This window comes from Mycetocola sp. Y442 (genome assembly GCF_056898615.1).
The window spans coordinates 114859-576231 of sequence record NZ_JBXHBV010000003.1 but is presented as its reverse complement, the minus strand read 5'-3'; the positions used below and the strand labels follow the sequence as shown (position 1 = coordinate 576231).

The 461373-nt window shown below is 65.3% G+C and carries 428 protein-coding genes, 2 tRNA genes and 1 pseudogene (2 of these 431 cut by a window edge); 245 read left to right on the top strand and 186 right to left on the bottom strand.

The annotated features are described in order from the left end of the window. From AC1X6S_RS14260 to AC1X6S_RS14215, 10 genes are all read right to left on the bottom strand, one after another. Window positions 1-949, bottom strand: partial view of an ABC transporter ATP-binding protein gene (locus AC1X6S_RS14260; protein ID WP_483406413.1) — the 5' portion only. The gene continues 722 nt to the left of window position 1, outside the view; the window shows 949 of its 1671 coding nt (coding positions 1-949); its start codon is at window positions 947-949; the stop codon falls past the left edge of the window. Window positions 950-951: 2 nt separating this feature from the next. After that, window positions 952-1497 carry a GbsR/MarR family transcriptional regulator gene (locus AC1X6S_RS14255; protein WP_483406412.1) on the bottom strand — a complete coding sequence of 182 codons (546 nt, stop codon included), beginning with the start codon at window positions 1495-1497 and terminating at the stop codon, window positions 952-954. Window positions 1498-1523: 26 nt separating this feature from the next. Continuing rightward, window positions 1524-2414 (bottom strand): ABC transporter permease, encoded by an 891-nt coding sequence (locus AC1X6S_RS14250; protein WP_483406411.1) that lies wholly within the window; start codon window positions 2412-2414, stop codon window positions 1524-1526. Further along, window positions 2404-3339 carry an ABC transporter permease gene (locus AC1X6S_RS14245; protein ID WP_483406410.1) on the bottom strand — a complete coding sequence of 312 codons (936 nt, stop codon included), beginning with the start codon at window positions 3337-3339 and terminating at the stop codon, window positions 2404-2406. Before AC1X6S_RS14245 ends, AC1X6S_RS14250 begins: the two co-directional genes overlap by 11 nt. Continuing rightward, complete coding sequence (locus AC1X6S_RS14240) at window positions 3336-4742, bottom strand: M14 family zinc carboxypeptidase (protein WP_483406409.1); 1407 nt, start codon at window positions 4740-4742, stop codon at window positions 3336-3338. The genes AC1X6S_RS14245 and AC1X6S_RS14240 overlap by 4 nt, the downstream gene beginning before the upstream one ends. A gap of 46 nt (window positions 4743-4788) precedes the next feature. Then, window positions 4789-6384 carry a peptide ABC transporter substrate-binding protein gene (locus AC1X6S_RS14235; RefSeq protein WP_483406408.1) on the bottom strand — a complete coding sequence of 532 codons (1596 nt, stop codon included), beginning with the start codon at window positions 6382-6384 and terminating at the stop codon, window positions 4789-4791. Between the two features lie 221 nt (window positions 6385-6605). Continuing rightward, window positions 6606-8087 carry an amidohydrolase gene (locus tag AC1X6S_RS14230; protein WP_483406407.1) on the bottom strand — a complete coding sequence of 494 codons (1482 nt, stop codon included), beginning with the start codon at window positions 8085-8087 and terminating at the stop codon, window positions 6606-6608. After that, the gene (locus AC1X6S_RS14225; RefSeq protein WP_483406406.1) at window positions 8084-8854 is read right to left on the bottom strand and encodes an FMN-binding negative transcriptional regulator; all 771 of its coding nucleotides are present in this window, start codon (window positions 8852-8854) and stop codon (window positions 8084-8086) included. The genes AC1X6S_RS14230 and AC1X6S_RS14225 overlap by 4 nt, the downstream gene beginning before the upstream one ends. Before the next feature lie 663 nt (window positions 8855-9517). Continuing rightward, window positions 9518-10405 carry a PIG-L deacetylase family protein gene (locus tag AC1X6S_RS14220; RefSeq protein ID WP_483406405.1) on the bottom strand — a complete coding sequence of 296 codons (888 nt, stop codon included), beginning with the start codon at window positions 10403-10405 and terminating at the stop codon, window positions 9518-9520. Then, the gene (locus AC1X6S_RS14215; RefSeq protein WP_483406404.1) at window positions 10402-11595 is read right to left on the bottom strand and encodes a glycosyltransferase; all 1194 of its coding nucleotides are present in this window, start codon (window positions 11593-11595) and stop codon (window positions 10402-10404) included. Before AC1X6S_RS14215 ends, AC1X6S_RS14220 begins: the two co-directional genes overlap by 4 nt. A 749-nt stretch (window positions 11596-12344) precedes the next feature. Between AC1X6S_RS14215 and AC1X6S_RS14210 the strand changes: the two genes are divergently transcribed. From AC1X6S_RS14210 to AC1X6S_RS14155, 12 genes are all read left to right on the top strand, one after another. Further along, window positions 12345-12638, top strand: coding sequence for a DUF1905 domain-containing protein (locus AC1X6S_RS14210; RefSeq protein ID WP_483406403.1), 294 nt, complete (start codon window positions 12345-12347; stop codon window positions 12636-12638). 186 nt (window positions 12639-12824) lie between these two features. Then, window positions 12825-13040 (top strand): DUF2283 domain-containing protein, encoded by a 216-nt coding sequence (locus AC1X6S_RS14205; protein ID WP_483406402.1) that lies wholly within the window; start codon window positions 12825-12827, stop codon window positions 13038-13040. 118 nt (window positions 13041-13158) lie between these two features. Next, window positions 13159-14136, top strand: a complete 978-nt coding sequence (locus AC1X6S_RS14200) for an NAD(P)/FAD-dependent oxidoreductase (RefSeq protein ID WP_483406401.1) — start codon at window positions 13159-13161, stop codon at window positions 14134-14136. Window positions 14137-14552: 416 nt separating this feature from the next. Beyond that, on the top strand, window positions 14553-15875 hold the full coding sequence (locus AC1X6S_RS14195; RefSeq protein ID WP_483406400.1) for an ABC transporter substrate-binding protein: 1323 nt from the start codon (window positions 14553-14555) through the stop codon (window positions 15873-15875). 78 nt (window positions 15876-15953) lie between these two features. Beyond that, on the top strand, window positions 15954-16886 hold the full coding sequence (locus AC1X6S_RS14190) for a carbohydrate ABC transporter permease (RefSeq protein WP_483406399.1): 933 nt from the start codon (window positions 15954-15956) through the stop codon (window positions 16884-16886). Then, a complete protein-coding gene (locus tag AC1X6S_RS14185; protein WP_108963458.1) occupies window positions 16883-17716 on the top strand; it encodes a carbohydrate ABC transporter permease in 834 nt (277 codons plus the stop codon). The genes AC1X6S_RS14190 and AC1X6S_RS14185 overlap by 4 nt, the downstream gene beginning before the upstream one ends. 28 nt (window positions 17717-17744) lie before the next feature. Further along, window positions 17745-18755: an aldo/keto reductase family protein gene (locus AC1X6S_RS14180; protein WP_483406398.1), complete on the top strand. Its 1011-nt coding sequence runs from the start codon at window positions 17745-17747 to the stop codon at window positions 18753-18755. A gap of 10 nt (window positions 18756-18765) precedes the next feature. Next, window positions 18766-19590, top strand: coding sequence for an aldo/keto reductase (locus tag AC1X6S_RS14175; protein ID WP_483406397.1), 825 nt, complete (start codon window positions 18766-18768; stop codon window positions 19588-19590). Window positions 19591-19649: 59 nt separating this feature from the next. Beyond that, window positions 19650-20231 (top strand): TetR family transcriptional regulator, encoded by a 582-nt coding sequence (locus AC1X6S_RS14170; RefSeq protein ID WP_483406396.1) that lies wholly within the window; start codon window positions 19650-19652, stop codon window positions 20229-20231. 161 nt (window positions 20232-20392) lie between these two features. Next, a complete protein-coding gene (locus AC1X6S_RS14165; protein ID WP_483406395.1) occupies window positions 20393-21550 on the top strand; it encodes a serine hydrolase domain-containing protein in 1158 nt (385 codons plus the stop codon). Window positions 21551-21602: 52 nt separating this feature from the next. Continuing rightward, window positions 21603-23879: an alpha-L-rhamnosidase gene (locus AC1X6S_RS14160; RefSeq protein WP_483406394.1), complete on the top strand. Its 2277-nt coding sequence runs from the start codon at window positions 21603-21605 to the stop codon at window positions 23877-23879. Window positions 23880-23899: 20 nt separating this feature from the next. Beyond that, window positions 23900-26131 (top strand): glycoside hydrolase family 3 C-terminal domain-containing protein, encoded by a 2232-nt coding sequence (locus tag AC1X6S_RS14155; protein ID WP_483406393.1) that lies wholly within the window; start codon window positions 23900-23902, stop codon window positions 26129-26131. A 43-nt stretch (window positions 26132-26174) separates the two neighbouring features. Here the strand turns inward: AC1X6S_RS14155 and AC1X6S_RS14150 are convergent, their stop codons facing one another. Beyond that, the gene (locus AC1X6S_RS14150) at window positions 26175-26699 is read right to left on the bottom strand and encodes a VOC family protein (RefSeq protein ID WP_483406392.1); all 525 of its coding nucleotides are present in this window, start codon (window positions 26697-26699) and stop codon (window positions 26175-26177) included. Window positions 26700-26769: 70 nt separating this feature from the next. Here AC1X6S_RS14150 and AC1X6S_RS14145 point away from each other — a divergent pair, with 70 nt between their 5' ends. After that, window positions 26770-27564, top strand: a complete 795-nt coding sequence (locus tag AC1X6S_RS14145; RefSeq protein WP_483406391.1) for a helix-turn-helix transcriptional regulator — start codon at window positions 26770-26772, stop codon at window positions 27562-27564. Between the two features lie 181 nt (window positions 27565-27745). Here the strand turns inward: AC1X6S_RS14145 and AC1X6S_RS14140 are convergent, their stop codons facing one another. Together AC1X6S_RS14140 and AC1X6S_RS14135 are read right to left on the bottom strand one after the other, a co-directional pair. Continuing rightward, window positions 27746-28531 carry an SDR family oxidoreductase gene (locus tag AC1X6S_RS14140; RefSeq protein ID WP_483406390.1) on the bottom strand — a complete coding sequence of 262 codons (786 nt, stop codon included), beginning with the start codon at window positions 28529-28531 and terminating at the stop codon, window positions 27746-27748. Continuing rightward, window positions 28528-29049, bottom strand: a complete 522-nt coding sequence (locus AC1X6S_RS14135; RefSeq protein ID WP_483406389.1) for a MarR family winged helix-turn-helix transcriptional regulator — start codon at window positions 29047-29049, stop codon at window positions 28528-28530. Before AC1X6S_RS14135 ends, AC1X6S_RS14140 begins: the two co-directional genes overlap by 4 nt. 126 nt (window positions 29050-29175) lie before the next feature. On the opposite strand from AC1X6S_RS14135, the gene AC1X6S_RS14130 reads away from it, so the two are divergent. Beyond that, on the top strand, window positions 29176-29469 hold the full coding sequence (locus tag AC1X6S_RS14130) for a hypothetical protein (protein WP_483406388.1): 294 nt from the start codon (window positions 29176-29178) through the stop codon (window positions 29467-29469). Between the two features lie 789 nt (window positions 29470-30258). Here AC1X6S_RS14130 and AC1X6S_RS14125 read toward each other — a convergent pair. Further along, entirely contained in the window at window positions 30259-31290 is a 1032-nt protein-coding gene (locus AC1X6S_RS14125; protein WP_483406387.1) for an LLM class flavin-dependent oxidoreductase, read from the bottom strand. Window positions 31291-31441: 151 nt separating this feature from the next. On the opposite strand from AC1X6S_RS14125, the gene AC1X6S_RS14120 reads away from it, so the two are divergent. After that, window positions 31442-31702 carry a hypothetical protein gene (locus tag AC1X6S_RS14120; RefSeq protein WP_483406386.1) on the top strand — a complete coding sequence of 87 codons (261 nt, stop codon included), beginning with the start codon at window positions 31442-31444 and terminating at the stop codon, window positions 31700-31702. Between the two features lie 155 nt (window positions 31703-31857). On the opposite strand, the gene AC1X6S_RS14115 is transcribed toward AC1X6S_RS14120, so the two are convergent. Further along, window positions 31858-32415, bottom strand: a complete 558-nt coding sequence (locus tag AC1X6S_RS14115; RefSeq protein ID WP_483406385.1) for a hypothetical protein — start codon at window positions 32413-32415, stop codon at window positions 31858-31860. A gap of 81 nt (window positions 32416-32496) precedes the next feature. Between AC1X6S_RS14115 and AC1X6S_RS14110 the strand changes: the two genes are divergently transcribed. Then, a complete protein-coding gene (locus AC1X6S_RS14110) occupies window positions 32497-33501 on the top strand; it encodes a glycosyltransferase family 2 protein (protein ID WP_483406384.1) in 1005 nt (334 codons plus the stop codon). A gap of 81 nt (window positions 33502-33582) precedes the next feature. Here the strand turns inward: AC1X6S_RS14110 and AC1X6S_RS14105 are convergent, their stop codons facing one another. Genes AC1X6S_RS14105 through AC1X6S_RS14090 form a run of 4 tightly spaced genes read right to left on the bottom strand, consistent with a single transcriptional unit; the run spans window position 33583 to window position 37817 of the window. Next, on the bottom strand, window positions 33583-34794 hold the full coding sequence (locus AC1X6S_RS14105; RefSeq protein WP_483406383.1) for a mandelate racemase/muconate lactonizing enzyme family protein: 1212 nt from the start codon (window positions 34792-34794) through the stop codon (window positions 33583-33585). Between the two features lie 8 nt (window positions 34795-34802). Further along, window positions 34803-35633, bottom strand: a complete 831-nt coding sequence (locus AC1X6S_RS14100; RefSeq protein ID WP_483406382.1) for a carbohydrate ABC transporter permease — start codon at window positions 35631-35633, stop codon at window positions 34803-34805. Next, window positions 35633-36565 carry a carbohydrate ABC transporter permease gene (locus AC1X6S_RS14095; RefSeq protein WP_483406381.1) on the bottom strand — a complete coding sequence of 311 codons (933 nt, stop codon included), beginning with the start codon at window positions 36563-36565 and terminating at the stop codon, window positions 35633-35635. The genes AC1X6S_RS14100 and AC1X6S_RS14095 overlap by 1 nt, the downstream gene beginning before the upstream one ends. After that, on the bottom strand, window positions 36555-37817 hold the full coding sequence (locus AC1X6S_RS14090) for an ABC transporter substrate-binding protein (protein WP_483406380.1): 1263 nt from the start codon (window positions 37815-37817) through the stop codon (window positions 36555-36557). Before AC1X6S_RS14090 ends, AC1X6S_RS14095 begins: the two co-directional genes overlap by 11 nt. Window positions 37818-37943: 126 nt before the next feature. Here AC1X6S_RS14090 and AC1X6S_RS14085 point away from each other — a divergent pair, with 126 nt between their 5' ends. Then, window positions 37944-38663, top strand: coding sequence for a FadR/GntR family transcriptional regulator (locus AC1X6S_RS14085; RefSeq protein ID WP_483406379.1), 720 nt, complete (start codon window positions 37944-37946; stop codon window positions 38661-38663). Window positions 38664-38687: 24 nt separating this feature from the next. Here AC1X6S_RS14085 and AC1X6S_RS14080 read toward each other — a convergent pair whose 3' ends face one another. Together AC1X6S_RS14080 and AC1X6S_RS14075 are read right to left on the bottom strand one after the other, a co-directional pair. Then, the gene (locus AC1X6S_RS14080) at window positions 38688-40193 is read right to left on the bottom strand and encodes an aldehyde dehydrogenase (NADP(+)) (RefSeq protein ID WP_483406378.1); all 1506 of its coding nucleotides are present in this window, start codon (window positions 40191-40193) and stop codon (window positions 38688-38690) included. After that, window positions 40190-41257, bottom strand: a complete 1068-nt coding sequence (locus AC1X6S_RS14075) for a fumarylacetoacetate hydrolase family protein (RefSeq protein WP_483406377.1) — start codon at window positions 41255-41257, stop codon at window positions 40190-40192. The genes AC1X6S_RS14080 and AC1X6S_RS14075 overlap by 4 nt, the downstream gene beginning before the upstream one ends. 262 nt (window positions 41258-41519) lie before the next feature. On the opposite strand from AC1X6S_RS14075, the gene AC1X6S_RS14070 reads away from it, so the two are divergent. Beyond that, on the top strand, window positions 41520-41888 hold the full coding sequence (locus AC1X6S_RS14070; RefSeq protein WP_483406376.1) for an NIPSNAP family protein: 369 nt from the start codon (window positions 41520-41522) through the stop codon (window positions 41886-41888). A gap of 48 nt (window positions 41889-41936) precedes the next feature. Here the strand turns inward: AC1X6S_RS14070 and AC1X6S_RS14065 are convergent, their stop codons facing one another. Next, window positions 41937-44648, bottom strand: coding sequence for a cation-translocating P-type ATPase (locus AC1X6S_RS14065; protein WP_483406375.1), 2712 nt, complete (start codon window positions 44646-44648; stop codon window positions 41937-41939). A gap of 303 nt (window positions 44649-44951) precedes the next feature. On the opposite strand from AC1X6S_RS14065, the gene AC1X6S_RS14060 reads away from it, so the two are divergent. Next, window positions 44952-45929 (top strand): NAD(P)H-quinone oxidoreductase, encoded by a 978-nt coding sequence (locus AC1X6S_RS14060; protein ID WP_483406715.1) that lies wholly within the window; start codon window positions 44952-44954, stop codon window positions 45927-45929. 339 nt (window positions 45930-46268) lie between these two features. Here the strand turns inward: AC1X6S_RS14060 and AC1X6S_RS14055 are convergent, their stop codons facing one another. Both AC1X6S_RS14055 and AC1X6S_RS14050 read right to left on the bottom strand, forming a co-directional pair. Continuing rightward, complete coding sequence (locus AC1X6S_RS14055; protein WP_483406374.1) at window positions 46269-46838, bottom strand: TetR/AcrR family transcriptional regulator; 570 nt, start codon at window positions 46836-46838, stop codon at window positions 46269-46271. After that, a complete protein-coding gene (locus tag AC1X6S_RS14050; RefSeq protein ID WP_483406373.1) occupies window positions 46831-47649 on the bottom strand; it encodes an alpha/beta fold hydrolase in 819 nt (272 codons plus the stop codon). The genes AC1X6S_RS14055 and AC1X6S_RS14050 overlap by 8 nt, the downstream gene beginning before the upstream one ends. A gap of 122 nt (window positions 47650-47771) precedes the next feature. On the opposite strand from AC1X6S_RS14050, the gene AC1X6S_RS14045 reads away from it, so the two are divergent. The 3 genes from AC1X6S_RS14045 to AC1X6S_RS14035 all read left to right on the top strand — a co-directional run bounded on the left by AC1X6S_RS14045 (window position 47772) and on the right by AC1X6S_RS14035 (window position 50568). Then, window positions 47772-48470, top strand: a complete 699-nt coding sequence (locus AC1X6S_RS14045; protein WP_483406372.1) for an SDR family NAD(P)-dependent oxidoreductase — start codon at window positions 47772-47774, stop codon at window positions 48468-48470. 114 nt (window positions 48471-48584) lie between these two features. Further along, a complete protein-coding gene (locus AC1X6S_RS14040) occupies window positions 48585-49118 on the top strand; it encodes an alpha/beta fold hydrolase (protein ID WP_483406371.1) in 534 nt (177 codons plus the stop codon). Between the two features lie 553 nt (window positions 49119-49671). Continuing rightward, the gene (locus tag AC1X6S_RS14035; RefSeq protein ID WP_483406370.1) at window positions 49672-50568 is read left to right on the top strand and encodes a DMT family transporter; all 897 of its coding nucleotides are present in this window, start codon (window positions 49672-49674) and stop codon (window positions 50566-50568) included. A 167-nt stretch (window positions 50569-50735) separates the two neighbouring features. Here the strand turns inward: AC1X6S_RS14035 and AC1X6S_RS14030 are convergent, their stop codons facing one another. From AC1X6S_RS14030 to AC1X6S_RS13995, 8 genes are all read right to left on the bottom strand, one after another. Next, the gene (locus tag AC1X6S_RS14030; protein ID WP_483406369.1) at window positions 50736-51638 is read right to left on the bottom strand and encodes a DUF4190 domain-containing protein; all 903 of its coding nucleotides are present in this window, start codon (window positions 51636-51638) and stop codon (window positions 50736-50738) included. A 114-nt stretch (window positions 51639-51752) separates the two neighbouring features. Next, entirely contained in the window at window positions 51753-52496 is a 744-nt protein-coding gene (locus AC1X6S_RS14025) for an SDR family NAD(P)-dependent oxidoreductase (RefSeq protein WP_483406368.1), read from the bottom strand. 9 nt (window positions 52497-52505) lie between these two features. Next, window positions 52506-53357: a fumarylacetoacetate hydrolase family protein gene (locus tag AC1X6S_RS14020; RefSeq protein ID WP_483406367.1), complete on the bottom strand. Its 852-nt coding sequence runs from the start codon at window positions 53355-53357 to the stop codon at window positions 52506-52508. A gap of 49 nt (window positions 53358-53406) precedes the next feature. Then, entirely contained in the window at window positions 53407-54435 is a 1029-nt protein-coding gene (locus AC1X6S_RS14015) for a bile acid:sodium symporter family protein (RefSeq protein ID WP_483406366.1), read from the bottom strand. A 170-nt stretch (window positions 54436-54605) separates the two neighbouring features. Then, on the bottom strand, window positions 54606-55277 hold the full coding sequence (locus AC1X6S_RS14010; RefSeq protein ID WP_483406365.1) for a FadR/GntR family transcriptional regulator: 672 nt from the start codon (window positions 55275-55277) through the stop codon (window positions 54606-54608). 78 nt (window positions 55278-55355) lie between these two features. Further along, window positions 55356-56006, bottom strand: a complete 651-nt coding sequence (locus AC1X6S_RS14005) for a DUF4190 domain-containing protein (RefSeq protein ID WP_483406364.1) — start codon at window positions 56004-56006, stop codon at window positions 55356-55358. Window positions 56007-56050: 44 nt separating this feature from the next. After that, complete coding sequence (locus tag AC1X6S_RS14000; RefSeq protein ID WP_483406363.1) at window positions 56051-56572, bottom strand: hypothetical protein; 522 nt, start codon at window positions 56570-56572, stop codon at window positions 56051-56053. Window positions 56573-56640: 68 nt separating this feature from the next. Next, window positions 56641-57216 carry an LURP-one-related family protein gene (locus AC1X6S_RS13995; RefSeq protein WP_108392588.1) on the bottom strand — a complete coding sequence of 192 codons (576 nt, stop codon included), beginning with the start codon at window positions 57214-57216 and terminating at the stop codon, window positions 56641-56643. 203 nt (window positions 57217-57419) lie between these two features. Here AC1X6S_RS13995 and AC1X6S_RS13990 point away from each other — a divergent pair, with 203 nt between their 5' ends. After that, complete coding sequence (locus AC1X6S_RS13990) at window positions 57420-57848, top strand: organic hydroperoxide resistance protein (RefSeq protein WP_483406362.1); 429 nt, start codon at window positions 57420-57422, stop codon at window positions 57846-57848. 33 nt (window positions 57849-57881) lie between these two features. Beyond that, on the top strand, window positions 57882-59114 hold the full coding sequence (locus tag AC1X6S_RS13985; protein WP_483406361.1) for an MFS transporter: 1233 nt from the start codon (window positions 57882-57884) through the stop codon (window positions 59112-59114). A 45-nt stretch (window positions 59115-59159) separates the two neighbouring features. On the opposite strand, the gene AC1X6S_RS13980 is transcribed toward AC1X6S_RS13985, so the two are convergent. From AC1X6S_RS13980 to AC1X6S_RS13970, 3 genes are all read right to left on the bottom strand, one after another. Next, the gene (locus tag AC1X6S_RS13980) at window positions 59160-59525 is read right to left on the bottom strand and encodes a hypothetical protein (protein ID WP_483406360.1); all 366 of its coding nucleotides are present in this window, start codon (window positions 59523-59525) and stop codon (window positions 59160-59162) included. Window positions 59526-59531: 6 nt separating this feature from the next. Continuing rightward, a complete protein-coding gene (locus AC1X6S_RS13975; RefSeq protein WP_483406359.1) occupies window positions 59532-60320 on the bottom strand; it encodes a GNAT family N-acetyltransferase in 789 nt (262 codons plus the stop codon). 93 nt (window positions 60321-60413) lie between these two features. Beyond that, window positions 60414-61319: a DUF4190 domain-containing protein gene (locus tag AC1X6S_RS13970; RefSeq protein ID WP_483406358.1), complete on the bottom strand. Its 906-nt coding sequence runs from the start codon at window positions 61317-61319 to the stop codon at window positions 60414-60416. A gap of 129 nt (window positions 61320-61448) precedes the next feature. On the opposite strand from AC1X6S_RS13970, the gene AC1X6S_RS13965 reads away from it, so the two are divergent. Then, the gene (locus AC1X6S_RS13965) at window positions 61449-61727 is read left to right on the top strand and encodes a hypothetical protein (RefSeq protein WP_483406357.1); all 279 of its coding nucleotides are present in this window, start codon (window positions 61449-61451) and stop codon (window positions 61725-61727) included. A gap of 24 nt (window positions 61728-61751) precedes the next feature. Here the strand turns inward: AC1X6S_RS13965 and bla are convergent, their stop codons facing one another. The 3 genes from bla to AC1X6S_RS13950 form a co-directional block, all read right to left on the bottom strand. Further along, window positions 61752-62666 carry a class A beta-lactamase gene (gene bla, locus AC1X6S_RS13960; protein WP_483406356.1) on the bottom strand — a complete coding sequence of 305 codons (915 nt, stop codon included), beginning with the start codon at window positions 62664-62666 and terminating at the stop codon, window positions 61752-61754. 123 nt (window positions 62667-62789) lie between these two features. Continuing rightward, window positions 62790-62864, bottom strand: a tRNA-Met gene (locus AC1X6S_RS13955). Between the two features lie 74 nt (window positions 62865-62938). Beyond that, window positions 62939-63808, bottom strand: coding sequence for a helix-turn-helix domain-containing protein (locus AC1X6S_RS13950; protein ID WP_483406355.1), 870 nt, complete (start codon window positions 63806-63808; stop codon window positions 62939-62941). Between the two features lie 91 nt (window positions 63809-63899). On the opposite strand from AC1X6S_RS13950, the gene melA reads away from it, so the two are divergent. From melA to AC1X6S_RS13925, 5 genes are all read left to right on the top strand, one after another. Further along, window positions 63900-65282, top strand: a complete 1383-nt coding sequence (melA, locus tag AC1X6S_RS13945; RefSeq protein ID WP_483406354.1) for an alpha-galactosidase — start codon at window positions 63900-63902, stop codon at window positions 65280-65282. Between the two features lie 78 nt (window positions 65283-65360). Next, entirely contained in the window at window positions 65361-66308 is a 948-nt protein-coding gene (locus AC1X6S_RS13940; RefSeq protein WP_483406353.1) for a carbohydrate ABC transporter permease, read from the top strand. Between the two features lie 11 nt (window positions 66309-66319). After that, complete coding sequence (locus AC1X6S_RS13935; RefSeq protein ID WP_483406352.1) at window positions 66320-67276, top strand: carbohydrate ABC transporter permease; 957 nt, start codon at window positions 66320-66322, stop codon at window positions 67274-67276. 11 nt (window positions 67277-67287) lie between these two features. Next, on the top strand, window positions 67288-68670 hold the full coding sequence (locus tag AC1X6S_RS13930) for an ABC transporter substrate-binding protein (RefSeq protein WP_483406351.1): 1383 nt from the start codon (window positions 67288-67290) through the stop codon (window positions 68668-68670). Between the two features lie 91 nt (window positions 68671-68761). After that, a complete protein-coding gene (locus AC1X6S_RS13925; protein WP_483406350.1) occupies window positions 68762-70009 on the top strand; it encodes a Gfo/Idh/MocA family protein in 1248 nt (415 codons plus the stop codon). Window positions 70010-70119: 110 nt separating this feature from the next. Here AC1X6S_RS13925 and AC1X6S_RS13920 read toward each other — a convergent pair whose 3' ends face one another. After that, entirely contained in the window at window positions 70120-71094 is a 975-nt protein-coding gene (locus tag AC1X6S_RS13920) for an NYN domain-containing protein (protein ID WP_483406349.1), read from the bottom strand. Between the two features lie 22 nt (window positions 71095-71116). Beyond that, a complete protein-coding gene (locus AC1X6S_RS13915) occupies window positions 71117-71485 on the bottom strand; it encodes a DUF4190 domain-containing protein (RefSeq protein WP_483406348.1) in 369 nt (122 codons plus the stop codon). Window positions 71486-71711: 226 nt separating this feature from the next. On the opposite strand from AC1X6S_RS13915, the gene AC1X6S_RS13910 reads away from it, so the two are divergent. Beyond that, complete coding sequence (locus tag AC1X6S_RS13910) at window positions 71712-74558, top strand: UvrD-helicase domain-containing protein (RefSeq protein WP_483406347.1); 2847 nt, start codon at window positions 71712-71714, stop codon at window positions 74556-74558. A gap of 150 nt (window positions 74559-74708) precedes the next feature. Here the strand turns inward: AC1X6S_RS13910 and AC1X6S_RS13905 are convergent, their stop codons facing one another. The 4 genes from AC1X6S_RS13905 to AC1X6S_RS13890 form a co-directional block, all read right to left on the bottom strand. Beyond that, window positions 74709-77816: a type I restriction endonuclease subunit R gene (locus tag AC1X6S_RS13905; RefSeq protein ID WP_483406346.1), complete on the bottom strand. Its 3108-nt coding sequence runs from the start codon at window positions 77814-77816 to the stop codon at window positions 74709-74711. After that, the gene (locus tag AC1X6S_RS13900) at window positions 77816-79156 is read right to left on the bottom strand and encodes a restriction endonuclease subunit S (protein WP_483406345.1); all 1341 of its coding nucleotides are present in this window, start codon (window positions 79154-79156) and stop codon (window positions 77816-77818) included. Before AC1X6S_RS13900 ends, AC1X6S_RS13905 begins: the two co-directional genes overlap by 1 nt. After that, complete coding sequence (locus tag AC1X6S_RS13895) at window positions 79153-81084, bottom strand: type I restriction-modification system subunit M (RefSeq protein ID WP_483406344.1); 1932 nt, start codon at window positions 81082-81084, stop codon at window positions 79153-79155. Before AC1X6S_RS13895 ends, AC1X6S_RS13900 begins: the two co-directional genes overlap by 4 nt. Window positions 81085-81223: 139 nt before the next feature. Continuing rightward, the gene (locus tag AC1X6S_RS13890) at window positions 81224-82093 is read right to left on the bottom strand and encodes a hypothetical protein (protein ID WP_483406343.1); all 870 of its coding nucleotides are present in this window, start codon (window positions 82091-82093) and stop codon (window positions 81224-81226) included. 234 nt (window positions 82094-82327) lie between these two features. Here AC1X6S_RS13890 and zorA point away from each other — a divergent pair, with 234 nt between their 5' ends. The 8 genes from zorA to AC1X6S_RS13850 all read left to right on the top strand — a co-directional run bounded on the left by zorA (window position 82328) and on the right by AC1X6S_RS13850 (window position 95868). Then, complete coding sequence (zorA, locus tag AC1X6S_RS13885) at window positions 82328-84028, top strand: anti-phage ZorAB system protein ZorA (protein WP_483406342.1); 1701 nt, start codon at window positions 82328-82330, stop codon at window positions 84026-84028. Further along, a complete protein-coding gene (locus AC1X6S_RS13880) occupies window positions 84025-84816 on the top strand; it encodes an OmpA/MotB family protein (protein ID WP_483406341.1) in 792 nt (263 codons plus the stop codon). Before zorA ends, AC1X6S_RS13880 begins: the two co-directional genes overlap by 4 nt. Further along, window positions 84816-86333, top strand: a complete 1518-nt coding sequence (locus tag AC1X6S_RS13875) for an EH signature domain-containing protein (RefSeq protein ID WP_483406340.1) — start codon at window positions 84816-84818, stop codon at window positions 86331-86333. Before AC1X6S_RS13880 ends, AC1X6S_RS13875 begins: the two co-directional genes overlap by 1 nt. Next, window positions 86334-89354, top strand: coding sequence for a DEAD/DEAH box helicase (locus AC1X6S_RS13870; protein ID WP_483406339.1), 3021 nt, complete (start codon window positions 86334-86336; stop codon window positions 89352-89354). An 80-nt stretch (window positions 89355-89434) separates the two neighbouring features. Continuing rightward, window positions 89435-90640 (top strand): DUF6361 family protein, encoded by a 1206-nt coding sequence (locus AC1X6S_RS13865; protein WP_483406338.1) that lies wholly within the window; start codon window positions 89435-89437, stop codon window positions 90638-90640. Beyond that, window positions 90633-92390 carry a phospholipase D family protein gene (locus tag AC1X6S_RS13860; protein WP_483406337.1) on the top strand — a complete coding sequence of 586 codons (1758 nt, stop codon included), beginning with the start codon at window positions 90633-90635 and terminating at the stop codon, window positions 92388-92390. Before AC1X6S_RS13865 ends, AC1X6S_RS13860 begins: the two co-directional genes overlap by 8 nt. Then, window positions 92387-95572, top strand: a complete 3186-nt coding sequence (locus AC1X6S_RS13855) for a C-terminal helicase domain-containing protein (RefSeq protein WP_483406336.1) — start codon at window positions 92387-92389, stop codon at window positions 95570-95572. Before AC1X6S_RS13860 ends, AC1X6S_RS13855 begins: the two co-directional genes overlap by 4 nt. 149 nt (window positions 95573-95721) lie before the next feature. Continuing rightward, window positions 95722-95868: a hypothetical protein gene (locus AC1X6S_RS13850; RefSeq protein WP_483406335.1), complete on the top strand. Its 147-nt coding sequence runs from the start codon at window positions 95722-95724 to the stop codon at window positions 95866-95868. Between the two features lie 259 nt (window positions 95869-96127). On the opposite strand, the gene AC1X6S_RS13845 is transcribed toward AC1X6S_RS13850, so the two are convergent. Further along, window positions 96128-96754 carry a ribonuclease D gene (locus tag AC1X6S_RS13845; RefSeq protein WP_483406334.1) on the bottom strand — a complete coding sequence of 209 codons (627 nt, stop codon included), beginning with the start codon at window positions 96752-96754 and terminating at the stop codon, window positions 96128-96130. Window positions 96755-96764: 10 nt separating this feature from the next. Further along, window positions 96765-97541, bottom strand: coding sequence for a hypothetical protein (locus tag AC1X6S_RS13840; protein ID WP_483406333.1), 777 nt, complete (start codon window positions 97539-97541; stop codon window positions 96765-96767). A gap of 327 nt (window positions 97542-97868) precedes the next feature. On the opposite strand from AC1X6S_RS13840, the pseudogene AC1X6S_RS13835 reads away from it, so the two are divergent. Then, window positions 97869-98366: pseudogene (locus tag AC1X6S_RS13835) on the top strand (aldose epimerase family protein); the annotation flags it as partial. A gap of 55 nt (window positions 98367-98421) precedes the next feature. Here AC1X6S_RS13835 and AC1X6S_RS13830 read toward each other — a convergent pair. Continuing rightward, window positions 98422-99066: an IclR family transcriptional regulator gene (locus AC1X6S_RS13830; RefSeq protein WP_483406332.1), complete on the bottom strand. Its 645-nt coding sequence runs from the start codon at window positions 99064-99066 to the stop codon at window positions 98422-98424. Window positions 99067-99124: 58 nt separating this feature from the next. Continuing rightward, window positions 99125-100624 (bottom strand): APC family permease, encoded by a 1500-nt coding sequence (locus AC1X6S_RS13825; protein WP_483406331.1) that lies wholly within the window; start codon window positions 100622-100624, stop codon window positions 99125-99127. 225 nt (window positions 100625-100849) lie between these two features. Between AC1X6S_RS13825 and AC1X6S_RS13820 the strand changes: the two genes are divergently transcribed. The 11 genes from AC1X6S_RS13820 (at window position 100850) to arfA (ending at window position 114897) form a co-directional block, all read left to right on the top strand. Then, window positions 100850-102334, top strand: coding sequence for an APC family permease (locus tag AC1X6S_RS13820; protein WP_483406330.1), 1485 nt, complete (start codon window positions 100850-100852; stop codon window positions 102332-102334). A 56-nt stretch (window positions 102335-102390) separates the two neighbouring features. Further along, entirely contained in the window at window positions 102391-104556 is a 2166-nt protein-coding gene (locus AC1X6S_RS13815; protein WP_483406329.1) for a primary-amine oxidase, read from the top strand. A gap of 9 nt (window positions 104557-104565) precedes the next feature. Further along, on the top strand, window positions 104566-105144 hold the full coding sequence (locus AC1X6S_RS13810; protein ID WP_483406328.1) for a hypothetical protein: 579 nt from the start codon (window positions 104566-104568) through the stop codon (window positions 105142-105144). An 83-nt stretch (window positions 105145-105227) separates the two neighbouring features. Beyond that, window positions 105228-105374, top strand: coding sequence for a hypothetical protein (locus AC1X6S_RS13805; RefSeq protein WP_483406327.1), 147 nt, complete (start codon window positions 105228-105230; stop codon window positions 105372-105374). A gap of 535 nt (window positions 105375-105909) precedes the next feature. Continuing rightward, window positions 105910-106818, top strand: coding sequence for an alpha/beta hydrolase (locus tag AC1X6S_RS13800; protein ID WP_483406326.1), 909 nt, complete (start codon window positions 105910-105912; stop codon window positions 106816-106818). 312 nt (window positions 106819-107130) lie between these two features. Beyond that, window positions 107131-108054, top strand: a complete 924-nt coding sequence (locus tag AC1X6S_RS13795) for an aldose 1-epimerase family protein (protein ID WP_483406325.1) — start codon at window positions 107131-107133, stop codon at window positions 108052-108054. A 78-nt stretch (window positions 108055-108132) separates the two neighbouring features. Continuing rightward, window positions 108133-109545: an APC family permease gene (locus tag AC1X6S_RS13790; protein ID WP_483406324.1), complete on the top strand. Its 1413-nt coding sequence runs from the start codon at window positions 108133-108135 to the stop codon at window positions 109543-109545. Window positions 109546-109961: 416 nt separating this feature from the next. Next, window positions 109962-111329: an ABC transporter substrate-binding protein gene (locus tag AC1X6S_RS13785; protein ID WP_483406323.1), complete on the top strand. Its 1368-nt coding sequence runs from the start codon at window positions 109962-109964 to the stop codon at window positions 111327-111329. Window positions 111330-111404: 75 nt separating this feature from the next. Next, window positions 111405-112343, top strand: coding sequence for a carbohydrate ABC transporter permease (locus AC1X6S_RS13780; protein WP_483406322.1), 939 nt, complete (start codon window positions 111405-111407; stop codon window positions 112341-112343). Beyond that, window positions 112343-113272: a carbohydrate ABC transporter permease gene (locus AC1X6S_RS13775; RefSeq protein ID WP_483406321.1), complete on the top strand. Its 930-nt coding sequence runs from the start codon at window positions 112343-112345 to the stop codon at window positions 113270-113272. The genes AC1X6S_RS13780 and AC1X6S_RS13775 overlap by 1 nt, the downstream gene beginning before the upstream one ends. Before the next feature lie 83 nt (window positions 113273-113355). Further along, complete coding sequence (gene arfA, locus AC1X6S_RS13770) at window positions 113356-114897, top strand: arabinosylfuranosidase ArfA (RefSeq protein ID WP_483406320.1); 1542 nt, start codon at window positions 113356-113358, stop codon at window positions 114895-114897. A 1-nt stretch (window position 114898) separates the two neighbouring features. On the opposite strand, the gene AC1X6S_RS13765 is transcribed toward arfA, so the two are convergent. Beyond that, window positions 114899-115939, bottom strand: a complete 1041-nt coding sequence (locus AC1X6S_RS13765; RefSeq protein ID WP_483406319.1) for a LacI family DNA-binding transcriptional regulator — start codon at window positions 115937-115939, stop codon at window positions 114899-114901. 300 nt (window positions 115940-116239) lie between these two features. Between AC1X6S_RS13765 and AC1X6S_RS13760 the strand changes: the two genes are divergently transcribed. Continuing rightward, complete coding sequence (locus AC1X6S_RS13760) at window positions 116240-116548, top strand: Dabb family protein (protein ID WP_483406318.1); 309 nt, start codon at window positions 116240-116242, stop codon at window positions 116546-116548. Between the two features lie 135 nt (window positions 116549-116683). Further along, window positions 116684-117742 (top strand): NAD(P)-dependent alcohol dehydrogenase, encoded by a 1059-nt coding sequence (locus AC1X6S_RS13755; RefSeq protein WP_483406317.1) that lies wholly within the window; start codon window positions 116684-116686, stop codon window positions 117740-117742. Between the two features lie 159 nt (window positions 117743-117901). Here AC1X6S_RS13755 and AC1X6S_RS13750 read toward each other — a convergent pair whose 3' ends face one another. From AC1X6S_RS13750 to AC1X6S_RS13735, 4 genes are all read right to left on the bottom strand, one after another. Continuing rightward, window positions 117902-118492, bottom strand: a complete 591-nt coding sequence (locus tag AC1X6S_RS13750; RefSeq protein ID WP_483406316.1) for a hypothetical protein — start codon at window positions 118490-118492, stop codon at window positions 117902-117904. A gap of 299 nt (window positions 118493-118791) precedes the next feature. Then, window positions 118792-120120, bottom strand: a complete 1329-nt coding sequence (locus AC1X6S_RS13745) for an MFS transporter (RefSeq protein WP_483406315.1) — start codon at window positions 120118-120120, stop codon at window positions 118792-118794. A gap of 57 nt (window positions 120121-120177) precedes the next feature. After that, window positions 120178-120648 (bottom strand): RpiB/LacA/LacB family sugar-phosphate isomerase, encoded by a 471-nt coding sequence (locus AC1X6S_RS13740; RefSeq protein WP_483406314.1) that lies wholly within the window; start codon window positions 120646-120648, stop codon window positions 120178-120180. Continuing rightward, window positions 120645-121637 carry a ribokinase gene (locus tag AC1X6S_RS13735; RefSeq protein ID WP_483406313.1) on the bottom strand — a complete coding sequence of 331 codons (993 nt, stop codon included), beginning with the start codon at window positions 121635-121637 and terminating at the stop codon, window positions 120645-120647. Before AC1X6S_RS13735 ends, AC1X6S_RS13740 begins: the two co-directional genes overlap by 4 nt. A 176-nt stretch (window positions 121638-121813) precedes the next feature. On the opposite strand from AC1X6S_RS13735, the gene AC1X6S_RS13730 reads away from it, so the two are divergent. After that, window positions 121814-122800: a LacI family DNA-binding transcriptional regulator gene (locus AC1X6S_RS13730; RefSeq protein WP_483406312.1), complete on the top strand. Its 987-nt coding sequence runs from the start codon at window positions 121814-121816 to the stop codon at window positions 122798-122800. Between the two features lie 58 nt (window positions 122801-122858). Here the strand turns inward: AC1X6S_RS13730 and AC1X6S_RS13725 are convergent, their stop codons facing one another. The 6 genes from AC1X6S_RS13725 to AC1X6S_RS13700 all read right to left on the bottom strand — a co-directional run bounded on the left by AC1X6S_RS13725 (window position 122859) and on the right by AC1X6S_RS13700 (window position 129754). After that, on the bottom strand, window positions 122859-123611 hold the full coding sequence (locus tag AC1X6S_RS13725; protein WP_483406311.1) for an SDR family NAD(P)-dependent oxidoreductase: 753 nt from the start codon (window positions 123609-123611) through the stop codon (window positions 122859-122861). Beyond that, complete coding sequence (locus AC1X6S_RS13720; protein ID WP_483406310.1) at window positions 123608-125449, bottom strand: D-apionate lactonase family protein; 1842 nt, start codon at window positions 125447-125449, stop codon at window positions 123608-123610. The genes AC1X6S_RS13725 and AC1X6S_RS13720 overlap by 4 nt, the downstream gene beginning before the upstream one ends. 25 nt (window positions 125450-125474) lie before the next feature. Continuing rightward, entirely contained in the window at window positions 125475-126368 is an 894-nt protein-coding gene (locus tag AC1X6S_RS13715) for a carbohydrate ABC transporter permease (RefSeq protein WP_483406309.1), read from the bottom strand. After that, window positions 126365-127291 carry a carbohydrate ABC transporter permease gene (locus AC1X6S_RS13710; RefSeq protein ID WP_483406308.1) on the bottom strand — a complete coding sequence of 309 codons (927 nt, stop codon included), beginning with the start codon at window positions 127289-127291 and terminating at the stop codon, window positions 126365-126367. The genes AC1X6S_RS13715 and AC1X6S_RS13710 overlap by 4 nt, the downstream gene beginning before the upstream one ends. Before the next feature lie 99 nt (window positions 127292-127390). Next, window positions 127391-128656, bottom strand: coding sequence for an ABC transporter substrate-binding protein (locus AC1X6S_RS13705; RefSeq protein WP_483406307.1), 1266 nt, complete (start codon window positions 128654-128656; stop codon window positions 127391-127393). A gap of 51 nt (window positions 128657-128707) precedes the next feature. Next, the gene (locus tag AC1X6S_RS13700) at window positions 128708-129754 is read right to left on the bottom strand and encodes a nucleoside hydrolase (protein ID WP_483406306.1); all 1047 of its coding nucleotides are present in this window, start codon (window positions 129752-129754) and stop codon (window positions 128708-128710) included. 156 nt (window positions 129755-129910) lie between these two features. Between AC1X6S_RS13700 and AC1X6S_RS13695 the strand changes: the two genes are divergently transcribed. Then, window positions 129911-130945 (top strand): LacI family DNA-binding transcriptional regulator, encoded by a 1035-nt coding sequence (locus AC1X6S_RS13695; RefSeq protein WP_483406305.1) that lies wholly within the window; start codon window positions 129911-129913, stop codon window positions 130943-130945. 110 nt (window positions 130946-131055) lie between these two features. Here AC1X6S_RS13695 and AC1X6S_RS13690 read toward each other — a convergent pair whose 3' ends face one another. The 6 genes from AC1X6S_RS13690 to AC1X6S_RS13665 form a co-directional block, all read right to left on the bottom strand. Continuing rightward, on the bottom strand, window positions 131056-131919 hold the full coding sequence (locus tag AC1X6S_RS13690) for a phosphogluconate dehydrogenase C-terminal domain-containing protein (protein WP_483406304.1): 864 nt from the start codon (window positions 131917-131919) through the stop codon (window positions 131056-131058). Continuing rightward, window positions 131916-132710: a sugar phosphate isomerase/epimerase family protein gene (locus AC1X6S_RS13685; RefSeq protein ID WP_483406303.1), complete on the bottom strand. Its 795-nt coding sequence runs from the start codon at window positions 132708-132710 to the stop codon at window positions 131916-131918. Before AC1X6S_RS13685 ends, AC1X6S_RS13690 begins: the two co-directional genes overlap by 4 nt. Next, on the bottom strand, window positions 132707-133477 hold the full coding sequence (locus tag AC1X6S_RS13680) for a triose-phosphate isomerase family protein (RefSeq protein ID WP_483406302.1): 771 nt from the start codon (window positions 133475-133477) through the stop codon (window positions 132707-132709). The genes AC1X6S_RS13685 and AC1X6S_RS13680 overlap by 4 nt, the downstream gene beginning before the upstream one ends. After that, the gene (locus AC1X6S_RS13675; RefSeq protein WP_483406714.1) at window positions 133477-133947 is read right to left on the bottom strand and encodes a ribose-5-phosphate isomerase; all 471 of its coding nucleotides are present in this window, start codon (window positions 133945-133947) and stop codon (window positions 133477-133479) included. Before AC1X6S_RS13675 ends, AC1X6S_RS13680 begins: the two co-directional genes overlap by 1 nt. A 10-nt stretch (window positions 133948-133957) precedes the next feature. After that, the gene (locus AC1X6S_RS13670; protein ID WP_483406301.1) at window positions 133958-135685 is read right to left on the bottom strand and encodes a dihydroxyacetone kinase family protein; all 1728 of its coding nucleotides are present in this window, start codon (window positions 135683-135685) and stop codon (window positions 133958-133960) included. 76 nt (window positions 135686-135761) lie between these two features. After that, window positions 135762-137129 carry an MFS transporter gene (locus AC1X6S_RS13665; RefSeq protein WP_483406300.1) on the bottom strand — a complete coding sequence of 456 codons (1368 nt, stop codon included), beginning with the start codon at window positions 137127-137129 and terminating at the stop codon, window positions 135762-135764. 155 nt (window positions 137130-137284) lie between these two features. On the opposite strand from AC1X6S_RS13665, the gene AC1X6S_RS13660 reads away from it, so the two are divergent. The 3 genes from AC1X6S_RS13660 to AC1X6S_RS13650 all read left to right on the top strand — a co-directional run bounded on the left by AC1X6S_RS13660 (window position 137285) and on the right by AC1X6S_RS13650 (window position 139243). After that, complete coding sequence (locus tag AC1X6S_RS13660) at window positions 137285-138022, top strand: FadR/GntR family transcriptional regulator (protein ID WP_483406299.1); 738 nt, start codon at window positions 137285-137287, stop codon at window positions 138020-138022. Further along, a complete protein-coding gene (locus AC1X6S_RS13655; RefSeq protein ID WP_483406298.1) occupies window positions 138019-138861 on the top strand; it encodes an SMP-30/gluconolactonase/LRE family protein in 843 nt (280 codons plus the stop codon). The genes AC1X6S_RS13660 and AC1X6S_RS13655 overlap by 4 nt, the downstream gene beginning before the upstream one ends. A 103-nt stretch (window positions 138862-138964) precedes the next feature. Then, window positions 138965-139243 (top strand): hypothetical protein, encoded by a 279-nt coding sequence (locus AC1X6S_RS13650; RefSeq protein WP_483406297.1) that lies wholly within the window; start codon window positions 138965-138967, stop codon window positions 139241-139243. 20 nt (window positions 139244-139263) lie between these two features. Here AC1X6S_RS13650 and AC1X6S_RS13645 read toward each other — a convergent pair whose 3' ends face one another. Continuing rightward, complete coding sequence (locus tag AC1X6S_RS13645; protein ID WP_483406296.1) at window positions 139264-139764, bottom strand: GNAT family N-acetyltransferase; 501 nt, start codon at window positions 139762-139764, stop codon at window positions 139264-139266. Window positions 139765-139852: 88 nt separating this feature from the next. On the opposite strand from AC1X6S_RS13645, the gene AC1X6S_RS13640 reads away from it, so the two are divergent. The 4 genes from AC1X6S_RS13640 to AC1X6S_RS13625 all read left to right on the top strand — a co-directional run bounded on the left by AC1X6S_RS13640 (window position 139853) and on the right by AC1X6S_RS13625 (window position 142133). Then, entirely contained in the window at window positions 139853-140407 is a 555-nt protein-coding gene (locus AC1X6S_RS13640; RefSeq protein WP_483406713.1) for a GNAT family N-acetyltransferase, read from the top strand. 125 nt (window positions 140408-140532) lie between these two features. After that, a complete protein-coding gene (locus tag AC1X6S_RS13635) occupies window positions 140533-140964 on the top strand; it encodes an ASCH domain-containing protein (protein WP_483406295.1) in 432 nt (143 codons plus the stop codon). A gap of 83 nt (window positions 140965-141047) precedes the next feature. Beyond that, a complete protein-coding gene (locus AC1X6S_RS13630; protein WP_483406294.1) occupies window positions 141048-141551 on the top strand; it encodes a tetratricopeptide repeat protein in 504 nt (167 codons plus the stop codon). A gap of 306 nt (window positions 141552-141857) precedes the next feature. Further along, a complete protein-coding gene (locus AC1X6S_RS13625; RefSeq protein ID WP_483406293.1) occupies window positions 141858-142133 on the top strand; it encodes a hypothetical protein in 276 nt (91 codons plus the stop codon). Between the two features lie 46 nt (window positions 142134-142179). Here AC1X6S_RS13625 and AC1X6S_RS13620 read toward each other — a convergent pair whose 3' ends face one another. Both AC1X6S_RS13620 and AC1X6S_RS13615 read right to left on the bottom strand, forming a co-directional pair. Then, entirely contained in the window at window positions 142180-142500 is a 321-nt protein-coding gene (locus AC1X6S_RS13620; protein ID WP_483406292.1) for a DUF7882 family protein, read from the bottom strand. A 3-nt stretch (window positions 142501-142503) separates the two neighbouring features. After that, complete coding sequence (locus AC1X6S_RS13615; protein WP_483406291.1) at window positions 142504-142863, bottom strand: hypothetical protein; 360 nt, start codon at window positions 142861-142863, stop codon at window positions 142504-142506. A 200-nt stretch (window positions 142864-143063) separates the two neighbouring features. Between AC1X6S_RS13615 and AC1X6S_RS13610 the strand changes: the two genes are divergently transcribed. Further along, complete coding sequence (locus tag AC1X6S_RS13610; protein WP_483406290.1) at window positions 143064-143978, top strand: hypothetical protein; 915 nt, start codon at window positions 143064-143066, stop codon at window positions 143976-143978. Between the two features lie 104 nt (window positions 143979-144082). On the opposite strand, the gene AC1X6S_RS13605 is transcribed toward AC1X6S_RS13610, so the two are convergent. Continuing rightward, entirely contained in the window at window positions 144083-144820 is a 738-nt protein-coding gene (locus AC1X6S_RS13605; RefSeq protein WP_483406289.1) for a DUF4386 family protein, read from the bottom strand. 183 nt (window positions 144821-145003) lie between these two features. On the opposite strand from AC1X6S_RS13605, the gene AC1X6S_RS13600 reads away from it, so the two are divergent. Beyond that, window positions 145004-146962, top strand: coding sequence for a sensor histidine kinase (locus tag AC1X6S_RS13600; protein ID WP_483406288.1), 1959 nt, complete (start codon window positions 145004-145006; stop codon window positions 146960-146962). Beyond that, window positions 146950-147594, top strand: coding sequence for a response regulator (locus AC1X6S_RS13595; RefSeq protein ID WP_483406287.1), 645 nt, complete (start codon window positions 146950-146952; stop codon window positions 147592-147594). Before AC1X6S_RS13600 ends, AC1X6S_RS13595 begins: the two co-directional genes overlap by 13 nt. An 18-nt stretch (window positions 147595-147612) precedes the next feature. Here AC1X6S_RS13595 and AC1X6S_RS13590 read toward each other — a convergent pair whose 3' ends face one another. The 4 genes from AC1X6S_RS13590 to AC1X6S_RS13575 all read right to left on the bottom strand — a co-directional run bounded on the left by AC1X6S_RS13590 (window position 147613) and on the right by AC1X6S_RS13575 (window position 150671). Then, on the bottom strand, window positions 147613-148047 hold the full coding sequence (locus AC1X6S_RS13590) for a hypothetical protein (protein WP_483406286.1): 435 nt from the start codon (window positions 148045-148047) through the stop codon (window positions 147613-147615). Window positions 148048-148191: 144 nt separating this feature from the next. Continuing rightward, the gene (locus AC1X6S_RS13585) at window positions 148192-148482 is read right to left on the bottom strand and encodes a 2TM domain-containing protein (RefSeq protein WP_483406285.1); all 291 of its coding nucleotides are present in this window, start codon (window positions 148480-148482) and stop codon (window positions 148192-148194) included. Window positions 148483-148812: 330 nt separating this feature from the next. Further along, entirely contained in the window at window positions 148813-149442 is a 630-nt protein-coding gene (locus AC1X6S_RS13580; RefSeq protein WP_483406284.1) for a response regulator transcription factor, read from the bottom strand. After that, window positions 149439-150671: a sensor histidine kinase gene (locus tag AC1X6S_RS13575; protein ID WP_483406283.1), complete on the bottom strand. Its 1233-nt coding sequence runs from the start codon at window positions 150669-150671 to the stop codon at window positions 149439-149441. Before AC1X6S_RS13575 ends, AC1X6S_RS13580 begins: the two co-directional genes overlap by 4 nt. A gap of 225 nt (window positions 150672-150896) precedes the next feature. Here AC1X6S_RS13575 and AC1X6S_RS13570 point away from each other — a divergent pair, with 225 nt between their 5' ends. Beyond that, window positions 150897-151370, top strand: a complete 474-nt coding sequence (locus tag AC1X6S_RS13570; protein WP_483406282.1) for a hypothetical protein — start codon at window positions 150897-150899, stop codon at window positions 151368-151370. A gap of 220 nt (window positions 151371-151590) precedes the next feature. Beyond that, entirely contained in the window at window positions 151591-153285 is a 1695-nt protein-coding gene (locus tag AC1X6S_RS13565) for a BCCT family transporter (RefSeq protein ID WP_483406281.1), read from the top strand. Window positions 153286-153449: 164 nt separating this feature from the next. Here AC1X6S_RS13565 and AC1X6S_RS13560 read toward each other — a convergent pair whose 3' ends face one another. Together AC1X6S_RS13560 and AC1X6S_RS13555 are read right to left on the bottom strand one after the other, a co-directional pair. Continuing rightward, complete coding sequence (locus tag AC1X6S_RS13560; RefSeq protein ID WP_483406280.1) at window positions 153450-153770, bottom strand: hypothetical protein; 321 nt, start codon at window positions 153768-153770, stop codon at window positions 153450-153452. Window positions 153771-153806: 36 nt separating this feature from the next. Next, window positions 153807-154469 (bottom strand): DJ-1/PfpI family protein, encoded by a 663-nt coding sequence (locus tag AC1X6S_RS13555; protein ID WP_483406279.1) that lies wholly within the window; start codon window positions 154467-154469, stop codon window positions 153807-153809. A 188-nt stretch (window positions 154470-154657) separates the two neighbouring features. On the opposite strand from AC1X6S_RS13555, the gene AC1X6S_RS13550 reads away from it, so the two are divergent. Further along, window positions 154658-155614 carry a GlxA family transcriptional regulator gene (locus AC1X6S_RS13550; protein WP_483406278.1) on the top strand — a complete coding sequence of 319 codons (957 nt, stop codon included), beginning with the start codon at window positions 154658-154660 and terminating at the stop codon, window positions 155612-155614. A 149-nt stretch (window positions 155615-155763) separates the two neighbouring features. Here the strand turns inward: AC1X6S_RS13550 and AC1X6S_RS13545 are convergent, their stop codons facing one another. Further along, window positions 155764-156621, bottom strand: a complete 858-nt coding sequence (locus tag AC1X6S_RS13545; protein ID WP_483406277.1) for a LysR substrate-binding domain-containing protein — start codon at window positions 156619-156621, stop codon at window positions 155764-155766. 126 nt (window positions 156622-156747) lie between these two features. On the opposite strand from AC1X6S_RS13545, the gene AC1X6S_RS13540 reads away from it, so the two are divergent. After that, window positions 156748-158085 (top strand): MFS transporter, encoded by a 1338-nt coding sequence (locus AC1X6S_RS13540; RefSeq protein ID WP_483406276.1) that lies wholly within the window; start codon window positions 156748-156750, stop codon window positions 158083-158085. Between the two features lie 443 nt (window positions 158086-158528). On the opposite strand, the gene AC1X6S_RS13535 is transcribed toward AC1X6S_RS13540, so the two are convergent. Next, a complete protein-coding gene (locus tag AC1X6S_RS13535) occupies window positions 158529-160058 on the bottom strand; it encodes a PucR family transcriptional regulator (protein WP_483406275.1) in 1530 nt (509 codons plus the stop codon). 321 nt (window positions 160059-160379) lie between these two features. Here AC1X6S_RS13535 and AC1X6S_RS13530 point away from each other — a divergent pair, with 321 nt between their 5' ends. The 5 genes from AC1X6S_RS13530 (at window position 160380) to AC1X6S_RS13510 (ending at window position 165837) form a co-directional block, all read left to right on the top strand. Next, complete coding sequence (locus tag AC1X6S_RS13530) at window positions 160380-161456, top strand: BMP family protein (protein WP_483406274.1); 1077 nt, start codon at window positions 160380-160382, stop codon at window positions 161454-161456. A 7-nt stretch (window positions 161457-161463) separates the two neighbouring features. Beyond that, a complete protein-coding gene (locus tag AC1X6S_RS13525; protein WP_483406273.1) occupies window positions 161464-163155 on the top strand; it encodes an ABC transporter ATP-binding protein in 1692 nt (563 codons plus the stop codon). After that, complete coding sequence (locus AC1X6S_RS13520; RefSeq protein WP_483406272.1) at window positions 163152-164234, top strand: ABC transporter permease; 1083 nt, start codon at window positions 163152-163154, stop codon at window positions 164232-164234. The genes AC1X6S_RS13525 and AC1X6S_RS13520 overlap by 4 nt, the downstream gene beginning before the upstream one ends. After that, window positions 164231-165130 carry an ABC transporter permease gene (locus AC1X6S_RS13515; protein ID WP_483406271.1) on the top strand — a complete coding sequence of 300 codons (900 nt, stop codon included), beginning with the start codon at window positions 164231-164233 and terminating at the stop codon, window positions 165128-165130. The genes AC1X6S_RS13520 and AC1X6S_RS13515 overlap by 4 nt, the downstream gene beginning before the upstream one ends. Window positions 165131-165381: 251 nt before the next feature. Continuing rightward, a complete protein-coding gene (locus AC1X6S_RS13510) occupies window positions 165382-165837 on the top strand; it encodes a nucleoside deaminase (protein WP_483406270.1) in 456 nt (151 codons plus the stop codon). Window positions 165838-166563: 726 nt separating this feature from the next. Here AC1X6S_RS13510 and AC1X6S_RS13505 read toward each other — a convergent pair. Beyond that, window positions 166564-167373, bottom strand: a complete 810-nt coding sequence (locus AC1X6S_RS13505; RefSeq protein ID WP_483406269.1) for a class II glutamine amidotransferase — start codon at window positions 167371-167373, stop codon at window positions 166564-166566. A 79-nt stretch (window positions 167374-167452) separates the two neighbouring features. Here AC1X6S_RS13505 and AC1X6S_RS13500 point away from each other — a divergent pair, with 79 nt between their 5' ends. Beyond that, window positions 167453-168565, top strand: coding sequence for a carboxylate-amine ligase (locus AC1X6S_RS13500; RefSeq protein ID WP_483406268.1), 1113 nt, complete (start codon window positions 167453-167455; stop codon window positions 168563-168565). 26 nt (window positions 168566-168591) lie between these two features. Here AC1X6S_RS13500 and AC1X6S_RS13495 read toward each other — a convergent pair whose 3' ends face one another. After that, entirely contained in the window at window positions 168592-169074 is a 483-nt protein-coding gene (locus AC1X6S_RS13495) for a Fur family transcriptional regulator (RefSeq protein ID WP_483406267.1), read from the bottom strand. A gap of 109 nt (window positions 169075-169183) precedes the next feature. Between AC1X6S_RS13495 and AC1X6S_RS13490 the strand changes: the two genes are divergently transcribed. Both AC1X6S_RS13490 and AC1X6S_RS13485 read left to right on the top strand, forming a co-directional pair. After that, window positions 169184-170842 (top strand): catalase, encoded by a 1659-nt coding sequence (locus AC1X6S_RS13490; RefSeq protein WP_483406266.1) that lies wholly within the window; start codon window positions 169184-169186, stop codon window positions 170840-170842. A 169-nt stretch (window positions 170843-171011) separates the two neighbouring features. Continuing rightward, window positions 171012-171389, top strand: a complete 378-nt coding sequence (locus AC1X6S_RS13485) for a DUF7715 family protein (protein ID WP_483406265.1) — start codon at window positions 171012-171014, stop codon at window positions 171387-171389. A gap of 56 nt (window positions 171390-171445) precedes the next feature. Here the strand turns inward: AC1X6S_RS13485 and AC1X6S_RS13480 are convergent, their stop codons facing one another. From AC1X6S_RS13480 to AC1X6S_RS13470, 3 genes are read right to left on the bottom strand one after another with little or no spacing between them, the layout of a single operon-like run. Continuing rightward, complete coding sequence (locus AC1X6S_RS13480) at window positions 171446-171805, bottom strand: iron chaperone (RefSeq protein WP_483406264.1); 360 nt, start codon at window positions 171803-171805, stop codon at window positions 171446-171448. Beyond that, window positions 171798-172271, bottom strand: a complete 474-nt coding sequence (locus AC1X6S_RS13475) for an SRPBCC family protein (RefSeq protein ID WP_483406263.1) — start codon at window positions 172269-172271, stop codon at window positions 171798-171800. Before AC1X6S_RS13475 ends, AC1X6S_RS13480 begins: the two co-directional genes overlap by 8 nt. After that, entirely contained in the window at window positions 172268-172603 is a 336-nt protein-coding gene (locus AC1X6S_RS13470; protein ID WP_483406262.1) for an ArsR/SmtB family transcription factor, read from the bottom strand. Before AC1X6S_RS13470 ends, AC1X6S_RS13475 begins: the two co-directional genes overlap by 4 nt. A 161-nt stretch (window positions 172604-172764) precedes the next feature. Between AC1X6S_RS13470 and AC1X6S_RS13465 the strand changes: the two genes are divergently transcribed. From AC1X6S_RS13465 to AC1X6S_RS13400, 14 genes are all read left to right on the top strand, one after another. Beyond that, window positions 172765-173451 (top strand): SRPBCC family protein, encoded by a 687-nt coding sequence (locus tag AC1X6S_RS13465; RefSeq protein ID WP_483406261.1) that lies wholly within the window; start codon window positions 172765-172767, stop codon window positions 173449-173451. Between the two features lie 110 nt (window positions 173452-173561). Continuing rightward, a complete protein-coding gene (locus AC1X6S_RS13460; protein ID WP_483406260.1) occupies window positions 173562-174680 on the top strand; it encodes a YihY/virulence factor BrkB family protein in 1119 nt (372 codons plus the stop codon). A gap of 39 nt (window positions 174681-174719) precedes the next feature. Further along, window positions 174720-175502: an alpha/beta fold hydrolase gene (locus AC1X6S_RS13455; RefSeq protein WP_483406259.1), complete on the top strand. Its 783-nt coding sequence runs from the start codon at window positions 174720-174722 to the stop codon at window positions 175500-175502. Window positions 175503-175583: 81 nt separating this feature from the next. Beyond that, window positions 175584-176432 carry a DUF1206 domain-containing protein gene (locus tag AC1X6S_RS13450; protein WP_483406258.1) on the top strand — a complete coding sequence of 283 codons (849 nt, stop codon included), beginning with the start codon at window positions 175584-175586 and terminating at the stop codon, window positions 176430-176432. A 114-nt stretch (window positions 176433-176546) separates the two neighbouring features. Continuing rightward, window positions 176547-176903, top strand: a complete 357-nt coding sequence (locus AC1X6S_RS13445) for a UBP-type zinc finger domain-containing protein (RefSeq protein ID WP_483406257.1) — start codon at window positions 176547-176549, stop codon at window positions 176901-176903. Continuing rightward, a complete protein-coding gene (locus tag AC1X6S_RS13440) occupies window positions 176900-177583 on the top strand; it encodes an NAD(P)H-hydrate epimerase (protein WP_483406256.1) in 684 nt (227 codons plus the stop codon). The genes AC1X6S_RS13445 and AC1X6S_RS13440 overlap by 4 nt, the downstream gene beginning before the upstream one ends. 947 nt (window positions 177584-178530) lie before the next feature. Continuing rightward, window positions 178531-179298 carry an SGNH/GDSL hydrolase family protein gene (locus AC1X6S_RS13435; RefSeq protein ID WP_483406255.1) on the top strand — a complete coding sequence of 256 codons (768 nt, stop codon included), beginning with the start codon at window positions 178531-178533 and terminating at the stop codon, window positions 179296-179298. Window positions 179299-179399: 101 nt separating this feature from the next. Then, a complete protein-coding gene (locus tag AC1X6S_RS13430) occupies window positions 179400-180266 on the top strand; it encodes a hypothetical protein (RefSeq protein WP_483406254.1) in 867 nt (288 codons plus the stop codon). Next, complete coding sequence (locus tag AC1X6S_RS13425) at window positions 180263-181891, top strand: AAA family ATPase (RefSeq protein WP_483406253.1); 1629 nt, start codon at window positions 180263-180265, stop codon at window positions 181889-181891. Before AC1X6S_RS13430 ends, AC1X6S_RS13425 begins: the two co-directional genes overlap by 4 nt. A 48-nt stretch (window positions 181892-181939) precedes the next feature. Beyond that, on the top strand, window positions 181940-182152 hold the full coding sequence (locus tag AC1X6S_RS13420) for a DUF2997 domain-containing protein (protein WP_483406252.1): 213 nt from the start codon (window positions 181940-181942) through the stop codon (window positions 182150-182152). Next, window positions 182149-182883: a 4Fe-4S single cluster domain-containing protein gene (locus AC1X6S_RS13415; RefSeq protein WP_483406251.1), complete on the top strand. Its 735-nt coding sequence runs from the start codon at window positions 182149-182151 to the stop codon at window positions 182881-182883. Before AC1X6S_RS13420 ends, AC1X6S_RS13415 begins: the two co-directional genes overlap by 4 nt. Then, window positions 182880-183377, top strand: a complete 498-nt coding sequence (locus AC1X6S_RS13410) for a hypothetical protein (RefSeq protein WP_483406250.1) — start codon at window positions 182880-182882, stop codon at window positions 183375-183377. Before AC1X6S_RS13415 ends, AC1X6S_RS13410 begins: the two co-directional genes overlap by 4 nt. 6 nt (window positions 183378-183383) lie before the next feature. Further along, window positions 183384-184286 carry a ComEA family DNA-binding protein gene (locus AC1X6S_RS13405; protein ID WP_483406249.1) on the top strand — a complete coding sequence of 301 codons (903 nt, stop codon included), beginning with the start codon at window positions 183384-183386 and terminating at the stop codon, window positions 184284-184286. Window positions 184287-184391: 105 nt separating this feature from the next. Then, window positions 184392-186950: an ATP-dependent Clp protease ATP-binding subunit gene (locus AC1X6S_RS13400; protein ID WP_483406248.1), complete on the top strand. Its 2559-nt coding sequence runs from the start codon at window positions 184392-184394 to the stop codon at window positions 186948-186950. A 113-nt stretch (window positions 186951-187063) separates the two neighbouring features. Here the strand turns inward: AC1X6S_RS13400 and AC1X6S_RS13395 are convergent, their stop codons facing one another. The 6 genes from AC1X6S_RS13395 to AC1X6S_RS13370 form a co-directional block, all read right to left on the bottom strand. Then, on the bottom strand, window positions 187064-187483 hold the full coding sequence (locus tag AC1X6S_RS13395; protein ID WP_483406247.1) for a pilus assembly protein CpaE: 420 nt from the start codon (window positions 187481-187483) through the stop codon (window positions 187064-187066). Window positions 187484-187659: 176 nt separating this feature from the next. After that, window positions 187660-188652: a Gfo/Idh/MocA family protein gene (locus AC1X6S_RS13390; RefSeq protein WP_483406246.1), complete on the bottom strand. Its 993-nt coding sequence runs from the start codon at window positions 188650-188652 to the stop codon at window positions 187660-187662. Between the two features lie 180 nt (window positions 188653-188832). Beyond that, entirely contained in the window at window positions 188833-189591 is a 759-nt protein-coding gene (locus AC1X6S_RS13385; RefSeq protein WP_483406245.1) for an iron ABC transporter ATP-binding protein, read from the bottom strand. Further along, on the bottom strand, window positions 189588-190589 hold the full coding sequence (locus AC1X6S_RS13380; protein WP_483406244.1) for an iron chelate uptake ABC transporter family permease subunit: 1002 nt from the start codon (window positions 190587-190589) through the stop codon (window positions 189588-189590). The genes AC1X6S_RS13385 and AC1X6S_RS13380 overlap by 4 nt, the downstream gene beginning before the upstream one ends. Beyond that, complete coding sequence (locus AC1X6S_RS13375; protein ID WP_483406243.1) at window positions 190579-191568, bottom strand: ABC transporter permease; 990 nt, start codon at window positions 191566-191568, stop codon at window positions 190579-190581. The genes AC1X6S_RS13380 and AC1X6S_RS13375 overlap by 11 nt, the downstream gene beginning before the upstream one ends. An 80-nt stretch (window positions 191569-191648) precedes the next feature. After that, on the bottom strand, window positions 191649-192602 hold the full coding sequence (locus AC1X6S_RS13370; RefSeq protein WP_483406242.1) for a siderophore ABC transporter substrate-binding protein: 954 nt from the start codon (window positions 192600-192602) through the stop codon (window positions 191649-191651). A gap of 128 nt (window positions 192603-192730) precedes the next feature. On the opposite strand from AC1X6S_RS13370, the gene AC1X6S_RS13365 reads away from it, so the two are divergent. Next, window positions 192731-193522: a siderophore-interacting protein gene (locus AC1X6S_RS13365; RefSeq protein ID WP_483406241.1), complete on the top strand. Its 792-nt coding sequence runs from the start codon at window positions 192731-192733 to the stop codon at window positions 193520-193522. Window positions 193523-193690: 168 nt separating this feature from the next. Here the strand turns inward: AC1X6S_RS13365 and AC1X6S_RS13360 are convergent, their stop codons facing one another. From AC1X6S_RS13360 to AC1X6S_RS13345, 4 genes are all read right to left on the bottom strand, one after another. Next, the gene (locus AC1X6S_RS13360; protein ID WP_483406240.1) at window positions 193691-194401 is read right to left on the bottom strand and encodes a TetR/AcrR family transcriptional regulator; all 711 of its coding nucleotides are present in this window, start codon (window positions 194399-194401) and stop codon (window positions 193691-193693) included. A gap of 137 nt (window positions 194402-194538) precedes the next feature. Then, on the bottom strand, window positions 194539-198045 hold the full coding sequence (locus tag AC1X6S_RS13355; RefSeq protein ID WP_483406239.1) for a DEAD/DEAH box helicase: 3507 nt from the start codon (window positions 198043-198045) through the stop codon (window positions 194539-194541). A gap of 196 nt (window positions 198046-198241) precedes the next feature. Then, entirely contained in the window at window positions 198242-198403 is a 162-nt protein-coding gene (locus AC1X6S_RS13350; protein WP_483406238.1) for a hypothetical protein, read from the bottom strand. A gap of 61 nt (window positions 198404-198464) precedes the next feature. Beyond that, on the bottom strand, window positions 198465-199085 hold the full coding sequence (locus AC1X6S_RS13345) for a class I SAM-dependent methyltransferase (protein WP_483406237.1): 621 nt from the start codon (window positions 199083-199085) through the stop codon (window positions 198465-198467). Window positions 199086-199345: 260 nt separating this feature from the next. Between AC1X6S_RS13345 and AC1X6S_RS13340 the strand changes: the two genes are divergently transcribed. Both AC1X6S_RS13340 and AC1X6S_RS13335 read left to right on the top strand, forming a co-directional pair. Then, entirely contained in the window at window positions 199346-200293 is a 948-nt protein-coding gene (locus AC1X6S_RS13340) for a Ppx/GppA phosphatase family protein (RefSeq protein WP_483406236.1), read from the top strand. Between the two features lie 24 nt (window positions 200294-200317). Further along, a complete protein-coding gene (locus tag AC1X6S_RS13335; protein WP_483406235.1) occupies window positions 200318-203899 on the top strand; it encodes a TM0106 family RecB-like putative nuclease in 3582 nt (1193 codons plus the stop codon). Window positions 203900-204032: 133 nt separating this feature from the next. On the opposite strand, the gene AC1X6S_RS13330 is transcribed toward AC1X6S_RS13335, so the two are convergent. Next, window positions 204033-204317: a GNAT family N-acetyltransferase gene (locus AC1X6S_RS13330; RefSeq protein WP_483406234.1), complete on the bottom strand. Its 285-nt coding sequence runs from the start codon at window positions 204315-204317 to the stop codon at window positions 204033-204035. Between the two features lie 84 nt (window positions 204318-204401). On the opposite strand from AC1X6S_RS13330, the gene AC1X6S_RS13325 reads away from it, so the two are divergent. Beyond that, window positions 204402-204968: a dihydrofolate reductase family protein gene (locus AC1X6S_RS13325; protein ID WP_483406233.1), complete on the top strand. Its 567-nt coding sequence runs from the start codon at window positions 204402-204404 to the stop codon at window positions 204966-204968. 102 nt (window positions 204969-205070) lie between these two features. Here AC1X6S_RS13325 and AC1X6S_RS13320 read toward each other — a convergent pair whose 3' ends face one another. From AC1X6S_RS13320 to AC1X6S_RS13310, 3 genes are all read right to left on the bottom strand, one after another. Further along, entirely contained in the window at window positions 205071-206582 is a 1512-nt protein-coding gene (locus AC1X6S_RS13320; RefSeq protein WP_483406232.1) for a DHA2 family efflux MFS transporter permease subunit, read from the bottom strand. Between the two features lie 448 nt (window positions 206583-207030). Beyond that, window positions 207031-207930: an NAD(P)H-hydrate dehydratase gene (locus AC1X6S_RS13315; RefSeq protein WP_483406231.1), complete on the bottom strand. Its 900-nt coding sequence runs from the start codon at window positions 207928-207930 to the stop codon at window positions 207031-207033. Then, on the bottom strand, window positions 207914-208648 hold the full coding sequence (locus AC1X6S_RS13310) for a histidine phosphatase family protein (RefSeq protein WP_483406230.1): 735 nt from the start codon (window positions 208646-208648) through the stop codon (window positions 207914-207916). Before AC1X6S_RS13310 ends, AC1X6S_RS13315 begins: the two co-directional genes overlap by 17 nt. A gap of 148 nt (window positions 208649-208796) precedes the next feature. On the opposite strand from AC1X6S_RS13310, the gene AC1X6S_RS13305 reads away from it, so the two are divergent. The 4 genes from AC1X6S_RS13305 (at window position 208797) to AC1X6S_RS13290 (ending at window position 214184) form a co-directional block, all read left to right on the top strand. Next, window positions 208797-210044, top strand: coding sequence for an exonuclease SbcCD subunit D (locus AC1X6S_RS13305; RefSeq protein WP_483406229.1), 1248 nt, complete (start codon window positions 208797-208799; stop codon window positions 210042-210044). Continuing rightward, on the top strand, window positions 210041-213052 hold the full coding sequence (locus AC1X6S_RS13300; protein WP_483406228.1) for an AAA family ATPase: 3012 nt from the start codon (window positions 210041-210043) through the stop codon (window positions 213050-213052). Before AC1X6S_RS13305 ends, AC1X6S_RS13300 begins: the two co-directional genes overlap by 4 nt. 105 nt (window positions 213053-213157) lie before the next feature. After that, window positions 213158-213337 carry a PspC domain-containing protein gene (locus tag AC1X6S_RS13295; RefSeq protein ID WP_483406227.1) on the top strand — a complete coding sequence of 60 codons (180 nt, stop codon included), beginning with the start codon at window positions 213158-213160 and terminating at the stop codon, window positions 213335-213337. Between the two features lie 4 nt (window positions 213338-213341). Continuing rightward, complete coding sequence (locus AC1X6S_RS13290) at window positions 213342-214184, top strand: SMP-30/gluconolactonase/LRE family protein (protein WP_483406226.1); 843 nt, start codon at window positions 213342-213344, stop codon at window positions 214182-214184. 71 nt (window positions 214185-214255) lie between these two features. Here the strand turns inward: AC1X6S_RS13290 and AC1X6S_RS13285 are convergent, their stop codons facing one another. Together AC1X6S_RS13285 and AC1X6S_RS13280 are read right to left on the bottom strand one after the other, a co-directional pair. Further along, a complete protein-coding gene (locus tag AC1X6S_RS13285) occupies window positions 214256-215032 on the bottom strand; it encodes a hypothetical protein (protein ID WP_483406225.1) in 777 nt (258 codons plus the stop codon). 57 nt (window positions 215033-215089) lie between these two features. Continuing rightward, window positions 215090-215302 (bottom strand): hypothetical protein, encoded by a 213-nt coding sequence (locus AC1X6S_RS13280; protein ID WP_483406224.1) that lies wholly within the window; start codon window positions 215300-215302, stop codon window positions 215090-215092. Window positions 215303-215425: 123 nt separating this feature from the next. Here AC1X6S_RS13280 and AC1X6S_RS13275 point away from each other — a divergent pair, with 123 nt between their 5' ends. Then, window positions 215426-215935 (top strand): hypothetical protein, encoded by a 510-nt coding sequence (locus AC1X6S_RS13275; RefSeq protein ID WP_483406223.1) that lies wholly within the window; start codon window positions 215426-215428, stop codon window positions 215933-215935. Window positions 215936-215988: 53 nt separating this feature from the next. Here the strand turns inward: AC1X6S_RS13275 and AC1X6S_RS13270 are convergent, their stop codons facing one another. Beyond that, window positions 215989-216474 (bottom strand): 2'-5' RNA ligase family protein, encoded by a 486-nt coding sequence (locus tag AC1X6S_RS13270; protein WP_483406222.1) that lies wholly within the window; start codon window positions 216472-216474, stop codon window positions 215989-215991. Between the two features lie 31 nt (window positions 216475-216505). Beyond that, window positions 216506-216772: an acylphosphatase gene (locus AC1X6S_RS13265; protein WP_483406221.1), complete on the bottom strand. Its 267-nt coding sequence runs from the start codon at window positions 216770-216772 to the stop codon at window positions 216506-216508. A 357-nt stretch (window positions 216773-217129) separates the two neighbouring features. Between AC1X6S_RS13265 and AC1X6S_RS13260 the strand changes: the two genes are divergently transcribed. The 7 genes from AC1X6S_RS13260 (at window position 217130) to AC1X6S_RS13230 (ending at window position 225678) form a co-directional block, all read left to right on the top strand. After that, window positions 217130-217216 carry a potassium-transporting ATPase subunit F gene (locus AC1X6S_RS13260; protein WP_033373121.1) on the top strand — a complete coding sequence of 29 codons (87 nt, stop codon included), beginning with the start codon at window positions 217130-217132 and terminating at the stop codon, window positions 217214-217216. 1 nt (window position 217217) lies between these two features. Then, window positions 217218-218891 carry a potassium-transporting ATPase subunit KdpA gene (kdpA, locus tag AC1X6S_RS13255; protein WP_483406220.1) on the top strand — a complete coding sequence of 558 codons (1674 nt, stop codon included), beginning with the start codon at window positions 217218-217220 and terminating at the stop codon, window positions 218889-218891. Window positions 218892-218894: 3 nt separating this feature from the next. Continuing rightward, entirely contained in the window at window positions 218895-221054 is a 2160-nt protein-coding gene (gene kdpB, locus AC1X6S_RS13250; RefSeq protein ID WP_483406219.1) for a potassium-transporting ATPase subunit KdpB, read from the top strand. Between the two features lie 28 nt (window positions 221055-221082). Next, window positions 221083-221691, top strand: coding sequence for a potassium-transporting ATPase subunit KdpC (gene kdpC / locus AC1X6S_RS13245; RefSeq protein ID WP_483406218.1), 609 nt, complete (start codon window positions 221083-221085; stop codon window positions 221689-221691). Window positions 221692-221693: 2 nt separating this feature from the next. Next, a complete protein-coding gene (locus AC1X6S_RS13240) occupies window positions 221694-224228 on the top strand; it encodes a sensor histidine kinase (RefSeq protein ID WP_483406217.1) in 2535 nt (844 codons plus the stop codon). A gap of 5 nt (window positions 224229-224233) precedes the next feature. After that, entirely contained in the window at window positions 224234-224977 is a 744-nt protein-coding gene (locus AC1X6S_RS13235; protein WP_483406216.1) for a response regulator, read from the top strand. 209 nt (window positions 224978-225186) lie between these two features. Next, a complete protein-coding gene (locus tag AC1X6S_RS13230; RefSeq protein WP_483406215.1) occupies window positions 225187-225678 on the top strand; it encodes a hypothetical protein in 492 nt (163 codons plus the stop codon). Window positions 225679-225754: 76 nt separating this feature from the next. Here the strand turns inward: AC1X6S_RS13230 and AC1X6S_RS13225 are convergent, their stop codons facing one another. Beyond that, a complete protein-coding gene (locus tag AC1X6S_RS13225; RefSeq protein ID WP_483406214.1) occupies window positions 225755-226033 on the bottom strand; it encodes a hypothetical protein in 279 nt (92 codons plus the stop codon). A 121-nt stretch (window positions 226034-226154) separates the two neighbouring features. Next, window positions 226155-227663 (bottom strand): SulP family inorganic anion transporter, encoded by a 1509-nt coding sequence (locus tag AC1X6S_RS13220; RefSeq protein WP_483406213.1) that lies wholly within the window; start codon window positions 227661-227663, stop codon window positions 226155-226157. A gap of 44 nt (window positions 227664-227707) precedes the next feature. On the opposite strand from AC1X6S_RS13220, the gene AC1X6S_RS13215 reads away from it, so the two are divergent. The 9 genes from AC1X6S_RS13215 to AC1X6S_RS13175 all read left to right on the top strand — a co-directional run bounded on the left by AC1X6S_RS13215 (window position 227708) and on the right by AC1X6S_RS13175 (window position 237392). Then, a complete protein-coding gene (locus AC1X6S_RS13215) occupies window positions 227708-227998 on the top strand; it encodes a hypothetical protein (RefSeq protein WP_483406212.1) in 291 nt (96 codons plus the stop codon). A gap of 96 nt (window positions 227999-228094) precedes the next feature. Further along, window positions 228095-230626 (top strand): LuxR C-terminal-related transcriptional regulator, encoded by a 2532-nt coding sequence (locus AC1X6S_RS13210; RefSeq protein WP_483406211.1) that lies wholly within the window; start codon window positions 228095-228097, stop codon window positions 230624-230626. Window positions 230627-230826: 200 nt separating this feature from the next. Further along, the gene (locus AC1X6S_RS13205) at window positions 230827-232275 is read left to right on the top strand and encodes a CCA tRNA nucleotidyltransferase (protein WP_483406210.1); all 1449 of its coding nucleotides are present in this window, start codon (window positions 230827-230829) and stop codon (window positions 232273-232275) included. Then, entirely contained in the window at window positions 232245-233336 is a 1092-nt protein-coding gene (locus AC1X6S_RS13200; RefSeq protein WP_483406209.1) for a hypothetical protein, read from the top strand. The genes AC1X6S_RS13205 and AC1X6S_RS13200 overlap by 31 nt, the downstream gene beginning before the upstream one ends. A gap of 150 nt (window positions 233337-233486) precedes the next feature. After that, a complete protein-coding gene (locus AC1X6S_RS13195) occupies window positions 233487-233816 on the top strand; it encodes a hypothetical protein (protein ID WP_483406208.1) in 330 nt (109 codons plus the stop codon). 51 nt (window positions 233817-233867) lie between these two features. Then, window positions 233868-234203: a hypothetical protein gene (locus AC1X6S_RS13190; protein WP_483406207.1), complete on the top strand. Its 336-nt coding sequence runs from the start codon at window positions 233868-233870 to the stop codon at window positions 234201-234203. A gap of 60 nt (window positions 234204-234263) precedes the next feature. Next, the gene (locus tag AC1X6S_RS13185) at window positions 234264-235235 is read left to right on the top strand and encodes a carbohydrate ABC transporter permease (protein WP_483406206.1); all 972 of its coding nucleotides are present in this window, start codon (window positions 234264-234266) and stop codon (window positions 235233-235235) included. Next, window positions 235222-236055: a carbohydrate ABC transporter permease gene (locus AC1X6S_RS13180; protein WP_483406205.1), complete on the top strand. Its 834-nt coding sequence runs from the start codon at window positions 235222-235224 to the stop codon at window positions 236053-236055. Before AC1X6S_RS13185 ends, AC1X6S_RS13180 begins: the two co-directional genes overlap by 14 nt. A 17-nt stretch (window positions 236056-236072) precedes the next feature. Further along, a complete protein-coding gene (locus AC1X6S_RS13175) occupies window positions 236073-237392 on the top strand; it encodes an ABC transporter substrate-binding protein (RefSeq protein ID WP_483406204.1) in 1320 nt (439 codons plus the stop codon). Between the two features lie 105 nt (window positions 237393-237497). On the opposite strand, the gene AC1X6S_RS13170 is transcribed toward AC1X6S_RS13175, so the two are convergent. Beyond that, the gene (locus AC1X6S_RS13170) at window positions 237498-238487 is read right to left on the bottom strand and encodes a hypothetical protein (protein WP_483406203.1); all 990 of its coding nucleotides are present in this window, start codon (window positions 238485-238487) and stop codon (window positions 237498-237500) included. Between the two features lie 376 nt (window positions 238488-238863). Between AC1X6S_RS13170 and rpsF the strand changes: the two genes are divergently transcribed. The 7 genes from rpsF (at window position 238864) to AC1X6S_RS13135 (ending at window position 243518) form a co-directional block, all read left to right on the top strand. Then, the gene (gene rpsF / locus AC1X6S_RS13165) at window positions 238864-239274 is read left to right on the top strand and encodes a 30S ribosomal protein S6 (RefSeq protein WP_121659358.1); all 411 of its coding nucleotides are present in this window, start codon (window positions 238864-238866) and stop codon (window positions 239272-239274) included. Between the two features lie 5 nt (window positions 239275-239279). After that, a complete protein-coding gene (locus AC1X6S_RS13160) occupies window positions 239280-239819 on the top strand; it encodes a single-stranded DNA-binding protein (RefSeq protein WP_483406202.1) in 540 nt (179 codons plus the stop codon). Window positions 239820-239876: 57 nt separating this feature from the next. Next, entirely contained in the window at window positions 239877-240140 is a 264-nt protein-coding gene (gene rpsR / locus AC1X6S_RS13155) for a 30S ribosomal protein S18 (RefSeq protein ID WP_108392326.1), read from the top strand. 11 nt (window positions 240141-240151) lie between these two features. Next, window positions 240152-240604 carry a 50S ribosomal protein L9 gene (gene rplI, locus AC1X6S_RS13150; RefSeq protein ID WP_483406201.1) on the top strand — a complete coding sequence of 151 codons (453 nt, stop codon included), beginning with the start codon at window positions 240152-240154 and terminating at the stop codon, window positions 240602-240604. A gap of 531 nt (window positions 240605-241135) precedes the next feature. Then, on the top strand, window positions 241136-242515 hold the full coding sequence (gene dnaB, locus AC1X6S_RS13145) for a replicative DNA helicase (protein WP_483406200.1): 1380 nt from the start codon (window positions 241136-241138) through the stop codon (window positions 242513-242515). 83 nt (window positions 242516-242598) lie between these two features. Beyond that, window positions 242599-243273 carry a DUF308 domain-containing protein gene (locus AC1X6S_RS13140; protein WP_483406199.1) on the top strand — a complete coding sequence of 225 codons (675 nt, stop codon included), beginning with the start codon at window positions 242599-242601 and terminating at the stop codon, window positions 243271-243273. Beyond that, window positions 243270-243518, top strand: a complete 249-nt coding sequence (locus AC1X6S_RS13135) for a hypothetical protein (RefSeq protein WP_483406198.1) — start codon at window positions 243270-243272, stop codon at window positions 243516-243518. Before AC1X6S_RS13140 ends, AC1X6S_RS13135 begins: the two co-directional genes overlap by 4 nt. A 126-nt stretch (window positions 243519-243644) precedes the next feature. On the opposite strand, the gene AC1X6S_RS13130 is transcribed toward AC1X6S_RS13135, so the two are convergent. The 3 genes from AC1X6S_RS13130 to AC1X6S_RS13120 form a co-directional block, all read right to left on the bottom strand. Next, complete coding sequence (locus tag AC1X6S_RS13130) at window positions 243645-243827, bottom strand: DUF1918 domain-containing protein (protein WP_483406197.1); 183 nt, start codon at window positions 243825-243827, stop codon at window positions 243645-243647. A gap of 160 nt (window positions 243828-243987) precedes the next feature. After that, window positions 243988-245370 (bottom strand): adenylosuccinate lyase, encoded by a 1383-nt coding sequence (gene purB, locus AC1X6S_RS13125; protein WP_483406196.1) that lies wholly within the window; start codon window positions 245368-245370, stop codon window positions 243988-243990. After that, window positions 245367-245894, bottom strand: a complete 528-nt coding sequence (locus AC1X6S_RS13120) for a low molecular weight protein-tyrosine-phosphatase (protein ID WP_483406195.1) — start codon at window positions 245892-245894, stop codon at window positions 245367-245369. Before AC1X6S_RS13120 ends, purB begins: the two co-directional genes overlap by 4 nt. Before the next feature lie 204 nt (window positions 245895-246098). On the opposite strand from AC1X6S_RS13120, the gene AC1X6S_RS13115 reads away from it, so the two are divergent. Both AC1X6S_RS13115 and AC1X6S_RS13110 read left to right on the top strand, forming a co-directional pair. After that, window positions 246099-246527, top strand: a complete 429-nt coding sequence (locus AC1X6S_RS13115; protein ID WP_483406194.1) for a hypothetical protein — start codon at window positions 246099-246101, stop codon at window positions 246525-246527. Next, window positions 246527-247945: an alpha/beta hydrolase gene (locus tag AC1X6S_RS13110; protein ID WP_483406193.1), complete on the top strand. Its 1419-nt coding sequence runs from the start codon at window positions 246527-246529 to the stop codon at window positions 247943-247945. The genes AC1X6S_RS13115 and AC1X6S_RS13110 overlap by 1 nt, the downstream gene beginning before the upstream one ends. A gap of 13 nt (window positions 247946-247958) precedes the next feature. On the opposite strand, the gene AC1X6S_RS13105 is transcribed toward AC1X6S_RS13110, so the two are convergent. Continuing rightward, entirely contained in the window at window positions 247959-248360 is a 402-nt protein-coding gene (locus AC1X6S_RS13105; protein ID WP_483406192.1) for a phage holin family protein, read from the bottom strand. A 211-nt stretch (window positions 248361-248571) separates the two neighbouring features. On the opposite strand from AC1X6S_RS13105, the gene AC1X6S_RS13100 reads away from it, so the two are divergent. From AC1X6S_RS13100 to AC1X6S_RS13085, 4 genes are read left to right on the top strand one after another with little or no spacing between them, the layout of a single operon-like run. Continuing rightward, window positions 248572-249654, top strand: a complete 1083-nt coding sequence (locus tag AC1X6S_RS13100; RefSeq protein ID WP_483406712.1) for a histidinol-phosphate transaminase — start codon at window positions 248572-248574, stop codon at window positions 249652-249654. 4 nt (window positions 249655-249658) lie between these two features. Continuing rightward, window positions 249659-250798 carry a thiamine pyrophosphate-dependent dehydrogenase E1 component subunit alpha gene (locus AC1X6S_RS13095; protein ID WP_483406191.1) on the top strand — a complete coding sequence of 380 codons (1140 nt, stop codon included), beginning with the start codon at window positions 249659-249661 and terminating at the stop codon, window positions 250796-250798. Beyond that, entirely contained in the window at window positions 250795-251793 is a 999-nt protein-coding gene (locus AC1X6S_RS13090; protein ID WP_483406190.1) for an alpha-ketoacid dehydrogenase subunit beta, read from the top strand. The genes AC1X6S_RS13095 and AC1X6S_RS13090 overlap by 4 nt, the downstream gene beginning before the upstream one ends. A gap of 25 nt (window positions 251794-251818) precedes the next feature. Continuing rightward, complete coding sequence (locus AC1X6S_RS13085) at window positions 251819-253135, top strand: dihydrolipoamide acetyltransferase family protein (protein ID WP_483406189.1); 1317 nt, start codon at window positions 251819-251821, stop codon at window positions 253133-253135. Window positions 253136-253205: 70 nt separating this feature from the next. Here AC1X6S_RS13085 and AC1X6S_RS13080 read toward each other — a convergent pair whose 3' ends face one another. Continuing rightward, window positions 253206-253853 carry a hypothetical protein gene (locus AC1X6S_RS13080; protein WP_483406188.1) on the bottom strand — a complete coding sequence of 216 codons (648 nt, stop codon included), beginning with the start codon at window positions 253851-253853 and terminating at the stop codon, window positions 253206-253208. 427 nt (window positions 253854-254280) lie between these two features. Here AC1X6S_RS13080 and AC1X6S_RS13075 point away from each other — a divergent pair, with 427 nt between their 5' ends. From AC1X6S_RS13075 to AC1X6S_RS13040, 8 genes are all read left to right on the top strand, one after another. Continuing rightward, window positions 254281-255663: a quaternary amine ABC transporter ATP-binding protein gene (locus AC1X6S_RS13075; protein WP_483406187.1), complete on the top strand. Its 1383-nt coding sequence runs from the start codon at window positions 254281-254283 to the stop codon at window positions 255661-255663. Continuing rightward, the gene (locus tag AC1X6S_RS13070) at window positions 255660-256625 is read left to right on the top strand and encodes an ABC transporter permease (protein ID WP_483406711.1); all 966 of its coding nucleotides are present in this window, start codon (window positions 255660-255662) and stop codon (window positions 256623-256625) included. Before AC1X6S_RS13075 ends, AC1X6S_RS13070 begins: the two co-directional genes overlap by 4 nt. 72 nt (window positions 256626-256697) lie before the next feature. Then, the gene (locus AC1X6S_RS13065; protein ID WP_483406186.1) at window positions 256698-257591 is read left to right on the top strand and encodes a glycine betaine ABC transporter substrate-binding protein; all 894 of its coding nucleotides are present in this window, start codon (window positions 256698-256700) and stop codon (window positions 257589-257591) included. A gap of 116 nt (window positions 257592-257707) precedes the next feature. Continuing rightward, complete coding sequence (locus AC1X6S_RS13060; RefSeq protein ID WP_483406185.1) at window positions 257708-258601, top strand: glycine betaine ABC transporter substrate-binding protein; 894 nt, start codon at window positions 257708-257710, stop codon at window positions 258599-258601. Window positions 258602-258739: 138 nt separating this feature from the next. Beyond that, window positions 258740-259705 carry a metal ABC transporter solute-binding protein, Zn/Mn family gene (locus AC1X6S_RS13055; RefSeq protein ID WP_483406184.1) on the top strand — a complete coding sequence of 322 codons (966 nt, stop codon included), beginning with the start codon at window positions 258740-258742 and terminating at the stop codon, window positions 259703-259705. After that, the gene (locus tag AC1X6S_RS13050) at window positions 259702-260550 is read left to right on the top strand and encodes a metal ABC transporter ATP-binding protein (RefSeq protein WP_483406183.1); all 849 of its coding nucleotides are present in this window, start codon (window positions 259702-259704) and stop codon (window positions 260548-260550) included. The genes AC1X6S_RS13055 and AC1X6S_RS13050 overlap by 4 nt, the downstream gene beginning before the upstream one ends. Continuing rightward, window positions 260550-261407: a metal ABC transporter permease gene (locus tag AC1X6S_RS13045; protein WP_483406710.1), complete on the top strand. Its 858-nt coding sequence runs from the start codon at window positions 260550-260552 to the stop codon at window positions 261405-261407. Before AC1X6S_RS13050 ends, AC1X6S_RS13045 begins: the two co-directional genes overlap by 1 nt. Before the next feature lie 44 nt (window positions 261408-261451). After that, window positions 261452-261856, top strand: a complete 405-nt coding sequence (locus AC1X6S_RS13040) for a Fur family transcriptional regulator (RefSeq protein WP_483406182.1) — start codon at window positions 261452-261454, stop codon at window positions 261854-261856. A gap of 67 nt (window positions 261857-261923) precedes the next feature. On the opposite strand, the gene AC1X6S_RS13035 is transcribed toward AC1X6S_RS13040, so the two are convergent. Further along, window positions 261924-262460: a hypothetical protein gene (locus AC1X6S_RS13035; protein ID WP_483406181.1), complete on the bottom strand. Its 537-nt coding sequence runs from the start codon at window positions 262458-262460 to the stop codon at window positions 261924-261926. Between the two features lie 327 nt (window positions 262461-262787). Here AC1X6S_RS13035 and rpmB point away from each other — a divergent pair, with 327 nt between their 5' ends. The 7 genes from rpmB to AC1X6S_RS13000 all read left to right on the top strand — a co-directional run bounded on the left by rpmB (window position 262788) and on the right by AC1X6S_RS13000 (window position 269711). Next, a complete protein-coding gene (rpmB, locus tag AC1X6S_RS13030) occupies window positions 262788-263024 on the top strand; it encodes a 50S ribosomal protein L28 (protein WP_108392276.1) in 237 nt (78 codons plus the stop codon). Beyond that, window positions 263024-263191 (top strand): 50S ribosomal protein L33, encoded by a 168-nt coding sequence (gene rpmG, locus AC1X6S_RS13025; RefSeq protein ID WP_108392274.1) that lies wholly within the window; start codon window positions 263024-263026, stop codon window positions 263189-263191. Before rpmB ends, rpmG begins: the two co-directional genes overlap by 1 nt. 3 nt (window positions 263192-263194) lie before the next feature. Next, window positions 263195-263500: a 30S ribosomal protein S14 gene (rpsN, locus tag AC1X6S_RS13020; protein WP_108392272.1), complete on the top strand. Its 306-nt coding sequence runs from the start codon at window positions 263195-263197 to the stop codon at window positions 263498-263500. A 225-nt stretch (window positions 263501-263725) separates the two neighbouring features. Then, window positions 263726-264448: an HAD family hydrolase gene (locus AC1X6S_RS13015; RefSeq protein WP_483406180.1), complete on the top strand. Its 723-nt coding sequence runs from the start codon at window positions 263726-263728 to the stop codon at window positions 264446-264448. Beyond that, the gene (locus AC1X6S_RS13010) at window positions 264445-266910 is read left to right on the top strand and encodes a glycoside hydrolase family 65 protein (protein WP_483406179.1); all 2466 of its coding nucleotides are present in this window, start codon (window positions 264445-264447) and stop codon (window positions 266908-266910) included. The genes AC1X6S_RS13015 and AC1X6S_RS13010 overlap by 4 nt, the downstream gene beginning before the upstream one ends. 297 nt (window positions 266911-267207) lie before the next feature. Continuing rightward, window positions 267208-267495: an HU family DNA-binding protein gene (locus tag AC1X6S_RS13005; protein WP_108392266.1), complete on the top strand. Its 288-nt coding sequence runs from the start codon at window positions 267208-267210 to the stop codon at window positions 267493-267495. Between the two features lie 140 nt (window positions 267496-267635). Beyond that, window positions 267636-269711 (top strand): bifunctional copper resistance protein CopD/cytochrome c oxidase assembly protein, encoded by a 2076-nt coding sequence (locus AC1X6S_RS13000; protein ID WP_483406178.1) that lies wholly within the window; start codon window positions 267636-267638, stop codon window positions 269709-269711. A 162-nt stretch (window positions 269712-269873) separates the two neighbouring features. Here the strand turns inward: AC1X6S_RS13000 and AC1X6S_RS12995 are convergent, their stop codons facing one another. After that, window positions 269874-270911, bottom strand: coding sequence for a hypothetical protein (locus tag AC1X6S_RS12995; RefSeq protein ID WP_483406177.1), 1038 nt, complete (start codon window positions 270909-270911; stop codon window positions 269874-269876). A 221-nt stretch (window positions 270912-271132) separates the two neighbouring features. Here AC1X6S_RS12995 and AC1X6S_RS12990 point away from each other — a divergent pair, with 221 nt between their 5' ends. Further along, window positions 271133-272428, top strand: coding sequence for an ATP-dependent DNA helicase (locus tag AC1X6S_RS12990; protein WP_483406176.1), 1296 nt, complete (start codon window positions 271133-271135; stop codon window positions 272426-272428). 3 nt (window positions 272429-272431) lie between these two features. Here the strand turns inward: AC1X6S_RS12990 and AC1X6S_RS12985 are convergent, their stop codons facing one another. The 3 genes from AC1X6S_RS12985 to AC1X6S_RS12975 all read right to left on the bottom strand — a co-directional run bounded on the left by AC1X6S_RS12985 (window position 272432) and on the right by AC1X6S_RS12975 (window position 275326). Next, complete coding sequence (locus AC1X6S_RS12985; RefSeq protein WP_483406175.1) at window positions 272432-274129, bottom strand: long-chain-fatty-acid--CoA ligase; 1698 nt, start codon at window positions 274127-274129, stop codon at window positions 272432-272434. Between the two features lie 47 nt (window positions 274130-274176). Beyond that, the gene (locus tag AC1X6S_RS12980; protein ID WP_483406174.1) at window positions 274177-274827 is read right to left on the bottom strand and encodes a biliverdin-producing heme oxygenase; all 651 of its coding nucleotides are present in this window, start codon (window positions 274825-274827) and stop codon (window positions 274177-274179) included. Between the two features lie 196 nt (window positions 274828-275023). Beyond that, a complete protein-coding gene (locus AC1X6S_RS12975; protein WP_483406173.1) occupies window positions 275024-275326 on the bottom strand; it encodes a DUF2470 domain-containing protein in 303 nt (100 codons plus the stop codon). Window positions 275327-275432: 106 nt separating this feature from the next. Here AC1X6S_RS12975 and AC1X6S_RS12970 point away from each other — a divergent pair, with 106 nt between their 5' ends. From AC1X6S_RS12970 to AC1X6S_RS12955, 4 genes are all read left to right on the top strand, one after another. Further along, window positions 275433-276410 carry a TIGR03885 family FMN-dependent LLM class oxidoreductase gene (locus AC1X6S_RS12970; protein WP_483406172.1) on the top strand — a complete coding sequence of 326 codons (978 nt, stop codon included), beginning with the start codon at window positions 275433-275435 and terminating at the stop codon, window positions 276408-276410. A gap of 5 nt (window positions 276411-276415) precedes the next feature. Then, window positions 276416-278089 carry an alpha-amylase family protein gene (locus tag AC1X6S_RS12965; RefSeq protein WP_483406171.1) on the top strand — a complete coding sequence of 558 codons (1674 nt, stop codon included), beginning with the start codon at window positions 276416-276418 and terminating at the stop codon, window positions 278087-278089. Between the two features lie 171 nt (window positions 278090-278260). Next, on the top strand, window positions 278261-279475 hold the full coding sequence (locus AC1X6S_RS12960) for a serine hydrolase domain-containing protein (protein ID WP_483406170.1): 1215 nt from the start codon (window positions 278261-278263) through the stop codon (window positions 279473-279475). Window positions 279476-279561: 86 nt separating this feature from the next. Continuing rightward, window positions 279562-280092, top strand: a complete 531-nt coding sequence (locus AC1X6S_RS12955) for a DinB family protein (protein ID WP_483406169.1) — start codon at window positions 279562-279564, stop codon at window positions 280090-280092. A gap of 10 nt (window positions 280093-280102) precedes the next feature. Here the strand turns inward: AC1X6S_RS12955 and AC1X6S_RS12950 are convergent, their stop codons facing one another. Both AC1X6S_RS12950 and AC1X6S_RS12945 read right to left on the bottom strand, forming a co-directional pair. Next, window positions 280103-280567, bottom strand: a complete 465-nt coding sequence (locus AC1X6S_RS12950) for a universal stress protein (RefSeq protein WP_483406168.1) — start codon at window positions 280565-280567, stop codon at window positions 280103-280105. Between the two features lie 56 nt (window positions 280568-280623). Continuing rightward, on the bottom strand, window positions 280624-281469 hold the full coding sequence (locus AC1X6S_RS12945) for an SDR family oxidoreductase (protein ID WP_483406167.1): 846 nt from the start codon (window positions 281467-281469) through the stop codon (window positions 280624-280626). A 261-nt stretch (window positions 281470-281730) separates the two neighbouring features. Here AC1X6S_RS12945 and AC1X6S_RS12940 point away from each other — a divergent pair, with 261 nt between their 5' ends. The 4 genes from AC1X6S_RS12940 (at window position 281731) to AC1X6S_RS12925 (ending at window position 286150) form a co-directional block, all read left to right on the top strand. Next, a complete protein-coding gene (locus AC1X6S_RS12940) occupies window positions 281731-282615 on the top strand; it encodes an endonuclease/exonuclease/phosphatase family protein (RefSeq protein ID WP_483406166.1) in 885 nt (294 codons plus the stop codon). After that, window positions 282578-283186: a DUF2238 domain-containing protein gene (locus AC1X6S_RS12935; protein ID WP_483406165.1), complete on the top strand. Its 609-nt coding sequence runs from the start codon at window positions 282578-282580 to the stop codon at window positions 283184-283186. Before AC1X6S_RS12940 ends, AC1X6S_RS12935 begins: the two co-directional genes overlap by 38 nt. An 84-nt stretch (window positions 283187-283270) precedes the next feature. Next, window positions 283271-283876: a hypothetical protein gene (locus AC1X6S_RS12930; protein ID WP_483406164.1), complete on the top strand. Its 606-nt coding sequence runs from the start codon at window positions 283271-283273 to the stop codon at window positions 283874-283876. Between the two features lie 741 nt (window positions 283877-284617). After that, entirely contained in the window at window positions 284618-286150 is a 1533-nt protein-coding gene (locus AC1X6S_RS12925) for an HNH endonuclease signature motif containing protein (protein WP_483406163.1), read from the top strand. A gap of 115 nt (window positions 286151-286265) precedes the next feature. Here the strand turns inward: AC1X6S_RS12925 and hxlA are convergent, their stop codons facing one another. Together hxlA and hxlB are read right to left on the bottom strand one after the other, a co-directional pair. Next, on the bottom strand, window positions 286266-286889 hold the full coding sequence (gene hxlA / locus AC1X6S_RS12920; protein WP_483406162.1) for a 3-hexulose-6-phosphate synthase: 624 nt from the start codon (window positions 286887-286889) through the stop codon (window positions 286266-286268). Between the two features lie 53 nt (window positions 286890-286942). Beyond that, window positions 286943-287539: a 6-phospho-3-hexuloisomerase gene (gene hxlB / locus AC1X6S_RS12915; protein ID WP_483406161.1), complete on the bottom strand. Its 597-nt coding sequence runs from the start codon at window positions 287537-287539 to the stop codon at window positions 286943-286945. 100 nt (window positions 287540-287639) lie between these two features. Here hxlB and AC1X6S_RS12910 point away from each other — a divergent pair, with 100 nt between their 5' ends. Then, window positions 287640-288488: a LuxR C-terminal-related transcriptional regulator gene (locus AC1X6S_RS12910; RefSeq protein ID WP_483406160.1), complete on the top strand. Its 849-nt coding sequence runs from the start codon at window positions 287640-287642 to the stop codon at window positions 288486-288488. 78 nt (window positions 288489-288566) lie between these two features. Here the strand turns inward: AC1X6S_RS12910 and AC1X6S_RS12905 are convergent, their stop codons facing one another. Next, on the bottom strand, window positions 288567-288800 hold the full coding sequence (locus AC1X6S_RS12905) for a PLDc N-terminal domain-containing protein (RefSeq protein ID WP_483406159.1): 234 nt from the start codon (window positions 288798-288800) through the stop codon (window positions 288567-288569). A gap of 701 nt (window positions 288801-289501) precedes the next feature. Here AC1X6S_RS12905 and nhaA point away from each other — a divergent pair. The 4 genes from nhaA to AC1X6S_RS12885 all read left to right on the top strand — a co-directional run bounded on the left by nhaA (window position 289502) and on the right by AC1X6S_RS12885 (window position 293256). Next, a complete protein-coding gene (gene nhaA / locus AC1X6S_RS12900; RefSeq protein ID WP_483406158.1) occupies window positions 289502-290836 on the top strand; it encodes a Na+/H+ antiporter NhaA in 1335 nt (444 codons plus the stop codon). A gap of 60 nt (window positions 290837-290896) precedes the next feature. Continuing rightward, on the top strand, window positions 290897-292288 hold the full coding sequence (locus AC1X6S_RS12895) for a pyridoxal phosphate-dependent decarboxylase family protein (RefSeq protein WP_483406157.1): 1392 nt from the start codon (window positions 290897-290899) through the stop codon (window positions 292286-292288). Between the two features lie 83 nt (window positions 292289-292371). Beyond that, window positions 292372-292710 (top strand): DUF7882 family protein, encoded by a 339-nt coding sequence (locus AC1X6S_RS12890; RefSeq protein WP_483406156.1) that lies wholly within the window; start codon window positions 292372-292374, stop codon window positions 292708-292710. Window positions 292711-292773: 63 nt separating this feature from the next. Next, entirely contained in the window at window positions 292774-293256 is a 483-nt protein-coding gene (locus AC1X6S_RS12885) for a DUF4259 domain-containing protein (protein WP_483406155.1), read from the top strand. A gap of 9 nt (window positions 293257-293265) precedes the next feature. Here the strand turns inward: AC1X6S_RS12885 and AC1X6S_RS12880 are convergent, their stop codons facing one another. Continuing rightward, window positions 293266-294144: a helix-turn-helix domain-containing protein gene (locus AC1X6S_RS12880; RefSeq protein WP_483406154.1), complete on the bottom strand. Its 879-nt coding sequence runs from the start codon at window positions 294142-294144 to the stop codon at window positions 293266-293268. Between the two features lie 139 nt (window positions 294145-294283). Between AC1X6S_RS12880 and AC1X6S_RS12875 the strand changes: the two genes are divergently transcribed. Together AC1X6S_RS12875 and AC1X6S_RS12870 are read left to right on the top strand one after the other, a co-directional pair. After that, window positions 294284-294970 (top strand): SDR family NAD(P)-dependent oxidoreductase, encoded by a 687-nt coding sequence (locus AC1X6S_RS12875; protein ID WP_483406153.1) that lies wholly within the window; start codon window positions 294284-294286, stop codon window positions 294968-294970. A 64-nt stretch (window positions 294971-295034) separates the two neighbouring features. Next, window positions 295035-296219 (top strand): MFS transporter, encoded by a 1185-nt coding sequence (locus AC1X6S_RS12870; RefSeq protein WP_483406152.1) that lies wholly within the window; start codon window positions 295035-295037, stop codon window positions 296217-296219. A 58-nt stretch (window positions 296220-296277) separates the two neighbouring features. Here AC1X6S_RS12870 and AC1X6S_RS12865 read toward each other — a convergent pair whose 3' ends face one another. Further along, a complete protein-coding gene (locus AC1X6S_RS12865) occupies window positions 296278-298206 on the bottom strand; it encodes a dipeptidyl-peptidase 5 (protein WP_483406151.1) in 1929 nt (642 codons plus the stop codon). Between the two features lie 59 nt (window positions 298207-298265). Here AC1X6S_RS12865 and AC1X6S_RS12860 point away from each other — a divergent pair, with 59 nt between their 5' ends. After that, window positions 298266-298838 carry a chloramphenicol phosphotransferase CPT family protein gene (locus AC1X6S_RS12860; RefSeq protein ID WP_483406150.1) on the top strand — a complete coding sequence of 191 codons (573 nt, stop codon included), beginning with the start codon at window positions 298266-298268 and terminating at the stop codon, window positions 298836-298838. An 84-nt stretch (window positions 298839-298922) separates the two neighbouring features. On the opposite strand, the gene AC1X6S_RS12855 is transcribed toward AC1X6S_RS12860, so the two are convergent. Beyond that, window positions 298923-299405 carry a MarR family winged helix-turn-helix transcriptional regulator gene (locus tag AC1X6S_RS12855; protein WP_483406149.1) on the bottom strand — a complete coding sequence of 161 codons (483 nt, stop codon included), beginning with the start codon at window positions 299403-299405 and terminating at the stop codon, window positions 298923-298925. Window positions 299406-299490: 85 nt separating this feature from the next. Here AC1X6S_RS12855 and AC1X6S_RS12850 point away from each other — a divergent pair, with 85 nt between their 5' ends. Continuing rightward, window positions 299491-300381 (top strand): alpha/beta fold hydrolase, encoded by an 891-nt coding sequence (locus AC1X6S_RS12850; protein ID WP_483406148.1) that lies wholly within the window; start codon window positions 299491-299493, stop codon window positions 300379-300381. A 15-nt stretch (window positions 300382-300396) separates the two neighbouring features. Here the strand turns inward: AC1X6S_RS12850 and AC1X6S_RS12845 are convergent, their stop codons facing one another. Both AC1X6S_RS12845 and AC1X6S_RS12840 read right to left on the bottom strand, forming a co-directional pair. Beyond that, window positions 300397-302286 (bottom strand): FUSC family protein, encoded by a 1890-nt coding sequence (locus tag AC1X6S_RS12845; protein ID WP_483406147.1) that lies wholly within the window; start codon window positions 302284-302286, stop codon window positions 300397-300399. A 115-nt stretch (window positions 302287-302401) separates the two neighbouring features. After that, window positions 302402-302472 (bottom strand) — tRNA-Gly (locus tag AC1X6S_RS12840). Window positions 302473-302530: 58 nt separating this feature from the next. On the opposite strand from AC1X6S_RS12840, the gene dcd reads away from it, so the two are divergent. Then, complete coding sequence (gene dcd / locus AC1X6S_RS12835; RefSeq protein ID WP_483406146.1) at window positions 302531-303136, top strand: dCTP deaminase; 606 nt, start codon at window positions 302531-302533, stop codon at window positions 303134-303136. An 18-nt stretch (window positions 303137-303154) separates the two neighbouring features. Continuing rightward, on the top strand, window positions 303155-303673 hold the full coding sequence (locus AC1X6S_RS12830; RefSeq protein WP_483406145.1) for a hypothetical protein: 519 nt from the start codon (window positions 303155-303157) through the stop codon (window positions 303671-303673). 90 nt (window positions 303674-303763) lie between these two features. On the opposite strand, the gene AC1X6S_RS12825 is transcribed toward AC1X6S_RS12830, so the two are convergent. Next, window positions 303764-304561: an isocitrate lyase/PEP mutase family protein gene (locus tag AC1X6S_RS12825; protein WP_483406144.1), complete on the bottom strand. Its 798-nt coding sequence runs from the start codon at window positions 304559-304561 to the stop codon at window positions 303764-303766. A gap of 202 nt (window positions 304562-304763) precedes the next feature. Between AC1X6S_RS12825 and AC1X6S_RS12820 the strand changes: the two genes are divergently transcribed. Continuing rightward, entirely contained in the window at window positions 304764-306521 is a 1758-nt protein-coding gene (locus AC1X6S_RS12820) for a MinD/ParA family ATP-binding protein (RefSeq protein WP_483406143.1), read from the top strand. Here the strand turns inward: AC1X6S_RS12820 and AC1X6S_RS12815 are convergent. Continuing rightward, the gene (locus AC1X6S_RS12815; protein ID WP_483406142.1) at window positions 306518-307051 is read right to left on the bottom strand and encodes a GNAT family N-acetyltransferase; all 534 of its coding nucleotides are present in this window, start codon (window positions 307049-307051) and stop codon (window positions 306518-306520) included. The two genes, AC1X6S_RS12820 and AC1X6S_RS12815, sit on opposite strands and share 4 nt — an antisense overlap. Before the next feature lie 128 nt (window positions 307052-307179). On the opposite strand from AC1X6S_RS12815, the gene AC1X6S_RS12810 reads away from it, so the two are divergent. Further along, window positions 307180-308013, top strand: a complete 834-nt coding sequence (locus tag AC1X6S_RS12810; RefSeq protein ID WP_483406141.1) for an oxidoreductase — start codon at window positions 307180-307182, stop codon at window positions 308011-308013. Window positions 308014-308026: 13 nt separating this feature from the next. On the opposite strand, the gene AC1X6S_RS12805 is transcribed toward AC1X6S_RS12810, so the two are convergent. The 4 genes from AC1X6S_RS12805 to AC1X6S_RS12790 form a co-directional block, all read right to left on the bottom strand. Continuing rightward, on the bottom strand, window positions 308027-308896 hold the full coding sequence (locus AC1X6S_RS12805; protein ID WP_483406140.1) for a sugar phosphate isomerase/epimerase family protein: 870 nt from the start codon (window positions 308894-308896) through the stop codon (window positions 308027-308029). Between the two features lie 165 nt (window positions 308897-309061). After that, complete coding sequence (locus tag AC1X6S_RS12800) at window positions 309062-310009, bottom strand: ribokinase (protein ID WP_483406139.1); 948 nt, start codon at window positions 310007-310009, stop codon at window positions 309062-309064. A gap of 45 nt (window positions 310010-310054) precedes the next feature. Then, window positions 310055-311392, bottom strand: coding sequence for an MFS transporter (locus AC1X6S_RS12795; protein WP_483406138.1), 1338 nt, complete (start codon window positions 311390-311392; stop codon window positions 310055-310057). Window positions 311393-311397: 5 nt separating this feature from the next. Continuing rightward, window positions 311398-312459, bottom strand: coding sequence for a LacI family DNA-binding transcriptional regulator (locus tag AC1X6S_RS12790; RefSeq protein WP_483406137.1), 1062 nt, complete (start codon window positions 312457-312459; stop codon window positions 311398-311400). Between the two features lie 123 nt (window positions 312460-312582). Between AC1X6S_RS12790 and AC1X6S_RS12785 the strand changes: the two genes are divergently transcribed. From AC1X6S_RS12785 to AC1X6S_RS12770, 4 genes are all read left to right on the top strand, one after another. Then, window positions 312583-313755, top strand: a complete 1173-nt coding sequence (locus AC1X6S_RS12785) for a carbohydrate ABC transporter permease (protein ID WP_483406136.1) — start codon at window positions 312583-312585, stop codon at window positions 313753-313755. A gap of 5 nt (window positions 313756-313760) precedes the next feature. Further along, window positions 313761-314645, top strand: a complete 885-nt coding sequence (locus AC1X6S_RS12780) for a carbohydrate ABC transporter permease (RefSeq protein ID WP_483406135.1) — start codon at window positions 313761-313763, stop codon at window positions 314643-314645. Window positions 314646-314754: 109 nt separating this feature from the next. Continuing rightward, a complete protein-coding gene (locus tag AC1X6S_RS12775; protein ID WP_483406134.1) occupies window positions 314755-316125 on the top strand; it encodes an extracellular solute-binding protein in 1371 nt (456 codons plus the stop codon). A 90-nt stretch (window positions 316126-316215) separates the two neighbouring features. Next, a complete protein-coding gene (locus AC1X6S_RS12770) occupies window positions 316216-318861 on the top strand; it encodes a glycoside hydrolase family 2 protein (RefSeq protein ID WP_483406133.1) in 2646 nt (881 codons plus the stop codon). A 101-nt stretch (window positions 318862-318962) separates the two neighbouring features. Here AC1X6S_RS12770 and AC1X6S_RS12765 read toward each other — a convergent pair whose 3' ends face one another. Next, window positions 318963-319655, bottom strand: coding sequence for a LuxR C-terminal-related transcriptional regulator (locus AC1X6S_RS12765; RefSeq protein ID WP_483406132.1), 693 nt, complete (start codon window positions 319653-319655; stop codon window positions 318963-318965). Beyond that, window positions 319642-320859, bottom strand: a complete 1218-nt coding sequence (locus AC1X6S_RS12760; RefSeq protein WP_483406131.1) for an ATP-binding protein — start codon at window positions 320857-320859, stop codon at window positions 319642-319644. Before AC1X6S_RS12760 ends, AC1X6S_RS12765 begins: the two co-directional genes overlap by 14 nt. Window positions 320860-320973: 114 nt before the next feature. Here AC1X6S_RS12760 and AC1X6S_RS12755 point away from each other — a divergent pair, with 114 nt between their 5' ends. The 9 genes from AC1X6S_RS12755 (at window position 320974) to AC1X6S_RS12715 (ending at window position 329824) form a co-directional block, all read left to right on the top strand. Continuing rightward, window positions 320974-321639 carry a PspC domain-containing protein gene (locus tag AC1X6S_RS12755; protein ID WP_483406130.1) on the top strand — a complete coding sequence of 222 codons (666 nt, stop codon included), beginning with the start codon at window positions 320974-320976 and terminating at the stop codon, window positions 321637-321639. Window positions 321640-321738: 99 nt separating this feature from the next. Next, window positions 321739-322509 carry a hypothetical protein gene (locus AC1X6S_RS12750; RefSeq protein ID WP_483406129.1) on the top strand — a complete coding sequence of 257 codons (771 nt, stop codon included), beginning with the start codon at window positions 321739-321741 and terminating at the stop codon, window positions 322507-322509. After that, window positions 322506-322874 (top strand): hypothetical protein, encoded by a 369-nt coding sequence (locus AC1X6S_RS12745; RefSeq protein ID WP_483406128.1) that lies wholly within the window; start codon window positions 322506-322508, stop codon window positions 322872-322874. The genes AC1X6S_RS12750 and AC1X6S_RS12745 overlap by 4 nt, the downstream gene beginning before the upstream one ends. A 323-nt stretch (window positions 322875-323197) precedes the next feature. After that, the gene (dnaK, locus tag AC1X6S_RS12740; RefSeq protein ID WP_483406127.1) at window positions 323198-325063 is read left to right on the top strand and encodes a molecular chaperone DnaK; all 1866 of its coding nucleotides are present in this window, start codon (window positions 323198-323200) and stop codon (window positions 325061-325063) included. 2 nt (window positions 325064-325065) lie between these two features. Next, a complete protein-coding gene (locus tag AC1X6S_RS12735; RefSeq protein ID WP_483406126.1) occupies window positions 325066-325719 on the top strand; it encodes a nucleotide exchange factor GrpE in 654 nt (217 codons plus the stop codon). A gap of 5 nt (window positions 325720-325724) precedes the next feature. Then, on the top strand, window positions 325725-326714 hold the full coding sequence (locus AC1X6S_RS12730; RefSeq protein WP_483406125.1) for a DnaJ C-terminal domain-containing protein: 990 nt from the start codon (window positions 325725-325727) through the stop codon (window positions 326712-326714). A gap of 3 nt (window positions 326715-326717) precedes the next feature. Continuing rightward, a complete protein-coding gene (locus AC1X6S_RS12725) occupies window positions 326718-327131 on the top strand; it encodes a heat shock protein transcriptional repressor HspR (protein ID WP_483406124.1) in 414 nt (137 codons plus the stop codon). A 39-nt stretch (window positions 327132-327170) separates the two neighbouring features. After that, window positions 327171-328616 carry a DUF2062 domain-containing protein gene (locus AC1X6S_RS12720; protein ID WP_483406123.1) on the top strand — a complete coding sequence of 482 codons (1446 nt, stop codon included), beginning with the start codon at window positions 327171-327173 and terminating at the stop codon, window positions 328614-328616. An 86-nt stretch (window positions 328617-328702) separates the two neighbouring features. Beyond that, window positions 328703-329824 (top strand): class I SAM-dependent methyltransferase, encoded by a 1122-nt coding sequence (locus AC1X6S_RS12715; RefSeq protein ID WP_483406122.1) that lies wholly within the window; start codon window positions 328703-328705, stop codon window positions 329822-329824. Window positions 329825-329845: 21 nt separating this feature from the next. Here the strand turns inward: AC1X6S_RS12715 and lhgO are convergent, their stop codons facing one another. Then, on the bottom strand, window positions 329846-331045 hold the full coding sequence (gene lhgO, locus AC1X6S_RS12710) for an L-2-hydroxyglutarate oxidase (RefSeq protein ID WP_483406121.1): 1200 nt from the start codon (window positions 331043-331045) through the stop codon (window positions 329846-329848). 111 nt (window positions 331046-331156) lie between these two features. Here lhgO and AC1X6S_RS12705 point away from each other — a divergent pair, with 111 nt between their 5' ends. Further along, window positions 331157-332059, top strand: coding sequence for a DUF817 domain-containing protein (locus AC1X6S_RS12705; RefSeq protein WP_483406120.1), 903 nt, complete (start codon window positions 331157-331159; stop codon window positions 332057-332059). A 5-nt stretch (window positions 332060-332064) separates the two neighbouring features. Here the strand turns inward: AC1X6S_RS12705 and fgd are convergent, their stop codons facing one another. Beyond that, a complete protein-coding gene (gene fgd / locus AC1X6S_RS12700; RefSeq protein WP_483406119.1) occupies window positions 332065-333069 on the bottom strand; it encodes a glucose-6-phosphate dehydrogenase (coenzyme-F420) in 1005 nt (334 codons plus the stop codon). 165 nt (window positions 333070-333234) lie between these two features. On the opposite strand from fgd, the gene clpS reads away from it, so the two are divergent. The 3 genes from clpS to AC1X6S_RS12685 all read left to right on the top strand — a co-directional run bounded on the left by clpS (window position 333235) and on the right by AC1X6S_RS12685 (window position 335338). Beyond that, window positions 333235-333519 (top strand): ATP-dependent Clp protease adapter ClpS, encoded by a 285-nt coding sequence (clpS, locus tag AC1X6S_RS12695; protein WP_483406118.1) that lies wholly within the window; start codon window positions 333235-333237, stop codon window positions 333517-333519. Continuing rightward, a complete protein-coding gene (locus tag AC1X6S_RS12690; RefSeq protein WP_483406117.1) occupies window positions 333516-334043 on the top strand; it encodes a DUF2017 family protein in 528 nt (175 codons plus the stop codon). Before clpS ends, AC1X6S_RS12690 begins: the two co-directional genes overlap by 4 nt. A gap of 98 nt (window positions 334044-334141) precedes the next feature. Then, a complete protein-coding gene (locus tag AC1X6S_RS12685; RefSeq protein WP_483406116.1) occupies window positions 334142-335338 on the top strand; it encodes a glycosyltransferase in 1197 nt (398 codons plus the stop codon). 95 nt (window positions 335339-335433) lie between these two features. Here the strand turns inward: AC1X6S_RS12685 and AC1X6S_RS12680 are convergent, their stop codons facing one another. Continuing rightward, window positions 335434-336084, bottom strand: a complete 651-nt coding sequence (locus tag AC1X6S_RS12680; protein ID WP_483406115.1) for a hypothetical protein — start codon at window positions 336082-336084, stop codon at window positions 335434-335436. 174 nt (window positions 336085-336258) lie between these two features. On the opposite strand from AC1X6S_RS12680, the gene AC1X6S_RS12675 reads away from it, so the two are divergent. Together AC1X6S_RS12675 and AC1X6S_RS12670 are read left to right on the top strand one after the other, a co-directional pair. Beyond that, window positions 336259-337644 carry an LLM class flavin-dependent oxidoreductase gene (locus tag AC1X6S_RS12675; RefSeq protein ID WP_483406114.1) on the top strand — a complete coding sequence of 462 codons (1386 nt, stop codon included), beginning with the start codon at window positions 336259-336261 and terminating at the stop codon, window positions 337642-337644. Between the two features lie 305 nt (window positions 337645-337949). Continuing rightward, complete coding sequence (locus AC1X6S_RS12670) at window positions 337950-338321, top strand: hypothetical protein (RefSeq protein WP_483406113.1); 372 nt, start codon at window positions 337950-337952, stop codon at window positions 338319-338321. Between the two features lie 114 nt (window positions 338322-338435). Here AC1X6S_RS12670 and solA read toward each other — a convergent pair whose 3' ends face one another. Further along, window positions 338436-339599 carry an N-methyl-L-tryptophan oxidase gene (gene solA / locus AC1X6S_RS12665; RefSeq protein WP_483406112.1) on the bottom strand — a complete coding sequence of 388 codons (1164 nt, stop codon included), beginning with the start codon at window positions 339597-339599 and terminating at the stop codon, window positions 338436-338438. A 141-nt stretch (window positions 339600-339740) separates the two neighbouring features. Between solA and AC1X6S_RS12660 the strand changes: the two genes are divergently transcribed. Continuing rightward, window positions 339741-341891 carry an ATP-dependent Clp protease ATP-binding subunit gene (locus AC1X6S_RS12660; protein ID WP_483406111.1) on the top strand — a complete coding sequence of 717 codons (2151 nt, stop codon included), beginning with the start codon at window positions 339741-339743 and terminating at the stop codon, window positions 341889-341891. Between the two features lie 28 nt (window positions 341892-341919). Here AC1X6S_RS12660 and AC1X6S_RS12655 read toward each other — a convergent pair whose 3' ends face one another. The 3 genes from AC1X6S_RS12655 to AC1X6S_RS12645 all read right to left on the bottom strand — a co-directional run bounded on the left by AC1X6S_RS12655 (window position 341920) and on the right by AC1X6S_RS12645 (window position 344829). Continuing rightward, window positions 341920-342831 carry an arginase family protein gene (locus AC1X6S_RS12655; RefSeq protein ID WP_483406110.1) on the bottom strand — a complete coding sequence of 304 codons (912 nt, stop codon included), beginning with the start codon at window positions 342829-342831 and terminating at the stop codon, window positions 341920-341922. Between the two features lie 62 nt (window positions 342832-342893). Continuing rightward, window positions 342894-344231: an MFS transporter gene (locus tag AC1X6S_RS12650; RefSeq protein WP_483406109.1), complete on the bottom strand. Its 1338-nt coding sequence runs from the start codon at window positions 344229-344231 to the stop codon at window positions 342894-342896. Between the two features lie 10 nt (window positions 344232-344241). Beyond that, entirely contained in the window at window positions 344242-344829 is a 588-nt protein-coding gene (locus AC1X6S_RS12645) for a winged helix-turn-helix domain-containing protein (protein ID WP_483406108.1), read from the bottom strand. A 258-nt stretch (window positions 344830-345087) separates the two neighbouring features. Between AC1X6S_RS12645 and AC1X6S_RS12640 the strand changes: the two genes are divergently transcribed. Further along, a complete protein-coding gene (locus AC1X6S_RS12640; RefSeq protein WP_483406709.1) occupies window positions 345088-346575 on the top strand; it encodes an amino acid permease in 1488 nt (495 codons plus the stop codon). Between the two features lie 51 nt (window positions 346576-346626). On the opposite strand, the gene AC1X6S_RS12635 is transcribed toward AC1X6S_RS12640, so the two are convergent. Next, a complete protein-coding gene (locus tag AC1X6S_RS12635) occupies window positions 346627-347217 on the bottom strand; it encodes a nitroreductase family protein (RefSeq protein WP_483406107.1) in 591 nt (196 codons plus the stop codon). Window positions 347218-347427: 210 nt separating this feature from the next. Between AC1X6S_RS12635 and AC1X6S_RS12630 the strand changes: the two genes are divergently transcribed. Genes AC1X6S_RS12630 through AC1X6S_RS12620 form a run of 3 tightly spaced genes read left to right on the top strand, consistent with a single transcriptional unit; the run spans window position 347428 to window position 349396 of the window. Continuing rightward, window positions 347428-347787 carry a GntR family transcriptional regulator gene (locus AC1X6S_RS12630; protein WP_483406708.1) on the top strand — a complete coding sequence of 120 codons (360 nt, stop codon included), beginning with the start codon at window positions 347428-347430 and terminating at the stop codon, window positions 347785-347787. After that, a complete protein-coding gene (locus AC1X6S_RS12625; RefSeq protein WP_483406106.1) occupies window positions 347784-348689 on the top strand; it encodes an ABC transporter ATP-binding protein in 906 nt (301 codons plus the stop codon). Before AC1X6S_RS12630 ends, AC1X6S_RS12625 begins: the two co-directional genes overlap by 4 nt. Beyond that, window positions 348686-349396, top strand: a complete 711-nt coding sequence (locus tag AC1X6S_RS12620; protein ID WP_483406105.1) for a hypothetical protein — start codon at window positions 348686-348688, stop codon at window positions 349394-349396. Before AC1X6S_RS12625 ends, AC1X6S_RS12620 begins: the two co-directional genes overlap by 4 nt. Window positions 349397-349499: 103 nt before the next feature. On the opposite strand, the gene AC1X6S_RS12615 is transcribed toward AC1X6S_RS12620, so the two are convergent. From AC1X6S_RS12615 to acs, 3 genes are all read right to left on the bottom strand, one after another. Continuing rightward, entirely contained in the window at window positions 349500-350522 is a 1023-nt protein-coding gene (locus AC1X6S_RS12615) for an LLM class F420-dependent oxidoreductase (protein WP_483406104.1), read from the bottom strand. An 86-nt stretch (window positions 350523-350608) separates the two neighbouring features. Next, on the bottom strand, window positions 350609-352078 hold the full coding sequence (locus AC1X6S_RS12610) for a fibronectin type III domain-containing protein (RefSeq protein ID WP_483406103.1): 1470 nt from the start codon (window positions 352076-352078) through the stop codon (window positions 350609-350611). A 142-nt stretch (window positions 352079-352220) separates the two neighbouring features. After that, complete coding sequence (acs, locus tag AC1X6S_RS12605) at window positions 352221-354275, bottom strand: acetate--CoA ligase (protein WP_483406102.1); 2055 nt, start codon at window positions 354273-354275, stop codon at window positions 352221-352223. A gap of 90 nt (window positions 354276-354365) precedes the next feature. Between acs and AC1X6S_RS12600 the strand changes: the two genes are divergently transcribed. Both AC1X6S_RS12600 and AC1X6S_RS12595 read left to right on the top strand, forming a co-directional pair. Then, window positions 354366-354746 (top strand): cupin domain-containing protein, encoded by a 381-nt coding sequence (locus tag AC1X6S_RS12600; protein WP_483406101.1) that lies wholly within the window; start codon window positions 354366-354368, stop codon window positions 354744-354746. A 124-nt stretch (window positions 354747-354870) separates the two neighbouring features. Further along, on the top strand, window positions 354871-355854 hold the full coding sequence (locus AC1X6S_RS12595; RefSeq protein ID WP_483406100.1) for an NAD-dependent epimerase/dehydratase family protein: 984 nt from the start codon (window positions 354871-354873) through the stop codon (window positions 355852-355854). A 59-nt stretch (window positions 355855-355913) separates the two neighbouring features. Here AC1X6S_RS12595 and AC1X6S_RS12590 read toward each other — a convergent pair whose 3' ends face one another. From AC1X6S_RS12590 to AC1X6S_RS12570, 5 genes are all read right to left on the bottom strand, one after another. Beyond that, the gene (locus AC1X6S_RS12590) at window positions 355914-357371 is read right to left on the bottom strand and encodes an amino acid permease (RefSeq protein ID WP_483406099.1); all 1458 of its coding nucleotides are present in this window, start codon (window positions 357369-357371) and stop codon (window positions 355914-355916) included. 137 nt (window positions 357372-357508) lie between these two features. Beyond that, window positions 357509-358597 carry a threonine aldolase family protein gene (locus AC1X6S_RS12585; protein ID WP_483406098.1) on the bottom strand — a complete coding sequence of 363 codons (1089 nt, stop codon included), beginning with the start codon at window positions 358595-358597 and terminating at the stop codon, window positions 357509-357511. Between the two features lie 152 nt (window positions 358598-358749). Then, entirely contained in the window at window positions 358750-358986 is a 237-nt protein-coding gene (locus AC1X6S_RS12580; RefSeq protein ID WP_483406097.1) for a hypothetical protein, read from the bottom strand. A 144-nt stretch (window positions 358987-359130) separates the two neighbouring features. Further along, on the bottom strand, window positions 359131-360264 hold the full coding sequence (locus AC1X6S_RS12575) for an ABC transporter permease (RefSeq protein ID WP_483406096.1): 1134 nt from the start codon (window positions 360262-360264) through the stop codon (window positions 359131-359133). Continuing rightward, the gene (locus AC1X6S_RS12570) at window positions 360261-361145 is read right to left on the bottom strand and encodes an ABC transporter ATP-binding protein (protein WP_483406095.1); all 885 of its coding nucleotides are present in this window, start codon (window positions 361143-361145) and stop codon (window positions 360261-360263) included. The genes AC1X6S_RS12575 and AC1X6S_RS12570 overlap by 4 nt, the downstream gene beginning before the upstream one ends. Window positions 361146-361265: 120 nt before the next feature. On the opposite strand from AC1X6S_RS12570, the gene AC1X6S_RS12565 reads away from it, so the two are divergent. Further along, window positions 361266-362474, top strand: a complete 1209-nt coding sequence (locus AC1X6S_RS12565; RefSeq protein ID WP_483406094.1) for an MFS transporter — start codon at window positions 361266-361268, stop codon at window positions 362472-362474. A 374-nt stretch (window positions 362475-362848) separates the two neighbouring features. On the opposite strand, the gene AC1X6S_RS12560 is transcribed toward AC1X6S_RS12565, so the two are convergent. The 8 genes from AC1X6S_RS12560 to AC1X6S_RS12525 all read right to left on the bottom strand — a co-directional run bounded on the left by AC1X6S_RS12560 (window position 362849) and on the right by AC1X6S_RS12525 (window position 371770). Further along, entirely contained in the window at window positions 362849-363529 is a 681-nt protein-coding gene (locus AC1X6S_RS12560) for a response regulator (RefSeq protein ID WP_483406093.1), read from the bottom strand. Then, window positions 363526-364968 carry a sensor histidine kinase gene (locus AC1X6S_RS12555; RefSeq protein ID WP_483406707.1) on the bottom strand — a complete coding sequence of 481 codons (1443 nt, stop codon included), beginning with the start codon at window positions 364966-364968 and terminating at the stop codon, window positions 363526-363528. The genes AC1X6S_RS12560 and AC1X6S_RS12555 overlap by 4 nt, the downstream gene beginning before the upstream one ends. 107 nt (window positions 364969-365075) lie before the next feature. Then, window positions 365076-365846, bottom strand: coding sequence for an SDR family NAD(P)-dependent oxidoreductase (locus AC1X6S_RS12550; protein WP_483406092.1), 771 nt, complete (start codon window positions 365844-365846; stop codon window positions 365076-365078). Further along, window positions 365839-367251: a DUF6421 family protein gene (locus tag AC1X6S_RS12545; protein ID WP_483406091.1), complete on the bottom strand. Its 1413-nt coding sequence runs from the start codon at window positions 367249-367251 to the stop codon at window positions 365839-365841. Before AC1X6S_RS12545 ends, AC1X6S_RS12550 begins: the two co-directional genes overlap by 8 nt. A gap of 176 nt (window positions 367252-367427) precedes the next feature. After that, window positions 367428-368543 carry a Glu/Leu/Phe/Val dehydrogenase family protein gene (locus AC1X6S_RS12540; protein ID WP_483406090.1) on the bottom strand — a complete coding sequence of 372 codons (1116 nt, stop codon included), beginning with the start codon at window positions 368541-368543 and terminating at the stop codon, window positions 367428-367430. Between the two features lie 176 nt (window positions 368544-368719). Then, complete coding sequence (locus AC1X6S_RS12535) at window positions 368720-369643, bottom strand: ABC transporter permease (protein ID WP_483406089.1); 924 nt, start codon at window positions 369641-369643, stop codon at window positions 368720-368722. Between the two features lie 71 nt (window positions 369644-369714). Further along, the gene (locus AC1X6S_RS12530; protein WP_483406088.1) at window positions 369715-370761 is read right to left on the bottom strand and encodes an aliphatic sulfonate ABC transporter substrate-binding protein; all 1047 of its coding nucleotides are present in this window, start codon (window positions 370759-370761) and stop codon (window positions 369715-369717) included. 73 nt (window positions 370762-370834) lie between these two features. Next, window positions 370835-371770 carry an ABC transporter ATP-binding protein gene (locus AC1X6S_RS12525; RefSeq protein ID WP_483406087.1) on the bottom strand — a complete coding sequence of 312 codons (936 nt, stop codon included), beginning with the start codon at window positions 371768-371770 and terminating at the stop codon, window positions 370835-370837. 152 nt (window positions 371771-371922) lie between these two features. Between AC1X6S_RS12525 and AC1X6S_RS12520 the strand changes: the two genes are divergently transcribed. Further along, complete coding sequence (locus tag AC1X6S_RS12520) at window positions 371923-372918, top strand: magnesium and cobalt transport protein CorA (protein ID WP_483406086.1); 996 nt, start codon at window positions 371923-371925, stop codon at window positions 372916-372918. Next, entirely contained in the window at window positions 372909-374300 is a 1392-nt protein-coding gene (locus AC1X6S_RS12515) for a cryptochrome/photolyase family protein (protein WP_483406085.1), read from the top strand. The genes AC1X6S_RS12520 and AC1X6S_RS12515 overlap by 10 nt, the downstream gene beginning before the upstream one ends. Before the next feature lie 4 nt (window positions 374301-374304). On the opposite strand, the gene AC1X6S_RS12510 is transcribed toward AC1X6S_RS12515, so the two are convergent. Together AC1X6S_RS12510 and AC1X6S_RS12505 are read right to left on the bottom strand one after the other, a co-directional pair. Beyond that, window positions 374305-374679 carry a nuclear transport factor 2 family protein gene (locus AC1X6S_RS12510; RefSeq protein ID WP_483406084.1) on the bottom strand — a complete coding sequence of 125 codons (375 nt, stop codon included), beginning with the start codon at window positions 374677-374679 and terminating at the stop codon, window positions 374305-374307. A gap of 51 nt (window positions 374680-374730) precedes the next feature. Further along, window positions 374731-375549, bottom strand: coding sequence for an alpha/beta fold hydrolase (locus AC1X6S_RS12505; protein ID WP_483406083.1), 819 nt, complete (start codon window positions 375547-375549; stop codon window positions 374731-374733). Window positions 375550-375636: 87 nt separating this feature from the next. Between AC1X6S_RS12505 and AC1X6S_RS12500 the strand changes: the two genes are divergently transcribed. The 8 genes from AC1X6S_RS12500 (at window position 375637) to AC1X6S_RS12465 (ending at window position 384968) form a co-directional block, all read left to right on the top strand. Continuing rightward, on the top strand, window positions 375637-376557 hold the full coding sequence (locus tag AC1X6S_RS12500) for an AEC family transporter (protein ID WP_483406082.1): 921 nt from the start codon (window positions 375637-375639) through the stop codon (window positions 376555-376557). A 114-nt stretch (window positions 376558-376671) separates the two neighbouring features. Next, entirely contained in the window at window positions 376672-377454 is a 783-nt protein-coding gene (locus AC1X6S_RS12495) for an SDR family oxidoreductase (protein WP_483406081.1), read from the top strand. 189 nt (window positions 377455-377643) lie between these two features. Beyond that, window positions 377644-378693, top strand: a complete 1050-nt coding sequence (locus AC1X6S_RS12490) for a LacI family DNA-binding transcriptional regulator (RefSeq protein ID WP_483406080.1) — start codon at window positions 377644-377646, stop codon at window positions 378691-378693. An 11-nt stretch (window positions 378694-378704) separates the two neighbouring features. After that, window positions 378705-379997 carry an extracellular solute-binding protein gene (locus tag AC1X6S_RS12485; protein ID WP_483406079.1) on the top strand — a complete coding sequence of 431 codons (1293 nt, stop codon included), beginning with the start codon at window positions 378705-378707 and terminating at the stop codon, window positions 379995-379997. Between the two features lie 3 nt (window positions 379998-380000). Beyond that, the gene (locus tag AC1X6S_RS12480) at window positions 380001-380969 is read left to right on the top strand and encodes a carbohydrate ABC transporter permease (RefSeq protein WP_483406078.1); all 969 of its coding nucleotides are present in this window, start codon (window positions 380001-380003) and stop codon (window positions 380967-380969) included. Then, on the top strand, window positions 380969-381832 hold the full coding sequence (locus AC1X6S_RS12475) for a carbohydrate ABC transporter permease (RefSeq protein WP_483406077.1): 864 nt from the start codon (window positions 380969-380971) through the stop codon (window positions 381830-381832). The genes AC1X6S_RS12480 and AC1X6S_RS12475 overlap by 1 nt, the downstream gene beginning before the upstream one ends. Before the next feature lie 2 nt (window positions 381833-381834). Then, complete coding sequence (locus AC1X6S_RS12470; RefSeq protein WP_483406076.1) at window positions 381835-382902, top strand: glycoside hydrolase family 130 protein; 1068 nt, start codon at window positions 381835-381837, stop codon at window positions 382900-382902. Window positions 382903-382952: 50 nt separating this feature from the next. Then, complete coding sequence (locus AC1X6S_RS12465; protein WP_483406075.1) at window positions 382953-384968, top strand: hypothetical protein; 2016 nt, start codon at window positions 382953-382955, stop codon at window positions 384966-384968. A 95-nt stretch (window positions 384969-385063) separates the two neighbouring features. Here the strand turns inward: AC1X6S_RS12465 and AC1X6S_RS12460 are convergent, their stop codons facing one another. From AC1X6S_RS12460 to AC1X6S_RS12440, 5 genes are all read right to left on the bottom strand, one after another. Next, entirely contained in the window at window positions 385064-385333 is a 270-nt protein-coding gene (locus AC1X6S_RS12460) for an HPr family phosphocarrier protein (protein ID WP_483406074.1), read from the bottom strand. Window positions 385334-385414: 81 nt separating this feature from the next. Next, a complete protein-coding gene (locus AC1X6S_RS12455) occupies window positions 385415-387499 on the bottom strand; it encodes a PTS fructose transporter subunit IIABC (RefSeq protein WP_483406073.1) in 2085 nt (694 codons plus the stop codon). A gap of 53 nt (window positions 387500-387552) precedes the next feature. Next, entirely contained in the window at window positions 387553-388551 is a 999-nt protein-coding gene (locus AC1X6S_RS12450; protein WP_483406072.1) for a 1-phosphofructokinase family hexose kinase, read from the bottom strand. Beyond that, a complete protein-coding gene (locus AC1X6S_RS12445; RefSeq protein WP_483406071.1) occupies window positions 388548-389333 on the bottom strand; it encodes a DeoR/GlpR family DNA-binding transcription regulator in 786 nt (261 codons plus the stop codon). The genes AC1X6S_RS12450 and AC1X6S_RS12445 overlap by 4 nt, the downstream gene beginning before the upstream one ends. A 175-nt stretch (window positions 389334-389508) precedes the next feature. Further along, entirely contained in the window at window positions 389509-390348 is an 840-nt protein-coding gene (locus AC1X6S_RS12440; protein ID WP_483406070.1) for an exodeoxyribonuclease III, read from the bottom strand. Between the two features lie 113 nt (window positions 390349-390461). On the opposite strand from AC1X6S_RS12440, the gene AC1X6S_RS12435 reads away from it, so the two are divergent. Then, the gene (locus AC1X6S_RS12435) at window positions 390462-391463 is read left to right on the top strand and encodes a TIGR03557 family F420-dependent LLM class oxidoreductase (protein WP_483406069.1); all 1002 of its coding nucleotides are present in this window, start codon (window positions 390462-390464) and stop codon (window positions 391461-391463) included. Between the two features lie 10 nt (window positions 391464-391473). After that, on the top strand, window positions 391474-392268 hold the full coding sequence (locus AC1X6S_RS12430) for a coenzyme F420-0:L-glutamate ligase (RefSeq protein WP_483406706.1): 795 nt from the start codon (window positions 391474-391476) through the stop codon (window positions 392266-392268). 561 nt (window positions 392269-392829) lie between these two features. Here the strand turns inward: AC1X6S_RS12430 and AC1X6S_RS12425 are convergent. The 8 genes from AC1X6S_RS12425 to AC1X6S_RS12390 form a co-directional block, all read right to left on the bottom strand. Next, window positions 392830-393657, bottom strand: a complete 828-nt coding sequence (locus AC1X6S_RS12425) for an ABC transporter ATP-binding protein (RefSeq protein WP_483406068.1) — start codon at window positions 393655-393657, stop codon at window positions 392830-392832. Beyond that, window positions 393654-394736, bottom strand: coding sequence for a putative F420-0 ABC transporter permease subunit (locus AC1X6S_RS12420; protein WP_483406067.1), 1083 nt, complete (start codon window positions 394734-394736; stop codon window positions 393654-393656). Before AC1X6S_RS12420 ends, AC1X6S_RS12425 begins: the two co-directional genes overlap by 4 nt. Then, window positions 394733-395740 carry a putative F420-0 ABC transporter substrate-binding protein gene (locus tag AC1X6S_RS12415; protein ID WP_483406066.1) on the bottom strand — a complete coding sequence of 336 codons (1008 nt, stop codon included), beginning with the start codon at window positions 395738-395740 and terminating at the stop codon, window positions 394733-394735. Before AC1X6S_RS12415 ends, AC1X6S_RS12420 begins: the two co-directional genes overlap by 4 nt. Before the next feature lie 148 nt (window positions 395741-395888). After that, entirely contained in the window at window positions 395889-396827 is a 939-nt protein-coding gene (locus AC1X6S_RS12410) for an ABC transporter permease (protein WP_483406065.1), read from the bottom strand. Further along, on the bottom strand, window positions 396814-397788 hold the full coding sequence (locus tag AC1X6S_RS12405) for an ABC transporter ATP-binding protein (protein WP_483406064.1): 975 nt from the start codon (window positions 397786-397788) through the stop codon (window positions 396814-396816). The genes AC1X6S_RS12410 and AC1X6S_RS12405 overlap by 14 nt, the downstream gene beginning before the upstream one ends. Next, on the bottom strand, window positions 397785-398903 hold the full coding sequence (locus tag AC1X6S_RS12400) for a LolA family protein (RefSeq protein ID WP_483406063.1): 1119 nt from the start codon (window positions 398901-398903) through the stop codon (window positions 397785-397787). Before AC1X6S_RS12400 ends, AC1X6S_RS12405 begins: the two co-directional genes overlap by 4 nt. Window positions 398904-398997: 94 nt before the next feature. Beyond that, window positions 398998-399318 carry a hypothetical protein gene (locus AC1X6S_RS12395; RefSeq protein WP_483406062.1) on the bottom strand — a complete coding sequence of 107 codons (321 nt, stop codon included), beginning with the start codon at window positions 399316-399318 and terminating at the stop codon, window positions 398998-399000. A gap of 36 nt (window positions 399319-399354) precedes the next feature. Continuing rightward, window positions 399355-400689: an aminotransferase-like domain-containing protein gene (locus AC1X6S_RS12390; protein ID WP_483406061.1), complete on the bottom strand. Its 1335-nt coding sequence runs from the start codon at window positions 400687-400689 to the stop codon at window positions 399355-399357. Between the two features lie 194 nt (window positions 400690-400883). Between AC1X6S_RS12390 and AC1X6S_RS12385 the strand changes: the two genes are divergently transcribed. The 9 genes from AC1X6S_RS12385 (at window position 400884) to AC1X6S_RS12345 (ending at window position 410901) form a co-directional block, all read left to right on the top strand. Beyond that, window positions 400884-401732, top strand: a complete 849-nt coding sequence (locus AC1X6S_RS12385) for a nitrilase-related carbon-nitrogen hydrolase (RefSeq protein WP_483406060.1) — start codon at window positions 400884-400886, stop codon at window positions 401730-401732. 19 nt (window positions 401733-401751) lie between these two features. After that, a complete protein-coding gene (gene hydA / locus AC1X6S_RS12380) occupies window positions 401752-403188 on the top strand; it encodes a dihydropyrimidinase (protein WP_108963498.1) in 1437 nt (478 codons plus the stop codon). Between the two features lie 8 nt (window positions 403189-403196). Next, window positions 403197-404213: a TIGR03842 family LLM class F420-dependent oxidoreductase gene (locus AC1X6S_RS12375; protein ID WP_483406059.1), complete on the top strand. Its 1017-nt coding sequence runs from the start codon at window positions 403197-403199 to the stop codon at window positions 404211-404213. After that, window positions 404210-405130 (top strand): ABC transporter permease, encoded by a 921-nt coding sequence (locus AC1X6S_RS12370; protein WP_483406058.1) that lies wholly within the window; start codon window positions 404210-404212, stop codon window positions 405128-405130. Before AC1X6S_RS12375 ends, AC1X6S_RS12370 begins: the two co-directional genes overlap by 4 nt. Then, on the top strand, window positions 405127-405975 hold the full coding sequence (locus AC1X6S_RS12365; protein ID WP_483406057.1) for an ABC transporter ATP-binding protein: 849 nt from the start codon (window positions 405127-405129) through the stop codon (window positions 405973-405975). Before AC1X6S_RS12370 ends, AC1X6S_RS12365 begins: the two co-directional genes overlap by 4 nt. Continuing rightward, on the top strand, window positions 405975-406775 hold the full coding sequence (locus tag AC1X6S_RS12360) for an ABC transporter permease (protein ID WP_483406056.1): 801 nt from the start codon (window positions 405975-405977) through the stop codon (window positions 406773-406775). Before AC1X6S_RS12365 ends, AC1X6S_RS12360 begins: the two co-directional genes overlap by 1 nt. Before the next feature lie 71 nt (window positions 406776-406846). Continuing rightward, window positions 406847-408001, top strand: a complete 1155-nt coding sequence (locus tag AC1X6S_RS12355) for an ABC transporter substrate-binding protein (RefSeq protein WP_483406055.1) — start codon at window positions 406847-406849, stop codon at window positions 407999-408001. Window positions 408002-408082: 81 nt separating this feature from the next. Continuing rightward, window positions 408083-409411 (top strand): aminotransferase class III-fold pyridoxal phosphate-dependent enzyme, encoded by a 1329-nt coding sequence (locus AC1X6S_RS12350; protein ID WP_483406054.1) that lies wholly within the window; start codon window positions 408083-408085, stop codon window positions 409409-409411. Beyond that, complete coding sequence (locus tag AC1X6S_RS12345; RefSeq protein WP_483406053.1) at window positions 409408-410901, top strand: CoA-acylating methylmalonate-semialdehyde dehydrogenase; 1494 nt, start codon at window positions 409408-409410, stop codon at window positions 410899-410901. The genes AC1X6S_RS12350 and AC1X6S_RS12345 overlap by 4 nt, the downstream gene beginning before the upstream one ends. 48 nt (window positions 410902-410949) lie before the next feature. Here AC1X6S_RS12345 and AC1X6S_RS12340 read toward each other — a convergent pair whose 3' ends face one another. Beyond that, complete coding sequence (locus AC1X6S_RS12340) at window positions 410950-411903, bottom strand: LysR family transcriptional regulator (protein WP_483406052.1); 954 nt, start codon at window positions 411901-411903, stop codon at window positions 410950-410952. Between the two features lie 352 nt (window positions 411904-412255). On the opposite strand from AC1X6S_RS12340, the gene AC1X6S_RS12335 reads away from it, so the two are divergent. From AC1X6S_RS12335 to AC1X6S_RS12325, 3 genes are all read left to right on the top strand, one after another. Then, window positions 412256-413200, top strand: coding sequence for a zinc-binding dehydrogenase (locus AC1X6S_RS12335; RefSeq protein WP_483406051.1), 945 nt, complete (start codon window positions 412256-412258; stop codon window positions 413198-413200). A 124-nt stretch (window positions 413201-413324) separates the two neighbouring features. After that, window positions 413325-413873, top strand: a complete 549-nt coding sequence (gene pyrE / locus AC1X6S_RS12330; protein ID WP_483406050.1) for an orotate phosphoribosyltransferase — start codon at window positions 413325-413327, stop codon at window positions 413871-413873. Beyond that, window positions 413873-416017: a hypothetical protein gene (locus AC1X6S_RS12325; RefSeq protein WP_483406049.1), complete on the top strand. Its 2145-nt coding sequence runs from the start codon at window positions 413873-413875 to the stop codon at window positions 416015-416017. Before pyrE ends, AC1X6S_RS12325 begins: the two co-directional genes overlap by 1 nt. Window positions 416018-416047: 30 nt before the next feature. Here the strand turns inward: AC1X6S_RS12325 and AC1X6S_RS12320 are convergent, their stop codons facing one another. The 4 genes from AC1X6S_RS12320 to AC1X6S_RS12305 are packed head-to-tail and all read right to left on the bottom strand — an operon-like array spanning window position 416048 to window position 421653. Then, the gene (locus AC1X6S_RS12320) at window positions 416048-416848 is read right to left on the bottom strand and encodes an HAD-IIA family hydrolase (RefSeq protein ID WP_108392036.1); all 801 of its coding nucleotides are present in this window, start codon (window positions 416846-416848) and stop codon (window positions 416048-416050) included. 57 nt (window positions 416849-416905) lie between these two features. Then, window positions 416906-417544, bottom strand: coding sequence for a metal-dependent transcriptional regulator (locus AC1X6S_RS12315; RefSeq protein ID WP_483406048.1), 639 nt, complete (start codon window positions 417542-417544; stop codon window positions 416906-416908). Window positions 417545-417555: 11 nt separating this feature from the next. Beyond that, a complete protein-coding gene (locus AC1X6S_RS12310; RefSeq protein ID WP_483406047.1) occupies window positions 417556-418827 on the bottom strand; it encodes an Nramp family divalent metal transporter in 1272 nt (423 codons plus the stop codon). Window positions 418828-418842: 15 nt separating this feature from the next. Next, on the bottom strand, window positions 418843-421653 hold the full coding sequence (locus tag AC1X6S_RS12305) for a cation-translocating P-type ATPase (protein WP_483406046.1): 2811 nt from the start codon (window positions 421651-421653) through the stop codon (window positions 418843-418845). Window positions 421654-421696: 43 nt separating this feature from the next. Here AC1X6S_RS12305 and AC1X6S_RS12300 point away from each other — a divergent pair, with 43 nt between their 5' ends. From AC1X6S_RS12300 to AC1X6S_RS12255, 10 genes are all read left to right on the top strand, one after another. Further along, a complete protein-coding gene (locus tag AC1X6S_RS12300; protein WP_483406045.1) occupies window positions 421697-422356 on the top strand; it encodes a TrmH family RNA methyltransferase in 660 nt (219 codons plus the stop codon). Window positions 422357-422396: 40 nt separating this feature from the next. After that, on the top strand, window positions 422397-422765 hold the full coding sequence (locus AC1X6S_RS12295) for a DUF4440 domain-containing protein (RefSeq protein WP_483406044.1): 369 nt from the start codon (window positions 422397-422399) through the stop codon (window positions 422763-422765). A 131-nt stretch (window positions 422766-422896) separates the two neighbouring features. Next, window positions 422897-423736: an ABC transporter ATP-binding protein gene (locus AC1X6S_RS12290; protein WP_483406043.1), complete on the top strand. Its 840-nt coding sequence runs from the start codon at window positions 422897-422899 to the stop codon at window positions 423734-423736. Further along, a complete protein-coding gene (locus AC1X6S_RS12285) occupies window positions 423733-424419 on the top strand; it encodes an ABC transporter permease (protein ID WP_483406042.1) in 687 nt (228 codons plus the stop codon). The genes AC1X6S_RS12290 and AC1X6S_RS12285 overlap by 4 nt, the downstream gene beginning before the upstream one ends. Then, a complete protein-coding gene (locus AC1X6S_RS12280; protein ID WP_483406041.1) occupies window positions 424416-425153 on the top strand; it encodes an ABC transporter permease in 738 nt (245 codons plus the stop codon). Before AC1X6S_RS12285 ends, AC1X6S_RS12280 begins: the two co-directional genes overlap by 4 nt. A gap of 48 nt (window positions 425154-425201) precedes the next feature. Then, complete coding sequence (locus tag AC1X6S_RS12275) at window positions 425202-426137, top strand: ABC transporter substrate-binding protein (protein ID WP_483406040.1); 936 nt, start codon at window positions 425202-425204, stop codon at window positions 426135-426137. Window positions 426138-426369: 232 nt separating this feature from the next. After that, the gene (locus AC1X6S_RS12270; RefSeq protein ID WP_483406039.1) at window positions 426370-427701 is read left to right on the top strand and encodes a peptidoglycan DD-metalloendopeptidase family protein; all 1332 of its coding nucleotides are present in this window, start codon (window positions 426370-426372) and stop codon (window positions 427699-427701) included. A gap of 39 nt (window positions 427702-427740) precedes the next feature. After that, a complete protein-coding gene (locus AC1X6S_RS12265) occupies window positions 427741-428220 on the top strand; it encodes a DUF3151 domain-containing protein (RefSeq protein ID WP_483406038.1) in 480 nt (159 codons plus the stop codon). An 89-nt stretch (window positions 428221-428309) separates the two neighbouring features. After that, on the top strand, window positions 428310-429596 hold the full coding sequence (locus AC1X6S_RS12260; RefSeq protein ID WP_483406037.1) for an adenylosuccinate synthase: 1287 nt from the start codon (window positions 428310-428312) through the stop codon (window positions 429594-429596). Window positions 429597-429600: 4 nt separating this feature from the next. Further along, window positions 429601-430992 carry a signal peptidase I gene (locus AC1X6S_RS12255; protein ID WP_483406036.1) on the top strand — a complete coding sequence of 464 codons (1392 nt, stop codon included), beginning with the start codon at window positions 429601-429603 and terminating at the stop codon, window positions 430990-430992. Window positions 430993-431112: 120 nt separating this feature from the next. On the opposite strand, the gene AC1X6S_RS12250 is transcribed toward AC1X6S_RS12255, so the two are convergent. Both AC1X6S_RS12250 and AC1X6S_RS12245 read right to left on the bottom strand, forming a co-directional pair. Then, entirely contained in the window at window positions 431113-431667 is a 555-nt protein-coding gene (locus AC1X6S_RS12250) for an AMIN-like domain-containing (lipo)protein (protein ID WP_483406705.1), read from the bottom strand. Between the two features lie 240 nt (window positions 431668-431907). After that, window positions 431908-434037 carry an HNH endonuclease signature motif containing protein gene (locus tag AC1X6S_RS12245; protein WP_483406035.1) on the bottom strand — a complete coding sequence of 710 codons (2130 nt, stop codon included), beginning with the start codon at window positions 434035-434037 and terminating at the stop codon, window positions 431908-431910. Between the two features lie 409 nt (window positions 434038-434446). Here AC1X6S_RS12245 and AC1X6S_RS12240 point away from each other — a divergent pair, with 409 nt between their 5' ends. From AC1X6S_RS12240 to AC1X6S_RS12215, 6 genes are all read left to right on the top strand, one after another. Then, on the top strand, window positions 434447-435040 hold the full coding sequence (locus tag AC1X6S_RS12240) for an alternate-type signal peptide domain-containing protein (RefSeq protein ID WP_483406034.1): 594 nt from the start codon (window positions 434447-434449) through the stop codon (window positions 435038-435040). A gap of 160 nt (window positions 435041-435200) precedes the next feature. After that, window positions 435201-435845 carry an alternate-type signal peptide domain-containing protein gene (locus AC1X6S_RS12235; RefSeq protein WP_483406033.1) on the top strand — a complete coding sequence of 215 codons (645 nt, stop codon included), beginning with the start codon at window positions 435201-435203 and terminating at the stop codon, window positions 435843-435845. 5 nt (window positions 435846-435850) lie between these two features. Then, the gene (locus AC1X6S_RS12230) at window positions 435851-436492 is read left to right on the top strand and encodes a hypothetical protein (protein ID WP_483406032.1); all 642 of its coding nucleotides are present in this window, start codon (window positions 435851-435853) and stop codon (window positions 436490-436492) included. Window positions 436493-436509: 17 nt separating this feature from the next. Continuing rightward, window positions 436510-437688 carry a hypothetical protein gene (locus AC1X6S_RS12225; protein ID WP_483406031.1) on the top strand — a complete coding sequence of 393 codons (1179 nt, stop codon included), beginning with the start codon at window positions 436510-436512 and terminating at the stop codon, window positions 437686-437688. Further along, window positions 437685-438389, top strand: coding sequence for an LPXTG cell wall anchor domain-containing protein (locus AC1X6S_RS12220; protein ID WP_483406030.1), 705 nt, complete (start codon window positions 437685-437687; stop codon window positions 438387-438389). Before AC1X6S_RS12225 ends, AC1X6S_RS12220 begins: the two co-directional genes overlap by 4 nt. 90 nt (window positions 438390-438479) lie before the next feature. Then, on the top strand, window positions 438480-439418 hold the full coding sequence (locus AC1X6S_RS12215; RefSeq protein WP_483406029.1) for a response regulator transcription factor: 939 nt from the start codon (window positions 438480-438482) through the stop codon (window positions 439416-439418). A 75-nt stretch (window positions 439419-439493) separates the two neighbouring features. On the opposite strand, the gene AC1X6S_RS12210 is transcribed toward AC1X6S_RS12215, so the two are convergent. The 4 genes from AC1X6S_RS12210 to AC1X6S_RS12195 all read right to left on the bottom strand — a co-directional run bounded on the left by AC1X6S_RS12210 (window position 439494) and on the right by AC1X6S_RS12195 (window position 442618). Continuing rightward, window positions 439494-439907 (bottom strand): Hpt domain-containing protein, encoded by a 414-nt coding sequence (locus AC1X6S_RS12210; RefSeq protein ID WP_483406028.1) that lies wholly within the window; start codon window positions 439905-439907, stop codon window positions 439494-439496. A 198-nt stretch (window positions 439908-440105) separates the two neighbouring features. Beyond that, window positions 440106-440951 (bottom strand): ABC transporter permease, encoded by an 846-nt coding sequence (locus AC1X6S_RS12205; RefSeq protein WP_483406027.1) that lies wholly within the window; start codon window positions 440949-440951, stop codon window positions 440106-440108. Then, a complete protein-coding gene (locus AC1X6S_RS12200; protein ID WP_483406026.1) occupies window positions 440948-441961 on the bottom strand; it encodes an ATP-binding cassette domain-containing protein in 1014 nt (337 codons plus the stop codon). The genes AC1X6S_RS12205 and AC1X6S_RS12200 overlap by 4 nt, the downstream gene beginning before the upstream one ends. Window positions 441962-442009: 48 nt before the next feature. After that, the gene (locus tag AC1X6S_RS12195) at window positions 442010-442618 is read right to left on the bottom strand and encodes a maleylpyruvate isomerase N-terminal domain-containing protein (protein ID WP_483406025.1); all 609 of its coding nucleotides are present in this window, start codon (window positions 442616-442618) and stop codon (window positions 442010-442012) included. Window positions 442619-442656: 38 nt separating this feature from the next. Between AC1X6S_RS12195 and AC1X6S_RS12190 the strand changes: the two genes are divergently transcribed. The 8 genes from AC1X6S_RS12190 (at window position 442657) to AC1X6S_RS12155 (ending at window position 449632) form a co-directional block, all read left to right on the top strand. Beyond that, window positions 442657-443784, top strand: a complete 1128-nt coding sequence (locus AC1X6S_RS12190) for a lactonase family protein (protein WP_483406024.1) — start codon at window positions 442657-442659, stop codon at window positions 443782-443784. Between the two features lie 19 nt (window positions 443785-443803). Next, the gene (locus AC1X6S_RS12185; protein WP_483406023.1) at window positions 443804-444433 is read left to right on the top strand and encodes a GNAT family N-acetyltransferase; all 630 of its coding nucleotides are present in this window, start codon (window positions 443804-443806) and stop codon (window positions 444431-444433) included. A gap of 154 nt (window positions 444434-444587) precedes the next feature. Further along, window positions 444588-445544 carry a DMT family transporter gene (locus AC1X6S_RS12180; protein ID WP_483406022.1) on the top strand — a complete coding sequence of 319 codons (957 nt, stop codon included), beginning with the start codon at window positions 444588-444590 and terminating at the stop codon, window positions 445542-445544. Window positions 445545-445624: 80 nt separating this feature from the next. Then, window positions 445625-446458 (top strand): ABC transporter ATP-binding protein, encoded by an 834-nt coding sequence (locus AC1X6S_RS12175; protein WP_483406021.1) that lies wholly within the window; start codon window positions 445625-445627, stop codon window positions 446456-446458. After that, complete coding sequence (locus tag AC1X6S_RS12170; RefSeq protein WP_483406020.1) at window positions 446455-447855, top strand: FtsX-like permease family protein; 1401 nt, start codon at window positions 446455-446457, stop codon at window positions 447853-447855. The genes AC1X6S_RS12175 and AC1X6S_RS12170 overlap by 4 nt, the downstream gene beginning before the upstream one ends. Before the next feature lie 164 nt (window positions 447856-448019). Then, entirely contained in the window at window positions 448020-448319 is a 300-nt protein-coding gene (locus AC1X6S_RS12165; protein ID WP_483406019.1) for a chorismate mutase, read from the top strand. Next, a complete protein-coding gene (locus AC1X6S_RS12160) occupies window positions 448316-449233 on the top strand; it encodes an SDR family NAD(P)-dependent oxidoreductase (RefSeq protein WP_483406018.1) in 918 nt (305 codons plus the stop codon). Before AC1X6S_RS12165 ends, AC1X6S_RS12160 begins: the two co-directional genes overlap by 4 nt. Window positions 449234-449281: 48 nt before the next feature. Next, window positions 449282-449632, top strand: coding sequence for a nuclear transport factor 2 family protein (locus tag AC1X6S_RS12155; RefSeq protein WP_483406017.1), 351 nt, complete (start codon window positions 449282-449284; stop codon window positions 449630-449632). Between the two features lie 186 nt (window positions 449633-449818). On the opposite strand, the gene AC1X6S_RS12150 is transcribed toward AC1X6S_RS12155, so the two are convergent. After that, entirely contained in the window at window positions 449819-451774 is a 1956-nt protein-coding gene (locus AC1X6S_RS12150; RefSeq protein WP_483406016.1) for a YhgE/Pip domain-containing protein, read from the bottom strand. After that, entirely contained in the window at window positions 451771-454611 is a 2841-nt protein-coding gene (locus AC1X6S_RS12145; RefSeq protein WP_483406015.1) for an MMPL family transporter, read from the bottom strand. The genes AC1X6S_RS12150 and AC1X6S_RS12145 overlap by 4 nt, the downstream gene beginning before the upstream one ends. A gap of 119 nt (window positions 454612-454730) precedes the next feature. Between AC1X6S_RS12145 and AC1X6S_RS12140 the strand changes: the two genes are divergently transcribed. Next, window positions 454731-455396 carry a TetR/AcrR family transcriptional regulator gene (locus AC1X6S_RS12140; protein WP_483406014.1) on the top strand — a complete coding sequence of 222 codons (666 nt, stop codon included), beginning with the start codon at window positions 454731-454733 and terminating at the stop codon, window positions 455394-455396. 243 nt (window positions 455397-455639) lie between these two features. On the opposite strand, the gene purL is transcribed toward AC1X6S_RS12140, so the two are convergent. Then, window positions 455640-457946 (bottom strand): phosphoribosylformylglycinamidine synthase subunit PurL, encoded by a 2307-nt coding sequence (gene purL, locus AC1X6S_RS12135; protein ID WP_483406013.1) that lies wholly within the window; start codon window positions 457944-457946, stop codon window positions 455640-455642. An 83-nt stretch (window positions 457947-458029) separates the two neighbouring features. Further along, window positions 458030-458500: a DUF3817 domain-containing protein gene (locus AC1X6S_RS12130; RefSeq protein WP_483406012.1), complete on the bottom strand. Its 471-nt coding sequence runs from the start codon at window positions 458498-458500 to the stop codon at window positions 458030-458032. 243 nt (window positions 458501-458743) lie between these two features. On the opposite strand from AC1X6S_RS12130, the gene AC1X6S_RS12125 reads away from it, so the two are divergent. The 3 genes from AC1X6S_RS12125 to AC1X6S_RS12115 all read left to right on the top strand — a co-directional run bounded on the left by AC1X6S_RS12125 (window position 458744) and on the right by AC1X6S_RS12115 (window position 461041). Beyond that, window positions 458744-459649, top strand: a complete 906-nt coding sequence (locus tag AC1X6S_RS12125) for an ATP-binding cassette domain-containing protein (protein WP_483406011.1) — start codon at window positions 458744-458746, stop codon at window positions 459647-459649. A 2-nt stretch (window positions 459650-459651) separates the two neighbouring features. After that, entirely contained in the window at window positions 459652-460461 is an 810-nt protein-coding gene (locus tag AC1X6S_RS12120) for an ABC transporter permease (protein WP_483406704.1), read from the top strand. A gap of 91 nt (window positions 460462-460552) precedes the next feature. Beyond that, window positions 460553-461041, top strand: coding sequence for a GyrI-like domain-containing protein (locus tag AC1X6S_RS12115; RefSeq protein WP_483406010.1), 489 nt, complete (start codon window positions 460553-460555; stop codon window positions 461039-461041). A 90-nt stretch (window positions 461042-461131) separates the two neighbouring features. Here the strand turns inward: AC1X6S_RS12115 and purQ are convergent, their stop codons facing one another. Continuing rightward, window positions 461132-461373: the 3' end of a phosphoribosylformylglycinamidine synthase subunit PurQ gene (purQ, locus tag AC1X6S_RS12110; RefSeq protein ID WP_483406009.1), read on the bottom strand. 454 nt of this gene lie beyond the right edge of the window; only the last 242 of its 696 coding nucleotides appear in the window; its start codon lies beyond the right edge, outside the window; the stop codon is at window positions 461132-461134.

The following is a 461373-nucleotide window of genomic DNA, read 5'->3' as shown; positions in this document are numbered from 1 at the left end:
AGAGCGTGATGTCATCGACGGCACGGGAGTACCCGGAGAGCCGACTCCCATACTGAACAACCAGGTTCCGGATGTCGAGAACGGCGCTCGAGGCCTCATCCGTTATCGCGGTGTCACCGCGCTCGCCGAACCGGGGCACCGCCGCAAGAAGGTCTCTTGTGTACGCCGCCTTCGGCGACTGAAACAACCCGCGTGCGGTATTCGACTCGACCACAGAACCGCTCTTCATCACCACGACGCGGTCGGCGAGGTCGGCCACGACGCCCATGTCGTGGGTGATGATCAGGATGCTGCTGTCGAGTCGTTCGCGCATGCGCCGGAGAACGTCGAGAATTTCGGCCTGCACCGTGACGTCGAGCGCTGTCGTCGGCTCGTCGGCGATGAGCAGCTGGGCGTCTCGGGCGAGGGCCATCGCGATGACGATGCGCTGGCACTGTCCGCCGGAGAACTGGTGCGGGTAGTACTTGAGGCGCGACTCGGGGTCGGGGATCTCGACGAGGGTGAGCAGCTCGATCACCCGGGCACGCGCGTCGGCCGCTGACAGCTTCCTGTCGTGGGCGCGTACGGCTTCGCTGAGCTGGAACCCGACGGTGAAGACCGGGTTGAGCGCGGCGAGGGGGTCCTGGAAGATCATCGCGATCTGGGCGCCGCGCACGCTGCGCAACGCGGTGTTGCTGAGTCCGAGGAGTTCACGGCCGTCAAACCGGATCGACCCGGTGACTGTTGCGTTGCCGGGAAGCAGCCCGAGCACGCTCATCGCGGTGACGCTCTTCCCAGAGCCGGACTCTCCGACGATGGCGACGACCTCGCCACGGCCGACGTCGAAGCTCGCTGAGTCCACTCCGACACCCGTCTCGCCATCGACGTCGAACGTCACTGTGAGGTCGCGCACCGCGAGCAGCGGTGTGCGCGTGGGTGTCTCGGTGGATGCTCCGGCGTCAGCTGCCACTGTTACTCCTTTGCCGAGGCGCGGGCGTCACGCTCGTGTTTGTGTGCCTGCCAGTCGGCGAGCATTTTGTGGTGGTAGCCGTGGATCCAGTGGAGGTAGTCGCGGCCGTTGGTGAGTCGGATGCGTGCGGCTGATTCATCGGGGCCGAGCAGCTCGAGAGCCTCTTCGATCACCTCGATCTCGCGGTCGAAGTGGTTCTTCTCGGTGGCGAGGAAGCTGCCCCACGGGTCTTCCTCGGCCCGGAAGTAGTGGCTGCGATCGCCGGGCACCGAGTGGCGCCTGATGAAGTTGGTGTCGAGCAGCCGCCGGGTCGCCATCGACACGGCACCGGCACTGGCGTGCAGTGCGGCGGCGAGCTCCGCCGACGAGATGAACGGACGGTCCATGATCATCAGGTAGCCCAGAACGCGGCCGTCCATGCGGTTGGTGCCTGCCCCCTCCCAGATGATGCTGAGGTCTTCGGCGAACTGCCGACGCGCCATCTCACGTTCGTCAGCGTCAGCGCCTGACGCCGTTGCGGCATCCGTTGCATCCGTGGTGTCGCTCACAGGGTGTCCTTTCGTCGACGCCGGTGTCACTGCTGCCGCTTGGGATCGAACGCGGAACGCAGGGTGTCACCGAGAACGATAACGCTGAGCACGGTGACCGCGAGGAAAACGGACGGGAAGATGAGAATGTGCGTCGCCGTCTGGAAGGCGCGGGAGCCCGCCGCGATCTGCAGGCCCCACGAGATCACCGGCGGTTCGAGGCCGATGCCGAGGTAGGTCAGCGAGCTCTCGGCGACGATGACGGCCCCGATCGCGATGGTGGCGAGGATGAGCACCGGCGACAGCGCGTTCGGCAGGATGTAGCGCAGGATGATGCGGGCCTGGCTGAGTCCCATGGTGCGTGCGGCGAGCACATACTCACTCGATCGAATCGATTTCACGCTCGAGCGCACGAGCCTCGCCATGGTCGGCCAGCCGAAGACCGCGAGCACCATGCTCACGGTGAGGACGGTTCGTTCGCCGACCCCGGCGAGCACGATGATCGCGGCGAGCAGGAACGGGAAGCCGAGGAAGACCTCGGTGAGGCGCGAGATCAGCCAGTCGGCCCAGCCGCCGTAGAGGCCGGCGATCGTGCCGAGGGTGATGGCGATGAGTACAGACACCACCGTGGAGAGCACGCCGACCGAGATCGAGGTCTGGGTGCCGTAGATCACGTTGGCCCAGATGTCACAGCCCTGAAGGTCAAGGCCGAACGGATGCCCGGCGCTGGGCGCCTGCGCGCTGTTACTGAGATCACACGCCCGGGGATCCCCGTTGCCGAAGAGGCCGGCGAAGAGAGCGGGAACCAGCGACATCGCGAGGAGCAGGAGAAGGACGGCAGCCGGGATGAAGAATCCGGGCTGCCTGAGCACCCGCCTGCCCGCCGATCGGGCCGACGCCGGGGCTGCTGCCGGGCGGGAAAGGAGATTATCGGCCATAGCGAACCCTCGGATCCAGGACGGCGTGGAGCGCGTCGACGAGAAGCGACGTGACGAGGAAAATCAGGATGAGCGCGGTTGAGATGCCGACGATCGTCGGGCCCTCGTGGATGCGGATCGCCGAGAACAGCAGGTTTCCGACGCCGGGGAGGTTGAAGATGCCCTCGATGATGACCGTGCCGCCGAGCAGGTAGCCGAGGTCAGTGGCGAGGTAGGTCGACGCGGGGATGAGGGAGTTGCGCATGACGTGCACGCCGACGATGCGGCCCTCACCGAGGCCCTTGGCGCGGGCGGTGCGCACGTAGTCTGCGCCGAGGTTCTCGAGCATTGAACCGCGCATGAGCCGCGAGACGGCGGAGAGCCCGAAGATCGCGATGACGGCGGCCGGCAGGATGTACGAGACCGGCCAGCCCGCGGAAACACCGGCGACGGGCAGGAGGTCGAGCCGGACACCGAAGATGAGCTGGGCCAGGGCGCCGAGGACGAAGACCGGGATGCAGCTCGCGATGACGGTTCCGGCGAGCAGCCCCTTGTCGATCCAGGTGCCTTTTTTGAGAGCGGCAACGACGCCGATCCCGAGTCCGATGAAAACCTCGAGCGCCCAGGCGGTGAGTGCGAGGGTGATGGTGACCGGCCAGCGTGCCGCCATCTGGTCGCCGACCGGGCGGCCACGGAAGTCGATGCCGAAGTCGCCGCGAAGCAGGCCGCTGATGTATCTCGTGTACTGCTCCCACAGCGGCGCGTCCAGGTTGTACTTGTCGCGCAGCGTCTGGATGATGCCGTCGGAGAGCGCTTTGTCGCCGGCGAGTGCACGGATGGGGTCTCCCGGCAGGGCGAACACCGAGTAATAGATGATGAACGTCACCCCGAAGAAGACGATGGCGAGACCACCGATCCTCTGCAGCGCCGAGAGCCCGAATCTCATGTCAGGGTGCCTGCGAAGTGGGCCGCCCCGGCGAGAATAGCTCCGTACTGGACACCGACGAGCGAGGAGATCGGGATGACTTCCGCGTTGTCTGCATCTGCGGCCTCACGCTGCCATCCGGTATAGAGCGACAGCATCCGTTCGGTGATTCGTCGGAGTTCCGCCGGTGCGGTACCGGCGTTCACCTCCGCTTCGAACGCGCGCAGCAGCATCCCACCGAAACGCAGCCGGAACATGTGGACGAGGTCCTCGCAGCCGAACCGCTCGGCCACCGTCGCCGGTCGCTGGGCCTCCGGCTGTCGCGATCTCGCGATGTTGGACTCGCCGGTGGCCTTCATCATCGGCACGAAGGCGCGCGAGCCGCGGAGGAAGGGCGTGTCGATCGTGAGCAGGGGCTCGGCCTCGGCGAGCAGCTCGATGAGCTCTGTGCCGAAATCGAGGAACTGTTCTCCGGTGCGGGCGAGGAGCGCCGAGTAGGTCTCGTCGGTAGGCTCGGTGTTGTCGGCATCCGGGTGTTTCCAGTACGGAAGCTCGGCGATCAGCGACAGGGTGCCGTACCTGAGGGCGTAGTCACTCGACGCGTTGCCGCCGGAGCCGGGCGGGAAGGGGTCGCCGCCGAGGGATTCGACCCAGTCGTAAACCTCCTCGAGGCTGCCGGTGATGAAGACCGCCGGGGCCAGTTCTTTGAGGTGGCCGCCCTCGGGCTCACCCTTGTCGAGGGGAAGGCCGAGGCTCTCGGGCACCGCGGCGAGCAGTTCGTAGAGCTCGGGAACGTCGCGCGTGAGGTAGTAGTAGACGCCGCCCATTTCCGCGTTGTGCAGGGCGACATAGAGGTCGGGTTTGGTGAGGTCGATTGCCCGGGCAAGAGCCTGGGTCTCGGGCAGCATGGCGTCGAAGTACGCCTTCTTGTAGCTGAACGGGAAGGTCCACTCGACCTGCTCGTTCGGGGCTGGACGGTAGAACGCCCGTGCGTAACTGCCGCGGTCGCCGGGGTTGGTGAACCAGCCCTCGTTGAGACGGGCGCCGTCGGGGTCGATGCACGGGACGATGTTCCAGCGCGCGCCGAGTCCGATGCGGAGGTCGTCGTCGGTGGCGAGCTGCTCGAGCAGGTGCAGGGCGGTCCAGGCCCCGACCGGTTCGTTCGGATGCACACCGCCAACGACGAGGTGCGACAGGGGTCCATCGCCGATCGAGTACATCTCGAGGGCGTCGCCGAGCCGGCTGGTGCCGATTCGTTGCACAGAGATCAGCTGCGGGTGTTCGCCGCGGAGCTTCTCGAACCGAGCGGTGAGCTCGTCCATGGGAGGAAAGGTGGTGTACTCGGGGACCGAGCCAGCCCGCCGGAGGATGTTCTCCGGCGAGCCGACCTGGTTCTCGCGACCGAGGGTCGCAGATGTTTCCACTGGTTTGGTGTTCCCTTGATTTCGGTGCAGGTGGTGGGTCGTGAATCTATTCCGCGAGTTCGACGCGGCTCATCAGAACGCTGCCTGCGACGGAGTGCAGGTCGGCAATCTTCTCGCTCGTCGCGTACATGTAGCGGTTTCCGAAGGTCGGAATGACCGGGAAGTCCTCAAGGATACGGGCCTGTGCTTCCTCGTAACCTGCATACGATTCCTCGAGCGTCTCAGCGGAGTCCGCTGCGGCGAGCAGTGCGTCGACCTCGGGGTTGGAGTAACCGCCTGTGGCGAAGTTGCCGTCGCCGGCCGCTGTGTAGACCGCGTGCAGGGTGTCCTGCTGGCTGGGGTAGAGAGCACCCCAGCGTCCGCGGGCCATTCCCTTGATGTCGCCGGACTCGACGCGGGCGGTGAACTCAGCGAAGTCGGTTGACGGTGCTGCGACGACGTCCTCAATGCCGAGGTTCTGGCGGATCTGGTTGGCGTAGGCCTCGAAGAGGTCTTCCTGTCCCCAGCCGCCGACGAAGGCGATCTCCATGGTTCCCTCGAAACCGCCAGCCTCAGCGAGGAGTGCCTTCGCGGCATCCGGGTCGAACTCGCAGAACTCGCCACAGATCCCCTCGGGGTCTCCCGGCATGGTCGGTGAGGTCAGTGACGTTGACGGGATCTGGGTGCCACCGTAGATGGCCTCGTTGACCGCGTCGCGGTCGATGGCCATCGAGATGGCCTGGCGCACGCGGACGTCATCGAAGCGAGGGTCGGTGCCGGGGAAGGCGAGGAAATCGACGCCAGGTGCATCGAGGGCGTGGAACCTGTCACCGAAGTCGTTCTCGGCGACCGCGACCTTGTTTGCCGGGACGGCGGCGATGTCGACCTCACCCGCGAGGGCGTCGGTGTATGCCACCGCCGTGTCGAGGTACGGCCGGAAGGTGACGCCGTCGAGGGTGGGCTCGGGGCCTTCGTACTCCTCGAATGCCTCGACGACGATGTCCTTGTTGGATTCCCACGCGCCGGTGAGCTGGAACGGACCATTGCCAATCGGGTTGCGGTCGTACGCCTCGAGGTCCTCGAAGGCCTCCTCCGGCATCGGGTAGAGACCGGTCTGGCCGGCGGTGAGCTGGGCGGGGAACTGACGGTCAGCCGTCTTGAGCTCGATGGTGAAGGTCGTCTCGTCGACGACCTTCAGCCCGCTGAGCTCGGTGGCGGTGGGCTCGCTGCCGTCGCCGGGGCTCAGCTCGGTGTAGCCGACGATGTTACGGAGCTGGCCGGCGTTGACCCAGGCGTTCGGCTCGTACGCCGCGTAGTTCCAGGCGTCGACGTACGACTGGGCCGTGACAGGCTCACCGTTGTGGAAGGTCCAGCCGTCGCGAAGGGTTACCGTCCAGGTGACGGCGTCGTCCGATTCGACAGATTCAGCCTGGAGCGGCTCTAGCGTGCCGTCGTCCTCGATCGACATGAGCGGGCTGAAGACCGTCACCAGAACCTCGTAAGACGAGTAGTGGTTTCCGGGGGTCAGGTGGTCGGGCTCGGCGATGGCGACGACGATGGTGTCGCTATCGTCGGTTCCGGCATCCGTCGCCGCGGTCGAACAACCGGTCAGAGCGAGGACGAGCGCCGCAGCACCAACCCCGGCTTTCTTCGAAAAACTCATGTCTACTCCTCAGGCCGAGGGGCCGGCCGGCAGTGGTCGGGAACGTGCGTGGAAGTGCCCGACATGGCTGGGTGTGTCACGGTGGGCGGGCTGGTGCAGAGTGCGGTGACCCGAGTGTATGGTGACTTCGCGCGTCGGCACAATGAAGTTTCAGAATCTATTGAAAGTTTTATGAGACTGAAACATTGGCGTAATCGACGGGGCGGGGCGAACGTGTGCGGCTACAGGACGTTGTGGGTCCAGCGTCCACCGAGGAGAGTGCCGGCGACCGTCTGATTGCGCAGCTGCTCGGGCGGCGACGTGAACGGATCGGCCTCGACGATCGCGAGGTCCGCGATCGCACCGGTTTCGACATCCGTTCGCGCGCTCGCCGCCAGGGCCTGCTCAGCCGTCAGCGCCTGCTCGACGTGCCACGGATCACGACCGTCACGCGCGCGGCCGACGGCTGCGGCGATCGTGATCCACGGGTCGAGGGGAGCGACAGGGGCGTCCGAGCCCATCACGAGCCGCACGCCGGCGTCAGCGAACGAGCGCAGCATGAAGGCATTGGCGGTGCGGTCAGGCCAGAACCGGTCGGCGATGTCGCGGTCGTCCATGGCGTGTTCGGGCTGCACGCTGGCGTCGACGCCGAGGGCGGCGAACCGCGCGACGTCCGCGTCGGTGACGAGCTGGGCGTGCTCGATCCTGCCGTGGGTGACGCCGAGCGCCTCGAACGCGTCGAGCACGTGGGAGTTGGCCCGGTCACCGATCGCGTGCACGGTTGCCTGCAGTCGGGCTTCTGCCGAGCGGGCTAGCAGTTCGGCGAGCTCGGTGGGCGGGACCACGTTGATACCGTGAGCGTCCGGCTGCCCGGCCATGCCGGGATACTCGTCGAAGCAGAACGCCGTGCGGGTGCCGAGCGACCCGTCCGTGATGATCTTGTGCCTGCCGACGGTGAGCAGCTCGTTGATCCGCTGCCCGGTGTATAGCCCCTCCGCGATCGCGCGGTCGATGTGCTGGGTGTAGATGCCGAACTCGACGCGGAGTGAGTTGGCGCCTGCGGCCATGCGGCGCTCCCAGCTTTCGAGGTTCCAGGCCATCTCGAGATCGACGATTCCGACGATGCCGCGGGAGGCGGCATCCGTTGCTGCATCGTTCACCATCGGATCGAGGATCGAGTCCGGAACCGCGTTGACGAGGTTCTCGATCTCGAACGCGGGCGTCTCCCGGAGCAGACCCGTCGGGTGCCCGGCGTGGCCGAAGATCTCGAGGGCGACGGTGTTGAGCCAGACCGAGTGCAGATCGAAGCTGATGAGCACGATCGGAACGCCGTTCCCAGCGGCGTCGAGGTCGGCGAGGTTGGGGGCGTCGGGCCAGACGCCGTCGCGGAATCCATTCGCGACGAAGGTGAGCGGGCGGCCCGTGGCGTCGACGGGCTGGGGCCCAGCAGCGACGAGGGCGTCGTGGGTCATCCGGGCGGCCTCACGTGCGCTTGCGGCGGTCGACACGTCGAGTCGCCGCGTCTTGAGCGCCCACTGGTTGAAGTGCACGTGCTCGTCCCACAGCCCCGGGATCAGCCAGCGGCCGTCGAGAGCCACCTCTTCAGCGCTCGAGCGGATGCCGTCGGCAATCTTCGCGATACGGCCGTCGGTGATCAGAACGTCGGTGACGCGCTCGCCGATGCGGGCCTCGCGGAGGACGAGGCTGTCGGGTTCTGCGCTCACGACTCGGGGATTCGGGGGGTGTCGTTGCTGGTGTGGGTGGCGGCGGGGCGGCTGGAGTCGGGCGCGGTGTCCGCGGCGTCGGCCGTGTCGGTCGTCTCGGTTTGGGCGTTGCTGGCCTGCCGGCCGTCGCCGCTGTTGTCGTTGCCGAGGGCCGCGCCGTCGTGGACCCGGTGCATCTCCGCAGCGAGGTCGGGATGGGCGTAGTTTGCGCCGTGCTCGAGTTCGGTCATGACGTTGTCGACGACATCCGCTGGCTTGTCCTGGCTGAGCTTCGAGCGTGCTTCGAACCGTGTCACCAGCATCCGGAACCCGACGGTACCCGAGACGATGCGCCGCCCGTATTCCTCGTTGTCTTCGAGCAGCTTGGGCTCGGGCAGTTTGTGCTCGAAGTGGCTCACCAGCTCGCTGAGAACGCGCCAGTTCTCCTCGTCGCTGAGGATCTCGGGTACGCCGTAGAGGTGCGCGGTGACGTGGTTCCAGGTGGGTACGGCGGGCTGGTCGCCGTACCAGCTCGGCGATACGTAGCCGTGCGGGCCCTGGATGATGACCATCACCTCGTGCTGGCCGAGTTCGAGTGCGCGGTCGTCGGGGCGACCGACGTGGCTGACGATGCTGATGCCCTCGCGATCCTCCTCGAGAATCACCGGGTAGTGCGAGGCGACCAGGCCCTTCGCGGTGTTCGAGACGATGGTCGCCCACGCGTTTCCGCGGATGAGCCGCTTTACTTCTTCGGGATCGGTGACGACGTATGAGGGCGTGTGGCGCATGGGGAAATCATCGCAGATGATGCGCGGGGCTTCCCGCACGTGTCGGGCCCGCCGGCTGGGGCGCTCGGCGCCGGTCCGGTTCGCCCCCGCCCATTTGCCGAAAACGGTCGGCTGCGAGGGGGGGTGGGGCCGTGCGGCCAACCCTTTATGGAAAATGGGCTGAGTGGGAGCGGACCCGCGGCCCGCCTTGGGGCGCGGGCGCGGGGCCCGTGGCGGTCAGGTTCGTTTCGGGAGGTAAATCGTGGGGTGTGTGGGCAATACGTCGTCGGGTGCCGCGTATCTCCTCCCGAAACGCGGGGACCCGGCTTTCTTCCCGCGAACGCCCCGGCGGTCAGGTGTGCTTCGGGAGGTAAATCGTCGGGTCTGGCGGCGATACGTCGCTGCGCCCCACGATTTTCCGCCCGAAACGTCAGGCATGTGCGCAGCGCTGCTCCGGCTCCCGTCCGTTTCCGAGAATGGCGGGCTGAACGGGAGTGCGGCGCTGCGGGAGCCGCTCACGATGGACCGATGCGGCACGGCCGCTACCCGTATATACGGGTCGGTTATTGGTGTGTTTCGGGAGGTAAATCGTAGGGTCTGTGGGCAATGCGTCGCCGCGGCCCGCGATTCTCCGCCCGAAAGCTCGGGCACCGCGGGCGGCAGCGGCGCCGGGCGTCCTCGGCTCTAGTTCGAAGCGGGCGGGGCGACGATCCGGAGGCCCACACTCGGGTGGATCGGCTCCCTCTGCCCGCCCGAGTGCACGACCTCATCGCCGAACACGGTGAGCTGGCTCGCATGGTGACGCAGGGCATCCGTCATCGTGTTGCGACAGTGTTCGAGCTCGAACCACTCCACACCCGGCGCTGGCTGCTCGCGAATCTCCGCGAACGGAATGTTGAGGGCGACGGATGCCTGCAGCGCGGCATCGCGGATGCGCACGTGGTCGGGGTGCCCGTAGCCGCCGTGAGCGTCATAGCTGATCACCAGGTCGGGTTGCACCGTCGCGATCAGGGCGGCGACATCGGTGGTGACGTCGGCGAGGCCGGCGAGGGCGAGTGCATCGGTGGGCGCGTCGTCGGCAGGACCGGCGACTCCCTCGCTGATCCAGGCCATGCCCGAGTCGCTGTAGGTGTGTTGCGGCAGCCCGGCACCCCGCGCGGGTGGCGTGCCGAGCCAGTAGTGGTCGGTGATGCCGAGCACCGCGATCGCGCCGGCGAGTTCGCGTTCGCGTTCGACCGTGAGTTCGGGGGTGCCGGCGAGCGGCGACAGTGGCCCGGCCACGACTTCACCCTGTTCGCCGCGGGTGGCGGTCAGCAGAGTGACCCGAATGCCGCGCGCGACGAGTTCGGCGATGAGGGCGCCGGTGGCGAGGGTCTCGTCGTCGGGGTGGGCGTGCGCGAGTAACACTGAGGTGACGCCGGTGAGGATGCTCGCGGTTGCGTCGGCGGGCTCCGGCTCGGTCGTGCTTATTGCCCTTCGGTCGCTGACGTCGGTTCTATATGCCGGTGCCGTTATGCCCTCGCCCGGGTTGATGCCGGGGGCGGAATCTTCCGTGTCAAATGCTCCGGTCACGCCCTCGCTCCGCTCGACGCTGCGATCAATCGGGCGTACACGTCGGCGGTCTCGACCGCACTGCGCCGCCAGGTGAAGGTGAGGGCTCGTTCGCGTCCGGCGTTGCCGAGCTGGTGCCCCAACGCGTCGTCCGCGAGGAGGTGGCCGACGGCATCCGTCCACGCTGCAGGATCGCGGGAGTTCACGAGCAACCCGGTGACACCGTGCTCGACCGCCTCGACGAGACCGCCCGATCGCATCGCGACGACCGGGATGCCGCTCGCCGCGGCCTCGAGCGCCACCAGGCCAAAAGTCTCGGAGTGTGACGGCACGAGCAGCATCCGCGCCCCGCGGAGCAGCGCTGCCAGCTTCGGGCGTGACTGCGGGCCGACGAAGCGCACCGAGATGCCCATCTCATCACCCAGCGTCCGGAGTTCGGCGGCGTATGCCTCGTGTCCGGTGGTCGGTCCGCCCGCGACGACCAGGTCGGGTCGCCCGGTCGCTGGCAGGGCGGCGAGGGTTTTCATCGCGAGGTCGAGCCCCTTGAGGGGTTCGATCCGTGCGGCGACGACGACGTAGCCGGGGCGCTCACTCGACGGCTTCACGAGCGGCGAGAACAGTTCACTGTCGACGCCGGGTGCCACGACCACCACGCGCGACTCGGGCGCGCCCAGCCGGTTCACGACGGTGTCGCGCTCGGCGGCGCTGATGGCGATGACGGCATCCGATTCACGGGCAAGGCGTTTCTCGCCCCGCATGCGACCGGGCGATTCCGGGCGCTCGCCCTCCGAGAGCGGAGTCGCCGGGTCGGCGGCGATGCTGTGGAAACTCTGCACGTGCGGGATGCCGCGGCGGCGCGCGACGTCGAGGGCGGCCATGCCCGAGAACCAGTGGTGCGAGTGGATGATGTCGACCTCGCCGAACCCGTCGAGCGCCTTCGCAAACTCGTCGATGTAGCCCTCGTGGTCGCCCTTTACCCGCCGCCCAGGCGGGCCCGCGGCGACGTGGTGCAGCATCACGTTGGGTGCGATGGGGTGAGCGGATGCCATATCCGGCGAGGTGCGCCGCGTCACGATGTCGACGGTGTGGCCGAGCGCGCCGAGCTCGAGGGCCGTTGCCCGGACGGCGACGTTCATGCCGCCGACGTCGCCGGTGCCCGGATCGTCGTCGGGGGACGTGTGGAGGCTGACCAGGAGGATACGGAGTGGCACTTACCGAGTCTAGATCGCGGGGGCCGGGTGTGCCGGTGGGGCGGGCGCGGCGCTCGGCGGGGCAGGGCGGCTCAGCTCGGCGCTCGAGCGCTGCAGATGCATGCTCGCGCTGCAGATGTATGTGCAGCGCGGGCATGGAAGTGCCGCGGTGGGTGGGCGGCGGAGGTGAGCGATCGTCGCGGGCGGAGGGGCGAAGGGAGTGGGTGGCTGGTGAGGTGAGGCGAGCGAAGTGAGTGGTGGCAGCGGTAGGGGTCGGGGTTGGGTACCGGCAGAGGCTCGGGCGGTCGGCTCCGCGCTCGGGCGGGAACAGGAGCAGGTAAGCGCAGGGCGGGCCCGGCTTGGCTCTGCGTTCGAGCGCTACAGATCCATGCTCGCGCTACAGAAGTATGTGCAGCGCGGGCATGGAAGTGCAGCGGTGGGTGGGCGGCGAAGGTGCGTGAGTCGGTCGGGAGCAGGGCGGGTAGGGCTCCGCGCTCTAGCGGGAGCAGAGCAGGGGCACGGGCTCGGGGGCGGACAGGGGCTCGGTCGGGGCTCGGCGCTCGAGGGCTGCAGATGCATGCTCGCGCTGCAGAAGTATGTGCAGCGCGGGCATGGATGTGCCGCGGTGGACGACCTGCAGGCGCGAAGGGCGGGGTGCTCGGGCGGGGAGGTGGACGCGGCGTGGGCGTGGGCGTGGCGGCGGCGGCGGTGGGCGCACGGCGAGCGGCACGCAACGCCGGGCGCGGACCCGACCCGGGTTAGCATCGAGCATGCACTTCACCTTCACCGCCCCGCTCTGGGAATGGAGCGCGAGGGCCTCGTGGTACTTCGTCTCGGTTCCCGAAGAGGAGAGCGCCGACATCCGCGAAATCCCGCGGATGCCGTCAGGTTTCGGTGCGGTCAAAGTCCGGGCCACGGTAGGCAACTCGACCTGGGACACCTCGGTGTTTCCCGGCGCTGCGGAGGGTGTCTACGTCTTGCCGATGAAGAAGTCAGTGCGCGTTGCCGAGGGGATCGACGAGGGCGACCCCGTCACTGTGCACCTGGAGCTGCTCGAGTTGTAGCCGCCCCGTCAGAGGTTTGGTGAGGGGCGTGAGGTGCGCGCGTGCGTGCATCCGTTCGCTCTGGATCTGGCAAAGTTCGCCCGGCAGCCCGGCAGCCCGGCAGCCCGGCAGCCCGGCAGCCCGGCAGCCCGGCAGCCCGGCAGCCCGGCCAACGGGCCGCCGCCGCGGACGGTCTATCCTCGATCCATGCTGACCTATGACCCCGAGGTGGATGCCGCCTACCTGACGCTTGGCAGCCCGATCCGGCCGGGCGAGGTCGCCCGCACCGTCGAGATCGAAACGCCCAGCCAGGCCGGCACGATCAATGCCGACTTCGACGCGAACGGCAGGCTCCTCGGGTTCGAATTCCTGAACGCATCGACGCTACTCCGCCCCGAGGTGATTGCCGAGGCTGAGCTCTAGCCGGCGCAAAAGTCGCGGGGAGCGCGGCAGTAAGAGCTTGAGTGTCGTCCGGTGGAACTTCCGTCGCTAATTTGACACCGCTCTTGATCCGAGCGTGCTCCTCACTCAGCATTGCTTCATGACTATTTCCTCACCTTTGCGTTTCGACGTTGTCATCATCGGTGGCGGTGCCGCCGGGCTCAGTGCCGCCGTCGCCCTCGGGCGCGCTCGCCGTTCCGTCGTCGTGCTCGATGGTGGTGAACCACGCAACGCACCGGCATCCGGTGTGCATAACTACCTGAGCCAGGACGGGATCCGACCGAGTGAGATGCTCAGGCTCGGCCGGGCTGAGGCGGAGAGGTATGGCGCCCGGCTCCGGGACGGTGTTGCGGTGTCGGCCTCGAAGGGTGAGAACGGGTTTACGGTGACGACGGCCGCCGGCGATGCCTTCACCGGGCGTCGCCTCCTCATCGCTACCGGACTGGTCGACGAACTGCCCGATGTGCCCGGCCTGCGGGAGCGCTGGGGGAAGAGCGTGCTGCACTGCCCGTATTGCCACGGCTGGGAAGTGCGCGACCGTGCAATCGGAGTGCTCGCGACGAGCCCCAAAGCAGTGCACCAGGCGCTGATGTTCCGCCAGTGGAGCGAGAACATCACCCTGTTCCTGCACACCGCGCCGCGGCTGAGCGAGGAGGAGACCGAGCAGCTGCTGGCCCGCGGGATCACTCTCGTCGATGGGCGGGTGGAGTCGCTCGACGGCCCGGGCGACCAGCTCACCGCGGTGAGGCTCGAGGATGGTTCCGCCCACCAGGTCGACGCCCTCGTGGTTGCGCCGGTGTTCACGGCGCGCACCGACCTCCCAGCGCAGCTGGGCGTACGGCTCGCCCCGCACCCCATGGGTATGGGAATGCAGATCGAAACGGATGCCATGGGCGCCACATCGGTCCCCGGCGTATGGGCGGCGGGAAACGTCGCCGACCTGGCCGGGCAGGTGGTGACCAGCGCTGACGAGGGCTTGCGTGCGGTCGTGCCGCTCAACGTCGACCTCGTTGCGGAAGACACACGCGACGCGGTGCTCGCGTACCGGGCCGCCCGGGTGGACGCCCCGGTGCAGTAACGCGCGGGACGGGTGGCTGCGCCCGAGCGCCGCCGGCCCGCGCCCCTTTACCAAAAATGGCTCTCTGCGACCAATAACAGGTCGAACAGGGAGCCATTTTTGGCGAATGGACCGCGGTCGAAGGGGGCAGGGGCGGATGGCCGCGGGTGGTTGGGCGGGCTGAGCGGGGCGGGGACTGATAGGCCGCGTTGAAGAGGTGACTCTCTCGCGGGTCCTCCGTCCTCCGCTCTGAGCGCGGTCTTCGAGGGGGTGCGCACCGCCTGTGTACCCGTGCGGCCACCGAAATGCAACGTTTCATTGACGTCCGGGCAGCGAGGCCATACGATAATGAAACCCCGTCATCGAATAGTTTTCGATAGCACCTGAGGCGGATCACACGGCACCGTCGCTGGCGACGGCTTTACGAGGAGGTAAGGATGTCCCAAGTATCGAGATCCCGCAAGTCGGTGAGAGCGGTTGGCCTCATGGCGGCCGCAGCCATCGCGCTGACCGGCTGTTCCGGCGGCGGCGGAGGCGGCGAAGATGGAACTGTCGAGCTGACCTGGCTGCAGGGCAGCGGCGTGCAGACGAACATCGACATCGCCCAGTCACTGGTCGACGCCTTCGAGGCGGAGAACCCGGATATCAAGATCAAGGTTGATTCGAGCGGCGGATCCGGCTCGGAATACGACAACCTGCTCAAGACCCGTCTCGCGACCGGCGAGGTGGGCGACATGTTCTGGTACAACAGCGGGTCACAGCTGCAGGGCTTGAACCCCGACCAGACGCTGCTGAACGTGGCGGACGAGCCATGGGTCGGGGACCTCGACGAAACATTCCGCTCGGTCGTCTCCGGGTCGGACGGCGCGGTCTTCGGTGCTCCTGCGGGTTCCGCAGGCACGGGTGGAATCCTGTACAACATCCCTGTATACGAGGAGCTCGGCCTGGAAGTGCCGACCACCTGGGATGAGTTCGTGTCCAACTCCGACGCGATCAAGGCGGCAGGCAAGACGGCCGTCCAAATGACCTTCGCCGACACCTGGACGGCGCAGATCCTCACGCTTTCGGACTTCTACAACGTATACAAGTCCGATCCGGAATGGGCTGACAAGTACACGGCGAATGAGGCCAAGTTTGCTACGGACGAGGTGGCTATCGGGGGCTTCACGAAGCTGCAGGAGCTGGCTGACGGCGGTTACTTCAATGCGGACTTCGCCTCGGCGACCCTCGACGAGGGGCTCGTGGCAGTGGCTTCGGGCGAAGCCGGTCACTACCCCATGTTCACCGCGCTGTACTCATCACTGAAGACGCTCGCACCAGACAACCTCGACGACATCGGCTACTTCTCGGTTCCCGGTGACGATGCGGCCGACAACGGCGGCACCGTGTGGTACCCCGCAGCCGTGTACGCGCCGAAGGACACCGAGCACCCCGAGGAAGTCAAGAAGTTCATGGCGTTCGTCGCGAGCCCGGCGGGCTGCGACGCCGTGATCGAGGCGTCCGGTGTCACCGGCCCCATGCTGGTCGACGGATGCGAGTTGCCCGAAGACGCACCCCGGATGGTGACGGACATGTACCCGTACTTCGACGAGGAGCGCGTGGCTCCGGCCCTGGAGTTCCTGTCGCCCATCAAGGGCCCGGCGCTCGAGCAACTTCTTGTGGAGGTCGGCTCCGGTATCCGTAGCGCAGAGGATGCCGCGGCGCTGTATGACCAGGACGTTGAGAAGCAGGCGCAGCAGCTCGGACTCGACGGCTGGTGACCTTCTTCCGATGACCGAACGCTCGGTGGGGGCGGCGAAAGCCGTCCCCACCGGCACCCATGACTGGATGGAGATCCCATGAGCACGCTGGCACCCTCCGCGCCGCCGCTCCGTGAGGCAGGAAAGCCTCCGAAGCGCCGGACCGCGGGTCGCCTTTCCCACAGTACTTATCCGTACTGGTTCCTGCTGCCCGCGGGCGTCATCTACGCGGTACTGTTCCTCGCCCCGACGTTCGCATCGTTTTTCTTTGCGTTCACGCGATGGAACCTTTACGAAATCGAATTCATCGGCTGGGACAATTTCTCCCTCTTCTTCCGCGACCCTCAGCTGACCAAGGGGTTCCAGAACACTCTGATCTATGGCGTCCTGACGTCAGGCCTCAAGGTGATCCTGGGGCTGGCGCTGGCGGTCCTGCTGACGTCGCCCATCGTGGCCAGGGGGTATCTCCGAGCAGTTATCTTCTTCCCGGTGCTTGTCTCCACGATCGGCGTTGGCATCACGTTCCGCGCCCTGATGGACCCGGAGGAGGGCCTCATCAATCGAGCGCTCGCCGCGGTTGGCATTCAGGGCCCCGGCTGGTTGACGGACCCGAACCTCGCGCTGTATTCGATCATCGGCGTCGACATCTGGAAGGGTGTCGGACTCGCCGCCCTCATCTTCATGGCGGGCATCGTCTCCATTCCGCGCGAGTACTACGAGGCCGCCACCATGGATGGGGCAGGTGGGTGGAAGAACTTCTGGAGCATCACCGTGCCATTGGTGGCACCTGCCACCACCACCGTGATCATTCTGTCCCTCATCGGCGGGCTTCGATCCTTCGACCTCATCTGGTCGATGACCCGAGGGGGCCCCGGGTTCTCGAGCGACGTCATCGCGTCGGTGATCCTCAAGCAATACCAGGCCGGCTTCTACGGGTTGTCGACCGCCGGGAACGTCATCCTGTTCCTCGTGGTGACCGCGATCGTGTTGCCGCTGTTCCTTTGGTTTAACCGGAAGCAGACCGACCTATGAGAACTCAGAACCGCAGACGCCACCTCGTCGGGATCATCGCGATCATCGTCTCGGCGGTTGTCTTCCTGATCCCGTTCGCGTTCATCCTGATCACCTCCTTCAAAACACAGCAGCAGGCCTCCTTGCTGGACTTCTCGTTGCCGATCGATTTCGTATTCTTCGAGAACGTGGCGGCGGTTTTCGCGACGAATGACTTCATGCTGGTGACGGCGTTCATCAACAGCAGCATCCTGACGGTCGCGTCGGTGGCGATCATGGTCATCCTGTCGGCGATGGTGGGGTGGATCCTCGCTCGGCGTCAGTCGCGCTGGAACGGGGTGTTCAGCTTCCTGATCCTCGCTGGGCTCATCGTCCCGCCCGCCGTTGTCCCCACGATCTGGGTGCTGCAGAGTATCGGGCTGTTCAAGACTCTGCCCGGTCTCGTGCTGATCGAGGTCGCGTACGGCATGGCGTTCTGTGTCCTGCTGTTTCGCTCGTTTGTCTCGACGATCCCGAAGGAACTGGACGAGGCCGCAATTATCGACGGCGCCGGGCCGATCCGGCTCTTTTTCAAAGTCGCCTTCCCCCTGCTCAAGAGCGTCATCGTGACGGCGATCGTCGTCCAGGCCGTCGCGGTCTTCAACGACTTCGCGAACCCGCTGTACTTCCTTCCTGGCGCGGAGAACGCGACGGTTCAGCTAACCCTGTTCAACTTCCAGAGCCAGTACGCAACCTCCTGGAACCTCCTCTTTACGGACATTCTGCTCATCACGATTCCGCCACTTCTCATGTACATCTTCTTCAACCGGCAGATCGTCGAAGGCATGACTGCGGGGGCGATCAAGGGATGATCGCGCTCCACCCGAAAGGACCTCACAAATGAAATTCCGCCACCTCGGGGCATCCGGACTGAAAATCTCGGAGATCACCTACGGCAACTGGCTCACCCACGGCTCTCAGGTGGAGAACGACGCGGCGATCGCGTGCGTACATGCGGCGCTGGATGCTGGAATCACGACTTTCGACACGGCTGACGTCTACGCCAATACCCGTGCTGAGAGCGTCCTGGCCGAAGCGTTGCAAGGCCAGCGGCGCGAGTCGCTCGAGATCTTCACCAAGGTCTACTTCCCGACGGGCCCGATGGGTCCTAACGACGTCGGGCTGTCACGCAAGCACATCATGGAGTCGATCAACGGCTCGCTCAGCCGACTCGGCACGGACTACGTCGATTTGTACCAGGCGCACCGCTGGGATCCGGCGACGCCGCTCGAGGAAACGATGGTGGCCTTCGCCGATATCGTGCGCTCCGGCAAGGCCCTCTACATCGGGGTCAGTGAGTGGACTGCCGACCAAATCCGGGCTGGTGCCGCTATGGCAAAGGAACTGCGGATTCCCTTTGTGTCCAACCAGCCGCAGTATTCAGCGCTCTGGCGGATCATTGAGCCGGAGGTGATCCCGGCATCCGTTGAAGTCGGCGTTTCGCAGATCGTATGGTCGCCGGTCGCGCAGGGCGTGCTGACGGGCAAGTACACCCCAGGGGCTGCCGCTCCGACGGGCAGCCGTGCGACCGATGACAAGGGTGGTTCCGAGATGATCGGCCGCTTCATGCGCGACGATGTCCTCGAACGGGTGCAACGCCTGCGTCCGATCGCGGACGAGCTCTCGCTCAGCATGGCGCAACTGGCCGTCGCCTGGGTGCTGCAAAACCCGAACGTCTCCGCAGCGATCATCGGTGCCTCCCGCCCCGAGCAGGTGAGGGAGAACGTGGCGGCGTCCGGTGTCGTGCTCGACGACGAGGTGCTGCGTCGCATTGATGAGGCTCTCGGCGATGTCATCGAGCGGGACCCGGCCAAGACGGCTCTCGAGTCCCCCGACGACCGTCCGGCGTGAGCCGCGGCACATGACCCTGCGGGGCGAACTGCCGCAGTCCTCTCTGGCGCTGGGGACAGCGGGGTTCGCTTTTGGCGGGAGTTCGCTCGAGGACGCGGTCGACACCATCAGGGGAGCTGTGCAGGGCGGCGTGCGGCTCGTCGATACCGCGCGCGCCTATGCCCGGCCCGGCGAGGAATCGACGGCGGAGGTCATCGTCGGTCGGGCGCTGGCGCAGATCGAGGGAGCCGATGTTCTCGTCGCTACGAAGGGCGGGCATTGGCGTGATGGAGAGACGTTCCCTGTCGACGGCCGCGCCTCGACGCTGCGAGCGCACTGCGAGGCGAGCCTGCGCGCGCTCGGCGTGCCGCAGATCGATCTCTACTTTCTCCACCACGTCGATCCCGTCGTGCCCATCGAGGAGAGTGTGGAGGCTCTCGACGATCTGCGACGTGACGGTCTCGTGCGACACGTCGGGATCTCGAACGTGACCCGTGACGAGCTCGATCGCGCGTCGCGTGTCACGGAGATCTCCGCAGTGCAAAACCGGCTGTCACTGAACTGGCCCAGGGATTTGCCGCTAGCGGAGGAGTGTGTCCGGCGCGGAATCCTGTTCCTGGCTTACTCGCCGCTGGGCGGGGCGGGCGCCGAACCGCCCTCGACGGCTGTGGAGATCGCGCGCGAGCGAGGCGTCTCTCACGCACAGGTGCAGCTGGCGTGGCTCCGGGCGGTGTCACCGGAGATCGTGCCGATCCTGGGGGCCACTCGTCCGGCCACCGTCGCAGACGGTCTGCGAGCACGGGAGCTGAGGCTGTCGCCGGGCGAGCTCGCACGCCTCAGTGCCGCCCACGCATAACGCAAAACCATTCGACGAACTATTTTCGGACGGCGGCCCGTGTGGCATAGCATGACGACATGTCAACGCGCGGACCATATGCCAAGGGGCTCATCAAACGTGACGAGATCCTCGACGCGGCTCTCGAGCTTTTCGCGCAGAGGGGGTACGACAGGACGAGCGTCCGAGAGGTCGCGCGACAGGCGGGTTTGAGCCAGGCCGGCCTGCTGCACCACTTCAGCACCAAGGAAGAACTCTTCCTCGAGGTGCTCCGTCGTCGGGATGATCGCTCGACCGATGAGGCTGAGCCTGTGCACACGCACTCCGTTGATCGTCTGATCGGCGCCGTCGACCGCAATGCTGGTGAGCCTGGTCTCGTGCGCCTCTTCGTTGCGATGTCGGCAGAGACCGCAGCGGATGCCAGCGAGGCGCGCGCCTTCTTCGCGGAGCGCTACGAGTGGTTGCTGGATCAGATCGCTGCGGACGTGCGCGCACATCAGGCTACTGGTGACATCGACCCGGATGTCAACGCTGAGGATGCCGCGTCGCTTCTCGTCGCGGCGGCCGATGGTCTGCAAATCCAGTGGCTGCTGAATCCGGATGGTGTGGACATGCCGGGGCGTATCCGGAGCCTGTGGAACGCCCTCAAGAACTCGCGATGAACTAAGGCACTTGCAAAACCAGTCAATGACCGCCATTCTAGTTTCATTGCACCCGGCAGCACCGCTGCTGCCCGAGCCAATGGAGGACGAGTGCCCGTTGTGATGTCAAGCCGCCGGTTACAGACGTGCGATCCGTCCGCGACAGAGTCGCTGGAGATCCCATGACCAGAGCCGCTCCCGACGTCACAGATGTGTTCGCTCCGGTACGCCGACTCTTCGCGGACTACCTCGAGGCGGAGCCGGCATACAGCGCTCAACTCGCCGTGTTCCACCATGGCGAAGCCGTCGTCGACCTCGCTGGCGGCCCCGCGCTCGACACCGAATCCCTGACGGGCGTGTATTCGGTGAGCAAGGGTGCCGCCGCGCTGGTCATCGCGTCACTTTTGGACCGGGGTGCGCTCGATCTCGACCGTCGCGTCGCCACCTACTGGCCGGAGTTCGCCGCCCTCGGCAAAGATGACGTCACTGTCGGCGACCTCCTGTCCCACCGCGCCGGCTTGGCCGCGCTCTCGCCCGGGACCTTTGCGTTTGAGGAGTTCCTCGAACGCTCCGAGCTCGGTGCTGCACGACTCGCCTCCCAGGCTCCGCTCTGGGCGCCGGGATCGGCCTTCGGCTACCACGCGCTGACGATCGGCATCCTCATGGAGGAGCTGGTCCGGCGCACGACGGGTCGCACGCTGCAGGAGGAGTACGAAGAGACCATCCGCGGGCCTCGCGACGCGGACTTCTATCTCGGGATGCCGGAAGACCTCGATGGCCGTTACGTGCCGCTCGCACCCCCGGTTCTCACCGCTGAGCAAGAGCGTGAGGTCGCGGGGCGTTCCCCGCAGGATGCGCTGGCCGAGACTGTCTTCTCCAACGTCGATGCGCCGGACGACCTGACCGACCGCGGCATCAGTTCGAACAATCCTCGCGTGCGCCGGGCGGGACCGGCAGCGATCGGTGGCGTCGGCTCTGCGCGCGGCCTGGCGCGGCTGTATGCGGATGCGCTTCCCGGTGCTGCCCGCCCCATCGCCTCGCCCGAGGTCTTTCGCGCCATGGCGATCCAGCGGTCCTGGGGCCATGATCGTGTCCTGGACGTGACGAACAGCTTCGGGGCGGTCTTCCTGCTCCCGCAGCCGCGTATGCCGTACGCCAGCCTCGGCGCCTTTGGGCACGATGGTGCCGCCGGCGCGCTGGCATTCGCAGACCCCGCGACCGAAATCTCGTTCGGGTACATCCCGTGGCCGCGTCAGCACCCTGGCGGAGCGGATCACCGTTCGGTCGCGCTTGCGCGGCTGGCGCGCACGTGCGCGATCGAGGCAGAACGCGCGGCGTGATCGCCGCAGCCAGCAACATCCGACAGGCGAAGTGAAAGCAGAAGGACGAATCATGACGACAGCACTCAGCCCTCTCCGCGATGCGGCGTTCCTCACGGCGACCGCCCCGGAGGGGATCGCCCCCCGCTTCCGCTTTGAGGCTGCTCTCGACAAACCCCGCGACGAGGTGACCACTGCCGCGCTCGTCGCAACCGCACACGGGGTGTACGAGGCAAAAATCGATGGCGTAGCGGTCACCGAGTCGGTCCTGAACCCCGGATGGACGTCATACGAGTGGCGTCTCGCGTACCAGGAATTCGACGTGACGGATGTCGTCTCGCGGGCTGTCGGCCCTCTCAGTATCGAACTCCTGCTCGGCAATGGCTGGTATCGCGGCCGTCTGGGCTTCGCGGGTGCGAACGCGAACTACGGTGATGAGATCAGTGTCGCGGCGGCCCTCGAGATCACGTATCGCGACGGGTCGAGCCAGCGAATCGTGACATCGAACGCATGGACGGCCGAGGAGTCGGACATCACGCGCAACTCCTTGTACAACGGACAGACCATCGATGCGAATCTTCGCGGCGGCGGAGCGCCCCTTGAGGTGCGCGCCGTCGACATCGACCGTGCGACCCTGCTCCCGCAGACGTCGCAGCCGATCGTGCGCAACGAAGTTCTGTCCCCTGTGGAGATTTCCACCTCGCCCTCTGGGCGCACCATCGTTGACTTCGGCCAGAACCTGGTGGGCTGGGTGCGATTCTCCGTCCGCGGCGGGCGGGGCGACACTATCCGCATTCGCCATGCCGAGGTCCTCGAGGACGGCGAACTCGGCATGCGCCCGCTGCGCGGTGCGGAGGCCACCGACGAGTTCGTTCTCTCGGGCGAGCTCGACAGCTTCGAGCCGACGTTCACCTTCCACGGCTTCCGGTACATCGACGTTGACGGGTGGCCCGGTGAGCTCGGGCCGAACAGCCTCGAGGCGGTTGTCGTGCACTCCGAGATGGAACGCACCGGGTATTTCACCTGCTCCGAGCCGCTCGTCAACCAGCTCGTGCACAACTCGGTCTGGGGCCAGAAAGGAAACTTCCTGAGCGTCCCGACCGATTGTCCGCAACGCGACGAGCGCCTGGGCTGGACGGGCGACCTGGCAGCGTACGCGGCATCCGCGAATTTCCAGTTCGATACCTCGGACTTCCTGGACGGCTGGCTCAGGGACCTGCTTGAGGAGACCCGTCACACCGAAGATCAGGTCGTTCCGCTGATCGTCCCGGAGGTGCTGAAGTACGCGCACTTCCCGGACGGGTTCTCCCTGCCGTGGCACCGCGCCACCGCGGTCTGGGGCGACGCGGCTGTCTGGGTGCCACAGGCGCTCTGGTGGTCGTATGGGGATGCGACCCGGCTGGCGGATTACTATCCGGCTATCGTCATGCACCTTGATTCGATCGAGCCTGATGTTTCGGACACCGGACTCTGGGACGGCGGCAACCAGCTGGGGGACTGGCTGGACCCTGACGCGCCGCCGGAGGATCCGGCGGCCGCGAAGGCGGATGCTTCCGTGGTCGCGACCGCGTGCCTCTACCGCTCCGCCTCCTTCGCGGCGGAAGCGGCGGATGTGCTGGGAAAGCGGGAGGATGCGGAACGCTGGCGGGCGGTGGCATCTCGTACGCGGAAGGCCTTCGTCGAGCACTACGTCGACAGCCGCGGAGTCGTGCGTTCGGATTGCGCGACGGTTTACGCCCTTGCGATCACGTTCGGCGTGCTCGAGGGGGAACTCCGTGAACTCGCGGGCAACCGGCTCGCCGACCTTGTCCGTGAGTCGGGCTATCGGGTGACGACCGGCTTCGCCGGCACTCCGTACGTGACGTGGGCGCTGTCGGAGACGGGTCACCTGCAGGACGCTTACCGCCTGCTGCTCGAGCGGGAGAGCCCGTCGTGGATGTACCCGGTGACGATGGGCGCTACCACCATCTGGGAGCGTTGGAATTCGATGCTGCCTGACGGCACGATCAACAGCGGTGAGATGACGAGCTTCAACCACTACGCGCTTGGAGCTGTTGTCGACTGGGTGTACCAGGTGGTTGGTGGCATCCGTCCCGCGTCCCCTGGCTACGCGTCCGTGCGCATTCAGCCGCAGCCCGGACCGGGAATTGACTGGGCCGAAACGACGTACCGCACCTCGAATGGTCCGGTGTCCTGTGCATGGCGGGTCACCGACGGTGAGTTGCGGGTGGAGATCGCGCTGCCCGACGACGTGCCGGCCGAGGTCATCCTGCCCGACGGGAGTCGGTTCGCCGTCACAGGTGGAGCGCATGAGTTCGTTGGAGCCGCAGAAGCGAGCATGACCGCGTGACCCCCGGAAAGGACCCCGCAATGACCAGTGATCGCACGACCCCCGAGGTTCTGGCCGGCCTGTCGGTGGAAGAGAAGGCCGCGCTCACCAGCGGGCTCGACTTCTGGCGCACGGAAGGTGTCGGCGATGTGCCATCCGTCCTCGTGACCGATGGCCCCCACGGCGTGCGCAAGCAGCGCGCCGGTTCGGATCATCTGGGACTCGTCGACAGCATCCCGGCCACGTGCTTCCCGCCCGCCGTCGGGCTCGGTGCTTCCTTCGACACGGAACTCGCCGAACGCGTCGGGGCTGCTCTCGGGGTGGAGTCGTCGATCCAGAACGTAGCCGTCCTCCTCGGCCCAGGGGTGAACATCAAGCGCTCACCGCTGTGCGGTCGTAACTTCGAGTATTTCTCTGAAGACCCGATCGTGGCCGGCGAGATCGGTGCGGCCTGGGTGAGGGGCGTGCAGTCGAAGGGCGTCGGCACATCGCTCAAACACTTCGCCGCGAACAACCAGGAAACCGATCGGCTGCGCAGTTCCAGCGATGTCGACATCCGGCCGCTTCGCGAGATCTACCTGCGGGCTTTCCAGCGCGTGGTCGAAGACGCCCAGCCGTGGACGGTGATGTGCTCGTACAACCGCATCAACGGCAGGTACGCCTCCGAGGACCCGTGGCTGCTGACGACGGTTCTCCGTGAGGAGTGGGGTTTCGAGGGTCTGGTGATGTCGGACTGGGGTGCGGTCAATGACAGGGTGTCCGCGCTCATCGCCGGGCTCGACCTCGAAATGCCCTCGAGCGGCGGGCGCACCGACGCCGAGATCGTTGCCGCTGTGGCTGACGGGCACCTCGATGAGAGTGTTCTCGATGCGTCTGCTGCGCGTGTGGCGTCGCTCGCCCACCGTGCGACCGAGGCCGAGCGCACGGCTGGTCCGCTCGATGTCGATGCCCACCACGCGCTCGCGCGAGAGGCCGCCGGTCGCTCGATCGTGTTGCTCACCAACGATGGGATACTGCCTCTCGAGCGGACCACCCGGTTGGCGATCATCGGTGACTTCGCTGCGAACCCGCGCTTCCAGGGTGCTGGCTCGTCGCTGATCAACCCGACGCGGCTCGACACCGCCCTCGACGAGATCCGGTCCCTGTCGACCGGCGATGTCGTTTATGCCAAGGGCTTCAGCCTCGACGCTGACGCCTCTGTCGACGTTCAGGCGAACCTTCGCGCAGAGGCCGTTGGTGCAGCATCCGCCGCCGACGTGGCTGTGCTCTTCCTCGGTCTGCCCGCGCGGCTGGAGTCGGAGGGCTTCGACCGCACCGGTATCGACCTCCCCGCCGAGCAGCTCGCTCTGTTCGACGCGATCGTCGCCGCCAATCCCCGCACCGTCGTCGTGCTCTCCCATGGCGGCGTCGTGGAGTTGCCGTTCGCCGACCGTGCTGCCGCGATTCTCGATGGATCGCTTCTGGGGCAAGCGGGCGGTGGCGGGACCGCCGACGTGCTCTTCGGAGTGGTCAACCCCTCGGCCAAGCTCACGGAAACCATTCCCCTCCGTCTTCAGGACAACCCCACCTTCGGCAATTTCCCGGGCGAGTTCGGGCACGTCCGCTACGGAGAGGGCGTGCTTGTCGGCTACCGCTGGTACGACGCCCGTGAGCTGCCGGTGGCGTTCCCCTTCGGCCACGGCTTGTCGTACACGACCTTCTCGTACGGGGATGCTGTCGCCACAGTGACGCCGGACGGCGACCTCGACATCCGCGTCGCCGTCACAAACTCCGGTGGGCGCGCGGGCCGTGAAGTCGTGCAGGTCTACACCGGCCTTGCTCCATCGGTCGTCGAGCGGGCACCTCGTGAGCTGAAGGCGTTCGCGGGAGTGGTGCTCGAACCCGGTGAGACTCAGGAAGTCGCGTTGCGCGCGCGCCGTGCCGACCTGGCGTACTGGGACAGCCGTGTCGAGAAGTGGATCGTGGAACCGGGCGTTTACCGAATCGACGTGGCCTCCTCCAGCCGCGACATCCGCGTCTCTGTCGACGTATCGGTCGACGGTGACGAGCTTGGGCTGCCGATCACGCGCGACAGTACGATCGGCGAGGTCCTTGCCCACCCGGCTGCTGCGGCTGCCCTCAAGCGGGTGGTGCAGCGTTCGAGCGGAGGCCTCGCGGAATCCGCTGACGAAGATACTCAGATGATGATGGCCTCGTTCCCCGTTGGTCGGGCCGGCATGTTGGGCATCACGACCGCCGAGCTCGAGGAGTTCCTCTCCGAAGCAAACGCCTGACGCGGGTCGGGGCGGGGCGGGAAAACCGGCAGTTGCACGCGACCTACGCACCCGACTGCGCGGCCGCCCACTCCGCGACCCGGCGCGCACTCTCCTCCTCGGACAGGTCCTCGACCCGGGACATGACCGACCACCGCACGCCGAACGGGTCGCGGATCGACGCGAACCGGTCGCCCGAGACGAAATCGGTCGTCGCCTCGCGGACCCTCGCGCCCGCCTGAACCGCCCGCTCGACCGTCGCGTCGACATCCGCGCAATAGAGCCCGATCGAGTAGCAGTCTGCGTCGCCGGACGGCGGGGCGATGAGCCCGAAATCGTCGCTGGGCTCGCCGAGCTGCAGGTGGCCGTTACGGAAATCGAGATCGGCGTGAGCAACGACTCCGCCCATTTCCGTGATGTCGACCACGCGGGCGCCAAACACGGTTCGATAGAACTCGATGGCGTCAGCCGCGCTCTTCACCGCGATGAAGGGCGTGAGGCTCGTCATGCCGTGCGGGATGCCGTTGGTTGTGTGGTCGCCCGAAACTCCGGGCCGGGATGCATCGATTTTCGTGGGTGATTCGTTCATGATGAGACCGTATGTCGCCGTCATCCGGGCTGGCTTGAAGATTCGCGACAGCCTCGAACGGGAGGGAAACGTGGCCGAACTGTCCGACGGACGGGGAATTCTCTACCCCGCGCGGCTTCCAACGTTCGACCGCCACCCCGCCCCTGAGGACCTCGCCGATCGCATCCGCTGGTTCTGGATCCCGCAGTGGCAGCTCGCCCCCGGCCGCACCTCGCGGCAGAATATCCTGCCGTTCCCCGCGTCCAACCTCGTGGTCGAGCCGACCGGAGTTGCGCTCTCCGGGCCGACCACGGGCGCCTCGCACCGCGACCTGCGGGGGAGCGGCTGGGCGGTCGGCGCGCTCCTTCGCCCCGCCGGGCTGGCGTCGCTGTGCACCGAGGCCGCGAGCATCCGCAATTCTGAAGTTCCTTTCCATGCTCCCGATCTGCATCGGACCGTCGCTGCGGCGATGACGGATGCCGGTGCACCGGCCGATCTTGACGGCGCGCGTCGTGCCTTCAGCGCGTGGGCACGTGCGCACCTGGCGCCGCCGGATGAGACCGGTTTGCTCGCCAACGCGATGGAGGAGCTCATCGCGACGGACCCGACGATCGTGCGGGTGGACCAGGTCGCGAGCCGGCTCAGCCTGTCGACGCGGCAGGTGCAGCGGCTGGCGCAGCGGTATGTCGGGCTGCCGCCGCTCGCGATCATCCGCCGCTATCGGCTGCAGGAGGCGGCGCGGATGCTGCGCGACGACCCCTCGCTGACGATCGCGCGGGTGGCGGCCGACCTTGGTTACGCCGACCATGCGCACCTGAGTACCGACTTCAAGAGCGTGCTCGGCTTCACGCCGACGAGCTATCGGTCGGGCTCGGCCGGCTCGTAGGGCCGGGCGGGCACGGGTGCTGCCGCCCGTCTACCGAAAATGGCTCCCTGCGACCGGATTCGGGTCGAACAGGGAGCCATTTTTGGCGAATGGATCGCGGTCGGGGCGGGCGCGATCCACGAGTGAGCTCGGTCGGTGCCGGGGCTAGGGCCAGCCAACACCGACCGGGTCTGGGGAAGCGTTAGCTCCAGATGTTGTCGCCGCGGAGCGTGGCATCCGCTCCACCATCGATGTAGATGGTCTGGCCGGTGACGTGCGTGTTCTGTTCGCTCGTCAGCCAGGCGAGCAGCTCGGCGATGACGATCGCGTCGGAGTGACCGTTGAGCGGCATCGGTACGGAGCCGTCGGCCAGCGCGCGGCCTTCTTCGGTGGCGAGGAGGTCGCGGGTCATGTTGGTCACAACGGTTCCGGGGGCAACCGCATTCACGGGGATGCCCGCACCGGCGTAGCGCGGCGCGATGCTCTCGCGGCGAACCCAGCGCGACAGCGCACGCTTGCTCGACGGGTAGTTGAGGTAGCCGACGCGCGGCCCCTCAGCCTCGAGTGCGCCGCCGATTTCCAGCGCGCGAGCCTCGTCGCCGGCGAGGAGTGCGTCGACGAGTTCGGGCGAGTTCTGCTGCAGCGATGCCATCGAGCTCACGACGGCGATGCGCGGTGCGTCACTCTTCGCGAGCGTCTCGGCGAGGCCGTCGAGGAGGGCGGTGACGCCGAAGAAGTTGACCGCGACGGTGAGTGCCTTCGGTGCGGAGATGCCGGCGGCCGCGATGATGCCGTCGATCTTGCCGTCGGATGCCTCAAGCACGCCGGCGATTGCAGAGTCGCGTCCGAGCGTGGTCGAGAGGTCGGCCTCGACATCGGCGTTGCGGAGGTCGACGCCGATCACGCGGTGCCCCTGCTCGCGGAGGAGGTTGGCTGTGGCTTCGCCGATGCCTGAGGCGGAACCGGTGACGACGTAGGTGCGGGTCATTCTGAGACCGTTCTTTCTTCTGGGCCTTGTGGGCCTGGTGGGGTGGTGTTGATGCGAGCCGCAAACGCCCGGGTGGACGCGTCGAGTCGCTGGGTCAGTTGGGTGAGCAGGTGGCGCTCTTTTTCGGTCCAGCCGTCGAGGAGTTCCTCGAGCATGCCGTCGCCGGCGCGCACGAAGGCCGCTGCCACGTCTTCGCCCGCTGGGGTGAGCTGGACCAGCGAGGCGCGGGCATCGGCGTCATCCTTGCGACGTTCGACGAGTCCGGATGCCTCGAGGCGGCCAAGCACCTTGCTCACGTTTGAAGCACCGGTTGCGAGGTGATCAGCGAGAGCTGAGGGGCGCATCGGGCCCCGTCGGCCGAGGATACTGATGGCGGTGATCGACGTCGAATCGAGGTCGATCCCCTCGCGAGCGGTGACCGCGACGAGGAAGCTCGGCGCTGTCCACTGGGCGATGATCCCGGTGAGTGAGGCGAGAAAATCCGATGAGTACGGATGTGGGTCGTTCTGCTCTGCCATCGCCGCTCCCCTATTTACTGTCTTTGAGACAGTATATCTCTGCAGAGTGAATGTCGGCTGGAAATTCCGCCCAAAATCCCCCGAGGGGCGGATGCCGTCGCTTGCGTCGGCACGTAACGTTGCGGCATGGCTACGGAGAGTTCCAACCCAGCGGGCGACGATGAGCACGGGCAGGGTTACTACCTGTCGCTCGGAATCTCTTTCGGGCTCCTGTTCGGGGTGGCCCTCAGCGTCGCGCAGGACAACTGGGCTTTCCTGGGGATGGGCCTCGCTTTCGGTGTCGCCATCGGGGTCGCGCTCGACGCGGCGGGCAAGGACAAGAAGCCGAAGCCGCAGGATCCAGGCGATGCAACGCCCGACGATGGGATGCCGGGCGGTACGCCACCTGTCGGCGGGCCCAAGCCAGACTCCGGCAGCTGAGCTGCGGCGGCCCGCCCGCCCTCGTCGAGCGCTGCAGTTCCGTGCCCGCGCTGCAGAAGTTTCTGTCGCGCGAGCATGGATGTGTAGCGGTCGATGTAACGGCGGGTGGATGAGGGCGGGCGGATGCCGGCATCCGCTGGTTCATCGTGGACGTGGGTCCGGCCCGCAGGCAATCCGTGCGGGCCCCGACCTGACGCTTGTGGGGAACACTGAGTTTCTGCAGACTCCCGGTATGTGGGCGTTGCTGATCGAGGTGGGTGTGACCGTTTTCAGTTGGGTCGCGGACCCGAGGCTGTTCTCGCGCCGCCGCAACCGCCGTGAGCCCTAGGTACCCCCACTCAACCGTCGAATGCCGCCCGGCGCGCGACCCCACCCCGCCGCTGCTCACCATCGAGCGCTGCAGTTCGATGCCCGCGCGGCAGAAGTATCTGTAGCTCGAGCATGGAACTGCAGCGGTCGGTGATGCGGCGGACGGATGAGGGCGGGCGGATGAGGGCGGGCGGATGCAGGCATCCGCTGATTCATCGTGGACGTGGCGCTCAGGGCCCGCAGGCATGCGTGCGGGCCCTGACCTGACCCTTGCGGGGAAAGACCCGGGACGCGTCGCCGGAATCCCCGCTGCTCACCACCGAGCGCTGCAGTTCCATGCCCGCGCTGCAGAAGTATCTGTAGCGCGAGCATGGATGTGCAGCGGCGGATGAGGTGGGACGCGGCGGGCGGGCGCAGGCATCCGTCGGGTCATCGTGAACGAAGCGCGGCGCCCACGAGCATGGCCGCCCGAAGCGCTCCCTACGCGAGCAACTCGCGCACCCGCGGGATCACCTGCGTGCCGTAGAGCTCGATGCTCCGCATGAGCTGGTCGTGCGGCATCGGTCCGTTCGCGTACTTGAGGTCGAACCGGTTGAGCCCCAGGGTACGAGCCGTCGCCGCAATCCGCTGCGCGACGGTCTCCGGCGATCCGGCGTAGAGCGAACCGTGCTCTATCTCCTGCACGTACTCGGCCTCGGTCACGGGGGGCCACCCGCGCTCGGCACCGATGCGGTTGCGGTTCACGCGGAAGTGCGGCCAGAGCTGCTCGCGCGCGAGCTCATCCGTCTCGGCGATGTGGCCGGGGGAGTGCGCGCCGAGCGGCATCCGTGGCAGGCCGAGCTGGTCGGACGCCCGCCCGTACAGCTCGACATACGGCAGGAACCGGCCCGGGTCGCCGCCGATGATGGCGAGCATCATCGGGATGCCGGTGCGCACGGACCGCACGACGGACTCCGGTGATCCGCCAACCCCGATCCACGCGGCGAGGCGACCTGACTCGGTCTTCGGGTGCACGTCGGCGTCGACGAGCGGCGCGCGGTAGCTCCCGGACCAGGTGACGGGCTTCTCCTTGAGCAGCTGCACGAACAGGTCGAGTTTCTCGTTGAAGAGGGTTTCGTAGTCGGCCAGGTCGAAGCCGAACAGTGGGAAGGATTCGGTAAATGAGCCGCGACCGAGGATGACCTCCGCGCGGCCGTTGCTGGCGGCATCCAGCGTGGAGAAACGCTCGAACACGCGGATCGGGTCGTCGCTCGAGAGCACGGTGACGGCGGTGCCGAGGCGGATGCGATCGGTCTGGCCGGCGATTGCGGCAAGGACCATATCGGGTGCGGAGATCGAAAAGTCGTCGCGGTGGTGCTCGCCGATGCCGATGAAGTCGATGCCGACGGAGTCCGCGAGAACGGCCTGGGCAATCACGTTGCGGATTACCTGCGCGTCGCTTTCGCGCTCGCCGGTGCTGTCGACGGTCACGTCCCCGAATGTGTCGAGGCCGAGTTCGAGGTGTTGTGCCATGGAGATATCCGTCCGAGGTTCGGTGAGAGACGATGCGTACGCATCGATGAGAGCCAACTGTGCCCCGGTGAATCGTATTCCTGCGAGGCGGCGGCGGCCAGCGGTCGCGCGGATCGCTGCTGTCTGAGGCGCGATAGGCGAGGATGAACTCATGAGTTCGGAGATGCCCATCGCGATCCGTGCCACGAGAACGTGGAAGACCCGTCGCTGGTTGAAGACTCGATACCGCAGTATTCAGTACGACGCACGATTTGCTGGCGGTCGCGAGGAGCACGACGTGGATCTGGATGCCATTCTTCAGGGTGCGCGTTACCCCGCGGACTATCGGTCCACGTTGGAAGGTGCCCGTAGTGCCTGTCCGGAGGAGGGTGCCGGGCTCTGGGTCGACTACCCCTACGGTCGGCCGCTCTAGATAGGTCGTATCTGCTGCCCTGGGGCGCTGCTCAGCCAGAAATGGCTTCGTCGCGTTGCTGCTCGGCCAGATTCGGCTCCACTTTCGCGAGAAATACGACCGTATTCGTCCGAGCAAAGTGGGCGCCGGCATCCGGTGCAGATGGGGTCTCGGGGTCATGGCGATGGAGGCTGCCCCCAGGGGGGACGGCCCACTCCAAGCACTCCCGGATACTGTTCGTCACTCGCGCGCAGCTCGGCGTCGCGCCGCGCCCGTCTGCGGGCGCGGGCTGCCTCACGGCGATCGCGATTGAGCTCCCACTTCGCGCGGCGGAGCGCGCCGTTGAGATCCCACTGCACACAGGTTGTGTCGTACTCGGCGAGCTCGATTCTCACCAGTCGCGCGATGAGCCGCTCGACGCAGCGCAACTGCACCCGCTGAACGAGGGGATCCGGGTCGAGGTGCGGCGGCTCGATGAACCGCTGCAACGCAAACAGCAGAGTGTCGGCCCGCATGATCCGGCACACCGCACCTTTGGGCGCGAATTCGCGCTCGGCGTCGAGAATGGCCCGGCCGTACGGGCCGAGAAAGGTCTCCGGTTCAGACTCGAGATACCGGCGAAGGAGCTTGTCGACGCGAACGATCCGTTTGCGCTGCACTCCTGTGCTGTTGTCGTACTCCGTGCCGAAGTACGCCAGCAGAACGTCATCCATGGTGGGAAGCGGCTTCTCCATGCGCACAGTGTCACGCGCGCCACCGACATCCGTACTGACAAGGGGTTGACCCCCGGCGGAGCCCCCGCCGAGAGTGGGCGGATGAGTTCGAGCGCCGCCACAACCTCGACTGCCGCCCCGCAGCCGACCCGCCTCGCCGCCGAATACGTACTGCCGCTCCGCTGGCCCGACTCCCGCGCCGCCGACGCCAGCGAACTCGCCGAATACCTCCGCACCCTGAGCGGACACCTCGACATCACTGTCGTCGATGGGTCGCCCGCCGCCGTCTTCGCCGCGCACCACGCGCTGTGGGGAGGCACTGTTCGCCACGTCGCGCCCGACGGCCCGCCAACGGGCAATGGGAAGGTTGCCGGCGTGCTCACCGGCATCCGCCTGGCGCGCCACCGCACCGTGATCATCGCCGACGACGACGTCCGATACGAGCGCAGCAGCCTCGAACGGATGGTCGCCGAGCTGGAGAGCGCAGACATCGTTCGCCCGCAGAACTACTTCACGGCACTGCCATGGCACGCGCGCTGGGACACGGCCCGTACCCTGATCAACCGCGCCGTGGCATCCGATTACCCGGGCACGCTCGGCGTGAACCGCGACCTCCTCCTCGAGCTCGGTGGGTACGACGGCGATGTGCTGTTCGAGAACCTCGAACTCATCCGCACGACCACGGCGGGCGGCGGGCGGGAGCGCCGCGTCGGCGATCTCTTCGTCGGCCGCATCCCGCCGACCGCCGCTCACTTCGCCGGACAGCGGCTGCGCCAGGCGTACGACAGCTTCGCGCAGCCGGTCAGGCTTGTGCTCGAACTGGGCCTTCTCCCGCTGCTGGTGTGGAGCATCCGTCGCCCGTTGCGCCTCGCCGCCACCTCCGCGGCTGCGATTGCACTCGCGGAATTCGGCCGACGCCGACACGGCGGCACGCGCGTCTTTCCGCCGACGAGCGCGTTGTGGGCACCGGCCTGGCTGGTCGAACGGGCGGTCTGCGCCTGGCTCGCTGTCGGTGCACGGATGCTCGGAGGCGCGAAATACGGAAGCTCACGTCTGAAGAAAGCGGCGAACTCACCAGCGGTGCTGAGGCAGAAGCTCGGCGTGTGACGCCGTGACACTGCGGCACTCGGCCCGCAGCCACCGCGGGGCGAGGGAGACAGCGACCGCTGTCCCCTCGCGCCCTCGGTATTACGGCGAAACCGCGACCGGGGTTCCCACCGGGCTGGCCGTTGGCTGGTTGAAGTACGACCGAGCGTCTGGGGGTCGGATGTCCGCCACAGCGTCCTGGAAGATACGCATCGGGTGTGGTGTGTAGGGGTGCTCGGCGATGGCGTCCAGATTCAGCTCGATTCCGAGTCCAATGCCCTCGGGGATGAGCACATCGCCTTCGGGCGTCAACTGGAGTCGCTCATTGGAGATCTCGGTTCGCCACGGAACATCGATGGCCATGATCTCGAGGTAGCGGAAGTTAGGAAGTGCTGCGCCGAGCTGGAGCGTTGCCGCCGTGCTGAGTGGGCCGCTGGGGTTGTGCGGCGCAAACGGGACATAGTGGTGAGCCGCGAGTGTCGAAATGAACGACAGTTCGAGGAAACCGCCCGCGTGCGTGATGTCGGGCTGAACGAAGTCAACGGCGCCGCGCTCCAGCGCGGAGACAAAGCCCTGACGCCCGTACCACCGTTCCCCCGCGGCGATGGCGACCGGCGAATGGCGACGAATCTCGATCATTGCGTCGACGCCCTCAGGGGGGCATGGCTCCTCGAAGAACACAGGGTTGAAGCGCTCGAGTCGGCGCGCGACCCGGATCGCGGTAGGCACGTCGAACCGGCCGTGGCCCTCGATGAACAGTTCGACGTCGCTCCCAACTGCGTCCCGAACGGCATCGACCGCCTCCAGCATGCGGTCGATGTCGCGATCGGTCAGGTGGCGGTCGGCCGCTTCGAACGGGTCCCACTTCAGCCCCCGGAAACCCGATGCCACGGTTGCAACCGCCGCTTCGGCGAAATGCTCCGGCTTGGAAGCGCCGGAGAACCATCCGTTGGCGTACGCGCGGACCCGGTCGCGAACCGCTCCGCCGAGCATGCGGTGAACCGGCACGCCGAGCGCACGGGATGAAATGTCCCACAACGCCATTTCGAACGCGCTGAACGCTGTGCCAGTGACGGGCCCGCCGCGCCAGTAGCCGTTGCGGGCGGTTTCGTAGATGAGCTGAGAGATCCGTGTCGGGTCTTTGCCGATCACGGCTTGCTCGAGGACACGCACGGCACCGTGCACCGCGAACTCCTGCCCCTCAAGTGTCGCTTCGGCGACGCCCGTGAGCCCTTCGTCGGTCTCGACGATCAGGAAGATGAGGTTCGTGCGATAGAAGTCGACAGTGACCGTTTTCAGCTTGGTGATTTTCATGTGGTTCCTTAACCCTTGACGGCGCCGGCCGTCATTCCGGAGACAACGTATTTCTGAGCGAAGAGATAAAAAGCCACAGCGGGCAGCGTAAACATGAACGCGACCGCCATGATTGTTTGGATGGCGGTGCCTTGTTCGCCCACAAAGCCCGCGAGTCCAACGGATGCCGGCTGCAGCGCCTTGTTGAAGATGAACGTCACCGCGAAGACGTACTCGTTCCACGCGTGGAAGAAGGCGATGACGGCCGCCGCTGCGATCGCCGGTGCGATGATCGGCACGTTGATCCTCAACAGCACGGTGAGCGGTCGGCTGCCGTCGACCCTGGCCGCCTCTTCGAGCTCGCGCGGGATTCCATCGATTGCCCCCTTCAAAACAAGGGCGACGATGGGCAGGACAAACGCCGTGTTGGCGAGGATCAAACCACTCAGCGAGTCGAGCAGCTCGAACCGCCGATAGAGCGAAAACAGGGGCACAACCATCAGGGCTTCGGGAAGCATCTGGGTCATGAGCAGCAAAAGGCCAACGGCAACCTTGCCCTTGAATGAGAACCGCGAGAGCGCGTACGCGAGTGGAATTCCGAGAACAATCGAGAATGCCGTGGTGCCGATAGCGACGATCGTGCTGTTAGCGAGCCAGGTCAGGGTCGGCCCATCCTTCAGAGCATCGACGAAGACACCGAACTGGCTGAAGTCCGGTACCAGGCGGGGTTCAGCAGCGAAAAGATCCGCATCGCTTGTGAGCGCTGTCGTGAACATCCAGTAGATGGGGAAGACAGCGATTCCAAGCACAAACAGCACGGCGATCATCCGGCCGGCGACGCCCAATTTCATGCGAGCCATTAGTTACTTCTTTCTGCCGCTTGGGCCACAAAGCGGCTGCCAACCACGACGATGAGGGCGATCACGATGCCCACCATCCCGATAGCGGCGGCTGCTCCGAGCTGCTTGGAATCGAAAGCCTGTGAATAGAGGTCGATAACGAGCGTCCGCGTGGTGCCGAGCGGACCGCCTCGGGTCATCAGCCAGATCAGCTCGAATCGCCTGAGCGACCAGATCGTCATGAGCAACGCGATCAGTCCGACGGTCGGCTTGATCACTGGCCAGGTGACGACACGGAATGACCACCACTTATTGGCCCCGTCCATCTGGGCTGCTTCCGTGAGTTCCGCGGGAACCGACTGAAGCGCCGAAAGCAGGACAACAGCGACGAACGGGAACAACTGCCAGATGGTTGTCGCCAGAATGGCGGTCAGGGCGAGGTCGGGGTTATCGAGGATGCCGCTTTCGCCGACGTCGATGCCCAGCGCCCGGAGAGCGCGAGTGATGATGCCGTACTGCGCGTTGAGCATCCATGTTGCGATCAGTGCCGTCGCGATACCCGGTGCTGCCCACGGCACAGTGACCAGTGCGCGGGCAATTCCACGTCCAGGGAACCGTCCGTTGAGGAGTAGCGCCACACCGAGCCCGAAGCCAACGGATCCGATGACGCAGGCGAGTACGTAGACAAACGTTGTTGTGAGTGTCTGCTGGAAATCGGCACTGCTGAATACTTTGACGTAGTTGTCGAGCCCCACCCAGTCGCTTCGCGTGGGGTTGAGCAGGTTCGTCCGCGTGAAGCTGAGGTAGATCTCCTGGAGAAGGGGGACGGCCTGGAAAATGACGATGTACAGGGCGGCTGGCAGCAGGAACAGGTATGGCGTCCACTTGCTACCGAGCGGACTACGCCGCCGCCGGCTGGTGCCGACGGCGGCGTTCGCGGTTTTAGCCGACAAGCTGCTCTGCCTCATCCTGCGCCTTGTCCATGGCCTCTTCCATCGTCTGCTGTCCCTGAAGTGCGGCGATGACCTGCGTCACGACGATCTTCCGGATGTCAGCCGTCTGCGGGCCGAAGCCGACGACGATCTGGGGAGCACTGGAGTTCGTGAGCTCGTCGAAGACGGTCAGGAACGGGGTTTCCGCGAGCTGCTCCTCACTGCGTTCGGTCTTCGTGGCAACGCTCGACGCACCGAGCGCTTCCTGCAAGCCGACCTGGTTCTCTTCCTCGAGGACCCAGTTGATGAAGTCCATCGCCGCGTCCTTGTGTTCGCTGTTCGCGTTGATCACGATGGGAGCCATGATTGCGCCCTGAGCTCGTTCCGGGAACGGGATCGGAGCAACGCTGAAGTTCAGGTCGGGGTTGGTGCCGCGCGTGGCGACGAGGTAGCCACCGTTGTTCAACTCCATGCCGACTTTGTTCTGAGCAAACATCTTGCGGAAGGTCGCAGCGTCAGCACCCTTCGGGATGACGTTGGCGTCGTAGAGCGACTTGTAGGCCTCGAGTCCCTCGACGTTCTTCGGGTTGTTCAGCGTCAGTTCCTCGCCGTCGGACCACTCGCCGCCGAATCCGTAGACGTAGTTGAAGATGTCCTGCCAGACGCCGTTTTCTTCGGCCTGTGTCTGGCGGAACGCCAGTCCGTACACGTCGCCCTGAGTTGTGGCCTTAGCCGTTTCCATGAACTCGTCGAACGTGGTCGGCGGCTCGGGGATGAGGTCGGTGTTGTAGTACATGACGTAGTTGGAGGAGTCGAAGATCACTCCGTACCGCTCGTCGTTAACGCTCATGTACTTGTCTGGTCCGGGCTGGAGGCCCAGTTCTTCAGCGTCGATCTTGTCGCCGAGCGGCTCCAGAAGACCGGCGTCCGCCGCTGACGTGAACTCCGGCATGTCGAAGCGAACGAGGTCGGGTCCTTCACCGCCACCCATCTGAGTCAGGACGGTCTGCCCGAACGTGGGGAAGGGGACCGCCGCCGGTTCGATGGTTACGACATCCTGGCTCTCGTTGTACTCATCGATCAGGGCCTGGAGGCGGGGGCCAAGCCCCGGGTCGCCGAAGGTGGAAGCGGCGAAGGTGATGGTTGCCGGTTCGATGCTTCCATCGGTGGAGTCTGATTCGCCCGATGAGGAGCAGGCTGAGAGTGCCAGTCCGGATGCGAGAACCAGAGCGATCGCGGCACGGCGCGGACGCCGGGAGGTTGGGGGTGCCATCTTTACTCCTTTGTAAGTGGGGGTAGAGCCTAAGGGTGCTGTAGAACGTAAATATATAATAATAAAAAATGCAAAGTAGGCAATATTTCGGCGAAAAATTAAAAGCGCTGCGCTAGTGTCGGTTCTATGGCGGTGTATCCAGGCCGCGGCCTCCACGGTGAAGTAGTTGCTGCCCTTGGCCTGCGGATCATCAGAGGCGACTACCCGCCCGGTTTGACTATCGACATCGACAGCCTCGAGCCCGAGTTCGGCGTCAGTAAGACCGTCATTCGCGAGGCGCTGCGTGTCCTCGGTGCGAAGGGGCTCGTTGACTCCCGCCCGAAGCGCGGCACTTTCGTTCGGAGCCGTGACGCATGGAGTCTCCTGGACAGCGACGTGATGCGATGGCGGCGCGAAGCTCAGCGGGACGACGATCGTCTCCTCGCTGATCTCTCGGAGTTGCGCGACGCGATCGAGCCAGCGGCTGCGCGGCTCGCAGCTGCGCGACGTACAGACGAGGATCTCGCCAAACTCGAGTCCGCATTCGAAGCATTCGCCGCCGCCGGGCAGGACATCGGGCGCCTCGTTGCTGCGGACCTCGAGTTTCACCTTCTCCTGCTCGCCGCCACCCACAACGAGCTTTACGCCCGCCTCGATGTCGTGATTGCTCACGCACTCGAAGCCAGGAACCGGATCCAACATCACCCGGAAGCTGGGTGGATGGACCCGGTCCCTGATCACCGTGCGGTGCTCGACGCGGTCAAGGCCGGGGACCCGGACGCGGCCGAAAGTGCGATGCGCTTCGCCCTTCGGGACTCGGACGAAGACCTTCGATCAGGTGAGCCGCCTTTCACGCCGGAAGACTGAGGCAGCTTCGCAGCCCGCCACCGCTCAGGCGGCGGGCACCAATACGCCGTCGATCCGACGCGGGATCAACGTGTACTGGTCGGTCAGCTCCTCAGGGAGCAGGGATTCGGGCAGGTTCTGGAACGCCACAGGCCGGAGGAACCGGCGAATCGCTGTCGCACCGACGGAAGTGTGCAGTGAATTCGTCGACGGCCACGGTCCGCCGTGGTGTTGGGCCCACGACACCCGGACTCCGGTCGGGAACTCGTTGATGATGATTCTGCCCGCATGCTCGGTCAGTGAGGGGAGGAGGCCTGCGGCAATTGGTTCGTCTCCTTCGTCGGTGTGGAGGCTGAAGGTGAGCGCGGCTGGCAGGGTCCGGATCGCGCCGCGCAGCTCCGAGGGGCTACCGTAGCGGGCTACCAGCAGTACGGGCCCAAAGCACTCTTCGACGAGCCGACCGCCCAGGTCTGAGTGATCCACCGTGAGCAGCGTAGGACTCGCCGTGAATCCCTGCGCGTCGTGCGCTGGCGCCTGAGCGGCGAGTGTCGCGCCCGCCGACGCCAGCTCATCGACACCGGCGTTGAAGGAATCCCGCATGCCCTCGGTGAGCATCGTTGCGGCAGGTGCCTGCTCGACGAGTTCACGGAGCCTGGCTTCAATGCGGTCTCCCGCGGCCCCGGCAGGCACATATGCGACCCCGGGTTTCGTGCACAGCTGGCCCCCGGAACCGGTGAAGGATGCGAATAACCCGTCGGCGATGGCATCCCCTCTGGCCTCCGCGGCCCCGGGAAGGATCATGAGCGGGTTGATGCTTCCCAGCTCGCCGTAGAAAGGGATGGGGTTGTCGCGTTCGTCGACAAGGGCCTGGATCGCCCTCGCGGCGTTGATGGAGCCGGTGAGGGTGACGGCGGAGATGTTCTCGTGTTGAACGAGGTCTTTCCCCGCCTCCATGCCGAAGACGATCTGAACCGGCAATGCACCGGTGATGAACTCACTGGTTCCCTCGCGCAGCAGTTGGATCGAGCGGAGCGAGGTCAGCGGGTGTGCCGGGTGTGCTTTCGCAACGACCGGGCAGCCGGCGGCCAGAGCGGATGCCGTGTCTCCACCCAAAATGGAGAACGCGAAGGGGAAGTTGCTTGCCCCAAACACGGCCACGGGCCCCACCGGAACCAGCATGCGGCGAATGTCCGGGCCTGTCCCGTCCTGGGTCGCATGATCGATCGCCGCTTCGAGGTACTGCCCATCCAGGATGACGCTGGCGAAGAGTCGGAACTGGTTGGACGAGCGAGTTATTTCGGTGCGCAACCGGGCCTCGGGGAGACCAGTCTCCTCGCCGGCCGTCGCCGCGAGTTCGTCCGCTGCAGCGTCGATCAGGTCCGCAATGCGGTTGAGCATCCGCGTCCGGCCCTCCCGCGACAGGTCGCGGAGCGGAGCGGAGGATTCCTTTGCGGTTCGAACGGCCAGATCCACCTCTTCCGGAGTTGAGTCGGTGATGTCCGTTTCGATTGTCCGGCCGGTTCGGGGGTCGGTGGTTGTCACGGTGCTCATAGCAGTCCTCTCTGTGCGAGATTAGTCATCAGCGCACGTGCGCCAAAGGTCCATGGTTCGCAGCGCTCGGATTCACGCACGCGGTTAGTCAGAGCGCCGAGCCCTGGCGAGGAAATCCGGACGATGTCGTCGGGTTTGTGAGTGAAGCCGCCTCCCGGGGTGTCCCGGTCGTCGATCGGGGCGAACATCGTGCCGAGCATGAGAAGCGCTCCGTCCGGGTAGGAGTGGTGGTCGCCGATCAGCTGGTCAACGATGAGGCGCGGGTCGCGGGAAATTCTGGACATGTCGGATACGGCCCGCAGCTGAAACCCGTCGACGCCATCGACCGCGAGTTCAATCTTCAGTTCGCGCACGTGGTCGAGGTTAAAGGTGTCGTCAAACAACCGGATGAACGGGCCGACCGCGGCGGAAGCGTTGTTGTCCTTTGCGCGCCCGAGCAAAAGCGCAGATCGGCCCTCAACGTCTCGCAGGTTGACGTCGTTGGCAAGCGTCGCGCCAACAATCCGGCCGGTCGATTGCACGAGCAACGCAACCTCTGGTTCGGGGTTGTTCCAGAGGGAGGAGGCGAGGACGCCGACATCCGATGCTGTTCCGACGCTGGACAGGACCTGCGCTTTTGTAAACACCTCGGCATCCGGCCCGATCCCGACTTCGAGATACTGGCTCCAGGTGCCCTGCTGGACCATGATCTCTTTGATCCGCGCCGCTTCCTCGGATCCCGGGACGATGCCGGCAATGTCGGCCCCGACGACCTCGACGAGTTCGTCACGGATGGCCGCTGCTGCTGCCGCGTCGCCTCCTGCGCGTTCTTCAATCACCCGCTCGATGAGAGAGGCCGCGAACGTGACTCCGGCGGCTTTCACCGCCTGGAGGTCGATGGGGGAGAGCAGCCACGGCCGGTCGCTTGCGCGGCGTTCCAGCGGAGTGTTCGCGAGTATCTCTTCGAGGGTTCCGATGCGTTCAGCCGGCGCTTGCCTGCCCGCTCCAGCGGGATCGTCCGCCTCACAAAGGTCGCTCACCGTGGCGAACGAGGTGCTGATGTCCCAGAGTGCTCCGTCCCGCACCAGAACAGGAGAGGGCCCGCCAACGCGAGGATCCCAGACTCGGCCAACAAGCGTCGCTTGTCCGGCATCATCAGGCAGCGCATGTTCGGCGGACCCCGCCCAGGGTTCCGGGAGGCCATCATCGGCAGCGATATGACGGTGGGGTATCACGAGTTTCGTCCTTCCAGTCGGAGGGGGCATTCGCGGAAGACACGTGGCGGCAGCCGCCCTTGGCCGCGTTCTTTATAATAATCATAATTTATGAGATAAAAAAAGGAGCCCCATGCTGGTTGAAGAGCGAACGTACGTCCTGCACTCCGAGGTCCGCCTTGCCGAGTACCTGTCGACGTACGAGCGGATGGGGCTGCCGCGTCAGAAGGAAGTCCTCGGCGGATTCCTCGGGTATTTCGTCACAGAGATAGGAGTGCAAAACCAGGTCACCCACTTCTGGGCCTACGAAGACCTCGAACAGCGTCGGGAACGTCGTGCGGTTCTCGCGGTCGATCCCGACTGGATCGAGTGCATGGCGGCCATCCGCCCGATGATCCGCACGATGGAGAACAAAATCATGTATCCAACGAGCTTTTCGCCCATTCGCACGCTTCCGGTCGAGAGCTCAGACGAGCGGACCGCCTTCACCTGGCCAGCCTGAGCCGCAACCCTGCCCGCGAAGCCGCGATCTCTCAACCCACGGCATCCGTCACGCGCTCCGCCGCCGTTCCACGGCCCCGACGATCGCCTTCTCGACCTCGACGATGAGGAAAATGGCGAGCCCGAACCCGAGCGCGATACCCCACTCCCTGAAGCCGAGCGGGACGGTGTCGAACCAGGCCTGCATGAACGGCGCGTACGTGAAGATCAGTTGAATCGTGAAGAGAATCACGACCGAGTACCAGACCACGGGGTTTCCGACCAGCACGCGCGGCGTCACGCTGGTGCTCCGGAGGAAGCGACAGTTGAACAGATAGGTGGCCTGGCCCAGAACGAGCATGGTGACCGCGCTCGTCTGTGCAACGGCGAAGCTGCTCCCGGTGTTGAGCACGAAGAAGAAGATGCCGATCGTTGCGGCGGTAATCAGTATCGACACGAGGATGATGCGGGGCAGCAGGATTCGGTCGATGACCGGCGCATTCCTGTCTCGCGGCGGCCGATTCATTACGCCCGGTTCCTCTCGCTCGTAGGAGAGGGCAATCGACAGCGTGACGCCGGTCACGAGGTTGACCCACAGCACCTGCGTCGGCTGCAGCGGTGGCACGAACCCGCCGAGCACGGCCGTCAGCACGACGAGCGCCTGTGCAAACGTGGTCGGCAGGAGGAACATCAGTGATTTCTGGATGTTGTCGAAGATCCGCCGCCCCTCAGCGACAGCTCGTTCAATGGTGGCGAAGTGGTCATCGGCGAGCACAATGTCGGCTGCCTCCTTGGTCACCTCAGTGCCGTTGATTCCCATGGCGATGCCGATGTCGGCCCGCCGGAGCGCCGGTGCATCGTTGACGCCGTCGCCGGTCATCGCGACGACCTGCCCACGCGACTGAAGCGCCCGCACGATCCGGATCTTGTGCTCGGGGCTCGTGCGCGCGAACACGGTGACCTCCGGCGCGATGGCCGACAGCTCGCCGTCCGACATCCGCTGCAGCTCCGCACCGGTCACCACCTTGGTGTCGTCGTCATCGGCGAGGCCCAGCTCTGAACTGATCGCGGCGGCCGTGGCGGCATGATCGCCGGTGATCATCGCGACCCGGATGCCGGCGCTATGGCACAGCCGGACCGCCTCGATGGCCTCGGGGCGGGGCGGATCAGCGATACCGACGAGTCCCAGGAAGGTGAGGTCGCGCACCGTGTCGGTGTCGACATCCGTGAGTCTGTCCCTCCGGGTCCAGGCCGCCGCGAGGACGCGGAGCCCGGTCGCACCGAGTTCGTGGACGGCGGCGTGCCAGCGCGCGCTATCGAGCGGTTGCGTCGACCCGTCGGGGGCGAGTTGGGTGGTGCACCGCTCAAGGAGGCGGTCGGGCGCGCCCTTCGCCATCAAACGGATGACATCCGCCGGATCACGGTCGAGCACCGCCATGAACTTCGTCACCGAATCGAACGGCAGCTCAGCGAGGCGCGTGTGCCCGGCGGGATCGAAGCCCAGCTTCCGGGCGAGCACGACCAGGCTGCCCTCGGTCGGCGCTCCGACGATCGACCAGTCGTCGCCATCCTGCGCCAGCGCGGCGTCGTTGCACCGGGCCACGGTCGCAACCAGCGCGGCGAGGCTGAAGTCCGACAGCGCTGCGACCGACCCGTCCGATGCGCGATGAACCTCACCCGCCGGCCGGTAACCCTCACCCGTCACGGCGAAACGCTCAGCCGGTGTGACGATCTCGCGAACCGTCATCTCATTGAGCGTCAGAGTGCCAGTCTTGTCCGAGCAGATCGTGGTGACGGAGCCGAGCGTCTCGACCGCGGTGAGCTTGCGGGTGATCGCCTGCTCTTTCGCCATCTGCTGCACCCCGAGCGCGAGGGTGATGGTCACAATCGCTGGGAGCCCCTCGGGCACAGCGGCGACGGCGAAGGTGATGGCAGACGTCAGCAGGTCACGCGCCGAGTCGTCGTGCAGGAGCCGCCCCGCCACCGTCATCACGGCCGCGGCCACGAGGATCAGCAGTGCCATCCGCTTGCTCAGGGCATCCAGTTGCAGCGTCAGGGGTGTCGCGAGCGGTTGCGCCTCGGAGATCAGGCTTTGAATGTGACCGATCTCGGTGTTCGGACCGGTCGCCGTGACCACCCCGACCCCCGCGCCGCCCGTGACAGCCGTGCCGGAGAACGCCATGCCCTCTCGATCGCCGACGCCGGCGTCGTGGGGAGAGGCATCCGTCGACTTCGCCGCGGCGACGGATTCGCCCGTCAGCGCGGATTCGTCGACCTCGAGCTGGTTCGCAGAGATCAGGCGGAGGTCGGCGGGGATCTTGTCGCCCGCACGAATCCGCACAATGTCACCGGGCACCAGAGTGTCGGCGCTGACCTCGATCCAACTCCCGTCGCGGCGGACGTGTGCCGAGAGCGAGAGCAGGTTCCGGATGCCGGCGAGCGCGCGTTCCGCCTGCCCCTCCTGGATGAATCCGATCAGGGCTGTGACAACGGCGACCGTGGCGATGACCCAGAAGTCGAGCCAGTCCCGGTACACCGCCTTGATGACGGCCGCGCCGAGGAGGATGTAGATGAGGATGTTGCGGAAGTGCCCGAGCAGCCGAAGAAGTGCTGGTCGCGGTTTGCCCTCGGCCAGACGGTTGGGTCCGTACTGGTTCAGCCGCGCGGCGGCCTCTGTGGTCGACAGTCCGTTCGGTGTGGATCCGAGCTGCGCCAGGACGGCGTCTGGCTCCTGGGCATGCGCCGCTGGTGCCGGAGCACTTGTCGGTGTGTCGAGGGTCATGCTCGGCTTTCGCGTCGGTGGGTTCGGTCGGGGTGCGGGTATCGGGATAAACGGTCTCGACGGTGACGGCTGTGCTCGGCAGGGGCGGCGGGTCGCGGGGGCTCAACTGCGGCTCCGCTCTCACTGTGCTCGGCCTCCGCCACCGCGCGACAGAGGCGGTTGGCCCGTTCGGTGCGCTTTGAGGGTGGTTCGTCCCTGGGTTCTGCCGGCCGCCGGCACGCGTGACACGATGGAGAGGGCGCTCGCCGGTTGGCGAGGGCCCAACGTGCGCACACACGAACGGGAGCAGCCATGCCGGAACTGATGAGGGCCGTCGAGTACCAGGGCGCTGGCGGACCCGACGTGATCCGCGTCGTCGACCGTCCACGCCCGGTCGCCGGGCCGGGTGAGGTGCTGATCCGCGTTGCAGCCGCCGGGCTCAATCGTGCCGACGTGCAGCAACGACGCGGCGTTTATCCGCCGCCGCCAGGGGCATCCGACATCCCGGGCCTTGAGGTCAGCGGAACGATCGCCGCTCTCGGTGACGGCGTTGACGCGTTCGAGGTCGGCGCCGAGGTTTGTGCCCTGCTCGCCGGGGGCGGTTACGCGGAGTATGTGGCGGTGCCCGCCGGGCAGGTGCTGCCGGTTCCCGCAGCGACACCGCTCGTCGATGCCGCCGCACTGCCCGAGGTGGCGTGCACCGTCTGGTCGAACCTCTTCATGACCGCGCACGTCACTGCGGGCGACTGGGTGCTGATCCACGGCGGCGCCGGTGGCATCGGGACGATGGCGACCCAGCTCGTCGCCGCGTTCGGCGCCCACCCGGTGGTCACCGCCGGCAGCGCCGAAAAGCTCGCCTATTGCCGGACCTTCGGCGCCGAAGCGGGCATCAACTACCGCGATGAGGACTTCGTCGAGCGGATGCTGGACATCTCCGGCGGGCACGGAGCCGACGTCATCCTCGACGTCGTTGGCGCGAAATACCTCGACCGAAACGTGCATGCGCTTGCGCTCGGCGGACGCCTGGTCGTGATCGGGCTGCAGGGTGGCGCGAAGGCCGAACTCGACCTCGGCCTGCTGATGTCCCGGCGCGCGAGCGTCGCCGGCACGACCCTCCGTTCCCGGCCGATCGCGGAGAAGGCGCGGGTCGTCGCCGAGGTCGCCGCGCACGTCTGGCCGCTCGTCGAGGCGGGCACCGTGCGCACCGCCGTCGAGGCGCGCTACCCGCTCGACCGGGTCGCGGAGGCCCACGAACACTTCGACTCGGGCCAGCACACTGGCAAGATCCTGCTCACGATGTGACGAGCGGATGCCGTCGGTTGGGTTGCGCGCGGAGCCGGGCGGTGCAGCACCGTCGCTTCGGGAGGTAAATCGCGGGGTGCGTCGACGTATGGGCGGCGGACCCGCGGTTTTCCCGCCCGAAGTTGCGGTGTCGGGCGGCTCCAGTGCCGGGGGCGGCAGGCACGTCCAGTGGGCGAGTGGGTGGGTTGCCGCGGTCGTGGGGTGTCGCCCGTGCGCAGCACCGTCGCTTCGGGAGGTAAATCGCGGGATGCGTCGACGTATGGGCGGCGGGCCTGCGATTTTCCCGCCCGAAGTTGTGGTGCCGGGCGGCGCCCACCGGTTCCAGCACCGCGCGGGCAGTTACGAGTCCGACCAGGCTCCCAGCGCCGTCGCGACGCTCTCAATGAGCCGGGCAAAACTCCGCTCCCTGTCCACAGGAAGCTGGAACCCGCCTCGGGTCTCCAGGTCGACGAAACCGTGGAGCGCCGACCGAAGGAACCGGGTGGCATCCACAGCGTCATCGCCCCGGAGGTCGTAGCCGGCGAGAACGTCGTAGATCACCTGAACGAGAACCGATGACACGCGCGAGTCTTCCGGATCTTCGGATGCCGCCGCTCGCACGGTCAGCGGGTACTGGCCGGGATGCTCAACCGCCCATTTCCGGTAGGCGAGGGAGAGCGCACGGATGGCGTCGTCCCGGGAGCGTCCAATGGCCGCCTGCCCGAGAGCGCGAGCGAGATCCGTCTTCGCGCGCAAGGTGATGCCCCGGTAGAGACCGGGCATGCCGTCGACGTGTTTGTAGAGGGAGGGAGCCCGCACGCCGAGGCCCTCGGCCAGGACGGCGAGATTCAAGCCATCGGCTGCAGGGTCATCGAGGATCTGGGCGGCGCGCTCGATGACCGTGGCCTCGTCGAGTCCAGCCCTAGGCACGCGTGGTCACCGTCCGGAGGAAGTCCAGGATGCTGGCCGAAACCAAGTCGGGCTGTTGCGAGTGCGGGTAGTGACCGGCTTCGGGAACCATGACGGATGTTCCCTTCAGCGTGTGCGCGATCCACTCCGCTTCGACCCGTGGATCCTTAAAGTCCGGGTCCTTCTCGCCCATGATGACCAGGGTCGGCGTCGAGACCGACTCGAGGCTCTCGCCGGCGCGCACGTGGTCGGTGCGGGTGGTGAGGCTGAAGGCGCGCGCGTAGCCGGGCCGCTTGATACTTGCGATTGCGGTGCGCTGGTACTCGGCGAAGTCCGACGGCTTGGTGCCGGCGTAGAGGGTTGGCATGTATGCCTTCCATGCCGCTGCTGCCCACGGGCGGGCCATCAGGACCCGGAAGAGGAGAGTCTGCATCGGGTTGGCGGCCGGTTGCCGCACGAACGGGCCAATCAGCACGAGGCCGTTGACGAGCTCAGGATGCTCCGCCGCCACGATGACCGCGGCACCCGCCGCCATCGAGCTGCCGACAACAATCGCCGGACCGAGTTCGCGAAGAAGGGCGGCGATGTCGCCGGCCGTGTCGACGTCACCGTAACTCGAGAAGGACGCATCGCTGTCGCCGTGACCACGCAGGTCTGTGGTGACAACCGTGTAGCCCGCTTCGGCGAGTGCTGGAGCAAGGAACCGGTAGGTGGATCGAAGCTCGCCCATGCCGGGCACGAGTACGATCCGCGGCCCGTTGCCTCGAACGTCGTAGGCAATCCTCCCCTGAGTGCCGCGCTGGAGGAAGCGCGTTGTGAGTTGATGTGTCATGTGGCTAATCTACTTAGCTTTTAAGCTAAGCGCAATAGGCACCGCGTCTTAATCACTGAAGCCGGCGAGCTGGGGTGTACGCGGGCCTTCCGCACGCACCGCCGACGGCGAAGAATCGAGCCATGAACACATCGAACAAATCAACCGATGGCGGTGTCCTGATTGTCGGGGCCGGACCGGGTATCGGCCTGGCCGTGGCCCGCCGATTCTCCCGTGGCGGCCGGTCGGTCGGGCTCATTGCCAGGTCAGCGGAGCGTCTGACGCAACTCTCGGATGCTCTCGAGGCAGAGGGCATCCGGACAGCGTGGCAGGCCGCCGACGCGACGGATGCCGACGGCCTTGCCCGCGGCATCCGTTTGCTTACCCAGCAGCTCGGACCGATTGAGACTCTCTGTTTCAGCCCGCTGCCCTCGCTCGCGCTCATCCGCCCGATTCTCGAGACAGCGCCACGGGAGTTCATCGAGTCGTTCAGTCTGAACGTGGCTGGCGCTGCGGCGGCGGTCGCCGAAGTCACGCCGGGCATGATCGAGCGGGGGCACGGGACTCTGCTGTTTACAACGGGCAGCGCGGCGCTCAACCCCACCCCGGAGCGGGCCGCGAGTGTCGTCACGACGGCAGCAGAGACTGCCTATGTCGAACTACTGCATCGAGCCCTCACCCCGCGCGGCATCCGCGTCGCTCAACTCGCCATCGTTGGAGCCGTCGGCCCCGGCGCGGCCCACGAACCGGACGCTGTTGCCGAGGCGCTCTGGGCGGCATCCGTGTCAGCGGACGGACCGCTCACCGTGCTCCGCCAGCCTGCCGAATCCGACATCGCGTGATGACCGCGCGTCGTTAGCGGGCCGCGCCATCAGGTGGAGCGGAGCATCGCTGAGAGATCAGCGAGGATCGGACACGCGACGTTCGCTCTCGCCGGGCACGACCGGGGATCGCTCGTGGCGATCCGCGCAGGTCTTGACCACCCCGGTGTCGTGACCCACCTCATGAGCCTCGACGTGCTGCCGACCCTCGATATGTGGGACATCCTGCACGGCGCCGACGCAAAGGTGGCCTGGCACCTCTACCTCATGGCGCAACCGGTGGGTGTGGCCGAACCGATGATCTCGGCGGTTGCCGACACCTTCTTCGCGTCGTTCATCGACGACTGGGTCTCCACACCCGAGGCAATTCCGACCGAGTACCGCGCCGAATACCTTCGCGCCTCCCGCGAGGCCGTGCCGTCGATCGTCGCCGACTACCGGGCATCCGCCGGCATCGACGTGCTGCGAGATCAAGCGGACCGGGCATCCGGGAACACCCTCGCCATGCCGGTGACCGCCATCCAGCAGGACTGGGGCACTGCCCTGGGCTATGACGCCGCCGGGCTTTGGCAGGCATGGGCGCCGGATCTCGAGCACCGCACCCTGTCGGCTGGCCACTTCATGCCGGAAGAGGCGCCGGCCGAAATCATCGCGGCGTTGCGCGAGTAGCTCGTGCGCTGACCGCGACTGTTGGCGCCTGCCGGGTGCGCCGCCGTTTCGGGAGGTAGATCGCGGGGTGCGTCGATGTATGGGCGGCGGACCCGCGGTTTTTCCGCCCGAAATGACGGTGCCGGGCGGTACAGACCGGTTCCGGCGCGTCGGTATCAGCCCGTCCATCAGTACCGCGGTAGGCGCGTCGTGTGCGTGAACGGGTGGGCCACTCCGGCCATCGGGAGTCGTCCGTGCGCCGCGCCGTCGTTTCGGGAGGCAAATCGCCGGGTTTGTCGATGTATGGGCGGCGGACCGCGGTTTTTCCGCCCGAAGTGACGGTGCCGGGAGTCGCCCGCGTGCATGCAGCGTCGTTTCGGGAGGTGAATCGCGGGGTTTGTCGATGTATGGGCGGCGGACCCGCGGTTTTTCCGCCCGAAGCGACGGTCCCCGTCGTGTCGTTCCCGTTGCACGTGTCGCGTCGCCCGGCCCGTCTCGGCCAACCTCCGGCGGGTCTCTGCCAGATCCATCAGTGACGGCTGCGCGGCCCGCACCCCGCACCTACGCTGGGGGCGTGACCCCGCCCTCCACAGTCATCCGTCCGACGCGATTGAGCCCACTCGTGCTCGTCGCCATTTCGGTGACGCTTGTTGCATGGGCGAGCGCGTTCATCGTCATCCGCGGCGTCGGACCGGACTTCACCCCGGGCGGGATGTCGCTGCTGCGACTGGTGGTCGGCACAGTTCTGCTCGGCTTCCTGCTGATCGGACGCCGATGGGTGGCACCCACCCGCCGGGAGTGGCTGCTCATCCTCGGCTTCGGCGTTGCCTGGTTCGGCGCGTACAACATCGCGCTCAACACGGCCGAGGAGACGCTCGACGCTGGCACGACCGCGATGATCGTCAATCTCGCGCCGATCCTCGTCGCCCTGGGCGCCGGGCTTTTTCTCCGCGAAGGGTTGCAGAAGTGGCTCGCCATCGGCGCGGGCGTTGCCTTCACCGGCGTGATCCTGATCGGGGTCGGCGCAGGCAACGCCAACGGCGGAATCGACGGCATCGCGGTGCTCTGGGCGCTTCTCGCCGCCGTCACCTATGCGGCGGGTGTGCTGTTCCAGAAGCCAGCGCTCAAGCGACTGCCCGCCGGCCAGGTGACCTGGCTGGGCTGCGCCATCGGCACCATCGCATGTCTGCCGTTCAGCGGCCAGCTTCTCGCCGACCTGCAGCAGGCGCCGACCAGTTCGATCCTCGGTGTTGTCTACCTCGGCGCCGTGCCCACCGCCATCGCGTTCAGCACCTGGGCGTACGCGCTGTCGCGGGTGCCGGCGGGCCAGCTCACGATCTCGACGTACATCGTGCCGCCGCTCGCGATTCTGATGGGGATCGTCTTCCTCGGCGAACTCCCGGTGCCGCTCGCGATCGTCGGCGGCATCCTGTGTCTCGTCGGAGTGGCGCTGACCCGCCGCGGCCGGTGATCGCCGCCGAGGCCGGCTCGCTCGCCACGGTGACCGGCCCTCGAGTCGCCCACGCCCACGCGCCGTCGCCGTCCCCGCTATTTTCGGGCGGTAAATCGTGACGTCTGTCGCGCTATTGCGCATGAAGCCACGGTTCTTCCTCCGGAAGCGCACTGCGTCAGCCGCAGCTAGTCGACCTCGAAGTAGTACGGCCCGTCGGTGCCCTCCGCGCCGGAATAACTGAGTGCGATCAGCCCCTCGCCGGGGTCGTCGCTGGGAATCGGAATCACGATATTGCCGACGACGGTCTCATTGAGGTCGACGTCGGTGAAGCCCGAAAAGTCGGGATCGGGTGCGGCGCTGAGTTCATCCGTGGCGCTGTAGACCTCGTTGCCATTGCCTGTAACGTACTCGACGGTGATCTCCGTGCCGGGGTCGGCACCAGCCTGGGCGCGCGGTGCCGCAGCGACGGAAACCATGGCCCAGTTCATGCCCTCTGGCGGTGCCGGGTTACCTTCGACCGCGAGCACGAGATCGGTGGCGTCGAGGTCGTATGCCGTGACGGTCGCCAGATACACGGTCTCGCCGTCGGTGTCCACGAATTCGACGGGGGAGCCGAGGGTGAGCGATTCCAGGGTGGCACGCGGTTCGGGTGTTGCGGTGATCCCGGGGCGGGCGCGCGGGGTTTCGTCGACGGCCTCGCCGATGGCGAAAATGAAGCCGAAGGTGTACGCGACGATCATCACCGCAGCGAGGACCAGCGACACGAAAGAGAGCACCGTTCCCCAGATCGCCTGCCCGCGTGGCCGGTCGGCGAGCACCAGGCCAATGATGCCCAGCACGATCCCGGTCACACCGAGCAGGAACGACAGGAAGTTCGCGAACGGGATGAACGCCACTCCGATCGACACGATGCCGATGATCAGAGACGCGAGCCCCGGGCCGTTTCCCGGTTTCGGTGGACCCTGACCCACCGGGGCATACCCATAGTGGGGCTGCTCCTGCGGGTAGAACTGCGACGCGTTGTACGGCGGTTGCTGCGTGTTTCCTTCGCCCGCGGAACCGTACGGACTCGGCGGTGGATTTGTCATACTGCGAGTGTGACCCTCGCAGCGCGGCGCGGTGAGGGTACTAAGACCTACACCGCTTCGGACGCCGCTCGAGGAGGAGCCCGAGAACTGCCCCGCCCCCAGTTTGCGGAAGCTCTAGCGTGGGAGTCGTAGCCCCTGCATCCCACCGTCCACGGCGAGGGAGACCCCGGTCGTCGAACCTGCGAGAGGGCTCGCAAGGTAAGCGATTGCGGCTGCGATTTCTTCCGGAGCGACGAGGCGACCGTGGGGCTGGCGCGCCTCGAGCGCAGAGCGCGCTGCGTCAGGATCGGCAGCCGATGCGAGGAGCCGTCCGATCCACGGGGTGTCCGCAGTGCCCGGGTTCACGCAGTTGACACGGATGCCCTCGGCCAGGTGGTCCGCAGCCATACTCAGGGTGAGAGAGAGCACAGCGCCCTTGGTTGCACCGTAGAGTGCGCGGGCGGGCAGTCCCGCAGTGGCCGCAATGGAACAGGTGTTCACGATGGCGGCATGGTTGGAGCGCCGCAGGTGTGGCAGTGCGGCGCGGGAAACTCGCACCAACCCAACGACGTTGACATCAAACACTCGGTGCCATTCGTCATCGTCATTCGACTCGATCGTGCCTTGCGCCCCGATGCCGGCGTTGTTGATGACGATATCGATGCCGCCGAGTCGCTCGGCGGCTTCGGCGACGGCCGATCGTACGGACTCGTCATCGGACACGTCGCACCTGAGCGCGACGACGCCGGGGCCCGCCGCCTCGGGCGTCAAATCCAGCACGGCCACTCGTGCGCCACGCTCGACAAGCAATGTCGCAGTGGCGGCGCCGATTCCGGAAGCCCCACCTGTAACGATGGCTGTCAGTCCGTCAAATTCCATGGTTTGTCCTTACTGATGTGCCGGTGTGAACTGCTGGCGTTGGCGGCCGAGGCCGTCGATCTCGATTTCGACGACGTCTCCGGCGGAGAGGTAGGGGAAGCGTCCCGAGAGCGCGACCCCTTCCGGCGTCCCGGTGCAGATGAGGTCACCGGGTTCGAGCACGAGGTACTGGCTGAGGTTAAAGATGATCTCGTTGACGCTGAAGATCAGGTCGGCTGTCGACGAATCCTGCCGTGGCTCGCCGTTCACCCAGCTGCGCAGCCTGGCATCGCTCGGGTCGAACTCGTCGGGCGTGACGACGACGGGTCCGGTCGGGCAGAACCCGGCGCAGCTCTTACCTTTCGACCACTGACCGCCCGATACCTCCAGCTGGAACGACCGTTCCGAGAGGTCGTTGACGGTGACGAAGCCCGCGATCGAGTCACGCGCCTGTTCCGGTGAGTCCAGGTATGAGGTGCGCTTGCCGATAACGACGCCGAGTTCGACCTCCCAGTCCGTCTTGGTCGACCCGCGCGGAATCGCGACCGCGTCGTTCGGGCCGACGACGGTGTTGGGTGCCTTGTGAAAGAGAATCGGAACAGTCGGCGGCTCTGAACCCGACTCTGCCGCGTGCGCGGCGTAGTTCATCCCAATGCAGAACACGGAGGACGGCCGAGCGATGGCTGCGCCAACCCGGATGCCGGACGACGGCAGTTCTGGAAGCGCGGAGGCGGCAAGTGCCTGCGCTGCCTGAGCCGGTCCGTCAGACCTCCAGAAGGCGGCGTCGATGTCGGTCGTGATGGAGGCGAGGGAGTAGTACGTCCCGTCCTCGACGACGCAGGGGACCTCTGCCCCCAAGGGGCCAATTCGCGCGAATTTCATGTCATATCCTTCTCAGAACCGGGGGTGCAATGTCAACAGGCTGTGCCGCTCACCGGCCTGTCGGCGCAGCGACAGGTGTCGTCTCGGCGCTGGCCGTCGCGGCTTCGGCGAGACGGCGCTTCTCTGCGCGGGTGTCTGCCAGATTGAAGAGGGCAGCGAGGATGGCGCCAGCAACGTTGTGCCAGATCGTCGCGACAGCAGCCGGCAGGGCGGCGAGCGGGGAGAAGTTCGCGTTGGCGAGGGCGGCAGCCAGTCCGGCGTTCTGCATTCCGACCTCGATGGCGACGGCGCGACGTTCGCGGGCGCCGAGGCGACCGGCCTTCGCAGCGAGGTAGCCGAGCCCGAAGCCAGCTGCGTTGTGGAGCACGACGGCAAGGATGACGATGAGCGCAGAGCCCATGACAACCTCGGCGCTTCCGGCCATGATGCCCGCGATCACCAGTGAGAGGACCGCCACCGAGATCCACGGAACGGCCGGCGCAATTTGGGCGACCAGCTTCTTGGCCAGGAGCCGCACAATGAGACCAAGCGCAACGGGGATGATGACCATCTGGAGGATCTGCAGCGCCATGGACCAGAAGTCGATGGGCAGGTAGCTGCCGGCCAGCCAGAGCACGAGCAATGGAGTCAGTACCGGCGCCACCAAGGTCGAGATGGTGGTCATCGAGATGGACAACGCGACGTTTCCCTTGGCGAGATAGGCAACGATGTTGGACGATGCTCCACCGGGTGCGGACCCGAGAAGCACCATTCCGACGATGAGCAGCGGGTCAAGCTGAAGCAGCACCGCGATACCGAAGCCGGTGAGCGGCATGATCAGGAATTGGGCGACGCATCCGATCAACACCGCATGGGGCATTTTGGCAACGATCCTGAGGTCGGGAATCGTGAGGGTGAGACCCATGGTGAACATGACGATGCCGAGCAGCGTTGGAACCAGGGGGTTCAAAGGGAGCGCCACATCCGGTGCCAGAGTGCCGAAGATGCCGGCAATGACGATGATTACCGGAAACGCCATGACCGCGATCTTGGCCGATCGACGCTCGCGAGAAGCGAGAAGGTCGGATGTATTGCTCAAAATTTTCCTCCTTGAAAACAATTCGACAGCCAGCTGATCGGCCCGAGAGTACGCTAGCACGCCGCAAGTCCGCCATGCGACGGGATTCATCGCTGCGGTGCCGGCAGCGTAATGATCGGATCAATTTTCCAAAGCCGTCGACATGAAACGCTCCGGCCTTCATGGAGCGTCTAGAGGGCGCCTTTAAGCCAAGCTTCGATCCCGCCGACATGCAGGGTCAGGGCTGCGCGCGCCAGGTCCGGGTCTCGGCTGCGGAGGGCGGCGAGGATGGCGCCATGCTCGGAGAGCGTGCGGGCTGTTGACGCGTCCTCGGTGATGCCTCGCCAGACGCGGGCGCGGATGGTCGAACTCGAGAGGCTTTCGAGCAGGCCCGACAGATAGGCGTTTCCACTGGCAGCAGTGATCTGCCGGTGGAATTCGATGTCGTGGCTGACGAGATCGTCGAGACTCGTCGACTCATCGACGGAGGACAGAAGCTGCGAGAGATCATCGAGCTGCGCGTCACTTATGCGCACCGCGGCCAGGCCGGCGGCGTGAGCCTCGAGGACGCGCCGCACTTCGAATATCTCGATCACCGAGGCATCCTGATGGAGGTCAACGACGAATGCCATCGCCTCGAGCAGGAGGTGCGGCTCGAGGCTGGTGACGTATGTCCCGTCGCCGCGACGCACATCGAGTACCCGAATCACTTCCAGTGACTTCACTGCCTCACGGAGCGAATTCCGAGACAGCCCCAGTCGCTCGCTCAGTTCCTTTTCCGGTGGAAGGCGCTGGCCGGGTTTGAGTTCACCTGACACGATCATTGCTTTGATCGTCGAGATCGCCTCATCCGTGACTGCCATGCGGCCAGCCTAACGGCTTGGTAAATAACCTCACTCGAGGCATCCGTTCGTATCTGAAGGTCACACGGACGGCGCGACTTAGAAGGAGGAGCCGGAGAACGTGAGAACGGAACCGAACGTGTACACGAAGGCCATGATCATGCCGAGGACGATCGACGTGCCCGAGAGCACAAGGCCCCACAGCGCCTGCCGTCGCGGGCGCCCCGGCAACACCAGCCCGATGATTCCGAAGACGACGCCGATGATGCCGGGCAGGGACGCGCCGAAGTTCGACCCGGGCAGGATCGCGATGAGCATCGCGGCGATGCCGATGATGAACGAGGTGAGGCCGGGTCCGTTGCTGTTGAACGGCGCGGGCTGGGCGGGGCCGTACGGATTCGGCTGCTGCTGGGGATAGCTGTAGTGCGCCTGGTTGTACGGCTGCGGCTGGGGGTACTGGTTGAACTGCGGATGCTGTGGCTGGACTGCCTGAGGGTACGGCGGCTGGTGCGGGGACGGGCGATATACGGGTGACGGCGGTGCCTGGGTGTACGGGGGCTGCGGCTGGGAGTACGGGGGCAGCTGTGCGGACTGGCTTGGAGCCGCTGGCGAGTAAGGCTGGTAACCGGCCGGCTCCGCGGGCACGGCCTCGGGCGCGTGCGGCTCGACCGGCGCAGAATCTGCGGCGCGATAGGGGCTGGGCGGACCGGAAGCGGCGGGTCCGTCAGGGCTCGGCGTTGGGTTCGTCATGCGCCGAGTATGCCCTATGTGGCACCGTCGGGGCGAGGAGAAATCTACCCACCCGTGCTGAGCGACACCGCGTTGACGGGGAGAAGTGCGCCCGGTGCCGCGGACGATTCGATCGTGTACGGCGCGCTCCGCGTGGTCTCGTCGATCACGCCGAACATCGCGGCAATGAAGCCGAACGTGTAGAGGAAGAACGTCACAAACGCGATACCCATCGAGACCACGGAGAGCACGGCTCCCCAAATAGCCTGGCCGCGCGGCCGGTCAACGAGCACCAGCCCAACGATGCCGACGACGAGCCCCGCGGGTCCGAGCAGGAAGGAAAAGACGTTGACGAGCGGAATGAACGCCGCGACGACCGAGGCGATGCCGATGATCAGCGCCGCGAGTCCTGGCCCGTTGCCGCTCTTCGGTGCCGCCGGGCCGACCGCGGTGTAACCGTACGGCAACTGCTCGTGCGGGTAGTGCTGCACCGCGTCGTACGGCGGCTGCGGCGCCGGGTACTGCGGTTGCGTGCTGGGCGGACCGGAGTCCGCTGGATCGGAAGAACTCGGCGGGAGGCTCGTCATGCGTCGAGTCTGCCGCATCATCCGGATTCTGTGGAGAAAACGGATGCTGCGGCAGAGCGGCAAGAAAGCTAGCGCTGCATCAGAGCGTCAAGACCAACGGCCATCGCCGCGGCCAGACGGAAGTCGACCCGCTGGTCGGGAACGGTGACCGTGTACTTGTCGCGCATGCTGAACTGGCGCTCACTCGTCATGACCGGTGCGCCGGTGGCGCGGTCGATGAAGTCGAAGTGCAGTGCCAGCGGAAGGTTGATGAACCGGCGGAGGATCGCGAGGGTCTGGTTGCGTTCCTGGCCGTATGCCTCAATGCCCGCTCCGCGCAGGTGGAACGACGTCCGCAAGAGGCTCTGGGCGAAATCCTTCTGGAACGATCCGATGATCGTGCCGTCAGCGGCGGTGACGTCGTACGACGCGGCAACGTCGATCGCCTGGCGTGCCTTGAACCCGAACAGCGGCATCGTCTTCGCCTCATCGGCGTAGAACGTGACCTGCTCCTTCATCGCCATCCGCTTCTGCTGCGCGATCGCGAAGATCCGGCCCTCAGACCCGTCGGGGTTGGCCTCCACGATCTCGTAGCGGTTCACCATCATGGTGAGGCGCTGCTTGACGAAAAAACGGGGCGCGTACTGGAACGTGGAGGTGGTCATCGTTGTCCTTCGGGGCAGTAGGGCAGTGGGCCGCTCGGAGATCGGGTCGCCGAGCAGGTGCAGACGCTGAAGATCCTATCGATGCCCGCCGCTGTGTGACCGCAGCGGCGCGGGGCATCCCGACCGGCGGCCTCAGCGCATCAGTCGTCGGGTGGATACGGAATACTGGGCAGAGCTTTCCACGATCGAAGGAGAACATCTCTATGTCGGACCCCATCTACACCGCCGTCGCTACCTCGACCGGAGACGGCCGCGCCGGAGGGCACACGGTCTCGAGTGACGGGCTCCTCGACGTGACCCTGGCCATCCCGACCGAAATGGGTGGACCCGGCGGGGCAACGAATCCGGAGCAGCTCTTCGCTGCCGGCTGGGCGTCGTGCTTCCACTCCGCGCTGAAGTCCGCGGCCGCGAGCCGGAAGATCACGTTCACCGACTCGGCCGTTATCGCCGAAGTGGGACTACAGCCCATGGACGGCGGCGGATTCAGCCTCTCGGCCGCGCTTCACATCGAGCTCGGCGGTGTCGATCAGGCCACAGCAGACTCCCCCGTCGAAGCAGCGCACTCCATCTGCCCCTACTCCAACGCGACCCGCGGCAACATCCCCGTCACCCTCGACGCCACTGTTGCCTGACCGGGCCTGCCCGGCGCGGCTGCGACCGTGCCGATGACATCCGCGACCTCAGCTCGCCTCGATCCCGGCGTCGCTGCGAGCCGTGCCCGCTGGGCCGTCTCGGCGCTCTTCCTCACCAACGGCGCGCTCTTCGCCAACATCCTGCCGCGGTATCCCGAAATTAAGGCGGCCCTCGGGCTCGACAATGCCGCCTACGGGATCGCCGTCGCGGCGTACCCGGCCGGGGCGATCGCTGCCGGTCTCGCGGCGGGCGTGCTCATCCGCCGGCTCGGCTCCGCCCGGGTCGCCGTGGCGGGCACAGTTCTCACCGGCATCAGCCTGCTTTTTGCCGGGCTGTCGCCGGCTGTCGTTCTGTTTGGCCTGGCGCTGTTCGTCGGTGGGGCATCGGATGCCATCACCGACGTCGCGCAAAACGCTCACGGACTCCGCGTCCAGCGTCGGTACGGCCGCTCGATCATCAATGCGTTCCACGCGATCTGGTCGATTGGTGCGGTGCTCGGTGGGTGCATGGCCGCGGTCGCCATCGCGCTCGACATTCCGGTGGGCATTCACCTCACCGTCTCGACGGCACTCTTCGCGGCCGTCGCACTCACCGCACGCCGATTCTGCCTCCCCGGTCGTGACGACGAACTCGAGGAGCTGGACGAGGCAGGGTCCGCCGACAGGTCGGATGCGCCGGTCGCCGCGCGTCAACGCGTCTCTGGCCGCACCGTTGTCATGCTCGCCATGCTGACCCTGGTCGCGATGGCCGGGGCTGTCGCCGAAGATGCGGGCAACACCTGGGCGACGCTGTACCTCGCCGATTCGCTCGGTGCGGCCGCGGCGGTTGCTCCGCTCGGCTTCATCGCACTCGTCGGTTCGCAGTTCATCGGACGGATCATCGGCGACGGGATGGTGGACAGGTTCGGTCAGCGGGTAGTCGCCCGCGCCGGCGGACTGATCGCCGCGGTCGGCATGGGACTTGCTCTCGCGTTCCCGAGCGTACCCGGCACCATCCTTGGCTTCGCCGCCGCCGGATTCGGCACCGCAACGCTGATCCCGGCCGCGATGCACGCCGCCGACGAGCTCCCCGGCATCCGCGCGGGCATGGCTCTCACGATCGTGTCGTGGCTGCTGCGCGTCGGCTTCCTGCTGTCGCCGCCGTTCGTCGGCTTCATCGCCGAGAACGAGAGTCTTCGGGCCGGGCTGCTCGTTGCACCGGCTGCCGGCATCGTCGCGATTCTGTTCGCCGGTGCGCTGGAGAAGCGCCGCGCGAGGGATCGCTGACGGGGCCGGCGCGGAAGGTCCCAGCGCTGAACTCCGCGGTGTAAGTCAGCCGACGACGCCGAGGGTCTGTGCCCACTCCACGGCGGAGGCGATGAATACGACGAGCGAGCCAACGACGAGGAATGCCCAGCCCAGCGCCTGGCGGTCGAATGACTGCAAGGTCCACTGCTCGGCCGGAGAGAGCGGGTCACCCGATTCGCGGATCAACTGCTTCAGGAGCGTTCGGCGCTTACGGATTCGCCAGCGCGGAACCGCGTAATACGTGCGGCTGCGGCCATCCGGGGCGACCCGGCTGAGGTCCGACTGGGAGTTCTCAAGCGAGCGGATGCCGTTCTGAAGCGCGTTGACCATCTGGATCATCGTGCCGATGAGCAGCAGCACCGACCCGAGTGCCAGGGCGAAGAGAACCATTCTCGGTCACACCCTGAACGAGCACAGGTGGCTGATACCCGTGAAGCCCATGCGTTCGTAGACCGGTTGCCCGAGGGTGCTCGCCTGAAGGGTAGCGACGCGGAGGCCCCGCTCTTGAGCGGATCGCAGTGCCCATCCGGTGAGGGCCGTGGCGATTCCGCGGCCGCGGAAGGCGGCATCCGTTGCCACGAGGTAGATACCGGCGACGCCGTCGCTGACCAGAAGTTCGGCGGTGCCAACGATGCGTCCGTCGATGATGCCGACGAAGCGTTCAAGCGAACCGTCGGACGGTCTCAGCGACTCCGCCCGAATCGCACCCTCGCGAGCTGTGGCGGTGACACCCATCGAGGCGGCGTACCCGTCGACCCACGGGCCCAGGTCGGCGTTCGGGCTGAACGGTTCGATCGTGAGGTCGGCGGGGATGTCGCCGAGGGCGAAGCTGTAGAGAGCCAGGGCCATTACCGGAGTAGTTCCGACCTGTCGGATGCCACGCTCCTGCAGGTGATTCTCGATCGCCGGGTCGGTGTCATCGCCGATCTCCCAGAGCCAGGGCACGCCGGCGAAGTGTTCCGCGGCCGCGGCGAGTGTGGACTCGGGGTCGCTCTCCTGCACCCGAAGCACGGCGTTGAGTCGCGGGTGCGCAATGCCGCTGCGGGTCCAGGTGACGGAGTCGTCGCGCGTGCTTTCGGCACCCCAGCCGAGCCAGTACGAGCGGTAGTTGGCGAGCTGCGGGGCGAGGTTGCCGATGTCCTGTTCGGCCACCGGAGTGGTCGATGGCGCTTGAGGATTATTCATCCGGTTGATCATAGGCAGCGGGTGGCGGCATCCGCCATCGTTTTATTCGGGGGGCTGTAACCGGCGCACCGTGCAGGCGAACGCCCGGGCGGGCTACTCGACCGCGAAGTAGAACGGGTCGGTGACGGCGTCGTCGTAGGTGTACGACAGCGTCCAGTATCCGCCCAGAGAATTGTCGTCCGGGACGGCGATCACGACGTTCCCGGTTCCGCTCTCGCCCTCGGCGAGGTCAGTGAGCAGCTCGATCCTCGGCTCGGGGGCGAGCGCATACAGGTCAAGCGGGCTGAATTCGTAACCGTTCGACGTGACGTACCCGACAGCGATATCCATCGCGGGGGAGACGTGCACGCTCGACAGCGCTGTCACATCGACGGTCACCATCGCCCACTTCATCCCCGCGGGCGGTTCGGTGTTGCTCGCGACAGCGAGCACCTGGTCGTTCGCATCGAGAACGGATGCCGACAGCGTCGCCTCGTAGGCCGGCTGACCCGCGAGGTCGATGAGTGTGATCGGGGTGCCGAGCGCGAGTGACTCGGCCGGCGGCGGTGTTGCCACCTCGCTCGAGCTCGAATCGTTGTTGTACGACTTGTCCAGTTCGCTGCCGACATACGAGATGAACCCGAACGTGTACACAACGATCATGAGAACCGCGAGGGCGATCGACACCGCCGAGAGCGCCGTCCCCCACACGGCCTGGCGCCGTTCGGGTTGGGCGCGCCGGAGTCCGACGATTCCGCAGATGATGCCGGTGATGCCGAGCAGGAAGGACAGGAAGTTGACGATCGGGATGAACGCGGTCACCACTGACGCGATTCCGATCACCAGGGCGGCGAGTCCTGGTTTGCCCCGATTCGGTGCTGGCGTTCCGGGTGCTGTGAAGGCGGCGGGGTACCCGTACGGGCTTTGCTGCTGCCCGGCATCCGGTGCGGGGGCGTAGATCGGTGGGTTCTGCGGCGCGGAATCCGCGGGACGATAGGGACTCGGCGGGAGGTTCGTCATACCGAGAGTCTGCCCCACCGCGGTTGTGATCGGCGAGGGGAGAGGTGCCCAGTGCCGTACCTGGGTCGTTGAGGCGAGCGTTGCTCCCCTAGGATTTCTGACGAAAGCGACCGACCAAGGGTGGAGCGAATGGCTGAACAAACTGGCGCTCTGCTGGGGGCGCTCGCGGAGGAGCTCACCCTCCCGTCGCCACAGCGCGATACCGGTGCGGCCGATGGGTCGCTTCGATCCGTGATCCGTCTGCTGCAGGAGGCCGAGAGACTTCAGGCGGATGGGCACGCCGATGCCGCGCTGCGTGCGCTCGATGGTGCTGCGCGTCACGTGTCCGACTCGTGGTCGTTCCGGTCGGTCCTGGGGATCGAAGTGCTTCGGGTGGCGCAAGGCAGGCGTGCGGCGAGCTCCCGCTGAGCGTCACCTTCTGACGAACGAACTTCAGCGCTGCAGCGCCTCGATCGCAATGACCGTCGCCTCGGCGATCAGCGCGTCGTCGTAGTCGGCGTCGGCTTCTGAGCGGCTCGACAGAACGGTGAGCACGATCGGATCGCCCTCCGTGGGCCAGATCACCGCGACGTCGTTTCGGGTTCCGTAGCCCGCCGAGCCGGTCTTGTCGCCGACCGTCCATTCCGTCGGCACGCCCGCCCGGATCAGCTTCTCTCCGGTGGTGTTGCCCACGAGCCATTCGGTCAGGATCTCTCGATCGGATGCTTCGAGGGCGTCGCCGAGGACGAGCGCCTCGAGCGTCGTCGCAAATGCTTCAGGGGTGGTCGTATCGCGCGGGTCACCGGGGATCGCTTCGTTGAGCTCCGGCTCGGTGCGGTCCACCTGGGTGACGTCGTGGCCCATCGCTGCGAGTGCGGTCGCGAGCCCGGCCGGACCGCCGATCTGCTCGAAGATGAGGTTCGCTGCCGTGTTGTCGCTGTATCGAACGGCGGCGTCGCCCAGTTCGCGGAGCGTCATCCCGGTGTCGACGTGCTGCTCGGTGATCGGCGCGTAGTCGAGCAGGTCGGACTCGTCGTAGGTCACGAGGGTGTCGAGCTCGTCATCGCTGGTCTGGTCGAGCAGTACAGCCGACGCGAACACCTTGATGGTGGAGGCGTAGGCGAACCGCTCGTCGCTTCGGTACTCCAGCGCCAGGCCGGTTCCGGTGTCGAGCGCGTAGACGCCGAGGCGGGCGTCGAATTTCTGCTCGAGTTCGACGAACTCTGTGTCCGCCGACGGTGCGGTTGGGGCCGGGGTTGCCGTGGCCGATGGTGTTTCTGCGGGGGCAGGTTCGGCCGCACATCCAACGAGGGCACCTATGGCGAGGGCGGTAAGCGCAGCGGTGACGAGGCGGATCGTGTGGGGCATCAAGATTCTCTCGGGGTGGATCATCGAACGTGGTTGCCCAAGTCATCGTAGTGGGGCTGCGACGGGGTCCATCGATGCGCTGACCGCACGCGCTTATGGCGCGCTGGGCGCGAGTTCTCTCAGACGCGACGGCAAGATTCGAACTTGCGAATTGACGGGCTATGAGACCGTTCCCTTTGACCACTTGGGTACGCCGCGGTAGACAGCCACGGTACGGAGATGATCGGCAGCCCGCAATCGATGTGTCGCCGTCTTACGCCGGATGTCGTCCCTCAGCAGTTGCGGGCGCGGTATTCACCCGGCGAAACCTCGCACAATTTCACGAAGTGAGCGTAGAAGCTGCTCTGCGATCCGAAGCCCGCCGCGTGCGCGATCTCGCTCGCGCTCAGCGTTGTGGTGACCAGCAGGCGTTGCGCCTCCGAGACCCGGCAGCGGGTCAGATATTCGCCGAGCGTTGTTCCGACCGATCGCCGAAACAACGACATCGCGTAATGGGTGTTGAGATGCGCGGCTTCTGCCACGTCAGCTGTGCTGATCGGCTCTCGAAAGTGCGCCATGATGAACTGCGTCATCGCGATCACCCGCTGCATCGATTCTGAGGCACCCGGTCTCGCGAGGGCCATCGTCGCATCCTGTTCAGTGGATCGCCGGTGATAGCCGAGCAGGCGTCGCACCAGTGCGTGTGCCTCGATGAGCGCGGTTGCCGCGCCCTCCTCCTCGTCCAGCTCCCGCAGCCAGCACATGAACATCGACTCGACGTCGTGACCGGCTGCCGCAATGGGGACGATCACCGGCCTGCCCTGGAGCACATTATGGAGATCGCGGGCCGCGAGCCCCCAGTGGAGCACGGTGCTCAACGGAATGTGCAGCCAGCAGCTGTCGACCGGATCGTCCTCGGGAGTCTGGATTGTTTGGTGCGGAACGGCACCCCAGAACAGCGCCACATGCCCGGCTGGAATGCTGATGCGCTCACCTCCGAAGAGGTAGTCGAGCTGCCCGCTGAGTACGAAGTTGAGTTCCAGATCGTCGTGCTGATGGGACCGGTTCATCGGCAGCACTTCGCCGCGGCGACTCCAGATCGCTGGGTTGACGACATCGACGGCGGAGGAACGAACGGACGGGGCATGCACAACAATGGACATGCCTACAGGCTAGGACACGACCTGAGGATTCTGGACAAAGTCGACCCCACGGCGGAGGCGCCGGACCACTCGGACCTCCTAGCGTTGGGGCATGCACTCGCCAACGCGACCTCCCAAGATCGCCATCATCGGCGCGGGAGGCTTTGTCTTCCCGTTTCGCCTCATTGGCGACCTCATCAGCTTCCCCGCGCTGCAGTCGAGCACGCTTTGCCTGATGGATCTCGATGCCGAGCGGGTCGCCCGTACGGCAACGGCGGCGCGCGAGTTGGTCGCCCACCACGGCCTCGGCACCATGATCATCGAGACGACCGATCGTCGCGAGGCGCTCCGCGACGCCGACTTCGTCATCATCACCTTCCAGGTCGGCGGAATCGACTCCTACCGCCACGACGTTGAAATTCCGCGCAAGTACGGTGTCGACCAGACGGTCGGCGACACGATCGGGCCCGGCGGGGTGTTTCGGTTCCTCCGCTCGGTTCCGGCATACGAGGTCATCGCTGCCGACGCGCTCGAACTCTGTCCAGACGCGCAGTTCATCAACTACGCGAACCCGATGGCCATGGCCACCGCGTTCCTCAACGCCAAGGGGCTCCGGACGGTCGGCCTCTGCCACAGTGTGCAGGGCACAACACGGATGCTGGCGCGAACGCTCGGTGTTCCGTACGACGAGGTCAATTACGTGTGCGCCGGCATCAACCACCAGGCGTGGATCCTCCGATTCGAGCACGGCTGCGATGACCTCTACCCGCGATTGCGCGAGACGATGACCGCACTCCACCAGCGCGGGCGCGGTGCGGCGGATCTCACCGACGACGACGGTGACCACAGCGAAGCGGCCGTGGCCGCGAGTAACTACGAGGGCGGAAACGAGCAGGTCCGCACAGCCATCATGAACACGTTCGGTTACTTCCAGACCGAATCGAGCCACCACGCATCCGAGTACCTGCCGTACTTCCGGAAGGATCCTGCGACGGTGCTCGAGTACATTCCTGAGCGGTGGGATTACTACGAGATCTGTGTCGCCCACGATCTGTCCGGTGATATCGAGCAGCAGCTCGAGAAGCTCAAGAGCAACCTCGAACCGTCGGTCGAATACGGCGCGAGCATCATCAACTCGATCGTCACCGGCGTGCCGAGCGTGATCTACGGCAACGTTCCCAACGACGGCCTCATCTCCAATCTCCCGGCTGATGCCTGCGTCGAGGTGCCCTGCCTCGTCGACAAAAACGGCGTGCAACCGGTCACGATCGGCGCGCTCCCGCCCCAGCTGGCGGCGCTCAACCGCACCAACATCAACGTGCAGACGCTCGCGGTTCTGGCCGCGCTCACCGGCAACAGGGAATACGTCTTTCACGCGGTCGCTGTCGACCCGCTCACCAGTGCAATCCTCACGCTTGACGACATCCGTTCAATGACCGAAGAGCTCTTCGACGCCCACGACGCCTTGCTGCCCCCGGCACTCACGGCCCGTTAAGGGGGTGGGGCGCGTCGCAGCGCCTCACGTTCTGACCGCACTGCGCACCATCGAATAACAACTGACAAGGGAGTCACGGTGACAACAGCTGCAACCAGTACGAGAAACACACCGGTGGGGGTACCACCGGGCGCGGTCCCGGGGAGACGGACAAAACGGCGGAAGGATGACACGCGGCTAGCGCTCCTGTTTATCCTGCCCGCGGTGATCGGTCTGGTCGCCTTCTACTTCTGGCCGTTGGTGCGCGGAATTTGGCTGAGCTTCACCTCCTGGGACCTGTTGTCGGCGGCGGAGTTCATCGGCGTCGCCAACTACGTGCGGATGTTTGCCGATCCGGTTTTCTGGAATGCGATTCAGGTGACGCTCGCCTACGTGGTTCTCAATATCGGTATCCAGACGATCGTCGCGCTCGTCCTCGCCTTGCTGATGCAGCGGCTGACGCAGTCGATCGTGCTCCGATCGTTGATCCTCACCCCTTTCCTCGTGTCGAACGTCGTTGCGGCACTGGTGTTCTTCTGGATCCTCGACTTCCAGCTCGGCATCGGCAACCAGATCCTCGAGTGGATCGGGCTCGACCGCATCGGCTTCTTCACCTCAGAATCCTGGGCCATCTTCACGGTTGCACTCGTGAATGTCTGGCGCCACATGGGCTACACCGCGCTGCTGATCTTCGCGGGACTCCAGGCGATCCCCAACAACTTCTATGAGGCGGCCCGCGTCGATGGGGCGTCAGAAGTACGGATGTTCCGCTCGATCACGATGCCGTTGCTGCGGCCGATCCTCGGGCTGGTGCTCATCATCTCGGTAATCGGATCATTCCAGGTGTTCGACACCATCTCGGTGACCACCGGTGGAGGCCCGGTCAACGCCACCCGGGTGCTTCAGGTCTATATCTACGAGAACGCGTTCGCGCAGTTCGACTTTGGATACGCATCCGCTCTCAGTGTCGCGATGCTCGCGATCCTGATGATCGTCACCTTCGTCCAGTACCGCGTCACGCGGGCCGGCCAGACCGACCTCAACTAGGGAGAAAGACAATGACGCAACTCCCCTCAGCCCTGGCGGTGGCCGCCGTGCCGGAATCCGCAGAGCCCACACCGCCGCAGGCACGCAAGCGACGCCGCATGAGCATCGGACGGGTCTTCGCCTGGGTCGTGATGGTGATCCTCCTGCTCATCACGATCTTCCCGTTCTACTGGATGCTCCGAACCGCGCTCTCGACGAACGGCGCGCTCGCGGCAAACGCATCATCGCTGTTGCCCGCCGAGTTCAGCTGGAACGGGTTCCGGCGCGTGTTCGGTCTGCAACCCATCGACGAAGCGATCGCCGACGGCGGTTCTGGCGCGCAGATGGACTTCTGGCGCTACCTCCTCAACTCGGTCATTGTCGCGACGGTGGTCACTGTCTGCCAGGTGTTCTTCTCGGCCATGGCCGCTTACGCCTTCTCCCGGCTCAAGTGGAGGGGCCGCAACCTCGTCTTCAGCGTCTTTCTGCTGTCACTGATGGTTCCGGTGATCTTCACGCTGCTGCCCAACTTCCTTCTCATCAAGCAGCTCGGGCTCATCGATACGCTCTTCGGCATCATGCTGCCATCGCTGTTGCTCGCACCGTTCGCGATCTTCTTCCTGAGGCAGTTCTTCCTCAACGTGCCCCTCGAGGTGGAAGAAGCGGCACTGGTCGACGGTGCAAGCAAAATCCGGGTGTTCTTCGGTGTTGTCTTGCCAATGTCGGTTGCCCCGATCGCAACGATTTCGATCCTCACCTACATCAACGCGTGGAACGACTATTTCTGGCCGCTGATGGTTTCGTACAGTGACGAATCGAGGGTGCTGACCGTCGCGCTTGGAGCCTTTAGGGCGCAGAGCCCGTCGGGCGGACCCGACTGGGCAGGACTGATGGCGGCGACGCTCGTCGCGGCTCTCCCGATGATCATCCTCTTCGCGTGCTTCGCCAAGAAGATCGTCAACTCCATCGGCTTCAGCGGAATTAAGTGAGGGTGCGAATCATGACCAGGCTCAAGACGAAATCCCGCCGTACCAGCGGACGACGCGCGTTGTGGCGCACCATTGCCGCCTCGACGCTCTCTGTCGGGCTTCTCGGCACCGCCGGTTGCGCCGCTCCGGGCGTGTCGACCGGTGTCGCCATCGACTATTGGTTGTGGGACGCACTCCAGCTGCCGGCCTACCAGAAGTGCGCGGCCGCGTTCGAAGAGGAGAATCCGGATATCCAGGTGCGGATCACCCAGTACGGCTGGGGTGACTACTGGCAGAAACTGACGGCAGGTCTCGTGGCCGGGGCAGGTCCGGACGTCTTCACCGATCACCTCAGCAAATACCCCGAGTTTGTGACCCGTGGCGTGCTGCTGCCGCTCGACGATCTCGAGGCGACGAGCGACTTCGATGGTGCCGAATTCCAGGAAGGCCTCGCCGATCTCTGGGTCGGCCAGGACGGAAAACAGTACGGCGTTCCGAAAGACTTCGACACTGTTGCACTCTTCTACGACAACGCCATGCTCGCCGACGCGGGATTGTCGGCTGCCGACCTCGAGGACCTGCAGTGGAACCCGGAGGATGGCGGAAGCTTCGAAGACATCATCGCTCGATTGACCGTCGATGAGAACGGTGTTCGCGGAGATGAAGAGGGTTTCGATCCCAAGAACGTCGAGGTGTACGGCCTCGCGTCGGGAGGAGCCGGTGACGTCAGCGGGCAGACCCAGTGGGCGTGGCTCGCCGCAGCGACCGGTTGGGAGTACACCAACGCGGAGGTCTGGGGCGACGAATACCACTACGACGACCCGCGTTTCCAGGCATCACTGGCGTGGCTCTTCGGCCTGGTCGACAAGGGGTTCATGCCCTCGTTCCAGACCGTCGGGAGTGCACCGGACCCGGTGGAGCAGTTGGGATCAGGTAAGGCAGCGCTCTCGCCGAACGGGTCGTGGAACATCAGCGCTTACGGGCGTCTCGAGGGCATCGACCTGGGTATTGCCAAACTCCCGGCAGGCCCGATCGGCCACCCCGTTTCGATGTACAACGGCCTCGGCGACTCCATCAGCGCACAGACGGACCACCCGGAAGAAGCTGCGAAGTTCGTGGACTTCCTGGGCTCTGACACGTGTCAGGTCATCGTCGGCAACGAGGGTGTCGTCTTCCCGGCGCGTCCGGCTGGAACCGAAGCCGCGGTCGACGCGTTCGCGGAGCGGGGTTTCGACGTCTCCGCGTTTACTGAGCTCGTCGACGACAACTACACAGTCCTGTTCCCGGTCACCACGAATGGTGCCGAGATCCTGTCGATCATGCTCCCCGTGATGGAGGGCATCTACATCGGCAGTTCGGACGTCTCCGAACTCACACAGGTCAACGAGAGGATCAACAAGATCCTCGCGGAGTGACCCGCCCATCGCCGGTTCGTTACGGCATCCGCCCTGTGACTTCTCAACATCCACGACATCGCAGCATCCGCACCACGAAAGGTACTAAATAATGACATTCACCCTCGGAATGGTTGGCGCCGGTCAGTTCGCCGGCCAGTTCGCGACCCTGTTCAAGCTGCACCCGCGGGTTGACCGCGTGGTCATCACCGATGTGCTCCCGGAACGGTCGGCCGACCTCAACGAGCGACTCGGCCTCGATGGCACCCGGGAGAGCTTCGAGGCGATGCTCGCTGACCCGACGGTTGACGCGGTGGCCATCTTCACCCAGCGCTGGACACACGGGCCGCTCGTACTGCAGGCGCTCGCCGCGGGCAAGCACGTGTACTCGGCGGTGCCGATGGCGACAACCGAGACCGACATCGAAGCGATCATCGACGCGGTGCAAAGCACCGGACTCACCTACATGATGGGGGAGACGAGCTACTACAACCCGGCCACGATCTACGCCCGCAACCAGGTTGCGGCGGGAAAGTTCGGGCGTGTGTTCTATGCCGAGGGCGACTACGTCCACGACATGGACCTCGGGTTCTATGAGGCGTACCAGTACAGCGGCGGAGCGGAATGGAAGCGGACCGCGTCGTACCCGCCGATGCTCTACCCGACGCACTCCATCGGGGGAGTGCTCGGCGCGATCCCCACCTACGCCACCAGTGTGAGCTGCATCGGTGTTCGTGATGACCGCGGCGACGGAGTGTTCGACACCGAGGTGAGCATGTTCGGCAATGACTTCTCCAATGCCACCGCGCTGTTTGAGCTCGCCGGTGGCGGGTCGATGCGCATCAATGAGATGCGCCGGGTGGGGTATCCCTCACACCTGAGGGAGAGCAGGTTCCGGTACTTCGGCACGGAGGGCAGCTTCGAGCAGCTCGCGACGGTGTCGGTGTGGCAGGACAAGGAAGGGGTCACGGATGTCTCGGCTCTTCTGGCGACTGAGGCGACAGCGGATGCCGACGACCCGGCACTGGCGAACGTCGCGCCCGCGTTGAAGGATGCGTTTGTCTCCGGCCACTCCTCCGTGCACGACATCGGACGGTTGCCCCGTGAATTCCACGGTGCACACAACGGCCACGAGGGGAGCCACCACTTCCTCGTCGATGACTTCGTCACTGCGGCGACGGAGGGCACCCGCCCGCCGGTCAACGCCTGGGTTGCGGCACGCTTCACTCTGCCAGGAATCGTTGCGCACCAGTCAGCGCTGAAGGGCGGGGAGCGGCTGCCGGTGCGTGACTTCGGGGATGCTCCCGCTCTTGGTGCGAATGGTGAGGCCGAGCGGGAGAGCGTCGCCGCTCGGGACTGAGGTTGCGACTCGCTGCATGACGATGTGCCGGCGTCTTACGCTGGCACATCGTCGGGGAACAGTCGGGCGGATGCCATGCAGCGCGTTCGTGAGCGCCTCGCGTCGTGCCGCTAGTCGGCATCCGTTATGGAGGTGGCAAATTCCGGCCGGAGCCTCAATCGCACCGGCGTTGCGCTGCTCTTGTCGATCTCGATGATGTTCAACCGCGACCGGAGAAAATCGGAGAACTGGTTGTGGCCCAGCTGCTTCTCCTGAAACGAGGGGTCGATTCGCTTCATCTGCGTTTTCACCGCGGACGCGTGTTGCCACTCGAGATCGTTCTTCTCGAGCAGTTCCATCGCCCGCCGGAGTGCAGCCGTCGCCGCCTTCTGAACATTTCGCGCGCCGACGGGTGCGTCGGCCGGCACCGAGGTGGTCCCCGTGGCCGATGCGCTGGCAGGAGGCGCGGAGATCTTGCGCCCTGCGGCGGGCGGCACCGTGGTGGTTGGCGCGAGTTCCGCCGGCGCGAGCGGTTGAACTCCCGGGAGTGTGTCGTAGTCGGCGAACTCGTCGCACGCGGCCGCGAGTGACTGGCTGGTCGATCCGGACACTCCGATTCCGATGACGTAGCGGTCGAGGCGTTTGCAGCGCTGCGCCAGCGGAATGTAGTCGGAATCACCGGCGACGATCACCACGTGGGTGAGGCCCTTGAGGCGGAACACGTCCTCCATCACATCAACGGCGAGGCGGATATCGGCGCCGTTCTTGAGCGCCTGGGTAGTCGGAAACAGCTGGGTCAGGTCGACCGCGCGGCCGATGAGCTGGTTCTTGTAGCCGGCGTTGGCAGGCGCGGACCAGTCAGAGTAGGCGCGGCTGACGACGATGGCTCCGAACGACGAGGCGTAGTCGAGGATCGCTGAAACGTCCACGGTGGCTTCACGAATGCGGGCTGCGATTGCCGGGTCGGCCTTGCCGTAGGTGGGAGGAAACGACCGCACCTTGTCTTTGGTGAACTGGCTGTCGCCGTGCAGCTGGTTGTAGCGGGAGATGACGATATTGTCGAAATCGATATAGACGGCGACGCGGTCGCGGGAGGGCTTGGTCATGGTCGTGTGCCTCGGGGCGCGGCTAGGAGCCGACCACGGTCGTTGTGCTCGACGGCACCACGGCGATGATCCACATCACCGTGGTGCCGACCGCCAGGACGATAACGAGATAGCCAAGGACGAGTCCGGTGATCGACCCGCCGCGTCCGACACCATTGCGGGTTGCAGTGCGGAGGCCAATATGGCCGAAGACGATCGCGAGGAGCGCGGGCAGGAACGCAACGAACATCATGCCCAGGCCGATAATCGGGATCGGAATCCAGATCCCGAAGACGATCGCCACGATGCCGAGAACGAGCGCCGTGACCGCCATCCCGTTTCCCGGCTGCCTGATCACGGACTGGTAGATGACCTGCTGCTGGGCATGGGGGAAATGGTTCGGGTTACTCACGCCACTCAGAGTGGCAGCGCGGCATGCCCGAGCGGCAGCACCAGTTTGGGGCGGCACGCAGACGCTGAGTCCCTTCAGGACGACGGATGCTTCGACGCGGTGAGTTGAGACACATACGCCGACCTGCTCGGTGGTACGCCTTCCCTCATCTGGTCGCTCGGCCGCGCCCAGCACGGCGGTTGGCGCGCACTCGGGGGCTACAGCGAAGCCGCAGGAGCGTCCAAACTTGGGGTGGCTCCTTGATCGAATGCTCACGTGCGCCAAACATCTCGCGGGTCGTGCACGCGAACGCAGGCGCGAGGGGGATCAAGTGAGTCAACTATGGGAGCCGTCGCGCTGGGCGAGATGGTTCGCCCCTGCCACCACCGACTGGAAGCTGGCGATCGACGGCGATGTCCTCGTCATCGCCGTTGGCCCCGATGGCGGCCAGTGCGATCTTGGCGACGACTTCGAAATCAGGACGGCAGGCGGGTGGCCGTGGTCGGCGGTAGCCCTTACGCTCGGCGGCACTGACTATCGACTGGGTGGCCTCTCGCGCGGCCGTGCGCGACGGATGGTCGCTGCGGTCAATGACGCCCGTGTTGAGCTGGTCGCGGCCCGCCACCTCATCGCATTGCAGCGGCGGTTCGATCTGGCGATGGAGAACGTCACTATTTGGGCGACGGGGTTCGACCGCGCGGCAGCAGAACAGATCCCCGGTCACGGTTGGTTGACCCACGAATTCGCTGCACACTGGCGTGCTGCCAGAGACGCGACAGGTTTCGGCCAGCTACTCGAAGAGTCGATGCTCGATTCGTACGTGGAGTCGCATCGAGCGGCTGGACATCCCAGTTTCGCGATCTGGAATCACGATTTCACGGGCGTGGTCGCCACACAAAATGATGTCCACCGTGAGTGGGTTCTGGCCGAATATCGCGGATTCTTCGACACAGTCGAGAAGTCCCCGCTGACCGATGAGCAAGCGCGAGCAGTTGTCTGCTTTGACAATCGGATGCTGGTCGTCGCGTCAGCAGGCTCCGGAAAGACATCCACGATGGTGGCAAAGGCGGGATACGCCCTGCGCCGGGGTCTGGTGCCGGCAGACCGAATTCTGATGCTTGCTTTCAACAACGCGGCTGCCAAAGAACTCAAGCAGCGCACCGTAGACAGGCTGCGCCCGATGGGGCTGGACGCTGAGGCCGTCACCGTCCGCACATTCCACGCGTTCGGTCTTGATGTGATCGGCAACGCCACCGGCCGTAAACCCTCGCTTGCCCCGTGGCTCGACGGCGGTGACGTGGCACGTCTGGGAGAGATCGTCCGCGACCTTCGAGCAGGCGACCCCGACTTTCGAGCCCGATGGGACTTCTTCCGCGCTGTCCTGGCCCGCGACTACGCAGACACCTCACCCCAGGACGACGCCGATGGACCCGCGCCCGGTTCCTCCGTCTTCCGCACTGCGCGAGGCGAGAACGTCAAGAGCGCCGGCGAACGACTGATCGCTGACTGGTTGTATTTCAACGGCGTTCCATACGAGTACGAACGGCCCTACGAAGTGGATACCGCAGATCCGCAGCACGGGCAGTACCGGCCCGACTTCTACTACCCGACAATCGGCGTCTATCACGAGCACTGGGCGCTGGACTCAAACGGGCAGGCCCCCGAGGAGTTTGAAGGATATCTCGACGGCGTCTATTGGAAGCGTGATCTGCATCGGCGCCACGGGACTGCCCTGCTCGAAACGACGATGGCTGAGCTGTGGAGCGGAAGTGCGCTCGACGCACTGGCCAAGGACCTGACGGGTCGCGGCATCCGTTTGAGTTTCGATCCGGAGCGCCCCGTCACTGGGGAAAAGGTGATCGAGAACGAGCGCCTGCTGGAGACGTTCAGAACCTTCCTCACCCATGCGAAAAGCAATCAGCTCAGCGATGACGACCTGCGACAAAAGCTCGAGGAGGTATCTGACGGGCAGGTGCGTTATCGCGATTCGTCCTTTCTGGACCTGTTCGCGGCGATCCGCGCGGAATGGGAGAGACGGCTCACTGCTGAAGGATGCATTGACTTCGAAGACATGCTCACGCTCGCGGCAACCCACCTGGAGAACGGCGATTGGGAGAGCCCCTACGAGCTCGTCATGGTCGACGAGTTTCAGGACGCCAGCCGCCCCAGGGCTCGAATATCGCGGGCTCTGGTCCAGCAACCCGGTCGACATCTCTTTGCCGTGGGTGACGACTGGCAGAGCATCAACCGGTTCGCAGGCGCCGACGTCTCAGTCATGACGCGGTTCGAGGAGTGGTTCGGGCCGGCGGAGATCTTGCGGTTGGAGCGTACTTTCCGGTTCCCACAATCGATCGCGGATGCGTCAAGCCAGTTTGTTCTGAAGAATCCGACCCAGCTGCCCAAGTCGGTAACCTCGTCGACGCAGGAGTATCCGCCGACCATCGATGTTATGACGGTTCCCCGAGAGGATGCGGTGGCCGCGGCCATCCGTTATCGGTTGAAGGAACTGTATGCCCGCGTTCAAGCGGGCGTCGTACCGGTCGCGGATGGACGCAGGCTCTCGGTGTTTGTTCTGGGCCGTTACAACCACCACGCCAAGTTGTTGACGCACGCGCGCGAAGTCGCTGATCTCATCGACGTGCGTTTCATGACGGTTCATGCTTCAAAGGGGGCCGAAGCCGACTACATCATCATCCCCGGCATGACCAAGGGCAAATGGAGTTTCCCCAGTACCATCCCCGATGACCCGGTGTTGCGATTGGCGATGCCCGACGCCGAGGAGTTTCCTCGGGCGGAGGAACGCCGGCTGTTCTACGTCGCGCTCACTCGGGCGCGCCGTGGCGTACTTCTCGTCACGATAGACAAGAAGGAGTCGCCGTTTCTCCTGGAGCTGGTGCGCGACAGCGGTGTCGCGCGCAGAAACGTCATCGGTGAGGAGCTTGAGTCCGTGGTGTGTCCGCGATGCGGCCGTGCATTCATGGTCAGGCGCGCGAGCAAACGCGGAGCGTTCTGGGGCTGCGGGCGCTTTCCGCGGTGCAAAGGGACGCTCGAGCTGATCGCTGCTGGTTTGGAGCCAGCCACCCGATCACAATGAGCGCTTCAAGGACGGATGCTGCATCACAGTGAGGTCGGACGTAACTCCGGAACACTTCCGCAACCCGATTCGGCCCTCTCGAGTGCCGCGAAGTGTCCGCCGGTCATGGCGCGACGAAGTCTGGGATGAGGTCCCGTCACGAATCGCTGACTACGCCGCCCCGGCGCGACCGTGCTTCCCGTAGAACTCACGAGCAAGGATGTCGAGAATCGCCTTCTGGATGCTTTTACTGCCGAGCACTTGTTCGCTCATCGACCGGAAGTTCCCGTCCGACTCGATCACGATCTCTTGGAAGGCACTGCTGAGGTCGGGGCTGCCCATGAACTGCTCGAAGGTGTTGGCCTTGGCCTGCTCCCGCAGCCGGTCGTTCTCGTCAAATTTGCCGCCCACATAGCCGGTGAATCCGATCATGTCGTTGTCGGTGAGACCATCGCCCTCGAAGAGGGTGTTCATCTTCTCGATGATTTCGCGCAGCCGGACGTACTCGGGGTCTTGTGCTGTGCCGGACCCGGCGCCGGTGAAGGCGGCAAGCGGGTCGCCAGCGCCGTCGAGCTGGAGGTTTTCGACTTCTTCCGGGCGCAGGCTGTAGTGCGTCAGCGCGACGCCGGCGAGGTCGACATCACGGTCGGGGTTGGGGTCGCTGATCAGCGGGGCGAGCAGGCGGTAGAAGATGGAGCGCTTCTCTAGGCCGGTGTCGTGGAAGTTGACGATTTGGGCGAGGAAGTCGTAGGCGCGAATGAAGGCGTTGACGTCGCCACGGAAAAGGTCGAGTTCTTCGACTTTCGCGGCGTCGCCGGCGTGCAGGGCGTCGCTGTACTGCACCGAGTAGCGCTGCTGCGCGGGGGTGAGCCACTTCGAGAGGATGTTGTTACCGTCCTCACGCACGAAGGCCGCGGCCGCGCCATCTACCTCTGACTCTTCGTAGATGAGCGCCTGGTCGAGCTTGTTGCGCAGCGCATGGATCAGGTTCGCGTCGGAATTCTCGGCGAGGGTCGCTGAACGGTAATAGGTCTTGAACGCTTTGAGGATCTCTTCCGGTTCGTTGACGAAATCGAGCACGAAGGTCTGGTCCTTGCCGGTGGCCGTGCGGTTCAGCCTCGACAGGGTCTGCACGGCAGTCACGCCGGAAAGTTTCTTATCGACGTACATTGCCACGAGCAGGGGCTGGTCGAAGCCGGTCTGGAATTTGTTGGCCACGAGCATGACCTGGTATTCCTCGGTGGCGAAAGCCTGCGGCAGACTGCGGCCCTTCAGTCCGGGGTTCATGGTGACTTCGGTGACGGAATCGTCGCCGAGCTCCGGGTCGGTGACTTCACCGGAGAATGCGACGAGCGCGGCGACGCCGGTGTAGCCGTGGTCTGTGACGTACTTGTCGAACGCTCGCTTGTATCGGACTGCTTCGATGCGGCTGCCGGTGACGACCATGGCTTTGGCCTGGCCGTTCAGGCGCCAGGCGACGTTGTCGCGGAAGTGCTCGACGATGACCGCGACCTTCTGCGAGATGTTGTATGGGTGCAATCGCACCCACCGCATGAGCTCTTTCGATGCCTCTGTCTTGTCGACGAGCGGGTCGACGGCGGCAACCGGTGCGGTGCTGTCGTAGTCGCGGCCGTTGTGGGCGAGCTTGAATGCGAGCTTGTATGGGGTGTAGTTCTTCAGCACGTCGAGGATGAACCGCTCCTCGATCGCCTGCTGCATCGTGTACACGTGGAACGGCTGTGGCAGGCCGTCCGTGCCGGGGCGGCCGAACAGTTCGAGGGTCTTACCTTTGGGCGTGGCGGTGTAGGCGAAGAAACTGATGTTCTTCGTGTCCGCTTTCTCTGCCATCTCAGCAGCGAGTAGCGCCTCAATGTCGATCTCGCCGCCGTCGTTCAGCGACGCCAGCTCCTCGGGCGAGAGCACGTGCTTGAGCTTCGCCGAGGTGTTGCCGGTCTGCGAGGAATGCGCCTCATCCGCGATGATCGCGAAGCTCCGACCGACCAACGCGCCGGAAGTGCGGATTGCCTTCAGCGCGTGCGGGAACGTTTGGATCGTCACGATGATGATCTGCGCACGATCCGTCAGCGCGTTGGTGAGCGCGGTCGACTTCGAGTCCGCGCCGCCGCGGGTGATCGGCACGACCACTCCGGACTTGTGATCGATCTGGTAGATCGCATCCTGCAACTGATCATCCAGCACGGTGCGGTCGGTGACCACGATCACCGAGTCGAACACCTTTTGTCCGGCATCCGTGTGCAGCGAGCTCAGCTGGTGCGCGGTCCACGCGATCGAGTTCGTCTTCCCCGACCCGGCGCTGTGCTGGATCAGGTAACGGTGACCCGGACCCTCGGTGCGGGCGGTCTCGACAAGCTGGGTGACTGACTCCCACTGGTGGAACCGCGGGAACAGCAGCGACTGCGAGACGCTGACCTCGCCGGTGACCGGGTCGGTCTTCTTGGTAGTTGAGGAGTGCAGGAACTTGCCGATGATCTCCAACCACGCGTCCCGCTGCAACACCCGCTCCCACAGGTACGACGTCGGCGATCCCTTCGGGTCCGCGGGGTTACCCTTGCCGCCGTCGTTGCCCATATTGAACGGCAGGAAGTGAGTTTTGTCGCCGTCGAGCCGGGTCGTCATCCACACCTCGGAGTTCGACACCGCGAAATGCACCAGCGCGCGGGTGCCGAAGCCGAGCAACGGCTCGGCCTTCTTGGTGACGAGGTCCTTCGGGGTGCGGTCCTTCTTGTACTGGATGATCGCATCCTGCACCGACTGCGTGAAGTCGGTCTTGACCTCCATCGTTGCCACCGGCAACCCGTTCACAAAGAACACCAGGTCGATCGACTTCTGGTTCGACGTCGAATAATGCACCTGTCGCATCACCCGCAGCCGCACCTTGGTGTACCGTGCCAGCGTTGCCGGGTTCAGGTTCTGTGCCGGCTTGAACTGACACATGTCGAACTGCGTCGCCACATCCTTAAACCCATGCCGCAGTACGTTGAGCGTGCCGCCGCCCTGTGCGAACGGACGGCCGAGCGTTTGGGCGAGCACAGTGAGGACTTGCGCGCGCGACTTAGCCTGCACCGCAGGAAGGGCGGATGCCTTCACCTTCTGGGCAAGCGCGTCAGGTTGGGTCGCTTCCAGCCACGCGAAAACGTCGTCAGGGAACAGGGCGAGTCCGCGGTCGTAGCCGGTGTCGTCTTTCGAGTACTCCCACCCATTCGCTTGCAGGTGCGCGGCGAGTTCGTCTTCGAACCAGTACTCGTTGCGTTTGCCCATCAGGACAGCTCCCTCACATCGATCTTCCCCGTCACAGCCGCACTAATCAGTGCCTGGCGGCGCTCCTTCAACACTGCGATCATCTCGCGTGACTTCGCCGAAAGAGCATCGATCTGGGTGGTCTCGCGGTCGAGGTACTCGACGATCGAACGCTGATCAGCGAGCGGCGGCCTTCCATATCGAATTGCGGCGAGCTTTTCTGCAGAAAAGCTCGGAAGCGAAGCATGGCTGCTGAGACTCGCAATGTAGCCAGAGGAACGAAGCGTCTTGAGCACATAGTCAAGGTACGCATTCGATTCAGCTGATTGAGGGCGCACTCGCATCACGTGATTCTGAAAGGCCCATCCGGAGAGGTCTTCCAGCACAAGTGCGGAGCGCCCATACCCACCCTGACCACCTTCAACCACGACGAGATCTCCGATGCGCAGGGCTAGTTGGGCGAGTTCTGCCGACGTCATCGGCATCGTCTTGACTTCGGTGACGTCCACCCCATACGGCTGGACATTCCCAGCGCGAAGATAGGGAGCCTCGCGCACGCCTACTCCGCTTGTCTTGCCTGCATTCACCATCTTTCCCAGTGTGATTGAAAAGTGGTGACCGACGCGAGGGGCTGTCCAACTTGACGGGATCTCTCCAAGCCACTCAACGCCCGACTCCTTCATCACGCTCGGGTCGAGGCCCTTGGTGACGGCGTGGCTGATGACGGCCTGCCGCCGCTCCGCCAGCGTCTCGATCAGGCGCTCCTGCTTCCCTATCAGCAGGTCGATCTTCGCCGTGTGCTTGTCCAGGAAATTTACAATCGCTAACTGCTCGTCCATATCCGGGAATGCAAAGGAGAAGTTCTCGAAAACGTTCTGGTAGAGATGCTGGATAGTGGATCCTGACGAGGTCAAGTCCACGAAGTGCATGAATACCGAAGAGTTGAGTACCCAATAGAGGAATTCAGAGTGGTACTCCTTGCTGGGACGCACCAGGAATATTCCACTGTTCAGGCAGGCAGGTTTGCGTAAACCGGCGACGATGCTCGTCTTGCCGATGGTGCCGTCCTTGGTGATCAGCAGATCGTGCTCACGAAGCTGGATGTACGGGTCATCCTCATAGCGATCTGCGCTGACCTGATAGCAGGAGGTCCAGTCGATGTACTTCCCACGGAAGTCTGTTCCCGTGACCAGGTAAGCGTCCGAGTCAAGCTCAAACTCTTCTGACTTGAGGCCCTTCCAGCCAACTCGGCCTTTTATGTATGTGTTTCTTTTGAGGGGGGAGGTCTTCCAATGGTGTGGAATCTCTCCTAACCACTGGACTCCGGAGTCTCTGAATGCCGGCCGACGTTCCGCGATCACGCCTCGACCTCGTTGAGCAGTTCAGTGATCTCGCGCACGAGCTGGTTGAGGTCGGCATCGATCTCTTCAAGCGGGCGTGGCGGCACGTACTTGTAGAAGTGGCGGGTGAAGGGGATCTCGTAGCCGACCCTCGTCTTTGATTCGTCGATCCAGGCATCCGGTACATGCGGGAGCACTTCGCGGCCGAAGTAGGCGTGGATGTCCTCGTTGAGCGGGACGTTCTCGGTGTCGCGGGCTTCCGTATCCGGCAGGGAGTTGCCCTTAGCGTCCGTGACCTCTGGGGCCGTCTCGTCGCGCTCGGAGAGTCCCGCGATGAGAGATTTCAGCTGCGCGGGGGTGAGTGTGACGCCCGCGTCGGTCAGTAGGTGCTTCAGCGTCTTCGTGAAAGCGGCCTGGTCTGTCGTTGGCGAGGTCTCACGAAGCTCGACTGCCGCAAGGTGTTCAATAGCGGCCGCGAGGGTCTTCGCTGTGATTGCGGCATCCCAGCGTTCCTGTGTCAGCGCCCAGTTCAGACGCAGCGGGCGCTCGACCGTGATCGTGCGGTAGCCGAACTCTTCGTTCTTAAAGGTCTTCGAGACGTCAGATTCCGGCGCGTCGCCGTAGAGCTTGACTATCACGTCGATGTCTCCGGGGCTGAGTTCCTTACGCTTCGAGCCCAGTGACTTACGCATTTTGCGGGAGAACCCGGTACCGTCGATGAGTTGCACGGTGCCGCGGCGCTCGGGGCGTTTGTCGTTGTCGATGATCCAGATGTAGGTGGCGATGCCGGTGTTGTAGAACATGTCCGTCGGCAGCGCGACGATCGCCTCAAGGAGGTCGTTCTCCAGCAGGTACCGTCGGATCTCCGACTCCCCCGAGCCCGCACCGCCGGTGAACAGTGGGGATCCATTGAGCACGATTCCGGCGCGGCCGCCGCCCTTGGCCTTCGGGCGGAGCTTCTTGACCAGGTGCAGCAGGAACAGCAGTGACCCGTCGGAGACGCGGGGTAGGCCTGGACCAAAGCGGCCGTTGAAGCCCTGCTCCTCGTGCTCCTTGAGGACGTCTTTCTTTTGCTTGTTCCAGTCCACCCCGAATGGTGGGTTGGAGAGCCCGTAGTCGAAGACTTCGCCGATGAGGCCGTCGTCGACCAGGGTGTCGCCGTGGACGATGTGGTTGATGTCCTGCCCCTTGATCACGAGGTCCGCCTTGCAAATGGCGTAGGACTCGCCGTTGATTTCCTGCCCGTACATCACGAGGCGGGCATCCGGATTGTGGCCAAGCAGGTATTCGTCGGCGACCGACAGCATCCCGCCGGTACCGGCCGTGGGGTCGTAGATGGAACGGACGACGCCCTTCTTGCTGAGCGCCTCGTCGTCGGCGATGAACAGCAGGCTGACCATGAGCTTGATCACCTCACGCGGGGTGAAGTGCTCACCGGCGGTCTCGTTCGAGGTCTCCGCGAACTTGCGGATGAGCTCCTCAAACATCAGGCCCATCTCGATGTTCGTCACACGGTTCGGGTGCAGGTTCACAGCGGTGAACTTCTGGGTGACGAGGTAGAGGAGGTTCTCGGCGTCAAGGCGTTCGATCTGTTTGTCGAACTCGAACCGTTCGAAGATGTCGCGCACGTTCTCGGAGAACCCGTGCAGGTAGTCGATGAGGTTCGCCTTAATGGAGGCGGGGTCGCCCATCAGCTTTTGCAGCGTGAACGCCGACGTGTTGTAGAAACCGGTACCGGATGCCTTTGCGAGGAACACGCTCGCTGAGGGTGAGTCACCGCGTAACTTCGCTTCGTCGCGAACGGCCTGCTTTGTTGGCTCGAGCACGGCGTCGAGGCGGCGGAGGATAGTAAACGGTAGAACGATCGCCCCATACTGGTGCGGCTTGAAGGGACCGCGGAGGAGATCCGCGATCGACCAGATGAAGTTGGCGTTGTTCTGTTGTGACATGGTTCTTGTCCGGCACTTTCGATTTACAGCGGTTGGTCCCTATGACTCTATGGGGAGCATGTGACGTTTCAGGCTTCGGCGCGACCTCGCCCAGCGGCTTCAGCGGCGAGTTTCGAACCCGGTGGGATTCATCTGAGCGCTAACGCTGTGCCACTGCTTCAGGGGAGTCAGCGGTGCCGCTCGGGTCCAACAGGTTCGCCTCCACTCGAGGCATGTCTTCGGCGTCTGTTGCATAGAGGATCTCTTCCTCTTCAGCTCTGAGGCCTGGTTTGGTTAGCTCCAAGCTGGCGAGGTGCTTCTGGAGTCTCTTTGACATCGGCAGAAAAGTCCCGAGTGTGAGACCGCCAGAGAGCACTGCACCTAGAACGGGCACTACCTTGGCGAGGCTGCCAGCGAAGATCTGTTTTGTCATCCGAATCCCGAGGTAAGCCGCGACCTTTTTGACCACCGGGTAGATGGCTCCCTGGGTTAACGCTTGCTGTGGAAGCTTCTTCAGAACCTGCCCGGCGATCATCGTCGACACCCTTGAAACCCCGGCTTGTGCCAGCTGCGCACCGAACATCACTCCTACGAAGAGAGTGAGGATACCTTCAGTTGCATCATCGAGGTCGTCGGCGTCGTGGGCGAACAGGTCTGGCCAGCTATACACGTAGGCCAGTTTTTGCGCGATGCGGAGCACATGGCCGAAGTACTGAGCAACGTCCGCGGGCACGGTGCCGATCATCGCAAACCCGCCGGGAATGCCGGCGGCGGCGGAGAGGCTAGTGACTTTCGCCGTTTCATACGTAATGGAGTCGTTCGCCGCTACGGATATGACACCGAAAGGGATCCCAGCTGCTGCTGGGCTCTCGGCGATAGCCTTTTCTATCTGTTCTTCGGAACAGTGCCTCTTCAACGCGGCTCGGAGATAGGCCTCCCTGTCGATCCGTACGCCCGGCAACTTTGCGGCGGCGTTCAGTACTTGTATGAAATTTGATCCGGGGCTGGCTATCTCTGAGTTCTCGACCATGAGGGTCATCGTATAGAAGTTCAGGGCGGCAACTAGCGGGGGTCAAGTCCCCCAACTCAGGGGTGATCAGGGGGGTTTAGGCTCCTGCGCACCGTCACTGTCGCTAGACATCGTTATCGTGAAATCAGCGGATGGCTCGCGAAAAACCAAAACATTTCGTCGTGAGCGGAAGAGGCCCGAACTTGCCTGAGCCGGGTCGCGAATCCGGCGGGCGTTAGAGAGGTTGGCAGCATCATGAGCGATCGGTCGCTTTCGGACGTCGTCGGATTGCTCTGGCCCGATTGGGGACAGCTGTTCCGTGGTGAACTAGGCGGAATAAACGCGCTGATCATCGGGCTGATCATCGTGATAACGATCTGTTTCGTCGTGTACCTCGCGCGGAAGACCCAAGAGATCAGGCAACGCGTCGACGATGTTACTGAGCTTGTGAGCGGCCTTCATACCGATGAGCTGGTTGCAACTCGAGAAGATATTCGATCGCGAGCGCTCGAATCGACGAGTCTTCAAGTCCGCCATCTCTGGCGCGAATTCGACGAGACACTCGTTGAATCTCCGGATGGGCGAACGCTCTGGAACACTCTCGATGCCGAGCATTTCTTCAACACACACTCACTCGCTCGCGAAATCGTCCACAATCGTGTTCTCTCCGTAGTTCCCTCGGTGCTCACCGCCATCGGTGTTCTCGGTACCTTCATCGGTCTGACAACTGGTCTTAACGGTCTTGACTTGCAGACCGAGTCAAGTGTCGACGAGCTGAAAGCGGGCATCGACACACTTATAACGGGTGCTGCAATCGCCTTCATGACCTCGGTCTGGGGCGTCCTCGCAAGCCTTGTCACGAACGTTGTTGAGAAATTTGTCGAACGTTCCCTCACGGCCAAGATTTCGGATGTCCAGGAGCTCATCGATCACTTGTATCGGCGGCATGCTCCAGAGCAGTCCCTGGTCAAGATTATGGGGAGCACGAGCGAGTCGGCGACCTCCTTGCAGGAGCTCCACGAGCGGATCGGTAATCAGCTTCAGGAGGCCGTCGAAGGCCTTTCGAGTGATCTGCAAGTCGCGCTTATCGAAGCAATCGACTCGGCCATGAAGCCCGCCATGTCTTCGCTTGTGGAGAGCACGTCGGAGCAATCGACCGAGGTGTTCGAGAAGCTCGTTGGGCAGTTCTCGGCAGGTTTCCAAAAGATTGGTACACAGCAGGCAGACATGCTCAACGAGGCGTCGGCGAACATGACAACGGCGGTTGAGTCGGTTTCGTCTGGATTCACAAGCATGATGACCTCCATGCACGAAGAGGCTGCTGCGCAACGAGAGGCCGTCGGCGCCAGCACCGCCTTGTTCCAGGACCAGATGGCGCAGTTGCTCACCTTGAGCGCGCAACAACGCGAGTACCTAGAGACGGTTGTTGGAAAGCTGTTGGCCGAGATTGAGGCAGCGGGCGTGAAGATCGCTGATTCCGGCGAGAACCTTGCAGATGCCTCTCGCGAGTTGCGGGTGGTTAGTGAGACCCTCGGCAGCGCATCGACAACCCTTGGCGGACAGTTCGAGTCGGCTGCCTCCAAGCTCGATACGATCACGGAGCAGCAGCAAAACGCTTCTCAGCTGTTCTGGGATTACTCGCAGAAACTCACGGAGCTCGAGAGAGCCCTCGGTCAGACTGCTACCCAGATGAACCAAGCGGCCGCAGCATCGAACGAAGGATTCACCAAGCTGGAGAAATCCCAGCAAGTGTTCCTTGACGGCCTTCACGAAAGGGTGGAGAAGCTGGCATCAAGCATGCGTGCGTGGCTCGACGAGTACTCGAGTGAAGTCACCGTCCAGATTGGTGAGCGAATGGATGTTTGGAACAAACACAGTCAGGACTACGCGAGTCACATGCTCCGGACCGCGAACGCCCTCTCCGAAGCCGTGGACGAATTAGAAGCGCGTCGATGAAGTTTTCGCGGCGCAGGGCTGGCGCTCGGGGTGAAGAGGAGAATCCCTACTGGATCTCCTTCTCGGATCTCATGTCGGCCTTGCTACTTGTGTTCATCCTTGCGGTGGTGATCCTTGTGCTTCAGGTAATGGAAACACAGTCGGAACTGTCCGCGCAGAAGGCACGGTACGACACCCAGCAGGAGCTGCTTCTGGACCAGGTTGGCAGTCTTCGGGTGGCCGAGGATGTCCGGACGGAAGTCCTTCAGGAAATCGAAGCCGAGCTGGTTTCTCGGGGCATCCAGGTGACGGTGAACGAGGACAACACCGTGTTAAGCATTCCGAGTTCCTTGCTTGGCTTTGATTCTGCGTCTTACGAGATCAAGCCTCAGTACGCTGATGTCGCACTGACTATCGGTTCAGTTGTCAGCGACGTGATCACTGAGGGCGATCGACAGAAGTTCCTCGACACCGTATTCGTCGAGGGGCACACGGACTCGCAGGTGTACGAAGGGCTAGAAGGAACGGGCAACTGGGGACTGTCGACTTTTCGGGCAATCTCGCTCTGGAACCTTTGGGGATCGAGCCTTCCTGAGGACGTCCGCCCGAACAACCTCAAGACCGCCGACGGCCGGCCGCTCTTCTCTGTTTCCGGGTATGCGGATACTCGTCCGGCCAACGCCAGCCAGATAACTGACGCGGACCGTTCCGTCAACCGGCGTATTGACATCCGATTCACCATCATCCGCCCCTCCAATGACGACTTGCTCGACATTGAGGAACGGTTTGTTACCGAATCGACCGGCTGATGTTTGGACGGGTACCCAAACTCGCTCCATGGCAGTGGGATGACACACTCGGCCAGCGCTGGGTGATGATCAGTTCGAGCGCCGCGAAATTGACTCAGCGTGCCGGCACTGGTGCCGAGTTCGAAAAGTTGATGGAGGAAGTTCGCAGTGACCTGAAAGCCTCGAGAATCGACTCGGTTTTTGAGCGTCTGGTCGACCGTCGATACGCTCGAGCCGTTGTTGCGGTGTGGAACGAGGACGAAACTCTCGCGCAAGAAACGGTGCGCGCACCGCTGCTCCAGCGCCTGATCGATGCCCAGAGTCCGCGGCTGTCGCGACTGACAACACTCAGCCTCATCAGTCTCTTCTTGAGGTACTTCGATGGCCTGGAGGAGTGGGAGGTCGGTCTCTTCAGCGCGATGGCTCGGGTGATTAGAACAGCGGTCGTTCAACAGCCGACCCGCGCGGGGATTCTTGACATTGTTGAGGCGATTCGTCAAAGCCCACGCAATTTTCTTTACGTCGAGAGTCCGCGAGATCTCGCACGCGAAAGAGTGGAGTCAGGAGAATCGCTGAGGGATTACTTCTCTCGATTCGGTGTTTTCGGTTACGACAACTGGCGCTACGGCAGACTCGTCAGAAACCAGCTCTATCTTGTGCAGATTGAACGTGCCGATCCGAGCCAAGAGCATGAGTTCCTGACGGACTTGACCTCGCAATGGGTAGTGGCTGCGCCTGACGGTGGCGGCCTCCTCTTCGGCCATGCCCTGCTTCAAGCGCTCGCGAATAAGCCTCTCGAACCTCCGACGGATCAATGGCTCGGCACGATTCTTAACATCGCAGGCGACCCCCGGTTGAAGCACACCGAGACCTATCGCAAGTGGTGGTCGCGGATCCCGGACGGAGCCATTGCGCGCGTCATCAGTTGGATGAGCGCAGAGGATCTACGGCTCTTCCTGCACGCAGTGGAACAATTCGGTGAAGAGAACAACGTGGACAGCCTGATCCGGCTTTTTCCGTCGCGCAAAGCGTTCCTCTGGGGGCTCTATGAAGCAGGACTTGTGCAGGAAACCCGTTTGATTGTCGGGGCTAATGCCAAGCAGTCGATGAAACGGCTCCTCCGGAAGTCGATCCGGACGGACTTCGCCGACTTGGAAGCCATGCCGGACCAAGCGATCGTTTATATTGACTGCGGCGATTTTCATATCCTGGAAGGATCGCACCACTTCAGAATGTGGACCTATCTTGGAAGGCCGAGTCCGCTCATATCCGACCGCTCGGTGAGACGCTACACGCGGCAAGATCTCATCTCGACGCTTCCTGAGCATCACGCCAGGAACCATCCGCTCGGGTACGGCGCCCACGCAGCCACTGTTCACAACGGCTTCTGGCAACGCGGGCCGCTTGAGTTTCTTGCGAAACACGGAATCGGATTGAACGCCCACAACCTCATGTCGCGTCGAGACTATGAAGTCCTCAAATACAAATTTGGCATCCCGACCGTTCGCAACCGTGGCGCTCAGGGAAGGCAGTATTAGATGGGACTTCGAGAATTCTTGGCCTCCCTCCGCCTCGGTGATCCGTCACCTGCAGTGGAGACATCCGCCTTCACGATTGTTCCCGATCACGATGGCGCCAACTTTATTATCGATGCCGAATCGTTCGCGCAGCTGAAACGGGGGGTAGGCAGCCGCACCGTTCAGGAGCAATTCATCGTCCTTCGTATGTTGGTGGAGGACGGTGCCGCTCGTGAGTTGCCCAACGGCTTCGAGATGTCCACCCGTGACGTCGCTCGTCTCGGCGACGAGGAAGCGGACGTGTTGGGGCTCCCTCAGAAATTCTCGGGGGAGTTCGTAACGAAAGTCACCGGCCACACGAATTCGTCCAGATTTCAAGTGCGGCTACGTGCGAGCGTCGGCGAGCATCCCGAGCCTTGGGCACGTACCGGCCCAGAGCTCAAGGTGGGCACTTCGAAGATATACCGGCTGAGTACTCCAGCGCTGCTTACGTTGGAGGCCATTGAAGATCATGAACGGCTGTCACCCGATACCCGGACGGAATCAGACAATGTGGAGCTCATCGCGCGTCTTCAGAACGCGAAGGCAATCGCGTCGCAGGGTGAGGAGGGCCAGCGAGACGCGCACTTTACCCTCGATCTGCACCATTTCGATAACTTGGAAACGGTGACGCCCGACAAGGTCGGTCTAACCGCTGAACGGCAGCGCGACGGATCATTGCTCATATCGCCTGACCTCGGAACCGGCGATGGCCTTGAACAGCTTGAGCGCCGCTGGCGTCAACTCGACCCGAAGCAGGATACCGGTGTCATCCGCGTAGGTAAGAAGCTGATCCTGCTCGACGCGCACCGAACGGCCGGAGTCAAAGAGGTCCTCTCCAATCGGAGGATTCCGGCAGCCCAAGTGAAGGACTTTCTCGAGGCTCCCGGTGCGTTCTTCGATCCAAACCTCGTCGACATGGACTTTGGCTTCAGTATTCGTGTCAAGGGTGTCGGCGCAATCGTCCCCGTATCCTTCAACGATGCGGCCTCGAGTGGCCTCGACTGGTTCGACGCGGTGGAATCGTTGTTGCAGCCTCGAGCGCTCGACATCCACATGACGACCCTCGACGAGTTCGATTGGGTGAATTCGCAAGTGGCGGCAGCATGGGACCGCGGAGACGCCGTCCTAACGATCGATGGCGACCTCTACGACATCCGCGATCGTGAGGAAGTCGAAAGCGTCCTCGCTGACCGGCGATCCGAATTGATCAACGAGGAAAAGAAACCAGCCACTTCCGACGAGTTAGGTCGCCGCGAATCCAGGATTACGGTGGGCGTCGTCATGGACGAAGTGGAGACAGCGGCTGATCAATTGCGTTCGCTTGCGTTGGCGGTTACACCTGAGCGGGCCGTTGACTTCAGCGATCTCAAGCGAACCCCTTTTCCGCATCAGAGGGAAGGCGTGGAGTGGATGGTCGCCCTCATGCAGACGTCGCTGGCGGGCGCTGACGATTCCTCTACCCGGATACAGGGCGCGATCCTCGCTGACGATATGGGCCTTGGCAAGACTTACATGGCAGTGGTAGCTCTGAAGGAGTTCCTGGCTGCGCAGGCCAGGCAACGCCAACCCAACCGGCCCATTCTCGCTGTCCTCCCTCTCTCGTTGGTCGAGAACTGGGAACAGGAAATCAAAGACACCTTCAGTTCCAGCCCGTTCACGGATGTGGTTGTCCTCCAATCCGCACGGGATCTTTCAGCATTCAAGATCAGCGGCTCCGGACGAGAGACGAAAGCCAACGCCGGGGCGCTGGACGACGACGGAATGATGCGGGCGGATGCCATACGGCTGTCCCTCCGCGTGGGCGCCAAGCATGGCGCACGGCGGCTCGATAGGCCGGGCCGCTTGGTGCTAACGACGTATGAGACGCTCGCGGACTACCAGCTCTCCTTGAGTCAGATTGACTGGGGTGTTGTCGTCTTCGATGAAGCACAGAACATCAAAAACCCGGATGCGCTTCGCACTCGCGCTGCAAAGGGCCTCAAAGCGCGATTCAAACTTTTGGCAACCGGTACGCCTGTCGAAAATTCTCTAATGGACCTGTGGTCCTTAGTCGATACGGCTCAGCCTGGATTGTTGGGATCGTGGCCCGAGTTTGAGAAGAGGTGGGTGAAACCCGAGGAAGCGGGTTCGGATACCGGCCCGTCGCTTCGCGCACACATTGGTCCGTTCATGTTGAGGCGGAACAAAGAGGATCACCTTCCCGACCTGCCCTCAAAGACAATTCACTCTGGAGTGGAAAGACCCGAAGACCCTCGAGTCAGGTTTGACCAGGAGCTGGCGGTTGTTATGCCCGAACCTCAGCGCGCCGTTTATGATGAACAGCTCGCCTCCTTCCGTGCGTCCAAGAAGAAGACGCCAGGTGCCGCCCTTAAGGTTTTGCAGCAGCTCCGTTCAATCAGTCTTCACCCGGACGCCACTCTGTCGGCGGGTATGGATTCAGATCTCGGTCCTGCAGCTTCCGCGAGAATGCGGGCGACGCTGCTGGTTCTCGATCGGGTCCGGGAGAACCGCGAAAAGGCCATCGTTTTTGTAATTGATCGCAACATCCAGCGAAGGTTGGCGTTGTGGCTTCGCGAACGGTACGAACTCCCGGTGACGGTTGTGAACGGCCAAACCAACGCCGTCTCTGCCCGCGGCGGAGCCACTCGGCGAAGCCTGATTAGGGAGTTTGAGCAGGTCGAAGGCTTCAACGTCATCATCATGTCGCCGCTCGCGGTCGGCGTCGGACTGACAGTTGTCGGAGCGAACCACGCCATCCACTTGGAGCGCCACTGGAATCCAGCGAAGGAAGCGCAAGCTACCGACCGAATCTACCGAATCGGGCAGAAGAAGCCGGTGCACGTCTATTTGCCTATGGCATTCCATCCGCACCTGCAATCGTTCGACGTGAACCTCGACACGCTTCTCCGGCAGAAGACAGAGCTGAAGGACTCGGTGATTATTCCGGAGGCCGTCAATGAGCGTGAATTGATGGCGACCATGGGGCTCGTGGGTCCTTGAACATGCGACCCTCCGAACTATTGGGGCCGTTATGGCCGGTCGACGCCACGCGTGCTCACAAGCAAGAGAAACGGAACTAAATGGGATCACTGGTCGCATGGCTTGACGCCTCAAGCGAGGATCAGCGCCGGATGCGCGAGATCGTGAACCTGTTCAGCGAGAAAGAAAGTCGCGACGAACTAGGAATTGGTCAGATACGGGATGCGCTCAGCGACATCCTCTTCCCCGGCACGTCGACCCTTCTCACGCGTGCTCGCTACTTGGTGTTCATTCCGTGGTGCTTTGTCTCCGCATCGCGCTCTGGTCTCACCCCAGATGCGGTTGCGCAGCGCGTGGAGTCGAATGAACGAGATCTCATCGCCTCGCTCAAGCTTCAAGGTGAAACTGAAGGGCTTCTGGGCCGCACGGCGGGAAGGGCGCTGAAAACGTTGCCTTCGAGTATCTACTGGGCCGCGCTTCGCCAGTACGGAATCCTTCGGCAACCGACCCTGAACCAGACGGATGCGATTGCCCTTCATGGGGCCGCCGATCTGGCTGATGAAACCGAGGACCGAGTGCGTGCGTGGTCGCCGACCCTGCCTGCGCACCCAACCAACTTTCCCGTCGATACAGCCGGCGGCTTCGCGCTCAGTGCGAGCGAGGCGCTTTGGCTCAAGGAACGGATGCTTGAAGGATCCGAAGGCACGGTTCTAGCCCACCTTCTCGAATCACGGCCGCAGCCGGATAGCACTGCGCCATGGGCCGATCCGGCGTGCACGGCCATGTCGCCGCCGCTCATGGAGCAGCTGGAGCACGCCCGCCATTTCTCCTTTGCCATGCACGGCGCCTCGCTTCTCTACAACCTCCTCCTTTCGGAGGAGTATGAGCATTCTGGTTTCGACCGGGTGGTCGGCGCATCCGAGCGTTATCGAGACGCACTCACACAGTGGCAGGACGAGCGGCTCATCCGGTTGGACGAACTCAAGATATGGAGCCGATCGTCATTCTGGCAACTTATTGAAATGAAGAATCCGCGGGTCGCACGTTCCTCTCGACTGTTTGTCGATGATTGGTTGGATATCGTGACCATGCCCGGTGAAGTCAGCCTAGAAAACCATCCCGGCTCTCGTGGCCTGATCGCCCGGCGGGAATCAGACAACAAGGGGGCACAAGCGCGACTAAGGAATACTAAGTTGCTGGCCTCGTGGCAAGGAGGATCGGGAGCGCGCCCGTTGGCGTTCCGGTGGCCACAGGTCCGGACGATTTCGACCGATATTCACGACGGACTGGAGCTGCCCGTTGCTTGAGCCAGACGGACGAGCAGCTCTAACTGAGCAGCTCCGACCGCCTTCCGGTTACGAACTTGCAAATGCCGTGGGGACCACTTTCACCCTTGACTTGACCAGTGCGTTGGCGATTCCCTTGTCGTTTGCGGGGCACGAAGTGCGGGAGAGCGACGACCCCATTGCAATCCTCGACGCCGTGCGGCGCGCCGCTGAGCGTGTCGATCTTTTCGCCCAGGCTGGCCACATCGCGGTGCCCAGACAGGCATCCGACCTCGTAGCGTTTCTTGAACCGATGACACACACCGTCGTTCCGGGACGGGCGCGGGCACTTTTTCACCCCAAGGTATGGGTGCTTGAGTTCGCTCGTGGAACAGAGCGCGCGTACCGGCTGATCTGTTCGAGCCGCAATCTCACCGGCGACCGAAGCTGGGATGTGGTCGTTCGACTTGATGGCGCCTCCAGTGAAGAATCTTTCGCACAGAATGAGCCACTGTGCGAGTTTGTTCGCCAACTTCCACAGTTGGCGACGGTGCCGTTACCGTCTGCGCGTCAACACCGGATTGTCGGTTTTGCCGAACGGCTTCGCAACGTCGAGTGGGAATTGCCGCCCGAGACGCGAGAGCTGAATTTTCACGCGTTTGGGATTGGGCTGCCTGTGACGATTGACTTCACTGGCAAGCGGCACCTCGTTATTTCTCCGTTCGCCACCGACGAGGGCCTTAAACGAGTGACAGCGGGTAACAAGGAACCCGCCCTTGTCGTGTCGCGAGCGGAAAGTTTTGATCGTCTGAGCCCGGGGACGCTTCGACGGATAGAGCCGTACGTGCTGGATGACGCAGCGAGGGATTCGGAGGAACGCGAGAGTGACCCGCTCGTCGGTTTGCATGCGAAAACGTACGTTCTCGATCGCAAGTCTGGCTCGCGTGTATTCATCGGCTCAGCAAACGCAACGGAGGCAGCGTTCGGAGGTAACGTGGAATTCCTGGTCGAACTTGTCGGCAAACAGAACGCTATCGGCGTCGGTGCCACATTCGGAGAGACGACTGGACTTCGCCAGCTCATGGTCCCATATGCGACCGAGGGTGGGGCGATGGAGACCGACGACGAAGGCGCTGATCGTGCTCTCGAGAGGGTTATCCGTGCGCTGGCCGCAGTGCGCTTTCGAAACACGGTTACCGTCGCGGACGCTGACAAGTACTCGATAGTCACGGAAGCGCTGGGGATGGTGCCAACTTTCGAAGGCGTTCAGATGCAGGCGCAGCTACTCACGCGACCGGGGAACGCCCACGTACTCCCCGATGCTCTTGGCGATGGCGTGGTGTTCGAGGGTTTGGATTTGACCGACATCACGCCGTTTCTGATAATCCGGGCGACGGATCATCGAGGAGAGCAGCGAACATCCGTGGTGAACGCGCAGTTGGTGGGGGACATCTCACACAGGCGGGACGCCGTGCTCGCGCGTCAGATTGACAGCCCAGAGAAGTTCTTACGCTTCCTTTTCCTTCTGCTTTCGTTGGGCGGGGTGAGCCTCAATGTGGCCCTCCGTGAGAACGGAGGAGGGATGATGGGCGCGTGGGCGCCCGGCGGTGCGGGAGTGTTTGAGTCCCTTGTCCGAGCGCTCGGAAGTAATTCTGCAGCGCTTGAAGACCTCGCACGTCTCATCGATCGCTTCCGTCTTGGCGAAAGTAAATCCGTCTTACCGGACGGGTTTGAGGAGCTGTGGGATGCCATCTGGTCGGCACATCGTGCAGAGAACCGGAGCGCAACATGAGCGATTTCGCGGTAGACGACATCCTGAGCGAATTGAAGGGTTTCCAGCGCGACGCGGTGGAGCACGTCATCCACCGTCTCTACGACGATCCTCAGGCGAGTGGTCGGTTTCTCGTGGCTGATGAAACCGGTTTGGGCAAGAGTGTCGTCGCGCGGGGCGTAGTCGCTCGCGTGATTGAGCGACTCGAGATGGATGAGACCGTCGATCGGATCGACATCGTGTACGTGTGCTCGAACGCTGACCTCGCGTCTCAGAATCTGCGTCGCCTCAACGTAACGGGCAACCCCCACCTGGGGTTTAGCAGCCGGCTTACGCTTTTGGCGAGGGAATCCAACCGCCTCTCTACAGCGCCACGGGGAACGGGGAAACCCGTGAATCTGGTGTCATTCACACCGGGAACATCCTTCGAGATGGGGAGCTGGCGGACCGGCTCGGCCGAGGAACGTGCGCTGCTACACGTGATGCTGAACGAAGCCCTGAGCTTCACTCCAGAGCTGGAACGCGCCTCCCGGCTTTTCTTTCAGGCCTCGGTTCGGACAGAGCAGACATTTGCCTGGCGAGTGGAACAGGCACGCCGCACACTCAATGGGCCGGTGAGCCCGGGAATTCTTGAGTCGCTCATCAACAGATTGAAAATGGATGGTGCACTCGAGGAGTTTTCGACCCTTATGACTGGGCTCGTTGGCTTGGATGCGGTCCCGCAGAGCGTGGTCGACCCCGTTCGCCAGTTGACAGCTCGGCTGCGCTCAGCCCTTGCGCGCGCAAGCGTCGAAACCCTTGAGCCTGACCTTGTGATTCTCGACGAATTCCAACGGTTCCGGCATCTGCTGGATCCCGAGAAGGGCGGCGACGCGGCAGAGCTTGCGCATCATCTCTTCAACTATGAGTCCGCCAAAGTGCTGCTGCTCTCGGCGACCCCGTACAAGCCGTACACCGCTTCTGATTCCGAGGAAGACGAGGATCACTACTCGGACTTCATGACGACGTTGGCCTTCTTGTCGGGTTCTGATAGCTCACTTGAAGAGATCCGGAACGGTTTTTCGGCGTACCGGCGTCGGGTGACCCTTGGGCAAGACGTAGAGACTGTCATCTCGAGGTTACGAACGTCTCTGCTGAAACTGATGAGCCGAACCGAACGGCCTCAACTATTTGAGCACGACATGCTCCGTGAACGGACTTTGGCGTCGGCAGCCCCGAGTCCTGAAGACCTGGTCGGGTACACCGCCCTCCAACGGCTGGGACGAGAACTCGATGTGCCCATCGGAATGGAACATTGGAAGTCAATCCCGTATTTTGCAAACTTCATGGATAGCTACCAAGTCTCCCGGGCCCTTGATCGACGTCTGTCAACTGGCCAGCTGACGGATGAAACCCTTGATAGGTTGCTCGCTGACCTCCAGACGGTAGACCCCGCAGCCGTGAGCGAGTACAAGCCCATCGATTTTGGTAATTCACATCTCAGGGCGCTCGCGGGGGAGACTCTTGATGCTGAGATGTGGCGGTTGTTGTGGCTCCCGCCGTCGATGCCCTACCTGGCGGCTGGGCCGTTCTATCAGCCTCACGAAGGTCGTGATCTGACGAAGCGCGTGGTCTTCTCGTCGTGGACTGGTACTCCGACAGCAGTTGCCAGTCTCCTCAGCTACGAAGCAGAACGTCGCGTAGCTGAAGGTTCGCGGCTGACCATAAACACATCGGCGGCGCGAAAGCAGATCAGCGCAAGACTCGTCTACGCGACTGACTCAAATGGCCCGCAGAGCATGTCCACTCTCCTCATGTTCTGGCCGCACCCAGGGTTGGCCCGGGTTGGGGACCCTTTGTCTGTTGCACGCGGTAACCCCAACCAGGTTCCTTCGGCAGCTCAGGCAGAGGCACAGGTATATCGGTCGCTCCTGGACAACGAAGGAGCCGAAGAAGCTCCTGACTTCTCTTGGCGATCGTTCTTTAGCGTGGCCGGAGTTCTCCCGGAGGCCCTCGCGCCGGAAAGCTCCGTGCTGACTGAATACCTGTCCGCACGGACGGGAGGGCCTGTTGATACCGAGCCGGATGACGCCGACTCGGGCGCGGCGGTCAGTGTGCTGCTTGGCGACCACGTTGCACTAGCAATTGAGTCGATCAACGGCGGGAAGTCATCTCGTATTCACCCTGATCTAGCCAAACTCGCTCTACATTCTCCCGGCAATATCGCATACCGAGCACTCGGACGGATCCGCGGTGAGGATGATGGCACGACAGCGCGAGGATGCTGGCAGGCCGCGGCGCTCCTTGCGAACGGTCTCCGCAGTCTTTTCAACCGCGTAGACAGCACGCTCTTGATCGATCCAAGCACAGACAAGATCGGCTCTGAGAGTGAGGCCTATTGGCGCGCGGTGTTGCGGTACTGCGCGGACGGAAACCTCCAAGCCGTCCTCGACGAATATGTGCACCAACTACGCAGCGAATCGGCTGGAGAGCTGCTGGATGATCCGTTGCTCCTTGATATTGCACGTCGTGCGGTCGAGGCGATCACCCTTCGTCCGTCTGTATATCGGGCCCGAGACGTCGCCTCCCCTGGCGCCGAAACCATTCCCTTCACTGCTCGATTTGCACTACGGTATGGCGGCAAGCATCACGAGCAGGAGAGCGCTCGACAGCCCGAGATCCGGAACGCATTCAACAGCCCGTTTTGGCCCTTCATTCTGACGTCGACAAGTGTCGGTCAGGAAGGCATCGACTTTCATTGGTGGAGCCATGCCGTCTTGCATTGGAACCTTCCATCAAATCCCGTCGACTTTGAACAGCGAGAAGGGCGCGTCCACCGGTTTGCGGGGCACGCGGTTCGCAAGAACATAGCGCGGGACCATAGGGCGCATGTGATGAGGTCGGATGCCCGTAACCCGTGGGCCTGTGCTTTCGAAGCGGCAGCCGCAACGCATCCAGGTCTCGGGGAGTTCTCACCTTTTTGGGTTTATCCGGGGGTTTCCAAGGTGGAGCGTCAGCTGGTGACTTTTCCCCTGAGCAGGGATATCGAGAAGCTAGCACGGCTCAAACGGTCGCTAACTCTGTACCGTCTCACCCTTGGGCAGCCGCGCCAACAAGACATGCTCGAGCTCATGGAACGACGCGGGATGGTCAGCGAGACTTTGCCGAAGTTGGATCTCAGCCCCCCTAAGCGTGCGATGACCGAGCCGACCGTTACCGATTAGCCGCGCGGCAGCCTGGACGGGGAGACGTCTCACGCCAGGGGGCACCTGGTTGGGTTTCGCGACGGCGAACGGACCCAGCCCGAGCCTCAATCTGCCTGGTCGGGTTGGGTGTCTCTGTGATAGGCGTGCAAAGCCAAGGCTTCGTTGGCGTGGCTGCGTCCCTCGCGTGGAGCCTGTTTGTCTTCGCGCTTGTTGCGTTCGGAGCGAGGGTCCTCATGAACGTTGCGACCCAGGAAATCGAGGAGGACGACGCGGTTCAGGATAGGCGTGCTCCCGCGTCGGCCCCGCTTCCCTGAACTTCGTATTTGCCTTGACCGGCTCTTCTACCGCCTGCCGGTTCGGAACCTGCTCGGATGCCTCAAGGCAGCAAGCGTGGCAGCATCCGTTCCACGGATGGCGGGCGCGCTTGCCCTTGAAACGACTTTTTCAAAGACGTACAGTCCTCTGCTCGATCCGATCTTGAAGCGGAAAACCCTTCGTGTTGGCCTGAGAGAAGCAGTGACCCAGTTGGCCGTCTTCATGCCAAGGTGCCGTCATCTGATTGTGCGTTCGGCGCTAATAGGAAAAGACGTCGCCCGCTCCAAGGATATCGAGCTTCGCTCGTTCCGGGATGAAACCATAGGCAGCGCGGAGAAGACTCAGGCGACCGGTCAATCGCGCTTCGCGCTCAAGTATTTCGAGCAAATCTTCCAAGTACCTCACGTCATTTGCTGCGTACGACAGTTGCTCGTCAGAAAGTTTCTCTCGCGACCAATCTGACAGCCGCTGACCTTTGTCGATCTGTACTCCCAAGTAGTCGCTTAGGACCGACTTCAGGCTGTATTGCGAGGGTGTGCCGCCGGGCCGCACTATTTTCGCGGCGATTTTCGTGCACGCGACGTTGTTGGGTGCGGTTTTCCAGCGGTACGCCATGAAGCGAACGTCAAAGGGGGCGTGATGGAAGATCTTTCGCACCCTTTCATCCGAGAGCAACGACACCAGATGTGTGGGGACTTCTCCGTCTGATATGCGTATAACGACGATCTCGCCGTCAATGGCAAGTTGGCATGTGCGGATTGCGTCGTTTTCCCAGTCGAGTCCTGTGGTCTCAATGTCCCAGGCCACGGTGCCAGCGTGGACCGCCGCGCGGTACAGCTCCAAAGGTAGATCGGAGAACGCTAATTCGGTTTGGTGAATAATCATTTCAGCTTCCTCAAGCGGGTACTAGTCGGCTCTGCTGGTGTATTGCCTCAACATCGTTTCGAAGGAACTTCAGCAGCTTTCCCCCTGACATCACAAATGTTGGCACAGACCCCAGACGTTCCTGCGAGTGCGAGTACAAGGTGAGAACAGCCTTGCTGTCGAAGCGATAGCAACTGAAAAGCGCGTCACCTGCTCTTACATAAACTTCGATCACAGCGCCGTCGGGCTTTTGTAAGCTTTTGAATTCGGCGATGGCCTCTCTCACCTTGGATTCAACGGACGCGGATGGCAATGTGAAGCGCCTGCCAAGCAGGTCCATAGTGTCACGGTCGTCCGGGTCGGGTAGAAAGACTCGAATTCTGTTTCCTTGAGTGGACGCAATCTTTTCGAGTTTGCTGCGGTGCGTGTTTCGCCAAGTGGTGGCGTAGGCAACCACAATGTCTATCTGGGTGGCGTCATTGAACAATTCGCCCCACTGAACGTCCTCAAGATACTGGTCAGTCACACGCGTCAGCCCGGACTCCACCACGTCTGCGCTTAGCTTTGCTTTAGAAAGAATCTCGTCCGCGAAGGCTCGCTTGCCGAAAAGCTCCCAGGCGACCGAGATTAGGCCTGTCGCAAGGAATAAACCCCCGACTTGGCCAAAGGTTCCCGTAATCCAAGGGACCCCCGCGATGGTCGGGTGGGTTGATATCAGCAGGAGAATCACACCCACGATGCAAAAGGCGACGACGATCAGAATGGTGCGCAGCGTGACAACGCCAGTACCGCGATTTTGCTTTTGCATATACACACAATAAGCGGCCACTCTCCCTTTAGAAGATAGACGCACGCGCACTCGATCACATAGTCTCATTGATCTCGTGTATCGAGCGGTGAGCGGGAACTTGGCGCGGCCGAGAGTCAGGGCTGAGGGGCAGAGGCACTAGTTTTTCAAGTTACAGCTCGCGGCCAGTCGACCACGTCGTCAACGTGAATCAGCGCGGTGGCATCCGCTTCGCCGCCTCTGACGGCGCGGCACGGAGCAACCCGCAAGACCCGGCAGAATTGACCCACAACCCTTCCTTTTTCCGGAACGCAGTTCGAGCTCACCAGCGGCGAGTACACCGCGACCATCGCCAGCGTCGGCGCCTCGCTGCGCGAGCTGAAGCACAACGGCCGCGACCTCGTCGTTCCCTATACCGCTGACCAGGTGCGCCCGGAGTACCGGGGTGCCACCCTCCGCGTCGTCGACGGCACCTACAGCTTCGAGGGCACCGACTACATCCTCGCGCTCAGCGAACCGGAGCGTCACCACGCCCTGCACGGACTGGTCGCCTGGCACGACTTCATCGCCCTCGACGAGGCCGCCGACCGGGTCATGCTCGCCACCACCATCGAAGCGCAGACCGGCTACCCGTTCCGCATCCAGGTGCGCGTCGAGTTCATGCTCGACGACGACGGCCTGCACACCACCGTCGCCGCTCGCAACACGGGCAACGCCCCCGCCCCGTTCGGCACCGGCCCACACCCGTACCTCGTCGCCGGCGAAGGCACGGTCGACGACTGGACCCTCCTCCTCCCCGCCGAGCAGGTGCTCACCGTCACCGACGACCGCCTCATCCCGATCAGCAAAGCGGATGTCGCCACCGAGTCCGACGAACAACTCGCGACTCGTTCGAGGCCGATCACGCCAGCAGCGGCGCTAGCTGACGGGTTCCCTCGTGAAGCTGCTCTAGCAGGTCGCCCGGCGCCGCAACTCGCTGAACCGGCGCCGACAGGCAGAGCGCCCCCACGAGGTGGCCGTCGGCCGCCCGGATTGGCAGCGCGAGGCATCCGTATCCCGGCGTCAGCTCACCGGTCTGTGACGTATAGCCCGACGGTGACGCGCCTCCGGCCCGCTCGGCAAGCAACAGTCGGCCCATCGCCGACGCGGTCAGATCGCGCGAGATCCTCGACTCGTCGCTCAGCGGGAAGTCCGGATCCGCATCGAGGATGATGATCCGGTCGCCCTCGTAGCGGACGAGGTGGATGCCGCCACGAATTCGCGAGCGCAGGTCCGCGATCACCTCCCGCACCGCCTGGGGTGGCGGCGCCGGTGCGACCAGATGCGCGAGCTCGACCACCTTGCGGCCGAGCGCAAAACCGGTGAGGTCCGGCATCCGTACGAGGTATTCGTCCTGCACTAACAGGTTGATCAGGCGATACGTGGTCGCACGCGGCAGGCCCAGACTCTGCGAGATCTCCTGCGCCGTGACACCGGCGCCGAGACGCGCGACTTCCTCGAGCACGGTCAGCGCACTGTGGATCGCCTTCGGCTGCCGCGCCCGCACCTCTCCGACCGGAGCCGGTGCAGCAGACGCTGCCGGCGGCCGCCGCACCGCTCGCGGCTCAGTCACGGCGGACATCCGACACGGCCCCTCCAAGCACATCACCGGCACTGGGCTCATCCCACGCGCCGATGGTTTCGCGCAGCCACGGCCGCCGCCGCACCCGCAGCCGGTACGCGGTCACCCCGACGAGCATCACGACTCCGAACATCCACACCCCGGCCGCCCGCGACGACAGCGCCTCGGCCGCGAGATACACAACGAGCGCACCGGTCAAAAGCAGGGACGTGACAACGCCGCGCACCCCGGCCCACAGCGTAAACTCACCGATCCGCTTCAGGAACACCGGCGCCGCCGCACAGACCAGAATGTACGACGTGATGTACCCGGCCGCTGCCACCACGAGCAGCACCTGCATCGCTGGCCACAACCCGTCACCGACGATCACCGCAACCATTGGCACGCCGGCGATCACCGGCACCGCAACCATCACCGCGGTGAACGGCGTGCGATATCGGGCGTGCGCCCGCCCGAACGCCTCGGGCAGCAACCCCTCCCGCCCCATCGTGAACAGCACCCGGGCAAGCGCCGTCGTCGACGCGATCGCACAAGCCAGGAACGACGCCGCAATGCTCACATCGAGCAGCACACCCATCCACTCCAGCCCGAACCCCGCCGACAGGTCGTTCACCGGCGACTCACTCGCCCGGATGTCCTGCCCCAGCGACGCAAACCCGACGAGCTGGCTGAACGACGCCAGCAGGTACAGCCCGCCAGACACCAGCACCGTCCAGACAATCGCGCGCGGAATCGCCGCGTACGGTTTGCGGGCCTCCACCCCCAAGGTGGCCGAACTCTCGAAGCCCACAAACGCCGTCAACGCGACAACCGCCCCTACCGACAGCGTCGTCGGCGTTCCCCCGGCCAGCGACAACGCCGACCAGTCGATCGTCGGCCCGACCTGCGCGAGCAGGGTGCCGACGAGAATCATAATGATGGCCACTGAGACGAGCTCCACCAGCAGCGTCACCCGTGTCGATAGACGGATGCCCCGCGCAAGAACCAGCAACACCACAGTTGCCAGAATCCCCACGATCAGAGCGGCCACCGCCGAACTCGAGGCCAGGTACGGGGAGACCCGGCCAAGCAGGATGACGAGGTAGTAGCTGGCACCGGCGAGCGCGAACATCGCGATGAAGCCGTAGCCGATGAGCATCCCGACCCCGGTGACCACCCCGGCCCCGGCGCCGAAGGTCTTTGCAACGAATGTATAGAGGGAGCCGGTCGCGGCGATCCGCTTCGCGAACGAGTTGACGGTCGTGGCGATGAGCAGCGCCAGACCCATGGCGAGTACGAGCGACCAGAACGAGGCGCCGCCCGCAACGACGGCGATGAACAGCGGCATGGTCGTCGCGGCGGCCGACGGCGCCACCGCCGACACCGACTGGGCAAGCACCTCGGCGAAGCCCACACTGCGCCGGTCGAGACCGTGCATGGGCGAGCGACGCCCCAGCCCCTCAACAGGGTCAGGGTGTGAAATCGCCCGGTCGAGGGCGGTCATTCGACGATCTCCGACATGACCTCACGTTAGGCGGCCCTCGTTGCGCCGTCGCGACGCGCGTGTTTCGGGGAGGTGACGTCTAAATGAGACGGCCCGACGGCATCCGTCTCATTCACCGTGCTCGGTGTTTTACGCGGGAGGAATCTCAGCGCAACAGCGGCGGGCGAAGCTTGCCGGTATCCGCTGCTCCTCACCTGCATCGTTCGCTCAGCTTGGAGAACTCTCATGACCGTCACCACCAAACCGGCCGCTGACGCCGGTGCCGCGCCGACCGGACGAGCGCTCTCCGGCTCGCTCGGCGTCACGGCGATCGTCTTCATGGTCGTCGCCGCGGCGGCACCGCTCACCGTGATCGGCGGTGCGGCACCGCTCGGCATCCTCCTCGGCAACGGAGTCGGCTTCCCGAGCATGTATGCCATCTCGGCGGTTGTGCTGCTGCTGTTCTCGGTCGGCCTCGCCGCGATGACCAAACACGTGCCGAAGCCCGGCGCATTCTTCACCTTCGTCGGTTATGGCCTCGGCAAGAAGGCCGGACTCACGAGCGCATTCCTGGCGCTGCTCACCTACACGACCATCCAGGTGTCGGTTTACGGCTATATCGGTTATCTGCTCAACGTGACGGTGACCGGCCTCGGCGGACCCGACATCGCCTGGCCGCTGTACTCGCTGGCGTCGATCGCGCTCGTCGGCATCCTCGGTTACCGGCACATCGACCTCTCGTCGAAGGTGCTCGGCGTGCTGCTGATCGGTGAGGTCGGTATCGTGCTGGCGCTGGTTGCCGCTGTGGTCTTCGCCGGCGGGGCGGATGGCCTCTCCCTCGCCCCGTTCGAACCGTCTCACGTCATGAGCGGGTCGCCGGGCATCGGCCTGATGTTTGCCATCGCCGCCTTCATCGGCTTCGAAGCGACGGCGATCTTCCGCGACGAGGCCAAGGACCCGAACCGCACCATCCCGCGCGCCACCTACGTCGCGGTGATCGGCATCGGCCTGTTCTACACGCTCGCGTCGTGGGGACTGGTCATGGCCTGGGGCCCCGACAATGTGCTCGGCGTCGCCGCCGACGATCCCGGCGCCATGATCCTCGTCACGACAGCGCAGTACCTCGGTGTCGTCGGTGAGGTCATCATCAACGTGCTGCTCATCACGAGCATGTTCGCCTGCGTGCTCTCGTTCCACAACGTCATCACCCGCTACCAGCACTCGATGTCGAACGCCGGCGTGCTGCCCGCGCGCATCGGCTCGGTGCACGCCAAGCACGTCTCGCCGCACCTGTCGTCACTCACCCAGAGCATCACCGCCGCCGTGTGCGTCGTGATCTTCGCGGTGCTCGGGCTCGACCCGGTGCTGCAGGTGTTCACCTGGTTCGCCGGCGTCGCCACGCTCGCCATTGCGATCCTGATGGCAATCACGAGCGCCGCGATCATCGTCTACTTCGCCCGCACCAAGAAGGACGGACGGCTCTGGAACACGGTCATCGCTCCCGGACTCGGCTTCGTCGGACTGGTCGGAGCCGCCGTCGTGATCATCGCCAACTTCCCGATGCTCGTCGGCGACGTCGACGCCACCGGGACGCCGAGCTTCGGAGCGGTGAGCGCCGTGCTCCTCGGACTGATCGTGCTGTTCCCGCTCATCGGCTGGGTGCAGGCGCTGGTGATCAAGAAGACCCATCCCGCTGTCTACGAGACCCTCACCGACGCGATCAGCGGCTGAACCCTCACTATTCCTCTTAATACCCACCCCGCACCACCAGCAAGGAGAACACCCTCATGACCCTCGTCGACACTTCGAACCTGGCCGCTGGAGAAAACGAAGTTGGTGCGCAGCATCCGCTCGCCAACCTCACCTCCGAAGAATTCGTGACCATCCGCGACATCGTCACTTCATCAGATGACTTCACCGAAACGACCCGCTTCGCCTACGTCGGGCTCGATGAACCGCACAAGCGCGAGGTGCTCGCCTGGCAGGCGGGGGAGGGCGCGTTGCCCGAACGTCGGGCGCGGGTGATGCTGCTCGACATGGCAACCGGGCGCTCCACGGACAACATCGTGTCGCTCGACGCCGGTGCTGTGGTCTCTACCTCGGTGCTCGACGGGTCGGCTGGCCAGCTGCCGATCCTCGTTGAGGAGTTCGACGCGGTGGCGGACATCGTCGCCGAGGACCCGCGCTGGGTCGAGGCGCTGACCCGCCGCGGCACCACCGTCGGGGACGTCAAGGTTGTGCCGCTGTCGGCCGGGTACTACGACTTCCCCGAGGAGGAGGGGCGAAGGATGCTGCGCGTGCTCGCCTTCAGGCAGGACTACCCGGGCGACCACGTCTGGGCGCACCCGGTTGACGGTCTCAGCGCGTATGTCGACACGGCATCCCGCACCATCACGCGGCTGATCGACTCGGCTGACCTGGCGATTCCCGCCGAGAGCGGCAACTTCGACGACCCGGCGGTGCAGGGTTCACCCTTGACGACGCTCAAGCCGATCGTGATCACCCAGCCCGAGGGGCCGAGCTTCACGGTGGACGGCGATGTCGTCAGCTGGGCGAACTGGAAGTTCCAGGTCGGTTTCGACGTGCGCGAGGGCCTGGTGTTGCGTCAGCTGTCCTTTACGGATGCCGGCGAGGAGCGTCCGGTCATCTACCGGGCCTCGATCAATGAAATGCTCGTGCCCTACGGGGACCCGTCGCCGGTGCGGTTCTGGCAGAACTACTTCGACACCGGAGAGTATCTCTTCGGCCGATTCACCAACTCGCTCGCGCTCGGCTGCGACTGTGTCGGCGAGATCAAGTACTTTGACGCGGTCATGGCCGACGAGACCGGCAACCCGTTCACGATTTCGAACGGCATCTGCATGCACGAGGAGGACTTCGGCACGCTGTGGAAGCACTCCGACCTCTACACCGGGTCGAACGAGGTGCGCCGCTCCCGCCGGCTCGTCATCTCCTTCTTCACCACGGTGGGCAACTACGACTACGGCTTCTACTGGTACCTCTACCTCGACGGCACCATCGAGTGTGAGGCGAAGCTCACCGGCATCCTGTTTACGTCGGCGTACCCGGGGGTCTCCGCCTCCGGTGACGACTACCCGTATGCGTCGGAGGTCGCGCCCGGACTCGGCGGACCGTACCACCAGCACCTCTTCTCGGCGCGGCTCGACATGATGGTCGACGGGCTGTCCAACGCCGTCGATGAGGTGGAGGTCGGCCGAGTGCCGGTCGGACCGGGCAACGAACGCGGCAACGCCTTCACCAAGAAGACGACCCGCATCTCAACCGAAGCGGTCTCGGGTCGCGTCGCCGACGCATCCGTTGCCCGCTCCTGGAACGTCGTGAACACGGAGAAGACCAACCGGATGGGGCGGCCGACCGGCTACACGCTCTACCCGCAGGATGCCCCGACTTTGCTGGCGGATGCCTCGTCGTCGATTGCTGCGCGCGCGGAGTTTGCGACGAAGCACCTGTTTGTCACTCAGTACGACCCCGCCGAGAAGTATGCGGCCGGTGACTTTGTGCACCAGAACCCGGGTGGTGACGGCGTCTCCAAGTACATTGCGGATGACGCGTCGGTCGACGGCGAGGACATCGTGCTGTGGCACACGTTTGGGCCGACGCACTTCCCGCGGCCGGAGGACTGGCCGGTGATGCCCGTCGACTACGCGAAGTTCACGCTCAAGCCGTACGGATTCTTCGGCAAGAACCCGGCGCTGAACGTGCCGGCGGCGGTGGCGCACTGTTTGTCGGGGATCGCGTCGCCTGATGCGGCGGCCTCGGATGAGCTCGGTGTCGCTGACGGCGATGGGGTGGCGTCGGCTGATCTTGGGTTGTCGGCTTCGGCGGCTGCTGGTGCGTCTGCGGCTGCTCCTGCTGCAGCTTCTGTTTCTGCTCCTGGCGCCGCCGCTGCGTCGTCAGGTGGGTGCGGCGCCAACTGCACCTGCGGGCACTAGCTCCTCGCCATGACGGAGTTGCTCCACCTCTCGGCTCTCCTGCCGGCCGCCTTCGGTGCGTGTTGCACTGTCGGCGGTCGGCGGGGGAGCCGCGTGTTGTCCGGGTTCGAGGGCTTCGCCGCCGTTGCGATGTTTGTGGCGATGGCGGATGTCGCGCTCGGCGTCGGTCTCGTCGCCCCGATCCTGTGGGTGGTCGGCCTGGTCGCGCTGGCGCTGGTGGGGCTGCCGCTGGGGCGGGTGTCGCGGTCACTGCCTGCGTCGTCCGGGAGCGCGCCCACCGAGTCGACGGGCATGCGCGACCGGGACCGTGGCCACCCGCCGTTGTTGCACTCGAGTCTCGGTCTAATCGTGATGGCCGGGCTGCTCGCCGTGATGGCGGCAGGCCACACGGCATCCGTCGCATCGCACCACTCCACGGGGGGATTGCTCCCCGCCCTCGTGCTCAGTGGATCAGCGGTCTATGTCGGCTACTCGACCTGGCGTGCGGCAGCGCTGTACCGTCTGCCGAGGCGCGACGTTCTCGGATGCTTCGAGGCCGCGAGCATGGCGGCATCCGTAGCGCTGATGGCGGGCGCGCTAGCTGTGTGAGGCACCGCCACGCCTTTCGTTTCGCCCAGCGCTGCACTTCCCTGCGCGTGGAGCCCTCCTCTCTCGCCGACCGCTGCACTTCCATGCCCGCGCTACAGATACTTCTGCAGCGCGAGCATGGATCTGTAGCGCTCGCCGACGAACCGCTCCTGCGGGACCTGATCGGATGCCTCGATGCCGCGAGCATGGCGGCATACGTTGCGCTGATGGCGGGCGCGCTCGCCGTCTGAGGCTGCGCCAACCCATGCGCTGCACGCGCTCCATCCCATCCGCTGAGCCATCCCATCCGCATCGGCCACCGCTGTACTTCCATGCCCGCGCTACAGATGCTTCTGCAGCGCGGGCATGGATCTGCAGCGCTCGCCGAGCACGGCGGCCGCGGTTGGCTTGGATGACTCGAGGCGGTGTGCATGGCGCATCCGTCGCGCTGATGGCGGGAGCGCTCGCGATCTGAAGCTCCGCCACACTTTCCGCGTCACCCGGCCCATCCGCGCTGCCCACCGCTGCACTTCCCTGCCCGTGCGGCCCTCCCGCTCTCCTGACCGCTGCACTTCCATGCCCGCGCTACAGATACTTCTGCCGCTCGGGCATGGAGCAGTAGCGCTCGCCGCCTGACTCGAGCTGCACGACGCGGGCCGTCGTTTCGATGCTCGCCGGGAGTGCACGTGCGACCCGCGGAATGGGGACTGCCGACTGCCTCAGTGACTGGCCCGGATAGGGTGCCTTCAGGCAGATCGAGCAGCGCGCGTCGCGGAGGAACCACCCATGAAGATAGAACACGTCCTTCCCGAACTGCGCAAACCGATGAAGCGCGCGCAAGTGTCGCTCCCACGCTGGCTGGTCCGGCCCCTCGTCACGATGATGCCCGTCCCGAAGTCATCAGCCGTGCGAGTGCGGGTCGCGAAGGCGGGCTCTGTTCGACTGCGAATCTACGAGCCGGTTGGCGCACGGAGCGGCGCGGGATTGCTGTGGATTCACGGCGGCGGACTGCTGTTCGGCGATGCGAGGCAGGATGAAACGCTCTGCCTGTCCACTGCGGAACGGTTGGGCATCGTCATCGTGTCAGCGAATTACCGCTTCGCTCCGGAGCATCCGTTCCCGGCCGCGCATCAGGATGTGCTGACCGCATGGCGCTGGTTTCTGCAGCATGCGACAGCGCTTGGAGTGGAGTCCGCCCGAATCGCCGTCGGTGGGGAGAGCGCTGGTGCCGGGCTCGCGGCGGCACTCGTGCAACGGATTTACGACGACGGGGGCACCCAGCCGTGTGCGCAATGGCTGTTCGCTCCCATGCTTGATGACCGCACGGCAGCCCGTCGTGACCTCGACGCTCAGGAGCATTTCGTGTGGAATAACCGGAAGAATCGGGAGGGGTGGTCGGGCTACCTCGGTGCTCCGGTCGGTTCGGCCGACGTCCCGCCATATCCAGTTCCTGCGCGGCGCCTCGACCTGACGGGTTTGCCGCCCGCGTACCTGACCTGGACAGACCTGGAGCTGTTCGCCGACGAGGACAGCGTATATGCCGACGCGCTTCGGGCTGCGGGCGTGCCAGTGACCACCGATGTTGTGCCGGGCGGTGTGCACGGCTTTGAGAACTGGGCGAACGACACAACTGTGGCGCGGGAACTGATCGAGCGCGCGCAGGCGTGGTTGCGATCAGCGGCCGCCGCCCAGTAATCACCCGACCCGGCTCGACCGCCCGACGCATCGCGTAGCATCCGCCGCTGCACTTCCATGCTCGCGCTACACATACTTCTGCAGCGCGGGCATGGATCTGCAGCGCGCGACGAACCACGCCCGGACGGCGCGGCACGGAGCGACGCCCAACACCCAGCTCAACCGACCGACGCATTGCGCAGCATCCGCCGCTGCACTTCCATGCTTGCGCTGCACATACTTCTGCAGCGCGAGCATGGATCTGCAGCGCACGCCGAGCCCCGCGCGAACGGCGCGGCACGGAGCAACCCCAACACCCGGCAGAATTGACCCATGACCCTTCCTCTTTCCGGAACGCAGTTCGAGCTCACCAGCGGCCCATACACCGCGACCATCGCCAGCGTCGGCGCCTCGCTGCGCGAACTGAAGCACAACGGCCGCGACCTCGTCGTTCCCTATGACGCCGACCAGGTGCGCCCTGCCTACCGGGGCGCCACCCTCGCGCCGTGGCCGAACCGCGTCGTCGACGGCACCTACAGCTTCGAGGGCACCGACTACATCCTCGCGCTCAGCGAACCGGAGCGTCACCACGCCCTGCACGGACTCGTCGCCTGGCACGACTTCATCGCCCTCGACGAGGCCGACGACCGCGTCATGCTCGCCACCACCATCGAAGCGCAGACCGGCTACCCGTTCCGCATCCAGGTCCGCGTCGAATTCATGCTCGACGCCGACGGCCTCCACACCACCGTCGCCGCCCGCAACACCGGCAACGCCCCCGCCCCGTTCGGCACCGGCCCGCACCCGTACCTCGTCGCTGGCGAGGGCACCGTCGACGACTGGACCCTGCTCCTCCCCGCTGAACAGGTGCTCACCGTCACCGACGACCGACTCATCCCGATCGGCAAAGCGGATGTCGCCACCGAGTCAGGCGGAATCTTCGATTTCCGCGAACCCCGCGTCATCGGCGACACCTTCATTGATCACGCGTTCACGTCCATCGTTCGCGACGAAAGCCGCACGGCCGAAGTTCGCGTTACGGCGCCGTCGGGCACCGGCGTGAAGATGCGCTGGGACTCGTCGTGCAAGTGGGTCCAGGTGCACACCGCCGACCGGCCCGCACCGGAGCCCAGCCGCATCGGCCTCGCGGTCGAACCGATGACCTGCCCGCCCGACGCCTTCAACTCCGGCGAGGACCTGCTCGTGCTTCAGCCCGGCGGCGTCACCTTCGCGTCGTGGAGCATCGCCGCAATCTAGTCTTGCCGTTTTGCGGATGCCGGCCAGACGGCATCCGTTTATCGCGCCGTGCTCACGCCTGACCTCTAAGGAACTGTTTTGGAAACGACTCTGACCCGCAGACTGGGCGTGCCCGGCATCGTCTTCATGGTGATCGCGGCGGCCGCCCCGATCACCGTGGTGGCCGCGAACTTCCCGCTCGTTCTCACCGTGTCGGGGTCGATCGGCGCGCCGCTGATGGTGCTCGCCGCGACGGTCATTCTGCTGCTGTTCTCGGTCGGATACGCGTGGATGACGCCGCGGGTGCCGGATGCCGGCGCGTTTTACTCCTATGTCGATCGCGGCCTGGGGCGGCGGGCCGGCCTCGGAACCGCGGCGATCGCGCTGCTGTCGTACGTTCTGCTGACCGTGTCGATGACCGCGTACCTCGGCGTGCAGGCAGGCAACCTGATCGAACTGTGGACGGGACTGCAGCTGCCGTGGTGGCTCATCTCGGCGGTGATGCTGGTGATCGTCGGGCTGCTCGGCTACCGCAGCATCGACCTGTCGGCGAAGGTGCTCGGCATCGTGCTCGTGCTTGAAGTCGTTGCGGTGATCGCCATCGACCTCGGCGTGCTGTTCTCGGGGCGGGAGCTGACCACCACCCCGTTCAGCCCGGCCGAAGCGCTCACGGGCGCGCCCGGCCTCGGCTTGCTGTTCGTATTCCTCGGGTTCTTCGGCTTCGAGGCGACCGCCGTGTTCCGCAACGAAGCCCGTGACCCCGAGCGGACCGTGCCGCGGGCAACGTACATCGCGGTCGTCGCCGTCGGTGTGCTCTACTTCGTCTCCTCGTGGCTCGTGATCTCCGGACTCGGCGGGACGGAGGCCATTGCCGCCTCCGAGGCGAACCCCGACAGCGTCATCGTCGGTCTGGCGGGCGAAGTCGTCGCGCCGATCTTCGCCGACCTCGTGCAGGTGCTCGTCGTGACGAGCATGTTCGCGTGCATGCTGGCCTTCCACAACATCGTCACCCGCTACCTCTTCACCCTCGGACAGCGCGGCGTGCTTCCCCGCACGCTCGCCGAGGTGCACTCGAAGCACCGCGCACCGTCGCGGGCGTCCCTCTGGGTCAGTGCGATCACATCCGTCGTCATTGTGGTGTCGGCTCTCGCCCAGCTCGACCCGGTGGTGCAGATCTACACCTGGTACTCGGGAGCAGGCGCAGTCGGCGTGATCTGGATGATGGCGCTCACGAGCTTCGCCGTGCTCGCCTTCGGGGCGAAGCGGCGCGGCACACCCGGTGAGGCGCCGTCCGCGCGGGTGGTTACCGCGTCGGTTCTCGGTGGCATCGGTCTGCTGGGAGTGCTCGCCATCTCGCTGTGGAACTTCCCGTTCCTCGTCGGCGGCACTGTCGCGGCCATCGTCTGGGGACTGGTTCTTGCCGGGGTGTTCATCGCCGGCATGCTGGTGCCGCGCCGGGGGAGTAATGCTTCCGAACCGACGCCGCCGGTGCTCGAGGACGTCGCGAGCTGACGCTGTCACGCGGGTGACGGCATCCGTCGCCCGAGGCGCTTTCGCCGAGCGCTGACGGCATCCGTTAGCCGACGGTCCTTCGCCGACCGCTCCACTTCCATGCCCGAGCTGCAGATGCTTCTGCAGCGCGGACATGGATGTGCCGCGCTCGCTGACGTGACCGCTGGCATCCGCAAAAACAATTTCCATGGACAAACCAGACCTTTCGTCCTAGCCTGATGCTGCATTCACTTCGCGAAAAGCTTTCAACGATGTAAACGGCGGAAGACCGCGCGTTTTTCCGGCATCAGGCTGTTGTGGTGGGCCCGATTCCGGCGATCCAGCGGCGTGAAATGGGTGCATTTTCTCTCGCAGCAACAGTGGCACTCCGGTGCCCGACAACGGTGTCTTTGCACCGCGAAAGGACCAGCAATCCCATGATCAAGAGAAAAGCCCTGCTCGCAGCAGGCATGACGACGGCGCTCGCAGCAGCGCTCGTCGGATGCACCAATAACAACGGGGGCAGCGGAGGCGGTGGCGGCTCCGGTGCCAGCAAATCCAACTGCACCAACGACATCAAGGTGAAGGATGTTCCGGTCGTCACGTACTGGGGATGGCTCCCAGACACCGCCGAGACCGTCGACAACTTCAACGAATCGAACGACGACGTTCAGATTTGCTGGTCGAACGCCGGCCAGGGCGGTGACGAGTACACCAAGCTCTCCACCTCGCTCGAGTCGAAGTCAGGCGCGCCCGACATCGTCCAGATCGAGTACGACTGGCTGAACAGCTTCCTGATCCAGGGCGGACTCGTCGACATGACCGAGCACGGCATCGAGGATTACGAGGACAACTTCACCGAAGGTGCCTGGCGCGATGTCTCGAGCGGCGACGGCGTTTATGCGGTGCCGGTCGACCTGGGACCTGTGGGCATGTGGTACCGGGCCGACATCTTCGAAGAGAACGGCATCGCCATCCCCACCACGTGGGATGAGTACGCGGCAGCGGCCGAGCAGCTGAACACCGCGACCGGCGGAGCGGTCAAGATCGGCAACTTCGCCCCCAACGGTGCCGGACAGCACTACGCCTTCCTCGACCAGGCCGGCGCCGTTCCGTTCGAGTTCGACAACGGCAACCCCACCGAAATCACCATCAACCACAACGATGACGCGACCAAGACGGTCTACGAATACTGGCTCGACCTGGTCGACCGCGGACTCGTCGGCACCGACCAGGCGTGGACGCCCGAGTTCAGCACTGCGTTGGCCAGCGGCAAGTACGCGACCGCCGTGTACCCGGTCTGGTACAACGCGCACATCCCCGACTTCGAGGACCCGGAAGCGGGCGCCGTCTGGCGTGCAGCTCCGATCCCGCAGTGGGATGCCGCCAACCCGGTGCAGGTGAACTGGGGCGGCAGCACGCTCGCCGTCACGACGCAGGCCAGTGATGCAGCACTCGCAACGAAGGTTGCCGCTGAGCTGTACAACACGGAGGAGCGGCAGAAGCTCGGCGTTGAGAAGGGTGGCCTCTTCCTGGCCATGCCCGACATGATCGAGTCTGACTACTTCAAGGACCTCGAGTACGAGTTCTTCGGCGGTCAGAAGTTCAACGGAGAGTTCTTCGCCCAGGCAGCGCTCGACTACGAGGGTGTGATGTTCTCGCCGTTCTCGCAGTACTACTACGACGAGTCGCAGCGCCTTCTGTCCGAGGCGATCGAGGGCAACATGACCGCGGCCGAAGCGGCGGACGAGTTGCAGAAATCGCTGGAGACCTACGCCACCGAACAGGGTTTCACCCTGAACTGAGTTCGGTCCTGTGCGGGCGGGGCAGCGCCCCGCCCGCACAGGAGTTCTTCACAATGCGTCCCAAGGAAGTGACCCATGTCTACCACCCCTCAGCTTCAGCATCCCGTCCGCCCACCAACGGTGAAGCGCGGCGCCAGTCTTGAGCGGAAGCACGCGCGATTCGGCTGGGTGTTTCTCGCTCCGTTCGCCATCGTGTTTCTCGTTTTCCTCGTCCTCCCACTGGTCTATGCCTTCTGGATGAGCCTGCACACCAACACCCTCGCCGGTGGCGAACAGTTCGCTGGCCTCGCCAACTACGTCAAAGCGTTCACCGACGAGCGCTTCCTGTCGGGAATGGTGCGCGTCGCCGCGTTCGCCGTTGTGTTCGTCCCCCTCCAGATCGGGCTGGCCCTGGTCTTTGCGCTCATCCTCGACGACATCCGCACGAGGCTGTCCCGGTTCACACGGCTGCTCATCTTCGTGCCGTACGCGATCCCCGGTGTGATCGGCGCACTGATGTGGGGATTCCTGTACAGCCCGTCGTTCGGCCCGCTCGTGACGGTCTTCGAGTTCCTGAACACCCAGGCGCCCGACCTGCTCAACCGCGATTCGATCTTCTGGTCCCTGACCAACATCGTCACGTGGCAGTGGACGGGCTACTACATGATCATCATCTACGCCTCACTGCAGTCGATCGACCCGGCCATCTACGAAGCCGCCCGGATCGATGGCGCGACCAAACTCCAGACGGCACTGCACATCAAGGTCCCGATCGTTGCGTCGTCACTGGTGCTGACCGTCGTGTTCTCCCTGATCGGCACGCTGCAGTTCTTCACCGAACCGCAGGTTCTCGCGCCGCTCGCCGGTAACGCTATCGATGCGGCGTACACGCCGAACCTGTACGCGTACAACCTGGCGTTCTCGTACCAGCAGTTCAACTACGCGTCGGCGATCTCCTTCGCGCTTGGACTGATGGTCTTCCTCGCCTCGATCATTTTCCTCATCGCCACACGCAAGAAGAGCGGACTCCGCTGATGACTACCTCACCTCTGCCACTCATCGACGATGCGATCACCGAGTCCGGCCCGCGCAAAAAGCGGCCAGACGTCCTGCCGGGGGAGCGCAAACAGGTCGGCATGCACATCCTCCTCACCATCGCCGCCCTCTACTTCCTGCTCCCGATCTGGTGGCTAGTCGTCGCGGGCACCAAGAGCACCCAGGGCCTGTTCAACGGCACCGGCGGGCCGCTGTGGTTCGACCAGAACTTCGCGCTGTTCGACAACATCGCGCAGCTGGCGACGTACAACAGCGGCATCTACGTGCGCTGGCTGGGCAACTCGTTCCTCTACGCCTTCGCTGGCGGCGTCGGCGCGACGGTCCTGGCCGTGCTCGCCGGTTACGCGTTCGCGAAGTACCGGTTCCGGGGACGTTCGGTCAGCTTTATGGTGCTGCTGGCATCCGTTATGGTTCCCGCAACGGCCCTCGTCATCCCGACGTACGTGTTGTTCAACAACCTCGGCCTCACCAACACCGTGTGGGCCGTGATCCTGCCGTCGTTGCTCAGCCCGTTCGGTGTGTACCTGATGCGCGTCTACATTCAGGATGCCATTCCCGACGAACTGCTCGACGCCGCGCGTGTCGACGGCTCCGGTGAGTTCCGGACCTTCGCCACGATCGCGCTGCCGTTGATGCGGCCGGCGATTGTGACGGTGCTGCTGCTGTCCGTCGTCGGTGGCTGGAACAACTACTTCCTGCCGCTGGCCATGCTGTCTGACCAGACGCTGCTGCCGGTCACTGTCGGCCTCAACACGTGGCAGGTGCAGTCGAACTCCGCCACGGCGGGAGGTCTCGTCTGGAACCTGGTGACCAGCGGTTCGCTCGTCTCCGTCATTCCGCTCATCATCGCGTTCCTGCTGCTGCAGAAGTACTGGCAGGGCGGGCTCTCGATGGGAAGCATCAAGTAATAGCGGCCCGTTCGGCTCTCGTGTTGTGCAGAACCGAGCATGCAGAGCCGAACGGATGCCGTCGGCACGTTTTAAGGAGAAGTATGTCCAGTGCCAGCGTGGTCGTCGATCCGCGTTTCGTTGTCGGCCCGGTCAACCGGCGGCTCTTCGGCTCGTTCATCGAGCACATGGGTCGCGCCGTGTACACCGGGATCTACGAACCGGGGCACCCGAGCGCCGACGCGGAGGGTTTCCGCCAGGACGTCATCGAGCTCGTGCGGGAGATGGGGGTGTCGGCGATCCGGTACCCGGGCGGGAACTTCGTCTCGGGGTTCCGCTGGCGGGATAGCATCGGGCCCCGTGACGAACGCCCGCGACGGCTCAGCCTGGCGTGGCGGTCCACCGAAACGAACGAGGTCGGTCTGCACGAGTTTGCGTCCTGGGTCGAGAAGGTCGGCGGCGAGCTCATGTACGCCGTCAACCTCGGCACGGCAGACACGATGGACGCGCTCGATGTGGTGGAGTACTCCAACATCGCAGGCGGGACAGCGCTGGCCGAGGAGCGCATCACGAACGGCCGCAGTGAGCCGTTCGGAATCTCGATGTGGTACCTCGGCAACGAGATGGACGGCCCCTGGCAGCTCGGCCACTCACCGGCGGACGACTACGGAAAGAAGGCGTCACAGACGGCCAAGGCGCTGCGTCAGCTTGACCCGAAAGTGGAGCTCGTGGCATCCGGATCATCGCATCCGACCATGCCGACCTTCCCGCAGTGGGACCGTGTGGTGCTCGAGCACACCTACGACGATGTCGACTACATCTCCTGCCACGGCTACTACCAGGAGAAGGACGGTGACCTCGGGTCCTTCCTCGCCGCGCCGGTCAAGATGGACCGCTACCTCGATACGGTGATCGCGACAGCGGACCACGTCAAAGCGCTCAAACGGAGCGACAAGACGCTGAACATCTCGTTTGATGAGTGGAACGTCTGGTATCTCGGCGAGAATCTCCGGAGCTTCCCTCGGCAGAAGGACCGGTTCTACCGCACCGACGAGATCGAGGGAGACGACTGGCCCGAAGCGCCTCGGCTGGCCGAAGACGTCTACTCGGTGGCCGACGCCGTCGTCGTCGGCGGGCTGCTCATCTCGTTGCTGCGGCACGCCGACCGGGTCACCTCAGCGTCGATGTCGATGCTGGTGAACGTGATCGCTCCGATCACCACCGAGCCCGGTGGGCCCGCGTGGCGGCAGACGACGTACTTTCCGTTCGCGGTTACCTCCCGCCTCGCCGCCGGTGTGTCTCTCGACATTCGGGTCGAGAGTGCTCACTATGAGTCTGAGGAACTCGGGGAGGTACCCGTGGTGGATGCCGCCGCCACGTATGACGCGGAGTCCGGCCGTGCCGCTGTCTTCCTCGTCAACCGGTCGCTCACCGATGAGGTCACGGTGTCGGTGAGCCTTGCCGCGCTCGGAGACCTGTCGGTCCTGGAGACCCAGATGATTGCCGATCCCGACGTCTATGCCACGAACACGAGGGAGGACCCGGGCCGGGTGTCACTGATGCCGAACACGTCTGCGGCGGTGGATGACGGCATCCTCACGGTGACTCTGCCCGCGGTGTCGTGGACGGCGGTGTCGCTCGGCTGAATTACGCCGGGACGGAGCCGGATGACTCGCGCGTGACGATGTGGAAGTCCGGTTTGGCGAGGCGGGGCGGCCGACGCTCGCCGGTTTCGCGGATGCGTTCGACGAGCATCTCCACAGCCATCTCGGCGATGGACTCGCGGCCGGGATCGACGCTCGAGAGTGACGGCACAGAGAAGCGGGTCTCGTCGATGTTGTCGAACCCGATCACCGCGACCTCGTCGGGGACTCGAGTGCCGGCTTCGCCGAGGGCGCGGAGGGCGCCGAGACCGAGAGTGTCGTTGAGGGCGAAAACAGCGTCGAAGGGGACCCGCTCGGCGATCAGGCGGCGCACGGCGGCTGCCCCCGCCTCCCGACCCCACGGGCGGGCCGCGCAAATGAGTTCTGGAGCCTCGGGGATGCCAGCGGCCTCGAGGGCCTGCCGGTACCCGTGAAGACGCAAGCTCGCCGAGCTCGGTTCATGCCCGCCCTGCCTTGAGTCGGACTGCTGCGGGACGCCGATGAGAGCGATACGGGTGCGGCCCCGCGCGATGAGGTGTTCGACCGCAGCGCGGGCCGACGACACGTTGTGCATGGTGACGTGGTCGGTGGGGCCGCCGAAGATGCGTTCTCCGAGCAGCACGAGCGGCAGCGGGACATTGAGTTCGTCGACGTCGCCCTGGCCGAGCCGCACCGGACTCAGCAACACCCCGTCGGTGCCCTGCAGCAGCGTGCCCTTGACCACGTCCAGTTCCTTGAGCCGATCGCCGTTGGTCTGCCCAACCAGGACGCTGAGCTGCCGTTTCTCCGCAGCGCGGATCACGGCATCCGCGAGCTCAGCGAAGTAGTTCTCGCGGAGTGCGGGCACGGCGAGCCCGATGACTCCCGTCCGGCCTGAGCGGAGGCCCCTCGCGGAGAGGTTCGGCCGGTACCCCACCTCGACGATCGCGCTGCGCACCCGATCGCGCACCTCGGTGCGCACGTGCGGATGGTCGTTGATGACATTCGAGACTGTCTTCGCGGAAACTCCCGCGACACGCGCCACGTCGCGAATGGTCGACCTCATCGATGACTCCGTCCTTGTGGCGCTCAGGTCAATATATCCGACCTCACCGGGCATAGAGCGCAGCCGATGGGCACCCGTTGCGGGCCGGCGGCATCCGTCGCCCGCGGCGCTTTCGCCGACCGCTCCACTTCCATGCCCGCGCTGCAGATGCTTCTGCAGCGCGGACATGGATGTGCCGCGCTCGCGGCCGTGACCGCTGGCATCCGTTAGCCGACGCTCCTTCACGCTCGAGGCAGGGGCCGGTATCACCAGGCACGCGATATCGGGGGGTCTCGGCGGTTCTCGCGGCATGATTGCTTCATGACATCTCAGAACGTTTTGCACATGGTGCTCGTCCGCTGGAACTCGCCGCTACAGCAGGGCGAGCTCGATCAGTTAACGCGCGCGGTTGGCGTGTTGCCCGAACGGATTCCGGGGATCCTGAGCATCTCCTCGGGGCCGAGTTCCAGCCCCGAGGGGATGGAGCGCGGATTCGAGTGGGCTCTGGCGATCACCTTCGCGAGCGAGACGGCGCGCGACGAGTACCTGCCGCATCCGGATCATGAACCGGTGAAGGACCTGATCGGCAAGTGGGCGGCCGAGGTCCTGGTCTACGACCTGACCGTGTGAGGCATCCGTTCCGGTCCGCATTCGATGCGGAGAAGCCCGGCGGACCTGTCAAGGCTCCGGACCAGATCGGACCTGCGCTGTAGCGTTAAGGTCGGCCGCGTAGACGCGGTTCACACCTACACCCCGGAGGTCTCTATGCCCACCACCGTGCCCGCCCTCGTCACAGCATCCGCTGGAGCATCCTTCGAGCGTTCCACGATCGAACGCCGGGATGTCGGCCCTCACGATGTCGAGATCGACATCGCCTTCGCGGGGATCTGCCACTCCGACATCCACCAGGCGCGCGCCGAGTGGGGTGCAGGCATCTTCCCGATGGTGCCGGGTCACGAGATCGCCGGGATCGTCACGGCGGTCGGCGATGACGTGACGAAGCACAAGGTCGGCGACCGCGTCGGCATCGGCTGCTTCGTTGACTCCTGCCGCGAGTGTGAGAACTGCCTCGCCGGCGAAGAGCAGTTCTGCCTCAAGGGCAACGTCGGCACCTACAACGGCCGCGAATACACCGGCGAGCCCACCTACGGCGGGTACTCCACCTCGATCGTCGCCGACGAAAACTACGTGCTGAGCATTCCCGAGGGCATCGACCTCGACGTCGCGGCGCCGCTGCTCTGCGCCGGCATCACCACCTACTCGCCGCTCAAGCACTGGGGCGCAGGCCCCGGCAAGAAGGTCGCGATCGTCGGCATGGGCGGCCTCGGCCACATGGGCGTCAAGATCGCCGCTGCGCTCGGCGCCGAGGTGACCGTGCTCAGCCAGACGCTGTCGAAGAAGGAGGACGGGCTGCGACTCGGCGCGACGGACTACTTCGCGACCTCCGACCCGGAGACGTTCAGGAAGAATCGCAAGCGCTTCGACCTGATCATCAACACGGTGTCCGCCGACCTGCCGGTCGACGACTACCTGTCGATGCTGACCCTCGACGGCGCGATGGTGTTCGTCGGGCTGCCCGAGAACCCGCAGTCGTTCCGCGTCTTCTCGCTGACCGGCGGGCGCCGCAGCCTCGCCGGATCGAACATCGGTGGCATCCGCGAAACCCAGGAGATGCTCGACTTCTGTGCCGAGCACGGCCTTGGCGCCGACATCGAGCTCATCGGCGCCGACGAGGTCGACGAAGCCTACGAGCGCGTCATCAAGAGCGACGTGCGCTACCGGTTCGTGATCGACACGGCGACGATCCCGGCGCCCGCCGCGTAACTCGCCCCACGGCGGCATCCGCGCTGCTCGGCCACAAACGGTCGCTGATTCTCGGAATCAGCGACCGTTTTTGTCGTCGCAGGCGAGCGGATGCCGCCGAAGCGACCGTTTTTGTCGTCGCAGGCGAGCGGATGCCGCGGAGCGCGCACTCCTGGATGGTTAGCGGGCACTGGTCGTGTGGGGTGCCCGTTCCGCCTCCGCTGGTTCGGCCGGCGCTGGGCGGAGGGGGATCGCGCACGCCCAGGCCTGCACGGCGAGGAGGGAGAAGAACAACACAAGCACCCATGCGAAGCGCGCGGTCACCGGGATGCCAAGGGCCACCACCGCGACGACCGACAACGGCAGGAGCGACAGCGAGAGGACGCCGCAGACGCTCCGTGCCCAGCGCCGAGATCCCGCCAGGGCGTATCCGCCGGCCATTCCGAGCAGCGGCGTTGCGAGCGCACCGCTGCCCAGGCCGGTTGTGAGCAGCGTCCACAGCTGGCCCGGCAGCGACAGCGTTGCCAGCGGGAACAGGAGCGGCGCCAGAATCAGGACGCGAATCGGGCGCCCGGCCCGGCGCCGCACTTCGGCCCACCCCAGCAGCCCGCCCGCGAGAACGCCGGGCAGCAGAATGCCGACGAACGTTTCGAGCCACGCAAACTGCGACTCCACTCCGGCGAGTTCGACCATGAATGCGCGCAGGCTCGCCGCCCACGCCAGCCCGCCGACCGCGCCAATCAGGACCGGGTTGACCCATCTCCCGTTCATGGCTCGACTGTAGAACGGGCGGGCCGCGCGCGCGAGGGGTCTGGCGGCTTCCTGCTCGGCCATAAACGGTCGTCCCGGCGTTGCTCGGACACCGACGGTCGCTGATTTTCGGAATCAGCGACCGTTTCTGTCGTCGCAGGCGAGCGAATGCCGAGGAAGCGGCGGTTCTCGTCGCCGCAAGACAGCGGATGCCGCGGGAGCGACGGTTTTCGTCGTCGCGACCAGGATGGCGTCCCAGACCAACAAGAACGGCCGCCGTCCCAAGGGACAGCGGCCGTTCCTTTATTGACGGTTTTTCGTTAGCGAGCTTCTTCTGCTGCGAGCAACTCAGCAACGCGCTGGCGCTCTGCCTTGCCCCAGGTCTCACGGGTAGTGAGGATCCCGATGAGGCCGATCGTCGCTGCGAGGAGAACAACCAGCGAAGCGCCCGGCCAGCCCATTGCACCCACCATAAGCGCTGCAATGAGTGGAGCAAATCCGCCCACCGATGCGGCGATCTGGTAGCCCATGGAGGCGCCGGAGGTGCGGGTGGATGTGCCGAACTGCTCGGTCAGAAGCGAACCCTGTACACCGGTGAGGGTCGCGTGGATGACACCAATACCGATGATGAACGTGAGCACGACCAGAGTGGGAACCGCGTCATTGGTGAGCAAATACATTGGGAACGCGAACGCCATGGCGGCTACGCATCCGGCGATGTACAGCGGCTTTCGCCCCACCTTGTCGCTCAGGCTTCCTGCCGCAAAGGTTACGAAAATCGCCAAGAGGCTGGCAGCGGTAATCGCCCCGAGTGCCAGGGGGCGAATGTCCGGGTAGCGCTCAGACAAGTAGTTCAACAAGTACGTCGCTGTCGAGTAGTAGGTGAAGGACTCGACGATGCGGAGAGAAACGACCCGAAGGATGCTCTTCCAGTCGTTGCGCCAGGCTGACAGGAAGGGGTTCTTCACAATTTCTCCGGACGCTTTGGCGTCTTCAAATTCGGGAGACTCAGTGAGGCGTGAGCGCACGAATAGGGCGGCGATCACGAGTACCGCACTCAGGAGGAATGGTGTGCGCCATTGCCAGTCACCCTCGAGCCCGGCGCTGAAGACGAACATCGCGCTTGCCATCGCGATACCAAGAGGATTACCTGCTTGTGGGATGGCGGCGTACATACCGCGACGATTTGCCGGTGCATGCTCGTAGGCCATGGTGATGGCCCCACCCCATTCGGCTCCAAAGGCCAGGCCCTGGATCATGCGAATGAGCACAAGGAGCACTGGCGCGAGCACGCCAATCGTCGCATAGGTCGGAAGGATGCCGATGCAGAACGTCGCTCCTCCCATGACGATCATCGCGGCCACGAGCACCGGCTTGCGCCCGAAACGGTCAGCCATGTAACCGCCGATGGCGCCGCCGAGAGGGCGCATGAGGAAGCCGACTGCGAGAGTGGCGAAGCTCAGTAACGTGCCAACGAAGCGGTCTTGTTCGGGGAAAAAAACTGCACCGAAGTAGAGCGCCGATGCGGTGCCGTATGCGATGAAGTCGTAGTTTTCAACGCTGGTGCCAATGCCGGCGGCGATCGAGGTCTTCAGGCGGTCGGGTGACCCGCGGAGTGACCTCCTGGGTTTAGAGACGGTGTCGGTCATGTTGGATCTCCTTTGATCGTGCCACGTGTCGCGGCAGCTGTGCGTGATGGGTGTGGGTCAGTTCAGTTCTGGGATGAGCGGATAGGTGCGGTCATCGAGTGCGTTGAGTTTCATAACTCGCCGACGGGTGTCTTCATCGTCATCGAAAGTCGCATTGAGGAAATTCGCGACAATCTCACCGATGAACGCCTGGGGCGCGAGCCATGCGCCTAACGCGATGGCATTCGCATCGTCGTGCTCGACCGCCTGATGCGCGGAAAAGGGTTCGTTGGCCAGGCCGCACCGGATGCCGTGGATTTTGTTGGCGGCCATGATGGCGCCAGCACCCGATCCGCAGACGAGTATGGCTCGTTGAGCCCGGCCATCGAGAACCGGAATACACGTTGCAGCGGTGATGTCAGGGAAATCGACGGGATCAGTGCTATCGGTCCCGCAGTCAATGACCTCGTGTCCGAGTGCGGTGATCGCGTCGTGCACGAGCCGCTTATAGGGGAAACCTGCGTGGTCGGCTCCGAGGGAAACTCTCATGTTGTGCTCCAGGTGGTGGCGGTACTGACGTTCAACGTGCCGGTGGCCCGATCGACGTCGCGGCGGTAGGGGATCGAGTCGGATGCGCCTGCCCGGGTTACGGCCAGCCCGGCCGCCGCCCCGGCGTCGCGCAGGTGTGCGGCTGAGATGTCGCCGAAAGGAAGATCGCTGGCGAGGTAACCGATGAAAGTATCGCCCGCTGCGGTCGTGTCAACGACATCGACCGCAGCGGCGGGCACGCTTTCGCGACGACTACCGTCGACGACGATGGAGCCGTCGCCGCCAAGGGTGCAGACCACGACGGCATTCAGTCGGCGTCCGACCGCGACGATGAGGGAGTCGCGGCCTCGTCCCGCCAGACCCAGTAGCTCAGCGATGCGCTCGAGTTCGTGCTCGTTCACGACGAGTACATCGATCGCGTCGGGGATGTTGTTCAGCGCGGAGGGCGCAGGAGCTGCGTTCCAGACGACGGTGGCTCCCGCAGCGCGGGCTGCGCGCCCAGCAGCCGCTCCCGCGGACGGCGGAAGTTCGTTCTGGAGGAGGACGATGTCGGTCGCCCGGAGGTCGCTGAGCAGTTCGCCCACCTCACCTCCAGCGAGCGTTCCGTTGGCCCCCGGGATAACAATGATGGAATTCTCGCCAGTGTGATCGACCGTCACGACCGCGGATCCGGTGTGTGCACCACTGCGGACCAGCACGCGGTCAATGTCGACTCCATCGGAGTGAAGTCGCTCTAGCGCTGCCACGCCCGCCTGGTCATCGCCGACCACGCCGACCATGATGACCCTCGCGCCAGCTCGCACCGCTGCCAGGGCCTGGTTGAGCCCTTTACCTCCAAGCCCCGTGTCGAGACTCTCGCCGGTCACTGTTTCCCCGGGAGAAGGATGCCGCGCAGTCCTGACCCTGATGTCCTGGTTCACGCTCCCCACCACGAACACACGCCGGTCTTCGGCACCCGTCGCGGGAGCGACGTTCTTGATGGTCGACATTGAGCCCTCACGTCGATGGAAACGTTTCCAATTGGGAACGTTTCCACTATCTCTTAACGCTGGGGGCCACCGCAACTACATATTGAGCGTGCATGCCGCGCAATGTTCCCGCCGAGATTTGCATCGCCCGCGTGCGTGCAGGAAACTGATGAAACGTTTCCATCGAAAGTTGACGCATGCCGACGATCAAAGACGTCGCCGAACGCGCCGGGGTTTCGCTCGGTACGGCCTCGCGCGTGCTCAGCGGTGGCCACAATACTTCGCCGAAGGCGCGTTCTCTGGTTCACGCTGCAGCTGCAGAACTGAACTACATCGCCAATGGTCCGGCCCGCTCGCTGCGGAGTGCTCGCACAAATGTACTTGGGTTGCTAGTTTCCGACATCCGCAACCCGTTCTTTTCCGAACTTGCGCACGCCGCGGAGCGAGAGGCGATGCGCCGCGGTTACACGGTGCTCCTCGCGAATGCGAACGAAGACGAAACTCAGGCCGACGAGTACCTGCGGATATTCGCCTCGCAACGTATCGATGGCCTGCTGCTGTCGCCCCAAGGGCCCGCTTCACCTCAATTGACCTCGATTCTCGGCTCGGGGCTGCCCGTCGTGCTGCTGAACCGTCTGGTTGAGGGCCTGGACGCGCCGTCTTTTGTGACGGACAACAGTCAGGGAGTCGGTTTGGTCCTCGACTGGCTGCAGGCTCGAGGGCACCGGGACGTTGCTTTCGTCGGAGGGCCGAACACTATCTCGACCGGTGCTGAGCGCCAGGTAGCCTATCTCGCGGGGCGCGCATCGCACGGTATCAGTACCGATGATGCCTTCATCGACGCCGGTGACTTCCTCGCCGAGGGAGCGGAGCGCGCCATGCTGCGCATCCTCGATCGTGGAGTGCGTCCGACGGCAGTGTTTGGAGCCAACGGGCCGACAACCGTTGGGGCGATGCGGGCGCTGCGGCAGCGTCTTGGCGCGTCAACGGCATCCAGTATCGAGGTCGTGTCGTTCGACGACCTTGAGTGGTTCGAGTTCGTGTCACCAGCGATCAGCGCGGTACGGCACGACGCGGCTGCAATCGGCAGGGCAGGCGTCGCGGGGCTCCTCGAGTTGATCGCGGGTGGGACTGTGTCGTCGCAGCGGATCCCGACCACGTTTATCGATCGCTCGAGAGGCTGAGCACCGATTCCGCGGCCTGCGCAACCGTCTTGACTCCGGCGTCGACCGAAGCGCCCCGCTAGAGCGTCGTCATCCCGCCGTCGACACGGAAGGTCGCGCCCGTAGCGAAGCTCGACTCGTCGCTGGCCAGGAACACCGCGATGCCCTCGACATCCGACGCCTGCCCGGCCCTCCCGAGCGGAATGCGCGACACGATGGCCGCCCGATCCTCCGGGTCGTTCGCGATGGCTGCGACGAGTGGCGTCTCGGTGTAGCCGGGCACAATCGTGTTCACCCGGATGCCGTCGCCGGCGTAGGCCGCCGCGACCGCACGCCCCAGCCCGTGCATGCCGGCCTTCGACGAACTGTATGCGGTGAAATCCTGGCCCTCACCGTTGAGCGCCGTCGGGCTGCCGATGAGAATGATCGACCCGCCGCGACCGAGCATGGAGCGGACGCCGTGCTTGACCGTCAGGAAGGCCCCGGTGAGGTTGATGTCCAGAGTGCGCTTCCACACGTCGAGATCGAGATCGGCGACGGGAGCATCCTGACCGAACAGCTGCACCCCGGCGCTCGCCACAACAACGTCCGGTGCGAAGCCCTCGGCGGCCATGCGCTCGAACGCCGCTGTCACGCTGGACTCGTCGGACACGTCCATCTGCACCGCGAGTGCGTTCTCAACCTGCCCCGCAGCATCCGTCGCCGCTTCAACGTTGATATCGGTGAAGACGACGCGTGCTCCCTCGCGGGCAAAGCGCTGGGCGATGGCCCGACCGATTCCCGAGCCGGCACCGGTCACGACGATGGCTTTTTCCTGCAGGCGAGAGGTCATGGAGTTCCGTTCCGTTCGGTGGTTGAGCGTGGGTCGGTGAATTTATGGCTGACGGCATCCGTCACGTTCGAGAGGCGAAGCACGGTGTACGGGTCGAGCGAAATGAGATGGTGCGAGCCCTCAATCCGAACCTCAGTTGCGATCGTCGCCGTGCCGATGTTCGTCAGCACCACCTGCCACGACCCATCGGCTTGTCGCGAGCCAACACACCACAGGCCGGGCACCGGCGGGCGGGCGGGGACCAGAAGCTCCCCACCCGCGAGGCTCGCCAGCGCAGAAATGGCGCTTTCGACGGGGTACGAACCGTGCTGGTCGCCAAGACCTCGGGGGCCGGATGCCTCGAAGTAGCTCACGCTCGCAACCCGGGCATCGTCGGAGGCAGAGGCGATCGCGGCAAAACTGGCGATGGTCCACGCCTCGAGGCCCTCCGACCGCTGCCGCTCGTCGGTGGCGCCTTCGGTCACTTCGGCGCCGTAACCCTGCGCGAGGTCCGAGGGCGCCTGCCCGGTCGCGTCGCTGGTTGCGACGGCATTGAACCGCGGGCGGAGCGTGATCGGACCGACGTGCAACGGCCGCCCGTGGGCGATCGCGCCCGCGCTTGCCACGACGACCGCCTGCATCGGAATGGACTCGATGATCTGGGCCCGTTCAGTGGCGTGCATCTGCGGCGTGAGCGAAAAGGTCAGTTCCGGGATGCCGTCCGGCAGGCGCTGATGCTCGCGGTTCAGTTCCGTGAAATGTGACCGCGCGCCACCGACGAGGGTGACGTCCGGCAGGTCTCTGGCAGCGCTGGTGAGCGCATCCCAGAGTTCCGCTTCGGTGACGTGGCTGGTTGCCGAGAAGACCCCGAGCCTCAGGGCCCGCGCGCCGCTCTCGATGAGCTGCTCGACCGCCTGGCGCACCGCATCCGGCCCATCGGCGACGATGCGAACGTCGAGGGGAAGGTCGCCCGCCTCCGTGGCGGCTCGCGTCAGAGCGTGTCGCCAGCTCGGTGTTCTCGTGTCCAGTTCCACGAGCACCGCGGCGACTCCGGGCGGCAGGTCCGCCGGGCTCTCGGGCATCGCAGCATCCGGGAGAGTTGACGCGCCAACCGTTACCTCGGGAACCGGGCGGCCGGTCCTGACCAGCTCGACGGCATCCGTTCGATCAGTGTGCACTCGCGGCTGCACGCGCGTGGCGGTGAACGACACCGACTGCTCAACCGTCTCACCGGGTTCGATCGGGTAGGGGAAGGGCAGGCTGAGCGGGCGGCTGTAGGTCTTGTAGCTCGCGTCGGTCCAGTTGCGCTGGTCTTCCATCTCGAAGGTGTCGCCCGAGAACTCGGCGTGCGTCGTGACGCCGTCATGCGTCCAGGTCAGCGAGCGGATGTCGACGGCCGGTTGGTGCGGCGAAACAGCCACCGGGAACGTGGTGTGGACCTCGCCCGTTTCTGTTCCGACGGTCAGGCGTTCGCCCGCCAGAGTCGGGGGATGCAGGACGACGAGGCCGAGCCTGTTGGTGAGGAATTCGGAGTGGGATGTCGCGACCAGGGCGACAGTCAGCGACTGGGCATCAGCGGCAATCTCAACCGTCGCACTGATGTCGGCGCCGAACCCCTGCAGCTCGAGTCGGAGCTGGGTCCCGCCGGACTCGACGCCGGTGACCGTCGTCGGCACCGTGTTCCAGTCCCGATCCCGCGCGACGGCGCGCACGCTGCGCACGACTGGACTGCCGTCGAAGCTGAGATCCGCGATCTCATCGCCCCGCAGCTCGAACCGCCAGGGTCCCCGTTCGACAGGGATCGGTGCGGGCTCGGGAGACCACAGCCGGTCCAGTCGCTGAGCGTCAGTCTCGGTCATGGGTTCGCTCCTCGCCGACGCACCCCTAACCCTTCACAGCCCCGGCGAGCGCGCCTTGAATGAAGTATCGCTGAAACAGCAGGTAGACGATGAGAACCGGGATCGCCGACATGAAGATGAAAGCGTTCATCGGTCCGTAGTCCGTGCCGTGCTGCGTCGAGAAGCTCTGGACCGCCAGCGGGATCGTCCAGTTGCTTTGCGTGCGCAGCAGCGTCGTTGCCATCGCGTACTCGTTCCACGTCGCCACGAAGTCCAGCACAAAGAGTGCGGCAAGAGCGGGCTTCGCGAGCGGCAGGACGATCTGCCAGAAAATGCGGAAGGAGGAGGCGCCGTCGAGTCGAGCCGATTCCTCGAGCTCATCCGGTATCCCGCGGAAGAACCCGTACAGCACAAAGATCTGGTACGGGATGCCGAAGGCGAGATACGGCAGGATCAGGCCGAAGAGCGAGTCCAGGATTTCGAGCTCCAGCATGGTGCTGAACAACGGACCGAGCCCGATTTGCACCGGAACCATGGAGCCGATGGCGATGACCATCATCAGCGCACGGCCTCCCCGGAACCGGATGCGGGCCAGTGCGTATGCTGCAGCGGCCGCGATCGCGAGCCCCAGCGGGACCTTGATTGCCGCAACGAGAAGGCTGTTGCCCGCCGTCACCCACAGGTCGCCGGTGTCGATGGCTGCGGCGTAGTTGCCCCATTCCCAGGTGGACGGCAACGACCACATCGGCAGGCTGTTAAGGTCTGGCTTGCTCTTCACCGAGGTGGTGAACATCAGGTAGAGCGGAAGGAACCACAGCACGGCGGTGACACCGAGCGCGGCCCAGAGGCCGATGCCGACATAGTCCCGCGGAGCGCGTCGGCGCGGTTCGTCCGTCAGGATCTCCTGCGCGATGGCCGGGGTAGCGAGTGCGCTGCTCATCGGTCTTCTCCCTTCATCGACCAGGCCATATACGGAATGACGAGGGCAAGTGTCACAACGAGGAGCACGGTGGCTACGGCGCCACCCATTCCGAAGTTGTGGTTGGTGAATGATTGTGTGTACGACCAGAGGGCCAGTACCTGGGTGGACTGTGCCGGACCACCGCCGGTCATTCCGACGACGAGGTCGAAGACCTTCAGTGCGTTGATGATCGCCAGAATGACGACCACGACGGTTGTGGGCCTGAGGGCAGGAACCGTCACCGCGAGGAAGCGCTGCCACGCGTTGGCGCCGTCGAGCTTCGCTGCTTCGACCAGTTCGCCTGGCACAGTCTGAAGGCCGGCGAGAAACAGAACCATGCTGAATCCGACGCCCTGCCAGACGCTCGCGACGAAGATCGACCCGAGGGCGAACTGCGGATCGCCGAGCCACGACTGTCCCCATGCGCCAAGGCCGACCGCCTCGAGGAGCTGGTTGACGAATCCGAGGGTGGGGTTGTAGATCCACCGCCACATCGCAGCGACGGTGATGGATGCGAACACTGCCGGGATGTAGAAGACCGCTCGCATGAGATTGCGGCCCCGCATCTTGCGGTTCAGGCCGAGAGCGAGGAGAAGGGCGATGCCGGTCGGAACGAGCAACGACAGGACCACCCAGATTACTGAGTTGCGAAGTGCGGTCCAGAACACGGCGTCCTGGGTGAAGAGCCTGACGTAGTTGTCGATCCCGACGAAAACCGGTTCCTCGGTGCGGAAACCGGACCACTCGAAGAACGACAGGCGCACCGCGTCGGCCATCGGGTAGAGCAGAAACCAGCCGTACAGAATGAGCGCAGGAATCAGGTACGGCAACGCCAGCACAAACCTGTGGTGTTTAGGCGTGCGCGTCTTTACCCGACCCCGGGCGAGCGTTGTGGTGGTCATGGACAGGCCTCTTTTCGGAGGGCCGGACGTTGTCCGGCAAACGTGAGGGAACATCCCGGGGACACGAGGGGCAGGTTCGGCCCTCGTGTCCCCGGATGGTTACTGGGAGTCGCGGAACTTCTGGAACTCAGCGCCCGCGTCAGCGGGATCCAGAGAACCGGTGAGAACCGAGTTCTGTACCCGCCAGAACTCGGTGGCCTCTGCCGTGGAGAAGTTCTGGTCGTTGTTCGTGTAGACGCCGTCTGCCGATGCGGCCAGGTCTGCCCACACCTGATTGAGCGGGTTCTCCGGGTCGACGGGCACGTTCTTGTTCGCGGAGAGAGCTGCCCAGGCATCGCCGGCGATCTCCTGGCCGTCTTCTGAGGTCAGGAAGTCGAGGAACTCGGCCGATTCATCGGCCTTCTCGCTCGCGGAGTTGATGTAGAACGCTTCGCCGAAACCATACAGGCGACCGGTGCCCGTCGGGAAAGCGAAGATCCCGATCTCTTCCGGGTTCATGCCGTTATCGACGATCTGGCCGTTGTACCACGTGCCTTCCAGCGACATCGCGGCCTCACCGGAGAAGAAAAGTAGGGCGGAGTCATCGTTGTTGATGCCCAGGTATCCCTCGTTGAAGTAGTCATCGCCCCACGTCTTCAGCTCTGTGAACGCATCGGTGACGCACTGTTCGGAACCCCAGTCGCCGTCACCGGTGTTGAGCTCATCAGCGACGTCCGCGCCGCACGTGGTTTCGATCAGCGAATCCAGAAGGCGCATCACGTCCCAGTTCACAGTGCCGCCGAATTCGATCGGCGTGATCCCAGCGGTCTTCAGCTTCTCAGCGGCTTCCACCAGGCCGTCGTAGTCCGTGGGCGGCTCGGTGATGCCTGCTTCCGCGAACAACGTCTTGTTGTAGTAAATGCCTTCACTCTGCTGTGACCACGGGACACCGTGATAACCGCCGTACTGGGTGATGCCGCCGAGTGACGCTGCGGTGAATCGATCGTCCCACGCGTATTCGTCGTAATAGTCAGACAGGTCCATGCTCATGCCGACGTCGACGAGCTCACCGCCGAGGCCCGAACCCTCCCAGTACCAGTAAATGTCGGGACCGGCGTCGGTTCCGGCGACCTGGCGGAGCGCATTCTTGTGCTCGTCTACCGAACGCTGTTCAAGTTCGATGGTTACGTCGGGATTTGCTTCCGTGTAGGCGTCGATCAGTGCTTCGATGTTCGTGCCCTGCGAATCCTCCTGTGTTGGCATCCACACAGAGAGAGTTTGTCCGTCGCTGGCCTCTTCGGCGCCGCCACCGGAGCACCCTGCCAGGACGGTGATTGCTGCGGCTCCAAGGGCGACCGCGCGCCACGAGCGATTAATGTGCATCATTGCTTCCATTTCGGTTTCGTATTGGTTGGGGTTTGATGGGTCGTTAAGGGGTCAGCGCGTTTCCGCTGACTCCTGCCAGCTGTGGAACTCCTGGAGCTTGAGGTAAAAGTCCTCGAACATGAGCCGCGTGTCGACGTGCGTGTACACCCTCATTGGCCGGTTATCGGGCGATGGAACGTAGCTGCCGTCGTCCGCCAGCGTCGGTGTCGGCATCCCGACGTACGTGCTCGACGATGGGTCCGCTTCAAACAGTGACTGAAGCGCGGTGAGGAGTACCAGGGGGGAATCACCCATGGCGTACGTTTCGGAAGGCCCGCGGCCTTGCTCCGTCGCGCGGACGATCACTTCGGCGATTTCGGCATAGAGATAGCGGCCGAGCGGCCCGGCCGTCGCGACGCGAAGGCGCAGCTCGGCGTCAGACATCAGGCACTGGCGGTAGACATCCCGCGGCACCTGCCAGATGTGCAGGTCAGAGTCGTTGAAAACCACCTGCGCGGCGAGAACGTCGATGAGCAGGTTGTATTCGACGGGCATCGCATCCGGTGGCGGAACGGCGAGCCCTTCGTGCTCGTTGCCGCCGATCCAGACCACGGTCATCCGTTCTGCGATCCGGGGCTCCTGCAGGTAAGCGGAGGCCAGGTCCGTGAGTCCGCCGCCAGCCAGGAAGAACAGTGGAGACTCGTCGGCTCGCATTGCTTCGGCGACGATGGCGTCCGCCGCCGCCGAAGGCTGCGGGGTCGCGCGATCAGCGAGAGGTGAGTTCGATCCGGTTGCGATGACGTCTGTCGAGTCGAGACCCATGCGGGCGAAAACGTCTTTCGCAACGGCGACCGCGTTCTCAGCGGACCGGGGGCCTGGATCGAATGGGTCGCCGTCGCGAAGGTGCGAGCCGATGACCGCACGGATGTCGACATTGGGCGACAACAGGTGGTGGACGAGTTGGAACAGGTCGTCCGGATCCCCGGAAAAGTCGTTGTCGATGATTACTCGCGCACGCGGCCCGGCCAGCGGAGGGATGGCTTGCCAGGGGCTGCTGCCCAGTGTCCATCGTCTAGCAGGGGATGGCCGGGAGGCCTCGGGGTGAGGGATCGACGTCATTGGTGACCTTTGTTTGCTCGAAGTGCCGAGATTGATTAACCGGTTGACCGATTAAGTTATCGATAACCTATAACGTAGGTGATCGATAACCTAAATGCTTATCGAAGGCGTTACCTTTTCGTTATAAAGGGTGACCGAGTTGACAGGGGTAGAGCTTTGACGGAATCGAGCGCAGCGACTCGAGCGAGCATGGCGGATGTGGCGCGACTGGCCGAGGTGTCGACCCAGACTGTTTCCCGGTACTTCACCGGTACCGGGTACGTTCGGGCCGAGACGCGTAAGCGCATCGCGGATGCCATCCGAGAACTCGGTTACATCCCCAACCAGGCCGCCCGCAACCTTCGCGCGCGGAGGACGAATACCATCGGCGTGCTGTCGATGGGTGCGTTGAACTTCGGCAGTGCGGCCATCCTCACCGGCCTGGGGCTCGCCGCACGCGAGGCCGATGTGACGCTGATCATCGCCCAGCTCGATCTCGACCTCGAGGCAAAAAACTGGGAGTCCGAAGCTCGACGAGCGTTGGATCATTTCGTTGCCGTGCAGGTCGAAGGCATCATCCTGTCGACGCCCATCGCGGACGCAGACCGGCTTCTCGCCCGGGTGGGCAAGGAGATCCCCGTCTTCACCGTTTCCGAGCTCCCGCGGTCGCAGGAAGCCTCAGCGGGTGCGCACTCGTATTCGGCCGCATTCGAGGCCACGAGGTACCTCATCAGCCTTGGTCACCGCGACATCGTCCACGTCGCCGGCCCCGCTACACGGAACGAGGCTGCCGAACGCGTGCGCGGATACCGCGAGGCCATGGCGAACGAGCATCTCCCGTCCCGAGTAATCGGTGGGGCTACCGACTGGTCGGCGGCGTCGGGATTCAGGGCGGGGGAGTCGGCGGGTGTGTCCGGTTTCACGGCGGTGGTTGCGAGCAACGACGAGATTGCCCTGGGCTTCATGAGTTCACTGCAGAACCGGGGCCTCCGGGCGCCCGAGGACTTCTCGATCGTCGGCGTCGATGACATGCCGACGGCCGCGTATTTCTCTCCACCACTCACAACCATGCGGCTCGATTTTCGGGCGCTCGGCGTTGCCACGTTCCGGATGCTGCACCAGCAGATCCGGTCAGGCGAGCACGCGAACCACTTCGTACTCGAGCCGGAACTCATCGTCCGCGGTTCGACCGCCGCGCTCATCGAAAGGTGACGCAGTGCGTCCGCGCTGCTCGGACGAAAACGGTTGCTGATCTTCGGAATCAGCAACCGTTTTCGTCGGAGCAAGCGAGCGGATGCCGCGGGGCGCGAGCCCCGCGCGGTCTACCTCTCGATCTTGTCGAGGTGCAGCATCGCGGCGAGGTTCTTGTCGAGCTCGTCGTCGCGGAAGACCTTCTTCCAGTCGTCCTTGATGATGTTCGACCGGCCGTAATCCATGGCGATCAGGCAGGCGTCGCTGAACGGGTTGTCACCACGGAGTCCGTTGGCGAGGGCGACCTGGGTGTGGCCGAGCAGGATCGACCGAGCAGCCGGCTCCGGCACGCCCATGGTGTTGACGGCCTCGTCCAGTGCTTCCTTGAGCAGGGCACCGATCATGCAAGCGATGGTCTCGACGAGGGTCGGCTCGAGCTGCGCGAGCTGCTTGATGGTGACCCAGTGCACGTCGATGACGGGCGCGTAGATCGCCCGGACGGTGGCCTCAACGATGGCCTTCTTCTCGGGGTCGTCCGATTCGATCGCCGCAATGGCATCCTGGGGTGCAGCAATCCCGCCGAAGGTGTCCGCGTACTCCTCCGGTGTGGTGCGCTGGAGGAAGATCGACGGGTGACACGGGTGCGCGACGGCCTGAATGACGTCGTCGCGGGTGGTCAGCAGACCGGCGTACGCGGCGGCGGGGTCAAGCGTGAGCACGATGGCACCCGACTTGAGCTGCGGAACGATCTCGGCCGTGACCGGGCCAAGCGCGAGGTCGGGCACGGCCAAAACGACGATGTCAGCGTCAGCGATGGCATCCGCGGTCTCGGTGAGTTCGCGACCTGCCGCGCGGACGCGGTCCTGCCCGACGGGGGAGTTCTCGCTGTAGAAGACCTTGTGGTCGGTCTTCGACAGGTTGTCGGAGACGCGGGTCCCCATCTTTCCTCCGGCACCGATCACGGCGATGGTGGGGTTGAAGTCGGTGGTGCTCATCGGTTTCTCCTCAGGTAATCCAGTGTGGTGGCTGTCCAGGCAATCTCCGCCTGGACGGTGGTTTCGGGGTCGCCCTGCCAGGGCAACCAGTGTTCGACGATCTCGTTGATGCCGCGGGCTTCTGGCTCGACGGTGTCGAGCAGGTGCCGGTAGTCGTGCAGTCCTTCACCCATCGGCGCGCCGCTGTAGGTGAAACCGACCCAGCCGTCCTGCCGCGCGAACGCGAAGTCCTTCACGTGCACGTTGCGGGTGAGGGCGGCGCACCGCTCGACGGCATCCTTCGGCAGTTCCAGACCGGCGACGACGTTCGCGGGGTCAAGGCAGATGCCGAGCCGGTCGCTGCCGACCCGCTCGACCAGCCCGACGAGGTCTGTCGTTGACACCTGCTCGTAGGTCTCGAGCGCGAGCGTCACACCGGCCGCGTCGAACGACGGCAGTATGTCGGTGAGGATCTGCTCCGCCTCATCAAGGCTCGGGCGGTGGTCCGGCCCGTAGAGCATGCTGCGAACGAGCGTCGCGTCGAAAATCTCCGCCAGGCGCAGGAACGACGTCAGGTGGCCGGGCTCAATGCCCTTGGTCCCCAGCTCGATCGTGAGCCCGAGGTTCCGGGATTCCGCGGCCGCTGCCGTGAGTTCGGCGTGGGACATCGACAGGAGCGGCGCGTAGTCGCAGATCTGGAACAGGTCGACACCGAGTTCGCGCGTGCGCTCGAACGCCCCGACCAGGCTGAGCGGTTCTGGCACCCGTGACGAGTGCTGCCAGAAGAAGGCATAGGTGCCGAGCCCGATCACGCCCGTGCCGCCGATCCTGCGAGCATCGCTGCTTCGTCGAGAACGGATGCCAGCGCTGCGGGGTCGTGCGCGAAACGGCCGAGGAACAACCCGTCGACGTCGGAACCGAGGGCGGTCAACAGGCCGGGGCCGGCGCTTCCGCCGTAGATCACCGCGCTGCCGTCGCGACCGTCCATCGAATTGATCGCACTGCGCAGCTCGGCGCACACGGTACGGATGTGCTCAGCGCTGGCAGGTTCTGCTGCGCCGATCGCCCAGACGGGTTCGTAGGCGACTATGACCCGGCCCGCCGGAGCGTCGGTGAGAGCGGAACGCAACTGACGAACTGCCTCGCTCGCCGCGGCATCCGCTTCTCCCTGAACAGTCTCGCCGATACAGAGAACGGGAGCGAGGCTGTTGCGGAGGGCCGCCGCGGTCTTGGCGGCCACGATCTCCTCGGTCTCGCCGAACAGTCGTCGTCGTTCTGCATGCCCGACCTCGACAACGCCGGCACCGATCTCGGCGAGCTCGGTGCCGCTGACCTCGCCGGTGTAGGCGCCGTTGTCCTCCCAGAACAGGTCCTGGGCGCCGACGACAACGCCGGTATCACCGAGTGTGTGGATCGCGGCGGGGATCGAGACGAAACTCGGGATGACGAAGAGTTCGACGTCCCCGTTCTTCAGCGACTCGTTGTCGCGACTCAGCTGAGCGACCTCCGAGAACCATTCGCGCGCGCGGGCATGCCCGAAGTACATCTTCAGGCTCACCCCAACGACGACGGGAGACATCAGCAGCTGCCGGTGGTCTCGTAGGTGTCGAGGACGGCAACCTTCTCAGCGCTCGCCGAGGTCTCGTCGAAACGGTAGGTCAGCCACTCGCGCACGAGACGGCGGGCCAGTTCTGCGCCGATCACGCGCTGCCCGAGGGCAAGCACCTGTGCGTTGTTCGAGAGCACGAGCCGCTCGACCGAGAAGCTGTCGTGCGCCACAGACGCACGGATGCCCTTGACCTTGCCCGCCGCCATCGCGACGCCCATGCCGGTTCCGCAGACGAGCAGGCCCCGGTCAGCGTCACCCGCGGCGATGGCCTCACCGACCGCGACTCCCACCCGCGGGTACGGCGTGTGGCCGTCGGCGTCGACGCCGACATCGGTGACGCTCTCGACCAGGTCGCTGGCGAGTAGGTCCTTCTTGAGCAGTTCCTTGTAGTCGTATCCGGCGTCGTCCGAGCCGATCACGATTCGCAGTTTGTCCATGATGTTCCTCTTCCTAGTGCTGTTGGGTGTCGATGAGGCGCGAGAGCCGCTGCGCGATGAGCGCGAACGAGTGTGCGCCGGCATCCGGTGTGCCGAGGCTTTTCTCGGCGTGCGGGCGAGCGCGGCCCATGCGGGGCAACAGGTCGGCGGTTGCGGCGGCAGCGTCGGTGGCGGCATCCGCAGCTCGCGACACGGCTGCGGTGAACGGGGCGCCGTTGGCGAGTTCGAGTGTGAGGGTGTCGCTGAACGGCACGATCGCGTCGACCATCGTCTTGTCACCGAGCTCCGCTTTTCCGAATTCACGGATGCCGCGGCTCGCGGCATCGACGCCGGCAGCGATCGATGCGCCGGTCGCGCCGGCATCGTCACCGAGCTGCCCGGCGATGGCACGGAGCGACAAGCCCCACAGTGCCCCCGAGGTTCCGCCGGCCCGGTCGGCCCACGCGTCGCCGGAGCGTTCGAGCAGGGTGCGGATGCCGGCACCCGCATCCCGCAGGTCGCCAGCGGCCGCTGCCGCAGCGCGAGCCCCGCGCTGCATGCCGATGCCGTGATCGCCATCGCCGGCGACCGCATCGATGCGGCCGAGTTCATCGACGTTCTCATCGATCACGTCGGCGAGGGCCTGCAATGCGGCCGCGGCGAACCGGGCCGACGCGCGTGACGCGGGCGAAGCATCCGGAATCTCGTCGATTTCAGTGATGATGTCGACGAGAACGGACTGCTCGGTCGCCGCGACGGTGCCCTTGCGGTAGGCCGGGGTATTCGCCGGTGCGCGCCAGAATGTTTCTAGTTCGTCGTCGAGCCAGAACAGGGTGAGCGACGCGCCGGCCATGTCGAAGCTCGTGACGAGTTCGCCGACCTCGGGGTCGACGACGGTGATGCCCGCATCGCTAAGCAGCTCGGCGACGCGGCGGTAGACCACGAAGAGTTCCTCGTATTTGACCGAGCCGAGGCCGTTGAGGATCACGCCGACGCGCTGGCCGTCGGCTGAATCGATGCCGTCGGGCAGCTCGGTGAGGAGTGTGGAGACGAAGAGTTCGGCGAGGCCTGCGGCGGTGGGGATGTCGGTTTCACCGATCCCCGGTTCGCCGTGGATGCCGATTCCCACGCCCATCCGGCCCTCGGGCACGGTGAAGAGCGGGGCCGTCGCGCCTGGCAGTGTGCAGCCGGTGAACGCGACGCCGAAGGAGCGGGTTCGTTCGTTGGCGTGGGCGGTGATGCGTTCGACGTCATCGAGTGAGTAACCGGCCTCGGATGCCGCAGCGGCGGTCTTGAGCACCGTCAGGTCGCCGGCGATGCCACGGCGTTTGCGCTTCTCGCCCACCGGCGCGCTCGCGATGTCATCGGTGACGACGACGGTGCGGCAGTCGATTCCCGCCGCGCGCAGGCGTTCCTGGGCCTGGCTGAAGTGGAGCACGTCGCCCGCGTAATTGCCGTAGCTGAGCAGGATGCCTCCGCCGAGGTCGGCGGCCGAGGCCACCGAGTGAACCTGCTGGGCTGACGGCGACGCGAAGAGGTTGCCGAGCGCGGCGCCGTGGGCGAGGCCCTGGCCGACGAGCCCGCCGAACGCCGGGTAGTGGCCGGAGCCACCACCGGTGACGACGGCGACCGAGCCTGGTTCGGACACAGTGCTCCTGATGACGCCACCGGGCACGCGCCGCACCTGCCCGGCGTTCGCGGCGACGAAACCGTCGATCATCTCGTCGGCGAACGCGGCAGGATCGTTGAAGAGGCGAGTCATGGGGAATGTGCTCCGAAGTGCTCGAGGGTGGGGGAGGGGATGCGGGGCGGTCGGGGAGTCGACCGCCCCGCCCTGGTTACTGCGCCAGCGCCTGTGCGTCGGTCTCGTCGACGACGGGACGCGTGGTGCGGCGTGCTCTCGAGAGGAGAAGCATGATCACGCCGGAGAGGGCCATGAAGCCACCGACGATGAACATGGGAACCTCGTAGTTGCCGGTCAGGTCGGCGACCGCACCGGTGATGTACGGCGCCGAGAAGCCAGCGAGGTTTCCGACGGTGTTGATCAGGGCGATGCCCGCTGCCGCTGCTGCACCGGTCAGGAACTGCGTCGGCAGGGTCCAGAAGTTGGGCAGGGCGGAGAAGATCGCCATGGCAGTGATCGCGATGATGGCGATCGTGGCGAACGGAGATCCCGCAAACAGCGCGAACGGAATGCTCAGTGCTCCGACGAACGCGGGAATCGCGATGTGCCACGTCTTCAAGCCGCGCTTCGTGGCATCCCGAGCCCAGAAATGCAGTGCGATGGCTGCCGGGATATACGGGACTGCCGTGATGAGCCCCTTCTGGAACGTATCGAACTCGGTGCCGAACTGTGCCTGGAAGCCCTCGATGATCGTCGGCAGGAAGAAACCGAGCGCGTAGAGGCCGTAGATGAAGCCGAAGTAAATGAACGAGAGTGCCCAGACGCGGCCGCTCTTGAACGCGTCACGGATGCGACCGTGTCCGCCGGTCTTCTGGGTGTGTGCGCGCTCGGACTCGAGGGCGTTGGTGAGCCAGACCTGCTCTTCCTTGGTCAGCCACTTCGCGTCAGCCGGGCGGTCCTTCAGGTAGAACCAGGCGACGAATCCGATGATGATCGCGGGGATCGCGACGCCAGCGAACATGAACCGCCAGCCCTCGAGGCCGAAGATGCCGTGCTGCTCGATGAGGATCGCGGCGAGGGGAGCACCGATGACCGTGGTGAGCGGCTGTGCCAGGTAGAAGAGGGCGAGGATCTTGGAGCGGTGAGCCGCTGGAACCCAGAGGCTCAGGAACAGGATGGCACCGGGGAAGAATCCCGCTTCGGCGACACCGAGGGCGAAGCGCAGAATGGCGAGGTGTTCAAAGCTGCCGACCCAGGTGAAGAGCAGGGCGACGATTCCCCAGCTCACCATGATGCGTGCGAGCCACTTGCGTGCGCCGAAGCGGTGCAGGGCGAGGTTCGACGGAACCTCGAGCAGGATGTAGCCGATGAAGAAGACGCCGGAGGCGAAACCGAACTGGGCTGCTGAAAGTCCCAGGTCTTCGTTCATGCCGTTCGGGGCGGCGAAACCGATGGCCGTACGGTCGAGGTAGTTGATGAAGAACATCAACGCCACGAACGGGACCAGCCGAACGGCGACCTTCTTAATGGCGGATTTTTCCACGTCGCTTTGCGGCGTGGGTTTGCGTGTGGTGGTGTCCACGTTGACTCCTTGGTGAGGAAGGGGGAGCGCGACGGCGGCAGGGCCGCATCATTCGCTCCCATGAGTATTCTGCGAAATGACCTTTCTGTCAACCGGTTGACCAATACCGGTCAACCGGTGATCCATTGTCGGGGCAGTTTTGCTAGCTTTGACCCATGCCGGCCTATCCGAATGACTCCTCCGCTGAGATCGCGGCATCTATGGGCACACTGAGCGGGGGAACGCCGGTGTCTGCGGTCGCCAAGCGGCTGCTCGAGATCTTCACTCGGGGCGACATTGAGCCCGGAACCCGCCTGCCGCCCGAGCGCCAGTTGTCGACCAGCCTCGGTGTCGGTCGCTCCGCGGTTCGCGAAGCGCTCGCCGCGCTCGAGCTGCTCGGGATCGTCGACGTGCGCCCCGGATCCGGCACCTATCTGCGCGGAACGGCCAGTGAGATGCTCCCGCAAACCCTGAGCTGGGGCCTCATGCTCGACGAGCCCCGCACCAGGGAGCTCATCGAGGTGCGCGGGGCGTTGGAGATTTACGCGGCGCGACTGGCGGCATCCCGAATCTCAGACGAAGCGCTCGGTCGGCTCGCCGATCACCTGGAAGACATGCGCAAGAACGTCGACAACCTCGGTGGCTTTGTCGAGGCGGACCTGCAGTTCCATCTCGAGCTGGCGCGGAGCATCGACAACATGGTGCTGCTCGACCTGTTGCAGAGCATCCGCTCGCTGTTGCGCGTGTGGGTCGATCGCGCGGTGCAGCAGCCCGAGCAGGCGCGGGTCGCCATCGATGAGCACGCCGCTGTGTACGCGGCGATAGCGACGCGCGATCCGGATGCCGCGGCATCCGCCATGGCCGTGCACATGAGCACAGCGGGTGACCGGCTCGCGAAGACCGTGGCGCCATGACCGGGCTGATCGCGGGTGAGCTCGAGAAGCTCTGGACCGGCGGCGAGTGGCTCGAGGGACCGCTCTGGTTGCCGCGCAGCGAGTCGGTGCGGTTCAGCGACATCCCGAACAACCGCATACTCGAGTTCGACCGTGCCACCGGTGAAACGCGCGTGCACCGCGACGACGTCGAGTACACCAACGGCCGCACCCTCGACCTCGAAGGCCGCGTCGTTCAGTGCAGCCACGGCCGTCGTGCTGTTGAGCGCGAGGTCGACGGTGAGGTCGAGGTGCTCGTCGATCGCTGGGCAGGTGGACGCTTCAACTCGCCGAATGACGTTGTGGTGGCATCCGACGGCACGATCTGGTTTACCGATCCGCCCTATGGGATTCAGGAGAGCGGGCGTGAGGGGCACCCGGGTGTCGAGGAGTACGGCGGATGCTTCGTGTTCCGTTTCGATCCCGCCACGGGCGTCGCGACGCCGGTGATCACCGACATGGTGCACCCGAACGGGCTGGCGTTCTCGCCCGACGAGAAGCTGCTTTACGTGGCCGACACCGGGGGAGAATCGGTGCGGCACATCCGTGTTTATGACGTGGCGACAGGAGACGGGCGCGTCTTCGTGAATCCCTCAGGGACCCCTGACGGATTCCGCGTGGATGCCCGGGGTCGGGTGTGGACCTCGTCGTCGGATGCCGTTCAAGTGTTCTCGTCGGACGGCGAACTGGAGTTGAATATCGCCGTACCCGAGGTCGCATCGAACCTGTGTTTTGGTGGACCGGACGGCTCCGAGCTCTACATCACGGCATCGACGAGCCTGTACCGCATCCGCACGACGCTGACGCCAGCGGTCGGATAGCAAACCCTTCGTTACGTTACGGCCATGTCAATTTCCTAACCGATCTCGGGTTTCCGGAGGTAGGGTGAGCGGATCGCAAAGGCCCAAACCCGAAGGGACGCTGATGCAACGCACAACGCTCACAATCGATGGTCATTCGCACGTGCTCGCGCAGGGAACGCAGTTGGGGGCGCTCAAAGCGGCGGCTGAAGAAGCGGTGCGCGCGGGGGGAAGGTTCATCGACCTCACGGTTGTGGGCAACGTCGCGGTCAGCGTACTGGTCAGCCCCGGCGTTGCTATTCACTTCACGACCCGTGAGGTCGCGGAAGACGAACGCGACACCGGCGAGCTCGCCGAGCCTTTCGACGACAGTCTTCACTGGGACATCGCCGACCTGTTCTGAGTCGGCCCTCTTCGGTTGCGTCAGAGGCGCATGCTGAGGACGTGGCGGACTGCGAGGTTCCCACCGTGGTGGTCAGCGACCCGGTGCATCCCGATCTTCTCGGCCACGCGACTCGACGCGTAATTGTCGGGGTGTACGATCGCCACCAGCTCCTCGGCGTCGGTGTGTTCGCGAGCGAAATCGCGGCACGCCGCTGCGGCTTCAGTCGCGAGTCCCTGCCCGTGAAGGGCGGAGCGCACGTGGTAGCCGACCTCGAGTTTCGGCACTCCGTTCACGTCCTGCCAGGTCAGTCCGCAATCGCCCACAAACTCACCGTCGATGGTCTCGATGATCCAGAGCCCGTAACCGTGATCGGCGTAGTTCCGCTGGTTCCAGTCGATCCAGGCGGCGGCCTCGGAGCGTGACTTCGGTGCCGGGTAAAAGCGCATCACGGCGGGGTCACCGAGCAGCGCGGCCATGGCGTCGAGATCGGCGTCGGTCATGGGGCGGAACCGCAAGCGGGCGGTGGGAGCGGGAAGCATCCTGCGACTCTAACGGCCGCCCGAGGCGCAATGTCGCGTGGGGCGGTGTCGCACGGTACCGTCGACGCGCTAGCGTAACCCCGTGGCCATGCACAGCATCCCCGAGGACTCAACGGATCGCCTCCGTCTGTGCCGCCCGCTGACGGATGACGCACCTGGGCTCTACGCGATTCTTAGTGATCCGCGCGTGTGGGCGCACTACCCATCGCTTCGCAACACAGCCATCACCCAGACGAAGGTCACCCTCGAGCGGTGGCTGCGGGGCTGGGATGCCGACGGCATCGGGACCTGGATCGCCCGCGAACATGGGTCTGACGCGATCGTCGGATATGGTGGCCCGTCCTCGCTCGGTGGTGTCGCCTGGAATCTGGGTTATCGGTTCGCCCCGGCGGCGCAGGGCCGAGGGCTGGCGACCGAACTTGGACGCCGGGCGCTCGAGCGAGCCGCATGCCTCAAGGGCAACCGCCCCGTGATCGCCTATCTGCTCGAAGAGAACGCCGCTTCGTCAGCGGTGGCTGAGAAACTCGGCTTGCGCCTCGTCGACAGGGGACCTGATGCGGGAAACCCCGACCCGTTGGCGGTGCGGCTCGTTTTCGCGGATCGGTCGCTGACGGCCAACGAGCTGGCGGCTGCCCGACAGTAGGGCGTGCCGTCACGGTGTCGCCACCGTGCCCGAGTCATCCGCCCGCATCAGCCGCACGCAGCATCTGCCGCCGTGTTCTCGTCATGGTTCTCAATGCGGTTGCAGGGCCGTAATAGGCTTTCAGCATGATCTCTCGTGAGGACCTGTCGACTCTGCCCATCGACGAGTACGCATTCCCCGGGCCGCTCCGGGACGCTCTCGTCGGCGCGATCCTCGACGGACGCAAGACCAGCACGACGTCGCTGGTCGCCGACTACGACCTGTCGGAGGAGCAGCTGCCCGTGATCGGCGAGCGTCGCGTTGTCGTCGACTCCTCCGAGAATCCCGTCTGCGTCACCGAGGTCACCGGTGTCCGCGTCGTGCCACTGGGCGAGGTCGACCTCGCCCACGCCATCGACGAGGGCGAGGGCTTCGAGACCGTCGCCGACTGGCGTGCCGGCCACGAGAAGTTCTGGCACGGCGCTGAATTCCGAGAGTGGATGCGCGACCCGGAGTTCACGGTGTCGGATGCCACTGAAGCGGTGCTGGTGCGATTCCACGTCACCGGCCGAGCCTGAGTAGCCCGCCCCTGGGTACCGGAGCGCTAGCGTAGGAGCGCGCTTCGATCTTCGGCGCACGTCGTTGTGGAGGAGTCGGCACCGTGGATAGCAAGACAGAAGCAGAACTCGAGCGTATTTTTGCCGCCCGCGATCGCGACAACATGGGGCCGACGATTGCGGCGTTGCTCCCGATCTACGAACAGCATCCGCACGATCCACGAGTTCTCTATGAGGTCGGCGGCGCGTACGACACCGCGGGTGATGAAGCGACGGCACTGGGTTTCTATGAGCGGGCGATGGCCGAGGGGCTCGAGGGCGACGTGCGCAGGCGGTGTTACCTGCAGCAGGGCAGCACGCTGAGGAACCTCGGGCGACTCGACGAGTCAATCGAACTCTTTGCGCGCGCTCGCCGCGAGTTCCCCGACTCGGTCTCGCTCGGCGCGTTCGAGGCGCTGACCCTGCACGCGGCCGGGAAAGCGAACACGGCGCTCGGGAGTCTCTTCACCCTGCTTGCGGAGCACGTCCACGCTGAGGAACTCGACAGGTACCAGGCCGCGCTTCGAGGGAACGCCGAGTACCTCGTCTCGCTCGACGCTCCCCGCTGAGCGGTCTGCTGCTGCCGAATTTCCCGACGGTGCCGCGTGACGGCATCCGCTGCTCGGCCTAAAATGGCTATTCGGTCATTGCTCGGACACAAAGAGCTGGACTTTCTCGAGACCAGCAGCCGTTTATGTCCGCGCACGACGCCCGCTGGGCGTGAGCGACCGTTTTCGTCCGAGCAAGGCCCGCTCGCGGGTGCGACCGGCGGCGCGCCTGTACGACTCGTCTGTATGACGGGGAACGTCTTACTGTTTCGGGGTTTCAGCGGTAGCGCGGGCCGTCTGCCGATGCCCGAACCGGAAGGGGTTCCGATGCGCCGCACGATCCTCACGGTCGAGGGGAACTCCTACGTGCTTGCGCAGGGAACCGACGCGGCTGCGGTGAAGGCCGAGGTCGAACGCGCGGTGGTCTCCGGCGGCCGCTTCGTCGATCTGACGATGGTGGGAGACGCTGTCGTGAGCGTCCTGATCAGCCCGGGCGTCGCGGTCACGCTCGCCACGCTCGACGTTCCTGACGACGATTCAGACACGGATCACGGGGCGACGTTCGAGGATCACTCCACCTGGGACATCGCCGATCTGCTCTGACCGGCCGAACCGCCACGTCGGAGTCGACCTGGGGGCGCGCCTCGGGTTACCGCTTTGCCGTCGTGGGTTCGTCGGGCTCCGGGACTACCCGCAGGCCCGCCGGAGAGTTAGCCAGCCTGACGAGTTCTTCCACCCAGGCCCGATTGAGCTGAGGCTCCCGGCTCCCCACGAAGTCGAACTGGAGCGGGATGGTGGGGTGGATCCAGATCGAGCTGTGTCCGCTGCCCGAGGCAACTGTGTAGTCCCAGGAGAACGTGAAGCTCTCACCGCGTCGCACCTTCGACAAAATGACGACCTTGAGGTGAGCGAGCACCCGATCGTCGAACTCGACGGAGATCGACGGGGTTCCGTAGATGAATTTGCCCATGAATTACTGTCCCAGCCCTGCGTCGAGCTCGTCCATGATCTGATTGAAGTCTTCGGCGGTCTGGCCGGCACCGGTGCCCTCCTCTTCCACGGTCCCTCTGATGCCGACCTGCGGCATTTCGGGAACGGGAAAGCGTCGCGCTTCTTCCTCGGCGGTGATGCCGCCCACGTCGGCGACGTCGAACTGACTGGCCTTGCTGAGCAGGAGGGTGTGGACGGAGGTCTCGCCGTGTTTTTCGAGGACAGTGATATCGACGGTGACGCTGTGTTCTGCGTCTGCCACCGTTGTCGTGTACTCGAGAAGCGCCGCCGTGATGGCATTGCCCGTGACGAAAGACCCGCCACTGTGTGTGATGCGCTTCATGCGTCCGACCATACGCCATGCATGCGCCGTCGGAAAACCGCACGAGCGGGGCGGATGCTGCCGCTCAGCCCTGCGGCATCCGCTCTGCTTGACCGCAAACGGTTGTTCGCGCCCTGTCCGGCCGAAAATGGTCGGGATTCCTCAGGAACAGCGACCATTTGTGGCCGAGCGTGGCTCCCCCATGGGCGAGGATGGGGCGCATGGAAGAGCGATTCGAGTGGGTGGCCGATGTCTCGCGGGGCGAATGGCTTCGTTCGATGGAGGTTGAGCGTTTTGGCAGCATCCTGTCGATCGTCCCGCGCGGGTTTGAGGCGTACGCGCGCGTGTTCCATCCCGTCGAGCGTGATCGACCGCGTGCCACGGAGACGTGGCTGGGCGTCACCGAGCCGACCTGCGTCGCCGACATCGCGGCGTCGCTCGAGACCGAGCGCGCGACCTGGGCGCAGGCGGCCGAGTCCTTCGGCACAACCATGCACGCTGAAGCGCAATACGCTCGCCTCGTGCGCCGCGACTCCGACAGTATCGACGGCGTCGTAAGCCCCGACGGCTGGCGCTATGGCTCCACCAGCCAGGGCAGCCTCGATGCTGGGTCGGTCGCAACGGCATCCGCGGTTCTCGCTCGGCACACAACGACACCGGATGGCGGTATCGCCGCGATCTGGGAGGGCTGGGGTGGCCTCGTAAGCTCGGACGGCTTTGCTACCCTCACGCTGGTGGGGAGCGACGGGCCGCGCGTCCGGCCGGACGCCGAATCGGGACCGGGCTCCGGACTGCTGGGGCGCGAGGTTGCGGCAGGGCCACGATTTCATTTGCACGGTGACACCGGGCGACACTACGTGCTGTTCGAGGTCGGGGCGAACGACCTGGCGGATGCCGCGTGGCCGGGTCTAGCGCCGTGGGTACGCGAGGTCATGTGGGCGCAATCGCCCAGCATCCTGTGGCCCGACGATCACTCGTGGGTACTCGCCACCGAGATCGACTTCGACTCGACACTGGTTGCCGGAACCCACGAGCTCATCCGGGAACTCGTGCGAACGCCGGGACTCGAGGTGTTGCCGATCCGCACCGACGCCGACCTGACCTGGGATGGCGACGGGATCAATCGCCCGCAGTGAGAGCGGTCAGATTGCCTCGTCGAGAAGCCAGTGAGGCCGAGCGGCTCGGCGGCAGACCGCGCCCGCCACCGCGATGGTGGCGGGCGCGGGGCCGCTGAGTTCCGTCAGCGCACCGGACGCAGCGGAGCAACATCCCACTCGTCGTTCGACATGCGGAGGATGGCGACAGAGACCAGTGCGAAGCACACCGTCGTAAGGCCCCACCCCAGGGTCACGTCGAGCAGACGGTTGGGCACGATCACTGCAGCGACGAAATGGATCGGCTGCGACAGGGCGAGGCCGATGGCCACCCAGCGATTGACGACCCTTGCCTTGCCGACGGCGATCGCGAGCAGGACGGTGCCAACGATGTGGCCGAAAATCCAGCTGATTCCGGTCACTGTGGCCAACGGGGCTGCGAGCATGACCTCGTTGACACGGAGGATGGTGGCCGCGTCGATGCCCGCGGCGCCCAATGTGACCGTCATAAAGTCAGCGTTGCCCGCCGCTCCCCAGTTGGCATAGGCGAGGAACGTGACGATCGTGCCGATTGTCGCGAGCACTGGAGCCGCTCTCCGGGCGAGATAGCCGAGGGTGAGGACTCCCACCAGCATCGACGGGAACATGATGAGTCCGAACCAGGAGCCAAGGACTATGGAGTCCGGATGCTCCAGAACGCTGGTGATGATCGCCTCGCCGTCCTGGTCGGTCCAGTACGGCATCGTCGCGCGACCGATGGTGATTCCCAACGGGCCGATCGGCAAAAGTATCGCGATGGTAGTCCGCCAAAAACGCCGGAGGTCGCGCGGCGGCTTCACGGCGACGTCACTCGGTGCCGCGGACGGGGATGTGGTGCGGGTCATGACAACTCCTTGAATCGGGCGGACCGAGTCCGCTGCGGCGAGCCCGTGACACCGGGCTCGGCGGGCCGATGGCCCACATCCACTCTTGAACCGGCCGCTCGGGCGCACCACAGTGCTGGCACCGGAATCGGTATCCGTGCCAGCACCGATGCGCAGGCTCCAGTGCGGTCATAGGCTGAACGTGTGTCGTGGCTCCGCGCCGTATCTCTCGCAGCCGTGGCCATCACCGTTGCCGCTGTTGCGGTCGGCGTGGCCGGGCTCTCCCGTCACGCAACCCCCGATTCTGCCCAGTGGTTCGTCCTCGGCCTGGTGGCCGGCCTGCCCTGCCTGGTGCTCGGTTTCGCCATCACCCGGAGGGCCCAGTTCGCTCGCATCGGTGTTCTGCTGATGTTCCCCGGCGTCGCCGTGATCTCCTCTGCCGCGTTTGACGCCTATGTCGCTGCCGCCCTCGAGCAGCCGGGCGACCTGCCGCTCGACACCGCGACCGTCGCGCTCTCCCAGGGGGCGTGGATGCTCTTCTTCATCCCGTGGGGCTGGCTGTTGCTCGTTTTCCCCGATGGACGATTCCGGTCAGCCTTCGACCGCGCCGTCGCCGTGGCGCTCCCCGTGATCGCCGTGGTGTTCTCGGTGTTGGCCGCTGTTTCCCCAGGACCGTATGCCGCCCCGTACGCGGCCATCGAGCATCCGTTTGGGGATGTTCCCGGTGCTGATATTGCGGGTGTCGCGCTCCTGCCCCTCTTTCTCGCTCTCCTGATCTGTTGTGTGGTCTCAGCGGTTCGCCGATTTCGCGCGGGTTCACCTCTGGTCCGCCGCCAATTACGGTGGCTCGCGCTCGCCGGCTGGGTCGTACCCGGTGCGCTCGCCGTCGCGTGGGTCTGTTATCTCGCCCTCGGCGTGAACGTCATCGCCCTGAGCCTCTTGATCATCTACCTCGCCGTGCCAGCGGCGGTTACCGTCGCGCTGCTTCGGTTGGATGACTATGACGTCCAACGGGTGCTCGTCCGCGGGACCGTACTCGCTCTACTCGCAGCGGCGCTCGCGGCCGTTCTCGGCCTGACCCTGCCGGTCATCCAGACGTTCGCGGTGAACTCCCCGGTGCCAGCGGTTGCCGTGACCGTCGTGGCCGTGCTGCTTCTCGTCCGTCTGCGCCCGTCACTCGAACGCGTCGTCGGGGCGTGGATGTACCCGATCGCCGACCGCACGTTTCGCGCGATTTCCGACCTGGAAGCGCGGGTTTACGCGGGGGATGCGGTGCCCGAGGAGCTGGAGGGTGTGTTGCGCGATGCCCTCGGCGACCCGAACTTCCGCCTGGGATATCTGTTGCCGGGGAGCGAGGTCATGGTGGGCGCTGACGGCGGTCGGCTCCTGGTGAGCGACGACGCCCCGCGGATTACATTCGCGGGCCAGCCGATCGGTGCCCTCGTCCTGTCTGACAAGCAAGCGCTGCCGGTCCGGGAGATCGCGGATGCGGTCACTGTTCTCACCGAGATGTCCCGGCTCCGGCTCGAGCTGGCCCAGGCGTTTCGCGAGGTCGACGCCAGTCGGACGAGACTGCTTCGCGCCGGTTACGAGGAACGCGAGAGGCTGGAGAGGGATCTCCACGACGGTGCGCAGCAACGACTCGTTGCGGTCGGAATGTCGTTGCGACTGACCCAGCGCCACCTGCCCGTCGATTCCCAGCTCGTGCACGACGCCCTCGACGAGGCGGTGGCCGAACTCGGGCAGGCGGTGCTTGAACTCCGACAGATCGCTCACGGACTCCGCCCCAGCAGCCTCGACGATGGGCTCCCTGCGGCACTGGCACATCTCTCCGACTCGGCGCCGCTTCCTGTCGACCTCGAACTGGATACCGGAGATCTTCCGGATGCCGTCAGCACCACCGCTTATTTTGTCGCCAGCGAGAGCGTTGCCAATGCGGTCAAACACGGAGGGGCGACCCGGATCCGTCTTCGCGTGGCCCGATCTGGCGAAACCCTCGCCATTCGCGTGAGCGACGATGGACATGGCGGCGCAACGCTGCGTCCCGGCGGTGGACTCGTCGGCCTGCAGGACAGGGTTCAGGCGCTCGGAGGCTCCCTGCGCCTGACGAGCGATCGGGGATCAGGCACCACCATCGAGGCGGAGCTGCCATGCGGTTGGTGATCGGGGAGGATTCGCTGCTCTTTCGTGAGGGGCTCGCCAGACTGCTCAGTGATGTGGGGAACGATGTCGTTGCAACGGCATCCGACGCCCCATCCGCCCTTGACGCGGTGCTGCACCACGAGCCGGATGTTGCCATTCTGGATATCCGGATGCCGCCTGACCATACCGATGACGGTGCGCGTGCGGCCCGGCAGCTGCGGAGCGAGCGGCCTGAGATCGGGATCATGCTGCTGTCGCAACACGTCGAGACGCGTAACTCGCTCGAACTCATCGCGACCGGTCGGTTCGGCTATCTCCTGAAAGATCGGGTGCTCGACCTCCACGGTTTCCTCGACGCGCTGCGCCGGGTCGCTGAGGGCGGGACCGCGCTTGACCCCGAGGTGGTAGCGCGGTTGGTGTCCTCGCGCCAGGCTGACGATCGACTCTCCGCACTGACGCCGCGGGAGCGCGAGGTGCTGAGCCAAATGGCAGAGGGCCATAGCAACGTCGGGATTGCGCGCCACCTGCACCTGACCGAGCGCACCGTCGAAAGCCACATCAACGGCATCCTGGGCAAACTGGAGGTGACGAGCACGGTGGAGCACCACCGGCGGGTGCTCGCGGTCATCGCCTATCTGGATGCCCAGAAGTGACTCTCGCGTGCCGCCGGTTCAGTCGACGTGATCCTGCCAGGTTCCATCGAGAACCTCGGCCGCATGACGGCGCTCAGTCTCCGAAACGGACTCACCAATGAAACTGGCGACGAGCCAGTCCGACCGATAGGCGGCTGAACCGAGCGCTCGCGCGGCGGCCGCCGCGGCGTCCTGGGTGTCGAACTTCATCAGCACCATGTCGGCAGTGCCCCAGGCGGAAACGCAGCGAACCTCCGAATCGCAACTCGTTGCGGTCACATCCGTGGCGCCGGTGAGGAGCGCAATGCTGGGTGGCTGGTCCTCGGCCCCGACGAAGTCCTCGGGCTGAAGGTCGACGCGGGAGTCCCGGAGGAACAACCAACTGGCGAAAATAATGAGACCGAGAACGGATGCCGTCACGGCCCATCTGGCGACCGCGCGGCTTCTGGGCGGTAGCGGGGCGAGAGCGGACACGACTGCAATGCTGGCAGCGATTTCCGCACCCGGCAACCGAGTGGGGCATCCCGGGCGCCCAGACGAGGAGCTGTTCGGCCCTCCGACCGTTCAATCGGTGGCGGGAGGGCCGAACGTGGGCGCTGGGACTCGGGTACCTGGCATCTAGCTCTGGCGGTTCGGGGTTCCGGACAGTCGCGCCATCTCCGACTCCACCCGGGCGTCACGGATGGCGAACAAACGCCCACCGAACACCGCGATTGCCGCCACGATCACGGCGACCGCCCAGCCGAGGATTGGCCAGATCGGCCAGAAGTATCCGTCAGGTGTGGTCAGAGTCCAGATGAGGACCATCGCCAGCGACGCGATAACCCAGATCGCGACAATGGCGGTGAATATCCTGCGTGCGACGATGTTGCGGCGAGCACGTCGGCGGATGTCGATGTCTTCGTTCATGTCAATTTCTCCTATCTGTGTGGACCGGCCGATCCGGTTCGTTGGTGGATCATGATGAAGCCTCAAGTCTTAACGTGGGCATTTCATTCCCGGTTGTGCTCAGGCCGGGTCCATGTCGAGGACGAACCGGTACCGCACGCTCACCTCGCCGCGCGACCGAGAGCATCCGTTTCGGTCGAGCGCATCAGTTGCGCGGGATGTTCTCGACCGCAACTGATGTGCTCGCGCACGGGGGCAGCGGCGCGCCCGCCGTCCGCCCGCCCGCCGGGGCATCCGCTCTGCGCGGCCACCATGGCTGCCGAGCAGTGCCAGGGAGCGCGCGACCAGCGCCTAGATCCAGCCCTGCTGCCAGGCCATCTCCGCGGCCTCGTGCCGCGATCTGGCGTCGAGCTTCGTCATCGCCGCCGACAGGTAGTTGCGCACGGTGCCGGGCGCGAGGTGCAGCCGATCCGCGATCTCCTGCACGCTCATCGTCGACCGCGAGAACCGCAGCGCGTCGAGCTCGCGATCGGTGAGCGGGCAGCGCTCGGCCGTCAGCGCCGTCGCGGCGATCTCCGGGTCGATGTAGCGCTTGCCTGCGACCACATCCCGGATGACATCGGCAAGCTCCTCAGCGGGCGTCGACTTCGGCACGAATCCCGACACCCGAGCCGCGAGCGCTCGCCGCAACACGCCGGGCCGGGCATGTCTCGTCACGATCACGACCTTCGTCGCCACCGTCGAGAGGATACGCGCGGCCGCCTCGATTCCATCGGCCTGCGGCATCTCGAGGTCGAGCAGGCAGACATCGGGCTTCGTCTCGAGCGCTCGCTCGACGGCCGCCACTCCGTTGTCAACGCTTGCAACAACCTCGATGTCCGGCTCGAGGTTCAGCAGCGCGCTCAGCGCACCACGAATGAGGTGCTCGTCATCTGCGATGAGCAAGCGGATGACACGGGGCCCGTTTTGAGGGGCGGTCATGCGTTCACGCCCATCCGCGCTGGCACAACGACCCGCAACGCGAACCGGTCACCATCGACGTCGGTCTCCAGCCACCCGTTCAGAGCGGACACCCGGTCACGAAGCCCGACCAGACCGCTGCTGTCGGCCCGCCCCGTGGCATCCGTTGGGGACGCCGCCTCGTTGTTCTCGATCTCCAGGGCCACGCTCTCGGCCGTCGTCGTCAGGTGGATGGCGGCCCGCGTCGCTGAACTGTGTCGCAGGATGTTCGTGGTCGCCTCCCGCACGACGAGCGCGAGCACCCGTCGTATCTCAGCGTCGGCGGGCAGCGCGTCGACCTGCAGTGTGCAGTCGGCGCCGGCAGCGGTGAGCACTTCGCGCGCGTTCTCGAGTTCGGCGGCGAGGTCCACCTCACGGTAACCGGCGACGAGCGAGCGGGTCTCCTCAAGCGCCTGCTTCGCGATCATCCGCGTCTCGTGCACGTGCTCGCGCGCGGCCTCGGGGTCGACCGCGAGCAGGCGCTCGGCGAGCTCCGACTTGAGCGCGATCACCTGCAAGTGGTGGCCCTGGATGTCGTGCAGGTCGGAGGCGAACCGCAGGCGCTCCTTGGCCACGGCGAGTTCGGCCGCGGCCGAACGGTGCCGATCGAGCGTCACAACGATCTCCCACCACCAGAGGCTGGAGAGAACCATGAGCGGCAGCAGGACGCCATAGAAGTACAGGAGCCCCGATCCTGACATGCCGGTGGTATCGAACGGATGCCCCAGCATCGTGGCGAGGATGGGGTGCAGCACCGTCACCACAGACCCGGCGAGAAGCACAGCCCGCCTCGACGTGACCGGCAGCAGGGGAGCGACCGCGTTGACCGCCATCCACAGCGGGAACGCTGCGAAGAGCCCTGCAGCGGGAGTGAACAGGCCGAGCACCCATGCGAGTGCTGGCGGAATGAAGAGAGCGAGCGTCCAGCCGACCCGCGGCATCCCGCCCCCGCGCCCGACGCGGAGGAACCAGCAGTACCGCACCTGCACCGCCGCCGAAACGATGAGCAGAGCGAGAAGGACGGCGTCAAGCGTGCTGCGCGACTGCGCATAATTGGCCCCCGCGATGATCAGCAGGATGGCATCGAGAACGACGAAGAAGAAGATGATCGACGAGAGCGTATAGGTCCACGTCGTCTGGACGCTGCGTGCCGGCTGTTCGCGCTGTGGCTCGTCGAGTGTCCCGGTTGCGGCGCTGCGCTGAGCGGTCACGACAATGCCCGTTCTGGCGAGGTCTGGGGAAACATGCTTTCAGCGTAGAGCAGTGACATTTGTCACGGTCGCGGGTGTGAAACCGCCCCGGATGCTGTGACGCGGCGACACTTACCGCCCTGATGTTGCGCCGGAAGGATGGTCTCATCACCTCGACTGGCGGACCGCCCGGCGGTCGCGAGTGGCTCCGCATCACAGCACCACGGCTTCGACGAAAGGCACCTCATGATTGACGCACTGCGCGACTTTACCTCCACCCTCCCCGACGTACTGCAGTGGGTGGGTGTGATCCTCGCGGCAGCGATTCCGTTCGTTGAGTCCTACTTCGGAGCGGTCATCGGTGTGCTCGCGGGCATCCCTCCTGTTATCGCCATTGCCGCCGCGATCGTCGGCAATATCCTGTCCATGCTGATCTTCGTACTCAGCGCCCACGGGGTTCGGTCCAAGGTTCGGAACGGCAAGCCCGCCAAGCCCGAAACGCCCCGCCGCGCGAAGCTGCGCGAGCGCTTCGACAAGTACGGTGTGGCCGGGGTGAGCCTCCTTGGCCAGACGCTCCTGCCCAGCCAGATCACCTCCGCCGCGATGGTGTCATTCGGGGCATCGAAGAACGCCGTCATCTTCTGGCAGGTCATCTCGATCGTGCTCTGGGGAGTCGCGTTCGGAGTGCTCGCGACGCTCGGCGTCACGTTCCTGCGCTGACGCGGCGACCGCTGACGCGGCATCCGCTCGTCGTCCGCGTCGACCACTGACGCGGCATCCGCTCTGCTCGGCCAAGAACGGTCGCAGTTCCTCGCGAACTGCGACCGTTTCTGTCGTAACAGCGCGATCACCGGGGAGCAGCTCTGCTGCCGCGAGAATAACGGCGAGGGGAGTCTTTCCTCTCTATAGGCGCCACAGCGACAGACGTATTCTCTGCCGCATGTCAGCCGATCCGAACCGCTCAACCACCGCGACGAAATCCCCTGGAGTCGCGCGATGGGTGTTCTGGCCCGCCGCGGTTATCGTGATCGTCTTCGCCGCGTTCGCCATCTTCCTGCCGGAGGCCGCAGAGGTTCTGTTCGCGAACATCCAGGCCAGCATCGTCAGTAACTTCAACTGGTACTACGTGCTGATCGCCGCCTTCTTCGTGATCTTCAGCCTGTGGATCGGGTTCAGCCGATACGGCGACATCAAACTCGGCAAGGAAGACGACGAGCCCGAGTTCTCACTCGGGTCGTGGTTCTCGTTGCTCTTCGCCGCGGGGATGGGCATCGGGCTCGTGTTTTACGGGGTTGGCGAGCCGCTCAGTCACTTCGCCGACCCGCGCCCGGGGGTCGAGGGTACGCCCAGTCAGCTCGCGCAGGCGGCGCTGTCGCAGACCTATCTCCACTGGGGTGTTCACGCCTGGTCGATCTACGTCGTGATTGGGGTCGCACTCGCCTACTCGATCCACCGGCGTGGGCGGCCGGTGTCGATTCGCTGGGCGCTCGAACCGCTGCTCGGCAAGCGGGTGCGCGGCGTCTGGGGCAACCTCATCGACATCGTCGCCCTGGTCGGCACGCTGTTCGGTGTTGCCACCTCGCTCGGGCTCGGTGTCGTTCAGATCAGCGCCGGGCTGGAAAGCGCCGGGATCATCGCGGCATCCGATTTCGTTAATATCGTCCTCATCGTCCTCATCACGGGTGCCGTGCTTTTCTCTGTGCTGTCCGGGGTGTCGAAGGGCATGAAGTGGTTGTCGAACATCAACCTCGTGCTCGCGGGCATCATCGTGCTGTTCATTCTCATCGTCGGACCGACGCAGTTCCTGCTGCGCGACTTCGTGCAGTCAATCGGCACCTATCTGCAGAACTTCATCGGTCTTTCGTTCAATGTCGGCGCGTTCGCCGGTGCGGAAGGGGAGGCGTGGCAGGCGGCGTGGACCACGTTCTACTGGGGCTGGTGGATCTCCTGGGCACCCTTCGTTGGCGTCTTCATCGCCCGAATTTCGCGTGGTCGCACGGTGCGGCAGTTCGTCACGGGCGTGCTGCTCGTGCCGACCCTGGTGACCTTCCTCTGGTTCAGCGTGCTCGGTGGCACCGCACTGTACTCCGAGCTCAACGGGCCGGGTGGGCTCATCGGTGCCGACGGCGTTGTCAACGTTGAGGGCGCCCTGTTCGCGATGTTCGACCAGCTCCCGGCGGGCTCGGTGCTCACCGTTGGCGGGATCATCCTCATCGCCGTGTTCTTTGTCACCTCGGCAGACTCCGGTGCGCTCGTGATGAGCATGATCGCGAGTGGCGGCGAGGTCGAGCCGAAGCGGTGGATCCGCGCGTTCTTCGCGGTGATCACGTCGGTTCTCGCCACGGCGCTGCTTCTCGCTGGCGGGTTGGAGGCGCTGAAGACCGCGGCGATCATCATCGCCCTGCCGTTCAGCGTGATCATGCTGCTCATCTGCTGGGCGACGGCGATCGCGTTCAACCGTGAGTACAAGGCGTGGGAGAGGGCGCGGCGGTCGGCGTTCCTCGATCGGATCGGCACGTACTACGGGCTCGATGCCGAGGATCTCGAACCGGCCGTCCCCGCGGGGCGGAGGTCCATCTTCAAACGGCGGAGGAAACCGTCGAGCTCGGACCGCCCGCCGACCCAGGTGTTCTAGCGGCGTCCTCGGGACGCTCGCGAGAGCATCCGTTCCGGTCGAGAACATCCGGCGCAACTGATGCGTTCGGCGGGAACGGATGCTTTCGGTGAATGTGTGCCCGTGATTCGACCGAAACGGATGCCGTCGGCGCGTGAGTCGCAGCTCGGCCCACGGTCGTCCTGCTACTCGGCGCGCTTGTGACCCGAGACGCTGGTGCGCGGCAGGCGCCCCGCACGCGAGTAGCCGGTCATGCTTTCGTCCTGAACCGTGACGTCGAACTCGAGGTTCAACCGCATCGGCTTGCTCACCCTCTGCCGCCAGGTCACTCGCGCGGTCTCGCCGTCGGCTGCCTCGAGGACGATGTCATTCAGGGGCACGGTTTCGCCAGCGCCGGTCGCGGTGCCTTCGAGGGTGCCGTCGCGTGAGGTGAAGCGGTACTCGGCGGCGAGGGTGCCGATGGGAGTTTTCAAGCTCAGGTCCCAGATGCCGGGAAGGGTGTTCATGTGTTCTCTCTCTTGGTCGTTGTCGGTAGATCAGGGTCAATATGCGACGGGGATGCGACCGCCCGCGCGCCAGACGACGCCACGTCGTTCGTATTCGAAAAGATCCTCGACGGCGCGAGCAACAGCCGGGCCGAAATCCCGATCGAGCAGGTGCAGGGCGAGGTCAAGTCCCGACGTCACACCCCCGGATGTCACGAGGTCGCCGTCGTCGACAACGCGTGCGCGGATCGCGTTCACGCCGGTCGCGTCGAGTACGTCCATGCCGAGCGTGTGGGTGGCTGCGTTTCTGCCCTCAATGAGGCCGGCCATGGCGAGGCCGAGCGCACCGCCACAGACCGCGACCATGGTGATTTCAGGGTTGTCGATGGCGTCTCTGAGCATGGGCGCAGCTGGGCCGTTCGCAAGGCGGGCGAGCAGAACCGGGATTGTTTCCGCGCCGGCATCCGGGTCACCTTGGACCGGACCGGATGCTCCCGGAACGATCACGTAGCCCCGCGCCCGTGGGTCCAACCGTGCGGTTGCCGTGAGCGTGAGTCCCCGCGTTCCGGACACGACGGTCCCCGGCCCTTCCGCTGAGACGAGCTCGACCGAAAGCTCGCCGCCGAGAGCATCACTGCCCGCGGCGAGCATCTCGAACGGAGCGATGACGTCGAAGGGATCGAAGCCGTCGAAGAGGAGGATCTGGGCTGACAGTGGCAAAAACGGCTCCTTGCAGGCTGGCGCAGGCGGGGAAGTGCGCCTGCGTTCAGTCATCGTCCCGTGTGGGTCGAGACAGTGCCAGTGGCCGTGCTGCCACGTTTCGACTGAATCTGGCCACACCGGTCCTTCGACGCAGATCGGCGACAGTCGCCCGAACACGCGCGGCGGAGCGGGGTTACCATGACCCTATGCACACCGTTGCGGTTCTCGCCTTGACCGATGTCATCGCATTCGATCTGGCCACCGCCGTCGAAGTCTTTGGGCGCGCGAAGATGCCTGATGGCAGGCCCGCCTATCGCGTTATCGTCTGCGGCGCAGAACCGACGGTCGACGCGGGACCGATGAAAATTTCTGCGGGCTCGGGGCTCGACGAGCTGCGCCAGGCCGACACCATCATCGTCCCGGGGCGGAACCGAGCTGACGCTCCGGCATCCGCCCCCATCCTTGAGGCTCTACGGACGGCGGCGGAGGATGGCACACGCGTCGCGTCGATCTGCGTCGGAGCGTTCACGCTCGCCGAGGCCGGCCTGTTGGACGGCCGCCGCGCGACGACGCACTGGCTCGCCGCTGACCTGCTGGCCGAGCGATATCCCGCGGTGCAGGTCGACCGAGACGTGCTCTACGTCGACGAAGGGGCGGTGCTGACCTCGGCGGGAGCCGCCGCTGGCCTCGACCTCTGCCTTCACCTGATCCAACGGGACTTCGGCGTGGCGGTCGCGGCGGATGCCTCTCGACTCGCGGTTGCTCCGCTGCATCGCACGGGAGGGCAGGCACAGTTCATCGTGAGGAACACACCGGGGTATGCGACCGCGACGCTCGAGGACGTGTTGGTGTGGATTGAGAAGAACGCGCATCGAGAATTGGTCCTGGCCGACCTCGCGGCGGCGGCTCACACGAGCGTTCGGACCCTCAACCGGCGCTTCCACTCCGAGACGGGGCAAAGCCCGATGGAGTGGGTGGCCGGGGTTCGCGTGCGCCACGCGCAGGAACTGCTGGAGACGACCGACCACGGTGTTGAGCAGATCGCCCGTCGTGTCGGGTTCGCCAGTCCCAGCAATTTCCGGTCCCACTTTCGTCGGCTTGTCGGCGTCACGCCGCAGAGCTACCGCTCCACGTTCACCGGGGCCGCGCTGGCGGCGGGCTGACCGCACGGCGGCGCACGCTGCGGCCGAGATCAACCGCTACGGACGAGATCACCCGTTACGCCGGGTGATCTCGTCCGGCACGAGTGATCTCGGGGCGAAACCGCGCGAGAACGGATGCCGTCGCCACGTTCAGCGCGCGAGCGCGCGTCCTACGCCTCCCGCCGCACCCCGCGGCTCATGATCGCCGACATGAGGGCCTGCACCGGCTCGCGCGCGGCCGACGGGTTCGCCATCAGCACGTAGTCGACGTCGACGAGTTCGGGCAGGCTGAACCGGTTGCTCACCTTCACCAGATCGCTCGGGATGAGCGAGTGGGGGAACGCGGCGACCCCGATCCCGGCCCGCACGGCGGCGAGCATCCCGTTGACGTCGCGGGTGTTGCACGTGATGCGCCAGGTGCGGCCCGAGGACTCAAGCGCGTCGATCGCGATCTGCCGGCTGAGGCTCGGTGCCTGGTACGCGATGAGCGGCACCGGGTTGCCCTCCGCGATCGTCAGGGTGTCCTGCGCCATCCAGACCAGGGTGTCTTTCGCGACCCGGGTGCTCGCCGTCGCCTCGCCCGCGCTCTGCTTGACGAAGATGAGGTCGAGGTGACCCTGTTCGAGCCGGCGCCGCAGCGGTGCGCTCTGGTTGACGGTCAACTCGAGGTTGATCTCCGGATACAACTGCCGGAAGTGCCTCAGCATGCTCGGCAACTGCGTGATCGCGAGGTCGTCCGCTGCGCCGAAGCGCAGCCGCCCCTTCATCGCCGACCCATTGAAGTAGCTCTCCGCTGCCGCATGCGCGGCGAGGATCGTCCTGGCAAAACCGGCCATCGCGTCACCGTTGTCGGTCAACCGCACCTCGCGGGTGTCCCGCACGAGGAGCATCCGCCCCGCCGCCTTTTCCAGCTTGCTCATCTGCTGGCTCACGGTGGGCTGGCTGATTCCGAGCCGAAGCGCCGCATTGGTGAAGCTGTGGGTCTCGGCGACCACCAAAAATGTCTTGAGCAATACCGGGTCGTACATGCCACTCCAGTCTCAGCCATTGAGAACACCAATGACCATAATTCTATCTATTGAGGGTCCGAATACGGATGCCGCCCCTAGCGTTAATCGAGGCATCCGCTCTTTCAACGTTTCAGGAGATCTTCCGTGGCCAGCGCGCCTCTCACCGCATTCCCGCCCACCGAACCCCTCTCCCTCCAGACCGGTCGACTGCCGTGGCGCAAGACCTTCATCGCGCTGAGCGTGCCGAACTTCCGGCTGTGGACCATCGGCAACCTGCTCGCGATGACCGCCGGGTGGACCCAGCGCATCGCCCAGGACTGGCTCGTGCTCGAGCTGACCGGTAGTGCCACAGCGGTCGGCATCACCGTGGCCATGCAGTTCGCGCCGATGCTGCTGTTCGGCCTGTTCGGCGGCGTGATCGTCGACCGATACAGCAAACGGATGCTCATGGTCATCACGCAGGCGCTCTTCGCCGTGCTTAGTCTGGGCCTCGCGGCCCTCGCGCTGACCGGGACAGTTGAAGCGTGGCACGTCTTCGCGATCGCGTTCGCGACCGGGCTCGTCACGGTGATCGACAACCCCGCGCGTCAGGTCATCGTCACCGAGCTGGTCGGACAACGCAACCTGCGCAATGCGATCAGCATCAACTCGTCGGTGTTCCAGCTGGCCGGGATGATCGGGCCCGCGATCGCCGGTGTGCTGCTGCTCACCGTCGGAGCCGGGCCCGCGTTCGTTATCAACGGTGTGGCGTGCGTCATCGTCATCGGCATGCTCTGGATGCTCCGCACCGATCAGATGACCCGGCTCGCGCCGTCGCCGCGGGCGAAGGGTCAGCTGAGGGAGGGGCTGCGCTACGCGAAGTCCAAGCCCACGATTGTGTACCCGGTGATCCTCATCGCGGTGTTCGCCGTGTTCGGGCTCACGATGCCCGTGCTGCTTGCGTCATACGCCGCCGACGTGTTCAACGTCGGACCGGGCGGCTACGGCCTCTTCAACTCAATGGTCGCCGTCGGCGCGCTCGTCGGTGCGCTGTTGTCGACCCGACGGGCCTCCATCCGGCTGCGGACGATCGTGATCTGCGTCGGCGCGACCGGGCTGCTCCAGGCTGCGGCAGGCTTCATGCCGTCGGTTGCGCTGTTCTCGGTCTGCCTCGTCACGGTGGGCGTGGCATCCCTTCTCTTTCTCACCGCATCGAACTCGCTCGTGCAGATGTCGAGCAACATCGGCATCCGCGGGCGGGTGATGTCGCTCTACGTTCTCGTGCTGCTCGGCGGACAGGCGATCGGCGGGCCGCTCATGGGTGTTCTCATCGAAGAGTTCGGCGCGAACGTCGGCATGATCGTCTCGGGTGGTGTGCCGGCGCTCGCCGCGGCCATCGTCGCGATCGTGCTCGCGCGGCGCGGGCAGCTGCGGCTGCAGGTGCGGCGCACCCGGTTTGTCCCGTCGCTGAGCATCGGGCCGCGGACGTACGACGGCGCCTGAGCGCGCGCTTGCGCCGAGCGCTGCAGAAACTCGTTGTGCGCGGCAGAAGCTTCTGTAGCGGAACGCAGGATCTGCAGCGCTCGAGGCTGGTGGGCGTGCAGACGAGCTGAGGTGGGCAACGGATGCTGCGGGGCGAGTCGAGCAGGATGGTCGCGCGGCAGCGTGGCGCGAGTGCCGAGCGCTGCAGTTACTTGCTCACGCTGCAGAAGTATCTGCAGCGCGGGCATGCATCTGCAGCGGTGGGTGCGTTGAGGGCGGATGAGGCTGGTGGGCGTGCAGACGGGCTGAGGTGGGCAACGGATGCTGCGGGGCGAGTCGAGCAGGATGGTCGCGCGGCAGCGTGGCGCGAGTGCCGAGCGCTGCAGTTACTTTCTCACGCTGCAGAAGTATCTGCAGCGCGGGCATGCATCTGTAGCGGTGGGTGCGTTGAGGGCGGATGCCCCTCAGGCCCGCACCGCCGCCGCCACCCGCAGCCGCCAGCTCACGAGCGCCAGGTCGAGGGCGGTGCGCCGCTCGCGGTTGTCGAGGTCCAGCCCGCCGAGCAGCCGACTGATCCGCTCGAGCCTGCCGTAGAGCGTCTGGCGACGGATGCCGAGGGCGTCCGCGGTTCGCGTCTTCGACAGCCCGGCAGCGAGATACGCGTCGAGCGTCATCACGAGGCCGGCGCCGGTGTGGGCGTCATGCGCGAGCAGGGCGCCGAGCTGGTCATTGACGAACCGCTCGAGCGCCTCATCGTCGACGAACGAGGCAAGCAGCTGGTACAGCGCAAAGTCGGCCGCGACCACGACACGCGCCGCCGGAGTCAGCCGCATCGCCAGCCGTGCAGTGTCACGCGCGCTCGGGAACGCACTCACGAGCGCGGGCACATCATCGACGGCGTTGCCGGCACTCACGAGCACGCTTCCACCCGTGGTCGACCGCAACTCGCCTTCGACCTCGTCGGCGAACCGCGCAACGGCCGCCCGCAGGTCACGGGGGGCGATCACTGCGGCGACGAGAATGTCGCCATCGTGCTCAGCGGTGATCGATCCGGTGAACACGCGCCGTGCTGCCTCCCGTGCCGCGATGAGAACGGCGTTGGCCGTCGTGTTCGCGGTGCGCGGCCGCACGCACAGAGCCAGCGCCCTGTGCCCGGGTCGCACCGTCATACCGGTTCCGAGGGCGCGGCTGGTGAGTTCGCCGGTGGAGCTATACCGCCCCGTCACGATGTCCCGCAGCAGCTCCGCCCCGGCCTGGTTGCGGCTCACCGGAGACGAGCCCGAGCGCGCAACCTCGGCGGCGAGCACCTGCGCGGCCCGGGCGGCGACCGTGCGTACCCGGTCGGTCGGAGCGCCATCGAGCACGAGCTCGCCCCAGACGACCCCGCCGGCGACGATCGGTTCACGGTGGGCCGCTGATTCTGCACCGGCATCCGTCGCTATCCCGGCAACAAGCTCCCCGTCGGCGGTGTACAGCGCAACTCCGCACCCCGCGAGCTCACCGACGATGCCGGTCAACCCGACTAGGCCGGCGCGCTCGCCGAGCGCGAGCAGCAGTCGTTCGGTGACGGATGCCGCGAGCGTCAGGCTGTCAAGGTCGGAACCGAGCAGCAGTGCGTGGGCAACCTGGGTCACCTCGATGAACGGGACCACCCCGTGCAGCAGCACGAGGGGCAGCCCCACCCGGCGGGCTTCGTCGACGAGGTCATCCGGCGCAACCGGAAACGTGCGGCCAAGCTCGAGCATCAGGGCGGAGATTCCGACCCGGGCGAGGTCCGCGATGTACGCGCGCCTCGCCTCGGGGGTCAGCGCGACCAGGCCAAGACCCGTGGTCAGGAGTACCTCTCCGCCCCGGAGAAGCGACGAGATCTCGTAAATCTCGCTCGAGTGCACCCACCGCACCGCCCGGGCGTCGAGGTTCTCGCCGCTGACAATCTCGGGTCGCGCCCGCGCGAGCACGGGCAAATCGAGGAGGTCAGTCACGGTCAGGGGCATTTCCACACCCTCCCAGCGCACCAGACACAGTGTCAAGAGTTAACGCGGCAGAAATGACACTGTGTCCCTGATGACATCGGATGCCGTCACCCTATTCTCAGAGAAGGTCACCTCAACCCGGCTCCCGCCCGCCCCACCTGCACACTGCAATACCGCCCAATACCCGCCCGCACACCGCACCATCACCACCCGAGCACCGCACCCCCACCCGAACACCGCCCCACCTGCACCAGCGCAACACCGCACCAACACCGCACCACCACCACCCGAGCCCAGCAACACTGCCAGCCACACCCCGCACCCACCCGAGAGAAGGCCCCGATGCTCGACCGCTCCTCCCGCCGTCCCGCCCGAATGCTCGCAACGATTGGCGTGGCATCCGCAGCAGTGCTTCTCCTCGCCGGATGCGGAGGCACGACGGGCAACGAGGGCTCGGGCGGTGCGCCGACGAGCGAGGGCGGCAGTGACGTTCCCTCGGTGTTCGGCGCGTTCGCGACGCCGCTCGAAGAGCCGTGGGACGGCGCCATCCACGCGGCGCTCGAGTCGGCCGAGGAAGACGGCCTGATCACCTACGAGCACACAGACAACCTGCACACCGCCGATGAGATGGAACGCGCCCTGCGCGATATCGCCACCAACCAGGCACCCGACATCATCATCGGCGACGCGTTCGCGGCGGAAGACGCCGTCCGTACCGTTGCGGCCGAGTTCCCCGACATTGCGTTCGCGTTCGGCTCCGGCGGCGAGGAGCAGGCACCGAACTTCAGCGTCTTCGACAACTGGATGCAGGACCCCGCCTACCTCGCCGGAATGCTCGCCGGTGGACTCACCGAGACGGGCACCATCGGCGTCGTCGGCGCGATGCCGATCCCCGAGGTCAACCGCATCGTCAACGGTTTCATCGCGGGCGTCGAGGAAACCAACCCGACGGCGACGGTCACCGTGTCGTTCATCAACTCCTTCTTCGACCCGGCCACGGCCAAGCAGGCTGCGGAGGCCGCTATTGCCGGCGGGGCCGACGTGCTCTTCGCCGAACGTGACGGCGTCATCGCCGCCGCGGACGAGAACGGGCTCCCCGTCTTCGGCATGATGGTCGACCAGCAGGACCAGGCTCCCGACCATGTGGTCTCCTCCCTGCTCTGGGACATGCGCCCCACCGTTGAGGCAATCGTCGAGGCTGTCGCCGCCGGTGAGTTCGAGGCATCCAACCTCGCCGAGTACTCCTTCATGGTCAACGGCGGAAGCTCACTCGCCCCGATCAACACCGAGACCGCGTTCGAGATCCCGGCTGACCTGATCGAGAAGGTCGAGGCCCGCCAGGCCGAGATCCTCGACGGCAGCTTCGAGACGCCGGTCAACGAAGAAGCCCCGGCGGGCTCGACCACGATCGGCGAGTAAGCGTTCCGTGATCTCTCGCACCACCGGGGCGGTGCCGGACGCCGCCCCACACGATTCCACCCCGCTCGCCGAGCTCATCGACATCACCAAGACCTTCGGTGCCGTCGTCGCGAACGACTCGATTTCGCTCGCCGTCGCCCGAGGGGAGGTCCACGCGCTCCTCGGTGAAAACGGCGCGGGCAAGTCGACGCTCACCCGCATCCTCTACGGCCTCAGTCAGCCCGACAGCGGCGAGATCCGCATCGACGGTGTGCCGACCCGTATTGATTCACCGGCGGATGCCATGGCATCCGGAATCGGAATGGTCACCCAGGAGTTCTCGCTCGTCGACACCATGACGGTGACCGAGAACCTCATGCTCGCGGGCGTCGGGCTGGGCCGGGTGCGGACCGCGGATGCCCGGGAGCGGGTGATGGCCGCAGCGGCGCGGATCGGCGTCTCGCTCGACCCCGACGCCCTCGTCGGCGCGCTCTCGGTCGGTGAACGACAGCGGGTGGAGATCGTGAAGGCGCTGTTCCATGACTGCCGTGTGCTCATCCTCGATGAGCCGACCGCTGTGCTCGTGCCGCAGGACGTCGAACTGCTCTTCGCCTCGATCGAGCGGCTCACCGCGGACGGCATGGGTGTCATCTTCATCTCCCACAAACTGCACGAGGTCACCCGCATCGCCGATCGGGTGAGCATCCTCCGGCGCGGCCGGATCGTCGCGTCCCGTCCCGCCGACGGGCTCGAGCCGCGCGATATCGCCGCGCTCATGGTGGGCTCGACCGCACCGGTCGACGAGCCGTCGATCGCGCTGGCCACGAGTATCGGGCTCGAGCCGGACGATCTTTCTGTAGCCACTGCCTCTGCGCCCACGGATGCTGCGCCGACGGCTGCCGATGCAACGAATGCTGCGCCGGCGGCATCCGCAAATGCCGCACCGACGGCATCCGCTCGCGACCTTCCCGGTGAAGCGGCACTCGAACTCGACGGGGTCAGCCTCGGAACCGCGAGCTCGACGGTGCTCGACGGCGTCACCCTGCGCGTTGGTCGCGGAGAGATCGTCGGCATCGCCGGGGTGTCGGGCAACGGGCAGACCGAACTCGTGTCGGTGCTCTGCGGAACCCTGCCGGCGACGAGCGGATCGGTGCGCGTTGCCGGAACCGACATCACGAGCCTCGAGCCTGGCGCTCGGATCAAAGCCGGGTTCGGACGGCTGACCGAGGACCGCAAGGGAAGTGTCATTCCGTCGCTCAGCGTCGGCCAGAACCTCGTGCTCGAAGACCTCGATGATTTTCGGCGTGGGCCGTTTCTTGACCGGCGGGCGATTCGCGAGCACGTCGCTGCGCTCATTGAGCGCTTTGATATCCGCGCGTCGGCGAGCGATCCGATCAAGTCGCTGTCGGGCGGGAACATGCAGAAAGTGCTCCTCGCCCGCGCGATCTCCCGCAATCCGCGCGCGCTGGTCGCGTCGCAACCGACCCGCGGGCTCGACATCGGTGCGTGCGAGTACGTGTACTCCCAGCTGCGCGCGTTGCGCGACCAGGGTGCCGGCGTTCTGCTCATCTCCGAGGACCTCGACGAGCTCCTCGGCCTCTGTGACCGCATCGCCGTGATCTTCTCGGGCCGGATCATCGGCGAACTGCCTGTGGCCGAGGCGACGCACGACTCGCTCGGACTGCTGATGACCGGACACCGGGCGGAGGATGCCGCATGAAGATCCTCCTTCGCGCGACCGAGCCCCGATGGCTCGCACCCGCTGCCGTCGCGCTCGCGGTGATCGTCACGCTCCTCATCACCGCGGCGCCGATCCGGTTGGCCGGCGCTAATCCCGCCGCCGCCTTCCAGCGCTACCTCGTCACCCCGCTGACAACCATCGGCGGCCTCAACGAGGTGCTGCTGGCATCCACCCCGCTGATCTTCACGGGACTCGCGGTGGCCGTCGCGTTCCGGGTCGGTTACTACAACATCGGTGCTGAGGGGCAGTTTCTCGCGGGAGCCGCCGCCGCAACGGTACCCGGGCTGTATCTCGCCGACGCTCCGGCGTTTGTTGCCCTGCCGCTGGCGCTCGGGGCCGGAGCACTCGGGGGAGTGGCGTGGGCGTTCGTGCCGGCCTGGCTCAAGCGGCACGCCCACATCGACGAGGTCGTCACGACACTGCTGCTCAACCCGGTTGCGCTGCTGCTCATCCAGGGATTGCTCAACGGGCCGTGGCGCAACTCGCAGAGCGGTTTCCCCGACAGCGACAGGTACGGCGACGGCTACACGCTGCCCGCGATCATCGACGGTTCGCGCGCGCACTGGGGACTCATCATCGGCCTCGTGCTCGTTCTCATTGCCTTCGTCGTGATGTCGTTCACCCCGCTCGGGCTCAAGCTCAAGGCGGCGGGTCAGGCACCAGCGGCCGCGCAGTTCTCCGGCATCCCGGTCGCGAAGCTGCAGTGGCGCTTCGCCCTGATCTCCGGCGGGATCGCCGGGCTGGGCGGCGCGACCCAGGTGCTCGGCGTGCAGCACCAGCTGACCGCGGGCATCTCGAACGGTTACGGCTACACCGGTGTCGTCATCGCGACGCTTGGCGCGCTGACCGCCGGTGGCGTGCTCCTCGTCGCGCTGCTGCTCGGCACGATCACCGTCGGTGCGCAGAATGCGTCGATCACGCTCCAGCTGCCGACGCAGATGGGCGCGATCGTCAGTTCGACGCTCCTGCTCTCCGTTGTGTCCTTCCTCGCGCTGCGGCGCTACACGGTCGTCTTCCGCCGAAGAAAGCCGTCGACGAGCGAGGGGGACAGCGCATGAACCTGCCACTGTTCGCGATCCTCGCCGCCACCCTCACCATTGCTACCCCGCTCGTCTGGGCGGCGCTCGGTGCGGTCATCAACGAGCGTGCCGGCATCCTGAATCTGGGTATCGAGGGGACGATGTACGCCGGGGCGTTCTGCGGGTTCCTCGCCACGGTGATGAGCGGGTCGCTCTGGTTCGGCCTCGCCGCGGCCATTGTGGCCGGTGCGCTCGCCGGTGCGTTGATGGGCCTGTTGACCGTCACGCTCGGCGTGAACCAGCACGTCGCCGGTATCGGCACGACCCTCCTGCTCGTCGCCGCCTGCGACTTCACCAACCGACTGCTGTTCTCGGGCGGTGGGCAGACCACGACCGAGAAGTTCGATCGGTTGTTTGCCGGTGGCGGGATGCTGTCGCAATACCCGATGACGTACGTCGCGTTCCTGTTGCTCGCACCGGCGCTCTGGTGGGTGTTGCGCTCGAGCGGGTTCGGGCTGCGTCTCCGGGCGGTCGGCGAGAACCCTGAGGCAGCGGATGCCGCTGGCATCCCGGTCGCGAAAACGCGCTACGCCGCGCTGATCCTGGGCAGCGTGCTGATGGCTCTCGGCGGTTCCTTCCTCACACTGTCGCTGCTCGGTGCGTTTACCATCGACATCGTCAGCGGGCGCGGCTGGATCTGTATCGCGCTCGTCATCTTCGGACGCTGGAAGGTGTGGCCGGTTGTCGCCGGCGCGCTGCTCTTCGCCGTCGTCGATGCGTTGCAGCTGCAGCTCGCGATCACGCCGCTGTTCAGTGAGGTGCCCAACGAGTTGTTGATCGCGTTCCCGTACCTCGTCGTCATCGCGGCGCTGGCCATCTGGGGGCGCGGTGTCCGGTATCCGGGTGCCTACCTCAAACCGTATCGGCGGGCGTGATGTCCGGTTCGATGCCGTTGTCCGCCCCGGCGCCGCGGCCCAGTGCGCTTCCGGCAACTACGGTTCAGCCAACTGCGGTTCAGCGCTCTGCGCCGAAGCCAGCTGCGCCGAAGCCAGCTGCGCCGAAGCCAACTGCGCCGACTTCCACCGTGCCGAAGCCAACTGCGCCGAAGCCAACCTCGTCTCGTCCCACCCCGTCACATCCCACTTCCTCACATCCCACCCCGTCACGTCTCTCGAACGGAGCAGCAATGCCGACACCACTCACCGACGCCGAACAACTCGACGTGGCCATCGCCGAGGCCAGGAAGAGTCGCGCGGAAGGCGGCATCCCGATCGGTGCTGCCCTCATCGTCGACGGTCAGGTGCTCGCCACCGGGCACAACCGACGCGTGCAGGACGCCAGCCCGATCCACCACGGTGAAACCAACTGCCTGGAGAACGCGGGCAGGCTGCCGGCGAGCGTTTACGCTCGGGCCACCATGGTGACGACGCTGTCGCCGTGCGACATGTGTACCGGCGCGATCCTGCTGTACAAGATCCCGCGCGTGATCATCGGCGAGAACTCGACCTTCTATGGTGGCGAGGACTATCTCCGCGAGCGTGGCGTCGATGTGGTGGTGCTCGACAGCGCGGAGTGCATCGAGCTCATGGGAGAGTTCATCGCGGCGGAGCCGTCGCTCTGGAACGAGGACATCGGCGAGTAGCGGGCCGCGGCGCGCGCCGAGCCCCACTCCTCTCTCTGGGCTCCCTCTCACCAACCCCACCCTTCACCGCCCGGCGCTGCATATCCATGCTCAAGCTGCAGAAGTATCTGTAGCGCGGGCATGGAAGTGCCGCGCTCAGTGTGGGGCGCGGATGCTGAGTGCGGATGCCGCGCGGGCGGGTGCGGGCGGGCGGCAGGTGTTGGGAGCGGATGCTGCGGGGCAGCGGGCGGGCCGCGCGGCTTCGCCCTCACCCGGCGCGGCACATCCATGCTCGAGCTGCAGAAGTATCTGTAGCGCGGGCATGGAAGTGCCGCGCTTGCGGCTGCGCGCGACGGATGCTGCGCTCGCGGCCTGGGTGGCCCGCTCGCGGATGTAGTGGGCGCGATGAGCGGCTGCGCGCGGCGGATGCTCCGGGCGGGCGGCGGATGTAGTGGGCGCGATGAGCGGATGCTGCGGGGCAAGCGGGCGGGCTGCTCGGCGGCGCCCTCACCCGGCGCTGCATATCCATGCTCAAGCTGCAGAAGTATCTGTAGCGCGGGCATGGATATGGCGCGCTCGATGTGGTGGGCGCGATGAGCGGCTGCGCGCGGCGGATGCTGCGGGGCAAGCGGGCGGGCTGCTCGGCTGCGCCCTCACCCGGCGCTGCACATCCATGCTCAGGCTGCAGAAGTATCTGTAGCGCGGGCATGGATATGCCGCGCTCGAGGTGAAGGGCCGCCCGCCCGCTCAGATCCCCGGCCCGACGGGCAGCAGGTCGAGCCGCGTCACCGCACGGGTGTCGAGGTCGATCATCGCCGCCGAGTCGGGCGGCACGTGCGTCCACCCCGGCTCGTCCAGCCCGCTCGAAATGATGTGAACGGCATCCGCACTCACGCGGTAGTCCATCGCGTAATACTCCGTCGCGTGCCGGGGTGGCATGTCCTCATACGAGTCATAGAGGGCACTCAGCGCGGGGGGCGGTGACGCAGCCCGGCTGTTGATGTGGATCGCGAAGAGGGTCGTCGGCGTGAGCAGAAGCGCGTTGAGACTCGCGTCCGAGAACTCCTTCATCATCGTGTGCAGTGCGCGCGTGACGCCGCTCGCCTCGCTTCCGCTCTCCCCAATGCACTGCATGACGAAACGGAAATACCGCTCACTGTCGGTCGCACCCCTGAGCTTCGCCGTCGACTCCGGCGTGAGCAGTTCGTCGAGCCGGGAGATCGGTGTGATGTTGCCGTTGTGGGCGAACACGTATTGCCCATCGGTGAACGGATGCGTGTTCTCCGGTGCGACGGGAAGGCCCCCGGTGGCCCAGCGCAGGTGCACCAGCCCCGCTGAGCCGAGCGGCGTGTGGGTGAGTTCGGTGTACCGAGGGTCGCGGGCCGCCGAATCCGGGCTGGAGACCGCGTGCGTGAGGTGGTCGCCGTCGCGCCATGCCATTCCCCAGCCATCGCCGTGGAGCGACGCGAGCGAGGTGAACGCCTCGAATGGCCCCTCACCCAGCACGTCGACAGCGGCGACAGGGCGGGCTGCAACGTAACCAAGCAATCGGCACATGGCGCACCCCCTTCCGCAGTGTCCAGCTTTCTCCACTCTCGCGCTGGTGGCAACCGATGCGGGCTGCGACACTATACGCATGCGCACCGTCGGGGTCGAGGAAGAGCTGTTCCTGGTTGATCCGAAGAGTGGTGCCGCGCGGTCGGTGGCGACGCGCGTCCTCCGCCAGACCAACGATGTCCCCGGGTCTCATGACCACCTCGGCGGACGGCTCGAGCACGAGGTGCAGCAGCAGATGGTGGAGACCAACACGGCCCCGCACGCCGATCTCGCAGAGCTGGCCGATGACATCCGTCAGTGTCGTTCACGGGCGATCGACGCAGCGAGGGATGCCGGCGTGCGCGTGATTGCATCGGCCACGTCGCCTCTGCGGGTTGAGCCGCGGCTGTTTTCGCATCCCCGGTATGAGCACATGGCCGAAGTATTCGGAATCACCGCCACGGAACAGTTGACCTGCGCGTGTCACGTCCACGTGCAGGTCGAGTCGGACGAGGAGGGTGTTGCAGCCCTCGATGGGATTCGCTGCTGGCTGCCCGTGCTCGTCGCGTTGAGCGCGAACTCGCCGTTCTGGCAGGGAGCTGACTCGAGCTATGCGAGCTACCGGTCGCAGGCAATGCTGCGCTGGCCGACCGCCGGGCCGACCGAAGTGTTCGGCTCAGCAGAGCAGTATCACGCGATGGTCGCGGCCATGCTCGACTCGGGCGTCATGCTCGACAGGGGCATGGTGTACTTCGACGCGCGCCTGTCGCACCACGCGCCGACGGTGGAGATCCGGGTGCCGGATGTCTGTGCGGATGCCGCAGACACCGTGCTGATCGCGGCCCTGTGTCGCGGTCTTGTGGAGACGGCCGTCGCCCTGTGGCGTGACGGCGAGCGAGCGCCGCAGGTGCCGGCTGCGCTGGTGCGCCTCGCGGGCTGGCAGGCCGGTCGTTACGGACTCGAGGGCATGCTTGTCGACCCGGTGAAACTCACGCCGCGGCCGGCTGCGGAGGTCGTCACCGATCTCCTCGACCTGGTACGGCCCGCTCTTCGTCAGAGCGGCGACGAAGAGCTCGTCGAACAGCGCATGGACGCGGTGCTGGCACGGGGGAACGGTGCGATGCGTCAGCGGGCCGTTCTCGCGCGCACCGGGCAATTCGCCGACGTCGTCGCTGACCTCGCCAGACTGACCGCCGGGCAGGACGCGCTCTAATTGTTACCGGTACAGACGCCGGGCAGTTACTGCGCGGATGCCGTCTGGCATTCTTCGCAGATGCCGTTGAAGATCACTTCGGCGGCGAAGATCTCGAACCCGGATGTATCGGAGGGAGTCAGGCAGGGGGCTTCGCCGATGACGCAGTCCACGTCCTTCACCGCTCCGCAGCGCACGCAGAGCAGGTGGTGGTGGTTGTCACCGACCTTTCGCTCGAAGAGCGCGGGGGATCCTGGCGGGTCGAAGCGCCGGACGAGGCCTGAAGAGGTGAAGACGGCGAGGATGCCGTAGACGGCCTGCGGTGATGAGCTGCCCAGGATTTCCTGCACCCGCGTGAAGATCTCTTCGGCGCTGGAGTGCGGGTGGTTTTCCACGGCTTCCAACACTGCGAGGCGTGGCGCCGTCACCCTGAGTCCCGCCGCGCGAAGCGACTGTCGGAGTACATCGGTGTCGAGTGCGGCCGCGCCGAACACCTCTACGTCGAGTTGGGGGTCAGCCGCAAGTGCCATGGGTCAATGCTAGGCCTTGTTTTGATTTAGTCAAAACAAGGCCGTAAGCTGAACCAACTTCCGTGTTTGGAACGTCCAGATGCGTAATGCAGTAAATGAGGAGAAATCCATGACCGATGTCGCAAGCCAGCCACCCGCAGAGGGCGATGACCGGGAGGTCCTGACCAACCGACAGGGTCACCCCGTCTACGACAACCAGAACTCGCGCACCGTCGGCGCACGCGGCCCGGCCACACTCGAGAACTACCAGTTCCTCGAGAAGATCAGCCACTTCGACCGCGAGCGTATCCCGGAGCGCGTCGTTCACGCACGCGGCGCCGTCGCATTCGGCTACTTCGAGGCAACCGGCAACTGGGGCGACGAGCCCATCTCCAAGTACACCCGCGCCAAGCTCTTCCAGGAGCCGGGCAAGCGCACTGACCTTGCCATCCGCTTCTCCTCCGTTATCGGCGGACGCGACTCTTCCGAAGCCGCACGTGACCCCCGCGGATTCGCGGTCAAGTTCTACACCGAAGACGGCAACTGGGACCTCGTCGGCAACAACCTCGGCGTGTTCTTCATCCGCGACGCGATCAAGTTCCCCGACGTCATCCACTCCCTGAAGCCAGACCCGGTGACATTCCGCCAGGAGCCGGCTCGCATCTTCGACTTCATGTCGCAGACCCCAGAGTCGATGCACATGCTCGTCAACCTCTTCAGCCCGCGCGGCATCCCGGCCAACTACCGGACCATGCAGGGCTTCGGCGTCAACACCTACAAGTGGGTGAACTCCGAGGGCGAGACCAAGCTGGTCAAGTACCACTGGATTCCGAGCGTCGGCGTCAAGAGCATGACCGAGAAGGACGCAGCGGCAGTTCAGGCCGGCGACCTCGGTCACGCATCCAAGGACCTCTACGAGTCGATCGAGAACGGCGAGTACCCCGAGTGGGAACTGCGCGTTCAGCTCATGTCTGACGACGCTCACGACGAGCTCGACTTCGACCCGCTCGACGACACCAAGCTCTGGCCGGAGAATGACTTCCCGCCGAAGACGGTCGGAAAGATGGTGCTCAACCGCAACGTCTCCAACTTCTTCGCCGAGAACGAGCAGCTCTCGTTCGGCACCGGTGTGCTCGTCGACGGTCTCGACTTCTCCGACGACAAGATGCTCGTTGGCCGCACGTTCTCGTACAGCGACACCCAGCGCTACCGCGTCGGACCGAACTACCTCCAGCTCCCGGTCAACCAGGCCAAGAACGCCAAGGTTCACACGAACCAGCGCGACGGCCAGATGACCTATCACGTGGACGGCGGAGAGAACCCGCACATCAACTACGAGCCGTCGATCACCGATGGTTCGCTGCGTGAAGCCACGTACCCGACCCACGACGAGCAGGGTCCCGAGATCGTCGGGCGCCTCACGCGCAAGCGCATCCCGCGCACCGATGACTACACGCAGGCTGGCCAGCGCTTCCTGCTCATGGAGCCGTGGGAGCAGGACGACCTCGTCGCCAACTTCGTCGAGCTCATCGGACAGGCGAGCCGCGAGGTGCAGGAACGTATGGTCTGGCACTTCTTCATGGTGGAGGACTCCCTCGGCGCCCGCGTCGGTGCCGGTCTTGGCATCAGCGCTGACGACGTTCGTCACCTGCCGCCGCTCGCGAGCCAGACGCTCAACGAGGCTGAGCTCGCCCGTCTCGCGAACCTCGGCAACAACGGCCCGCGGGACATCGCCGGACTGGTGATGACCCACTGCGTGCCCAACGAGCACGTCGTTGTAACGCTGTAACCAGCACCAACCCGTAGTGAAACGGCGGGCCCCGGGAAATCTCCCGGGGCCCGCCTTTTTTGCTGTGCGGATGCTGGCGCTCGCCGCATCCGCCCTCGCGGCAATGTCGGTGGGGCGTTCTATACCTGAAGTGTGCCGGATGAACCTATCCAATTCGATGGAGGACATCATGAAGGTACTTGTGGCACCACCCGTAATCGAGGGCCCCGACGGCAGCATCAACTCACTGGCGATCGAGGGTGAGCTGGTGATCGACCCCGGCCCGTGTTCGTGCGACGTCAGGGATTGTGTTGGCGGCTTCTCGTTCATCGGCGCCGCGTCCGGGCGACTGACGACGCAGGCCGTGATCGCCGACCTGCCGTTTCTCGACGTCAGGGAATTCCGGAAAATTGTGGTGAGCGGATGCTGCCGCGAGTGCGGCCGCGACGGTTACGCGGACCAGATGGTGCGTGACTCGCGCTTCACCGCCAATCGGTGGCCAGTGGGGTCAGTGGTCGGTCGGCGCGACGGGTACGCGTTTCTGCAGGAACGCGGTTCCGGGTATTGACCGCCGGGTGACGCGGCACCGGGTATTGACCGTGAGCGGACCGCCGGCTGCGGGCGTTACGGAGAGCCGCCCGGTGCTTTGCGCGCGATGGCGGCGGCCACCCGCTCGATCAGAGCCAGCGGCGCTGGCGATTCCCACGGAAAGGTCACCGAGTCTTTCTCGCTGCGGTGGGGCGCCACCTCGGCTTCGAGGGACTCGTCGAAGCGCGGCACCGGATACAGACCGATGTGTTTCTTCCAGCCCGCGAAGTGGATGGCGTAGCGCCCGCCCAGCATGATCGCCGGCATCCCGTAACGGATCTTCTCATCGGCGTGAGGCACGCCCCGGTGAATCGCCTCCCGGATGTTCTGGAGGACGACCTGACGCTCGGCGGGAAAGCCGGCGATGTACTCGTCGACGGTGGCCGGGCTAGACATGCTGGGCTCGCAGGTACGCTTCGATGCGCGCAAACGCACCGTTCCACACTTCCTGGCTGAAGAAGTCGCGTACCTCGACGGCCGGGAATCCCGTCTGCACGACGGTGACGAGGCATCCGTCGTCCTGGGCGTCGAAAGTGACCTCGATGCGGGTGGTCATCGCCGACCCGTCCGGTCCGCCGCCGGTCGACTCCGTCACGAGCCGGTGCGGGCGGTCGATCTCGAGGAACGTCTGCGTCTCGTGGAAGAGGGTGTCGGCATCAGGACCCCACACGGCGGTCTGCTTTCCGCCGACGCGCAAGTCGACGTGGATGTCGACGATCCCTGGCTTCTCGTCAAGAATGCTGAACCAGATCTTCTGCTTTTCGGCATCCGTATAGGCGTCGAAGACCTCGTCGGGGGTCGCGGGAAGGAACCGCGTGATCCGCAGTCCGATGGTGTCGGTGGTGCCAGGTTGTTCGCTCATTTCTCTGTTCCCTTCTGGAGCGTGAAGTAGGCGTCCAGGCCGTCGAGTCGACGCTCCCAGAGCTGCTGGTAGAAGCTGATCCACGCCATGGCGTCGTCCAGTCGTTCGGTTCCGAGTCGGACCTGTCGTGTGCGCCCGACTTTTTCGGTCGAGACGAGTCCGGCGTCTTCGAGCACCTGGACGTGCTTCTTCATGCCGGTCAGCGTCATGCCCGCGGGTTCAGCGAGTTCACCGATCGTTGCCGGCCCGTCACCCAGCCGGGTGAGAACCGAACGTCGTGTGGTGTCTGAGAGAGCGGAGAACGCCCGGTCGAGAACTGAATCGTGAACCATGTGGTTCAGTGTAGGTCCGCATCGCGCAGTCCACAAGAGAACAGAGCGTCGAATGTGGAGGCGCAAAAACCCCGGTGTCTACGGGTTGACGGCCCGTGTGCCGGAGCGTTCTCTTGAGTGAGGCGGCGTTCGAGCACCATCCGCCCGCAAGGAGTACGACCATGATCGCAACATACGAGCTGCACCGGGGATTCACGCTGGTCTGCCACGTCGACGCCCCGCGCACCGCGGTATTCCGGGCCTGGACCGACCCGGCTCACCTCGGCTGGTTCTATAACGACACGGCTCCGCTGCCGACCGAGCCCATCGATATCGACCTTCGAGTGGGCGGTGCGTGGCGGCAGCAGATGGTCATCGATGAGTTCACGAGGTACGTGACCGGCGGGATCTACCGCGAAATCTCGCCGGTCGACAGGCTCGTGTTCTCGTGGGGCGCCGTCGGCGGGTGGCCGGAGATCACGATGAGCCAACTCGGCGATGTCCCTCTCGTCACGGTGATCCTCGGTGACGCAGACGCAGACGCTGACCGGTCGGATGCCGCGGACCTCACCCGCCGCGCGTACGACAGCGGAGAGAGTGCCGACAGCGGTGCAGCCCGTAGTGCGGACAGAGCTGCCGACAGATCCACCGACAGCACTCCCGATAGCGGCGCGGCCCCGGGAACGGACAGCGGAGCGGATGCCGGGACAGACATGGTCTTTTCCCTCGCGTTGCCCGACCACCTCACTACCCAGCAAGCGCGGGCGTGGGCTGAGTCCGGCGTCGAAGAGAACTGGGAACTGACGCTCGATCGCCTGGTGGCTGCGGTTTCTGGAGAGGCACACAGCCACGAGCCCCGCGGCCAGTGACCGGCACTATAACTTTGCCGACGGCATCCGTCGACCCTCTGGCCTCAAGCGGGTTGCTCAGCGAACCTTGAATGCCGACCGTGTGAACGGCCGATTCGAAGGGGCAACACATGAGTACCAAAGACAACCCGAGCAAGGGCCGCGAGGACAGCATCGCGAAGGAGCAGAACGCTCCAGACCCGAATGACTCGCGTAAGCCAGACGACCCCAGCGACGTGAAGAAGCCGTCGTGGGGATACGTGTTCAAGCGAACGCTCCGCGAGTTCGGCCGTGACAAGTGCACCACCCTCGCCGCCGCTCTGACCTACTACGCCGTGTTGGCGATCTTCCCCGCGCTGCTCGCGCTGATCTCGCTGATCGGCCTGTTCGGCGAGGCCGGTGAGACAACCAAGCTGCTGTTGCAGATCATCGAGACCGCCGGATCCGAGTCGACGGCCGAGACCCTGCGCGGACCGATCGAGCAACTCGCGAGTGCACCGGGTGCCGGACTGGCGCTCGTCATCGGTCTCCTCGGTGCGATCTGGTCGGCCTCGGGTTACGTGAATGCCTTCAGCCAGGCAATGAACCAGGTGTACGAAGTCGATGAGGGCCGGCCGTTCTGGAAGCTGCGCCCCGTGATCCTGCTGATCACCGTCGTGCTTCTCGTCATCGCTGTCGTGATCATCCTCCTGCTGATCATCTCCGGTCCGATCGCCAAGGCAATTGGCGATGTGATCGGGCTCGGCGACGTTGCGGTGACCGTCTGGAACATCGCCAAGTGGCCGGTCATCGCGATTCTCGCGATCATCATGGTCGCCGTCCTCTATTACGGCACCCCCAATGTGAAGCAGCCGAAGTTCAAGTGGATGACCCTCGGCGCGTTCATTGCCCTGCTCGTCATGGCGATCGCAACGGTCGCCTTCTTCTTCTACGTGTCGAACTTCTCGAACTACCAGGCCACCTACGGAAGCATTGCCGGCGTCATCATCATGCTGCTTTGGCTCTGGCTGATGAACCTGTCGCTGCTGTTCGGTGCAGAGTTCGATGCTGAAATGGAGCGGGGTCGCCAGCTCCAGGGCGGAATCGAGGCCGAGGATTCGCTGCAGCTTCCGCCGCGCGACACCAAAGCGAGCGAGAAGAAGCTCGAGAAGGAAAAAGACGACATCGAGCGCGGCCGCAAGCTGCGTGAGACACAGGGCGAGTCGCAGTCCGCTCCGGGGTCGGAGTCGCGGAACGACCGCCGCAGTTGACGAAAAGGAACCAACCGGGGGTCCGGCGATAATGGGAGCATGCCCTTGCTGCCCGAATCGCCGGACCCCCGCTTCGTTCTCGCCAGGGACAACATCCGGATCGCAACCTATGAGTTCGGCGATCCCGCTGGGCCGCCGGTTGTCCTCGTGCACGGTTTCGCCTCGGGGGGACTGCTCAACTGGCACCACGCCGGGTGGACCCGTGTGCTCAGCCGTGCCGGATTCCGCGTGCTCGCGATCGACCAGCGCGGGCACGGCGCGAGCAGCAAGCCGCACTCGCCCGAGGCGTACTCGATGCCGCTGCTCGTCGACGATCTGCTCGATGTACTCGACACCTTCCTCATCGATGAAGCACTCTTCGTCGGCTACTCACTCGGCGCCAGGGTGGGCTGGCAGGCGTGCCTCGACCTTCCCCACCGGATTACCCGCGCTGTTCTCGGCGGCATCCCCGACGGTGACCCGCTCACCCGGTTCCGCATCGATGAGGCTCGCGAATGCCTCGAGACTGGAACCGCACCCACCGACAAACTCACGGGAGCCTACGTGTCGATGGCGAGCGGCATCCGTGGCAACGATCTCGCCGCGCTGATCTCGCTCGTCGAGGGGATGCGCGGCGGCGCGCAGCCCGACCCGGCGAATCCGCCGCAGCAGCCTGTGTTGTTCGCGACGGGCAGTGAGGATGCGATCCTCGAGAAATCCCGCACCCTCGCGGCGTCGGCGCCGAACGGCACCTTCTTCGAGATCCCCGGCAGGAACCACTTCAACGCACCGACGTCGAAGGATTTCCGCAGCGCGGCCCTGGCATTCCTCACCGCGAGCTGACGCGGTAGAGACTGACGGCCCCGAGTGCAAGGGGGTCGCAATTTTGTCGCCGAAGCGATGGTCACCCCTAGGGTAAAAGCCATGTCTTCTCGCGCAGCGTCATCGTCCTCCGCCTCACCCAGCGGCCACTCGTCCGGATCGGCACGCTCGGCTGCATCCCGGCTTCAGGACAACCACGCCTTCCAGTTGATGGCCCGCGGCGGCTTTGCGGTCAACGGCCTCCTGCACATCCTCATCGGCGGCATCGCCCTCAGTGTCGCATTCGGCGCCGGCGGCGAGGCAGACCAGGGCGGGGCGCTCAGTGGTCTGGCGTCGTCTCCGGGCGGAACCTTCCTGCTCTGGACCGTGACAATCGGCCTCTGGGCTCTCGGGCTGTTCCAGGTGCTGGAAACCGTGCTGGTGCGTGGCAGCGACAAGGATGCCTGGGCCGAGCGCGCGAAGGAAGGCGGCAAGGCGATCGCGTACCTCGCCATCGGCTTCTCAGCATTCAGCGTGGCGACCGGAGGCGGCAGCAGCAGTTCAGGCCAGACGCAGGGCCTCACCGCGACGCTCCTGGCGACACCGGGCGGCGTCATCCTCGTGGTGTTGCTCGGACTCGGTGTTCTCGCCGTCGGCGTGTACTTCGTCGTGAAGGGCGCCCGTAAGAAGTTCCTCGAGGACATCACCGCGCCGTCGGGCAAGACCGGTCGAACGGTCACCGTGCTTGGCCAGACCGGTTACATCGCGAAGGGCATCGCCATCGCGGTTGTCGGCATCCTGTTCTGTGTTGCCGGATTCACCGCGGACGCCAGTGAAGCGACAGGTCTGGACGGCGCCCTCAAATCCCTGGCCGAGCTGCCGCTCGGACCGGTGATCCTGACCGTCGTGGCGCTCGGCCTCATTGCCTACGGTGTGTACTGCTTCGCGCGGGCCCGGTTCGCTCGGCTCTAGGGCAAGTCGTAGGGCAAGTCGCTAGCGTCGCTCGCAGCGCCGGTCACAGCCCCCGTACAGTACCGTCGCCAGGCCCCGCGGAGTAGGCTCCATCCGAGCGGGAGGTGACACGCCATGACCGACAGTGACGGAATCAACCCAGGGGCAGCGCCGACCACGACGGGGTGCGTGGACTGCGAAGCGAACGGCGGCTGGTGGTTGCACCTGCGTCGTTGTGCGGAGTGTGGCCACGTCGGATGCTGCGACGACTCCCTCGCGAAGCATGCGACGGCGCACTACGCCCAGACCGGGCATCCCATCATCCAGAGTTTCGAACCGGGCGAGGACTGGTTCTGGAGCTACGCTGACGAGACGTATGTGCGTGGACCTGCGCTCGCCGAACCGACGAGCCATCCCGCCGGTCAGCCGGTTCCTGGCCCCGCGTCGCTGGTTCCCCCGAACTGGCGTGAACTGCTCGGTGCCGAGCGGTGAGCGCTGCACCCGCCGCGTATACCGCCGCGCAGATCAGGGCGGCCGAAGCTCCGCTCCTCGCCGCCGGCGTTCCACTGATGCAGAGGGCCGCTGCCGCGCTCGCCCGTGAGTTGTGGCTGCTCCTTCCTCCCGACCGCCCCGGGCGAGTCCTCCTGCTCGTCGGCCCTGGCAACAACGGCGGCGACGCCCTCTTCGCCGGCGCCGAGCTCGCCGCGGCCGGGGTCGATGTCACGGTCCTCCCCACCGCCGATCGCATGCACGACGAAGGCCGCGCGGCCGTTCTCGACGCGGGCGCGCGGATGCTGTCGGCCGATATCGACACGGATGCCGTGGCATCCGTCGCCAGAAAATCCGACGTGGTGGTCGATGGCATCCTCGGCACCGGAACGAGCGACAGCCCCGCGCTGCGCGGGCGGGCCAGGGAGCTCGTCGCCGCGATCCTGCCGGTACTGGCCAGCAAGCGCCCGCCCGTCGTGGTGGCGGTGGACCTGCCGAGCGGCGTGCACCCCGATGACGGCACGGTGCCGGACCCGACGGTGCTGCACGCCGACCTGACCGTCACGTTCGGAGCGTGCAAGACCGGGCTGCTGATCCGTCCGGCCGCCGACTACGCGGGCCGGATCGTGGTCGTCGACATCGGGCTGGGTCCCGAGCTGGCGCGGCTGGCGCCCGAGGCCTGACGCCCCTCGTGGTGCCGCGGGTTCGTCCGGCACACCTGTCGGGTTGTGCGTGCAAAACCTGGCATCTGCGACGGACGGGCCCGGGCCGGTGTCGCGGGTTGCGTTCATCCGTCACGGGGGTCGGGTTTCTGGTGGAGAACCCGGCATCTGCGACGGATGAGTCGAATGGTTGCGCGGTGGTGGCCCTCATCCGTCACGAATGTCGAGTTATCCACTCGGAGCCTGGCATCTGCGACGGACGAGCCCGGGCCGGTGCCGCGGGGCGCGTTCATCCGTCACGAATGTCGGGTTATCCACTCGGAGCCTGGCATCTGCGACGGACGAGCCTGGGCCGGTGCCGCGGGGCGCGTTCATCCGTCACGGGGGTCGGGTTTCTGGTGGAGAACCCGGCATCTGCGACGGATGAGTCGAATGGTTGCGCGGTGGTGGCTCTCATTGGTCGCAAATGTCGAGTTATCCACCCGGAGCCTGGTATCTGCGACGGATGAGCCGAAGGGTCGCGCGGCGGCGGCCCTCATCGGTCGCGAATGTCGGGTTGTGTGTGCAAAACCTGGCATCTGCGACGGATGAGCCGAAGGGTCGCGCGGCGGGGCGCGTTCATCCGTCACGGGGGTCGGGTTTCTGGTGGAGAATACGGCATCTGCGACGGACGGGCCTGGGCCGGTGTCGCGGGTTGCGTTCATCCGTCACGGGGGTCGGGTTTCCGGTGGAGAACCCGGCATCTGCGACGGATGGGTCGAATGGTCGCGCGGCGGCGGCCCTCATCGGTCGCGAATGTCGGGTTATCCACCCGGAACCCGGCATGTGCGACGGCTGATCCCGCACCTGTACACAGTCTCCACATCGCACGTGGGGCATGCGCCTCTGGAGCCCGCGACGGCGGCGGTGATAATGGAATGTGTCCGTCCGCGCATCCGGTGCGAACGGCATCCGTTCGGAGTGACCCAATGACCGCTCGATACTTCCGTTACGTCGCCCTCGGCGACAGCTTCACCGAGGGCGTCGGCGACGAACTGCCCGACGGCCGCGTGCGAGGCTGGGCGGACTTCGTTGCACTCGGGTTGCAGGCCGCGGCACACGAACCGATCGGCTACGCCAACCTCGCGATCCGCGGGCGCAAACTCGGCCCGATCATCGCCGAGCAGCTCGAACCAGCCCTCGCCCTGAAGCCCGACCTGATCAGCTTCAACGGCGGCGGCAACGACATCATGCGACCCCGGGTCGCGATCAACTGGGTCGTTGACGAGACGGTCAAGCTCGTCGACCGCGCGCTCCAGGAGCCCGACCTCTCGATTGTGGTCCTCGCCGGCGCAAACCCGTCAAGGCACCTCCCGATGGGTGGCCTGATGCAGAAGCGGGGCGACCAGCTGGCGGATGCCGTCTTCGCGGCACTCAAAGACCCTCGCGTCACGATCGTCAACAACTGGGCAGATGAGACGCTCACCGACATCCGGTACTGGTCGCCAGACAAGCTGCACCTGAACGCACTCGGCCACGCCCGGGTCGCATCCAACGTACTCACCGCCCTCGGCGTCCCCGTTCCGCCGGAGTGGGGCGTCGACGAGGTCGCGGCAGCGGCCTCAGGGCCCCGCTCCCGCAACACCGCGGCGTACTACCGCGAGTTCGTCCTGCCCTGGATCGGTCGCCGCGTCACTGGGCGGTCGTCCGGCGACGGGCGGGAGCCGAAGCGGGCCACCCTTCTGCCCGTCGACTGACCCCGGTTAATGGGCAGCTCTGCCCATCAGAACTGCCCCGGAATCCGCGCGCCTCCTACTAGTCTTGGGGACGTCGCGCCACGCCGGGGAGGGATCGCATCGTGAGTCTGAGAGACGTCACCGTGTCGAGTTCCGCTCGCCGTCGCATCCGTTCATTTTCCGTCGCGCTCTGGGTCTTCGGATCTGTTCTCCTGTTCGTCAGCGCGCTCAACACCTATGAGAACATCGGTTTAGGTGACGACGGGTTCGCCGTTCTCGGTGAAGACGAGTACCCGTGGGATGCCGAGAACCCGCCGGTTTTCGAGGCGGACGGGAACGTGTACTCGGGCGATGGCAGCGGTGTCATCCGTATCCCGCTTGAGGAGCACAATGGCGACCCCCTCACGGTGCAGCTCGAAGCCGGCGAATACGTTGACCTGTTCGTGACGCGACCGGAAGACCTCGACCAGCCTGCCAACGACCGGTATTACCCCGACAACATCGCCTATATGTACGATCCAGACGACGAGGCGTTCGTGCTTCCGGCGGAGGCGGACCTCGAGCTCTGGGTTCGCACCGAAGGCGAGTGGAGTTTCACGCTTGCCCCCGCCGATGTCCGGGAGATCACCGACGGTTACGCCTCGGGCAAGGGCGACCAATTGCTCATCTACCGGGGCGATGCGGTCAGCGCCCGGTTCGAGCACGCGGGCGCCGGCGTCTTTTTCGTCACGATTCAGACCCCCGGCAGCGACCGGGACCAGCCCATCATCGACTCGGGAGAGGTCAGCGAACGACTGTCGTGGGATCCCGCCGACTCGGTCTTCTTCAGCATCGAGTCTGACGCGGAACGCGGCATCTGGACCGTCGACATCGACGAGCTGGCGAGCGACTCCCCGGAGCAGTCGACCCCGCCGCCGTCGGACACCCCGGCCACCCCGCCCGCAGAACCCGCCGAACCAGCATCCCGCTCCACGAGAGGAACACCATGAGTTTCGTTCAGACGCTCGACCAGGCATTCAAGGCACGCCTGCCGCTTCTGTACATCGAGACGAGTGAGGAAGTGCGCGCCCTCGAGGAGATCACCCGCGCCGCCCAGGCTCTTCGCCGCCCCCGCGACGTCTGGACATGGACAAGCGCCGTCGGCCTCATCGGACCGTACGGCAAAAGCATCAGCAACACGACAGCGCCCGCCCGGGCGCTCGACCACATCATCACCGTGCCCGAGAACGCCGTCTTCGTGTTCTGCGACCTGCACGCCTACTTCGGTACCGAACAGCGGCCGGGCGACCCCGTCATCGTCCGCAAGGTTCGCGAGACGGTCCTCGAATTACGGCACGCGGATGCCGCCCGCGCGTTGATCGTGACGGCACCGGTTCGCGCCATCCCACCCGAGCTGGACAAGCTCGCGCACCTGCTCGAATTCCCGCTGCCGAACACCACAGAGCTGGCCGCGATGCTCGACGCCATGATCGAGAACAACACATCGGGTGGCGGCAGGATCCGCGTGGAGGCTGACGCCAAGACGCTCGAGAGCCTCGTCCAGGCGGCCCGCGGCCTCACCATGAGCGAGGCGGAGAACGCGTTCGCCCGCGCCATGGTCGACGACGGGCACCTCACCGCGAGTGACATCACTGTCGTGCTCGACGAGAAGCGCCAGATCGTCAGTAAGTCAGGCCTGCTCGACTTCGTCACGAAGGCACTCGACCTCGACAGCGTCGGCGGGCTCAATAACCTCAAGCGCTGGCTGTCCCGGCGCAACGGATCCTGGCTGGCCGAGGCGGAGGAGTTCGGGCTTCCCGCGCCCAAGGGTGTGCTCATCACCGGTGTTCCCGGCTGTGGAAAGTCCCTCACCGCCAAGGCGATGGCCGCTTCGTGGGGGCTCCCACTCTTGAGACTCGACATTGGCCGTATCTTCTCCGGGCTCGTCGGATCGTCCGAACAGAACCTGCGCCAGGCGCTCGCGACCGCCGAGGCGGTTTCGCCCTGCATCCTCTGGGTCGATGAGATCGAAAAGGGCTTCTCGAACACGACGGGCACCGGCGACTCCGGCACCACCGCGCGGGTCTTCGGATACTTCCTGACCTGGATGCAGGAGAAGAAGCATCCGGTGTTCGTTGTCGCGACGGCGAACAACATCGACTCGTTGCCGCCCGAGTTCATGCGCAAGGGGCGGTTCGACGAGATCTTCTTCGTCGACCTCCCCACCGCCGTCGAACGCCGGGCCATCTGGAGCATCCAGCTCGCTTCCAATGCCACAGACGGCAACGGCCTCGCCGCCATGGGGTCCCAGGCCGTTGACGCCCTCGTCGCTGTCAGCGAGAACTACTCGGGTGCCGAGATTGAGCAGGCCGTCGTCGTCGCCCTGTACGAAGCGTTCGCCGAGCGCCGCCAGGCCACCCTCGACGACCTCACCGAGGCGATCACCAACATGATCCCGCTCGCCGTGACGCAGGCGGAGGAAGTGCAGGCGATCCGGGCGTGGGCTGAGGTCCGCGCCGTGCGGGCAACCGGCAGCGAAGACATCGACGCCAACGAAGACGCGCTCGTCGGTGCTGGCGACTCGCTCGGTTCCGGGCTGTCGAGCCGACGCGGCGGACGCACCGTTGACTTCTAAGCCGGCTGACGGCATCCGTTTCACTAGTTTTGATCTCGAGGACGACGAATGACAGACAAGCAGCTCATCGTGCAGGTCCGGCCGGACGGCACCGTGCACGCCGAAACCATCGGGATGTACGGCGACGAATGCCTCGACTACATCGCGGTGCTCGAGAATCTGCTCGACGCCGAGACCACGTCGTCGTCGTTCACCGAGGCGTACGCGCAGGTCGCCGCGCAGCAGGAGACAGCGACGAACAACTGGGACGGCACCCGGTGACTTTGCTCGCCACGCCGCGGATGCGGAGTGCGGGAGCGCAGCTCGGCACCGTCGAGCCGGTGTCTCGGCCGGGGGAGGAGCTGCGCTGGTCGCGGTTTCTGCCCGCAACGACGGCCGAGGGGCCCGGGCTGCGCTCGGCGCTCTGGGTGCAGGGCTGCAGCGTGCGCTGCCCCGGCTGCTTCAACCCTCACCTCTGGGCAGAGACCGGCGGGACCGTTGAGATGACGGCGGACCTGGCCACACGTTTCGTGACGGATGCCGCCAGTGCGGGCGTCGAGGGAATCACCCTTCTCGGCGGCGAACCCTTCGACCAGGCCGCCGCGCTCGCCGTGATCGCCGAAGCGTTTCGGGCCGCCGGTCTCACCGTGATGACGTTCAGCGGCTACACGCTCGAGTTGCTAACTGACTGGTCGGCGGACCGCGAGGACATCGCCCGGCTGCTCGCCGCAACGGACCTGCTCATCGACGGGCCTTACCTGCGCGATTCGCCGGACAGCGTGCGGCCGTGGCTCGGCAGCACCAACCAAGGCATCCGTGCCCTCACCGCGGCCTACGCCGACGAGGTCGCCGCCATCGAGCGCGATGGCGGGCTCGACCGGCTCGAGATCCGGATCTCCCGCGATGGTCGCATTGACGTGAACGGCTGGGCGGATGCCTCGGCGCTCGAAGAACTACTGCATGACCTCGGTCCGCGACAGGACCGGCCTGGAACGAAAGCGAGACGCGCATGAGTGTCACCCTGGTCCTCCTCCCCATCGCACTGGCCGCTGCCGCAGCGGCAGGCGGTGTTGGCGCTCTCGGCGCCGTCGCGACGGCGAAGAGCGACGCCTCTGCCGCTGGCCGGCCCGCGCCGGAGATCCGGGTGCGTACCCGGATGAAAGACAGCACGCTCCTGGCCGAGGCCCTGGCGAGCCTTGGCGCGACCGGCGTCGACGTCTCACGGTCGCGGGTCACCGCTGACATCGACGGCGTTGCCCTGACGATGACGCTCACCGACGATGCGGTGTGGGAAGCACACGTGGAAAGTGACTCGCGTGAGGTCACCGTCGCGAGTGCAACCGACCTGTTGCAGCGGCTCGACGCTGCGTACGCCCAGGGGGTGCAACACGCGGTTGCCGAGAAGATCCGGCTTCGCGCGGTCGATGCCGGGTTCGATCTGGTCTCGGAAACCCGGGAGACGGACGACACCGTCACCATGGTGCTCAACGTCCGGACGGGCGCGTAACCAACGATGACTGACACCCAGGCGACACGGCGCAGCACACGGGCGCCCGATCCGGGTGAGGGCCCGTCGCTGACCTGGCGTTTCGTCGCGAGCGCCTGGCTGATCCTGCTGATTCCGCCGGGCGCCGGGCTGTCATGGCTCGGCTTCGCGATCATCGCCGCCATCGGTCGCCGGCCCCTCTGGTGGATTTCCGCGGTGTTCTACGCGGTGGCCGCGGTCGTTGTGCACAACCTCGAGGGCGTTGCCGGGCAAGTGGCGCAGGGCAGTCTGACCCTCGTTGCTCTCGCGCACGGCCTTGCGGTGAACCAGTCCTGGCTGCTCCTCCTCTGGAGCCGCCACGAGAACAGGCTCACCATCTTCGGCTTCCCGATGAAGGCTTCATCTCTCACCGATCCGAACCCGGCCGGCTCGCGGCGAGCTGAGGTCCCGAAGGAACTCGATGGAGTTCTCGGGGCGCGTGGCACGTCTCGGTCGGATTACGTCGACGACTCGGTGGCCGCGCCGCCCCGAAAGCGTCCGACCTGGGCCGAACGGCGCGCCGCGAAAGCGACAGCTCGAGCGCGTGCAGAATCCGCCGCGTCGTCGGCTCGTACAGCTCAACCTGCGCGGCCAGCGGACACGCTTGACCGGGGTTCGTCTCCCGCCGCTCAAACCGGGCCGACCGAGGTCGAACTTGTGGACGTGAACACGGCCAACCACCGGGCTCTCGCCAAGCTCACTGGCATGGATCGCGGACGCGCCAAGGCGGCCGTCGCCGACCGGACGAGGCGGAAGGGCTTCGTCTCCCTCGAGGATTTCGCGGCAACCGCCGGGCTTCAGCCTCACGAGCTCGCCCGGCTTCGCGGCGAGGCGTTCTGTTCCCCGCGGCCCCGAGCGCCGAGGACGTTTGGCCGCCGCGTCGACTACTGATCTCAAACTTGAGTTGCCCCGACTCAGGTTTCTCCCAGCACGGGAATAGGCGGGCGCCCCCAGCGTTAAGTTGAGTGATCATTACTCACGTAACAGGAGGTTGCATTGCCTACATTCTTCGGTCCTGCCGGCTCCGGCAGCGAATCGTTCGACGAGTTCCTCGCTCGTTATTTGCAGGGACAGCGCTCCGCACAGTCGGGACGCAGCGTCGACATGACCAGGCTGCTCAGCCGGCGAACCCACGCAGTGCTCGCTGAGGCGGCCCGATTCGCGATCGCGCACGGCCACACCGAAGTCGACGCGCTGCACATTCTCCGCGTGCTCGTCGAGACGGCCCCGATCGCGGACACTCTCCGTGCCATCGGTACCGATCCGGCCGCTCTCGCTGATGCCGCAGAACAACGACTTCCCGACAAGAGTGACGGGTCGACCTCGGCCGCTCCCTCGCTCACGTCGGCCGCGCAACGAGCCCTGCTCGACGCCCACCAGGTGGCCCGTGCTTTTGGTTCGACCTACATCGACCCCGAACACCTCTTCTTTGCGTTCGTCGTCAACCAGGAGGCCATCGCCGGCCAGTTGCTGACGTCCTTCGGCGTCACCCCGCAGTCGCTGCAGGCCGTTCACGAGGCGGCCCGCACCGGGCAGCCGATGGCCCAGCCGAACGGCGCAGCCTCGAGCGACACCCCGATGCTCGACCAGTTCGGCACCGACCTCACCGAGCTCGCCCGGAACGGCGAACTCGACCCGGTGATCGGTCGGGCTGACGAAATCGCGCAGACCCTCGAGATCCTCTCGCGTCGCACCAAGAACAACCCAGTGTTGATCGGTGAAGCCGGCGTCGGTAAGACCGCTGTTGTCGAGGGAATCGCGCGAGCGATCGTCGACCACGAAGTGCCGAGCCTGCTCGAGGACAAGCGACTCATCTCGCTCGACCTCGCGTCGATGGTCGGTGGCACCCGCTACCGCGGAGACTTCGAGGAGCGACTCACGAAGCTCGTCGACGAGATCACCGCGCACAAGGGTGAACTGATCATCTTCCTCGACGAGCTGCACACCGTTGTCGGTGCCGGCGGCGGGGGAGAGAGCGGCGGAATGGATGCCGGAAACATCCTCAAGCCGCGACTCGCCCGCGGCGACCTGCACCTCATCGGTGCGACGACGCTCAAGGAGTACCGCCGCATCGAGAAGGACTCGGCTCTCGAACGTCGCTTCCAGCCCGTTCACGTCGACGAGCCCAGTGTCGAAGACGCTGAGCGCATCCTTCAGGGGCTGCGCGGAAGTTACGAGGAGTTTCACGGTGTGACCTACACCGACGAGGCCCTCAAGGCCGCCGTCGACCTGTCCGCCCGGTATGTCACCGACAGGTTCCTGCCGGACAAGGCGATCGACCTGATCGACCAGGCCGGCGCACGGTTGCGTCTTCGCCGCGGCCCCGTCGTCGACACGAGTGAACTGCACGCACAGCTTGCAGTTCTCGAAGCGTCGAAGAACACGGCTGTCGCCGCCGAGAAGTACGAGGAGGCCTCCCGCATCCGCGACGAAATCGAGGAGCTGACCAAGCGAATCGCGTCTGCGGAATCGTCAGGGACGGCATCCGTCGTCGACACGGTTATCGACGAAGGCCAGATCGCGGAGATCATTTCGCGTGCGACGGGGATCCCGGCACACCGGATCACGCAGAGTGACCGGCAGCGCCTGGGCCACCTCGAGGCCGAGCTGCACCAGCGGGTGATCGGCCAGGATGACGCCGTCACGTCGATCGCGAAGGCCGTGCGCCGCAACCGCACGGGGATGGGGGACCCGAACCGCCCGGTGGGCAGTTTCCTGTTCCTCGGCCCGACCGGTGTCGGCAAGACCGAACTCGCGAAGGCTCTCGCCTTCTCGCTGTTCGGTGACGACTCGGCCATGGTTCGCTTCGACATGAGCGAGTTCGGCGAGCGGCACACAGTGTCGCGACTCGTCGGTGCTCCTCCGGGCTACGTCGGCTACGACGAGGCCGGGCAGCTCACCGAACGGGTTCGCCGCAACCCGTACTCGGTCGTTCTCCTCGACGAGATCGAGAAGGCGCACCCCGACGTGTTCAACCTGCTCCTGCAGGTGCTCGACGACGGGCGTCTGACCGATGGGCAGGGTCGCACCGTCGACTTCCGCAACACGGTCATCATCATGACGTCGAACATCGGTTCCGAGTTCCTCGCGAGCCGCAGCGGCGCCCTCGGTTTCGTCGCCGATGCTGCCAACGACAGCACCGGCTTCGGATCGGAGAAGGCACTGCGCGACAGGGTGATGGGCAAGCTGCGTGAGGCGATGCGTCCCGAGTTCCTCAACCGGATCGACGAGATCGTTCTCTTCCAGAAGCTCACCCCCGAGCAGCTGCACGAGATCGTTCGCCTGATGCTCGCGAAGACCACGGAGCGGCTCGCCGCGCAGGGCCTGACGCTGAGTGTCAGCGATGGTGCCGTCGACTGGATCGCCACGCACGGGTACGAGCCCGAGTTCGGTGCTCGCCCGTTGCGCCGGCTCATCCAGCGCGAGGTTGACGACCGGATCGCCGGACTCATGGTCGATGCCGAGCTTCCCGCCGGCTCGATCATCGAGGTGGGCGTCGCCGGAGATGAGCTCTCCGTCGCGTCCAGGGCGTTCGAGGCCCAGCTGGCCGCGTAAGCACTGCTGAAAAAGACCGCCACCGCTTGTGCGGTGGCGGTCTTTTTTGTGCCAGTGAACGGATGCCGTGTGCCTGCGGCGAGCGGTCGCTGGAGCGGATGCCGTCGCTCGCGTCAGGCGGTCTGCGCGCTGAGCACTCCGAGGACCGCGAGCGCATAGGCATCCGGAACCGTCGCCGCGTCGAATCGCAACGTCTCACCGCCGCGGTCGATCTCGAGGGCGTACATGTCGTCGACCCGCAGCAGGAAGCTGAACGTGGAGCCGAGCAGCTCACGCAGCTGGTCCTCGCGCGGCAGCCAGAGGGTGTTCTCGAGGGCGACCGAGTCGAGCGCCCACTCCGTGGTTCCATTGAAGCCGAGGATCGTGCCCGAGTCGTAGTCGTGCGGCTCGATGGTCATGTCGCTCACCGTGAACACTTCGCCGTCGAATTCCGCGGCGTCGAGGCAGAACTGGTCGCCCGATTCCGGGATCCAGCCGAGCCCGGCGTCGCGGAGCTGCTGGGCCAGTTCGCGGGAGGTCGTCGTGACGGTCATGGATGCATCGTGGCACTCGTTGGTGAGTATTGGGTGAAAGTGTGAACGCGCGCCTCGGCATCCGTTCGATTGTCGCTTCCGGTTGCACGATTACGTCGAATAGCGGTTCATACGACGTAATCGCGCGACTGGAACGACGGATGCCGCGTGGCGAGCGCGTTCCAGCGTGGCGGGCGTCAGGCGCGCGCCTCGAGCAGCACCGTCTCGCCGCTGAGAAGCGACTGGCGGGCGGCGAGTGCGACGTCGAGCGCGAGAACTGCGGATGCCGTCGGGCAGAACACGGGGTCGGTCCCGTTTCGCACGCACTCGAGGAAGTACTCCGCCTGCCGGGTGTAGTGATCGAGCCCCGACAGGGTGTCGGTTGCGCTGCCGCTGGGTGTGGCCAGCCGATACGAGTTGATGCCCGAGTCCGGTGTCGACGCGGTGGGGGCATCCGCTGCGAAATCGTAGTCGAGCAGTCCGTCGCTGCCGATGAGCTCAAGTCCCGTGGTGAACGGTGCGCCGTCGGGCAGGTCGGCGAAGGTCAGCACCTGGCCGAGAGCACCCGACTCGTAGTCGACGGTGGTCTCGATCGGGCCGAGTGCGTCGCGTGCGCGGGCCGTGACGGCGATCGGTGTGCCGAGAAAGAGGTTGAGCTGGTCGAAGTCGTGAATGCCGACGTCGACGACCGCTCCGCCCGACTTTGCGTCGTCGTGCCACCAGCCTGGGCCTGGTTTGGTGATGAGCCGTCGGGCGCGCGCCGAGAGCACCGTGCCAATCAGGCCCGCGTCGACGTCGGCGCGGGCGCGACGGTAGCCCTCGAAGAACCGGACGACGTGGGCGACCATGAGGATGCGCCCGCTCAGGCGGGCCGCGGCGGTGATCGCGAGCGCGTCGGGAATCGAGAGGGCGATGGGCTTCTCGAGCAGCACGTGCTTGCCCGCTCCCAGCGCTCGAGCCGCGATGTCCCTGTGGGTGGGCGTCGGGGTGCAGATCGAGACGACGTCGACGGCGGGGTCGGCGAGCACGATGCCGAGGTCCGAGACGTGCTCCGCGTTCGGGGCGTCGGTGAGGGTCGTGGCCGTCGGGCTGCAGACGTACGCGATGTTGTCGGCGTGGCCGAGCGCGGCGAATGCGGCCGCGTGGGTGCGGCCCATGTAGCCGGCGCCGACGATCGCGATGGTGGTCACGGGGTCCTCTCGGGGTGCGGGTGCGGGTGCGGGTGCGGCTCGGGTGCGGCACGGGCACGTGCTCGAGCGCTGCACATCCATGCTCACGCTGCAGAAGCTTCTGTAGCGCGGGCATGCATCTGCCGCGCTCGGTGATGTACCGGGGTGCGGGCTGGTCCCATTGTGGCTGGTGCGGGCCGTCTACCGGTAGTAGTACCCGATCCGCTCCCCGTCGACCTCCCGCACATCGATGTCGACGTCGTAAATCGAGCTGAGCACCTCCGACCGCATGACGGACTCTGACGAACCGTGCAGCACCACCCTGCCGTCGCGCATTGCGACAATCTCGTCGGAGTACACCGACGCGAAGTTGATGTCATGCATCACAAGCACGATGCGCTTGCCCATGTCATCGGCCGCGGTCCGCAGCAGCTTCATAATCTCGACGGCGTGCCGCAGGTCGAGGTTGTTGAGCGGCTCGTCGAGCAGCACATAGTCGGTGTCCTGAGCGATGACCATCGCGATGAACGCGCGCTGCCGCTGCCCGCCGGACAGCTCGTCGAGGAACCGGTCCACGAACGGGGTCAGGTCGAGGTAGCCGATCGCACGGGCGATCGCATCGCGGTCGACGGTGGTGAGCCGGCCCTTCGAGTACGGGTAACGCCCAAATGACACGAGATCCTGCACGGTCAGTCGCGCAGCGAGGTGGTTGTCCTGCCTCAACACCGCGACCTTCGTCGCGAGCACCGACCCCGACGTCGTTTTCACGTCGAGCCCGTCGATCGAGATGGACCCGCTGTCGACCGGGAGCAGCCGCCCGATCATCGAGAGCAACGTGGACTTGCCGGCCCCGTTGGGCCCGATGATCGACGTCACCCCGCACCCGCCGAGCTCGAGCGACACGTCATCGACGACCGCCTGCCGGCCGTATCGTTTCGTCACTCGCGAGATCGAGATCATCGCACTCCTCTTTTCAACAGCAGAACTAGAAACAGGATGCCGCCGGCAAACTCGATCACGACGCTCAGCGCCGTGTCCAGCGCAAACACGTGCTCAAGAATGAATTGCCCGCCGACGAGGCAGATCACACCGAGCAGTACCGTCGCCGGCAGCACGAGCGCGTGCCGCGACGAGCCGAGCAGCGTGTAGGCCAGGTTCGACACAATCAGCCCGAAGAAGGTGATCGGTCCGACCAGTGCGGTCGACACCGAAACGAGCACGGCGATGAGCACAAGCATGACCGTCACGACCCGGCGATGGTTCACACCCAGCCCGATCGCGTGGCTCTCCCCGAGTCCGATCACGTCGAACACCCGCATCATCCGGATCCCCACGAGACTGACCAGCAGGATTGCGATCGCCGCCAGCAGCATGAGTTCGACGTCGACCGCGTTGAAACTGGCGAAGGAGGCATCCGCGAGCACCGCGAACGACGCTGGATCAAGCATCCGCTGCATCATCGACGAGAGGCTGCGAAAGAGCGTGCCGAAGACGATTCCGACGAGAACGAGCAGGTAGATGCTGCGTTTGGCGCCCGCGAAGATCCAGCGAAACAGCAGCGTCGAGAACGCCACCATGACCGCGACCTCGACCACCCACTTCACCTGCTCGTCAGCGGTCGCGAGCGCGGATGCGCCGAATACGAACACGACGAGCGTCTGGATCAGCAGGTAGAGCGAGTCGAAACCCATGATCGACGGCGTGAGAATGCGGTTGTCCGTGATGGTCTGGAACAGCACAGTCGACACCCCGATCGCGAACGCGACGAGCACCATGGCGTAAACCTTGCGGGCCCGAAACGGCACCGCGAAGTCCCAGCTGCCCGTGATGCCAACCGTGAGAAAGACGACGACGGATGCGGCAGCCAGGACCGCGAGGATCCAGAGTCGCACGCCCGGACGACGGGTGTAGGCGAGAACCGTGTCGGTTCGGCTCGGGACGAGGGTGTCAGTGGGCACGGGACGGCCTCCGCAGCAGCAGGTAGAGGAACAGCACAGAGCCGATCACGCCGACGACGATGCCCAGCGGGATCTCGTAGGGGAACCGGAGCATGCGACCGATGATGTCGCAGGCGAGCACGAAGCCCGCGCCGAGCATCGCGACCCACGGGATGGAGCGGCGCACGTTGTCGCCTCTGGCGATACTCACGATATTGGGCACGATGAGCCCGAGGAAGGGGATGACGCCAGCGGTCACGATCACGATCGCGGTGACGACGGAGACGATGGTGAGGCCGAGCGCGAGCACGCGGCCGTAGTGCAGGCCGAGGTTGGTGGTGAACTCCTGGCCGAGGCCAACGACGGTGAACCGGTCGGCGGCAATCCAGGCGATCGCCGTCATTGCGAGGGCGAGCCAGAGCAGCTCATACCGTCCGCGGAGGATGCCGGAGAAGTCGCCGGTCATCCAGGTGCCGAGCGTCTGCAGCAGGTCAAGCCGGTACGCGAAGAAGGTGGTGACGGCGCCGATCACGCCACCGAGCATGATGCCGACGAGCGGCACGAGCACGATCGAGCGCACCGGGACACGGCGCAGGATCAGCAGAAACAGCCCGGTGCCGGCGAGGGCGAAGATCGCGGCGACGACCATCTTGCCGAAGAGCGGCAGGGTCGGCGCGAAAATCGTGACGACGAGCAGGCCGAGCGCAGCAGATTCCGCGGTTCCGGTTGTTGACGGCTCGACGAACTTGTTGCGGACGAGCATCTGCATGATGAGGCCAACGATCGACATGGCGATGCCGGTGAGCACGAGAGCGAGGGTGCGGGGGAGGCGGCTCACGACGAGCAGTTGAGCGGCCTTGCCGTCGGGCCCGCCCTCGAGAAGGCTCAGTGGCGAAACATCGCTCACGCCGATGAAGGTGCTGAGCGCCGCGAGCAGTACGACGGCGATACCGGCGACGGTCAGCAGGAGCGCCGGTCGGTGCCGGGATGCCGTGCGCACCGATTTCCGGCGCCTCGATTTCTGGCGCACCGAAGCGCCCCCGGTCGAGGAGGGCGCTTCGGTGCCGGTCTGAGCGGAAATTACTTCAGGCCGTCCGTGATCTGGTCGACCATCTGGTTGACCGCGCCAAGACCGCTCATGACAACGTAGAACGGAACACTGTCGAGGTAGAGGACCTGGTCGTTCTGCCACGCGGTGGTCCCAGCGATGACCTCGTTGTCGAGCACCTGCTGCGCTGTCGAACCGCTCTCGCCGACCGCGGCGTCACGGTCGATGACGAGCAGCCAGTCCGGGTTGGTCTCGAGGATGAACTCGGGAGAGACCGGGTCACCGTGGGTCGCGGCCTCGACGTCGTCGATGGCCGGCGTCAGGCCGAGCTCGTCGTGCAGCCAGCCGAACCGCGACCCACTGCCGTAGGCGGTGATCTCACCGGCGTTGGTCATCACGATCAGGCCGGTGCCGGCATCCGTTGCCTGTTCCTTCGCCTCGTCGATCTTCGAGTCGATCTCCTCGAGGGCCGTGGTGGCCTCGTCCTCCTTCTCGAAGATGCTGGCGAGGGTCTCAACGTTGGTGCGGAAGCTCGGGAGGTAGTTCTCCCAGTCGAGGGTGAGGTCGATCGTCGGGGCAATCTTGCTGAGTTCCTCGTACGCCGCAGCGGAGCGGTTCGCGACGATGATGAGGTCGGGCTCGGCCGCGTTGACGGCTTCGTAATCCGGCTCGAACAGCGTGCCGGCGTTGAGGTACTCCTCGCCCGCGTACTCGCTGAGGTACTCGGGAACGTTCTGCTGCGGCAGCCCGTCGACCTTCACGCCGAGCGCGTCGAGCGTGTCGAGGGAGGCCATGTCGAAGGTAACGACGGTCTCGGGGTTCAGCGGAACCTCGGTGGTTCCCTGCACGTGCTCGACATCGATCTCGGTGGCCGCGGCCTTCGTCGGCGCCGGTTCGGCCGGAGCGGATGCGCACCCGGAGAGGGCAAGAGCGCCGGAGAGAGCGAGGACGCCGAGCGAGAAAATGCGCGTGCGGGCATGGGTCATTGGAGAACTCCAGTTCGTGGGGGGATGGGCCGTTCGGCCGGTGGGAAGCCCGAGGCGGCTCGGAGCCGGGAGGCGTTCTGTAGGTTAGGCTAACCTAAAAGTATTCAGTCTGTCGACCTCGGAGTGCCATGACCTTCTCGCTCACCCGCTCACCCCGCGAGCTTGTCTTTCGCACCGCCCGCCTGACCCGTCGTGAGTGGCTGACGTCGTCTTATGTCCGTCTCAGGTTCGAGGGCGCCGATCTCCGCGGCTTCGGATCGCTCGGCTCGGACGACCACATTCGCGTCTTCTTCCCCAACCGCGAGAGTGCGCCGGATGCCCTCGCCGGCCTTGACCCTGCCGCGGTCCGCTCCGTCGGGATCAGTCGTGAATACACCCCGTTGTCGTGGGATGCCGAGGCAGGGATCCTCGATCTTGAGTTCGTGCTCCACGGCGATGCCGGGGTCGCGGGCCCGTGGGCGGCAACCGCTCCGGTCGGCGCCACCGTCGGGATCGGCGGCCCGCGAGGGTCGCTCGTGCTCGACGGCGCCCCCGACGGCTGGTTCCTCGCCGGCGACGAATCAGCCCTCCCGGCGATCAAGCGCTTCATTGGCGCGATGACGGCGGATGCCGTTGGCCAGGTCGTCGTCGAAGTCCCGGATGCCGCGAGTGAGCAGAATCTCGCAACCCCGGACGGGGTTCAGGTGCGCTGGGTGCATCGCGGGCGGGCCGAGGAAGGCTCGACACTCGGCCTGGCCCTCGACGCTCTCGCCGAAGCAGACCGGCCCGCCGGGGATATCTTCGCGTTCATCGCCGCCGAGCAGTCGGTGATGAAGCCCGGGCGCGCCCTGTTCTTCGACCGGTGGGGCCTCGACCCGGCGACGGCGGTCGTCAAGGGGTACTGGAAGCGCGGGGAAGCCGAGTACCACGCCCAGCACTGAGCCGTCGTGGCATCCGCGGGCTCAAGCGCGGGCTCAAGCGCGGGCTCAGGCACGGGCTCAGGCTCGAGCGCTGCACATCCATCCTCAGGCTGCAGAAGCTTCTGTAGCGCGAGCATGCATCTGCCGCGCTCGGCGGTGCGGCCGCCCGGGAGCACCGCACCGCTCGACTCAGTGGTAGTCCTCAAACGACATGCTGGAGTCGACGCGTGGCCGACGCGCGGTCACGGCATCCTCGACTTCCCAGTCAACGTCGTCGTAGGCGTCGCTTGCCCGCTCCGCGCGGATGCTGCCGGGAGAGAACCTGGCGATGAGGTCGCGGCCCATCTCGCGTGACCGGGTGGCAGCGCGTGTGTCGCCGTCGGCAGCGTTGAGGATCGCGCCCTTCATCAGGATGTGCCACGAGAGGGCGAACTCCTCGACGTCGACGAGCCCCGCCTGGCGGGCGAGGCTGAGGACGAACAGCCGGATGCGGTCGAGGTGGATGATGCTGACCCGCCCCGACGAGTGGGCCGGCTCCATGTCGAGAAGCACGCTGATGAACGTCTGCGCCTCGTGGTCGTGGCGCGTAAACCACTCGTCGAAGACGTCGAAAATGGCGAGCAACCTGCTCTCGGGGGTCGTTCCGCGCCGTTGCGCGCCGGCCGTGACGATTCCGAATGTCCACTCCGGTCCGCCCTTCGCGGCCCCGGTGACGTCGTCGTTCAGCGAGAATTCGCGGTCGTCTGCCGATACTCCGGATGCCCGTCGGCCTTGCGTTTCGGCCGTGTCGTGGATGCCAGTCTCATGGACGCCCGCTTCGTCGAGCAGCGGGTAGGCCGCGTCGGCGAGGCGCTCGCGCACTGCCTGAGGCGGGGTGTCCGATCTGTCGTGGCCCAACATTTACACAGCCTAGGCCGGGATGCCATGGACACATACCCCTCGACCGGGGGGTACGCTAACCGACGGCCAAATCGCCGGCCAAATCGCCGGCCAAGCCGAGTGCAGTCGACGGCGTAACCGAGGGGTGCAGTCGACCGCTACTCGACGGAGACCCAGCGGGAGCGCCGCTCGGCATCGACAACGGCGAACTCTTCGGCGGCCCTCTCGATCGCCGTCGGCTCCTCAGGCTCTTCGAGCAGACCACGGATGTCGTCGGCCGTGAGCGCAGAGCTGAAGACGGCGTCGTCGTCCATCACCGAACTGAACAGCTTGGCCTTCTGCTCCTTGAGCTTCATCACCTTCTCCTCGATGGTGCCGTTCGCGACCATCCGGTAGACCATGACGTTCTTGGTCTGCCCGATCCGGTGCGTGCGGTCGACGGCCTGGGCCTCGCTCGCGGGGTTCCACCACGGGTCGAGCAGGAACACGTAGTCGGCCTCGGTGAGGTTGAGACCGAACCCGCCAGCCTTGAGGCTGATGAGGAAGACCGGCGCCTCGCCCTCCTTGAAGCTCGCGATGACATCCGCTCGCTTCGTCGTCGAACCGTCGAGGTACGCATACGGGATGCCCTGCTCGTCGAGCCGGGCCGCCGCCTTCTGCAGGAACGACGTGAACTGGCTGAAGATGAGCGCGCGGTGACCCTCTGCGACGACGTCTTCGAGATGTTCGAACAGCGCGTCGAGCTTCGACGACGGCACGTTCGAGTACTGCTCGTCGACGAGCGAGGCATCGAGCGACAGCATCCGCAGCAGCGTCAGCGAGCGGAACACGATGAACCGGTTCTTGTCCATGTCACCGAGCAGGCCGAGCAGCTTCTGCCGTTCACGCTGCAGGAACGTGTCGTAAAGCTTCCTGTGCTTCGGGTTGAGGTCGATCGCGAGCACCTGCTCCTGCTTGGCTGGCAGGTCGTTCGCGACGAGTTCCTTCGTCCGGCGCATCATCAGCGGGCGGATGCGACGGCGCAGGCGGGGGAGAAGTTCGTCGTTCGATCCCTTTTCGATGGGCTTCGCGTATGCATCGGTGAATTTCTTCGCCGAGGGGAACAGGCCGGGAGCAACGATCGCGAACAGCGACCAGAGCTCGAGGAGGTTGTTCTCCATCGGGGTTCCGGTGATGGCGAGTTTGAACGGAGCGCGGAGGTCGCGAGCGGCCTGGTGCACCCGCGACGTGCGGTTCTTGAGGAACTGGGCCTCGTCGAAGATCAGCCCGGCCCACTCGCGGTCGAGGTACTCGTCGAAATCGAGCCGCATCAGCGTATACGACGTGATGACGATGTCGGCGTCGGCGATCTGGGCGGCGCGGGGCCGTTTCGCCCGCGTCGACGTCACGACCACGACCTTGAGGTCTGGAGCGAACCGCTTGGCCTCGAGCTGCCAGTTGGAGACGACGCTCGTCGGTGCGACGACGAGGAACGGCCGATGCGTGCCAGGCTGTGCCGTCTCCTTGGCGTGCGCGATGAGCGCGAGCGCCTGCAGCGTCTTACCGAGGCCCATGTCGTCGGCGAGGACGCCGCCGAGCTGGTGTTTCCAGAGGAACGCGAGCCAGTTGAAACCGTCGTGCTGGTACGGCCGGAGGTTCGCCTGGAGGCCGGCGGGCAGCGGCGTCTGCTCGACGCTCGTGAGCTCGCGAAGCCCGGTAACGGATGCCCGCCAGCTCGCGGCCTGTTCGCTCTCGTCGGCGAGGTCTTCGAGGTCATCCCAGAGGCTGGACTGGTAGCGGCTGATCCGCAGGCCGGTGTCCCACTCGGCCAGCGAGCGAGCCTCTTCAATGAGGTCGTGCAGCTGCTGGAACTCGGGCTGCTCGAGTGAGAGGTAGCTGTTGTCGACGAGCAGGAGCTTCTTCTGCCCCTTCGACAGCGCCTTGAACAGCGGACCGAACGGAATGTTCTGGCCGTCGATCGTGATCACGACGCCGAGGTCGAACCAGTCGCGCTGGTCGGTCTCGACGGTGGTGACCTTGAGCTTGGGGGTCTCGGTCAGTTCGCGGTAGTCGGGGCGCTCACCGATGACATCGACGCGGATGCCGTCGGCCGCTTCGATCTGCGGCAGCACCTTGTCGGTGAACTCGGCGGCGTCGAGGCCCTGCAGGGCTACGGGAGTGAGCGGGGCCGGCCGCAGGATCCGCATGGCGGTCTGTGCAACGGCGAGTTCGGTCTCGGTGTCGCGGAGACTCGCGTCGGACGGGGACGCGGCCAGCGGCATCCGTCTGACCGAACTTCCCTCGACGTACTCCCAGCCCCAGTCGAGCGAGAGCGTGTGCTTCGCGCCAAAGGTGGCGGTGAGCACGAGCGTCGGCGGCTCGACCTCGGGCAGCACGACGGTCTCGTCGGAGGAGGTGATCGCGATGGACCGCCGGAGTTTCGGGTAGAACTCGGTGAGGAACTCGCCGATGTCGTCGGCGGGGACGATGACGGTGGACGGCTTGCCGATGAGGCGGCGTTGCTCGTCGGTCAGCGGGGACTTCGTCGGCGCGAGGGTGAACGACGGCACGGGTTCGAGGGCGTAGCTGTAGACGCCGTGGTTGCCGATGCTGCCGGCGTCCGAGGCCGGATACTCGACGCCGTCGATGATGAGGGTGGTCTCGAGGCGGAGGTCGGCGCTGTCGGTGCGTGCGTCGAGGGTGACGCTCGCTTCGCTGCCGATCGTGACCGTCGCATCCTTCTTGGCACCGAGCATCTCGATGCCGAGGCGCCTGCCCTCGGCGAGCAGGGTCCAGAGCAGCGGGCTGTGGAAATCGTCGAGGTAGAGCCAGTCGAGTTCCTGTCCGCCCACGTACACCTCGCGGGTGGCGCGGTGCAGCGCCGAGAACTGGCCGAACCAGCGGTGCTGGTCGGGCTGAAGACCCAGCCGGTTGACCTGATAACTGAAGGTGTTCCACCCCACGTTGGTGCGGACCCAGTTGCCCTTGCCGTTGCGGATAACCGGGCGAACACCGAGCCGGTACTCGCTGATTTCGCTCGTCGACTTCGCCGTCTTGGCGGTGGGGCCGTTCCACCGGTGCTGGGTGCGCGGCGTCTGCTCGCGGAGCTCGAACTGCAGGCCCATCATCGTGTGAGTGAGTGGGGCGGATGCCGTCGCGTCGCCGGTCAGGGCGCTCACCGCGGTTTTCCAGGCAGGCTGCGGCGGACCGGATGGCTCTTTCGCCGCAGGTCGCAACGGGCGGTGTTCGATGCCAGCCCACTCGTCGGCTTCGCGCATCTGCCGTTCGAGCCAGCTGTCTTCAACCGACGGGGCCTCGTCGGCCCACTCGTCGTCACTGGTGCGTGCGCTCGCGGCCGAGCCGGCGTTGAGCTGCTTCACCCGGGCGGCGTTGCTCGCGAGCAGGGTCGCGGCCACGTGCTTGCACGCACCGCCGAGCGGGCAGGTGCAGGTGCTCGATGTGGGACGACTGTAGCTCTTGCTTCCGGCGGCCAGGTTGACCTTGCAGAGGTACGGCTCAAAGTCTGTGCCCTGGACGGTGCCGGTCAGGCGGCTCGTGTCTGAGTTCCAGTTGACCTTGAGAACGGCGCCGTTGCGGGCATAGACAGCCGCTCGGTTGAACGCCGAGTTGCCGACGAGCCGGATGATGTCGGTCACATCGACCAGGGGAGTTGCGGTCGACGTCATACCTCAATGTTCTCACGCGCCACTGACAGGCAGCCGCGTGGTGGCGAGCAGGCGGCATCCGTTCGCTGAGGGCTGTATCGGTGCCGGTCTGGGTCGGTGGCGGTCGGAGAACCGGAAGCAGACAAACGGATGCCGCCAGCGGTGATCGCGGGCGGCATCCCTTCGTCGGTGGTTGCGCGGGAGGGCGCGAGCGCAGTTAGTCTGCGGGGCCGCCCGAAACCGTGTCGCGGTCGGTGTCGCCCTTGTTCGGGTTGTCCGAACCCGAGCCGTCAGGCAGGTTCTCGGCTGGCTGGCTGGGGGACTCCTCCGAGTTCGCGGTGGAGAGGTCGTCGGACTTGGCGTTCTCGTGATCAGTCATGACCCAACGCTAACCGCCGAAAAGCTCCAGTGGAAGGGAGAGATTCCGGCGGCTTCGAGTGCTATACGGGTTGCGCGGAATCGGGCGGCGTGACCGACTCGACCGGTTTGACGGCGCGGCCGGCGATGAACGGCACGCTGACGCCGAGCGTGCCAGGCAGGTCGTAGTGCTCGATCTCCGTCAGGGCGAGGCGGGAGGCGCGGATCCGGGATTCGGTGTCGCGGACAGGGTCGCACCCGCCGGCGGCGAGCTTCATGAACGGGGCGGCGATCCGCTGGGCGGCGCGGCGGAAAGTGCGGGGCGGCGCTCCAACGTGCTCGACGAAAACGAAGGATCCGCCGGGCTTGAGCACCCGCTCGACCTCGTCGAGCACGCGATCGGTGTCGGTGACCGAGCACAGGACGAGGGTTCCGAGAACGGCGTCGACGCTGGCATCCGGGAGGGGGATGTTCTCGGCCTTCGCGTTCAGGGGCGGTGCACTGTGGCCGTTGCGGTCGGCCTCATAGGCGAGTTCGTCAAGCCGTTTGGGGTTCGGTTCGAGGCCGACCCAGTCGATCCCGCTGGCGAGAATGTCGAAGTTCTCGCCGTTGCCTGCGCCGATCTCGAGCACGCGGCCGTGAAGCGCGCCGACGAGACGGCGGGTCTGGTCGTCGAGTGCGTCCTGGTCGTGTGCTGTGGTCATGGCCCGCTCAGCCTAATCGCGCGCTGCTGGGTGCGCGCTGGAGTGCGGCTGGGTGCCCGTGCTCGCGCTCTCGTCGAGCGCTACAGTTCCATGCGTGGGCTGCAGATACTTCTGTAGCGCGGGCATGGAGCTGTAGCGCTCGGCGAGCGGGCCTCCGCGTCGCCGCCCGATCCACCCGTCCGCTGCCCAACCGAACCCGTCCCGCCGCCCGCCCAACTCCGTAAACGCAACCCCACCCGATCCACCCCAGGGAGCCGCCCATGACCCGAGTCGCCGCCATCGACTGCGGAACCAACTCGATCCGCCTGCTCATCGCCGATGTTGAGCGGGGGCACCTCACCGACGTGGTCAGGACCCTGGAAATCGTGCGGATCGGCCAGGGCGTCGACCGGACCGGCCGGTTCGCCGCCGACGCCCTCGACCGCACCCTCGCCGTCACCCGCCGCTACGCCGAACTGTGCCGCGAGCACGGGGTTGAGCGGTTGCGATTCGTTGCGACGAGTGCGACCCGGGATGCCGCCAATCGCGACGATTTCCTGGGCCCGGTTCGCGAGATCCTCGGAGTGGAACCCGAGGTCATCGACGGTCGCGAGGAGGCCGAGCTGTCGTTCACCGGCGCGCTCAGTGCCCTCGGCCCGGCCGACCGCGACGAGGGCATGCGTCTCGTCGTTGACCTCGGTGGCGGCTCGACCGAGCTGGTCCTCGGCGATTCGCACCCGGTGTCCGCGGTGTCGATGGAGATCGGGTCGGTGCGGCTCACCGAACGGCATTCGCCCGGCGATCCCATGTCTGATGCGGAGAGGGACGCGCTCGCCGCCGACGTGCGCTCCGCCCTTGAGGAGGCGGGCCGCGTCGTCGACCTGGCGGCGGCATCCGTGGTTCTCGGTGTTGCGGGAACCGTCACGACGATCACGGCGCACGCGCTTCGCCTGCCCGGCTATGACCCGGTGGCGATCAACGGGACGCGGCTGCCCCTCGATGCCGTGCTTTCCGCGTGTGACGAGCTGGTGCGGATGCCGCGGCAACAACGCGCTGCCCTGCCGTACCTGGTCGAGGGTCGGGTGGATGTTCTTCCGGCTGGCGCGGTGATCTGGGCCGAGGTGCTTCGCTGGGTGAGGGATCTCACGGAAGCCAGCGGGCATCCGCTGACCGATGTGCTCACGAGCGAGCACGACATCCTCGACGGAGTGGCCCTCGCACTGGAGTAGCCGGAGTGGACGTCGCCCGGCCCGATGTCGGTCGCTGCCGCTAGCCTCAAAGCACCGACCATCGGAGGGTACGTGTTCTTCCTCGACGACTCACTAGTCACCAGCGCCAGCGACCTCACAGCGGCGTCGAAGTGCGAATTCGCGTTCCTCCGCAAGCTCGATGCGAAGCTCGGCCGCGCCGAGAAGGTCGATGAGAAAGCCGACGCCATGCTGACCCGCACCGGCCGGCTCGGAGACGAACACGAGGCGAGGGTGCTCGATACCTATCGCGCCGAGTTCGGCGACGGAGTCGCGGAGATCAAGCGGCCAGACAAGATGACCCGCGACGCCCTCGAGGCCGCTGTCGCCGCCACCGATCGGGCATTCGCCAGTGAGGCTGACGTGGTCTTCCAGGCCACCTTCTTCGACGGTACCTTCGTCGGCTTCGCAGACTTCATCGTGCGGAGGCCCGACGGCAGGTATCTCGTGCAAGACACCAAGCTGGCCAGGTCCGCGAAGGTCACGGCGCTGCTGCAGCTGGCCGCGTACGTCGAACAGCTCGAAAATCGCGGGGTGGCGGAGGCAGATACCGTCGAACTCCTGCTGGGCAACGGCACCACGAGCGAGCACAGGGTCAGCGACATCCTGCCGGTGTACCGCAAGCGCAAGCAGCGGCTCGCCCGCATCATCGCCGAGCGCATCGCCGAGACGGATGCCGTTGCCTGGGGCGACGCGCGGTACTCCATTTGTGGCCGGTGTGAAACCTGCGAGCTCGAGATCCAGGCCAGCCGCGACGTGCTCCTCGTCGCCGGCATGCGCGTCACCCAGCGTGCGCGACTCGCGAACGCCGGTATCACGACGATCGAACAGCTTGCCGCGTATTCCGGGGCGAGCATCGACGGGATTGGCGACTCCACCCTCGCGGGCCTCAAACTGCAGGCCGACCTTCAGCTGCACGGACCGTCGAGCCCCGAGGATCACAACCCGCCACCCGTTCGTGTGTTCCACCCCGAGGCGCTCGCGGCGCTGCCGCAACCGGATGCCGGTGACATTTACTTCGACTTCGAGGGCGACCCGCTGTACACCGAGGGCGACGGTCACTCCTGGGGGCTCGACTACCTGTTCGGCCTCGTCGACAACGACGAGAACTTCACGGCATTCTGGGCCCACAGCTTCGCCGAGGAACGCGTCGCACTGAGGCAGTTCCTCGACTTCGTCGCCGAGCGCCGTCGGACATTCCCGAATCTGCATATCTACCACTACGCCTCATACGAGCGGACGCATCTTTCGTCGATCGCGGCTCGGCACGGCGTCGGCGAAGAAGAGGTTGACGCGCTGTTGCGGGAGAATGTGCTCGTCGATCTGTACCCCATGGTCAAGAAAAGCATCCGCGTCGGGTCGAGGTCGTACTCGATCAAGAAGCTCGAGCCGCTGTACATGGGCGACGAGATCCGCAACCAGGATGGCGTCACGAACGCCGCTGATTCGATCACCGAGTACGCCGATGCGCAGCACCTGATCGCGAGCGGCAACGCCGTGGCCGGTCAGAGAAAGCTCGACGAGATCGCCGACTACAACCGGTACGACTGTGTCTCGACGGTTCGCCTGCGCAACTGGCTGATCGAGCGTGCCCGCGAGAACGGCATCCTTCCCGGAACCCTGCACGAAGCAAAAGACTCAGTTCCCGATGTTGAGCCGTCGCCCCTGCGGTACGCGCTGCTCGGCCTCGCCGGCGACCGGCTTGCCGCCGGGCGCAGCGCAGACGAGACAGCTGCCGCGTTCGCCGCCGCCGCGATCGATTACCACCAGCGCGAACAGAAGAGCTTCTGGTGGGGGCACTTCGCCCGGCTCGTCCAGGATGTCGGTGACTGGGCAGACACCCGCGATGTGCTCATCATTGCCCCCGGTGGTGTCAGCGTTGAGAAACCCTGGTTCCGTGAGGGCAGGCAGAAGAACGATCGCCGCTGGTTGAGGCTCACCGGGCAGTGGGGCCCCGGCAGCAGCGTCAAACCCGGCGAATCGGCGGGTCCGTACATCGTTTACGAGTACGAGGGTCGCCCGTTCGACGCCAAGGTCGGCGATCCCGGGGCGCGTGTGCCCAGGGCTGTTCGCGTGCTCGAGGTCGACGACCGCGGCGCGCTCGTCGAAGAGACGACGCCCGCGGGCGTCGAACCGTACGACGCCGTTCCCATCGCTCTGACCCCGGGTGCTCCGCCACCAGCGGGGCAGCAGAAGCCGGCGATCGAAGAGTGGGCGCAGGCCATCGTCGACGCCCAGCCCCAGTGGCCGAAAGACCCGGTCGTCGACATTCTGCGCCGCACAGCTCCCCGCACACGAAGCGGCCGCCTGGCGCCGGTCACGGGTGAGCGTATCGACGCCGTGACGGCGTCCCTGCTCGATCTTGATGCCTCGTACCTTGCTGTCCAGGGTCCGCCTGGCACCGGTAAGACCTACCTCGGCGCGCACGTGATCACCGCGCTCGTGAACGACCACGGCTGGAAGATTGGCGTCGTCGCGCAGTCACACGCGGTTGTGGAGAACCTGCTCACCGCGGTCGTCAAAGCTGGGCTCGGCGGCGGTCTCGTCGGCAAGGTGCAGAAGAGCGGTGCGGATGCCACCGACGTTGCGTACACCCAGCTGGAGTCGAACGGACAGCTGATGTTTGCCGCCGAGCGCGAGGAGAGTGGATTCGTCCTCGGCGGGACGGCCTGGGACTTCAGCAACAAGGCGCGGTTCCCTCGGCACTCGCTCGACCTCCTGGTCATCGATGAAGCCGGTCAGTATTCGCTCGCGTTCACCATCGCCGCGAGTGTCGCGGCACGCAATCTCCTTCTCCTCGGTGACCCGCAGCAACTGCCGCAGGTGAGTCAGGGGCTCCACCCCGAACCCATCGACACCTCCGCACTCGGCTGGGTGAGCGACGGACACGACGTGCTGCCGCCCGAACTCGGGTACTTCCTCGCGGAGTCGAGGCGCATGCACCCCGCCGTCACGGCACCGGTGTCGAGGCTGTCCTACGAGGGAGAACTACGGGCTCACGAGGTCGCCTCGACGCGACGGCTCGAGGGCGTCGAACCCGGACTCCACGTGGAACGGGTCGAACACACCGGAAACGCCACATACTCACGAGAGGAAGCGAACCGTGTGGTCGAGATTGTCCGCTCCGTCATCGGCCGGGCATGGACGGACCCCACCGAGGCGCGCCCTGCCGGTCCGCTCGAGCAGGCGGACGTCATCGTGGTCTCGCCGTACAACGCACAGGTGGCCGAGGTCCGAGAGGCGCTCGCTGAGGCGGGGTTCGGCGATGTCCGAGTCGGCACCGTCGACAAATTCCAGGGCCAGGAAGCCGCCGTCGCGATCATGACGCTGGCCGCGTCCAGTGCCGCGGATGTGCCGCGGGGGATGGGCTTTCTCATTCTCAAGAACCGGCTCAATGTCGCTATTTCGCGGGCAAAGTGGGCGGCCTGGCTCGTGTATTCGCCCGCGCTCACCGACTACCTCCCCGTCACTGCGAAGGAGGTCGCCGAACTCAGCGCGTTCATCACCCTGGCGGAATCGGAGCATGAACTCGGTTCGCAATCAGGATTGGAGCCGCGGGTGGAGTCCGAGATCGCAGTCACGGTCTAAGACGCAGTCACGGTCTAAAGCTCAGTCACGGTCTGAGCCGCAGTCAGGGCCGGACCCGTTACCGGAGTCGGAAGCACGGCCGGCGGCCGAGCGGGAACCGGTGCCGACGCGCGGTTAAAGTCCGGGCTCGGCGTCAGCGCGACAGAAGCCCGCGGCGCTCCGGGTGATCGGAGAACCAGTCAACAACGAACGAGCAGACCGGAACCACACGGTCGTCTGACCGCGTCTCGATGTCCTTCATCGCGAAATCGATGAGTTCGGCCGCGTAGCCATTGCCGCGGCGTGCCGGGGTTGTGTACGTGTGGGTGAAATAGATGGCGCCGGGACGCGTCGAGTAGTCGGCGACGCACACGAGCTCGTCGCCGATCCGCAGTGTGTACCGGTTCGCGTCGGGTTCGTGGGCGAGGGTGGATGGCATCCGTTAAGAGTAATCCCGGAGCCTGACCGCGAGGGCGGGGTGAAGCCACTTTCGGGAGTCGGATGCTGCGAGTAGCGTGTCGGCATGAACGCAACGAACAACGGCAACCACAGGGACAACGGCCTGACGGCATCCGCTTTTCTCGCGACGAGCGTTGACGGCTTCATCGCGCGTGACGACGGCGGTCTTGACTGGCTGGTCGGTCGTGGTGAAACGCTCGGCGATACCGGGTACGACGACTTCTTTGCCTCGGTCGGTGCGCTGGTGATGGGCCGAGGTACGCACGACGTGGTCAAGGAGTTTGAGGAATACCCGTACGCGGGCAAGCGGATCCTCATCCTGAGCACGTCGCTCGAGAGCGCCGAGTGGCCGGACGCCACGGTGCACCGCTCGCTCGACGATGTGCTCGAGACGCTCGCGCGGGAGGGAATTACGAGAATCTACGTCGACGGGGGCAAGACCGTGTCGACGTTCCTGCGTGCGGGGCTGCTGGATGAGATCACGATCAGTGTTGCGCCGGTACTCATCGGAAGCGGGATCCCGCTGTTCGGGCCGCTCGAGAGCGATGTGGCGCTCGAACTGACCGCGACGCGCGAGCTCGGCGCTGGCTTCACCCAGGCAACTTATCGGGTGCTGCGAGCGGGGGCGTGACCTGGATCGACACCGCGGTGACACGTCGGTAATGACACAGCGAAGGGCCGGTCAGAATCCTGACCGGCCCTTCGCCGTTGAGCGCTGTTGATCGCTGGAGGATCAGTGCCCGACCGGCATACCCTCGGGCATGTCAGCCGGCTTCTTCACGAAGATCGCTCCGACGATGGCGAGCAGCGAGATGATCGCGCCGACCATGAAAGCCGATTGCACGCCGCCTGCCGCAGCCGCGACATCCGAGGCTCCGTCGCTCGCGAGAGCTGCCGTCGTTGTCGACATCAGGGTGATGAACAGGGCGGTCCCGGCGGCACCGGCGACCTGCTGGACGGTGCTGACTGTCGCGGAGGCGTGTGAGTAGAGGTGCGGGTTCACCGAACCGAGCGCTGAGGTGAACAGCGGCGTGAACAGGAACGCGAGTCCAAGGCTCAGCACGAGGTGAGCGCCGAGCAGGTACATCGGGGATGTCGATTCACCGACCATGGCGAGTGCCCACAGTGCGACGCTCACGACGATCGTGCCGGGGATGAGGAGCGGCTTGGGACCGACCCTGTCGTAGAGGCGGCCGACGAACGGTGCGAGGAGTCCCATCAGGAGCCCGCCGGGCAGGAGCATCAGGCCGGTCTCGACCGGCTCGAGTCCGAGGACCTGCTGCATGTAGATGGGCAGCAGGATGATCGTGCCGAACAGCGCGGCCATGCTGACGACCATCACGAGGAGCGAGACGCTGAAGTTCGCTGAGCGGAAGGTGCGCAGGTCGAGCAGCGCGTTGTCGGTGCGCTGCAGGCGCAGCTGTCGCCAGACGAACGAGGCCAGGCCGAGAACGCCGATACCGAGGGCGATCCACATTGGCATTGTCGCCGTGGCCTGCTCCGCAGCTGTGGCGTCTGCGGGGGCGCTTTCGCCGATTCGGCTGAGGCCGTAAATCAGGCCGCCGAAACCGAAGGCCGAGAGGAGCACCGACAACACGTCGAGCGGAACACGCTCGGGTTCCGACACGTTCTCAACCCGCTTGATGCCGATGACGAGCATGACGAGAGCGATGGGCAGGACGATCCAGAACATCCAGCGCCAGCTCAGGGCGTTGAGGATCATGCCGGAGACTGTCGGGCCGATGGCGGGTGCCACCGAGATGACGATGGAGACGCTTCCCATCATGCGGCCGCGCTGGGCAACCGGGATGAGCGTCATGATCGTCGTCATGAGGAGCGGAATCATGATCGCGGTACCCGACGCCTGTACGACGCGTGCGCCGAGCAGTACCTCGAAGTTGGGGGAGAGAGCGGCGAGGAGTGTGCCGACCGAGAAGAGGCTCATCGCTGTGATGAAGATCGGTCGCGTGTGAAAGCGCTGCAGCAGGAACCCGGTGATCGGGATGACGATCGCCATGGTGAGCAGGAACGCCGTCGTGAGCCACTGGGCAGCACGCGCGTCGATGTCGAGGTCGAGCATCAGCTCGTTGATCGCGACGCCCATGATCGTCTCGTTGAGGATCACGACGAAGGTCGCGGCGAGCAGCAACCAGATCACGCGCCGGTTACGGGCGGTGTGGTCAGGAGCGATGGGGGCAGCGGATGCCGCTACCGAGCCATCGAGGAGAGGGGCACGTTCGTTCACGAGGGTCCAATCTTGGGGGTCGGGCGCGAGGCTCGACGAGCTTTCAGGACCGTGGGGGCCAGAGTGCGATGCGAACGCCTGATCGACGTCGCCGTAGCCGCAACGACAGGGAACGCCGAGCTATTCCCGACTCGCGGAAAGAATTTTCCGTCGACCGAAAACTCCGTGCCCCGTGCCCCGTGCTCGGTCACAAATGGCTGTTCGGCGCCTCGGGCATCCGTGCTCAGCCAGAAATGGTCGAGGTTTCGCGAAAACTCCCGCCATTTGTGGCCGAGCAACGCGCGAACGACCGTTTGTGGCCGAGCAACGCACGAACGACCGTTTGTGGCCGAGCAACGCACGAACGACCGTTTGTGGCCGAGCAACGCGTGCGTGGTAGAACGGATGCCGTCGGCTGGCGACGGATGCCGTGGTGGGGCGGCCCCGGACAGCAGCGCGCGCGGCGCGACTACCCGTTGATCTCGACGAGCACCCGCGGCAACTCGTCGAGCAGCTCCCGCGCGAGGAATCCGAGCGGACCCACCTGCACGGCGAGCCGGTCACCAGCGGCGGCGTGGGCGTGGGTCGCCCACACCGCAGCCTGCTCGAGCGAAGCGCCCCGGGCGCACAGCCCGACGATCGCGCCGGCGAGGACATCGCCGCTTCCGGAGGTGGCGAGACCGCCGCCTCCGCTTCCCGTGCGCCAGATCCGGCCGTCCGGGTGGGCAATCGCGTCGTAGCAGGTGACAACCGCGCCGTACCGTTGGGCGATCTCCGCGATGTCGGCGGCGAGGTCGTCGCTGAGGTCCCGTTCGAGCAAGCGCGCGGCTTCCTCTTTGTTCGGCGTCAGCACGAGCCGACCGGCGAGCGCACTGACGGCGTCGGGAACGCGGGGGAGGACGCCGAGCGCGAACGCGTCGAGCACGACGACGGTCTCGTCGCCCACGAGGGGCGGAAGCGCGTTGAGCATCACCTCGAGCTGGTCAGGATCGTCGAGGCCGGGTCCGACGAGCACAGCGTCAGAGGTTCCGAGATCGTGCTCCGCTGTCGCGATGCCCTCACCGGAGACGGTGCCGTCGGTTTCGGGGAGCGGGACGATTCCGCACTCGGGCACGGCAACCGCGACGGCCGAGGCCACCGAGTCGGCGATCGCGAGGGTCAGTCGCCCCGCGCCGACCCGGAGCGCCGCCATCCCGGAGAGCATCGTCGCACCGGGGGAGCGCCTGGCGCCCCCGACAACGAGCACTGTGCCGCGGCCGTACTTGGACTCCCCGGCGTCGGGCAATGCCCAGTCACGGAGAAGGTTCGGAGTGACCACGACCTCACCAGCCGGCGTGGCGGCATCCGTCGATTCAGATGGGCTGGACATTGCTGTCTCCTCCGTGTCGGGTTACCGGGGCGCCGAGCGCCTCCAGGTGGTCGTCGTGTGAAAACACATCGAGTGTCCATCGCGCGTCGCCCGCTTCTCTCGACAGCAGGGTGACCGAGGCGTTGAGCACGGTGTGGGTCGAGGCGAAGTCGAGGAGTTCCCGCTCGGACCAGCCGAGGCAGACGTAGAGAAACACCATCACGACGGCGTCATGGGCGGCGATGAGCACCGGGCCGCCGTCGCTCGACGAATCGAGGTCGCGCAGGAAGGAACGTACCCGAAGCACGACATCCGTCCACGACTCGCCTCCGGGTGGGCGGTAGTAGAACTTGCCGAGCCAGCGTCGCCGCGCGGCCTCGTCCGGCAGCCGGACGTCGACGCCGTGCGCAGTGAGCGCGTCGAGGATCCCGAGTTCACGGTCCCGCAGCCGCTCGTCGACGAGGATGGGCAGCGGCCGCCCCGACTCCTCGATCGCGATGGCGATGGTCTGCTGCGCGCGAAGGTATGGCGAACTCCACACGGACTGAGGTGTGCCCTCCGCCGCTCGGAGCCACGAACCGAGCGCCTCTGCCTGCTGGATACCGGCATCCGACAGGGGAACATCGGCATCCCGGTGTTCAACCGCTATCGCCTCGAGTCCCGCCCGCTGAGCCTCGGTCGCGATCACGTTCGCCGTGCTCTCGCCGTGCCGCACGAGCCACAGTTGGGTTGCAGTCATGCCGCAAGACTAGGACAGCCACCACCCACAGGCACAAGTAGCGCGGGGGGCTTGATTTCATCAACGGATGCCGCCAGTACGTCGGTGGGAATCCGCGCCACCGGCGTCGCACGCGAGCGATGTCAGTGGCCCGGGTTACCGTGTCGGTATGAGAATCCTGCACACCTCCGACTGGCACATCGGTCGCACGTTCCATGGTCACTCGACCATCGAGAACCTGCGCACCGTGCTTGCGGCGCTCGCCGCAGAGGTGCGCGAACGCTCGGTCGACGTGGTGGTTGTTGCGGGCGACATCTTCGATTCGGCGACCCCGTCAGCCGAGGCATACACCGTGCTTGAAGCCGCCGTTGTCGCGCTGCGTGAGGCCGGGGCATCCGTCGTTCTCACCAGCGGCAACCATGACTCCGCGACCCGCCTCGGCTTCATGTCCCGGTTCTCGGGTCTCGCCGGGGTGCACGTCGTGACACGGCAGGAACAGCACAGCCAGCCGATCACGATCGACGACGGGTTTGGTCCTGTTCACTTCTACGGCATTCCCTACCTCGAGCCGGCGCTGCTGCGGCACCATTACCCCGATGTTCCGCTGAAGAACCACGAGCAGGTCCTCGGTTTCGTCATGGACCGCATCCGCGACGATCTCGCCGAGCGTGGGGGCCGCAGCGTCGTGTTGTCCCACTGCTTCGCTGTGGGGGTCGAGCCGAGCGACGTCGAGCGCGACATCACCTCTGGCGGCATCGACTACGTCCCGCTGAGCGTCTTCGACGGTCCCGACTACGTCGCGCTCGGGCACATTCACGGCAGGTCGACGCTCAGTGCGCGTGTCCGTTACTCGGGTGCGCCGCTGCACTATTCCTTCTCCGAGGCATCGAAGCCGCGGGGCGGCTGGCTCGTCGACCTCGATGCTGATGGCTTGTCCACCGTGGAGTGGGTCGGTCTTCCGGTTCCGCGCTCGCTCTCGGTGATCACCGGTTCCCTCGACGAGATACTCGCCGATGCCGCTCACACAGCGGTCGAAGACCACTGGCTCTCTGTCATTCTCACCGACCAGGTGCGACCGCTCGACGGCATGCGCAAGTTGCAGCGGAGGTTCGGGCACTGCGTGACGCTCGAGCACCGCCCGGCGGTGACCACCGCGGCAACTGAAACCACGTACGCCGATCGCGTGCGAGCCCGCACCGACGCCGAGATCGTCTCGGGGTTCCTCGAGTTCGTGCGCAACGGCATCGGCCCGACCGAACTCGAAACCGACATCCTCAGCTCGGTGCTTAATGAGGTGGCGATCGGCGAGGTGGCGGTTGGCGAGACCGATGAAGCGGCCGCGAAGCCCATGAAGACGAGCGTCTCCCCGACGGATGCCCGTGGCCCGGTTGACGCCCTCGCCGAGGTCGACGCATGAAGATCCAGCAGCTGAGGATCGCCGGTTTCGGTCCATATAAAGACGAGCAGCACATCGATTTCGAGCGGTTCGACGACGACGGCATCTTCCTCATCACCGGCAAGACCGGCGCGGGCAAGTCCAGCCTCCTCGACGCCATCTGCTTCGCGCTGTACAGCAGTGTTCCCCGGTACGACGGTACCCAGTCCAGGCTGCGCAGCGACTACTGCGAGACCGGCGACCCAACTTTCGTCGAGCTGGAATTCACGGTGAACGGTACGAGCTATCGTGTGCGCCGAGCACCGGAATATGACCGGCCGAAGGCCCGCGGCACAGGCACGACCCCGCAGAAGGCGACGGCAGAGCTGTTTCGGCTGACCGGCGGTGTGTGGGAGGGTATCGCCGCCCGTCCGGTCGACGTCGCACACGAACTCGACGCCATCCTCGGCCTCACCAAGGACCAGTTCCTCCAGGTCATCCTGCTCGCTCAGAACCGGTTCCAGCAGTTCCTGCTCGCGAAGAACGACGAGCGCCAGGCCGTGCTCCGAACGCTCTTCGGAACCGAGCGATTCGAACAAATGGAGCTCGCTCTCGTCAGCCGGAGCAAAAACCTCGCTGCCATGCTCGATTCCTCGGCGGGCAGCCTGAGGACCCAGGCGGCCCTCGCCGCCGGACTCGTCCAGGACGACGCACCGAGCGAGCCGGCCCTCGCCTGGTTCGATGAGATCCTCGCCGGTCTCGCCGACGCACACGCGAGTGCTGCTGAGGCCGCGACCGTCGCTGACGCCGAGTTCTCCACGGCCGACGCCGAGCACCGGGGGTTGCAAGACCTCCGCCGTCGCCAGCTCCGACGCGACAGTGCCCTGTCCACGCTCGAGACGTTCGAAGCGCAGACAGGCGCGATTGAGGTCGATCGCGAGGCACTCGAGCGAGCGCGACGGGCGTCATCGGTCTGGGCTCATGTCGCCGCCCGCCGTGGTGCCGAGGCGGCGTACCAGCGTGCGATCGATGCCGAGAAGGAGAAGACCGGGGTGTACCTCGGTCTGCTCGACAATGACGCCGACATCGACGCCGACATCGACGCCGACAGTGCCGCCGACATCGATCCGGACACTCTGGGTTCGGTCATCGACGAACTCGCGCGTTCGCTCGGCACGCTGCAGAGCGTGCTCGGCGAAGAGCGTGCCCTCCCGCGGCTCTCGGCCGAGGTCGAGCGGTGCACACAGGTCCATGCTGCCCGTGCGGCCGACGTCACCGACGCCACCACCCGGGTCGCAGAGCTCCCAACGCAACTCGACGCCGTCGCTGATGAACTCAAGACGGTTCGGGTTACCGCCGCCGGTCTCCCTGAGGCGAGGGCCAGGGTCGCGCGGCTCGAGGTGGCCAGGGCTGCGGCCCAGCGCGCGGCAACGCTCGACCGCAAACTCACCGAGGCACGGTTCACCGAGAAAGACGCCAGTGCGGCGCACCTCGCCGCCGCCACTCACCTCGACGAACTCTTCAGTGCTCGACTGAACGGCCACGCGGCCGAGCTCGCCGGTGCACTCGTGGCTGGAGACGCGTGTGCGGTCTGCGGTTCGACGGAGCACCCGAAGCCCGCGTCGTGGGACGGTGCCGAGGTGACCGAGGCTGACATCACTCAAGCGCGAGCTCTCGTCCAGGCCCGCCGCGCCGACCTCGAGACGGCGACGCTTGCCGCTCAGGACCTCGCCACGCGCCTGGCGAGTGAGCAGGCGCGCGCCGAGTCAAAGCCACTCGACGAGATCGACGCCGAGCTGGCCGACGCGACGGTCCTGCTGGTCGACCTCGAAACGGCCGATGAACACGTCGCCGAGCTGGAGGCCAGGCAGGAGGCACTCCGAACCCGGCTCGACACCGCCAGAGAAACCCTGACGGCGCTGCGCGCTGACCTCGACAACGCCGCTCGTGATGTGGTCGAAGCCACCACCCGGTTGAATGACGCAACGTCACTGGTTACCGAGAACCGCGCGGGGTTCGACTCCGTCGCCGAACGCGCCCTGGACCTCGAGCAGCGACTCGATGCCGCGCGTGACCTGCTCGAAGCCACCTCGGTCACCCGAACGCGACAGGACGCCCTCGCTGCCGCCGCCGAAACGCTTGTCGGCCAACTCGCCGAGAACGACTTCGCCGACGAGTCCGCCGTCGATTCTGCGCGCAGAGGCGCAGCCGAAATTGCCGCGCTCGACGTCCGCATCCGTGAGTTCGACAACGCCGTGGCGTCCGCAAGGTCCACCCTCGCCGACCCGGAACTGGCCGACCTGCCGGTCGATCTCGTCGATCTCGCGCCAGCAGCAACTCTCGTCGCCGAGACCAGGGCCATCCGTGACTCAGCACTCCAGACCGCAAGCTCTCTGGCGGAGCGCCTCGACCAGCTCTCCGTGATCGTGCGCCGGGTGCGTGCCGAGCAGGAAGCATCCGCCCAGCTGAGGGAGGAATACGACCGCGTGCGGGCACTCGCGAGTGCCGTACAGGGTAATGAACCCAACACGAAGCGCATGCGCCTCGAGACCTACGTTCTCGCAGCCCAGCTCGAGGAGATCGTGACCGCGGCGAACGCCCGCCTCGCCACCATGACCAGCGGCAGGTACACGCTCCAGCACGACGATTCAGTGCAATACCGCAATACGCGGTCCGGACTCGGGCTTGCCATCCTCGACGAGCACACGGGGCGCGCCCGCCCCACACATTCGCTGTCGGGAGGCGAAACCTTCCTCGCGTCGCTCGCGCTCGCGCTCGGCCTCGCCGAGGTGGTCACGAACCAGGCGGGCGGGATCACCCTCGATACCCTGTTCATCGACGAAGGATTCGGCTCCCTCGACGGCGACACTCTTGAGATCGCCATGTCAACGCTCGACAGCCTGCGATCAGGGGGCCGCACCATCGGTCTCATCAGTCATGTCGACGCGATGAAGGAACAGATCCACGCGAAACTTCGCATCGAGGTCACCGACTCGGGCGCGAGCCGCGTGGCGATGAGCACCGCACCCACTCACCTCGAACTGGCCTGAGCCGGCTTACCTGAGCCGGCTTTCCTGAGCCGGTCGCTCACCCTGACTCAGGATCAGGTACAACCCCGATTGTGCGAGGCCGCCCGCGGTGACAGGCTGTGAGGCATGAACCTCATTCGTCCTCGTCGCGGCCGTGTCATCGCCGGTGTGTGCGCGGCGGTCGCCAATCGTTTCGGAGTATCGGCCACCCTGGTGCGGGTGCTGACCGTGCTGAGCTTCCTGCTTCCCGGCCCACAGATCCTCGCCTACGTCATCCTGTGGATACTCATCCCGAACGAGATCTGACGGTATGGCTCCCCTGCACCAACTGACAGACCCGGTCGCGTACCACGGTGAAGGCCCCGTCTGGTCGACCACCTGGGGTGGCCTCCGCTTCGTCGACATGCTCGCGGGCGACATCCTCTCCGTCGATGCCTCCGGCGGCGTCACACGGATGCACGTCGGCACCGTGGCGGCGTTCGTGCGCCCTCGCACGCGCGGCGGCTATGTCGTCGGCCTCGAGCGCGGCATCGGACTCGCCGACGATGTCGACGCGCCGCCGACGTCGGAGATCGAGCTGTGGACCGACCAGGGAGTGCGCATGAACGAGGGCGGGTGCGCACGAGACGGCAGTCTCTACGCCGGATCGATGGGTTACGACCAGACACCGGGTGCCGCGGCGCTTTACCGCATCGATCCAGCCGGCTCGGTGTCGACGTTTCTGCCGCACGTGACGGTGTCGAACGGTATCGACTTCTCCCCGGACGGCAGCCTCGCGTACTACAACGACACGGCCACCGGCCGAACCGATGTCTTCGACGTCGTCGACAACGTCCTGGTGAACCGCCGGCCGTTCGCCGACGGAGTCGACGGCAGCCCCGACGGGCTCTGCGTCGACTCCGAGGGCAATATCTGGGTCGCGATGAACTCCGTCGGCCGGGTGCGGTTGTATTCACCGGATGCCACGATCCTCACCGAGATCGCGTTGCCGGTTCGCCTTGTCACAGCGTGCACCCTTGGCGGAGAGGACGGTCGCGATCTGTTCATCACCACCTCCAGGGAGAACCTCGACGACCCCGAGCCGGAGGCTGGCGCGGTATTCACCGTCAGGGTGGACGTGGCTGGCAAGCCCGTGCTGCCGTACGCCGGCTGACCCGACCTGACCCGCCACAGAACGAAGGCCCCTGACGGATCGTCGGGGGCCTTCGTCGGTGTTGGGAACGTCTAGCGGCGGAACGCCTTGACGAGAAGTCCGACGGTCGCGAGTACGCCGACGGCCGCGATAGCGATTAGCCTGCCCGGACGCTTTTCGTAGTTCGTCCGCAAGTCTGCGACAGCGGCCTGCGTTGCATCACGGGCGGCATCGATCGCCTCGCGTGAGGCGTCCGCAGCCTGTGACGCCTTGTCAGAGGCCATCGCCGCCGCTTTCGCGAGCCTCTCGGAGACCTGGGCGGCGACCGCCTGGGCCGCCTGCGCCGCCTTCTCGGCAGCTTCGCCAACATCATCGGCCTTTTCGGCGAGAGGCTTCACCGCCTCGGCGCCCCGCTCGACAGCATCGTGGGCGGCGTCCTTCAGCCCCGGTGCGTCGATTGGCGCCTCGTCGACTGCCGTGTGCGCGTGGTCCGCTGCGGCCTCCACGTCTGGTTCGCCGATCGAGGACGGCTCGCCATCGGACTGCCCGTCGGACTCATCCGACTGCTCGTCACCGGACTGGTCGGCGTGGGGCTCTTCGAAAGCGATCGGGGCGTCAGCGTCGGCAGCGCTGTCTGCGTCATCCGACCCGCCATTGTCGTTCGAGTCATTGTCGTTCGAGTCATTGTCGCTCGAGTCGCTGTCGTTCGAGTCGTTGCTGTTCGAGTCGCTGTCGTTCGGCTCGTTGCTGCTTGAGTCGTCCGCCGAAGCGTCGTCGTCTGTGTGGCTGGTGTCGGGGGCATCGGCCAGGTCGGAGTTGGCGAAGACCTCCGCCGGGGTGGGAATTTCGTCTTTTGTGGGCTCACTCATTGTTACCTCCGGGAAAGTGTGTGGTCGGTCAATTCTGGTCGTGTCTGGTCGTGCTGGTTACCGCTTGCGCTGCTTGATCTTCTTCACGAGCGCCTTTTCGGACCTCTTGGCCTTCTTGCCGACGGTTTTGCGGGCTGCCTTGACCTGCGGGTCGTCCCAGAACGAGGTCACGCTCTTGCGAATCTGCTCATAACGCGGCCGGCCAGCCCTGGCACCGAGCACATAGGCGCTGAACGCTATGGCGAGAATGAAGATGAACCTGGGACTCATGTCTAGCTCCTGACAGTCATGGTGGGGACAGCGTCAACCCTGTTGCCTAATGCTCCACGGTTCAAGGGGTTGCGCTCGAGACAGATCCGCGTCATGCAGCGGCCTGCAGTTACCATAGGGGCCGTGCCATACCTGTCGCCAGCCTCACGTGCAGCCCTCTCCCGCGTCGTTGACGGCGACAGTGCCGAAACGCCGCCGGATGCCCTCAGCCGGCTTCGCGACATCCGTTCACTTCTCAGAGAGCTGGAGAAAGACCCGGCAACCCTCACGGCGGTGCGTGAGGCCATCGACGGCGGCGCGTCGTGGGAAAGCGTCGCCGATGCGTCCGGGCTGAAACCGTCGGCAGCGAAATGGCGCTGGCTCGGCACTGACGAGGAGATCACCGAGCGTCACGAGGCGGGACGCAAGCGGGCAGCACGACCGAGCAGCGTGCCGACGGACCTTCCCGGATTGTCCGTGTCGGAGGCGGCCGCCCGCCTGGGAGTCACCGCGCAGGCCATCTACCTTCGGGTAAGCCGGGGTTCTCTTCGGGCTGAGACTGTTGAGCTGCCAGACGGACGCAAATACAAACGTGTGTTCCTCGATAACGACCAGGACGAGCAGCAGGTCGACGGAGCTGAGGACCAGGCGTAGCGGCCTGGCCCAGTACGCCTGGCTCCAATGGAGCGGGTTTCAGCGGCACGAGTTCAGCGGCACGAGTTCAGCGGCACTGTCGCGAGAACCGTTCGTCCGCCGGGCGACTGGCGCGGAGCCATGTCGACGAGAGCGACCTGCGCCAGGTGGAGTTCCTGGCCGTCGACAACCCGCTTCTCACCCTTCACGGTGACGTGCGGGCGAAAGTCCGGCCTCGAGAAAGCAGGTTCGTCCGGTGTCGTCGCGAGCGGCCGCACAGCCGCAACCAGCCGGTCGCGGAGGGCGAACAGGCGTTCGTCGTCGGCAATGAGGGTGACGGGGATGTCGTGGCGGCGCCCGAAAAGGGCGTCCCCGGTGGCGCGAACGCTGAACGGTGTGAGGTCACCGACCGCGTCGGCGAGAGCGGTCGCGATCACGGCCGTCTCCGCCTCCGTTGCAAACGGGGGAACCACTGTGATGTGCAATGGCCACGAACTGACGAGGAAACTGTCGCCGGCCCGGAGCGGTTCCAAGGGAACGACCACCACCACGCGCGACATGTGCCGAGTCTACGGCCAGGGGAACGGGGCTTTAGAGCACCGAAAACTCGGTGTCGTTCCTCACGTGGATGTCTGCGCTGTCCACATCGGAGACGACCGCTGAACTCGGGCCGTGCTGAAGCCAGGCCATCATGGCGGCAACGGCGGACTCAGTTCCTTCGACCTCGGCCTCTACGCTGCCGTCGAGTCTGTTGCGCACCCAACCGGTGACACCGAGGCGCGCAGCTTCGGCTCTCGTCCAGTAGCGAAAGCCGACCCCCTGCACACTGCCGTGCACGATGACATGTTTGCGAATCACCCTCCCATTCTCACGCCGGGTGTGTCGATTACCAGAGGCCCCACGGGTTTGTGACGACGGGCCCTCCCCGGAATCCATCTCGGTGTGCGCGAGCAGCGAGGGTCGTTCGGACCCGCTGCTCGGGTGTCGTTAGGTTTCGCGTAAGCGCCGTTTGGATTCCGTTAGGACGCCGCAAAGGCCCTGAACCCCGGGTGTCTAATCAGATGTCGCACCCGAGCCCGGGTGACCGCATGCCCGTCGGCATTGCGCGAGAAATCCCCTGAAGGAACCGAAATTGCTTGACATCGTCTACGTGCTCGGCAGCATTGCCGTGTTCGTGCTGGTCGGCCTTGCCGCCAAGGGGGTTGAGAAGCTGTGATGTTCTTCTCCCTCCTGGCCGCTGGCCTGGGAATCGCCGCCATCGTCTATCTCGTGTACGCACTCGTAAAACCGGAGCGGTTCTAGGATGGCCGGTCTCTTCGCGATCCTTCAGGTCGCTTCCCTTGCCCTCATCCTCGCTCTCCTGTATCGCCCGCTCGGCGACTACATGGCGCACCTGTATACCTCGACGAAGAACCTCAGGATCGAGCGCGGCTTCTACCGGCTCATCGGAGTGGACGCCTCTGTCGAACAGACCTGGCAGGCCTACGTGCGCGGCGTGCTCTGGTTCTCCGGCATCGGTCTTCTCCTGGTCTATCTCCTGCAGCGTTTCCAGACCGTGCTGCCGTACTCTCTCGGGCTCCCGGCTGTGCCAGAGGGCCTGTCGTTCAACACGGCGGCATCGTTCGTCGGTAACACCAACTGGCAGTCGTACTCGCCCGAGGTGACCGTCGGCTACACAGTGCAGATCGCTGGTCTTGCCGTGCAGAACTTCGTTTCAGCTGCCGTCGGAATTGCGGTTGCCATCGCGCTGGTCCGCGGTTTTGCGCGGAGTCGTTCCGGTACCATCGGCAACTTCTGGGTCGATATGACACGCGGAACCCTCCGGCTGTTGCTGCCACTCTCCGTGCTCAGCGCAATAGTGCTCATCGCGAGCGGAGTCATCCAGAACTTCAACGGGTTCACTGAAATCTCCACACTGTCCGGTGGCGTGCAGAGCCTGCCGGGTGGCCCCGTTGCCTCGCAGGAGGCCATCAAGAACCTCGGTACGAACGGTGGTGGCTTCTTCAACGCGAACGCCGCGCACCCGTTCGAGAACCCGTCGGCGTGGACAAGCCTCTTCCAGAACGTGTTGATGCTCGCCATCCCGTTCGCGCTGCCACGCACCTTCGGCCGCATGGTCGGAGACCGCCGTCAGGGCTCTGCGATCCTCGCGGTCATGGCGACGTTCTACATCGCATCACTCACCATCCTCTCGCTCGTCGAGCGCGCTGGCCTCGGTACGGCGCCACAGCTGGCCGGAGGTGCGATGGAGGGCAAGGAGCAGCGCTTCGGAATCTTCGCCTCGACCCTCTTCGGCTCGACGAGCACGCTCACCTCGACCGGTGCCGTGAACTCGATGCACGACTCATACACGGCTCTCGGCGGCATGATGCCGATGCTCAACATGATGCTCGGAGAAGTTGCGCCAGGTGGGGTCGGCTCTGGGCTCTACGGCATGCTGATTCTCGCGATCATCGCCGTGTTCGTTGCCGGACTGCTCGTCGGACGCACTCCGGAGTACCTGGGCAAGAAGATCGGGCCGAAGGAGATCAAGCTCGCGAGCCTCTACATCCTGGTCATGCCGACCCTCGTTCTCGGTGGCACGGCCCTGAGCTTCGCGATCCCCGCCATCCGTTCTGACGTTGAGTCGACGTCGATCTGGAACCCGGGCAACCACGGCCTCTCCGAGGTGATCTACGCGTTCGCCTCTGCCGCGAATAACAACGGTTCGGCATTCGCGGGACTGACAGCGAACACTCCGTGGTTCAACACAGCCCTCGGGGTCACGATCCTCCTCGGGCGGTTCCTGCCGATGGTCTTCGTTCTCGCGCTCGCCGGTTCGCTCGCGGCACAGGACAAGGTTCCGGCAACAGCGGGAACCATGCCAACCCACCGGCCGCTCTTTGTCGGTCTTCTCACCGGTGTGACGGTCATCGTGACCGCCCTCACCTTCTTCCCGGTGCTCACACTGGGACCCCTCGCAGAAGGGCTGCTGTAAACCATGTCCACACTCACCGCACCGTCATCGTCACGGAACGCTCCCGAGCAGAAACCGGCGGAAGAACCCAGGGCGGCGTTCGGGCCCGCCGCCCTCCTCGACGCCGTTCCCGGCGCATTCCGTAAGCTCGACCCGCGAATCATGTGGCGCAACCCCGTCATGTTCATCGTCGAGGTCGGAGCCGTTCTCACCACGGCGATCGCGATCGCTGAACCGTTCCTCGGCGGACCGGAAGCGTCGGGCGGGTCTGCGATCCCCTCGACGTTCACCTGGGGTATCGCCGTCTGGCTGTGGCTGACCGTTCTCTTCGCGAACCTCGCGGAGTCGGTTGCCGAGGGGCGCGGTAAGGCCCAGGCCGACAGCCTGCGAAAGACCAGGACAAGTACGACCGCCCACCGCGTTGTCGACTACGACGAGGCGGGGGACCCCTCCGCCTCAGGGGCGGTCCCCGACGAGGTCTCGTCGGCTGATCTGACCCTCGGGGACGTCGTCGTCGTCAGCGCCGGTGAACTCGTACCGGGAGACGGTGACATCATCTGGGGCATTGCCTCAATCGATGAGTCAGCCATTACCGGCGAATCAGCGCCCGTGGTCCGCGAATCGGGGGGCGACCGAAGCGCCGTCACCGGCGGCACCCGGGTGCTGTCCGACCGCATCGTAATCCGGATCACGTCCAAGCCGGGCGAGACCTTCGTCGATCGCATGATCGGGCTGGTCGAGGGTGCGGCACGGCAGAAGACGCCCAACGAGATAGCGCTGAATGTGCTGCTGTCGAGTCTCTCCATCATCTTCGTTGTCGTCACCCTCACCCTCAACCCGATTGCGTCGTCGGTGTCGGCCGAGGTGAGCGTTCCGGTGCTCATCGCGCTTCTCGTGTGCCTCATCCCGACAACCATCGGCGCCCTGCTGTCCGCGATCGGCATCGCCGGAATGGACAGGCTCGTGCAGCACAACGTGCTGGCGATGTCGGGCCGAGCCGTTGAGGCCGCCGGAGACGTGACGACCCTGCTGCTCGACAAGACAGGAACGATCACGTACGGAAACCGACAGGCATCCGAGTTCGTGAGGCTTGCCGGAATCGATGAGCAGGAGCTCGTTCGGGCTGCCGCGCTGTCGTCGCTCGCCGACCCGACGCCGGAGGGCAAGTCGATCGTCGACCTCGCCAACGAGCAGGGTGTCCACGTCGGTGACTTCGCCGTCGGTGACGTCGTGCCGTTCACCGCGCAGACCAGGATGTCTGGAATCGACCAGCCGGACGGCACCCAGATCCGGAAGGGCGCGAGCTCTGCCGTGATTGCCTGGATCGAGCAGGACAAGCGTGCCGCGAGTTCCATACTCGCGGACCTGGACGAGCAGGTGGAACGGATCTCCTCATCGGGCGGAACCCCCCTCGTCGTTGCCGCGAAGTCGCCGGAGGAAGGCGCCAGGATCCTGGGTGTGGTTCACCTGAAGGACGTCGTCAAGGACGGACTGGCCGAGCGTTTCGCTGAGCTGCGGGCCATGGGTATCCGCACGGTGATGATCACGGGCGACAACCCTCTGACGGCGAAGGCGATTGCCGCGGAGGCCGGAGTCGATGACTTCCTGGCTGAAGCCACACCCGAAGACAAGATGGAGCTCATCAAGAAGGAGCAGGCGGGCGGCAACCTCGTCGCCATGACCGGTGACGGCACCAATGACGCCCCGGCGCTGGCACAGGCCGACGTCGGAGTCGCGATGAACACGGGCACATCAGCGGCGAAGGAGGCGGGCAACATGGTTGACCTCGACTCCGACCCGACCAAGCTCATCGACATCGTGGCGATTGGCAAGCAACTGCTGATCACGCGTGGAGCGCTCACCACGTTCTCCATTGCCAACGACGTGGCGAAGTACTTCGCGATTATCCCCGCGATGTTCGCCGGGGTCTTCCCCGGTCTGGCCGTGCTCAACATCATGGGGTTGCACTCGCCGGCATCCGCTGTGCTGTCCGCGATCATCTTCAACGCTGTCGTCATCATCGTGCTGATTCCGCTCGCCCTCCGCGGAGTGAAGTACCGCCCCTTGAGCGCCTCACGGGTGCTGTCGAGGAACCTGCTGATCTACGGCGTCGGCGGCGTCATCGCTCCCTTTATCGGAATCAAGCTCATCGACCTCGTCGTCAGCCTGGTCCCCGGATTCTGATTTACCTCCTGAGAGAGAAGAAAAAACAATGAGTACCTCACGCAGCAGTCTGCGAACAGCAGGGGTAGCGCTCCGGGCGATCGCGGTTCTCACCGTCGCCCTCGGCCTCGCCTACCCGCTCGCGATCACCGGTATCGGGCAGATCGCCTTTCCCGGTCAGGCGAATGGCTCCACTCTCGAAGCGAACGGGACAACCGTCGGCTCAGCCCTCATCGGCCAGTCCTTCAGCGACGCCGAAGGCAACCCCCTGCCCGAGTGGTTCCAGCCGCGGCCGTCAGCAGCCGGTGACGGCTACGACGCTGGCGCCTCGAGCGGCTCCAACCTTGGCCCGGAGAATCCCGACCTGATTGCGGCAATCGAAGAGCGCAGGGACCAGGTCGCCGCGTTCAACGATGTCGATCCCGGAGAGGTCCCTGTCGATGCCCTCACCACGTCGGCCTCCGGTCTCGATCCCCACATCAGCCCCGAATACGCCCGTCTCCAGGTGGCACGGGTAGCGGCTGAACGACGTTTGTCAGAGGATGATGTCGCAGCTCTGGTTGAGGATAGCGTCCAGAATAGGGATGTCGGTTTTCTGGGCGAGCCGACCGTGAACGTGCTCGAGTTGAATATCGCCCTCCAGGGCCTGAAGGGCTGAGGATGAAGCGAGGGCGGCTGAGGGTCCTGCTCGGCGCCGCTCCCGGTGTCGGAAAGACCTTCACCATGCTCGAAGAAGGCAAACGTCTTCGCGATGAAGGCAGCGATGTGGTCGTCGCGATCGTGGAAACCCACGGTCGCGCGGCCACAGCAGCGATGGTCGAAGGCCTCGAGGTCATCCCGCGCATGGCCGTCTCGCACCGCGGTGTGGAACTGACCGAGCTTGACCTCGACGCCGTGATTTCCCGGCATCCGGATGTCGCCCTCGTGGACGAACTAGCCCACACCAATGCTCCCGGATCCGCGAACGAGAAGAGATGGCAGGACGTCGACGCCCTGCTCGACGCCGGGATCGACGTCATTTCGACGGTCAATATCCAGCACATCGAGTCGCTTAATGACGTGGTTCACCAGATCACCGGTGTGCCCCAACGCGAAACGGTTCCCGACAAGGTGTTGCGAGCGGCCGAGCAGATCGAGGTCGTCGACCTGGCCCCGCAGGCGCTCAGGGATCGGCTGTCGGCGGGCCGGGTGTATCCGGCAGAGCGGATCGACGCCGCGTTGTCGAATTACTTCAGGCTCGGAAACCTCACGGCTCTCCGCGAACTGGCGCTGCTCTGGCTGGCTGATGAGGTCGACAGTGCGCTCCGCAATTACCGCGCTGAGCACGGGATCGACGCGAAATGGGAGGCGAGGGAGCGGGTCGTCATCGCGCTGACCGGTGGCCTTGAGGGAGAGACCCTCATCCGCCGCGGTGCCCGGATCGCCGCCAGATCCTCTGGAGGAGAGCTCCTCGCCGTGCACGTCACGGGCCAGGACGGGCTTCGGAGCGCACACCCCGAAGCCCTCGCCGAGCAACGAGCCCTCGTTGAGAAGCTCGGCGGCAGTTACCACCAGGTCGTCGGTGACGACATTCCCCGTGCGCTCGTTGAGTTCGCGCGAGGAGCGAACGCGACTCAACTCGTCATCGGGGTGAGCCGCAGGAACCGCGTCGCGGCAGCCATCAGCGGCCCCGGAATCGGCGCAACGGTGATTCGCGAGTCCGGTGACATCGACGTGCACATCGTCACGCACTCCGCAGCCGGAGGAGGGAAATTCTCGCTCCCGCGGCTGGGCGGGGCGCTCACCATGAAGCGGCGCATCGCCGGGTTCCTCCTCGCTCTCGGCGCCGGTCCACTGCTCACCTGGCTGCTCGTCTCGCTCCGCAGCCCTGACTCGTTCTCGAGCGACGTCCTTGCCTATCAGTTGCTCGTCGTCATCGTTGCGCTCGTGGGTGGAATCTGGCCCGCCCTGTTCGCCGCCTTCCTCTCGGGACTCACCCTCAATTTCTTCTTCGTCGAGCCGGTGCGCACGATCACGGTCAACGAACCCATCCAGCTCGTGACGCTCGCGCTCTACGTCCTCAACGCGACGCTTGTCAGCTACGTCGTCGACCAGGCCGCGCGTCGGACACGAGCCGCCAGGCGCGCCGCAGCAGAAGCGGAACTTCTCGCAACTGTCGCGGGGAGTGTGCTCCGCGGGCAGAGCGCGCTCCAGGCGTTGATCAGCCGGACGAGGGAGGCGTTCTCCCTGACCGGAGTGCGCCTCGTGGTCGACGGGCAGGTACTGGTTCGTGATGGCGAGCCGACCCCCGACGAGAAATTCACCGCGGTGCCCGTTGGCGATCGGGCAACACTCGAGCTCCACGGAGGCGACCTGCAGGCATCCGAACGTCGTCTTCTCGCCGTGATCACCGCTCAGGTCAACGCCGCGCTCGAACACTCCGACCTCACGGCAACGGCTCGCGAGGTCGGTCCGCTCGCCGAGACCGATCGGGTACGGAGCGCGCTGCTGTCCGCCGTCAGTCACGATCTTCGGCGCCCGCTCGCCGCGGCGACAGCTGCCGTGAGCGGATTGCGTGCGACCGATGTTTCCTGGTCGCCCGACGATCGAGAGGAGCTCCTCGCTACCGCGGAGGAAAGCCTCGGGACCCTCTCCTCGCTCGTCACTACTCTCCTCGATGTGAGCCGGGTGCAAGCCGGTGTGCTCGGGGTGTCACTGAGTCGAGTCGCCGCAGACGACGTCATCCTTCCCGCGCTTGACGAGCTTCACCTGGGACCGCGCGACGTCGAAATCGCCCTGGAACACGGGCTGCCAGACATCATCGCCGACCCCGGGCTGCTGCAGAGGGTGGTCGTCAACATCCTCGCGAACGCGACCCGCTTCGCCCCGCCGGGAACCCGGGTGCGGGTCGCGGGGAGCAGCTTCGGCGGCACCGTCGAGATCCGCATCATCGATCACGGCCCCGGCATCGCCCCCGAACGTCGCGACGACGTCTTTATGGCATTTCAGCGTCTTGGGGACACCGACAACCTCACTGGACTCGGCCTCGGGCTCGCGCTGTCCAAGGGATTCACCGAGGGGATGGGCGGAACTCTCGAGGTGGAGGACACCCCCGGCGGTGGACTGACCATGGTGATCGCTCTCCCCATTGCCGAGGACGTTCCCGCCGAGACCGGATTCGTTAGCACCCCACCCGCTCCGAACGACCAGGAATGACCGACATGAAGATTCTCATCGCGGACGACGACCCGCAGATCCTCCGCGCGCTTCGGGTCACCCTGCGGGCACGGGGGTATGACATCGTCACCGCCGCGACCGGAGTGGAAGCGATCAACGCGGCGATCGAGCACCGCCCCGACATTTTCATGCTCGATCTCGGGATGCCGGAGCTCGACGGCATCGAGGTGATCCAGGCGCTGCGCGGGTGGACCCAGGCGCCGATCCTTGTTGTCTCTGGTCGCACGGGCGCAACCGACAAGGTCGAGGCATTGGATGCCGGTGCCGATGACTACGTCACCAAGCCCTTCTCCATCGATGAACTCCTCGCCCGGATCCGGGCCCTCACCAGGCGGGTGCCGTCACAGGAATCCGTTCCGGTGACGCGGATCGCCGATATCACCATCGACCTCGCGGCGCGCAGCGTCACCCGATCCCTCGCCTCCGGGACCGAGTCGGTACGACTCACGCCCACCGAATGGCAGGTGCTTGAGCTTCTCGTCCGGAATCCGGGAAAACTGGTCACTCGTCAGAGTCTCCTCAGCGACATCTGGGGATCTGAGCACATCACCGACACCGGGTACCTGCGGTTGTATATCGCCCAGTTGCGCAAGAAGATCGAGCCGGATCCATCCAGGCCGCGATTTTTGCTCACTGAACCCGGCATGGGCTACAGGTTCCAGACGGATGACGCGGGATCCGGGCCTGCTCCGGCGTCAACGATGACGGCGCCAACATCTGAAACCTAGGGGGCAACCCCAGTGGGTTGAACGCGCAGGACCGCCAGAATTACGGATGCCCGGCGTACCTCCGTACCCGACGGATTCGGGCATCGAGGGGACGACCAGTGAATGACCGACTTTCCTCGGCGGTATCAGAGTCAGGGCGCCACGAAGCTGCAGGCGCCGTACCAGCCGTCGAGCCCATACTCCGCCTCGGAATTGTGCTTCGTCGCGTAATGATCATCACTCTCATGCTGCTGCTCATCGGGCCGACCCTGTGGACGGCGGTGACCGGTCAACGCACCCTGAGGATTGAGGGAGTCCTGAGCGACGCCGCCAGCAGCATCGCCATCGTCGGTCCGGCCGCTGGCGCGCCGGCCGTGGGGGAGACGGTGGTCGTTCGCACGTCGACGACACCGCTCTCGGTGGCCGTCGGGCGCGTGGCTGAGGTGGACGACGGCACTGTCGCTCTCCGCGACATCGTCAGTCCGGCCGCGTGGACGGCATCCGTAACCGATCTGAGTGGATCGGTACTCGCCATCTTCGACGGACCGGTGGCCGCATTCCTGGCTGGCCTCCCGCCGACGATGGCGAGTACCGGGATCATTCTCCTGATTGTCGGGCTCGTCGCCCTCCCCCTGCGGCATCGCGACCCGGACGACGCTGGTGCCGTGCCGCTCCCGTTCGCCCGCCACCACAAGGACATCACAGAGTTCGGTCGCACCTAGGATCGATGATCCTCTGAGCGCGGGAGCGGCGCGCGGGAGCAGTGCGCGGGAGCGGCGTCGCGCTCTCTTCGTCAGGTCAATCCTGAACGGGCACGGTCTCGTCGACGGCATCGGTTCCGGCGTAGGTGCCGGACTGGCCGGACGGCTTCGAACCGCCGTGGTCGTCTGCTCCGTCCACTGAGTCGTCGGAGCTGGCGCCGTCGGAGCCCGTCCCGTCAGCCGGCGGGGTTTCGAGCGACGAGTGGTCAGCCGCGTCAGCGTTCTTGGCTTCTTCGTAGTTGCCGTCGCGCTGCCCCTGGTCGGGGAGCTCAGGGAGCGTGTCGTTTCCGCTTTCGGTGGGGTGCTGGTCGGTCATGCGGGGGTCCTTTCATTGACGGATGCCCCGAGGCTACCCACCGGCGGCACAAAGCGCACAGCTCTTCCACTGTCGCCTCATTGGGTGTACATTCCCGCGCTCTGCGGCTCGCCCTCGCGGGTCAGAGTCGTCCTGTCAGGTTGTTGCGGAAGCTCGTCGATCGGTCGTCGAGCCCGACGAACTGCACGGTCGTGCCGTGCGCCCTGTACTTGGATTCGATCGAGTCGAGGACCGCGACTGTCGACGCGTCCCAGATCTGCGACGCGCTGAAATCGACGATCACCTCGGCCGGGTCCTGGCCGTACGAGAACTGCTCGACGAGGTCATTGCTCGATCCGAAGAAGAGCGGACCGTTCACGGCATAACGCACACTCAAGCCGTCCTCTGAGACGGTCCTCGAGACGCGAACGACGTGCGCCACCCGGCGCGCGAACAGCACGATGGCGAGGACAGCGCCCGCGGCAACGCCGACGGCCAGGTTGTGCGTGACGACAACGACGAGAACCGTCGTGAGCATCACGACAGTCTCGGGAACCGGCATCCGCCTGAGCGTCGACGGCGAGACGCTGTGCCAGTTCACCGTGGTGATGGCAACGATCATCATCACCGCGGCGAGGGCCACCATCGGGATCTGCTCCATCACGTCGCTGAGCACCGTCACGAGCAAAAGAAGCACAACGCCGGCAACGAAGGTCGAGATCCGCGTGCGTGCCCTGCCCAGCTTCACATTGACCACGGTCTGGCCGATCATGGCACAGCCGGCAATGCCGCCGTAGAAGCCAGCCAGAGTGTTCGCAATGCCGAGTGCCCAGGACTCGCGGTTCTTCGCTGACCGGGTCTCGGTGATGTCGTCGACGAGCTTGGCCGTGAGCAGCGTCTCCATGAGACCGACGAAGGCAACGCTGAGAGCCGTCGGGCCGATGATCGAGAGGGTCTCGAGGTTGAGCGGCACGAGAAGAGGGGTGATCCCGGGAAGGCCACCGGCAATGTCGCCCTCGTCGCCGACAGTGGGCACTGTGAGGTGGGCCACCATGGTGATCGCCGTCACGACGACGATCGCAACGAGCGGTGCCGGAATCACTGTCGTGATTTTCGGCAGGACCAGAACTATGACGACGGTCAGGACGAACAGTGGATACACCAGCCACGGCTGTCCGAGGAGGTGGGGCACCTGCGCGGTGAAGATCAGGATGCCGAGGGCGTTCACGAAACCGATCATCACGGAGCGGGGAATGAATCGCATCAAGCGGGCCAGCCCGGTAACGCCGAACAGCACCTGGATCAGGCCGGCGAGAATGACGGCGGGCAGCAGATACTCGACGCCGTGCTCCTTGACCAGCGGAGCGACGACAAGTGCGACGGCTCCCGCTGCCGCGGTAATCATCGCGGGTCGTCCGCCGAGGAACGACATCGAGATCGCGAGAACGACGGATGCCACGAGGCTGACCTTCGGATCCACGCCGGCGATCACGGAGAACGAGATCACCTCGGGAATGAGCGCCAGCGTCGTGACAATGCCGGCGAGTACTTCGACACTCAGGGCTTTGGGGTTCCTGAGTGTGGCGAGAACCGTCGGGGCCAGGGGAGCGCCGGAGCGCGCCGGGGTAGCGGCTGATCGTGGTGAAGGCACCGGTCAACTGTATTCTCTCGCCCGGCGGCCCGTAGGCTCGGAGAATGCCCTCCTACCGAGTGACCATCAGCGTTGGCAGGCTGGCGCCACGGGTGATGCCTGACTCAGTGCTCCCCGGAGCTGCTGCCGCTGCGGCTGAGCTCGTCGTTGTTGAAGCATCCGATCTCTCCGTCGTCGCCGGCTCTCCTCGGATCGTCGTGCGGTTTACCGCCGAGGATGCCAGTGAGGCGCTGAGGGTGGGCAGTCACGTGGCGGAGCAGACCGGGCTCATCGCTGAGGTTCTGAACTGGACGGTGACCGCTCGTGACCAGGGACGTTGGTACCTTGTGCGCTGACCGGTAACCCGCCAGAGTTCGGACCAGAAAGTTCGGCGCACTACACCGGTATGAGGGGTGGTGACACAATCCATTCCCGTTTACCGTTGGAGTCCCATGTCAGATGTGCGCCCCGAGCGAGCAAAATCACCGCCCCCACCGGTGCTTTTTGGGCGTGCCCGCCAGCTGGATGCGATAGTGCGAACAGCCTCGACGGTGGAGGGCGGAGCGAAGTTCGTCCTCATCGAGGGGGAGTCGGGATTCGGAAAGACGGCGCTTCTTCGGGCGGCTCTGGCTGTCCTTCCTGACTGGCCGCGGTACCACGCCGTGGCGGACGCCTATGAACGGGCTCTGCCGTACGGTGTCCTGAATCAGCTCCTCGCACCTTTCGACCAGTCCCTGCTTCCGCCTGTCCTGGCCGGCGGGGTCGAGCAGGACGTCTCGGCCCTCGTCGCGGGGGCCGCGCTTCTCGCGGTGGTGGATGCGAGCGAGGGAGCATCCATCATCACCATCGACGATACGCAGTGGGTCGACGAACAATCGGCGAGGGCGCTCTGGTTCGCCGCGCGGCGATCACTGTATGACCGACTGCTCTTTATCGTCGTCGCCCGCCCCGTTGCCACTGACCTCCTCAACCAGGTGAGGAGGTTCGCTCTCGATGGCGAATCCGGTATCCGCGTCGAGGTCGACGGGCTGTCGCCGGATCACGTGGTGGACTTCGTCCGGACGGTGCTCGGTGTGTCTGTGCCGCGCCGGACCGCCAAGCGGCTGGTCGCTGCCACCGATGGCAATCCGCTCCACATCCGGGCGATTCTGGACCGGGTGGCATCCGCCCCCGACGTGGCCGTCGAAATCGAACGCCGGCTCGGTGACGGAGCGCTCGCGCCCGCGCCGGGCTTCGACACCATCACCAGGGAGGCAATGGACCGGATGCCGGAGGCCGCGCGCAGGGTCATACACCTCGTCGCAACGCTGGAGGGCCCGGTCAGCGCCAGCCTGCTGATGGCGGCAGCCGGCCGTCTGGGATCGCCGACCGTCACGATGGATGCAATTGACGACGCAATCCTCTCCGGCATGATCGATGCCGGGGAGGGGAGCGGGTCGCTCGAGTTGCGGATGCATCACCAGCGGGTCGGTGACGCTGTGCTTGCAGAGCTCCCGGAGAGGTCGCGGCAGGAACTGCACAGAGCGGCTGCCGAGGTTGTCGGAGGCGATCGAGGTCTCCGTCACCGGGTCAGGTCTGCGCCTGGCCCCGACGATTCACTCGCGAGAACACTCGACGCGGCGGCGGAAGAAGCCCTGCGGAACCATGAGGCGGCGAGAGCCGTACGTTACCTTCGCTGGGGTTCATCCGTGTCCAGCTCTTTGGCCGACCGGCACGAACGGCTCATCAGGGCAGGTATTTACGCCGTCACGACACAGCATTACAGCCTCCTGGTGCCGGCCATGCCTGAGTTCAGTAACCTCCCCGCAGGGCCGGAACGGGATCTTCTCCTCGGCAGCGCACTCTACGCGATGGGAGACATCGCGCCCGCGAGGACGATGCTCTCCCGTGCAGCGCTGTGTCGCCCGGCAACCCTGCGAGAGAGAGCCATCGTGGCTCTCGCCAATGGCTCGATGGCATACCTGGAGATCGAAGCGCGCAGGTTCGAGGCCGTCTGCCAGGCGTGCGACGCTGTCCTCTCCGAGGTCGGGAGAACCCGTTCTGCCCTGCTGGACACTCCGGAGTCAATCGGCGGCGTCGACCTTGACGAACTGGAAGGCATCGCGCTCACCTGGCGGACGCTCGCGAGGTGGCGGTCGGGTGCCGCGGAACCCGTCGATGCGGAGATCTCCGAGCACATCAGCCGGGGGGAGCAATCGGGTTTTGAGCCGCGCCACGCGCTGATGCTGGTCGTTCGCGGCGGAGTTCGCCGCCAGCAGGGTCGCCTCGATGACGCGATCCGCGACCTTGAGCTGGGGATCGAACTGACGGACGCGATAAACCCCGCACTCGCTCCCTTCGGGCGCATCGAGCTCGCCCTTGCCCAGTTCAGACGCGGGAACTGGGACGACGCGTCGACCGCCGCCGCTGTCGCTGTGTCACTTGCCGACGACTTCGGTGGTTCCTGGACATACGGGAGTTGCCAGGTCGTTGCCGCGCTCGTGCCAGCGGCGCGCGGTGAACTCGAAGCAGCGGAGATCCTCCTCCCCGACGCCGACCTGTCGCGATCCGCGGTCGACACGTCCCTCACCATGCTGGTTAGGGCTGTCGCCGCGCGGGCAAAGGGTGACCGCGCCGCTGTCGTGCGCATCGCCAGGCAGGCGCTCGCGACCGAGCACCCCCGCGCTCAGGTTGAGCGTGGCTGGTGGCTCGAGCTCCGCGACGAATCGGCGCTTCCCTCGCGTCCATCGGCGGCGACGAAGGACCCCCTGAGCGTGCTCAGCGGGCGGGAGCGCGAAGTCGCACGCCTTGCTGCCCAGGGACTCACGAACCGAGAGGTGGCCCAGCGCCTCTTCGTCACCGTCAAGGGTGTCGAGTACCACATGGGCAATGTTCTCGCGAAGCTCCATCTCACCTCGCGGCGCGGCATCCGGCACCTGATCGACGGGGAGGAGTTACCTCCGTCCGCCCAACCTGAGAGATCCCTGACTAGGGATGCCCCCTAGTGTGCGGCGTAGTCAGCTCGGACACACTATCTCTGTAGCTTCGCGTCCGTCGGTGTTCTCGTGGGGCAGCTTGAACACCGATGGCGCGTGGCTCAAACTTTTGGTCGATCGAGTTTTGGTCGATCGCGGTTGGTTGTTGAGGTCGGTTGTCGAGAAGACGCCGTCGCCCGGGCACCAGCGGCCCCCTTACCATTGAACCCATGGTGAGCATGGCTGAATCGTTGGAACGCCTGTCGGAACTTGCCGCGTCGCCGGTCGTGATGAAGGTGGCATCCGCGTTCTCCGCAGCCGGATTTGAACTCGCGCTCGTCGGCGGTCCGGTGCGGGATGCCATGCTGAGCCGCCCGGTCACCGACCTCGACTTCACCACGAACGCGTCGCCGGATGAGATCCTCGCGGTTACCAAACCCGTTGCAGACGCGCAGTGGGACATCGGCCGCGACTTCGGCACCATCGGCGCGCGAGTGACGGCGAACGGTGTGACCGAGACCGTGGAGATCACCACCTATCGCGCTGACGCCTACGACGGTGTAACCCGCAAGCCGGTCGTCGCGTTCGGCACCAATCTCGAAGACGATCTTCACCGGCGCGACTTCACGGTCAACGCCATGGCGTTCCGGGTGCCCGAGAAGATCCTCGTCGACCCGCACGGCGGTGTTGAGGATCTGCTCGCTGAAACCCTGCGGACCCCGAGTGCCCCAGAGGTCAGCTTCGGAGACGACCCACTGCGGATGCTCCGTGCCGCACGTTTCGCCGCCCAGCTGGGGTTCTCCGTTGAACCGGCGGCAGCCGCGGCGATGAGCGATATGGCTGACAGCATCCGGATCGTGTCTCCCGAACGGGTGCAGGGGGAACTGTCGAAGCTGTTGCTCACCGACAAGCCGAGGGCGGGGATCGAGCTCCTCGTCGACACCGGCATCGCGGAGATCGTGATCCCGGAGATTCCCGCGCTGCGGCTGGAGATCGACGAGCACCACCACCACAAAGATGTCTACCAGCACTCGCTGACTGTGCTCGAACAGGCCATCGATTACGAAAAGGCGCGGCATCCGGGCGAGGCGCCGGACCTCACGTTGCGACTCGCGGCCATCCTGCACGACATCGGGAAGCCCGCAACCCGTCGGCTCGAGCCCGGCGGAGCTGTGAGCTTCTACCACCACGACATGGTGGGCTCGAAACTGGCGAAGAAGCGATTGACCGCGCTCCGGTACGACAACGACACGGTGAAGGATGTTTCCCGGCTCATCGAGCTTCACCTCCGGTTCTTCGGCTACACCGACGGGGCCTGGACCGACTCCGCGGTGCGCCGTTACGTGCGGGATGCCGGCCACTTGCTCGAACGGCTGCACATCCTCACCAGGGCCGATGTCACCACCCGAAACCGCCGCAAGGCAGACCGCCTCGGATTCGCTTACGACGACCTCGAAGCCCGCATCGCCGACCTGCGCGAACGCGAGGAGATGGAATCCGTTCGTCCGGATCTCGACGGCAACGATATCCAGCGGATTCTGGGAATCAAGCCGGGCCGCGAGGTGGGCGAGGCCTACAAGTGGTTGCTCGAGCTGCGCCTCGATGAGGGACCGCTTGGCGCGGAAGAAGCCGAACGTCGTCTTCGTGAGTGGTGGGCTCAGCGGGACGCGAGTTCGTGAGCGGCGGGGCAGCGACGGCACTCGACCTGAGAGCACTCGCTGAGCCGGTGACCGGCCCCGAACTGCGCTCATTTCGTCACACGTCCATCGCTGCCGGGGTGCCGAGGCTGGACCCGACAGCGCCGAGCCTCCGGGGATGGCTGACCGTCATCGGCATGGCCGTGTTCGGCGTTGCCAGTGCCCTTGTCGGCCTGCTGATCCTCGTCGAGGGCGTCAGCGTCGAAAGTGTCGTGGTCGCCCTCGTCTCAGCGCTGATGGTCTTCGGTTCAACGCTCATCGTCGGGCGATTTCGCTGGCCGCGATGGGGATCACGGTTGTGGCGGGACCGGTTCCGGATCGCCCGCTTCGCCGAGCAGAATGGCGCCAGGTACACAGTGGTCATGCCAGCGCCACAGCTGGCCGGGATGCTCTTTTCGCGCGGCGACCGGAGGCGCGCGTCCGACGTCGTCGACTTTGGTGAGCAGTCACGGTGGAGCGTCGGTAATCTCTCCTATCTGAGGAGTCTTCCGAAGGGTGGTGCTGAACAGCACGTGTGGGGTTACGTCGAGGTCGACCTGCCCCGACGGTTCCCGCATATCGTCCTTGACTCACTGTCCAACCACGGTTTGCGCGGGCGCGAACTCGAGAACCCGTACTCGGGGCAGGGCGCCATCGCGCTCGAGGGTGACTTCAGCCGTCACTTCCGGATGACCTGTCCGCCCGGATACGAGCGTGACGCGCTCTACCTGCTCACCCCGGACCTGATGGCCGTCCTCATCGATGAAGGCCGGGACTTCGACATCGAAGTCGTTGACGACAGGCTTTTCCTTTACCGGCCACGGCCGTTCGCCCTCGCTGAGCCCGCGGAGTGGGAGCGCATCCAGCGGATCATCGGCACTATTGCCGAGGGCGCGTACAAGCGAACCGTGAATTATCGGGACGAGCGCGTCGGGGACGTCAGGACGGACATCGTCGCCGATGGCGGGAGACGGCTGCCGACGCCGAACCTCACGGTGATTGTTCTCGTCACGTACGCGGTCTGTGTCATCGCCGCTGTCGTCGCGGGTATTCTCGGCGGCTGAGGGCCCTGCAGCGCTCAGACTCCCTGCAGCGCTCAGACTCCGTGCAGCGCACAGCGTCCGGCTGTCAAGCCCTTTTTACTCGGGTGTTCCGCGCCTATTTTGGGTGTCGAGAGCGTACTCAACGCAGCGTACGCATGTCAGGAGAATCTCATGCGCATCACCACCGCCGAGCGAATCGACACAGCGACCACATTCGGTCGCAAACCGAAGACGGCAACCTGGCTTGTTCATATCCAGCTCGAGAGCGACAAGGTGGAACGGGATGTTGAACTTCACCTCAAGCACGCCGGGCAGGACGTTGAGAAAGTGCTCCTTAACGGCATGACTATCGGATTCGTCCACCATGTCGAACCGGTGTACGTCGCGCTGACGGGTCCTGACCTCGCGCGGGCCGTCGAGGTTTCTCAGAAGCTCACTCTCGACGGGAGCATCCGTTCGCTCCTCAACACAGTGTCACCGGAGAAGCTCGGCGCGCACTGACCCGCAGAAAGCCCCTGTTGCTGGCCTCATCGCGCGCGTAGTGTCTGCAGAATGACTCACTCACACGACCCGGACGACCGGGTGAAGCCAGCTATTCCAACGGAGGAATACGGCTCGGACGAGAAATTCAGGACCGCCGACAAATCTCAGGCAGCGAACGGTGCAGATTACACAACGACCGGTGACCCCATCGAGGATCCGGAACACCTCGCCGAAGAAAACCAACTTCACGCCACGGTGGGAAATCCGCTTTCGGGCACCGATGCGGTCGACGACGACGTTGACCGGACGACGCCGGGAAATCCGATCTCGTCGGTGGAACACGACGTCGAGGAAGATCTGCCTCACGCGACGCCGGGTAATAACCCGGTGATCCCCGAGGACTGACGCCGCAGCATCCGTCGTGCGCGGTCGGGGTGACCCCGATGCAGCATTTACGATTGACGGATGCCCGAAATACTGCTGCAAGGCGCGTCCGCGCCCAGCCGCAGGACAGATCACGGCAGCCCTCCCCTGCCCAGCCGCAGGACTCATCGCGGCAGGAGCAACGTCGCCGCGTACTCGATGCTCGCACCGAGCCTCTTCGGCCTCGCCGCGTTCCTTGTGCTGCCGATCCTCGTGGTGTTCTGGTTGAGCTTCCAGAGCTGGGATCTGCTCTCCCCGATAACGCCGGTCGGTTTTGCGAACTACGGTGACGTGTTCAGTGACCCCACGTTTTACAACTCGCTCGCCGTGACGCTGTTCTTCGTCGTGATCGTGATTCCGGTGCAGACGGTGCTCGGCGTCGTCGCCGCTTCGCTGCTCACCCGCGGGCTCCCCGGGTCACTGTTCTTCCGAACCATTTACATTCTCCCGTGGGTATGTGCCCCGCTCGCTCTCGGCATCGTCTGGCGCTGGATCCTGGCGCCCACCGATGGCCTGCTCAACGACCTGATCGGCACACGCATCGAGTGGCTCAGCGATCCCGCGCTTGCGCTCCCATCCGTTGCCGCCGTGGTGATCTGGTCAAACGTCGGCTACATCACCCTGTTCTTCATGGCGGGACTGCTCAATATCCCCACTCAGATCCTCGACGCTGCGCGCATGGACGGGGCGGGTCCGATCGCCACGTTCTTCCGAATCAAGCTGCCGCTACTCAGGCCGACCACCTTCTTCGTGCTCGTCACGAGCGTGATCAGCGTCTTCCAGTTGTTCGACCAGATCTACGCGCTCACCGGCGGTGGTCCGTTCGTCGTGACGGATGCCGGTACGTACGGCAGGACCGACGTCGTCGCGTCCCGCATCTACAGCGAGGCTTTCTCGACCTTTGATCTCGGGCACGCCGCCGTCATGGCCGTTGTGCTTCTGTCCGTGCTCGTCGTCATCACGCTTGGCCAGCAGCTCTACTTCGGCAAGAGGACGACCTATGACCTCTCCTAGCCGCATCATCACCACCATCGGCGCCTACCTGATCCTCATCGCGGCCGCCATCGTCACGCTCGGGCCATTTGTGCTCAGCGTGATGACCGCATTCAAATCGCCGCGCCAGTTCGCGAGTGAGGATTCACTCACCGTGCCGGCTCCGTTCGCGTTCGAGAACTTTGTGACGCTGCTCACCGGGCCAGCCGAATTCGGGAATGCGATCCTCGTGACGGTCGCCGTGACATCCGTCATCGTCATATTCCAGCTGGGGTTCTCGGTGCTCGCTGCATATGCCTTCGCCCGCATCGACTTCGTTGGCCGCCGTGTGCTGTTCTGGGTCTATCTCTCCGGCCTGATGGTCCCAAATATTGTGCTCGTCATTCCGCTGTACCTGATGATGGTCGAACTCGGACTTCGCAACACGTTCTGGGGACTGGTTCTGCCGTTCATGTTCGGTAGCCCGTATGCGATCTTCCTGCTCCGCGAGTATTTCCGCGGCATTCCCAATGACCTCGTCGATGCCGCGAGGATCGACGGGGCCGGGCACTGGCGCATCCTCCGCAGCATCATCGTTCCCCTCTCGAAACCGATTCTCGCGACACTTACCCTCATCACCATCGTCAGCCAGTGGAACAGTTTCCTCTGGCCCCTCGTCATCACGACGGGACCGGACTGGAGGGTCATCACAGTCGCAACTGCTAGCCTCCAGTCTCAGTACAACGGCAATTGGACCCTCGTGATGGCCGCGACGACGCTCGCCCTGGTCCCGCTGGTCGTGCTGTTTTTGGCCTTCCAGAAGCAGGTCGTCCGCTCCATCACGATCTCCGGATTCAAGTAAAAGAAAGACCACCCGAAATGGCTCAGCGTTTTCTTCAGTTTGCGGCAGTCGTCGCCGCGTCCGCCCTCGCACTCACCGGTTGTGCGGCAGGCAGCCCTGACGACGAAAAGACGACAGTGTCGTTCCGGCTCTGGGACGACACCGTGGCCGAGGCCTATGAGGAATCCTTCGCGGCGTTCGAGAAGCAGAATCCCGAGATCGACGTCGAGATCAACATCGTCGGCTGGGGCGACTACTGGACCAAGCTCCGCACCGACATCGCCGGCAAGACGATGGATGACATCTTCTGGGTCAACAACTCCTACTTCGGCGCATACGCCGATTCGGGAAAGCTCGTGAACGTCGACGACGTCCTCGGCGACGACGCCAGCGCCGAGTGGGAACAAAGTGTTGTCAACCAGTTCACCCGCGACGGCAAGCTGTGGGGAGTTCCGCAGCTGTACGACGCCGGAGTGGGTGTCTACTACAACAAGGCGCTTCTTGACGCTGCGGGAGTGACCCCTGAGTCCCTCGCCGACCTCACCTGGTCCCCGGACCCGGCCGCGGACACCTACCTGCCTGTCGCGAAGGCGCTGACCCTCGACACAGCCGGAGTCTCGGCCGCTGACCCCGCGTTCAACGGGGCGATCGCGCAGTACGGCACAAACGTCGGTTACGACACCCAGGCGATCACGCTCCCGTTCATCGGATCGAACGGCGGTGTCTACCAGGAGGGCGACGAGTTCGCCTTCACGGATCCCAGGACGGTCGAAGCTGTCAGTTACCTCGTGAACGCCATCAACGTTGCGAAGGTCGCGCCGTCAGCCGCTGACACCAACACCAACAGCGACTTCAGCCGTGACGCGTTCCTGCAGGGCAAGGTCGCCATGTTCCAGTCGGGCCTCTACAACCTCAAGAACATCGCCGACGGCGCGGAATTCGAGTGGGGCGTCGCGCCGATTCCCGCCGGGCCTGCTGGCCGTGTCTCGGTGACGAACGGCGTCGTCGTCGCTGGCAACGCGGCATCCGAGAAACAGGATGCCATCGCGGAGGTCCTCGCCTGGCTTGGCTCGGAGGAAGGTAACGGGTATCTCGGTACCTCGGGTGCAGCCGTGCCCGCTGTGAAGAGCGCGCAGGCTGGTTACTTCGACTTCTGGGACGGCGAGAACGTCTCGGTGGACCCGTTCTTCGACGTGATCGACGAGGCCGATCCGATTCCCGCTCCGACCGGACCCAACTACGGCAAGGGATTCGAGGCGTTCGACCCGATCTTCCAGGAGATCTTCAAGGGAACGCTCGACGTGAAGGCCGGTCTGAAGCGGGCCGAGGACGCGGCGAACGCGGCGATCGCGGGCTAGCTCTCCCGAGCCCGCCCCGCGCGTTGCCCCACCCCGAGAACATCACTTCCGGCCGAGGCCATCAGTTCCGCGGGGTGTTCTCGACCGGAACTGATGTTCTCGTGCCTACCGGCGTGCCGACTGGGGCAGGCCAGCCTCGCGCAGCGCCGCGGTGAGAAGCCGCGGGCTCAGCGCGGCATCCCACAACCACCTGACCATCCCGTTGCCGGTGCCGCGCATCAGATCCTCGCGCCGTTTCTCAGCCCACACGATCTCTTCGATGCTCGTGCCGCCGGTCATGGATGCCCGCGAGTACTTGACGTAACCGTCGAACTCGCCGAGCAGTCGAAACGCTGGCCAGCCGAAGTCAGCGAACCAGGTGGTGCCGTTCCTGTCGGTCACCGGGAACTGGAGAACAGGTGCCGGAAATCCGCACCGGTACATGGTCACCCTGCTTGCCGACTCGCCGGGTGACTCCGCGTTCGGCGACGCGAAGGTGATTGCCCGCAGGGCCCGGCGGGAGCCTCTGGCCGGCCCCAGCGCGGCGAGTCGCTCCAAAAGATCGCTCCGCACGAGCTCGGCCGCTGTCGTGTCGTCGCGGCCGCGCGCATCGCGGCCGCGCGCATCGCGACCGAGTGCGGCGTCGAGCGTGACAACCGCTGAGAGGAAGGTCGCCGATCGAGCGAGGTCGAGCATCGTCCGCGCCAGACTCGTCACGAGAGTGCCGTTGAGATCCACGACGTCAGTGTCCCCGAGCGGCGCCTGATGCCACAGAACACCGTTGCGGGACGCGCGCCGACTGCCGTCGGCCGAATAGAGGTGAACGGTGTCGGGCCAGCTGCCGATCACCGGAAGCCCCCACAGGGCAGCCGCCGACTCGTAGCCAAACACCGCGCCGCCCGCACGGGTGGCTGTGGCCGCCCGCATGCGGAGCAGGTACCTGTCCCGGTCGGTGAGTGCTGCCCAGGTATCACTCGCGACATAGGCGCCGCGGCGGAGGCCGACGACAGTGCCGGACGCGAGGCCGCGCCGAAGCGCCCTCCCGTCGCCCCCGATCAGTTCGAGGGAGCGGGTGAGTTGCAGGGGGTCGTCGTCGCGAATCAGATCGGTCGCCATGGTCTCGAGGATGGCGCGGCTCGGCGGCGTGTAGCGAGGTTGCCGGGTAAGCGGTGGGAAGGGTGGCGGGGATGGCGGCGCTGTGGGGGACTTCTCGCGGCGCGACCGAGCCTGGAGCGAGAACATCAGCTGCGGTCGAGAACACCAGGTGCGCCGGATGTTCTCGACCGGAAGTGATGCCCTCGCGATGTCCTGCGCCGGCAGCAGCCACGGACCGAGCCATAGGATGCCGGCCCCAATAGGTAAAACCCGGCGAGATCCGGTAAGCTACTCAGGTTGCCCGTATGTGAACACTCTGTTCCCGTCCGGTCAACGATGCTAGAACCCTCCTGCTGCAGATCGTCTGCAGCCGTTCGAGTCCGAAGGAGGTGGGTTAGTGACGCATCAGTATGAACTCATGGTTATCCTCGACCCCGAGATTGACGAGCGCACAGTTGCTCCCAGTCTCGATAAGTTCCTTAATGTCATCCGCAACGATGGTGGAACCATCGACAAGGTTGACATCTGGGGCCGTCGTCGCCTGGCTTACGAAATCAACAAGAAGACCGAAGGCATCTACGCCGTCGTCGACTTCACCGCGACGAGCGAAGCAACGGTCGAGCTCGACCGTCAGCTGAAGCTCTCCGAGGCAGTCATGCGCACCAAGGTGCTGCGTGCCGAAGAGGCAATCGCTCTCGTTGAGTCCGAAGGCAAGCGCGCCGAGGAGAAGGCCGCCCGCAAGGCTGCTGCCACCAAGGCCAAGGTTGACGCCAAGCCTGCCGAGCCGGCAACGGTCGAAGGCGCTTAGTCCCGATGGCTGGCGAGACCGTAATCACCGTGGTGGGCAACCTCACGTCTGACCCTGAGCTGCGTTACACGCAGAACGGGCTGGCGGTTGCCAACTTCACCATCGCATCCACTCCGCGCAATTTCGATCGCGCGGCAAACGAGTGGAAAGACGGCGAAGCACTGTTCCTGCGAGCGAGCGTTTGGCGTGAATTCGCCGAGCACGTCGCCGGATCGCTCACCAAGGGTAGCCGTGTCATCGCTACCGGGCGTCTGAAGCAGCGTTCGTACGAAACGAAGGAAGGCGAAAAGCGCACCTCGATGGAACTCGAGGTTGACGAAATCGGCCCTTCGCTTCGGTACGCAACCGCACAGGTCAGCCGCGCACAGTCCTCCGGCGGTGGTGGTGGCCGCGGCCCCGCTGCAGTCCAGGACGAGCCGTGGGCAGCAAGTGCACCGGCCGCCCCACAGGCGTTCGGTGGCGGCAACTCGAACGCAGGCAATGCGGGCAATTCCGGCGACAGCTGGAACACGCCCGGATCCTACGGCGACGACACCCCTTTCTAAACACTTCGTCCGCTGGGGCCCAGGTCCCGGCGGACACATTCACACTAAGGAAACCAAATGGCTGGAAAGTCTAGCGGCGCAAGCCGCAAGCCTGCCCGCGGTGGCAAGGGCGGCAAGCCGCTCGCTCCCGCGAAGGCAATCCGCGTTGGGGTCATCGACTACAAGGATGTCCCAACCCTTCGCAAGTTCATCTCCGAGCGTGGAAAGATCCGCGCCCGCCGCATCACCGGTGTTTCCGTCCAGGAGCAGCGCCTCATCGCCCGTGCAGTCAAGAACGCACGCGAGATGGCTCTTCTTCCCTACGCCGGCTCAGGCAGGTAAGGAACACTCACATGTCAAAACTCATCCTCACGCACGAAGTGACCGGTCTCGGCACTCCTGGTGACATCATCGAGGTCAAGAACGGTTACGCACGTAACTACCTGATCCCGCAGGGCTTCGGCATTGCGTGGAGCCGCGGTGCTGAGAAGCAGGTCGAGCAGATCAAGGCCGCACGCGCAGCGCGCGAACTTGCCACCCTCGAAGACGCTCAGTCCCTCAAGGCTGCCCTCGAAGGCACCAAGGTCAAGCTCGCCGTCAAGGCTGGCGCTGAAGGCCGTCTCTTCGGTTCCGTCAAGACAGGCACTGTCGCTGACGCGGTCGCCGCAGCTGGCCTCGGCCAGATCGACAAGCGCAAGATCGAGATCCTGTCTCCGATCAAGTCCGTCGGTACGCACGAAGCTCGGGTCCGCCTGCGCGAAGACCTCAGCGCCGTCATCACCCTCCAGGTGGTTGCTGCCAAGTAGTACAACGCGATGCGGGGTGACGGGTCAAAAGCCCGTCATCCCCTCTCGAATAAGCGGCTGAGCCCTCACGGGCTCAGCCGCTTTTTCGCGCCGTAAACATGAGGATTTATTCGACTTCTGTATGGATGCCTCTAGCCCTGTTAGCCGAAATGTCAAGTTATTTGTGCACAGGTTTTCGGCGGCGCGCCAACGTTCAACACAAACTCTAAACAGGTCGAAGTGCACACATGTGGAAACAGGATTTGCCCGGTCAGGAGCTATTTATCGGGAAAAAGTATTTCCCTTTCCACAGATCTATCCACACCTTGTGCACACACCGCCCGGCGTTTCGCCCACTTTATTCACAGAGTTATCCACAGGCGCATTTGTGCCGGGGGAGTGGCGCTCCTAGTGTGTAGCAGCGCAGGTTTTTATCGGGGCGCGCCAGGCGGTTCATCCCACCAATGTCGGTGGTCGATGATCTGCTGTAACTGAGCATGAAAGTCATGAGCTGTCCCCGCCGGACGGGCTGAAAAGCCAGAGGAGGAACGAGTGTCGATCGCTCATCTCGGGCTCAACGACCATCAGTCGTCGGGCGAACGACCGGAGCAGCGCGCTGAGCGGACCCCACCTCACGACCTGCTCGCTGAGCAGTCCGCTCTCGGTGGAATGCTCCTCTCGAAAGACGCAGTGGCTGACGTCGTCGAGTCGGTGCGCGGTGTTGACTTCTATATCCCCAAGCACGAAATCATCTTCGACGCGATTCTGTCGCTGTATTCCCACGGCGAACCGACGGATGTCATCGCCGTCACCGATGAACTGATCAAGACCGGTGAGCTGTCCCGTGCGGGCGGCGCTGATTACCTGCACACGCTGACGAGCCTCGTACCGACCGCAGCCAACGCAGGCTTCTATGCCTCGATCGTCGCAGAACGGGCGCTGCTCCGTCGCCTCGTCGAGGCGGGAACCCGCATCGTGCAGATGGGTTACGCGGGCGAGGGTGAGGTCCTCGACCTCGTCAACACCGCCCAGGCCGAGATCTACGGCGTGACCGGGTCGACGACGGCCGAAGACTACGTGCCGCTCAACGAAGCCGTCGGAACCGCGTTCGAAGAGATCGAAGCGAACAACGGCTCAGACGGCAAGATGGTCGGCACGCCGACCGGGTTCGCCGAACTCGACGACCTCACCAACGGCTTCCACGGTGGCCAGCTCATCATCGTGGCGGCCCGACCTGCGCTCGGTAAGTCGACCCTCGCGCTCGACTTCGCGCGCGCGGCATCGATCGGAAACGACCAGCCGTCGATCTTCTTCTCCCTGGAAATGGGGCGGAGCGAAATCGCCATGCGGCTCCTCTCAGCCGAGGCATCCGTGCCACTTCAGAGCATGCGTAAAGGAAACGTCGACCAGCGCGACTGGAACAAACTCGCGGCTGTGCGTGGGCGGATCAACGACGCCCCGCTCTACATCGACGACAGCCCCAATATGACGCTCGTCGAGATTCGCGCCAAGTGCCGCAGACTCAAGCAGCGCGTCGGACTCAAGCTCGTGGTGATCGACTACCTGCAGCTCATGACGTCCGGAAAGCGTGTTGAAAGCCGCCAGCAGGAGGTTTCCGAGTTCTCGCGTGCACTGAAGCTTCTCGCGAAGGAGCTCAAGGTTCCCGTCATCGCGCTTTCGCAGCTGAACCGTGGACCCGAGCAGCGTGCTGACAAGATGCCGGCGATCTCCGACCTCCGTGAGTCCGGTTCGCTCGAGCAGGATGCCGATATGGTCATCCTGTTGCACCGAGAGAGCGCCTACGAGAAAGACAACCCGCGAGCAGGTGAAGCGGACCTCATCGTCGCCAAGCACCGTAACGGACCTACGCGAACGGTCACCGTGGCGTTCCACGGCCACTTCTCGCGGTTCGCCGACCTCGCGCCGGCCTAAGCTCCGGCCGAGTCCCGCGTTCTTCTACGCCGCGTAGACTAGAGGTATCCCCCTCACGCTCCACCACGAAAGAGGCGTTCTCCTTGGCCAGTTCCGCCGCTGCTGCACCACGCGGCTCCGTCGACTCGACGTCGCGGTACTGGATCTTCCAGGTGCTGAGGGCGGTACCAGCGGCGGTCGCGGCCGCAGTCATCACGTTCAGCGTCGACCACTCGGCTCCCCTCGGTCTGACGGTCTTTGGCGCATTCGCCGTGGTCACCGGCCTGATGGCCGTGGTGTTCGTGCCACGGGTCCTCGCTGACGATCGGGGCTCGCGCCTCAACTTCCTCCTGAGCGGAGTTGTCAGCCTCTTCGCCGGCGCGGCCGCTCTGTTCCTCGCCGGAACCGGCACATCCGCGCTGCCCGGTCTCTTCCTCACGGTGATCATCTGGGCGCTGCTCACCGGCGTTCTCGAGCTCTACAGCGGCTTCCGCCTGCGCGGGCGATCGCCGTTCGCGCGAGACTGGATGACTGTCGGCGGGGCCACAGTGCTCCTCGGCATCGTCTACCTACTCGTGCCGCCGGGATTCGACCAGCACTACACCGGGCCTGACGGCGTCGACCGCAGCCTCACAGCATCCATCGTTACGGTGGGGGTCTTCGGCGCTTACGCCGCGATCGTCGCCGTGCTCCTCATCATTGGCGGTTTGTCGCTCAAATGGGGAACGGACGGCGCCGGGCGTTCGTCTACAACAGGCACTACGGAGTCACAATCATGAGCACACCACAGCCACCAAGCCGTCGCGAGATTCTCAAACCAGTCGAGTTGCTTGTCTTCGCTGCGGTCGCTGGAATCTTCACCGGCCTCGTGACCCTCATGGTGACCCGCGACATCTCCTTTGCGCTGATCGGGTTCGGTATCGCGTTCATCGTGACGCTCGTCTTCATCGCCATGTTCGCCCTCACGGTCAAGCCCGACGACATGGAGAAGAAAGACATTCACGACCAGGACACCGGGCACTGACTCTCGGGCGGTAATGCCCGAACTCTGGCAGTCGGGCTCTGGCAGTCGGCTTCTAGCAATCGGGTTCTGGCAGTCGGCTCCTGACCAGCGCCCGCTAGCTTGCTGGCACGGTCCGCGGATGCCAGGTCAGGCGTGTTCCAGGACGCAGTCCGGCCCCGGATAGACGAGGCTCTCGTGGCCATCGTCAAACCGGATGTAATAGGGCGGTGCGCCGTCCGGGCCACGCACCTCGAGGATCTGTCCGTGCCGTTCCGGCGCTCCGACGCTCTGGCCCCGAATGACAATCCGCTGTCCGGCTGTTGTCTGCATGATCGCCTCCCGATTTCAGGGTACGCGCGGTGTGCGAAACGCGGAAGGGTCGACGCGTGGCACTTGTCGAGCACGCGCCGAGAACATCAGTTCCGGTCGAGAACATCGGTTGCGCGTGATGTTCTCGACCGCTTCTGATTTTCTCGCGGTTACGCGGGCGCTACGCCAGGTAGTCGACGAGCTCGTCGGCGAGGCCCGTGTAGTGCGCGGGGGTGAGAGCGAGCAGGCGCTCCTTCGCGTCGACGCCGATGTCGAGCGTCGATACGAACTCGATCAGGTCGTCACGGCCGATGCGCTTGCCCCTGGTGAGGTCCTTGAGCAGGGCGTACGGGTCGGTGATCGTCGAGCGACCGGCGACAACCTCGGCGCGGATGACCGTCTGGATCGCCTCGCCGAGAACCTCCCAGTTGGCGTTGAGGTCCGCAGCCAGCACCTCGCGGTCGAGGTCGATCTCACCGAGACCGCGGGCGAGGTTGTCGAGGGCGAGCAGCGAGTGCCCGAGCCCGACACCGATGTTGCGCTGGGTCGTCGAGTCGGTGAGGTCGCGCTGCAGCCTGGAGGTGACGAGGGTTGCGGCGAGCGAGTCGAGCAGGGCGCTGGAGAGTTCAAGGTTGGCTTCGGCGTTCTCGAACCGGATTGGGTTGATCTTGTGTGGCATCGTCGACGAACCCGTGGCACCGGCCTGCGGGATCTGCCGGAAGTAGCCCATCGAAATGTAGGTCCAGATGTCGGTTGCGAGGTTGTGCAACACCCGGTTGGCGTGCGAGACGCGACCGTAGAGCTCCGCCTGCCAGTCGTGCGATTCGATCTGGGTGGTCAGCGGGTTCCAGACCAGTCCGAGCGATTCGACGAAAGCCCGGGACAGAGCCGGCCAGTCCGCTGTCGGATCAGCGACGGTGTGAGCGGCGAAGTTGCCTGTCGCGCCCGAGAACTTGCCGAGGTATTCGGTGCCGTCGATCTGCTTGGCGATGCGTTCGAGCCTGAAGACGAAGACCGCGAGCTCGTGCCCCATGGTGGTTGGCGTCGCCGGCTGTCCGTGTGTGCGCGCCAGCATGGCATCCGCCCTGTGCTTCACGGCCAGCGCCTGCAGCGTGTCGATGGTGACCCGCAGCTTCGGGAGCCACACCGCCTGAACGGCGTTCGATACGGTGAGCGCGTACGCGAGGTTGTTGATGTCTTCGCTCGTGCAGGCGAAGTGCGTCAGCTCGGCGATGGAGTCGAGGCCGAGGGAGGCGAGCCGGTCGCGCACGAGGTACTCGACGGCCTTCACATCGTGGCGTGTGACCGCTTCTTTCTCGGCGAGCCAGTCGATCTCGGCTTGTCCGAAGTAGAGGTACAGCGAACGGAGCGAGAAGATCTGCTCTTCGCTGAGCGGTGCGGATCCGAACATTCCTGCACCGGTCAGGTAAATGAGCCATTCGACCTCGACCTGCACCCGCGCCCTGTTGAGGCCGGCCTCGGACAGGTACTCACCCAGCGGGCTCACCACAGAGGAGTAACGGCCATCGAGCGGGCTGAGTGGCTGGGCGGGTAGTGAGGTCATCGGGTGGCTCCCTGTCGGATTGCGGGTTCGATCTGGCGAAAAAGTTGACGGATCGCCCCCTCAATCATGCCCAATACCCGATCGAACATTTCGTCATCCGCGTAGTAGGGGTCGGGAACGTCGGTCAATTCGCTGCGTTCTGCGTCGAAACTGAGCAAAAGCGCGATCTTTCCGCGGTCCGTCTCGGTCGGCGCCCACGCCCGAAGGACCCGATCGTGGGTGCGGTCGAGGGCAACGACCAGGTCGAGCTTCTCGAACCAGTCCGGGTTGAACTGCTTCGCCCGGTGCCGTGCGCCGTCGTAGCCGTACTTACGGAGCGCGGCGATGGTGCGGGCATCTGCCTGTTCGCCGACATGCCAGTCTCCGGTTCCGGCGGACACCGTCTCCACGTATCGGCTCAGCCCGGCCTGGCGCACGAGGTGCTGGAAGACGATTTCGGCCATCGGCGATCGGCAGATATTGCCTGCGCACACGAAGCACACCCGGAAAGGTTGCACCTCGGTCGGGTCCGGGTCGGAAATCATTCCCCTATTCTGTACTGCTCGAGGCTCAGGCGGGAGTCCCCCAAACCCCTTCACAAACCCCCGAATCGGGGTGGGCTGTCCACGGCCTGTGCGCATCGCGCAACTCACGGGGTCGCCCGGCCACACTGGATCCGACGGCCGAGCGCTTCTCTGGAGCACAGCCTCACCCCGCGAGCGCAGTGAAAAGTGAAGGAGAGATTCACGATGACGACGGTCAATACGCCGATCACCACAGCGATCACCGCGGCACTGGATACGGCGATGATTGGTGGGGTCGGCGCAGCGGGGGACGCGGAATTTCGCGCGGCGCAATTGCGGGCTCTTGACGTCATCTCCGAACAGCGCCGCCGGATCGATGCGCTCCAGCAGAATGTCACGCCCGGCCGACGGCGCATTCTCGATGCAGCGGGCGACCTGACCTGGCGGTCCTCCAGCCGGGCCGAGTTCGACGCGAGGGTTTCCGAACTCGCAGACCGGCTCACCCTCGCCGCGATTCATCTCACCGAGGCGCTCGAGCAGTGTGAGCACGCGAGAAGGGCGGCCCTCGCCAGCTATTCCGGGGGCGGAGCGGAACCCGGTTCCCGTGGCTACCCCGGGTACCCAGCCGGCCCTGGCGCGACCGGCGCTCTCTGATGTCCGACTCGCTCACCCTGTCGACGGGCGGGCTGACGAGCGTCTCAACCGAGGAGCTTTTCGCATTCTCGAGCGCTCTCGATGTTCTCGCCGCTGACGCAGCCGACTGGGCACACGGGGCATCGATCGCACGGTGCCTGACGGAGTGGTCGACGGATGCCGCACCATACGGATTCGCGGAACCCGCGCTGATGACGGCCAGCCGGTTGCTCGCCGACGCGTCAGACTGCGCCGAGCGGCTCGGCAGCGTGGTTCAGGATGCCGCGAATGCTTACGCGGACGGAGAGGCACGAAGCCGGGAGGCTCTCGGCGCCATGCAAGCGTTCGCCGGGTTCCTGGTCGGCACGTATCTGCGCAACCTCGTCATGGGTGCACTCCCTCTTCTGCCCGGCCTGATTCTCACCGCGACGGTCATGAAGCAGCCGGCGCTGCGCCGTGCTGTCGCGGTTCTCGGGGTCGGCCTCGCCGGTGGACTGGCGCAGAACCCGGGCCTCACCGCGAATCCGGCGTTCGTGGGGATGGTGCGCGATGTGGTGTCAGCGGCAGACGACATCCTGATGGGATTCAGCGGAACGAGCCTGCCCGCGGCGCGAATCCTCGGCGATGAAGGAACCGGCCTCGTCGGACTCGACACTGTCGCCAGCGCCGCAATCATCCTCGGCGGTCGACACGTATTCACCGAGACGCCGGTGCGGACCGCGAGCTACGGGGTCGCGCGGGATGTACGGCCCCCGGCCTCCCTTGCGGACGCCGCGCGACGGATTCCTCCGACCGGTGTGGGAAAACCCCAGATTACTGTCGAGAAGTACACGCACCCCTCTGGCACCGCCTCCTACGCGGTGTACATCGCGGGCACGACGGACTTCGGCGGCAACAGCGCCGAGCCGTTCGACATGGCGAGCAACCTGGCCGCGGTCGCCGACAGCGACGCGGGAGCGTACAGGGCCACGCTCGATGCCATGGAGCAGGCCGGGATCCAGCCCGGCGACCGGGTCAACCTCTTCGGCCACTCCCAGGGCGGGCTGGTCGCCGCCCGCATCGCCGAGTCAGGGAGCTTCGATACCCAGTCTCTCGTCACCTTTGGTTCGCCGAGCGGGCAGGTCGCCGTGCCGGACTCGGTCACCCAGGTTGCGGTCGAGCACGCAGAGGACCTCGTGCCAGCGCTCGGAGGCGAACCGGTCGACGGGGCCGAAGGACGCGACCGTCTCGTCGTTTCCCGCTCCCTCTTCGATGAAACCCCGCCGGATGCCGACGACGGTGGGGCGTCCCACGCCATGAACGGGTATGAGAAGACGGCAGCGCTCATCGATGAGTGCACCGACCCGCGCCTCACTGACCTCACCGAGGCGCTGGCCGGAATCGGCTCAGGCGCCGGGGTCGCTCAGGCGTTCCGTTCGGAGCGAGTCCGATCGGGGTGACGCCCCATGCGGCTCAGCGGGCCGAGCCCCGGCGCTGCGGCCGCAGGATGATCTGGAAGATCCAGTTGATGACGCTGATCACGAGAGCACCAAGAACGGCCCACCAGAAACCGTCGACCGTGAGACCGAAACCGAACCATCCGCTGACCCAGCCGGCCATGAGAAGGAGCAGGCCGTTGATGATGAACGAGATCAGGCCGAGCGTCAGAATATAGAGCGGGAAGGCCACGATTTTGATCACCGTGCCGATGATGCTGTTCACGATCGCGAAAATGAGGGCGACGAACAGGTAGGTCAGCGCCGTTGCCACACCGTTGTTCGGTGCGTACGGGGTGACCTGCACGCCGGCGACAACGAGCGTGGTCAACCAGATCGCCACAGCGTTGATGACGATGTTCAGGAGGAATTTGGCCATGCTCTACTATGGCACCGCGTCGGAATCAGTGCATTCCCCTGTGAGCCCGCGCGGCGACACCCGTCTCGAACCCCCGGCCGGGGCGGCCAACGCCGAACGGAACGTACGTATCCGCGCCCGTACGTATGCGATCAGCGGAATGGCCCCTGTCTAGACTCGACGTGTGACTTTCACCCCGGCAAACGCAGATCACCCGCTTTCCCGGCCTGCGGTGAAGCTTCGGCCGGAGATACTCGCAACACCCCCATACCGGCAGGGCAAAGCGGCGACGGATGACGCGTTCAAGTTGTCCAGCAACGAGAACCCTTTTCCCCCACTGCCCGGGGTCGTCGAGGCTGTCGTCGCTGCGGGCGCGTTCAATCGATACCCGGACGCGAGCGCTGCCGCGCTGCGGGAGGTGCTCGCTGAGAAACACGGCGTCAGCCCCGAGGAGATCCACATCGGATCGGGTTCCGTTGCGTTGCTCAGCCAGTTCATCACCGCTGCCGCCGGCCCAGGCGACACCGTCGTCTACGCGTGGCGTTCCTTCGAGGCCTACCCGGGGCTCGTCACCGTCGCGGGCGCCGAGAGCGTGCAGGTCCCCAACCGGGACGACGGGACTCACGATCTCGACGCCATTGCCGCGGCGATCGACGAGCGAACCCGCGTCGTCATCGTGTGCACGCCGAACAACCCCACCTCCACGATTGTCACCGCCGCGGAGTTCGAGGCATTCATGGAGCGGGTTCCCGCCGACGTCCTCGTCCTCCTCGATGAGGCGTACGCCGAGTTCGTCACGAACCCGGATGCCGTCAATGGACTCACCCTGACCGGCCGCTACCCGAACCTCGTCGTCCTGCGCACCTTCTCCAAGGCATACGGGCTCGCCGGCCTCCGCGTCGGCTGGGCTCTCGGGCCCGCAGGCATTCTCGACGCAGCGCGCGCGTCTGCCATCCCGCTTTCGGTCACCCAGCCCGCCCAGTCAGCGGCCATCGCCTCGCTCGGGCTCGAAGACGAGTTGCTCGAACGGGTGGACCGTCTCAGCGTGCTGCGCGACAGCATCCGTTCGGCGCTTCTCGACCAGGGCTGGAGAGTGCCGGATGCTCAGGGCAACTTCATCTGGCTCGCAACGGGTGACGAGACGCTCCACGTCAATGAGGTGTTCCTCAGCCACGGGATCGTGGCGCGGGCCTTCCCCGGATCGGGCATCAGAATCACGATTGGCGAGGAAGAAGCTATGGAGAAGCTCCTACAGGCGAGCGCGGACGTTGTGGGATCTCTACCAGCTGGGCATCCGGCCCGGCAGTTAGGTTAGGACAATGGCGGAAACCGAAACGACGTCTCTCACGCCCCCGGTCCAGGTTCTGGCCACTGACGGAAGCTATTCACCGACCGCGTCGGCCGAGCCGTATCTGCCGTATCTCGACACGCTGACCGATCAGGACCACGAACAGTTCTACCGGGACATGGTCATCGCTCGGGCGTTCGACACCGAGGCGGCGAACCTGCAGCGTCAGGGCCAGCTCGCCCTGTGGCCGCCGTGCCACGGCCAGGAGGGTGCCCAGGTTGGATCCGGTCGCGCCGCGCGCGCCCAGGACCACATCTTCCCGTCGTATCGGGAGCACGCCGTCGGCTTGATTCGCGGGGTCGACCTCCTCGGCATCATCGAGGTCATGCGCGGAACCACCCACTCGGGCTGGGACATCTCCGACCCGGCCAACGGCAATTTCCGCCCGTACACACTCGTCATCGGAGCGCAGGCGCTGCACGCGACGGGCTATGCGATGGGCGTGAAGTTCGACGGCGCGACGGCAACGGGAAATCCCGAAACCGACGAGGCAGTGATGGTCTACTTCGGCGACGGAGCGACCAGCCAGGGCGACGTCAACGAGGCCATGATCTTCGCGGCCAGCTACCAGACCCCGCAGGTGTTCTTCCTGCAGAACAATCACTGGGCGATCAGCGTTCCTGTGACCACCCAGTCGCGGACACCGCTCTTCGAACGGGCCAAAGGCTTCGGCCTTCCCGCCGTGCAGGTTGACGGCAACGACGTGCTCGCGAGCTACGCGGTCTCGGCCAAACACCTGTCGGATGCCAGGTCAGGCGGTGGCCCGCAGCTTATCGAAGCGCTCACCTATCGCGTCGGCGCACACACCACGAGTGACGACCCGACGAAGTACCGCACCCAGGAAATGACCGACTCGTGGATCCTCAAGGATCCGATCGTGCGGTTCGAGGCGTTCCTCCGTCGTCAGGGCGCCTCGGACGAGTTCTTCGCCGGTGTCGCCGAGCAGGCACGCGATTACACCGCAGACATCCGTGCGCGCACACACGCCATTAAGGACCCGGACCTGACCAGCATGTTCGACAACGTCTACAGCGAAGACCACCCGCTCGTCACCGAGGAGCGGGAGTGGCTGTCGGCCTACGAGCGCACCATGGCCGGAGGTGCAGCATGACGCTGAGCATCGACGCGCAGGTCGCGACCATGCCCATGGCGAAGGCCATCAACGCCGGACTCCGGCAGGCGATGGTCGAGAACGACAAGGTCCTCCTGATGGGCGAGGACATCGGCAAGCTCGGTGGCGTCTTCCGCATCACCGAGGGATTGCAGGCCGAGTTCGGAGAGAGCCGGGTGCTCGACACCCCGCTCGCGGAGTCGGGCATTATCGGGACAGCGATCGGCCTCGCCATGCGCGGCTACCGCCCGGTGTGCGAGATCCAGTTCGACGGCTTCATCTACCCCGGCTTCAACCAGATCACGTCGCAGCTCGCCAAACTGACCAATCGCAACGAGGGCGCCCTCGAGATGCCCGTTGTCATCCGGGTGCCGTACGGCGGACATATCGGTGCGATCGAGCACCACCAGGAAAGCCCCGAGGCGTATTTCGCCCACACCGCTGGCCTTCGCTCGGTCAGCCCATCGACACCGAACGACGCGTACTGGATGATCCAGGAAGCGATCGCGTCGAACGACCCCGTCATGTTCTTCGAGCCCAAGAGCCGGTACTGGCCCAAGGGCGAGGTCGACCTCTCCGGATCAGCAGCACCGCTGCACGCGAGCCGGATCGTGCGGACGGGAACTGACGTCACGGTCGTTGCACACGGCGCGATGGTCAGCATGCTGATCCAGGCCGCAGAGCTGGCGGCTGCGGAGGGCATCAGCCTCGAAGTGATCGACCTCAGGTCGATCTCGCCGATCGACTATGGCCCGATCCTCGAGAGCGTGCGCAAGACCGGCCGCCTCGTCGTCGCCCAGGAAGCACCGGGCAACGTCTCCGTCGGTTCTGAGATTGCGGCGACGGTTGCCGAGCGCGCCTTCTATTCGCTCGAAGCCCCGGTACTGCGGGTTTCCGGCTTCGATGTCCCCTTCCCGCCGGCCAAGCTCGAGGCGCTGTACCTGCCCGACGCCGACCGCATCCTCGAGGCCGTCGATCGCGCGCTCGCCTACTAGTCGCCCGTCGACCGAATGGAGAACCATGAGTGAGTTCCAGTTTTTGATGCCGGATGCCGGTGAAGGGCTCACCGAGGCCGAAGTGGTCTCGTGGAAGGTCGCGCCAGGCGACGCCGTCGAGCTCAACCAGGTGATCGTCGAGATCGAGACCGCCAAGTCCCTCGTCGAGCTGCCATCGCCCTTCGCGGGCACCGTCGCATCCATCCTCGTCACCGAGGGCACAACCGTCGATGTCGGCACCCCGATCATCACGATCAGTGCAGCGGATGCCGGTGGCCAGGCAGCTGCAGAAGTCGCCCCGCCCGCCGTCTCAACGGAGTTCGCAGAAGCGGTTGCCGACACCAGGGGCACCGTTGACGACGAGAAGCCCGGCGCGGTTCTCGTGGGCTACGGCGATGCCGGGCATGTGTCTTCTCGCCGCCGCGCGCGGACGCGGCCCGTCCCGCCCGCCGCTCGACCGGCATCCGTCCCACCCGCGAAGGGCCCGGTGATCGCGAAACCGCCGATCCGCAAGCTCGCGAAGGACCTCGGCGTCGACCTCGCCCAGGTCACCGGCACCGGTGTCGGGGGAGAGGTCACCCGGGACGACGTGGTGCGCGAGGCCGGCCAGGCGAGTGTGTTCCGCAACATCGAAACACCCGAGTGGGGCGACACCCGCGAGGAACGGATTCCGGTCAAGGGTGTTCGTAAGCAGATCGCGAAAGCGATGGTCGAGGCTGCGTTCAAGGCTCCGCACGTATCGCTGTTCGTCGACGTCGATGCGACCCGCACCATGGAGTTCATCAAACGGCTCAAGAACTCGACGGACTTCGCCGGGGTCAAGGTTTCGCCGCTGCTGATCATGGCAAAGGCGATGATCTGGGCCGTGCGCCGGAACCCGACGGTGAACGCAACCTGGACCGATGAGGAGATCATCGTCCGGCACTACGTCAACCTCGGTGTCGCCGCCGCCACCCCGCGCGGGCTCATTGTTCCGAACGTCAAGGAAGCGCAGTCGATGACGCTGCTCGAGCTGGCTCAGTCGCTTGAGCAGCTCACCCTCACCGCGCGTGAGGGAAAGACGCCCCCCGCCGACCAGCAGAATGGCACCATCACCATCACGAACATCGGTGTGTTCGGGATGGACACCGGAACACCGATCCTCAACCCGGGTGAGGTCGGGATCGTTGCGCTCGGCACGATCAAGCAGAAGCCGTGGGTTGTCGACGGTGAGGTGCGACCTCGCTTCGTCACGACCCTCGGTGCGTCGTTCGACCACAGGGTCGTCGATGGTGATGTCGCGTCGCGATTCCTCGCCGATGTCGCATCGATCATCGAGGAACCGGCGCTGTTGCTCGAGTAGCAGTGCACGCTCCTCGGGTGGCGCTCAGCGCGCGACCCGAGGAGCGGTGGCTGCCGGTTCGGTAGCGGGCCTAAAAGCCGCCGCCGAAGTCTCCGCCGCCGCCGAAGTCTCCGCCGCCGAAGCCCCCGCCGCCTCCGAAGTCGCCCCAACCGCCGCCGTCTCCGCCGCCGGCATCCGCGCCAGCGTCTGAACCGGCATCCGATCCGCCATCTGAACCTGACTCATCCGCGCCGGACCCCTCTGTGCCGGCCTCGGTTGACGGGTCAGGCATGAACGTTCCGACGACAGCCGAAGCGATGACATACCCGGCGACGGTGCCGAGGAGTGACGCGCCGACCATGCTGCCGAAGCCAGGGCCGTTCATGGTGCGCTCCATCGTGCCGGGCTGGCGCAACTCGGAACGCGTCGCCGATTGCGCGAGCGACCGGGGGTCGTCGCCGCGTGGCGCATCACCGGGTGCAGCGTCAGCGCTGAGCTGCGTGAACAGGAGCTGCCTCTGCTCGGGCGTCAGCTTTGCGAACGCCTCTTCGTGAGCCTGCTCAATTGCCTCGGGGGGAGCCGTGCGCAGCAGGTAGCGGTAACGCTCCACGGCGATTTCATCGTCGGTGCGCTGGCCCTGCTGCCCGTAGCCCTGCTGGCCGTAACCCTGCTGTTGCGGGCGATACTGCTGCTGTGCGTCCTGCTGGCGTGAGCCAAAAATCCTGTCAAGAAAACCCATGGTGTGCTCCTTGCATGTTGTCGAGTTGGCCCAGTTTACGAACGGATGCCGTGAGCACACTGCGAAGATATCCAGGGCAGTGTCCCAGCGCGTGGCCGTGCGCGCCGGCACTCAGACTCTGGGCGGTTTCACGGCAAAGGCACAGCCCAGAATAAGCTCCCTCCGGTTTCTGTTAGGCTCGTCCCTGGCCATGATGGCCGTAACGCTAGTCCGCGGGCGAATGTGACACAGGAATGTCGCGCATTCGGACGTATGGTCTTGTGACGTTGGCGGCGGTCCCATGGCCGCGTCAGCACAGCTCCCGAATCGCTTCAGACGCACTGGTCGTCGCCGCTTGATGGGTGGGGCAGGTGCACTCGTCCCTGACCCGGTCGTAACTTACGAGAATGCCGTGCAGGCATCCGTCCCCTCCCGGGAAAGTCATGAAATGTGGCTGTGGCACCTGCGCGCGCACGGAGAAAACGTGACCAACACTGTTGCCGTTGAGGTAAACAATGTCTACAAAGTCTTTGGCAAAAAGCCGCGCGACGTCGTTAAGCGATTGCAAGGCGGAGCGAAACGGGATGAGCTGTCCTCGCTCGGAACCGCCGCGGTCATCGACGCAAGTTTCGACGTTCAAAAGGGCGAGATCTTCGTTGTCATGGGCCTCAGCGGTTCGGGCAAGTCCACGCTGATCCGCATGCTCAATGGGCTGCTCGAGCCGACATCCGGCTCCGTAGCCGTCTACGGCTCAGCCGTGAGCGGTGTGCCCGCGAAGCAGCTCCGCGAGGTGCGCCGGTCGAAGATCTCGATGGTCTTCCAGCACTTCGCCCTCCTGCCGCACCGCACGGTGCTCGATAACGCCGCTTACGCTCTCGAAGTCCAGGGTGTGCCTCTGGCCGAGCGGCGTGAGCGCGCGCAGAAGGTCGTCTCCCGCGTCGGTCTCTCCGGCTGGGAAGACAAGCTTCCTGGCGAGCTCTCCGGTGGAATGCAGCAGCGCGTTGGCCTTGCCCGCGCGCTCGCCGCAGACACCGACGTCCTGCTCATGGACGAGGCATTCTCGGCACTCGACCCGCTCATCCGGCGTGAGATGCAGGAACAGCTCGTCGAACTCCAGCAGGAGCTCGGCAAGACGATCATCTTCATCACCCACGACCTCAACGAGGCTATGTTCCTCGGTGACCGCATCGCCGTCATGCGCGACGGTCGCATCGTGCAGGTCGGAACTCCCGATGAGATCCTCACCGATCCGGCCAACGACTACGTCGCCCAGTTCGTCCAGGACGTCGACCGTGCCCGCGTGCTCACCGCCGCGAGCGTGATGGAGCCGGCGCGCGCCGTCGTCTCCGGCTCAGCCGGACCGCGTGCCGCGCTGCGCACCATGCGTGACATGCAGACATCCGCCGCTTTCGTCGTCGGAAACGGCCGCAGGCTGCTCGGCGTCGTTCACGACCGCGAGGTGCTCGGCCTCGTCAAGGCGGGCAACCGCGACCTGATGCCGATCGTTCGCAACGACCCGGCAACGGTCGGACCCGACCAGTACCTGGTCGACCTGTTCGAGCCAGCAGCCGAAAGCCACCTGCCCGTCGCCGTCGTCGATGAGAAGGGCCGCCTGCTCGGCGCCATTCCCCGCGTGACGCTGCTCGCCGCGCTTGCCAACCTGCCGACGGCCACCGGTGAAAACCAGGTCATCGAGACTCCGGCAACCGTTGCCGTCGACGTCATCACCCAGACGCTCCGCGAAACCGCGGGGCTCACCGACGAAGTCGACCAGGCCAGGGCAATGCCTGCCGACGATGTCCGCACCGCTTCTGAAGGGAGCCTTCGCTGATGGATTTCCGTATTCCGCTCGGCCAGTGGGTCGAAGACTTTGTCGACATCCTCACCGACACGCTCCAGCCGTTGTTCGACGTGCTTCGCGCCGTCTTCCTCGGTCTCTACGACCTCGTCAACCTGATTCTCCAGACCCCGCCGTTCTGGGTCATCATCCTCGCGGTCGCTGTTCTTGGCTTCTTCGCGACGGGCTGGAAGCTCGCCGTCGGTGTCGTTATCGGCTTCGCGCTGATCTTCTCGGTCGACCAGTGGGAGAACGCGATGGACTCACTGTCCCTCGTGCTCGTCGCCAGCTTCCTCGCGGTGCTCATCAGCGTGCCGCTCGGCATTCTCGGTGCGCGCTCCGACACCTGGTCGCGGATCCTCAAGCCGATCCTCGACTTCCTGCAGACCATGCCTGCGTTCGTGTACCTCATCCCCGCGCTCATCCTGTTCCGCGTCGGTGTCGTTCCGGGAATCGTCGCGACGATCATCTTCGCGCTCGCCCCCGGCGTCCGTCTCACCGAGCTCGGCATCCGTGGCGTTGACAAGGAAGTTGTCGAGGCCGGTCACGCCTTCGGTTCGTCACCCTTCCGAATCCTGCGCCAGATCCAGCTGCCGCTCGCGATGCCGAGCATCATGGCCGGTATCAACCAGGTCATCATGCTGTCGCTCTCCATGGTCGTCATCGCCGGAATGGTCGGCGCTGGCGGACTCGGCGGCGACGTCGTCGCAAGTCTCAACCGCATCGACATCGGCCTCGGCTTCGAAGCCGGTTTGTCTGTCGTCATCCTCGCCATTGTTCTCGACCGCCTCACCGCGTCACTTGGCACCAGGAAAAAGCGTGCGAAGAAGGCGGATGCCGCTTCCTCCGGCTCCGGGGTGACTCCCGTTTCACCGAAGGACGAGCAGCTCATCGCACAGGCCGTCGGTGCGGGTGCACCCACCGACAGCCGCACCCCGCAGGGCGCAAGCGCCTAACCACACACATCGGCCGGGTTCACGCGGTGGGCCCGGCCAGCAGGATCTGATCGACAGCACTGAGAGGTAAGAATGAAGAAATACAGCAGAATCGCCATTGCAGCACTCGCAACGGTCGGCCTGGTTGGACTGGCCGGATGCGCAAGCACGGGCTCGTCAGACTCGGCCGATGGTGGCGAGAAGACCGACCTCACCCTCGCTGTGTTCAACGGCTGGGATGAAGGAGTGGCGACCAGCTGGCTCTGGAAGACAATCCTTGAAGACGAGGGATACTCCGTCGACCTCGAGTTCGCCGATCCCGCGCCGGTTTTCGAGGGCCTCTCCTCGGGTGACTACGACTTCACGACCGACGTGTGGTTGCCCGTCACGCACGAAGCATACCTCGACAACTACGGTGACGACATCGTCGAGCTCGGCGCCTGGAACGACGAGTCCAAGCTGACACTCGCGGTCAACGAGGACGCACCGATCGATTCGATCGACGAACTGGCCGAGAACGCCGACCTCTTCAACAACACGATCGTCGGCATCGAGCCCGGCGCCGGCCTCACCGCGGCGATGGAGGATGCGGTCATCCCGACCTACGGGCTCGACGACATGGAGTTCCTGACCTCATCGACGGCCGCCATGCTGTCCGAACTCAAGAGCGCGACGGACAAGGGCGAGAACGTCGTCGTCACCCTGTGGGAGCCTCACCGCGCGTACGCGCAGTTCCCGCTGAAGAACCTCGAGGACCCCGATGGCGCGTTCGGTGCCACCGAGAGCCTCTACAGCTACGGAAGCACCGAGTTCGCCGAGAACTCGCCGGAGGCTGCCGGATACCTCGAGAACTTCGAGATGGACAGTGAAACCCTCATGTCACTCGTGAAGGCCATGTTCATCGACTACGACGGTGACGACTACGCACCGATCGTCGAGAAGTGGATCGAAGACAACCAGGAGTACGTCGACGGGCTCACCTCCTAGTTCGACACAGCCGGCAAGCGCCGGGGTGGGCTGGATCTCACCCCGGCGTTTGTCATTTCTCGCGGTTCAGGCACAACAACCATGTCGCCGAATACCGGCGGCCGAAAGGTAATCCCATGAACACCGGTTCACGAATCACAACAGTGGCAGCGCTCAGCGCCGGCCTCATCGCCCTCACCGGCTGCACGGCGGCCGAGACCTCCGCAGCGCACGACAACGGAGACGAGAAGGATGTCTCGATCGCGGTCTTCAACGGCTGGGACGAAGCGGTTGCGACGAGCGTTCTCTGGGAGAGCATCCTCAACGACAAGGGCTACGACGTTGCCCTCGACTACGCAGACCCCGCACCGGTTTTCGCCGGCGTTGCGGCCGGCGACTACGACGTCACCCTCGATGTCTGGCTGCCGTTCACCCACAAGAGCTACCTCGAGGAGTACGGCGACGACATCGCCGAGCTCGGCGCGTGGAACAACGAGGGCAAGAACGCCATAGCTGTCAACGCGGATGCCCCGATCGACTCGCTCGCGGAACTCGCCGAGAACGCAGACCTGTTCGACAACAAGATCATCGGCATCGAGCCGGGCGCAGGACTGACCATGGCAACCGAGGAACGGGTCATCCCGACGTACGGCCTCGAAGACATGGAGTACGTCACGTCGTCCACGTCGGCCATGCTGACCGAGCTCACCAGTGCGACCAAGGCGGGCGAGAACATCGCCGTTACTCTCTGGGAGCCGCACTGGGCATACGGTGAGTTCCCGCTCAAGAACCTCGAGGACCCCGAGGGCGCACTCGGCGCAGTTGAGTCGATCCACTCCTACGCCTCCACCGACTTCAGCGAAAGCCACCCCACTGTCGCCGGCTGGTTCTCGGACTTCGAGATGGACCTCGACACCCTGTACTCGCTGGAAAAGGCCCTCTTCGTCGACTACGACGGTGACGACTACGCACCGATCGTCGAGAAGTGGATCGACGACAACCAGGAGTACGTCGACGGACTCACCTCCTAAGACCCCCGACTCCGAAGCAACTCGGTGAAACGAGAGCCCGGCCCGCCACTGGCGAGCCGGGCTCTCGTGGTTTGTCTGCGGGGTCTGTCCCGCAAAACAAATTGATAACCGTTATCATTACGGCTAGTATCGTTTCTCGTGACCCCACTCCGCGCTTCTCTCGTTCTGATCCCGGTGGCAGCACTTCTCCTGACCGGATGCTCCGGCCAGGCAGATTCTGCCGCCACCGAACCCTCGGGGTTGCGTGTCGTCGCCTCCACCAACGTCTACGGCAGCATCGCGTCGACGATCGGGGGAGATCACGTCGACGTCACCAGCATCATCGATTCCGCAGCGCAGGACCCGCACAGCTACGAGGCCAGTGCTCGGGACCAGCTCGCCATTTCGAAAGCGGACATTGTGATCGAGAACGGCGGCGGCTACGACCCCTTCATCGACACGCTCGTCCACGCCGGGGCGAGCGACGACGTCGAACTCGTCAACGTCGTCGACCTGTCGGGCCGGGCGCCCGTCGAGACCGACGACCACGCCGACCACGACCACGCGGAGGGCGAGGAGCACGACCACGAACACATCGAGGGGGTAAACGAGCACGTCTGGTACGACCTCGCGGCCGCTGACGCACTGGCAAGCGCGCTTGCCCACACCTTCTCGCACCTCGACGAGGAGAACGCCGAAAGCTACTCAGCCAATTACTCGGCCTTCTCCGAAGACATCGCCGAGCTCACCGGGCGCGCTGCTGAGCTCAAGGCAGCGAATGACGGAACTGCGGTCGCGCTCACCGAACCGGTCCCGCTCTACCTGCTCGAGGCATCCGGTCTTCACAACCTCACGCCTGATGACTTCAGCGAAGCGATCGAGGAAGGCACTGATGTGCCACCGGCAAGTCTCCGCGAGACGCTCGACCTCCTCAGCTCGGGCGAGGTCGCGATGCTCGCCTACAATGAGCAGACGAGCAGCCCGGAAACCAAACAGGTCCGGGACGCTGCCGACAAGAATTCCGTCCCCGTCGTCTCCTTCGCTGAGACGCTTCCTGACGGTGAGGATTATGTGAGCTGGATGACCAACAACCTCGACGCCATCACGGACGTGCTCGCCTCGTGAGTGCACCCTCCGATCCAGGCGGTCACCGCCATCCCACCGCACCGGTCCTGAGCCTCACCGACGCTGCACTCAGCTTCGGAGACCGCGTGCTGTGGAACAAGCTCACCCTCGACGTGTGCGCCGGCGAGTTTCTCGCGGTGCTCGGGCCGAACGGGTCGGGCAAGACCAGCCTGCTGAAGACGATCCTCGGCCAGCAGAAGCTCGACTCGGGAACCGCCGACTTCGACGGGCATCCTGTTCGACGTGGCGACAGGAGGATCGGCTACATTCCCCAGCAGAAACTGATTCCGGGTGGGACGCCGATGCGAGCCCGCGACCTCGTTGCGCTCGGTGTGAACGGACACCGCTTCGGACTTCCCGTTTCGCGCGCATCGGAAAAGCGCCAGGTCGACGAACTGCTCGAGGCCGTCGGCGCGACCGCGTACGCCGACGAGCCTGTCGGCAACCTGTCTGGTGGCGAGCAGCAGCGGCTGCGCGTCGGCCAGGCGCTCGCCGGTGATCCGAAACTGCTGCTCTGTGACGAACCGCTGCTCAGTCTCGACCTGCAGCACCAGAGGGGAGTCTCCGAGCTCATCGACCGGCGACGCCGTGAGCACGGGACGCCCGTTGTCTTCGTCACCCACGACGTCAACCCGGTGCTCGGCATGGTCGACCGGATCCTGTACCTCGCCGGCGGACAGTTCCGTGAGGGAACGCCCGATGAGGTGCTTCGGAGCGACGTGCTCTCTGAGCTCTACGGCACGCCGGTCGACGTGCTTCGCACGGGCGAGCGTGTTGTCGTCGTTGGAATCCCCGACAGCGAGACCCACCATCACCACCACTCCCACGCGGAGGGTGTCCTGTGATCACGCTCGACGAGCTCTGGTCCCGTCTTTTCAACTTCGAGAACTACGGTGAACTGCTCGCGCTCGTGCAGAACTCGCTCATCGCCGGCGCCATCCTCGGGATCGTCGGCGGGCTCATCGGCGTCTTCGTGATGCAGCGCGACATGGCGTTCGCTGTTCACGGCATCAGCGAACTCTCCTTTGCCGGTGCAGCGGCTGCGCTGCTGTTCGGTGTCAATGTCGTCGCGGGCTCGATCGCGGGTGCGCTCATCGCCGCGATCATGATCGGGCTGCTCGGATCGCGAGCGCGGGATCGCAACTCGATCATCGGTGTGCTCATGCCGTTCGGTCTCGGTCTCGGCATCCTGTTCCTCGCCCTGTATCCGGGCAGGAGTGGCAATAAGTTCGGGCTGCTCACCGGTCAGATCATCTCGGTCGACGACCCTCAGCTGGTCTGGCTGACCGGGATCAGCATCGTCGTGCTCGCCGGACTGCTGTGGATGTGGCGCCCGCTGAGCTTCGACAGCCTCGATGCGGACGTCGCTGCCGCGCGTGGTGTTCCCACCCGCTTTGTCTCGCTCGCGTTCATGGTGCTGCTCGGCCTCATCGTCGCGGTCTCGGTTCAGATCATTGGCGCCCTGCTCGTTCTTGCGCTCCTCGTGACGCCTGCCGCAGCGGCACTCCGGTTGTCGGCATCGCCGCTCTGGGTGCCCGTGCTCGCAATGGTCTTCGGGTTTGTTTCGGCGGTTGGCGGCATTCTGCTCGCGCTCGGAGGGTCGCTCCCGATCAGCCCGTACATCACGACGATCTCGTTCACGATCTACCTCGTCGCGAGGCTCATCGGCCTCGGCACGAAGACGCGGCCGGGGCTACGCTAGCCATGACAAAGATCATTCCAACAGTCGAATTGCGGAGGTGAGCCGTGGCCGTCAAGAGAAATACCTGGCAGCGTGAAGCGGTTCGCGAAGCGCTCGATTCCCGCGACGGATTCGTCAGCGCGCAGGGTCTCCACCAGGGTCTGCGCGACGCGGGGTCACCGATCGGACTGGCAACGGTTTATCGCGCCCTGGCGGATCTCGCCACGGTCGGTGAGGCGGATTCGCTGCAGTCACCTGATGGCGAGAGTCTTTACCGCGCGTGTGCCTCAACCGGCCACCACCACCACCTCATCTGCCGCTCGTGCGGGCTGACCGTCGAGATCGAGGCAACGGAGGTCGAGCAGTGGGCGAAGCGCACGGCATCCGAACACGGATTCACCGAGGCGCAGCACATCGTGGACATCTTTGGCTACTGTGCCGAGTGCTCGCGGGCGATAACCACGGCCTGACAACGTAGAGGCCCGCACCCGACCGGGGTCGGGTGCGGGCGCTGTGTGGGCTCACGCGATGCGCGCGTCAGCGAACGTAGAGCGAGGGGGTCGCCGGTTCGGTGTCAGCCGGGTCGGATCCTTCATCCCTCTCCGGGGTCGACTCGGCGTCCTCCGGGGTCGTCTCGTCCGGAGCTGTACGGTCGGGGTCGATCTCGTCACCATCCAGGTCGTGCGGGCGTACGTGGCCGCTGTCGCCGGGTCCGCCGTCACGGCCATCGTCCCCTGGACCGCCCTGGCCTCCTCTGTCGCCCCAGCGGGGGCCGTCGTCCGACGTGCTGTGGAACATCCCCGGGCCGTCGTCGATAGCGGTTCCTGCCCAGAAACCGCCGCCGAAGAGCACGGCGGCGAGGGCGACGCCCGCGACGCTGAGCAGCGCGATGCGCTTGCCGCTGGGTCGGCTGGAATCCGTGTGCTGCTCCGTGGGCTCTGCCGGGGGATACGTGAACGCTGACTGCGGGTAAGCGCGAGGGGTGTCCGGGTCCACCGTTGGTGCGCCCGTGTTCACGTTCGGGGTGGTCTCGTTCGTGTTCGGCGTGTTCGTGTTTGGTGTGTCTTTACGCATGTTTAAGGTCTCTGTGCTCCTGTTCGATTCTCTGTGGACCTGTGGTTTCATCGGCTGTTGCCTGTAACTCGATTGTGTGCGGCGGTGCTATCAGGAGGCTAAGAGCGGCCTGCCAGCTTCCTCGGTTTGGCGGGGCCGTGCCTGTCGCTTGCTCCACGTCCATTCGCCGGGATGCCATTTCTCCTGTACGATTGATCTTTGGCTGAGCGGGCACCTCCCGTTCGGATCGCACAGACACTCCCTCCGCTTTTAAATTCGGGTGGTTTGCGTGTGCCGACAAGAGATCTTGGGCAGGACGAGAGTCCTGCGGTACTGAAGGAGAGAACCATGGCAGCAACCTGCCAGGTGACCGGAGCCATTCCCGGCTTCGGACACAACATTTCGCACTCGCACCGACGCACCAAGCGTCGCTTCGACCCGAACGTGCAGAAGAAGACGTACTTCGTACCGTCGCTTCGCCGTAACGTCACGCTCACGCTGAGCGCCAAGGGCATCAAGGTTATCGATGCTCGTGGAATCGAGTCGGTCGTCAAGGACCTGCTGGCCCGTGGGGAGAAGATCTAATGGCAAAGACCCAGGACGTTCGTCCGATCATCAAGCTTCGTTCGACGGCAGGAACCGGTTACACCTACGTGACCAAGAAGAACCGTCGCAACAACCCCGACCGTCTCGTACTGAAGAAGTACGACCCCGTAGTGCGCAAGCACGTTGAATTCCGAGAGGAGCGCTAAGCCATGGCTAAGAAGAGCATGATTGCGAAGAACAACCAGCGCAAAGTTATCGTTGAGCGTTACGCAGCAAAGCGCCTCGAGCTGAAGAAGGCCCTCGTGGACCCGAACGGCACAGACGAATCGCGTGAAGCCGCTCGTGTCGGCCTGCAGAAGCTTCCCCGCAACGCTTCACCGGTGCGCCTGCGCAACCGTGACGCTGTTGACGGACGCCCCCGCGGCCACCTCTCGAAGTTCGGCATCTCGCGTGTCCGCTTCCGCGACATGGCGCACAAGGGCGAACTGCCCGGCATCACCAAGTCGAGCTGGTAAGCACTCTCGAACCCTGAAACGGGTGTCGGCCTTCTGGCCGGCACCCGTTTTTGTCTTTAACGCCCCCGGCCACCCGCGCGCAAGTCTGACGGCCAGGTTCTTGTGGCCGGTCTGCTCTGTCGTAGAGTCAGTTTCACACTCTTACCCGATACTCAGGAGTACCCACTGAACGCGCACGAGAACGCACCACACCCGGCTCTCCGGAGTCTTGACCAGGTCAGCGCTGTGCTCTTCGATCTCGATGGGGTACTGACGCCGACCGCTGACCTGCACCGGTACGCATGGCAATCCATGTTCACGGAAGTCTTCGCCGAAAAGGGCGTTTCCCAGCCGTATACCGACGACGACTACTTCGAATACCTGGATGGCAAACAGCGGTATGAGGCCGTCGCGAGCCTGCTGGCATCCCGCGGTATCCAGGTGCCGCTCGGAGCGCCAGACGACCCGCCGGCCGCTGATACGGTGTGTGGCATCGGGAACCGCAAGAACGGCTACTTCTCACGGGTCCTTGAGGAGCGTGGCATCAGCCCCTATCCCGGCTCGCTCGCCCTCGTCGATGAGCTTTACGCCAGGCGGATGCCAATGGGCGTCGTCTCGAGTTCGAAGAACGCCAGGTGGGTACTCACCAGCGCCGGCCTGCTGGACCGATTCGCCGTGATCGTCGACGGCGTTGTCGCGGCTGAGGAGGCGCTCGGGAGTAAGCCGGCACCGGATATGTTCCTGTACGCCGCCGAAAAGTTGCAGATCAGTCCGTCCGAGATCGCCGTGTTCGAGGATGCGATCTCGGGGGTGGCCTCGGCCCGCGCTGGCAACTTCGGCCTTGTGGTCGGTGTCGACCGGGGAGCGGGCAGCGACGCGTTGCTCGCGGCCGGGGCCGACGTCGTCATCGATGATCTTGCCGTGTACGCGCACGGATCAGTCCCCACCGAGGAGCGCAACAACGCATGAACCGCGATCGTTTTCCTGTTGACCCGTGGCGCCTCATCGAGACCGAGTACGACCGCAAGACCCTCGGTGAGACCGAGTCTCTCTTCGCGGTAGGCAACGGCTACCTCGGCATGCGTGGCAACGCCGTCGAGGGGCGAAGGGCCTACGAGCACGGCACGTTCGTCAACGGTCTGCACGAGACCTGGAGGATCCGCCACGCTGAGGACGCGTATGGGTTCGCCCAGGTCGGGCAGATCATGGTGAACGCGCCCGACAGCAAGGTGATGCGGCTCTACGTTGACGACGAACCGCTGTCGCTCGGTGACGCCGATCTGCTCAGCTATGAGCGTGCGCTGGACTTTCGCGACGGCGTGCTCCGGCGCGACCTCGTCTGGCTGACCCCATCGGGTAAGCGAGTGCAGGTGTCTGCGAGCCGTATGGTCTCGTTCCCCGAGCGTCACCTGGCCGTCATGACCCTCGAGGTGACGGTGCTCGACGCCGATGCTCCCCTGACCATTTCCTGCCAGATCCTCAACCGGCAGGACGGTGAAGACGAGTACGACGGCCCCAGCGGTGTTGGCGGCAACGCGCAACAGAGCGATCCCCGCGCGGGAGGCCGGGTGTCCGAGCGGGTATTCGAACCGCAGGAGCGCTGGCAGGACGGTAACCGAAGCGTGCTGAGCTACGAGACGGCGCATTCCGGCATGACGCTCGCCGTGGCCGCGGACCACCTGATCGAGACGTCAAACGATTACACGGTCGAACGATACATCGACGGCGATATCGCGAAGAACGTCTTCTCCGTTGACGCCAAGCGCGGAGATCCCGTCAAAATCACGAAGGTCGTGAGCTACCACAGCTCCCGGACCACGCCGACGCGCGAACTCATCGACAGGTGCAGGCGCACTCTCGACCGGATCGCTTCGGCTGGCGTGACGGCGCAGTACGCAAAGCAGAAGGAATGGCTGACGGAATACTGGTCGCGCTCGGATGTCGAGATCCCCGGGCGCGATGAACTGCAGCAGGCCGTGCGCTGGAACCTGTTCCAGCTCGCACAGGCGTCAGCTCGGGCCGACGGCCTGGGCGTGCCGGCAAAGGGCGTCACAGGAAACGGGTACAACGGCCACTACTTCTGGGACACCGAAATCTATGTGCTGCCGTTCCTCACGTACACGAGCCCGCTCTGGGCGCGGAACGCACTTCGGATCCGGGAGCAGATGCTGCCCAAAGCACGCGAGCGCGCGCGGGAGCTCAACGAAGCCGGCGCTCTCTTCCCCTGGCGGACGATCAACGGTGAAGAGGCATCCGCGTACTACGCAGCGGGCACAGCGCAGTACCACATCAATGCCGACGTGACCTATGCGCTCGCGAAGTTCATTCACGCGACGGGTGACATCGATTTCCTGAGCCACGGGGCTATCGACATCGCTGTTGAAACCGCACGGATGTGGGCCACCCTCGGGTTCTGGCGCCGCAATGGAGAAGAACGCTTCGAGATCCACGGCGTCACCGGTCCGGACGAATACACCACGGTCGTCAACAACAACCTGTTTACCAACGTGATGGCGAGGTTCAATCTCCGTTACGCCATCGAAGCGCTGAGAACGCTCGAGCGGGAGCGACCTGACGCGTACGCGCGTGCGGTGAAACGCCTGGCTATCGAGGATTCGGAGCTCGAGGAGTGGGAACGGGTCGCTGAAGCGATGACGATCCCCTACGCGGAGAGCCTCAAGATCCATCCGCAGGACTCGCACTTCCTCGAGCGCGAGGTGTGGGACCTCGAGACCACGCCCGAGGACCGCAAGCCGCTCATGCTGCACTATCACCCGCTCGTGATCTACCGGTTCCAGGTGCTCAAGCAGGCAGACGTCGTTCTCGCGCTGTACCTGCAGGGCGACCAGTTCACCTTCGACGAGAAGCTCGCGGACTTCGATTACTACGACCCGCTCACCACGAGCGATTCGAGCCTGTCGAAGGTGGCGCAGTCGATCATGGCGGCTGAGGTCGGTTACCAGGACCTCGCCCTTGACTACTTCATCGATACAGCGTTCGTCGATCTCGAGAACCGGCACGGAAACAGCCAGGACGGCGTGCACGTCGCTGCCGCAGGGGGAGTGTGGAGTTCGCTCATCTACGGCTTCGGGGGAATGCGGGACTATGGCGGCGAGCTGAGCTTCGACCCGCGACTGCCGGCGACGTGGTCGGAGCTTCGCTACCGGCTGACCTGGCGCGGGACGCGGCTGCTTGTCCACCTGACTGCGGATGCCATGCGCGTCTCGGTCGTCGATGGGGACGGCACCGTTCCCTTCACCGTCCGGGGTGAATCGTTCGAGGTGGCACCGGGACGGGACGCGGAAATCGCACTCGATGGACAGGGTCCGATCCGCAAGGACGCTCCGGTGCAGAAGCGCCGGAACCGCCGGGAGGACGGCAGCATCATGTTGCCGTCAGCAGCGCCCGGCCCGGCACCGACTGACCCGTAGCACCGCCGGGATCGGCTGCGCGAGGGAGCAACGAGAGTGGCTCGCCATCCGGGGGCAATTACGGCGGAATCGTGCGGATTTACGCTCAGAGCGTCAAAAACGTCGATTTGGGGGGCGCCAGAGGGACCGATGCTGGGACACGCCGCAGAAAAATGCCTCACACGACACCCAATTCCGCGAAAACACGCGGAACTCTGATACATTCGAGGCGGTCAGACAGACCCACCGTGGGTGAAGAAATGCCCACGGACAGTTATAAACAGGCTGTAGAAAGCAAAGTCCGAGGAGGACAACTCAATGGCTGATAAGTCGCTTAACAAGACCGAGCTCGTTGCAAAGATCGCAGCTGAGACCAACCAGAGCCAGGCTACCGTCGGTGGCGTCCTCGACTCGCTGTTCGGCGTGCTCGCTGACTCGGTCAGCAACGACGTCAAGGTCACCATCCCGGGTTGGCTCGCCGTCGAGCGCACCGCTCGTGCAGCTCGCACCGGCCGCAACCCGCAGACCGGCGCCGAGATCCAGATCCCGGCCGGCCACTCCGTCAAGGTTTCCGCTGGTTCGAAGCTGAAGGCCGCTGCAAAGTAGCTTTCCCCGCTTCACAGAAAGGGATGCCGCGAAAGTGGCATCCCTTTCGGCGTTAACGCGGCATCCGTTGGTCGCAGCCGGCGGCTCCCGGCGGCTGCGCTCAGACGCAGCGTGCAGGTACGACAACGTAGTCTTGACGTGTGTCCCGAGTAATCCGCCTAGCCGGTCCAGCCGCCCTTATCGCCGCGGCATTCGTGACGCTGATCGTTGCCCTGGCCTTCGGCGGCGGAGCGAACGCACGCCCCATCGGTGACCCGGGTGCGGTTGTCAGGTTCGGGCTGCCGATCGCGAAGATGCTCGTGAACCTCGGCGCCGCACTGACCCTCGGTCCGATCCTGCTCGCCCTGTTCGCCCTCTCCGCGAAGAAGGACGAGTACCACAAGGCCCTCGACATCGCGGCTGCCGGAGCAGCGTTGTACACGGTCGCCGCCGGAATGACCGGGTTCTTCACCTTCCTCAACGTCACGGGGACGGCGCTCAGCTTCGATGACCAGTTCGGGTCGAAGCTCGGCATGTTCTTCACCGATGTGGAACTCGGCCAGGCCTGGCTCGTGACCACCCTGATCGCTGCGACGCTCACCGTCCTGTGCTTCGCCGTGCGCGGCCAGACTCTCATGGTCTTCGTCGGGCTTCTCGCCGTGGTCTCGCTCGTGCCGATGGCCCAGCAGGGACACGCCGCCGGCAGCGCCGGCCACGACGCCGCCGTCAACGCGCTCGGGCTGCACCTGGTGTTCGCCGCTGTCTGGCTCGGTGGACTGGTCACGATCGTGCTGCTGCGAAACACCCTCGGCAGCGACAGGATCATCCCGGTGATGAAGCGGTACTCGACAATCGCGCTCGTCTCCTTTATCGTCGTGGCCGTCTCCGGCTACGCGAGCGCGGCACTCCGCGTCGGCACCTGGGACCAGTTGTTCACCCCGTACGGCATTCTCGTGCTCGCGAAGGTCGGGGCGCTCATCGTGCTCGGGGTATTAGGGGCACTGCAGCGGTCATGGCTGATCGGCAAGATGGCAGTGGCGGCCAACGCCGTCGGACGATACTTCTGGGTACTCGTGTCTGTCGAGCTGGCTTTCATGGGTATTGCGTCGGGCCTGGCGGCTGGACTCGCCCGGACCGCCACGCCGGTTCCCGAGGAACTCGGCGGGACGCCGACGGCGGCCGAGCTTCTCACCGGCGAACCCCTCCCTCCCGAGCTCACCGCCGAGCGGTACTTCACCGTGTGGAACATCGACCTGATCTGGCTGCTCATCTGCGCCTTCGGGATCTTCTTCTACCTCGCCGGCGTCGTGCGATTGCGCCGCCGCGGTGACAAGTGGCCGGTGCGTCGCGCCGTCTCCTGGGTGCTCGGCCTGCTCGTGCTGTTCTACCTCACCAACGGTGGCGTCGCGGCGTACCAGGACTACCTGTTCAGCGTGCACATGCTTGGCCACATGGGCCTGACAATGCTCGTGCCCGTGTTGCTCGTGCCCGGTGCGCCGATCACGCTGGCAATGAGGGCGATCAACAAGCGCACCGACGGTTCCCGGGGTCCCCGGGAGTGGATCCTGCTCGCGGTTCACTCCAAATACGCCGGGTTCATCACGAATCCCATCGTTGCGGCCGCGTTGTTCGTCGGTTCGCTCTGGGTGTTCTACTACTCGCCTCTGTTCCGCTGGGCGACGATGGACCACATCGGGCACGAGTGGATGATCGTCCACTTCCTGCTCACCGGGTACCTGTTCGTGCAGTCGATCATCGGCATCGATCCGGTTCCGGTTCGGCTGAGTTATCCGATGCGATTGCTGGTCCTGCTCGCGACCATGGCTGCCCACGCGTTCTTCGGACTCTCCATCATGTCCAATGTCGGCCTGTTCCTGCCTGACTGGTTCGGCGCGATGGGGCGCACCTGGGGAGATCCGCCGCTCATCGACCAGCAGAACGGGGGCGGCATCGCCTGGAGCATCGGCGAACTGCCCACCATTGCACTCGCCATCACCGTTGCCATCCAGTGGAGCCGCAGCGACGCCAAGGACGCGAAGCGCCTCGACCGGAACGCCGACCGGACCGGTGATGCCGAACTCAACGAGTACAACGAGCGGCTCGCGCGACTGGCGAAGGCCGATGCGGCTGACGCGGGTGCGGCCCCGGCGGGATCCGATGACGACCAGGTGGACGCGAGAGGCTCGGAGAGGTCCGACGCGGTCTCCGGCCAGGGAAGGCCGGGCACGTCCGCGTAGCGGGCCCCTGGCGCACCTCGGTACCGGCGGCGCGCGAGCGCCCGTCGCTCCCGCGAGCGGGCCGTGCGCGAGCGCATCAGTTCCGGTCGAGCGCATCAGTTGCGCGGGGTGTTCTCGACCGGAAGTGATGCTCTCGGCGAAAGGGGCAGCGCGGGTGCGGCCCTACGGGGCCGGCTCACCGGTGACGAGGGCCTGCATGGAGCCGTCGGACAGCAGGTAGATGTGCCCGTCCATCGTGAAGTCGACGTCGTCCTTGTGGTTGGTGATCGAGCCGTCGAACAGTGACTGGACGTTGACATCGATCTTCGCGGTGCCCGTTGTCGACGGAATGAGCCACGACTCGGCGCCGGCTTCAAGGGTGATCTCCGGGTACTCATCCATCGACCAGGTCGGTTCGCCGTCGACCCGGTCGTCGATCACGATGCCGAACGGGCAGCCGGTCGGCTGCAGGACCACCTGTTCTGCGCAGGTATCGAGGGAGGCGTTGACAGCCTCCTGTGCTTTTTCGACGAACTCCTCGGTCGGTCCGGCGGTGACCGCAGCCTCGTGCATGTCTGACGGCACATCGACGAGCACCTTTTCCTGCTCGGATTCAAGCAGTTCGGTCGAGGTCTCGAACGTGTAGTGCCCAGGCGTGAACACCTGCAGGTTGACGATGTTGTCGAACGCCGGCTTCTGCTCGGCCGGAGCGACCGCGCGAGTGTCGACGTCGAACCCGTTGACGGTGAACGCCGTGGCGTGCTCGACAGAGAGGTTCACGACTGCGACAGGGCTCACCTCGAACTTCCAAGTAGGAATGAGCGGGAACCGGGTGCCGTTGGGAGCGACAGTAAACGTTGACTCTCCATAAACGCCGTCGGCTTCGTAGGAGAACGTGACCTCGTGAATGCCGTCGCCGACCTCCTCGTCTGCGACCTCGGTAATCTCTTCGATCGAGCCAAGCGTCGCGCTCCGCAGCAACGCACCCGAGGCGGCCTCCGGCAGGCCGGCGGCTTTGAGATCGGCCTTGCTGATCTCGACACCGGGCATGGCGAGCGCTGCGGCGGCATCCTTTGCGGCGAGTTCCGACAGATAGGTGCCAACGAAGGCGCCCGGGCCGTACACGTCACGGTTGAGCGCGCCGATGGCGGCGAATGCCGAGCCAACGAGCAGCACACCCACAATCAGCCAGGTAACGAGCAACTGAGACTTCTCGTCCATTTTCCTGCGTTTGGGTGTTTCCTGACTGGCCGGGGGCACGGCCTGCTGCGGATAGGAGTCGTGCGGGGCATGGACCTGGCTCACCCCGCTATCCTATGCGGAAGCGGCACGTGCACGGGTGAGCGGCCGGGGCGCCGGATGCCGGTGTGGCGAGGCCTCGCGCCAGAGCCTGAGGAACGCCGCATACCATTGAGGTGCAGACGTAAGAAGTGAAGGCATCCGTGACCCAGACCAAACCGACGATCGAGCTGTCTCCCGAGCAGCGGTTCGTGTTCGACCTCATCGAGGGAACCCGGGAACACGTTTTCGTCACGGGGCGAGCGGGCACCGGTAAATCGACCCTGCTCAACCACCTGTCGTGGCAAACCGAGAAGCAGATCGTCATCTGCGCGCCGACGGGTGTCGCCGCGCTCAATGTGGGCGGCCAGACCATCCACTCCCTGTTCCGGCTTCCGATCGGGCTGATCGCCGATCACGACATTGACCAGAACGACGCGCTCAAGAAGCTGCTCAACACCATAGACACCCTCGTGATCGACGAGGTGTCCATGGTGAACGCCGATCTGATGGATGCCATCGACCGGAGCCTCCGGCAGGCACGGCAGCGGCGGCACGAACCGTTCGGCGGTGTGCAGCTCGTGTTGTTCGGGGACCCGTACCAGCTGGCACCGGTGCCCGGGCAGGGTGATGAGCGCAATTACATCGCCGATACCTACCGGTCGTTCTGGTTCTTCGACGCCAAGGTCTGGCAGGAGACGCCGCTCAAGGTCATCGAGCTCACCGAAATCCACCGGCAGGCCGACGCCGACTTCAAGCACATGCTCAACGCCGTACGGTTCGGGCAGGTCACGGCGGAGATCGCCGGCATCCTCAACAGCACGGGGGCGAGGACACCACCGGACGACGGAACGATCACTCTCGCGACGCGAAACGACATAGTCAATCGAATCAACGCCGCGGCGCTCGCCAAGCTGCCCGGGCGTGCGCTCAAGGCAGAGGCCGAGGTCAGCGGTGACTTCGGCAAGGCGTCATACCCGGCCGACGAGTCGCTCGAGCTCAAGGTCGGCGCGCAGGTCATGTTCCTGCGCAATGACTCGGGTGGTGGTGGCGAAGGCCAGCGCTGGGTCAACGGGACCATCGGAACGGTGACGAAGATCGACGTCAACGTGTTCGTCGAGGTCGACGGCGACATCTTCGAGGTCGAACCCGTCGTCTGGGAGAAGTACCGGTACAGCTACCTCGCGGCGACGAAGAAGCTCAAGAAGGAAATCGTCGCCGAATTCACCCAGTTTCCGCTGCGGCTCGCGTGGGCCGTCACGATCCACAAGTCGCAGGGCAAGACCTACAACAGCGCGATCGTAGATCTCGGCGACCGGGCATTCAGCCCTGGCCAGACCTACGTCGCGCTGAGCAGACTTACGTCACTCGACGGGCTGTACCTGACCAGGCCGTTGCGGCCGCGCGACATCATCGTCGACAAGGATGTCGAACGGTTCATGCGCGGCATCGAGCGCTGAGCGTCAGGCGCCCTTCTTCAACATCGCCTCACGGACCTCACGTCGCATCACCTTGCCGATGAGGGAACGGGGCAGGTCGTCGACGACGGTGATGCGCTTCGGGACCTTGTACGCGGTGAGTCCGTGACGGCAGAAGTCGCGAAGCCCGATCTCGTCGAAAACGGCGCCGGGCCTGAGCACGACGGCAGCGGCGACCTGCTCACCACCGGAGGGCAGCGGCAGTCCGACGACGGCGGCCTCCCGGACGTCGGGGTGGCTCATGAGCGCAACCTCGACCTCTGAGGGAGAAACATTGAACCCACCGGTGACGATCAGTTCCTTCACCCGGTCGACGACAGTGATGAAACCATCCTCTGACACCTCGACGATGTCGCCCGTGCGGAGCCAGTTATCCGAGTCGAGAACGGCCGCGGTCTCCGTCGGCCGGTTCCAGTACCCGGAGAACACCTGGGGCCCGCGGAGGAGGAGTTCGCCGGCTTCACCGGGTTCACGGTCGACCGACGGGTTCTCCGGGTCGACGACGCGGATCTCCGTGCTCGGGAATGGGACGCCGACAGTGCCAGGCCGCCGGGTGGGACCCATCGGGTTGCCGACGGCGACAGGCGACGTCTCGGTCATGCCGTAGCCCTCGACGAGCAGGCCTCCCGTCGACTCCTCCCACCGTTCGACGATGGATACCGGCAAGCTCATGGCGCCCGAGATCGAGTACCTGATCCCGGACAGGTCCACCTTCCGGCGCTCTGCTTCGCGCTCGAGCGCGTCGTAGATCGGTGGGACGGCGGGGAGGAAGGTGGCCGGATGCTTCGCGAAAGCGGAGAGGACGAGGTCGACATCGAACTTCGGGAAGAGCACAAGGCGTGCACCCATGCTCATGGCGAAGGTGAGGCAGAGGGTCATGCCGTAGGCGTGGAAGAGGGGGAGGACGCCGTAGAACACCTCTGCTCCCTCGCGGAGTCCAGGCACCCATGCGCGACCCTGTTCGGCGTTCGAGCGAAGGTTGAAGTGACTGAGCTGGGCCCCCTTCGGGGTTCCCGTCGTCCCGCTCGTGTACTGCAGCAGTGCCAGGTCGTGCACATCCGGGCGCGGGTGGCGCTTGCGCAGGGTGCCCTGCGAGACGAGGCGTGACCAGGTGGTGGTGCCGCGAGTGACGGTCCCACTCGTGAGGGCAGACCTCGAGGTGCGAGCCTTCTTGACGGGAAGGCGGAGGGCGAGCCTCGTCGACAAGGGCATCGACTTGGTGATGTCAACGGACACAACGGCGTCGATGGGAAGGTCGGCGGGGAACCCGGCAACGGTGTCGGTGACTTTGTCCCAGGCGATCACGACGCGCGCGCCGTGGTCTTCGAACTGGTGGCGGAGTTCACGCGCCGTGTAGAGCGGGTTGTGCTCGACAACCACGGCGCCGAGGCGGAGCGCCGCGTAGAACGCGATGACGTGCTCCGGGCAGTTGGGGAGCACGAGAGCGACCCGGTCGCCCTTCTTCACGCCGAGCCGCCGAAGTCCCTCGGCCGCGCGTCCGATCTCGGCGCCCAGTTCGCCGTATGTCATGCTCTTCCCGAAGAATTCGAGCGCGGGCTTCGACCGGAATCGCCTGACGGCATCCTCGATCATGTCGACAAGCGACCCCGTCGGCAGGGTGATTTCGTGCGGCACACCCGGCGCATAGGCATCAAGCCACGGCTTGTTTTCAAACGGATTCACACTTCTCCTCGGGTTGGAACTCACGCATCCTGGTACGGAAGCGGTCTCTACGCCACGCTCGCTGCCTTTGCACGCGAGAGGTCGAGAAAGAGATCTGTATTGAACTGGTACGCCACGCGAACTTCATCGATCACGCGCGACCGTTCGTCTTCCTCCCACGGCACAGCATCGAGCTGTTCGCGGTAGGTGTCCTTGAAACGTCTGGGTTCGGCGATGTCGCCGAACAGGTAAAACCCGACACCGTTGGTCTCGAAACCGAACTGGCGCTGCATGAGGGTGCGGATCACCTGGCCGCCCGAGAGGTCGCCGAGGTAACGGGTGTAGTGGTGGGCAACGAAGCCACCGGCCCAGACAGCGGCAACCTCACGGATGCGGGCAACGTACGCCACCGTCGTCGGGAGAGGGCTGATCTGGTCGCGCCATCCGTCACCGATGAGAAAACGCAGGTCTTCTTCGATCGCTGGAAGCCGTGTCAGCTTGTCTGAGATGAATGGGAGCGCCACCGGGTCGTTCTTCATGCGTTCCGTTGCGGCCTCCAGCGCTTCGTAGATGAAGTAATGCTGGGCCACGAGGGCTATGTAATCGTCGACCGTTCCCTTGCCGCTCATCAGGTCGCCCATGAAATCCGCGCCTTCGCTCTCGGAGTGACTCGTGCGAGTGCGCTCACGAAGCTCCTGCGAGAAGGGAATGACTGACATGAGGGACTCCGTCGTCGGCGGTTGCGTTGCTGTTGCTCACGGTGTGGGAAACGTCACGGTCAGCGTTATTCTATCGAAACCGACTGGGCAGAACGCTGAGTTCGGTCGCTGACTGGTAATGACGGCGCGAGCGTGTTATGGGATGGTCGCACGGCTAGTCGATGGCGGGTGCGAGCGGATGCCGAGTGGCAGCGAATCAGTGGTCGCGTGCGGGGACACCGAGTTTGGCGCACGCCGCCTCGTACAGGACAACGACCTCCCGGCGGATCTCGGGGCGTTCCGTGACCGGAGTCGACCAGGGAACCCGGGCCTCGCGCTCCACGCCGCCGACCCGCACGAGCCACGTTCCACCGTCTCCGTCGAGGCCCACCATCCTCGCCGCCGAGGCGTCCTGATCTACAAACGCCCTCGCGATGAGGAGGTTGTCGTCGGAATGATCGCTGTTCATGTGCCGGAGAACCGCGTCAACGACGCTCGAGTCGAAGTTGTGACCTGCCATGCCCTCATCACAGCCCACTGCCGCGTGAAAAGTCAATGTGGATACCACGGAACAGGCGGCAAACGCGAGGGCTGGTCCGGGTTCATCGCGACTCCCTAGGCTCGGGATGACCCGAAAGGCGGCATACGCAGTGATCCTTGGTTTCCACGCATCCCACGAACAAATCCACCCCGGTCGCTTGCTCGACTCGGTGATCCGGGCGGAAGAGGTGGGGTTTGGCGCCGCAATGTGCTCCGACCATTTCGCACCGTGGGGAACCGACCAGGGGCATTCCGGGTTCGCGTGGTCCTGGCTCGGTGCCGCGCTGCAGGCAACAAGCTTCAAGCTCGGTGTGGTCAACGCTCCTGGTCAGCGGTACCACCCGGCGATCATCGCGCAGGCTGTGGCGACGCTCGAAGCGATGTACCCGGGTCGGTTCTGGGCCGCGCTTGGCTCAGGCGAGAACGTCAACGAGCACATCACCGGGGATGGCTGGCCTCGAAAGAGCCTGCGAAACGACCGGCTGCGCGAGAGCGTCGATGTCATGCGGCAACTGCTCGCCGGAAACGAGGTCACCCACGATGGCCTGATCACAGTAGACCGGGCTCGCTTGTGGACACTGCCCGATGCTCCGCCTCCACTGCTTGGCGCTGCGACAAGCCCGGAAACCGCGGCCTTCGTCGCGCCGTGGTCTGACGGCCTCGCGACAGTGCTGCAGGAGCCGGACGCCCTCCGCCGCATCATCGACGCGTACCGCGGTGCCGGCGGTCGCGGGCCCGTCGTGCTCCAGGTGCACCTCAGCTATGCGGCCACAGACGACGAAGCGCTCGCCATCGCCCACACGCAGTGGCGGACCAACGTCTTCTCGGCACCGGTCAGCTGGGACCTCGACACTCCTGAAGCGTTCGACGAGGCAGCGCGCCACGTCAGGCCCGAGGATGTGCGGGGGAGTGTTCTGGTCTCATCGGATGCCGCGTGGCACGCGGCGAGGATCGCCGAGTTCGTAGACCTCGGCTTCGATGAGATCTACCTGCACCACGTCGGGACTGGGCAGGACCAGTTCCTCGATGTCTTCGGCGACCGCGTGCTCGGGCAGTTTGCATGAACGACATGAAGAAGACCGACACCGCCGATCTCTGGTGGAAGAACGCCGTCGTCTACTGTCTGGATGTCGAGACATTCCTGGACTGGAACAACGACGGCGTCGGAGACTTTGCCGGGCTCGCCCAACGCATCGACTACCTGGCCGAGTTGGGCGTGACGTGTTTGTGGCTGATGCCCTTCTATCCGACGCCTGACCGTGATGACGGGTACGACATCACTGACTTTTACGGGGTCGACTCGAGGCTTGGCCACCACGGCGACCTCGTCGAGGTTCTTCGCATGGCGAAGGACAGGGGCATGAGGGTGATCGCCGATCTCGTCGTCAATCACACGTCTGACCAGCATCCGTGGTTCAAGGCGTCCCGTTCGAGTGTGACCTCGCCGTACCGCGACTTCTATGTCTGGCGGAAGGACCTTCCCAAGAGCCAGCCGGAGACCGTCTTTCCCGGCGAAGAAACCGGAGTGTGGGAGCTGGACGAGAAGACGGGCGAGTACTACCTGCACAGGTTTTACCGTCACCAGCCCGACCTCAATGTCGAGAATCCCGCGGTGCGCGAAGAAATCGCCAAGATCATGGGGTTCTGGCTTGAGCTTGGACTCAGCGGGTTCCGCGTCGACGCCGTTCCTTTCTTTATTGAGGGAGATCCAGGGGCCGTTTCAGGAGATGAGTACGGAGACCCGCACGACTACCTCAAGTCGCTCAGGGCGTTCCTCGGCAGGCGGACGGGAGACGGCATCCTCCTCGGTGAGGTGAACCTCCCGCGCGAGGAGCAGCTCACGTATTTCGGAGGAGAAGCTTTCGATGAACTCACCATGCAGTTCGATTTCGTCGCCATGCAGAAGTTTTATCTCTCGCTCGCGCGGGAAGACGCGGCACCGCTCGCCGAAGCGCTGGCGAGCCGCCCGCAGCTCGGGCAACCCGCGCAGTGGGCGAACTTCCTCCGCAACCACGACGAGCTGACCCTCGACCAGCTCAGCGACGGCGAGCGTGACGAGGTCTTCACCGCGTTCGCTCCCGACGAGGACATGCGCGTGTTCGGTCGCGGCATCATCCGCCGGCTGCCAACGATGCTGAACGGTGACCCGCGACGTATACGGATGGCGTACAGCCTCCTCTTTTCGATGCCCGGCACGCCCGTGCTGTTCTACGGTGAAGAGATCGGTATGGGGGAGAACCTCGAGATCAGTGGGCGCGAGGCGGTTCGTTCGCCGATGCAGTGGACGCCCGAGCCGAACGGTGGCTTCTCGAACGCGAAACCGCGGCGGTTGACAGCGCCGGTGGTGGACGATGGCTACGGGCCACGGTTCGTCAACGTGGCGGAGCAACGCCACGAGCCGGACTCTTTGCTGAGTTTCATCAGGACGCTCATCAGGACCTACCGCAACTCCTCGGAGATCGGCTGGGGCGACTTTGAGGTGCTCGATCAGCCGAACAGAGCGGTAATGGCGCATGTCGTGAGTGCGTCGGAGGGCCGCATGGTCGCACTGCACAACTTCGGCCCGGATCCCGTGAGCCTCGAGCTCACCATTCCTGAAACGGCTGAAGGTACCCGGCTTGTCGACCTGCTCACCACCGGCGAAGTCACGCTCTCCGATGACGGTGCCGCTGAATTCGAACTTGGAGGCTACGGCTACCGGTGGCTTCGGGTGATCGAGCCGGGGAGCAGGCGCCTCTACTGACGGCGGCGCGCTCCGGCGATGTCTTGATCGCATAACGGATTGACTCCACCTGTCTTTGGCCTCTCAGAGGTGTGACCGCCGGTAGGTATGATCGCCCCTCGTTGAGCCATCGGGGGATGGATGAGAACTGTTCGATCCACAGGCGCGCGCTTTGCTGCGTTTGCTGTCGCAATGAGCCTCGTCGCGGCGCTCGTCGGGTGCGCGACCGGGCCGATGCAAACGCCGATCGATCTGCCGGAACAGGCAGCGGGTGATCTTCCCGCCGCGACGGTTGAACAGCTCAACGCGGCGCTCGCCGATTCAATGACGCTCGCTGCGGCATCCGGTGCCGTCGTCGGAGTCTGGGCCCCATGGTCGGGACACTGGACGGAGGCTGCAGGAACAGTGACGCCGGGCGGAGCACCGATGACGCTGGACATGCACTTCCGGATCGGTGGGAACACCAGGCCGATGACCTGCGATGTGCTGTTCGGCCTCGTCGATGCCGGAAAGATGTCGCTCGATGACGACGTCGCAGACTATCTTCCCGGTGTTGTCGGTGTGGACGGCAGGACCCTGGGACAGCTCTGTCGCAGCACGTCGGGCTTCGGCGCCTACCCGGTTCAACTGAAGCAGATGTTCGCGAGCAATCCGCAACGGCTCTGGACGCCCCTCGAGCTCGTCTCGCACGGCGTCTCCTACCCTGCCGTCGCCACACCGGGAACGACGTACTTCCCGTCGGAACCGAACTACGTACTTCTCGGACTCGCGCTCGAGGCGGCGACGCAGTCCAACATGGCCTCTCTCTACAACGACTACGTCTTTGAGCGGCTCGGCATGGAGAACAGCGGATACCCCGGCCCGCACGACCTGACCCTTCCCAAACCGTTCGCGACCGGCTGGGAAGGGCGCAGGCAACCGGACGGATCGTTCGCATGCGATGCACCGTATGACGAGTCCCGGCTGTCGAATTCCATGGTTTTCGCCGCTGGCGGCGTCGTGTCGACCCTCGGTGACCTGAAACGGTACGTGCAGGCCCTCGCGGTCGGCTCGCTCCGCGGCCAGGAAACGAAGGATGCCGCGTGGGAGACGATGCCGATGGAAGGGGCCCCGTCCTGGCAGTCGTACGGCCCGGGTGCCGTCCAGGTGGGACCGATGCGGGGCCAGTCCGGTTACATGCCCGGCCACATTTCCGCGATGCTCGCTGACCCGGAATCGGGTCTGACCGTTGTCGTGATGCTCAATAACTCGAGCGCTGGCGAGCAGTTCGCCCAAACGCTCGCCATGAAGCTGGCGGCCATTGCGTCGAAGGCCGCGCCGTCGGGCAAAGGGAGTCCGCCCGAGATCGGGCTGCCCTGGTCCGAGGAGCAGATGTCAGCACAGCTCGCCGCGGGTCGCGTGTGCTGACGCGGGCACCGTGCGTGGCCGTAACTCGACGGTCGGCGGCGGTTTTCCTCTCCCGGTGAGAGAGCGGCTCCGCTTAGTGTTGGGTCATGCCTATCGTCCCGGACACCAAGAACTGGACCTGGGTGCTTGCGCGCCCCTGCCCCGAGTGCGGTTTCGATGCGAGTGCCGTGCGGCTCGCCGACGTGCCGGCCATCATTCGCGAGAACACCGCGGCATGGCCCGCGGTGATGCGCGACGACCGGGTGCGGGTTCGTCCCGATGACAGCACGTGGTCACCGCTCGAGTACGCGGCTCACGTCAGGGATGTGTTCCGGATCTTCGCCTCGCGTCTCGCCGCGATGCTTTCCGACGACGATCCGCTGTTCGAGAACTGGGATCAGGATGCCACCGCAGTCGCGGAACGATACGCGGAACTCGATCCCGCTTTCGTGTCCGCTGAACTCGTCTCAGCGGGGAATCAGCTGGCCGACGCCTTCGAGGCGGTTCCCCGTGATGCGGCGTCCCGCACCGGTCGGCGCAGCGACGGCGCGGTATTCACCGTCGAGACGCTCGGACGTTATCTCGTCCACGATCCGATCCACCACCTGTGGGATGTGACCGCGCGACGCGTTGTCTGACCGCTTGCGGTTAACCGTGGACGATGAGCACAGGGCACGTCGCGTGTGCAACGCACGCGGTGCTCACCGACCCGACCAGCAGTCCGGTGAAGCCGCCGTAGCCGCGTGAACCGAGGACGAGCATCTCGGCGTCGGCGCAGTAGCGGATGAGCGTGCGGGCGGGAGGGCCGTTCAGGACCGTCTGGGTGAATCCATCGGGGCGGTCCTCTCCAAAAGCGGAGGTGACCGCGTCACCGAGGAGTTTCTCCACCTCTTTCTCCGGAGTCCAGCCCGACTCCGCCTGGTAGAAGTCGTAGAGGGAGTGGGCCTGCTGCCACACCGCGACAGCCTCGAGCGGGGCACCGAGCGCCTCCGCGAGCCGCCGCGCATGACGGAGTGCCTTGATCGACAGCTCTGAACCGTCGATTCCCACGACTATCGGGCGGGGTCGGGTTGCAGTGGGGTCGGCCGATGGTGTGGATTCGCTGTCGCTCATGTAAGCAGTATTCTCCGTTCGACCGGGAAACGTTAGGGCCGGTGGCCCAGGAACCCTCAGCGCCGGTCGGTGGACCCGCTGGAAATCCCGACGAGCCTCTCGCTCTTGTCCCACAGCTCGGCGGCCAGCGCCTCGTCGTATGCGAGCGGATTCGCCTTGGCGATCCGGCGCTTCGCGTAGTACGCGCCGGAGACCCAGTCGACACCGGGGGTCGACTGCGCGAGCCAGACCAGAGTGTCTGCGCCCTGTTCGGGCGAGATCAGCAGGAACCGGAAAACGCTGCGGTAGATGTGGCGCATCGCGGTCGTCGAGCCTGTGGCGAAGCTCGTCGCGACGACACCGGGGTGAAACGCTGCTGTCGAGATTCCCGAATCGGAGAAGCGCCTGTTCAGCTCTGCGGTGAAGAGGATGTTCGCGAGTTTCGCGTTTCCGTACGCCCGGTTCTCCGAGTACCCGTGTATCAGGTTGAGGTCGTCGATGTCGAACTTCGCGAATCGGGTGTTGGCGATGCTCGAGGTGTTGATGATGCGCGCTTTGCTTTCGATCAGGCGGTCCATCAGCAGGTGGGTGAGGAGGAAGGGCGCGAGGTGGTTGACCTGGAAGGTCGTCTCATTTCCGTCGACGGTGAGCTGCCGTGGCCCGAAGATGCCGCCAGCGTTATTGGCAAGAACGTCGATCCGTTCGTAGTTATCGCGGAGGTCCTCTGCCAGCTTTCTGACATCGTCGAGTTTCGAGAAATCAGCGGTGAAGGATGCCACCTTCAGAGCGTTGGCCACCGCCTTCGTTTTCTCCGGCGACCTGCCGACCACGATGACCGTGTCGCCCGCCTCGTGCAGGCGACGGGCGGCCTCAGCTCCGATGCCGTCACTCGCTCCGGTGATGACGACTGTTCGTGCGGTCATGCTGCCTCGATTCCTGTTGGGCGCGTGCCCGGCGTGCCGTCGGCTCTCGTGCCGGCGTGCTCCTCGAGCAGCCTATGCCGAACCGGGGTCTCACTCCGTGGGTTGACAGGAACCGTCCCTGGTTAACACCACAGCGCCGTCCGCAACCAATCAAAAGGCTGTAGCGGCGTATCTGTGACGCGGATAGCCTGACCGGATGACCACGATGATGAGGGGTGCGGTGATGAGCGGGCTCCGACCCTGCCAGGGAGGTGCGCGGCTGTGAGTGATCCGTCAGCGGCTGATCCCGCCCTCATCGGTCCGACCAGCCCGGCTCGGCTGCACGTCATGTGCTGGAACATCCGCAGGCCTTTTCCGCATCTGGCGCGACGGCATCCTGACCGGTGGGAAGACCGCAAATGGCTCGCGGTCCGCCTGCTGGCGAGCGAGCAACCCTCGGTGATCGGGATGCAGGAGGTCATGCCAGACCAGTTGCACTTTCTGCGGGCGGCCTTTGGGCCGTTCTGGCAGTGGGTGGGGTACGGCAGGAATGCCGACCACGGGGGCGAACACATTCCCATTTTCTTCGACTCCGAGCGGCTAAGGCTGCAGTCGTGGAAGCAGTTCGCGCTCTCGGACACCCCGGAGGTGCCTGGCTCACGATCGTGGGGAAATTTGGTCCCGCGAGTGGCGGTTGTCGCCGATTTCGTGGACCTCGCCACCGGGCTGCCGATACGGCTGATCAACACCCACTTCGATCACTACTCGCGTAAATCCCGTGAGCGGTCAGCGCGCATGGTGAGTGAGCTGGCGGCCCAGGCACCCGCCGCCGCGATTGTCATGGGTGACATGAACACGACACCCCGGTCGCTGCCGTATCGGTACATGACGCGAGATGGCGCACTCCAGGACAGCTGGGTGGTCGCCGAGCGCCGCCTCACGGAGGCGTGGGTGACGTACTCGGGATACCGTCCGCCACGGCGGGGAGGCAAGCGCATCGATTGGATACTCGTCAACGACGCTGTCGCCGTTGAGTCTGTGGCCATCAACGCTGTCCGTTATTCCGGCGCAGCGGCATCCGACCACGAACCAATCCAGGCAGTGCTGCGGATGAGGAGGAGAAGAGAGAGTGCCCCACGCGACACTGTTTCATCATCGGCTGGTTGAGAATTTCCTCCGGCCAGCTCGTACCACGGGAGAGCATGCCGCCGATCTCCTCCGGGTTATCGGGCTGGTAAGCCTGGTCGTCGTGGCCTTCGGTTGGGGCTTTGTAGCCATGGCGGTGTTTGCGCTGTCGATGCTCGGCGTGGTTCTGCCGCGGTTCCTCGGCGCGCGAGCAACCCTCGATGTCGCGGTCTGCGTCGCCGTTCTCGTGGCGGCCTGGAGCGCTGTGCTCCAGCTCTACCAGGCGATTGCGTGGTGGGACATCGTTGTCCACTGCGCCCTTAACGGGCTGATCGCGGCTGTGGCCTGGGTGCTCTGCACGCAGCTCGGGGTTTCGCTTGTCGAGGCGGAGTCGAGGTATCGGTTCGTGCTCACGGTCAGCCTGACGACGGCGTTCGGTCTTGCGCTCGGGGCGGTGTGGGAGATGTGGGAGTGGTTCGGCCACACTTACCTCGACGAAACCATCTACGTGTCGTACACCGACACCGTCGGGGATATCGCCGCTGGCGGTGTTGGTTCGCTGATCGCGGGCTGTTCAATGCGCTTTCTCGCGGGGGCGAATCGAGGCGGATGACGGCATCCGATGGCCTTCTTTCTCCAATGCGCCACCCCTCAAGGGAAAGGTGCACCGCGAGAGGGTTCGCGAGACAATTGACCGGTGTCCTTCTTCCGTCGCCGCCCCAAACGCGTGAGTCTCGGCACCTATAAACCCGCGCCAGAGGAACCGATCGCTCCCATCGGCAGGGTTGTCGACGAAGGCGTGCTCATTACTGCGTCGTCGGTGCGGATGGCCATCAAGAACAAGTTGATCGTCGGCGCGCTCCGTGATGACCGCAAGTTCGACGCAGAGTCCCTCGGTGAGGCTGCCCGTCAGGAATTTCTCGCGGCCGCCGAGGAGAACGCGGCGACCGCGGAACGGCTCGAGAGACTGGGGCACTATGCGTATTCGGTCGGAGCCGCAGACCTGGCCGACCCATTCATCGATGAAGACGAGATCGATGAACAGCACAGGCGGCGACCCCAGGTGCATCGCGCGCTCGCCGATGCGCTGAGGGCCGAGGCTGATAACCCCGAGCGGATTCGCGAGGTCGTGGAACAGGCACGGGACGACGCCTGGGAGGAGATCGGCAGGGAGTTGCGGTCGAGGCTGCGGAACACGGGTTACGTTCGCGACAACGATCCGAAGTATGAGAAGTTGCGGGCGAAGCGGATAAGCGACTTCAAGAGAGACGTTTTGGCTGGCCTGCAGAGTGTGGGCGACTGAGCGTCAGCCGCGTTTCGGGAGGAAGAACCGGGTGCCCGGCCTCGTATTGTGATTCGCCGCCGCGATTCCCCTCCCGAAAAACCCCGCCGCCCTCCCTGATTTGCGGCGTCGAGGGCGGTGCCGGATGCCGCGGTCAGCGCCAGCTGGGCGGGGGTGGTAGCCGAGTCCTGGAGGCGGCAGTCGAGCCTCGGAGGTGTCAGCCGCGTTTCGGGAGGAAGAACCGGGTGCCCGGCCTCGTATTGCGAATCGCCGCCGCGATTCTCCTCCCGAAAAACCGCCACTGCCCCCTGATCCCGGGCACCAAAGTCGGTGCTGGATGCCGCGGTCAGCGCCTTAGCTCGGTCAACGCCGATGTCAGTGGTTGGGTGTGTACTGAAGTCATGAACATCCCGGTCAGCAGCCCGATCCGCACCCTTACAGGGTCGCGTTCGAACGCCCGGGCGGATGCCACCGCGAGGCCCCGAATGCGGCAGTTTCAATGTCAGTGGTTGGGTGTGTACTGAAGTCATGAACATCCCGGTCAACTGCTCAATCCGCACCCATGCAGGGTCGCGTTTGAACGCCCGGGATGGTGTCGGTGCGAGGCCCCCAGTGTGGCAGTTTCAATGTCAGTGGTTGGGTGTGTACTGAAGTCATGAACATCCCGGTCAGCAGCCCGATCCGAACCCGTTCCGGTGCGGCGGACTTCGGTCTGGCCGGGCGTCATGTCCTCGCCTCGACTGGTGGGGGTGTGCGGGTGTCATGAGTTTCGCGGTGAGCGACTTTCCGCCGGCATCGGTGCCGGAGGGGGAGAGTGCGCTCACCGGGTTGCTCACGCACCTGGGTCAGGTGGTTGATGTTCTCGACCTGGATCATCTGGACCGGTTGACCGGGGAGCAACTGTTGACGCAGCTGGGCCAGGTCGCCGGGGTGGTGCGTGCCGGGGAGGCGGTCCTCGCGGCGTTGAGTGCCGAGGTCGCGGACCGGTCAGACCCCGCGCGCGGGAGTGACGGGTTGGCGGTGAAGCACAACTACCAGCGTCCGTCGCACCTGATCGAGGTGATCACCGGAGTCTCCTCCGCTGCAGCATCACGGTTGATCCGGGTCGGGCAGCGCACCTGCCGGCGCTCCACGGACGCTGGGTTCCCGTTACCACCGTTGTTTCCGGTGGTCGGGGAGGCATTCCGGCAGGGCCTGATCGGGGTGGAAACCGCCGAAGCGATCACCCGGGAACTCTCGCTCGCCGCACCTCGTGCCGAGGTGGAACACCTCGCGATTGCCGAGCGGACCCTGGTCAGTGAGGCGGTCGGTGCGGGCTGGCGCGACGGGTTACCCATGTCGGCCGATTTGGTGGGGATTCAGGCTCGGCAGTGGCGGGACCGGTTGGACGAAGACGGGATCGAACCCCGCACCGACAAAGCGTTCCAGAAACGTGACTTCTGGATCGCCCGTACCGCGAAGGACGGGTTGGTGAAGTTCGGTGGCCAGGTCACTGTTGATGTCGGCGCGAAACTCCACGCGTTACTCGATGCGGTGTTGAGTCCGAAGACCGCGGACCGGTACGGCCCCACGGCCACTGATGCTGGCGAGGGAACTGGCGGTGGTGCCGGTGGCACCGGAACCGATGACGCGGGGGCCTTCGGAACCGGTGCGTCGCCGGTGACCGGCGCCAACCCAGACACCGGTGACGAGGTACAAGGCACCAACGTCAGTCCCGGTGCGGAGTTCAGCGAACCGGTCCGGGCCCGGCGGACCGCGGGGCAGCAACGCGCTGACGTGTTCGCCGCGATGATCGACGCCCTTGCCCGCTCCGGGGACGCACCATCAGTGACCGGCGCAGCACCGACCGTCGTGGTGACGGTCAACGCGGACGTGATCGACTCCAAGAGCGGTACCGGACAGATCGTGGGAGTGAACAGCCCGGTGGCGGCGTCAACAATCACCCAGATTCTCTGTGACGCGAGCATCATCCCGGTATTCATCGACCCCGACGGCATCGTCGTCGCCCTCGGAAACGACCAACGCGGGTTCAACCGGACCCAACGAATGGGAATGATCGCCCGCGACGGTCCGACCTGCGCGATGCCGGACTGTCAGATCCCTGCCACCGGGTGCGAAGCCCACCACATCATCCCGCACTCCGAAGGTGGCCCCACCCATCTCGATAACGGAGTCTTGTTCTGCTGGTTCCACCACCGGATGGTCGACACCGGGGTTTTCACGGTCACGATGGTGAACGGCAAACCGAAAGTCACCATCGCCGAATGGATCCGCCGCAAACCATACTTCCGATAAATGACCGCAACTTCGGCTCCAGACAGCACAACACCCGGCACGTGCGCATAAACGCTCGTGCCGGGTGCCGGGTGCCGGGTGCCGGGTGCCGGACTCGTGTCCGGCTCAGGACTCCCTAGCCGATCGCCGCACGCAGAGCGGCCGCAGCTGCTCCGACGTCGGGTGCGCCGTAGATCGCTCCGCCGGCAACGGCAACCTGTGCACCGGAGGCCTTGACCGAAGCAATGGTCGTGACATTGACCCCGCCAGCGACGGAGAACGGTGTGCCAGACGCTTCTCCATCACGCAGAAGCGTGTCGAACGTGAAGCCTTCTTCGGCCTGCTCGTCGAGTCCGGCGTGCATCTCCACGAACTCGGCGCCGAGTGCGACAACCTCGCGTGCACGGGCGGGCTTGTCGGCCACACCGATGAGGTCGACGACAATGCCCTTGCCGTGCTTCTTCGCGGCCTTCACGGCTCCGGCGATCGTGCTGTCACCGGCAACGCCGAGCACGGTGACGAGGTCGGCTCCCGCCGTGAACGCGATGTCAGCCTCGAGCTCGCCGGCATCCATCGTCTTGAGGTCCGCGAAAACCACCTTGTCAGGGTGTGCCGCCTTCACCGCGGTGATCGCGGAGAGACCGGCGCTCTTGATGAGGGGAGTGCCGAGTTCGAGGATGTCGACGTGCGGCGCGGCAGCAGCGGCGAGTTCGAGGGCGGCCTCGGTGGTCAGGGTGTCCATAGCGAACTGAAGCTTCATAGTGTGTTCCTTCTGTTGGTGATGTGATCGCGTGCAAGTGCAAACGGGATCGGTCATTCAAGATTTGAGTGGCGTGGCCAGAGATCGTCTGCGCTCTGTCCGGAGCGAAGCCAGAGGGTGTCAAACAGGGCGTCTCCCACAACCATGACGGTCTGCTCGAACAGGCTTCCGGCGTACTGGCCCGAGACCGAACCGGAACGGTCGAGCTTGCCCGCCGCCGGCACAACCATGACCACGGTGGCGAGAGCAGCCAGCGGGGAATCAGCGGCCGTCGTGATGGCGACCACGGATGCACCAGCGTTCGCGGCAGCATCCGCCCCGCGAATTATCGCCGGCGTCGTCCCCGAACCGCTTGCCGTCACGAGGACGTCGCCGGGTCCGATCGCCGGAGCTGTTACTTCACCGACGACATGGACGCTGAGGCCGAGGTGCATCAGGCGCATGGCTGTCATCTGTAGCGCCAGTCCCGATCGCCCCGCTCCGAGCACGAAAACCCGACGAGCGCCGTGCACCGCGTTCGCGACGTCGGCGAGATCGTCGGTGCCGTGTGCGGTAATCGCATCTGTCGTTGCGGTGAGTTCCCGCATGATCGTGGCGAGGGATGCCGTCACTTCGGTGTTCGGGCTCGTCGCCGTCTCGGAATTCGTCATTGATCCATCGTCTCCAGACGGGTGCCCCGAGGTGCCCGCCCGCCCGTGCAGTCGACCTACCCATCGGGGGAGGTACAGCTTGTCTGGGTAGGTTGAACCGGTGACTATCGACAGCGAGCATCCGACCCCCGTACCCCGAAGACTCCAGCTCGAGCACGCGCAGGCCGTTGCCGAACAGGCCGACCGGCACGCCGTGACACTCGAGTCGGTCCTTGCCGTTCTCCGCTCGTCGCGGCTGGATGACCGCGCGAGCCGAACGACGGCGATCGACCTGGCATCCGCATCACTGATCGAGTTGCGCAGCACCACCGACCAGCAGCGCGGCACCATGCTCGAACCCGTGGACGGAGCCTTTGCCCGGCTTCGCTCCGACCTGCGTCCGCTTGCCCGGTTCGGCGGGCTCGACGTGCAATTCGTCGAACCGCCCACCGGGGGTCGCGCCCTGCCCGGAGAGGTTGCCCACGCGGCGCGGGCGATCGTGCGCAGCGCGGTGCTTGCCCTCGTGGATCAGGAAGACGCCAAACGTGTGCGGATCCAATGGGATTGCGACGGCCTCAATCTGCTGATCGACATCCGGGACGATGGTGAAGGCAGCATCAGCGCCCACGACGACTCACTGCGTCCCATCGCGGAACGGGTTTCCGCACTCGACGGCGGTCTCGACGTGTCATCGACAACGGGCTGGGGGACGACGCTCGCGATCCGACTCCCGCTGGACCCGCCCGCCGAGACGGAACCGCTCGAGGATTCCGCCGACTTCAGCCCCCGCGAACGCGACGTGCTTCGACTGGTGGCATCGGGCGCGCGCAACCGTGCGATCGCTGCTCAGCTGGGCATCACCGACAACACCGTCAAGTTCCACGTGTCGAACCTGCTCCGCAAGGCCGGGGTTCGCACGCGCGGTGAGCTGACGGCGATCGCCGCCGCTTCAACGCGGTCACGGCAGTAGCCGGCCGGCGTTGCGCGGTCCGGTCGGGCCTGTCACCCCTTCAGGCAATGGTGGATGCCGCTGCGGCATTCGCGAGGATCAGCGGAAGGCCGGAGTACCCAACCGCAGCCCCCAGGGGCGCGGGCCGGCCAGGAACCAGACGAACGCTGCGATAAGAGGAAAGAAGACCAAGCCGACTACCCAGAGGTATCGTTCGACCCGCGAAAGATCGCGGGTCCGGACGATCTGTACGATGCCGTAACCGATAGCGGCCAGATACGCCCCGCCTGTGAGCCCAACGACCAGCAAGGCGAGAGCAAGGTCGGCATTCATGGATTTCTCCTTCGGCTGTTGGCTCTCAAGCTAGGGCCGCGGGTGGTCCCGGTCAAGAGCGAACCCCCGACTCGCCTGACCGTTCCCCGCCAGGTCTCGGCGTTGTCGGGCTCAACACCGACAACCCGGCCATCAGCATCGGTGACGTGCAGGCCCTTCGTGAGCTGGGAGCAGCTCCAGTGAGCCGCTCCAGAGAGACGCGCCCGGACCTCCCTGTCGACCGATGTCAAGTCCTGACGTGACTTGTGTTGTGAACCTACGGTGGAAGACCCTCGGGCAAGTCTCAGCGATTTCGCTGACGAAGAAGTGGAGAAGTGAGTGCCGGTTTCCCGGAATGTTGAAGCAAAGCCGGTGTTGGAGATTCTTGCCATCAGCGACCACGAGTGGCGCGTGTGCGATGGGCGGTTCAGCCAGAGCGATGCCAGACGGATGCTGGGCTATATCGGCAGGACAGCGGGCGTTTACGAATTGGTGCGTCTCCAACACGGTCCTGAATGGGAGTGCTTCGACACGCTGCAGGCCGCACTAGATGCGCTTGTGGAGCCTGCCGGCCCAACCCCGTCGTAATGCCAACTTCGTGGCCATTGCTCTCCCGGTATAGGTCTGTGCCGTTCCGGAGTTCGGCCGGATAGTATCGACGTGGTGCGCCGGGAAGTCTGGTCGGCAAATTCGATCAACGACCCATTTTTCAAGGAGTTCCCATGGCAACCCTGCCGCCAGACCGCCCCAACGTACTGTCGCGGGGCAGCTACTCCGAAGCGAGCAGAATCGCGACGATCCTCCGTAAGGAAACTGTCGGCGGGATGCTCCTGGTCGCGGCCGCGCTCATCGCCCTGATCTGGGCGAACTCTCCCGCCTCTGACAGCTACTTTGCCCTGCGGGACTTCAGGATCGGTTACGAGCCCTGGCACCTCGAATTGAGCCTCGGAGCCTGGGCATCCGACGGGCTCCTCGCCGTCTTTTTCTTCCTCGTCGGCCTTGAGCTCAAGCGAGAACTGGTGGCAGGCGACCTGCGCGACTTCCGCAAAGCGGTGATTCCCGTTGCGGCGGCGGTCGGCGGGGTGCTCGTTCCAGCGCTGATCTATACAGCCATCAACTGGGGAAACGGCGCCACAATCGGCGGTTGGGCAATCCCCACCGCGACGGATATCGCCTTTGCGGTCGCCGTCCTCGCCATCGTCGGCTCCCACCTGCCGAGCGCACTGCGGATCTTCCTCCTGACCCTCGCCGTCGTCGACGACCTGATTGCCATCCTGATCATCGCCGTGTTCTACACGACAGACATCAACGTGGTGGCCCTGGGCCTCGCCCTGATTCCGCTTGCGCTGTACGCCTTCCTCGCCCAGAAGTACCGGCGATTCTTCGGTCTGAAGCCTGCGGCGGCGTGGCTCATCCTGCTGCCCCTCGGTGTGGTCACCTGGGCGCTGCTCCACGCCTCCGGGATTCACGCAACGATCGCCGGTGTTCTGCTTGGCTTCGCGATTCCGGTGATCAGGAGCAAAGCCAGTGGCGGCCCGGCGGCTGGGCCCGGCCTGTCTGAGATCTTCGAGCACCGGTTCCGGCCGATCTCCGCCGGTTTCGCCGTGCCCGTCTTCGCTTTCTTCTCCGCCGGCGTAGTAATCGGTGGCATTGACGGCTTCACCTCGGCCCTGATGGACCCGGTAACGATAGGCATCATCATTGCCCTCGTCGCCGGAAAGCCCATCGGAATCCTGGGAACAACGTGGCTGATCTCAAAATTCACCCGGGCGAGGCTCGACCCATCCTTCCGGTGGGTGGACCTGTTCGGTGTCGGCCTGCTCGCGGGAATCGGTTTCACCGTTTCGCTTCTCATCGCCGAGCTGAGTTTCGGATTCGGCAGCCTCGAAAACGACCACGCCAAGGTGGCGATTCTGACGGCATCCGTTCTGGCTGCCCTGCTCGCGACAGTGGTACTGCGCATCCGGAACCGCAGGTACAAGCAGATCGAAGCCGAGGAGCGCGTGGACGCGGACAACGACGGGACCCCCGACGTGTACCAGGGCGGCGGACGCTGAGCCTGCACGTTACCGACGCAGGGGGTGTTGCGCCGAGCCGGCCAGGTCTAGCCTCTGACTGTGGCTGCACATCCTGACGCCTACCGCCAACCTCTCGACCGCGCACGGGAGCACTCCCTGGAGTGGCTCGCGTCACTGCCAACGCGCCAGGTGCGGCCACAGCAAACCGCAGATCAGGTCGCCGAGCATTTCTCCATTCCGCTGCCAGACGGCCCAACCGATCCGGCAGCGGTTGTCGATGAGCTGGCCGGGTTCGCCGAACCCGGCCTCATGGCGATGCCGTCCGGCCGGTTTTACGGCTGGGTAATCGGCGGAACGCTTCCCGCCGCCCTCGCGTCGGACTGGCTCGTCAGCGCCTGGGACCAGAACAGCGCTCTCCGGTACGCCTCGCCCGCAACGGCCGCCATCGAACAAGCGGCAGGGGACTGGATCCTCGACCTGCTCGGCCTCCCAGCAACGGCAGACGTCGGCTTCACAACAGGCGGCACCGTCGCAAACTTCGTCGGTCTCGCTGCTGGTCGAAAAGCGGTTCTGGATGCCGTCGGCTGGGACCTCGATGCCCGCGGTCTGGCGGGCGGCCCACGGGTCACCGTGCTCGTCGGCCAGGAACGACACGCGTCGGTGGACCTCGCCCTCCGTTACCTCGGCCTCGGCGCCCCGACTCCTGTCGCCTCCGACGACCAGGGCAGGCTCATCGCTTCAGCGTTGACGGATGCCCTCGCGAGCGTCGATGGCCCGGTGATCGTCTGTCTCCAGGCGGGCAACCTGCACTCGGGTGCCTTCGACCCGATGAAAGAGACCATCCGAATGGCACACGAACACGGCGCCTGGGTGCACGTCGATGGGGCATTCGGGCTCTGGGCCGCAGCAAGCCCGCGCTATCGAGGCGTGCTCGACGGAATCGACATGGCAGATTCCTGGGCGACCGACGCCCATAAGACCCTCAACGTGCCTTATGACTGCGGCATCGCGATCGTCGCTCAACCCCAGGTCCTCCGCTCCACCTTCGGCGTTCACACCGACTATCTGATTCACGACGACCACGGCCCGGGCGACCCGTGGGAGAAGGTCCCCGAACTCTCCCGCCGCGCCCGCGGCGTCCCCGTCTGGGCAGCACTGCGCTCACTGGGCCGCTCAGAAACCGTCGCACTGGTTGAACGCCTCGTCGACACCGCGGCCGAGCTCGCCGCCGGGCTCTCGCGCGTGCCTGGCATCGAGGTCCTCAACGACGTCGTTTTCACCCAGGTCTGTCTCGCCTTCGGCCCAGACGACCTCACCCGCAGGGTCACCGAGCAGCTCATCGCCGATGGCTCAGTGTGGATGTCCGGTTCGCATTGGCAGGGCAGGGACATCCTGCGCATCTCCGTGAGCAACTGGTCGACGGATGCCGACGACATCGCCACGTCGATCGAGGCGGTTCGGCACGCCTTCGAGGTCGCATCGTCCACCTGAATACCGGTCTTTCCCGCCGGCCGACCCGGGAGTAGTCTCGGGGCAACGGCGAGTCCCGTGTACCCGCCGGGTAGGGAGTCCTGGTGGGACGGCTTGTTTACGATTCGAGGACGAGCATCAACCTCGACGACCGCACGCTCGCGCACCTTCAGATCGTGATCGGTGCGAAGCTCAGGCGAGGCGAAAGCTTTCCCTTCCGCTGGAAGCTGCCTGACGGCGCCGGGGGACTACCCGGGAGCCTGTGGATTGCGCCGGGGATCTCGCTTCACTTCAGGTACGACGAATCGAGACTGCCCAATATCAACCTCGACTGGATCAGCGCGCTCACCGCGTCGTCCAACTCGGATGCCGGGCTGCGGCTGATCAGTGAACCGATCGCGTCGCAGGACGACGTGCGCGACGAGCGGGTGGGTCGGCCGTAGCGCAGCGACGCGACGGTCGGCGACACGCGCCCGCCAGCCGCAATGTCCCCCTAGGATTCCCTCATGGGAACCTGGAGTGGACAACCGTTTGGCAATGACGCCGCAGCCGACTGGGCATGGGAACTGGACGGGTCCGACGGCTGGGATGCTGTCCTCGAGGCGCTTCAGGCTGTGCTTGACGCAGCTCCCGCGTCCGTGGACGCTGACGCGGCAACCGTCGCCATCGCCGCCGCTGAGGTCGTGGCACATCAGCGTGGGCGGCCTACGCAGTCCGACAGCTACACCGAGAGCATTTCGTCCTTCGTCGATCGCGTCCCTGCCCCGCCCGCTGAGGTCGCCTCTATCGCGCTGAGGGCCCTCGACGTCGCAACGGTCCCTGACGGCGAACTCGCAGAGTTGTGGGCCGATGCGGGTGCGGACGAATGGACCGAGGCCAACCAGCGCATTCGCGAGGCGCTCTCACTGCCCCCACTGGTGGCATCCGCCCCTGCCGCTCCCAGGAAGCGGACCGGCTGGGGCTGGGGCAAGGGCAACCGGGAGAGCTGACCGCGGGTGTCAGGACCGGGCCGTTACCGACGGGTCCTGGCTCTGCAGTTCGAGTGACAGATCCGAGGTGGGGGCGCTCGCGGATGCCAGCAGCGCCAGTTTGTCTGCATCGATCGACCCTGCGTCAGCGTGAAAGACGACGAGCATGATGCCGTCAGTGCCGCCGATGCTCAGTCGTTCCCGGTTGAGGACGAGTTCCCCGACCTGAGGGTGGTCGAACCGAATCAGTGTGCCGTACTGGCCGCGGACCTCGTGGCGAGCCCAGAGCTGGCGGAAGCGCGGACTCGCCAGACTGAGCTGCCCGGTGAGCTCAATGAACCGTGGATCATCGATGTCATTGCCGACGGCCTGCCGGAGATTCGCGATGAAGCACTCAGTGAGGTCTTCCCAATCCGGTTGCAGCGCCTGCTCGCCCTGATCGAGGAACAGATCCCTGAGCTGGTTTCCGCCGACGTTGAGTCCGGGGGACAGCGCTCGGGCGAGGGGGTTCGAGGCAAGCACGTCGAAGTATCTGCCCTCGATGAACGCTGGCTGGACGAGGGAGTCGAGGAGTTTGAGGGCTCCGGACGGCACCGTCTCTTGCCGCGGCCGCCGTTTCCGCTGGCGCGGAACATCCGCCACCAGTGTCAGCAGGTGGGAGAGGTGCTCATCGTTGAGGTTCAGCACGCGAGCTATCGACTCGAGCACCTGAATCGAGGGGTTGCGATCGCGACCGCGCTCGAGGCGCAGGTAGTAGTCGGCACTGATGCCGGCAAGCATGGCGACTTCCTCGCGCCGCAGCCCGGGAACGCGACGGAGTCCACCGTCGGGAATACCGACCTGCTGCGGGGTCACCAGTTCGCGGCGCGCCCGCAGGTATGCGCCGAGGGGATTCGTTGTCTCGCTCACGACGCCAGCCTATGGCTGTGTGGCGCGGAGTGAGGGGGCCCTGTCATACCCCCGGCTGGGGAGGGTGCTGGTTGGCGGTGTGCGCTTCTCATAGCTTCCTTAACGGCCCGATCGGGCCGCTTATTTCGAGAGGAGACGCATGAGCGTCGCACTGGTTACCGGGGCAAACAGGGGCATCGGATTTGAGACAGCCAGACAGCTGGTGGAGTTGGGGCACCTCGTGTACGTCGGCGCGCGGGACGCTGAGCGGGGTGAGGAGGCTGCCGCGTCGCTCGGCGCGCGATTTGTGCAGCTCGATGTGACTGATGACCTGTCGGTAACGAACGCGCTGGGGGCTATCAGTGATGTCGAGGGCCAGCTGGACATCCTGGTGAACAACGCGGGAATTCAGGAGTTTGGCGATGTCGACGGCCCTATGGCGCTGCGAGCGTTCGACACCAACGCGGTGGGAGTCGTGCGCGTCACGGAAGCTGCGCTCCCGCTGCTGAAGAAATCGTCCAACCCGACGGTGGTTACCGTCTCGAGCAGCGCTGGGTCGTTCTGGGCGGTCAACAATCCCGACCGGGTCGAATCGCAACTGAGGAATCTCCTCTATGCCGCGTCCAAGGCGGCGGCCACCATGCTCACCGTCCAGTACGCCAAGTCGCATCCCGGCATCAAGTTCAACGCACTCGAACCGGGGTACACCGCCACAGACATGACGGCGGCGTTCGAAGGCGGCAGGCCGCCCGCGGAGAGTGCGCAAACCGTCGTGCGCCTGGCGACCCTCGACCCGGACGGCCCGACAGGGACGTTCCAGGACGAAGACGGGCATCTTCACTGGTGAGAACGGCATCCCCCCCCCGTACGCAAGCACGCCTGACCACTCGAACAATCGAAGGAATTGAATCGTGACCAGCACAACCTCGTCGATCGACACATCGACCGACCACAAGCCCGGCTCCTGGGCCGGCGTGGTCTCACTCGGACTGGGGATCTTCGCGATCGTCATGTCGGAGTTCCTGCCAGCGAGCCTGCTGCCGCGTATTGCCGGCGACCTTGGGGTGACGGTCGGCGCAGCGGGGCAGAGCGTCACAGTCACCGCGCTCGCGGCCGCGCTCTCAGCCCTCTTCATCTCGGTGGTATTGCCGCATGCCGACCGGCGCCGCGTCATGATCGGCCTCACGCTGCTCGCCATCATCTCCAACCTCGCCGTCGCGCTGGCACCGAACCTCCTGGTGCTTCTCTCGTCCCGGCTCCTGCTGGGTGTCGCACTCGGCGGGTTCTGGGCAATGGCCACGGCGGTCGCCGCGCATCTGGTTCACGCGGACCACCTCGGGCGCGCGCTCACCGTCGTAAATGCCGGTGTGTCCGTTGCAACCGTCGCCGCGGTGCCCCTCGGCGCATGGCTCGGGGAGTTGTGGGGATGGCGGGGAGTGTTCGTCCTCGGTGCCGTTGTGGCGGCACTGGCGCTGATCGTGCAGGCGGCAACACTGCCGCACGTCACACCCACTGTTGGCAGCGGAATTCGGGCGCTCGGAGCGACACTGCGCTCCAGGGCCGTCATCATCGGACTGGTCGCGGTGCTGCTGGCCTTCGGCGGTCACTTCAGCGGCTTCACGTACATTCGGCCAGCTGCCGAGAGCGTATCCGACATCGATGCCGGGGGACTCGCTCTGCTTCTGCTCGTGTTCGGAATAGCCAACTTCGTCGGCACGGCCCTCAGCGGTCCGCTGGCCGACCGTGCACTCCGAGCGGCAGTCTTCCTGTTCCCAACGGTCCTGGGAATCGGGATGCTTGTCATGCTCGCGACCGGCGGTTCGACCGTCGCTCTGTTTGTCGCGGCTGCGCTGTGGGGTTTCGGCTTCGGTGGCCTTCCGACCGCCGTGCTCACGTGGGGTGCCCGAACTCAGCCGACCCGTCTCGAGCAGATCGGCGGAGTGATCGTGACCGTGTGCAACATTGCGATCGCTGTCGGTGCGATCGTCGGGGGAATCCTCGTCGATGATGTCGCAGCCACCGCCCCCCTCCTGGTCGGCGGCATCTCTGCAATCGCCGGCGCTGTCGTGCTCGTGAGCCTGCGTCAGCGGCGCTGACGGCTCTCGGCCGGACGGCATCCTGCTGCTCGGGAGCGAGCAGGGCGGGCCGACGAATTTATTCGCTGACGAGTTCGAGCGGCGGTACGCCGACCGGGTCGAACCCCATCACCTGACCGTAGAACGACAACTCGGCTTCCGTCGCGCTCACGATTGTGCTCGCGCGACGGAAGCCGTGCGACTCTCCCTCGAAGGCGATGTATGCGTGGGGGATGCCCTTCCGTGCCAGGGCATCACGGAAAAGCTCTGCTTGCGACGGCGGCACGATCGGGTCGTCGAGGCCCTGAAGAAGAAGTACAGGGGTGGAGAGGTTATCCACCCGGTTGAGCGGCGCACGCGACCGGTAAAGATCGGCCGCTTCCGGAAGCGGACCGATGAGCCCGTCGAGGTAGCGCGATTCGAAGTCGTGCGTGTCCCTGGCGAACTGGGTCAGCTCGGCCACGCCGAAATACGAGGTACCCGCCGCGAACACGTCCGAACTCGTGAGCGCAGCGAGCACCGTCCACCCGCCCGCCGAGCCTCCGCGGATCGCGAGGCGCGCCCGGTCGGCGAGTCCGGCGTCCGCGAGTCCAAGCACGGTGGCAACGGTGTCTTCCACGTCGACGATGCCCCACTGCCCGCGCAACCGCTCCCGATACTCCCGCCCGTATCCCGTCGATCCGCCGTAGTTGACGTCGACGACACCGATACCGCGACTGGTGAAATAGGCGATCGTGGGGTTGACGACGAACGGTGCCCGGGTGGTTGGGCCACCGTGGACGAACGCGACGAACGGTGGCAGCTCGCCATCGGGGGCCGCGAAATCTGCACTCCGGGGCGGATAGACGATGGCATGAACCTCCCGGTCTCCCTCGAACGTCCGGGATTCAGCGACGGGGAGGTATCCGGCATCCGGGAGGGAATCGACCGAGAGTCGAACCACGGTGATCTCTCCCGAGTCGAGGTCGAGACGGCGAAGCCCGGGTGCGTCCTTCGCACTGCCTCCCGCGAGCAGCACACTCGTGCCGCGGACCGGTCCGAGGACAATGTGAGTGAGCGGCTGGGCCGCGACCGAGCTGGCGCCCGTCGCCGGATCGATGATGACGAGTTCGCTCTGGCCGAGAGTTCGCGCGGCAAGGATGCGGCCATCCGCCAGCAGTCGATACCATGCCAGCCCGACGAACCAGAGTGCGTCGCCGTATTCGGCCTCGTCCGGGTGCAGCGGTGTGACGTTTCCCTCGAGATCAACCTCGGCAAGATTCCACCAGCCGGATCGGTCGGTGATGATCGTCAGATGGTCGTCATCCCGCCATTCGGGCTGCAGAAGAGACTCGGTCGTTGAACCCGCGAGCGCGCGCCACTCGCTGACCTGGCCCGCTCGGTCGAGGTCGCCGACGCGCAACTCGGTCCCGTCCCATGGCATCTGCGGGTGATCCCACGCGATCCAGGCGAGGCTTCTGCCGTCGGGGGAGAACCTCGGAGAGGCGAGGAAGTGTGAACCCGTGACGATGGAGCGGATCGCCTCGTTGTTGCCATCGGCACTGCCGTCCACCGGCACCGCGACGATGTCTCTGTCAACGAGGTCGCCAGAGTGGGTCTCGCGCACGGCGATGATTTCGCCGTCGCGCCACGTGAGATCTGCGAAGCGGAATCCGGTACCGGCACTCGTGAGCGGTACAGGACTACGGCTGCCACGATCCAGGCGATACAGTCGCTGATCCGTGAACTCGGCGAACACGAGAGTGCCGTCGTCGTCCGCTGCCCACGCTCCACCGCCGTACTCGTGCACGCGGGTCCGGGCATTCCAGGGCTCCGGCAGGATGTCGATGGGGTCGCCATCTTCACCTGTCGTGCGGACCGCAAACCGGCCGCCCTCACTCGGTCGAAGTTCGAGCCACCACACCTCATCGCCCACCCATGTGCCTTCGCTCACGGCGTGCCCGCTCTCGGCGAGGTCATGAGCGGAGATCGGTGAGCGCCAGGACCCGTACGGAGCGATTGTCGTCATGGCGACATCCTGCCAGCTCGCGTGTTTCAGCGGGCAGCCAATGTGGCTACGCTCGGAGAGTGTCTGCCAGTCTCAACCCCACAGTGATCGTGCTGAACGGCGGATCCAGTTCAGGTAAATCGTCGATCGCGCGAGCGCTGCAGGAAATGCTCCCCGGCGTCTGGTTGACCTTCGGCGTCGACACCTTCATCGACGCACTCCCGGGTCGGGGTGACAGCCCGCGAGCCGGGGTCACGTTTGAGCACGACGGCACGATCACCTTCAGCGACGAGTATCGGGCTCTCGAACGAAGCTGGTATGCCGGCCTCAGCGCGATGACAGCGGCTGGGGCGCACATGATCCTCGACGAAGTTTTTCTCTCCGGGGGTACCGGGCAGGAGAGTCTGCGTTCAACGTTCAGCGATACCGGGATGTTGTGGGTGGGTGTCCATTGCGAGGCCGACGTTGCTGCATCCCGCGAAGCGCGGCGGCCTGACCGGGCAGAGGGAATGGCGCGGCAACAGGCCCTGAGTGTGCACACCGGCGTGAGCTACGACCTCGAGGTGGACACGACCTCCAGGCCGGCCGAGGAATGCGCCTGGGCAATAGTGAGACACCTCGGAGTGCGGGCGCCGTCCCTTATCCGTTCGTAGGCAAGGGCTGCCCCGTCTGAGCTGCCCCGTCTGACCTGCCCTGTGTGGGCTGCCTGCCTGAGTCGGACGTTCTCAGGTCGACGGTCAGGAGCGAGCGTCGGTGTCGATGTCGGCGGCCCAGCCGGGGGAGTCGAGGCGAATCGCATTGTCGCCAACGAGCGCGCGCAGTGTGGCTTCCGTGATGGCGAGTGATTCTGCGCCCACCTGCTTCTGGAGCTCATCCCGCATCTCATCGAATACGGCCTCGCCCTCGCGCAGAAGAGCTGTCCCGCGCTCGGTGACCCGCAGGCGCATCTTCCGGCGATCCGCCTCGTCCGGCTCCCTGGCGACGTAACCCCGTTCTTCCAGGACAGCGATCGTTCGTGCCGCAGCCTGCTTTGTTACCGACATCGCTCGGCCCAGTTCTGACGCGTTTTCGGCGCCGGAGAGGATCGAGTGAAGCGCGAAATCGTGCACCGGACGAAAGTCATCGTGGCCTCGCCGCGCCAGTTCGGCGGTGGCTCTGTCGGCAAGAGTGCGGAACCCCGCAAGCATCAGCAGCGCTAGGTCGCCACCCTTCCGAGACATAGGGGAAGTCTAAGCCAGGGTTGATATAGACAACCTTGTTGTCTATGGTTGATGGACAACAAGATTGTCTATTAAGGAGAACGATATGTCCGCCACTGCGGCACTCGGCGCAACCATCCCCGGCGTCTCCCACCATCGAGCTCAGCTCAACGGCACCGAGCTGCACTACGTCACCGCCGGTACGTCCGGTTCACCTATCCTGCTCGTGCACGGCTGGCCTGAGACGTGGTGGGCATTCAGGGGCCTCATTCCGCTGCTTGCGGAGTCCCACCGGGTTTACGCTCTCGACCTGCGTGGATTCGGCGACTCGAGCACCACCGCTAACGATTACAGCGAGCAGGCCCTGGCCGACGACCTCCACCACTTCGTCACACATCTGGGGGCTGGCCCTGTGCATCTTCTCGCTCAGGACATCAGCGGAGGCGTGGCGTTCCGGTTCGCTGCGTCCCATCCGGATGAGGTGCGAAGCTTCACAGCGGTCGAATCCTCCCTTGCCGGGTTCGGTCTCGAGGCGCTTGCCGACGTCAACGCCTTTGGTTCGTGGCATGTCGGATTTCTTGGCACTCCCGGCATCCCTTCGATGCTCCTGCCCGGACACGAACGCGAGCTCCTGGCTGACTGGGCTTACCCGATGATGAACGGCACGGCCGGTGCAATCCGTGCAGAGGACCTCGATGAGTTCGTTCGCACGTACTCGCGGCCGAACGCCTGGCGCGGTACGGAAGGCCTCTACCGTTCCCTGTTCACGGACAAGGGGGCGACTCGGGCGCTCGCCGAGGCGCATCCCTTGCGCGTCCCCGTCCTCGCCGTCGACGGCGCCAATTCCCCATTCACAGAGCAGTCGTTTCGCCCGGTGGCGGCTGGAGAGCTCACGGCGGTGCACATCGAGGGCGTCGGTCACCTCGTTGCCCAGGAGGCACCCGCGGAGCTGGCATCCGCTGTTCTGGACTTTGTGAGACGGGTGGATGATCAGTAGGAACACCGAGTGTTCTCAGGTGCCGGCCGGCAGCGTCCGCAACAGGTCTCGTTCGGCTGAGCCGGTCTGCTGGGCCAGGTTCCACAGAGTCGAGGAGGATGCCGCGCCGGAGGCCTCGGGGGTAGTGCCGCCCTGTTCCTCCCGGCTGCCCCGGTCATCGGGGCTCAGCGCCTTGATCACCTGATCCAGCTCGCCGCTGGTCAGCTCGGTGGCGTCGGCCAGCGCGGTCAAATCCCGCAACCCGGAGCGCAGCGTGTCCAGCTCGGCGAGCTGCCTGTCATCGAGCCGGTCGCGGTCGGGAACCAGCTCGTCCTGCGTGCGTGTTGCGTCCCGGAACAGGGCGAGCTCCTCTGGCCCCGGCGGACCAGCGCGGTTCGAAGATGCACGCAGGGCGGACGCGGTGGCCTGGGTCGCTGTCTCGATCCGTTGTCGCAGGGGGGCTGGTCGGAACGCGGGGATGACCATGAAGCCGAGAACCCATCCGATGAGCACCGCTGCCGCTGTGAGTCCGACGTATTGCGCCAGAAGGTTCACCGGGTTCAGGTCGCGGGTCGCTGAATTGAAGCCGACGCTGACGATAACCATGAAAGCATTGCCAAGCGCGGGGCGGGTGGCGATGAACCACAGCCCCAGACACAGCGCGACCACTGCGACGAGGGTGAGGTAGCGGGTCGGGACGAACAGCAGGACCAACGCGACTGTGAGCGAGCCCGCGACCAGGCCGATGATCTTGTTCCTCGCCTTGGTGGCGGTGTCGTTCCAGCTGGCCTGCATGATGCCGAACGTAGCCAGCAGTGCGGTGGAGACCAGGGGATCGCCGCGCTGCAGGCCGGACGTGATCAACAGCATGAGAAGAATTGCGAGCGCGGTGCGGAACGCGTGCCTGACCTGGATGGACCGCAGCCTCGCGGACGGATGCAGCACTGCATCCTGAAGTTGGCGCCGCCGATCGCGATCGAGGTTAACCGGTGAGGCGTCATGATCCAGCATTGCCTGCTCAACGGCGTCCAGGCCGCTTGCGGCCTCGGCGAGAGGTGACCCGGTGGGGGCCGACGTCGACGAAGGCGGCGAGGTTGTGACCGGATTGTTGTTCCGTCCCGGCTTGGATGTCAGCTGCTCGGCCAGCGTGTGGGCCCGGGCGCGAATCTCGGTGTCGGCCGAACCGCTCGCGTCGGACAGCTCTGCGGTGTGCAGGGCCCGCCGGTAGCGGGAGGCCCCCTCGAGTGCGTCAGCCAGCCATCGCTGCCTGCCGTCGCTCAGCCAGGTGCCGAACGCGGTGGCGGTGGCCGCGCCCGGATCATCCGCAACGAGCACATTGGCGACCTGCTCCCTTGTCGGCTTCGACGGGTCCGAGATCCCCATCTGAACCCGCAGCAGCAGAGCGACGGCGACGCCGGCGACGGCGGCCACGATCACCTGTCGGTGGTCGGCTCCGCCGGCTGGAGCGTAGCCGTAACCGAACACCGTGGTCATCCCCAGCCCCATGCCGGCGTTGGCGAAGCGTGGCCCGATCAGCGGAAGCAATGCGGCCACGAAAATGAGCACAACGACGAGCGCAATCGCCGCGGGGCGAGACGCCTCAGCCACGAGGCGCGGAACGACCGCGGCGACGACCAGAAGCGGTCCCATTACCGCGATCACGCGGAGGTCAGGCTTCAGAGGGCCGCCCATAAATACCACCAGCGAGAACATACCCGTCAGGCCGCCGATGATCCCCGCTGCGCCGGCTCCCCACGCGTCGGCGAGGAGCACGGAGGGAAGGACCACAATGATCATGAGGACGATCACTATCGGACTGCCCTTGGGGTGCCTGGCGTTCGGACGTTTGGCCTTGGACTCCGTGGATCCCTCGGCGCCACCGGCACCCTGCGCAGACCCGCCTCGAGTGTTGCGTGACGCGTTCATGCCTCGACGGTAAAGAGGGGGCGTGGGAGGTGGCAGAGGCCGAGGTCCTTGGCGTCGGTCGCGCGCCTGACCTTCACGGATCGGGGACCGGCGGGTCCGCTGTCGGGCCTGGGAGAGCGGATGACGGGAATCGAACCCGCGCTATCAGCTTGGGAAGCTGAAGTTCTACCATTGAACTACATCCGCGTGACGCCGTACGGCGACGTTCGCAATCTTAGCAAGACGCGCCAGATAAACTGACCTCGTGCTTCTCTCCGACCGCGACATCAAGGCAGAGCTGGCATCCGGACGCATCGGTCTTGAACCGTCCCACTCCGAGATGATCCAGCCTTCGAGCATCGACGTGCGCCTCGACCGCTACTTCAGGCTGTTCGACAACCACAAGTACCCCTACATCGACCCGGCCGAAGACCAGCCAGAGCTCACCCACCTCATCGAAACGAAGCCAGACGAACCGTTCATCCTGCACCCGGGTGAATTCGTGCTCGGCGCAACGTTCGAACAGGTCTCGCTCGCCGATGACATCGCTGCCCGGCTCGAGGGCAAGAGCTCACTCGGCCGCCTCGGTCTGCTGACGCACTCGACAGCCGGCTTCATCGACCCGGGGTTCTCCGGCCACGTGACCCTCGAACTGTCCAACGTCGCGACCCTCCCGATCAAGCTCTGGCCCGGCATGAAGATCGGCCAGCTCTGTTTCTTCCGGCTGACCTCCCCGGCTGAGAACCCGTACGGCTCAGCCGCGTACAGTTCCCGTTATCAGGGTCAACGCGGCCCGACCGCATCCCGCTCGTTCAAGAACTTCCACCGCACCGACGTCGGCCTCATCGACGCCGGCAGCGCCGGCAGCTAGGCAAGAAAGGCCACCGCCATGAGTGACCCCATCGACCTTTCGTTCGCTGACGCACTCATATCGGATGCGGCCACCGAGAGATACCCGAATCGGATGTTCCGCTTCGGTCGGCTTGTCGGTCGCTGGAACGTGCACTCACGCCGCATGGATGAGGCCACAGGGAACTGGCATGAGTCGGACTTCGTCTGGGTGGTCGGGTTTATTTTGGACGGGAAGGCCGTTCAGGATGTCGCGCTCACGCCAACAGAGGACGGCTTCGAAACCATCTCAACCGCGGTCCGGGTCTACGACCGCGACATGGGTGCCTGGCGCGTGAGCTACTTCGAGCCGGAGCGCGGCGAATACGCGCATCTTGTCGCCACCGCGCACAAGCGCGACGGCATCCGTCAGGACGGAACGCGGAACGACGGTCTGCTCATCCGCTGGAACTTCTCGAAGATCACCGAGCACTCCTACCGGTGGGAGAGTTTCGTCTCGGAAGACGAGGGAACCACGTGGGTGCTCAACGAGCACAATGAGGGCATGCGCGTCAGCTGACCGCCGCGCGTGCCGCGAGAGCATCAGTTGCGGTCGAGAACACCAGTTGCGCCTGATGTTCTCGACCGGAACTGATGCGTGAGGCGCCCGCTACAGCTCGAACCGGAAGCTGAGGTCCTCGGGGTAGTCCCCGAGCGCCGTCAGCGTCGTCGCCGCACGCTGCAGCGCAGCGAGGGTGAGGCCGAGGGTCTGCGGGCCGAAGCTGACGCGGGAGATTCCCAGTTCGGCGAGCCTCTTGAGGGGGATGCCGCCGAGCCCACCGATCGTGGAGATGCGCCCGTTCACCTCGTCGAGCGCGCGCTTCACGCGATCCTCATCGCTCAGCCCGAGGAAGAAGATCACGTCGGCACCGGCGTCGAGATAGGCATTCGCCCGCGTGACCGCTTCCTCCCAGCTGCCGCCGCCGGCGAGTGTGTCGACCCGGGCATTGATCACGAGCGGGATGCCTGTGGCGTCACCCGCGCCGCGGGCGGCGGCAACGCGTACGACCGAGTCGTCGATACTGCGCTGGGGACCGTTTGCCGCCTCAAGTGAGTCCTCGATGTTGATTCCGACGGCGCCGGATTCTTCGATCAGGCGACGAACGTTGTCACCGACGCCGGCGGCATCCGGGGCGTAGCCCTTCTCGAAATCGACCGAGAGCGGCAGGTCGACGGCACCGGCGATGATGCGCGCCGCCTCGATCGCGGCATCGACGGTGAGTCCCTCGTTGTCGGGCACGCCCCGCGCGAAGGATACCGAGTGTGAAGCGCTCGCGAGGGCACGCACTCCCGGGGCCTCTGAGACGATCTTCGCCGTGATGGCATCCCACACGTTCGTCACGATGAGCGGATCACCGGGGGCGTGGAGGCGGTTGAGCAGTTGAGCTTTCTCGAGTTGAGTCGTCATCTCCCCAGTCTGGACAGGTCGGATGCCTCGGCGCCACCCATAACTGAATCGCGAACACGGTTGCTGCAGCGTCGCTCAGCGGTGAGGGGGCGGCCCGGATTCGCCCCCCGAATGTGGGTCAGGCGATACTGGTAGTTGGAAACCGGCCGATCTGACGCCCGCACGGGTACTGATCAGCCGCTGATAGAGATGGTGACTTGACGTGTCGAACGAGCCGAACGAGTCCACTGAGCCGAATGAGCCGTGGATAACAGCCGTAGCCCGAGCCGACGGTACAGGCACGATCTCGGTCGACGGCGCACAGTCCGACATTCGCGCAAATGACGTCGCGGAGGTTCGAGCCGCGATCATTGCGCGTGTCACCGACGAGGCGAAGGCGCGCAACCAACGGGTGCTGGTGGCCATCACCGATCTCGACGGCGTTTACCTGCTGTCTGTTCACCCCGACGGCAACGTCGAGTCGGAAGGTCCTGTTGTGCCGGATGCCGCTGCCTCGGCGCGCGATGCGACAGCTGCTGGGTCCAGAAGCGAGTCCGCCCGCGCGAAGGAGCCGGCACCCGAGACCAGGCCGACCCGCCCATCGTCTCCAGCGGAAGGATCAGTCCGCGGGTCAGCACCGGCACGAGCCGTGCTGAACCCCGCCTTCGGCGAGGCAACCCCGGTGATTCCCCCGCCCCCCTTCGGCATCGATGACCTCATCGACTTCGCCGAGTCCGGATCCGAGCCGACGCCGCACAACGACAGAAGCTTCGAGTCAGCACCGACACGGAGGTCAACCTTCCGGTCCTATTCAGAGGAGAGCGACCTGTCGCACCACAATTCCGGATCCGCCGCGCCAGCCGAGGTCACTCCATTCACGACTGCACGGTCCGCTGCCGGAGAAACCACCGAGGAACCTGACTCGGCGGAGGCGGAGGCGGAGGCGGAGGCAGCAGAGCTTACGTTTGACCAGCTGTTGCCGTCATCGAGCAGACGGGAGAAGGCATCCGCTTCGACATCCTCGCCATCGGACGGTGAAGCGGGCGTCGCGCCCACCCTCGAGGACTTCCTCCAGTCACGGCCATCGGCGCCGGAGGGTCCGGCGAAACAGGGCTGGCAGGGAGCCGTCCGTCGCGTGACCGGCGGACTGATCTCGCCGCGCCCAGGCAAAGGCGAGCGAGCCCACCGCGATGCGATCCGGCGGGTCCAGCGAAGCCTCAAGGGGCCGCGGACCATCGTCGTGCTCAACCCGAAGGGTGGAGCGCACAAGACGACCGCAACCCTGTTGCTCGCCGCGACCTTCGGTACCCACCGCGGTGGATCAACGCTCGCCTGGGACAACAACGAAACCCGCGGCACCCTCGGCTGGCGGGCCCAGCCCTCGGTGCACTCCAACACCGCGGTCGACCTGCTTCGCGACCTCGGACGGTTCTCCGATGTCGAGTCGGCGCGCGTCGGGTACCTCGACAACTACGTGCGCGGGCAGGGCGACGCCCAGTTCGATGTGCTCGCTTCTGACGAGGATGCCGCCGCGTCCTCCACCATCGATGCGGATGCCTTCCGCAGCCTCCACTCGACACTCAGCCGGTTCTATCGCGTACTCGTGATCGACACGGGCAACAACATGCGCGCATCCAACTGGGAAGCGGCCGTCGAAGCGGCCGACCAGCTCGTCGTCGTCACCACGGTGAACGAGGAAACCGCGGCGAGTGCTGCGTGGCTCATCGATGGGCTCAGGCAGAAGGGGCACCAGGACAAGGTCAGCCAGGCCGTGACGATCCTCTCGTCACCAGGAGACACCGTGCAGCCCGAGCTGTCCCAGCGACTGCACAGCCACTTTTCGGCCCTCACCCGCGTGGTGCTCGAGGTGCCGTACGACCCCGGCTTCCAGGGCGGCGGTCCCCTCAACGTCGACGTGCTCTCTCCGCAGACTCGCGAAGCGTGGCTCCAGGTGACGGCGGCGGTGGCCGACGGACTCTAGGCGGACCTGGCCTCGCCCGGCACCAGAATCTTGACCATCTCGAGTTGGCGCTTACCCGGCTCGAGGTCGTACGGCACGGTCACGCCGGTGTCGCGGTAGCCCTTCTTCGCGTAGTACGCGTGCGCCCGGGTGTTGTCTTCGTGAACGTGCAGGGTGATCCGGTCGGATCGTTCCCTTGACCACTGCTCGACGCCCTCGAGGAGAGCGGAGGTGACGCCGGCCGCTTCACCCCGGAACTCCGGAGTGACGTAGACGCCGACGAGCATCGGCACCGTGCTGCCGTTCGGCGTGTACGTACCCATCGTGCCCACCCAGCGGCCGTCATCCGTGATCGCTACGAGCACGGTTCCACCGTCGCTCGTGCCTCGCCTGCCTCGCATCCGCCACTCGGCTTCGCCCACGGCCTGTGCGTGCGCGAGCGTCTCGCCGAAAGCGATCGGAGTGTCCGCGAGCATTTCAAGACGGAGTCTTCTGACCTCGCGCCAGTCGGCATCGGTGGTGGGGCGGATGGAGAACGTGGCGTCGCGCATCGACCAAATCTACCGGCACAACGAGGGCTCCCGCGGTCCAGTGCAAGCCCTTTCCGTGTCCTGGCGCTCACCACTAGTCTCGGAGCGCGTCGGCCTCTCCCGCCCGGCGCCCGTCGAAAGGAACTCAGATGTCCACCTGGCTCATCACCGGCTGCTCGACAGGCCTCGGTCGCGCGCTCGCGACCGCCGTGCTCGCCCACGGCAACAACGTCGTCGTCACGGCGCGCGACGCGTCGACGGTGCAGGACATCGCCGACACGTCTCCCGACTCCGCCCTCGCGCTCTCGCTGGACGTGACCGACCCGGCGCAGATCGAGTCAGCCGTTCGAGAGGCGGAGCGCCGGTTCGGCGCCGTCGACGTGCTCGTGAACAACGCGGGCTACGGGTATCGGTCCGCCGTGGAGGAAGCCACCCCCGAAGACGTCAAGCGGCTCTTCGACACCAACTTCTTCGGAGCCGTCGCCATGATCAAGGCGGTCCTGCCCGCGATGCGGGAACGCCGCTCCGGCGCCATCGTCAACATTTCCTCCATCGGCGTGCGCCTCACGCCGCCGGGGTCGGGGTACTACGCGGCGTCGAAGGCGGCCCTCGAGGGCATGTCCGGCTCCCTCCGCAAGGAGCTGGAACCGCTCGGAATCGCCGTCACCGTCGTCGAACCGGGCGGATTCCGCACCGACTTCGCCGGGCGCTCGCTGGCACAGTCTGAGACCGCCATCCCGGACTACGCCGAGACCGCTGGCAAGCGGCGGAAGGAAAACGACACGGTGCACGGCACCCAGCCGGGCAACCCGGCGCTGGCCGCCGAGGCGATCATCACGGCGGTCGAATCTCCCAACGCACCCCTCCTCTTGCTGCTCGGCGCCGACGCCATGGACGGGTTCGAGACGCTGGCTGATCGGGAGCGGCGGGACGCTGACACCTGGCGCGACCTCAGCCTCAGTACCGGTTACCCGGAGGAATAGGCGGCTCTTTCGCCTAGTGCAGCGTGATGGATTCCACGGCACGCAGCTGGGTGCGGATGAAGCGGTTGGCGTGCGCGCCGAGGTCGTCTGAGTCGTCCCACAGGTTGCGCCAGATGCCGAGCATCCTGCTGAGGTCCTCGTTCACCACGGCCGACGAGAACGACTCGAACACGACGGGCCCGTCGTAACCGATCCGCGCCAGGCCGCGGAAGAACGAGCCGAAATCCACCGTGCCTGAACCCAGGTAGCCGCGGTGGCTCTCGCCGACGTGCGCGTAACCCAGCCGATCGCCGACGTCGAGGACCGGGGTGTACAGATCCGACTCCTCGATGTTCATGTGGTACGTGTCGAGGTGCACTGAGACGTTGGCGTGCCCCACCTCGTCGAGAAACGCGAGCGCCTGCCTGCCCGTGTTCATCACGTTGGTCTCGTAACGGTTGACGACTTCGAGTGACATACGGATGCCCAGGCCCTCGGCCCGTGACGCCAGCCGGGCGAGTGCGGCGGCGCTCGACGCGCGACCAGCCGGGGTCGCGGGCGTCATGTACTTCTTCATGGCGCTGTAGATCACGCCGCAGAGATTGGTCCCACCCATCGCGTGCACGATGTCGAGGCACTCCTCGAGCATCCGTTCGCCTCGAGCCACGACATCGGGGTCGTCGCTCGTGAGGTCGGTTGCCTCGCTCAGGCCGAGCGACGCACTGACCGCGAGCTCGTTGTCCTGCAGAAGGCGAGCCGCGAGCATCCGATCGAAATGAAAAGGGTCCATGAGGGGGATTTCGATCAGGTCGAATCCCGCCTGTTTCGTCTTCTCGATCGCGAGGGTCAGCCCCGCGGCGTCGAATGAGCCTGAGAAGACGAGAGCGTGTGCGCCGATGAGCACGATCGTGTCCTTCCACCCCGGTGGCCGCGCCGGTGCGAAGCCCGTTCCGGCAGAGATTACTCCGCGGTGCGGGAGAGGGACAGGCCGTGCGGCCGAATCGTGAACCCGGTATCAGGCCCGACCCTGACCCCGAACCCGACCCGGGGCGCTCAACGCCCGCTGGACTCAGCGGGTACGAGCGAGGAGCGCGTCGACCTCGTCACGGTGGGGGAGGCTCGGGGAAGCGCCCTGTCGCGTCACGGTGAGCGCTCCAGCGGCGATCGCGCGCCGGATCGCAGCGGCGAGGTCGAGGCCGTCGGCGAGTGAAGCACCGAGGTAACCGGCGAACGCATCACCGGCTGCCGTTGTGTCGACGGCGGTGACCCGGATGGAGTCGAACCGCTCGACGCTCGTCGCCGTGACCAGAACCGCTCCAGCAGCCGCCATGGTGATGAGGGCACTGGTCGCGCCGCGGGAGGTGAACCAGCGACCGGCCTCAACCGCCGATGATTCGTCGGTCACCTCGATGCCGGTGAGGATGGCGGCCTCTGTCTCGTTCGGAGTGACGATGTCGACGAGGGGCCAGATCGCGTCGTCGAGGGCCGTGGCCGGCGCTGGGTCGAGAACGACGGTGAGGCCGGCGTCGTGCGCCTTCCTGATCGAGTACTGCGTGAGCGCCCACGGGATCTCGAGCTGGGTGAGTAGAACCCGGCAGCTCGACCCGATGGCCTCGAACGCGTCGTCGATATGTGACTCGCTGAGTGACGAGTTCGCGAGCGGAACCACCACAATGTCGTTTTCACCCGATGAGTCAACCCGGATCTGCGCTACTCCTGTTGGCCCCGGAACCGAGCGGACGTGGTCGACGTGCACGCCGGCATCCGCCAGCCCGCTGCTCGCTACGTCGGAGAAGAGGTCGGTGCCCACGCAGCCGACCATGTGCGCGTTGCCGCCGGCGAGTCCGGCGGCGACGGCCTGGTTCGCACCCTTGCCGCCGAGCACGAGGGTGAACTCGTCGCCGATGATCGTCTCGCCTCGAGCCGGGAGCCTCGACGAGAAGGTCGTGAGATCGACGTTGATGCTTCCGACGATGAGCACGCCACCGGATGCCGATGCTGAGGTTTGGGAACTCATGGTGTCCTTCTGCTGGGGTGTATCGCTCATCCAGAGGCTTCGCTGCTACGCCAGCTGCTTCTGCTTCGCCTGCACCGGGATCAGCAGGAGAAGTCCGACGAGGATGACGAGGATGATGCCGAGGATTCCCCAGTACTGCTCTCCGCCAATGGTGATGAAGATGGCGAACGCTGTCGGAGCGAGGAACGACACGGCACGACCCGTCGTTGCGTACAGGCCGAATATCTCTCCCTCGCGGCCGGCCGGGATGAGGCGGGCCAGGAACGACCGTGAGGCCGACTGCGCCGGGCCGACGAACAGGCAGAGCGCGAGTCCGAAGATCCAGAACATGAGCGCACCACCGTCGTGGAGGAAGAAGACGGCAAGACCGGCGAGCACGAGCCCAATGAGGGATGCCATGATCACCGGTTTTGCGCCGAGCTTGTCGTCGAGCAGACCGACGGTAATCGTCGAGATACCCGCGACGACGTTCGCGGCGATGGCGAAGATGATGACCTCACCCGGCGAGAAACCGAACCAGCCACCGGCGAGCACACCACCGAATGTGAACACTCCAGCGAGCCCGTCACGGAAGACCGCGCTCGCGATCAGGAAGTACACGGTCTGCCTGCTCTCGTTCCAGAGCTTCTTGATGTCGCCGAAGAGCCGGGGATACGAGGCGAAGAATCCGACCTTGTCGCGCCGCGCCCCGACGCCCTTGTACTCGGGAACAAAGAAGAGCACCGGCAGTGCGAACAGACCGAACCAGATCGCGGAAATCAGAACGGTCACCCGGATGTCCATGCCGCCATCGCCCGTGATTCCGAAGATGCCGACCTCCGGCTGGATCAGGCCGAAGTACACGATGAGCAGCAACACGATTCCACCGATATAGCCGAGGCCCCAGCCAATGCCTGACACCCGTCCGATAGTCGTCGGCGTCGAGACCTGGGCGAGCATCGCGTTGTAGTTCACGCCAGCGAATTCGAAGAAGATATTGCCTGCGGCGACGAGCAGAAGTCCCAGCCACAGGAAGCTTGGGTCGGGCTCGACGAAGAACATGGCCGCGGTGATCCCGACGACGATGTACGTGTTGACGGCGAGCCAGAACTTGCGGCGGCCCGAACTGTCTGAGCGCTGTCCGGTGACCGGGGCGAGGATGGCGATCAACAGACCGGCGGCGCCGAGCGCCCAGCCGAGCTGTGCCGAGACGGCGGCTTCCTCGCCGAAGGCGTCGCTCGTGAGGTAGACGGTGAAGACAAACGTGGTGATCACGGCGTTGAACGACGCGGATCCCCAGTCCCACAAGCCCCACGCCAGTACCTGTTTGGTCGAGGTTTTCGTCGGAGTTTCGGAGAGGGGGGTTGCTGTTATCGCTGCACCATTGCCCGCGTTCGTCGTCATGCTGTTCAGGCTACTGGCACGGGGAGGCTCGCACCCGAATCCTGTCCTGCCGTGTCTTCGGCTCGTGCACCTGAGCTCTCGCGCACGACAAGACGATGCCCGATTTCGATGCTGCGCGGGTTCACCCGCTCCGAGGAGATGGCGTCGACGAGGGTGTCAACCGCTCGGTCGGCGATCGCCTGTTTGTCGGGTGCAACGGACGTCAGTGACGGAATCGAGTAGGTCGACTCCTGCACGTCGTCGATCGAGACGATGGCGACGTCCTCCGGCATCCGCAGGCCCGCGTCTGCGAGCGCGCGCATCGCGCCGAACGCGATGACGTCTGCAAAGCACACGAGGGCATCGAAACGGATGCCTGCGGCGAGCGCGCGGCCGACAGCGTCGTGGCCGGCTGCAGTGCCGAACCGATCCGTGTAGAGCAGCAGCTCGGGGTCGAGGCTGAGCCCCGCGGCCGACACGGCTTCCTGAAAGCCCTGCAGTCGCAACCGCGAACTCCGGTAGTCGTCGGATCGGTACGCTCCCACCGTCGCAATACGGCGTCGTCCCGAGGCGATGAGATGCGCGGTGATCTCCCGTGCAGCACCGACGTTGTCGATCGCGATGGTCGTATAGGACGACGTCGAGATCTGTTCGCCGATGAGTACGGTGGGCACGCTCGGGGGAGCCGAGTAGAGGTCTTCCCTGGTCAGGGACATCGGGCTGAAGATCAGCCCGTCGACGAGGTGCGAGCTGAAACTCTTCAGGGTGCGCAGTTCCCGCTCTTTCGTTCCCTGCGTGTGGGTTGCGATGACCGTGTATCCGCGCCGCTGGGCAGATCGTTCGACGAGTTCGGACAGTTCGGCGAAATACGGCTGGGAGAGCTCGGGCACGGCAAAGCCGAGCATCTTCGTGTTGCCCTGGCGGAGCCGCCTGGCGGAGATGTTGGGCTGGTAGTTGAGCTTGGTGATGGCGTCCTGGACGCGCTGCCTCGTGTCGGGCCTGACGTGCACGTAGTTATTGACGACGTTGGAGACCGTCCGGGGGGACACGCCTGCAAGCTTCGCGACGTCGTGAATGTTGGTTGCCATGTTCCCTCCTCGACCATCTTGGCCTACAAAGTGGAGCAGCGGTGAACCGGTTTGTGCAACGTGGCAAAGGTACGCACGACGGCGTTTTGACAAAGCATCGCGGGAGTGAACACAATAGCTCCCGTGCAGTTTTTGCAACGTGGCAAACCGGAAGGCAAGGAATCGATGACGCTGACGCTCGATCAAGCGGCCCAAGCGACCAGGAAGCGCCCACCGCGACTACCCCGCAAACGGCGTTCTCAGGCCGGCCTGAAGTACGGCTTCGCTTTCGTCGCTCCCTTCGCGGTCCTGTACCTCATCTTTGTGCTGTACCCCGTTGTCCAGGCTGCCCAGATGAGCTTCTTCGATTGGGACCTGCTCGGTTCGGTCCGCGAGTTCATCGGCCTCGAAAACTATGAGCGGATGCTCTGGGGCGTCAATATTCAGTGGTCGATCACCAACCTGCTCTGGTGGCGCATCGGCGTGCTCGCCCTCGTTGCTGCGCTGCTGGTCGGTCCGATCAAGCGCAGGCACATCAGTGTCTGGAGTGTCTCCGGCGTGCTCGGCCTGCTCGGGGTGTTCGTCGCCCTCGGCTTTGCGCCGGGAAAAGACGGTTACTGGTACGACCCGACATTCTGGATCGCCCTGCAGAACACCCTGCTGTTCACGGCCATCTCCACTCCGATCATCGCCCTGCTCGGACTCGTCATGGCGCTTGCCCTGCAGGGACAGCGACGCGGATCCCGCTGGTACCAGATGGCGTTCTTCCTCCCGTACATCCTCCCGGTCTCCGTCGTCACCCTCATCTGGACGTACTTCCTCTCACCGGGGCAGGGGCTGCTCGCGCAGATCCTCACCCCGCTCGGCATCGACCCGATTCCCTGGCTGAGTGATTCGAACACAGCGCTCACCGCCGTCATCATCACCACGATCTGGTGGACCGTCGGGTTCAACCTCGTCATGTTCGCTGCCGGACTCCAGGATGTCGACAAGTCGCTTTACGAGGCAGCATCACTTGACGGTGCCGGCCCGTGGCGCAAGTTTGTGAGCGTGACGCTTCCCGGCATCCGCCACGTCATCCTGCTCGTCATGGTCATGCAGGCGATTGCATCGTTCCAGGTCTTCGGCCAGGTAAACATCATGACCGGTGGTGGCCCAGGTACCTCGACCGAGGTGCTCATCCGGCACATCTACCAGACCGGTTTCCGCGACTTCGAGCTCGGCTACGCGTCGGCGATGTCGCTCTTCCTCTTCGCACTGATGCTGATCGTCTCCGTCGTCCAGATGCGCTTCCTCGGAAAGGACGACACCAAGTGAACGTCATGAGCCCTCCCTCGACCCGGAAGACGAGCGCCGCTCAGCCCGGTCTCACCGCATCACGGCACACCGCGACGCGTGCGACCTGGTGGCACCTCGCCATGATCGTGGCCGCGCTGGTCTGGCTTCTTCCCATGCTGTGGATGCTGTCGCTCGCGCTCAGCGACAACGCGACGCTGAGCCAGGGAGTCACCGGGCTCATCCCGCGGGACTTCACGCTCGACAATGTCTTCGGCGTCTTTTCCGTCGGACTCACCAGCCGCTGGTTCCTCAACAGCGCCATCGTGGCCATCCTCACCACGGTCCTGACGGTGCTCCTCTGCGCAATGGCGGGCTATGCCTTCGCGCGGATCGAGTTCCCCGGCCGCACGTTCGTCTACGCCACTGTGCTCGCGGGTCTGATGATCCCCAAGGAGGCGATGTTCATCCCGCTCTTCACGATGGTCGCAGACGTGGAAATGCACAACACCTACGCTGCGCTCGTCCTGCCGCGGATCGCCGCTCCCCTCGGTGTCTTCCTGATGACGCAGTTCTTCTCGAAGATTCCGCTGGAGATGGAGGAAGCGGCGCGCGTCGACGGCGCAGGACCCTGGCGCACGTTCTTCTCGATCATGCTCCCGCTGGCTACCCCCGGTATGTTCGCGCTCGGAATCTTCACCTTCGTCCAGACCTGGAACGACTACCTGTGGCCGCTCGTGTCGGCGACAAAGAGCGAGATGTTCACGATCACCACTGGACTTGCGTCGCTGCAGGGCAACTTCGCCCAGGCCACCGAACTCGGCAGCCTGATGGCGCGCGGACTCGTTGGTTCGCTGCCGCTGCTGATCATCTTCCTGCTCTTCCAGCGTCATCTCATTCGCGGAATCTCCATGACCTCAGGCGGCAAGTAGGGCACCAGCCCCGCAACCGCATCCCCTGCATTTGTGCTGCAGGTCCACTCGTAACACCCGTAACACGAACACCCGTAACACGAACTCCCCTAACAAGACAGGAACAGACATGAACGGAAAACGCATCCCAGCGGTTCTCGCGACAGTCGCGGCAGCATCGATGCTGCTCGCCGGCTGTGGCACCGGAACCGGATCCGGCACAGCCGCCGGCGACGATGACATGACGGCGAAGATCGAAGCCGTTACAGACGAACAGCTCAAGGGCACCAGCATCACGATGTCGCGCATGTTCGGCGACTGCGAGGAGACCACCAAGGGCGTCACCGACCCCGCCATGGCGGCATCCGAGTGTGAAGCGATCCAGATCCTGACCAACAAGTTCAACGCCGAGAACGAGCACGGCATCTCCGTTGAACGCCTCGGCGGTGCTGACTGGAACTCGTACTACGACGCGTTCAACGCATCGATCGCCGGTGGAGAACCCGCGAACATCGCGAACCTGCACGATTACGCGCTGTCGGACTACGCGCGACGTGCCCAGCTGGTGTCGTTCGACCCCGCAGCACTCGACATCGACATGGATGACGCGACCGAGCAGGCTCAGAACTCGGTCACCTACGACGACAAGACCTTCGCGGTCCCGTTCGACTCGCACGCGATCCTCGCCCACGTGAACACCGATGTCCTCGGCGCTGCCGGCTACATGGACGCGGACGGCCGGCCCGTCATGCCGACCAACGCCGACGAGCTCATGGCCATGGGTCAGGCTGTCAAAGACAAGACCGGCAAGGCTCTGATGTCCGTTGGGTTCGCCAACGACGACATGGCATGGCGGATGTTCTACTCGTTCGTGCGCCAGCAGGGCTCTGACCTCATCGTCGACGGTGAGGCGAACGTCGATTCCGCCGAGGCGAAGGCCGCGATGGAGCTGCTCCAGGAACTCATCGACAACGGCTACATCCACACCACGGCCGACTACTCGGGCTCGATCGAGGAGTGGAAGAACGGCGAGTCCGCAATCCTCGTCAACGGTACGTGGGGCGTCAACGAGTACGCATCGACGGCTACATTCGGCTACACGGTCACCGACTTCCCGACGATCATGGACGAAGCCGCCGTCTGGGCGTCCTCGCACATGTGGGTGCTGCCCGTGCAGAAGGACAATGACCCGGTGAAGTACCGTGCGTCGCTCGAGTTCGCCTCCTTCCTCTACGAGAACACGAGTGTCTGGGCCACAGCGACCGGGCACATCGCGCCTCGCGTCTCGGTCGTTGAATCCGCCGAGTACCAGAACGCTCCCGAGCGGGCGAACTACACAGACACGGCGCTCGAGAACATCAGCTTCGTGCCGCAGGTCGAGAACTGGACGGCGATCAAGTCGCTGATCCACAAGCAGCTCGAAGAGGTCTGGTTCAACGGAAAAGACCTCGACTCAGCATTGACCGAGGCGCAGCAGCGCGTCGGCCAGGAACTGAAGTAGCAGGACTGATTCGCAACACAATCGTGGCCCGCTCCCGTTTTCGGGGCGGGCCACGGCTCTGATCCACTCATTATCAAGAAGGATGGGCACATGAGCCTGCACCCTCGCGAACGACTCTCCCTCGACGGCCGATGGGAGCTCGAACTCCTCGACGGCGACGACGCTGGCGGGCGGCTCGAGGCCGTGACCGTGCCCGGCGCGTGGACCGCTCAGCTGGCCGGACACGGGGACTCGCACGAGAGCGTCCGGTACCGGCGCACGTTCGACTGGACGCCAGGCACCGGGGCTGTGCACCTCGTGTTCAACGGAGCGAACCACTCCGCCGAGGTCAGGCTCAACGGAACCGTGGTCGGAACCCACGTCGGCGCCTGGGAAGCCTTCTCCTTCGACGTGAGCGACGTTGTGACCGCCGGGACGAACTCACTCGATGTGGTTGTTGCCTATCCGCCGCGCGCTGACACCGACACTGAGCCCGGCTACCTCGAGATCCCGCACGGCAAACAGTCCTGGTACGGCACCTCGGCGGGCATCTGGCAGTCGGTCTTCATCGAGTCGAGGCCGCTGCACCACATCGCCGAGATCGAGGTACGGGCGGATGCCCCGACGGGCACCATCGATGTTCGCGCCATTGCCTCGCTCCCCGGGGCGCGGGCCGAGGTGACGGTCAGCCGTGGCGACGAGGTCGTCGCTCGAGCCGACCTGGAAGAACAGGACGGCCAGTACAACGGGACTGTCACAGTGCCGGATGTGCAGCTGTGGGGCATCGACCAGCCCACGCTCTACACGGTGACGCTCAGGCTGGAGGCGACAGACGGCACAGCCGATGTCGTCTCGCGGAACACGGGTTTCCGCACGATCGAGGCACGCGACGGTGCGTTCTTCCTCAACGGCCACGAGCTCGAGGTACGTGCGGTTCTCGACCAGGACTACCACCCCTCTTCGGCACCGATCCCCGAGAGCACCGAGGAGTGGGAAGAGCTGCTGCACGAGACTCGTGCGCTCGGCTTCAACATGCTCCGCGTGCACATCAAGCGTCCCGATCCGCGTTACTACGAGATCGCCGACCGGATGGGAATGCTGGTCTGGACCGAGCTCCCGAGCTGGATGGTCTGGACCCAAAGCGGCGCAGACGAGGGACTCGCGATGCTCGAGCGGTTCATCGCCGCAGACCAGCATCACCCGAGCATCGTACTGTGGACGATCATCAACGAGTCCTGGGGGCTCGACATGACGAGCGGACGCCAGCGGCGCTGGCTCGCCGACGCGTTCCACCGGATCAAGGCTGTTGCTCGCGGCTCGCTCGTCGTCGACAACTCCGCGTGCTTCCCCAACTTCCACATGGTTTCGGATGTCGATGATTACCACGTCTACCGTGGCATCCCCGAGTCGCGTCGGGAATGGGACGAGAAGATCGAGGAGTTCGCCGCCCGTCCCGACTGGACGTACTCCGCGTACGGCGACGCGGAACGCTCCGGAACCGAGCCCCTCATGCTCTCCGAGTTCGGAAACTGGGCGCTGCCGGTCGTGCGCGACCAGTACACCGACGGGGTGGAACCGTGGTGGTTCGGCCTCGGCGCCAACTGGGCCTACGGCGCTGCAGAAGGCACCCGCCTGATGGAACGATTCGGTGAACTCGGTCTCGACCGCGTCTTCGGCACGTGGGAGGGCCTCGTCGCCCAGCTGCACCACGCGCAACTCGTGGCGAACCGCTACCAGACCACATCCATCCGGATGCAGCCGAGCATCAGCGGATACGTGCTGACGCAGCTGAGCGATGTGCAGTGGGAGGCCAACGGGCTGTTCGACATGAACCGCACACCGAAGGCGGGTACCGCGGCTTTTGCCCTCGCCAACGGCGACCGGGCGATCGCCCTCCGGCCAGACGCATACAGCGCCGTCACCGGTGACAGCCTCGCGCTGAGCATCACGACGGTGCCCGCTCGCACCGGATCGGCACCCGCGCCTGTTGCGGGTACCGTCCGGGTGCTGCTCGATGGCGTCGAGCTCTCCACGATCCCGGACGACGCCGAGCGCTGGACGACCGCGCGCGTGTCAGTGCCCGTGCCGGGCGAGCCCGGCCAGTACGAGCTCGCCGCAGAACTTGTCGTGAACGGTGAGGTGGCTGCTCGCGACGCCGCCGACCTCGTGGTCGTCGCACCCGTCGGTGCGGATGCCGGGGGCGCGGTTGTTGCCGCAGACAGCGGCATCGCCGACTGGGCACGGTCCATCGGGCTTGGCTGCGATGCCGAGCTGAAACCGGATTCACTCCTGGTCACGACCGTTTTCGACGCCGCTGCCCGCGCACACGCCAGTGACGGCGGCCGCGTGCTCGTGCTGGTCGAAGAGCCGGGTGCCCTCGACGGGGCATTCGACCTGCTCACCGCCGGTCGGGTCGGCCCGCGCTCTGGTGACGGCGACTGGGTGCCGCGCAGCGAATGGCTTGACCGCTCGGGTCCGTTCGCAAACGTGCCTGGAAGTACTCTCCTCGGCATCGCATTCGAGGATCTGCTCGGCGAGCACGTGCTCACCGGCATTCCGAACGCCATCCGTTCCGCCAGGGTCTACTCGGGGATCTTCTCCGGCTGGTTGCGCGGAGCTGCGACGACGACAGCCACCGTGCGCTGGAGTGAGGGCAGCGTGACACTCACGACGCTGCGCTTGCGGCACGCGCAGCCCATATCGCCTGTCGCGGCGACCCTGGCGCGAGCGGTCGTCGATGCCGCGCGGCTCGGCTAGATCTGCCCACTCCGGGTAAACCGCCAGGCGGTGGATGCAGCACGATCGCATCCGCCGCCGGGGTGACGGGGTGCACGTAGAGACGTTCGTACGTGCGGGGCTCAGAGCAGCTTGCGGGCAAGCGCCCATGCGGTGAGCTCGTGCCGCGACGACAGCTGCAACTTCCGCAGCACACTGGAGACGTGGGTTTCCACGGTCTTCACCGAGATGAAGAGGGATGCCGCTACCTCCTTATACGAGTAGCCCCTCGCGATCAGGCGCATCACCTCCTGCTCTCGCGCAGAGAGGCGATCAAGCTCATCCGAGGCCTCCGCGATTTCTCCCGCGACCGCGCCGAACGCGTCGAGGACGAACCCGGCGAGCCGGGGCGAGAACACGGCATCTCCGTCGCGAACGCGCCGCGCGGCATCCGACACGTCAGCACCCGATGCGCTCTTTGTGATGTAACCGCGGGCCCCCGCCCTGATAACCGTCACGACATCATCGGCGGCATCGGAGACGCTGAGCGCGAGGAACCGTGTGTTCGGGGCCTGCGGCGCTGCCCGCCGGATGACCTCGGCGCCCCCACCCCCCGTACCGCCGGGGAGGTGAACGTCGAGCAGAACGACCTGCGGCTGGGTCGCGAGAACGAGGTCGGTGGCGTCATCGACCGTCGCTGCTTCGCCCAGGACCCGGATGCTGTCGGCGAGGTCGGCACGAAGACCGGAGCGGAAGATCGAATGGTCATCGACGATGACCACGGTGAGGTCCGGGCCGCTCGAGGCCTCGGGGTGGTTCGATTCATCTGTCGGCATGGTCGGCTCCAGTGGTCAGGGGCAGAAGAAGGCGGACCTCGGTGCCCGTGCCGCCCGGTCCGGTTGTCAGCTCGGCTGTGCCGCCGATGCGTTGCATGCGACCGAGGATCGATTCGCGGATCCCCATCCTGTCGAAGGGGATCTCGTCGAGGTTCAGCCCCGGCCCGCGGTCGGTGATTGTGACCTCGATGGCGGTCGGCGACGACTCCAGGTAGACGGACACGGTGCCACCCGCGTGCCGCGCCGCGTTGAGCATCGCCTCGCCAGCGGCGCCGAGGAGCGCGTCAGGGACAGAGGTCTGGCTTTGGCCGACGGCGACGACCTCGATGAGGGCGGCATAGTCCTGCTCGATCACCCCGGCGATTCTGCGGAGTTCATCGGCGAACTCGACCGAGGATCCGGGGGAGCCCGCGAACAGCCAGTCCCTCAGCTCACGCTCCTGTGCTCGGGCAAGCCGGGACGCTTCACTCGCCGGCCCGGCCTTCTGCTGGATGAGCGCAAGGGTCTGCAGCACGGAGTCGTGGAGGTGCGCCGCGATCTCCGCCCGGTCGGCCTCGCGCACGCGCGCTGCCCGCTCGTCGGCGAGGTCACGGGTGAGTCGGACCAGCCAGGGCGCGACCACGATCGCGACTCCGAACAGCACAGCGATCGCGGCGACGAACACGGTCCAGACGTTGGGCTCGTCGCCGGTGACGAAGAACAGGAGGATTCCGACCGCGACGAGAATGAGCGCCCCGAGCGCCCGGACGAGCAACGCCGATGACGAGGAGGACCGCTGGCGCCTGAGATCGTCGAACTGGCGCCAGGCCAGTCCCGCTCCGCCAAGCACGACGATGGCCGGGATGACAAAGGAGAGCGGAACATCGACGCCGAGTCGGGAGGCGACGAGAGCCGCGGCGGCGGCGAGCAGCGCGAGGCCGAGCAGCGCCTCGGTGACCGGTGCCCGTCGTTCCGGCGGTGACGACGGGGTGTCTTCGTCGTGGGGCTTGGTGAGCGCGCGCTTCACCGGGTCGGCGGTCTCGATCGCGACCGGTGTCGTCGCCCACAACCAGGCGTAGAGGAGCATCCCCGCTCCGCCGCACAGGGCGAGTATCACCGCAGACGTCCGCACGAGGGGGAGGGGCAGACCGGTGTGCTCGGCGAAACCAGCGCACACCCCGCCAACGAGTCGGACGCGGGGGCGGGTCATCAGCGCTGCGTCCATGCTGCAATCCAAGCACCCCTGATACTCACCGAGGGACCGAAATCCGAAATCTCAGGGTCCGATCCGGGGGATCCCTCATGGCAGCGGCGTGCCGGTGAGCGCCACACTCGGAGTATGAACGAAGCACCGTCAACACCAGACGCCCCACCGGCACCGGACAGCCACACGCCGCCTGTGCCACAGGTCACCTTCTTCGACTGGATCCGGGGAACGGGTATCGGTCGTTCAGACGACGCCTGGCTCGGCGGAGTCGCCGGTGGCATCGCCCGGCACACCGGCCTTGACCCGCTGATCGTGCGCGGCGTCATCCTCGTCGTCGCCCTGCTCGGTGGCCCCGCACTGTTCCTTTACGCGATCGCGTGGGCGTTGCTGCCCGACAGCTCTGGCCGCATATACGCCGAACGGGCCCTCAAGGGGATTTTCGACCCGGCCATGATTGCCATCATCATTCTTGTCACCCTTGCCTTTCTCCCCTTCATGCAGGGCATCTGGTGGCGGGGTGCCCCCGACGCGTGGAATATGCCCGGGTGGCTCGAGTCGACGCTCAGCACGGGCTGGACACTCGCCCTCATCGCCGGGCTCATCTGGCTCACCGTCGTCATCGCACGGCGGGTGCCGTCCGCACGAGCACAGGCCCCCGGCCAGCCCGAGCCCCGCTCGCACGCCGATTTCTGGACCAGCCAGATGCAGGCAGCACCGACCCAGGCGCAGGCACCTCACGAGCGTCCGTCGACCGGCGCTGGCACTGATTCGACACCGGATGCCGGGGCGGGCGCGTAATACGGGTTCGGTCCTGCTCCCGCAGCCACCCCGGCCGGCGCTGAGCCCTGGTTCGCAACGGCTGAAGCAGCCCACTCAGTCCCAGACCAGGGAACCCGGGTGTACGGCGCGGTCTGGAACCCGCCGCAGCGGCCAGGCGCGGCCGAGCGGGATGCCGAGCGCAGGCGTCGCGCGGCCATTCACGCTGAGCAACGGCGTGAGCACGAGGAGCGCTACCGTTCCCGCCAGCCCGGAGCCGCCTTCGTCTCGATCTCGCTCGGGCTGGCGGTGCTCACCGGTGTCTTCGTCGCCATTGCCCTCGGGTACACCACGATGTCAGACACCGCGGTGGTGATCGGCACAGGATCCGCACTCGGAGTGCTGGCGCTCGCCACCGTCATTGCCGGCATCCGCGGTCGTGAGAGTGGCTGGCTCGGCTTCTTTGCCGTCGTCGCGGTTCTCGCACTGCTCTTCGTGGGAGTGTTCCCGCGCGGAACAGCGCTCTCCGTCTTCGGCAACACGACCTGGCAGGTGACCGATGCTCCGGCAGAATCCACGTCGGGATTCGCCATGGCGGCTGGATCGCCGACGCTTGATCTCTCGGCGCTGGATGATCGCGGTGCTCAGACCGGCGGGACCGTTGACCTGTGGCTTGCAGCGGGAACCGTCGACCTGATTCTCCCGCAGGACGTCCCCGTCATCCTCGAGGTCGCCGGCGGTGTCGCCGGTATCAGCGACGTCGATAACGGTGAGCGGCGGGAGAGGGGAGCGGCGCTGTACCGGCAGGTGCTTCGCTTCGGTAACACCTCGGAGGGTGACACCACGACGGTCCGGATCTGGATCGGTGCGGGAAGCGTCGACCTTGAGAACAACGCGAGGAGTGCACGATGAACGGCAACGGCAACGGCAACGGCAACGGCAACGGCAATCTCACAGCCGGGGCAGCCGGCTCGGCAACCGACCCGGCAACCAACCCGTCAACCGACCCGTCAACCGACCCGACCGGTGCCCTGTTTTCCGGACTGGAGGATCGCACGGGTGACCGGGCGGCATCCCGTGATTCTGAACGGCGGCACGCTCGATTCGGCACCATCCTGGGGGGCGTGATCCTGCTCGTCTTCGCCGCTTTCATGGTGACCAACGCGCTCGTGCCCTTCAGCCTGGATGCGGGCACCTGGCTGATCGTGGCTCTCGTCGCCGGGGGAGTTGTCCTCGTCATCGCGGGGATCGCTGCGGCGCTTCGGCGCACCGACTGAGGACTCCCGGATGCCGGCTTCGGGCGGTGCAGGGGTGCACCAGAGGCACGCCAGAGGCGGCCATTTCGATGGTCGCCTCTGGCGTGTCATCCGGTCGTCGTGTACACCCGAGGTTGGGCGGTTCCGGTTGTCAACCGCGCCCGGAAACTTGAGCCGACCCGGCTCAAGATTTGCCGACAAAAGTTGACAGCCGTCGGCGGTTCGGTAAACTTGAGTCATCGGCGCTCAACTATGAGCGACCATCACACACTTCGAATTGCGGGCCAACATACCCGGCCAACATCGAATCAGACCGTTCGCGGTCTCAAAGGAGAAATAGACACATGGCACGTGCAGTAGGAATCGACCTCGGAACCACCAACTCTTGTGTGGCCGTACTTGAAGGTGGCGAGCCCACCGTCATCGCAAATGCTGAGGGGCTCCGCACCACCCCGTCTGTGGTTGCATACACGAAGGACGGCGAGGTCCTCGTCGGTGAAACCGCGAAGCGCCAGGCAGTCACCAACGTCGACCGCACCATCGCGTCGGTCAAGCGCCACATGGGAACCGACTGGACCTTCGCCGTAGACCAGAAGAAGTACACGCCCCAGGAGATCTCGGCGCGCATCCTCGCCAAGCTCAAGCGCGACGCTGAGCAGTACCTCGGTGACACGGTGACGGATGCCGTCATTACGGTCCCCGCATACTTCAACGACGCTGAGCGTCAGGCCACGAAGGAAGCCGGTGAGATCGCCGGACTCAACGTCCTCCGCATCATCAACGAGCCCACCGCCGCAGCGCTCGCGTACGGCCTCGACAAGGGCAAGGAAGACGAGCTCATCCTCGTCTTCGACCTCGGTGGAGGAACGTTCGACGTTTCCCTGCTCGAAGTGGGCAAGGACGACGACTTCTCGACCATCCAGGTTCGCGCGACCGCCGGTGACAACCGCCTCGGTGGAGACGACTGGGACCAGCGCATCGTTGAGTACCTCATCAAGCGCTTCAAGGAGACCACAGGCGTCGACGTCTCGAACGACAAGATCGCCAAGCAGCGTCTCAAGGAAGCCGCCGAGCAGGCCAAGAAGGAACTGTCGTCGAGCATGTCGACGTCGATCCAGCTGCCGTACCTCTCCCTCACGGAGAACGGCCCGGTCAACCTCGACGAGACCCTGACCCGCGCGCAGTTCGAGCAGATGACCTCTGACCTCCTCGACCGCACCAAGAAGCCCTTCCAGGACGTCATCCGTGAGGCCGGCATCAAGGTGGGCGACATCGCCCACGTCGTACTCGTCGGTGGATCGACCCGCATGCCCGCCGTTTCGGCTCTCGTCAAGCAGGAAACCGGTGGCAAGGAGCCGAACAAGGGCGTCAACCCGGATGAGGTCGTCGCTGTCGGCGCCGCACTCCAGGCCGGTGTCCTGAAGGGCGAGCGCAAGGACGTTCTGCTCATCGACGTCACGCCGCTGTCTCTCGGTATCGAGACCAAGGGTGGCATCATGACCAAGCTCATCGAGCGCAACACGGCCATCCCGACGAAGCGAAGCGAAACCTTCACGACCGCAGACGACAACCAGCCGTCCGTTGCGATCCAGGTGTTCCAGGGTGAGCGCGAGTTCACCCGCGACAACAAGAACCTCGGAACCTTCGAGCTGACCGGTATCGCTCCGGCGCCGCGCGGAGTCCCGCAGGTTGAGGTCACCTTCGACATCGACGCCAACGGCATCGTGCACGTGTCCGCCAAGGACAAGGGCACGGGCAAGGAGCAGTCGATGACCATCACCGGTGGATCGTCCCTCGCTAAGGAAGACATCGAGCGCATGGTCCGCGAGGCGGAAGAGCACGCTGCTGAGGACAAGGCCCGCCGTGAGTCGGCCGAGACCCGCAACACAGCAGAGCAGCTCGCCTACTCGATCGAGAAGCTCATCAAGGAAAACGACGACAAGCTGCCCGAAGACGTCAAGAGCGAGGTGCAGGGCGACGTTGACGCACTCAAGTCAGCGCTCGCTGGCGACGACGACGCAGCCGTGAAGACCGCCTTCGATAAGCTCAACGAAAGCCAGACGAAGCTCGGCGAGGCCATCTACGCCCAGTCCCAGCAGGCCGACGCAGCAGCGGGAGCAGCGGGAACCGAGCAGCCGGCTGAGACGGCATCCGATGAGGATGTTGTTGACGCTGAAGTAGTCGACGACGAGGAAAGCGACAAGAAATAACAATGACTGACACGAACCCGACTCCAGAAAACGGTGACGAGGTTCAGCCAGTGAACGAAGGGTCGGAAGCTACGGCTTCCGGCCCTCGGTCGCAGGTGGACCCCGAAGTATCCGAGACCGACGTCCCCGAGGCCGAACTGCCCGAAGATGGCGACCACGAGCTGACCGTTCAGGACATCCTCGACGCGGTCCAGACCGAGGACGCCGAGAACGAGGCGGCGCGTGCTGCAGACGCAGACCCCGAGCACGAGCACCTGGTCGACCTCAAGCGGCTGAGCGCCGAGTACGCCAACTACCGCAAGCGCACGGAGGCGAACCGCGAGGTTGACCGTGAGCGGATGACCGGTGACGTCGTCAAATCCCTCCTTCCCGTGCTCGACGACCTCGACCGCGCCGAGAAACACGGCGACCTCGAGGGCGATACCCCGTTCACGGCGATCGCCGCGAAGCTCCGCACGAGCGTCACCAAACTGGGCCTTGTCCCGTTTGGCGCGAAGGGTGAACCGTTCGACCACAACATCCACGAGGCGATTTTCCAGCAGCCGAGCCCCGACGTTGAGATCGCAACAATTCTCGATGTCGTTGAGACGGGCTACATGGTCGGCTCGACCCTCCTCCGCGCGGCGAAGGTCGTCGTCGCTGTTCCCGCCGAGTAGGAACGATGGCAAGTCAGGATTGGTTCGACAAGGACTTCTACAAGGTTCTTGGCGTGAAGAAGGATGTCACGCCGGCTGAACTGAAGAAGACCTACCGCAAGCTTGCGCGGAAATACCATCCGGACTCGAACGCGGGCGACCCGAAGGCTGAAGCAAAGTTCAAGGAGCTCAGCGAGGCCTACTCGGTCCTCAACGACCCGGAACAGCGCAAGGAGTACGACGCGGTTCGCGCCATGGGATCCGGTGCACGGTTCACCGCTCCCGGTGGCGGCGGACAGGCCGGCGGTTTTGACGATGTCTTCGGCGGCATGTTCGGTGGGGGTGCTCGTGGCACGAGCACCAGCTACCAGCAGGCGGACTTCGAGGACATCCTCGGTGGCGTCTTCGGCCGGGGCGGTGGCTTCGGCCAGCCCTCCGGTGGCTACCGTGGGTTCGGTGGCCCGACGCCGGGACGTGACGTCACGGCATCCACCACTATCGACTTCCTCACCGCGGTCAAGGGTGACACCATCACCCTGCAGACCGCGGAGGGGCGGACGATCAAGGTCAAGATCCCCGCGGGTGTCGCCGACGGGCAGAAGATCAAGCTGCGCGGAAAGGGCCACCAGTCTCCGGACGGAGGGCCAGCGGGTGACCTCGTGCTGTCGGTCTCCGTGCGCAAGCACCCGGTGTTCGAGCGCGACGGACTCAACCTGCGCGTCAACGTCCCCGTGACGTTCGTCGAAGCGACGCTCGGCGCGACGATCGAGGTGCCGACACTCGGCGGGGAACCCGTGCGGCTGCGAGTCGCACCGGGAACGCCGTCCGGACGTGTGCTCCGGGTCAAGGGCAGGGGCGTCGCTACCTCGAAGGGCACCGGCGACCTGCTCGCGGTTGTCCAGGTAGCCGTGCCGTCGCACCTGAGCGCTGAGGCACGCGAGGCCCTCGAGCGATTCCACGAGGTGGAACCCCGAGAAAACCCTCGCGAAGACCTGATCGCACGCGCGAGGGGATAGAGCGTGGACGAGAATTCGCCGATCTTCGCGATCGCGATAGCGGCCGAGCTGGCCGGACTGCACCCGCAGACGCTGCGGCAGTACGACCGGCTCGGCCTCGTCTCGCCAACCCGAACGGCCGGCAAGTCCCGCCGGTACTCGATGAGGGATGTCGTGCAGTTGCGCGAGGTCGCCAAACTGAGTGCCGAGGGCGTCAGCCTCGAGGGCATCGGCCGCATTCTCGCCCTCGAGAACGAGGTCGCTTCACTGTCATCGCGCGTTCGCGAGCTTGAGCACGCGCTCGCTGATGAGATGCTCAAATCACCCGGCCGGCGGGTCTTCGCCGCCGGTTCGCAGGGCGACGTCGTGCCGCTCAAGAGCGGCACGAGGGCACAGCGCCGGACCGAGCTCGTCGTCTGGAGACCGTTCCAGCGTTAGTCCCTTTCGGCCCGGGAAGTCCCGGTCTATGCTGACCGCATGAGCGAGCAGAAGCCGCCGGCGGGCAGGAAAAGCAAACCACGCGCTGAAGCCAAGACACCGCCACCGACGGGCTCGAACGCCGCCGGTGGCCCACCACCTGGATCGCCCCAGGCGCCACCTCCCGGAAGCCCGCCCCCTCCCGCTCCCGATGCCAATCAGGCGCCGGGTCCGGTCCAGCAGGCGGCGGCTCACCAGGTGCCGGGTCAGCAGATGAGCGGCCCGCAGGTGCCGGGCCAGCAGGCCGGAACCTCGCCCACGATCAACCAGGGTCAGCCCCAGGCCGGTTACCCGCAGCAGCATGCGGGTTACCCGCCGCAGCAGCACGCCGGCTACCCCCAGGCCGGTTACCCCCAGCAGGCCGGCTCCCCCCAGCAGGGTGGTTATCCGCCACAACCGGGTGGTTATCCGCAGCAACAGGGCGGTTATCCGCCCCAGCAGGGTGGTCAACCCTACCCGCCGGGCTACCCGCCGCAGCCGGGGTACCCGCCTCGTCCCGGCGGTCCCCAGCCGCCGAGAAACTATGTTCCCCGCGCTGCCGGTCCGGTCACCCCGCCGCGGCCGCCGCTTGCTCCTCGCCAGCGCCGCGGGGCCATGATCGCCGGTGCCGTCGGGTTTACGCTGATGACTCTCGGCTTCACCATGATCGCCATCCCGCTCGTCATCGCTCTGCTCGGCGCCTTCCTCGGCACGATTATCGGCTGGGCCGCCCGAAACGATCCCGATGACTTCTCTCCCAACGGAGGACCACAGCCCCAGGAGATCGAGAGCTTCATCGGAGAGGCGTGGTCGACCCTGCTTCCGTGGCTCATCGGTGCCCTGATACTCGGCATCATCATCTGGCTCCTCGGCTACTTCTCCAGCCTGTGGATCCTGCGCAGCCACTCGGTCAACAGGCCGGTTGCCGTGACCTGGAGTGGACTCGGAATCGCCGTCGTCGGGAACTTTTTCCTCAGCGCGCTCAGTTCGCCGATCACCGGTCTCTTCAATGTGTGGGACCCGGACTTCAACGATCCTGACGACTTCCGCAACTTCGGAGACCCGGGCCAGATGCAGTGGATGGACAGCGTCAACTTTGCACCGACAGCGCTCGGTCTTGCCCTGCTCTTCCTGCTCATCAGTCTCGTCGTGAATGCGGCTATCGGTCTGCTCAGCTGGTGGTGGATGGCTCACGTCTTCAGGGAACAGGCGCCGGCCGACCACCGGGTGTCCGCCGGTGGTGAGCACGGTGCCGGCGCGAACACTCCAGTCGGCACCACACACGGAGGTACCCCGAACGCCGGAACCACGCACGCCGGACAGGCACCGGGGGCACAGGCACCGGGAGCACAGACACCGGGGGCACACACACCGGGAGCATCGAACCCGGGGACGCCGACCCCGGCTGAACCGGCTCGAGGGCGCACAGATCCGTCCGACGGGGAACCGAAGAACCGCCAGGGCTGACCGCAGACCGAGCTCGCCCGGTCCGGGGATGCCGGACCGGGGCGAACCAGGCGAATCGGGGTGAGCCGGGGAGATACCCTGAACAGGTGACTGACTTCGCCTTCGACCGGCTCCGCCGCTGGCCAGACATCGAAGCCGACAACCTCTTCGCGTTTGACGCCAGCGACAGGCTCATCCTCGAAACAGCGGCTGACGTACTCCGCGCAGCGGGCAGCGGAGAGACCGTTGTCGTCGGCGACCGGTACGGCGCACTCACCCTCGCTGCGGCGCACGACGGGGCCACAGGCATCCGTACACATCAGGATGAGTTGTCCGGCGAACGTGCACTCGACGCCAATGCCAGGGCGCTGTCCATGACGGATGCCGTGAGCCACTTTCCGCTGGACGCCACCCTTTTTCGAGGTGCACGGGTGGTGCTGCTGCAGCTGCCGCGCTCGCTCGACGCGCTCGCCGAGAACGCCGAACTGATCGCGAGGCATGCCGAGCCGGACGTGACGGTGTATGCCGGCGGGCGGGTCAAACACATGACCCGAGCGATGAACGACGTGCTCGCGCGGTCCTTCGGCACCGTGACCGCGTCGCTCGCGCAGCAGAAATCCCGAGTGCTCATTGCCCGTGACCCAGTGAGTGTCAGCGGTGAACCGGCGTGGCCGGCGCGCGAGTTCCACCCCGACCTCGGCTTGTGGGTCGTCGCGCACGGTGCTGCATTCGCCGGTACGAAGATCGACATCGGTACGCGGTTCCTGCTCGAGGTCCTCGACGCGGTGCCCGATGCGTCTGATGCCATCGACCTCGGCTGCGGCACCGGTGTGCTCGCTACAGCCCTCGCTCGCGCCCGGCCCACCATGCGCGTGACCGCGACTGACCAGTCGGCTGCCGCCGTGGCATCCGCCCGTGAGACCGCGCTCGCGAACGGCGTCGCCGATCGGGTCTCGGTTGTGCGCGACGACGGGTTGTCGATGCAGCCGGACGCATCGTCGTCGCTGATCCTGCTCAACCCGCCGTTCCACGTCGGCGCCACCGTGCACGCCGGCATCGCGCACAAGCTCTTCGCGGATGCCGCACGCGTGTTGAGACCGGGCGGCGAACTGTGGGCTGTGTGGAATTCCCACCTTGGTTACCGGTCAGCACTTGAGCGCATGATCGGCCCGACCCGTCAGATCGGACGCAACGCCAAGTTCACGGTGACGGCGTCGACCAGGAGCTGACTCCGGGACGTGCGCTGGCGCTCAGCGGCCCGCGAAGACATGGGTGTCGAGAAGGTAGTCGGCTATCGCCATCGATGACGTTGCGGCGGGCGACGGCGCGTTGCGGAGAATCGTGACAGCGCCCACCTGATCCACGGCGAAGTCGTCGAGGAGGGTCCCGCTGGAATCCCACGCCTGCGCACGCACTCCTGCCGCCGTTTTCGTGGTCAGGTCCTTCATCTCGAGGTCGGGTACGAACCGCCTTGCCTCGGCGAAATAGACCTGTTTGATCAGGGACGCCGCCACCTCTTTCGCCCCCATCCGCCAGTGTTGGCGGGCCAGGGCGCCGGCGCCGGGCCAGGTCAGCGATCCCCAGGTGTCGCGCATCGATACCCGTCCCCAGCTGTACCCCTCGCGGGCGAGCGCCGGTACCGCGTTAGGCCCGACATGGACGTCGTCGTAGACGCCACGGGTGAAGTGGACGCCGAGAAACGGGAACCGCGGATCGGGGACCGGGTAGATCATGCCCCGCACGAGGTGCTGCCTCGCCGGGGCCATGGCCCAGTACTCTCCGCGGAACGGCAGGATCCGGGGCGAGGGAGGTGCGCCCACGAACGCGGCGACGACGTCGGATTGCAAGCCGGCGCAGACAATCAGCCGGTCGAAGTGCAGGTCGGCGGTCGCGGTGATCACGCGAACGCCGCCTGGTTCCCTGCGGATGTCGATCACCTCCGTGCCGAGGAGGATGCGGCCGCCGCCCTGCCGTACGTCATCCGCCATCGCCTCGGTGATCGCCGCATAGTCGACGGCGGCGGTGTGTGGAGAGTGCAACGCGGCGACACCGGCGGCGTGCGGCTCGATCTCGCGGAGCTCGTTGCCGTCGACGCGGCGTAACCCGGGAACGCCGTTGGTGCGAGCGCGGGCCTCGATGCTCGACAGGGCGGCGCGTTCGGCATCCGTCACCGCCACAACCAGCTTGCCGACCTCGCGATACGGGAGGTTCTTCTCGGCACAAAACTCTCGCGTGCGTTCGCGGCCCAGCGCGCACAGCCGCGCCTTGAGGGAACCGGGGGCATAGTAGATACCCGCGTGGACGACGCCGGAGTTGCGTCCGGTCTGATGGACGGCGAGCCTGCGCTCCTTTTCCAGTACGGTTACCTCGCCCTGTCCGCGGCTGGTGAGGGCGCGGGCCACCGCGATGCCGACGATGCCGCCGCCGACGACTCCGATTCGTTCGGTCATGAACTCGAGCGCCTTTCGCGGACATCCAAGGTGAGCTTTTCTCACCTGCCCAGCCTAGGGTGAACGGCGCGGTCCGATCAGTCCCGCGTCCGGGGGCTGTAGCGTGGGCGAATGCCTCGCCGCTTCACGCCCGTCGAAGAACTCATCGACGCTCGCGCACACGCTCTGCTGGATGGCGCGCCGACCGACGGCATCCGTTCGAAGCTGATCGAGTTCCTCGTCTTTGGTGCAAAGCAGGCCTGGGCCTGCGTGTTCGGTGCCGCGCTGCTCGCGGTGCTTCTCGTCGCACGGCTCTGGTACCCGGACGACGCGGCGCTCGCCAGGAACGACGCCCTGACCCTCGCGGCCATCGCGATTCAGATCGTCATGGTCGTCGCGAAACTCGAAACCCTGCGCGAGTTGCGGGTGATCATCCTGTTCCACATCGTCGGAACGGCGATGGAGCTGTTCAAGACCGACGTCGGTTCGTGGAGCTACGAGGCCGAGGGCATCCTGCGGATCGGAAGTGTGCCGCTGTTCAGCGGGTTCATGTATGCCGCGGTGGGCTCGTACCTGGTTCGGGTCTATCGGCTCTTCGACCTGCGCTTCACCCGGTATCCGAAGCGCTGGATCACGGCGATCGTGGCCGGCGCGATCTACGTCAACTTCTTTGCGCACCACTTTGTCCTGGACTTCCGCTGGGTGCTGCTCGCCGCTGTGATCGCGATCTATGCCCGAACGGTGATGCACTTCCGCGTCTTCCGACGCACATTCCGGATGCCGTTACTCCTGGCATTCTCGCTCGTCGCGTTCTTTATCTGGCTGGCCGAGAACATCGCGACCTGGGCAGGGGCGTGGGCCTACCCCGACCAGGTCGATGGCTGGCAGATCGTGTCGATGTCGAAACTCGTGTCGTGGTTCCTGCTGATGATCATCTCGGTGGTGCTTGTCACCTGGGTGTACCCGCCGCGGTCGCCGGACGACGGCGGTGAACCGGAGGAATCAGTGAGGGACCGCGTCACCGACAGCGTGTAGGTGCTTTAGCCGAGCGCGCGGAGTCTGGGTGCGAGGTCGCGCTCGAACAGCTCGAGGAACCGCTCCTGGTCGTGACCGGGAGCGTGGAACACGAGGTGGTTGAGGCCTGCGTCGATGTACGGCTTGATGAGCGACACCGCCTCGTCCGGGTCGTTCGACACGATCCAGCGCTTTGCGACCTGTTCGATCGGCAACGCGTCGGCGGCCGCTTCCATCTCGATCGGGTCGTCGATGGAGTGCTTCTGCTCGGGGGTCAGTGACAGCGGCGCCCAGAAGCGCGTGTTCTCGAGGGCCGCGTCCTTATCGGTGTCGTAGGAGATCTTGATCTCGATCATCCTGTCGATCGCCGCGGCATCCCGACCCGCTTTTGCTGCGCCCTCGGCCACGGCGGGAAGCAGCTTGTCGGTGTAGAGCTCCATGCCCTTGCCCGACGTGCAGATGAAACCATCGCCGGCACGGCCCGCGTAGCGCGCAACCACCGGACCACCGGCCGCCACGTACACGGGGATGCCGCCCTCGGGTACGTCGTAGATCGATGCGCCCTGGGTCCTGTAGTACTCACCGTCGAAGTCGACGCGGTCGCCGACCCAGAGTTGCCGCATCAGGTCGACCGACTCGCGCAGGCGGGCGAAACGCTCCTTGAACTCGGGCCATTCGCCCTGGAAGCCTGTGGCGATCTCGTTGAGTGCCTCACCGGTGCCGACGCCGAGGAAGATGCGGTTGGGGTACAGGCAGCCCATCGTGGCGAACGCCTGAGCGACGACGGCGGGGTTGTACCGGAAAGTCGGTGTCATCACGCTCGTGCCGATGGTGATCCGCTCGGTCCGCTCGCCGACAGCGGTCATCCAGGCGAGGGAGAACGGGGCGTGTCCTCCGTTGTGCCGCCACGGCTGGAAATGGTCACTCACCGTGACGCTGTCGAAGCCGTGCCGCTCCGCTGCGACGCCGAGCTCGACGAGGTCACGAGGACCGAACTGCTCAGCCGATGCCTTCAAACCCAGTTTCAACAACAGTGCCTCCCGTGGCCTCGACGGCACGCGCCGTCTCGTTCGAGACTATCCGGCAATCCGCACGCGGTGTCCACTCGGATCGGTTTGGTACTGCACTTTGCGGCAGGACGCTACAGCCTGAAGGCCGGGCTGTGCTTTGTCGCCCGTCAGTGCAAAGCTGGTCGTGTGCCCAAGTTAGATGAGCTGCGCGACCTCGACGAGCAATTGACGCTCGGCGAGCCCTGGAACGCGGTCGTGTGGGACGACCCGATCAACCTCATGACGTATGTCTCCTGGGTCTTCCGCAGCTACTTCGGCTTCAGCCAGGCACGCGCAGACGAACTCATGCTGCAGGTGCATCACCACGGACGCGCCACTGTCGCAACGGGCACCCGCGAAGAGATGGAGAGGCACGTCGTCGCGATGCACGGGTATGGCCTCCTCGCGAGCCTCACCCGGAGCGAGCGATGAGGGCATTCGGTGTTGCCTCCGGGGGCGAAATCCTCGCGGAGTTCGAGTCCCAGGAGGTGATGATGTTCACCGACCTGGTGCAGCAGATCATCTCGCTTCTCGTTCGCGTGAAGGAGGGTGAAGCCGACATCGATGGCGCCGTACTGTCCCGGTTGTTTCCGGATGCCTACACCGACGACCCCGAGGCATCCGACGAATTCCGGCGGTTCACCATCGACGACCTCATCGACCGGAAGATCGAGAACGCGCAGGGCGTGCTCGAGTCGTTCGACAAGGCCGGTGTGCGCACCACCGTCGATGGCGACGTCACGCTTGTCCGGCTGGACCGTGAGTACTCGATGTACTGGCTCGGCACCCTCACCGACCTGCGTCTCGTGCTTGCCACCAACCTCGGCATCGGCACCGAAGCTCCAGCGGTCGACGGCGCAGACACCGAGTACGTGCAGAGCCTCTACGAGTGGTTCGGCTTCACCCAGGGCTCGTTGATCGAGGCCCTCGAAGAGGTCGAGGGCATCAGCGGCTGACCGCTGTGTTGCCGGCCGATGTTCCGGCGCGGTCGAGCGGATGCCGGTGCGCCGGCCTGCGGGAACGTCCGGCACGTCACCGGTAGCCTGAGAGCACCATGCACATACTGATGTTCAGCGACCAGCACGCCGATTCCCTCGGCGGAGTGCAGGTCTCCATCCGACTGCAGAAACGGTTCCTCGAGCTCGCCGGGCACCGGGTGACCGTGGTTGCCCCGAAGATGCATCGGGAGCACGCGGGCAGCGCCGACTACATCGACACGCCGTCCGTTCCGATCACCCTCGACCGCGAGTACTCGCTGACGGTGCCGAGTCGCCGCGCGGACCGGTTGCTCGATGCGGCGCTGGCCACCCGCCCGCCGGTGGATATCGTGCACGTGCAGGCCGACTACTGGGGTGCGATGCTCGGGTATCGGTTCGCCGCGCGCCACGGCATCCGTTCGGTGCATACCTTCCACAACCACATGGAGTTCGGACTCGAGCAGGTGGTGCCGTTTCCGAAGCTCGTGATCCGCGCGCTGCTCTGGTGGGAGCACCGTGTGCTGAAGCCGCGGCTGTCGGCGCTCCGTCCGAGTGCGTGGAGCTACCTCGATGAGTTCGCCGAGCGGGTCGCTGCGTCGGTGGCGCCAAGCGGTCATTTCGCCCGGTTGCTCGAATCGAACGGGGTCGGCAGCGATATCGACGTGATCTGGACCGGGGCGGACGATGCCCTCGTCGACGAGGTGCTCGCCGCGCCCACCGCCGCCGACCGCGGTCGGCCGCTCTTCGTCTGGATGGGTCGGATGAGCGCCGAGAAACGCATCATGGAGTACCTCGACGCGATTCGGCTCGCGGATGTCGACGCGGAGTTCCGGCTCTACGGCGCCGGGCTGCTGCTCAAGAAAGCGCAGGCGTTCGTGCGTGAGCACGGGCTCGAGAACCGGGTGGTCTTTGCCGGCAAGGTGCCGTACCGCGATGCGCTCGCCGCGATTGCCTCCGCCGATGCGCTCGTCCAGACCTCGATCGGCTTCGAGACCCAGGGCATGACGGTGTTCGAGGCCGCGGCGCTCGGTACCCCGTCGATCGTGAGCGACCCGAATATCGCGGGTGAGCTGCCCGATGGGATCTACTGGCAGCCCACCGACGGCAGTGTGCGTGCGCTCGCGGATGCCATTCGGCACGTGGCAGCGGATGTCGCGTCGAGGGCGCGGCTCGTCGTGGCGCCGCAGGAGAGCGTCGAGTTCCGGCAGAGCCACCAGACCGCGCGCATGATCGCCGTGTACGAGCGGGTGCTCGCCGCTCGCGCCTCCGCCTAGGGCCGAAAACACTCGCTCCGGTCGATATCACTCGTTATGCCGGGTGATTTCGACCGCAGTGGGTGATCTCGCCGGCGCAGTGTGACGGCGTGTTTTCACGAGCGCGGCGGCAGCCGATGAGTCGCGATGAACCTGTCGGTCTGGCGGTAGTCCCGCACTGACCGGATACCGACTGCGGCGAACAGCGCCACCACGAACAGGGCAATAACCCGAATCGCGGGCACGTCCGTGGAGATGGCGACAGACACTTCGATCAGCGCGACGGCGGCGTAAATCGGCGCCGCGCCGACGAGAGCTCGCTGCTTCTGCCGGGCAAGGGCGACGAGAGTCGGCAACCAGCGCGGATCGGGCTGTTCGGAACCACGGATCCATCGGCAGGCTTGCCGCCGATCGTCTCGGGTTAACAGGCTCGAGAGGGACTGATCCCGGGTCAGGTAGAAGCCGGAACGGCGCGCCCAGACATATCCGGCAAGGCCAACCACGACCGAGAGCGCGAGGAAGAGGAACTGGACGAGAAGTCGCTGGCCGTCGAATCCCGATTCTGTGGCGGGGGGCGCCAGCGCCAGGACGACGCCGAGGCTGACGAACAGGGCGACCAGAACGCCGACCCGCGCCAACGCCTGAACGGTGCGCGGCGAGATGTCGTCCCCCGGAACCCCGGCGGCGCGGTACGCCGCGGCGTTCCAGCGGGTCTGTTCCGCGGTGTCGTCATCGAGCATTTCGGTTCCGTTCTGAGCGGCGGGCACTGCGGGCAAGCCTAATGGGCGGGTAACCCGGGGCCGAAAACACTCGCTCCGGTCGAGATCACCCGTTATGCCGGGTGATTTCGACCGGAGTGGGTGATCTCGACCGACGGCACTGTGTGACGCCGTGTTGCGGTGCTTCGTGACCTCACGCTCGACGTGACCGACCATAGAAACATGGCCCGTCACATCCGTTTCAATGCGTTCGACATGAATTGCGTCGCCCACCAGTCACCCGGGCTCTGGTGTCATCCCGATGACCAGTCACAGCGGTACACCGACCTCAGCTACTGGACCGAGCTCGCGAAACTGCTCGAGCGGGGCAAGTTCGATGGTCTGTTCATCGCCGACGTGCTCGGTACATACGACGTGTACGCCGGCAGCAACGAGGCCGCGCTCCGCAACGGGGCGCAGGTCCCGGTGAGTGACCCGCTGCTGCTCGTGTCCGCGATGGCCGCCGTGACCGAGAACCTCGGCTTCGGCATCACCGCCGGCACCGCGTACGAACACCCGTATCCGTTCGCCCGACGGTTGTCGACGCTCGATCACCTCACGAAGGGTCGGGTCGGCTGGAACGTGGTCACCGGCTACCTGCCGAGCGCCGCGCGCAACATGGGCCACGACGACCAGGTCGAACACGACGAGCGCTACAACATTGCCGACGAATACCTCGAGGTGCTCTACAAGCTGTGGGAGGGCTCGTGGGAAGACGACGCCGTCGTGCGCGACAGGGAGACCGGCGTCTTCACCGACCCGACCAAGGTGCACGAGATCGGCCACTCCGGCAAGAACTTCACGGTGCCGGGCATCCACCTCGCCGAGCCATCGCCGCAGCGCACGCCGGTGATCTTCCAGGCCGGTGCGTCCGGTCGTGGTGTGCAGTTTGCCGCCGAGAACGCCGAGGCGATCTTCGTGGGTTCGCCGACGAAGGCGGTACTGAAGGCGACGGTGTCCAAGATCCGGGATGCCCTCGAAGCGGCAGGTCGCGACAGGTACAGCGCGAAGATCTACCAGTTGGTCACGGTGATCACGGATGAGACGCCCGAAAAGGCGCGGGCCAAGCACGAGGACTACCAGCAGTACGCGAGTGTCGAGGGCGCCCTCGTCTTCATGTCGGGGTGGATGGGTGTCGACCTGTCACAGTACGACCTCGACGCTCCGATCGGCGAGGTGAAGAGCAACGCCATCCAGTCGGCGGTCGCGAACTTCCAGGCGGCGTCTGAGGACGGCAGTGAGTGGACCGTGCGCGACATCGCCGCGTGGGCAGGCATCGGCGGACTCGGTACCCGCATCGTGGGGTCGGGCAGCGAGGTTGCCGATCAGCTGCAGTCCTGGGTCGAGGAGACGGACGTCGACGGCTTCAACCTCGCGTACGCGATCACTCCAGGCTCGTTCGAGGACATCGTCGAGTTCGTCATCCCCGAGCTGCAGAAGCGGGACGCCTACCCGAGCGACTACACACCGGGCACGCTCCGGAACAAGCTGCACGGGCGAGGGGACCGGCTGCCCGCCGAGCACCGCGGAGCGTCGTTCAGCTACCGTGAGCGGGTCGCGACGGCCTGACGCTGCCTGCCCTCGCCCGCCGAGGGCATCCGTTTCGGTCGAGAGCATCAGTTGCGCGTGATGTTCTCGACCGGAACTGATGCTTGCGCGGTCGGGCGTGCTCGCCCGTTCGCCGGTGAGCTCGCCCGGCCTCCCGGGGTGCGCGCTGAGCCGGGAATCGGCGAGAGCTACACATCCATGCCCGCGCTACAGAAGCATCTGCAGCGCGGGCATGGAACTGCAGCGCTCGGCGCGAGAGTCGCCTGAATTTCCCCAGCTACTGTCAAGGGCTTGGCTGGGCGGTCGCCCGAGCGTAGGTTCGGGTCATGAGTGACGAACGCAAAATCGAAGACCAGCTGAAGATCACGGATGCCGACGGAGAAGTCAGCCCCGCAGATCGCACGGAAGCCGGAGCAAACACCGGTTCTGATTCCGCCGCCGACCGGGAAGCCAACGTCGGCGTCCTGGGCGACGTCGCCCACCCCTTCGACCAGACCAACGGCATCGTCGATCAATTCGACGAGCACACCGCGCAGCGTGCCGACGCCGTCACAACACCCGGCGGACCGGACGCACGCACGGAGCGGGCAACGGATGCTGTCGCTGGCGACAGCGACGACGCACCCGGCCGCCACGCAACACCGATTCCCAGCGACGACTTCGTCGACCGGGACTCAGGAAGCGGCACCCCCCGCTGAGTGAGTTGCCGACCGCTGCACATCCATGCCCGCGCTGCAGATACTTCTGTAGCGCGGGCATGGATCTGTAGCGCTGGGTGCGGATGCCGCCGCGCGGGCTACCGCCGCAGCGGGCTACCGCCGCAGCGCCTCCCGGTCGAGTGAGAACAGGTCGATCGGGAGGTCGGTGCGTCCACGCGTCGACAGGTCGGCCACGATATCGCCGACGACGGGAACGAACTTGAAGCCGTGCCCACCGAATCCCGTGGCGACGGTGACCTGGGAGTGCTCGGGGTGCAGTCCGATCATGAAATGGTCATCGGGCGAGCTCGGGTAGAGGCACGTGCTCGACGCAAGCACCCTGCCCGTGAGGTGCGGGAACAGCTCGAGCGCTCGCGCCTGCATCTCGGCGACCTCGAACGGCAGGACCTCGCGATTGACGGCATCCGGATCGGTGGGGGTGAGGTCGTTGAAGAAGCCGATCTTGATGCCGCCGAGGGGGCCGTCGACGATCGGGAACCCGTAAACCAGTCGATTGCCGTCGGTGCGCTCGATGAAGACGGGCTGCGTGCCCACGGCGTAGTCGCTGTGTCCGGGATTGCCCGGCGAGACATCGGGGGTGAACCAGTAGACGACCTGGCGCTCCGCCGTGACGGGCGCGCCCACCTCGCCGAGCAATTGCTGCGACCACGCGCCCGGCGCGACAACGAGTCGATCGGCGCCGTACCTGGCCCGCGTCGTCACCACCTCGACTCCACCGCCGGGCGTTGCCGTCCAGGAGAGAACCGTCTCGCCAAAGTGCAGTTCGGCACCGTGCATCGTGGCGACCTGGATGTTGGCTGCCGTCGTGCCCTCGGGGTCGACGAAGCCCGCGTTCTGCTCGAAGAGGCCCATCGCGTGCGGTGCGGGTCGCATCGCCGGGAACCGCGCGGTGATCTCATCACTCGTGAGCACTTCGTGCGGCAGGTCCCAGTGGCGGGCAGCGGAGAGCGCGCCGGTGAAGGTCTGCTCCTCGGGGTCACCGATGTAGATGCCGCCGCTGAGTGTCATGAGCGACCGGCCCGATTGCTCCTCCAGCTCACGCCAGCCCGCATAGGCGCGACGGAGAAGCGGTACGTATTCGATGCCCTCGATGTATGACTGGCGGATGATCCTGGTGCCGCCATGTGCGGACCCACGGTCATGGCTCGGCCAGAACCGCTCGATGCCGAGCACGCTGTGTCCGCGCTGGGCAAGGGCACTCGCCGCTGCACCACCCATTGAACCGAGTCCGATCACGATGACGTCGACTTTGTTCACTGGTGTCCTTCTTCGGGGGGATGTAGCGTGCCCATGATCTGTGCTCCGGGCGCACGGCGCCTCCCAGCATAGAAGGTGGTCACACGAGTGCACACTTGCTAAACTTGAGTCTTCACGACTCAACTCTGAGGGGTAACGACAATGCAGCCTGGACAGCAGCCGCAGGAAGAGCAGAAAAGCGCTCTTGAACAGTACGGGGTCAACCTCACCGACGTTGCGCGTACCGGCAAGCTCGACCCTGTGATCGGCCGTGACGCCGAGATCCGCCGGATCAGCCAGGTGCTCACCCGCCGGACGAAGAACAACCCCGTGCTCATCGGTGAGCCCGGCGTAGGTAAGACCGCGGTGGTCGAGGGTCTCGCCCAGCGCATTGTCCAGGGTGACGTTGCCGATTCGCTGAAGGACAAGCAGCTGGTTTCGCTCGACCTCGCCGCACTCGTCGCCGGTGCGAAATACCGCGGTGAGTTCGAGGAGCGCCTCAAGGCGGTACTGCAGGAGATCAAGGACGCCGAGGGTGGGATCATCACCTTCATCGACGAGCTTCACACGCTCATGGGCGCTGGCGCCGGCGAGGGGAGTGTCGCCGCATCGAACATGCTCAAGCCGATGCTCGCCCGTGGTGAGCTGCGCATGATCGGCGCAACCACGCTCAACGAATACCGCGAGTACATCGAGAAGGATGCCGCCATGGAGCGGCGATTCCAGCAGGTGTACGTGGGCGAACCGAGTGTCGAAGACACCATTGCGATTCTCCGCGGACTCAAGGAGCGGTACGAAGCCCACCACAAGGTGACGATCGCCGATTCGGCCCTCGTCGCAGCGGCATCCCTCTCGAATCGGTACATTCCTGCCCGCCAGCTCCCGGACAAGGCGATCGACCTCATCGACGAGGCCGCCTCCCGGCTGCGGATGGAAATCGACTCGTCGCCCGTCGAGATCGACGAGTTGCGTCGTGCGGTCGACCGGCTGAAGCTCGAGGAGCTCGCCCTCAAGAAGGAGAAGGACGACGCGTCGAAGGAGCGACTCGCGAAGCTGCGCGAAGACCTCACGGAGCGCCAGGCAACACTCGCAGAGCTGCAGGCCCGCTGGGATCGTGAGCGCGCCAACCTCAACCGGGTCGGCGAGCTCAAGGAACGACTCGACGCCGCACGCGTTTCCGCCGAGCGTGCGCAGCGTGAGGGCGACCTCGAAAAGGCGTCGCGCCTGCTCTACGGCGAAATCCCCGTGATGGAGCGCGAACTGCGCGAGGCCGAGCAGGCCGAGAGCGAGGGGCCGCTCATGGTCAACGACCAGGTCACCGCCGATGATATCGCCGCGGTGATCGCCGCGTGGACCGGCATCCCCGTCGGCCGCCTGCTCCAGGGCGAGACCGAAAAACTGCTGCACCTCGAAACCGAGCTCGGCAAGCGGCTCGTCGGCCAGCACCGCGCCGTTCGTGCGGTGTCGGATGCCGTTCGGCGTACGCGAGCGGGCATCTCGGACCCCGACCGGCCCACTGGCTCGTTCATGTTCCTCGGCCCAACCGGCGTCGGCAAGACGGAACTCGCGAAAGCGCTCGCCGAGTTCCTCTTCGACGACGAGAAGGCGATGGTTCGCATCGACATGTCGGAGTACGGCGAGAAGTTCTCCGTCTCCCGGCTCGTCGGTGCCCCTCCCGGCTATGTCGGTTACGAGCAGGGTGGCCAGCTGACCGAGGCCGTTCGTCGCCGCCCGTACTCGGTGGTGCTGCTCGACGAGGTCGAGAAGGCCCACCCCGAGGTCTTCGACGTGCTGCTGCAGGTGCTCGACGACGGTCGACTGACCGACGGCCAGGGCCGAACCGTCGACTTCCGCAACGTGATTCTCATCCTCACGTCGAACCTCGGCTCGCACTTCCTCGTCGACCCGACGCTGTCGTGGACCGAGAAGGAAGAGGCCGTCCAGCAGATGGTACGCCAGGCCTTCAAGCCCGAGTTCATCAACCGGCTCGATGACATCGTCGTGTTCTCGGCCCTGAGCCAGGATGACCTGAGCCAGATCGTCGAGCTCTACATCGATCGACTGCAGCGCCGGTTGAACGAACGTCGCCTCGAGCTTGCGGTGACCCCGGATGCCCGCAGCTGGCTTGCCGAGAGAGGGTACGACCCGATTTACGGGGCACGTCCGCTGCGCCGGCTCATGCAGACCGAAATCGACGACCGCCTCGCGATGGCGCTGCTCAGTGGCGAGGTCCGGGACGGCGACATGGTGCGGGTGGATCTCGATCCCCACGCCGACGCACTGACCGTCGGTTCGGTCTCGGTACCTGTCTAGAGCGCGGGCGGGTGCGCGGGGGCGGGTCTCAGCCGCCGTGCGCCCTCGAGCCGAGCTCTCCGAGCCCGTCCCTGAGGATTCCCGCGAGCAGTAGCGCGTAGCGGCCGTCCGGGTCGAGGTCGGGGTCGAACACGGTGATCGACGCACCAACGGCACCGGGGGCCAGGGCACGGAGCAGCCGTACCAGTTCGTCGGGGTCGAGACCGCCCGGGTCCGGACTGTCGACAGCGGGCATCCACCGTGGATCGAGAACGTCGACGTCGAGTTGAAGCCAATAGCCCGAGCCGCCGGCAACAGCGACCGCCGCCGCCGCAACCTCGCCCATGCCTCTCTCCATCGCGACGCTCGCTGGCACAACGAGACCGAGGCGAGCGGATGCCTCCGCCAGTTCCGCGTCGTCGTCACGGCATCCGATGTGGGCTGCGTTCCCGGGCGCGAAGTACGGGCCGAGGCCATCGATATCGGCAATCGCGGGCCAGTGCAGCCCGACCGCCGCCGCCAGGTCTTCGCCGGCGACGCTCGCGCACTCGTCGCTGTTGCCCGGATGCCGGAAATCGGTGTGTCCGTCGATGTGAATGAGACCAGGCGCCGGTCTGTCGGCGAGAGCGAGCCCGGCACCGAGCAGCACGCTGCAGTCGCCACCGAGGACCAGAGGTGCGTCACCACGCTCGATGAGTGCGCTGATGCGCGTGCTGAGCCGGCGGGCGTGGTCCACGATTGCCTCTTCATTCCGAACCCTGCCACTCGGGCGGGTGCGATCGTCGTCGACGTACCGTCCGGGGAGCACGACGCCGGCATCGAGCGCGCCCGCAGACTGGAATAAACCGTAGAGGCCAGCCTCACGCAATGCCTCCGGCGCCTTTGCTGTGCCGGGGACGCCGCCGGGTTCGGGGGGGGGCCGCAGGCCGAGGTTGGTCGGCGCGGACAGGAGTGCGATCACGGCATCCACTGTGGCAGGAGAGCGCACGCCGCCGCCACATCGGAGCACGGATTCGAGAAGGGTTACCGACTCACGGATGCTCCGCCCGCGGGTTCGGTTTCGGTGTCGCCGCTCGACACGGACGATGGGTCCTCGCGCCGTTCCATCTGTCGCCATGCGCCGCCCGTCAGCGGGCTCAGTGTGACGAGAACGTAGGCGACGGCGATGATCCCGAAGGCGAGCGCGAGCCCGATCGTGTCAGCGGCGATGCCGCCGAGCAATGCGCCAAACGGAACGCCGGCCCAGGCGCCGGCGTTAATCAGGCCGAACACCCGACCGCGCATGTGTTCGGGAACCCGTTCGAGCTCGACGGCGCCGAGGATGGGGTTGATTGACCCCGCGGCCAGTCCGGAGAGCGCGGTCACGGCGACGAGCACGGGCAGTGGCGCTCCGAACGCGAAAGCGGCGCTCGACGGGCCGCCAGCCAGGGCGAAGCACACGGCAAAGGTCACCCGTCGCGGAACCCGGTGGGCGACGAGTCCGAACGCGACGTTGCCGACGAGGGCGCACCCGCCCATCACGGCGACGAGCAGGCCAAGCGCCGCGGCCCCGCCGAGGTGATCGTTGGCGTACAGCGGCATCAGAGAAGCGCTGCGCGCAGCGTCGAACAGGTTGGTGACCACGACGAGTCCGACTATCAGTCGCATCAGCTTGTCGTGGACGACGAATCGGAAACCTTCAGCCAGGTCACTCCAATAGGAGGGGCCCTGCCTGCCTGCGGCGCTGCCGTCGCCCTGTCGAGAGGCCGGGTGCGCGATCGGCACGACGGGCACGAAGAGCCAGGTCAGCAGCGCTGACACCGCGAACGTCGCTGCGTTCACGAAGAGGGCGGGGATCGGGCCGACGAGAGCGACGAGAAGTCCGGCGATCGACGCGCCGATGAGCCTGGCGAAACGCTCGGAACCGTCGAGAAGTCCGACGCTCTGCTCAATACGCACCACGGCGCGCACCGTCAGCGCCGGCAGCATCACCCGGCGCGCGGTCTGTCCCGGTGTGTCGAGTAGCCCCGCAACGAAGACGAGCGCGAGCAGCGCCCAGAACGGGAGGCCGACCGTCAGGGCCAGGACCGGGATGGCCAGGACGGCGATGCCGCTCACCACATCCGCAACGATTGCTGCCCGCCGATAACCGACCCGGTCGATGACGACTCCGCCGAGCGGGCCGCCGATCACGATCGGCACTGTCGCGAAGAAGGCGGCGATGCCCACCTCGAGGCCGGAGCCGCCGATCGCGAGGACGTAGAACGGGATGGCGAATGCGGTCACAACGTTGCCCGTTTGTGAGATCGAGTGGGCGGCGAGGAGCGCGGTGAGTGAGCCGATGGCGCGGCGATCGCGTCCCGGGGTCTCGACGGAGGTCACGGGTGTCTGCCTAGGGGCGCCGGTAGGCCTGGTAGACGAGCACGACGGGCTCGGCGCCGTCGTCTGCAGCCGGGTCGTGTGAGGCGCTCGCCTCGAGCCACCGCTCGGTCAGTTCCTCCAGCTCGGCCCGCATCCTCGTGAGCTCGTCGGCGGTGAGGCGCAGCGTTCGGTCGCTGCTCGCGCCGGCCGCCACCCATTCCCTGGGCAGCGTCGGCATGGCGTCGACGTACTCGGCGTATCGGGACGCGTATGCCTGCCCGATCGTCTTCTGCAGCACCGACGACGCCATGAGCTTCTCCGGGTCATCGAGCAGTTCGGATGGCTCCCAGCTGGTGAGGGCGGAGGTCGCCTGCCACCAGCGCTCGCGGCGATCGGTGCTCCCCGCTTCCGCAGGCTCGATTAGGTCGATCGAGGCGAGCTTGCCGAGGTGGTAGCTCACGGTGCCGGGTGCCTCGTCGACGATGTCGCCGAGCTGGGCGGCGGTTTGCGGGCCACGTTCGCGGAGCAGGCCGAGCAGCCGGAGACGGGTTGGATGCGCGAGTACGCGCATCGACGTCGCTGAAACCAGGGTGCTGCGGGAAGCCTCGATCGGGGTCATGGAAGCAGCGTATAAGCACAACAAGTATTGCGCAATAGTTCTTGTGCTTTTTATCCCGGTGTCGGGCTGGGTGGTTCGAGGCGGCACAATTCCTCTCGTTCGTCCCTTGTGCCCGACCCACTGGGCAGGTCTAGGCTCAGAGTCTTTTATTGGGACGGCGAGGGGAGCACGGTCATGCAGCACGAACACCACTACGAGCCGCCGGACCACGACCCGGCGCCCGATCTCGAGAACCCGCGGGAGCGTCTCGGCGACGAGATGATGGCGGTGCAGGACTTCTCCGGCGAACAGGAGGGGTACCACAAGACACTCAAGCCTCGTCAGTTGCAGATGATTGCCATCGGTGGCGCCATCGGAACCGGTCTGTTCCTCGGGGCAGGCGGCCGACTGGCATCCGCTGGCCCCTCTCTCGTCTTCGTGTACGCGATCTGCGGTTTCTTTGCGTTCCTGATCCTGCGTGCCCTCGGTGAACTCGTTCTGCACCGACCGTCGTCCGGCTCGTTCGTGTCGTACGCGCGGGAGTTCCTCGGTGAGAAGGCGGCATTCGTCGCCGGGTGGATGTACTTCCTCAACTGGGCCATGACCGCCATCGTCGATGTCACCGCAGTGGCTATTTACGTCAAGTTCTGGTCGGCGTTCACCGACGTGCCGCAGTGGATCCTCGCGTTGATCGCCCTCACCGTGGTGCTGTCCCTCAACCTGGTTTCGGTCAAGGTCTTCGGCGAAATGGAGTTCTGGTTTGCCATCATCAAGGTGGTGGCGCTCGTCGCCTTCCTGCTGATCGGCGCAGCCTTCCTGGCCTTCCGCTTGCCGACGGATGTCGGAACGCCCGGGCTGTCTCTGCTCGCTGACAATGGCGGGTTCCTGCCGAACGGGCTCCTGCCCGCCGTGCTCGTTGTGCAGGGGGTCGTGTTCGCCTACGCCGCCATTGAGCTCGTCGGCACAGCGGCGGGGGAGACCGCTGATCCCAAACGGATCATGCCCAAGGCGGTGAACACGGTCATCATCCGGATTGCCGTCTTCTACGTCGGCAGTGTCCTGCTGCTCTCGCTGTTGCTTCCGTACACCGAATACAGCAAGGATGAGAGCCCCTTCGTCACGTTCTTCTCGAGCATCGGCAGCCCGGCCGTTGCGGCGACCGCTGGCAACATCATGAACTTCGTCGTGCTGACGGCCGCGCTCTCCAGCCTCAACGCCGGGCTGTACTCCACCGGCCGGATCCTCCGCTCGATGTCGGTCAACGGCGCAGCTCCGCGGTTCACCGGATTGATGAACAAGAGCGGGGTGCCGTATGGAGGCATCCTTCTGACCGGTGTGATCACCCTCCTCGGCGTCGGTCTCAACGCCGTTGTGCCTGACGACGCCTTCGAGATCGTCCTCAATATTTCCGCGCTGGGCATCGTCACCGGCTGGGGAATGATCATCCTGTGTCAGATGCAGCTTCAGCGCTGGGCGAAGCAAGGCAAGATGGAGCGTCCGTCCTTCCGGCTCTTCGGCGCACCGTTCACCGCCTGGCTCACCCTGGCGTTCCTCGTCACGGTGCTCGTGCTCATGGCGCTTGACTACCCGGTGGGCACGTTCACCATCGGATCGCTCGTCATCGTCATCCCCTTGCTCATCCTCGGCTGGTTCGCCGCGCGTCGCGGGATTCTTGAGATAGCGCAGGAGCGCCAGGGATTCACTGGTTCATTCCCCGTGATCCCCGAACGCCCCGGGATCGATAACCGCACCCGCAAGGACGACTGAACACCGGCATCCCCTCCGCCAGGGGATGCCGCTGTCCGGCGCGGCTCTCGCTTACGCGCTGGCGAGGATGAGTTCGTCGAGCGGGCGGCGGCTGCGGGGAGCGATCTCGCGCTCGCGCAGGACCTCGCTCGTCAGTGATTCGGGAGTCCCGAGCACTCCGAGTGCGGTGACGGAGATCGGTTCAAGCCCAGGCGCGATGTCGAACGCGGCACGCAGTCCATCGACCTCGATGCCGCCCATCTGGTGTACGTGGAGACCGTCGTGATGCGCCTGCACCGAGAGGAGAGCAACCGCCTGGCCGAGGTCGTACTGCGCCCAGCGGAGCGGGGTCCCGTCGTCGGTCGTCATCGTCGCGATGTTGACGATGAGTACGGCGGCGGATGAGGCCCACTCGCGGTTGAAGCCCATCAGGTTTTCGACGATCGTGGCGTGTTCGGTCGTGCCGCGGCGGGCAACGATGAAACGCCAGGGCTGCGTGTTTGAAGCGGATGCCGACCAGCGGGCAGCCTCGAGGGCGGCCGTGATCTTCTCGGTGGGAACCTCGATCATGGGGTCGAAGGAGCGGGGGCTCCAGCGGCCGGCGAGGACTTCGTGGATGGGAGCGCTGGTGATGGCGGCGCGGTCGGATGCTGCGATGGTCATGGGACCCTTCTCTGGTTGAAACGGAAGTCGCCATTGACCTATTCACATGAAAGGAACGGGCAGCGTGGGAAATTCCACCCGACCGTCCTCTCTCACTGTACTGACGGCATCCGTTCGATGACGGATTGTGATGGGTGCCGTCAGAAGGTTGACAACACCGATCTAGCTCCCTAGGTTAACTAGTGAACTATAGAACCTAAGGTCGTGACGATGTTCACTGGGGAAGCCCCGATCTACCAGCAGCTCGCTGATCGCGTTGCCGAAGACATCCTGGCCGGAACGTATCCGGAGGAATCCAGCGTGCCTTCAACCAACGAGTACGCGGTTTTCTACCAGATCAGTCCCATCACGGCCGCCAAGGGAGTGAACCTGCTCGTCGAGCAGGGAGTGCTCTACAAGAAGCGGGGCGTCGGAATGTTTGTGTCGACGGGGGCGCAGGAGAAACTGCGAGCCAGGCGGCGCTCAGAATTCGCGGAACGGCACATCGGTCCGCTCGTGCGCGAAGCCCGTCTGCTTCACATCGACAGAACAGAACTCGACGACTTGATCAACCAGGAGGACAGCAAATGACGAACGCCATCGAAATCGACTCCGTCAACCGACATTTTGGTCGTGTGCACGCGCTCGACAACGTGAGCTTCGCCGTTCCGGAGCACTCGATCGTCGGGCTTCTCGGCCGCAACGGGGCGGGCAAGACGACAGTGATGTCGATCATGGCCGGACAGGATCGACCAACGTCCGGTCGCGTCCAGGTTGCCGGTCACGACCCGTTCGAGCACGCCGAGACGCTGGCTCAGATCAGTTATGTTCGAGACAACCAGCGCTATCCCGACGACTACCGGCTGCACCATGTGCTGCGCATCGCCCCGGACTTCGCGCCGAACTGGAGCGCGGAAGTCGCCGCCGAACTCGTCGATGGGTTCCGCATTCCGGCAAAGACGCCGATCAAGAAGCTCTCCCGCGGTCAGCTCTCATCGGTGGCGATTGTGCTCGGCCTGGCATCGCGTGCCCCCGTCACCCTCCTCGATGAGCCGTACCTCGGCCTCGACGTCACCGCGCGGGCGTTCTTCCACCGCATCCTGTTGCGGGACTACACGGAGCACCCACGCACTGTCGTCTTCTCCACCCACCTGATCGACGAAAGTGCGTCGCTCTTCGATCGGGTCGTGATCATGGACGCGGGGCGCGTGGTCCTCAACGCCGACAGCGACGAAGCGAGCGAATCAGCGTGGGTGATGAGCGGAACGACCGTCGCGGTCAGCCAGCTCACGACCGCGGCGAATGTCCTGTCGACGAGCGTCGTCGGCGGGCTGATGTCAGCAACCGGCTCCGGCGTTCTCGACAGCGGCACCCGCGCGCTTGCCGAAGACCTGCGGGTCCAGATCAGCCGAGCATCCCTCCAGCAACTCGTCGCCGCTTACGGAGCGGACGACGCAGCATCCGACACCATTGACGAGGTACGACGAGCATGAGCACACTGATACCGACCACGAAGCTGCACCTCAACAAGCGGGAGGTCACCTTCGTCGTTCCGCTCTACATCACGGCGGTGGTCGCCGTGATTTCCGTCCTGATCTCGTTCCTCTTCTGGCGTTCCGGCAGCATCCCTGGCACTCCGGACTGGATCTCGGGCTCACAGTCCAACCCAGGAATTCTCTACGCGCTCGCGGGCTTCCTCGTCTACCTGGGCGTGCAGTCCGTCGCGACGACGTTTCCCTTCGCGCTGACGCTCGGCGCCACCCGTCGCGGATTCGCCGGGGGGACAGTGCTCTGGGCTGTCCTGGTTTCTGCCTACCTCGCGGTGGTGTTCGCCGTGCTGACGACGATCGAGATCGCGACGGGCCACTGGTTCTCCGACTTCTACGTCTTCGATATTTACGTGCTTGGTGCGGGTGACCTCGGTCGGCTCCTGCCGATCGTCTTCCTCGGTGCGCTGACGATGCTCACGATCGGCGGGGTCTTCGGTGCGGCCTGGTTGCGGTTCGCCGCTCGCGGCCCCCAGCTGATCGGTGTCGGCATCGGTCTCGTACTTGTCCTCGCGCTGATCGTGCTCATCCCGTCGGCCGCAGACATTCTGGCCGCGTTTGAACTGTGGTGGCTCGCCGTTGCGGCCGTGATCGTGATCGCGTTGAGTTCGATTGGCACGTGGCGGCTGCTGCGCACCGCGATCGTGCGCTAGTAGAAGAACACGATAAAGCGGGTGCCGTGGAAATCTCCACGGCACCCGCTTTGTTCACGTGGGTGACGGCATCCGTTCGCTCACGGATGTTCAGATGCCGGCGTCAGGCGGCGGCCGGATCGGCCAGCGAGGGCTGAGCCAGCTCTGGCAGAACCTCGCGCTCGAACAACTCGATGCCCGAGCGGTCATATGCCGCCTCGGGGAAATAGGTGATCGCGTAGGCGAGTCCCTGGTCCTGCATGGACGAGAGGCGCTCGGCGATCTGCTCAGGAGTACCGACACCGAGCGCTGCGCCGCTGCGGTACTCGGCCATGAAGTCGGCGGCCTTTGCTTCGCCGAGGTATGGCGTAACCCTCGCCTCGATGGCCTTGAGCCGGTCGGCCACTTCAGCTTCGGTATCGGCGATGACGACGTTGTAGTTCGCGCTGCGCACGATGTCGTTAAAGTCGCGGCCGATGCGGTCGCAGTGCCCGCGGAGGATGTCGCTCTTGTGGGCGAAGCCCTCGGGCGAACCGTCGAAGTTCGTGTACTGGGCGTACTGCGCAGCGATGCGGAGGGTGACCTTCTCACCGCCGCCGGCGATCCAGAACGGGATGCCGTTCTCCTGGATGGGGAGCGGACGCACGATGGCGCCGTCGACCTGATAGTGCTTGCCGTCGAGGGTTGCTGTGCCGGTTTCCCAGGCCTGCTTCATGATCTGGACGCCCTCGTCGAGGCGACCGAGGCGGTCACCCGCGCTCGGGAACCCGTAGCCGTATGCGCGCCACTCGTGCTCGTACCAGCCACCGCCGATGCCCATCTCGACGCGGCCGCCCGAAATGTTGTCGATGGTCGCGGCGACCTTCGCGAGGTACGCGGGGTTGCGGTAGCTCATGCACGTGCACATCTGGCCGAGGCGAACGCGCTTCGTCGTGGCGGCGAACGCGGACATCAGCGTCCATGCTTCGTGGGTTGCCTCTTCGCTCGGCACCGGCACCGTGTGGAAGTGGTCGTACACCCAGATCGACTCCCAGGCGCCGGCATCGGCGTGGGCTGCGAGGCCGCTCATCGTGTCCCACTGCGCTGCGGGGTCGATTCCAACTAGGTCGTGGCGCCATCCCTGTGGCACAAATATTCCAAATCTCATGGGGGTCAGCCTATTGGTGAGGTCGCGGTCCACATCAACGGTTGACTTTGGTGTGTTTGCCACTCACGGAACTTCCGGGCTCGAAATCAGGTACAGCGCACTGCCGGCGTGAAGAAGAGATACCAGAGCGATTCCAGGACGACGTCGCGTTGAGCAAGCACCACGGACTCGCCCTGGAGACGCACCTGAGCGGTGTATGTCCCGTTCGTTTTGACGCCTGCCGCGTCCAGCCGGTCCCGGGTGAGCGAATACTCGACGGTAGTCGCCGAGCTCGTGACCACGCCAACCACGCGGTTGTTGACGACGATCTCGTACGTGCGCGATTGCCCACCCACGGGTTTTGCCCAGGTCAGGGCCGCCGCGGTAATTCCCGAGTTGGAGCACGAAAGGTTGGCCGGAGGCACAGCCAACGTGACGACGTTGGACGCAATCGCGTTTCCTGCGGGATCAACCGCACGGACGGTGTAGTCGTGCGACTCGCCCGCGATGAGAGCAGGGGAAGTGTACGTAAGGCTAAAACCGCTCACGGTGCCGATCTTGTCGGCGCCGAGGTAGATCTGGTATTCCTTGATCCCGTTTTTGTCGGTGGCCGCGGTCCATTTCAGGGACGCGGTCGATCCGGAGAGGGTGCCGCTGAGGACAGGGGCAACGTTCGGTGGCGTGACGTCGAGAGTCGTAACCGTCACCTGCGCCGGGGTCGAGCTGTGCGCAGCGCCGTCGCGGGCGATCACGGTGAACGTGTAGGTGGAGTCCGATGCGAGCCCGGTTACCGAGAACTCCGGGCTGGGTGTCTGGCCGAGAAGGATGCGGCCGGACGCAGTGTTGCGGTACACGTCGTATCCCGTGACGCCAACATCATCCGTCGATGGGGCCCAGGTGAGCCTGGTGCTGTTGCCGGTGGTGCCACCGAACACGAGTGCGGTCGGTGCGCTTGGCGGGCCATCCAGGTACTTTTGCGCGATGGTCGAGCTCGCGCTGCTCGTCCAGTTGGAGCGCGACAGCAACGTCGACACCGTTGTGGTGAGGGATTCGCCGCTTTTCTGGTTGGGAAGATCGGAGATCGTTGTCCGGACGCAGATGACAACGGATGCCAGTGGCGGCAGGTTCCCGGAAATCTTGAGGTTTGGGTCTCCCCATCGTCCGGACACCGGATTGACCGGGGTCGCGCATCCACCGGCCGTCGCGGTCTGCCAGAGCGTCACGGTGATCGCGGCAGGGAGCGTCGTTGGGGTAGCAGCCAGTGTGGTGCTGGTGGTGAACGTCGCATCTATGGTGCCGGAATTCGTCACGGTGACGGTGTTCAGGTTTGTCAGGTTGCCCGCCGAAAAGTCCTTGTTCTTCGACGCATCCGTTGTGTGAACCGCCTTGATCGACGCGGCCTGCACTGTCAGCAACTCACCGCTGGCTGTGTCCTGGAGCGAAGCGGCTGACCCTCCGGCGCTCCCCGTGGCGACGAGGGTGAGCAGCGCGACCACGATGACGGCCGCGAGCAGCGAGGGATTCGAGTTTCGCGTTCGTCGAGTACGTGACGTGCGGCTTGGGGCAGGGGTGGGCATGTCGGCTGTCTCTCGGAGGTTGCCTCAATCCTATGGTCCGCGAGTTGAGCCGGCAGTTCGGCGACGGCTGCACATCCATGCTCGAGCTGCAGATACTTCTGCAGCGCGGGCATGGGAATGCAGCGCTCGGCAAACGGAGGGGTCAGAGGGCGAGGGCGCGCCCCGCCCGCACGATCTGCTCGATGCGCGCCGGTGCCGTCTCGTCCTGCAGGCTCGTCACATCACCGAGGGGTCGCGAGTCCGAGATATCGCCGAGGAGGCGCCGCATGATCTTGCCCGACCTGGTCTTGGGCAGATCCGGTACGAGGATGACGTCGCGTGGCTTCGCGATCGGCCCGATCTGGGCGGCAACGTGCGCGCGCAGGATGCCCGTGAGTTCGTCCCGCAAACCCAGCCAGTAGGCGGGGTCCTCGGACTCCGCACCCCACGACCGCGCGGCGGGAATAACGTACGCCGCAATGGCCTGCCCGGTGATGGCATCCGTCACCCCGACAACACCGGCCTCGCCGACGGCGGGATGCGCGACGAGTGACGACTCGATCTCGATGGTGGACAGGCGGTGCCCGGACACGTTGATGACGTCGTCGACGCGGCCGAGCACCCAGATGTCGCCGTCGGCGTCCCACTTGGCGCCGTCGCCGCTGAAGAAGTAGCCCTGCTTCCAGAACCGTGCCCAGTACGAGTCGCGGTAGCGCTCGGGGTTGCCCCACACGGTGCGGGCGAGGCCGGGTCCTGGGCGGTCGACGACGAGGTATCCGCCCTCACCGAACGGCACTGGATTGCCGGCGTCGTCGACCACGAGCGTCGACAGTCCGGGCAGAGCGCGGTTTGCCGAACCCGGCTTGAGGGTTGAGACGCCCGGCAGCGGCGCCATCACCGACGCTCCCGTCTCCGACTGCCACCAGGTATCGACGATTGGCGTTTCGCCGCGGCCAAGATGGGTGTGGAACCAGACCCACGCCTCCGGGTTGATCGCCTCGCCGACGGTGCCGAGCAGGCGCAGCGACGTGAGGTCGTATTCGGCAGGCGCCCCGTCGGGGAACCAGGTCATGAGCGTGCGAATAAGCGTCGGCGCCGTGTAGTAGGTGGTCACCCCGTAGCGCTCGATGATCTCGAAGTGCCGCGCGTTGTGCGGGGTGTTCGGTGTGCCCTCGTAGATCACCTGGGTTAGCCCGTTCGACAGCGGCCCGTAGATCTCGTAGGTGTGCGCCGTCACCCAGGCGAGGTCGGCGGTGCACCAGTGCACGTCATCCGCCTTCGCGTCGAAAATCGCCCAGTGGCTCCACGACGCCTGGGTGAGATAGCCGCCCGAGGTGTGCACGAGACCCTTGGGCTTCCCGGTCGTCCCCGACGTGTAGATGATGAACAACGGGGTCTCCGCGTCAAACGCTTCGGGAACATGAACGTCGGATGCCACGTCGACGGTGTCGTGCCACCAGACGTCCCGCCCGGCCGTCCAGGCGATGCCCGGGGTCGCATCGCCGGTCCGGCGCACGACGAGCACGTGCTCGATGCTCTCGACACCGTCCACCGCGGCATCGGCGTTGTCCTTCACGGCGACGGCCGCCCCTCGGCGGTATTGTCCGTCGGTGGTGATCAGCAGTTTCGCCCCGGTGTCCTCGACCCGGAACCTCAGCGCCTCTGCGCTGAAACCGCCGAACACGAGCGAGTGAATGGCCCCGACGCGGGCGACGGCGAGCGTCGCGATGATGGTCTCGGGAATGACCGGAAGGTAGATGACCACGCGGTCGCCCCTGGTGATGCCGAGCGCGGTGAGTGCGTTCGCCGCCTTCGACACCTCACGCTGCAGCTCGGCGTAGCTGATCGCACGCCGGTCACCCGGCTCACCCTCGAAGAACAGCGCGATCTTGTCGCCATTACCCGCCGTGACGTGCCGGTCGACACAGTTCACGGCAACGTTGAGCTTCCCACCAGCGAACCACTCGGCTTTCGGCACGGTCAGTTCGCCGTCCGCGCCCTCGGCCACCGGCTCCCAGCTGTGCGTCGTGTGCCACGGCTCCGCCCACTCGAGCCGGGAAGCGGCATCCGCCCAGAACGCGACAGGGTCGGCATCCGCTCTCTCCCACTCGGCGGCGCCGAAGTTCGCCTGCTCCGTGAACGCCTCTGGCGCCGGGTACCGTCGAGTCTCCGCGAGCAGATTTGAGATCGTGGGGGCGGATGTCTCGGGCGCGGTCATTCTTCGACGTTACGTGCGGCGGGTGTTCGGCTCTCAATCAGAGCGCAACAGGAGGTAACCTTCCCGCCCGCTCCGCCATAGGCTGAGGTTATGGATCTTCTCGAGCCGACCCGTATCCGCGAGCAGCTCGATCAGGTCTCACAGTATTGGACGCCGCGCGTCGTCGGTCGCGTCAACGACCAGTACATCAAGGTTGCCAAGCTGCTCGGCGAGCTGGTGTGGCACGCGCACGACGATGAAGACGAAATGTTTCTCGTCGTCTACGGAAATCTGCGCATCGAACTCGAGGGCGGCCGTGAGGTGGCGCTCGCGGCAGGCGAGTTCTTCGTCGTGCCCAAGGGGGTTCAGCACAACCCGGTTGCGGCTGAGGAGGTCGGCATCGTGCTCATTGAGACGGTGACAACCGCACACACCGGTGGCGTCCTGGTCGAGGGAACCGTGGCGATCGAACGGCAACTCACCGCGGAGTGATCGTCGGGCTTCGCTCCGGCCACAGACTCCGCATGCGCTGGATTATTACGGGGTGGTTCCGGTGAAGCGCAACCCTTTCGAAAAATCTGACCAGTCGGGCACCGACCCTGACAGACTGAGCGACATGTCTGCACAGAGCGTTCTCGTCCTCGGTGGTACCGGAATCATCAGCAGCGCGTCAGTGGCGCTCGCCGCAGAACGCGGCTGGGAGGTGACCGTCGTCAACCGTGGCAAATCGAGCGATCGGCCACTCGGTGCGGAGATCGAAACGCTCGAAGCGGACATCCGCGATCCTGAGTCCCTCGCGAGCGCGATCGGCGATCGCAGCTTCGACGTCGTCGCCGACTTCCTCAGCTTCACCCCTGACCACCTGCACCTCGACACGTTCCGCGAGCGCACCGGGCAGTACCTGTTCATCAGTTCGGCGTCTGCCTACCAGACGCCGCCCTCTCGCATGCCGGTCACGGAATCCACGCCGCTGCGTAATCCGTTCTGGGAATACTCGCGCAACAAGATCGCTTGCGAAGACGTCCTCGTTGCCGAGTACCGGGCATCCGGGTATCCGATCACCATCGTGCGCCCGTCGCACACCTACGACCGCACGGCGCTGCCGACCCTCGGCGGCTGGACCGACATCGACCGGATGCGCCGCGGCGCGCCCGTGATCGTGCACGGCGACGGAACCACCCAGTGGACGATTACGCACACCCGCGACTTCGCTGTCGGCTTTGTCGGGCTCTTCGGCCGGGCAGCCGCGATCGGGGACACGTTCCACATCACCGGCGACCAGGCGCCGACCTGGGACGCCATCTACGCCGCGCTCGGCCGGGCTGCCGGTGCCGAACCGGTGCTCGTCCACGTGACAAGCGAGGCCATCGCCGAGGCCTCACCGGAGCTCGGCCCTGGGCTCCTCGGCGACAAGGCCCACTCGATGGTGTTCGACAACAGCAAGCTGAAGGCACTCGTGCCCGACTTCCGGCAGTGGACGTTCTTCGAGGATGGCGCGCGCGAGATCATCGAGTGGTACGACGCGGATGCCGGCCGCCGCGCCGTTGATCCCGACTTCGACGCTCTGTCCGATCGGCTCGCTGACCGCTTCGCACTCTAACGCGGGGCACTCCCGGTTGCCGGGGCCGCCGGGCCGCACGCCGGCGATTCACACCCCGCTCAGGTCGAGCTCGGCGCGTCTGCGACCCGATGCCTCGGGCTGTCCGGGTTCATCAGGGAGTGGCGGCGACCGTAGAAGAAGTAGATGGCGAGTCCGATCACGAGCCAGACACCGAACCGCACCCAGGTCTCCCAGTGCAGCTGCAGCATCAGAAAGGCGGATGCCAGGACGCCGAAAGCGGGAACAAACGGCATCAGCGGCAGGCGGAACGTGCGCGGGGCATCCGGTCGCTTGTACCGGAACACGATCACCGACGTGCAGACCACAACAAATGCCGCGAGGATGCCGATGTTGGTGAGGTCGGCGACCTCCTTGATCGGGAACACCCCGGCGAGGAACGCCGACGAGATCCCGGCGATCCAGGTCACGCGCTGCGGAGTGCCGTTCTTGTCGGTACCGGCGAACCACGCGGGAAGCAGCCCGTCGCGGCTCATCGAGAACCACACGCGTGTGACACCGAGGAGGAAGGTGAGCATCACCGTGAGGATGGAGAGCACGGCGAACACGGCGATGATCGTGGCGATGACCGGCAGGCCGACGCTCGTGAATGCGGACGCGAAGCCCGCTGTCGGCGAGATGTCTTGATAGTTCTGCATCCCGGTGAGCACGAGGGTGGCGGCAACGTAGAGCAGCATGGCGATGATGAGCGAGAGGATGATCGCCTTCGGCATGTGTTTCTTGCCGTCGGTTGATTCTTCGGCGGCGGTGCTCATGGCGTCATACCCGAACACAGCGAAGAACACCGTTGCCGCACCGGCGATAACCGGGCCGAAGCCGCTCGGCATGAACGGGTTGTAGTTGGCCGTGTCGATGAAGAACACGCCGAGCCCGATGATGAACAGGATCAACAGCACCTTGATCGCGACGGCGACGAGTTCGAACCGGCCAAACGCTTTGGTGCCGCGGCTGAGGATCCAGGTCACGAGGAGGCAGACGACGATAGCGGGCAGATTGATAATGCCGCCCCTGCCCTCGTCGAATGTCGAGGTCAGCGCGGTCGGCATTTCGATCCCGATGCCGGAGAGGAACGCCTCGAAATAGCCCGAGATGCCGATGGCAACGACGGCGACGATCGCGATGTACTCGAGGAGCAGGTCCCAGCCGATGAACCAGCCGATGATCTCACCCAGGGCGACGTAACCGTAGGTGTATGCCGACCCCGCACGGGGAATCATCCCGGCGAACTCCGCGTAGGACAGTGCCGCCGCGGCCGAGGCGAGCCCGGCGATCAGGAACGAGATCAGCACGGCGGGGCCTACTCCGGGTGTGCCCTCGCTGCCAGCGGCAACGAGGCCGGCGAGCGAGAAGATGCCGACCCCGATAATGCCGCCGACGCCGATCGCGGTGAGTTGCCACAGCCCGAGGCTTTTCGAGAGGCCGCTGCGTTTGTTCTCTTCCTCGATGTCTTCGATCGGCTTGCGCCGCAGAATCGACTGGCTGGGATTTGCTGTTGTCATCGGAGTCCCCTGTCCGTCTCTCCACCCGCGTCTGCCCGGCTCCATCCGACGGAGAGACCGCAGGTGGTGCCAGCGCCGGACAGAGCGTCAGTATCGCAAGCGGCTCTGGCGCCCGCAAGAACCTTTCCGCCGGAGCGTCAGGCGCGTTCTTCTACCCTGACCGCCAGCTCCGCGCGGATGCCGTCGACAAACGCGTCGACATCAGCCTCCGTCGTGTCGAACGCACACATCCACCGGACTTCCTGCTTCGTGGCATCCCAGTCGTAAAAGTGGAATCGCTCGCGAAGCCGGTTGGCGGCATCCGCGGGGAGCGTCGCGAAGACCGCGTTCGCCTGGGTCGGCTGCGTGAAGCTGAGGCCGGTAATTGCGCCGGCCGCCACGAGTTGCTCAAGCGATCCGCGGAGCCGTGCCGCCATCTGGTTGGCGTGCTGGGCCGAACGCAACCACAGGTCGCCCTCGAGCAGGGCGATGAGCTGCGCAGACACGAACCGCAGCTTCGACGCGAGCTGCATGTTCAGCTTCCGGAGGAAGACCAGGCCGTCGGATGCCGCCGGATTGAGAACAACGACGGCCTCACCGAACAGCAGGCCGTTCTTCGTGCCGCCGAAGGAGAGAACGTCGACGCCGGCGTCGGTGGTGAAGTCCTTCATCGGTACGCCGAGGGATGCCGCGGCGTTCGCGAGCCGCGCCCCGTCCATGTGCAGCTTCATGCCGCGCGCGTGCGCGTGATCGGCGATCGCCCGCACCTCGTCGACCGAGTAGAGCGTTCCGAGTTCCGTCGACTGGGTGATCGACACGACGAGCGGTTGCGCCCTGTGCTCGTCGCCCCAGCCCCACGCCTCGAGATCGATGAGCTCCGGTGTGAGCTTGCCGTCCGGGGATGGTACGGTGAGCAGTTTGATGCCGCCGACGCGTTCGGGCGCCCCGCCCTCGTCGACGTTGATGTGAGCGGTGGATGCCGAGATCACGGCTCCCCAGCGGGGAAGCATCGACTGGAGCGCGGTGACGTTGGCGCCGGTGCCGTTGAAGACGGGAAAGACCTCGACGCCCGCACCGAAGTGCGAGGCGAAGACGTCCTGCAGGTGCGCGGTGTAGACATCCGCCCCGTAGGAGACCTGGTGGCCGCCGTTCGCGGAGGCAATCGCGTCGAGCACCTCGGGGTGAACGCCGGCGTAGTTGTCGCTCGCGAAGCCGCGCGAGGTCGGATCATGCAGAATTCCGGTCACCGTTCCAGCGTACTGGGGCTGGTGCCCGGTTCGGCCGTTTCGCCTGGCGTCGTCAGCCCGATGTGTCATTCCTGGCGAAGACACCGCCGGCGCGGTGCACGCCGGCGGTGTCACTTCAGTTTTGTCGCGGTGGAGCGATTCGTCCAGTTCTCCTAGCCTCTGAGCAGCGCCCAGAGGAGGGGGCCGAACAGTACGGCGGCGCCGACGACAGCGAGTGCGGCGATGCTGCCGACGAGCGCAGCCGGCCGAAAGCGTCGTCGTGGGAGGGAGACCGGTTCGGGGATCCGAGCCGGGTTGATCATCGCGTGGTACCGCAGGGGGTTGAGGGGAGCCTCCTGGGCGTGTCGTGGGCGGGCGGTCGGGTTTTTGGGCGCAAGTGTAGAGGTCATATCCGGTCCTGTCGGGTAACGCACCGAGTGATGACTGCAGCATATTACTGAGCAATCCTCAAATCATGCCAAAACGCCCGAATCACCCCTGAAGATGTGTCACTCGGACAGATTCAGGGGGGATTCGGGCGTTTCAGAGCGTGGTCAGCTCTTCAGCGCTTCGCCCCACTTCACCCTCGCACCCATCTTGAGCAGCGAGTTCTGGTAAATCCTGGACGCAAGCCAGATCACCGCGAGGGTCGACGCCAGAAGAATCGCCAGAGACAGGAGCGGTTCCCACCACTCGGCGGTGCCGAGGAACAACCGCAGTGGCATCCCGACCGGGGCCGAGAATGGCACGTACGACATGATGGCGAGCACCGTTGGGTTGTCGTAGAAGAAGATGACGAGGAAGTACGGAATCATCACGAGCATCGTGACGGGCGTTGTGGTGGAACCGATGTCCTCCTGACGGGAGACCATCGACCCCGTCGCGGCGAACAGCGACGCCAGCAGCACGAAGCCAATGGCGAAGAACACCACGAACCAGACGATCGGGGCGCCGAGTCCGGTGAGGAGGTCAGCCTGGCCGGTGATCGTCAGCCCGATGATCGAGAGGGCCGCAATCACCGCTATTTGCCCGAACGCGAGGATCGAGTTGCCGAGCACCTTGCCTGCCATGAGTGCCTGCACCGGAATCGCTGACATCAGGATTTCGACGACTCGGGTCTGCTTCTCTTCGACAACGTTCTGGGCGATGGTCGAGCCGAAGGTCATCGCCGACATGAAGAAGACAAGCCCGAAGCCAAGCGCCACGAGGTAGATGATGAGCGGATTCGTTGCGCTCTCGTCGAGCAGCTTCACGGGAGGAGAGACGCTCAACTGGGCGAGGAGACCGCTTGGGGCCTCGGTATCGGCGATGACCGCGATCCCGAGAGACGTCGATGAATCGGGAACGATCGCCGCTTCGACGGTGCCGTCCTCGACGAGCGCTTCCGCGGCTTCAACGCTCGACGCCTCGGTGATGTCGAGCCCGGCTGCCCCTGCCACCGCCGGTGATGCGGTGCCGACGACGGCAACGGGGGTATCGCTCGTGTTCTTCGCCGCGAACCCACCGATCACGATCGAGGCGAGGACGAGGACGAGGAGTAGCCCCGTCGAGATCAGGAACGCCTTGCTGCGCAGGCGCATGGTGATCTCCCGCTCAGCGACGAGCCAGGTGGCCTGTGCGGTGCTCGGGGCAGTGGGACGGGAACCGTCGGTTCGGTCCGAGGCCTGGTTTCCTGCTGTTGTCGTCACTTGATGACCTCCTTGAAGATCTCGGCGAGGGTCGGGCGTTGGGGAGCGAACGTTGCGACGTCGCCGCGGCTCACCGCTGTGCGGAGTACGTCTTGCGCTGCGGCCTCGCTGTCGGCGTCGAAGAGTGCGAACCCGCCATCGAAGTCGACGACGGTGATCCCCGGAGCCTCACGCAACCAGCCGGCATCCCCACTGGTGATCAGTTCGTACCTGAGCCTCGAGTGTTCGGCCCGAAGCGCCTCACGAGACCCGTTGGCCCGGATCGTGCCGCCAGCGATGATGACGAGGTCGTCGCAGAGTCGTTCGACGATGTCGAGCTGGTGCGAGGAGAACAGCACTGGTGCGCCGGACAGGGCCCGGTCCTTGAGCACACCGACAACGACGTCCACCGCGAGGGGGTCGAGGCCGGAGAACGGCTCGTCGAGGATGAGCACCTCGGGGTCGTGCACGAGGGCAGCGGCGATCTGGGCGCGCTGCTGGTTTCCGAGCGAGAGGCTCTCGACGGCGTCGTTGCGGCGTTCGCCGAGGCCGAGGCGCTCGAGAAGGTCGCCCGCGTTACGTCGCGCGGCTTCGGTCGTGAAGCCGTGCAGCCTAGCGAGGTAGACGAGCTGCTCCTCGACCTTCATTTTCGGGTAGAGGCCGCGTTCTTCCGGCATGTACCCGAAACGCCGACGGTCCTCGGGCGTGAGCCGGTGTCCGTCGAGGGTCACTGTGCCGGTGTTGGTGTTCAGCACGCCGAGAATGATGCGCATCGTCGTCGTCTTGCCTGCGCCGTTGCCGCCGACGAAGCCGGTCATCCGGCCGGGGGCGACGTCGAAGTTGACGTCGGTGAGCACCTGCCTCGTTCCATACGTCTTGTTGACATCTCGAATCTCGAGCATCGCGAGCCTTCCTCTGAGTGTGGTTCAACGGTACGGGCGCGCGGTGGCGCACGGCATCCGCCTGACGACGAGTCTTTCGTCTCCGTCTCACGGGGGATGCCGCTGGCATACGCTGGTCAGGTGCCACAACTTCCGCTGATCGGTCGCCGACATTCCGACCGTCCGCGGTTGCCGCGCGACGTTCTCGTGCTCGGCGTCGTTGCGTTCTTTGTCATGGTCGGCTTCGGCGTCGTTGTTCCCGTGTTGCCCGTCTATGTGGCGAGTTTCGGCGTCGGCTACGTCGAGGTGGGCGCCGTCGTTTCGGCGTTCGCGCTGATGCGGTTCGTGACGAGCCCGTTCTGCGCCCGGTTCATCGACTGGTGGGGCGAACGTGTCGTGCTCGCGGTGGGTATCGGGATTGTTGCGGTGTCCAGCGGACTCGTCGGCGTTGCATCGAGCTACGTCGAAGTGCTGCTTCTGCGCGGTGCTGGCGGCATCGGTTCCGCCATGTTCACCGTCGCGGCGATGACACTGCTGCTCGGCTCAACGCCGGCGACGCTGCGGGGCCGGGCTGTCGGCTTCTATCAGGGCGGATTTCTCATCGGTGGAATGGCGGGCCCGGCGATCGGCGGCGTGTTAGCCGCAATCTCGCTCACCGCCCCGTTCTTCTTTTACGCAGGCACGCTCGCCGTGGCCGGTCTCGTCGGTGTCATCCTGCTGCGACCGCGGACGAGAGACGTCGGTGGAAATACGCCGGTCGACGTCGTGCCGTTCCGGGTTGTGCTCAGCGACACGCGGTTCCGGGTGGCCGTCGTCGCGAACTTTGCGAACGGCTGGACGTCGCTCGGTGTTCGGAGCGCCCTCGTGCCGGTTTTGGTCGTCGATGTCCTTCTCGGCGAACCGGCGTGGACGGGAATCGCGTTTGCAATTGCCGCCGTTGCACAGACCCTCGCGCTCGCTCCCGCCGGGAAGTTCGTCGACACCGTCGGTCGCAAGCCGGCGATCCTCGGTGCGTATGCCGTAGCCGCTGTCACTGTGCTCGGCATTGCGTTTGCGCCGAACATCGTGGTGCTGACCATTCTGCTCGCGGTCTACGGCGTCGCCGCAGCGTTCATGGGAACGGCGCCCGCCGCTGCACTTGGGGAGGCGACGGCGGGAGCGAAGGGGGGCCGGCCGGTCGCTGTGTTCTCGATGGCGAGCGATCTCGGTGCGATCGTCGGCCCGCTCGTCGCCGGGTGGCTCGTCGATACCGGGTCGTTCCCGCTGGCGTTCGGCGTCGCGGCGGTGTTCCTCCTGGCTACGTCGGCCTACGCCGCGCGCATGCCGAGGGAGCCGCGCGCGGCGGCCTGAGCGCCGCTTCGGGAGGCGGAACTTGGGGCCCGGGCCGGATATGCGGGCGGGCCCGGTGTTTTTCCTCCCGAAACGCGCCTACGCGGGCGGACGGGTGCCAGATCCCGGCGTGAGAGTGGCTCCCGGGGGAGAGCGCGGGTCGGCGTGAGGGTGGACAACCTGCGGCCGACCTGAGTGTGGCTTCGGGAGGAGGAACTTGGGGGCCTGGCCGGATACGTGGTCGGACCCGGTGTTTTTCCTCCCGGGGAGCGCGGGACGGCGTGAGGGTGGACAACCTGCGGCCGACCTGAGTGTGGCTTCGGGAGGAGGAACTTGGGTCCCGGGTCGGATACGTGGTCGGGCCCGGCGTTTGTCCTCCCGAAGCCCAGCCCGGCTCAGGAACCCGGTACGGCGACCCGGTTCTCGTACGCCCAGACCACGGCCTGGATCCTGTCGCGCAAGCCGAGCTTCTGCAGCACCTTTGACACGTGCGACTTCACCGTAGCCTCGCCGACGAAGAGGTCGCGGGCGATCTCGGCATTCGACAGTCCCTGCGCGACGAGCTGGAGCACCTCCGCTTCGCGATCCGTGAGGCTCTCGAGCGCGGCGGGCGGAGCGCCCGTGGTGACGGCATCCGTTTCCCCTGGCGTTCCGAACCGTTCGATGACCCGCCGCGTCACGGCAGGTGAGAGCAGGGCGTCGCCCGCAGCGACCACGCGAACGGCGTCGATGAGCTGCTCGGGAGTCGAGTTCTTGAGGAGGAACCCGCTTGCCCCGGCCGACAGCGCCTCGAACAGGTAGTCGTCTCGGTCGAAGGTGGTGAGGATGAGAACAGCGGACGCCAGCGAACCGTCAGCGATGATCTGTCGTGTCGCCTCCAACCCGTCGGTCCCGGGCATCTGCACGTCCATGCACACGACGTCTGGGTTGAGTTCGCGGGCCAGCGCGAGCGCCTCTGCGCCCGTGGCCGCCTCTCCGACGATCTCGAGGTCGGGCTGGGAGCCGAGGATGATGCGGAAGCCGGTCCGCACCATTTCGTGGTCGTCGGCGAGTAGTACCCGGGTTGCCGTCGTCATCGTGCCGTCTCCTGTGCGTTGTGCTGCGCGTTGTCCCGTGCGCTCTCTCGCGTAACCTCTGCGTCCTGCCCGGCGGACACGGGTGTGCAGTCCCTGCTGTCCGCGGCGGCACCGGAGGCTGCGCCGGCTGGAACACCGGGTCGCTCACCCGGCCCGCCACCGGGAATCGGCACTCGCGCGCGCACGAGGTACCCGCCGCGAGAGCGCGCGCCGGTCTCGAGCGTGCCCCCGATCGCATCGATGCGCTCGCGCATGCCGATCAGCCCCAGGCCTCCCGGCTGCGGACGCGACGGCACATTGCCGGTGTTCGTGACCTCGAGCTCGACGGTGCCAGGGAGATAGCGCACTCGAACGTCGGCCGTCGCTGTCGGACCCGCGTGTTTCCGCGCGTTGGTGAGTGCCTCCTGAGCGATGCGGTAGAGGCTGAACTGAACAAGGCCCGGCACGTTCCGGTGCTTCCCGATGACGTCGAGGGTCGTGGGCAACCCGGATGCCGTTGAATCTGCGACGAGCGCGGACAGCGACTCAAGACCGAGTGTCGATGCACTCGTCGACGCCCGGCTGTCCCCGGGCTCCGATTCCCTCAGCGTGTGCAGCAGCTTGTGCAGTTCATCGATCGCCGTACGGGCACCGAGTTCCACGTTCGCCAGGGCGTCCCGGGCCATGGCGGGATCCGAGTCGAGCACCGTGCGGGCGGCACCGGCCTGCACTCCCATCACCGACACGTGATGGGCGACAACATCGTGCAGCTCCCTCGCGATGCGCACGCGTTCGAGCGCGACGGCCTGCTGTTCGGTGCGCTCCCGCTCACGCTCCAGTTCTGCCGTGCGGTACTCGAGCAGCGCCTTCTGTTTCGCCGACGCGTACGAACGGTCGCCGAAGTAATAGGCCCCACCGAAGTAGAGCAGGTTCGTGAGGATCTGGATCATCAGGTACGCGACCAGCGGGGAGAACGCCCCCGCCCGCGAAAATCCATCGAGGGCATCCGGATCCGTTGTCGTTCTCAGCATGGCGATCACCAGCCAGCCCAGCATCGCCGCGATGATGACGGCGCGCACGACCAGCGCCGTTCGGCGGTTGTCGACCCACGCCCCAACGGCATAGAGCGCCATGAACAACGTGATGTTGCACATGAGCAGCTCGGGGACCTGCAGCTCTCCACCGCCGATGAACGCGCCAGACACGACGATCGCGACCGTGTTCGGGAACCGTCGGCGGAACGCGAGCGGCAGCGTGATGAGCACGGCCCAGATCAGGCACATCCACATCGGAGCTGGTTCGTCGTAGAGCCCGGCAACGCGATAGAGCATGAGACTGAAGAGAGTGCCGACGAAGAGTACGGCGGCGAGCACTGCGTCGGTGCGCAACTGGCTGCGTGTCACCGCCGGGCGGCGCCACGACGGATCGTTGGGGTCGACGAGAACAACTTGAGCGGGCATCACAGTCTCACGCTAGCGATCCGGCGCGCTTCCGGCATCCGTCCCGCGACGGAGAGCATCCGTCCTGCGACGGAGAAAGCAGACCCTCTCCGTGCCCAGCGGACGATTTATTCAACGGATGCCGCCGCCTGGAGCAGAACCCGCGACAGTGGCGGCCGCTCGGCGTCCCAGAGGCCCGTGATCGCCGTCGCGAGTGAGGCTTCGAGTCCGTTGAGTGCCTGAACGACGAAGATCGTGGCGGATGCCGTCGGCGCGGATCTCTCGAACCCGTTTGCCACCGCGCGCACCCACGTTTCTGCCGCAGCCTTCGCGGCAGCGTAGTTGGCACCCCCCGGCATCGGGTGGTCGAGCGTCGTACTCGAGACGATCGCAAGTCGGCCCGCGTCGGATGCGCGCAGGTCGTCGACGAACACCCGGGTGGTGTTGCGGAGGGTCGTGACGATGCGGGAGTGCAGGAAGTCCCAGTCCTCATCGCTCTGTCCGGAGAGTCCGCCGCCACCCCGCCAGCCGCCGACGAGGTGGATGAGCCCATCAATCGGCCCGGTCAGGGCAGAGTCGTTGTGGATGCGTTCGCCCAACCGCGCCACCTCATCGAAGCGGGTGAGGTCGGCGACGTGGCCGACGGCATCCGGAACCTGGTCGATGAGGCTGTCGAGCCGGCCCTGGTTCGAGCCGACGGCGATCACCCGCGCGCCCGCGGCCGCGAGGTCGCGGCAGACGGCGACGCCCGCCGCGCTGGTCGCACCGGCAACGAGCACCCGGCGGCCAGAGACAGTGCGACCGGCGACGCCACGTCCGGCCGCCCCGGCGCCGGCCGCCCCGGCCCCGGCCGCCCCGGCGCCCGCCGCCCCGGCGCCCGTCGCTCCCCGCTCAGCCACGACCCGTGATCCCCGCCGTGGACCCGATCACGTCGCCCATCTTCTTCGAGAGCGCCTCATAGAACATGCTGAGCGGGAACTCGTCGTCTCGAACGAGGTCGGTGTAGCCCTTCGGCAACCCTGTGAGCACGTCGTCGGGAAGCCCACGAGCCCACGCGGATGCCGGGTGCGGTTCGACGGTGCCCGAAACGAGCTCGTATGCGGCGAGCCAGTGGGCAACCTTGGGCCGGTCGATCGAGCGCCAGTAGAGCTCGTCGATCGCGGTGCCGAGCGCGACGACGACGTCGGGCACCTCGGGCCAGTCGATGGTGAGCGCGGTGTCGGTCCAGTGCAGCACGTGGTGCTGGTGCAGCCACGCGAAGAGCAGCTGGCCGCCGAGCCCGTCGTAATTGCGCACCCGGCTGCCGGAGAGCGCGAACCGGAAGATCCGGTCGAAGATCACCGCGTACTGCACGAGCTTCGCGTGGGCGAGGATCTCGGTCTCCGCCTCGGTGAGCTCCGCCGGGCTCTGCGCCGACAGGGTGCGCTCGAGTTTCACCGATTCGCGGAACGCCGTGAGATCGCAGCGCAGTTCCTCGAGCGAATACAGGAAGAATGGCATCCGCTGCTTGATCATGAACGGGTCGAACGGCAGGTCACCGCGCATGTGGGTGCGGTCGTGGATGAGATCCCACATCACGAAGGTCTCTTCGGTGAGCTCCTGGCTTTCGAGCAGTGCCTGTGCGTCCGCGGGCAGTTCGAGCCTGGTGATTTCGGCGGCGGCCTTCACCACGCGGCGAAAGCGCGCGGCCTCCCGGTCGGCGAAGATCGCGCCCCAGGTGAACGTCGGGATCGCGCGCATCGCAACGGTCTCGGGAAACAGGACGGCCGAGTTGGTGTCGTAGCCCGGCGTGAAATCGAGAAACCGAATCGGCACGAACAGACTGTTGGAGTAGTCGCCCGCTTCGAGTTCTGCGACGAACTCCGGCCAGACCACCTCGACGAGCACGGCCTCGATCAGCCGGTCGGCCGACCCGTTCTGCGTGTACATCGGGAACAGCACGAGGTGCCTGCGCCCATCGGCGCGGTGCTGCTGCGGCTGGAACGCCATCAGGGAATCGTAGAAGTCCGGCACACTGAAGTCCGCTGCGGCCCAGCGCTCGAGGTCGACGGTGACCGCGTCGAGGTACTCGGCATCCCAGGGGAACAGCGGCGCCAGCTCACGAACCGCACCGACGATCGTCGTGACGAATTCGCGGGCAGGGGCGTGGGCATCCGGTTCGGGGATGGATCCGTCTTTTATTTGAAGCGGGCGGATGCCGATGGCCGCGTTCTTGAGGCGAAGCCAGGCCGGGGAGGTGGCGAGGTTGCGGTCTTCAACGACCTCGGGCTCGCCAACGATCACGTGTGCGTGAAATTCAGACATAACAACCCTCCCGGCGTCGTTGCAAACGGTGTGCATCGAGCGTATCCGGGGGACCGTGAGCGTTTCTTTGACTATCGCGAGGTTTGGCTGCGCAGACGGGGATGGGCGCGCAGCTTAACTGCGCGAGCCGGTCCGGCGCCGGGTGTCCCGCCGGGCGCTGGGGTCCGGCTGCGGAATTACACCGACTGCAGGAGCTGCCCCTCCGCTGTCCACGGCACGGCGGCATCGAGCCGGTCTGCCGCGAGCTTCTCCGCTGCCGCCAGCGTCGTCACCGACCGCGCGGCGGCATCCCTGTACACCGCCGAAAGGGTGCCGCCGATGCCGTCGACGCGGGTGAGGATGTCGGCCAGATCCGCGCCGGGCCGAGAGGCCATGTCGAGGTAGATCACGCCACCCGCGTTGACGATGAAATCGGGTGCCCAGAGGATGCCGCGGTCGGCGAGTTGCTCCGCACCGCCCTGGTCGGCGAGCTGGTTGTTCGCCGCACCGACGACGGCCGTGCAGCGCAGTTCGGAGATGACCTTCGCCGTCAGCGCGCCGCCGACTCCGCACGGCACGAACACGTCGGTTTCGAAGAGGTGCTCGTCGCCCGGGTCGATCCAGCTGGCGTGAATCTCCTCGGCGAACCTGCGCCGTTCCGGATTCACGTCCGTGACGATGAGCGACATGTCTTCGTCGCTCAATCGGCGGGCGAGTCGCGAACCCACCTGGCCGAGTCCCGAGATCGTCGCGTGCCTGCCCGCGAGCAGCGGGCTGCCCGTCACCGTCTCGAGGGTGGCAACGATGCTCGCGTACACGCCCTGCGCCGTGGCGTCGCTGGGCTCACCCACCCCGCCGCGGTCGGCGGGCAGTCCCGAGACATGGCTGGTGCGCTCGGCGACAATCGCCATATCGGCGGCGTTCGTGCCGACATCCTCTGCCGTTTGATAGCGCCCGTCGAGGCTCTCGACCGCATCGCCGAGGTCGAGCATGGCGAGCCGTTTGCGTTCGGGATCGAGACTCTCGCCGTCGGGTACGAACACGACGGATTTGCCGCCGCCGCGATTCAGCCCCGCTGCGGCGTTCTTGAGGGTCATCCCCGCCGAGAGCCGGAGGGAATCCTCGACGGCGTCGCGCCAGGTTGGATAGTGCCACACGCGAGCGCCGCCTAATGCGGGGCCGAGCCGGGTGGAGTGGACCGCGACGCTGATCGTGAGCCCGGATCGCTCTCCGTGGGTGATCAGTACTGTCTCGTGGTCGAGTGCTGCTGCATGCAGGGCGTCGAAGGACGCGTCGGCGTGAAATGACGTCATTGTCGGATCTCCTTGTGGGTGATGCGGGTCGCCCGGGTCAGGGCAACGACTCACAGCGCGGGTAGCGCAAAAAAGTCGTGGTGCATCAATCACACCAGCCCAACTGACCCGTGACAAGAGCCCACAAAGGTCAGGCAACACCGGCGCGGCACAACGGCGCGCGACAACGGAGAAAGCTAGCTCCAGCGCTTGTTGACCCAGCGTTCGAAGAGCCCAACGAGGGAGTCGGTCACCTTGCCGAGCACAGCGAGCAGAACGATGGCGAGCAGGATGCGGTCGATCCGCCCGTTGTATTGCGAATCGGTCAGCAGGAAGCCGAGGCCCATCGACGACGCGATCAACTCGGCAGCGACGAGGAACAGCCAGGACTGCGCGAGGGCGAGCCGCAGGCCCGAGACGACAGAGGGAAGAACGGCGGGAAGCTGCACCGTGGTGAACAGTCGGACGCCGTTGTAACCGAACGCGCGACCGGCTTCAACGAGCTGCCGGTCGACGTGGCGAAGCGCTGCAGAGACGGTCGTGTAGACGGGGAAGAACGCGCCGATCGCGATGAGCGTGATCTTCGACTCCTCGCCGATCTTCAGCCAGAGGATGAGCAGCGGAATCCACGCGAGCGATGGCACAGCCCTGATTGCGCCGAGGGTCGGCGCAATCAGGATGTCAACGAGCCGCGACAGTCCGACGAATGCCCCGAGGACGAGTCCAAGTAGAGCGCCGATGGCGAAGCCGATGAGCACCCGCTGGGTGGAGATTGCGACGTACTGGCCGAGCAGGCCGCGCTGCAACAGGTCAATGCCCGCGAGCCAGACGGACGCGGGCGACGGCAGTTGCGAGGCGCTGACGAGGCCGAGCGACGTCACCAGCTGCCAGATCGCGAGCACCAGGAGCGGCAGCAGCGAGCCACCGACGATCACGAACCAGGTGCGGCGGGTCAGCGGCACGCGTCCGCGAGCAGAGTCGTCACGGCGAGCGGATGCCTCGGTGCGGGCGGCAGCAGCGGGCCTGGCCCGCACCGCAACAGGCTGCCCGGACAGACCCGCAGATGACGCGGCGCCGGTACGCACCTCGTCACTGGTGGTGAGCTTGTCGGTGTTGCTCATGAGCGGTCCTGCCTGGGAAGCCTGCGGAAAGGGACGGGAGGGGAACGGATGCCGCACCCCTCCCGGGTGGGCTAGCCGATTGCGTCGGGGTCGGCCTTGGTGATGAATTCGTCGTTGATGATGGTGTCGAGTGCGTCGTCGACCACATCCTGGCTGGGTACGTCACCCGTCTCGACGAAGATGGGGCCGACGATCGAAAGCACGTCGATCTGCGCGTCCCCCGGAACCGGGTCGACGTCGAGGTTCGAGCGTTCGGCGATCACCTTCGTGGCAACCGCGATGTCGAGCCCTGCGACCTCCGCGAGGATCTCGGCTGCTTCTTCCTCGTTCTCCGCGGCCCATTCGCGAGCGTGCTCGTAGGCGTTGACGACGGCCTGGGCGAGGTCAGGCTTCTCCTCGACGAAGGTCTCCGTGGCGTTGAGGAAGCCGTAGGTGTTGAAGTCGACGTTGCGGTAGATGAGCTTGGCGCCCGCCTCTTCGGCGTTGGCCATGATCGGGTCGAGTCCGCTCCACGCGTCGACCGCGCCGTTCTGCAGCGCGGCCCAGCCGTCGGCATGCTGAAGGTTCTCGATGGTGACGTCCTCGGGGGTGAGCCCGGCTTCCTCGAGCGCCTGGAGCAGGAAGAAGTAGGGGTCGGTGCCCTTGGTCGCGGCAATCTTCTTACCCTTGAGCTCGGCGACATCCGTGATCGTCGAATCGGGCCCGACGACGAGCGCCGCCCACTCGGGCTGGGAGAAGAGGTCGATGACCTGGATCGGTGAACCGTTCGACCGTGCGAGCAGTGCAGCCGAACCTGCGGTCGACCCGACGTCGATCGCGTTGGCCCTGAGCGCTTCGTTGGCCTTGTTTGACCCGGCGGACTGGACCCAGTTGACCGTGACGTCCTGGTCGGCGAGGGCGTCCTCGAGCCAGCCCTTCTCCTTGATGATGAGAGAAAGCGGGTTATAGGTCGCGAAGTCAATGTTGAGGGTTCCGCCCTCTGTCACCGTCGCCGAGTCGCTGTCTTCTTTCGCAGGGGATGCTGCCTGGCCTTCGCCGGCGACGCAGCCGGTCAGGAGCAGCGCTGCGGTGGCAGCACCCGCGACGAGTGTCGCGAGGGAGAAGCGCTTGCGGTTCATGGTGACGTCCTTTGCTGAAAGAGGTGCTGTACGTGCTGTGGGCAGTTGTGGGGGAGAGCGGGGTATTCGGTACTCAGTACGGGAAGGTGGGCATCGCCGTGGTTTTCTCGACGCCGCGTGCCTCGCCGTGGCGGTCGATGCCGAGACCGGCGAGGAGGCGACCGCGCAGTTCGGCGAGCTCGGCGGATCCGCGATCACGCGGGCGCCGACCGGGAACGACGATCTCCTGAATGATCGTCGACCCCTCGAGACCGTCTTCGCGGCCGAGCAGGATGATCCGGTCGGCGAGTTGAAGCGCCTCGTCGACGTCGTGCGTGACGAGGAGCACTGTCGTCGGGGCCGCGGCGTGCACGTCGAGCAGGAGGTCCTGCATCTTCAGGCGGGTCAGGGCGTCGAGCGCACCGAACGGTTCGTCGAGCAGCAGGACGCCGGGGTTGCGTGCGAGGGCTCGGGCGAGAGATGCGCGCTGGGCCATTCCGCCGGAGATCTCGCGCGGTCGGTTGCTGGCGAACGCACCGAGGCCGACGAGGTCAATGAGGGTCGCAACGCGAGCATCGCCCTCGGCCTTCGGGGTGCCTCGTGGGAGGCCGAGTGCGACGTTCTGGGTGACACTCCGCCATGGCAAAAGCCGCGGCTCCTGAAATCCGACCGCGGTGCGGGCGTCGAACGGGGTGACGGGGGAACCGTCGATGAGGATCGATCCCGCTGTTGCGGAGTCGAGACCGCCGGCGAGGCGGAGCAGGGTCGACTTTCCGCAGCCGCTCGTGCCGAGAATGGCGAGAACTTCCCCGGCGCTGACGTCGATGGTGATGTCGCGAAGGACCCGACGGGTCGCGCCGCGTTCGCCGGGAAAGTCCCGACGGATGCTCCGAACCGATACACCGAATGCGGCATCCGACCCCACGGCATCCGACCCGACGGCTGCGGACCCCGCTGCCGGTCGCGTTGCGGACCCCGACACGGCGCGCAAGGCCCCGGGCGGACCGGCGTTCCCTTGGGAAGATGACATACGGTTGCTCCTCAGAGCGAGTAATCGGGGTGATCTCACGGTACTGACAAGGGCCGAGTGAGAGCAGGTGCACCGAAACACTCCGTAACACTCGCCGCACCACCCCGCCGCAAGACCCGCTGCAACACCGGGCTGAAACAAAGGAACTGGAAATGGTCGTCGTCGACAACGCCGTGTATCTCAGGGGCAACCGGGTGGCCAGCCCGCCAAGCCTCGACGCGACCTATGAGGTTCTCCACGAGAAGGGCGGCATGGCGTGGATCGGGCTGTACCGGCCGGATAAGGAAGAGATTCGGTCGGTCGCGGCCGAGTTCGACCTGCACGACCTGATGATCGAAGACGCACTGTCCGGACACCAGAGACCCAAGATCGAGCGATACGGCGACACGCTGTTTGCGGTCTTCAAGGCTGCCCGATACGTCGATGCCGACGAGCGCGTCGAGTTCGGTGAGGTGCACGTGGTGCTTGGATCAGACTTCGCGATTACCATCCGCCACGCAGAGACACCGGACATCGCGGCCATCCGCAGGCGACTCGAGGGTGATCCCGCCCTGCTCGGAATGGGCCCCGAATCCGTGCTGTACGCGGTGATCGATGAGATCGTCGACGGGTACGCCCCGGTCATCGCCGGCCTCGAGAATGACATCGACGAGATCCAGGACGCTCTGTTCACCGAGGGGCAGGAGTCATCCCAGCGGATCTATGCGCTCAGTCGTGAGGTGATCGAGTTTCAGCGGGCCACCCAGCCGCTCGTCGGGATTTTCGAAGCGCTCGGCGAAGGAGCTGACAAGTACGGCGTTCCGGTCGAACTGCGGCGGTACCTCCGCGACGTTCACGACCACGTGCTCAGGGTGGTCGAGCGTGCAGACGCTTTCCGCGCGCTCCTCCAGAACGCACTCATGGTGAACACAGCCCTCGTCGGTCAACGTCAGAACGAGGCGAGCTTTGCGCAGAGTGAGCAGGTCAAGCGCATCTCGAGCTGGGCGGCGATCTTCTTCGCGCCATCGCTCGTTGCCTCGATCTACGGGATGAACTTCGAGTACATGCCTGAGCTCGGCTGGGAGTGGGGATACCCCTTCTCCCTGCTGCTCATGTTCGGCGGGGCCGTCGCGCTCTACATCGTCTTCAAGAAGAACAAATGGCTGTAACAGCGCCCGCTCTCGTCTGGTTCCGCGACGACCTCCGGATCGACGACAACCCGGCGCTCAGGGCCGCGGCCGACTCGGGGCGGCCCGTCGTTGCTGTCTACCTTCTCGACGAATCGTCGCCAGAAATTCGTCCGCTCGGCGGGGCCGCGCGCTGGTGGCTGCACTCGAGCCTCGAATCGCTGTCGGCGTCGCTCGCCGACCTCGGCGTGCGGCTCGTGCTCCGACAGGGGGCGGCGGGGATCGAGATTCCGCGCCTGGCACGGGAGACCGGTGCCGGGGCGGTGTTCTGGAACCGTCGCTACGGGGCTGCAGAACGCGCCGTGGATGCCGCGCTGAAAACCGGACTTCGGCAGGATGGGCTCGAGGTCGCCAGTTTCGCCGCTTCGCTGCTCTTCGAGCCATGGACGATCACGACGGGGTCGGGGACGCCGTACTCGGTCTTCACACCGTTCTGGCGGGCATGTCTCGGGGGTCCGCCACCGCGGGCGCCGCTCGACGAGCCGGAGACAGTAGAGGGCTGGGGCGGCGACGTGCCCACCGACCTGCTGGACGAATGGCACCTTGAGCCGACGCACCCCGATTGGGCGACCGGTCTCAGGGAGGCGTGGCGGCCGGGTGAGGCATCCGCTCATCGACTCCTCGACGAGTTTCTCGCTCACAACCTCGCCGCGTACGACGAGGACCGCGACCTGCCGGCGCAGCAGGCCACCTCGCGGCTGTCCCCACACCTGCGCTGGGGCGAGATCAGCCCGCACCGCGTCTGGGCCCAGGCCGATCTGGCTCGCCGCGGCGCCCCGGCTCGTGAGGCGGCGAGTGCCTCCCGCTTTCTCACCGAGCTCGGCTGGCGGGAGTTCTGCTACCACGTGCTGTTCGCAGCTCCCGACCTCGCGACGACGAACTGGCGTCGCGAATTCGACGCATTTCCCTGGCCGCCGCTCGACGCGGACGCGCTGTCGGCATGGCAGCGGGGTGAAACAGGCATCCCGATCGTCGACGCCGGAATGCGCGAACTCTGGCGAACCGGCAGCATGCATAACCGCATCCGCATGGTCGTCGCGTCGTTTCTCGCCAAGAATCTCCTCATCGACTGGCGGGAGGGTGAGCGCTGGTTCTGGGACACCCTCGTCGACGCCGATCAGGCTGCCAACGCGTTCAACTGGCAGTGGGTGGCCGGTTCGGGGGCGGATGCCGCTCCGTATTTCCGCATCTTCAACCCTGAGCTGCAGGCGAAAAAGTTCGATCCGCACGGCGAGTACATCCGGCAGAACGTTCCGGAGTGGGGAACGGATGCCTATCCAGAGCCGATCGTCGACCTTGCGGTCACGAGGAAGGCCGCGCTCGCCGCATACGACGTTGTCCAACGATCGGGCCAGCCGACCTGAGGGCTCACTCGCTGCCGGGCAGAGCGGTCGCCGTGTAGTGCGTGAGCGCGCACACCCAGCGGTCGCCCCGACGGACGAACACGTCGCTGGTCCACTCGTCTGCGTCGGTTCGCGCACCGCGGTAGAGGGCGGTATTGGTGATGCGAGCGGTGAGTACCGCCGTGTCTCCGAAGACGCTGACCCGGGTGTCACCGACGGTCGTCATGGCCGTGTGGCTCAGGTCGCCGGACGCGACGAGGTCGAGCAGGCGTGAGCCGGGGGAGATCCCCGACGCCGAGACGATCGCCCAATCCTCCGTCACGAACTCGCGAATCCGCGCCGCGTCGTTGGCGACGATCGCGTCGGCCCAGTTGCGGGCGACCGTGAGCAGCTCGCGCACCGTGTTCTCCGTTGAAGAGACCGCCGAAGAGCTGGGTTCCGCCGCCATGGTTCACAACCCGTGCTCAGTCAGCCACGGTTTCAGCACCTCGAGAAACTGCCGCGGATGCTCGACGCTCGGCAAGTGTGCCGAGTCCGCGAAGATGTGGCGGCTCGCGTGCGGGATCGTCTCGGCCAGGTACTCGAACTGGATGAGAGCCGGGGTGATATCGAACTCACCCACGGTGACCAGGGCGGGAATGTCGAGATCAACCACCCGGTCGTACGCCGGTGGTTCCAGGTCGGCCGCTGCGCCGACCGTGGCTGACCGGTGACGGAGATTCAGCCGGTTGAGTTCATAAGCGGTCCGAACGAAATCCGGGTCGAGGTCCGCTTCGTTCCGAAGTGGACCAATCGACCAGAGGCGAACCTCGAGGTCGGCAAACCTGGCATGGTCGTTCGCCTCCGACGCCCGGTCCAGCTGGGTGCAGAGCTCCTCCTCGGCGTCGGTGAGTTCGATCTCGGGGAAACCGCTTGGACCCGATCCAATGGTGACGATCCCGGCGACACGGTCGGGAGTCTCCACAGCGACATCGAGACCGATGCGCCCGCCGCGCGATGCGCCGATGACCGTCGCCCGCAAGACGCCAAGATGGTTGAGACACGCCCTCGCGTCGTCGCGATCGGAATAGGGGTCAGGTCCGCAGGTCGTCGCGCCGAAGCCCCTCGCGTCGTATCGGATCACGTAGTGGTCTGACGCGAGAGCGTCGACGATGGGGTCCCACATGCGAAGAGTGGCTATTCCCGCGTGGATCAGGAGCAACGGCTCGTCCGACGCGTGACCGTCGGTCTCGTAATACAGCCGGGCTCCCGGCACATCCAGGTGGGGCATGCTCTGACACTACCGATGAGCATGGCCTGCGGCTAGAGGTGGTGGGCAGCGACGAACGGATGCCACCGGTGCTGACACAATGGACGAATGTCTGGGGTCCTGACGGGGTTTCTCGTGATCGGCGTGATCATCGCCGTTGGGTACGTCGTTGGTCGCACCAGTCTGCTCGGCCCACACGGGCAACCGGTGCTGGCGCGTGCAATCTTCTTTGTGCTCTCACCGTGCCTGTTGTTCACGGTTCTTGCCGAGGCAGAGGTGAGCCGCCTCTTCTCGCCGCTTCTCGTCGTCTCGCTCCTCGCCGCGGTCTCGGCGTTCGGGATTTTCATCGCTGTTGCTGCCCTGCTCTGGCGTCGGGCTCTGCCGGAGGCGACGATCGGTGCCCTTGCGGCCGGCTACGTCAACGCCAACAACATAGGCATTCCCGTTTCGGTATACGTTCTCGGTGACGCCACGTACTCGGCACCCGTCGTGCTCCTTCAGCTGTTGATCTTCACGCCCGTCGCGCTCACCCTGCTTGACGTCGGAACCGGAGGGAAGGCATCCGTCGGCCGCATTCTCACCCAGCCGTTCCGCAACCCCATCATCATCGGGTCCCTTCTCGGGCTCGTTGTCTCGCTCACCCGCGTCGAACTGCCTGACCCGGTGATCGAGCCGTTCCGCCTCATCGGTGCGGCGGCGCTGCCGATCATGCTCATCAGCTTCGGGATGTCGCTGTCGGGGACGCGAGTTCTCGAGCCGGGTTCCGGCCGGAAGGACGTCCTGCTCGCGACGACGATCAAGCTCGCGATCATGCCCGTGGCCGCATGGCTCATCGGGCGGTTCGGTTTCGGCATGACCGGCCACGAACTGTTCGCCGTCGTTGTTCTTGCCGGGTTGCCGTCCGCCCAGAACGTCTTCAACTACGCGCAGCGCTATTCCCGCGGCGTCATCCTCGCCCGAGACACCGTGCTCCTCACGACGGTTGGTTCGGTCGGCGTGCTGCTGATTGCATCCCTGCTCCTGACCTAGCAGCCCCCCCCCAATACAGGGAGTCGTCCGGCGACGTTGCTGTCCTCGCCGCCCGACCCTGCCATGCTGGCGGAGCAGAGCTGGATCCAGCTCAATCGACCAATGGAGATCCTCGTGGAACGAACCTATGTCATCACCGGAGCAGCAAGCGGAATCGGGAAGGCGACGAAGGAGTTGCTCGAGGCCAGGGGTGCTCGGGTCATCGGCGCTGACATCGCCGGGAGTGATGTGAATGTCGACCTGACGACCCTTCAGGGCCGGGAGACCCTCGTGACCGAGGTCGAGCGACTGAGCGACGGCAGGATCGACGCGGTTCTCGCCGTGGCCGGGCTCTCGTCTCCTACCGTCGCGACCGCCGCGGTCAATTACTTCGGCGCTGTCGCCACGCTCGAGGGGCTTCGGCCGTTACTCGCGAAGTCGGATTCTCCGCGCGCGGTGGCCGTGACCTCCATGGCGTCACTCATGCCACACGACGACGCATTGCTTGACGCGTTCCTCGACGGGAACGAGGAGGCAGCGCTCGCTCGGGCGGCCGAGCTGGCTGCAGGGTCGCCGGAGCAGGGAAGCCTCATCTACGGCTCGAGCAAGCAGGCGCTCTCCCGCTGGGTCCGCCGTCAGGCGCCAGCGGCGGACTGGGCGGGCGCAAGCATTCCGCTCAACGCCGTTGCACCCGGGGTCGTCCTCACGCCGATGACCGCATCCCTGACAGGCACCGAGGAAGCCCGCACCCAACTGGCCGGGATGGTTCCGATGCCGCTCAACGGGTTCTTCGGACCCGAGTCCGTCGCCCAACTCCTCGCCTGGCTGTCAAGCGAGGAGAACGGTCACCTCTGCGGGCAAGTCATCTTCATCGACGGCGGTTCCGACGCAGTGATCCGTGGGGACTCCACCTGGTAGCCGCTTCAGCGCCGGTTTGTGACGGGTCCACCCAGAGCAGAGCGCTCGATCGTATTGCGCTGCTCTGGTGGCCTCGCCCGCCGGTCCCTTGACGGGGGCCAGAATCGGGTCTACCGTGAGCGTTCTAAACCGGTTCAGTCGGTGAATTCGCCTCGACTGCCCCGGTCGTAACCTCACCGCGGAGGCACGATGAGCGCTCGAAAGCCCACCATCTCTGACGTGGCCAGCGCGGCCGGAGTCAGCAAGGGCCTCGTCTCGTTCGCCCTCAACGACAGGCCTGGCGTCGCTCCAGGCACCCGCGATCGCATCCTCGCCGTGGCTGACGACCTGGGCTGGCGTCCCAGCGTCACCGCGCGGTCGCTCTCCACCCGCACCTCCTTCGCCCTCGGCCTCGTCATCCGTCGCGCGGCCGAGGTGATCAGCGCAGATCCCTTCTTCCCGTCCTTCATCGCCGGTGTCGAATCAGTGCTTTCCGAAGAGGGCAGGGCGCTCGTGCTCAGCGTGGTTCCCGATGAGGGCGCCGAGCTGACCACCTACCGCACCCTCGCCGCGGACAACCGCGTCGACGGGGTGTTTCTCACGGATCTCCGCCACGACGACAAGCGGTTCGCACTCCTGGACGAGCTGGGTCTGCCCGCCGTCGCACTCGGGCACCCGGCACGAGACGTGCAGCTCCCGTTCGTCGAACTCGACGACACCTCGGGAATCCAGTCCGCCGTCAGGCACCTGGTCTCACTCGGGCACACCCGCATCGGCCACGTGGCCGGCGACCCAGCGATGATCCACGGCAGCAGGCGTCGCGTGTCGTTCGCGGATGCCATGCGCAGCGCCGGTCTCGACGCATCGCTCGTCGTTGAGACGAACTTCTCGGTGGCTCACGGGGCGGATGCGACGCGTCGCCTTCTCGACGGACCCCACCCACCGACGGCCATCGTCTACGCCAACGATCCCATGGCGATCGCCGGACTGGGGGTGGCGCAGCAGCGCGGTCTCAGCGTTCCCCATGACCTGTCGATCACAGGGTTCGACGGCACCGATATTTCGGGGTACGTCTTCCCGGCGCTCACGACGATCACGAGCGACCCGGTCGAATGGGGCCGGGTAGCGGCCAGAACACTTCTCGATCGGATCACGACGGGAACCGCGTCCAACGTGGCGCTCCCTCCCGCCCGACTCCTGGTCCGGGAATCCACAGCACCACCCCCCGCACCTCGCGGCGCTGTCGCCGCACACAGATAAGGAGAACTCCCGTGCACCGACGCACTCTCACCACGGCAACCGCCACAGTCGCGGTCACCATCTTCGCGCTCACCGCCTGCTCCGCTGGCGGCGCGGGCAATTCCGATGCCCTCACCTCAACGGGCGACATCACCATCTGGTATTCCAACAACGAGCAGGAAGTGGCCTGGGGAAAAGCCATGGTCGAGGCCTGGAACGCCGACCACCCCGATGAGCAGATCAAGGGCCAGGAGATCCCCGCTGGAAAGTCGAGCGAGGAGGTCATTGGTGCCGCCATCACAGCAGGGACTGCGCCGTGCCTCGTCTTCAACACCGCTCCGTCTGCGGTCGGCCAGTTCCAGAAGCAGGGAGGCCTCGTCGACCTGGCGTCATTTGACGATGGCGCTTCCTATGTCGAAGAACGGTCGGGCGACGCTGCCGAGCAGTACGTCTCACCCGACGGCGGGTACTTCCAGATGCCGTGGAAGTCGAACCCCGTGATGATCTTCTACAACAAGGACATGTTTGCCGCGGCTGGACTCGACCCGGAGAACCCGGCCCTGTCGACGTACGACGACTTCCTCGCCACGTCGAGGACGCTCGTCCAATCGGGGGCGGCACCGTTTGCGATCCACCCGGCGCCAACGAGCGAGTTCTTCCAGGCTCAGTTCGACTTCATGCCGCTGTACGCCGCCGAGACCGGCGGGACCGGCCTGGTCGAAGACGGCGAGGCGACTTTCGACAGCGAGGAGGGGCTCGACGTCGCCACCTTCTGGAAGACGATCTACGACGAGGGTCTCGCGGGCAAAGAGCAGATCCAGGGGGATGCCTTCGCCAGCGGCCAGTCGGCCATGGCCATCGTCGGACCGTGGGCGATCGCCGTTTACGGTGAAGACGTGAACTGGGGTGCCGTCCCGGTTCCGACCCAGGACGGTACCGCGGCCGAGGAGACCTACACCTTCAGCGACGCCAAGAACGTCGGCCTCTATTCGGCGTGCGAGAACCAGGCAACGGCGTGGGAGGTGCTGAAGTTCGCGACGAGCGAGGAACAGGACGGGCAACTGCTCGAGCTGACGGGCCAGATGCCCATGCGCTCCGAGCTTCCCGAAACCTACGCTGACTACTTCGAGGCGAACCCGGCATACACAATGTTCGGTGACCAGGCCGGCCGAACGATCGAAGTCCCGGCTGGTCCGAACACCGTAGAGATGTTGCAGGACTTCCGCGATGCGTACACGAAGGCTGTCATCTCGGGTGATGGCGACCTTGAGGATGCCCTCAATGATGCTGCCGAGAAGGTCAACGCCCTCGCGAGTGAGGGTTAACCCATGTCGAGCGATACGCTCGGCCGTTCTCCGGGGGTTCGCAGCCCCCGGGGAACGTCAGGGAAGGCATCCCGAAAACTACCGGTACGGCAACGCGTCTTCGGCAAGCATCCGCTCGGTGCGCTATTCAGTGCGCCGTACCTGATCTTCGTGCTGCTGGTCTTCGCATATCCGCTCATCTTTGCCGGCTACATTTCGGTGCACGATTACTTCTTCTCGGCGCCGGGCGCGGTCGTCGACCGGCCGTTCACCGGAATCGAAAACTATGTCACAGCGCTGACCGACCCACGCGTGCTGCGCAGCTTCCTCAACGTCGGTATTTTCCTCATCATCAATGTGCCGCTCACCGTTGTGCTGTCGCTTGTGCTCGCCACCGCGCTCAACAAGGTCGTGCATTTCCGGGCGTTCCTGCGCGTCTCGTACTACATTCCCTACGTCACAGCGAGTGTCGCCGTCGTTGGAGTCTGGCTGTTCCTCTTCAACGGAAACGGGCTCGTGTCCACACTCCTTGGGCCGCTCGCGCCCGACCCGGCCTGGCTCATCAACCCGTACTGGGCGATGCCGACCATCGCGTTGTTTGTCACGTGGAAGCAGCTTGGCTTCTACATCCTGCTGTACCTCGCCGCACTCCAGAACGTGCCGAACGAACTGTACGAATCCGCGTCGACCGACGGGGCAGGGGCCGTCCGATCCTTCTTCTCGGTGACCATCCCCGGTGTCAGATCGGCGACGGTGCTCGTTCTCCTCCTCGCAACGGTGACAGGGGCGAACCTGTTCACCGAGCCGTATCTCCTGACCGGAGGCGGTGGACCCAACGGAGCATCGGCATCCCCGGTGCTCATCATGTACCAGCAGGGAATCCAGCAGGGAAAGCCGGGCTACGCGGCAGCCATCGGTGTCGTGCTCGTGATTTTCGTCCTCGTGGTCGCGCTGCTGCAGTATCGCTACGCCGGTGGAAGGGATGACAAGTGATGGTTCAGAGACATCGCATTCCAGGCCAGCTCAGTCGCGGGCAGTCGATCCTCCGCGGAATTGTGCTCGCCATCGGCGCCGTGCTCTTCCTGTTCCCGTTCTACTACATGGTGATCGGTTCGCTGCAGGCAGCGCCAGACACGTCACTCGGGGGCATCTTCCCCTCCCCAGGGAACATCACGGTCGAGAACTACGCGAACATCAACGAGCGAATCAACCTGTTCTCCGGCCTCGTCAACTCAGGCATCTTTACGGGCGGCGTTCTGCTGGGCACAACCGTGTTCGGTCTCCTCGTCGGCTACGCCCTTGCGGTGCTCGAGTGGCGGGGGCGCGGAGTTATCTTTGCCCTTGCCCTTCTCGTGCAGGTCGTACCGTTCCAGCTGCTCATGATTCCGCTCTATGTGATGATCGCGAGGGACTACGGACTCGGTGACACCCACCTCGGCATGATCCTCCCGTTCGCGATCAACTCGACAGCGGTGATCATCTTCCGCCAGTACTTCCTGCAGGTTCCGAAAGAACTGTTCGATGCCGCGCGGATCGACGGCGCCGGAGAGTTCCGACTGCTCGGGCAGGTGGCGATTCCGTTGGTCCGTCCTGCGCTGCTCACCGTCATTCTGCTGACTTTCATCGGCCCGTGGAACGAGTTCCTCTGGCCGTTCCTCATCACCAAGGAGGCGAGCCTGCAACCACTCGCTGTGTCGCTCGCGAACTTCATCTCGAACGTCGCGTCATCAACGTCGAATCCCTTCGGCGCGATGCTCGCCGGCGCTGTCGTGCTCGCGGCTCCCGTGGTTGTTCTCTTCATCGTTTTCCAGCGGTACTTCGTCTCGACCGACATCGGGTCGGGCGTGAAAGGGTGACCATGCCAACCGAGTCGAGTTCGTTCCCATACACGCTCTCCCGGGTCGGCGTCGTGATGACTCCGGAGCTGGGGAACGACCTCGAGGCGGAGGGCGTGCTCAATCCGGGGTCCGGCCGCGGACCGGACGGAGAGCTGTATCTCCTGCCCAGAATGGTGGAGAGGGGCAACGTCTCCCGGGTGGGTCTTGCGCGGGTCGTGGTCGAGAACGGGGTCCCGGTCGGCGTGAACCGGGAGGGCGTCGTGCTGGCGCCCGACCGCGGCTGGGAGCGCGGCGTTGGCAACGCCGGCGTTGAGGATCCGCGCGTCACCTGGATCGAGGAACTCGGCCTGCACGTGATGACCTATGTTGCGTACGGTCCACTCGGTCCACGCAGTGCGATCGCGACGTCTGGTGACCTCCGCGACTGGACCAGGCTCGGGCCAGTGCACTTCGAATACGATGACGCGCTCGACACCGACCTCAATCTGTTTCCGAACAAGGACACGGTGTTCTTCCCCGAGGCGGTGACCGGGCCGGATGGCATCCGGAGCTTTGCGGTCCTCCACAGACCGATGTGGGATCTCGACGAGATCAAGCCCGGCCAGGGAATTCGGGTGCCGCGGGGCGTCGAGGATGAACGGCAATCGATCTGGATCAGCTTCGTGCACGCGGACGACGTTGCCCGTGACATCCGTTCTCTCACGCACTGGGCCGGTCATCGACTGCTCGCAGCGCCGGAATTCGCGTTCGAGGCGCTCAAGATCGGGGGAGGGCCACCGCCGGTGCGGGTGCCTGAGGGCTGGTTGGTGCTGCACCACGGTGTGACAGGAGTGCTCGCGCGGGCGTTCGACCAGCAACAGAACGTCAACTACGCAACCGGCGGCATGATTCTCGACGCGGAGGAACCGTGGCGGGTGACCGCGAGGACCGCGGTCCCGCTGCTCGAAGCCGAGACCGATGATGAGCGTTCCGGCATCGTTCCGAATGTTGTTTTTCCGACGGCGATCGAGGAGATCGACGGCGCACGGTTCGTGTTCTACGGGATGGCCGATACAAAGATCGGCGTCGCACGGCTTGAGAGCGTATGATGACGGCGACTCGGGATTTGATCCGATACAACGATGGCGTTGGAGGGATTGTGGCGAACTCACTGGTACGGCGGCTGGCGGCAGTGGCCGCGAGTGTCGTACTGCTCGCGGGGAGTATCGGGCTTGCCGCTCCGGCCACGGCCGACACTCCGCAGCTGAGCAACCTCTCTCACCTCGACTTTCTCCTCGACGACGTGACGCCAGCCGACACGGCCGAGCACACCACGTGGCGCCTGGCAGAGGAACCAGCCCTCGTCATGCCGTGGACCTACGCTGATGCCCGCGGCGGCGGAACTTTTGAGCGGGTCGGCGGCGGTCCACTCGACCCGGCCACCGGGTACTGGGGACAGGGCGCATTCAACGCGGACGATGTCGCGCGAGCGGCGGTCGTCTACCTCAGGCACTGGACACAATTCGGCGACGAGTCTTCGAAACAGAGCGCGTACGAGTTGCTCAGGTCGACGGCGTACCTGCAGACGGCATCAGGGCCGAATGCCGGAAACGTCGTGTTGTGGATGCAACCGGACGGGACGCTCAACCCGAGCGCAGAACCCGTCGAACTGCCCGACCCCTCCGATTCGGGAGAGAGCTACTGGCTGGCCCGGTCGCTCTGGGCATTCGGTGAGGGATTCGCGGCCTTCCAGGAAAGCGATCCCGAGTTCGCCGAATTCCTCTCCGACCGTCTCACCCTCGGCGTTTCCGCGCTCGAACGGCAGACGCTCTCGAGGTACGGCCAATACCTCACGGTCGACGGAGTCGAGCTTCCGGCATGGCTGATCACGAATGGTGCGGATGCCAGTGCCGAAGCAGTGCTCGGGCTGTCGGCCTATCTCAGCGCGTCGCCGGGCGATGAGCGAGTGCGCGACGCGACCAGCAAGCTGGCGGAGGGCGTCGCGGCGCTGGGTGCGGGCGACGCTCGCAACTGGCCGTACGGCGCTGTGCTCCCGTGGGCCGAGTCGCGCTCGATCTGGCACGCCTGGGGATCGCAGATGCCGGCGGCGCTCGCCGAGGCATCCGTCGTTCTGGCCGATCCTGCCCTGCTCGAACTGGCAATCACCGATTCAGCGGTGTTCGATCCGATCCTGCTCACCGCCGGCGGGCCGGACAACGGCTGGAATCCCGCTCCCGTCGACCGTACCCAGATCGCCTACGGCGTCGACTCACGACTGCAGTCGCTTGTGGCCGTGTCTGAGGCCGCCGGGCTGCCAGGCCTCCTCGACCTCGCCTCGCTCGTCGGCAGCTGGTACTTCGGCACCAACGCGTCGGGCACTCCCGTCTACAACCCGTCAACCGGTGTGACGTTCGACGGCGTCGCAGCAGACGGAACCGTCAACCGCAACAGCGGAGCCGAGTCGACGATCCACGGGCAGCTGTCGATGCTCGCCCTCGATGCCAATCCCGAACTCCGAGATCGCACACTCGGGCTGACCACAGTCGTCTCGCGAGAGGGAGCCACCGTCGTCGAGGCCGAATCGGCGACATCCACGACCGGCAAAGTCGTCGCGCCCGAGTCGACCTGGACCGGTGAGTCGCAGTATTCGGGGAGCGGATACCTGGAACTGGCGCGAGGTCGCTCAGCGACGTTCTCCCTCGGGTCCTCGACCTCAGCGCGACTGATCGCTCCCGTCGTCTTCTCAGCGGCGAATGGAAAGGCGAGTTCGCTGTGGCGCAGCGGCTACGTCCCGCTCGGACTGCTGAAGCATGGCGTCGGCGCTCAGGGCGTTACCGCGGTGCCCGGTGCGCTGCTTCCGCAGTCGCTGCCGATCGCGGCACCGTCCAAGAGCTCCACGGTGTCTGTCACGGCGGTGACCGGGCCGGTCAAGGTCGACGCACTGATCGTTCGGCCGCTCTTCTCCCGGCTGAAATTCGCCGGGCCGAGCCAGAGCACCGAGCTCGTGCACTCAGCGAGCGCTGTGACGCAGCGGGTCTCGGTGAACGCCGGTGGCGGCGCTGGCACTCTCACCAGCTACGACTCGCGTGGTGTCGTTGTGGCTGTGCACTCCATCAGCGGTGTCGCCCAGATTTCGGTGAAACCGGGCGGGTTCGCCATAGTGACCAAGGGGTAGCTGCCAGGACTCCACAGGCCAGACGCAACCGAGGCCAAACACAACCGAGGCCAGACGCAACAGGTGCGTCTGGCCTCGATTGTGCGTGAACCGGATTACTCGGCGTCGAGGTCGCTCTCGAGCAGCGCGACCAGTTCGTCGAGGGCCTTGTCGGCTCCGTCGCCTTCGGCTGCCAGTGTGACCGTCTCACCGTTCGTCGCACCGAGGCTGATGATGGAGAGGATGCTCGCCGCGTTGAGCGGCCCGCTGTCACCCTTCGCGATGGTGACCTTGACCGGCTGGCGCTTCACCGCGTCGATGAACAGTGAGGCGGGACGGGCGTGGAGACCGACACGGCTGCCGATGACTGCTGAGCGTTCTGGCATGGAGATTCCTTTACTGGGTTGAACCGGGTTGAACTGGGGTGAACTGGAGTGGATTGACGACGAGTGGAGATGGCGCCGGGGTCAGACCGTCGCCGGGATGCCCTGCTCGACCGCTGTGGCATCCGTCGTCGACGTCTCATCGGCGATCGGGCGACGCCGGACGAAGCGCTTGAGCAGGATGACGAGGGCCGCTGAGACGATGGTTCCGACGAGGATCGCGAGGACGAACATACCGAAGTTGCCGATTGCGAAGAAGACGAAGAAACCGCCGTGCGGTGCCTGTGAGGTCACTCCGGTGCCCATGATGATTGCGCCGGTGATCGAGCTGCCCACGATTCCGGCCGGGATGACCCGGAGCGGGTCCGCGGCGGCAAACGGGATCGCGCCCTCCGAGATGAACGCGGCACCGAGCAGCCAGGCCGCCTTGCCGTTCTCGCGTTCGGCGGCACTGAACAGCCTGCGGTCGACCAGCGTCGCGAGAGCGAGGGCGAGAGGCGGGACCATTCCGGCTCCCATCACCGCGGCCATGATCGCCCACGGTGCCTGGTTCTCGAACGATCCGGCGCTGAGTCCTGCAACGGCGAAGGCGTATGCGACCTTGTTGACGGGGCCACCGAGGTCGACAGCCATCATCGCGCCGAGGATCAGGCCGAGCAGTACGGCCGAGGTTCCGGTGAGTGAGTTGAGCCAGGTGCTGAGTCCGGTCATGAGCGCAGCGATAGGTCCGCCGAGCAGCACGATCATGAGCCCTGAAGCGAAGATCGAGCCGACGAGCGGGATGATCACAACGGGCATGAGGCCGCGGAGCCAGCGGGGCACGTTGATACGCCCGATGGCCCACGCGATGAATCCGGCGAGCAGACCACCGACGAGTCCGCCGAGGAAGCCCGCGTTCATGACGAGGGCGACGGCTCCAGCGGTGAACCCGACGGCGATGCCGGGACGGTCAGCGATGGCGTACGCGATATAGCCCGCCAGTGCCGGGACCAGGAACCCCATCGACGCGTTGCCGATGACGTATGCCACAGCACCGAGGTACTGGCCGAGCCCGCCATCGGGAAGGTTCAGCAGGCTGTTGCTGAGCACAATCTCGCCGGCGTTGTCGGTGATCCGGTAGCCGGCCAGCAGGAAGCCGAGCGCGATCAGGAGACCGCCTCCGGCGACGAACGGGATCATGTAGCTGACGCCGGTGAGCAGGTATCGCTTGAGCTTCTGGCCGATGTGCTCGTTCCTGGTGTCGTCGCCGGCCGTTGCGGGTTCGGCGCCGCCACCCGAGACGCGGCGGGCGTTGGGGTCCTTCGCCGCGTCGAGTGCCTCGGCGATCATCTTGTCCGGTTCGTCGATGCCGCGCTTCACCGGTGCCTGTACGAGCGGCAGCCCGGCGAAACGATTCTTGTCGCGGACGTCGACGTCGACGGCGAAGATCACCGCTGACGCCCGCCCGATGACCGACGGGTCAACCGGCGTGACGCTCGACGAGCCCTGGGTCTCGACGTGCAGTTCGACGCCGGCCCGTTTCGCCGCTGCGGCGAGGGCGTCTGCCGCCATGTAGGTGTGCGCGATTCCGGTGGGGCATGCGGTCACCGCGATGAGTACGGGCTTGTCCTGGGTCGTGGAGGGGGCGGATGTCGCGGTGCCGGTGGTCGCGGCGGTGCCGGTGCTCGTGGCGGCGGCAGTGCCGGTCGCGGCATTCGACTCGGCAGCGGGTGGTGCCGCCGGAGCGAGGGCTTCATCGACGAGGTCGACGACCGCCTGTGGCGTCGGGGCGCTGCGGAGCGCCGCGGTGAAGTCCTCACGGATCAGCGAGCGCGCGAGGGTCGACAGCAGTGCCAGGTGGGCCTGGTCGGCGCCGGCCGGTGCGGCGATGAAGAAGATGATGTCAGCGGGGCCATCGTCCGAACCGAAGTCGACTCCGGGGTTCGGGCGGGCCATGACGAGCGTCGGTACCGTGACCGCTTCTGAACGGCAGTGGGGGATCGCGAGGCCGCCCGGAATCCCGGTGTCGGTCTGGGACTCCCTGGCCCACGCGTCGGCGAAGAGCGCGTCGACATCGGTCGCCCTGCCGTTCTGGACGACGAGCGTTGCGAGTGTGCGGATGACCGTTGCACGGTCGGTTCCGAGGTCCTGGTCGAGGATGACCAGTTCCGGTGTGATGAGAGATGACATGAGACGAGAATCCTTCAATGTGGTGGTGCGGGAACGTCGTGTGAAGAAGGGCGCTACTCGGTAAGAGTGCGACGGGTACGGGTCACGGCAATAGGGCCGGAAGCCGCCTGTTCAAGGGTGGGAACCTGTGAACCGGGAAGAGAGGCGGCTGCCGCGCCGTGGGCGATGGCCTGGGCCAGGCACCCCGCGGCGTCGTCGCCGCGTTCGGATGCCAGGAGGAAGCCGGCGAGAGAGCAATCTCCTGCACCAACGGTGCTGCGGGCGACAATTCGTGGGGCGGACGCCCGCACCACCTCGGTTGTGCTCACAAGAACGGCCCCGCGGGAGCCGAGCGTGACGAGCGCAGCGTCGAGGCCATGTTCCAGCACGCGGCTTGCGACCTCGACGACGGCGTCATCGTCGAAGCCCAGCGACTCAGGGTCGTCGTCCGGCACGGCGATGCCGAGCCCTGAGGCGAGTTCCCACAGTTCCTCGGCGTTCGGCTTGATCAGGTCGACGGTTTCGGCCGACGCGAGCAGTGCGGTGAGCGGTGCGCCCGAGCTGTCGACGGCGATGCGGGGTGCCTGGACGCCGGTGCGTGAGGCGGCCGTTCGCACGGCACTCACAATGCGCGCGTAGAAGTCCGCCGGGATCCCCGGAGGCAGCGATCCCGCGAGAACCAGCCAGGTGGCATCCGCCGACCGCGAGACGATCGCCTCGAGGAGGGCGTCGGCCGTCTCGTCGGTCAGGGGCGCGCCAGGTTCGTTGACTTTGGTGGTCGTTCCGTCGGGCTCGGTGAGCGTGGTGTTCGAACGGATCGGGCTCGTCACCGGAATTGTCAGGGCGGGGATGCCGTCGGCCTCGAGGGCCATGACCATCGGATCTGCGGGTGCACCGGGGAGCACCGCGAGAGTGTCGACTCCGGCCACATGGAGCGCGCGGGAGACGTTGACGCCTTTGCCGCCGGGTTCCTGGACGGCACTGGCAGCTCGTTGCACCTGCCCGCGTTCGAGCGGTGCGGTGAGTTCCACCGTCCGGTCAAACGACGGGTTGAGCGTGACTGTGAGAATCATGCGACGATTACCTCCACGTCGTCGGCGTCGAGCGCCGCTGAGAGTGTCCCGATCGGGTCGGTGTCTGAGATGAGGGTGTCGAGTTCCCGGAGTTCGGCGAACCGGTAGAGCGCTTCATCGCCGAGCTTCGACGAGTCGACGAGCGCGACAGTGCGCCGTGCGGCGCGAACCATGGCGGCCTTGACCGTCGCCTCGCGCTCCTCCGGGGTGCTGAGTCCGAAGTCGGCGGAGAGGCCGTTGGCTCCGAGGAACGCTATGTCCGGGCGCAGGTGTGCGAGCTGTTCGAGGGTGCTGCCGCCGACCGCGGCGCTCGTGACCCCGCGCACACTGCCACCGAGCAGGTGCAGGTCGATTGCCGGGTTGTGGTGCAGCAGTGCAGCGATCGGGACGGAATTCGTGATGACCGTCATGCTCGACGGGCCGTGGCCGGGCCACTCGGCGAGGAGCTCGGCCAGGGCGCCGGTTGTCGTGCCGGCGTCGAGGAGGATCGAACCACGGAAGTCGTTGCCGAGCAGTCCGAACGCGGCACGCGCAATCGCCAGTTTCGCCTCGCGCGCTTTGCCGGAACGGTCGGCGACCGTTGATTCGACGAGGCTGGTCTTACTGGTGGCAACGGCTCCGCCGTGCACCCGGCGAAGTGAGCCCTGGCGTTCGAGGATGTCGAGATCGCGACGCACGGTTTCCGCGGTGACCGAGAGAGCGTCGGCGAGCCCCGCCACTGTGACGCGTCCGCTGCTGTGGAGAAGCCTCGTTATTCGCTCGTGGCGTTCAATGGCATACATGTCGACGCTGACCCCTCGGACTTCTCTGAACCGGAACCCGTCCAGGGGCAACCATCGCCCGGACGAATCTTTGTTTCAGTGACTTTATGCCCGATTGTGTGGGAACGCAAGCGAAAACACAGAAAAACCAAAACTGCCGCGCTGGAAGAACGCTGCAGCTGGAAGAGCACTGCAGCTAGAAGATCATGGGCCGGTCGTCCTCGTCTTCGGTGGGCAGATCAAGTTCGACCATGACGGGAACGTGATCGCTCGGGGCCTCACCCTTGCGTTCGTTCCGGTGAATCGAGGCTGCCGTGACGAGCTCGGCGAACTCGGGTGAGCCGAGGATGAAGTCGATCCGCATGCCCTCGTTGCGGGGGAAACGCAGTTGCTTGTAGTCCCAGTAGGTGAATCCCTCAGGGACGAGCGGGCGCACGACATCCGTCAGGCCGATCTCACCGAAAGCGGCGATGGCCTCGCGCTCAGGTGGGGAAACGTGTGTGGACAGGCCGGGAACGATGCTCGGGTCGCCCATGTCACTGTCGAAGGGGGCGACGTTGAAGTCACCCATGAGCGCGAGCGGGACGCCGGGGTTCTTCGCGAGCCAGTTCGCCGTGTCGTTCTTCAGCGCGGCGAGCCAGTCGAGCTTGTAGACGTAGTGCGGGTCATCCAGCGAGCGGCCGTTGGGGACGTACAGGCTCCACAGCCGTACGCCGTTGATCGTCGCACCCATTGCCCGTGCCTCTTTCGGGAGGTCAGGGCCTTCCTGGCCCTTGAGGAAGCCGGGCATGCCTTCAAACGTGGTCGTGACATCCTCGAGCGGGAGCCTGCTGGCGATGGCAACGCCGTTCCACTGGCTGAAGCCGTGGATCGCGACCTCGTACCCTGCCGCCTCGAACGCCTCGAGGGGGAACTGCTCTGGCTTGCACTTGATCTCCTGCATCGCGAGCACGTCGATGTCTTCCCGCACCATCCAGTCGACGGTGCGTCCGACGCGGGCGCGGATTGAATTGACGTTCCAGGTGGCGATTCGCATGCGTCAACGCTAGCCGAGACCTGTGACGGTTCTGTTCGCCCGTGTTTCTCAATTCTCGGCTCTCAAGTTCTCGGTTCTCGGCTCGAACGGGTTCTGTGGGCCAAGATGGGACAATGGCGTCACTTTCTGTCGGTTACTCGGCCATGCTCTCGCAGTTCGCCCCGCAGGAGGCCGTCGCGCTCAGCGCGTACGCCGAACAGCACGGCTTCGATGGTGTGATGGCGGCTGACCACTTCCAGCCGTGGGTTCCGCAGCAGGGACAGTCGTCTTTCGTCTGGAGCGTGCTTGCCGCGCTCGGTGAACGGACGACGGGTAACTTCGGTCCTGGCGTCACGGCTCCGACCTTCCGCATGCACCCTGCCGTGGTCGCGCAGGCGTCGGCCACGCTCGCGGCCATGTATCCGGGCAGGCACTGGCTCGGGCTCGGCTCGGGCGAAGCGCTCAACGAACACGTCGTCGGGGCGTACTGGCCAGAGGCGCACGAGCGCATCAGCCGCATGTTCGAGGCGGTCGACGTGATCAAGAAGTTGTTCGCGGCATCCGTCGCCGGTCGGGACGCCAAACACACGGGCCCGTTCTACAAGCTCGAATCCTCCCGGCTGTGGACCATGCCGGAGGTTGCCCCGGAGATTCTCGTCGCCACCTCGGGGCCCGTCACGGCCAAGCGTGCGGGAAAGACCGTGGACGGGCTCATCACTGTCGAGGCCCCTCGCGAGAAAGTGGCAATGCTGCTCTCTCGCTTCGATGAGGGTGCACGGTCGATCGGCAAGGACCCATCCGGGATGACCAAGGTGGTTCAGTTGCACCTCTCCTGGGCGCCGACCGACGAGGAAGCACGTCGCAACGCCGTGCTGGAATGGCCCAACGGCGGCATGCGGTTCCCGAAGTCCGACATCCGCTCACCGTTCGAGTTCGAGCAGATGGCGCGCATGGTGCGGGCGGAGGATTTCGACGGTCGCATGGTGATCTCCTCTGATCCCGACGTGCACAGGCGGCACATCCAGTCCTACATCGACCTCGGGTTCGACCGGGTGTACCTCCACAACGTCGGGCGCAACCAGCGCGAATGGATCGAGACCTTCGGCCGCGACGTTCTTCCCTCCCTCAAGCGATAGGCGCACAGTGCTGACAGTATTTCCCCTCGACGGTATCGGCGAGGTCGCGTCGGGCGACGACCTTGCCGCCCTGATCGCTGCCGCCGCTGAGGGCGCACTCGCGGACGGTGACATCCTCCTCGTTACCTCGAAGATCGTGTCAAAGGCCGAGGGGCGGCAGCTCAGCGCTGCCGACCGGGAAGATGCCATCACCGCGGAAACCGTGCGCGTCGTCGCGCGGCGTGAGCATCCCGGTGGTGTCACGCGCATCGTCGAGAACCGCCTGGGTCTGGTGATGGCGGCCGCCGGTGTTGACGCGAGCAACACCCCCGACGGCACGATCCTGCTGCTGCCCGTCGACCCTGACGCGTCGGCTCGTGCGCTGCGCGCCGAGCTTCGTGCACGCCTGGGTGTCGTGGTCGGCGTCATCGTGACCGACACGGTCGGCAGGCCGTGGCGCGAAGGACAGACGGATATCGCGATCGGGGCCGCAGGCATCCGCGTCGTCGACGATCTTCGCGGGCACACTGATGCGTCTGGTCGCCCACTCACCGTCACTGCTGCCGCTGTCGCTGACGAACTCGCGGCGGCCGGCGACCTGGTCAAGGGAAAGACGAGCGGTCGACCCGTTGCCGTCGCGCGGGGAATGACGCGGTTCGTGACCGATGAGGACGGGCCGGGTGCCCGCGCCCTTGTGCGCGATGCGGAGAAGGACATGTTCCGGCTCGGCAGCGATGAGGCGTACGCCGCGGGTTTTGCCGCCGGTGTTGCTGCTGCGGGAGGAAATACCGGGGGCCCATCGGCTGTGCCGGCTCCGACCCCCTGATTCTCCGCCCGAAACACAGCCAAGGGCGGGCGGGGGGTGCTGCGGCTTCGGCTGGGTGCGGCGCGGCGCGGCGCGGATGCGGGTGTTGCTGCCTCGGGAGGAACTACCGGGGGTCCGTCGGCTGTACCGCCTCCAACCCCCTGATTCTCCGCCCGAAACACGGCTGGTGGCCGAGGTGTGGGGCGTCGGGCTGTGTGGTGCGAGAAGCCTGGCGGTGCGTCGCGGGTGCCGTGCGCTGCGGGAGGTCCGGGGCCGGGTCTCCGCAGCGCAGCTCCGCCGGTGTTGCTGCTTCGGGAGGAAATACCGGGGGGCCATCGGCTGTGCCGGCTCCGACCCCCTGATTCTCCGCCCGAAACACCCCCAAGGATAGGTGTTGGGGTGCAGCGCGGAGCGGGATGCCGGCGGTGCGGTGCGGATGGCTGTGTTGCTTCGGGAGGAAATACCGGGGGCCCATCGGCTGTGCCGGCGCCGACCCCCTGATTCTCCGCCCGAAACGCGGCTGGTGGCCGAGGTGTGGGGCGTGCGGTCGAGGAGGTGGGGTGCTGGAGTCGCAGAGCGCGACTACGTCGTGTCGAACGCGATCAGCGGTCGCCCGGTGCGCGGGTGCTCGAGCACGTCGGCGCGGACCCCGTAAACGTCGCCGATGAGTTCAGGGGTGAGAACGGATGCCGCATCACCGGCGGCGACAACGCGCCCGGCACTCAGCACGATGACACTGTCTGCGTACGCCGCGGCGATATTGAGGTCGTGAAGTGCCGCGACAGCGGTGATCCCCGCCGCGGTCTGCGCCCTGACCAGTGAGAGCAGGCTCAATTGCGCCCGCACGTCGAGGTGGTTGGTCGGCTCGTCGAGGAGCAGCAGCCGCGGTTGCTGGGCGAGAGCCCTGGCGAGGTGCACCCGCTGGCGCTCGCCGCCCGAGAGCGTGTCGAACGGACGGCCGGCGAAGGAGTCCATGCCGACGGCGGCAAGGGCATCCGCGACGATCTGCCTGTCGACCTCGCTCTCGCTCGAGAACCTGCCGATGTGCGGCGTCCGGCCGAGCATGACCACCTCGGTGACCGCGAGGCCGGTGTCCGAATCGCCGTGCTGCTCGCTGAGCGCAATGATCCTCGCGCGGTCCCTGCGTCGAAGCCCGAGCAGGTCGGCGCCGTCGAGCAGCACAGCACCGCTGTCGGCGGGAAGCGTACCGACCAGGAGGTGCAGCAGCGTCGACTTTCCCGCACCGTTGGGGCCGATGACGGCACCGAACGACCCGACGGGCACCGTGATGTCGACGCCGTCGACGATGAGCCTGCCGTCGCGGCGGAACAGGAGCCAACTCGCCGTGAGCGCGGGAACGTCGGCGGTGGCATCCGCGGTCGAGGAGGATGAGGCGGTCAGGTCGGTCACGAGACCCTCCTGCCCCTGAGCAGCAGGATGGCGAACACCGGGGCACCGACGACGGCAGTGAGGATGCCGACGGGCAGTTCGCGCGGATCGAACAGGGTGCGCGCGCCGGTATCGATCCAGAGCAGAAAGATGGCCCCGGCGAGCGCGGAGAGAGGCAGCACGACCCGATTGCGCTGCCCGACCACAAGTCGAACCGCGTGCGGCAGGATGAGGCCGACGAAGCCAATCGAGCCGGAGACCGAGACCATGGCACCGGTCAGCAGCGCCGTGGCGATGAGGAGCGTCCACCGGGTCGAATTCACGCCGACACCCAAAGCGGATGCCGCGTTGTCACCGAATGCGAAGGCGTCGAGCGTGCGGCCGGTGAGCATGAGCGGGATGCCGACGATCAGGAGGGCGCCGAGTCCGGTCGCGACGGCGGGCCAGCGCGCACCGCTGAGCGAGCCGAGCAGCCAGCTGAGGATTTCGCGGTAGGTGTCGCCGGTTGCCGACCAGAAGATGATGAGGCTCGTGAGCGCGCCGAAGAAACTCGACACCGCGAGGCCGGCGAGCACGGTGCGGGTCGGCGTGAGCGAACCGATCGCGCCCGCGAGCAGCAGGGTGCCGACGAGGGCTGCGACGGCCCCGCCGAACGCCGCGACGGGAAGGAGCACTCCGAGCCCGAGCAGGATCACGGCAACGGCACCGAGCGACGCCCCCGACGAAAGCCCGAGCAGGTACGGGTCGGCGAGCGGGTTACGGGTGATCGCCTGCATCACGGTGCCGGACAGGGCCAGACCAGCGCCAACCGCCGCAGCGGTGAGGACGCGAGGCATCCGCAGTTCCCAGACAATTCCGTCGCGCAGCGGTGACAGAGCTTCGCCGCCGAGCGCCGTCGGGGAGAACCCGAGGTGGCCGAGGATCGACCCCCACACCTCCGTCGGCCGGATCTCGGCCGGGCCGAAGGTCACGGCGAACACGATCGACACGAGGAGCACGGCCGAGAGGGCGACGACCCAGACAGCGGTCGGCAGCCCGCGCCGGATCCGGCGGTGGGGTCTCCCCACCGCCGGTACCCCGGTCTCGGCCGCCAGTGTCACAGCTTCAGGTCCGCCAGCTGGTCAGCGATCGTGGATGCCGCTTCGGCGTTCCGCACGCCGGCCTCGCCAGTCGCAAACGGAACAGTGACGTATCGCTTGTTCACGACGGCGTCGAGCTGCGCGGTTGCCGGGTTGGCCTCGAGCACGCCGATCTTCTTCTCGGCGCTGCCCCAGTCGGAGACGACGAGCACGATCACATCGGGGTTGGCGTCGACGACGGCTTCCCAGTTGAACGAGGTCCAGCTTTCGTTGACGTCCGCCGCGATGTTCGTGAGTCCGACGGCATCCATGATCATCTGCGGCGCACCGGATCCGGCACCGACGTACGGGGTGTCTGATCCGCTGGAGAACCAGAGTGCGCTGACGTCGTCGACCGGCTCGATCTTCTCGAGCTGCTCTTTCTGCTCTGCAACGAGTTCGGTGGCCGCATCGCTCACGTCGAAGATGGAACCGACCTCGAGAATCTGGTCAAACACATCGTCAAAACTCAGCGATCCGGGTGCGTATTCCGCTTCCTGGCACGCGGCAGGAGACACGTAGGTGTTCACCCCGAGTGACTGAAGCGTTGGCCGATCGCCAGCGCCATCCGCTGAGAAGTTCGATTCCCAGCCGGCATAGATGAAGTCGGGTTCGAGGTCGAGGACGGCTTCCTGGCCTGGCACCTTGTCGCTGATCACAGGAACGTCGGTACCGCCCAGGTCATCGGGCAACGGGCCATCGGGGAATGCCCGACCGATCAGGCTGTCCTCGAGGCCGAGCGCGAGGAGCATCTCCGTCGTCGTGGACTTGATGGTCAGCACGCGCTCCGGCGCCTGCTCGATGGTCACCTCTGTGCCGCAGTTGTCGAGGGTGAGCGGATAGCTCGCCGCTTTCGGGGCGGCCGATTCCGACGGTGGGGCGGATGCCGCCGGGCCGGCACACGCGGAAACCGCGAGGAGCGAGCCGGCAATACCGATCGCAGCAAGAGCTCGAGAGAAACGGGGGGCAGGGTTACGAAGAGTCATGTGACCTCGGATCGAGTGTGCGGGGTGAGAGAGCACAACAAGTACTCGTCTCGACCAGCCACCCAAATCCGGGCAAGCTCGACCGGTCATAACCAACCGGCGGTCTTCCTCCAGACTACAACTCCCGCACCAGCCGACGGAACTTCGTTCAGGACAGGATGTCCTTGGTCGAAAACCGGCCGTACGCGAGGGCGAAGAACACGGCGATGTAGCCGGCCTGGAGAAGCGCATTGGTGCCGAACGCGCTCAGGTCAGCGGGCTGGCTCAGGATTCCGGCGAAACCGAGCCAGTGCTGGGTGAACAGCCAGGGGTGCAGCCACTCCAGCTGCGGGAGGGCGCCAAGGATCTGGGAGACCACCGAGACGACGACCGTCGCAGCCATGGCGCCGACCGGCACCGTGGTGAGCGTCGAGATGAAGAGGCCGATCGCGCACAGGCCGAGAAGTGACACGGTGACATAGGCCGCGACGAGAAGCGATCTCAGCACGGACTCACCGACGCCGATGGTCTCACCCGACAGCAGCGTCACCGGCCCGACCGGAAACAGGAGCGCGCCGATCAGTGCTCCGACAGCCACGAGTGTCAGCGTCGCCGCAAGGCAGAACGCCGCCGCTCCCGCGTACTTGACGAGGAGCAGTCGTAGTCGGCCGGCCGGCGACACCAGCAGATAGCGCAGCGTGCCGAGCCCTGCTTCACCGGCGATCGTGTCTCCGGCGACCACCCCGATGGTGAGCGGGAGGAAGAGGGGGATAGCGACGACCGTCGCCGTGAATCCGACGAACAGCCCGTTCTGGGTCACCCGGTCGAGAAACGGCGGCCCATCGCCCGGGTCGAGCTCGCTCGCCGTCAAGCGGACGGCAACGGCGAGAAGGATCGGAATGAGCGCGACGGCAGCGAGCATCGCCCAGGTGCGTCGCCGCCGGAACAGCACGGTGAGTTCGCTTCCGAGAAGGTCGAGGCCGAGGGCGGGGCGTGCGCGCCCGGCGGGGGGCTGCGCCGTGTTCAGAGGGTCGACTGCGGCCCCGGCGTTCCGCGGCACCCTTGTGTTCGATGCGGGCGGCGTCGGAGCGAGATCAGGAGACGACATCGAATCCCTCCCCGGTCAGCGCCACGAACCGTTCCTCGAGACTGGCTTCCTCGAGGCCGTACCCGCGGACGCGGACGCCCGCCTCGAGCAGTGCTGGCAGGATCCGGTCGGGATCGAGGTCGGTTGTCGCCGGGAGGAGGGCGGATACTTCGGCGTGCGAGTCGACCTTGCCCTCGCGTCTCGGTATGAGCCCGAAACGGGCAAGCACGCTCTCGGCGGTCTCGGCATCCGGTGTTCGCACCCGTACGTGGGACTCGCCGGCGCCCCGAAGATCATCGAGCGAGCCCTGGGCCACGATGCGGCCTGCGCTCATGATCGCGGCGTGGGTGCACATCTGCTCGACCTCGGCCAGCAGGTGGCTGGAGACGAACACCGTGGTGCCCTCCGCAGCGAAGGAACTGACGAGGTTGCGCACCTCGCGTGTTCCCTGTGGGTCGAGTCCATTGGTTGGTTCGTCGAGCACCAGGAGGTCCCGCGGGGAGAGGAGCGCATTGGCGATGCCGAGCCGCTGCTTCATACCGAGGGAGTATGCGCCGGCCTTTTTCGTCGCGGCGTTCGTGAGTCCGACCCGCTCGAGTGCGGCGTCGATGCGCGCACCGCGGGTTCGACGTGGCGCGTGCCGATCCGCAGTGTCGAGCCGGTGCAGGTTGGCGTATCCCGAGAGAAACGGATAGAACGCCGGGCCCTCCACCAGTGCACCGACCCGGGGGAGTACGTCGCGCAGCCGTTCCGGCATGCTCTCGCCGAGCACCCTGACCTCCCCCTGGCTTGGACTGACGAGGCCGAGCAGCATCCGGATGCTCGTGGTTTTACCTGATCCGTTGGGGCCGAGAAACCCGAACACCGAGCCGCGGGGCACGGCGAGATCGATCGCATCGACGGCGGTCTGGGTTCGGAACCGTTTGGTCAGGCCCGAGCTCTCGATGGCGAGGTCGGGTGAGGCCCCGGCGGATGCCGTCACTCTGCGTTCGCAGCCGCCTGGAGCCTGTCCACGGTCACTGACCCGGCGAACACGCGGCCATCATCGGTGAGGAACACGTTGAGAAGTGACGTGGAGAGAAGTCGCCCGCCGTTGACCTTTGTGGTCAGCTGGTCGAGCATCGGGTTGTCTTCGAAGCCTTCGGGGGCGCTACCGGCTGGCAAGGCCACAATGGTCTCCCATCCGGTTCCGGTCGTGACAAGACCACTGCCGTCGTCGGGCTTCGGTCCGCCGTCGGATGCCGGTGGCATCGAGGGGAACGGCTGTTCCTCGACGGTGACGCCGTCGCCCGGTGTGTACGTGAACAGGTCAGCGGCTGGGTCCGAGAGATCGATTGACGAGAAGCCGACCTGGAATGCCGGCTCGTCCTGGCCCGCAGCCGCGACGGAGACCTGAAGCGGAAGCCCGGTCTCGGAGTCGACGGCGATCGACACCGACTCGGCGAGAGTTCCGGATGCCTTCGGCGTGAGAATGAGCTCGTACACGGTCCGTCCAGCGACGCGGGCATCGGTGCCGACCGTGACGAGCGTGGTCGGTTCGAGTTCGGTCAGGAGCTGGTTCGCCAATTCAGCGGGGTTCATCGTCTCGTCGGCGCGGCCGTCGAGTTTGTTCTGGAGCGAAGACCCCAGGTCAGCGGGGATGGCGACGTGGGTCGCGATGTTCGATTCGGAGTCGTAGTACCAGGCATCGGTGCCGTTCAGCACCGCGATGCGCTCTGCGAGCTGGTCCTTGACCTGGATCCTGACGTTGTTGTCACCCGACACGTACACGTTGCCTTCGTGGGTGCCGCTGAGCAGTTCGAGTGCGCTCGAGACGAGTTCGCTCGACTCTTCGGCCGAAAGACCGGAAGCCCCGCTCATGGACGAGGTCATGCCGGTAGCGGCATCCACGTCGGGCAACCCGAGTTCGGCGGTCTTCGTCACTGTTCCGGAGAACGAGTCCTCTGTGCTGTCGGAGATCAGGAGGAGCACCTCCTCCGCCGTCTTGTCCGGCAGGTCGACGGCTGCACCAGCGGAGAGCGGCACGGCGACGATACCCGCGGCGACGAGCGCCGGTACTGCGAGGGCGGGAAGCCACTTGAGAGAGTTACGCGACACGATCAACATCCTTCGGATCGAAGTGGTGAGTCATAATACGCCGAGGACCTGAGTTTTCGTCGACATGATTTAACCCACGTCGCGAAGTGCTCGACTAACCCACGTCGAAGTGCTCGACGGACCTCTCGCGGTCGATGAGGTAACGGTCGTCCTCCGGGTAGAAGACCGCCACCGAGATGTCATTCCCGGCGAACGCGGTGATGCGTTCCCGGCTTTCCCACCACGACAGAGTGCGGACCTCGCATCGACCGTCGGGAAGGTCCCGGAAGACCGCGATCGCCCCGAGGTTGCCCGGCGTTGAGCGGTACTCGCTCAGTCCGGTCTTCTCCAGGTATGCGGCGTAGCTCTCGCGGTCGTCCGGTCGAATCCAACCGCGCCACGACCGCATGACGGATCCTCGATGTGCGTCAATCATGGCCGAGCTCTTTCTGTCAGGGTTTTCCCGACAGTTTTACGCCCTCACCGCGACGTTCGCGAGGGCATCCGCGACGAAATCGAACTCACCACTGAGGACACCGGCCGTGACGCGAACAAACGAGCCGGCATCGGGCGACGACAGATACGGCGTCCCGCCGGCCACACGGATGCCTGCCGCTGACAACTGCACGAGCGCGCTTCGTTCGTCGTCGACGGCGATCCAGGTATTGAGGCCGTCGGCGAGGGTGGCAGAGTAACCGTGTCTTCCGAGTGCAGCGGCGAGCTCCTTCTGCCGGGAGAAGTACACCATTCTCGCCTCGTTGACCGCGGTGACCGATGCGTTCTCGGTGAGCAGCTCGGTGAGGATCGTCTGGACCATCCGGCTCGTCCAGCCGGTCGTCAGCATCCGTCTCGACACAATGCGGTTGACGAGTTCTTCCGGCCCGCCGAGCGCGGCGATGCGCAGGTCGGGGCCGTGCGTCTTCGAGAAGCTGCGCACGTGGAGCACCTGCCCGGGAATGTAGGCACCGAGGCTGACGTCGGGTTCGGTGCTGATGCCGGCCGAGTGGTCGTCCTCGATCACGACGGCGTCGCTGGCGTGACGGGATGCCGCGATCACCGCGGCCAGTTCGCGCGCGCGATCCTGGGTCATCGACGCGCCCGTGGGATTGTGTGCGCGCGGTTGGAGCAGCACGGCGCGTGGCGATGACGTGAGGGCTCTGGCCAGTGCGGAAGGACGCATCCCGAGGTGATCGAGGGGAACCGGCACGGGTACGGCGCCCAGAGAATCGAGGAGGTCGAAAAACGGCGGGAAGGTGGGATCTTCGATGACCACGCGATCGCCGAACCTCACGACCTGTTCCAGCGCGCGCGAAACACCGTCGAGCGCCCCGTCGACCACGGTGATCTCGTCGGCGTTGTACGGCCAGGTTCGTCTCAGTTCCTCGGCGAGGGCGGGGATCACCGGCTGGTCGGTGTAACTGAACGTCGTTGCATGCTCGGACAGGCGCGAGAGAGCCGGCCCGAGCAACGGGAGCAGGGAGTCGTCGGGCGTGCCGCGTGAGAGGTCGATGCGGGTTTGCTCGGTGTACCCGGCCATGCGCTGCATGCGCGGACTCAACCAGGGCATGGCAGCCTGACGCACAAAGCTGCCACTGCGGCCGCGAGACACGATGAGGCCGACCGTGGTCAGTGCCTGCCACGCGGCACTCACGGTCGCCGGGCTCACTGCGAGTTCTGCGCCGAGCTCCCTGACCGTCGGGAGGCGGTCACCCGGTGCCAGTTGCCCGGAATTGATGAGCCGGGCGAGAGCGGCCGCGATGCCGCGGGGCGAACGATCGTCGATGAGTTCTGCGTACGACTCAGGCATCGGGAGAACCCCATCCGGGTTTTTGGGTATTTACGAATGCGTCACAGAGGGAAACAATGGAGAAATGTTCAACTCGAATAATAACAAATGAGCGGAACGGCACCACACACCTCACGCTGACACCGAAACCCACGGTTCACCCGAGGCAGACAGACAGAAACACCTACCGCTCAATGACGACACGGAGGCTAGAGATGACTGTAGTTCGCGCGGCTATCACCCAGACAACCTGGACCGGCGACAAGGAATCCATGATCGTGAAGCACGAACAGTTCGCGCGGGATGCGGCTGCCCAGGGAGCGCAGATCATCTGCTTCCAGGAGCTGTTCTATGGACCGTACTTCGGAATCACCGAGGACAAGAAGTATTACGAGTTCGCTGAACCGGCGGACGGTCCCATCGTCCAGCGATTCGCGAAGCTCGCGAAAGAGCTGAACCTCGTGATGGTTCTGCCGATCTATGAAGAGGACATGCCCGGCGTGTACTACAACACCGCGGTCGTCGTGGATTCCGACGGCACCATCCTCGGCAAGTACCGCAAGCACCACATCCCCCACCTCGAGAAGTTCTACGAGAAGTTCTACTTCCGGCCGGGCAACCTCGGATACCCCGTCTTCGACACCGCGGTCGGGCCCGTCGGTGTGTACATCTGTTACGACCGCCACTTTCCAGAGGGCTGGCGAGAACTCGGCCTCAACGGGGCACAGATCGTCTTCAACCCGAACGCAACGAAGCCCGGTCTCTCGAATCGGCTCTGGGACCTCGAGCAGGCGACCGCAGCCGCGGCGAACGGGTACTTCGTCGCGGCTCCCAACCGGGTCGGCACGGAAGACAACGAGTACGGCGACCTCGCAGTGACGTTCTACGGCACGAGCCAGTTCGCCGACCCGCAGGGCAACTTCGTCGGTGACAGGGGCAGCGCCGAGCACGAGGACATCGTCATCCGTGACCTCGACCTCGACATGATCAAGAGAGTCCGCGACGACTGGCAGTTCTACCGCGACCGCCGGCCCGAGTCCTACACGTCGATCCCGAAGCCGTAACCGGACCAGGCGAGGAGGCATCATGAAGACCCTCATCAAGAACGGCACCGTCGTGAACTCGACGGGATCGGCACCGGCAGACGTGCTGATCGACGGCGAGACGATCGCCGCGGTGCTCGCTCCAGGCTCGACCCTGCTCGGCTTCGACATCGAGAACAATGTCGACACGGTGATCGATGCAGCGGGAAAGTACGTCATCCCCGGGGGGATCGACGCACACACCCACATGCAGATGCCGTTCGGCGGAACCGAAGCGAGCGACACCTTCGAGACGGGTACTCGTGCCGCCGCACACGGCGGCACAACGAGCATCGTGGATTTCGTCGTGCAGTATGCGGGTGAGAACGTCCTCGATCAGTACGCACTGTGGCACGACAAGGCGCGGAGCAACTGCGCCATCGATTATGGGTTCCACCAGATCCTCAGTGACGTTCAGGACTCCTCGCTGACGGCCATGGACGAACTCGTGAAAGAGGGCGTCTCGAGCTTCAAGCTCTTCATGGCGTACAAGGGAGTCTTCCTGTCGGACGACGGCCAGATCGTCAAGGCCATGCAGCGTGCGGCTGATAACGGCTCGATGATCATGATGCACGCCGAGAACGGCAGCGTGATCGATCTGCTCGTGCAGCAGTCGCTCGCCGCCGGCAACACCTCGCCGTACTACCACGGCATCACCCGGCCCTGGCAGGCGGAGGAGGAGGCCACCCACCGCGCGATCATGCTCGCCAATCTCACGGGTGCACCGCTCTACGTCGTGCACGTCAGCGCGAAGCAGGCGGTCGAGCAGATCGCCATGGCCCGCGACAACGGCCAGAACGTGTTCGGCGAAACGTGTCCGCAGTACCTCTATCTCTCGCTCGAGGACCAGCTCGGCGCGTCGAGCGAGGAGTGGGGAGACTTCGAGGGTGCCAAGTGGGTGTGCTCGACTCCGCTGCGCTCGAAGCACGAGGGTCACCAGCACCACATGTGGCAGAGCCTGCGCACGAACGACATCCAGATGGTCTCCACCGACCACTGCCCGTTCTGCATGAAGGGCCAGAAAGACATGGGCCTCGGCAACTTCGCGAAGATCCCGAACGGTATCGGCAGCGTCGAGCACCGGATGGACCTGCTCTACCAGGGCGTGGTCGACAAGAAGATCTCGCTCGAACGCTGGGTCGAGGTCACGTCGACGACCCCGGCGCGGATGTTCGGCATGTACGGCAAGAAGGGAGTGCTCCAGCCGGGCGCAGACGGTGACGTCGTCATCTATGACCCGAACGGTCACACCTCCATCGGTGTCGGCAAAACACACCACATGAACATGGACTACTCCGCCTGGGAAGGGTACGAGATCGACGGTCACGTCGACACTGTCCTCTCCCGCGGGAAGGTCATCGTCGACGACAACCAGTACCTGGGATCCAAGGGTGACGGACAGTACGTCCCCCGCGGCCTCAGCCAGTACCTGATCTGAGGGCACCCATGGACTTCGGAGCCGTACTTCAAACCAACCCGCCCGCCGCACGAACCGTCCATCTGGCCAAGCTTGCCGAGCAGTACGGGTTCAGTCATGTCTGGACCTTCGATTCGCACCTGCTCTGGCAGGAGCCCTATGTGATCTACAGCCAGATCCTCAACGAGACCAAGCGCATCACCGTCGGCCCGATGGTCACGAATCCGGCGACGCGTGACTGGACGGTGACGGCGTCGACATACGCCACGCTCAACGAAATGTATGGCAACCGGACAATCTGCGGGATCGGCCGGGGCGACTCGGCGGTGCGCACGACCAACGGCGCTCCGACCAACCTCAAGACGCTCCGCGAATCGATCCACGTCATCCGTGAACTGGCGAACTCCCGTCCCGTCGAGTACCAGGGCGCTACCGTGCAGTTCCCGTGGAGCGTCGGCTCCCAGCTCGACGTCTGGGTTGCGGCATACGGCCCGCTCGCGCTCAAGCTCACCGGCGAGGTCGGAGACGGGTTCATCCTCCAGCTCGCCGACATCGACATCGCCAAATGGATGATCAAGACGGTTCGGGATGCCGCCGAAAACGTCGGCCGCGACCCGATGTCGATCAAGTTCTGTGTCGCGGCACCGATGTACATCGGCGACGACCGGGAGCACATGCGAGACCAGTGCCGCTGGTTCGGTGGCATGGTCGGCAACCACGTGGCCGACATCGTCGCCAAATATGGAACGGGCGGTGCGGTGCCGCAAGCGCTGACCGACTACATCGAAGGCAGGGAGTCGTACGACTACAACGAGCACGGCAGGGCAGGAAACACCCACGCCGCCTTTGTGCCTGACGAAATCATCGACAGGTTCTGCGTGCTCGGTTCGGCGAGTGACCACATCGAGAAGCTCGAAGAACTGAAGAGCATCGGCGTCGACCAGTTTGCGGGGTACCTCCAGCACGACAACAAGGAGGAGACCCTCCGCGTTTACGGTGAGACCGTCATCCCCGCGCTCAAGGAAAAGATCGTGGCGACGACATGACCGCCGAAAACCTGGCCCCGGCAATCCGGCGGCGCCGCGGGGCGCCGGCCAGGGAGGCTGCGCGCTGGGGATACGGGGTGCTCGGCATCCTCGTGATCGCCGCGTTGTGGGAACTGTACAAGTTCCTGGGGCCGGTTGACGGCGTCGTCATCGGCGAGATGCGGGTGCTTCCGCGCACGACCGACCTCGCCATGCCGCACACCTGGGACATGCTCGCGCGGCTGTTCGAACCCGTCACCCGGTCGTCGACGGCAAACCCGCTGTGGCTCGAGGTGGCGCTCGCCGCCCTCGTGACGCTCGGCATCGCGGCCGTTGGCTGGCTCGTCGGCATCGTCGTCGGGTTCGCGCTCGCACTGGTCATGCAGCGGTGGCGGCTGGCCGAGTGGGGCCTCCTGCCCTGGATCATCCTCAGCCAGACGGTTCCGCTCATCGCCTTTGCCCCCGTCGTGCGCAGCTGGGGCTCCCGAATCGAGATCGGCGCCTTCGAGTGGCAGGACTGGATGAGCGTCGCGGTGATCGCGTCGTACCTCGCGTTCTTCCCGATCGCGGTCGGCGCGCTCAAAGGGCTCCAGTCGCCAGACACCATCCACACCGAGCTAATGCGCAGCTACGGCGTCGGCTGGTGGAAGACCCTCGTGAAGCTGAGGATTCCGGCATCCGTTCCCTACCTCCTGCCCGCGCTCCGGCTCGGGGCAGCCAACGCGGTCGTCGGAGCCGTCGTCGCCGAGGTCTCGACGGGAATGCAGGGCGGAATCGGACGCATCCTCATTCAATACGCGGGCCAGGCCAGCGGCGACCCGGCGAAGGCCTGGGGACCCATCTTCGGTTCCATCGTGCTCGGGCTCGCCGCGGCAGGCTCGGTCGCCATCCTCGGCGCCATCCTCAGGAACTACCGACGAGTGGAGATCACAGCGTGACTCAGCCAATCGAATCCACCACGGATGCCGCAGGGCGAACCGCCGCCGTCGCGGTGAGTGCGGTCGACAAGACCTTCGACACCCGCTCCGGCCGGGTCGACGCGCTCACCGCCATCGATCTGACAGTGTCTGCCGGCGAATTCGTTTCGCTCATCGGGCCGTCCGGCTGCGGCAAGTCGACGCTCATGCGGCTCATCGCCGATCTCGACCAGCCGACGGCCGGGAGCGTCACGGTGTTCGGCAAGAGCGCGAAACAGGCCAGGCTCGACCAGGACTACGGAATCGCCTTCCAGCAGGCCGGCCTCCTGCCCTGGCGTACCGTCGCAGCGAACGTCGGTCTCCCTCTCGAATTGCACGGTGTGTCCGGCGCTGACCGGGCGGCCAGGATCTCCGAGCTTCTCGAGATGGTTGGGCTCACCGACTTCGCCGACCGCTACCCCGACCAGCTTTCGGGCGGGATGCAGCAGAGGGTGGCAATTGCCAGGTCGCTCGCGGAGAAGCCTGACCTCCTGCTCATGGACGAACCGTTCGGTGCGCTCGATGAGATGACCCGCGAACGGATGCAGACCGAACTGCTTCGGATCTGCGCCGAGACCGGCGCCGCCGTCGTGTTCGTCACCCACTCCATCCCAGAAGCGGTCTACCTCTCCGACCGGGTGGTAGTGATGTCGCCCCGCCCCGGTCGCATTCAGGAGATCGTGCCGATGGTGCTCAACCGGGACCCGGCTCACGCCGAGGCGCTCCGCGAGGAGCGCGCATTCTTCGATGGGGTCACCGCCGTCCGTGAGGCACTCCACGCGGGGTCGCCAGTGCCGACGGGCGCTCGCGGAGTGGAGAACCGCTGATGGCCCTCACGATCCCGCAGCGGTCTCGGTCATCGGCAAACGCTGAGACCACCCTCAGGGTCGTCGCGCCCGTCGCCGTCGGTGTGGTTGTGCTGGGGATCTGGCAGCTTCTCGTCAGCGTCGGCGGGGTCAGCGACTACCTGCTGCCGAGTCCTGCAGCGATCGCCGGGCAGTTTGTCGAGTTCTTTCCGTCGATGGTGTCCGCCACCGGCATCACCGGGCTGAACGCGCTGCTCGGTCTCGTTGTCGGCTCGATCCTCGGCATCCTGCTCGCGGCTCTCGCTGCGGCCTCGCGCCCGATCGATGGGATGAGCGCACCGGTCGTTGCGTCGCTCGCCGTCATTCCGATCGTCGCGCTCGCCCCGGTGCTCAACTCGATGTTCGGCGCGGACAGCCAGTTCGGCAGGCAGGCAATTGCGGGACTTGCGTCCTTCGTTCCCGTGTTCATCAACACCCTCCGCGGATTCCGGCAGACCCTGCCGGTTCACCGTGACCTGATGAAGGTCTACGCGGCGAGCTCCACCCAGATCGTTCGCACGGTGACGTTGCCGACCGCCGTCCCCTTCGTGTTCACCGGCATCCGGATCGCCTCAAGCCTCGCGGTGATCTCCGCGCTCGTCGCCGAATACTTCGGCGGCCCACGCGGCGGGCTCGGCGGACTGATCTCGACGTCGGCGGCGTCGAGCGCCTACCCGAGAGCCTGGGCATACGTGGTCGCGTCGATCGTGCTCGGGTTGCTCTTCTTCCTCGTCACGCTCGCTCTCGAACGGCTTGCCACCCGGGGCAGACAGCGCTCATGAGTGTCCTCAGCCCGCCGGGCTGACGGCCTATCCTGCACCACCTTCAAGCACCACGCATGAAAGGACAGACCATGAAACACAGCACACGTCGCCTCGCGACGGTGGGTGCGTTCGCCGTCTCAGCGGCGCTCGTACTCTCCGCGTGTTCGGCACCAGCAGACACAGGGTCAGACTCCGACGCCGACGGTGGAGGCGAACTCACCGAGGTGAAGCTGCAGCTGCAGTGGCTGCCGCAGGGCCAGTTCGCCGGGTACTTCGCCGCCCTCGACCAGGGCTACTTCGAGGAGGAGGGCCTCGACGTCGAAATCATCCCGTCCGGCGGCGACATCGTCCCACAGGATGCCCTGGCCAACGGCGATGTCGACTACGCGATCGCCTGGGTGCCCAAGGTGCTCGGCTCGATCGAGGCCGGTGCGAACGTCACAAACGTCGCCCAGATCTTCCAGCGCTCGGGAACGCTCCAGGTCTCGTGGGCCGATTCCGGGATCGAATCGGTCGCCGATTTCGAGGGCAAGAAGATCGGCTCATGGGGATTCGGTAACGAGTGGGAGATCTTCGCGGCCATGGCCGCCGAGGGCCTCGACTCGTCAACCGTCGAGATCATCACCCAGGACTTCAACATGAACTCCTTCCTGCAGGGTGACATCGACGCCGCGCAGGCCATGACCTACAACGAGTACGCGCAGTTGCTCGAGACGCCGAACCCGGACACCGGCGAGCTGTACACCGAGGAGGACTTCAACGTCATCAGTTACCAGGACACCGTCGGTGCGATGCTTCAGGACGCCATCTGGGCAGACACCGAAAAGCTCGAGAGCGATGAGGAGTACCAGGACACCACTGTTTCGTTCCTCAAGGCCGTCATCAAGGGCTGGGTCTATGCGGCCGAGAACCCGGAGGAAGCCTCCGAGATCACTCTCGACGCCGGTTCCGGCTGGGGTCCGAGCCACGAACTGTGGATGGTCAACGAGACCAACAAGCTGATCTGGCCTGCTGAGAACGGCATAGGAATCATCGACGAAGCGGCGTTCGACAAGACGGTGCAGGGTGCGCTCTCCGCCGTCAACGAGTCAGGCGCTGCGCTCATCACCGAAGAGCCGCCGGCTGGCGTCTGGACGAACGAGTACATCCAGGAAGCGCTGGATGATCTGGAGGAGGAGGGCGTCGATACCACCGGCGACGGCTTTACTCCGATCGAGGTCACCCTCGAGGAGGGCGGCAACTAGAAGCACCACAAGCCGGTCCCGGGCGGGGAGCTCTCGCTTTCCGCCCGGGCCCGGCACACGCACCAACGCAAAGGAGATGTTGTGGCACTCACGCTCACATCAGAAAGCAATCAGACAACAGCCGACCTCGATCGCGCCCACGTCTTTCACTCATGGTCGGCCCAGGGAACGCTGAAACCCCTCGTCGTCGCCGGTGGCCTCGGCACCCACGTATGGGACTTCGAGGGCAACCGCTACCTCGACTTTTCGAGCCAGCTGGTCAACGTGAATATCGGCCACCAGCATCCGGCGGTCATCGCTGCGATCAAGGAGCAGGCTGACCAGCTCACGACGGTCGCACCGTCCACGGCGAACCTCACGCGCGGCGAAGCAGCCAGGCGCATTACGGATCTCGCCCCGGAGGGATTCTCGCGGGTCTTCTTCACCAACGGCGGTGCGGATGCCAACGAAAACGCCATTCGGATGGCGCGCCTGCACACGGGGCGAGACAAGGTCCTCTCCACCTACCGGTCGTACCACGGCAACACCGGCGCTGCCATTGTCGCGACGGGGGACTGGCGGCGGATGCCCAATGAGTTCGCGCGCGGACACGTGCACTTCTTCGGCCCGTACCTCTACCGCTCCGAGTTCTGGGCCTCGACCCCCGAGGAAGAATCGGCGCGGGCCCTTCACCACCTCGAACGGGTCATCCAGGGCGAGGGCGCCCAGACGATCGCCGCGATCCTGCTCGAGTCCATCCCGGGCACGGCCGGTGTGCTCGTTCCACCGCCCGGCTATCTCGCGGGGGTGCGCGCACTCTGCGACCGATACGGCATCGTGCTCATCCTCGACGAGGTGATGGCGGGGTTCGGCCGGGCCGGACGCTGGTTCGCGTTCGAGGGATACGACGTCGTCCCTGACCTCATCACGTTCGCCAAGGGGGTGAACTCGGGTTACGTGCCAGCGGGAGGCGTCATCATCTCCGACGAGATCGCCTCCGATTTCGACGAGACGGTCTTCCCGGGGGGACTGACCTACTCCGGGCATCCGCTCGCCATGGCGTCCATCGTCGGCGCCCTCGATGCGATGGCCGACGAAGGCATCGTCGAGAACGCGGCGACAATCGGACGCGAGGCCATCGGGCCAGCACTCGCGGAACTCGCCGACAAGCACGATGTCATCGGCGAGGTGCGCGGTGAGGGGGTGTTCTGGGCGATTGAGCTGGTTGCGGATGCCGCCACCCGCGAGCCGCTTCCCGCCCCGGTCATGGGACGCATCAAGGCGGCGCTCGTCGGGCGCGGGCTGCTTCCGTTTGTGCAGGACAACCGTATTCACGTGGTACCGCCGTGCACGGTGACGGCGGACGAGGTCGGCGAGGCGATGGACAGCTACGACGCCGTGCTCGCAGAAGTTTCGAAAGGACAGTCATGACCAGCTACATCAACCACTTCATCGGCGGAAAGCTCGTCGAGGGGGAGTCACAGCGAACCTCACCGGTGTTCGACCCGGCAAAGGGCACGAGCGATAAGGACGTGCGACTCGGCAGCGTCGCCGACGTCGACAGTGCTGTCGCCGCGGCCGCTGCGGCGTACCCCGCCTGGCGGGATGCCTCGCTCGCCAAGCGCCAGTCGGTGATCTTCGCCTTCCGTGAACTGCTCAACTCACGGAAGGACGAGCTCGCCCAGATCCTCACCTCCGAGCACGGAAAGGTCCTCTCCGACGCGGCGGGTGAGATCGCCCGCGGTCTCGAAGTCGTCGACTTCGCGACGGGGATCCCGCACCTGCTCAAGGGGGAGTACTCCGAGAACGTGTCGACGGGGGTGGACGTGTACTCGGTGAAGCAACCGCTCGGTGTTGTCGGCATCATCAGCCCGTTCAACTTCCCGGCGATGGTGCCGCTCTGGTTCTTCCCGATCGCCATCGCGGCCGGAAACACGGTCGTGCTCAAGCCGAGTGAGAAGGACCCGTCGGCAGCGAACTGGCTCGCCGAGCTGTTCACGGAGGCCGGGCTGCCCGACGGCGTCTTCAATGTGGTCCACGGCGACAAGGAGGCCGTCGACGCACTGCTGGAGCATCCGGTGGTCAGGTCGATTTCGTTTGTCGGTTCAACGCCGATCGCGAAGTACATCTACGAGACGGCGGCGAAAAACGGCAAGCGGGTGCAGGCGCTCGGAGGAGCGAAGAACCACATGCTCGTGCTCCCGGACGCTGACCTCGACCTCGCCGCCGACGCGGCAGTCAACGCGGGCTTCGGTTCGGCGGGCGAACGGTGCATGGCGATCAGCGTTCTGCTCGTCGTCGACAGCATCGCCAACGACCTCGTCGCGAGGATCAGCGAACGGATGTCGACACTCACGACCGGGGACGGCCGCCGGTCCTGCGACATGGGGCCGCTCATTACGAGGGCGCACCGCGACAAGGTTGCGTCCTACCTCGACGTCGCCGAAGCCGATGGTGCGAGCATCGTCGTCGACGGGCGCACGGTCGAGGTCGACGGCGATGCCGACGGATTCTGGCTCGGCCCGACGCTGATCGACCGGGTGCCGCTCAGCTCCACCGTCTACACGGACGAGATCTTCGGGCCTGTGCTCAGCGTCGTCCGGGTGGAGAGCTACGCGGAGGGCCTCGAGATCATCAACAGCAGCAGGTACGGGAATGGCACGGCCATCTTCACGAACGACGGCGGAGCCGCGCGCCGGTTCCAGCGTGAGGTGACCGTCGGCATGGTCGGAATCAACGTGCCCATTCCTGTCCCCGTTGCCTACCACTCCTTCGGTGGCTGGAAGGAGTCGATGTTCGGTGACTCCAAGGCGTATGGACCCCTCGGCGTTCACTTCTTCACGCAGGAGAAGGCGATCACGAGTCGCTGGCTCGACCCGAGCCACGGCGGACTCAACCTCGGCTTCCCCGAACACGATTGATCGACCGGCGAGCCGGCTGGCCTCATGGTCGGCCGGTTCGTGGTCGGATTACGTCCAGCGCGGTGTCGTGTATGCGGCAGGGTCCTCGACGGGATTGTGGGCGTTCTGCAGCCGGACGGCCTCGGCGCGCAGCGCTTCAGCGACCGTCCGCACGGCGAACCGCTCAGCCTTTTCCGGTCGCATGAGCGCGACGATGTTCCGGGATGCCTCCACTCCCGTGAGCGGGCGCGTCACGATTCCGCGTTCCGGTCCGGATGCGGTGAAGCGCGGAACGATGCCGATCCCGATTCCAGCTGCAACGAGCGCTTCGGAGACGCGGTTGTCGGTGACGCGTTGCACCACGTTCAAGTGGGCGCCGGTCGCGGCTTCGATCTCGTGCATGAGTCCATCGAACGGGTAACCGTGCGGAACCCCGATCCAGGGCTCGTCAACGAGCTGGTCGGGCGTGAGAATGTTGACACCGGCCAGGCGGTGGCCGACAGGCAGGGCAACATCGAGCGGTTCGGTCAGCAGGTGGAGATTGCGGAGTCCCTTTCCGCTCCAGGCGCGGGTGCCAGGCATCGAATGGGCAAGCACGATGTCGAAATCGACCGTGAGTGCCGGGAAGTTGCCGCTGTCGGGGTCGCGGTCGGTGAGCGTCACTGTCGGACCGTGGGAATCTGCCAGCGTGGAGACCACGCCGGGTAGGAGCATCTGACCCGCTGTCGGGAATGTAGCGACAGAGACAGTGCCCGTTGCGTCGTTGCGGTACTCGTCCCACACCGCGTGTGCGCGTTCGAGGGCGATGGCGACATCGGTGGCGCTGTGTGCGAGCGCCCGTCCGGCATCCGTCAGCGAGATTCCGCGACCGTTGCGTTCGGTGAGCGGCACTCCGGCTTCGCGTTCGAGCACCTTCAGCTGCTGGGATACCGCGGAGGGGGTGCGGTGCGTGGCTGCGGCAACGGCGGCGATGCTGCCACGGTCGGCTAACTCGCGGAGAAGCTCCAGGCGACGAACGTCCATGTAGCTATGCTACCGATTCGCCTAAGAAACATTCGCTTGTTCTGAATAGTTGACGCGGGCACTATTGAGCTGTATCCAACGGCCGTCGCCGTTCACCACAGAAAGGGCCGGATTCGTGTTCGTATTCTTCGCAGGAATTGCAGTCCTGAGTGCCGCCGCAGCTATCGGCAGCCTCGTTGTTGTGAAACGTGACGGCTACCGCCAGGTGCCAACCCGCACCTGGGCACCGTTGCCGTAACGGCAGCACCGCCGAAATCCGCGCCCTCCCAGGCCGATCCCGTAGCGCCAGATGCGGTTGATCACTGGGGGAGGCGCGTTTTTCGGTTCTCAAAGAAATAGAGGAGCACCACACATGCGCGCATGGCAGTTCACCAATACCCACGAACCACTCGTTCTCGCCGAGGTTGCCGAGCCCACAGCGGGGCCAGGCCAGGTCGTCGTCGACGTGAAGGCGGCAGGACTCTGTCACTCCGATGTGGGCCTGATGGAGGACGAAGGCTGGCTCGCCCTGCTCGCGAAGACGCCGATTACCATCGGGCACGAAGTGGCCGGTGTTGTCAGCGAAATTGGCGATGGCGTCACAGACTGGGCAGTTGGCGACCGGGTCGGCATTTGCCCGACCACCGAACTCGGCGCTCCGGGGTATGCCTTCGACGGTGGTTTCGCCGCGAAGACCGTCATCGGCCAGGAAGCGCTCGTTCGTATTCCGGATTCCGTGTCATTCGCATACGGCGCAGCCGGAACTGACGCGGGCATGACCTCCCACCACGCCGTTATTGCGAACGGTCAGGTGACGAAGGGCACGAAGCTCGGGATCATCGGCTTCGGTGGGCTCGGTCAGATCGGTGCTCGTGTTGCCGTTCTCGCCGGTGCCGAGGTCTATGTCGCCGAGGTCAATGAAGACGTCTGGGAGAACGCGCGTGCAGCAGGGGTGACCGATGTTCGGAAGAGCATTCGGGACTTCGCTGACGTTGGGCTTGATGTCATCGTCGATTTCGCTGGTTTTGGCGTCACAACGGCGGATGCCATCGAAACCGTGCGTGCGGGCGGCCGTGTCGTGCAGGTCGGAATGGGTCGCCTCGAGGCCACCATCAACACCCGGGTGCTCATCACCAACAACGTCACGCTTGTCGGGTCGGTCGGTGGCACGAAGGATGACGTGCAGGGAGTGTACGACTACCTTGCCACCGGAGATTTGAACCCGACGGTGACCGAAATCGGCTTCGACGAGATCGCTGACGGCATCGAGCGCCTCGCAAACGGGAAGGTCATCGGCCGGCTCGTCGCCACGTTCTGAGACTGACACCGCGAAGCAACTTTTGCCGACTGCCGCCGTCGTTCCCCGTTCGGGGAGCGACGGCGGCAGTGCCATGTGGCGAGCCTCCCGCGGCTACAGAAGCCTGAATCGCTAAACTTGGCGCGTGACCGACGCACGCGAGCAACTCATCAAGTACATTTCGGCCGAGGCCGTCTTCCACGGGGACTTCACCCTGACGAGCGGCAAGAAGGCGAGCTACTACGTCGACCTTCGAAAGGTGAGCCTTGACCACAGGGTCGCGCCGCTGATCGGCCAGGTCATGATCGACCTGATCGCCGACGTTCCCGACGTCGCCGCTGTCGGTGGAATGACGATGGGTGCTGACCCCGTCGCTGCAGCTGTGCTGCACCAGGGTGCGGCGCGCGGACTGGCCTATGACGCATTCGTCGTTCGCAAGGAGCCCAAGGATCACGGTCGAGGCAAGCAGGTCGAAGGGCCTGACCTCGAGGGCAAGAGAGTGATTGTGCTCGAGGACACCTCGACCACGGGCGGTTCGCCCCTCGCGGCGATCGAAGCGCTCAAGAAAGTCGGTGCTGAGATTGCCGGTGTCGCCGTGGTCGTCGACCGCAACACGGGAGCACGTGAAGTGATCGAAGCGGCGGGTTACCCCTACTTTGCCGCGATCGGGCTCGCTGACCTGGGACTCGAATAGTGGTCGACGACGAGTCGTCATTCCGCCGGCGACGCCGCCGCGGTTCCGATCCTGCCGACGGCTCGGGCGATCACTCGGGCGACCGGTCCCCGGCGAACGAGGAGACCGAGGAACCCGCTGTTGAGCTGACGCCGTGGTGGCGGACCAGCCCGACCGCTGCCGATGCAGGTGACGCTGGTGACGCTGGTGACGCTGGTGGCGCTGGCGCTGCTGCCGCCGATGTCGGTGCCGAGGGTCGCAACGCAAGGGACGCCGTCGGCAATGCTGGCGCTGCCGATTCCGGTCGTGCTGATGGCCGTGATACCGATACCCGTGACGCTGGCAGCGGCGATTCCGCTGGCGACGAACCGTCGGACGAGCCGCGGGACGAGCCCGCTCCGCGTCGCCGGAGCTCGTTCCAGCCACTGCCCGAGCCGACTGTCGAGCCCGCTGTCGACCCTGTCGTCGAGGCCGCCGTCGCGCCGACCGTCGAGCCGACCGTCGAGCCGACCGTCGAGCCTGTGCGGGCGGATGAACCCGCAACACCAGAACCCGCGCCACAATCCTCGACATCAACATCCGCGACACCAACATCCGCGACACCCGAGGACACGGCAGTGCCCCAGTCGGCGCTTTTCAAGCCGCGACCCGATGTCGAGCGGCCCTGGCTGAGACGGTCGCCCAGCGTACCGGTAGAGTCCGTCGTCGCTGACAGTGGGAAGGACAGCACGAGTGACGGCGCCGCCTCGGGCGCCAACGCGAGCGACCACGACAACGACAACGACACCGAGAACGACAGCGCGAGCGCGAGCGACAGCGCACCGTTCAATTGGTCGCTTACTCCCAATGATGAACTCGACCCCGTCGTCCACACGTCCCCGTCGGTACCACCATCATCGCCGCCGCACGTTGGGCCCGCTGTGCCTGTCGAGCCCGCTGTGACTGTTGAGCCCGCTGTGCCTGTTGAGCCCGCTGGGCCGCGGCGTGCCAGGACGGAACCCGCCGCCGTCGAGCCGGCCGAGACCGGGCCAGCAGGGACCGGGCCAGCAGAGACCGAGCCAGCAGAGACCGGGCCAGCAGAGACCGGGCCAGCAGAGACCGAGCCGGTCGATGCCGAGCCGGTCGAGAACCCGCACGCCGGGGTCGAACCCAAACGGCCCGACGAGACCGAACGCGCCAAAGAGCCCTCGCAACCCGATCCCGGTGAGCCCCGACCCGCGAAGCGCGCCTCCGCCAGTTACGACACCGACAGCCTCGCGTTCCTGATGGAACTCGAGGCCGCCGCAGCCGCGACCTCATCAGCTGCGCCGGACGCCGACACCAATCCAGACCGCGACGGCGCCGACGCCGACAAGGCGAACGCCGACGCCGACGCCGCCGACAAGGCAAGCGCCGCTTCTGCTTACAACAGTCCTGTTTCGGCGGCGGGACTACCGATGTCCGAGTTCGGCCAGGAAACCTTCGGTGGGCTGGTCCCGCCGTCGGGCGTGAAACCGGCATCGCGCGAGCGGGAACGTCCAGAGCGTCCAGAGCGCGGCTCAGGACGATCGCGGATGTCGGCACTTCCTCCGGTCGTGAAGTGGGTGGTGCTCGGGATTGCCGTCGTCCTGGTGCTTGTCGCCCTGTTCTTCCTCGGTACGAGCTTGCCGAGTCTCTTCGGAAGCGCCGGCTCAACCCCCGCAGCCGCGGCCACGACGACAGCGGCCACGCCGACCGAGACCCCAACCCCCACTCCTACGACCCCGCCCACGGAAACGGTTGCAGCTGTCGGCCCGGTCGCACCCGGCGAGCACAAGTGGAACGGCCTCCTCGGCGGGGAGTGCCTCGAGCCGTACACAACACCGTGGGCCGAGAAGTTCGCGGTCGTGGATTGCGCGACGGCACACACAGCGCAGATGGTGTTCACAGCCCCGGTCACATCCGATCCCGCAGCGGCATACCCCGGTGAAGCCGAGATCGCGTCTGAGATCTCACTCTGGTGCAGTGCGCCCGGCGTCCTCGACTCGGCGGCTGCGGGAGCATACTCCGACCTCCAGGTGCAGGGCACCTACCCGGTCACCGAGGAGCAGTGGGCCGAGGGGGAGCGCAACTACTACTGCTTCATCAGCCGTTCAACCGGCGAGGCGCTCACCGGAACGCTCGCCATCGCGCAGCCAGCGACCTAGACGACCAGCCGACCTCGACGACCAGACGACCTAGACGACCTCTGACTCGATCGGATTGTGCTCGAGCAGGTCCACAACGCCGCCGAGGATCTCGGACGGCCTGAACGGGTACCGTGCGATTTCCTTCTCGTCCGAAATCCCGGTCAGCACCAGAATCGTGTGAAGTCCGGCCTCGATTCCCGCAACGACGTCGGTGTCCATGCGGTCACCGATCATGCCGGTGTTCTCGGAGTGTGCACCGATCTTGTTGAGGGCCGAGCGGAACATCATCGGGTTCGGCTTGCCGACGATGTAGGGCTCCTTGCCCGTTGCCTTCGTGATGAGGGCGGCGATTGCTCCCGTTGCGGGCATGGGGCCGTCCGCACTCGGGCCGGTGGCATCCGGGTTCGTCGCGATGAACCTGGCGCCGTTGTTGATCAGCCGGATCGCCTTGGTGATCGCCTCGAAGGAGTAGTTGCGGGTCTCGCCGACAACGACATAGTCGGGAGCGGTCTCGGTCATGATGAACCCCGCCTCGTGCAGGGCCGTCGTGATGCCCGCTTCGCCGATGACGAAGGCTGAGCCTCCCGGCATCTGGTCCTTAAGGAAGGCGGCGGTGGCGAGCGCCGAGGTCCAGATGAACTCCTCGGGCACTTCCAGCCCCGACGAGCGGAGACGCGCGCTCAGGTCCCGAGGGGTGAAGATCGAGTTGTTGGTGAGCACGAGGTACGGTTTGCCCTGGTCGCGCCACTGCTGAAGCAGCTCGGCGGCGCCGGGGAGTGGACGGTTCTCGTGGACGAGCACGCCATCCATATCGGTCAACCAGCATTCAACTTCATCGCGACGGGTCATTCGGCTCCTTCGGTCGTGCTTTCAGTGTAGGGCTGAGACCTGTTGAGGGGGCCGGGATCAGGCGCTTACCCAGATGGCGGATGTCGCGGCACCGTCGAGCGGGATTCGGACGTCGGCGGCGACAAGACCTCCGTCTACGACCGTTACCGGCGTTCCGATGTCGACACCGGCAGCGTCGAGGGTGCGCAGGAGTGCGGGGTCACGATCGCTGATCCGAAGCACGACGCCGGTGTGACCGGTCTCTGCTGCGCCGATCAACACGGCATCCTCGCGTCTCACCGCGCCATTGGTGGCCGGGATAGCGTCTCCGTGCGGGTCGCGGTCGGGGTGACCGAGCCTGGCATCGATGCTCTCGAGCAGACGGTCGCTGATGGCGTGCTCGAGGATTTCGGCCTCGTCGTGCACCTCATCCCAGCCGTAGCCCATCTCGCGGACGAGCCAGGTCTCGACGAGCCTGTGTCGCCGCACGATGCCGACGGCTTCGAGCCTCCCGGAATCGGTGAGCGTGATCGCACCGTAGCGAACGTGGGTGACGAGTCCGGCCGCGGCGAGTTTCTTCACCATTTCGGTGACCGTTGACGGTGCCAGGCCGAGCCGTTCGGCGAGGACCGATGGTGTGATCGGGTCAGCCTGCCACTCGGTGTGCGCGTAGATCGTCTTGAGATAGTTCTCGATCACCGACTTGGACAGCTTCATGGCAACCCACCCTATTCGGCACCGGTGAAGAGCAGGAACAGCAGCAGGGCATTGAGGCTGACGAGAAGCACGGATGCCACGGCACCAGCGGTCGTCGTGAACCAGCGGTTGGTGAACCCACCGAGGATCGGCCGCTTCGCCGTGATGACCACCAGGGGAATAAGGGCGAACGGAATTCCGAACGACAGCACGACCTGGCTCAGCACGAGGGCGAGAGTGGGGTCGAAGCCTGACCCGAGGAGCAGCAGTGCCGGAATGAGGGAGATGAGCCGCCGGAGGAGGAGCGGAATGCGGACACGCAACAGTCCCTGCATGATCTCGGCGCCCGCGTACGCTCCGACCGACGTGGACGCGAGGCCAGAGGCGAGCAGCCCCAGGGCGAACAGCGTCGCGACGACGGGGCCGATCGAGGTCTCGAGCGCGGCGTGCGCTCCCTCGAGGCTGTCGGTTCCCGGTACGCCTGCGAGGTTGGTGGCCGCGAGCAGGAGGATCGCGAGGTTGACACTGCCGGCGATGAGCATGGCGATGGAGACATCCCAGCGGGTCACGCGGAGCAGTCGCGTCGTGGTCAGGCCGGCCTCGCGCACTGCGAAACGATCACGGGTGAGCGCCGAGTGGGCGTAGATAGCGTGCGGCATGATCGTTGCGCCGAGGATGGATGCGGCGAGCAGGACAGAACCCGCACCGTCGAAACGTGGGACCAACCCCGCGACCACGCCACCGGCATCCGGTGGGGAGATGAACACGCCAGCGCTGAATCCGACGGCGATGATGACGAGCAGGCTGACGATGATGCCCTCGAACGCACGGGGTCCACGACGGGACTGCACGGCGAGCATGACCATCGAGACGGTGCCAGTGATGATGCCGCCGACCAACAAGGGGAGGTCGAACAGGAGATAGAGGGCAACCGCGCCACCGATGATCTCGGCGAGGTCGGTCGCCATGGCGACGAGTTCGGCCTGAACCCAGTACGCAATGCGTCCCGGCCGGTTCTTGATGCGTTCCCCGAGCACCTCCGGAAGGCTCTTGCCCGTGACGATGCCGAGCTTGGCGGAGAGGTACTGGATGAGCCAGGCCATCACGTTGCCGACGACGACCACCCACACCAGCAGGTACCCGTACTCGGCTCCGGCCGTCATGTTGCTCGCGACGTTTCCGGGGTCGAGGTAGGCGACACCGGCCACGAGCGCTGGGCCAAGCAACCAGATGAGCCGAGGTCGTGTTGCCGGCTTCGGCGCAGCGGGCAGGGCTGGCTGCACGTCGGCTAGAGGTTTCGGCATACCGAAACCCTAATGCTATTTCGGTGTGCCGAAAAGGGGCGAGCGAAGAACGATTTTCCGCACTTCGTCGAACCACAGCACGCAGGAGGCGAGGGCGGTACAGATGAGCCAGTGGTGCAGGGCGAGCGGTGCTGTTCCGAAGGCGACCTGCAGGAACGGGAGGTTGACGACGGCGATCTGCAGCACGAGGCTGAGCGCGATCGCTCCCCAGAGCCAGGGGTTGGTGAACAGGCCGTGGAACGCTGAGGTCACCTCGGAACGGGCGTTGAGGGCGTTGAACAACTGGGCGAGCACGAGGGTGGTGAACCCCGCCGTGCGGGCGACCTCGAGTGAATCTTCGCCGGGCACGAACCCGCCGGGCAGGAACAGATCGATGGTGAACAGGGTCACGATGGCCATCACGAGTCCAACAGAGAGGATTCCTCCCCACATCCGCCCGTCGATGGCGCGGTCGGAGAGTTTTCGCGGTTTGCGTGCCATGACGTCATCGATTTCGGGATCGACGCCCATCGCGAGCGCTGGGCCTGAATCGGTGAGCAGGTTGATCCAGAGGATCTGTGTGGCGAGGAGGGGGAGGACGATGGCCTCGTTGGAGGCGTCGGACAGGCCGATCGCTCCGGCGAGGAGCACGCCCAGGAACACCGTGAGCACCTCGCCCATGTTGGAGGAGAGCAGGTAGCGCAGGAACTTCCGGATGTTGTCGAAGATCACTCTGCCCTGGCGCACCGCAGCCACGATGGTTGCGAAGTTGTCGTCGGCGAGGATCATCCGCGCCGCTTCCTTGGTTACTTCGGTCCCTGTAATTCCCATGGCGACGCCGATGTCGGCCGACTTGAGCGCGGGGGCGTCGTTCACGCCGTCCCCTGTCATCGCGACGATCTGGCCATCGTCCTGGAGCGCATCGACGAGCCTGAGCTTGTGCTGCGGGGCCACCCGGGCGTACACAGAGACCTCACGGACCGTTTCCCTGAGCTGGTTCTCGTCGAGGGTGTCGAGTTCGGTACCGGTCACAGCGCGCTCACCCGGTGCGATGATCCCCAGATCGGCAGCGATGCGTGCTGCTGTTGACGGGTGGTCTCCCGTGATCATGATGATGCGGATCCCGGCGCGGTGGGCCTGGGCGATTGCGCGGCCCGCTTCATCCCTGGGGGGATCGATGATGCCCACGACCCCGGCATAGATGAGTCCATGCTCGATCGATTCGTCGGCGTCGTCGGCGAGCTCATCGTCGTCCGATATCGAGCGGTAGGCAACGCCGAGCGTTCGGAAGGCCTCGGCGGAGAGCGCCTCGACATCATCCAGTGCCCGCTGCCTGAGGTCATCGGTGAGTTCGACGACCTCAGTGCCGGACTGGATCCGGGTACACCGGTCGAGCAGGACGTCCGGTGCACCCTTGCTGAACAGGACCGGAGAGTCATCTGTCTTTTCGCGGCACACCGCCGACATCATCTTGCGGTCGGACGTGAAGGGAATCTCAGCGGTTCGTTCGTATCTGTCGATCCGGGTGGCTGTGTCATCGAGCTTGGCCGCGGCGACGAGGAATGCCGCTTCGGTGGGGTCGCCCTGAATCTCCCACTGGCCGTTACGTTCGGCCAGCTGGGCGTTGTTGGCGATTGAGCCGGCAGCGAGTACGAGTTCGGTTTCGAACCGCAGGGCGGGGTCGGACAGAGGAGCCCCGTTGTGCAGCACAGCGCCCTGCGGGCGGTAGCCGACGCCGGTGACATCGACAGAGCCAGAGGACGTGACAACGCGCTCGATCGTCATCTCATTGCGGGTCAGCGTGCCGGTTTTGTCTGTGCAGATGACGGATGCCGATCCGAGCGCTTCGACGGAGCTCAGCTGCTTGACCACCGCGTTGCGTTTCGCCATGCGGCGGACACCGATCGAGAGCACGACGCTGAGGATCGCCGGGAGTCCCTCGGGGACCGCAGCAACGGCGAGGGAGACACCGAGCAGGAGCACGATGACGAGGTCACTGATCGATGACACCCCGTTCACGATGATGATCGTGCCCATCACGATGATCGCGATCGCAATGACGATGATGCCGAGAACCCTGCCGATGCGCGCCACCTCGTTTTGCAGCGGCGTCGGCTCTTCAACAGTGGCATCGAGCATGTCGGCGATCGATCCGACTTCCGTGTTCATGCCTGTGCCGGTGATGACCGCCCTGCCGACCCCCTGGGTGACGGCGGTGCCCTTGAACACCATGTTGATGCGGTCGCCCAGTGGGGCTGGAGCGGTGAGCTGTTGCGGATGTTTCGTCACCGCTTCGCTCTCACCCGTGAGCGATGCCTCAGCGATTCTCAGTCCGCTCGCCGAGAGCAGTCGACCGTCGGCGCCGACGGCGTCTCCCTCACCGAGCACGAGAATGTCCCCGCGAACGAGTTCGGCCGACGGAATCGTCGCGAGCTTGCCGTCCCGAAGCACTGTCGACGTCGCTGCGGTCATGGTGCTGAGCGCTGCCACGGCGTCTTCGGCCCTGGCTTCCTGCGCGAAGCCGAGAATGGCGTTGAGCAGAACGATCGCGAAGATGACGACCGCGTCGATGGGAACGCCGTGGGCTCCTTCAACGAACCAGGCGACGAGTGAAATGGCGACTGCAGCGAGCAGCAGGTAGATCAGCGGGTCCTCGAACTGGGCGAGCAGTTTGCGCCAGAGAGGGACAGGGGGCTTGCCGCGAAGTTCGTTGGGGCCGTCTGCCGCGAGGCGCCGCGCCGCTTCGTCGGAGGTCAGCCCCACCGTCGGGTCGACCCCGAGCTGGCCGGCCAGTTCCACAGAAGGGACAAGCGACGGGTCATGAGGGGTTTTCGGCAGGGACTCCATACCTCAGTCTCTCCCATTCAGGCGGTCCGGCTACCCTGTCTTTGTGCCCGAAACGACGAACACCCCTACCCACGAGTTGTCCACCAACGGAGTAGGTCCGTGGAGCGGTGAGTGGCCGGTCGAGGATTACTACGACGCTGAACTGCTTGCGCACGGCGATACCCGCAACGTCATCGACCGATACCGGTACTGGAAACTCGACGCGATCGTCGCTGACCTCGACGAGCACAGGCATCCGTTTCACGTCGCCATTGAAAACTGGCAGCACGACATGAATATCGGATCGATCGTTCGTACCGCGAACGCCTTCGCCGCAGACACGGTGCACATCGTCGGTCGCCGACGGTGGAACAAGCGGGGTGCGATGGTGACCGATCGCTACCAGCACGTCGTGCATCACCCGGATGTTGCGGCGCTGGTCGAGTGGGCACGGGGTGAGAACATGCCGGTGATCGGCATCGACAACGTGCCGGGCTCGGTGCTCATCGAGACGTTCGCGCTTCCTGAGCGGTGCGTCATGCTCTTCGGTCAGGAGGGTCCAGGGCTTTCACCCGAGGCGATCGAAGCGTCGGATGCCGTTCTCGAGATCAGCCAGTTCGGGTCGACCAGGTCGATTAACGCGTCGGCGGCCGCGGCTGTCGCGATGCACTCCTGGGTCATGCAGCACGTGAGCTTCGACGCTGTGACCGGCCGCGCGACTTAAGCCTCGACACGGGTGCGGTGCCTGGGGGTAGCGTGAGGCCATGACTCTGATCACCGATGATTTGCCCGCCATTCTCCTCCGCGAAGAACACGAAGGCTGGAAAGCAATCCTGGCCGGACATGGCGGCCAGCACTACGCACGCGAAATGACCCGCGATGCGCTCATGATCGTTGAAGGTGCGGTGTTCGGTCGCGACGATGTGGTCAAAGCCTTTGCCGGTGTCACGCCATGGGACTCCTACGAAATCCACGAACCAGCACTCATCCGGCTGGAGGAACACAGCGGGATCCTCGCGTATCGTGCCGTCGCGACCCGCGGCGACGAGACGGTTCAGTTGCGCATGACAACCACCTATCTCTACGGCGACGGTGCGTGGCAGGTTGCCGCGCACCAGCAGACGCCGGCCTGAGCCAGCGAAGCACCTTAACCTGTCGCGGTTTCCGGGTCCATCAGTCATAAGTAGCTGGTGTGCTCAGGGCAGTTCTGGATACGCTGAACCGGAGTCACCGACGGCACAGTGCGCTCAGGGGGTCCAACGGCATGATCAGGTTTGACGGAGTATCGAAGCGGTTTCCTGACGGAACCCTCGCGGTCGATGACTTCAGTATTACGATTCCATCGCGCACGACCACGGTCTTCGTTGGGTCATCTGGTTGCGGAAAAACCACGCTGCTCCGCATGATCAATCGGATGGTCGACCCCAGCGCCGGCGCCATTCATATCGATGACGACGACATTTCCACGCTCGAACCCGTCGCCCTTCGTCGGCGGATCGGTTACGTGATGCAAAACTCCGGGCTCCTCCCTCACCGGACGGTCGTCGACAACGTCGCGACAGTTCCGCTGCTCTCCGGTGTTCAAAAGGGCGCAGCGCGTGCGGCCGCGCTTGTGCTCATGGACACGGTCGGTCTCGATCGTGCGATTGCTCACCGCTACCCATCCCAGCTCTCGGGCGGCCAGCAGCAGCGGGTCGGGGTGGCGAGGGGCCTCGCGACCAACCCGAACATCCTGCTGATGGACGAGCCGTTCGGCGCCGTTGACCCGCTCGTGCGCAGCGAGTTGCAGCAGGAGTTGCTCCGGATTCAGAGCGACCTCGCGAAGACCATAGTTTTCGTCACCCACGACATCGATGAAGCGTTCCTGCTGGGCGACCAGGTGGTCATTCTCAAGACCGGGGGGCGAATCGCGCAGATGGGGACGCCGGACGAGATCCTCGCCAACCCGGCCGATGAGTTCGTCGACACGTTTATCGGGGCGGAGCGGGGGCGTCGGTCACTGTCGATCCGAACCGTGGACGGAAAGGACGTCGTCTTCGACGGCACCGGCAGGCTCGCCGGCATCCTCAGGAATCCGGAGCGAGAGTCGAGTACCCAGCCATGACGTGGGTGTTCGCGAACTTCGAGCAGATCTGGAGTCTCACGGTCGCCCACGTGCTGCTGAGCATCGCGCCCATCATCTGTGGGTTTCTGCTCGCTGTGCCGATCGGCTGGTTCGCCTACCGGTTCAGAGTGTCGCGAGGCATCGTCCTCACCGTCTGCGGGCTGCTCTATACGATTCCATCGCTCGCGCTCATTGTGGCGATGCCCACTCTTCTCGGGACGAAAATCCTCAATCCGCTCAACCTCATCGTCACGCTGACGATCTACGCGATTGCCCTGATGGTGAGGACAGCGACGGATGCCTTCGAGGCTGTGTCGCGGGACGTCATTTCGTCGTCGACAGCTGTCGGCTTTGGTGCGTGGCGCCGGTTCTGGCAGGTCGAGCTCCCTCTTGCCGGTCCGGTTCTTCTCGCGGGTCTCCGGGTGGTGTCGACGAGTACCGTCAGTCTCGTGACCCTGGGCGCGCTGGTGGGGATGAGCGGACTCGGTTACCTCTTCACCGATGGGTACCAGCGCAATTTTCCGACCGAGATCCTCACCGGAATCGTCGGAACCGTGCTGATTGCCGTCGTCTTCGATGTGCTCCTCGTGCTCCTCGGACGGGTGCTCCTGCCGTGGGCCCGTGTCGATGAGGCGGCCCGGCGAGGCGCCGGCGGTGTCACAGTAAAGGCGGCAACGGCATGAACCTGTTTGCCGATGCCATTCGGTGGATCATGGACCCGGCGCACTGGACCGGGGCAAACGGCATCCCGAACCGTGTCGCGGAACATCTCGGCTACACGGCGCTCACCGTGGTCATTGCGGCGCTCATCGCCATATCGCTCGGTCTCTACATCGGTCATACCGGCAGGTTTCGCGGCCTCGTCGTCGGGGTGACCGGTGCGCTTCGCGCCCTGCCGACGCTTGGCCTGCTCGTCTATTTGGCCGTGCTGTTCGGTGGGGGAATCTCGTTCGCGCTTGTGCCGACCATCATTGTTCTGGTCGTGCTCGCTATCCCGCCATTGCTTGCCGGTGCCTATTCAGGAGTGGAGTCCGTCGATGGGCGAACCGTCGATGCGGCGAGGTCGATGGGCATGACGGAGTGGCAGATCCTGTGGAAGGTCGAGGTGCCGCTGGCGCTTCCGCTCATTCTCGGGGGAATACGGTCGGCGGTGTTGCAGGTTGTGGCAACAGCAACGGTTGCCGCCTATATCTCGTTGGGAGGTCTCGGTCGATACATCATTGACGCGCTTCCGCTTCGCAATTACACCGAGGTGCTCGTTGGGGCGTTGCTCGTGACGGTCCTCGCCCTGGTGCTCGACGGCATCCTCGTTGTGTGTCAGCGCCTTACCGTTCCCGCAGGGGTCCGGGCAATCCGAAAATCACCCGAGCAACGAAGCACAACGAAGTCGGCGCGCACGGTGTCAGCTTCGGCGTAAAGCTGCGTCACGACTCTCTCCACTTTTCACCCACAGTTAGGAAGACAGATGTTCACTTCACGACGCGGACGGACCGCGGCAGGAGTTTTTGCCGCCGGTGCCGTCCTGACACTGGCCGCGTGCTCGAGCGGTGATCCGCTTGCGAATGACGATTCGGCAGGCGGCGAGACCGACACCATTGTGATCGGTGCCGCTGGCTTCGCCGAATCCGAGATCATCGCGCAGATTTATGCGCAGGCACTCGAGGCGAACGACATCACCGTCGATTTCAAGGGGCAGATCGGTCAGCGCGATGTCTACATCGAGGCGCTCGAAGACGGCTCGATCGACCTGATTCCCGAGTACAGCGGCAACCTGCTGCAGTTCTTTGACGATTCGTCGGATGCCAGGACGAGCGATGAGGTGTTCGCCGCTCTTCAGGAGGTCGTTCCGGACAACCTCGAGGTGCTCAACCAGGCCGAGGCCCAGGACAAGGACAGTTATAACGTCACGCAGGAGTTCAGCGAGGCGAACGGGGTGACGAGCCTCGCCGACCTGGCGGGGATCGATGTTCCTCTCGTTCTCGGAGGGAACCCCGAGCTGGCGGAGCGCCCGTACGGGCCGACCGGCCTGACCGAGGTGTACGGGGTGGATGCTGCTCGAATCACCTTCGTTCCGATCAGCGACTCCGGTGGGCCTCTGACGTCCCAGGCGCTCGTTGACGGAACGGTGAACATCGCCGACATCTACTCGACGACACCGTCGATCGAGGAGTTCGGGTTTGTCACTCTTGAGGATCCCGAAAACCTGATCCTGCCGCAGAACGTCCTGCCGCTCCTCACCGCGGAGAAGGCGAGTGACGAGGTGGTCGAGGTGCTCGATGCCGTATCGGCTGAACTCACCACCGAAGACCTGATCGAGCTCAACGCCATGAACCAGGGCGATGAGAAGCTGTCGCCTGAGGCTCTTGCCCGTGACTGGCTCGAGGAGAAGGACCTCTTCTAAACGCTCTGCTGAGCAGCCCGGTGGCCTCGGTCGCCGGGCTGTGCCGTTTCCGGATTCGGGGTTGCCACGGCGTGGGCTGACGCCGATTGATTGCCAAAAGCGACCGGTGGTCCGTAGCATGGGGCGCGAGCCGCTTGTTGCTGATGTGACGAGTGTTACTCATGTGACTACCCCCAGTTCGGCGCTGCCTACGATCGAAAGTGCTGTTCTCTGACACCATGGAGCAATGCGCATGCGACTTCGGACCCTCATCGCGACGATCGCCCTCGGGGTAGTCGTCGCCTCCATGGGAGTTTCGGCACCCGCAACCGCGGCGACAAGCTACCCCTCGTGGGAAGACGTTCAGAACGCGCGCGCGAGCGAGTCAGCCAAGGCTGCGGAGATCACGCGCATCGAGGGTCTCATCGCAACGCTTCGGAGCAACGCTGAAACAGCGCAGCTTGCTGCCGTCGCCGCGGCAGGCGAGTACCAGGTCGCACTCGCCGTTGCTGAGGAAGCCCTGATCAAGTCGGAAGACCTCAAGCTGCAGCTCGCTGATGCCCAGGCCACGGCTGCCGATTCGGCAAAGCAGGCCGGTGCCCTGTTCGCCCAGATGGGTCGGACGAGCACATTCGACACGACGGCAAGTCTGCTGCTCGACTCCAGTAAAGCCGATGACACTCTGTACAAGCTCGGTGCGGTTTCGAAGCTGACTGCCTTGTCGACGCAGCTGCTCGACTCTGCCGAACAGGACGCAAACCAGGTCACTTCGCTGAGTGCTCAGGGTGAAGTAGCAGCGACAATCCTCGAAGAGGCCAGGGCTGATTCCGAAGAAAAGCTCGAGGCGGCGACCGCTGCGGCTGAAGCGGCTGCGGCCGCTGTTGCCGAGCAGGAAGCCCACGAAGAGACCCTTCTTGGCCAGCTTTCTCTGCTCAAGGGGCAGACGGCATCCGTCGAAGAGGGTTATGCGGCGGGCGTTGCCGAGCGGGCCAGGCTCGCGGCGATCGAAGCTGAAAAACAGCGCAAGGCTGCTGAGGCAGCAGCGGCTGCTGCAGCGGCGGAAGCAGCTAAGAGGCCCAGCACCGGTGGCGGTGGCGGTGGCGGCGGTGGAAGCGCCGGTGGTGGCGGTGGCGGTTCTAACGCGGGCGCGACTGGCACCTACTTCCAGGCCTCATCACAGGGCTGGTGGCGTCCGCTTCCCGGTGCAATCACGTCCTGGTATGGCCCTCGCGCAACGCTCTGCGGCGGTACCGGTTGTTCGCCGAACTTCCACGCAGGCATTGACTTCGGTAACGCCTGTGGCAGCGCCGTCAAGGCCGTCCACGGTGGACGGGTCATCTCTGCCGACAACGCCGGCGGTTTCGGTTACCGAATCATCATCGATCACGGCGGAGTCACGTCCACGTACGGTCACCTCAGTGCGGGGTCGTTCCGGGTCGGTGTTGGGCAGCAGGTGTCCGGCGGACAGGTGATCGCGAGCGTCGGCAAGACCGGTGTCGCAACGGGCTGCCACCTCGACCTCAAGATCAATGGCGGCTCCACAAATCCGGCTCCGTTCCTCCGCGGCAAGGGTGTCTCGATCTAGAGACGTGGCCCTCGGAACGAGGCGCGGTAGGCTAGCTCTGTGACCGGAGACAATCTGCTCGGAATGCCAGAGACCCGACTCCCGTTTGAACCGGAGGTCGTGGACGCCCTCGATCGTGCCACGACGACGGATGACATCGCTGCGGTTGCGGCGAAATACCCGAAGTCCTCGCTGGCATGGGCTCGACTGGCGGAGGCGACGTTCGATCGAGCGGACCCGATCACCGCCTACGCGTACGCGCGGGTCGGCTACCACCGGGGGCTCGATGCGCTTCGCAAGGCAGGCTGGCGTGGCCAGGGTCCCATTCCGTGGAACCACACGCCGAACCAGGGTGTTTTGCGCTCGCTGTATGCACTCCGCCAGGCGGCGGATGCCATCGGTGAAACCGACGAGGTCATTCGGCTGACCGACTTTCTCCGTGACGCAGACGAGACGGCTGTGGCGCGAATCGAGAGCGAAGGCCAGCCGTCCGAGCCGCAGCCGCCCACAGAGGCGTTTTTCATTCGCGGTCAGGACTAGTCACAGTTGCGCCAGTCAGGCGCGAAGCGTTCTACACGCACCAAGTTTTTCCGCAGCAAGAAGCATCAGGTCAAAAGGGAGCATCCGTAATGCCAGCAATCGTGATCGTCGGCGCCCAGTGGGGCGACGAAGGCAAGGGTAAAGCTACCGACCTTTTGGGTAGCCGAATCGACTATGTCGTGAAGTTCAACGGCGGTAACAACGCCGGTCACACAGTCGTTGTCGGTAACGAAAAGTATGCTCTGCACCTGTTGCCGTCCGGCATCCTGACCGAGGGTGTCACGCCGGTGATCTCGAACGGTGTTGTCATCGACCTCGAGGTGCTGTTCTCCGAGCTCGAGGCGCTCAACGCCCGCGGTGTTGATGTGTCCAAGCTCAAGGTCAGCGCCAATGCGCACGTTATTACGCACTACCACCGGACGCTCGACAAGGTGACCGAGCGGTTCCTGGGCAAGCGCCAGATCGGGACGACTGGGCGTGGAATCGGGCCGGCATACGCAGACAAGATCAACCGTGTCGGCATCCGGATCCAAGATCTCTTTGACGAGAACATCCTGAGGCAGAAGGTCGAGGGTGCCCTCGACGTCAAGAACCACATGCTGCTGAAGATCTACAACCGCCGGGCGATTTCGCCGGACGAGATCGTGGATGACCTGCTCTCCTACGCTGAGCGGTTGCGGCCGATGGTGGCCGACACCGCACTCGAGCTTCACCAGGCGCTTGAGCGTGGTGAGATCGTGCTGTTCGAGGGTGGGCAGGCGACGATGTTGGATGTCGATCACGGCACCTATCCCTTCGTCACCTCCTCAAATGCGACATCGGGTGGAGCGGCGACCGGTTCGGGTGTTGCACCGAACAAGATCGATCGGGTCATTGCGATCGTCAAGGCGTACACGACCCGTGTGGGAGCAGGACCATTCCCGACCGAGCTGTTCGATGCGTCGGGGGAGTACCTGCGGTCGAAGGGCTTCGAGTTCGGAACCACCACGGGGCGTCCGCGTCGGGTCGGCTGGTATGACGCACCGATCGCCCGTTATGCGGCGCGGATCAATGGTGTGACCGATTTCGTACTGACCAAGCTCGACATCCTCGATGAGCTCGAGACGATTCCCGTGTGTGTTGCCTATGACGTCGACGGGGTGCGGCACGAGGAAGTTCCCGTTTCGCAGTCGGACTTCCACCACGCGAAGCCCATCTACGAGGAATTCCCCGGCTGGAAGCAGGACATCAGCGGGTGCCGGACCTTCGAAGAGTTGCCGAAGAACGCGCAGGACTATGTGCTCGCGCTCGAGGCGATGAGCGGTTCGCGGATTTCTGCGATCGGTGTTGGCCCTGGTCGCGATGCGATCGTGGTGCGTCACGACCTGATCGACTAAATCGATGGGCGAACCTGTGACGGATGCGACGATGCATCCGTCTGTTGATGCGGATGCTTCTTCTGCCGATGGAGCTGTCAGCCCTTCTGCTGACGGTCCCGCCGATGGATCTGTCAGCGACGGTTCTTCCGCGGAGCCGAGGGGTTCTTTGCTGAGCCGGCTTCCGGGCATCCTGCTTCGTGTTGTCAGCTGGGCTGTGCTCATCGGCTGTGGGTTGCTGATCATCGGTTTTGTGCTTGTGCCTCGGCTTACCGGATCCACGCCGTACACGGTGTTGACCGGGTCGATGCGTCCGTCGATGCCACCGGGAACAACGGTTGTGGTGAAGCCAATCGACTTTGCTGCGATTTCCGTTGGCGATGTCATCACCTACCAGATTTCCTCCGGTGAGCCGGAGGTCGTGACGCACCGGGTGATCGGTGTGAATGTGACTCCCGAGGGAGTCCGGCTTGAAACGCAGGGTGACGCGAATCCGGTTCCTGACCAGGAGCTCGTTCGTGAGGAACAGGTTCGTGGCAAGGTTTGGTACTGGCTTCCGGTCATCGGATACGTCACCAACGGAGTCACGAGCGACACCCGTACCTGGCTCGCTCAAGGGCTGGGCGTTGCGCTGATTGGCTACGCGGTGGTGACGCTTGTGGTCACGGTGGTTCGTCGGAAGAAGGGCGCTCCGGGCGAAGACAAAGCCGCCGTGACCGACGACCAAGCCGCCGCGACGAACGACCAAGCCGCCGCGACGAATTCCGAGCCTGTGGCTCGGGTTGGCTCACCTGCGGCGGACTACTCATTCGCTGACGATGCACGCGCGATGAACGCTTCAGCCGCGATGACCGGATCGGCCGCGACGGACGTTCCATCCGCTCACGAACGATCCGCTGACGATGCACGCGCGATGAACGCTTCAGCCGCGATGACCGGATCGGCCGCGACGGACGTTCCATCCGCTCACGAACGATCCGCTGACGATGCACGCGCGATGAATGATTCAGCCGCGACAAGCGCTTCAGTCTCGACTGATGATTTAGCCACGACGGACATTTCAGCCGCAATGGACACTTCAACCGTCGAGAAGCTTGCCCCCATCGCTATCGCCGAGCGCCCCACCTTGTCCGAGCTCCCCGAGTCCGCCAAGCCCGGCGAGCCTGTCAAGCCCTCCGAGTTCCCCGAGCCCACCGAACTCCTCGAGCCGTCCGAGTTCCCCGAGCCCACCGAACTCCTCGAGCCGTCCGAGTCCGCCGAGTCCGCCGAGTCCGCCGAGTCCCCCAAGCCCGCCACGGTGCCCGCGTCCGAGCGGGGGGCCGACACCCTCAGCGAGCTTCCCACCCGTCGGAGCCTCAGGCGCGAGCGTGGCGAGCGTGGCGATCGGGCAGACGGCATCGGCGGTCAGTCGCGCTAGCTCTTCCGCGGCATCGGCGACGCGAGATCGGGGATTGTCGCGCCGCCGTCACTCAGGATGCGGTCGAGGTGTCAGGTGTCAGGTGTCAGGTGTCAGGTGTCAGGTGTCAGGTGTCAGGTGTCACCACCGGTGCGCGACGTCGACGACGAGACGGCTTCCACCTCCCGGGCCGTCCAGGATGAACGTGCGGAATGGCAATCGTGCACGAACCCCGAGCCCGAAGGTGCTTTGCCCTTCGAAGCTACCGGCGAACGCGACCTGGCGGAATGTCTCGTACCCGGTGACGTTGAGCGCCTCACTGTCGTTTGCGGGGTTGTATGTCACGGCCATGTTGTTGTTGATGTCGTAGTCGGGCGCGAGGGCGATGACCTGAAGATCAGCGGCTCCACGGAGGGGAACGGGTGTACCCGACCCATCCTGGACGACCTGCGATACGTAGCGGACATCGAACCCGAGGATGTCTCCTCGGACGTCGACGACGAACCGGTCAAAGCACGGGTGCTCACCCGGCCGAGCGTTTGTGATCGGTGCATCGGGTGCTGAGAGACTTTGGCTGTCGGGGAGTGACCCCCAGGTAATGCCGCAGTACGGAGCTGCCGTCGCGGCGATGCTGCCTGCGCTGAGAAAAACGGCACCCATCAGTGCGCTGATGATGAGTGCAACGGAACGCTTCATTGCGATCCATCCCTTCATGAGAACTGTTGAAACGGATGCTACGCCGGTCGCCGTGTTCGCGTGCCCGTCATAGATCACGGTTTGGGCGTCAGTCACGCCAGCCCCCGCACGGTCGTCCCCTCAGCGTGTGCGGTCGGTGTGCGCGACCCCTTAGGTGTGCCCGACCCTCAGGTGTGCGTGACCCGTGTGCCCGAACTTTAGGTGTGCGCGACCCGTGTGTGCCCGAGGCCCCTGTGTGGCTCAGAATGGTGGTTCGTTGGGGTCTGCTGACTCGTCGTCTGGTGCCTCGTCGCGGTTCTCCGTGTCGTTTCTCTCCCTCTCACGTTTCTCTTTCTGGGCGTCGAGGAGTCGGGTGTAGACGTTGTTCAGTCGGGTGTCTTCCTCCTGTGCCTGGGTTGACGGGGCATCCGTGTCGTCCGGAGCGCTTCCGGGGCCGGGATTCGAAGGCTTTGGTGGTGCCGCTTTCGCCGGTGGGATCGGGTTGCGCACTGGGTTCTCGGGGTGGGTGAGGTATTCCCGTCCGTGGGGTGAGGTCCATTTCAGGATCCCGTCACCGAGTTGCTCGACGTTCCACCCGGTTTCGTGTTTCAGTTTGTGGTGCTTGGGGCAGAGGCTGGCGAGGTTGTCGAAGTCGGTGTTTCCGCCGGTCTCGTATGGGTCGGTGTGGTCGATATCGCTGGACACCGCTTTGCGGGTGCAGCCGGGGAACCGGCAGTACCCGTCGCGGTACCGGAGGAACCGTCGCATCGCTTTCGATGGGGTGTATTTGGTGTGGCCGAGGGACAGGGCGACTCCGGTTTCGGGATGGGTCAGGATCCGGCTGAACTCCGGTGCCTGGGAGGCGAGTTCCCGTGCGGTGTCCGGGTCGATGGGCCCGTATCCGTCGAGGTTGCCCGGTTCCACACTTTTACCGAGGAGGGTGAGTACCGGGACGGTGACCATCACCGTGGGCACGATCTTCCGGAACGCGGTCGCGGGGTCGCGTCCCGGCCCTGACCGGCTTGGCCTGCGCCGATCACCGGTGTCGGTGTGCCTGCGTGAGGCGTCGTCGTCGACGGCCGTGTTTCCGATTCCCGTGTCCGTGTCCCTACCCGTGCTGGTGCCGGAGCTGCTGCCGTTGCCGTTGCCGTTGGGAGCATCGGAGTGCGGGTCGGTGTAGGGATTGCGGGTGCCGAGGCCGGTGCCGAAGAGCCGGGTGCCGGTGGGGTCGGGCAGGGTGAACTCACCGGTGAACGCCTCCATCATCGCCGCGAACACCACATCGGCGTCCAACTGGGACAGGGTGCGTGGTTCGAGCGGTGATTGCAGTTTCATCGACTGGGCACGGATGGTGTCGAAGATCGTTTCCGCGGCCGGTGCGGTGGTGAACAGGTTCAGCCAGGCCATTCCGTCCGGTGCCGGGATCAGTTCTACCCGCCGATCGGTTACCGACTTCCGACACCGGGCGACCGCGGATTCCGGGCACAACCGTTCCCGCAACATCCTCGTCTTCTGCCGAAACCTCGCCACCGTCATCGTCCGGGCGAACGGCAACGCCTTCTCTTCGAGCTCCGTCGCTTCCTCGGCGGTGAGGGTGCTGGTCTGGTCGACCAACTGCTGGGCATGCCGGTAACTGATGTCTCCCTCCCGCAACGCCGTGAGAGTGGCCGGCAGCCGGTGCATCAACGCTTCGCTGTCATCGATCAACGCGGTCGCCGTGCGTTCAGACACGCGCAAAACACACGCCAGTTCAGCCGTGAACGACCGCAACGCCAGATCCCGGCGCTCCGCTGCGCGTTGCGCCACGGTCTGCGTCGCTGGCCGGGCGGTGTCGAGAACGCCCTCCTCTGCGCTCAGCGCGAGGGTCCTGGCCCGGTCGATGAACTCCGCCTTCCACGCCGCCTGACGGGCCTCCAACCGCTCCACCTGCCCTACCGCCTCAACCAGCGCCGTGCACGTGTCAGCAATCCGCGCAACCAACGTCGGCTCAGGCTCAGCCTCGGGCTGAGATTCCGAATCGGAATCGACATCGGGCTCTACGCCCGCACCGGCATCCGCATCGGGCGCTGGGTCGGACTCGGGTCCGAATTGTCGCTCGGGCTCGGGCGCAGCGACGGTATTGCGCTCTGGGCTGGTAGACCCCGACTCCGGTTCCGCGTCGGGATCGGGTTCCGACTCCGGTTCCGCGTCGGGATCAGGAACTGGCACAAGGGCGTCGGGATCGGGCCGAGACTCGGACTCCCCATTGGGCTCAGGCTCCGACTTCGGCTCTGAGCCAGGCGCGAGTCTCTGCTCGGACTGCGGCCCGCGCGAAGCGGCATCCGCACCGCTATCGGGTGGATCGTGATTCTCGTCGCCCGGAGGATCGACGGCTCTGTCGTTGTTTTCCATACCACAAGTCAACACCACACCACTGACATCACTTCGACTCAAAGGTAAGAGTAGGTCTAATAAAAACGAAAGTGTGTTCGATCCAGACGAGCTGGCCGGGCCCGTCCCTCAGCTTCTCGGAGGAAGTCTGATCGGCGACGGTCGCACCTGATTTGTTCGACTTGAAGCGAGATGGAACCCCTTCCTCAAGCAATCCGAAAGATGGCGTGATCACGCTCTCATCCGCGGTATGTGGCAAATCTTGCGCAAACCTTGTGTGTTTGTCGAAGAACTGTCGGAACCTTGCGGATCCGGCTGGGTTGTTCTTGATCGAGGACGGGAAATATCGATCTTGTTGGAAGCGAAAGCGGAAAACACCCACAGACTCCGGTAGCTCCTCCGCTGCCAGGCCCAGAGAAAGAAGCACACCATGAAGAAGTTCAATATGAAGAAGACAACGACAGCCGCAGTCGCCGCAACAGTCGGTGCGGTCCTCCTCCTCGGTGGAGCTGGCACCCTGGCTTACTGGAACGACAGCGCGACCAGCGCCAAGCAGACCATCTCCTCTGGCTCGCTCGACCTCGGCGCGATCACCGCTGACAGCCAGGCGTGGACAGTCACCAACGGAACCCGCGCCGCCGCTCCTCTCACGGGTTCAATCGTTCCCGGTGACGTCCTCACCACGGTGATGGAGGTACCGGTTACCCTCACCGGCCAGAACATCGAAGCGGTTCTCACGGTCTCCGACCCCGAACTCGTTGCTCAGGCGGGCACCAGCGCGGCTTCCGTCGCTGAGCTCCTCGCCGCACTCGACGCTGAGGTCACTCAGGTCGGCGACGACGAGGCAGGCTCAACCAGGATCATCGGCGCGATGGACGGTACGGTTCCCGTGACCATCACGGTCACCTTCGACTCCCTCACCGCCGGGCAGGTCGCACAGCTGCAGACACTCGACTTCACCGTCGACTACGAGCTCGTGCAGCAGGCGGCAACCGCTGCCGCCCCGGCCACACCGGCTAAGTAAGTAGCTTCACCTGCAGCGGAGGCGGGATCAGCCCCGAAGCTGATCCCACGGGCCCTGTCGTGTTCACGACATGGCAGGGCCCATATATCCGCACTGAACACCCGCTCGACCCGCTCGACCAGCACCCCCACTCACTTCACCACCGCACGAAAGGAACCCCATGAAGAAGTCGACTCGCACTCTCATCGGAGCTTCCATCGCTGCGGTCCTCGGTTCCACCCTCCTTCTCGGTGGCGCCAACACCCTCGCTTTCTGGTCTGACAGCGAAACCAGCGTCGCCCATGAAATCCAGTCGGGTCAGCTCGACCTCGGTACCATCGGTCTCGGCGACATCGACGCCAAGATCGTGCAGCGCACCGACGGCAAGACCAACATCGGTACCCCGGTCAAGTACGCCGGCGGATCGATCGTTCCCGGCGACGTCCTAATCGCCACGGTGAATGTTCCCGTGGCACTCGTCGGCGACAACATGAAGGCCACGTTCACGCTCGTCCCGAACGTGGAGGCTGTCTCAACAGCAAAGCCCGCCGACGTCCTTCTGAAGAATGCCCTCACCAAGACGGTTACTGGTGTCGGCGCAGCCACCAGCAAGCTTCCACTGGTTGCAGAACCGACCGGCGGACAGTCGGTCACCCTGACCCCCACGACGCTCGACCAGCAGGCCAAGGTCGTCAACGGCAAGAAGGTACTCCCCGTCGTCGTCGAGATCGCTTTCCCGTGGGGAACCCCCGGTCAATACAACGACACCATGGGCGGACAGGTCAAGCTGTCAGCCACATACTCCCTGACGCAGGTTGCGGGTTAGATCACGTGGTAATCCACACAACGGCCGAACGCCGAAATCACAAGAGGCCGCTCATCGGAGCGGCACTTGCGTTGGTGGCGGCGGCAGCCCTCATCGGTGGACCGGTGACAACAGCGTCGCTCAACGACTCCACGTCCAGTGTCATCGCCGATGCAACGGGTGGAAGCCTCACCGTTGATGTGCTTTCCTCCAGCTGGGAAACTGTCGCGATCTCGGCCCAGCCGGCCAATTTGTCGCCGCGGGGCACTGGCGGAATCGTCCCAGGCGTCCGTGGTCAGAAAATCACCTTCACCGTCACCAACTCGGCCACGTCGGCCACCCCGGCCGCGCTCAGTGGAACGATCTCGGCGACGAAAAACAACACCCTCAAGGCCCTCGAAGCTAATGGACTTCAGTACTCGATAGTCCCAAGTGCCGGTTGTCAAGCGGATGCCGTCACCACGGTTGGTGAGACGGTCCAGGCGAACATCAGAACCACCACATCGCTCGCAAAAGGCGCCACCTGCACCTTCGCCATGACGCTCTCGATTCCCTGCTCAGGTGCGTCGTGTGACGCCGCAGCGTGGAACCTGAAGGGAATTCGCCTCACCGGCATTCCGGCCTTCACCGTCAATGCCACGCTCACTCAGGTGGCGAGGCAACCATGACACGGAACAGCAACTCCATGACTCGTCACCCAAACAGCAAGCCCACCAAGAGCACCAGGTCCAGAACTGCCGCTGCTCTCGCCGTCATCGTTGGCCTTCTGGCCGTGGGACTGCCCGCAGCGACCACCGGTGCCAACCTCACGAGCAACAAAGCTGCCACCTCAGCCACGACCACCGCGGGTGACTGGTGTGCTGTGCCGGGAGCATCCCAGTACAAGAACGTGTACAGCCTGAACGACGCGACGACATTTGATTCGTTCGCCCTGTCAGCCACCAGCACCACGCATATCGCGGTCATTCCCGTTGCCAACGACGGCAGTTTCCAGCCTGTGGAGCCGATCGCCGGTAACGTCGTCGCGGGTCCGCCGGCTACTGGCGCTGTGGCCGATCAGCTCGGTGTGCGATTGTGGGGCTGTGGGCAGACCTCGATGAACGGGCTCAACGTCAAGGCCACAGCCTGGCGCGGCAACTACCCCAACGGCGAAGGGCTGAACTGGAAGAGCGGTAAGGCCCCGGTCCTCGGATCCTTTGCATCGGCACGGTTGAACCCCGCCGCCAACGCCACAGGCGTTGGACCGGAGCTTCGCGACCTGCATCGCGGAGCTACGGGAGCCACACGGGGAAACCCGAATCCGACCACAATGCGCTATTCGTGGCTTCTCGACGAAGCTCGTACCAAGAACGGCGCACGCGCCGCAGCAGATCCCGTGTGTGTTGTTCCCTCGCGGGGAGACGTCGAGGAGTGCACAGTCGCGCGTGGAAACGGTGTTGTCGGCACCGAGGCCTTCTCGATGGACGATTCCCTGGGCTCACTCAACGCGATCTCGGGAAACTCGGTCACCTACCTCGGCGAAAAGTACTACGCACCGGGTGGAACCTGGCCCACTACGACCAAGCAGCAGGCGCAGTGCGATGTTCTGGAATTCCCGTGGTGGGGCTGGAAGACGGTGGACGTTGACGGCACGTCCTGTCCGCGTGACACGTTGGTTACGAGATACCAGAACTTCCGCATCACTCCGGTGACCACACCGAGTGCTGCCCCGCTCGCAACCCCGACCACCCTGCCGACGGTTGCGGCGGGCGACCCCCAGCGGGTCCTCCGTGACACCACTGGAAACGCCGTCCAGTACGTCGTTCTCGAGTGGTGGGGCACTCTCCCTCCTCAGAATCTCGCAGTCGAGGTGTTCGTCAAATGACCAGACATCTTCTGACCCGCCACTGCTTCGCCCGCATCGCCGCAGCCCTCATCGCGATCGCAACGGTCAGCATCCTCGGTCTCGCTGCTGCTCCCACAGTCGCACACGCTGAAGGTGACGACCGCGCGCTTCACCTCACCCGCATCGACGGCAGCCCGGTCGGCACACTGTTCAGCGACTGGGTGATGGTCCCGGGCGACAAAGTAAGTACGACAGTCATCGCTCACCGAACCGGCGAGGGCGACTCAAACCTTCTCATCACCCTCGGTAGCTGGTCGGATGCCGCACGCACGACAGCCGCCGCCGTTGAAGAAGACGTGCTGATCAGCATCCGCACCAAAGGAATCGAACTCTCGTCGACGGCATCCGCTCTGATGACGGGTGCTGCCGTCTTCGACCTGGGACGCAGCGCGGCATCCTCGGTCCCCATCGAGGTGACCTTCGAGTTGCCTTTCTCCTCGGGCAATGCCACCCAGCAACAGAGCATCGACCTGTCACTCATTGTTACAGCAGCAGATCTGCCGGAGTCCACACCGACGCAACCCGCGACTGACGACCCCCTCGCCTCCCTCATCCCGAATCTTCCGAGCACGGGAACGTCTGCCCGCGACCTTCTGATCGTCGCCGCGATCGTTACCACAATCGGACTCCTCTTTCTGGGGGGTAAGCGAAAAACTTCCACACCCTCCCAGTCCCACTAAGGTTTAGGGAGCGTGACAGGGGGTCACGCTCCACATCAAGGCAGCTAGCTCCCTTGCCAGTTGGTGTGCCGGTCTGGGAATAGCGGAAAAATGTCTGAACGTACTAGCCGCACCGCCGTTGTGATCGAAGACGATGGCGACATTCGTGGCCTCATCGAAACTGTGCTTCGCCAAGCCGGGTTCGATGTTTCGTCGACCGCAGACGGGGCCGAAGGCGTCGAACTCGTCCGCACACTGTCGCCCAGCGTTGTAACCCTGGACATCGGACTCATCGATATCGACGGGCTCGAGGTCGCACGCCGTATCCGGCTGTTCAGCGACTGCTACATCGTCATGATCACCGCACAGGGCGACGAAGCGGACCTGCTCTTCGGCCTCGAGTCCGGCGCCGACGATTACGTCGTCAAACCGTTCCGGCCACGCGAACTGCGAGCGCGCATCGGCGCGATGATGCGCCGCCCCCGCAGCTCGGCTTCGTCAGATCAAACGGATGCCGCGGGCCAGGCGGGTGCGCCTTCACCGATTCCTGAAACGCAGCCGATCGGACAGTCAGCCACCCAGGTGCCGGGCCAGACAGGGCCGGCGTCAGGACAGACGCGCGACTCCTCCTCGACAGCGCCGATATCGGTGCGCGAAGCGAACCCGGTGACACTCGGCAATCCTGCTGACGACGACGCTGGCGAACTGGTGTTCCGCCACAACGGGATCACGCTCAACGCAGACACCCGCACCGTCGAGCTCAACGATTCCGAGCTCGACCTGACGCGGACAGAGTTCGACCTGCTCCGGTCGCTGCTGAGCAGTAAGCGCCGGGTGCGCTCAAAGGCGGATCTCGTTCGCGAACTCCGCGATGAGGAATATGTCGCGAACGACTTCGTCAGTGAGTCGGAGGAGCGAGCGATCGAGGTTCACTTCGCAAACCTGCGTCGCAAACTGTCCGATGACCCCAAGCGCCCCCGCTGGGTCGAGACCGTGCGTGGAGTGGGATACCGACTGCCTCCGGCCCGCGAACCCGAGTTCCCAGCCTGATCTGCACTCGCTGAAGCTGCCTACTTCGCTGGCGGCTCGATGCGGCTCGATGCGCTCGATGCGGCACGAAGAGGCTCAGGACGCGACAGCGACGTCGGAGATTGACCACCGCACGGGGAGCGCGAGCAGGGTGGCTTCCCCGATTTCCCGAAGCATGGGAAGACCCCTGAGGGCGGCAGCGAAGTCTGCGCTGCGCACCGCATTCTCCAGTCCGGTTGAGAACGACGCCAGGCGGGTCGCGCCGATCATCCCGCTCGACACTTTGACGCTGAGAATGGCCGTCAGCGCGCCCCCGCTGTCCGCGGCGCGCAGACGATCGGCAATCCGCGTCACCCTGTCAGGCCACTGGTCCACGAACGCCTCAACGAACCGTGCTACCGCATCGGTGTCATTCTCGAGAGCCTCGAGCAGATCGTTGAGGGGTTTGTCGTCGAAAACAGGCAGATGCCCGGCGAGGATGAGGTGCTGGTCGTCCGGGGAAAACGTCACCGTGCCCCACTCTCTACTCAACCGGGCATCTGCCCTCGGACGGTCAGGGGAACCGTCCGGGGTCGTGGCCTCGGGTGGCCACTGGATTGAGTCTGACCGGCCCGGATCAGGATTGACGGATGCCAACCGTCAGGTTTTCTGCAAGATTGCGGAGCTTGATCAAGATTTGCGTAACACCCCCGCACGGGGGTCCTGATCTCACCGTGAGGTGACCCGTGAGAATCGCCGTACGCTGAGCGGCACAAAGATAAGAAGAATCACGGCAACGCCGATCAGAACCGCAACCGCAGGGTTCTGCTGCACCCAGCTGTCACCGACAGGAGTGCTCGGTGGGACATTGCCGAACAGCTCCCGCGCGGCCTGCACCAGGGATGTCACCGGATTCCATTCCGCGAACGTCCTGAGCGGACCGGGCAGAGTCTCGGCGGGAACGAAAGCGTTTGAGATGAAGGTGAGCGGGAACAGGACGAGGAACGACACATTGTTGATTACCTCCGGGCTCCGCACGGTCATCCCGAGATACGCCATCACCCAGGACAGCGCATAGGCAAAGAGGAGAAGGAGTGCGACAGCCGCAACAGCCTCGAGGAAGCTCGAGTGGATACGCCAGCCGACAATGAAGCCTGTCGCCATCATCACGACCATCGAGAGTGTGTTGATCAGCAGGTCCCCGTTCGTCCGTCCGACGAGCACCGCCGACGGACTCATCGGCAGGGTGCGGAACCTGTCGATGATGCCGTCCTTCAAGTCCTGTGCCATCGCCGAACCGGAGTATGTCGACCCGAAAACAACGGTCTGCGCAAAGATACCGGCCATGATGAAGTCGGCGTATGTGCTGCCGGGGATCTCGATCACTCCCGCGTACACGTAGGTGAAGAGAAGGACGAACATGATCGGCTGCAGGGTCGTGAAGACGAGGATGTCCGGCACCCGCTTGATCTTGATGAGGTTGCGCCTCGTCGTGATCCAGCCGTCATTGAGCCAGCCGACGATCGCTCCCGGCTGATGCGGAATGTCTATCCCGGGGGTGCGCGTTTCGGTCACGCCGACGTCCTCTTCCGAGTGCCGGCATCCGGTTCGTCGTTTTCCTCGTCGAGCTCTGCTGTGGCAATGTGACCCGTGAGCCGGAGGAAGACATCGTCGAGCGTCGGTCGTCGCATCCCCGCGTCGAAGAGTGCGACATTTCTGACGTTGAGCTCACCGAGGACGAGCTGCAAGGCCTCAGGCCCACTCTCGACACTCACGGTAACCGTGCGGGAGTCGTTCGATATCGCTGGTTCCACTGTGCCGAAGCGACGCAGAACCTCAACGGCGTCAACGACGTCGTCCGCTGTCACGAGGTTCAGCTCCACCCGCTGTCCGCCGACAGACGCCTTGAGCTCATCGGCCGTTCCCTTCGCGATCACCTTGCCCGTGTCGATCACACTGATGTCGTCAGCAAGCTGGTCGGCTTCCTCGAGGTACTGGGTGGTGAGAAGTACCGTCGTACCCCCGTCGACGAGCGACCTGATGATGTCCCACATTCCCAGCCGACTGCGCGGGTCGAGACCGGTGGTCGGTTCGTCAAGGAACAGCACACTCGGTCTCGTCACTAGCGCACCGGCAAGGTCGATCCGGCGGCGCATCCCTCCGGAGAATCCCTTCACCGGTCGGTTCTGCGCCTCGGACAGCTCGAACAGTGCGATCAGTTCCCGAGCACGCGCACGCGACGCCTTCGCGCCGAGGTGATAGAGCCGGCCAACCATGTCGAGGTTCTCGAACCCCGTCAGGTTTTCGTCGACCGCGGCGTACTGGCCCGAGACACCGATGATCGGACGGATGGCCTCCGGCCGTGCAACAACATCGATGCCGCCGATGGTCACTGAACCGCTGTCGGGAACGATAAGCGTTGTGAGCACCTTCACCGCGGTCGTCTTCCCTGCACCATTCGGGCCGAGAATCGCGGTGATCGTGCCCTGGGGCACAGAGAGATCCAGCCCGTCCAGTGCGTGGACCGGGTTGGCGCCCTTGGGGGAGTACGTCTTCCGAAGCTCGCGAGCTTCGATGAAACTCATCGTTCGACGATACCCCGCACGGCGCTCGCGGAAAAGAACCGGGTCGTTTCACACCACACTGAACCGCTCGGGCAGTGGCTCCCGACCGGTCAGCGCCATCAGCACCAGTTCGCCGTCGCCCTTCCTCGCCGCGATCCCCGCCGCGAGAGACGCCGACTCCTCGATCAGGTCAGGAGCGAAGTGCGCAACCTGGCCCGTTGCCCGCGCAATGTCGATGGAGTGAACGACCAGCTCGAACACCCGCGTCTTGAGGTACTCATCCAACGGAATGCCCATGCCGCCGAGCGACACCAGCCGACCGGCATCCTGCACCGAAATCAGGTCGAGTGCGCGCTTCGTGAGTGCCTCGATCCGGTCGATCGGGTGATCTCCGAGTGCTATCCCTGCCTGCACGCCACGCTGCGCGATCGCCTCGGGGTTCGTATAGACGAGGTAGATCTGCCCGTAGTAGTCGCCAGCTGTCTCCATGTCGACCTGCGTCGCCGGGTCGAGCTCGAGATAATCACCCACAGTGATGAGTGCCCGAGCCGCATGCCCGACAAGCGATCGGACGCTCCAGACGCCAAGTCCGAGCGTCTCCCACTGGTCGATCTTGATGCCGCGCACCACGTCGACAAACGCATCAGCCGCCCTCGAAAACTTCTCCGCCGTAGCCATGGTTCATGCTCGCACGAACTGCTGCCAGACTGAAAGACATGGCTCAGCTCGACGACCCCACCCCGCTCTTCTGGCTCGGTTCATATACAGCGGATGCCGGCGGCTCCGGCGACGGAATCAGCGCACTGCGCCAGGAAGAAACGGGCACGCTCAAGCCGGTGTCGCACTCGCAGGTCGAGTCGCCATCATTCCTCGCGAACCACCCGACACTGCCCGTGATCTACGCGGCGCTCGAGGGCTCCGGCCAGGTCGAAGCGCTTGCCAGACGCGGTGAGGCAGGACTCGTCCCGCTCGGCCGACCCCTCGAAGCGGGGGACTCGGTGTGCCAGCTCACCGTGACGCCCGACGGTTCGACCCTCATCGCCAGTTGTTACGGCGACGGCCGTGTGCTGCTCTTCCCGCTCGCTGCCAGCGGTGCGCTCGCCGGTGAGGGTGTCGTCGCTCCCGCATCCAACGACCCGTACGGAGATCCGCTCGCCGCCCGTGCGGCCGAACTGGAGAACACCGACTTCGGCGATGATCCCTTCGCGGAGCTCGCACTCCGAAAGGCGGTTGATGACGCCGCCGTGGATCGCCCGTCCCGCGCACACGCGTCGCTGGTGCTGCCGGATGGCCGCTTCGCAACGACGGACCTCGGCCACGACACGGTGAGGATCTGGCGTCGCTCCGGCGCCCGCCCGATCCTGAGCCAGGAGGTTGTCCTGCCGTTCGGTGTCGGCCCGAGGCACCTCGTGTTTCACCCGTCAGGACACGTTCACGTCATCACCGAGTACTCCAACGAGGTCTTCACCCTCGGACGCGGTGACGACGGTGCCTGGCGGGTCGTGTCCTCCGTGCGGGCAACAGCAGACTCTCTCGAAGACGGCGACAACGCCTCGGAGATCAGCGTTGCCGCATCACGGGAACAACTGCACGTCTCGATTCGCGGCACCAACCGGGTATCGACCCTTTCCATCGGCGGCGACGGTTCAACCGTGCGCGCGATTTCGGATGTCGACTCCGGCGGAGACTGGCCGAGACACCACGCCGAGTCTGGCCGCTTCCTCCACGTCGCCAACCAGAAGTCAAACGAGATCGCGACGTTCCTCCTCGACGCCCGCGGCATCCCGTCAAAGCGGATCGGCTCGATCGAAGCGGGCTCGCCGACCTGCCTGGTGAAGGCATAACGAGCCCTATGCTGATTCGGTGACCGCACGCATCCCGGACCCCGCGCCAGTCATCGGGCGGTTCATCCGACTCGATCCGATAACCCCAGACGACTATCCCGGCCTGTTCTCGGCGATCGCACACCCGGAGGTCTTCGCCGGCGGGTATGGCGGCGGGCCCCACGGACTGCCGGAAGACTTCGCCGCCTTCCGGAGCTTCGCCGAGTCGTACTTCGCTGTCGGGGGCAACCAGTCGTTCACGATCCGGCTCGTCGGCGGTGAGTCCGACGGCGTCATCGTTGGCACGTCGACCCTCGGCGATTTCAACGAGGCGAGTGAACACACCCAAATCGGCTGGACGGCATACGACCCACGGGTCTGGGGAACCGCGGTGAACCCCGAAGCCAAGCTGCTGTTGCTCGGCCTCGCGTTCGATAACGGATTCGGCCGGGTCACGATCCAGGCGGATGAGCGCAACGAACGTTCCCGCGCAGCAATCGCCAAAATCGGCGCCACGTTCGAGGGCCTCATCCGCCGCGATAAACGTCGCGCGGACGGCAGCTGGCGGACCACAGCGCTCTTCTCAGTGATCGTCGAGGAGTGGCCCGATGTGCGTGCCGGTCTGGAAACGAGGCTCGCTGCCTTCGACGGCCCGGTGGCCCTGGGCTGACGGATGCCCTTGGGCTGACGGTAGCCCTGCGCTGACCGATGGCGTCACTGACCATTGGCGTCGGCCAGGTCGTGCTCCCTCGGTGGGCAGGATCTCGTGGTTCGATGGCTAATTTCCGCCAGTTGCCGATCCGCCCCGCGAGTAGATTGTTGAGGTGTCTCGCACTGCAACTTCTCTCTCCGTTCAGAATCTCGGAGACCCGTCCTCCGCCAGCGCACCATCGAGCCGGATCACCCTCCAGTTCATCGGCATGGGACTGGTCTGGGGCGCAAGTTTCCTCTTCATGAAGGTTGCGCTGACCGGGGTGTCCTTCGGCCAGGTCGCGTGGACCCGGATCCTGCTCGGCGCCATCACCCTCGGCATCATTGCGCTCGCGACCCGCGCGAGGCTTCCGCGCAACCCCAAGATCTGGCTGCACTTCACGGTGATCGCCATCACCTACTGCGTCATCCCGTACACGCTCTTTGCGTGGAGCGAGCAGTACATCTCGTCGAGCCTCGCGTCGATTCTCAACGCCGTCACCCCGATCATGACGGCGCTCATGGCGACGCTCCTCTTCCGGGTCGAGAAGCTCAGCGCCGGCCAGGTGCTCGGTGTTGGCATCGGCATCCTCGGTGTGATCATCATCGTCGCACCGTGGCAGGCCGGTGCCCTGATCGGCAACTGGCAGGGCCAGCTCGCGTGCATCGGCGCTGTCGCCTCCTACGGCTTCAGCTTTGGCTACCTCAAGAAGTTCCTCGCTCCCTATCGGGTGCCGTCGATCACCGCGGCGTTCATGTACATCGGCATCGCCGGGGTGATCATGCTCCTGCTCACCCCCGTCATCGCCTGGCAAAGCGTCGAGCTCGACATCTGGGTCGTGCTCAGCCTCGTCGCTCTCGGCGCCTTCGGAACCGGGATCGTCTACATCTGGAACATGAACGTCCTCGCGGCGTGGGGGCCGACGGCCACCTCGAGCGTCACATACATCACCCCTGTCGCCGGAGTGATCCTCGGGGTTCTCCTGCTCTCCGAGACCCTCGGCTTCAACGAGCCGCTCGGTGCTGTCATCGTCTTCGTCGGCATCCTGCTGACCCAGAAGCGAATCCGGTTGCCCAGGCGGCCCGCCTGACCCAGGGTCACCCTCGAGGATGACCCCGCGTCAACCTCGGGCACGATGTGCGGATGCCGGCTGGCGGCGAGTCTGGAATCATGACTTTTTCGACGCCCCAGTACCCGACTAACCAGCGCCCGTCTCACCAGTACGCAACACCTCCGATCACCTCGTTCTCCGCCCCGGCCATCCTGTCCGGTTCAGCGCTCGTGAAGACCTACGGTCCGAGCACAGCCCTCGCCGGAGTGGACATCCAGATCAGGGCCGGGGAATCCGTGGCCATCATGGGCGCATCAGGGTCAGGCAAGACCACCCTTCTGCACACCCTCGCGGGAATCACCTCCCCGGACTCCGGTCGCGTCGAATTCCAGTCGGCGGGTGGAGCCGTCGACGTCACAGCGATGAATGAGCGCGACCGCTCGAAGCTGCGTCGCGAGGCTTTCGGTTTCGTCTTCCAGCAGGGGCTCCTGATTCCGGAACTCACCGCCATCGAGAACACGGCTCTTCCGCTCATGCTCGCCGGGTACCCCCGGCGTGAAGCTGAGGGGCGCGCTCAGCACTGGCTCGGAGCCCTCGGCCTCGCCGGCCTGGAAACGCGCCGAATCGGCGAACTCTCCGGTGGGCAGGCACAGCGCGTCGCCATCGCCCGCGCCCAGGTCACCGGTGCGACCGTCGTGTTCGCCGACGAACCCACCGGGGCGCTCGATTCGGCAACGAGCGATGACGTGATGAGCGCCCTGCTCGGATCTACAGTTGGGCAGGGTCACGCCCTCGTCGTCGTCACGCACGATCAGACGGTTGCCGCCCGCTGCTCCCGGATCGTCCGGGTCCGCGACGGCCGGGTACTCCCGGACGCGACCGGGGTCACCGCCGGTGCGCCTGGCGCTGGCGCCGCTGGCTCGACGACCGGAACCACCGGGGTGTCAGCATGACCGCAACCGCCGCGTTCTCGCCGCAGACGGCATCCGCCCCTCGCCCTTCCGGGCGTGCGCCGATCGCCCGCCTGACCTGGCTGCTCGCACGACCGAGCGCACAGAGCACCGCGGTGCTCCTCTTGCCCGGAATCGCTTTCGCGGTCACGACGGCCCTCGTACTGATTGTGCTCGGCGGAGGACTCATGTTCTGGCGCTGGACTCTCGAGGACAACGCCGACGCGCCCATTTACCAGATGCTCAGTGTGCTCGCCCTGGTTCTGCTCCTCGTGCCGCTTGCCTCCCTCGGCGGCGCCGCGGCGAGGCTGTCCGCCCGGCGACGGGATGACCGTCTTGCCACGCTGCGACTGCTCGGCGCGACGCCGGGTGTCGTGACGCAGATGACCGTCCTCGAGTCAACGGCGATCGCCGTGCTCGGTTCTCTTGCAGGTATCGTGCTCTACCTGGTCGCGATGCCCTTCGTGGGCCTCATCCCGTTCGGTGGCGCTGCCATCGGCGCTGGGGAACTCTGGGTTGGCCCAGGGATTCTCGCACTCGTCGTCGTCGCCATCGCTGCGCTCGCTGCGATCAGCGCGGCGATCGGACTCCGCCAGGTGACGATCTCGCCACTCGGCGTCCGCACCCGCCAGTCCGCTCCGAAGATGCACTGGATGCGCCTCGTCATCGGTGTCGTCGCGATCCTCGTCGCCTATCTGCTGTTGAGTTCGATGGCGGGAATCGCCGATATGGCGCTCACCATTCTCGTCCTCGGTACCGGCATCGGGATCGGGATCGGCGTGCTGAACCTCATCGGCCCGTGGGCGCTGGGGATCGCCGCGAAGCTGTCACTCCGTCGTGCGAAGACGGCTGCGCAGCTGATTGCGGCCCGTGGCATCCTGGAATCTCCCAAGGCCGCGTGGAGGCAGGTGTCAGGCGTTGCGATGACGAGTTTCATCGCCGTCGTCGCTGGCACCGGGATCGCCTTCGTGAATACGCTCACTGGTGATTACGACGACGCCACGAGGCTTCTGCTCGCCGACGTGCGCACCGGCATCATCATCACCGTCGTCATGAGCTTCCTCATGGTGGCCTGTTCGGTCGGGGTGAACCAGGCAGCGAATGTCCTCGACCGCCGCGACCTCTACGTCAGCCTTGACCGGCTCGGGATGCCGCGCGAGGTGATCGAGAGTTCCAGGTCTCGCACGATCATGGGTCCGCTGCGGTTCGTCGCCTTCGGGTCAGCGCTCATTGGCGCTGTGCTCGTTCTGCCGCTCGTCGGGATCACCATTGTGATCGCACCGGCGTCGCTCCTCGTCATCGCCGGCTGCCTCATCGGTGGCGTGCTGCTGGTCTGGCTCTCGCTCAAGGCCACCAGCCCGGTGCTCACCAGGGTGCTCAGCCAGCCCGAGCGGCTCTAAGACCGGTGTTGCCTCGCGCCGTTCGGGTTCGGCGCGGGGCAGCACTGCGGGGGCAGGATTGCGGGGTGGTACTGAGGGGCAGCGCTGCGGGGGCAGCATTGCGGGCGGGCCGCTGGGCGGGCCGGCGAGACAGGCGCTGCCGGGCTGCACGATAGATTGAGTTCATGGCCGACACCGACGCAACAGCAGAGCTCCTCAGTTTGAGATCCACCATCGACAACATCGATGCCGCTCTGATCCACATGCTCGCCGAACGCTTTAAAGCCACCCAGCAGGTCGGCAGGCTCAAGGCCGAGCACGACCTTCCCGCCGCGGATCCCGAACGGGAGAAGCGCCAGATCACGCGGCTCCGTGCCCTCGCCGAAGACGCGCAGCTCGACCCGGCCTTCGCCGAAAAGTGGTTCAACTTCGTCGTCGCCGAGGTCATCCACCACCACGAGCAGATCGCGAACGGGGAGCGATGACCTGGAACCCCGCCGACCTGCCGGACTCAACGGGCAAGGTCGTCGCCGTTAGTGGTGCAAACGCGGGCATCGGGTTCTGGACCGCGTATCAGCTGGCCGGTGCCGGAGCATCCGTTCTTCTCCTCACTCGAAACGCTGAGCGAGCGGATGCCGCGGTGCGGGCAATTCGCGCACACGTGCCAGCCGCGGACCTCACGGTTGTGCCCATCGACGTCGCTGACCTGTCGAGTGTGCGCGATGCCGGCGCCCGGCTCGCGGAGTTGCCGCGCCTCGATGTGCTCGTGAACAACGCTGGGGTCATCCATGCCCCGCGGCACCGCGAGCAGACCGTGGACGGACTCGAACTCGTCACAGGGACGAACTTCTTCGGGGCGTTCGCGCTCACCGCCGCGGCTCTGCCCGCCCTCGAACGGACAGCGGCCTCGCGCGTGGTCTCGCTCGGGAGCCTCGCGACCCTGCTCGTTCGGCTCGACACGGACGACCTGCAGCTCGAGCGGCGCTATTCCGGCTGGACCGCGTACGCCACGTCGAAGATCATGCTCACCTCGTTTGCCTTCGAGCTCGACCGGCGGCTGACCGCGCGAGGAAGCAGCACCCGCTCGCTCGTCGCTCACCCCGGTTATTCGATCTCCGGTCGCACGAGGACGGTCCCCGGTGTGAACGAGCCGGCTCGATTCGATCGCTTTGTCGATACGCTGCAGACGCCGTTCACTCAGAGCAAGGAAGCCGGTGCGTGGCCGATCGTTCGGGCCGCGATCGATCCTGATGCCGTTGGCGGCTCGTTCTATGCACCGCGGTTCCTCGTCAGGGGCGAGCCGGTTGTGGCGCGACCGGCGAAGGTGACGACGAACCCGCGCATCGCTTCAGCCATCTGGGCCGAGGCCGAGGTCGCCACGGGGATGCCGCTGCTGTAGCGCGCTGTCGTGCGCGCCCGATCGCGTCAGCACTGGCACACTGGTGCCGTGGACACCTACTCAGCGATTCGTGACGCCGAACTCGCTCTTTTGTCACCCGCGGTGCGCGGCGACGCCGATCGACTGCGCGCACTGCTGCATCCGGAGTTCGTTGAGATCGGCCGTTCCGGTCGACGGTGGACCCGCGAGGAGATCCTCGGCGCGCTCGTCAGCGAGGATTCGAGCGAGGTCCCGGCCGTCGACGACTGGCAGTTCACGAACCTGGCCGACGGGCTCACCCTCGTCACCTATCTGATTCGAGGGGACGAGCGCGACAGCCGCCACTCGTCGCTGTGGGACACCTCGACCGGCGCACCGGTGATGCGGTTTCACCAGGGGACCGTGGTGGCGGGCCGGTAACCGGCAACCGCCCACGGCATCCGCTTCATAGCTCCGCCCCACGGCATCCGCTCACGACAGCGGTTTAACAGGAAATCGCACGGTTGTCAGGACGATTGTGCTGATGCTGTCCTGAAAACCGTGCGATCTCCTGTGCTGAGTGCGTCGGCCCGGCGGGGGTGCCGCCGGGCCGACGTTGCGCCTCTGTTAGGCCAGGCGCGGCACCAGCTGCCTCGCGGTCACCGACCGCGACTTGACCACGGCCAGGGTGGTGGCGGCGAAGGCGGCGAGCGTCCACAGGACGAGACCGGTGATCGCGGCCGGGAGGCCACCGCCACCCGCCACGACGGACTGGAACGCGTTCAGCGCCGGCTGCAGCGGCATGAAGCCGACCGCCGAATCGAGCGCCGCCGGTGCCGTCGCGATGATGCTCGTGGCGATCAGGACGAGCGCAACGATCATCGAGACAAACCGTCCGGCCCCGCCGAACACGGCGTTGAGGGCCTGGTTCGTCGACGCGAACGCGATACCGGCGAGGGCAGCGATGGCCGCGAAGCCGAACCAGCCGGCGGCATCCAGCTCCATCAACGGCTGGAGGATCGCAGCAACGAGCAGGCCCTGCACAGCACCGACGATCGCTCCGGGCAGCCACGCCTTGAACGCGAGGAGTGCCGACGGGCGGGTCGATCCGAGTACGCGCTGCGGAACAGCGCGCAGCACCAGGAAGCTCGCGAACGCTCCGAGCCACAGGGCAAGAGCCGCGAAGAACGGAACACCGCTCGTGCCGAAGGAGAGACCGTCGCCCTCGCCTTCAGCGACGATCGGAGTCGCGACGACATCGGCGAGCGTCTCGCGCTCGGTCTCGGTGTAGCTCGGGATGGCATCCGTCGCCTCGGCAAGCCCCGACGCCAGGGAGTCGACACCGCCGGCCAGGCCGGCAGCGCCGTCGGATACCCCGGTGGCACCGGTCGCGAGGTCTGCTGCACCGGTAGCGAGTTCGAGTGCGCCGGCGTTGAGGGTGGTTCCACCCGCGGCGAGTTCGCTGGCACCGGATGCGATCGTGCCGATTCCCGAGACGAGGGCTGGCATGTTGCTGGAGAGCTGAGTGGCGCCATTCGCCAGTTCGCGAGCGCCGGTCTGGAGCTGCGCCGTCTGTGCAGCGGCGGCCGGGTCCGTGGAGCCAGCCGCGAGGGCGGCGAGGTTAGTGCAGAAAGGATTCTCTGAACCGTCGGGCATCGGAAGGGCCGCCGACGCGCACTGGCTGGAAAGCGCAGCGAGCGCCTGCCCCTGCTGACCCATGCCGGCGATGAACGCGTCGATGCCGTCAGCGACACCGTTCGCGCCGGTGGCGAGCTGGCTCGTCGCGCCCGGAAGCGCGCTGGTCTGCTGCTGCAGCGTCGCGAGTCCGCTCGACAGCTGCGACACCCCATCGGTGTACTCGTTGATTCCCGTGGACAGGCTCGACACTCCGCCGGAGAACTCGGTGGTTCCCCCCGCGAGCTGGGCCGCACCATCGGCGAGCGAAGTTGCGCCGGTGGCCAGCTCCTTGGCGCCATCGGCAGCGGTTCCCAGCTGGTCGCCGAGCGTGTTGAACCCGATGTAGATGTTCTCGAGGTAGCTGGTCGTCAGTTCGTTGCCCACGACGCTCGCGGCCGTCGTGGTGATGACAGAGCTGATGGCGTCATCCACGAGGCGGCTCTTGTCGCTCGTCTCAACGTCGATGGTGGCCTTCTCGGCCTCAGCAGCATCGCCGGAGAACGAGGTAGCCGCCGCGGAGAAGTCCTCGGGAATCGTGACGACAGCCGTGAACCGGCCCGACTTCAGCCCGTCCTCGGCGTCCTTCTCGTCGGTGAGAACCCAGTTGTAGTTGGTGTCTTCAAGGTCGGCACCCGCGGCGCTTGCCGATGAGTCGCTCGAGCCTCCGCCGACGAGTCCGGCGGCGAGCTGCCGGCCGAGCGGCACGGTCTGGCCGTCGAGTTCGACTGGCTCGTCGAGGTTGACGATGGCAGCGGTCACCGTGTCGAGTCGCTCCTGGGGGTTCCAGAACGCCCAGACGAGCACTCCCGCAACCACGAGCGGGACGAGGAGGATGCCGAGGACCGAGCGCCAGGTGATGCGACCTGTGGCCCGTGAGGCCGTGAAACGTGCGAGTGGGGTGCTCATGCGGATACCTCTGCTTCGTGCGTGAGTTCTGAGTGTGTCAAGTCGACCCGGACGGCTGTCCCGACACCGGGAACGGCATCTGCCAGCGCCTCGGGGAATGCGGTGCCGACGGCAACCGCGAGAGTGGTCTCGTTCTTCGCCGCCGCGCCCTGGGCGGAGACGAGAGCGTCGTAGATGTTTCGGCGCGCAACGGCATCCGTCACCTGGTCAATGCCGTCGATCACGACCAGGCGCGGGTTCTCGCCGAGCGCATCGGTGAGGTCGCGGACCGGATCGGTTGCATCGCCGAGCGAGACGAATGCGACGCGCGATCGAATGGACGCCGCCCGCACGCCGGCAACGTACCCGGCGACCTTGAGGACGCCCGAGTCTGCCGCCATGCGTCCCGACAGGGTGAGGAGCAGCGCGGTGACGCTGGCATCGCGAGTGGAGGAGACCACGAGTGTGCCGTCCTCCGGCACCGAGAACGAGACGTTCTCGAACAGGGTGGTCGTGCCGGCGTCGAGGGACAGGCCCTCAGCGGTTGCGACATCCGTCGACTCGGGGCTCGGCCAGGTGCGCAACTCGATCTCCTTCGCGACACCCTCACCCTCGACGTCGAACGACGGCAGCACGCGGTCGAGCCACTTCGGGATCCACCACGCCTTCTCGCCGAGCAGGGCGAGCACGGCGGGGACGAGCGTCATCCGCACGATGAACGCGTCGACGAAGACGCCGACGGCGAGGCCAAGCGCGATGGGCTTGATGTTGGTGTCACCCTCTGGGACGAAGGCAGCGAACACGGCGAACATGATGATCGCGGCCGCCGTGACGACCTTCGCTGAGCCGATGAACCCTGTCGTGACCGATTCACGCGCCTTGCCCGAGTGGACGTAGTCCTCGCGCATGCGGGCGACGAGGAATACCTCGTAGTCCATGGCCAGACCGAACAGTACGCCCATCAGGATGATCGGCATGAAGCTGATCACGGGGCTGCCCGGCTGGATGTGGAGCGCCTCGGCGAACCATCCGTACTCGAACACCAGGGCGACGACACCGAATGACGCGCAGACGCTGAGCAGGTAGCCAAGCGTCGCCTTGATCGGCACCCAGATCGAGCGGAACACCATCGTGAGCAGGATGAGTGACAGGCCGACAACGACGACACCGAACGGCAGCAGCGCAGCACCGAGCTTGTCCGACACGTCGATGCCGACGGCAGTGAAGCCCGTGACCGAGAGGTCGACGTCATACTCCTCGAGGAAGTATTCGTGCATGTCACGGATCTCGGCGACGAGCGCCTTGGTCTCCGGAGAGTCGGGACCGCCGGTCGGAATGACCTGCACGATGCCGGTGTCAGCCGTCTCGTTCGGCGTCGCCAGGGGAACAGCTTCCACGCCGTCGAGCTTTTCGATCTCGCTCTTGAGGTCGTCCATGAGGCCAAGCGGGTCGTTCGATGTGACGATGCTGCCCGTAACGATGAGCGGGCCGTTGAAGCCCTCACCGAAGTGGTCGGAGACGATGTCGTAGGTGACGCGAGCCGGGTCACCCTCGGGCAGGCCACCGGCATCCGGCAGCGCGAGGCGCAGGCCGAGAGCTGGCGCGGAGGCGAGGCCGAGCACGGCGACGACGGCGAGGATCGTGACGATCGGGAATCGCGTCGCCGTCTTCACCCAGCCCGAGAAGAAACGGTTGGGGCGGTGGGCGGATGCCGGGAGCTCGCCAGCGTCTGCGACATCGACGTGTGCGCCGGAACGTCCCTCAGCGTGGGCGGCAGTGGCCTCCGCGTGCGCTGCAGCGTGGGCGCGGCGCGCCTTCCGCGTCGGCTTGGCCGGCTTCGGGCGCAGCCGCTCACCGGCGAAGCCCAGGAGCGCGGGGATCAGGGTGAGGGAGATGAGCACGGCGACGGCGACACCGGCCGCAGCGGAGATACCCATGATCGTGAGGAACGGGATGCCGGCAACGCCAAGGCCGACGAGCGCGATGATGACCGTGAGCCCCGCGAAGATGACAGCGCTGCCCGCCGTCGCGACGCTTCGGGCGGCAGACTCCTCGGTATCGAGGCCGTCCCTGAGTTGCTCCTGGTATCTCGAGATGATGAAGAGCGCGTAGTCGATGCCGACCGCGAGGCCGAGCATGAGCGAGAGCATGGGCGTCGTCGACGTGATCGAACCGAACGCCGTTGCGACGAAGATGAGGGCAACAGAAATGCCGACGCCGAGCAGGGCGGTCAGCAGTGGCATCCCTGCCGCGAGGAAGGAGCCGAGCGTGAGGAGGAGCACCACCAGTGCAACGCCGACACCGATGAGTTCGGTCGCCGTGAGGACCGGGAAGCTCGTGCTGAACAGCTGGCCGCCGAGCGCGGATTCCGAACCGTCCGGAAGTGCGTCAGCGATGGCATCCGCTTCTGCAATCAGGGCGTCTTTGGTTGCCTCGGTGACCTCGTACTGCGGGCCGTCGAGCTGGATGCTGATGAGTGCCGCGCGCTCGTCGTCGCTGACCGCGCCGTCGATGTTCTCGTCGAACGGCGAGACGGCGCTCTCGACGCCCTCGATGTCGTTGAGCGCGTCGACGCCGTCGGTGATGGCCGTTGCGACGGCCTCGTCGGTGACCTTCTCGCCCTCCGGCGCCACAATCGCGAGCTGTGCTGACGCGCCACTCACCTGCGGGAACGTCGTCGACAGTGAGTCGAGCGCACGCTGCGACTCGGTGCCGGGGATGGAGATCGAGTTGTCGAGTCCCTGGTTGAACAGGAGAGCGCCACCGCCGACGAGGGCAAGGATGAGGATCCAGGCGCCGACGACGATGCCGCGCGCGCGAAACGCCCAGCGACCAAGTGAGTAGAGCAGTGAGGACACGAGTCTCCTAGGAGGGCGGGGTGTGTGTGGGGTTACGCGTGAGATACACCGGCGTATTCAATACACGAATGTATCCGATACACTGGTGTATCGCAAAACTCTCTCAGTAAGGTGTCAGGGTGTCTCTTTCAGTCGAACAATCGGAAGCGCAGGGCGAATCCACGCGCCGTCGCAAAACCCGGGATCGTTTGATCGACGCCGCATACGAGGTGTTCGCCGAGACCGGGATTCACGCGGCATCAGTTGAAATGATCACCGAGCGCGCGAATTTCACTCGAGGTGCCTTCTACTCGAACTTCGAGTCGAAGGAAGAACTCTTCTTCGCACTCGCCGAGCGGGAGAACCGGCTGAGGTTCGAGCGCTTGCAGGAGGGCGTCGACTCGATTCTGCCTGGCGTCGATGTCGCGGCTGCGGTGACCGAGGGTACGCTCAGCCAGATCGTGATGCAGTTCCTCGAGCTGCAGGGCGATGACCGTCGGTGGTGCCTCGTTCAGTCGGAGTTCCGGCTGCTCGCCATGCGGGACTCGAGCGTCGCCTCGTCGTACCTCGAGTTCCAGCGCAACTTCCAGTCGCAGCTCGCCGCGAGGCTCGACGATGCCGTTCGATCGGTCGGACTCGAGTTCATCATCGATCCCGTGGATGTGACGCGGCTCATTCTCAACGTTTACGAAGCAGCGATGCAGGAGTCGATCCTCGAGGGAAGCAGCGACCTCAACATGGCGAGGTCGCCGATCGTGCTCGGCACGCTCCCGCCGCTGATCCAGTCGCTGACGCGCGCGCTGTAGCGCAGCATCCGTACCAGCCGCGGTTGCTCGGCCAGAAATGGCTGAAGGGTTCGTGCTCGGCCAAAATCGGCTGGAGTTTCTCGGGAATCGCGACCGTTTCTGTCCGAGCGCGGAGGAATGCACACCGACAGCGAGCATTTGTGACCGACCAGTGGACGCGACCGCACGCCCGGTACACGAAAATGGCCCCCTGCCCGGAAATACCGGGCCTCAGGGAGCCATTTTCGGTAAAGCGAGTGGGCGCTAGCCGACCGTCGGGCCGAACGCCGCCGGAAGTGTGGCCGTGTGCACCGAACGCAGCTCATCGACCGTTGCGGTGAAGAGGTCCTGGATCTCGAGTGCCGGTGACGCCTTGTCGGTCACGCCGATGCGCAGGACCGGGTAGTCGCGCCCCTCGCAGAGTCCGCGGAACTTGACGTCGTCCTCGCGCGGAACCGACACGAGCACACGCCCGGTCGACTCGGAGAACAGTGCGGTCGCTACGTCGACGCCGTCGCGCTCGACGATCTCGCTGAGCCAGACGCGCGCTCCGACGCCGAAGCGCAGCACGCTCTCGGCGAGTGCCTGGGCGAGGCCACCGTCGGAGAGGTCGTGCGCCGATGCGATGATCGACGACTGGGCGCCGGCGTGCAGCAGGGCGGCGAGGTCCTTCTCGCGGTCGAAGTCGACCTCGGGCGGAAGTCCGCCGAGGTGGTCGTGGATCGTTCCGGCCCACGCCGAGCCCGAGAGCTCCTCGCGGGTGATGCCGAGCAGGTAGATGTTGTCGCCCTCGTCCTGCCAGCCGCTCGGCACGCGCCGTGCGACGTCGTCGATCACGCCGAGCACGCCGACGACGGGCGTCGGGAAGATCGGGGTGTCGCCGGTCTGGTTGTAGAACGACACGTTTCCACCGGTGACGGGCACCTCGAGCGCGAGGCAGCCATCCGACAGGCCTTCAACGGCCTGCGAGAACTGCCACATCACCTCGGGGTTCTCCGGCGAGCCGAAGTTGAGGCAGTCGGTGACCGCAGCGGGCACCGCACCGGTGCAGGCAACGTTGCGGTACGCCTCGGCGAGAGCGAGCTTCGCACCGAGCGACGGGTCAAGCTGGCAGTAGCGACCGTTGGCATCCGTCGCGATCGCGAAACCGAGGCCGGACTCCTCATCGACCCGGATCATCCCGGCATCGTCGGGGAACGCCAGCGCGGTGTTGCCCATCACGTAGTAGTCGTACTGGTTGGTGATCCAGCTCTTGTCGGCGAGGTTCGCCGAACCGAGCAGCGCGAAGAACTGCGAACGCAGCGTCTCGGCATCCGTCGGACGTTCCAGAGCGGATGCCGTATCCGCCTGCAGCGCGTCGAGCCAGGCCGGGTACGCAACGGGGCGCTCGTACACGGGTCCATCGACGGCAACGGTCGACGGGTCGACGTTGACGATCTCCTCGCCGTGCCAGTTGATGATGAGCCGTCCGGTGTCGGTGACCTCGCCCATGACGGAAGTTTCGACATCCCACTTCGCGGTGACCGCGAGGAAGCCCTCGAGCTTGTCGGGCTCGACGACGGCCATCATGCGTTCCTGCGACTCCGACATGAGGATTTCCTCCGGCGTGAGCGACGGATCGCGGAGGAGCGTGTGCGACAGCTCGATGAACATGCCACCGTCGCCGTTCGCGGCGAGCTCGCTGGTCGCGCAGGAAATACCGGCGGCGCCGAGGTCCTGGATGCCCTCGACGAGCTTCTCCTTGTAGAGCTCGAGGCAGCACTCGATGAGCACCTTCTCGGCGAAGGGGTCGCCGACCTGGACGGCAGGCCGCTTGGTCGGGCCAGCGGCGTCGAACGAGTCAGACGCGAGGATCGACGCACCGCCGATGCCGTCGCCACCGGTGCGGGCGCCGAACAGAACGATCTTGTTGCCGACACCCGAGGCGTTGGCGAGGTGCAGGTCTTCGTGGCGGAGCACGCCGACCGAGAGCGCGTTGACGAGCGGGTTGCCCTGGTACACCTTGTCGAAGTAGGTCTCGCCACCGATGTTCGGTAGGCCGAGGCAGTTGCCGTAGAACGAGATGCCACTCGTGACACCGTGAACGACACGCGCGGTGTCCGGGTCGTCGATCGCACCGAACCGCAGCTGGTCCATGATGGCGACGGGACGTGCGCCCATCGAGATGATGTCGCGGACGATACCGCCGACACCCGTCGCAGCACCCTGGAACGGCTCGATGTAACTGGGGTGGTTGTGGCTCTCGACTTTGAAGGTGACGGCCCAGCCCTCGCCGACGTCAACGACACCGGCGTTCTCGCCCATACCGACCATGAGGTTCTTCTTCATGGCTGGGGTGACCTTCTGACCGAACTGCTTCAGGTAGATCTTGCTCGACTTGTACGAGCAGTGCTCGCTCCACATCACGGAGTACATCGCGAGCTCACCCGACGTCGGACGACGGCCGAGGATCTCCTTGATCTTCTCGTACTCATCAGGCTTGAGCCCGAGAGCCGCGTACGGCTGCTCTTTCTCGGGAGTGGCTATTGCGTTCGAGACAGTGTCGGCGACAGACGTTGCGGGGATGCTCACGAGGGGAGGCTCCTAGATCGAGGGATGCCGGATGGGGCCATTCTATCGGGCGACCGGATGCCTCCAGCCCGGTCGTTTCGCGACTAGCGATCTCCGCCGGGAGGGCCGACCACGAGCAGGGTGGCGAAGATCACGACGAGCGCAACGACGAACAGCACGATGAGGATGACCGGGTGGTTGAGGAACCAGCGCAGCAGGCGGTCGACCCAGGTCTTGTCGCCGGGATGGTCGGTCTCGGTGCGGCGCCATGAGCCGTTGAGCTTTCCTGTGCGGTCGGCCCACAGGTCGAACGGGATCGTCGCGTACGGAACGACGGCGGTGATCACGCCGAGGGCGATCAGTCCCATGCTCCAGCGCTGGTTCAACCCGACGAGGACGGCCGTCATCGCGTAGGCGAGGAACACGAACCCGTGGATCGTTCCTCCGACCCGAACGCCGAGATCGCCAAGCTCACCGGGCACCCACACGTACTTCATGAGCAGGCCGAGAATGAGCAGGGTCCAGGTCACCGCTTCGGCGAACGCGAGGGTGCGGTAGAACAGGCGGGGAGACACAGAAACACTCCAGGAGTTGGCGGCACACGCAGCGTCACGAAACGGATGCCGGTGACCGGGTGATGAGGGACGCCTCCATCCTGTCAGGGCAAACCTGAATGCACGTCGTCTGTAGGCCGCCGCACGCCGTCCGAATAACCTGCGCGAGAGCATCCGTCGACATCTCCACCGCACGGGGGATATGCCCGCTCGAGCGCAACTGCCAGAGTAGGGGGAACCCCGCCCCTCTACTTCAGGAGCAGAATGCCAACGGGAGTACCCATCGAATTCGCCGGCCTCACCAAGAGGTTCGGACCTGTCGCCGCTGTTTCCGACCTGACCTTCACCGTTGAACCCGGCCGGGTCACCGGATTCCTCGGGCCAAACGGCGCAGGCAAGACCACGTCACTCCGGATGCTGCTCGGTCTCGTTTCCCCGACGTCCGGGACCGCGACGATCGGTGGGGTTCGGTACCCCGACCTGCCCTCACCGCTGACCACCGTTGGTGCGGCACTGGAAGCCGCGAGTTTCCACCCCGGACGGTCAGCGCGTGATCACCTGCGGGTCTACGCCCAAGCTGGCCGGATCGACCCGAAACGTGTCGACATCGCACTCGAGACCGTCGGTCTTGCGGAGTACGCGACACGCAGGGTCGGCGGGTACTCGCTCGGAATGCGGCAGCGGCTCGGTTTGGCCTTCGCGCTTCTCGGTGACCCGGGCGTTCTTGTCCTCGACGAGCCGATCAACGGCCTCGACCCCGAGGGCATCAAGTGGATCCGCGGCTTCCTCCGCACCCTCGCCGCCGAGGGGCGCACCGTTCTCGTTTCGTCGCACCTGCTCAGCGAGGTGCAGCAATCGGTCGACGAGGTCGTCATCATCGCCAAGGGCGCCCTCGTGCACCGTGGCCCGCTGTCCAGCCTCGAGATCGAAGGGGCCGCGACGAAGGTGATCGTTGATTCTCCGAACCGGGAGGCGTTGACGGCTGCGCTCGCCGCGGCATCCGCCACGTTCGACATCGCACGGGCCGGTGTGCTCGTTTCCGGCCTCGAGCCCGGGGAGGTCGGCCATATCGCCTTCCTGGCCGGAGTGGAGGTGAGTTCGCTGCATCGACAAAAGTCGGGACTCGAGGACTCATTCCTCGCGCTCGTCGGAGAGGGGGGATCGCTGTGAACATGTTCCTGCCGGCCCTCCGCGCCGAGATCACCAAGCTGCTCACCACCCGGATCTGGTGGATTCTCGCCATCATCCTGTTCCTGTACATCGGCACCGTGTCTGGCGGGCTTGGCGCCGTGTTCGGGTTTGTCTCACGCGCGTCGGGAGTCGAGGCATCCGCGGCGCCACCGACCGATGTGCTCGCACCGATGCTCTACGGTTCGGTCTCGACGTTCGGCTACGTCTTCCCGGTGCTGCTCGGTGCGCTCGCCGTCACCGGTGAGTACCGGCACCAGATGCTCACCCCCACGTTCCTGGCGACACCGAAGCGTGGGATTGTGCTCGGCGCCAAGAGTGTTGCCCTGCTGCTCTTCGGGTTGGTCTACGGCGTGATCGGTGTGCTGGCCTCCGTCGGTGCCGGGGCGGCGATCCTCGCGCTGTTCGGTATGGACACCCAATTGGGCGACAGCGACACCTGGGCACTCATGGCTCGCGGCGTGCTCGCCCTCGGCCTGTGGGCGGTCATCGGAGTCGGTCTTGGTGCGCTCATCCCCAACCAGCTGGCCGCGATCGTCGTCATTCTCGTATTCACCCAGCTGGTCGAACCGACCCTCCGCGCCATCGTCATGTTCGCGGACTGGGCAGCGGCTGTCGGCAAGTTCCTCCCGGGGGCGGCAAGCGATGCCCTCATCGGTGCGCCGAGCTTCTTCAACATGGGAGTGACGGGGCAGGCCCTCGAGTGGTGGCAGGGCGGGCTGCTGCTCGCCGCCCTCGCCCTCGTGCTTACGGTGGTCGGGTACTTCGTGTCGTGGAAGCGGGACGTCACCTAGGCGCCGGGCAGAACTCGGCGGTCGCCCCTTGACCGTCAGAGGGGCGAAGCGGATGATCAGGCAAACGTTCGCTATCGAAAGAGAGCCGTTCATGACCGTCCTGTCTCCGGAACTCAAGCCGCTGTCCCCCCAGGTCGTCGCTCAGGTCAGTGCGACGGCGCCCGGTCTCGGACCTGAGGACATGAGCCCGGTGATCGGGCCGTTGTTCGACAGGCTGTTCGAGGACCTCACGTCCGCGGGGGTCACGCCAGGCGAAGAAGCCCTCGCGATGTACGAGGAACTCGACCCTGACACCGACGGGGCCGGCGCGCGTGCGTACGCGGCGTTCCCGGTTCCCGCCGCCACGGTATCCGCGCCGGGGTATACGGTCACCGAAGTTCCGGGTACCGACCTCGCCGCCACCTGGGTTCATCACGGGGTGATGGCAACCATCGGTGACGTCTGGGAAGCACTGTTCGGCTGGATCGAGGCGAACGGCTACACGCCGGTGGGGATGTGCCGCGAGGTGTACCTCGTGTCTGAGCCGCTGCCGCAGGAGGAGTGGGTGACCGAGTTGCAGCAACCGGTCGTGCACGCGTAACGGACCGTTTGCCAGAAAAGGCTCCCTGCCGCGGGAAAATCCGCGGGCAGGGAGCCTTTCTTGGTAAATCGAGCGGCTGGACCGGAGGGGTTAGACCGCCTGCAGCGCCTGGATCGCGCTCGTGAACAGGGTGAGTCCGTCGACGCCCGAACGCATGGCATCCGTCATGTCGGGACCGAAGCCGGGTTCAACGGCGTGCTCGGGGTGCGGCATGAGACCGACGACGTTGCCGCGCTCGTTGGTGATGCCGGCGATGTCGCGCAGCGAACCGTTGGGGTTGACGCCGAGGTAGCGGAAGACGACGCGTCCTTCACCCTCGAGCCGATCGAGTT

Coding starts and splice junctions, on each gene's coding strand:
- AC1X6S_RS14250 (WP_483406411.1), bottom strand. CDS start 2,414: ATGGCCGATAATCTCCTTTCCCGCCCGGCAGCAGCCCCGGCGTCGGCC.
- AC1X6S_RS14245 (WP_483406410.1), bottom strand. CDS start 3,339: ATGAGATTCGGGCTCTCGGCGCTGCAGAGGATCGGTGGTCTCGCCATC.
- AC1X6S_RS14235 (WP_483406408.1), bottom strand. CDS start 6,384: ATGAGTTTTTCGAAGAAAGCCGGGGTTGGTGCTGCGGCGCTCGTCCTC.
- AC1X6S_RS14225 (WP_483406406.1), bottom strand. CDS start 8,854: ATGCGCCACACGCCCTCATACGTCGTCACCGATCCCGAAGAAGTAAAG.
- AC1X6S_RS14210 (WP_483406403.1), top strand. CDS start 12,345: ATGCACTTCACCTTCACCGCCCCGCTCTGGGAATGGAGCGCGAGGGCC.
- AC1X6S_RS14205 (WP_483406402.1), top strand. CDS start 12,825: ATGCTGACCTATGACCCCGAGGTGGATGCCGCCTACCTGACGCTTGGC.
- AC1X6S_RS14200 (WP_483406401.1), top strand. CDS start 13,159: ATGACTATTTCCTCACCTTTGCGTTTCGACGTTGTCATCATCGGTGGC.
- AC1X6S_RS14195 (WP_483406400.1), top strand. CDS start 14,553: ATGTCCCAAGTATCGAGATCCCGCAAGTCGGTGAGAGCGGTTGGCCTC.
- AC1X6S_RS14190 (WP_483406399.1), top strand. CDS start 15,954: ATGAGCACGCTGGCACCCTCCGCGCCGCCGCTCCGTGAGGCAGGAAAG.
- AC1X6S_RS14185 (WP_108963458.1), top strand. CDS start 16,883: ATGAGAACTCAGAACCGCAGACGCCACCTCGTCGGGATCATCGCGATC.
- AC1X6S_RS14180 (WP_483406398.1), top strand. CDS start 17,745: ATGAAATTCCGCCACCTCGGGGCATCCGGACTGAAAATCTCGGAGATC.
- AC1X6S_RS14175 (WP_483406397.1), top strand. CDS start 18,766: ATGACCCTGCGGGGCGAACTGCCGCAGTCCTCTCTGGCGCTGGGGACA.
- AC1X6S_RS14170 (WP_483406396.1), top strand. CDS start 19,650: ATGTCAACGCGCGGACCATATGCCAAGGGGCTCATCAAACGTGACGAG.
- AC1X6S_RS14165 (WP_483406395.1), top strand. CDS start 20,393: ATGACCAGAGCCGCTCCCGACGTCACAGATGTGTTCGCTCCGGTACGC.
- AC1X6S_RS14160 (WP_483406394.1), top strand. CDS start 21,603: ATGACGACAGCACTCAGCCCTCTCCGCGATGCGGCGTTCCTCACGGCG.
- AC1X6S_RS14155 (WP_483406393.1), top strand. CDS start 23,900: ATGACCAGTGATCGCACGACCCCCGAGGTTCTGGCCGGCCTGTCGGTG.
- AC1X6S_RS14150 (WP_483406392.1), bottom strand. CDS start 26,699: ATGAACGAATCACCCACGAAAATCGATGCATCCCGGCCCGGAGTTTCG.
- AC1X6S_RS14140 (WP_483406390.1), bottom strand. CDS start 28,531: ATGACCCGCACCTACGTCGTCACCGGTTCCGCCTCAGGCATCGGCGAA.
- AC1X6S_RS14135 (WP_483406389.1), bottom strand. CDS start 29,049: ATGGCAGAGCAGAACGACCCACATCCGTACTCATCGGATTTTCTCGCC.
- AC1X6S_RS14130 (WP_483406388.1), top strand. CDS start 29,176: ATGGCTACGGAGAGTTCCAACCCAGCGGGCGACGATGAGCACGGGCAG.
- AC1X6S_RS14125 (WP_483406387.1), bottom strand. CDS start 31,290: ATGGCACAACACCTCGAACTCGGCCTCGACACATTCGGGGACGTGACC.
- AC1X6S_RS14120 (WP_483406386.1), top strand. CDS start 31,442: ATGAGTTCGGAGATGCCCATCGCGATCCGTGCCACGAGAACGTGGAAG.
- AC1X6S_RS14115 (WP_483406385.1), bottom strand. CDS start 32,415: ATGGAGAAGCCGCTTCCCACCATGGATGACGTTCTGCTGGCGTACTTC.
- AC1X6S_RS14110 (WP_483406384.1), top strand. CDS start 32,497: ATGAGTTCGAGCGCCGCCACAACCTCGACTGCCGCCCCGCAGCCGACC.
- AC1X6S_RS14105 (WP_483406383.1), bottom strand. CDS start 34,794: ATGAAAATCACCAAGCTGAAAACGGTCACTGTCGACTTCTATCGCACG.
- AC1X6S_RS14100 (WP_483406382.1), bottom strand. CDS start 35,633: ATGGCTCGCATGAAATTGGGCGTCGCCGGCCGGATGATCGCCGTGCTG.
- AC1X6S_RS14090 (WP_483406380.1), bottom strand. CDS start 37,817: ATGGCACCCCCAACCTCCCGGCGTCCGCGCCGTGCCGCGATCGCTCTG.
- AC1X6S_RS14085 (WP_483406379.1), top strand. CDS start 37,944: ATGGCGGTGTATCCAGGCCGCGGCCTCCACGGTGAAGTAGTTGCTGCC.
- AC1X6S_RS14080 (WP_483406378.1), bottom strand. CDS start 40,193: ATGAGCACCGTGACAACCACCGACCCCCGAACCGGCCGGACAATCGAA.
- AC1X6S_RS14070 (WP_483406376.1), top strand. CDS start 41,520: ATGCTGGTTGAAGAGCGAACGTACGTCCTGCACTCCGAGGTCCGCCTT.
- AC1X6S_RS14065 (WP_483406375.1), bottom strand. CDS start 44,648: ATGACCCTCGACACACCGACAAGTGCTCCGGCACCAGCGGCGCATGCC.
- AC1X6S_RS14060 (WP_483406715.1), top strand. CDS start 44,952: ATGAGGGCCGTCGAGTACCAGGGCGCTGGCGGACCCGACGTGATCCGC.
- AC1X6S_RS14050 (WP_483406373.1), bottom strand. CDS start 47,649: ATGACACATCAACTCACAACGCGCTTCCTCCAGCGCGGCACTCAGGGG.
- AC1X6S_RS14045 (WP_483406372.1), top strand. CDS start 47,772: ATGAACACATCGAACAAATCAACCGATGGCGGTGTCCTGATTGTCGGG.
- AC1X6S_RS14030 (WP_483406369.1), bottom strand. CDS start 51,638: ATGACAAATCCACCGCCGAGTCCGTACGGTTCCGCGGGCGAAGGAAAC.
- AC1X6S_RS14025 (WP_483406368.1), bottom strand. CDS start 52,496: ATGGAATTTGACGGACTGACAGCCATCGTTACAGGTGGGGCTTCCGGA.
- AC1X6S_RS14020 (WP_483406367.1), bottom strand. CDS start 53,357: ATGAAATTCGCGCGAATTGGCCCCTTGGGGGCAGAGGTCCCCTGCGTC.
- AC1X6S_RS14010 (WP_483406365.1), bottom strand. CDS start 55,277: ATGGCAGTCACGGATGAGGCGATCTCGACGATCAAAGCAATGATCGTG.
- AC1X6S_RS14005 (WP_483406364.1), bottom strand. CDS start 56,006: ATGACGAACCCAACGCCGAGCCCTGACGGACCCGCCGCTTCCGGTCCG.
- AC1X6S_RS14000 (WP_483406363.1), bottom strand. CDS start 56,572: ATGACGAGCCTCCCGCCGAGTTCTTCCGATCCAGCGGACTCCGGTCCG.
- AC1X6S_RS13995 (WP_108392588.1), bottom strand. CDS start 57,216: ATGACCACCTCCACGTTCCAGTACGCGCCCCGTTTTTTCGTCAAGCAG.
- AC1X6S_RS13990 (WP_483406362.1), top strand. CDS start 57,420: ATGTCGGACCCCATCTACACCGCCGTCGCTACCTCGACCGGAGACGGC.
- AC1X6S_RS13985 (WP_483406361.1), top strand. CDS start 57,882: ATGACATCCGCGACCTCAGCTCGCCTCGATCCCGGCGTCGCTGCGAGC.
- AC1X6S_RS13980 (WP_483406360.1), bottom strand. CDS start 59,525: ATGGTTCTCTTCGCCCTGGCACTCGGGTCGGTGCTGCTGCTCATCGGC.
- AC1X6S_RS13975 (WP_483406359.1), bottom strand. CDS start 60,320: ATGAATAATCCTCAAGCGCCATCGACCACTCCGGTGGCCGAACAGGAC.
- AC1X6S_RS13970 (WP_483406358.1), bottom strand. CDS start 61,319: ATGACGAACCTCCCGCCGAGTCCCTATCGTCCCGCGGATTCCGCGCCG.
- AC1X6S_RS13965 (WP_483406357.1), top strand. CDS start 61,449: ATGGCTGAACAAACTGGCGCTCTGCTGGGGGCGCTCGCGGAGGAGCTC.
- bla (WP_483406356.1), bottom strand. CDS start 62,666: ATGCCCCACACGATCCGCCTCGTCACCGCTGCGCTTACCGCCCTCGCC.
- AC1X6S_RS13950 (WP_483406355.1), bottom strand. CDS start 63,808: ATGTCCATTGTTGTGCATGCCCCGTCCGTTCGTTCCTCCGCCGTCGAT.
- melA (WP_483406354.1), top strand. CDS start 63,900: ATGCACTCGCCAACGCGACCTCCCAAGATCGCCATCATCGGCGCGGGA.
- AC1X6S_RS13935 (WP_483406352.1), top strand. CDS start 66,320: ATGACGCAACTCCCCTCAGCCCTGGCGGTGGCCGCCGTGCCGGAATCC.
- AC1X6S_RS13930 (WP_483406351.1), top strand. CDS start 67,288: ATGACCAGGCTCAAGACGAAATCCCGCCGTACCAGCGGACGACGCGCG.
- AC1X6S_RS13925 (WP_483406350.1), top strand. CDS start 68,762: ATGACATTCACCCTCGGAATGGTTGGCGCCGGTCAGTTCGCCGGCCAG.
- AC1X6S_RS13920 (WP_483406349.1), bottom strand. CDS start 71,094: ATGACCAAGCCCTCCCGCGACCGCGTCGCCGTCTATATCGATTTCGAC.
- AC1X6S_RS13905 (WP_483406346.1), bottom strand. CDS start 77,816: ATGGGCAAACGCAACGAGTACTGGTTCGAAGACGAACTCGCCGCGCAC.
- AC1X6S_RS13895 (WP_483406344.1), bottom strand. CDS start 81,084: ATGTCACAACAGAACAACGCCAACTTCATCTGGTCGATCGCGGATCTC.
- AC1X6S_RS13890 (WP_483406343.1), bottom strand. CDS start 82,093: ATGGTCGAGAACTCAGAGATAGCCAGCCCCGGATCAAATTTCATACAA.
- zorA (WP_483406342.1), top strand. CDS start 82,328: ATGAGCGATCGGTCGCTTTCGGACGTCGTCGGATTGCTCTGGCCCGAT.
- AC1X6S_RS13880 (WP_483406341.1), top strand. CDS start 84,025: ATGAAGTTTTCGCGGCGCAGGGCTGGCGCTCGGGGTGAAGAGGAGAAT.
- AC1X6S_RS13875 (WP_483406340.1), top strand. CDS start 84,816: ATGTTTGGACGGGTACCCAAACTCGCTCCATGGCAGTGGGATGACACA.
- AC1X6S_RS13870 (WP_483406339.1), top strand. CDS start 86,334: ATGGGACTTCGAGAATTCTTGGCCTCCCTCCGCCTCGGTGATCCGTCA.
- AC1X6S_RS13865 (WP_483406338.1), top strand. CDS start 89,435: ATGGGATCACTGGTCGCATGGCTTGACGCCTCAAGCGAGGATCAGCGC.
- AC1X6S_RS13855 (WP_483406336.1), top strand. CDS start 92,387: ATGAGCGATTTCGCGGTAGACGACATCCTGAGCGAATTGAAGGGTTTC.
- AC1X6S_RS13845 (WP_483406334.1), bottom strand. CDS start 96,754: ATGATTATTCACCAAACCGAATTAGCGTTCTCCGATCTACCTTTGGAG.
- AC1X6S_RS13840 (WP_483406333.1), bottom strand. CDS start 97,541: ATGCAAAAGCAAAATCGCGGTACTGGCGTTGTCACGCTGCGCACCATT.
- AC1X6S_RS13825 (WP_483406331.1), bottom strand. CDS start 100,624: ATGACCGCCCTCGACCGGGCGATTTCACACCCTGACCCTGTTGAGGGG.
- AC1X6S_RS13820 (WP_483406330.1), top strand. CDS start 100,850: ATGACCGTCACCACCAAACCGGCCGCTGACGCCGGTGCCGCGCCGACC.
- AC1X6S_RS13815 (WP_483406329.1), top strand. CDS start 102,391: ATGACCCTCGTCGACACTTCGAACCTGGCCGCTGGAGAAAACGAAGTT.
- AC1X6S_RS13810 (WP_483406328.1), top strand. CDS start 104,566: ATGACGGAGTTGCTCCACCTCTCGGCTCTCCTGCCGGCCGCCTTCGGT.
- AC1X6S_RS13805 (WP_483406327.1), top strand. CDS start 105,228: ATGCCCGCGCTACAGATACTTCTGCAGCGCGAGCATGGATCTGTAGCG.
- AC1X6S_RS13800 (WP_483406326.1), top strand. CDS start 105,910: ATGAAGATAGAACACGTCCTTCCCGAACTGCGCAAACCGATGAAGCGC.
- AC1X6S_RS13795 (WP_483406325.1), top strand. CDS start 107,131: ATGACCCTTCCTCTTTCCGGAACGCAGTTCGAGCTCACCAGCGGCCCA.
- AC1X6S_RS13785 (WP_483406323.1), top strand. CDS start 109,962: ATGATCAAGAGAAAAGCCCTGCTCGCAGCAGGCATGACGACGGCGCTC.
- AC1X6S_RS13780 (WP_483406322.1), top strand. CDS start 111,405: ATGTCTACCACCCCTCAGCTTCAGCATCCCGTCCGCCCACCAACGGTG.
- AC1X6S_RS13775 (WP_483406321.1), top strand. CDS start 112,343: ATGACTACCTCACCTCTGCCACTCATCGACGATGCGATCACCGAGTCC.
- arfA (WP_483406320.1), top strand. CDS start 113,356: ATGTCCAGTGCCAGCGTGGTCGTCGATCCGCGTTTCGTTGTCGGCCCG.
- AC1X6S_RS13765 (WP_483406319.1), bottom strand. CDS start 115,939: ATGAGGTCGACCATTCGCGACGTGGCGCGTGTCGCGGGAGTTTCCGCG.
- AC1X6S_RS13760 (WP_483406318.1), top strand. CDS start 116,240: ATGACATCTCAGAACGTTTTGCACATGGTGCTCGTCCGCTGGAACTCG.
- AC1X6S_RS13755 (WP_483406317.1), top strand. CDS start 116,684: ATGCCCACCACCGTGCCCGCCCTCGTCACAGCATCCGCTGGAGCATCC.
- AC1X6S_RS13750 (WP_483406316.1), bottom strand. CDS start 118,492: ATGAACGGGAGATGGGTCAACCCGGTCCTGATTGGCGCGGTCGGCGGG.
- AC1X6S_RS13745 (WP_483406315.1), bottom strand. CDS start 120,120: ATGACCGACACCGTCTCTAAACCCAGGAGGTCACTCCGCGGGTCACCC.
- AC1X6S_RS13740 (WP_483406314.1), bottom strand. CDS start 120,648: ATGAGAGTTTCCCTCGGAGCCGACCACGCAGGTTTCCCCTATAAGCGG.
- AC1X6S_RS13735 (WP_483406313.1), bottom strand. CDS start 121,637: ATGTCGACCATCAAGAACGTCGCTCCCGCGACGGGTGCCGAAGACCGG.
- AC1X6S_RS13730 (WP_483406312.1), top strand. CDS start 121,814: ATGCCGACGATCAAAGACGTCGCCGAACGCGCCGGGGTTTCGCTCGGT.
- AC1X6S_RS13725 (WP_483406311.1), bottom strand. CDS start 123,611: ATGACCTCTCGCCTGCAGGAAAAAGCCATCGTCGTGACCGGTGCCGGC.
- AC1X6S_RS13720 (WP_483406310.1), bottom strand. CDS start 125,449: ATGACCGAGACTGACGCTCAGCGACTGGACCGGCTGTGGTCTCCCGAG.
- AC1X6S_RS13715 (WP_483406309.1), bottom strand. CDS start 126,368: ATGAGCAGCGCACTCGCTACCCCGGCCATCGCGCAGGAGATCCTGACG.
- AC1X6S_RS13710 (WP_483406308.1), bottom strand. CDS start 127,291: ATGACCACCACAACGCTCGCCCGGGGTCGGGTAAAGACGCGCACGCCT.
- AC1X6S_RS13705 (WP_483406307.1), bottom strand. CDS start 128,656: ATGATGCACATTAATCGCTCGTGGCGCGCGGTCGCCCTTGGAGCCGCA.
- AC1X6S_RS13700 (WP_483406306.1), bottom strand. CDS start 129,754: ATGACGTCGATCCCTCACCCCGAGGCCTCCCGGCCATCCCCTGCTAGA.
- AC1X6S_RS13690 (WP_483406304.1), bottom strand. CDS start 131,919: ATGAGCACCACCGACTTCAACCCCACCATCGCCGTGATCGGTGCCGGA.
- AC1X6S_RS13680 (WP_483406302.1), bottom strand. CDS start 133,477: ATGTCTCCCGTCGTCGTTGGGGTGAGCCTGAAGATGTACTTCGGGCAT.
- AC1X6S_RS13670 (WP_483406301.1), bottom strand. CDS start 135,685: ATGACTCGCCTCTTCAACGATCCTGCCGCGTTCGCCGACGAGATGATC.
- AC1X6S_RS13660 (WP_483406299.1), top strand. CDS start 137,285: ATGCCGGCCTATCCGAATGACTCCTCCGCTGAGATCGCGGCATCTATG.
- AC1X6S_RS13655 (WP_483406298.1), top strand. CDS start 138,019: ATGACCGGGCTGATCGCGGGTGAGCTCGAGAAGCTCTGGACCGGCGGC.
- AC1X6S_RS13650 (WP_483406297.1), top strand. CDS start 138,965: ATGCAACGCACAACGCTCACAATCGATGGTCATTCGCACGTGCTCGCG.
- AC1X6S_RS13645 (WP_483406296.1), bottom strand. CDS start 139,764: ATGCTTCCCGCTCCCACCGCCCGCTTGCGGTTCCGCCCCATGACCGAC.
- AC1X6S_RS13640 (WP_483406713.1), top strand. CDS start 139,853: ATGCACAGCATCCCCGAGGACTCAACGGATCGCCTCCGTCTGTGCCGC.
- AC1X6S_RS13635 (WP_483406295.1), top strand. CDS start 140,533: ATGATCTCTCGTGAGGACCTGTCGACTCTGCCCATCGACGAGTACGCA.
- AC1X6S_RS13625 (WP_483406293.1), top strand. CDS start 141,858: ATGCGCCGCACGATCCTCACGGTCGAGGGGAACTCCTACGTGCTTGCG.
- AC1X6S_RS13620 (WP_483406292.1), bottom strand. CDS start 142,500: ATGGGCAAATTCATCTACGGAACCCCGTCGATCTCCGTCGAGTTCGAC.
- AC1X6S_RS13615 (WP_483406291.1), bottom strand. CDS start 142,863: ATGAAGCGCATCACACACAGTGGCGGGTCTTTCGTCACGGGCAATGCC.
- AC1X6S_RS13610 (WP_483406290.1), top strand. CDS start 143,064: ATGGAAGAGCGATTCGAGTGGGTGGCCGATGTCTCGCGGGGCGAATGG.
- AC1X6S_RS13605 (WP_483406289.1), bottom strand. CDS start 144,820: ATGACCCGCACCACATCCCCGTCCGCGGCACCGAGTGACGTCGCCGTG.
- AC1X6S_RS13595 (WP_483406287.1), top strand. CDS start 146,950: ATGCGGTTGGTGATCGGGGAGGATTCGCTGCTCTTTCGTGAGGGGCTC.
- AC1X6S_RS13585 (WP_483406285.1), bottom strand. CDS start 148,482: ATGAACGAAGACATCGACATCCGCCGACGTGCTCGCCGCAACATCGTC.
- AC1X6S_RS13580 (WP_483406284.1), bottom strand. CDS start 149,442: ATGACCGCCCCTCAAAACGGGCCCCGTGTCATCCGCTTGCTCATCGCA.
- AC1X6S_RS13570 (WP_483406282.1), top strand. CDS start 150,897: ATGATTGACGCACTGCGCGACTTTACCTCCACCCTCCCCGACGTACTG.
- AC1X6S_RS13565 (WP_483406281.1), top strand. CDS start 151,591: ATGTCAGCCGATCCGAACCGCTCAACCACCGCGACGAAATCCCCTGGA.
- AC1X6S_RS13560 (WP_483406280.1), bottom strand. CDS start 153,770: ATGAACACCCTTCCCGGCATCTGGGACCTGAGCTTGAAAACTCCCATC.
- AC1X6S_RS13550 (WP_483406278.1), top strand. CDS start 154,658: ATGCACACCGTTGCGGTTCTCGCCTTGACCGATGTCATCGCATTCGAT.
- AC1X6S_RS13545 (WP_483406277.1), bottom strand. CDS start 156,621: ATGTACGACCCGGTATTGCTCAAGACATTTTTGGTGGTCGCCGAGACC.
- AC1X6S_RS13535 (WP_483406275.1), bottom strand. CDS start 160,058: ATGCCCCTGACCGTGACTGACCTCCTCGATTTGCCCGTGCTCGCGCGG.
- AC1X6S_RS13530 (WP_483406274.1), top strand. CDS start 160,380: ATGCTCGACCGCTCCTCCCGCCGTCCCGCCCGAATGCTCGCAACGATT.
- AC1X6S_RS13520 (WP_483406272.1), top strand. CDS start 163,152: ATGAAGATCCTCCTTCGCGCGACCGAGCCCCGATGGCTCGCACCCGCT.
- AC1X6S_RS13515 (WP_483406271.1), top strand. CDS start 164,231: ATGAACCTGCCACTGTTCGCGATCCTCGCCGCCACCCTCACCATTGCT.
- AC1X6S_RS13510 (WP_483406270.1), top strand. CDS start 165,382: ATGCCGACACCACTCACCGACGCCGAACAACTCGACGTGGCCATCGCC.
- AC1X6S_RS13505 (WP_483406269.1), bottom strand. CDS start 167,373: ATGTGCCGATTGCTTGGTTACGTTGCAGCCCGCCCTGTCGCCGCTGTC.
- AC1X6S_RS13500 (WP_483406268.1), top strand. CDS start 167,453: ATGCGCACCGTCGGGGTCGAGGAAGAGCTGTTCCTGGTTGATCCGAAG.
- AC1X6S_RS13495 (WP_483406267.1), bottom strand. CDS start 169,074: ATGGCACTTGCGGCTGACCCCCAACTCGACGTAGAGGTGTTCGGCGCG.
- AC1X6S_RS13490 (WP_483406266.1), top strand. CDS start 169,184: ATGACCGATGTCGCAAGCCAGCCACCCGCAGAGGGCGATGACCGGGAG.
- AC1X6S_RS13485 (WP_483406265.1), top strand. CDS start 171,012: ATGAAGGTACTTGTGGCACCACCCGTAATCGAGGGCCCCGACGGCAGC.
- AC1X6S_RS13480 (WP_483406264.1), bottom strand. CDS start 171,805: ATGTCTAGCCCGGCCACCGTCGACGAGTACATCGCCGGCTTTCCCGCC.
- AC1X6S_RS13475 (WP_483406263.1), bottom strand. CDS start 172,271: ATGAGCGAACAACCTGGCACCACCGACACCATCGGACTGCGGATCACG.
- AC1X6S_RS13470 (WP_483406262.1), bottom strand. CDS start 172,603: ATGGTTCACGATTCAGTTCTCGACCGGGCGTTCTCCGCTCTCTCAGAC.
- AC1X6S_RS13465 (WP_483406261.1), top strand. CDS start 172,765: ATGATCGCAACATACGAGCTGCACCGGGGATTCACGCTGGTCTGCCAC.
- AC1X6S_RS13460 (WP_483406260.1), top strand. CDS start 173,562: ATGAGTACCAAAGACAACCCGAGCAAGGGCCGCGAGGACAGCATCGCG.
- AC1X6S_RS13455 (WP_483406259.1), top strand. CDS start 174,720: ATGCCCTTGCTGCCCGAATCGCCGGACCCCCGCTTCGTTCTCGCCAGG.
- AC1X6S_RS13450 (WP_483406258.1), top strand. CDS start 175,584: ATGTCTTCTCGCGCAGCGTCATCGTCCTCCGCCTCACCCAGCGGCCAC.
- AC1X6S_RS13445 (WP_483406257.1), top strand. CDS start 176,547: ATGACCGACAGTGACGGAATCAACCCAGGGGCAGCGCCGACCACGACG.
- AC1X6S_RS13435 (WP_483406255.1), top strand. CDS start 178,531: ATGACCGCTCGATACTTCCGTTACGTCGCCCTCGGCGACAGCTTCACC.
- AC1X6S_RS13425 (WP_483406253.1), top strand. CDS start 180,263: ATGAGTTTCGTTCAGACGCTCGACCAGGCATTCAAGGCACGCCTGCCG.
- AC1X6S_RS13420 (WP_483406252.1), top strand. CDS start 181,940: ATGACAGACAAGCAGCTCATCGTGCAGGTCCGGCCGGACGGCACCGTG.
- AC1X6S_RS13410 (WP_483406250.1), top strand. CDS start 182,880: ATGAGTGTCACCCTGGTCCTCCTCCCCATCGCACTGGCCGCTGCCGCA.
- AC1X6S_RS13405 (WP_483406249.1), top strand. CDS start 183,384: ATGACTGACACCCAGGCGACACGGCGCAGCACACGGGCGCCCGATCCG.
- AC1X6S_RS13395 (WP_483406247.1), bottom strand. CDS start 187,483: ATGACCGTCACGACGACCTCCCGCGAACTGGCCCAGCAGCTCCGCGAC.
- AC1X6S_RS13385 (WP_483406245.1), bottom strand. CDS start 189,591: ATGATCTCGATCTCGCGAGTGACGAAACGATACGGCCGGCAGGCGGTC.
- AC1X6S_RS13370 (WP_483406242.1), bottom strand. CDS start 192,602: ATGACCCATGCCCGCACGCGCATTTTCTCGCTCGGCGTCCTCGCTCTC.
- AC1X6S_RS13365 (WP_483406241.1), top strand. CDS start 192,731: ATGACCTTCTCGCTCACCCGCTCACCCCGCGAGCTTGTCTTTCGCACC.
- AC1X6S_RS13360 (WP_483406240.1), bottom strand. CDS start 194,401: ATGTTGGGCCACGACAGATCGGACACCCCGCCTCAGGCAGTGCGCGAG.
- AC1X6S_RS13355 (WP_483406239.1), bottom strand. CDS start 198,045: ATGACGTCGACCGCAACTCCCCTGGTCGATGTGACCGACATCATCCGG.
- AC1X6S_RS13350 (WP_483406238.1), bottom strand. CDS start 198,403: ATGACTGATCACGAGAACGCCAAGTCCGACGACCTCTCCACCGCGAAC.
- AC1X6S_RS13345 (WP_483406237.1), bottom strand. CDS start 199,085: ATGACCACAGCACACGACCAGGACGCACTCGACGACCAGACCCGCCGT.
- AC1X6S_RS13340 (WP_483406236.1), top strand. CDS start 199,346: ATGACCCGAGTCGCCGCCATCGACTGCGGAACCAACTCGATCCGCCTG.
- AC1X6S_RS13335 (WP_483406235.1), top strand. CDS start 200,318: ATGTCGGTCGCTGCCGCTAGCCTCAAAGCACCGACCATCGGAGGGTAC.
- AC1X6S_RS13330 (WP_483406234.1), bottom strand. CDS start 204,317: ATGCCATCCACCCTCGCCCACGAACCCGACGCGAACCGGTACACACTG.
- AC1X6S_RS13325 (WP_483406233.1), top strand. CDS start 204,402: ATGAACGCAACGAACAACGGCAACCACAGGGACAACGGCCTGACGGCA.
- AC1X6S_RS13315 (WP_483406231.1), bottom strand. CDS start 207,930: ATGTCCAGCCCATCTGAATCGACGGATGCCGCCACGCCGGCTGGTGAG.
- AC1X6S_RS13310 (WP_483406230.1), bottom strand. CDS start 208,648: ATGACTGCAACCCAACTGTGGCTCGTGCGGCACGGCGAGAGCACGGCG.
- AC1X6S_RS13305 (WP_483406229.1), top strand. CDS start 208,797: ATGAGAATCCTGCACACCTCCGACTGGCACATCGGTCGCACGTTCCAT.
- AC1X6S_RS13300 (WP_483406228.1), top strand. CDS start 210,041: ATGAAGATCCAGCAGCTGAGGATCGCCGGTTTCGGTCCATATAAAGAC.
- AC1X6S_RS13295 (WP_483406227.1), top strand. CDS start 213,158: ATGAACCTCATTCGTCCTCGTCGCGGCCGTGTCATCGCCGGTGTGTGC.
- AC1X6S_RS13290 (WP_483406226.1), top strand. CDS start 213,342: ATGGCTCCCCTGCACCAACTGACAGACCCGGTCGCGTACCACGGTGAA.
- AC1X6S_RS13285 (WP_483406225.1), bottom strand. CDS start 215,032: ATGAGTGAGCCCACAAAAGACGAAATTCCCACCCCGGCGGAGGTCTTC.
- AC1X6S_RS13280 (WP_483406224.1), bottom strand. CDS start 215,302: ATGAGTCCCAGGTTCATCTTCATTCTCGCCATAGCGTTCAGCGCCTAT.
- AC1X6S_RS13270 (WP_483406222.1), bottom strand. CDS start 216,474: ATGTCGCGCGTGGTGGTGGTCGTTCCCTTGGAACCGCTCCGGGCCGGC.
- AC1X6S_RS13260 (WP_033373121.1), top strand. CDS start 217,130: ATGTTCTTCTCCCTCCTGGCCGCTGGCCTGGGAATCGCCGCCATCGTC.
- kdpA (WP_483406220.1), top strand. CDS start 217,218: ATGGCCGGTCTCTTCGCGATCCTTCAGGTCGCTTCCCTTGCCCTCATC.
- kdpB (WP_483406219.1), top strand. CDS start 218,895: ATGTCCACACTCACCGCACCGTCATCGTCACGGAACGCTCCCGAGCAG.
- kdpC (WP_483406218.1), top strand. CDS start 221,083: ATGAGTACCTCACGCAGCAGTCTGCGAACAGCAGGGGTAGCGCTCCGG.
- AC1X6S_RS13240 (WP_483406217.1), top strand. CDS start 221,694: ATGAAGCGAGGGCGGCTGAGGGTCCTGCTCGGCGCCGCTCCCGGTGTC.
- AC1X6S_RS13235 (WP_483406216.1), top strand. CDS start 224,234: ATGAAGATTCTCATCGCGGACGACGACCCGCAGATCCTCCGCGCGCTT.
- AC1X6S_RS13230 (WP_483406215.1), top strand. CDS start 225,187: ATGATCATCACTCTCATGCTGCTGCTCATCGGGCCGACCCTGTGGACG.
- AC1X6S_RS13225 (WP_483406214.1), bottom strand. CDS start 226,033: ATGACCGACCAGCACCCCACCGAAAGCGGAAACGACACGCTCCCTGAG.
- AC1X6S_RS13215 (WP_483406212.1), top strand. CDS start 227,708: ATGCCCTCCTACCGAGTGACCATCAGCGTTGGCAGGCTGGCGCCACGG.
- AC1X6S_RS13210 (WP_483406211.1), top strand. CDS start 228,095: ATGTCAGATGTGCGCCCCGAGCGAGCAAAATCACCGCCCCCACCGGTG.
- AC1X6S_RS13205 (WP_483406210.1), top strand. CDS start 230,827: ATGGTGAGCATGGCTGAATCGTTGGAACGCCTGTCGGAACTTGCCGCG.
- AC1X6S_RS13195 (WP_483406208.1), top strand. CDS start 233,487: ATGCGCATCACCACCGCCGAGCGAATCGACACAGCGACCACATTCGGT.
- AC1X6S_RS13190 (WP_483406207.1), top strand. CDS start 233,868: ATGACTCACTCACACGACCCGGACGACCGGGTGAAGCCAGCTATTCCA.
- AC1X6S_RS13185 (WP_483406206.1), top strand. CDS start 234,264: ATGCCCGAAATACTGCTGCAAGGCGCGTCCGCGCCCAGCCGCAGGACA.
- AC1X6S_RS13180 (WP_483406205.1), top strand. CDS start 235,222: ATGACCTCTCCTAGCCGCATCATCACCACCATCGGCGCCTACCTGATC.
- AC1X6S_RS13175 (WP_483406204.1), top strand. CDS start 236,073: ATGGCTCAGCGTTTTCTTCAGTTTGCGGCAGTCGTCGCCGCGTCCGCC.
- AC1X6S_RS13170 (WP_483406203.1), bottom strand. CDS start 238,487: ATGGCGACCGATCTGATTCGCGACGACGACCCCCTGCAACTCACCCGC.
- AC1X6S_RS13160 (WP_483406202.1), top strand. CDS start 239,280: ATGGCTGGCGAGACCGTAATCACCGTGGTGGGCAACCTCACGTCTGAC.
- rpsR (WP_108392326.1), top strand. CDS start 239,877: ATGGCTGGAAAGTCTAGCGGCGCAAGCCGCAAGCCTGCCCGCGGTGGC.
- rplI (WP_483406201.1), top strand. CDS start 240,152: ATGTCAAAACTCATCCTCACGCACGAAGTGACCGGTCTCGGCACTCCT.
- AC1X6S_RS13135 (WP_483406198.1), top strand. CDS start 243,270: ATGAGCACACCACAGCCACCAAGCCGTCGCGAGATTCTCAAACCAGTC.
- AC1X6S_RS13130 (WP_483406197.1), bottom strand. CDS start 243,827: ATGCAGACAACAGCCGGACAGCGGATTGTCATTCGGGGCCAGAGCGTC.
- purB (WP_483406196.1), bottom strand. CDS start 245,370: ATGACCTCACTACCCGCCCAGCCACTCAGCCCGCTCGATGGCCGTTAC.
- AC1X6S_RS13120 (WP_483406195.1), bottom strand. CDS start 245,894: ATGATTTCCGACCCGGACCCGACCGAGGTGCAACCTTTCCGGGTGTGC.
- AC1X6S_RS13115 (WP_483406194.1), top strand. CDS start 246,099: ATGACGACGGTCAATACGCCGATCACCACAGCGATCACCGCGGCACTG.
- AC1X6S_RS13110 (WP_483406193.1), top strand. CDS start 246,527: ATGTCCGACTCGCTCACCCTGTCGACGGGCGGGCTGACGAGCGTCTCA.
- AC1X6S_RS13105 (WP_483406192.1), bottom strand. CDS start 248,360: ATGGCCAAATTCCTCCTGAACATCGTCATCAACGCTGTGGCGATCTGG.
- AC1X6S_RS13095 (WP_483406191.1), top strand. CDS start 249,659: ATGGCGGAAACCGAAACGACGTCTCTCACGCCCCCGGTCCAGGTTCTG.
- AC1X6S_RS13090 (WP_483406190.1), top strand. CDS start 250,795: ATGACGCTGAGCATCGACGCGCAGGTCGCGACCATGCCCATGGCGAAG.
- AC1X6S_RS13085 (WP_483406189.1), top strand. CDS start 251,819: ATGAGTGAGTTCCAGTTTTTGATGCCGGATGCCGGTGAAGGGCTCACC.
- AC1X6S_RS13080 (WP_483406188.1), bottom strand. CDS start 253,853: ATGGGTTTTCTTGACAGGATTTTTGGCTCACGCCAGCAGGACGCACAG.
- AC1X6S_RS13075 (WP_483406187.1), top strand. CDS start 254,281: ATGTGGCTGTGGCACCTGCGCGCGCACGGAGAAAACGTGACCAACACT.
- AC1X6S_RS13065 (WP_483406186.1), top strand. CDS start 256,698: ATGAAGAAATACAGCAGAATCGCCATTGCAGCACTCGCAACGGTCGGC.
- AC1X6S_RS13060 (WP_483406185.1), top strand. CDS start 257,708: ATGAACACCGGTTCACGAATCACAACAGTGGCAGCGCTCAGCGCCGGC.
- AC1X6S_RS13035 (WP_483406181.1), bottom strand. CDS start 262,460: ATGCGTAAAGACACACCAAACACGAACACGCCGAACACGAACGAGACC.
- rpmB (WP_108392276.1), top strand. CDS start 262,788: ATGGCAGCAACCTGCCAGGTGACCGGAGCCATTCCCGGCTTCGGACAC.
- rpmG (WP_108392274.1), top strand. CDS start 263,024: ATGGCAAAGACCCAGGACGTTCGTCCGATCATCAAGCTTCGTTCGACG.
- rpsN (WP_108392272.1), top strand. CDS start 263,195: ATGGCTAAGAAGAGCATGATTGCGAAGAACAACCAGCGCAAAGTTATC.
- AC1X6S_RS13010 (WP_483406179.1), top strand. CDS start 264,445: ATGAACCGCGATCGTTTTCCTGTTGACCCGTGGCGCCTCATCGAGACC.
- AC1X6S_RS13005 (WP_108392266.1), top strand. CDS start 267,208: ATGGCTGATAAGTCGCTTAACAAGACCGAGCTCGTTGCAAAGATCGCA.
- AC1X6S_RS12995 (WP_483406177.1), bottom strand. CDS start 270,911: ATGGACGAGAAGTCTCAGTTGCTCGTTACCTGGCTGATTGTGGGTGTG.
- AC1X6S_RS12980 (WP_483406174.1), bottom strand. CDS start 274,827: ATGTCAGTCATTCCCTTCTCGCAGGAGCTTCGTGAGCGCACTCGCACG.
- AC1X6S_RS12975 (WP_483406173.1), bottom strand. CDS start 275,326: ATGGCAGGTCACAACTTCGACTCGAGCGTCGTTGACGCGGTTCTCCGG.
- AC1X6S_RS12970 (WP_483406172.1), top strand. CDS start 275,433: ATGACCCGAAAGGCGGCATACGCAGTGATCCTTGGTTTCCACGCATCC.
- AC1X6S_RS12965 (WP_483406171.1), top strand. CDS start 276,416: ATGAAGAAGACCGACACCGCCGATCTCTGGTGGAAGAACGCCGTCGTC.
- AC1X6S_RS12960 (WP_483406170.1), top strand. CDS start 278,261: ATGAGCCTCGTCGCGGCGCTCGTCGGGTGCGCGACCGGGCCGATGCAA.
- AC1X6S_RS12955 (WP_483406169.1), top strand. CDS start 279,562: ATGCCTATCGTCCCGGACACCAAGAACTGGACCTGGGTGCTTGCGCGC.
- AC1X6S_RS12950 (WP_483406168.1), bottom strand. CDS start 280,567: ATGAGCGACAGCGAATCCACACCATCGGCCGACCCCACTGCAACCCGA.
- AC1X6S_RS12945 (WP_483406167.1), bottom strand. CDS start 281,469: ATGACCGCACGAACAGTCGTCATCACCGGAGCGAGTGACGGCATCGGA.
- AC1X6S_RS12925 (WP_483406163.1), top strand. CDS start 284,618: ATGAGTTTCGCGGTGAGCGACTTTCCGCCGGCATCGGTGCCGGAGGGG.
- hxlA (WP_483406162.1), bottom strand. CDS start 286,889: ATGAAGCTTCAGTTCGCTATGGACACCCTGACCACCGAGGCCGCCCTC.
- hxlB (WP_483406161.1), bottom strand. CDS start 287,539: ATGACGAATTCCGAGACGGCGACGAGCCCGAACACCGAAGTGACGGCA.
- AC1X6S_RS12905 (WP_483406159.1), bottom strand. CDS start 288,800: ATGAATGCCGACCTTGCTCTCGCCTTGCTGGTCGTTGGGCTCACAGGC.
- nhaA (WP_483406158.1), top strand. CDS start 289,502: ATGGCAACCCTGCCGCCAGACCGCCCCAACGTACTGTCGCGGGGCAGC.
- AC1X6S_RS12885 (WP_483406155.1), top strand. CDS start 292,774: ATGGGAACCTGGAGTGGACAACCGTTTGGCAATGACGCCGCAGCCGAC.
- AC1X6S_RS12875 (WP_483406153.1), top strand. CDS start 294,284: ATGAGCGTCGCACTGGTTACCGGGGCAAACAGGGGCATCGGATTTGAG.
- AC1X6S_RS12865 (WP_483406151.1), bottom strand. CDS start 298,206: ATGACGACAATCGCTCCGTACGGGTCCTGGCGCTCACCGATCTCCGCT.
- AC1X6S_RS12855 (WP_483406149.1), bottom strand. CDS start 299,405: ATGTCTCGGAAGGGTGGCGACCTAGCGCTGCTGATGCTTGCGGGGTTC.
- AC1X6S_RS12850 (WP_483406148.1), top strand. CDS start 299,491: ATGTCCGCCACTGCGGCACTCGGCGCAACCATCCCCGGCGTCTCCCAC.
- AC1X6S_RS12845 (WP_483406147.1), bottom strand. CDS start 302,286: ATGAACGCGTCACGCAACACTCGAGGCGGGTCTGCGCAGGGTGCCGGT.
- AC1X6S_RS12830 (WP_483406145.1), top strand. CDS start 303,155: ATGAGTGACCCCATCGACCTTTCGTTCGCTGACGCACTCATATCGGAT.
- AC1X6S_RS12825 (WP_483406144.1), bottom strand. CDS start 304,561: ATGACGACTCAACTCGAGAAAGCTCAACTGCTCAACCGCCTCCACGCC.
- AC1X6S_RS12815 (WP_483406142.1), bottom strand. CDS start 307,051: ATGCGCGACGCCACGTTCTCCATCCGCCCCACCACCGATGCCGACTGG.
- AC1X6S_RS12810 (WP_483406141.1), top strand. CDS start 307,180: ATGTCCACCTGGCTCATCACCGGCTGCTCGACAGGCCTCGGTCGCGCG.
- AC1X6S_RS12800 (WP_483406139.1), bottom strand. CDS start 310,009: ATGAGTTCCCAAACCTCAGCATCGGCATCCGGTGGCGTGCTCATCGTC.
- AC1X6S_RS12795 (WP_483406138.1), bottom strand. CDS start 311,392: ATGACGACGAACGCGGGCAATGGTGCAGCGATAACAGCAACCCCCCTC.
- AC1X6S_RS12790 (WP_483406137.1), bottom strand. CDS start 312,459: ATGGCAACCAACATTCACGACGTCGCGAAGCTTGCAGGCGTGTCCCCC.
- AC1X6S_RS12780 (WP_483406135.1), top strand. CDS start 313,761: ATGAGCCCTCCCTCGACCCGGAAGACGAGCGCCGCTCAGCCCGGTCTC.
- AC1X6S_RS12775 (WP_483406134.1), top strand. CDS start 314,755: ATGAACGGAAAACGCATCCCAGCGGTTCTCGCGACAGTCGCGGCAGCA.
- AC1X6S_RS12770 (WP_483406133.1), top strand. CDS start 316,216: ATGAGCCTGCACCCTCGCGAACGACTCTCCCTCGACGGCCGATGGGAG.
- AC1X6S_RS12765 (WP_483406132.1), bottom strand. CDS start 319,655: ATGCCGACAGATGAATCGAACCACCCCGAGGCCTCGAGCGGCCCGGAC.
- AC1X6S_RS12760 (WP_483406131.1), bottom strand. CDS start 320,859: ATGGACGCAGCGCTGATGACCCGCCCCCGCGTCCGACTCGTTGGCGGG.
- AC1X6S_RS12755 (WP_483406130.1), top strand. CDS start 320,974: ATGAACGAAGCACCGTCAACACCAGACGCCCCACCGGCACCGGACAGC.
- AC1X6S_RS12745 (WP_483406128.1), top strand. CDS start 322,506: ATGAACGGCAACGGCAACGGCAACGGCAACGGCAACGGCAATCTCACA.
- dnaK (WP_483406127.1), top strand. CDS start 323,198: ATGGCACGTGCAGTAGGAATCGACCTCGGAACCACCAACTCTTGTGTG.
- AC1X6S_RS12735 (WP_483406126.1), top strand. CDS start 325,066: ATGACTGACACGAACCCGACTCCAGAAAACGGTGACGAGGTTCAGCCA.
- AC1X6S_RS12730 (WP_483406125.1), top strand. CDS start 325,725: ATGGCAAGTCAGGATTGGTTCGACAAGGACTTCTACAAGGTTCTTGGC.
- AC1X6S_RS12720 (WP_483406123.1), top strand. CDS start 327,171: ATGAGCGAGCAGAAGCCGCCGGCGGGCAGGAAAAGCAAACCACGCGCT.
- lhgO (WP_483406121.1), bottom strand. CDS start 331,045: ATGACCGAACGAATCGGAGTCGTCGGCGGCGGCATCGTCGGCATCGCG.
- AC1X6S_RS12705 (WP_483406120.1), top strand. CDS start 331,157: ATGCCTCGCCGCTTCACGCCCGTCGAAGAACTCATCGACGCTCGCGCA.
- AC1X6S_RS12690 (WP_483406117.1), top strand. CDS start 333,516: ATGAGGGCATTCGGTGTTGCCTCCGGGGGCGAAATCCTCGCGGAGTTC.
- AC1X6S_RS12685 (WP_483406116.1), top strand. CDS start 334,142: ATGCACATACTGATGTTCAGCGACCAGCACGCCGATTCCCTCGGCGGA.
- AC1X6S_RS12675 (WP_483406114.1), top strand. CDS start 336,259: ATGGCCCGTCACATCCGTTTCAATGCGTTCGACATGAATTGCGTCGCC.
- AC1X6S_RS12670 (WP_483406113.1), top strand. CDS start 337,950: ATGAGTGACGAACGCAAAATCGAAGACCAGCTGAAGATCACGGATGCC.
- AC1X6S_RS12660 (WP_483406111.1), top strand. CDS start 339,741: ATGCAGCCTGGACAGCAGCCGCAGGAAGAGCAGAAAAGCGCTCTTGAA.
- AC1X6S_RS12645 (WP_483406108.1), bottom strand. CDS start 344,829: ATGACCCCGATCGAGGCTTCCCGCAGCACCCTGGTTTCAGCGACGTCG.
- AC1X6S_RS12640 (WP_483406709.1), top strand. CDS start 345,088: ATGATGGCGGTGCAGGACTTCTCCGGCGAACAGGAGGGGTACCACAAG.
- AC1X6S_RS12635 (WP_483406107.1), bottom strand. CDS start 347,217: ATGACCATCGCAGCATCCGACCGCGCCGCCATCACCAGCGCTCCCATC.
- AC1X6S_RS12630 (WP_483406708.1), top strand. CDS start 347,428: ATGTTCACTGGGGAAGCCCCGATCTACCAGCAGCTCGCTGATCGCGTT.
- AC1X6S_RS12625 (WP_483406106.1), top strand. CDS start 347,784: ATGACGAACGCCATCGAAATCGACTCCGTCAACCGACATTTTGGTCGT.
- AC1X6S_RS12620 (WP_483406105.1), top strand. CDS start 348,686: ATGAGCACACTGATACCGACCACGAAGCTGCACCTCAACAAGCGGGAG.
- AC1X6S_RS12615 (WP_483406104.1), bottom strand. CDS start 350,522: ATGAGATTTGGAATATTTGTGCCACAGGGATGGCGCCACGACCTAGTT.
- AC1X6S_RS12610 (WP_483406103.1), bottom strand. CDS start 352,078: ATGCCCACCCCTGCCCCAAGCCGCACGTCACGTACTCGACGAACGCGA.
- acs (WP_483406102.1), bottom strand. CDS start 354,275: ATGACCGCGCCCGAGACATCCGCCCCCACGATCTCAAATCTGCTCGCG.
- AC1X6S_RS12600 (WP_483406101.1), top strand. CDS start 354,366: ATGGATCTTCTCGAGCCGACCCGTATCCGCGAGCAGCTCGATCAGGTC.
- AC1X6S_RS12595 (WP_483406100.1), top strand. CDS start 354,871: ATGTCTGCACAGAGCGTTCTCGTCCTCGGTGGTACCGGAATCATCAGC.
- AC1X6S_RS12590 (WP_483406099.1), bottom strand. CDS start 357,371: ATGACAACAGCAAATCCCAGCCAGTCGATTCTGCGGCGCAAGCCGATC.
- AC1X6S_RS12580 (WP_483406097.1), bottom strand. CDS start 358,986: ATGACCTCTACACTTGCGCCCAAAAACCCGACCGCCCGCCCACGACAC.
- AC1X6S_RS12570 (WP_483406095.1), bottom strand. CDS start 361,145: ATGCTCGAGATTCGAGATGTCAACAAGACGTATGGAACGAGGCAGGTG.
- AC1X6S_RS12560 (WP_483406093.1), bottom strand. CDS start 363,529: ATGACGACGGCAACCCGGGTACTACTCGCCGACGACCACGAAATGGTG.
- AC1X6S_RS12555 (WP_483406707.1), bottom strand. CDS start 364,968: ATGCCCGCTCAAGTTGTTCTCGTCGACCCCAACGATCCGTCGTGGCGC.
- AC1X6S_RS12545 (WP_483406091.1), bottom strand. CDS start 367,251: ATGTCTGAATTTCACGCACACGTGATCGTTGGCGAGCCCGAGGTCGTT.
- AC1X6S_RS12540 (WP_483406090.1), bottom strand. CDS start 368,543: ATGACGTCATTTCACGCCGACGCGTCCTTCGACGCCCTGCATGCAGCA.
- AC1X6S_RS12535 (WP_483406089.1), bottom strand. CDS start 369,643: ATGAGCAACACCGACAAGCTCACCACCAGTGACGAGGTGCGTACCGGC.
- AC1X6S_RS12530 (WP_483406088.1), bottom strand. CDS start 370,761: ATGAACCGCAAGCGCTTCTCCCTCGCGACACTCGTCGCGGGTGCTGCC.
- AC1X6S_RS12525 (WP_483406087.1), bottom strand. CDS start 371,770: ATGTCATCTTCCCAAGGGAACGCCGGTCCGCCCGGGGCCTTGCGCGCC.
- AC1X6S_RS12520 (WP_483406086.1), top strand. CDS start 371,923: ATGGTCGTCGTCGACAACGCCGTGTATCTCAGGGGCAACCGGGTGGCC.
- AC1X6S_RS12515 (WP_483406085.1), top strand. CDS start 372,909: ATGGCTGTAACAGCGCCCGCTCTCGTCTGGTTCCGCGACGACCTCCGG.
- AC1X6S_RS12505 (WP_483406083.1), bottom strand. CDS start 375,549: ATGCCCCACCTGGATGTGCCGGGAGCCCGGCTGTATTACGAGACCGAC.
- AC1X6S_RS12500 (WP_483406082.1), top strand. CDS start 375,637: ATGTCTGGGGTCCTGACGGGGTTTCTCGTGATCGGCGTGATCATCGCC.
- AC1X6S_RS12490 (WP_483406080.1), top strand. CDS start 377,644: ATGAGCGCTCGAAAGCCCACCATCTCTGACGTGGCCAGCGCGGCCGGA.
- AC1X6S_RS12480 (WP_483406078.1), top strand. CDS start 380,001: ATGTCGAGCGATACGCTCGGCCGTTCTCCGGGGGTTCGCAGCCCCCGG.
- AC1X6S_RS12475 (WP_483406077.1), top strand. CDS start 380,969: ATGGTTCAGAGACATCGCATTCCAGGCCAGCTCAGTCGCGGGCAGTCG.
- AC1X6S_RS12470 (WP_483406076.1), top strand. CDS start 381,835: ATGCCAACCGAGTCGAGTTCGTTCCCATACACGCTCTCCCGGGTCGGC.
- AC1X6S_RS12460 (WP_483406074.1), bottom strand. CDS start 385,333: ATGCCAGAACGCTCAGCAGTCATCGGCAGCCGTGTCGGTCTCCACGCC.
- AC1X6S_RS12455 (WP_483406073.1), bottom strand. CDS start 387,499: ATGTCATCTCTCATCACACCGGAACTGGTCATCCTCGACCAGGACCTC.
- AC1X6S_RS12450 (WP_483406072.1), bottom strand. CDS start 388,551: ATGATTCTCACAGTCACGCTCAACCCGTCGTTTGACCGGACGGTGGAA.
- AC1X6S_RS12445 (WP_483406071.1), bottom strand. CDS start 389,333: ATGTATGCCATTGAACGCCACGAGCGAATAACGAGGCTTCTCCACAGC.
- AC1X6S_RS12440 (WP_483406070.1), bottom strand. CDS start 390,348: ATGCGAATCGCCACCTGGAACGTCAATTCAATCCGCGCCCGCGTCGGA.
- AC1X6S_RS12435 (WP_483406069.1), top strand. CDS start 390,462: ATGGCGTCACTTTCTGTCGGTTACTCGGCCATGCTCTCGCAGTTCGCC.
- AC1X6S_RS12415 (WP_483406066.1), bottom strand. CDS start 395,740: ATGACTCTTCGTAACCCTGCCCCCCGTTTCTCTCGAGCTCTTGCTGCG.
- AC1X6S_RS12410 (WP_483406065.1), bottom strand. CDS start 396,827: ATGTCGTCTCCTGATCTCGCTCCGACGCCGCCCGCATCGAACACAAGG.
- AC1X6S_RS12395 (WP_483406062.1), bottom strand. CDS start 399,318: ATGATTGACGCACATCGAGGATCCGTCATGCGGTCGTGGCGCGGTTGG.
- AC1X6S_RS12390 (WP_483406061.1), bottom strand. CDS start 400,689: ATGCCTGAGTCGTACGCAGAACTCATCGACGATCGTTCGCCCCGCGGC.
- AC1X6S_RS12385 (WP_483406060.1), top strand. CDS start 400,884: ATGACTGTAGTTCGCGCGGCTATCACCCAGACAACCTGGACCGGCGAC.
- AC1X6S_RS12375 (WP_483406059.1), top strand. CDS start 403,197: ATGGACTTCGGAGCCGTACTTCAAACCAACCCGCCCGCCGCACGAACC.
- AC1X6S_RS12370 (WP_483406058.1), top strand. CDS start 404,210: ATGACCGCCGAAAACCTGGCCCCGGCAATCCGGCGGCGCCGCGGGGCG.
- AC1X6S_RS12360 (WP_483406056.1), top strand. CDS start 405,975: ATGGCCCTCACGATCCCGCAGCGGTCTCGGTCATCGGCAAACGCTGAG.
- AC1X6S_RS12355 (WP_483406055.1), top strand. CDS start 406,847: ATGAAACACAGCACACGTCGCCTCGCGACGGTGGGTGCGTTCGCCGTC.
- AC1X6S_RS12345 (WP_483406053.1), top strand. CDS start 409,408: ATGACCAGCTACATCAACCACTTCATCGGCGGAAAGCTCGTCGAGGGG.
- AC1X6S_RS12340 (WP_483406052.1), bottom strand. CDS start 411,903: ATGGACGTTCGTCGCCTGGAGCTTCTCCGCGAGTTAGCCGACCGTGGC.
- AC1X6S_RS12335 (WP_483406051.1), top strand. CDS start 412,256: ATGCGCGCATGGCAGTTCACCAATACCCACGAACCACTCGTTCTCGCC.
- AC1X6S_RS12320 (WP_108392036.1), bottom strand. CDS start 416,848: ATGACCCGTCGCGATGAAGTTGAATGCTGGTTGACCGATATGGATGGC.
- AC1X6S_RS12315 (WP_483406048.1), bottom strand. CDS start 417,544: ATGAAGCTGTCCAAGTCGGTGATCGAGAACTATCTCAAGACGATCTAC.
- AC1X6S_RS12310 (WP_483406047.1), bottom strand. CDS start 418,827: ATGCCGAAACCTCTAGCCGACGTGCAGCCAGCCCTGCCCGCTGCGCCG.
- AC1X6S_RS12305 (WP_483406046.1), bottom strand. CDS start 421,653: ATGGAGTCCCTGCCGAAAACCCCTCATGACCCGTCGCTTGTCCCTTCT.
- AC1X6S_RS12295 (WP_483406044.1), top strand. CDS start 422,397: ATGACTCTGATCACCGATGATTTGCCCGCCATTCTCCTCCGCGAAGAA.
- AC1X6S_RS12290 (WP_483406043.1), top strand. CDS start 422,897: ATGATCAGGTTTGACGGAGTATCGAAGCGGTTTCCTGACGGAACCCTC.
- AC1X6S_RS12285 (WP_483406042.1), top strand. CDS start 423,733: ATGACGTGGGTGTTCGCGAACTTCGAGCAGATCTGGAGTCTCACGGTC.
- AC1X6S_RS12280 (WP_483406041.1), top strand. CDS start 424,416: ATGAACCTGTTTGCCGATGCCATTCGGTGGATCATGGACCCGGCGCAC.
- AC1X6S_RS12275 (WP_483406040.1), top strand. CDS start 425,202: ATGTTCACTTCACGACGCGGACGGACCGCGGCAGGAGTTTTTGCCGCC.
- AC1X6S_RS12270 (WP_483406039.1), top strand. CDS start 426,370: ATGCGACTTCGGACCCTCATCGCGACGATCGCCCTCGGGGTAGTCGTC.
- AC1X6S_RS12260 (WP_483406037.1), top strand. CDS start 428,310: ATGCCAGCAATCGTGATCGTCGGCGCCCAGTGGGGCGACGAAGGCAAG.
- AC1X6S_RS12255 (WP_483406036.1), top strand. CDS start 429,601: ATGGGCGAACCTGTGACGGATGCGACGATGCATCCGTCTGTTGATGCG.
- AC1X6S_RS12250 (WP_483406705.1), bottom strand. CDS start 431,667: ATGAAGCGTTCCGTTGCACTCATCATCAGCGCACTGATGGGTGCCGTT.
- AC1X6S_RS12245 (WP_483406035.1), bottom strand. CDS start 434,037: ATGGAAAACAACGACAGAGCCGTCGATCCTCCGGGCGACGAGAATCAC.
- AC1X6S_RS12240 (WP_483406034.1), top strand. CDS start 434,447: ATGAAGAAGTTCAATATGAAGAAGACAACGACAGCCGCAGTCGCCGCA.
- AC1X6S_RS12235 (WP_483406033.1), top strand. CDS start 435,201: ATGAAGAAGTCGACTCGCACTCTCATCGGAGCTTCCATCGCTGCGGTC.
- AC1X6S_RS12225 (WP_483406031.1), top strand. CDS start 436,510: ATGACTCGTCACCCAAACAGCAAGCCCACCAAGAGCACCAGGTCCAGA.
- AC1X6S_RS12220 (WP_483406030.1), top strand. CDS start 437,685: ATGACCAGACATCTTCTGACCCGCCACTGCTTCGCCCGCATCGCCGCA.
- AC1X6S_RS12215 (WP_483406029.1), top strand. CDS start 438,480: ATGTCTGAACGTACTAGCCGCACCGCCGTTGTGATCGAAGACGATGGC.
- AC1X6S_RS12200 (WP_483406026.1), bottom strand. CDS start 441,961: ATGAGTTTCATCGAAGCTCGCGAGCTTCGGAAGACGTACTCCCCCAAG.
- AC1X6S_RS12195 (WP_483406025.1), bottom strand. CDS start 442,618: ATGGCTACGGCGGAGAAGTTTTCGAGGGCGGCTGATGCGTTTGTCGAC.
- AC1X6S_RS12190 (WP_483406024.1), top strand. CDS start 442,657: ATGGCTCAGCTCGACGACCCCACCCCGCTCTTCTGGCTCGGTTCATAT.
- AC1X6S_RS12175 (WP_483406021.1), top strand. CDS start 445,625: ATGACTTTTTCGACGCCCCAGTACCCGACTAACCAGCGCCCGTCTCAC.
- AC1X6S_RS12170 (WP_483406020.1), top strand. CDS start 446,455: ATGACCGCAACCGCCGCGTTCTCGCCGCAGACGGCATCCGCCCCTCGC.
- AC1X6S_RS12165 (WP_483406019.1), top strand. CDS start 448,020: ATGGCCGACACCGACGCAACAGCAGAGCTCCTCAGTTTGAGATCCACC.
- AC1X6S_RS12160 (WP_483406018.1), top strand. CDS start 448,316: ATGACCTGGAACCCCGCCGACCTGCCGGACTCAACGGGCAAGGTCGTC.
- AC1X6S_RS12150 (WP_483406016.1), bottom strand. CDS start 451,774: ATGAGCACCCCACTCGCACGTTTCACGGCCTCACGGGCCACAGGTCGC.
- AC1X6S_RS12125 (WP_483406011.1), top strand. CDS start 458,744: ATGCCAACGGGAGTACCCATCGAATTCGCCGGCCTCACCAAGAGGTTC.
- AC1X6S_RS12120 (WP_483406704.1), top strand. CDS start 459,652: ATGTTCCTGCCGGCCCTCCGCGCCGAGATCACCAAGCTGCTCACCACC.
- AC1X6S_RS12115 (WP_483406010.1), top strand. CDS start 460,553: ATGACCGTCCTGTCTCCGGAACTCAAGCCGCTGTCCCCCCAGGTCGTC.